375 protein-coding genes, 7 tRNA genes, 34 pseudogenes and 1 riboswitch (1 of these 417 running past the window's edge) are annotated in these 461,373 nt (G+C 51.1%); of the genes and pseudogenes, 205 read left to right on the plus strand and 211 right to left on the minus strand.

What is annotated here, in order from left to right; translation table 11 throughout:
• The first annotated feature begins 281 nt into the window (after positions 1-281).
• Positions 282-542, plus strand: a complete 261-nt coding sequence (ybiJ, locus tag D8682_RS08045) for a DUF1471 family protein YbiJ (protein ID WP_064548398.1) — start codon at positions 282-284, stop codon at positions 540-542.
• A 123-nt stretch (positions 543-665) separates the two neighbouring features.
• Here ybiJ and ybiB read toward each other — a convergent pair whose 3' ends face one another.
• Positions 666-1,634 (minus strand): DNA-binding protein YbiB, encoded by a 969-nt coding sequence (gene ybiB / locus D8682_RS08050; RefSeq protein WP_121813985.1) that lies wholly within the window; start codon positions 1,632-1,634, stop codon positions 666-668.
• A 14-nt stretch (positions 1,635-1,648) separates the two neighbouring features.
• Positions 1,649-3,808 (minus strand): ATP-dependent DNA helicase DinG, encoded by a 2,160-nt coding sequence (gene dinG / locus D8682_RS08055; RefSeq protein ID WP_121813986.1) that lies wholly within the window; start codon positions 3,806-3,808, stop codon positions 1,649-1,651.
• Positions 3,809-3,948: 140 nt separating this feature from the next.
• On the opposite strand from dinG, the gene D8682_RS08060 reads away from it, so the two are divergent.
• The 3 genes from D8682_RS08060 (at position 3,949) to D8682_RS27120 (ending at position 6,105) form a co-directional block, all read left to right on the plus strand.
• Positions 3,949-5,070, plus strand: a complete 1,122-nt coding sequence (locus D8682_RS08060; RefSeq protein ID WP_121813987.1) for a cupin domain-containing protein — start codon at positions 3,949-3,951, stop codon at positions 5,068-5,070.
• A 96-nt stretch (positions 5,071-5,166) separates the two neighbouring features.
• A complete protein-coding gene (locus D8682_RS08065) occupies positions 5,167-5,922 on the plus strand; it encodes a MerR family transcriptional regulator (protein WP_064548404.1) in 756 nt (251 codons plus the stop codon).
• Positions 5,923-5,997: 75 nt separating this feature from the next.
• On the plus strand, positions 5,998-6,105 hold the full coding sequence (locus tag D8682_RS27120; RefSeq protein WP_034494204.1) for a membrane protein: 108 nt from the start codon (positions 5,998-6,000) through the stop codon (positions 6,103-6,105).
• On the opposite strand, the gene D8682_RS08070 is transcribed toward D8682_RS27120, so the two are convergent.
• From D8682_RS08070 to bglX, 5 genes are all read right to left on the minus strand, one after another.
• Entirely contained in the window at positions 6,086-6,817 is a 732-nt protein-coding gene (locus D8682_RS08070) for an ABC transporter permease (RefSeq protein ID WP_121813988.1), read from the minus strand. The genes D8682_RS27120 and D8682_RS08070 overlap by 20 nt on opposite strands.
• Positions 6,801-7,760 (minus strand): ABC transporter ATP-binding protein, encoded by a 960-nt coding sequence (locus D8682_RS08075; RefSeq protein WP_064548408.1) that lies wholly within the window; start codon positions 7,758-7,760, stop codon positions 6,801-6,803. Before D8682_RS08075 ends, D8682_RS08070 begins: the two co-directional genes overlap by 17 nt.
• Positions 7,757-8,914, minus strand: a complete 1,158-nt coding sequence (locus D8682_RS08080) for an ABC transporter permease (protein WP_121813989.1) — start codon at positions 8,912-8,914, stop codon at positions 7,757-7,759. Before D8682_RS08080 ends, D8682_RS08075 begins: the two co-directional genes overlap by 4 nt.
• Before the next feature lie 12 nt (positions 8,915-8,926).
• Positions 8,927-9,838, minus strand: a complete 912-nt coding sequence (locus tag D8682_RS08085) for an ABC transporter substrate-binding protein (protein WP_121813990.1) — start codon at positions 9,836-9,838, stop codon at positions 8,927-8,929.
• A 173-nt stretch (positions 9,839-10,011) separates the two neighbouring features.
• Positions 10,012-12,309 carry a beta-glucosidase BglX gene (gene bglX, locus D8682_RS08090; protein ID WP_121815664.1) on the minus strand — a complete coding sequence of 766 codons (2,298 nt, stop codon included), beginning with the start codon at positions 12,307-12,309 and terminating at the stop codon, positions 10,012-10,014.
• A 193-nt stretch (positions 12,310-12,502) separates the two neighbouring features.
• On the opposite strand from bglX, the gene dld reads away from it, so the two are divergent.
• Together dld and D8682_RS08100 are read left to right on the plus strand one after the other, a co-directional pair.
• Positions 12,503-14,227: a D-lactate dehydrogenase gene (gene dld / locus D8682_RS08095; RefSeq protein WP_121813991.1), complete on the plus strand. Its 1,725-nt coding sequence runs from the start codon at positions 12,503-12,505 to the stop codon at positions 14,225-14,227.
• Positions 14,228-14,347: 120 nt separating this feature from the next.
• Positions 14,348-14,905: a GNAT family N-acetyltransferase gene (locus D8682_RS08100; RefSeq protein ID WP_064548434.1), complete on the plus strand. Its 558-nt coding sequence runs from the start codon at positions 14,348-14,350 to the stop codon at positions 14,903-14,905.
• A 9-nt stretch (positions 14,906-14,914) separates the two neighbouring features.
• On the opposite strand, the gene pbpG is transcribed toward D8682_RS08100, so the two are convergent.
• Positions 14,915-15,856 carry a D-alanyl-D-alanine endopeptidase gene (gene pbpG / locus D8682_RS08105; RefSeq protein ID WP_121813992.1) on the minus strand — a complete coding sequence of 314 codons (942 nt, stop codon included), beginning with the start codon at positions 15,854-15,856 and terminating at the stop codon, positions 14,915-14,917.
• A gap of 145 nt (positions 15,857-16,001) precedes the next feature.
• On the minus strand, positions 16,002-16,589 hold the full coding sequence (locus D8682_RS08110) for a Yip1 family protein (protein ID WP_064548438.1): 588 nt from the start codon (positions 16,587-16,589) through the stop codon (positions 16,002-16,004).
• A 172-nt stretch (positions 16,590-16,761) separates the two neighbouring features.
• On the opposite strand from D8682_RS08110, the gene D8682_RS08115 reads away from it, so the two are divergent.
• Positions 16,762-17,331 (plus strand): DedA family protein, encoded by a 570-nt coding sequence (locus D8682_RS08115; RefSeq protein ID WP_064548440.1) that lies wholly within the window; start codon positions 16,762-16,764, stop codon positions 17,329-17,331.
• Here the strand turns inward: D8682_RS08115 and D8682_RS08120 are convergent.
• The 3 genes from D8682_RS08120 to D8682_RS08130 form a co-directional block, all read right to left on the minus strand.
• A complete protein-coding gene (locus D8682_RS08120; protein ID WP_121813993.1) occupies positions 17,328-18,101 on the minus strand; it encodes an SDR family oxidoreductase in 774 nt (257 codons plus the stop codon). The genes D8682_RS08115 and D8682_RS08120 overlap by 4 nt on opposite strands.
• A gap of 127 nt (positions 18,102-18,228) precedes the next feature.
• Positions 18,229-19,674, minus strand: a complete 1,446-nt coding sequence (gene mdtQ / locus D8682_RS08125; RefSeq protein WP_121813994.1) for a multidrug resistance outer membrane protein MdtQ — start codon at positions 19,672-19,674, stop codon at positions 18,229-18,231.
• Positions 19,675-19,861: 187 nt separating this feature from the next.
• On the minus strand, positions 19,862-20,686 hold the full coding sequence (locus D8682_RS08130) for a helix-turn-helix domain-containing protein (RefSeq protein WP_370090862.1): 825 nt from the start codon (positions 20,684-20,686) through the stop codon (positions 19,862-19,864).
• A 212-nt stretch (positions 20,687-20,898) separates the two neighbouring features.
• Between D8682_RS08130 and D8682_RS08135 the strand changes: the two genes are divergently transcribed.
• The 6 genes from D8682_RS08135 to D8682_RS08160 all read left to right on the plus strand — a co-directional run bounded on the left by D8682_RS08135 (position 20,899) and on the right by D8682_RS08160 (position 27,551).
• Entirely contained in the window at positions 20,899-22,473 is a 1,575-nt protein-coding gene (locus D8682_RS08135; protein ID WP_121813996.1) for a family 78 glycoside hydrolase catalytic domain, read from the plus strand.
• A gap of 24 nt (positions 22,474-22,497) precedes the next feature.
• Positions 22,498-23,877 (plus strand): glycoside-pentoside-hexuronide (GPH):cation symporter, encoded by a 1,380-nt coding sequence (locus D8682_RS08140; RefSeq protein ID WP_121813997.1) that lies wholly within the window; start codon positions 22,498-22,500, stop codon positions 23,875-23,877.
• 50 nt (positions 23,878-23,927) lie between these two features.
• Positions 23,928-25,511, plus strand: a complete 1,584-nt coding sequence (locus D8682_RS08145; protein WP_121813998.1) for a carbohydrate porin — start codon at positions 23,928-23,930, stop codon at positions 25,509-25,511.
• Positions 25,512-25,610: 99 nt separating this feature from the next.
• Entirely contained in the window at positions 25,611-26,348 is a 738-nt protein-coding gene (locus tag D8682_RS08150) for a bifunctional 2-polyprenyl-6-hydroxyphenol methylase/3-demethylubiquinol 3-O-methyltransferase UbiG (protein WP_121813999.1), read from the plus strand.
• Between the two features lie 107 nt (positions 26,349-26,455).
• A complete protein-coding gene (gene yohP, locus D8682_RS08155; protein ID WP_072011146.1) occupies positions 26,456-26,539 on the plus strand; it encodes a small membrane protein YohP in 84 nt (27 codons plus the stop codon).
• A gap of 97 nt (positions 26,540-26,636) precedes the next feature.
• The gene (locus tag D8682_RS08160) at positions 26,637-27,551 is read left to right on the plus strand and encodes a LysR family transcriptional regulator (RefSeq protein ID WP_121814000.1); all 915 of its coding nucleotides are present in this window, start codon (positions 26,637-26,639) and stop codon (positions 27,549-27,551) included.
• A gap of 99 nt (positions 27,552-27,650) precedes the next feature.
• Here D8682_RS08160 and D8682_RS08165 read toward each other — a convergent pair whose 3' ends face one another.
• From D8682_RS08165 to rhlE, 7 genes are all read right to left on the minus strand, one after another.
• Entirely contained in the window at positions 27,651-29,045 is a 1,395-nt protein-coding gene (locus D8682_RS08165; protein ID WP_121814001.1) for a glycoside hydrolase family 1 protein, read from the minus strand.
• A gap of 31 nt (positions 29,046-29,076) precedes the next feature.
• Positions 29,077-30,939 (minus strand): PTS beta-glucoside transporter subunit IIABC, encoded by a 1,863-nt coding sequence (gene bglF, locus D8682_RS08170; protein WP_121814002.1) that lies wholly within the window; start codon positions 30,937-30,939, stop codon positions 29,077-29,079.
• Between the two features lie 168 nt (positions 30,940-31,107).
• Complete coding sequence (gene licT / locus D8682_RS08175; protein WP_121814003.1) at positions 31,108-31,947, minus strand: BglG family transcription antiterminator LicT; 840 nt, start codon at positions 31,945-31,947, stop codon at positions 31,108-31,110.
• A gap of 153 nt (positions 31,948-32,100) precedes the next feature.
• Positions 32,101-33,285: an esterase gene (locus D8682_RS08180; protein WP_121814004.1), complete on the minus strand. Its 1,185-nt coding sequence runs from the start codon at positions 33,283-33,285 to the stop codon at positions 32,101-32,103.
• 12 nt (positions 33,286-33,297) lie between these two features.
• Positions 33,298-34,890: a carbohydrate porin gene (locus D8682_RS08185; protein ID WP_064548459.1), complete on the minus strand. Its 1,593-nt coding sequence runs from the start codon at positions 34,888-34,890 to the stop codon at positions 33,298-33,300.
• Between the two features lie 234 nt (positions 34,891-35,124).
• The gene (gene dusC / locus D8682_RS08190; RefSeq protein WP_064548461.1) at positions 35,125-36,057 is read right to left on the minus strand and encodes a tRNA dihydrouridine(16) synthase DusC; all 933 of its coding nucleotides are present in this window, start codon (positions 36,055-36,057) and stop codon (positions 35,125-35,127) included.
• 136 nt (positions 36,058-36,193) lie between these two features.
• Complete coding sequence (gene rhlE, locus D8682_RS08195; protein ID WP_064548463.1) at positions 36,194-37,567, minus strand: ATP-dependent RNA helicase RhlE; 1,374 nt, start codon at positions 37,565-37,567, stop codon at positions 36,194-36,196.
• A 251-nt stretch (positions 37,568-37,818) separates the two neighbouring features.
• Here rhlE and cecR point away from each other — a divergent pair, with 251 nt between their 5' ends.
• The 5 genes from cecR to D8682_RS08220 are packed head-to-tail and all read left to right on the plus strand — an operon-like array spanning position 37,819 to position 43,485.
• Complete coding sequence (cecR, locus tag D8682_RS08200) at positions 37,819-38,514, plus strand: transcriptional regulator CecR (protein WP_064548465.1); 696 nt, start codon at positions 37,819-37,821, stop codon at positions 38,512-38,514.
• Entirely contained in the window at positions 38,504-39,502 is a 999-nt protein-coding gene (gene hlyD, locus D8682_RS08205; protein ID WP_064548467.1) for a secretion protein HlyD, read from the plus strand. Before cecR ends, hlyD begins: the two co-directional genes overlap by 11 nt.
• Positions 39,495-41,243: an ATP-binding cassette domain-containing protein gene (locus D8682_RS08210; protein WP_121814005.1), complete on the plus strand. Its 1,749-nt coding sequence runs from the start codon at positions 39,495-39,497 to the stop codon at positions 41,241-41,243. The genes hlyD and D8682_RS08210 overlap by 8 nt, the downstream gene beginning before the upstream one ends.
• A complete protein-coding gene (locus tag D8682_RS08215) occupies positions 41,230-42,369 on the plus strand; it encodes an ABC transporter permease (protein ID WP_064548471.1) in 1,140 nt (379 codons plus the stop codon). Before D8682_RS08210 ends, D8682_RS08215 begins: the two co-directional genes overlap by 14 nt.
• A gap of 9 nt (positions 42,370-42,378) precedes the next feature.
• Positions 42,379-43,485: an ABC transporter permease gene (locus tag D8682_RS08220; RefSeq protein WP_064548474.1), complete on the plus strand. Its 1,107-nt coding sequence runs from the start codon at positions 42,379-42,381 to the stop codon at positions 43,483-43,485.
• Here D8682_RS08220 and D8682_RS08225 read toward each other — a convergent pair.
• The gene (locus D8682_RS08225) at positions 43,447-43,857 is read right to left on the minus strand and encodes a YbhQ family protein (protein WP_121814006.1); all 411 of its coding nucleotides are present in this window, start codon (positions 43,855-43,857) and stop codon (positions 43,447-43,449) included. The two genes, D8682_RS08220 and D8682_RS08225, sit on opposite strands and share 39 nt — an antisense overlap.
• 133 nt (positions 43,858-43,990) lie before the next feature.
• Here D8682_RS08225 and D8682_RS08230 point away from each other — a divergent pair, with 133 nt between their 5' ends.
• The 3 genes from D8682_RS08230 to D8682_RS08240 are packed head-to-tail and all read left to right on the plus strand — an operon-like array spanning position 43,991 to position 47,021.
• Positions 43,991-44,749 (plus strand): endonuclease/exonuclease/phosphatase family protein, encoded by a 759-nt coding sequence (locus tag D8682_RS08230; RefSeq protein WP_064548478.1) that lies wholly within the window; start codon positions 43,991-43,993, stop codon positions 44,747-44,749.
• On the plus strand, positions 44,746-46,002 hold the full coding sequence (gene clsB, locus D8682_RS08235; protein WP_121814007.1) for a cardiolipin synthase ClsB: 1,257 nt from the start codon (positions 44,746-44,748) through the stop codon (positions 46,000-46,002). The genes D8682_RS08230 and clsB overlap by 4 nt, the downstream gene beginning before the upstream one ends.
• Positions 46,002-47,021, plus strand: coding sequence for a YbhN family protein (locus D8682_RS08240; RefSeq protein WP_121814008.1), 1,020 nt, complete (start codon positions 46,002-46,004; stop codon positions 47,019-47,021). Before clsB ends, D8682_RS08240 begins: the two co-directional genes overlap by 1 nt.
• 12 nt (positions 47,022-47,033) lie before the next feature.
• Here the strand turns inward: D8682_RS08240 and D8682_RS08245 are convergent, their stop codons facing one another.
• From D8682_RS08245 to moaA, 6 genes are all read right to left on the minus strand, one after another.
• Entirely contained in the window at positions 47,034-47,744 is a 711-nt protein-coding gene (locus D8682_RS08245; protein WP_064548485.1) for a Bax inhibitor-1/YccA family protein, read from the minus strand.
• Positions 47,745-47,831: 87 nt separating this feature from the next.
• Positions 47,832-48,284: a molybdopterin synthase catalytic subunit MoaE gene (moaE, locus tag D8682_RS08250; protein ID WP_121814009.1), complete on the minus strand. Its 453-nt coding sequence runs from the start codon at positions 48,282-48,284 to the stop codon at positions 47,832-47,834.
• Position 48,285: 1 nt separating this feature from the next.
• Positions 48,286-48,531 (minus strand): molybdopterin synthase sulfur carrier subunit, encoded by a 246-nt coding sequence (gene moaD / locus D8682_RS08255; RefSeq protein ID WP_121814010.1) that lies wholly within the window; start codon positions 48,529-48,531, stop codon positions 48,286-48,288.
• A complete protein-coding gene (gene moaC / locus D8682_RS08260) occupies positions 48,524-49,021 on the minus strand; it encodes a cyclic pyranopterin monophosphate synthase MoaC (RefSeq protein ID WP_121814011.1) in 498 nt (165 codons plus the stop codon). Before moaC ends, moaD begins: the two co-directional genes overlap by 8 nt.
• Positions 49,022-49,024: 3 nt before the next feature.
• Entirely contained in the window at positions 49,025-49,537 is a 513-nt protein-coding gene (gene moaB / locus D8682_RS08265; RefSeq protein WP_064548493.1) for a molybdenum cofactor biosynthesis protein B, read from the minus strand.
• A 24-nt stretch (positions 49,538-49,561) separates the two neighbouring features.
• Complete coding sequence (moaA, locus tag D8682_RS08270) at positions 49,562-50,551, minus strand: GTP 3',8-cyclase MoaA (protein ID WP_064548495.1); 990 nt, start codon at positions 50,549-50,551, stop codon at positions 49,562-49,564.
• Positions 50,539-50,667, minus strand: a riboswitch (molybdenum cofactor riboswitch). Its footprint overlaps the gene before it by 13 nt.
• Before the next feature lie 205 nt (positions 50,668-50,872).
• Here moaA and yvcK point away from each other — a divergent pair.
• Complete coding sequence (gene yvcK / locus D8682_RS08275) at positions 50,873-51,781, plus strand: uridine diphosphate-N-acetylglucosamine-binding protein YvcK (RefSeq protein ID WP_121814012.1); 909 nt, start codon at positions 50,873-50,875, stop codon at positions 51,779-51,781.
• Positions 51,782-52,130: 349 nt separating this feature from the next.
• Positions 52,131-53,117 (plus strand): IS110 family transposase, encoded by a 987-nt coding sequence (locus D8682_RS08280; RefSeq protein WP_121813607.1) that lies wholly within the window; start codon positions 52,131-52,133, stop codon positions 53,115-53,117.
• A gap of 166 nt (positions 53,118-53,283) precedes the next feature.
• Here the strand turns inward: D8682_RS08280 and uvrB are convergent, their stop codons facing one another.
• A complete protein-coding gene (gene uvrB, locus D8682_RS08285) occupies positions 53,284-55,299 on the minus strand; it encodes an excinuclease ABC subunit UvrB (protein WP_064548502.1) in 2,016 nt (671 codons plus the stop codon).
• Positions 55,300-55,313: 14 nt separating this feature from the next.
• Here uvrB and D8682_RS26715 point away from each other — a divergent pair, with 14 nt between their 5' ends.
• Complete coding sequence (locus D8682_RS26715; protein WP_064548504.1) at positions 55,314-55,682, plus strand: hypothetical protein; 369 nt, start codon at positions 55,314-55,316, stop codon at positions 55,680-55,682.
• Positions 55,683-56,114: 432 nt separating this feature from the next.
• Positions 56,115-56,825 (plus strand): ABC transporter ATP-binding protein, encoded by a 711-nt coding sequence (locus D8682_RS08290; RefSeq protein ID WP_064548506.1) that lies wholly within the window; start codon positions 56,115-56,117, stop codon positions 56,823-56,825.
• A 44-nt stretch (positions 56,826-56,869) separates the two neighbouring features.
• On the opposite strand, the gene D8682_RS08295 is transcribed toward D8682_RS08290, so the two are convergent.
• The 6 genes from D8682_RS08295 to bioB all read right to left on the minus strand — a co-directional run bounded on the left by D8682_RS08295 (position 56,870) and on the right by bioB (position 61,449).
• A complete protein-coding gene (locus D8682_RS08295) occupies positions 56,870-57,388 on the minus strand; it encodes an AlpA family transcriptional regulator (RefSeq protein ID WP_121814013.1) in 519 nt (172 codons plus the stop codon).
• Positions 57,389-57,405: 17 nt separating this feature from the next.
• Complete coding sequence (locus D8682_RS08300; RefSeq protein ID WP_121814014.1) at positions 57,406-57,669, minus strand: hypothetical protein; 264 nt, start codon at positions 57,667-57,669, stop codon at positions 57,406-57,408.
• Between the two features lie 173 nt (positions 57,670-57,842).
• The gene (gene bioD / locus D8682_RS08305; RefSeq protein WP_121814015.1) at positions 57,843-58,526 is read right to left on the minus strand and encodes a dethiobiotin synthase; all 684 of its coding nucleotides are present in this window, start codon (positions 58,524-58,526) and stop codon (positions 57,843-57,845) included.
• Positions 58,519-59,277 carry a malonyl-ACP O-methyltransferase BioC gene (gene bioC, locus D8682_RS08310; protein ID WP_064548512.1) on the minus strand — a complete coding sequence of 253 codons (759 nt, stop codon included), beginning with the start codon at positions 59,275-59,277 and terminating at the stop codon, positions 58,519-58,521. The genes bioD and bioC overlap by 8 nt, the downstream gene beginning before the upstream one ends.
• Complete coding sequence (bioF, locus tag D8682_RS08315; protein WP_121814016.1) at positions 59,261-60,412, minus strand: 8-amino-7-oxononanoate synthase; 1,152 nt, start codon at positions 60,410-60,412, stop codon at positions 59,261-59,263. Before bioF ends, bioC begins: the two co-directional genes overlap by 17 nt.
• Positions 60,409-61,449 (minus strand): biotin synthase BioB, encoded by a 1,041-nt coding sequence (gene bioB, locus D8682_RS08320; RefSeq protein ID WP_064548515.1) that lies wholly within the window; start codon positions 61,447-61,449, stop codon positions 60,409-60,411. Before bioB ends, bioF begins: the two co-directional genes overlap by 4 nt.
• A gap of 89 nt (positions 61,450-61,538) precedes the next feature.
• Between bioB and bioA the strand changes: the two genes are divergently transcribed.
• The 4 genes from bioA (at position 61,539) to D8682_RS08340 (ending at position 65,482) form a co-directional block, all read left to right on the plus strand.
• Positions 61,539-62,828, plus strand: coding sequence for an adenosylmethionine--8-amino-7-oxononanoate transaminase (gene bioA, locus D8682_RS08325; protein WP_121814017.1), 1,290 nt, complete (start codon positions 61,539-61,541; stop codon positions 62,826-62,828).
• A gap of 70 nt (positions 62,829-62,898) precedes the next feature.
• Entirely contained in the window at positions 62,899-63,579 is a 681-nt protein-coding gene (locus D8682_RS08330; RefSeq protein ID WP_121814018.1) for a type 1 glutamine amidotransferase domain-containing protein, read from the plus strand.
• Positions 63,580-63,595: 16 nt separating this feature from the next.
• Complete coding sequence (locus D8682_RS08335; RefSeq protein WP_064548522.1) at positions 63,596-64,072, plus strand: kinase inhibitor; 477 nt, start codon at positions 63,596-63,598, stop codon at positions 64,070-64,072.
• A 111-nt stretch (positions 64,073-64,183) separates the two neighbouring features.
• Positions 64,184-65,482, plus strand: coding sequence for a putative acyl-CoA thioester hydrolase (locus D8682_RS08340; RefSeq protein WP_064548524.1), 1,299 nt, complete (start codon positions 64,184-64,186; stop codon positions 65,480-65,482).
• 68 nt (positions 65,483-65,550) lie between these two features.
• Here the strand turns inward: D8682_RS08340 and pgl are convergent, their stop codons facing one another.
• Complete coding sequence (pgl, locus tag D8682_RS08345) at positions 65,551-66,549, minus strand: 6-phosphogluconolactonase (RefSeq protein WP_121814019.1); 999 nt, start codon at positions 66,547-66,549, stop codon at positions 65,551-65,553.
• A gap of 142 nt (positions 66,550-66,691) precedes the next feature.
• On the opposite strand from pgl, the gene D8682_RS08350 reads away from it, so the two are divergent.
• Positions 66,692-67,510, plus strand: a complete 819-nt coding sequence (locus D8682_RS08350; RefSeq protein ID WP_064548528.1) for a pyridoxal phosphatase — start codon at positions 66,692-66,694, stop codon at positions 67,508-67,510.
• Between the two features lie 41 nt (positions 67,511-67,551).
• On the opposite strand, the gene modC is transcribed toward D8682_RS08350, so the two are convergent.
• The 3 genes from modC to modA are packed head-to-tail and all read right to left on the minus strand — an operon-like array spanning position 67,552 to position 70,075.
• Positions 67,552-68,610: a molybdenum ABC transporter ATP-binding protein ModC gene (gene modC, locus D8682_RS08355; protein WP_064548531.1), complete on the minus strand. Its 1,059-nt coding sequence runs from the start codon at positions 68,608-68,610 to the stop codon at positions 67,552-67,554.
• Entirely contained in the window at positions 68,610-69,302 is a 693-nt protein-coding gene (modB, locus tag D8682_RS08360; RefSeq protein WP_064548533.1) for a molybdate ABC transporter permease subunit, read from the minus strand. Before modB ends, modC begins: the two co-directional genes overlap by 1 nt.
• The gene (modA, locus tag D8682_RS08365) at positions 69,302-70,075 is read right to left on the minus strand and encodes a molybdate ABC transporter substrate-binding protein (RefSeq protein WP_121814020.1); all 774 of its coding nucleotides are present in this window, start codon (positions 70,073-70,075) and stop codon (positions 69,302-69,304) included. Before modA ends, modB begins: the two co-directional genes overlap by 1 nt.
• Positions 70,076-70,410: 335 nt before the next feature.
• Here modA and D8682_RS08370 point away from each other — a divergent pair, with 335 nt between their 5' ends.
• Positions 70,411-71,625 carry a phosphoadenosine phosphosulfate reductase gene (locus D8682_RS08370; protein WP_121814021.1) on the plus strand — a complete coding sequence of 405 codons (1,215 nt, stop codon included), beginning with the start codon at positions 70,411-70,413 and terminating at the stop codon, positions 71,623-71,625.
• On the plus strand, positions 71,622-72,254 hold the full coding sequence (locus D8682_RS08375; protein WP_238392829.1) for a ParB/RepB/Spo0J family partition protein: 633 nt from the start codon (positions 71,622-71,624) through the stop codon (positions 72,252-72,254). Before D8682_RS08370 ends, D8682_RS08375 begins: the two co-directional genes overlap by 4 nt.
• Positions 72,255-72,260: 6 nt before the next feature.
• Here the strand turns inward: D8682_RS08375 and mgtE are convergent, their stop codons facing one another.
• The 6 genes from mgtE to D8682_RS08405 all read right to left on the minus strand — a co-directional run bounded on the left by mgtE (position 72,261) and on the right by D8682_RS08405 (position 79,628).
• On the minus strand, positions 72,261-73,703 hold the full coding sequence (gene mgtE, locus D8682_RS08380; protein WP_121814023.1) for a magnesium transporter: 1,443 nt from the start codon (positions 73,701-73,703) through the stop codon (positions 72,261-72,263).
• A gap of 91 nt (positions 73,704-73,794) precedes the next feature.
• On the minus strand, positions 73,795-75,441 hold the full coding sequence (locus tag D8682_RS08385; RefSeq protein WP_121814024.1) for a multidrug ABC transporter permease/ATP-binding protein: 1,647 nt from the start codon (positions 75,439-75,441) through the stop codon (positions 73,795-73,797).
• 83 nt (positions 75,442-75,524) lie between these two features.
• Positions 75,525-76,166 carry a DNA oxidative demethylase AlkB gene (alkB, locus tag D8682_RS08390; protein ID WP_121814025.1) on the minus strand — a complete coding sequence of 214 codons (642 nt, stop codon included), beginning with the start codon at positions 76,164-76,166 and terminating at the stop codon, positions 75,525-75,527.
• Positions 76,166-77,236, minus strand: coding sequence for a bifunctional DNA-binding transcriptional regulator/O6-methylguanine-DNA methyltransferase Ada (ada, locus tag D8682_RS08395; protein WP_121814026.1), 1,071 nt, complete (start codon positions 77,234-77,236; stop codon positions 76,166-76,168). The genes alkB and ada overlap by 1 nt, the downstream gene beginning before the upstream one ends.
• A gap of 81 nt (positions 77,237-77,317) precedes the next feature.
• Entirely contained in the window at positions 77,318-78,358 is a 1,041-nt protein-coding gene (gene apbE, locus D8682_RS08400) for an FAD:protein FMN transferase ApbE (protein WP_121814027.1), read from the minus strand.
• A 139-nt stretch (positions 78,359-78,497) separates the two neighbouring features.
• Positions 78,498-79,628: a porin OmpC gene (locus D8682_RS08405; RefSeq protein ID WP_121814028.1), complete on the minus strand. Its 1,131-nt coding sequence runs from the start codon at positions 79,626-79,628 to the stop codon at positions 78,498-78,500.
• Between the two features lie 891 nt (positions 79,629-80,519).
• Between D8682_RS08405 and rcsD the strand changes: the two genes are divergently transcribed.
• The 8 genes from rcsD to D8682_RS08445 all read left to right on the plus strand — a co-directional run bounded on the left by rcsD (position 80,520) and on the right by D8682_RS08445 (position 90,497).
• Positions 80,520-83,153 carry a phosphotransferase RcsD gene (gene rcsD, locus D8682_RS08410; protein ID WP_370090831.1) on the plus strand — a complete coding sequence of 878 codons (2,634 nt, stop codon included), beginning with the start codon at positions 80,520-80,522 and terminating at the stop codon, positions 83,151-83,153.
• Positions 83,154-83,664: 511 nt separating this feature from the next.
• On the plus strand, positions 83,665-85,419 hold the full coding sequence (locus tag D8682_RS08415) for a tetratricopeptide repeat protein (protein ID WP_121814030.1): 1,755 nt from the start codon (positions 83,665-83,667) through the stop codon (positions 85,417-85,419).
• 510 nt (positions 85,420-85,929) lie between these two features.
• Positions 85,930-86,403 (plus strand): YegJ family protein, encoded by a 474-nt coding sequence (locus D8682_RS08420; protein ID WP_121814031.1) that lies wholly within the window; start codon positions 85,930-85,932, stop codon positions 86,401-86,403.
• Between the two features lie 470 nt (positions 86,404-86,873).
• Positions 86,874-87,293: a hypothetical protein gene (locus D8682_RS08425; RefSeq protein WP_121814032.1), complete on the plus strand. Its 420-nt coding sequence runs from the start codon at positions 86,874-86,876 to the stop codon at positions 87,291-87,293.
• Between the two features lie 287 nt (positions 87,294-87,580).
• Positions 87,581-88,144 (plus strand): DUF805 domain-containing protein, encoded by a 564-nt coding sequence (locus D8682_RS08430; RefSeq protein ID WP_121814033.1) that lies wholly within the window; start codon positions 87,581-87,583, stop codon positions 88,142-88,144.
• Positions 88,145-88,209: 65 nt separating this feature from the next.
• Complete coding sequence (locus tag D8682_RS08435) at positions 88,210-88,908, plus strand: hypothetical protein (RefSeq protein WP_121814034.1); 699 nt, start codon at positions 88,210-88,212, stop codon at positions 88,906-88,908.
• A gap of 126 nt (positions 88,909-89,034) precedes the next feature.
• Positions 89,035-89,553, plus strand: a complete 519-nt coding sequence (locus tag D8682_RS08440) for a DUF805 domain-containing protein (RefSeq protein ID WP_121814035.1) — start codon at positions 89,035-89,037, stop codon at positions 89,551-89,553.
• A gap of 65 nt (positions 89,554-89,618) precedes the next feature.
• Positions 89,619-90,497, plus strand: a complete 879-nt coding sequence (locus tag D8682_RS08445; RefSeq protein WP_121814036.1) for a leucine-rich repeat domain-containing protein — start codon at positions 89,619-89,621, stop codon at positions 90,495-90,497.
• A 277-nt stretch (positions 90,498-90,774) separates the two neighbouring features.
• Here D8682_RS08445 and D8682_RS26720 read toward each other — a convergent pair whose 3' ends face one another.
• The 3 genes from D8682_RS26720 to D8682_RS08455 all read right to left on the minus strand — a co-directional run bounded on the left by D8682_RS26720 (position 90,775) and on the right by D8682_RS08455 (position 92,982).
• Complete coding sequence (locus tag D8682_RS26720; RefSeq protein ID WP_162302999.1) at positions 90,775-90,951, minus strand: hypothetical protein; 177 nt, start codon at positions 90,949-90,951, stop codon at positions 90,775-90,777.
• A gap of 286 nt (positions 90,952-91,237) precedes the next feature.
• A complete protein-coding gene (locus tag D8682_RS08450; protein ID WP_121814037.1) occupies positions 91,238-91,537 on the minus strand; it encodes a hypothetical protein in 300 nt (99 codons plus the stop codon).
• Between the two features lie 270 nt (positions 91,538-91,807).
• Positions 91,808-92,982 (minus strand): IS3 family transposase gene (locus D8682_RS08455; RefSeq protein ID WP_370090864.1). Its coding sequence is split into 2 segments (ribosomal slippage): positions 91,808-92,730 and positions 92,730-92,982, totalling 1,176 coding nucleotides; the frame shifts between segments, so codons are not numbered across the junction.
• Between the two features lie 74 nt (positions 92,983-93,056).
• On the opposite strand from D8682_RS08455, the pseudogene D8682_RS08460 reads away from it, so the two are divergent.
• Positions 93,057-93,575 (plus strand): annotated as a pseudogene (locus D8682_RS08460) (IS21 family transposase); the annotation flags it as partial.
• Here D8682_RS08460 and D8682_RS08465 read toward each other — a convergent pair.
• The 3 genes and pseudogenes from D8682_RS08465 to D8682_RS08470 form a co-directional block, all read right to left on the minus strand.
• A pseudogene (locus D8682_RS08465) lies at positions 93,552-93,823 on the minus strand (IS1-like element transposase); the annotation flags it as partial. The pseudogenes D8682_RS08460 and D8682_RS08465 overlap by 24 nt on opposite strands.
• A gap of 37 nt (positions 93,824-93,860) precedes the next feature.
• Positions 93,861-93,980 (minus strand): annotated as a pseudogene (locus tag D8682_RS27125) (hypothetical protein); the annotation flags it as partial.
• A 50-nt stretch (positions 93,981-94,030) separates the two neighbouring features.
• A complete protein-coding gene (locus D8682_RS08470) occupies positions 94,031-94,522 on the minus strand; it encodes a hypothetical protein (RefSeq protein WP_162303000.1) in 492 nt (163 codons plus the stop codon).
• Positions 94,523-95,060: 538 nt separating this feature from the next.
• On the opposite strand from D8682_RS08470, the pseudogene D8682_RS08475 reads away from it, so the two are divergent.
• Positions 95,061-96,096, plus strand: a pseudogene (locus D8682_RS08475) (IS110 family transposase).
• A gap of 239 nt (positions 96,097-96,335) precedes the next feature.
• Here D8682_RS08475 and D8682_RS08480 read toward each other — a convergent pair.
• Positions 96,336-97,508, minus strand: a pseudogene (locus tag D8682_RS08480) (IS3 family transposase).
• Between the two features lie 148 nt (positions 97,509-97,656).
• Here D8682_RS08480 and D8682_RS08485 point away from each other — a divergent pair.
• Positions 97,657-97,980, plus strand: coding sequence for a DUF805 domain-containing protein (locus tag D8682_RS08485; RefSeq protein ID WP_121814040.1), 324 nt, complete (start codon positions 97,657-97,659; stop codon positions 97,978-97,980).
• Positions 97,981-98,078: 98 nt separating this feature from the next.
• On the opposite strand, the gene D8682_RS08490 is transcribed toward D8682_RS08485, so the two are convergent.
• Positions 98,079-99,253, minus strand: a protein-coding gene (locus D8682_RS08490) for an IS3 family transposase (protein WP_121814041.1) whose coding sequence is annotated in 2 segments (ribosomal slippage) — positions 98,079-98,995 and positions 98,995-99,253 — 1,176 coding nt in all. Because the reading frame shifts where the segments join, the coding sequence is not laid out codon by codon here.
• A gap of 147 nt (positions 99,254-99,400) precedes the next feature.
• On the opposite strand from D8682_RS08490, the pseudogene D8682_RS08495 reads away from it, so the two are divergent.
• Positions 99,401-99,558, plus strand: a pseudogene (locus D8682_RS08495) (transposase); the annotation flags it as partial.
• Positions 99,559-99,643: 85 nt separating this feature from the next.
• Here the strand turns inward: D8682_RS08495 and D8682_RS08500 are convergent.
• Positions 99,644-100,716, minus strand: a pseudogene (locus tag D8682_RS08500) (IS3 family transposase).
• 110 nt (positions 100,717-100,826) lie between these two features.
• On the opposite strand from D8682_RS08500, the pseudogene D8682_RS08505 reads away from it, so the two are divergent.
• Positions 100,827-101,374: pseudogene (locus D8682_RS08505) on the plus strand (transposase); the annotation flags it as partial.
• A gap of 3 nt (positions 101,375-101,377) precedes the next feature.
• On the opposite strand, the gene D8682_RS26730 reads toward D8682_RS08505, so the two are convergent.
• The 3 genes from D8682_RS26730 to D8682_RS08515 all read right to left on the minus strand — a co-directional run bounded on the left by D8682_RS26730 (position 101,378) and on the right by D8682_RS08515 (position 108,053).
• Entirely contained in the window at positions 101,378-101,842 is a 465-nt protein-coding gene (locus D8682_RS26730) for a hypothetical protein (protein WP_162303001.1), read from the minus strand.
• Positions 101,843-103,200: 1,358 nt separating this feature from the next.
• Positions 103,201-106,758 carry an autotransporter outer membrane beta-barrel domain-containing protein gene (locus D8682_RS08510; protein ID WP_121814042.1) on the minus strand — a complete coding sequence of 1,186 codons (3,558 nt, stop codon included), beginning with the start codon at positions 106,756-106,758 and terminating at the stop codon, positions 103,201-103,203.
• Positions 106,743-108,053 carry an autotransporter strand-loop-strand O-heptosyltransferase gene (locus tag D8682_RS08515; protein ID WP_121814043.1) on the minus strand — a complete coding sequence of 437 codons (1,311 nt, stop codon included), beginning with the start codon at positions 108,051-108,053 and terminating at the stop codon, positions 106,743-106,745. The genes D8682_RS08510 and D8682_RS08515 overlap by 16 nt, the downstream gene beginning before the upstream one ends.
• A gap of 936 nt (positions 108,054-108,989) precedes the next feature.
• Between D8682_RS08515 and D8682_RS08520 the strand changes: the two genes are divergently transcribed.
• Genes D8682_RS08520 through D8682_RS08530 form a run of 3 tightly spaced genes read left to right on the plus strand, consistent with a single transcriptional unit; the run spans position 108,990 to position 114,252 of the window.
• Complete coding sequence (locus tag D8682_RS08520; RefSeq protein ID WP_121814044.1) at positions 108,990-110,294, plus strand: autotransporter strand-loop-strand O-heptosyltransferase; 1,305 nt, start codon at positions 108,990-108,992, stop codon at positions 110,292-110,294.
• Complete coding sequence (locus tag D8682_RS08525) at positions 110,291-111,775, plus strand: AIDA repeat-containing protein (RefSeq protein WP_121814045.1); 1,485 nt, start codon at positions 110,291-110,293, stop codon at positions 111,773-111,775. Before D8682_RS08520 ends, D8682_RS08525 begins: the two co-directional genes overlap by 4 nt.
• Positions 111,709-114,252 carry an autotransporter outer membrane beta-barrel domain-containing protein gene (locus D8682_RS08530; RefSeq protein ID WP_370090865.1) on the plus strand — a complete coding sequence of 848 codons (2,544 nt, stop codon included), beginning with the start codon at positions 111,709-111,711 and terminating at the stop codon, positions 114,250-114,252. Before D8682_RS08525 ends, D8682_RS08530 begins: the two co-directional genes overlap by 67 nt.
• 133 nt (positions 114,253-114,385) lie before the next feature.
• Here D8682_RS08530 and D8682_RS08535 read toward each other — a convergent pair.
• The 3 genes and pseudogenes from D8682_RS08535 to D8682_RS08545 all read right to left on the minus strand — a co-directional run bounded on the left by D8682_RS08535 (position 114,386) and on the right by D8682_RS08545 (position 117,114).
• A pseudogene (locus D8682_RS08535) lies at positions 114,386-115,693 on the minus strand (reverse transcriptase domain-containing protein).
• Between the two features lie 428 nt (positions 115,694-116,121).
• Positions 116,122-116,220 (minus strand): annotated as a pseudogene (locus tag D8682_RS27140) (glyoxalase); the annotation flags it as partial.
• A gap of 405 nt (positions 116,221-116,625) precedes the next feature.
• The gene (locus D8682_RS08545) at positions 116,626-117,114 is read right to left on the minus strand and encodes a polymer-forming cytoskeletal protein (protein ID WP_162303003.1); all 489 of its coding nucleotides are present in this window, start codon (positions 117,112-117,114) and stop codon (positions 116,626-116,628) included.
• A gap of 538 nt (positions 117,115-117,652) precedes the next feature.
• Here D8682_RS08545 and D8682_RS08550 point away from each other — a divergent pair.
• Entirely contained in the window at positions 117,653-117,985 is a 333-nt protein-coding gene (locus D8682_RS08550) for a hypothetical protein (RefSeq protein ID WP_121814048.1), read from the plus strand.
• A gap of 293 nt (positions 117,986-118,278) precedes the next feature.
• Here D8682_RS08550 and D8682_RS27145 read toward each other — a convergent pair.
• Positions 118,279-118,473 (minus strand): annotated as a pseudogene (locus tag D8682_RS27145) (IS110 family transposase); the annotation flags it as partial.
• 386 nt (positions 118,474-118,859) lie between these two features.
• Between D8682_RS27145 and D8682_RS08555 the strand changes: the two are divergent.
• The 4 genes and pseudogenes from D8682_RS08555 to D8682_RS27435 all read left to right on the plus strand — a co-directional run.
• A complete protein-coding gene (locus D8682_RS08555; RefSeq protein WP_121814049.1) occupies positions 118,860-119,645 on the plus strand; it encodes an autotransporter-associated beta strand repeat-containing protein in 786 nt (261 codons plus the stop codon).
• 26 nt (positions 119,646-119,671) lie between these two features.
• A complete protein-coding gene (locus D8682_RS08560; protein WP_121814050.1) occupies positions 119,672-120,301 on the plus strand; it encodes a hypothetical protein in 630 nt (209 codons plus the stop codon).
• 299 nt (positions 120,302-120,600) lie between these two features.
• Complete coding sequence (locus D8682_RS27430) at positions 120,601-120,921, plus strand: hypothetical protein (protein WP_370090866.1); 321 nt, start codon at positions 120,601-120,603, stop codon at positions 120,919-120,921.
• A pseudogene (locus tag D8682_RS27435) lies at positions 120,867-121,331 on the plus strand (autotransporter outer membrane beta-barrel domain-containing protein); the annotation flags it as partial. The gene D8682_RS27430 and the pseudogene D8682_RS27435, both read left to right, overlap by 55 nt.
• Before the next feature lie 153 nt (positions 121,332-121,484).
• On the opposite strand, the pseudogene D8682_RS08575 reads toward D8682_RS27435, so the two are convergent.
• Positions 121,485-121,718, minus strand: a pseudogene (locus D8682_RS08575) (group II intron reverse transcriptase/maturase); the annotation flags it as partial.
• Between the two features lie 163 nt (positions 121,719-121,881).
• The gene (locus tag D8682_RS27440; RefSeq protein WP_370090833.1) at positions 121,882-122,121 is read right to left on the minus strand and encodes a hypothetical protein; all 240 of its coding nucleotides are present in this window, start codon (positions 122,119-122,121) and stop codon (positions 121,882-121,884) included.
• Positions 122,122-122,128: 7 nt separating this feature from the next.
• On the opposite strand from D8682_RS27440, the gene D8682_RS08585 reads away from it, so the two are divergent.
• Positions 122,129-122,314: a hypothetical protein gene (locus D8682_RS08585; RefSeq protein ID WP_121814053.1), complete on the plus strand. Its 186-nt coding sequence runs from the start codon at positions 122,129-122,131 to the stop codon at positions 122,312-122,314.
• Positions 122,315-122,375: 61 nt separating this feature from the next.
• Here the strand turns inward: D8682_RS08585 and D8682_RS08590 are convergent, their stop codons facing one another.
• The 23 genes and pseudogenes from D8682_RS08590 to tssB form a co-directional block, all read right to left on the minus strand.
• Positions 122,376-123,008 (minus strand): DUF2913 family protein, encoded by a 633-nt coding sequence (locus D8682_RS08590; RefSeq protein WP_121814054.1) that lies wholly within the window; start codon positions 123,006-123,008, stop codon positions 122,376-122,378.
• Between the two features lie 270 nt (positions 123,009-123,278).
• Positions 123,279-124,616: a VasL domain-containing protein gene (locus tag D8682_RS08595; RefSeq protein ID WP_121814055.1), complete on the minus strand. Its 1,338-nt coding sequence runs from the start codon at positions 124,614-124,616 to the stop codon at positions 123,279-123,281.
• Positions 124,617-124,644: 28 nt separating this feature from the next.
• On the minus strand, positions 124,645-125,100 hold the full coding sequence (tssE, locus tag D8682_RS08600) for a type VI secretion system baseplate subunit TssE (protein ID WP_121814056.1): 456 nt from the start codon (positions 125,098-125,100) through the stop codon (positions 124,645-124,647).
• Positions 125,100-125,645: a type VI secretion system lipoprotein TssJ gene (tssJ, locus tag D8682_RS08605; RefSeq protein WP_121814057.1), complete on the minus strand. Its 546-nt coding sequence runs from the start codon at positions 125,643-125,645 to the stop codon at positions 125,100-125,102. Before tssJ ends, tssE begins: the two co-directional genes overlap by 1 nt.
• The gene (gene tssG / locus D8682_RS08610; protein WP_121814058.1) at positions 125,623-126,708 is read right to left on the minus strand and encodes a type VI secretion system baseplate subunit TssG; all 1,086 of its coding nucleotides are present in this window, start codon (positions 126,706-126,708) and stop codon (positions 125,623-125,625) included. Before tssG ends, tssJ begins: the two co-directional genes overlap by 23 nt.
• Complete coding sequence (gene tssF / locus D8682_RS08615) at positions 126,672-128,426, minus strand: type VI secretion system baseplate subunit TssF (protein ID WP_121814059.1); 1,755 nt, start codon at positions 128,424-128,426, stop codon at positions 126,672-126,674. The genes tssG and tssF overlap by 37 nt, the downstream gene beginning before the upstream one ends.
• A 127-nt stretch (positions 128,427-128,553) precedes the next feature.
• Entirely contained in the window at positions 128,554-129,012 is a 459-nt protein-coding gene (locus tag D8682_RS08620; RefSeq protein WP_238392851.1) for a hypothetical protein, read from the minus strand.
• A 5-nt stretch (positions 129,013-129,017) separates the two neighbouring features.
• The gene (locus D8682_RS08625) at positions 129,018-130,070 is read right to left on the minus strand and encodes a polymorphic toxin type 44 domain-containing protein (protein ID WP_121814061.1); all 1,053 of its coding nucleotides are present in this window, start codon (positions 130,068-130,070) and stop codon (positions 129,018-129,020) included.
• A 27-nt stretch (positions 130,071-130,097) separates the two neighbouring features.
• Positions 130,098-131,693, minus strand: a complete 1,596-nt coding sequence (gene tssA, locus D8682_RS08630) for a type VI secretion system protein TssA (RefSeq protein ID WP_121814062.1) — start codon at positions 131,691-131,693, stop codon at positions 130,098-130,100.
• Positions 131,693-135,148: an ImcF-related family protein gene (locus D8682_RS08635; protein WP_121814063.1), complete on the minus strand. Its 3,456-nt coding sequence runs from the start codon at positions 135,146-135,148 to the stop codon at positions 131,693-131,695. Before D8682_RS08635 ends, tssA begins: the two co-directional genes overlap by 1 nt.
• Positions 135,145-136,347 (minus strand): hypothetical protein, encoded by a 1,203-nt coding sequence (locus D8682_RS08640; RefSeq protein ID WP_370090834.1) that lies wholly within the window; start codon positions 136,345-136,347, stop codon positions 135,145-135,147. Before D8682_RS08640 ends, D8682_RS08635 begins: the two co-directional genes overlap by 4 nt.
• A 171-nt stretch (positions 136,348-136,518) precedes the next feature.
• Positions 136,519-137,079 carry a hypothetical protein gene (locus tag D8682_RS08645; protein WP_121814065.1) on the minus strand — a complete coding sequence of 187 codons (561 nt, stop codon included), beginning with the start codon at positions 137,077-137,079 and terminating at the stop codon, positions 136,519-136,521.
• Positions 137,080-137,398: 319 nt separating this feature from the next.
• A complete protein-coding gene (locus tag D8682_RS08650) occupies positions 137,399-137,881 on the minus strand; it encodes a hypothetical protein (RefSeq protein ID WP_202914378.1) in 483 nt (160 codons plus the stop codon).
• A complete protein-coding gene (locus tag D8682_RS08655) occupies positions 137,878-140,103 on the minus strand; it encodes a M23 family metallopeptidase (RefSeq protein ID WP_121814066.1) in 2,226 nt (741 codons plus the stop codon). Before D8682_RS08655 ends, D8682_RS08650 begins: the two co-directional genes overlap by 4 nt.
• Positions 140,104-140,117: 14 nt before the next feature.
• Positions 140,118-142,469, minus strand: a complete 2,352-nt coding sequence (locus D8682_RS08660) for a type VI secretion system Vgr family protein (protein WP_121814067.1) — start codon at positions 142,467-142,469, stop codon at positions 140,118-140,120.
• Positions 142,466-145,123 (minus strand): type VI secretion system ATPase TssH, encoded by a 2,658-nt coding sequence (gene tssH, locus D8682_RS08665; protein WP_121814068.1) that lies wholly within the window; start codon positions 145,121-145,123, stop codon positions 142,466-142,468. Before tssH ends, D8682_RS08660 begins: the two co-directional genes overlap by 4 nt.
• 116 nt (positions 145,124-145,239) lie before the next feature.
• Positions 145,240-145,587, minus strand: a complete 348-nt coding sequence (locus D8682_RS08670; protein ID WP_121814069.1) for a hypothetical protein — start codon at positions 145,585-145,587, stop codon at positions 145,240-145,242.
• Positions 145,588-145,635: 48 nt separating this feature from the next.
• Positions 145,636-146,127, minus strand: a complete 492-nt coding sequence (locus D8682_RS08675) for an Hcp family type VI secretion system effector (RefSeq protein ID WP_121814070.1) — start codon at positions 146,125-146,127, stop codon at positions 145,636-145,638.
• Positions 146,128-146,130: 3 nt separating this feature from the next.
• Entirely contained in the window at positions 146,131-147,840 is a 1,710-nt protein-coding gene (locus D8682_RS08680; RefSeq protein WP_121814071.1) for an OmpA family protein, read from the minus strand.
• Positions 147,837-148,525 (minus strand): annotated as a pseudogene (tssL, locus tag D8682_RS08685) (type VI secretion system protein TssL, short form). The gene D8682_RS08680 and the pseudogene tssL overlap by 4 nt, the downstream one beginning before the upstream one ends.
• On the minus strand, positions 148,522-149,865 hold the full coding sequence (gene tssK, locus D8682_RS08690; RefSeq protein WP_121814072.1) for a type VI secretion system baseplate subunit TssK: 1,344 nt from the start codon (positions 149,863-149,865) through the stop codon (positions 148,522-148,524). The pseudogene tssL and the gene tssK overlap by 4 nt, the downstream one beginning before the upstream one ends.
• 17 nt (positions 149,866-149,882) lie before the next feature.
• Positions 149,883-151,433 (minus strand): type VI secretion system contractile sheath large subunit, encoded by a 1,551-nt coding sequence (gene tssC / locus D8682_RS08695; RefSeq protein ID WP_121814073.1) that lies wholly within the window; start codon positions 151,431-151,433, stop codon positions 149,883-149,885.
• Positions 151,434-151,467: 34 nt separating this feature from the next.
• Entirely contained in the window at positions 151,468-151,965 is a 498-nt protein-coding gene (gene tssB / locus D8682_RS08700) for a type VI secretion system contractile sheath small subunit (protein WP_121814074.1), read from the minus strand.
• A 483-nt stretch (positions 151,966-152,448) separates the two neighbouring features.
• Between tssB and D8682_RS08705 the strand changes: the two genes are divergently transcribed.
• On the plus strand, positions 152,449-152,988 hold the full coding sequence (locus tag D8682_RS08705; RefSeq protein WP_162303004.1) for a hypothetical protein: 540 nt from the start codon (positions 152,449-152,451) through the stop codon (positions 152,986-152,988).
• Between the two features lie 547 nt (positions 152,989-153,535).
• Positions 153,536-154,246: pseudogene (locus D8682_RS08710) on the plus strand (STM4011 family radical SAM protein); the annotation flags it as partial.
• A 1,146-nt stretch (positions 154,247-155,392) separates the two neighbouring features.
• Here the strand turns inward: D8682_RS08710 and D8682_RS08715 are convergent.
• Positions 155,393-155,512, minus strand: coding sequence for a terminase small subunit (locus tag D8682_RS08715; RefSeq protein WP_121814076.1), 120 nt, complete (start codon positions 155,510-155,512; stop codon positions 155,393-155,395).
• Between the two features lie 350 nt (positions 155,513-155,862).
• On the opposite strand from D8682_RS08715, the gene D8682_RS08720 reads away from it, so the two are divergent.
• A complete protein-coding gene (locus D8682_RS08720) occupies positions 155,863-156,645 on the plus strand; it encodes a DDE-type integrase/transposase/recombinase (RefSeq protein WP_121814077.1) in 783 nt (260 codons plus the stop codon).
• A 1,056-nt stretch (positions 156,646-157,701) separates the two neighbouring features.
• Here the strand turns inward: D8682_RS08720 and D8682_RS08725 are convergent.
• Positions 157,702-158,169 (minus strand): DUF4240 domain-containing protein, encoded by a 468-nt coding sequence (locus D8682_RS08725; RefSeq protein ID WP_121814078.1) that lies wholly within the window; start codon positions 158,167-158,169, stop codon positions 157,702-157,704.
• 673 nt (positions 158,170-158,842) lie between these two features.
• Positions 158,843-159,842 (minus strand): annotated as a pseudogene (locus tag D8682_RS08730) (IS110 family transposase).
• 864 nt (positions 159,843-160,706) lie between these two features.
• Here D8682_RS08730 and D8682_RS08735 point away from each other — a divergent pair.
• On the plus strand, positions 160,707-160,961 hold the full coding sequence (locus D8682_RS08735) for a hypothetical protein (RefSeq protein ID WP_121814079.1): 255 nt from the start codon (positions 160,707-160,709) through the stop codon (positions 160,959-160,961).
• Positions 160,962-161,260: 299 nt separating this feature from the next.
• Here D8682_RS08735 and D8682_RS08740 read toward each other — a convergent pair whose 3' ends face one another.
• Complete coding sequence (locus D8682_RS08740) at positions 161,261-161,503, minus strand: hypothetical protein (RefSeq protein WP_121814080.1); 243 nt, start codon at positions 161,501-161,503, stop codon at positions 161,261-161,263.
• A gap of 743 nt (positions 161,504-162,246) precedes the next feature.
• Here D8682_RS08740 and D8682_RS27445 point away from each other — a divergent pair.
• From D8682_RS27445 to D8682_RS08750, 3 genes and pseudogenes are all read left to right on the plus strand, one after another.
• Positions 162,247-162,417, plus strand: a pseudogene (locus tag D8682_RS27445) (IS3 family transposase); the annotation flags it as partial.
• 97 nt (positions 162,418-162,514) lie between these two features.
• Positions 162,515-162,729: pseudogene (locus D8682_RS27160) on the plus strand (IS3 family transposase); the annotation flags it as partial.
• A 262-nt stretch (positions 162,730-162,991) separates the two neighbouring features.
• Positions 162,992-163,689, plus strand: a protein-coding gene (locus D8682_RS08750) for an IS1 family transposase (RefSeq protein ID WP_121814081.1) whose coding sequence is annotated in 2 segments (ribosomal slippage) — positions 162,992-163,247 and positions 163,247-163,689 — 699 coding nt in all. Because the reading frame shifts where the segments join, the coding sequence is not laid out codon by codon here.
• 622 nt (positions 163,690-164,311) lie between these two features.
• Here the strand turns inward: D8682_RS08750 and D8682_RS08755 are convergent.
• Genes D8682_RS08755 through D8682_RS08765 form a run of 3 tightly spaced genes read right to left on the minus strand, consistent with a single transcriptional unit; the run spans position 164,312 to position 169,502 of the window.
• Positions 164,312-166,933: an autotransporter outer membrane beta-barrel domain-containing protein gene (locus D8682_RS08755; protein ID WP_370090867.1), complete on the minus strand. Its 2,622-nt coding sequence runs from the start codon at positions 166,931-166,933 to the stop codon at positions 164,312-164,314.
• Positions 166,867-168,195: an ESPR-type extended signal peptide-containing protein gene (locus tag D8682_RS08760; RefSeq protein ID WP_121814083.1), complete on the minus strand. Its 1,329-nt coding sequence runs from the start codon at positions 168,193-168,195 to the stop codon at positions 166,867-166,869. Before D8682_RS08760 ends, D8682_RS08755 begins: the two co-directional genes overlap by 67 nt.
• A complete protein-coding gene (locus D8682_RS08765) occupies positions 168,192-169,502 on the minus strand; it encodes an autotransporter strand-loop-strand O-heptosyltransferase (RefSeq protein ID WP_121814084.1) in 1,311 nt (436 codons plus the stop codon). Before D8682_RS08765 ends, D8682_RS08760 begins: the two co-directional genes overlap by 4 nt.
• Before the next feature lie 786 nt (positions 169,503-170,288).
• On the opposite strand from D8682_RS08765, the gene D8682_RS26940 reads away from it, so the two are divergent.
• The 5 genes and pseudogenes from D8682_RS26940 to D8682_RS08780 form a co-directional block, all read left to right on the plus strand.
• Positions 170,289-170,465: a hypothetical protein gene (locus D8682_RS26940; RefSeq protein ID WP_202914380.1), complete on the plus strand. Its 177-nt coding sequence runs from the start codon at positions 170,289-170,291 to the stop codon at positions 170,463-170,465.
• A 467-nt stretch (positions 170,466-170,932) separates the two neighbouring features.
• Positions 170,933-171,079, plus strand: a pseudogene (locus tag D8682_RS27165) (IS3 family transposase); the annotation flags it as partial.
• 904 nt (positions 171,080-171,983) lie between these two features.
• A pseudogene (istA, locus tag D8682_RS08770) lies at positions 171,984-173,498 on the plus strand (IS21 family transposase).
• A gap of 23 nt (positions 173,499-173,521) precedes the next feature.
• Positions 173,522-174,276, plus strand: a pseudogene (gene istB / locus D8682_RS08775) (IS21-like element helper ATPase IstB).
• A gap of 169 nt (positions 174,277-174,445) precedes the next feature.
• Positions 174,446-175,531, plus strand: a pseudogene (locus D8682_RS08780) (transposase); the annotation flags it as partial.
• Positions 175,532-175,700: 169 nt separating this feature from the next.
• On the opposite strand, the gene D8682_RS08785 reads toward D8682_RS08780, so the two are convergent.
• The 4 genes from D8682_RS08785 to D8682_RS08795 form a co-directional block, all read right to left on the minus strand.
• Entirely contained in the window at positions 175,701-175,931 is a 231-nt protein-coding gene (locus D8682_RS08785; RefSeq protein WP_370090835.1) for a hypothetical protein, read from the minus strand.
• Between the two features lie 80 nt (positions 175,932-176,011).
• Positions 176,012-176,170 (minus strand): hypothetical protein, encoded by a 159-nt coding sequence (locus tag D8682_RS26735; protein ID WP_162303006.1) that lies wholly within the window; start codon positions 176,168-176,170, stop codon positions 176,012-176,014.
• A 168-nt stretch (positions 176,171-176,338) separates the two neighbouring features.
• Entirely contained in the window at positions 176,339-176,662 is a 324-nt protein-coding gene (gene yecR / locus D8682_RS08790) for a YecR family lipoprotein (protein ID WP_121814086.1), read from the minus strand.
• A gap of 424 nt (positions 176,663-177,086) precedes the next feature.
• Positions 177,087-177,464: an antiterminator Q family protein gene (locus tag D8682_RS08795; protein WP_121814087.1), complete on the minus strand. Its 378-nt coding sequence runs from the start codon at positions 177,462-177,464 to the stop codon at positions 177,087-177,089.
• A 209-nt stretch (positions 177,465-177,673) separates the two neighbouring features.
• Between D8682_RS08795 and D8682_RS08800 the strand changes: the two genes are divergently transcribed.
• From D8682_RS08800 to rcsB, 5 genes and pseudogenes are all read left to right on the plus strand, one after another.
• Entirely contained in the window at positions 177,674-178,126 is a 453-nt protein-coding gene (locus D8682_RS08800) for a hypothetical protein (protein WP_121814088.1), read from the plus strand.
• A pseudogene (locus tag D8682_RS27170) lies at positions 178,104-178,326 on the plus strand (hypothetical protein). Before D8682_RS08800 ends, D8682_RS27170 begins: the two are co-directional and overlap by 23 nt.
• A complete protein-coding gene (locus D8682_RS08810) occupies positions 178,326-178,574 on the plus strand; it encodes an excisionase family protein (RefSeq protein ID WP_121815666.1) in 249 nt (82 codons plus the stop codon). The pseudogene D8682_RS27170 and the gene D8682_RS08810 overlap by 1 nt, the downstream one beginning before the upstream one ends.
• Positions 178,575-178,618: 44 nt before the next feature.
• A pseudogene (locus D8682_RS08815) lies at positions 178,619-179,907 on the plus strand (tyrosine-type recombinase/integrase).
• A 44-nt stretch (positions 179,908-179,951) separates the two neighbouring features.
• Positions 179,952-180,602, plus strand: coding sequence for a response regulator transcription factor RcsB (gene rcsB, locus D8682_RS08820; protein WP_064548567.1), 651 nt, complete (start codon positions 179,952-179,954; stop codon positions 180,600-180,602).
• A gap of 85 nt (positions 180,603-180,687) precedes the next feature.
• Here rcsB and rcsC read toward each other — a convergent pair whose 3' ends face one another.
• The 3 genes from rcsC to gyrA form a co-directional block, all read right to left on the minus strand.
• A complete protein-coding gene (gene rcsC, locus D8682_RS08825) occupies positions 180,688-183,534 on the minus strand; it encodes a two-component system sensor histidine kinase RcsC (RefSeq protein WP_064548779.1) in 2,847 nt (948 codons plus the stop codon).
• A gap of 102 nt (positions 183,535-183,636) precedes the next feature.
• Positions 183,637-184,023 carry an ASCH domain-containing protein gene (locus tag D8682_RS08830; RefSeq protein ID WP_064548581.1) on the minus strand — a complete coding sequence of 129 codons (387 nt, stop codon included), beginning with the start codon at positions 184,021-184,023 and terminating at the stop codon, positions 183,637-183,639.
• Positions 184,024-184,133: 110 nt separating this feature from the next.
• Positions 184,134-186,782, minus strand: coding sequence for a DNA topoisomerase (ATP-hydrolyzing) subunit A (gyrA, locus tag D8682_RS08835; RefSeq protein WP_064548583.1), 2,649 nt, complete (start codon positions 186,780-186,782; stop codon positions 184,134-184,136).
• Between the two features lie 148 nt (positions 186,783-186,930).
• Here gyrA and ubiG point away from each other — a divergent pair, with 148 nt between their 5' ends.
• A complete protein-coding gene (gene ubiG / locus D8682_RS08840) occupies positions 186,931-187,656 on the plus strand; it encodes a bifunctional 2-polyprenyl-6-hydroxyphenol methylase/3-demethylubiquinol 3-O-methyltransferase UbiG (RefSeq protein ID WP_121814089.1) in 726 nt (241 codons plus the stop codon).
• A 138-nt stretch (positions 187,657-187,794) separates the two neighbouring features.
• Here ubiG and D8682_RS08845 read toward each other — a convergent pair whose 3' ends face one another.
• On the minus strand, positions 187,795-191,634 hold the full coding sequence (locus D8682_RS08845) for an autotransporter outer membrane beta-barrel domain-containing protein (protein WP_121814090.1): 3,840 nt from the start codon (positions 191,632-191,634) through the stop codon (positions 187,795-187,797).
• A 753-nt stretch (positions 191,635-192,387) separates the two neighbouring features.
• Here D8682_RS08845 and nrdA point away from each other — a divergent pair.
• The 3 genes from nrdA (at position 192,388) to yfaE (ending at position 196,152) form a co-directional block, all read left to right on the plus strand.
• Positions 192,388-194,673, plus strand: a complete 2,286-nt coding sequence (gene nrdA / locus D8682_RS08850; RefSeq protein WP_064548587.1) for a class 1a ribonucleoside-diphosphate reductase subunit alpha — start codon at positions 192,388-192,390, stop codon at positions 194,671-194,673.
• A gap of 90 nt (positions 194,674-194,763) precedes the next feature.
• Positions 194,764-195,894: a class Ia ribonucleoside-diphosphate reductase subunit beta gene (nrdB, locus tag D8682_RS08855; RefSeq protein ID WP_064548591.1), complete on the plus strand. Its 1,131-nt coding sequence runs from the start codon at positions 194,764-194,766 to the stop codon at positions 195,892-195,894.
• 3 nt (positions 195,895-195,897) lie between these two features.
• Entirely contained in the window at positions 195,898-196,152 is a 255-nt protein-coding gene (yfaE, locus tag D8682_RS08860) for a class I ribonucleotide reductase maintenance protein YfaE (RefSeq protein WP_121814091.1), read from the plus strand.
• A 32-nt stretch (positions 196,153-196,184) separates the two neighbouring features.
• Here yfaE and glpQ read toward each other — a convergent pair whose 3' ends face one another.
• Positions 196,185-197,255 carry a glycerophosphodiester phosphodiesterase gene (gene glpQ / locus D8682_RS08865; RefSeq protein ID WP_121814092.1) on the minus strand — a complete coding sequence of 357 codons (1,071 nt, stop codon included), beginning with the start codon at positions 197,253-197,255 and terminating at the stop codon, positions 196,185-196,187.
• A complete protein-coding gene (gene glpT / locus D8682_RS08870; RefSeq protein ID WP_064548596.1) occupies positions 197,255-198,607 on the minus strand; it encodes a glycerol-3-phosphate transporter in 1,353 nt (450 codons plus the stop codon). The genes glpQ and glpT overlap by 1 nt, the downstream gene beginning before the upstream one ends.
• Positions 198,608-198,846: 239 nt before the next feature.
• Between glpT and glpA the strand changes: the two genes are divergently transcribed.
• The 3 genes from glpA to glpC are packed head-to-tail and all read left to right on the plus strand — an operon-like array spanning position 198,847 to position 202,930.
• Positions 198,847-200,478, plus strand: a complete 1,632-nt coding sequence (glpA, locus tag D8682_RS08875; RefSeq protein WP_121814093.1) for an anaerobic glycerol-3-phosphate dehydrogenase subunit A — start codon at positions 198,847-198,849, stop codon at positions 200,476-200,478.
• Positions 200,475-201,734, plus strand: coding sequence for a glycerol-3-phosphate dehydrogenase subunit GlpB (gene glpB / locus D8682_RS08880; RefSeq protein ID WP_121814094.1), 1,260 nt, complete (start codon positions 200,475-200,477; stop codon positions 201,732-201,734). Before glpA ends, glpB begins: the two co-directional genes overlap by 4 nt.
• A complete protein-coding gene (gene glpC, locus D8682_RS08885) occupies positions 201,731-202,930 on the plus strand; it encodes an anaerobic glycerol-3-phosphate dehydrogenase subunit GlpC (RefSeq protein ID WP_121814095.1) in 1,200 nt (399 codons plus the stop codon). Before glpB ends, glpC begins: the two co-directional genes overlap by 4 nt.
• 2 nt (positions 202,931-202,932) lie before the next feature.
• Here the strand turns inward: glpC and D8682_RS08890 are convergent, their stop codons facing one another.
• Together D8682_RS08890 and D8682_RS08895 are read right to left on the minus strand one after the other, a co-directional pair.
• On the minus strand, positions 202,933-204,129 hold the full coding sequence (locus D8682_RS08890) for a nicotinamide mononucleotide deamidase-related protein YfaY (protein ID WP_121814096.1): 1,197 nt from the start codon (positions 204,127-204,129) through the stop codon (positions 202,933-202,935).
• Between the two features lie 198 nt (positions 204,130-204,327).
• The gene (locus tag D8682_RS08895) at positions 204,328-204,870 is read right to left on the minus strand and encodes a YfaZ family outer membrane protein (protein ID WP_064548606.1); all 543 of its coding nucleotides are present in this window, start codon (positions 204,868-204,870) and stop codon (positions 204,328-204,330) included.
• A gap of 274 nt (positions 204,871-205,144) precedes the next feature.
• Here D8682_RS08895 and D8682_RS08900 point away from each other — a divergent pair, with 274 nt between their 5' ends.
• Positions 205,145-206,584: a catalase gene (locus D8682_RS08900; protein ID WP_064548608.1), complete on the plus strand. Its 1,440-nt coding sequence runs from the start codon at positions 205,145-205,147 to the stop codon at positions 206,582-206,584.
• A gap of 72 nt (positions 206,585-206,656) precedes the next feature.
• Here the strand turns inward: D8682_RS08900 and menE are convergent, their stop codons facing one another.
• The 10 genes and pseudogenes from menE to D8682_RS08950 form a co-directional block, all read right to left on the minus strand.
• Positions 206,657-208,021 carry an o-succinylbenzoate--CoA ligase gene (menE, locus tag D8682_RS08905; RefSeq protein WP_121814097.1) on the minus strand — a complete coding sequence of 455 codons (1,365 nt, stop codon included), beginning with the start codon at positions 208,019-208,021 and terminating at the stop codon, positions 206,657-206,659.
• A gap of 10 nt (positions 208,022-208,031) precedes the next feature.
• The gene (menC, locus tag D8682_RS08910) at positions 208,032-208,997 is read right to left on the minus strand and encodes an o-succinylbenzoate synthase (RefSeq protein WP_121814098.1); all 966 of its coding nucleotides are present in this window, start codon (positions 208,995-208,997) and stop codon (positions 208,032-208,034) included.
• Entirely contained in the window at positions 208,997-209,854 is an 858-nt protein-coding gene (gene menB / locus D8682_RS08915; RefSeq protein WP_064548614.1) for a 1,4-dihydroxy-2-naphthoyl-CoA synthase, read from the minus strand. Before menB ends, menC begins: the two co-directional genes overlap by 1 nt.
• The gene (menH, locus tag D8682_RS08920; protein WP_121814099.1) at positions 209,851-210,633 is read right to left on the minus strand and encodes a 2-succinyl-6-hydroxy-2,4-cyclohexadiene-1-carboxylate synthase; all 783 of its coding nucleotides are present in this window, start codon (positions 210,631-210,633) and stop codon (positions 209,851-209,853) included. The genes menB and menH overlap by 4 nt, the downstream gene beginning before the upstream one ends.
• The gene (menD, locus tag D8682_RS08925; protein ID WP_121814100.1) at positions 210,630-212,300 is read right to left on the minus strand and encodes a 2-succinyl-5-enolpyruvyl-6-hydroxy-3-cyclohexene-1-carboxylic-acid synthase; all 1,671 of its coding nucleotides are present in this window, start codon (positions 212,298-212,300) and stop codon (positions 210,630-210,632) included. The genes menH and menD overlap by 4 nt, the downstream gene beginning before the upstream one ends.
• An 80-nt stretch (positions 212,301-212,380) precedes the next feature.
• Positions 212,381-213,682 carry an isochorismate synthase MenF gene (gene menF, locus D8682_RS08930; RefSeq protein WP_121814101.1) on the minus strand — a complete coding sequence of 434 codons (1,302 nt, stop codon included), beginning with the start codon at positions 213,680-213,682 and terminating at the stop codon, positions 212,381-212,383.
• A gap of 122 nt (positions 213,683-213,804) precedes the next feature.
• Positions 213,805-214,104: a stress response protein ElaB gene (gene elaB, locus D8682_RS08935; protein WP_064548622.1), complete on the minus strand. Its 300-nt coding sequence runs from the start codon at positions 214,102-214,104 to the stop codon at positions 213,805-213,807.
• 58 nt (positions 214,105-214,162) lie between these two features.
• Positions 214,163-214,612, minus strand: a complete 450-nt coding sequence (locus tag D8682_RS08940) for a GNAT family N-acetyltransferase (protein WP_064548781.1) — start codon at positions 214,610-214,612, stop codon at positions 214,163-214,165.
• 223 nt (positions 214,613-214,835) lie between these two features.
• Positions 214,836-215,801, minus strand: a pseudogene (locus tag D8682_RS08945) (von Willebrand factor type A domain-containing protein); the annotation flags it as partial.
• A 286-nt stretch (positions 215,802-216,087) separates the two neighbouring features.
• Positions 216,088-216,294 (minus strand): YbfA family protein, encoded by a 207-nt coding sequence (locus tag D8682_RS08950; protein WP_064548626.1) that lies wholly within the window; start codon positions 216,292-216,294, stop codon positions 216,088-216,090.
• Positions 216,295-216,601: 307 nt separating this feature from the next.
• Between D8682_RS08950 and kdpF the strand changes: the two genes are divergently transcribed.
• The 6 genes from kdpF (at position 216,602) to kdpE (ending at position 224,496) form a co-directional block, all read left to right on the plus strand.
• Entirely contained in the window at positions 216,602-216,691 is a 90-nt protein-coding gene (gene kdpF / locus D8682_RS08955; protein ID WP_064548628.1) for a K(+)-transporting ATPase subunit F, read from the plus strand.
• Positions 216,691-218,379, plus strand: a complete 1,689-nt coding sequence (kdpA, locus tag D8682_RS08960) for a potassium-transporting ATPase subunit KdpA (RefSeq protein WP_121814102.1) — start codon at positions 216,691-216,693, stop codon at positions 218,377-218,379. The genes kdpF and kdpA overlap by 1 nt, the downstream gene beginning before the upstream one ends.
• Positions 218,380-218,392: 13 nt before the next feature.
• On the plus strand, positions 218,393-220,441 hold the full coding sequence (gene kdpB / locus D8682_RS08965) for a potassium-transporting ATPase subunit KdpB (protein WP_064548632.1): 2,049 nt from the start codon (positions 218,393-218,395) through the stop codon (positions 220,439-220,441).
• 12 nt (positions 220,442-220,453) lie between these two features.
• A complete protein-coding gene (gene kdpC, locus D8682_RS08970; protein WP_121814103.1) occupies positions 220,454-221,029 on the plus strand; it encodes a potassium-transporting ATPase subunit KdpC in 576 nt (191 codons plus the stop codon).
• Between the two features lie 102 nt (positions 221,030-221,131).
• Complete coding sequence (kdpD, locus tag D8682_RS08975; RefSeq protein ID WP_121814104.1) at positions 221,132-223,822, plus strand: two-component system sensor histidine kinase KdpD; 2,691 nt, start codon at positions 221,132-221,134, stop codon at positions 223,820-223,822.
• Positions 223,819-224,496: a two-component system response regulator KdpE gene (gene kdpE / locus D8682_RS08980; protein ID WP_064548638.1), complete on the plus strand. Its 678-nt coding sequence runs from the start codon at positions 223,819-223,821 to the stop codon at positions 224,494-224,496. Before kdpD ends, kdpE begins: the two co-directional genes overlap by 4 nt.
• 50 nt (positions 224,497-224,546) lie before the next feature.
• On the opposite strand, the gene pgm is transcribed toward kdpE, so the two are convergent.
• Together pgm and seqA are read right to left on the minus strand one after the other, a co-directional pair.
• Positions 224,547-226,190 (minus strand): phosphoglucomutase (alpha-D-glucose-1,6-bisphosphate-dependent), encoded by a 1,644-nt coding sequence (pgm, locus tag D8682_RS08985; protein ID WP_121814105.1) that lies wholly within the window; start codon positions 226,188-226,190, stop codon positions 224,547-224,549.
• Between the two features lie 25 nt (positions 226,191-226,215).
• A complete protein-coding gene (seqA, locus tag D8682_RS08990) occupies positions 226,216-226,758 on the minus strand; it encodes a replication initiation negative regulator SeqA (RefSeq protein ID WP_064548641.1) in 543 nt (180 codons plus the stop codon).
• 194 nt (positions 226,759-226,952) lie between these two features.
• Between seqA and ybfF the strand changes: the two genes are divergently transcribed.
• The 4 genes from ybfF to fur all read left to right on the plus strand — a co-directional run bounded on the left by ybfF (position 226,953) and on the right by fur (position 229,568).
• The gene (ybfF, locus tag D8682_RS08995) at positions 226,953-227,729 is read left to right on the plus strand and encodes an esterase (protein WP_121814106.1); all 777 of its coding nucleotides are present in this window, start codon (positions 226,953-226,955) and stop codon (positions 227,727-227,729) included.
• A 135-nt stretch (positions 227,730-227,864) separates the two neighbouring features.
• The gene (gene ybfE, locus D8682_RS09000) at positions 227,865-228,146 is read left to right on the plus strand and encodes a LexA regulated protein (protein ID WP_121814107.1); all 282 of its coding nucleotides are present in this window, start codon (positions 227,865-227,867) and stop codon (positions 228,144-228,146) included.
• A 152-nt stretch (positions 228,147-228,298) separates the two neighbouring features.
• Positions 228,299-228,829 (plus strand): flavodoxin FldA, encoded by a 531-nt coding sequence (gene fldA / locus D8682_RS09005; RefSeq protein WP_064517084.1) that lies wholly within the window; start codon positions 228,299-228,301, stop codon positions 228,827-228,829.
• Positions 228,830-229,115: 286 nt separating this feature from the next.
• The gene (gene fur, locus D8682_RS09010) at positions 229,116-229,568 is read left to right on the plus strand and encodes a ferric iron uptake transcriptional regulator (RefSeq protein WP_064548647.1); all 453 of its coding nucleotides are present in this window, start codon (positions 229,116-229,118) and stop codon (positions 229,566-229,568) included.
• Positions 229,569-229,657: 89 nt separating this feature from the next.
• On the opposite strand, the gene chiQ is transcribed toward fur, so the two are convergent.
• The 4 genes from chiQ to nagE all read right to left on the minus strand — a co-directional run bounded on the left by chiQ (position 229,658) and on the right by nagE (position 235,777).
• Positions 229,658-229,987 carry a ChiQ/YbfN family lipoprotein gene (gene chiQ, locus D8682_RS09015; RefSeq protein ID WP_064548649.1) on the minus strand — a complete coding sequence of 110 codons (330 nt, stop codon included), beginning with the start codon at positions 229,985-229,987 and terminating at the stop codon, positions 229,658-229,660.
• Positions 229,988-230,034: 47 nt separating this feature from the next.
• On the minus strand, positions 230,035-231,432 hold the full coding sequence (gene chiP, locus D8682_RS09020) for a chitoporin (RefSeq protein ID WP_064548651.1): 1,398 nt from the start codon (positions 231,430-231,432) through the stop codon (positions 230,035-230,037).
• Positions 231,433-231,905: 473 nt separating this feature from the next.
• Positions 231,906-233,573, minus strand: a complete 1,668-nt coding sequence (gene glnS, locus D8682_RS09025; RefSeq protein WP_064548654.1) for a glutamine--tRNA ligase — start codon at positions 233,571-233,573, stop codon at positions 231,906-231,908.
• Between the two features lie 179 nt (positions 233,574-233,752).
• Positions 233,753-235,777 (minus strand): N-acetylglucosamine-specific PTS transporter subunit IIBC, encoded by a 2,025-nt coding sequence (gene nagE / locus D8682_RS09030; protein ID WP_074388595.1) that lies wholly within the window; start codon positions 235,775-235,777, stop codon positions 233,753-233,755.
• A 335-nt stretch (positions 235,778-236,112) separates the two neighbouring features.
• Between nagE and nagB the strand changes: the two genes are divergently transcribed.
• The 11 genes from nagB to D8682_RS09085 all read left to right on the plus strand — a co-directional run bounded on the left by nagB (position 236,113) and on the right by D8682_RS09085 (position 243,093).
• Positions 236,113-236,913, plus strand: a complete 801-nt coding sequence (nagB, locus tag D8682_RS09035) for a glucosamine-6-phosphate deaminase (RefSeq protein WP_064548655.1) — start codon at positions 236,113-236,115, stop codon at positions 236,911-236,913.
• 25 nt (positions 236,914-236,938) lie between these two features.
• Complete coding sequence (gene nagA / locus D8682_RS09040) at positions 236,939-238,087, plus strand: N-acetylglucosamine-6-phosphate deacetylase (protein WP_121814108.1); 1,149 nt, start codon at positions 236,939-236,941, stop codon at positions 238,085-238,087.
• Positions 238,088-238,094: 7 nt separating this feature from the next.
• The gene (locus D8682_RS09045; protein WP_064548658.1) at positions 238,095-239,315 is read left to right on the plus strand and encodes an N-acetylglucosamine repressor; all 1,221 of its coding nucleotides are present in this window, start codon (positions 238,095-238,097) and stop codon (positions 239,313-239,315) included.
• A 62-nt stretch (positions 239,316-239,377) separates the two neighbouring features.
• Positions 239,378-240,130 (plus strand): HAD-IIA family hydrolase, encoded by a 753-nt coding sequence (locus D8682_RS09050; protein WP_064548660.1) that lies wholly within the window; start codon positions 239,378-239,380, stop codon positions 240,128-240,130.
• 463 nt (positions 240,131-240,593) lie between these two features.
• Positions 240,594-242,258, plus strand: coding sequence for an asparagine synthase B (gene asnB / locus D8682_RS09055; RefSeq protein ID WP_064548661.1), 1,665 nt, complete (start codon positions 240,594-240,596; stop codon positions 242,256-242,258).
• Positions 242,259-242,509: 251 nt separating this feature from the next.
• Positions 242,510-242,586, plus strand: a tRNA-Met gene (locus D8682_RS09060).
• A gap of 16 nt (positions 242,587-242,602) precedes the next feature.
• A tRNA-Leu gene (locus D8682_RS09065) sits at positions 242,603-242,687 on the plus strand.
• 19 nt (positions 242,688-242,706) lie between these two features.
• Positions 242,707-242,781 (plus strand) — tRNA-Gln (locus tag D8682_RS09070).
• 55 nt (positions 242,782-242,836) lie between these two features.
• Positions 242,837-242,911 (plus strand) — tRNA-Gln (locus tag D8682_RS09075).
• 24 nt (positions 242,912-242,935) lie between these two features.
• A tRNA-Met gene (locus D8682_RS09080) sits at positions 242,936-243,012 on the plus strand.
• Positions 243,013-243,018: 6 nt separating this feature from the next.
• Positions 243,019-243,093: transfer RNA gene (locus D8682_RS09085), tRNA-Gln, on the plus strand.
• A 112-nt stretch (positions 243,094-243,205) separates the two neighbouring features.
• Here D8682_RS09085 and ubiF read toward each other — a convergent pair.
• Positions 243,206-244,380, minus strand: a pseudogene (gene ubiF / locus D8682_RS09090) (3-demethoxyubiquinol 3-hydroxylase).
• Positions 244,381-244,515: 135 nt separating this feature from the next.
• Here ubiF and miaB point away from each other — a divergent pair.
• The 9 genes from miaB (at position 244,516) to D8682_RS09135 (ending at position 253,874) form a co-directional block, all read left to right on the plus strand.
• Entirely contained in the window at positions 244,516-245,943 is a 1,428-nt protein-coding gene (gene miaB / locus D8682_RS09095; RefSeq protein WP_064548667.1) for a tRNA (N6-isopentenyl adenosine(37)-C2)-methylthiotransferase MiaB, read from the plus strand.
• A gap of 200 nt (positions 245,944-246,143) precedes the next feature.
• Positions 246,144-247,205: a PhoH family protein gene (locus D8682_RS09100; protein WP_162303007.1), complete on the plus strand. Its 1,062-nt coding sequence runs from the start codon at positions 246,144-246,146 to the stop codon at positions 247,203-247,205.
• Positions 247,202-247,669: an rRNA maturation RNase YbeY gene (ybeY, locus tag D8682_RS09105; RefSeq protein ID WP_064548671.1), complete on the plus strand. Its 468-nt coding sequence runs from the start codon at positions 247,202-247,204 to the stop codon at positions 247,667-247,669. The genes D8682_RS09100 and ybeY overlap by 4 nt, the downstream gene beginning before the upstream one ends.
• Before the next feature lie 99 nt (positions 247,670-247,768).
• Positions 247,769-248,647, plus strand: coding sequence for a CNNM family magnesium/cobalt transport protein CorC (corC, locus tag D8682_RS09110; protein WP_064548673.1), 879 nt, complete (start codon positions 247,769-247,771; stop codon positions 248,645-248,647).
• 7 nt (positions 248,648-248,654) lie between these two features.
• Positions 248,655-250,196, plus strand: a complete 1,542-nt coding sequence (gene lnt / locus D8682_RS09115; protein ID WP_064548675.1) for an apolipoprotein N-acyltransferase — start codon at positions 248,655-248,657, stop codon at positions 250,194-250,196.
• A 366-nt stretch (positions 250,197-250,562) separates the two neighbouring features.
• On the plus strand, positions 250,563-251,474 hold the full coding sequence (locus D8682_RS09120) for an amino acid ABC transporter substrate-binding protein (protein WP_064548677.1): 912 nt from the start codon (positions 250,563-250,565) through the stop codon (positions 251,472-251,474).
• 260 nt (positions 251,475-251,734) lie between these two features.
• Positions 251,735-252,475 (plus strand): amino acid ABC transporter permease, encoded by a 741-nt coding sequence (locus D8682_RS09125; protein ID WP_064548679.1) that lies wholly within the window; start codon positions 251,735-251,737, stop codon positions 252,473-252,475.
• Complete coding sequence (gene gltK / locus D8682_RS09130; protein WP_064548680.1) at positions 252,475-253,149, plus strand: glutamate/aspartate ABC transporter permease GltK; 675 nt, start codon at positions 252,475-252,477, stop codon at positions 253,147-253,149. Before D8682_RS09125 ends, gltK begins: the two co-directional genes overlap by 1 nt.
• Complete coding sequence (locus tag D8682_RS09135; protein WP_064548682.1) at positions 253,149-253,874, plus strand: amino acid ABC transporter ATP-binding protein; 726 nt, start codon at positions 253,149-253,151, stop codon at positions 253,872-253,874. Before gltK ends, D8682_RS09135 begins: the two co-directional genes overlap by 1 nt.
• Before the next feature lie 60 nt (positions 253,875-253,934).
• Here D8682_RS09135 and iolB read toward each other — a convergent pair whose 3' ends face one another.
• From iolB to D8682_RS09185, 10 genes and pseudogenes are all read right to left on the minus strand, one after another.
• On the minus strand, positions 253,935-254,750 hold the full coding sequence (gene iolB, locus D8682_RS09140) for a 5-deoxy-glucuronate isomerase (protein WP_121814111.1): 816 nt from the start codon (positions 254,748-254,750) through the stop codon (positions 253,935-253,937).
• Between the two features lie 23 nt (positions 254,751-254,773).
• Positions 254,774-255,664 (minus strand): myo-inosose-2 dehydratase, encoded by an 891-nt coding sequence (gene iolE / locus D8682_RS09145; RefSeq protein WP_121814112.1) that lies wholly within the window; start codon positions 255,662-255,664, stop codon positions 254,774-254,776.
• 10 nt (positions 255,665-255,674) lie between these two features.
• Entirely contained in the window at positions 255,675-257,588 is a 1,914-nt protein-coding gene (iolC, locus tag D8682_RS09150; protein WP_121814113.1) for a 5-dehydro-2-deoxygluconokinase, read from the minus strand.
• Positions 257,589-257,597: 9 nt separating this feature from the next.
• Complete coding sequence (locus D8682_RS09155) at positions 257,598-258,731, minus strand: Gfo/Idh/MocA family protein (RefSeq protein ID WP_064548689.1); 1,134 nt, start codon at positions 258,729-258,731, stop codon at positions 257,598-257,600.
• A gap of 14 nt (positions 258,732-258,745) precedes the next feature.
• Entirely contained in the window at positions 258,746-259,774 is a 1,029-nt protein-coding gene (locus D8682_RS09160) for an ABC transporter permease (RefSeq protein WP_064548691.1), read from the minus strand.
• 11 nt (positions 259,775-259,785) lie between these two features.
• Positions 259,786-261,333: pseudogene (locus D8682_RS09165) on the minus strand (sugar ABC transporter ATP-binding protein).
• 146 nt (positions 261,334-261,479) lie between these two features.
• Entirely contained in the window at positions 261,480-262,409 is a 930-nt protein-coding gene (locus tag D8682_RS09170) for a substrate-binding domain-containing protein (protein ID WP_064548695.1), read from the minus strand.
• Positions 262,410-262,441: 32 nt separating this feature from the next.
• Complete coding sequence (gene iolG, locus D8682_RS09175) at positions 262,442-263,428, minus strand: inositol 2-dehydrogenase (RefSeq protein ID WP_064548697.1); 987 nt, start codon at positions 263,426-263,428, stop codon at positions 262,442-262,444.
• Between the two features lie 332 nt (positions 263,429-263,760).
• Positions 263,761-265,692, minus strand: coding sequence for a 3D-(3,5/4)-trihydroxycyclohexane-1,2-dione acylhydrolase (decyclizing) (iolD, locus tag D8682_RS09180; protein WP_121814114.1), 1,932 nt, complete (start codon positions 265,690-265,692; stop codon positions 263,761-263,763).
• 11 nt (positions 265,693-265,703) lie between these two features.
• The gene (locus D8682_RS09185) at positions 265,704-267,209 is read right to left on the minus strand and encodes a CoA-acylating methylmalonate-semialdehyde dehydrogenase (protein ID WP_121814115.1); all 1,506 of its coding nucleotides are present in this window, start codon (positions 267,207-267,209) and stop codon (positions 265,704-265,706) included.
• A 249-nt stretch (positions 267,210-267,458) separates the two neighbouring features.
• Between D8682_RS09185 and D8682_RS09190 the strand changes: the two genes are divergently transcribed.
• Positions 267,459-268,310, plus strand: a complete 852-nt coding sequence (locus D8682_RS09190; protein WP_064548702.1) for a MurR/RpiR family transcriptional regulator — start codon at positions 267,459-267,461, stop codon at positions 268,308-268,310.
• Positions 268,311-268,339: 29 nt separating this feature from the next.
• Here the strand turns inward: D8682_RS09190 and D8682_RS09195 are convergent, their stop codons facing one another.
• Positions 268,340-268,822 carry a zinc ribbon-containing protein gene (locus tag D8682_RS09195; protein WP_064548705.1) on the minus strand — a complete coding sequence of 161 codons (483 nt, stop codon included), beginning with the start codon at positions 268,820-268,822 and terminating at the stop codon, positions 268,340-268,342.
• 250 nt (positions 268,823-269,072) lie between these two features.
• Between D8682_RS09195 and leuS the strand changes: the two genes are divergently transcribed.
• The 4 genes from leuS to nadD are packed head-to-tail and all read left to right on the plus strand — an operon-like array spanning position 269,073 to position 273,955.
• Positions 269,073-271,655: a leucine--tRNA ligase gene (gene leuS, locus D8682_RS09200; RefSeq protein WP_121814116.1), complete on the plus strand. Its 2,583-nt coding sequence runs from the start codon at positions 269,073-269,075 to the stop codon at positions 271,653-271,655.
• A 44-nt stretch (positions 271,656-271,699) separates the two neighbouring features.
• Entirely contained in the window at positions 271,700-272,281 is a 582-nt protein-coding gene (gene lptE / locus D8682_RS09205) for an LPS assembly lipoprotein LptE (protein ID WP_370090868.1), read from the plus strand.
• On the plus strand, positions 272,278-273,309 hold the full coding sequence (holA, locus tag D8682_RS09210) for a DNA polymerase III subunit delta (RefSeq protein ID WP_064548710.1): 1,032 nt from the start codon (positions 272,278-272,280) through the stop codon (positions 273,307-273,309). The genes lptE and holA overlap by 4 nt, the downstream gene beginning before the upstream one ends.
• Positions 273,302-273,955, plus strand: coding sequence for a nicotinate-nucleotide adenylyltransferase (gene nadD, locus D8682_RS09215; protein ID WP_121814118.1), 654 nt, complete (start codon positions 273,302-273,304; stop codon positions 273,953-273,955). Before holA ends, nadD begins: the two co-directional genes overlap by 8 nt.
• On the opposite strand, the gene cobD is transcribed toward nadD, so the two are convergent.
• The gene (gene cobD, locus D8682_RS09220) at positions 273,927-275,024 is read right to left on the minus strand and encodes a threonine-phosphate decarboxylase CobD (protein WP_121815668.1); all 1,098 of its coding nucleotides are present in this window, start codon (positions 275,022-275,024) and stop codon (positions 273,927-273,929) included. The two genes, nadD and cobD, sit on opposite strands and share 29 nt — an antisense overlap.
• Before the next feature lie 87 nt (positions 275,025-275,111).
• On the opposite strand from cobD, the gene D8682_RS09225 reads away from it, so the two are divergent.
• The 11 genes from D8682_RS09225 to lipA all read left to right on the plus strand — a co-directional run bounded on the left by D8682_RS09225 (position 275,112) and on the right by lipA (position 285,843).
• The gene (locus D8682_RS09225; protein ID WP_121815669.1) at positions 275,112-275,723 is read left to right on the plus strand and encodes an adenosylcobalamin/alpha-ribazole phosphatase; all 612 of its coding nucleotides are present in this window, start codon (positions 275,112-275,114) and stop codon (positions 275,721-275,723) included.
• 253 nt (positions 275,724-275,976) lie between these two features.
• Positions 275,977-276,294 carry a ribosome silencing factor gene (gene rsfS / locus D8682_RS09230; RefSeq protein WP_034493995.1) on the plus strand — a complete coding sequence of 106 codons (318 nt, stop codon included), beginning with the start codon at positions 275,977-275,979 and terminating at the stop codon, positions 276,292-276,294.
• Between the two features lie 3 nt (positions 276,295-276,297).
• A complete protein-coding gene (gene rlmH / locus D8682_RS09235) occupies positions 276,298-276,768 on the plus strand; it encodes a 23S rRNA (pseudouridine(1915)-N(3))-methyltransferase RlmH (RefSeq protein WP_034456714.1) in 471 nt (156 codons plus the stop codon).
• A gap of 27 nt (positions 276,769-276,795) precedes the next feature.
• Complete coding sequence (gene mrdA, locus D8682_RS09240) at positions 276,796-278,697, plus strand: peptidoglycan DD-transpeptidase MrdA (protein ID WP_121814119.1); 1,902 nt, start codon at positions 276,796-276,798, stop codon at positions 278,695-278,697.
• 2 nt (positions 278,698-278,699) lie between these two features.
• Complete coding sequence (gene mrdB, locus D8682_RS09245; protein WP_064548720.1) at positions 278,700-279,812, plus strand: peptidoglycan glycosyltransferase MrdB; 1,113 nt, start codon at positions 278,700-278,702, stop codon at positions 279,810-279,812.
• Positions 279,813-279,828: 16 nt separating this feature from the next.
• The gene (rlpA, locus tag D8682_RS09250) at positions 279,829-280,953 is read left to right on the plus strand and encodes an endolytic peptidoglycan transglycosylase RlpA (RefSeq protein ID WP_121814120.1); all 1,125 of its coding nucleotides are present in this window, start codon (positions 279,829-279,831) and stop codon (positions 280,951-280,953) included.
• 144 nt (positions 280,954-281,097) lie between these two features.
• On the plus strand, positions 281,098-282,309 hold the full coding sequence (gene dacA / locus D8682_RS09255; RefSeq protein ID WP_064548783.1) for a D-alanyl-D-alanine carboxypeptidase DacA: 1,212 nt from the start codon (positions 281,098-281,100) through the stop codon (positions 282,307-282,309).
• Positions 282,310-282,420: 111 nt separating this feature from the next.
• On the plus strand, positions 282,421-282,684 hold the full coding sequence (ybeD, locus tag D8682_RS09260; RefSeq protein ID WP_064548724.1) for a DUF493 family protein YbeD: 264 nt from the start codon (positions 282,421-282,423) through the stop codon (positions 282,682-282,684).
• An 84-nt stretch (positions 282,685-282,768) separates the two neighbouring features.
• A complete protein-coding gene (gene lipB / locus D8682_RS09265) occupies positions 282,769-283,410 on the plus strand; it encodes a lipoyl(octanoyl) transferase LipB (protein ID WP_121814121.1) in 642 nt (213 codons plus the stop codon).
• 319 nt (positions 283,411-283,729) lie between these two features.
• The gene (locus D8682_RS09270; RefSeq protein WP_064548728.1) at positions 283,730-284,653 is read left to right on the plus strand and encodes a YbeF family transcriptional regulator; all 924 of its coding nucleotides are present in this window, start codon (positions 283,730-283,732) and stop codon (positions 284,651-284,653) included.
• 224 nt (positions 284,654-284,877) lie between these two features.
• On the plus strand, positions 284,878-285,843 hold the full coding sequence (gene lipA / locus D8682_RS09275) for a lipoyl synthase (protein ID WP_064548730.1): 966 nt from the start codon (positions 284,878-284,880) through the stop codon (positions 285,841-285,843).
• Between the two features lie 98 nt (positions 285,844-285,941).
• Here lipA and tatE read toward each other — a convergent pair whose 3' ends face one another.
• Entirely contained in the window at positions 285,942-286,145 is a 204-nt protein-coding gene (tatE, locus tag D8682_RS09280; RefSeq protein ID WP_064548732.1) for a twin-arginine translocase subunit TatE, read from the minus strand.
• 128 nt (positions 286,146-286,273) lie between these two features.
• Positions 286,274-287,062, minus strand: coding sequence for a deaminated glutathione amidase (locus D8682_RS09285; protein ID WP_121814122.1), 789 nt, complete (start codon positions 287,060-287,062; stop codon positions 286,274-286,276).
• A gap of 107 nt (positions 287,063-287,169) precedes the next feature.
• On the opposite strand from D8682_RS09285, the gene crcB reads away from it, so the two are divergent.
• On the plus strand, positions 287,170-287,553 hold the full coding sequence (gene crcB / locus D8682_RS09290) for a fluoride efflux transporter CrcB (protein ID WP_121814123.1): 384 nt from the start codon (positions 287,170-287,172) through the stop codon (positions 287,551-287,553).
• A 214-nt stretch (positions 287,554-287,767) separates the two neighbouring features.
• Here crcB and cspE read toward each other — a convergent pair whose 3' ends face one another.
• Positions 287,768-287,977 (minus strand): transcription antiterminator/RNA stability regulator CspE, encoded by a 210-nt coding sequence (gene cspE / locus D8682_RS09295; protein ID WP_004100146.1) that lies wholly within the window; start codon positions 287,975-287,977, stop codon positions 287,768-287,770.
• 200 nt (positions 287,978-288,177) lie between these two features.
• Positions 288,178-288,753 (minus strand): lipid IV(A) palmitoyltransferase PagP, encoded by a 576-nt coding sequence (pagP, locus tag D8682_RS09300; protein ID WP_083963440.1) that lies wholly within the window; start codon positions 288,751-288,753, stop codon positions 288,178-288,180.
• 372 nt (positions 288,754-289,125) lie between these two features.
• Between pagP and dcuC the strand changes: the two genes are divergently transcribed.
• Positions 289,126-290,508, plus strand: a complete 1,383-nt coding sequence (dcuC, locus tag D8682_RS09305) for an anaerobic C4-dicarboxylate transporter DcuC (protein ID WP_064548739.1) — start codon at positions 289,126-289,128, stop codon at positions 290,506-290,508.
• 11 nt (positions 290,509-290,519) lie between these two features.
• On the opposite strand, the gene dpiA is transcribed toward dcuC, so the two are convergent.
• Entirely contained in the window at positions 290,520-291,200 is a 681-nt protein-coding gene (gene dpiA / locus D8682_RS09310; RefSeq protein ID WP_064548740.1) for a two-component response regulator DpiA, read from the minus strand.
• Positions 291,169-292,833 (minus strand): sensor histidine kinase DpiB, encoded by a 1,665-nt coding sequence (gene dpiB / locus D8682_RS09315; RefSeq protein ID WP_121814124.1) that lies wholly within the window; start codon positions 292,831-292,833, stop codon positions 291,169-291,171. Before dpiB ends, dpiA begins: the two co-directional genes overlap by 32 nt.
• Positions 292,834-293,157: 324 nt before the next feature.
• Between dpiB and citC the strand changes: the two genes are divergently transcribed.
• The 9 genes from citC (at position 293,158) to D8682_RS26745 (ending at position 300,997) form a co-directional block, all read left to right on the plus strand.
• A complete protein-coding gene (gene citC / locus D8682_RS09320) occupies positions 293,158-294,231 on the plus strand; it encodes a [citrate (pro-3S)-lyase] ligase (RefSeq protein ID WP_121814125.1) in 1,074 nt (357 codons plus the stop codon).
• Complete coding sequence (gene citD / locus D8682_RS09325) at positions 294,228-294,524, plus strand: citrate lyase acyl carrier protein (protein ID WP_121814126.1); 297 nt, start codon at positions 294,228-294,230, stop codon at positions 294,522-294,524. Before citC ends, citD begins: the two co-directional genes overlap by 4 nt.
• A complete protein-coding gene (locus D8682_RS09330; RefSeq protein ID WP_064548749.1) occupies positions 294,521-295,417 on the plus strand; it encodes an aldolase/citrate lyase family protein in 897 nt (298 codons plus the stop codon). Before citD ends, D8682_RS09330 begins: the two co-directional genes overlap by 4 nt.
• 9 nt (positions 295,418-295,426) lie before the next feature.
• On the plus strand, positions 295,427-296,941 hold the full coding sequence (citF, locus tag D8682_RS09335) for a citrate lyase subunit alpha (RefSeq protein ID WP_121814127.1): 1,515 nt from the start codon (positions 295,427-295,429) through the stop codon (positions 296,939-296,941).
• Between the two features lie 3 nt (positions 296,942-296,944).
• The gene (gene citX / locus D8682_RS09340; protein ID WP_121814128.1) at positions 296,945-297,496 is read left to right on the plus strand and encodes a citrate lyase holo-[acyl-carrier protein] synthase; all 552 of its coding nucleotides are present in this window, start codon (positions 296,945-296,947) and stop codon (positions 297,494-297,496) included.
• The gene (gene citG, locus D8682_RS09345) at positions 297,468-298,355 is read left to right on the plus strand and encodes a triphosphoribosyl-dephospho-CoA synthase CitG (RefSeq protein ID WP_121814129.1); all 888 of its coding nucleotides are present in this window, start codon (positions 297,468-297,470) and stop codon (positions 298,353-298,355) included. The genes citX and citG overlap by 29 nt, the downstream gene beginning before the upstream one ends.
• Before the next feature lie 35 nt (positions 298,356-298,390).
• Complete coding sequence (locus D8682_RS09350) at positions 298,391-299,854, plus strand: anion permease (RefSeq protein WP_121814130.1); 1,464 nt, start codon at positions 298,391-298,393, stop codon at positions 299,852-299,854.
• 88 nt (positions 299,855-299,942) lie between these two features.
• Positions 299,943-300,746, plus strand: a complete 804-nt coding sequence (gene rna / locus D8682_RS09355; protein WP_121814131.1) for a ribonuclease I — start codon at positions 299,943-299,945, stop codon at positions 300,744-300,746.
• 101 nt (positions 300,747-300,847) lie between these two features.
• The gene (locus D8682_RS26745) at positions 300,848-300,997 is read left to right on the plus strand and encodes a hypothetical protein (protein WP_157092968.1); all 150 of its coding nucleotides are present in this window, start codon (positions 300,848-300,850) and stop codon (positions 300,995-300,997) included.
• Between the two features lie 44 nt (positions 300,998-301,041).
• Here D8682_RS26745 and D8682_RS09360 read toward each other — a convergent pair whose 3' ends face one another.
• The gene (locus D8682_RS09360; RefSeq protein ID WP_064548760.1) at positions 301,042-301,872 is read right to left on the minus strand and encodes an alpha/beta fold hydrolase; all 831 of its coding nucleotides are present in this window, start codon (positions 301,870-301,872) and stop codon (positions 301,042-301,044) included.
• 291 nt (positions 301,873-302,163) lie between these two features.
• On the opposite strand from D8682_RS09360, the gene D8682_RS09365 reads away from it, so the two are divergent.
• Both D8682_RS09365 and rnk read left to right on the plus strand, forming a co-directional pair.
• A complete protein-coding gene (locus D8682_RS09365; protein ID WP_064548762.1) occupies positions 302,164-303,540 on the plus strand; it encodes a GntP family permease in 1,377 nt (458 codons plus the stop codon).
• A gap of 159 nt (positions 303,541-303,699) precedes the next feature.
• The gene (gene rnk, locus D8682_RS09370) at positions 303,700-304,110 is read left to right on the plus strand and encodes a nucleoside diphosphate kinase regulator (RefSeq protein ID WP_064548765.1); all 411 of its coding nucleotides are present in this window, start codon (positions 303,700-303,702) and stop codon (positions 304,108-304,110) included.
• Between the two features lie 53 nt (positions 304,111-304,163).
• Here the strand turns inward: rnk and D8682_RS09375 are convergent, their stop codons facing one another.
• From D8682_RS09375 to folD, 4 genes are all read right to left on the minus strand, one after another.
• Entirely contained in the window at positions 304,164-309,734 is a 5,571-nt protein-coding gene (locus tag D8682_RS09375) for a DUF3320 domain-containing protein (RefSeq protein ID WP_121814132.1), read from the minus strand.
• Between the two features lie 339 nt (positions 309,735-310,073).
• Positions 310,074-310,601 (minus strand): metal-dependent hydrolase, encoded by a 528-nt coding sequence (locus D8682_RS09380; RefSeq protein WP_121815671.1) that lies wholly within the window; start codon positions 310,599-310,601, stop codon positions 310,074-310,076.
• A gap of 65 nt (positions 310,602-310,666) precedes the next feature.
• Positions 310,667-310,879 carry a ribosome-associated protein YbcJ gene (gene ybcJ / locus D8682_RS09385; RefSeq protein WP_064548770.1) on the minus strand — a complete coding sequence of 71 codons (213 nt, stop codon included), beginning with the start codon at positions 310,877-310,879 and terminating at the stop codon, positions 310,667-310,669.
• Position 310,880: 1 nt separating this feature from the next.
• Entirely contained in the window at positions 310,881-311,747 is an 867-nt protein-coding gene (gene folD, locus D8682_RS09390; RefSeq protein ID WP_064548772.1) for a bifunctional methylenetetrahydrofolate dehydrogenase/methenyltetrahydrofolate cyclohydrolase FolD, read from the minus strand.
• Between the two features lie 187 nt (positions 311,748-311,934).
• Here folD and D8682_RS09395 point away from each other — a divergent pair.
• A tRNA-Arg gene (locus D8682_RS09395) sits at positions 311,935-312,011 on the plus strand.
• Positions 312,012-312,175: 164 nt separating this feature from the next.
• A pseudogene (locus D8682_RS09400) lies at positions 312,176-312,307 on the plus strand (Arm DNA-binding domain-containing protein); the annotation flags it as partial.
• On the opposite strand, the pseudogene D8682_RS09405 reads toward D8682_RS09400, so the two are convergent.
• A pseudogene (locus D8682_RS09405) lies at positions 312,295-312,990 on the minus strand (IS3 family transposase); the annotation flags it as partial. The pseudogenes D8682_RS09400 and D8682_RS09405 overlap by 13 nt on opposite strands.
• Positions 312,991-313,086: 96 nt before the next feature.
• On the opposite strand from D8682_RS09405, the gene D8682_RS26945 reads away from it, so the two are divergent.
• Positions 313,087-313,239, plus strand: a complete 153-nt coding sequence (locus D8682_RS26945; RefSeq protein ID WP_202914382.1) for a hypothetical protein — start codon at positions 313,087-313,089, stop codon at positions 313,237-313,239.
• A gap of 69 nt (positions 313,240-313,308) precedes the next feature.
• Here D8682_RS26945 and D8682_RS09410 read toward each other — a convergent pair whose 3' ends face one another.
• The 3 genes from D8682_RS09410 to D8682_RS27180 form a co-directional block, all read right to left on the minus strand.
• Entirely contained in the window at positions 313,309-313,668 is a 360-nt protein-coding gene (locus D8682_RS09410) for a transcriptional regulator (RefSeq protein WP_121814133.1), read from the minus strand.
• Positions 313,669-313,713: 45 nt separating this feature from the next.
• On the minus strand, positions 313,714-313,953 hold the full coding sequence (locus tag D8682_RS27175) for a hypothetical protein (protein ID WP_238392831.1): 240 nt from the start codon (positions 313,951-313,953) through the stop codon (positions 313,714-313,716).
• Positions 313,954-314,108: 155 nt separating this feature from the next.
• A complete protein-coding gene (locus D8682_RS27180; protein WP_121814134.1) occupies positions 314,109-314,297 on the minus strand; it encodes a YlcI/YnfO family protein in 189 nt (62 codons plus the stop codon).
• A gap of 142 nt (positions 314,298-314,439) precedes the next feature.
• Between D8682_RS27180 and D8682_RS09425 the strand changes: the two are divergent.
• Positions 314,440-314,913 (plus strand): annotated as a pseudogene (locus tag D8682_RS09425) (primase-like DNA-binding domain-containing protein); the annotation flags it as partial.
• Positions 314,914-315,414: 501 nt separating this feature from the next.
• Here the strand turns inward: D8682_RS09425 and D8682_RS09430 are convergent.
• Together D8682_RS09430 and D8682_RS09435 are read right to left on the minus strand one after the other, a co-directional pair.
• A complete protein-coding gene (locus D8682_RS09430) occupies positions 315,415-315,726 on the minus strand; it encodes a BrnA antitoxin family protein (RefSeq protein ID WP_121814135.1) in 312 nt (103 codons plus the stop codon).
• A 27-nt stretch (positions 315,727-315,753) separates the two neighbouring features.
• Complete coding sequence (locus D8682_RS09435; protein WP_121814136.1) at positions 315,754-315,960, minus strand: hypothetical protein; 207 nt, start codon at positions 315,958-315,960, stop codon at positions 315,754-315,756.
• Positions 315,961-316,819: 859 nt separating this feature from the next.
• Between D8682_RS09435 and D8682_RS09440 the strand changes: the two are divergent.
• A pseudogene (locus D8682_RS09440) lies at positions 316,820-316,999 on the plus strand (transposase family protein); the annotation flags it as partial.
• Here the strand turns inward: D8682_RS09440 and D8682_RS09445 are convergent.
• Positions 317,000-317,563: pseudogene (locus D8682_RS09445) on the minus strand (IS4 family transposase); the annotation flags it as partial.
• Between the two features lie 428 nt (positions 317,564-317,991).
• Between D8682_RS09445 and D8682_RS27450 the strand changes: the two are divergent.
• Positions 317,992-318,171 (plus strand): recombinase family protein, encoded by a 180-nt coding sequence (locus D8682_RS27450; RefSeq protein ID WP_370090837.1) that lies wholly within the window; start codon positions 317,992-317,994, stop codon positions 318,169-318,171.
• Between the two features lie 334 nt (positions 318,172-318,505).
• Here the strand turns inward: D8682_RS27450 and D8682_RS09455 are convergent, their stop codons facing one another.
• The gene (locus D8682_RS09455; RefSeq protein WP_121814137.1) at positions 318,506-319,645 is read right to left on the minus strand and encodes a hypothetical protein; all 1,140 of its coding nucleotides are present in this window, start codon (positions 319,643-319,645) and stop codon (positions 318,506-318,508) included.
• A 189-nt stretch (positions 319,646-319,834) separates the two neighbouring features.
• On the opposite strand from D8682_RS09455, the gene D8682_RS09460 reads away from it, so the two are divergent.
• The 3 genes from D8682_RS09460 to D8682_RS09470 all read left to right on the plus strand — a co-directional run bounded on the left by D8682_RS09460 (position 319,835) and on the right by D8682_RS09470 (position 323,432).
• Positions 319,835-320,461: a TetR/AcrR family transcriptional regulator gene (locus D8682_RS09460; RefSeq protein ID WP_121814138.1), complete on the plus strand. Its 627-nt coding sequence runs from the start codon at positions 319,835-319,837 to the stop codon at positions 320,459-320,461.
• 740 nt (positions 320,462-321,201) lie between these two features.
• Positions 321,202-321,501 carry a DUF1889 family protein gene (locus D8682_RS09465; protein ID WP_064548818.1) on the plus strand — a complete coding sequence of 100 codons (300 nt, stop codon included), beginning with the start codon at positions 321,202-321,204 and terminating at the stop codon, positions 321,499-321,501.
• Between the two features lie 389 nt (positions 321,502-321,890).
• Complete coding sequence (locus D8682_RS09470) at positions 321,891-323,432, plus strand: peptide MFS transporter (RefSeq protein WP_064548820.1); 1,542 nt, start codon at positions 321,891-321,893, stop codon at positions 323,430-323,432.
• A gap of 57 nt (positions 323,433-323,489) precedes the next feature.
• On the opposite strand, the gene D8682_RS09475 is transcribed toward D8682_RS09470, so the two are convergent.
• Entirely contained in the window at positions 323,490-323,825 is a 336-nt protein-coding gene (locus D8682_RS09475; RefSeq protein WP_121815672.1) for a DUF1294 domain-containing protein, read from the minus strand.
• A gap of 82 nt (positions 323,826-323,907) precedes the next feature.
• On the opposite strand from D8682_RS09475, the gene D8682_RS09480 reads away from it, so the two are divergent.
• Positions 323,908-324,978 (plus strand): DUF1176 domain-containing protein, encoded by a 1,071-nt coding sequence (locus D8682_RS09480; protein WP_121814139.1) that lies wholly within the window; start codon positions 323,908-323,910, stop codon positions 324,976-324,978.
• Between the two features lie 59 nt (positions 324,979-325,037).
• Here the strand turns inward: D8682_RS09480 and lysS are convergent, their stop codons facing one another.
• The 11 genes from lysS to D8682_RS09540 form a co-directional block, all read right to left on the minus strand.
• Positions 325,038-326,555 carry a lysine--tRNA ligase gene (gene lysS / locus D8682_RS09485; RefSeq protein WP_064548822.1) on the minus strand — a complete coding sequence of 506 codons (1,518 nt, stop codon included), beginning with the start codon at positions 326,553-326,555 and terminating at the stop codon, positions 325,038-325,040.
• 206 nt (positions 326,556-326,761) lie between these two features.
• Positions 326,762-328,231 carry a dipeptide permease DtpD gene (gene dtpD / locus D8682_RS09490; RefSeq protein WP_121814140.1) on the minus strand — a complete coding sequence of 490 codons (1,470 nt, stop codon included), beginning with the start codon at positions 328,229-328,231 and terminating at the stop codon, positions 326,762-326,764.
• A gap of 212 nt (positions 328,232-328,443) precedes the next feature.
• Positions 328,444-330,591 (minus strand): lysine decarboxylase CadA, encoded by a 2,148-nt coding sequence (gene cadA, locus D8682_RS09495; RefSeq protein WP_064548826.1) that lies wholly within the window; start codon positions 330,589-330,591, stop codon positions 328,444-328,446.
• 81 nt (positions 330,592-330,672) lie between these two features.
• The gene (gene cadB / locus D8682_RS09500; RefSeq protein WP_064548828.1) at positions 330,673-332,010 is read right to left on the minus strand and encodes a cadaverine/lysine antiporter; all 1,338 of its coding nucleotides are present in this window, start codon (positions 332,008-332,010) and stop codon (positions 330,673-330,675) included.
• A 364-nt stretch (positions 332,011-332,374) separates the two neighbouring features.
• Positions 332,375-333,904, minus strand: a complete 1,530-nt coding sequence (gene cadC, locus D8682_RS09505; RefSeq protein WP_121815673.1) for a lysine decarboxylation/transport transcriptional activator CadC — start codon at positions 333,902-333,904, stop codon at positions 332,375-332,377.
• A 357-nt stretch (positions 333,905-334,261) separates the two neighbouring features.
• A complete protein-coding gene (locus D8682_RS09515; protein WP_121813607.1) occupies positions 334,262-335,248 on the minus strand; it encodes an IS110 family transposase in 987 nt (328 codons plus the stop codon).
• A gap of 323 nt (positions 335,249-335,571) precedes the next feature.
• Positions 335,572-336,675 (minus strand): ABC transporter ATP-binding protein, encoded by a 1,104-nt coding sequence (locus tag D8682_RS09520; protein WP_064548830.1) that lies wholly within the window; start codon positions 336,673-336,675, stop codon positions 335,572-335,574.
• On the minus strand, positions 336,676-337,629 hold the full coding sequence (locus tag D8682_RS09525) for a carbohydrate kinase family protein (RefSeq protein ID WP_121814142.1): 954 nt from the start codon (positions 337,627-337,629) through the stop codon (positions 336,676-336,678).
• 25 nt (positions 337,630-337,654) lie between these two features.
• Entirely contained in the window at positions 337,655-338,494 is an 840-nt protein-coding gene (locus D8682_RS09530) for a carbohydrate ABC transporter permease (RefSeq protein WP_064548834.1), read from the minus strand.
• A complete protein-coding gene (locus tag D8682_RS09535; protein ID WP_121814143.1) occupies positions 338,491-339,393 on the minus strand; it encodes a carbohydrate ABC transporter permease in 903 nt (300 codons plus the stop codon). The genes D8682_RS09530 and D8682_RS09535 overlap by 4 nt, the downstream gene beginning before the upstream one ends.
• Positions 339,394-339,446: 53 nt before the next feature.
• Complete coding sequence (locus D8682_RS09540) at positions 339,447-340,697, minus strand: extracellular solute-binding protein (RefSeq protein WP_064548838.1); 1,251 nt, start codon at positions 340,695-340,697, stop codon at positions 339,447-339,449.
• A gap of 302 nt (positions 340,698-340,999) precedes the next feature.
• Between D8682_RS09540 and D8682_RS09545 the strand changes: the two genes are divergently transcribed.
• Positions 341,000-342,172 (plus strand): ROK family transcriptional regulator, encoded by a 1,173-nt coding sequence (locus D8682_RS09545; RefSeq protein WP_202914398.1) that lies wholly within the window; start codon positions 341,000-341,002, stop codon positions 342,170-342,172.
• Positions 342,173-342,198: 26 nt separating this feature from the next.
• Here D8682_RS09545 and D8682_RS09550 read toward each other — a convergent pair whose 3' ends face one another.
• The 6 genes from D8682_RS09550 to D8682_RS09575 all read right to left on the minus strand — a co-directional run bounded on the left by D8682_RS09550 (position 342,199) and on the right by D8682_RS09575 (position 349,755).
• A complete protein-coding gene (locus D8682_RS09550; RefSeq protein WP_064548841.1) occupies positions 342,199-344,193 on the minus strand; it encodes a choline BCCT transporter BetT in 1,995 nt (664 codons plus the stop codon).
• Between the two features lie 381 nt (positions 344,194-344,574).
• Positions 344,575-345,000 carry an ion channel gene (locus D8682_RS09555; RefSeq protein WP_064548843.1) on the minus strand — a complete coding sequence of 142 codons (426 nt, stop codon included), beginning with the start codon at positions 344,998-345,000 and terminating at the stop codon, positions 344,575-344,577.
• Between the two features lies 1 nt (position 345,001).
• Positions 345,002-346,024 carry a DUF2955 domain-containing protein gene (locus D8682_RS09560; protein WP_121814144.1) on the minus strand — a complete coding sequence of 341 codons (1,023 nt, stop codon included), beginning with the start codon at positions 346,022-346,024 and terminating at the stop codon, positions 345,002-345,004.
• An 11-nt stretch (positions 346,025-346,035) separates the two neighbouring features.
• The gene (locus D8682_RS09565) at positions 346,036-347,130 is read right to left on the minus strand and encodes an HlyD family secretion protein (RefSeq protein ID WP_064548847.1); all 1,095 of its coding nucleotides are present in this window, start codon (positions 347,128-347,130) and stop codon (positions 346,036-346,038) included.
• Positions 347,127-348,650 (minus strand): efflux transporter outer membrane subunit, encoded by a 1,524-nt coding sequence (locus tag D8682_RS09570; protein WP_121814145.1) that lies wholly within the window; start codon positions 348,648-348,650, stop codon positions 347,127-347,129. The genes D8682_RS09565 and D8682_RS09570 overlap by 4 nt, the downstream gene beginning before the upstream one ends.
• Positions 348,640-349,755 carry an AI-2E family transporter gene (locus D8682_RS09575; RefSeq protein WP_064549019.1) on the minus strand — a complete coding sequence of 372 codons (1,116 nt, stop codon included), beginning with the start codon at positions 349,753-349,755 and terminating at the stop codon, positions 348,640-348,642. Before D8682_RS09575 ends, D8682_RS09570 begins: the two co-directional genes overlap by 11 nt.
• A 1,023-nt stretch (positions 349,756-350,778) precedes the next feature.
• Here D8682_RS09575 and yahO point away from each other — a divergent pair.
• Entirely contained in the window at positions 350,779-351,057 is a 279-nt protein-coding gene (yahO, locus tag D8682_RS09580; RefSeq protein ID WP_064549020.1) for a DUF1471 family periplasmic protein YahO, read from the plus strand.
• Positions 351,058-351,276: 219 nt separating this feature from the next.
• A complete protein-coding gene (locus D8682_RS09585) occupies positions 351,277-352,737 on the plus strand; it encodes a TrkH family potassium uptake protein (protein ID WP_064548851.1) in 1,461 nt (486 codons plus the stop codon).
• Positions 352,738-352,820: 83 nt separating this feature from the next.
• On the opposite strand, the gene D8682_RS09590 is transcribed toward D8682_RS09585, so the two are convergent.
• The 7 genes from D8682_RS09590 to D8682_RS09620 all read right to left on the minus strand — a co-directional run bounded on the left by D8682_RS09590 (position 352,821) and on the right by D8682_RS09620 (position 361,307).
• A complete protein-coding gene (locus D8682_RS09590; protein WP_121814146.1) occupies positions 352,821-354,209 on the minus strand; it encodes an amidohydrolase family protein in 1,389 nt (462 codons plus the stop codon).
• A 15-nt stretch (positions 354,210-354,224) separates the two neighbouring features.
• Positions 354,225-355,175, minus strand: coding sequence for a carbamate kinase family protein (locus D8682_RS09595; RefSeq protein WP_064548855.1), 951 nt, complete (start codon positions 355,173-355,175; stop codon positions 354,225-354,227).
• A gap of 110 nt (positions 355,176-355,285) precedes the next feature.
• Positions 355,286-356,824: a hypothetical protein gene (locus tag D8682_RS09600; protein WP_064548857.1), complete on the minus strand. Its 1,539-nt coding sequence runs from the start codon at positions 356,822-356,824 to the stop codon at positions 355,286-355,288.
• Between the two features lie 11 nt (positions 356,825-356,835).
• The gene (locus D8682_RS09605) at positions 356,836-358,248 is read right to left on the minus strand and encodes a DUF1116 domain-containing protein (protein WP_064548859.1); all 1,413 of its coding nucleotides are present in this window, start codon (positions 358,246-358,248) and stop codon (positions 356,836-356,838) included.
• Positions 358,245-359,795 carry an acyl-CoA synthetase FdrA gene (fdrA, locus tag D8682_RS09610; RefSeq protein WP_064548861.1) on the minus strand — a complete coding sequence of 517 codons (1,551 nt, stop codon included), beginning with the start codon at positions 359,793-359,795 and terminating at the stop codon, positions 358,245-358,247. Before fdrA ends, D8682_RS09605 begins: the two co-directional genes overlap by 4 nt.
• Positions 359,773-360,240 (minus strand): DUF2877 domain-containing protein, encoded by a 468-nt coding sequence (locus D8682_RS27185; RefSeq protein ID WP_238392833.1) that lies wholly within the window; start codon positions 360,238-360,240, stop codon positions 359,773-359,775. The genes fdrA and D8682_RS27185 overlap by 23 nt, the downstream gene beginning before the upstream one ends.
• Before the next feature lie 461 nt (positions 360,241-360,701).
• Positions 360,702-361,307: an ankyrin repeat domain-containing protein gene (locus tag D8682_RS09620; protein ID WP_121814147.1), complete on the minus strand. Its 606-nt coding sequence runs from the start codon at positions 361,305-361,307 to the stop codon at positions 360,702-360,704.
• Positions 361,308-361,756: 449 nt separating this feature from the next.
• On the opposite strand from D8682_RS09620, the gene D8682_RS09625 reads away from it, so the two are divergent.
• The gene (locus D8682_RS09625; RefSeq protein WP_064548865.1) at positions 361,757-362,686 is read left to right on the plus strand and encodes a LysR substrate-binding domain-containing protein; all 930 of its coding nucleotides are present in this window, start codon (positions 361,757-361,759) and stop codon (positions 362,684-362,686) included.
• 83 nt (positions 362,687-362,769) lie between these two features.
• Positions 362,770-363,024 (plus strand): DUF1158 domain-containing protein, encoded by a 255-nt coding sequence (locus tag D8682_RS09630; protein WP_064549024.1) that lies wholly within the window; start codon positions 362,770-362,772, stop codon positions 363,022-363,024.
• 58 nt (positions 363,025-363,082) lie between these two features.
• Here D8682_RS09630 and D8682_RS09635 read toward each other — a convergent pair whose 3' ends face one another.
• Positions 363,083-364,330, minus strand: coding sequence for a mechanosensitive ion channel family protein (locus D8682_RS09635; RefSeq protein ID WP_121814148.1), 1,248 nt, complete (start codon positions 364,328-364,330; stop codon positions 363,083-363,085).
• Positions 364,331-364,572: 242 nt separating this feature from the next.
• Between D8682_RS09635 and D8682_RS09640 the strand changes: the two genes are divergently transcribed.
• From D8682_RS09640 to lldD, 9 genes are all read left to right on the plus strand, one after another.
• Positions 364,573-365,691, plus strand: a complete 1,119-nt coding sequence (locus tag D8682_RS09640) for a YbdK family carboxylate-amine ligase (RefSeq protein WP_064548869.1) — start codon at positions 364,573-364,575, stop codon at positions 365,689-365,691.
• 228 nt (positions 365,692-365,919) lie between these two features.
• Positions 365,920-366,486, plus strand: coding sequence for a LuxR C-terminal-related transcriptional regulator (locus D8682_RS09645; RefSeq protein ID WP_064548870.1), 567 nt, complete (start codon positions 365,920-365,922; stop codon positions 366,484-366,486).
• A gap of 227 nt (positions 366,487-366,713) precedes the next feature.
• A complete protein-coding gene (locus tag D8682_RS09650; protein WP_064548872.1) occupies positions 366,714-367,121 on the plus strand; it encodes a cupin domain-containing protein in 408 nt (135 codons plus the stop codon).
• 72 nt (positions 367,122-367,193) lie between these two features.
• Complete coding sequence (locus tag D8682_RS09655; protein ID WP_064548874.1) at positions 367,194-368,249, plus strand: NAD(P)-dependent alcohol dehydrogenase; 1,056 nt, start codon at positions 367,194-367,196, stop codon at positions 368,247-368,249.
• A 128-nt stretch (positions 368,250-368,377) separates the two neighbouring features.
• Positions 368,378-368,803, plus strand: coding sequence for a DUF2946 domain-containing protein (locus D8682_RS09660; RefSeq protein WP_237930633.1), 426 nt, complete (start codon positions 368,378-368,380; stop codon positions 368,801-368,803).
• Positions 368,804-368,844: 41 nt separating this feature from the next.
• Positions 368,845-370,224 carry a PepSY-associated TM helix domain-containing protein gene (locus D8682_RS09665; protein WP_202914383.1) on the plus strand — a complete coding sequence of 460 codons (1,380 nt, stop codon included), beginning with the start codon at positions 368,845-368,847 and terminating at the stop codon, positions 370,222-370,224.
• 455 nt (positions 370,225-370,679) lie between these two features.
• A complete protein-coding gene (gene lldP / locus D8682_RS09670; protein ID WP_121814149.1) occupies positions 370,680-372,335 on the plus strand; it encodes an L-lactate permease in 1,656 nt (551 codons plus the stop codon).
• Positions 372,335-373,120 carry a transcriptional regulator LldR gene (gene lldR, locus D8682_RS09675; protein WP_121814150.1) on the plus strand — a complete coding sequence of 262 codons (786 nt, stop codon included), beginning with the start codon at positions 372,335-372,337 and terminating at the stop codon, positions 373,118-373,120. The genes lldP and lldR overlap by 1 nt, the downstream gene beginning before the upstream one ends.
• Positions 373,117-374,298 carry an FMN-dependent L-lactate dehydrogenase LldD gene (lldD, locus tag D8682_RS09680; protein ID WP_121814151.1) on the plus strand — a complete coding sequence of 394 codons (1,182 nt, stop codon included), beginning with the start codon at positions 373,117-373,119 and terminating at the stop codon, positions 374,296-374,298. The genes lldR and lldD overlap by 4 nt, the downstream gene beginning before the upstream one ends.
• A gap of 43 nt (positions 374,299-374,341) precedes the next feature.
• Here the strand turns inward: lldD and D8682_RS09685 are convergent, their stop codons facing one another.
• From D8682_RS09685 to D8682_RS09695, 3 genes are all read right to left on the minus strand, one after another.
• Positions 374,342-374,644, minus strand: coding sequence for a DNA-binding protein (locus tag D8682_RS09685; protein WP_064548886.1), 303 nt, complete (start codon positions 374,642-374,644; stop codon positions 374,342-374,344).
• Between the two features lie 52 nt (positions 374,645-374,696).
• Positions 374,697-374,963, minus strand: a complete 267-nt coding sequence (locus D8682_RS09690) for a type II toxin-antitoxin system RelE/ParE family toxin (protein WP_121814152.1) — start codon at positions 374,961-374,963, stop codon at positions 374,697-374,699.
• 215 nt (positions 374,964-375,178) lie between these two features.
• The gene (locus D8682_RS09695; protein WP_121814153.1) at positions 375,179-375,607 is read right to left on the minus strand and encodes an OsmC family protein; all 429 of its coding nucleotides are present in this window, start codon (positions 375,605-375,607) and stop codon (positions 375,179-375,181) included.
• 158 nt (positions 375,608-375,765) lie between these two features.
• On the opposite strand from D8682_RS09695, the gene D8682_RS09700 reads away from it, so the two are divergent.
• The 3 genes from D8682_RS09700 to D8682_RS09710 all read left to right on the plus strand — a co-directional run bounded on the left by D8682_RS09700 (position 375,766) and on the right by D8682_RS09710 (position 377,573).
• Positions 375,766-376,299 (plus strand): tetratricopeptide repeat protein, encoded by a 534-nt coding sequence (locus D8682_RS09700; RefSeq protein ID WP_064548891.1) that lies wholly within the window; start codon positions 375,766-375,768, stop codon positions 376,297-376,299.
• A 78-nt stretch (positions 376,300-376,377) separates the two neighbouring features.
• Positions 376,378-376,827, plus strand: coding sequence for an RNA polymerase sigma factor (locus tag D8682_RS09705; RefSeq protein ID WP_064549026.1), 450 nt, complete (start codon positions 376,378-376,380; stop codon positions 376,825-376,827).
• Positions 376,824-377,573 carry an anti-sigma factor gene (locus tag D8682_RS09710; protein WP_121814154.1) on the plus strand — a complete coding sequence of 250 codons (750 nt, stop codon included), beginning with the start codon at positions 376,824-376,826 and terminating at the stop codon, positions 377,571-377,573. Before D8682_RS09705 ends, D8682_RS09710 begins: the two co-directional genes overlap by 4 nt.
• Here the strand turns inward: D8682_RS09710 and D8682_RS09715 are convergent.
• The 13 genes from D8682_RS09715 to entC form a co-directional block, all read right to left on the minus strand.
• Positions 377,570-377,959, minus strand: coding sequence for a type II toxin-antitoxin system VapC family toxin (locus tag D8682_RS09715; protein ID WP_064548895.1), 390 nt, complete (start codon positions 377,957-377,959; stop codon positions 377,570-377,572). The genes D8682_RS09710 and D8682_RS09715 overlap by 4 nt on opposite strands.
• A gap of 2 nt (positions 377,960-377,961) precedes the next feature.
• Positions 377,962-378,225 carry an antitoxin gene (locus tag D8682_RS09720; RefSeq protein WP_064548897.1) on the minus strand — a complete coding sequence of 88 codons (264 nt, stop codon included), beginning with the start codon at positions 378,223-378,225 and terminating at the stop codon, positions 377,962-377,964.
• 259 nt (positions 378,226-378,484) lie between these two features.
• Complete coding sequence (gene ilvN / locus D8682_RS09725; RefSeq protein ID WP_121814155.1) at positions 378,485-378,766, minus strand: acetolactate synthase small subunit; 282 nt, start codon at positions 378,764-378,766, stop codon at positions 378,485-378,487.
• A 3-nt stretch (positions 378,767-378,769) separates the two neighbouring features.
• On the minus strand, positions 378,770-380,458 hold the full coding sequence (gene ilvB, locus D8682_RS09730) for an acetolactate synthase large subunit (RefSeq protein WP_121814156.1): 1,689 nt from the start codon (positions 380,456-380,458) through the stop codon (positions 378,770-378,772).
• Between the two features lie 110 nt (positions 380,459-380,568).
• On the minus strand, positions 380,569-380,667 hold the full coding sequence (ivbL, locus tag D8682_RS09735) for an ilvB operon leader peptide IvbL (RefSeq protein ID WP_074388597.1): 99 nt from the start codon (positions 380,665-380,667) through the stop codon (positions 380,569-380,571).
• A 128-nt stretch (positions 380,668-380,795) separates the two neighbouring features.
• Positions 380,796-381,818: a GTP-binding protein gene (locus tag D8682_RS09740; protein WP_121814157.1), complete on the minus strand. Its 1,023-nt coding sequence runs from the start codon at positions 381,816-381,818 to the stop codon at positions 380,796-380,798.
• Between the two features lie 15 nt (positions 381,819-381,833).
• Positions 381,834-382,031 (minus strand): YbdD/YjiX family protein, encoded by a 198-nt coding sequence (locus D8682_RS09745; RefSeq protein ID WP_034456870.1) that lies wholly within the window; start codon positions 382,029-382,031, stop codon positions 381,834-381,836.
• Positions 382,032-382,134: 103 nt separating this feature from the next.
• Positions 382,135-384,240 carry a pyruvate/proton symporter CstA gene (gene cstA / locus D8682_RS09750; protein ID WP_064548905.1) on the minus strand — a complete coding sequence of 702 codons (2,106 nt, stop codon included), beginning with the start codon at positions 384,238-384,240 and terminating at the stop codon, positions 382,135-382,137.
• Positions 384,241-384,474: 234 nt separating this feature from the next.
• Positions 384,475-384,891: a proofreading thioesterase EntH gene (gene entH / locus D8682_RS09755; protein WP_121814158.1), complete on the minus strand. Its 417-nt coding sequence runs from the start codon at positions 384,889-384,891 to the stop codon at positions 384,475-384,477.
• Positions 384,892-385,644 carry a 2,3-dihydro-2,3-dihydroxybenzoate dehydrogenase gene (gene dhbA / locus D8682_RS09760; RefSeq protein ID WP_162303008.1) on the minus strand — a complete coding sequence of 251 codons (753 nt, stop codon included), beginning with the start codon at positions 385,642-385,644 and terminating at the stop codon, positions 384,892-384,894.
• On the minus strand, positions 385,641-386,501 hold the full coding sequence (locus D8682_RS09765; protein ID WP_121814159.1) for an isochorismatase: 861 nt from the start codon (positions 386,499-386,501) through the stop codon (positions 385,641-385,643). The genes dhbA and D8682_RS09765 overlap by 4 nt, the downstream gene beginning before the upstream one ends.
• Positions 386,502-386,515: 14 nt before the next feature.
• The gene (locus D8682_RS09770) at positions 386,516-388,132 is read right to left on the minus strand and encodes a (2,3-dihydroxybenzoyl)adenylate synthase (protein WP_121814160.1); all 1,617 of its coding nucleotides are present in this window, start codon (positions 388,130-388,132) and stop codon (positions 386,516-386,518) included.
• Positions 388,133-389,314, minus strand: a complete 1,182-nt coding sequence (gene entC / locus D8682_RS09775) for an isochorismate synthase EntC (RefSeq protein WP_121814161.1) — start codon at positions 389,312-389,314, stop codon at positions 388,133-388,135.
• Positions 389,315-389,530: 216 nt separating this feature from the next.
• Between entC and fepB the strand changes: the two genes are divergently transcribed.
• Positions 389,531-390,475 (plus strand): Fe2+-enterobactin ABC transporter substrate-binding protein, encoded by a 945-nt coding sequence (gene fepB / locus D8682_RS09780; RefSeq protein ID WP_121814162.1) that lies wholly within the window; start codon positions 389,531-389,533, stop codon positions 390,473-390,475.
• Between the two features lie 50 nt (positions 390,476-390,525).
• Here fepB and entS read toward each other — a convergent pair whose 3' ends face one another.
• Positions 390,526-391,758, minus strand: a complete 1,233-nt coding sequence (entS, locus tag D8682_RS09785) for an enterobactin transporter EntS (RefSeq protein WP_121814163.1) — start codon at positions 391,756-391,758, stop codon at positions 390,526-390,528.
• 141 nt (positions 391,759-391,899) lie between these two features.
• On the opposite strand from entS, the gene fepD reads away from it, so the two are divergent.
• The 5 genes from fepD (at position 391,900) to D8682_RS09810 (ending at position 395,268) form a co-directional block, all read left to right on the plus strand.
• On the plus strand, positions 391,900-392,889 hold the full coding sequence (gene fepD, locus D8682_RS09790; RefSeq protein WP_121814164.1) for a Fe(3+)-siderophore ABC transporter permease: 990 nt from the start codon (positions 391,900-391,902) through the stop codon (positions 392,887-392,889).
• Complete coding sequence (gene fepG / locus D8682_RS09795; protein WP_064548922.1) at positions 392,886-393,878, plus strand: iron-enterobactin ABC transporter permease; 993 nt, start codon at positions 392,886-392,888, stop codon at positions 393,876-393,878. The genes fepD and fepG overlap by 4 nt, the downstream gene beginning before the upstream one ends.
• The gene (gene fepC, locus D8682_RS09800) at positions 393,875-394,675 is read left to right on the plus strand and encodes an iron-enterobactin ABC transporter ATP-binding protein (RefSeq protein ID WP_121814165.1); all 801 of its coding nucleotides are present in this window, start codon (positions 393,875-393,877) and stop codon (positions 394,673-394,675) included. The genes fepG and fepC overlap by 4 nt, the downstream gene beginning before the upstream one ends.
• A gap of 114 nt (positions 394,676-394,789) precedes the next feature.
• The gene (locus D8682_RS09805) at positions 394,790-394,906 is read left to right on the plus strand and encodes a type II toxin-antitoxin system RelE/ParE family toxin (protein ID WP_133522370.1); all 117 of its coding nucleotides are present in this window, start codon (positions 394,790-394,792) and stop codon (positions 394,904-394,906) included.
• Positions 394,907-394,938: 32 nt separating this feature from the next.
• Positions 394,939-395,268 (plus strand): HigA family addiction module antitoxin, encoded by a 330-nt coding sequence (locus D8682_RS09810; protein WP_064548926.1) that lies wholly within the window; start codon positions 394,939-394,941, stop codon positions 395,266-395,268.
• Between the two features lie 39 nt (positions 395,269-395,307).
• Here D8682_RS09810 and D8682_RS09815 read toward each other — a convergent pair whose 3' ends face one another.
• Genes D8682_RS09815 through fes form a run of 3 tightly spaced genes read right to left on the minus strand, consistent with a single transcriptional unit; the run spans position 395,308 to position 400,660 of the window.
• Complete coding sequence (locus tag D8682_RS09815) at positions 395,308-399,201, minus strand: enterobactin synthase subunit F (protein WP_121815677.1); 3,894 nt, start codon at positions 399,199-399,201, stop codon at positions 395,308-395,310.
• A 7-nt stretch (positions 399,202-399,208) separates the two neighbouring features.
• Positions 399,209-399,430, minus strand: coding sequence for an MbtH family NRPS accessory protein (locus D8682_RS09820; RefSeq protein WP_121814167.1), 222 nt, complete (start codon positions 399,428-399,430; stop codon positions 399,209-399,211).
• Positions 399,431-399,433: 3 nt separating this feature from the next.
• Positions 399,434-400,660 carry an enterochelin esterase gene (gene fes, locus D8682_RS09825; protein ID WP_121814168.1) on the minus strand — a complete coding sequence of 409 codons (1,227 nt, stop codon included), beginning with the start codon at positions 400,658-400,660 and terminating at the stop codon, positions 399,434-399,436.
• Positions 400,661-400,940: 280 nt separating this feature from the next.
• On the opposite strand from fes, the gene D8682_RS09830 reads away from it, so the two are divergent.
• From D8682_RS09830 to gdhA, 3 genes are all read left to right on the plus strand, one after another.
• Positions 400,941-403,223: a TonB-dependent siderophore receptor gene (locus tag D8682_RS09830; RefSeq protein WP_121815678.1), complete on the plus strand. Its 2,283-nt coding sequence runs from the start codon at positions 400,941-400,943 to the stop codon at positions 403,221-403,223.
• 105 nt (positions 403,224-403,328) lie between these two features.
• Positions 403,329-404,003, plus strand: a complete 675-nt coding sequence (gene entD / locus D8682_RS09835) for an enterobactin synthase subunit EntD (protein WP_121814169.1) — start codon at positions 403,329-403,331, stop codon at positions 404,001-404,003.
• Between the two features lie 100 nt (positions 404,004-404,103).
• Positions 404,104-405,447, plus strand: coding sequence for an NADP-specific glutamate dehydrogenase (gene gdhA, locus D8682_RS09840; RefSeq protein WP_064548934.1), 1,344 nt, complete (start codon positions 404,104-404,106; stop codon positions 405,445-405,447).
• A 99-nt stretch (positions 405,448-405,546) separates the two neighbouring features.
• Here gdhA and opgB read toward each other — a convergent pair whose 3' ends face one another.
• Positions 405,547-407,835: a phosphatidylglycerol--membrane-oligosaccharide glycerophosphotransferase gene (opgB, locus tag D8682_RS09845; protein ID WP_121814170.1), complete on the minus strand. Its 2,289-nt coding sequence runs from the start codon at positions 407,833-407,835 to the stop codon at positions 405,547-405,549.
• A 438-nt stretch (positions 407,836-408,273) separates the two neighbouring features.
• On the opposite strand from opgB, the gene ahpC reads away from it, so the two are divergent.
• Positions 408,274-408,837 carry an alkyl hydroperoxide reductase subunit C gene (gene ahpC, locus D8682_RS09850; protein WP_064548938.1) on the plus strand — a complete coding sequence of 188 codons (564 nt, stop codon included), beginning with the start codon at positions 408,274-408,276 and terminating at the stop codon, positions 408,835-408,837.
• A gap of 87 nt (positions 408,838-408,924) precedes the next feature.
• Entirely contained in the window at positions 408,925-410,493 is a 1,569-nt protein-coding gene (ahpF, locus tag D8682_RS09855) for an alkyl hydroperoxide reductase subunit F (protein WP_064548940.1), read from the plus strand.
• Positions 410,494-410,549: 56 nt separating this feature from the next.
• Here the strand turns inward: ahpF and D8682_RS09860 are convergent, their stop codons facing one another.
• Both D8682_RS09860 and cysS read right to left on the minus strand, forming a co-directional pair.
• On the minus strand, positions 410,550-411,230 hold the full coding sequence (locus D8682_RS09860) for a helix-turn-helix domain-containing protein (RefSeq protein ID WP_162303009.1): 681 nt from the start codon (positions 411,228-411,230) through the stop codon (positions 410,550-410,552).
• A gap of 72 nt (positions 411,231-411,302) precedes the next feature.
• Positions 411,303-412,691 (minus strand): cysteine--tRNA ligase, encoded by a 1,389-nt coding sequence (gene cysS, locus D8682_RS09865; protein WP_121814172.1) that lies wholly within the window; start codon positions 412,689-412,691, stop codon positions 411,303-411,305.
• Positions 412,692-412,867: 176 nt separating this feature from the next.
• On the opposite strand from cysS, the gene ppiB reads away from it, so the two are divergent.
• From ppiB to D8682_RS09880, 3 genes are all read left to right on the plus strand, one after another.
• Entirely contained in the window at positions 412,868-413,362 is a 495-nt protein-coding gene (gene ppiB / locus D8682_RS09870) for a peptidylprolyl isomerase B (protein ID WP_064548946.1), read from the plus strand.
• A gap of 14 nt (positions 413,363-413,376) precedes the next feature.
• Entirely contained in the window at positions 413,377-414,096 is a 720-nt protein-coding gene (gene lpxH / locus D8682_RS09875) for a UDP-2,3-diacylglucosamine diphosphatase (protein WP_202914399.1), read from the plus strand.
• Between the two features lie 106 nt (positions 414,097-414,202).
• Positions 414,203-414,988, plus strand: a complete 786-nt coding sequence (locus tag D8682_RS09880; RefSeq protein ID WP_121814173.1) for a hypothetical protein — start codon at positions 414,203-414,205, stop codon at positions 414,986-414,988.
• 2 nt (positions 414,989-414,990) lie between these two features.
• Here the strand turns inward: D8682_RS09880 and D8682_RS27190 are convergent.
• Positions 414,991-415,065 (minus strand): annotated as a pseudogene (locus tag D8682_RS27190) (type II toxin-antitoxin system mRNA interferase toxin, RelE/StbE family); the annotation flags it as partial.
• Between the two features lie 149 nt (positions 415,066-415,214).
• On the opposite strand from D8682_RS27190, the gene D8682_RS09885 reads away from it, so the two are divergent.
• Positions 415,215-415,469, plus strand: coding sequence for a membrane-associated sensor domain-containing protein (locus D8682_RS09885; protein ID WP_064548953.1), 255 nt, complete (start codon positions 415,215-415,217; stop codon positions 415,467-415,469).
• Positions 415,470-415,477: 8 nt separating this feature from the next.
• Here the strand turns inward: D8682_RS09885 and D8682_RS09890 are convergent, their stop codons facing one another.
• A complete protein-coding gene (locus D8682_RS09890) occupies positions 415,478-417,085 on the minus strand; it encodes a mechanosensitive ion channel family protein (protein ID WP_121814174.1) in 1,608 nt (535 codons plus the stop codon).
• Positions 417,086-417,730: 645 nt separating this feature from the next.
• Between D8682_RS09890 and D8682_RS09895 the strand changes: the two genes are divergently transcribed.
• From D8682_RS09895 to D8682_RS09935, 9 genes and pseudogenes are all read left to right on the plus strand, one after another.
• Entirely contained in the window at positions 417,731-419,320 is a 1,590-nt protein-coding gene (locus D8682_RS09895; protein ID WP_121814175.1) for an arylsulfatase, read from the plus strand.
• A gap of 149 nt (positions 419,321-419,469) precedes the next feature.
• Complete coding sequence (locus D8682_RS09900; RefSeq protein WP_121814176.1) at positions 419,470-420,765, plus strand: anaerobic sulfatase maturase; 1,296 nt, start codon at positions 419,470-419,472, stop codon at positions 420,763-420,765.
• Positions 420,762-421,760, plus strand: a pseudogene (locus tag D8682_RS09905) (AAA family ATPase). Before D8682_RS09900 ends, D8682_RS09905 begins: the two are co-directional and overlap by 4 nt.
• Complete coding sequence (locus tag D8682_RS09910) at positions 421,760-422,665, plus strand: DUF58 domain-containing protein (RefSeq protein WP_121814177.1); 906 nt, start codon at positions 421,760-421,762, stop codon at positions 422,663-422,665. The pseudogene D8682_RS09905 and the gene D8682_RS09910 overlap by 1 nt, the downstream one beginning before the upstream one ends.
• Positions 422,666-423,106: a DUF4381 domain-containing protein gene (locus D8682_RS09915; RefSeq protein WP_121814178.1), complete on the plus strand. Its 441-nt coding sequence runs from the start codon at positions 422,666-422,668 to the stop codon at positions 423,104-423,106.
• The gene (locus tag D8682_RS09920; protein WP_121814179.1) at positions 423,099-424,076 is read left to right on the plus strand and encodes a VWA domain-containing protein; all 978 of its coding nucleotides are present in this window, start codon (positions 423,099-423,101) and stop codon (positions 424,074-424,076) included. Before D8682_RS09915 ends, D8682_RS09920 begins: the two co-directional genes overlap by 8 nt.
• Positions 424,073-425,596 carry a tetratricopeptide repeat protein gene (locus D8682_RS09925; RefSeq protein ID WP_121814180.1) on the plus strand — a complete coding sequence of 508 codons (1,524 nt, stop codon included), beginning with the start codon at positions 424,073-424,075 and terminating at the stop codon, positions 425,594-425,596. The genes D8682_RS09920 and D8682_RS09925 overlap by 4 nt, the downstream gene beginning before the upstream one ends.
• The gene (locus D8682_RS09930; protein ID WP_121814181.1) at positions 425,593-426,609 is read left to right on the plus strand and encodes a BatD family protein; all 1,017 of its coding nucleotides are present in this window, start codon (positions 425,593-425,595) and stop codon (positions 426,607-426,609) included. The genes D8682_RS09925 and D8682_RS09930 overlap by 4 nt, the downstream gene beginning before the upstream one ends.
• Positions 426,606-427,598 carry an HAD family phosphatase gene (locus D8682_RS09935; protein WP_121814182.1) on the plus strand — a complete coding sequence of 331 codons (993 nt, stop codon included), beginning with the start codon at positions 426,606-426,608 and terminating at the stop codon, positions 427,596-427,598. The genes D8682_RS09930 and D8682_RS09935 overlap by 4 nt, the downstream gene beginning before the upstream one ends.
• A 61-nt stretch (positions 427,599-427,659) precedes the next feature.
• On the opposite strand, the gene D8682_RS09940 is transcribed toward D8682_RS09935, so the two are convergent.
• The 5 genes from D8682_RS09940 to D8682_RS09950 form a co-directional block, all read right to left on the minus strand.
• Positions 427,660-428,841, minus strand: coding sequence for an OmpP1/FadL family transporter (locus tag D8682_RS09940; RefSeq protein ID WP_064548963.1), 1,182 nt, complete (start codon positions 428,839-428,841; stop codon positions 427,660-427,662).
• A gap of 73 nt (positions 428,842-428,914) precedes the next feature.
• Positions 428,915-430,786, minus strand: a complete 1,872-nt coding sequence (locus D8682_RS27195) for an autotransporter outer membrane beta-barrel domain-containing protein (protein WP_238392834.1) — start codon at positions 430,784-430,786, stop codon at positions 428,915-428,917.
• Positions 430,787-430,879: 93 nt separating this feature from the next.
• Positions 430,880-438,430 carry an autotransporter-associated beta strand repeat-containing protein gene (locus tag D8682_RS09945; protein WP_238392835.1) on the minus strand — a complete coding sequence of 2,517 codons (7,551 nt, stop codon included), beginning with the start codon at positions 438,428-438,430 and terminating at the stop codon, positions 430,880-430,882.
• Positions 438,431-438,900: 470 nt separating this feature from the next.
• Positions 438,901-439,074 (minus strand): hypothetical protein, encoded by a 174-nt coding sequence (locus D8682_RS26950; protein WP_166642060.1) that lies wholly within the window; start codon positions 439,072-439,074, stop codon positions 438,901-438,903.
• A 90-nt stretch (positions 439,075-439,164) separates the two neighbouring features.
• The gene (locus tag D8682_RS09950) at positions 439,165-439,737 is read right to left on the minus strand and encodes a hypothetical protein (protein WP_162303010.1); all 573 of its coding nucleotides are present in this window, start codon (positions 439,735-439,737) and stop codon (positions 439,165-439,167) included.
• A gap of 420 nt (positions 439,738-440,157) precedes the next feature.
• On the opposite strand from D8682_RS09950, the gene D8682_RS09955 reads away from it, so the two are divergent.
• From D8682_RS09955 to mnmH, 6 genes are all read left to right on the plus strand, one after another.
• On the plus strand, positions 440,158-440,688 hold the full coding sequence (locus tag D8682_RS09955; protein WP_121814184.1) for a hypothetical protein: 531 nt from the start codon (positions 440,158-440,160) through the stop codon (positions 440,686-440,688).
• Between the two features lie 389 nt (positions 440,689-441,077).
• Positions 441,078-442,340 carry an MFS transporter gene (locus D8682_RS09960; RefSeq protein WP_121814185.1) on the plus strand — a complete coding sequence of 421 codons (1,263 nt, stop codon included), beginning with the start codon at positions 441,078-441,080 and terminating at the stop codon, positions 442,338-442,340.
• A gap of 21 nt (positions 442,341-442,361) precedes the next feature.
• Complete coding sequence (locus D8682_RS09965) at positions 442,362-443,489, plus strand: glycoside hydrolase family 99-like domain-containing protein (protein WP_121814186.1); 1,128 nt, start codon at positions 442,362-442,364, stop codon at positions 443,487-443,489.
• Positions 443,490-443,696: 207 nt separating this feature from the next.
• Positions 443,697-444,206, plus strand: a complete 510-nt coding sequence (gene purE, locus D8682_RS09970) for a 5-(carboxyamino)imidazole ribonucleotide mutase (RefSeq protein ID WP_064548975.1) — start codon at positions 443,697-443,699, stop codon at positions 444,204-444,206.
• A complete protein-coding gene (gene purK / locus D8682_RS09975; protein ID WP_121814187.1) occupies positions 444,203-445,267 on the plus strand; it encodes a 5-(carboxyamino)imidazole ribonucleotide synthase in 1,065 nt (354 codons plus the stop codon). Before purE ends, purK begins: the two co-directional genes overlap by 4 nt.
• Before the next feature lie 122 nt (positions 445,268-445,389).
• Complete coding sequence (gene mnmH / locus D8682_RS09980; protein ID WP_121814188.1) at positions 445,390-446,487, plus strand: tRNA 2-selenouridine(34) synthase MnmH; 1,098 nt, start codon at positions 445,390-445,392, stop codon at positions 446,485-446,487.
• Between the two features lie 47 nt (positions 446,488-446,534).
• Here mnmH and ybbP read toward each other — a convergent pair whose 3' ends face one another.
• Together ybbP and ybbA are read right to left on the minus strand one after the other, a co-directional pair.
• The gene (ybbP, locus tag D8682_RS09985) at positions 446,535-448,952 is read right to left on the minus strand and encodes a putative ABC transporter permease subunit YbbP (RefSeq protein WP_121814189.1); all 2,418 of its coding nucleotides are present in this window, start codon (positions 448,950-448,952) and stop codon (positions 446,535-446,537) included.
• Positions 448,949-449,635 (minus strand): putative ABC transporter ATP-binding protein YbbA, encoded by a 687-nt coding sequence (gene ybbA / locus D8682_RS09990; RefSeq protein ID WP_064548982.1) that lies wholly within the window; start codon positions 449,633-449,635, stop codon positions 448,949-448,951. The genes ybbP and ybbA overlap by 4 nt, the downstream gene beginning before the upstream one ends.
• Between ybbA and tesA the strand changes: the two genes are divergently transcribed.
• The 5 genes from tesA to D8682_RS10015 all read left to right on the plus strand — a co-directional run bounded on the left by tesA (position 449,603) and on the right by D8682_RS10015 (position 453,462).
• On the plus strand, positions 449,603-450,232 hold the full coding sequence (gene tesA / locus D8682_RS09995; RefSeq protein WP_121814190.1) for a multifunctional acyl-CoA thioesterase I/protease I/lysophospholipase L1: 630 nt from the start codon (positions 449,603-449,605) through the stop codon (positions 450,230-450,232). The genes ybbA and tesA overlap by 33 nt on opposite strands.
• 28 nt (positions 450,233-450,260) lie before the next feature.
• A complete protein-coding gene (locus D8682_RS10000; RefSeq protein ID WP_121814191.1) occupies positions 450,261-451,031 on the plus strand; it encodes an SDR family oxidoreductase in 771 nt (256 codons plus the stop codon).
• A gap of 59 nt (positions 451,032-451,090) precedes the next feature.
• Positions 451,091-451,945, plus strand: a complete 855-nt coding sequence (locus D8682_RS10005) for a co-chaperone YbbN (RefSeq protein WP_064548988.1) — start codon at positions 451,091-451,093, stop codon at positions 451,943-451,945.
• Between the two features lie 159 nt (positions 451,946-452,104).
• A complete protein-coding gene (locus D8682_RS10010; RefSeq protein ID WP_064548991.1) occupies positions 452,105-453,019 on the plus strand; it encodes an SPFH domain-containing protein in 915 nt (304 codons plus the stop codon).
• Positions 453,016-453,462 (plus strand): NfeD family protein, encoded by a 447-nt coding sequence (locus D8682_RS10015; RefSeq protein ID WP_121814192.1) that lies wholly within the window; start codon positions 453,016-453,018, stop codon positions 453,460-453,462. Before D8682_RS10010 ends, D8682_RS10015 begins: the two co-directional genes overlap by 4 nt.
• Positions 453,463-453,515: 53 nt before the next feature.
• On the opposite strand, the gene cueR is transcribed toward D8682_RS10015, so the two are convergent.
• On the minus strand, positions 453,516-453,917 hold the full coding sequence (cueR, locus tag D8682_RS10020; protein WP_064548996.1) for a Cu(I)-responsive transcriptional regulator: 402 nt from the start codon (positions 453,915-453,917) through the stop codon (positions 453,516-453,518).
• A gap of 108 nt (positions 453,918-454,025) precedes the next feature.
• Between cueR and copA the strand changes: the two genes are divergently transcribed.
• The 4 genes from copA (at position 454,026) to D8682_RS10040 (ending at position 459,236) form a co-directional block, all read left to right on the plus strand.
• Entirely contained in the window at positions 454,026-456,533 is a 2,508-nt protein-coding gene (gene copA, locus D8682_RS10025; protein ID WP_121814193.1) for a copper-exporting P-type ATPase CopA, read from the plus strand.
• Positions 456,534-456,645: 112 nt separating this feature from the next.
• On the plus strand, positions 456,646-457,452 hold the full coding sequence (locus D8682_RS10030; RefSeq protein WP_121814194.1) for a TraB/GumN family protein: 807 nt from the start codon (positions 456,646-456,648) through the stop codon (positions 457,450-457,452).
• Positions 457,453-457,776: 324 nt separating this feature from the next.
• The gene (gene ybaK / locus D8682_RS10035; RefSeq protein WP_064549003.1) at positions 457,777-458,256 is read left to right on the plus strand and encodes a Cys-tRNA(Pro)/Cys-tRNA(Cys) deacylase YbaK; all 480 of its coding nucleotides are present in this window, start codon (positions 457,777-457,779) and stop codon (positions 458,254-458,256) included.
• Between the two features lie 92 nt (positions 458,257-458,348).
• Positions 458,349-459,236: a GyrI-like domain-containing protein gene (locus tag D8682_RS10040; protein ID WP_121814195.1), complete on the plus strand. Its 888-nt coding sequence runs from the start codon at positions 458,349-458,351 to the stop codon at positions 459,234-459,236.
• Positions 459,237-459,401: 165 nt separating this feature from the next.
• Here D8682_RS10040 and ushA read toward each other — a convergent pair whose 3' ends face one another.
• Complete coding sequence (ushA, locus tag D8682_RS10045) at positions 459,402-461,054, minus strand: bifunctional UDP-sugar hydrolase/5'-nucleotidase UshA (protein ID WP_121814196.1); 1,653 nt, start codon at positions 461,052-461,054, stop codon at positions 459,402-459,404.
• Positions 461,055-461,225: 171 nt separating this feature from the next.
• Here ushA and D8682_RS10050 point away from each other — a divergent pair, with 171 nt between their 5' ends.
• Positions 461,226-461,373, plus strand: partial view of an MFS transporter gene (locus D8682_RS10050; RefSeq protein ID WP_064549035.1) — the beginning only. Its footprint extends 1,061 nt past the window's final position; the window shows 148 of its 1,209 coding nt (coding positions 1-148); the start codon lies at positions 461,226-461,228; the stop codon falls past the right edge of the window.

Consider the following 461,373-nt stretch of genomic DNA (forward strand, 5'->3'; position numbering starts at 1 on the left):
ATCGAAAAATAAGCGCGCAAGCGATTGCAGGCCACAGCAGCCCTGCTGCTGACAGAAAAATTAGCAAAAGGTGCGCTAAACCAAGTAGTTGTAAAGATATATAAATCACAATGATAATTCGCACGCTAATCATTTTTAATTTCAATGATTTAGCGATCGTTCAATTTTTTTGAATAAGGAGGTCAATTCTATTCGATTTATTATTCTGCTAAAAAGTGTGACCATAATCACATCGACGGAACATCGTCACCTTAAACAGAATAACCTGCGAGATATTAACTATGAAAACCATCAAATATGCTGTAGCCGCCATCGCCCTTTCTACTCTTTCTTTCGGCGCGTTCGCTGTACAATCAATCAATCCGGCTGAAGCTCAGAACTTAAACAAAGTCGGCGTGGTTTCAGCAGACGGCGCAACCACTCTGGACGGCCTGGAAGCAAAACTGGCAGATAAAGCACAAGCCGCCGGCGCAAAAGCGTATTCCATCACTTCGGCTAACACCAACGGCAAAATGAGCGGTACTGCGGTTATCTACAAATAATCTTCAGTATTGCCCTGATTTACCCTCATATTTTTGGAGCTTTGCTCCACACTGCATGACACTGTTATTACCCTTGTTGCCCGCGATTTTTTCGCGGGCTTTTTTTTGCTCTTTTTCTGCTCATCAGAATGTCTGATTAACGCGCATTAAACCGTCTTCAAGCGTGACCACTTCTCCTGTAGCCACCAGACAGCAAGCCATTTGTATTTTTAATGACTGCGGTACAGGTTCCAACCCTGCAACACAACGTTCAATCCAACGGGCGGTGACTTCCGGATCTTTTCCGGCAGGTAGCACCACTTCCTCGTCGCCGATTTCAGTCTGGCGTTCACTCACAATGCGTGAACCCTGGCTGTCGATAAGTGTTATTTGCGGGCAACGCTGTGGATTGGCATACACTTCCCCTTCCGTACCGTGCATCAGCAAGCCACGCCCGCCAATGTCAGCAAAGAATTTCGCCACTTTCGGGACATATTCAGGATGCGAAACGCTGGCCAGGCGCAGCGCAGCATCTTCTGCAAACGGTGTTGCCAGTTTGGCGAGCGTGTGGGCACTATTACGCACCCCCATCCGCCAGCGCATTGCCAGCTGATCTTCCATTGGCGTGCAAAGCGCACTGATGGGGATATATACCGGATGATGAGAATCCAGTTTGGCCTGAGCCTGGCCGGCATGCAGCGTCGGCTCAGTCCCCATCAGCTTAAAAATGGTTTCGGTTATGACACGCGTTGGATCGTGGCTTACGCCATGCACCACCACCGGAAAACCGAGACGGTTAAGTAACATCGCGAGCAAGGGAGTTAGGTTTGCTAGTTTGCGCGCGCCATTATAAGAAGGGATGACAATGGGCATCGGCTTGTTCACTGGTGGCGTCAGCGAGATGAGGTGGTGCTTCATCGCATCATAGAAGCCAAGCATTTCCGCCTCACCTTCGCCTTTGATACGCAGCGCAATCAGCACGCCACCTAACTCCAGCTCCGGCACTTCGCCTCTGAGCATATGGGCGTATAAGCCGCGAGCGGTGTCAAAATCCAGATCGCGTGCGTGGTTCTTACCACGCCCGACTTCTTTAATGATCTTACGGTAATCCACTCCGACTCTCCTTTTTATTTCTTGCTCACACGTTTGCGTCGCACCGTCTTTTTCGGTGGGGTATCAATCAGTTTAGCCGCTGGCGCTTCAGGCTGGCTTATTGGAAACACGGGCAGTGCACCCAGTAAACGCTGCCCATAATTTTTGGTCAACAAGCGGCGGTCGTAAATCACCACTTCACCATAACAGCCGTGGCTACGAATTAAACGCCCGACTTGTTGAATAAGATTAAATGACGCGCTCGGTAAACTCTGTACTTCAAAAGGATAGCGTTTCAGGGTTTTTAACCATTCGCCTTCGGTGACCACCACCGGGCTGTCAATTGGCGGGAAGGCAATTTTGTGGATGTGCACCTGGCTGAGTAAATCCCCTTTTAAATCCAGACCTTCGGCAAAAGATTGCAGACCGATCAGCACACTGGTTTCACCTTGTTCAACACGCTTACGGTGCAGCTCCACCAGCCGATAACGTGGCATGTCGCCTTGCACCAGTAGTGTTAGTCGTAAATCGGTCACATGCGTCAGGAACACCTGCATCGCACGGTTGCTGGCGAACAGCACCAGCATCCCTTTGTGCTCGCCTTTTGCCAGTTCAGCACGGAAGAACGCTGCCATTTCAGCCAGATGCTGGGCTTCGTTTTCCATCGTCGGCTCAACGGTTAACTGCGGGATCACCAGCTTGCCCTGCTCGACGTGGTTAAACGGTGAATCCAGCGCGATAAACCGGTCACCTGCGTCTTCGTCCAGCCCACTCATTTCTTGTAAGCGATCGAATTTATTCAGTGAACGCAACGTTGCTGAAGTCACGATAACGTGCGGCACATTACGCCAGACCAGTTTTTCTAGCTGATCGCACACGCGGATCCCTACGCAATGGAAGAACAGATGCGGCTGACCTTCACGAACGTCACGAGTTACCCATTTCGACACCGGCGCACCCGATGCCTGCTCCATCGCCGAAAGCCGCCACAGTTTGCTCTGCGTTTCGAAATACCCCAATGCGCGGTTCATATGCAGTAACGCGCGGTGCAGACGCACAATATCGTGCGTTCCGGTTTTTTCGCCCAAATCGTTAAGCAGCGCTTCAGCCAGGCTGCGCAACCCTTCCATTAGCTTCGCCAGGCGTTTGCAAATCACCATGATTTCTTCGGGCAGAACGCCCATTTCAAAACGGTGCACCGCTTCCTGTTCGCCCGGTAACCACAATGAAACGATGCTGTTAAACGAACTCAGCAGTTCATAAATTTCATCACAATGGTTGGTCAGACGTTCGGGTGATGTCAGCGGTGGCGGGCTTTTCGGGCGGAACTGCGCCATGCAGGTTTCGACCAGTTTAGTGAAGAGATCGAACTGCAAACGGCTGTAACCGGGCGTGACTTCGGCGCTCATTTCCAGCGCGTCTCGGGCCACATCCGGCAAATGATGTCCTTCGTCTAAAATCAGCAGCAGGTTTTTTGCCTCAGGCAACACCGCGTCGCTTTCCATAGCCGCCATCACCAGCGAATGGTTTGCTACTACCACTTCCGCATCGTCAATCTCACGCCGTGCCACAAAGAACGGGCATTCGCGATACCAGTGGCAATTGCGCCCCAGACAGCTGGCTTTGTCGGTGCTTAAACGCCGCCAGAGATCGTCTTCAATATTTTGCGAAGTATGGTCGCGCAGTCCGTCCCATTTATAGGCATCGAGATCGGTTTTCAGTTTGGCGCAACGTTGTTGTTCATCTTTGCTGGTCGGTGCCATTTCATCTTCCAGAAAAGCCAGCAAATCACCTTGTGAAGCGTTGTCCGTCGCCAGGGCTGCCAGGTTGCGCGGGCAAACGTAACGCCCACGACCAAAGGCGGCGGTAAATTTGAGATCGGGGATAATTTTGCGCAGTAGCGGCAAGTCTTTGCTGAAGATTTGATCCTGAAGGGCGACGTTGGCGGTGCTGACTACTAACGTTTTTTGCTCACCACGGGCGATGGCGATCCCGGGGATCAGGTAAGAAAGAGTTTTCCCCACACCTGTGGGTGCCTCAATCGCCAGATGACGACCCGCTTCGCCCGCTAGCGTTTTCGCCACTTCGGCAATCATTTGCCGTTGCGGTGGGCGCGGAATAAAGTCCGGGATCTGCTGCTGCAGCGCCTTATACCAGGCGGCGATTTGCTCTTTTTGAGCTGAGGACAAAGCCATGGAAACCACTTTTACTGTATAAACAACCACTATTGTCCCACTTTTTGCAGTCTTACAGCAAGGCTTGACGCATGACAAAGTGGCCAGGGGCGGTTCCTCTCTATAATCGAGCCTGTTTATCTTCCCACTGGTGTCAAAAAATGGATTATCAACTCAATTTAGACTGGCCTGAGTTTATGGCGAAATACTGGCAGAAAAAGCCGGTTATTTTGAAAAATGCGTTTCCGAATTTTGTCGATCCGATTACGCCGGATGAGTTAGCTGGTCTTGCTATGGAAGCAGAAGTGGATAGCCGCCTGGTAAGCCACACCAACGGTCAGTGGCAGGCTGCCAACGGGCCTTTCGAAGATTTTGATAATCTAGGGGAAACCGGTTGGTCGCTGTTGGCGCAGGCCGTTAACCACTGGCATGCACCCGCGGCTGAACTGGTACGTCCATTCCGTGTGTTACCGGACTGGCGTCTGGATGACCTGATGATCTCCTACTCGGTTCCTGGCGGCGGCGTTGGCCCACATATCGACCAATATGACGTGTTTATTATTCAGGGCATGGGCAGCCGTCGTTGGCGTGTCGGTGACAAACTGCCGATGCGCCAGTTCTGCCCGCATCCAGCGTTGCTGCACGTTGACCCGTTTGAACCGATCATTGATGAAGATCTGGAACCTGGTGACATTCTGTATATTCCACCAGGTTTCCCGCACGATGGTTTCACTCATGAAACCGCACTCAACTACTCCGTCGGTTTCCGTGGGCCAAATGGCCGCGATTTGATCAGCAGCTTTGCTGATTACGCGCTGGAAAACGATCTCGGTGGCGAGCATTACAGCGATCCTGATTTAACCTGCCGCGAGCATCCGGGCAAAGTTGAAGGCTATGAGCTGGCGCGTCTGCGCGACATGATGATGGAAGTGATTAGCCAGCCTGAAGATTTCAAGCAGTGGTTTGGCCGCTTTATTACCACTCCGCGTCACGAGCTGGACATTGCGCCAGCGGAGCCGCCATATCAACCTGGGGAAATCCTTGATGCGTTGCTCGGCGGCGAATGCCTGACGCGCCTGAGCGGTTTGCGCGTGCTGAATGTCGAGGGCGAGTTTTTCGTCAACAGCGAACCGATGGAAGCGCCGGTTCCGCATGCCGCCGATGCTTTGTGCCGTTACACCCTGTTGAGCCAGGCCGAACTGGGCGATGCTTTGCAGAACCCAGAATTTGTAAGCGTCTTAACTGAGTTAGTTAATCAAGGATATTTGTATTTCGACGATTAACAGATTTAGTTGCACCATGTAACTAAAAATTACCCAGAGTCTTTATAACTGACTACAGTTATACGGGGGGTTTCCCGGGTAGACTTTGGGGATAACATGGCGCTTTATACAATCGGTGAAGTGGCTCTGCTTTGTGATATCAACCCCGTAACGTTGCGTGCCTGGCAACGGCGTTACGGGCTTTTGAAACCGCAGCGTACCGATGGCGGCCATCGATTATTTGACGATGCCGACCTCGAACGTATCCGTGAAATCAAACGCTGGATTGAAAACGGTGTTCAAGTCAGCAAGGTGAAAGCCTTGCTGAGTGGGGAACTTCAGGATCGAGAAAGCGGCTGGCGTGAACGCCAGGAGCTATTGCTTCACCATTTACAAGCTGGCAGTCCGAACCGGTTACGAAACTGGATGGCTGACATTGGCCGCGACTATCCGGCAGAAACCCTCGTCAACCAGCTCTACATCCCTCTTCGTCGCCGTCTGCAATGCCAACAAGTCACACTCAACACGTTACTCAGTCTGCTGGATGGCGCCTTGATCAATTACATTGCACTGTGTCTCGCCTCCGCGCGCAAACGCAGCGGTAAAGATGCGCTATTAATTGGATGGGATACACCGGATACCACCCGTTTATGGATGGCGGCGTGGATGGCAATCCAACAAGGCTGGCGTGTGGATGTGTTAGCGCATCCGTTGCACCAGTTGCGCCCTGAGCTGTTCGCCCAACAAACATTGCTGGTGTGGTGTGGCGATACGCCGACCCACAGTCAACTTGACCAGCTGGAACTTTGGCGCTGCTCGGGGTTACAAATTTACCCGCTGATGAGCAACGGGCAATCGACCGAACACGCATAAGAAAAATTTAAAGGTTCATTAACAACCCTGCTTCATCTTATAATCGCAGACGTTATGTATGGAGCGAATATAAAGATGAAACTGAGTAAAATTGCCCTGGTGGGCGGTATGCTGGTGATGGCTATCGGTGGGATTGGCGGCGTAATGCTGGTTGGCTATATCGTCATCCTTCATGGCGCGTGATGTAACGTAATAAGCGTTCAAACAGGCGGTCGATAACCACGGCGGCCAATGCGACCAACAAAGCGCCTTGAATCACATAGGCGGTGTTAAAGCCGCTCAGCCCGATAATTATCGGCGAACCCAGGGTGCTGGCACCAACCGTTGAGGCAATCGCTGCGGTGCCGATATTAATGATCACCGAAGTGCGGATCCCCGCCAGAATCACAGGTGCTGCAAGGGGTAATTCGACTTTTCTCAGCATTTGCCAGCGGCTCATTCCGGCCCCCAGGGCAATCTCTTTTGTGGCTTCTGGTACCGCGCCAATCCCTGCTAACGTTCCCTGCAAAATCGGCAGCAAGCCGTATAACACCAGCGCGATAATTGCCGGTTGCTGACCAAACCCCATTACCGGAACGGCAATCGCCAGCACCGCGACGGGCGGGAAAGTTTGCCCAGCCGCGGTGATAGTTTCAACCAGAGAGCGAAACTCAAGTCCTGCCGGGCGTGTCACCGCGATACCCAGCCCCATGCCAATCACAATCGCCACCAAACTGGAAATCCCGACCAGCATAAAATGTTTGAGCGCCAGGGCGATAAAACTATCTTGTTGGTACAAAGGCCTTTCGAGTTCAGGGAAAAGCCAGCTGAACACGGGGCCGCTGTAAGGTAATACCGCTAACAATGCGATAAACAGCGCAATAAACCACAGCAGCGGGTCACGAAGCAGGCGCATTTTCACCCCGCATCTTTTCCCCCTGAACCAGGTCGCTAAAATGCAGCACCCCGCAAGGCTCACCACGCTGGTTCACCACCGGTAATTGCTGGCATTGGCGGTCAACAAACAGCGATAATGCCTCGCGCAAACTTAACGTTTCGCTGATTGGATCGCCTGCGATGCGCTCTTCCGTTCGCACCCGCTCAGCCACATGACAAAGTGACAACAGGCGTACACCAAGCTCACTGCGACCAAAGAAATCACGCACAAAATCTGTTGCCGGGCGCGTTAATAATTCCAGCGGTGTACCTTGCTGAACCACCTGCCCGCCATCCATCAGCACAATTCTGTCGGCCAGTGTTAGCGCTTCATCAATGTCGTGCGTCACCAGCACAATGGTGCGCCCAAGCAGTTGATGGATGCGGATAATTTCTTGTTGCAGCGCACCGCGTGTCACCGGATCAAGCGCGCCAAAAGGCTCATCCATCAACAACACTTCCGGGTCAGCCGCCAGCGCGCGCGCCACGCCAACACGCTGTTGCTGCCCACCCGAAAGCTGATGCGGATAACGGTCACGAAATTGCGCTGCTTCCAGGCCGAGTAAATCCAGTAATTCGTCAATCCGCGCACTGATTCGCGCTTTCGGCCATTTCAGCAATTGCGGCACGGTGGCTATATTCTGGGCCACATTCCAGTGGGGAAACAGGCCAATCGACTGAATCGCATACCCCATGCGGCGGCGCAGAACTTTGGCGTCAAAATTACGGATTTCTTCACCGGCAAAGCGGATACGCCCGCTATCGTGTTCGACCAGGCGGTTGATCATTTTCAGAGTGGTGGATTTTCCAGAACCTGAGGTGCCAATCAGCACCGTGAACTCCCCTTCCTTGATATGCAGCGACAAGTCGCTGACGGCTATCTCGCCCTGGAAGGATTTGCTGACATTTTCGAATTCGATCATGGCTGTTTTTCCTCAAGCAATGAGATAAACAGTTTAAAAAATGCGTCGAGGACAACCGCCAGCGCGATAACCGGAATTACACCGAGCAACACCAAATCCAGCGCGCTACTGAGTAACCCCTGGAAGATAATCGCCCCAAAACCACCGGCACCAATCAGCGCGGCAATCACCGTCATACCGATGGTCTGAACGCAGACAACACGCAGGCTGCGTAATAATACGGGTAGCGCCAGTGGTACTTCAGCCTGCCAGAAAATCTGCCAGCGCGACATGCCCATGCCTTCAGCACTTTCAATGATATTGCGTGGAACTTGCTGTAACCCTGCTACCACGCCGCGCACTAACGGCAATAGCGCGTACAGCACCAGCGCGATTAATGCTGGCGCGACGCCAATCCCGCTCACGCCCAGCGAACCCAGCCAGGGAAAAATCTTGACCAGCCCCGCCAGCGGCGCAATTAACAAACCGAACAACGCCACCGAAGGCACCGTTTGAATAACATTGAGCACCGAAAAGACCGAGGATTGCCAGCCTGGGCGGTTGTAACACAGCACGCCCAACGGCACGCCAATCAACAGCGCTGGCAGCAACGTCCCCAATAGCAGAGCTAGATGGCGCGACAGTGCATCATCAAAAACATCCTGACGGTTGGCATACTCTTTTAGCAGGGAAAGGTCGGAAAAAAATCCACTCAGCAGCAGTGCGAGAGGCACAACCCAGATCTGTATATTCAGCAGCAAACGCCAGAGTGCTTTGGGCGTCAGACGGTTGATGGCGTCAGTGCACAGCAGCAGGCATAAAGTTAGCGACAACCATAATCCGCTGCCCGGTGAGGAGCGCGCAAGCGTGCTTCCCTGCTGCGAAAACTGCGTTGCCGTGTTTCCCATCGCCCACAAAATAGCGATAAACGTCAGCTCGCCCACCAGGAGTGTCAATAGCAATGCAGGTGGCCGACAAGGTAACAGCGCCAGACAGGCCAGGATGAAAACCGCAACACAGAGAACCAGCCAGGCGTGCGCCGGGAGTTGGCTAAGCGCGATAGGCTCCCCGGAAACCAGGCGATTGGGTGCCAAATTGATAAACGGTAAAGCCGCGCCTGCCACCACCAGCAAAGTCACCAGTAGCAACAGGACACGATTATGAATTTTGAACAAACAGACATCCTGTTATTTCACGAAACCTTTCTGCTTCAGATAATCAGCAGCCACTTTTTTAGCGTCCAGTCCTTCCACCGCAATGCTGGCGTTCAGCTGTTGCAGCGTTTTCTCATCCAGCGAAGCAAATACCGGTTTTAACCAGTCGTCCAATTCCGGATACGCTTTCAGCACCGCTTCACGCACCACCGGCGTAGGGGCATAAATAGGCTGCACGCCTTTTGGGTCGCTCAACGTTTGCAGGCCAAGTGCCGCCACCGGGCCATCCGTTCCGTAGGCCATTGCGGCATTTACGCCCGACGTTTGCTGTGCGGCAGCTTTAATGGTGACCGCCGTGTCACCACCCGCCAGAGACAACAATTGCGGCTGCTCGAGTTTAAAACCATAGGCTTTTTCAAATGCCGGAAGCGCATCAGAGCGTTCAATAAATTCAGCAGAAGCCGCAAGTTTGAATTCACCACCCTTTTTCAGGTAAGCGCTGAGATCGTCAAGCGAAGTCAGTTTGTTTTTCTCGGCCAGATCTTTGCGAACCGCGATGGTCCAGGTGTTATTGGCGGGAGCGGGAGTCAGCCATACCAGATGATTTTTCTCGGCATCAAGTTTTTTAACTTTCTCATAACCTTGTTGCGCATTTTTCCATGCCGGATCTTTTTCATCTTTGAAGAAAAATGCCCCGTTGCCGGTGTATTCCGGGTAAATATCCAGCTCGCCTGCGGTAATGGCCCCGCGCACGACTGGTGTGGTTCCCAACTGGACTTTATTGACGGTTTTGACACCGTGGCTGTCCAGCACCTGCAAAATGATATTACCGAGCAGTGACCCTTCGGTATCAATTTTAGAACCCACTTTCACCGGTTCTGCGGCTTGAGCGCCTGCCGCCAGTAACACTAATCCTGTCATACCCCAACGCGCTGATAAGTTCATCGTACTTCCTCGTTGTTGTTCTTTGCTTAAAAATCATGGAGTCGCAAAAGTTTAGTCGAGAATTGAGGAATGGGAAAACGGGTGCTGGAAGTGAGAAATCTATCTGGCTCTTTTGCCCAATAAAAGAGGCCACCTTTTCACAGTGGCCTTTTATCAAAGTAACGACTTAAAGCTTATTTAAGTTCAAACTCGCTCTGTTTCACACGGGCAGAATCCAGCCCGATGAACACATTGAATTTGCCAGGTTCAGCAACGTGCTTCATCTGTGCGTTCCAGAACTTCAGCGCCTCAATGTCAATCGGGAAGCTCACGGTCTGGGTTTCGCCTGGTTTGAGCGTCACTTTCTTAAAGCCTTTCAGCTCTTTAACCGGGCGGCTCATTGATGCGGTGACATCCTGCAAATACAGCTGAACAACGGTTTCGCCTTCACGGTCGCCGGTGTTTTTCACTTCAACAGAAGCTTCGACTTTGCCATCGGCTTTCATTGATGGCGCTGACATTTTCACATCAGAAACCGTGAACGTGGTGTAGCTCAGGCCATAACCGAATGGGAACAGCGGGCCATTTGCTTCATCAAAGTAACGAGAAGTGTATTTGTTTGGTTTTTCCGGATTGTACGGACGGCCAGTATTCAGGTGGCTGTAGTAAACCGGGATCTGCCCGACAGAGCGCGGGAAGGACATCGGCAATTTGCCTGACGGGTTGTAATCGCCAAACAAAATATCGGCAACCGCATTCCCGCCTTCGGTGCCGCTATACCACGCTTCCAACAGCGCATCGGCTTGTTGGTTTTCTTTGACCAACGCCAGCGGGCGACCGTTCATCAACACCAGCACCAACGGTTTGCCAGTCGCTTTCAGCGCGGCAATTAAATCGCGCTGGCTTTGCGGCAGAACAAGGTCGGTACGGCTAGAGGCTTCGTGTGCCATGCCTTGCGCTTCGCCAACAACCGCCACCACCACATCGGCAGATTTCGCGGTGTTAACCGCTTCGTCGATCATCTCTTTAGCTGAACGAGGATCAACGCTCACCGCAGGTTCGTACTGGTTCAGGAAGGCAACGATGTCTTTTTCATCAGTGACGTTAGCACCTTTAGCGACCACGATTTTGGCGTTATCGCCCACCGCATTTTTGATACCCTGCAACACAGTGATGGTCTGATCGGCCACACCCGCCGCAGACCAGCTACCCATCACGTCGCGCTTGCTGTCAGCCAGTGGGCCAACCACGGCAATGGTGCCTGATTTTTTCAGCGGCAAGGTTTGTAGGCGGTTTTTCAACAACACCATGCTTTCGCGGGCGACTTCGCGTGCTTCTTTACGATGCAGGCGGCTTTCGGCGTTGGTATCTGCCGGGTCAGATTCTTTCGGCCCTAAGTGGCTGTATGGGTCGTTAAACAGCCCCATGTCATACTTCACGTTCAGCACGTGGCGCGCGGCATCATCCAGTTCTGCCATCGGTACCTCACCGCTTTTCACCAGCTCTGGCAAGTATTTGCTGTAGTACTCATCGCTCATACTCATGTTGATGCCGGAGTTCAGTGCGACACGCACCGCATCTTTCGGGTCACTCGCCACACCGTGCTTGATCAGTTCTTTAATCGCACCATGGTCAGAAATAGTGATGCCTTTGAATTTCCACTCATCGCGCAGCAAGTCTTTGAGCAGCCAGCTGTCAGACGATGCAGGCGTACCGTTTAATGAATTCAGCGCAACCATTACACCACCGCTGCCCGCATCAAGCGCGGCTTTGTACGGTGGCATATAGTCGTTGAACAAGCGCTGGGTGCTCATATCAACCGTGTTGTATTCCTTGCCACCTTCTACTGCGCCATAAGCGGCGAAGTGTTTGACGCTGGTCATTACCGAATAACGGTCTGCCGGGCTTTTGCCCTGCATCGCTTCAACCATGGTGCGGCCCATGATCGAGGTCAGGTAAGTATCTTCACCAAAGCCTTCAGAAACACGGCCCCAACGCGGATCGCGTGACACGTCGACCATCGGTGCCCATGTCATGTTCAGGCCATCATCAGCCGCTTCATAGGCAGAAACTCGGCCCACTGTTTTCACCGCTTCCAGATTAAAGGAAGAGGCTAAACCGAGGCTGATTGGGAACACGGTACGTTGGCCATGCACCACATCATAGGCAAAGAATAAGGGAATTTTCAGACGGCTGAGATCCATCACCTGGTCCTGCATGGTGCGGATATCGTGACGGGTTACGGTGTTGAAAATCGCCCCAACCTGCCCGTCTTTGATCATCTCACGAATGGCTTCTTTCGGGTTATCCGGCCCGACGCTGATTAACCGCAACTGGCCGATTTTTTCGTCAGTGGTCATTTTTTTCAGCAAATCGGTGACGAAAGCGTCACGGGCTTCAGGCGTTAATGGGTGCGGGCCAAACATTTCATTAGCCAGCGCGGGTTGCAGCGCAAGGCTAACTGCCAAACTTACAGAACAGAGCCATTTCATCGACATTACTCTCTTGCTCAAGCCGCCACGCGGGGCAGCACGAAGTGTTAAGAGGTGCAGTGTGCCACAACGACACAGTGGTAAGAAGAGCGGTTCCGATGTTATGTGCTGATTTTCCGAGCGTTTCGGAAGAATCATTAGTGAATTGCAAGCTATGCTTGAAGGCGTCACTATTTTCACAAAGAGTGGATAAATGTCTAACCCGTTTATTAATGAACTCAATCGCCTGGTTGGCAACCAACATGTATTAACCGATGCAGCCAAAACGGCACGTTACCGTAAAGGTTTCCGTTCCGGCCAGGGCGAGGCGCTGGCGGTGGTTTTCCCCGGCACGTTGCTGGAGTTATGGCGTGTGCTGAGTGCTTGTGTCAGCACGGACAAAATCATCCTGATGCAGGCCGCCAATACCGGTTTGACCGAAGGCTCAACCCCAAATGGCAACGATTACGATCGTGAAATTGTCATTATCAGTACGCTACGTCTGGATAAATTGCAGTTGTTGGACGGCGGAAAACAGGTGCTGGCATTCCCTGGCAGCACGCTATATCAACTAGAAAAAGCGCTTAAACCGTTGGGGCGTGAACCGCATTCGGTGATCGGTTCGTCGTGTATTGGCGCATCGGTGATTGGCGGAATTTGTAATAACTCCGGTGGTTCGCTGGTGAAACGCGGACCGGCCTATACCGAAATGGCGCTGTATGCGCGTATCGACGAGCAAGGCAAATTAACGCTGGTCAACCATCTGGGTATCGACCTCGGCGTGACGCCCGAACAAATCCTCGGCAAGCTCGATGACGAGCGTGTGAAGCCAGAGAATGTGCTTCACGACCAGCGCCAGGCCTCTGATAAAGATTACGCCGAGCGCGTGCGAGATGTGGATGCCGACACGCCATCTCGCTTTAACGCTGACCCAAGCCGTCTTTTTGAAGCTTCAGGCTGCGCCGGGAAACTTGCCGTTTTTGCGGTACGCCTCGATACCTTTGTTGCCGAAAAGCAAAACGAAGTGTTCTACATCGGCACCAACAAACCAGAAGTGCTGACGGAAATCCGCCGCCATATTCTGGCTAATTTTGAAAACCTGCCGGTGGCGGGCGAATACATGCACCGCGATATTTACGATATCGCCGAGGTATATGGCAAAGACACGTTCATGATGATCGACAAGCTCGGCACCGACAAAATGCCGCTGTTCTTTACCCTGAAAGGCCGCACCGACGCATGGATTGAAAAAGTCCCGTTCCTTAAGCCGCACTTCACTGATCGTGTGTTACAGCGTCTGAGCAACTGGAGCCCGAACCATTTACCGCCGCGCATGAAAGAGTGGCGTGGAAAATACGAACATCATTTGTTGTTGAAGATGTCGGGCGAAGGGATTGCCGAGGCGCGCACCTGGCTGGAGAGTTATTTCCAGCAGGCTGAGGGGGGCTTTTTCGTCTGTACGCCATCCGAAGGGGCGAAAGCGTTTTTACATCGTTTTGCCGCTGCCGGTGCTGCGGTGCGTTATCACGCGGTTCACGCCAGTGAAGTGGAAGATATTCTGGCGCTGGATATCGCTCTGCGCCGTAACGACCAGCAGTGGTTTGAGCAACTCCCACCAGAGATCAGCAGCCAAATCAGCCACAGCCTGTATTACGGCCACTTCATGTGCCATGTCTTCCACCAGGATTACATTGTCAAAAAAGGGGTTGATGTCCATGCGCTGAAAGAGCAAATGCTCGAGCTGTTACGCACGCGTGGCGCACAGTATCCGGCTGAGCATAACGTCGGGCATCTCTATGAAGCGCCTGACAGCTTAAAGCAGTTTTATCAGGCAAATGACCCGACTAACAGCATGAACCCAGGCATTGGTAAAACTACGAAGCATAAATGGTGGGAGGAAGCATCCTGTAGCCATACGCACCACCACAACCCTCATTAACTGTTGCCGTCAACCACCAGACCAGGGGCTATTTTTCGTTGGTTTTTCGTACTAAATTAAAATTCCAAAAAGTGGTGTGACCTTACGCCACTTAAATTTTTTTGCGTACAGGAGCGGGAGATGTCAGTGCTCGAAACAGTACCGAGTGTAGGATTACATGTTCGCGACGCCAGCGCCGATGATATTCCGGCCATCACCGCCATTTATGAATGGCATGTTCTGCATGGGCGCGGCTCTTTCGAAGAAGAGCCGCCAACACGTAGCCAAATGGCTGAACGTCTTAACGCAGTTCATGCCCTACAACTCCCGTGGTTGGTCGCGGTATATTGCGGAATTGTGGTGGGTTATAGCTACGCGACAGCTTATCGCCCACGCCCGGGGTATCGTTTTACCATTGAAGACTCGGTTTATATTGACGCCAGTATGACGGGCAAAGGTGTGGGTCGTGAGCTGTTAAGCCAGCTGATTACCCGTTGCGAGCAGGGGCCATGGCGGCAAATGGTGGCGATTATTGGCGATGGTGAAAACAATTCAGGTTCATGCCGTTTGCACAAAAAACTCGGTTTCGAAGTGGTTGGGCAACTACGCAATGTGGGATTCAAGCTTGGCGGCTGGCGCGATACGTTGATTATGCAGCGCCCGCTTAATGATGGGGACCGGACGCTGCCATTAAATTAGGGTATTGCTTTAATCGTCCTGAGCATTGCCCGCAACCGTATTGCTCGCCATTTGAGCAGACTTCTGCTTTTTATACGCCAGCGCTGATGAAGGCACAGGCGTCACTTTGCCCGTTTCCATCCAGTTGCGTAAACGGTTTGCATCGGCAAAGTGGGTATATTTGCCGAAGGCATCCAACACCACCAGCGCCACCGGGCGGTTATTAATCATAGTGCGCATCACCAGGCAATGTCCGGCATTGTTGGTAAAGCCAGTTTTAGTGAGCTGAATGTTCCATTTGTTGTTGTAAACCAAATGGTTGGTATTACGGAACGGCAGCGTATAAGCCGGATTGGCAAACGTCGCCATATCTTCTTTGGTGGTGCTCAACTGGCCAAGCAGTGGATATTGCTTTGATGCAATCAGCAGTTTGGACAAGTCACGCGCCGTGGAAACGTTTTGAATCGACAATCCAGTCGGTTCAACGTAACGGGTGTGCGTCATACCCAGGGATTTGGCTTTCGCATTCATCGCACGAATAAACGCGTTATAACCGCCAGGATAATGATGTGCCAGACTCGCCGCCGCGCGGTTTTCTGATGACATTAAAGCCAACAACATCATGTCTTTACGGTTAATTTCACTTTTCAGACGTACGCGAGAATAAATCCCTTTCATTTCAGGCGTTTGGCTGATGTCGACGCTGAGCATTTCATCCATCGGCAGCTTCGCATCCAGAACCACCATCGCCGTCATCAGTTTGGTGATAGAGGCAATCGGGCGCACCAGATCGGGATGGCTGGAATACAAAATTTTATTGGTTTGCAGATCGACGATCATAGCACTGCCAGAGGCTATTTCCTGTGTGGAACTCACCTGTTGTACGGTGGCTTTAGTCGCAGCCTGAGAAGCGAGTGGTGCGGCAATCATCAGCGCAAGGCTGAGCAACGATAGTCGAATTTTTGTCGGCATGGTGGCACTTCTGTAATTATTCAAGAATGTGATGTGTCCATCGAATCTGTTCACAGAACGTATGAATAGATGAGGCGTCAGCATAATACTCTGACGCCCCGGAAAACTGCCACAATTGATTCGTAATAAAATAGTTACCCACCGTTTAGAACAAACGGTATCCGTAACCCCACAAGATAACACTCAGCGCTAACAGGACTTCAAGCACCAGTACACCAATGGCGAGCGTTGAGCTAGAGAAGCTCATCCCCTCTTCTTTATTGATGCCAAGGAACTCGGGCACACCGACATACAGCAGGTAACCGGTGTAAACCAGCGCGGCAGCACCCACCAGAACACACAACCACACCAGCGGATACAGCGCCACAAGGCCACTTAAAAACAGTGGGGTCGCCACATATCCAGCAAACACCATGCAACGAGCCAGTGACGGGCGATGTGGATAGTTACGAGCCATCCACCACATGACACGCCCCATCACGGCGACACCAGCCAACATCAGTGCATAAAACAGTACGCCTAAATAGAATCCGGTAAACATCGACAATTGAACGAAGGTGCCGTCACCAAAATTCCAGCCAATTTGGGTTGTGCCGATAAACGCACAGATAACCGGAATGGCCGCCATGATTAACACATGGTGAGTGTAGTGATGTGATACCGTTTCGTTCTCGCGTTTTATATTCTGCATTTCACGATTAGGATGGGAAAAAAGCCCCCAGACATGACTCATAACGCCTCCTGACATGCCAAAAAAAATCGATTAAGCACAGTCAAAGTATAATGCACAGCGGCTTGATTGTTTTTTAATCAGATAAAAATAACTGGGGAAACGGAACAACATCTCCAACGGTCACAACCGCTATACTGAGGCTGTACAAAAACAAGGAATGACATTTAACACTGTGGATATTACTCAACTGATTGCGCATTACGGCTACGCCGCTTTGATTTTGGGCAGCATGGCTGAAGGGGAAACGGTAACTCTGCTGGGGGGGATTGCAGCACACCAGGGGTTGCTGAAATTTCCGCTAGTGGTTCTGTCCGTGGCGCTCGGCGGCATGATTGGCGACCAACTGCTGTATCTGGTTGGCAGGCGTTTTCGCGGTTCCATTCCTGCACGATTTCAAAAACACAAAAAGAAAATCATTAAAGCGCAGGATCTTATCAACCGTCACCCTTATTGGTTTGTCATCGGATCGCGCTTTATGTATGGCTTCCGGGTGATCGGGCCGATTTTGATAGGTGCCAGTCACCTACCTCCGCGGATCTTTTTGCCGCTCAATATCGTGGGCGCATTAATTTGGGCAACGCTTTTTACCACTCTGGGGTATATGGGCGGCGAAGTTGTTGGCCCGTGGCTGCAAAACCTGGACCAACATATAAAGCACTGGATTTGGTTGGTCGGCGTAGTTGCGGTGGTGTGGCTGGTGCGTTACTGGTTCAAACGCCGCGAGAACAATAAGTCAGGTTAACTTTTCGGTTTGAAATGAGGGTTGGCGAACATAAAACCGCCGTCGACGATAAACGATTGTCCGGTAGTGTAGCTGGCGCTGTCAGAGCACAACCATGCAACAAGACTGGCAATTTCTTCGGTTTCGCCAGCTCGCCCTAATGGGATCTCAGGAATTTTGCTTTTGACTCCGTCACCTTCTGCCATGTTGTTCATCGGCGTGGCAATAGCGCCGGGTGCAACAGCGTTGACCAGAATTTTATAATGCACCAGTTCCATCGCCATGGATTTGGTTAACCCGCCCAGCGCATGTTTTGCCGCCGTGTAAGCGCAGGCTTCAGGAAGCGGTGTGTGCTCGTGAACTGAGGTAATATTCACAATCCGCCCGCCATTACCCTGGGCTATCATGGCGCGCACCACTTTCTGCGAGCAGATAAATGCGCCGTCTACATCCACAGTGAACAGCCCGCGCCATTCCTCCAGGGTGACATCCAGGAAAGGGTTTTTACTCATCGCCCCGGCATTATTCACCAGCGCGTCCACACGCCCGAAACGCTCAATCAGCTCATCAATTCCGGCTGCGCCATCGGGAAGATGGGCTAAATCAAGCTGAACAGTTTCCGCTCGCCGCCCAAAACCGTTGACCTGACGCGCCGTGTCTTGTGCGCCCTGCTCGTCTGAATGCCAGGTGATGCCGATGTCATAGCCCTGCTGTGCCAGCATAAGCGCACATTTTTTGCCAATACCGGAATCCGCTGCTGTGACAATAGCCACTTTGTTAGCCGCACTCATCACCACCTCCAGACTATCTTTTAACCAGGATGTAAGTATAGGAGACGGTGGATGACGCTGACGCTTATCCGCCCTACAAAACCGAAACCGGTCGGGCAAGCGCAGCGCCCACGACATAACCCAGTGGCTATGCTTTCCCTGCCTGATACCCCCCGCCTAAAGCAGAGATCAACTGAACATCGGCGTTAAGCCACTGGCCGTGTAGCTGGATGGCTTTTGCCTGTTCAGACAAATCCGGCAAGGTCGCTGCGCTCATCCGCGCACCAGAAATGATCCCCGCTTTGTAACGAGCCTGCGCCAGAGCTTTGAGTTTTTGCGTGCCTTGCAAAATGGTGCGCTGATGCTCGTTTTCCGCCGCAACCGCATTCAGTTGGCTGGCGGCTTTTTCAACATCATTTACCGCACCAACCACCGCTTTGTTGTAGCTGGCAATGGATAAGTTACTTTCTGCGCGCACAATATCGAGGTTGGCGTTCAAGCGGCCACTGTCAAAAATAGGCAGAGTAAAGCCGCCAATCACGCCCATTTGCTGGGCTGAACCACGGAACAAATCACTCAAATGAAGCGCATCATTTTGCAGGAAGGCACTGAGGTTGACGTCAGGATAAAACGCAGCTTTGGCAGCATCGACACTGCTGAGCGAAGATTCGATGTACCAGTACGCTTCCTGAAGGTCAGGGCGGCGAGCCAGCAGCTCATAACCCATATGGTCCGGCACACGGCTACTGACTTTAGGCAACGGGACAGGTTTAATATTTGCAGCAGCATGCGCATCACCGGTTATCGCGGCGAGTTGTGATTTGGCGATATTAATGCGCCCGTCGATGTCATCAATCTGCTGCTGGGTTTTCACGAAATCGATATTGGATTCGACATCGTCAACTGACGAGTTAATCCCATGAGCGTACAGATTGGTTTCGACATTAACGATATTCTTCTGTGCCGCCAGGGTTTGTTGTTTGACATCTTTTAACGCCAGCAGGGTTTGCATATCCCAATATAAGCGCACAACATTGGCAGAAATCACCTGTTTGGCCTGGGCAAGTTCAGCCTGTTTCGCTCTCATGACGCCTACTTTTGCTTCCACTTCCGAGCGATTTTTGCCCCACAAATCCAGATCCCAACTAGCCGTCAGCCCAAAGTTACCGTTGGTGTAATAAGGCCCGGTGGTGCCGGCCGCCGGGTCAGTCAGAGCAAATGGCCCCATCACCCCTTCCTGGGACATTTTCTGACGCTCGATATTGGCGGAGAAATCCATTTGCGGGCCGTCACTCGCTTCCTGCATTTGCGTCTGGGCCTGCGCCAGCCTTATGCGCTGCTGCACAACGGCCAAATCCGGCGAGTCTTTCAGCGAACGTTCAACCAGCGTATTAATCTGGCTGTCATGATAACCACGCCACCAGTCACTGCCCGGCCAACCGTGCGCCAGCTCAGGAGGAAGTTTGGTATCCAACTGTTGTGGAGGTGTTTTTTGAGCAAGGGGTGCATCGTCATTGTGCATTGGCGCGCAGCCGGACAAAACGAGCATTAGCGCAACGCCAGTCGCCGCGAGAGGGAAACGTGAGGAAGTCATAATTAGCCACAGAGTAAAAGAAAGCGCTTAGGTTACGCATTCCAAAAGGCAAAAGTTTAGGTATCAGTGGCAATACATTGATGGTTAAAAAGGGATACAATTTGAAACTAGTTTATCTGCATTACTATTACTAGGATAAAAATATCACAAGCAAGTATCACTATAGTGATTAAATTTTGACAGGGCTTCACCCTTCCACCCGCTTGCGCTCAGCACTCGGCGTTACGCCAAAAACTTTCTTATACGAGGTGGTGAAATGGTTGCTGTTGGCAAAGCCACACAAAAAAGCTACTTCGGTGATCGTCATGTCGGTTTCTTTGAGCTTGACTCGCGCCGAGACCAGGCGCAGGCGTTTCAGATAGTTTTCCGGCGTCAGCCCCGTCACCTCTTTAATATGCCGTGACGTGGTACGTTGAGTCAGGTGAAACTGATTTGCCAGTTGCTGCCAGTCAATCTCGTTAAAGCAGTTTTCTTGCAAATAACTGAGTAACTTATGCAGTTTGTAGCGGGTATTGCTGTATTCAGCCTGCGACTGCGCATAAATGATTTGCGTCACTAAGGAAAAAAACAGCGACTCTTTTAAAGCCTGATTGTCAGCCCCCGAACTCTGCTGGTGGAAAATGTCGTTAATCAGCCGTTTGCACTGTGCTTTAGTCTCCGGCGTAAGCCAGCCGTAATTTGCCGCCGTGTTGCCCGCAATACGGTTCAATAATTGTTCTATTCCGGTTAAATAAACAAACTCCAGCTGCGGATTAATTAAAATATTGATGAGCTTTAAGGTGCCCAATTCATCGTAAAAATGAACATCGTTCTCGCAAATAAAAAACACATCGCCCTGCTGGATAAAAATCGGCTTGCCATTAATCACATGCAGGCCGTGCCCTTCCTCAACAATCACCAGCTCCTGAAAGCTATGGCTATGCTCGCAGTTGTTGTCTTCCGGGTCGCTGGCATAAAGAGAAAGCTTGGTCTGCTCATCGGGAAAATACTTACTGACTTCTAACTTATTAATCATTACGTTCTCGCAAAACCCACCACTCTGGACTGTGGGAAAAATAAAACACTCCGGCCTAAATAACGATCCCGATTTTTCAAATTGTGACAACCAACCACTGCACCCCACTGAAAATGCCATTCACTAACAATTACTGGCAGCCTGAGAATAGATGAAAAACAGCGTTGCCCTCTAAACTCGGCTCATTGCTTCATCATTAAGGGCTCGGTATGTCACAGGCATTGCAGAAAAATGGTCATCTAAAGATGGTTCGTCATCCACCTATGTTGGCCAAAGCACAGGAACTCATTCCTGAACTCTATCACCATGATGTTCTCCCCCAGGCGATGATTAGCGCGCAGCCGGATGCGCAGCAAATTCACGGTTGGCGAGCGGATGTCGTGAACAGCACAGAAGATTTCTTCCAATACGATTTCGCGCAGGGCGAGCACGTCATTATTGATTTCGGCAAGCATTGCGTCGGTTACCTGGAGTTTACCTGCGAAGCGGTCGGCAGCCCGCCAGATGCTCCAGCGCATCTGCAATTTATCTTTGGTGAAACGCTCGCAGAAGTGGTTGAGCCTTTTTCTGAATATAACGGTTGGTTGAGCAGCAGCTGGCTCCAGCAACAGGACTGTTATCTGGATGAATTGCCAGGCCATACGCGACTTTCACGTCGTTACTGCTGCCGCTATCTGCGCATTAACGTTCTGGCGCTGTCACGCAAATTCCAGCTGCGTTTTACCTCTCTGAAGCTCGATACCGTCACTTCCGCGTCGCTTACCACCCTACCCGCCTGCAAGACCGCGGATCTTCAGTTAAAACGCATTGATGAGGTGGCCGTTAACACCCTGAAAAACTGCATGCACGACGTGTTTGAAGACGGACCAAAACGCGACCGCCGCTTGTGGCTCGGTGATTTGCGCCTGCAAGCGCTGGTGAATGATGTCACGGTGCAAAATTACTCCCTGGTCAAACGCTGTCTTTATCTTTTCGCTGCCATGACGCGGGAAGATGGCATGGTGTCGGCGAATATTTTTGTTAAGCCGCAGGTCATTGCTGACGATACTTTCCTGTTCGATTACGCACTGTTTTTTGTCGATGTGCTGCAAGAGTACGTCGCGGTGACTGATGACAGCGAAACACTGGCGCAGCTTTGGCCGCTCGCCTGGCGGCAAATCGAACTGGCCATGGAGCGAGTCGCCGAAAACGGTATCGTACGTGACAGCAGCGACTGGTGGTCATTTATTGACTGGCACGAAGACCTCAACAAGCAAGCGGCGTCTCAGGGGGTGCTGATCTACTGCCTCAACAAAGCCTTAATGCTGGCGCGAACTTATGACAGCAGCAAAGTCACCTGGCTTGAAGCACAGATTACGACGCTGAAAAGTGCGGCACTGCGCGAACTTTGGGATCCACAAAGCGGCTTTTTTGTCAGTGGTGAATCGCGACAAATTTCCTGCGCTTCGCAGGTCTGGCTGGTGTTGGCAGATGTCGGTACGGCGGAAAGCCAACGCCAGTTGTTAGCCAATCTGTTAACTCATCCACCGGAAATTCAGATGAACACGCCCTACATGATGCATCATTATGTCGCGGCGTTGTTGCAGGTGAATGAGCGAGAGCAAGCCACCCACGAGATCAAACGCTACTGGGGGGCGATGGTGGAGCACGGAGCCGATACATTCTGGGAGCTTTTTGATCCACTACAGCCTGATTTTTCCCCTTATGGAAGCAAGCTCATCAACAGCTATTGCCACGCCTGGAGCTGCACTCCTTCGTGGTTCATTAGAAAGTACCTACTGTAAAACAACAACGTCGAGAACCTACTTATGTCTACCTCTACTGTATGGCGGCAACGCTTCGGCTACGGCATTGCGGACTTGTCCTGCAACCTCGTGTGGCAAATGATCTCGTTGTACCTGATGTACTTTTATACCGATGTGATGGGGCTACCCGCCTATTATGTTGGCCTGATGTTCCTTGTGGCACGTCTGGTGGATGGTGTCGCAGATGTGCTGATGGGGCTGGTGATCGATAACACCAGCACCCGTTGGGGCCGCTGCCGCCCTTACCTGCTGATTGGTGCGGTACCTTTCGGCTTGCTGTGTGTGCTGGCGTTTTACGTACCCGATTTTGGCACCACAGGCCGGCTGATTTACGCCTTCATCACCTACTTGTGCCTGTCGTTTCTCTATACCATCGTCAACATCCCGTTCTGCGCGATGCTGCCATTCCTGACCAGTGAATCCAAAGAGCGCACCACACTTTCAACGGTACGCATCTTGCTGGGCTCGCTAGGTTCGACGATTGTCGCCGTCGCCACATTGCCGCTGGTAAAAGCGCTGGGCCAGGGCAATCAGGAGCACGGTTTCTTATATACCGCGATGGTATTTGGCGTGATTGCGACCTTCTTTTTGCTGATTAGCTTTCGCAATGTCGAAGAGAAAATCAATATCACCTCAGAAAAGATGACCTTAAAACGTGCCTGGGTCAGCCTGCGCAATAACCCGCCGTGGTTTGTTTTTGCAGTGAATATCTTCCTGATTTGGGGAGCCTTTTTCTTCCAGACGGGTGCACTGGTGTACTTCTTTAATTACTACGTCGGCAATAGCGAATTAACCGCGCTGGTGGCTGGGATCTCAACTTTCGTACCATTATTGGGCACGCTGACGGTTCCGTTACTGGCAAAACGCATGAAAAAACGCCACGTCTATCTTATCGCCTCTGCGATCAATCTGGCGGGTATGGCAGTGATGATTTTCGCCGGTGTAAACGTGATGGCACTGGTCGCAGGGGCAGTTATTTTGTCACTCGGCGCCGGGCAACGTACCGCGATTTATTTCTCAATGCAGGCGGACCCTGTTGATTATGGCGTCTGGAAAACCGGAATTAATACCGCCGGAATTTTAACCTCCATTAATGGTTTCCTGGGCAAAGTGGCGATGGCCGGCGCGGGCGCTATTACCGGAATTATGCTCTCCGCCAGCGGTTATGTGGCTAATCACGCACAAAGTGTTGATGCTTTATTCGCGATCAAAGCCTGTTATCTCTATATTCCTGCGGCGTTAATTGTCGTCTCAATGTTCTGGATAGGTAAATTTTATCGCCTCGATGACCATTACGAACAAATCCGTGCCGATTTAGATTCTGGTATTAACGCAGCCAATTCAGACCCTGCTTTTAATTTAAATAAGAGTCGTGCGATGTAATCAAGAAGTTTAATTAAAAAATACCTCTGATTTTTACAAGGAATTAATTGATGCGTATCACAAAGATTCGCGCAGGGATCCTCTGCGCCTTTTTTGGGCTGGGTTATTACTCCTCAGTTCAGGCTTCAACACCCTTATCAATAGAACAAAGACTGGCATTGTTGGAGTCGAGATTAAATCAGGCCGAACGAGAAGCGAGTGAAGCCAGGCTCCGGGCTGATAAAGCAGAAAAGCGCACCATCGCCGCCGAACAACAGCTTGCGCAGGTAACGAAGAAACAAGAAAAACAAACACAACAGATCGAAACGGTGGAAAAAAATAAACGTGATGATGGCTTTGAGTTTTCCGCTTACGCCCGTTCAGGGCTGCTGATTAATGAGCATGGGAAAGGCGGTCGCGGTGGACCAGGTGTTTCACCCGCAAGTTCATTAAATGGCGACGCGCATGTCGGGCGCCTCGGCAATGAAAAAGATAATTACGTCGAATTAAGTTTCAATAAGAAAATGAGTTTTGATGACGGTTCATGGGCACATTTCAAAACCATGTTGGCCGATGGGGCTAATAACCCTGACCCATGGGTTCAGGATAATGACAGCCATCATATCAATATTCGCCAACTTTATGTCGAAATGGGTGATCTGGCAAGCTTCGGTGGCGTCGCGGAACACGCCATATTATGGGCAGGCAAGCGCTTTGACCGTGATAATTTCGACATTCACTTTACGGATAGCGATATTATGTTCCTCGGTGGAACCGGGGGAGGAATAAATGATGTGCAGTGGACGGATAAATTAAAATCTGACTTTAACGTTTACGGGCGTAATTTTGGCGACCTCGGTAGCGATAATTACAACGACAATGACATTCAGAACCTGATGTTTACGGCCAATAACTTCTACAACAACTGGCAATTAATGTTAACCGGCATGACAGCGCAAGGAAATGACGACTTAAAAGACAACACCTCAACCACCGGAAGCTACGCTTTGCGCAGCGATAATACCGCCAAAAATGGCTATTACGCGATGTTGGCCTACCATGATAAATCCAGGTTCTATGGCCTGGCCCCGGGTGTTTCTGAGACAGCGCTACAATATGGCGGTGGCTTGGGTGCAGAAGCACGCCAACCTGGTAGCGACGGGGATTTAACCGAGAATGCGAAATCCTTACGCTTTGCCTCTTACGGCATCGTACCGGTGAGTAAAAACTGGGAACTGGCTCCATCGGTTATTGCCCAGCACAGTGAGGACCGTTATCGCGATGGCGATCGTTACGATTGGGCAACCTTTAACCTGCGCGCTTCACAGGCCATTACGCAAAACTTCGCCCTGCTTTATGAGGCCTCCTGGCAATATATGGATTTAGATCCGAATGGCCGAAGCTACACCTCGGACGGATCAACCTATAACTATCAGGCGGTAAAAGGGGATTTCTACAAGCTGACCTTCGCACCCACCTTTAAAGTCGGCAATGTCTTCGATATTAAAGCACGCCCAGAAATTCGCTTCTTTGCCACGTATATGAACTGGTCAAAAGAGCTGGATCATTATGCCATCAATGATGATTTCGGCAGCACAGGCTTCACCGCAGGCGGGAACTGGAACTTCGGCGTACAGTCGGAAATTTGGTTCTGACAGGTAAAGCGCCACCCTCAGCCTGGGGAACTCTTTCCCCAGGCTAATAACTTCATTAGACTTCTTCTGCCAATCACGGCTTTGCGAACAGGAGTTGCAATGACACAAAATATCTATGATAACCCGGCATTTTTTGAAGGATACGCCACTCTCGACCGCTCCATTAAAGGGTTAGATGGCGCACCGGAATGGGCGACCATGCAAACATTTTTACCGCCGTTGCAAGGTAAAACGGTGGTGGACTTAGGCTGCGGATACGGTTGGTTTTGTCGCTACGCACGTGACCAGGGTGCAGCAAATGTGTTGGGCCTGGATGTCTCGCTGAAAATGCTGGAAAAAGCCCAACAGATGACGTCAGACACAGGGATTGTTTATCGCCGTGAAGATCTCGAGAAGTTGCAGTTAGCAGCGCAAAACATCGACCTGGTTTACAGTTCGCTGGCGCTGCATTATCTGGAAAACATTCCGGCACTTTTCGCCACGCTTTATCAGGCGCTGGTTCCCGGTGGTATGCTGGTGTTTTCGGCAGAGCATCCGATTTATACCGCACCGTTGCAACAAGGCTGGATGACCGATCAGACCGGGCAAAAATCCTGGCCGGTGAATCATTATCAGCAAGAAGGTGAGCGTGTTAGTAACTGGTTTGCCGACGGTGTGAAGAAACAGCATCGCAAACTTTCAAGCTGGATTAATACCCTGGTTGCCAGCGGTTTTGTTATCGAAAAGCTTGATGAATGGGGACCAGACGCTGAACAAATCGCGCAGAACCCGGCGCTTGACGAAGAAAAAGAACGCCCGATGATTTTCCTGCTTGCGGCACGGAAAACGCTTATCTAAAGATCTTCGATTTGTCTCAATTTCCGCTTACCGGGAGGCGACTTCCCTCAGTGGCCAGCATCCTTGCCTATACTGTTTAGACACTAGCCATAAGATGGGGTGTTGAGATGAAAATTATTCTATGGGCCATTTTGATTATTTTTATTATTGGTTTACTGGTCGTAACGGGCGTGTTTAAAATGATTTTTTGATGACAATGGGTGCCATTTATTGGTGCCCTTTTCTTTTTTTCAGCTTGCGGGCAGCACTGTCGAAGTTTTATTATCACTCCAATTGATTGGAGAAAGAATGACTATCAAAGAAAGTGATTTCCGCAAAATAGACCTAAACTTGTTGATTGCCTTTGCGGTTTTATTCCGTGAGCAGAGCGTGTCGCTGGCAGCAGATAAGCTCCATCTTGGCCAACCTGCGGTAAGTGGTTCACTTGCTCGTCTGCGTGAAATGTTTGACGACCCGTTGTTTATTCGCAGCGGTCACCGTATGCAGCCCACGGCCCGTGCCACTGAACTGCACAGCGAGCTGATGCCACTGCTTGAACAGTTGCAAAGTGCGTTGTTCCAGCAGGCAGAATTCAACCCGGCTCACGCCAAAGCGACGGTCACCATCGGTATGTCTGACTGGATGGAGATGTGGCTGATGCCGCAACTGGTGCCAGTATTGCGTGAACAGGCTCCTGGTGTGCGTCTGAATGTGGTGGCCAGCGACCCGTTTACCGATGCACAACGCCTTGAAGGTGGCGAACTGGATATGGTTATCAGCGTGGCGAATCAATCTGCCCGTTGGATGGAGCGTGAACTGCTGACCAAAATGGAGTTTGTCGCGCTCTGGCATCCTGCTCAGTTACAACCCGAAGCTCCGATGTCTGTGCAAACCTATGCCGCACAACCGCACGTCCAGGTGAGTTACCGTGAAGCCATCAGCAGCCATATTGATATGCTGTTAGCCAGACAAGGACTGAAGCGAGAAATTAGTTACACCACACCGCATTTTTCCGCGTTGCCGGGTTTGTTAAGCATGATGCCAATGCTTGCGACGGTGCCGCAGGGTTTGTGTGAAAACTGGCAGCAAGTTTGGGGATTACACAGCAGCCCCGTCCCGCTGGAAATGGCGCCGTTTGAAGTGGCATTGTTGTGGCATCAGCGCCATAACAGTGATGCGGCGCTGATGTGGGTACGTGGGTTTATTAAGCGGATGGTCGGGTAGAATGGCCCTCACCCCGGCCCTCTCCCTCTGGGAGAGGGGGGAAATACTCGATCTGTTCCCTCTCCTGAGGGAGAGGGTTAGGGTGAGGGTGCCGTCAAATCACGCATTCAGGCTGGCCCCATTTGTCGCAATCACTTCTTTATACCAGCTAAAACTTTTCTTGCGTGAACGGGCAAGCGTGCCATTCCCTTGATCGTCACGATCCACGTAGATAAAGCCGTAACGCTTAGAAAGTTCGGCTTTCGAGGCGCTCACCAGATCAATCGGCCCCCAGCAGGTGTAACCCAACACTTCAACGCCGTCTTCAATTGCTTCGCGCACTTGCACTAAGTGGTCGTTGAGATAGCTGATGCGGTAGTCGTCATGTACCGTGCCGTCTGCTTCAAGTTTGTCTTTAGCACCTAAACCGTTTTCAACAATAAACAACGGCTTTTGATAACGATCCCACAGCTTATTGAGCAGAATACGCAGGCCGATTGGGTCAATTTGCCAGCCCCATTCGGAACTCGCCAGATGTGGGTTTGGCACCATATTCAGAATGTTGCCGCGTGCCCTGGCATTCAGTTCTTCATCCGCAGTGACGCAACCGGTCATGTAATAGCTGAACGAGATGAAGTCGACGGTCGCTTTCAGCGCTTCGCGGTCGCTGTCAGAGATTTCCAGCTTGATGCCGTTGTCACGGAAATAGCGCAGCATATACCCTGGATATTCACCGCGACATTGCACGTCGCCAAAGAACAACCAGTTGCGGTTTTCCTGCATGGTTTCCAGCACGTCTTCTGGCTTGCAGCTCAACGGATACACCAGGCCGCCCAGCAGCATGTTGCCGATACGCGCATCAGGAATGATTTCGTGGCAGGCTTTTACCGCCAGCGCACTAGCGACTAACTGGTGATGAATGGCCTGGTAAATATCTGCTTTAGTGCTCTCTTCAGGTAACCCGACACCGGTCATTGGCGCGTGAAGTGCCATGTTAATTTCGTTGAACGTCAGCCACAATTTCACTTTGTTTTTAAAACGAGTGAAAACACTGCGGGCGTAGCGGTCAAAGAAGGTGATCACATCACGGTTGCCCCATCCACCATAGTTTTTCACCAGACCCCACGGCATTTCGTAGTGAGACAGCGTCACCATTGGCGTGATGTTGTGTTTCGCCAGCTCATCAAACAGACGGTCATAGTATGCAAGACCCGCTTCATTAGGCTGAGTTTCGTCCCCGTTCGGGAAGATTCTTGTCCAGGCAATGGACACACGCAGGCAGCTAAACCCCATCTCCGCAAACAACGCAATGTCTTCCGGGTAGCGGTGGTAAAAATCGATGGCGACGTCTTTAATGCCAAAATCTCCAGGCTGGCGATCAACCGTTGGGCTTAACACCCCATTCGGCTGAACGTCGGAAGTGGAAACCCCCTTCCCGTCTTCACGCCATGCACCTTCAACCTGGTTTGCGGCAATCGCTCCACCCCACAAAAATGTCTCAGGAAATGCTTTCATCTGGTTCTCCTTTTTTACAAAAATTAATGGGTTAGCGGCTTACCGTCAGGAATGGCATACCTGATTCAATGGAAAGTTCATTGGTGAAACGCGTAACCGCAGTGTATTCGTCGCTATTGCTGATAATCACTGGCGTGGACAGATCGTAGCCCGCATCCAGAATGGCCTGGCGGTCGAACTCAATTAGCAGGTCGCCGGGCTTAATTTTGTCCCCCACTTTCACATGAGCAGTGAAGTACTGCCCATCGAGTTTTACCGTATCAATGCCGATATGAATCAACATTTCGATGCCGCTATCGCTGAGTAAACCAATGGCGTGGCGCGTCTGGAACAGCGAGGCGACTTCGCCGTGGAACGGGGCGATGACCCTACCGGTCAGCGGAATTATCGCCGCCCCCTCACCGAGTAAACCGCTGGCGAAAGTGGAATCGGGCACCTGATCCATCGCCAGTACCGTGCCACTCATCGGTGCAAGAATGTCGTTTTCTGTTGGCTGGACAATAACGGTTTCTGTCGCCACTTCACTGCGCGGCAGCCCTGCGATAAAGGTCGTAATACACGCCAGGGTAAATGCCAGCCCGGTCCCCAGAATCGCCCCCCACACCGACATATCGACTCCAGTTGACGGAATAATCTGCGAAAACGTGAACACGCTAACCAGGCCGAATGAAAATACGCTGGTCTGGCAGTAACCGACAATCACACCACCCACCGCGCCCGCAACGCAGCCAAAGATGAATGGACGACGGTTTGGCAGCGTCACGCCGTAGACCGCAGGTTCGGTGATGCCGAAGATCCCCGCGGTGACCGCCGATCCCGCCAGCACTTTCAGCTTCTTATCACGAGTACGCAGTAACACACCCAGCGTCGCGCCCACCTGCCCCATCACCGCAGGCAGTAACAAAGGCACCATCGTGTCGTATCCCAGTACGCTCAAATTGTTGATCATCAGTGGGACTAAACCCCAGTGCAGGCCGAAGATGACGCAAATCTGCCAGACAGCCCCCATGAATCCGCCCGCCAGCCACGGTGCAAAGGTATAAATTGCCTGATAACCATGGGCCAGACTCTGGCTCAGCCAGGTCGCCGCCGGGCCAATCAGCAAAAATGTCAGTGGAACGGTGATGGCAAGGCAAAACAACGGCGTAAAGAAATTACGCACCGCAGATGGCAGCCGTTTGTTGAACTGCTTCTCCAGCCAGCAACTCACCCACGCAGCAAAAATAATCGGGATGACTGATGAACTGTAATTAATAAAGGTTATCGGTATGCCAAGGAAATTCTCGTGAACCGCACCAACCTGGCTGGTTGCCTCAAACGCTTGCAGCACCACCGGATGCGTCAGAGCGCCACCAATCGCCATGGTAAGAAACGGATTGCCGCCGAATTTCTTACCGGCGGTGTAACCCAGCACCAGCGGGAAGAAGTAGAACAGCGCATCACTCGCCGCAAACCAAAGCTTATAAGTGCCGCTATCCGTCGAAAGCCAGCCGCAAACTACCGCCAGCGCCAGCACACCTTTCAAAATACCGGAGGCTGCCATCACACCGAGGAACGGGGTAAATATCGCCGAGACAATATCAATCAATTTCCCGAAGATACTGGCTTTCTCCCCCGTGACTTGCAGCGAGGGTTCGCTCTCATCCGTGAGCCCTGCGGCGGCGCGAACCGCGTTGTACACATCGTGTACATGGTTGCCAATCACCACCTGGAACTGACCACCGCTTTCCACCACCATGATCACGCCAGGATTTTTTTTCAGCGCTTCGGCATCAGCATTTTTATGGTTTTTGAGCTTAAAACGCAGCCGCGTGGCGCAATGCACCAGGCTCGCAATATTCTCGCGCCCACCGACATGGGCCAGAATATCCTTCGCAACTTCTTGATACGCCATGATTCTTCCTTCCACTTTTCGCCCTCAGGCGACGTGCGACATGAGTAAATTTCAAAAAAAAACCTGAGACTCGCTTCCCGTTAAGGAAACCAGTGCTCAGGTTTTGCCTGCCGCAATCGCGGCAGTAACAATCCATTTTTTAATTGCACGCCTTGCGACGCGCGATACTTAAACTTTAAGACTCTCTTTACGGACTCGCTCAATGTGAATGGCGAGAAACATAATTTCCTCGGTCGTCAGCTCACGCTGATATTCCGTCACCAAATGGTGGTTAATCTTTTCAGCACATTTCCAGGCGCGAGGATAATTATCTTTCACCGCAGCATGCAGCGTTGCATCATCATCGGCCACCACGTTGCGGCTCAGCATACGTTGGGCGAAAAATTTCAAGTGTGTGACAAAGCGCTGATAACTCAAGCTATCTTCATCGTACTCAAAGCGTAGCTGGTACTTCACGATCTGCAATATTTCCTGCATCACGCGGGTGACATGCATCACCTCAGGCATTTCACTGTTCAGTTGCGCCGTAACCAAATGCAGCGCAATAAACCCGGCTTCATCTTCCGCCAGTTGAACATTAAGGCGTTTATCGATGATTGCCAGTGCTTCCTGACCGAGCAAAAACTCTTTGGGATAGAGACGTTTTATCTCCCACAACAGCACATTGCGAATCGCCATCCCTTTCTTTTGCCGCTCAATAGCAAAGTGGCAGTGATCGGTCAGCGTGATATACAAACTGTCTTGCAACTTGCCTAAACGCTGGCGCGAAAGCTCGATAATACGGTCGCAGGTGGTCATCACTTCCAGCGGGATTTGGCTTAACAGTTCGCCTAAACGCGCCACCAGCTCATCGCTTTGCAGGGCAAAAACCTTCTCGATTTTCTCCTTTTCAAGCGGTTCACCCACCTGTTTCTGGAAGCCAAGACCGCGGCCCATCACCACTTGTTCACGTCCGTGTTCGTCCAGAATCACCACTACGTTGTTATTGAGTATTTTGGCGATCTTCATAGAAACCCCAGAAACAAAAAAACCTGACCTCCGGCACAGGCCAGAAAATCAGGTTTTGCCTGCAAAAGCAGTAACAATCCAGTCCGGCCACTGTACCAGTTTCGTTTCGCCTCTCAATGCCACAAACAGCAAAGCGTGACGGCTGTCGCGAGTTTACCGCTGCGGGGTAACAAATAGCTGCTGCACAAATTCCGCATACGCAGGCCGCCAGACGTCCATCTCGTGCCCCAGCCCAGGATATTGTTTATAAGTAAACTTTACCCCTTGCTGTTCAAGCTGGCTTTTCAAACCGGCGATATCTTTGCCCGTTACCCCGTCTTTTTCACCGACCACTAAGGTGAAGTTATGTAACTGCTTGTTGATAGCCTGCGGTTGGGCAAGTTGACGTGAAACAGCCTCGTTTGGCACGGTTGTGGTGCTAACACCGCTAAACGTTGCCAGCCAGCCAAAGCTATCCAGATGGCTCATTCCTGAAACCAGTGCCTGGTAACCGCCTTGCGATAAACCCGCTAACGCCCTGCCCGCCGCGTCTTTGCGCGTAGTAAAGCGGCTGTCGATAAGCGGAATAATGTCCTGCATCAACTCTTTGTCCGCAGCAGCGGCATTGAGCGGGTAGAAACTTTTGCGGCGTTCAACTGGCGGGAAGTTTTCCGCCACCGCCAGCTGGATGTCGGTTTCGGTATCCGGCACCACGACCAGCATGGGCTTGATTTTGCCTTCAGCCAGCAGGTTATCCATGATTTGTGGAATGCGCCCCTGCGTAATAGCCGACAGGCCGGTATCGCCAAAACCATGGTAGAAATAGAGCACTGGCAGCGGCTCACCACCTGGCTTGTAGCCCGGTGGCGTCCAGACATAGACCTGGCGTTCGGCCTGCAATACCTTCGAGTGGTAAGCCAGCGTTCTCAGTTCCCCGTGCGGAACCGCGCGCTCATCTAAAATACTGCCTGGAACAAGAATCAAGCTAGTGTTTACCTGGCGTTGAGGCTTGGTGAAGCGACTGCCGGTATCGATGCTACGAAAGCCATCCACATCAAAATAGTATTCGTAGAGGTTTGGCTTAAGCTGCGCGCTACTCCACGACCAAATACCACTTTCGTCGCGCGTCATCTCGTGGGATTGCTGGCTTTCTGGTGTGCTCCCGGTAACGACCGAAACGCGTTTTGCGCCAGGTGCAAACAGGCGAAACGTTACCGAGTTATCATTATTCAGGCCAGTGATGTATTGACTAACGGGCACGGTTGCCGCAGGCGAAGAAGGTAACGTGGCCGCCTGAGTTGCGGGTATGCCCAGCAGACTCACGATAACTAACGATAAATAATGCAGTTTAATTTTCATCATATTCCCTTATTACCACCACACTTCAGCCTGAGCGCCAATCGCCAGCTGATCATTTTTCTCATCTGCAAAACTAAAATTATCCAGTTCATTATTCAGTGAATGAATATAAGTAGCATAGAATCGTATTTCTGGACGAGAAGTTAACATGCTGGTGTTCACTTTTAATGCGTGATAGAGCGTAGTTTTATAACCTGACTCAGTAAATTCATTGCCCATCTGGTCAGTATTCTTCTGGTTGAAATAGCCTAATTCGATACCCGTCTGATTATATTTACTCCAGATATACGCTGGGCGAATCACGGCACGGACACTTTCAAAATCTGTATGTGCTCCAGTTTCATAGCTATAAACATCCTCACCCCGAGAATAAACCAGTGCATTAGCCAGAATAATATCGTCACGTAAATAAGTTTCACCCTGTGAGACAAGTCTTAATGCGGTGCCACCGGTATGCTCACCATAATAACGCCCATTAAATGAGGTGTAAGGGCTGGAACCTGAGTAACGGGCAAAACTGCTGGCTAAAGAGTTATTTGCCACAAGGAAGCTAAATTCGTTAAAGCCACCGTTGTCGAAATTTTGTTTCAGCGCAGTGCCGACCATCCAGGTATCTTTCCAGCGATAATAGCCATTTTTGTCTTCGTTATTATTCTGCATGTCACTCTGGTTCGCCATCGCATAGCGGCCATTGACCATCAGCTCAGCTTTATCCCACAGCGGGATCGACTTATAACGAGCATCAATAGTATTAACATTCAGTTTCTGTGATTTGCTGAGATCCTGGTTATAACCGTCAATATCTTCACGTATTAAGGCAATATCCAGTTTGCCGCTACCCAGTTTCATGTCCTGAATCCCCAGCCCGCCACCGCCATCGGTGCGCTGAGTTTTCCAGTCCAGCATCTGGATTTCATACATCGGTAACTGGTGCTTACCGACCCAGAAATCAGCTTCAGGCGCAAAGGGTAAAAAGCCTTTAGTGTTAACATAAAGATCTGAAAACTGGAGGTAGTTTTCGTTATTAGCGTTATCGCCAAACCAGCCGGCGGAATATTGCTGGCCGACGTTACCATCCAGCTGCACTACCGCATGAACCGTTTTACCCCCTTCGTTGTAGACCCGTTGTGACACTTTTAAATCAAACCAGCTGCTGTATTCGTTCCCTAAGCGGCCTAATGAACCAATGGCCCAGGATTTTGGTGCGCCTTCCGTAGTGGTTCCCCAGCCAGAGCGGAAATAGCCGTTATAGCTAAAGCCAATATCCTCCTTAACAAATTTGCTCAGGTCACTCATGGTCATTGCCGAAATTTGTGGCGTGGTTTTCTCAGATTCCAGCGAGGTTGATGGTGAAGTTGTTGCTACTAATACCTGGTCCGGTCGCGTCGTTTGCTTAGCAAATACATTCATATCAGAAATGTTTTTACGATTAATTTGTTCTTGTGACTTATAATATTGCAGTTCTTTTTTAGTTTCCTGTAAATCCTTTTCCAGCATTTCCAGACGCTGTTCAACGGATAGCTTTGCGCTACTTTGCGCATAAAAAGGAAATACTAACGGCGCCAGCAACACCGTGGTGAGTACATAGTGCGATTTAATATCCATATAAGAGTCCCAGAGGTAATGCAATCAGTAACTTAATTGCGAATTGCCTTCTGACAAAAACAAAAAAACCCGACTCTCCTTAAATAAGGAGAATCAGGTTTTGCCTGCTTGAGCAGTAACAATCCAATAATCTATTACGCTGACGATAATAAACGCCAGCGAATGTATGGCAATGTTTATTTAAATAGTCTGTGACCGCACTCTAATTTTTTAACCAATTAGCGGCACCTCTAATTATAAACTGTTAATTGCCTGGCTAATTGTCGCAGAAGTTTTATAGCTGCGAATTTCAGTAAATAATTCGGTGGCTTCAATATATTCTTTACGTAAATACCCCAACCACTGTTTTATACGTGCAACGTGATACATCCCGGTATCGCCCTGCTTTTCTAGTTGGCTATATTTTTGCAGTAATTTTACCACGTCCGGCCACGGCATACGCGGCTCGTTATATTTAATCACGCGGCTTAGATTGGGTACATTAAGCGCCCCACGGCCAATCATTACCGAATCGCAGCCGGTTGCTGCCATGCAGTCTTGCGCACTTTGCCAGTCCCAGATTTCACCGTTAGCAATCACCGGAATCGACAAGCGCTTGCGTATTTCACCAATCGCCGCCCAGTTGATGCGTTCGGCTTTGTATCCGTCTTCTTTAGTGCGCCCGTGAACGGTAAGTTCCGTGGCTCCAGCCTGTTGCACCGCATCAGCAATTTCAAACTGACGCGCATCGCTGTCCCAACCGAGGCGGATTTTGACCGTCACCGGCAAGTGTGCAGGCACCGCTTCACGCATTGCTTTTGCACCACGGTAAATCAGATCGGGGTCTTTGAGCAGTGTGGCTCCACCGCCGCTGCCGTTGACCAGTTTAGACGGGCAACCGCAGTTGAGATCGACGCCCCAGGAACCCAGTTCCACAGCGCGCGCGGCGTTTTCAGCTAACCATTGCGGATGCTGCCCCAGCAACTGGACTCGTACTAGCGTACCCGAAGTGGTGCGGCTGGCATGATGAAGTTCAGGGCAAAGTTTATGGAACGATTTTACCGGCAAAAGCTGGTCGACCACGCGCAAGAACTCGGTGATACACAAGTCGTAGTCATTCACCTCGGTAAGCAGTTCCCGAACCAGCGAGTCGAGAACCCCTTCCATTGGCGCAAGCAGTACACGCATAGCGTTTTTCCGGTAAAAAAAAGAGGCGCTATGTTAGCACCTCTTGAATGGGTCTTAAAACCACCCTCACCCCGACCCTCTCCCTGAGGGAGAGGGAGGAATCCAGTCCCCTCAGGGAGAGGGCGTTATAAATTAATTACGCGGAAGCAGGCTTACGCGCTGGACGACGACGACCATTCGCACCAGCAGGTTTCCCGGCACCATCACCCTGTGGGCGTGATGGACGACGTGGAGCACTGCTGCGATCGGAGGATGCACCGCCACTATTACCGCCACGACGTTGACCCTGGCCTTGAGCGCCGCCGTTTCCACGACCGCCACCGCCACGCTGCTGTTGACGACCGTTCACAATCGGCTCAGCAGGAATAGATGGGTCAACTTCATAACCAGGGATCGCCATACGCGGAACTTCACGCTTCAGCACACGTTCGATGTCACGCAACAGTTTGTGTTCATCGACACACACCAAAGACAGCGCTTCACCCGTTGCCGCCGCACGGCCAGTACGGCCAATACGGTGAACGTAATCTTCCGGTACGTTCGGCAGCTCGTAGTTCACAACATGTGGCAGCTCTTCGATATCAAGACCACGTGCCGCGATGTCGGTCGCAACCAACACACGAATGCCGCCGTTTTTGAAATCAGCCAATGCACGAGTACGCGCGCCCTGGCTCTTGTTACCGTGGATTGCCGCTGCGGTAATGCCATCTTTGCCGAGCTGTTCAGCCAGGTGGTTGGCACCATGTTTGGTACGGGTAAACACCAGCACTTGCTGCCAGTTACCTTCGCCAATCATCTGTGACAGCAGTTCTCTTTTACGTTTCTTATCAACGAAGTGAACGTGCTGAGTCACTTGCTCTGACGCGGTGTTACGACGCGCAACAGAGACTTCTTCCGGGTTATGCAACAGCTTTTCAGCCAGCCCTTTAATGTCATCAGAGAAGGTCGCAGAGAACAGCAAGTTCTGGCGACGCGCAGGCAGTTTAGCCAGCACGCGACGAATATCGTGAATGAAGCCCATGTCCAGCATGCGGTCGGCTTCGTCCAGCACCAGGATTTCTACCTGGTCGAGTTTCACGGCGTTCTGGTGTTCCAGATCTAACAGACGGCCAGGTGTTGCCACCAGCACATCAACGCCGCTACGCAGTTTCATCATCTGCGGGTTAATGCTCACGCCGCCGAAAACCACCAGCGAACGGATATCTAAATATTTGCTGTAGTCACGCACGTTTTCGCCAATCTGAGCGGCAAGCTCACGGGTTGGCGTCAGGATCAGCGCGCGCACCGGGCGACGGCCTTTCGCATGCGGCTGTTTGTCTACCAGGCGCTGCAACAGCGGCAGGGTAAAGCCTGCGGTTTTGCCGGTACCGGTTTGGGCACTGGCCATCAGGTCGCGACCAGCTAAAACAACCGGAATCGCCTGACGTTGAATAGGGGTAGGCTCACGATAGCCTTGCTCTTCCACTGCACGCAGAATATCGGCGTTCAGGCCGAGAGAATCAAAAGACATAGGTACTCCAGAATCGCCCTGACCGCGAGGTGCGGTGTAGTTTCCAGGGGTTCATATGACGCCAGTCATTCTGGCGCGAGAGAGGGGCACAAACCACGGTGCCGTAAGCCGCGCAGTGTAACAGGTTTTGTGATTTTGCGCACAAATTCTATTTTCTTACGCATTCACAAGATAAATATATCGGACTAGACAGGTAATCACATCGAGCCTACTCTTAATCAATCGATTGATTAACTTTTTAAGAGGTCGGTATGAACGCAACACCGACGCCTGTCACAACCCGCGGTGAGCAGGCAAAAAAGACCCTGATTGCTGCGGCTCTCGCGCAATTTGGTGAATACGGCTTACACGCTACTACGCGCGATATCGCCGCACTAGCCGGGCAAAACATTGCCGCCATCACCTACTATTTTGGCTCAAAGGAAGAGCTGTATATGGCCTGTGCGCAATCAATAGCTGACTTCATCACGCTTAATTTCAAGCCGCACGTCGAACGCGCCGAGGCCCTTTTACGCCTGCCGCAAACGGATAAATCACAGATTCGCCAGCTGATACATACTGCCTGCAATCACATGATTATCCTGCTGACTGCCGATGAAACGCTGAATCTCAGCAAGTTTATCTCCCGCGAGCAGCTCTCACCCACACCGGCTTATCAGCTCATTCACCAGCAGGTGATTGCTCCGATGCACACCCATCTGACCAGCCTCGTCGGGCGTTATACCGATAGAAGCCCCAATGACACCGAAACGATTCTCCATACTCATGCGCTGCTTGGGCAGATTCTGGCTTTCCGGCTGGGGCGAGAAACCATTCTGCTGCGTGCCGGATGGTCGACATTTGATAGCGAAAACGTGAAGAAAATCAGCGATGTGGTCGGCAGCCATATCGATTTCATTTTGCAAGGGTTAGCGAATCAACGAGGGAAAACCGGCAATGAAAAGTAAAAAGCCGATCATTATCGTGTCAATTGTGGTGCTTATCGCCGCAGGGATTGCAGGCTGGATGTGGTACAAAAGCCAACAGGATCAAGGGTTAACGTTGTACGGCAACGTGGATATCCGCACCGTCAATATGAGCTTCCGCGTCGGCGGGCGTTTGGCCGCGTTACAGGTGGATGAAGGCGATGCGATTAAAGCAGGTGAAACGCTGGGTGAACTGGACCAGGGGCCATATCAAAACGCCCTGCTTCAGGCGCAAGCCAATGTCGCTGCAGCGCAGGCCAAGTTTGACCTGATTATCGCCGGTTATCGTGACGAAGAAATCGCTCAGGTTGCCGCTCAGGTGAATCAGGCGCAGGCGGCATTCGATTACGCGCAGAACTTTTATCAACGCCAGCAAGGTTTGTGGGCGCGCCGGGTAATTTCAGCCAACGATCTGGAAAATGCCCGTTCATCCAGCGAGCAGGCCAAAGCAACGCTGAAAGCAGCACGCGATAAATTAAGCCAGTACCGCACCGGTAACCGCCCGCAGGAAATTGCCCAGGCGCAAGCCAGCTTACAACAAGCTAAAGCCCAGCTCGCCCAGGCACAACTGGATTTGCAAGACACCACGCTGGTTTCCCCATCAGATGGCACTTTGCTGACCCGCGCCGTTGAACCCGGTAGCATGCTAAATGCCGGAAGTACCGTATTAACCCTCTCCCTCACCCGCCCGGTTTGGGTGCGTGCTTACGTTAATGAAGTGAGTCTGAACCAGGCGAAACCCGGCACCGAGTTATTGGTGTATACCGATGGCCGCCCGGATAAGCCGTATCACGGCAAAATTGGTTTTGTCTCTCCCACCGCTGAATTCACGCCGAAAACCGTCGAAACGCCGGACTTGCGTACCGACCTGGTGTATCGCCTGCGGATTATTGTCACCGATGCTGACGACTCGCTGCGCCAGGGCATGCCGGTTACCGTGAAATTCAACGACGAGAAAGCGCATGAGTAGCCAGGAGGGCATCATCCGCCTGCAAGGGTTGATGAAACAGTTTTCCGGCCAGCAAAAGCCTGCGGTGGCGAGCCTTGAATGCGAGATTCATACCGGCTCGGTCACTGGTCTGGTCGGCCCGGATGGCGCGGGGAAAACCACTTTAATGCGTATGCTGGCAGGTTTGCTGAAACCGACCGAAGGAACTGCAAGCGTCATTGGCCTGGATCCTATCGAAGACGACCGCGCCCTGCATGCGGTTCTGGGATACATGCCGCAAAAATTTGGCTTGTATGAAGATTTAACGGTGATGGAAAACCTGACGCTGTACGCCGATTTACGCAGCGTCACCGGGCAAGAACGTGAAGAGACGTTTAAGCGGCTGCTGGAGTTTACCGCCCTTGGCCCGTTTACCACCCGCCTCGCCGGGAAGCTATCCGGCGGCATGAAGCAGAAACTCGGCCTCGCCTGTACGTTAGTCGGCCAGCCTAAAGTGCTGTTGCTTGATGAACCCGGTGTCGGCGTTGACCCGATTTCACGCCGCGAGTTGTGGCAAATGGTGCACGAACTGGCCGGTGACGGCATGTTGATTCTGTGGAGCACCTCGTACCTCGACGAAGCCGAACAGTGCCGCGACGTGTTGCTGATGAACGAAGGCGAGCTGTTGTATCACGGTGCGCCGAAGGAATTAACCCAACAAATGGCGGGGCGCTCGCTGCTGGTTAGCCACAGCGAGGAGAATAACCGCAAGTTGCTACAACGCGCGCTCAAATTGCCGCAGGTCAGCGACGGCGTGATTCAGGGGCGTTCGGTGCGCCTGATCCTCGCAAAAGGGTCGACCGTTGACGAACTCAGCCAGGCGCTCGATCTCCGGCCTGAAAGCATTGCACAAACCGAGCCGCGTTTTGAAGATGCGTTTATCGACCTGCTCGGTGGTGCGGCGACACAAGAATCTCCGCTGGGGAAAATCCTCCATACTGTGGAAGGCACCCGGGGTGAAACAGTGATCAAAGCCGAAGCGCTGACCAAAAAGTTCGGTGATTTCGCTGCCACCGATAACGTGGATTTCACCGTCCAGCGTGGTGAAATTTTCGGCCTGCTGGGGCCAAACGGAGCCGGGAAATCCACCACATTTAAAATGATGTGCGGCTTGCTGGTGCCCACTTCCGGCAAAGCGCTGGTGCTGGATATGGATTTAAAAACCAGTTCCGGCAAAGCTCGCCAGCACCTGGGTTATATGGCACAGAAATTTTCGCTATACGGCAACCTCACCGTGGCGCAAAACCTGCGTTTTTTCTCCGGTGTATATGGCCTGCGCGGCAAAGCCCAGGAGGAGAAAATTAACCGCATGAGTGACGCGTTCAACCTGCAACCGATTATGAACAGCGCCACGGATGCCCTGCCCCTCGGCTTTAAACAGCGCCTGGCACTGGCCTGCTCGCTGATGCACGAACCGGATATTTTGTTTCTTGATGAACCGACCTCGGGCGTTGACCCGATTACGCGCCGCGAATTTTGGTTGCACATCAACAGCATGGTGGAAAAAGGCGTCACGGTGATGGTGACCACCCACTTTATGGATGAAGCCGAATACTGTGACCGCATTGGGCTGGTGTATCGCGGCAAGCTGATTGCCAGCGGCACGCCAGACGCTCTGAAAGAACAAGCCGCCAACAACGAGCAAACTGACCCGACCATGGAACAAGCGTTTATTACGCTTATCCATCAATGGGATAAGGAGCACGAAAATGAGCGAGCATAACCAGGCCGTTTCCTGGCGAAGGGTGCGAGCCCTGTGCGTGAAAGAAACGCGCCAGATAGTGCGTGACCCGAGTAGTTGGTTGATTGCGGTGGTGATCCCACTGTTGTTGCTGTTTATTTTTGGCTATGGCATCAACCTCGATTCCAGCCGTCTGCGGGTCGGGGTGTTACTGGAGCAGCAAAGCGAAGAAGCGCTGGATTTCGCCCACACCATTACCGCATCCCCCTATATCGACCCGACGGTGAGCGATAATCGCCAGCACCTGATTCAGTTAATGCAGGCGGGAAAAATTCGCGGGCTGGTGGTGATCCCAACCGATTTTGCGCAAAACATGGCGCGAGCTGGTGCCAGCGCGCCGATACAGGTGATTACCGATGGCAGCGAGCCGAACACCGCCAATTTCGTGCAGGGTTATATGGAGGGGATTTGGCAAATCTGGCAGCAACAGCGGGCGGAAGATCGCGGGGAAAAGTTTGAACCGCTGATCGATGTGCAGTTGCGTTACTGGTTCAACCCGGCGGCCATCAGCCAACATTTTATCATCCCAGGTGCTGTGACCATCATCATGACGGTGATTGGCGCAATTCTGACTTCGCTGGTAGTGGCACGGGAATGGGAGCGCGGCACTATGGAAGCCCTGCTCTCAACGCAAGTCACGCGCACCGAACTACTGCTGTGCAAACTGCTGCCCTATTACGTGTTAGGGATGCTGGCAATGCTGCTGTGTATGCTGGTGTCGGTGTTTATTCTCGACGTGCCGTATCGCGGTTCATTGCTGATTTTATTCTTCATCACCAGTCTGTTTTTGCTCAGCACACTCGGTATGGGGCTGCTGATTTCGACGATTACCCGTAACCAGTTTAATGCCGCCCAGGTGGCGTTAAATGCTGCCTTCTTGCCGTCGATTATGTTGTCTGGGTTTATCTTCCAGATTGACAGCATGCCAGCGATTATCCGCGCGGTGACCTATGTCATTCCGGCGCGTTATTTCGTCAGCACCCTGCAAAGCCTGTTCCTGGCGGGGAATATTACGACCGTGTTGGTTATCAACGTGCTGTTTTTAATTGCCTCGGCGGTGATGTTTATCGGCCTGACGGCCATCAAAACCAAGCGCCGTCTTGATTAGGGAAAAGCGATGTTATATCGACTCTGGACATTAATACGCAAAGAGCTGCAATCCCTGTTGCGCGAGCCACAAACGCGGGCAATTTTGATTCTGCCGGTGGTGTTGCAAGTGGTGCTGTTTCCGTTCGCCGCCACGCTTGAAGTGACTAACGCCACTATCGCGATTTACAACGAAGATAACGGCAGCCATTCGGTTGAGCTGACACAGCGTTTTGCCCGCGCCAAAGCATTCAGCCATGTGCTGTTGCTGAAAAGCCCGCAAGAGATCCAGCCAACTATCGATAACCAAAAAGCGCTGCTGCTGATTCGCTTCCCGGCAGAGTTCTCGCGTGATATTGCCAGCCAACAGCAGGCAAAACTGCAAATCATTCTTGATGGGCGTAACTCGAACAGTGCGCAGATTGCCGCCAATTACCTCCAGCAAATTGTGAAGAATTACCAACAGGAACTGGTGTCCGGGCAGCCAAAACCGAACAACAGCGAGCTGGTGGTGCGCAACTGGTATAACCCGAATCTGGATTATAAATGGTTTGTGGTGCCATCGTTGATTGCGATGATTACCACGATTGGCGTGATGATTGTCACCTCACTTTCCGTGGCGCGCGAACGTGAGCAAGGCACGCTCGATCAGCTGTTGGTTTCGCCACTCGCCACCTGGCAGATTTTTGTTGGTAAAGCGGTACCCGCGCAAATCGTGGCGATTGGCCAGGCAACCATTGTGCTGGGCGTCGGGATTTGGGGTTATCACATTCCGTTTTCAGGCTCGCTGTTGCTGTTTTACTTCACGATGCTGATTTACGGTTTGTCACTGGTGGGCTTTGGTTTGCTGATTTCGTCATTGTGTTCGACGCAACAGCAGGCATTTATTGGCGTGTTTGTCTTTATGATGCCGGCGATTTTGCTGTCGGGTTATGTTTCACCGGTCGAGAACATGCCGGTGTGGCTGCAAAACCTGACGTGGGTAAACCCGATTCGGCATTTCACTGACATCACTAAGCAGATTTATTTGAAGAACGCGAGTTTTGACATTGTCTGGGGAAGTGTGTGGCCGCTATTGGTGATAGCAGCCACAACGGGTTCAGCGGCGTACTGGATGTTTCGGCGCAAAATCGCCTGAGGTTTTATCTTTGGCGAACAGCGAATAAATAATCGGCCCGGCAATCATCGCCAGCCCGGCTCCTGCCAGCAGGAATTTATTCTCGACCACGCGTGACAACAGCCACAGCACAATCATCGCGTTGCCGAAATACCAGGTGGTAGTCAGCTCTTCAAGAAAATCACCAATATCACGTAAGCGCCCTGTACGAACACGTTGCAGGGCGAACATCAGGATAACTGTCACGACATACAGCAAACATAACCCAATGCCGACCGGTATGAGGGAGGCAGTTTTCCAGCCAACGAGCAGCACACAAAGCACTGAAAGATGCAGCATTATTTGCCAGCAGCTTAGGCCTGTAGTCACTTGTACACGTTGTTGCCATTTCATTAATTTCTCTCCTGGCCACTAATTCCTGTCATTCAGAGTACCGCAGTATGCGGAAAATTCTGTAACCCGACACCTATTTGTGACAGAGACTACACTTTATTTTCAACGCGATGATAACAATGCCGGGAGAAGCATGGGTAACAAGACTCAGCACTTTTCCTTTAAAGTGCTCACAATTAATACACATAAAGGTTTTACCGCACTCAACAGGCGCTTCATTTTGCCGGAGTTGCGCGACGCGGTACGCGCCGTTTCTGCCGATATTGTCTGCTTGCAGGAGGTGATGGGCGCTCACGAAGCCCACTCCCTGCGGGTCGAAAATTGGCCGGAAACCAGCCATTACGAATTCCTCGCCGATAGCACGTGGAGCGAATTTGCTTATGGGCGCAATGCGGTTTATCCCGAAGGCCATCACGGCAATGCCGTGTTATCACGTTTCCCCATCAGCCATTTTGATAACCGCGACATCTCGGTCGAAGGACACGAAAAACGCGGCATGCTGCACTGCCAGATAAACCTTCCCGGCGCGAATATTCGAGCCCATGTCATTTGCGTGCATCTCGGTTTACGTGACGCGCACCGCCAGGCCCAGCTCAACATGCTTTGCCAACTGGTGAATGAACTCCCTGAAGGCGAGCCAGTGGTGGTGGCCGGTGATTTCAATGACTGGCAACAACGCGCCAATCAGCAACTCAGGCAAACCGGCCTGGATGAAGTCTTCACCCGCGCATCGGGCCGCCCGGCACGCACTTTCCCTGCCCGCTTTCCCGTTCTGCGCCTGGACAGGATTTATGTAAAAAATGCCTCTGCCAGCGCCCCTACTGCACTGCCGTTGCAACAGTGGCGGCATCTTTCTGACCATGCGCCATTAGCGGTGGAGATTCATCTATGAAAAATAGCTGGCGTGACGGCAACTGTATTTCGTTACTCGAAAATGGCGACCAGTTTTTCCCGGCGGTGTTTACCGCCATCAGCCAGGCGCGTAGCAAAGTGCTGCTCGAAACATTTATCTGGTTTGAAGATGATGTCGGTAAGCAGTTACATGCCGTACTACTGAATGCTGCTCAGCGTGGCGTTAGGGTGGAAGTTCTGCTGGATGGCTACGGTTCACCGGATTTAAGCGATGAGTTTGTGAGTGAACTGACAAGCGCTGGCGTGATGTTCCGCTATTATGACCCGCGCCCGCCGCTGTTCGGTATACGCACTAATTTGTTCCGCCGTATGCACCGCAAAATCGTGGTGGTCGACAGCGCGGTGGCGTTTGTCGGCGGCATTAATTACTCCGCCGAACAGATGAGTGATTATGGCCCTGAAGCCAAACAGGATTATTCGGTCAAAGTTGAAGGGCCAGTGGTACAAGATATTTATCAGTACGTGGTTTCCAACTTGCCGGGTCACGATACCAAACGCCACTGGTGGCATCGCCGCCGCAATCCCGCACAAGAAAACCTCAAACCCGGAGAGGCGCAAGCGCTGTTTGTCTGGCGCGACAATAACCGGCATCGCGATGATATCGAACGTTATTACCTGAAAATGCTCGGCAAAGCGAAGCGTGAAGTGATCATTGCTAACGCCTATTTTTTCCCCGGTTACCGGCTGCTTCATGCGATGCGCAATGCCTCACGACGCGGTGTCTCAGTGAAGTTAATCGTGCAAGGCGAGCCGGATATGCCGATTGTCAAAGTGGGTGCTCGCCTGCTGTACAATTATTTAGTGCGCTCGGGCGTGAAGATTTACGAGTACCAACGCCGCCCGCTGCACGGCAAAGTCGCGCTGATGGACGACCACTGGGCAACCGTCGGCTCCAGCAATCTTGATCCGCTGAGTTTGTCGCTCAACCTTGAAGCCAACCTGATTATTTACGATCGTACCTTTAACGAAACTCTGCGCCAAAACCTGAGCTGCCTGATAGCCCAGGATTGTCAGCCCGTCGACGAGTCCATGCTACCAAAACGAACCTGGTGGAATCTGGGGAAAAGCGTGCTGGCGTTCCACTTTTTGCGCCACTTCCCGGCGATGGTTGGCTGGTTACCCGCACACACCCCAAAACTTGCCCAGGTGATGCCGCCAGCACAGCCGCAACTGGAAACCCAGGACCGAATAGATGCAGAAGTTGAGGCTGAAAACCCGGGGGTAAAATATTGATGTCGCACTCGCACCCAAAATGGCGCAAAGCGAAGAAAATCCTCACCTGGCTATTTTTTATTGCCGTTATCGTGCTGTTGGTGGTGTATGCCACAAAAGTGGACTGGCCGGAAGTTTGGGAAGTGATCCGCAATTACAACCGTCTGGCACTGTTTAGCGCGGTCGGTCTGGTGATTCTGAGTTATCTGATTTATGGCTGCTACGACCTGCTTGCGCGGGCGTATTGCGGGCATAAACTGGCAAAGCGGCAGGTCATGCTGGTGTCGTTTATCTGTTACGCCTTTAACCTGACATTGAGCACCTGGGTTGGCGGCATTGGTATGCGTTACCGGCTTTATTCGCGCCTTGGCCTGCCGAGCGCCACGATTACGCGCATTTTCTCGTTAAGTATCTCCACTAACTGGCTGGGTTATATCCTGTTGGCAGGGGTGATTTTTACCGTTGGCGTGGTGCAATTACCGGCTCACTGGTACATCGACGAAACCACGCTGCGCATTTTAGGCGGCGTGCTACTAGCGATCATTGCGGTTTATCTGTGGTTTTGTGCCTTTGCAAAGCATCGCCATATGACGATCAAAGGCCAGCGTCTGGTGTTGCCATCGTTTAAATTCGCACTGATGCAGATGGCGATTTCAAGCTGTAACTGGATGGTGATGGGGGCGATTATCTGGCTGTTGCTGGGCCAGCAGAACAACTATTTCTTTGTTTTAGGCGTGCTTTTAGTAAGCAGTATTGCGGGCGTCATTGTGCATATTCCTGCGGGGATTGGCGTGCTGGAGGCGGTGTTCATTGCGTTGCTGGCGGGTGAACATGTCAGCAATGGGACGATTATTGCCGCGTTGCTGGCGTATCGCATGCTTTACTTTATTGCCCCACTGCTGCTGGCGATTGTTTGCTATTTAGTGCTGGAGAGTCGGGCGAAGACGATGCGGGTGAAAAATGAGAAGAGCCTGGAAGAAAACAACCCTCACCCCAGCCCTCTCCCTGCGGGAGAGGGGGAAAAGAAAGGGTTAGGATGAGGGTGACAGGACTTAGCGGCGGTTACCGAAAATACGCAACAACATCAGGAACAGGTTGATGAAGTCGAGATACAGCGTCAGTGCGCCAAGAATCGAATACTTACGCATGGTTTGCGTATCGCGAGTATCAATTTGCTCGCCAATGTTTTTCAGCTTCTGCGTGTCATAAGCCGTCAGGCCGACAAACACAATGACGCCGATATAGGTTATCGCCCACATCATCGCCGTGCTTTCCAGCCAAATGTTCACCAGCGATGCCAGCACAATGCCGATCAGTGCCATAAACAGCATGTTGCCAAAACCGCTTAAATCACGCTTGGTGGTGTAACCGTACAGGCTCATCGCACCGAACATGCCGCCGGAGACCACAAAAGTACTGGCGATGGATGAATAGGTGTAGACGATAAAAATGCTTGAAAGCGTCAAGCCAGTCAGTGCCGAGTACAACATGAACAAGCTGGTTGCCATACCCGCGCTGAGCTTATGCACCATGCCGGAGAGCACAAATACCAGCCCCAACTGCACGATGATCAACCCGAAGAAAGTGATTTTGCTGGAAAAGACGAATTCCATCACCGCTGGCGTATTTGCAGCATACCAGGCGACAAATGCCGTCAGTAACAGGCCGCAGGTCATCCAGCCATATACTTGTGCCATATATGCCTGCAAGCCAGTACGGGCCTGCTGGACAATAGTGTCATTGGAACGTGGGAATCGATCCATGATGCTTCCTTAAGTTAATTACGTTGACCGAATTTCAGGCTCGAAGGCCTGTACTTTAAGATTAACACAACTGTATGAAGGTGCTTGTTACCAGCGTTTGGCCGCTTGCTTATCAGTTTCGCGAGCTTCTACCCAGCGCTCCCCTTCAGACGTGGCTTCGCGCTTCCAGAACGGCGCGCGCGTTTTCAGATAATCCATAATGAATTGTGCGGATTCGAACGCTGAACTGCGATGTGCGCCCGTCACGCCAACAAACACGATCTCGTCACCAGGCCACAATTCACCAATGCGGTGAATCACACTAACGCGCTGTAACGGCCAACGAAGACGTGCTTCTTCAATAATTTCCGCCAGCGCCTTTTCGGTCATGCCCGGATAATGCTCCAGCGTCAATGCGCTCACGCTATCGCCAAGATTGTGATTGCGTACTTTGCCGGTAAACGTCACCACCGCGCCGTCTTCATCGCACTGCGCGAGCCACTGGTATTCGTCGCCGACGTTGAAATTCTCGTGGCTGACACGGATTCGAGTGTTTTCCATTTTAACCGCCTGTGACCGGAGGGAAAAAGGCGACTTCATCACCGTCGCTTAGCGGGTGATCGAAACTTACCAGTGTCTGGTTGACGGCAGCCAGCAGTTTGCCTGACTCGAGCGCCAGCGCCCAGCGCTCGCTTTTCGCAGCCAGATTCTGGCGCAGTTGTTCGACATTGCTAAAACTCGCATCCAGTTTCAGGTTGTCGCAATCAACCAGTTCACGTACCTGGGCAAAAAACAGCACGTTAATCATGTTCTGTCACCTTGCTATCCGCCTTAAAGTCGCCAGATTTACCGCCGCTTTTCGCCAGCAGGCGAACCGGGCCGATCACCATATCTTTCTGCACCGCTTTGCACATGTCGTAGATGGTCAACGCGGCAACCGACGCAGCAGTTAACGCTTCCATTTCCACGCCGGTTTTACCGGTCAAACGGCAGACAGATTCGATGCGCACACGGTTATGTTCAGGTTCAGCCGCTAAATTGACTTCGACTTTACTGAGCATTAGCGGGTGGCAAAGAGGAATCAAATCCCAGGTGCGTTTTGCGGCCTGGATCCCGGCGATTCGCGCCGTGGCAAAGACATCACCTTTATGATGGCTGCCTTCAATAATCATCGCTAATGTTGCGGCTTCCATGGTGATAAACGCTTCGGCACGCGCTTCACGCACGGTTTCTGCTTTGGCGGAAACATCAACCATGTGCGCTTCGCCAGCGGCATTAATATGAGTCAGTTGCGACATAATTTATTTCTTGAGATGTGGATGGAAATTACAAGGGCGCACGCGAGCATCCAGTTGAGGCTGGATGATATTTTCCCACGCGGTATGGCACGCTTTCGTGGAACCTGGCATGGCAAAAATAAGCGTGCGATTCGCAATACCGGCCAGGGCACGAGATTGCAGCGTCGAGGTGCCGATTTCTTCAAAAGAGAGCATGCGGAAAACTTCACCAAAACCTTCGATTTCACGGTCAAACAACGGCAGTAACGCTTCGGGCGCCTGGTCGCCATCGGTAAAACCTGTCCCACCGTTGATTAGCACCACCTGGACTTCATCCTCAGCAATCCATTGAGAAACCTGCGCGCGAATGGCGTAGCGGTTTTCTTTAACAATCGCTTTGGCAACCACTTTGTGACCCGCGTCAGTGGCAGCCTCACGCAGATAATGCCCTGAAGTGTCGTCGTCTTCACCGCGGCGGCTTGAAACAGTCAGAATGGCAATATGTAGCGGGATAAATTCACTACTCGTCTGGCTCATTGAGATTTCCCTATGTATATGATTTTAACCGCCGATGTAGGACAGGTTTTGGGTAATGCCGGTTTCACCGTCATGCAGGAAATGGGTCTGTTTTTTGTGGGTCAGGGCTTCAGCGATACGCGCTTCAAGCTCCGTGATTTGCTCGTCGCTCGCCAGCAAATCACGCAATGAAATGCCCTGCTCGCCAAATAAGCATAGATGCAGGTTGCCAACGGATGAGACGCGCAGGCGGTTACAACTGGCACAGAAGTCTTTTTCGTAAGGCATGATCAGGCCAATTTCGCCCTGATAATCTGGATGGCAAAAGACCTGCGCCGGGCCGTCACTACGGCTGCGGAGTTGATGTACCCAGCCGCGAGCCAACAACTGGTCGCGAATGATTTTGCCCGAGATGTGGTGTTTGCGGAACAATTCGCCGCCATCGCCGGTTTCCATCAATTCGATGAAACGCAACTGGATAGGACGCGGTTTGATCCAGGCAAGGAAGGTATCGAGTTCGTGGTGGTTCACATCGCGCATTAGCACGGTATTCACTTTTACACGCTCAAAACCGGCAGAGAACGCGGCGTCAATGCCGTCCATTACCTGACGGAATTTATCCTGTCCGGTAATCGCGTGAAACTGACGAGCATCAAGACTATCTACGCTAACGTTCACTGCCGTCAGCCCGGCATCACGCCATTGCTGGATGTCGCGCGCAAGGCGATAACCGTTGGTTGTTACGGCAATCTGGCGAATGCTGGCGTTTTCATGTACCGCAGCGATGATGTCAGTGAAGTCTTTACGTAAAGAGGGTTCACCACCCGTCAGGCGTACTTTTTCAGTACCCAGGGCGGCGAAAGCGCGCGTAACGCGGCGAATTTCATCGACGTTGAGGAAACTTTTATTTGCCACACCGTGAGGCTTGTAGCCATCCGGCAGGCAATAGTTGCAACGAAAATTGCAAACGTCGGTAATAGACAGACGCAGGTAAAAAAACTTACGAGCGAATGCGTCGGTAAGTTGAGTAGCCATGTACACCTTCCAAATACGGGAGATGCAGGCATTTCTTTCTGCACCCTGGTGACTCAAGGTCACGGCCAAAGCACCGTATCTTTCGACTTAGGTCCAGAGGCTTAGTGTGTGTTAGAGCGATAGTAGCGCGTGATGGAGTTCAACGCCATAACAGCTTTCGCTATATAAATATATACATAGCGAGACAATCGCTCAATTTCGCTACAGACTACGCCAAAAGCGATCTTTTGCTTTGATATACATCATTATCGCCCTAGCCAGGATCGTATTTTGAGATCTTTTACGCTACCTTATTTCGATAGTTCGTCATAAGGAAAAGTTATGCGCAATCGTACGCTTGCGGATTTGGATAGAGTGGTTGCACTGGGCGGTGGACACGGCCTGGGCAGGGTTATGTCCTCTCTCTCCTCTTTAGGTTCCCGTTTAACCGGCATTGTTACCACCACTGATAACGGCGGTTCTACCGGGAGAATCCGGCGCTCTGAAGGTGGCATTGCCTGGGGCGATATGCGTAACTGTTTAAATCAGTTAATTACTGAACAGAGCGTTGCTTCGGCCATGTTTGAGTACCGTTTTGGCGGTAATGGCGAACTTTCAGGGCATAACCTTGGAAACTTGATGTTAAAGGCACTTGACCACCTGAGCGTGCGGCCTCTGGAAGCCATCAATCTGATTCGTAACCTTCTCAAAGTGGATGCGTTTCTGATTCCGATGTCTGAACAGCCAGTGGATTTGATGGCGACGGATGCAGATGGCCATTTTATTTACGGTGAAGTGAATATTGACCAGCTTTCCTCACCGCCGCAGGAGTTGTCGTTATACCCGCAAGCCCGCGCCACACGCGAAGCGTTGCAGGCCATTGGTAAAGCCGATTTGATTCTGATTGGCCCGGGTAGTTTTTATACCAGCCTGATGCCGTTACTGCTGCTGGAAGATATGGATCAGGCGCTGCGTCGCACACCTGCGCCGGTGGTGTTTATCGGTAATTTAGGCAAGGAATTAAGCACCGCTGCGGCAAGCCTGTCGCTTGGGCAAACTCTGGACATCATGGAACAGCGTGTTGGTAAGCGCATTATTGATGCCGTGGTGGTTGGCCCGCAGGTAGATGTTGCTGAAATCACCGACCGTGTGGTGATTCAGGAGCCTCTGGAAGCCTGTGATATTCGCTATCGTCACGACCGTCAATTGCTACGCCAGGCGCTGGAAAAAGCTGTTCAGCAACTGGGATAGGATGAGCGATTGCTGTCGGATGACGCTGCGCTTATCCGACCTACAAGTGCATGATTTCGTGAGTCGTTGTAGGGTGGATAAGCGATTGCGTCATCCACCGTTTGCGTCAGTTTTGTCGGATGACGCTGCGCTTATCCGACCTTGTATCTTGAACCGGTAGCTGGTTAGCTACCGGTTACATGAAACGGAGGAAGCTTGTATCCGACCTGAAGACCTCGATCTTCCGACGTAGCTTAAGCCCTCCGTTTCACCTTTCACGCCACTCAAAATCCGAACGGTAACCAGAAGCTCTGACTTCGCATGTACAAGGCTGGAATGGCGTGTTGGTTCACGTGGAAGGAGATGAAATATGGCTTTTCTCGGTGCTGATATCAGCAAAAATAAAATAGATGTCTGTCTGCTTGTTGCCGGTATTAAGGGTAAGAAAAAGCAGAAAGTCTTCACCAATGAACCCTGTGTGGCCCGCAAAATCATCGACTGGCTGGAGGCCCAAAAATGCGCCTCTGATAATATGACAGTCGTGATGGAAGCCACGGGTATCTACCATGAGAATCTGGCGTATGGGCTTCATGATGCGGGGATTTCTGTCTGCATGGCCAATCCATACCGTGTCCGTGAGTTTGCCTGCGGAATGGATATCCTCACGAAAAATGACACAGTGGACGCATTTGTGCTGGCCTGTTATGGCGAGCTGAAGCATCCCGATGCCTGGGTCCCACCGTCAGTTGAAGTCCGTAAACTCAGGGCGTTGTTGCGTCAGCGCGACGCGCTGAAAGAGGATGTGCAGAGGACGGCCAACCGGCTTGAAAAAGCGCATTCAACCTCGACACCACGGGAGGTCATAGGCTCACTGGAGCGGACACACGGCTGGCTGAGTGATGAACTGGAACGGATAGAAAAGCTCATTACTGACCACACAGATAACGACCCGGGACTGAAGGCCGATCTGGAGCTGCTGAAATCGATAAAATGTGTGAAGGAGCAGGTGGGACGGGAGATGCTGGCACTACTGAAAGACGGGACGTTCAAAAGTGCCTCGCAGGTGGCAGCGTATCTGGGAATAACACCGGTGGAGAGAGTGTCCGGCAGTTCGGTACGCGGGCGGGCACATATGTCAAAAACAGGCCCCTCAATAGTCAGAGCCAAACTGTATGTAGCAGCCCTGAGTGCAATCCGGTGGAATAAACCCGCGAAGGCGATATATGAAAGGCTGGTAGCGAAAGGTAAGGCGAAAAAAGCGGCGCTGGGTGCAGTGATGCGTAAGCTGGTACATATGTGCTTCGGCGTACTGAAAACCCGATTACCATGGGATGAAAATTATGCAGCTACCGCTTGACGTCCAAGACGGTAGCTACAAGTGCATGATTTCGTGAGTCGTTGTAGGGTGGATAAGCGATAGCGTCATCCACCGTTTGCATCAGTTTTGTCGGATGACGCTGCGCATATCCGACCTACAAGTGCATGATTTCGTGAGGTGGATTAGCGTTAGCTACAGCCACCCGTTACGACGCAGCGATAAACAATTGCCGTAACTCGTGCAACTGGTCACGGAGTTGTGCAGCTTCTTCAAATTCCAGATTCTGCGCATGCTCCAGCATCTTCGCTTCCAGTTGATGAATTTTCTGTTGCAGGGCTTTCGGCGTCAGGATGATTTCATCATCTTCAATCACGCTGCGCGCTTTGCTCTTCATCCGGCCTTTGGTTTTCGCCATACCTTCGCCAAGCTGCAGCACATCCACCACTTTCTTGTTCAGCCCCTGCGGCGTAATGCCATTTTCTTCGTTGTATCGTTGCTGTTTCTCACGGCGACGCTCCGTTTCACTAATCGCTTTTGCCATGGACGGGGTGATTTTGTCACCATATAGAATGGCTTTACCGTTGATGTTACGTGCCGCACGACCAATGGTCTGAATGAGCGAACGCTCAGAACGCAGGAAACCTTCTTTATCGGCATCCAGAATGGCCACCAGCGACACTTCAGGCATATCCAACCCCTCACGTAGCAAGTTGATGCCTACCAGCACGTCGAACTCGCCAAGGCGCAAATCACGAATGATCTCCATACGCTCGACGGTATCGATATCTGAGTGCAGATAACGCACCCGCTCGCCATGCTCTTCCAGATACTCTGTCAAATCTTCGGCCATACGTTTGGTCAGCGTGGTGACCAAAACACGTTCGTTGATTTCAACACGTTTACGAATCTCGGAAAGCAAGTCGTCAACCTGGGTGCCAACTGGACGCACTTCGATAATCGGGTCCAGCAAACCCGTTGGCCTGACAACCTGATCGACAACATCACCACCTGATTTTTCCAGCTCGTAATTGCTGGGTGTTGCCGAAACATAGATGGTTTGCGGAGCCAGGGCTTCAAACTCTTCAAATCTCAGCGGGCGGTTATCGAGTGCTGATGGCAGACGGAAGCCGTATTCAACCAGGGTTTCTTTACGCGCCCGGTCACCTTTGTACATGCCGCCGATTTGCGGAATAGTCACGTGGGATTCGTCGACCACCAGCAGGCCATCTGCTGGCAGATAATCGAAAAGCGTTGGTGGTGGCTCGCCAGGGCCACGCCCCGACAGGAAGCGCGAATAGTTTTCTACCCCAGAGCAGTAGCCCAGTTCGTTCATCATCTCTAAATCGAATTGAGTACGTTGCGACAGGCGCTGCTCTTCAAGCAGTTTGTTGTTCGCCAGCAAGACCTTTTTACGGTCAGCCAGTTCCACCTTAATTTCTTCCATGGCTTGCACAATACGTTCACGCGGGGTGACGTAATGTGATTTAGGGTAAATGGTGAAGCGCTGAATCACCTGGTCTATTTGCCCGGTCAGGGGGTCGAATAGTGAAAGCCGTTCCACTTCTTCATCAAACAATTCGACCCGTAACGCTAAATCGTCTGACTCTGCCGGGAAGATGTCGATGACTTCCCCACGCACACGGAAAGTCGCGCGCTGGAAAGCCTGGTCATTACGGGTGTATTGCAGTTCGGTCAAACGGCGCAAAATAGAGCGCTGATCGATGATCATCCCTTTGGTGAGATGCAGCATCATTTTCAGGTAGAGATCCGGATCGCCCAGGCCGTATATCGCCGACACCGAAGCCACCACAATCACATCACGCCTTTCGAGTAACGCTTTGGTGGCTGACAGGCGCATCTGCTCGATATGTTCATTCACCGAGGAATCTTTTTCGATAAAAGTATCGGAGCTCGGGACGTAGGCTTCAGGCTGGTAGTAATCGTAGTAGGAAACAAAGAACTCAACCGCGTTATCCGGAAAGAACTCTTTCATCTCGCCATACAACTGCGCCGCAAGGGTTTTGTTCGGTGCCAGCACCATGGTGGGGCGTTGCAAATCTGCAATCACGTTCGCCACGGTAAAGGTCTTACCGGAGCCTGTCACACCCAACAGTGTCTGATGGGCAAGCCCGTCTTGTAGCCCCTCTTCAAGGCGGCGAATGGCCTCTGGCTGATCGCCAGAAGGTTTGAATGCTGAATTTAATTTGAATGCTTTACTCATGAAGAGGCTACCTGATGAAGAAACGAGCGGGCCGGAGGATAATTTTACTCAGCACAGGAAATTTTGCCAGAAAAAGATACTGGATGAAAAACCAGTTCCTTGCACAAAAGTTTATGATACGGCCTCTTTTTGCCGTTTGGTTTACCGGTAAAACATTCCTCCCTCAGATATTTCAGCTGACTAAAATGGTTATCCCCAGATTTTTTTACCTTTTAACATTTGTCAAGCAGTGTCATAAAAGCGCAAGGAACATCTGTGGCACTTTTATTGCAGCGATTGATTTTATTCAACTCATTAATTTTAAACAGCTATTTGATAAAGTCTGGTTTAGCGCCAATTCATGTGCAAGCCGCGCCAGTCCTCGCTTACCGCAAGTTCTCTAACTCTAATGCACATGGTTATCCACAGGAATAGTGGATAACTGCTCTCAGCCCTTTTGCAGCGCAGACCGCAAAAAACCCTAAAATCTCTGTGAGTGGCATCAAAAATATTTTTCATCATTATTTTTGTCTTATTTTTGCTTAAAGATGAGCCACCTTTTCTTATGATCCTGCTCACGAATTGCGCATTATCATGGAGCAACTCTGCTCTCTTGCACCATCCCTGGCAGTGACCAGCACTGACAGAGTGCATTCGTCTTTTCGAGTCGTAGGCGACGAAGGTTTCTTCAACCTTTTTCATGAGTCTTTTCTCAAAGTTGCCATGTTCTGCCGCGCAAAAAGGTTCATGGCAAGGGAATTGCACAGTTTTACTTGTCCTGGTTTGAGTGGTGGACGCCACGCTGCGCTGTTAACCCAATCCGAAGGAGAATATCGATGTTGAGTCTGCGAGCTGTTAATCAGTTTTATGGTGAGAGCCATATTCTGTGGAACTTGGATCTTGAGCTGACTCCAGGCGAATGTACCTGTGTGTTAGGTGCGCCAGGAATGGGCAAAACAACGCTGGTTAACTGCATCACTGGTTACCTGCCCGTACAAAGTGGCAGTATGACCTGGCTTGAGGCAGGGCATCCTCCACAAGATTTGCTGACCCAACCTATTGAAGGCCGGGCGGCTCTTGGGATGAGTTATGTCGCCCAGGACAGACGCATCTTTTCCCAACTGAGCGTTGAGGAGAACCTGCAAATTGCGCTGTTAGCTGCCCGTGTGCGGACGCGGGCGATCCCATCGATGATCTATGAACTGTTCCCTGAACTTTATAGCTTGCGCCATGTGCGCGGTGGCGAGCTGTCAGGCGATCTTCAGCAGCAACTGGCATTAGCAAGGGCGCTGGTGACCGAGCCGAAACTGTTGATTCTGGATGAACCGACTTTTGGCAGCGGCCAGCGGTTTATTCATGATCTCAGCAATATCATCCGACGTTTAAGCCGTGACTTTGGATTAACTATCCTGTTAGTAGAACAGCGGTTGCCGTTTATTCGTCGTGTAGCAGACCGTTTCTGTTTGCTCCACCGTGGACGAAACGTCGCTCAGGGTCATGTCGCAATGCTGGACGACAAACTGGTTTCTAGTTGGATTGACCCATGATGGTGTATCAATCGACGGCATGATGGGTTAATCCGGTTCTGCCGTCACAACTGCCCGAGTTGCTTCTGTAAATCATCATCGAGATCGGCGAGTTCCCGTTGTAAATTGCATTGCCGTGTCACGGCTGAAAGCTCTACCAACGGCAAAGGGACTTTTGACACCCCAGCTTCACGCATCCAGCGCAACACCGGTTCCAGATGCCAAATAGCGGTTTTACCGTCGTGCACTGGTTGAGGAAACGCGTTCCGGCTGACCATCACTTTACGCATGTACTGGCGCGAAAACCCCAGCAGTTCGGCAATATCGGTTAGTCCAACCAGGTCAGGCATCACTTCGACCAACACCGCACCTGGAATAATACGTTTCACGTCTTTAATGGCGGAAACAACGGCCTGCTTTGCCTCTTGCGCTTCACGCATGAAATTCAATGCAATGCGCCCGGTCACCCCCACGCCAACCAGTGCGTCATCGCAGCCTTGTGCGCCTAACGCCTCTACCCACTCAGCAGGATTCTGGCTTTTTTCTGGCAAGGTAAAAATCAATGTGAAACTAAATTCTGACATGTTCTGCTCCTTGAAACTTAATGTCTGATAATGGCCGGCGTACTTTGCTGACTACAGTTATCAACGACAAGACGTATTTGCCTGGCATGGTTGTACGCACTGCGCGGCGCACTCCAGATACAACTAATACAAAACTCACCGCACCGGCAGGCTTTGTCATTCCACGGACAATACATCTTCCCCCAGCAATGCGAACCACCAGGCTGGACCCGCCAGCCATGACACTCCGGATAACTCAATGCTGCTTCAATATCCTTATTCGGGTGCAAACGCCGCTTCATAAAAACCTCCTGGCTATACTCTCAAAAAAGTTGTCATGTGACAACATGGAATTGAAAAGTAATTTACTCGCACTCAGCGTTTCTTCAAGGAGATGTTTTGGGCAACAACGGATTCAGGAATAGCGCCCGAAAAATTTATCGGGCGTTGCAGAAAGGATCACAAGATTTGCGAGTTATGCAGAAAGAAGTGAAATATCCAGATGGCTGCCGAGAGGGCTTTGCTCATTAAGTTGCGGGTAAAACGGAATTTCACCCAACATCGGGGCGTTTAAAACGTCACGTAACGTCGCGATGTATTCTGCGTGACGTTTGCCTGTTGGCTGAACGTCGTTGGCAATCCACCCCGCCAGATGCAGCCCTGCACTCCGCACCGCATGTGCCGTTAGCATGGCGTGGTTAATACATCCCAGTTTCACCCCAACAACCAGGATCACCGGCAGTTGCTGCTGGATAACCCAATCAGCAAAAGTGGCGGTCTGCGAAAGTGGCGTAAACCAGCCTCCCGCTCCTTCAACCTGTAACCAATCAGCTTGCGAAGCCAGTGCTTCCAGCCCCAGAGATAGCTGTGAAAATTCAATAGGCCGCTCTTCCAACGCACTGACAATGTGTGGTGACGTCGGTTCCAAAAAAGCAAAAGGGTTCACCTGGTCATAGTCTACTTTGACGCTGCTATTGCGCTGCAATGCCAGTGCATCGCTATTGCGGATACCCGCAGCCGTCATTTCGCTTCCCGACGCTACCGGCTTATAACCTGCCGTACGGTAACCCGCCTGTGTGGCGGCTTGCAGCAAGGCGCAACTGGCGACTGTTTTACCGACTTCAGTATCGGTTCCGGTCACAAACCATCGTTTAATCACGTTCTATTACTCCACAAACGAGCTGCCATGTCAGGGGGAATTGCCCCTCTTTTTGCGGCCAGGCGAGACTTAATTTTTGCAATTGCTGACGGGTCATCAATGACGCTTTTCGTCCGTCATGAAGGTGTGTTGCGCCAATGCCTTTTAGCGAGTGCATGGCACTCATTACGCTTGGGTAAAATTGGCTAATCTCATGAATTTGTAGAGAACAACGCCAGCCTTCACAAGCCTGCTGAATCTGCTCAATCGAGAGGAATTGATTGGCATGTGAGCGTTCGTCTACCGCGTGCCATGCGGTATGTAGCTCACTTAATGAGTTCGCCGCAAGCGTAGTAAATGCCACACATCCTCCCGAGCGGGTGATGCGATAAAGCTCACTCAATCCACTGTGTAAATCGCTGCACCATTGCACCGCAAGGTTGCTCCAGGCTAAATCGACTTGCCCGTCAGGAAGTGCGATGGCTTCGATGTCACCTTCGAGATAACAATCTGCCGACTCACGTTGTGCCGCATAATTCAGCATTGCAGCAGAGAGATCTAACGCCGTCACATGGCAGCCTTTGTCACGCCATACGCGGCTGTACCAGCCGGTACCACACCCGGCGTCCAGCATCGTGGAGATACGTCGGCCTTCAAGCATATCGGTAAGAAATCCGCCGCTGATGCGCTGTAGCTCGGCGTGGCTGTCATAGGTGGGTGCCGCGCGTCCAAAAGCGGCTGCGACAGCGGCTTTGTTAACGAGTTGCGTCATACAGCGCCTCCAGAAGCTTGTCGATATCATCAGCGGTGTGGCTGGCGGTCAGCGTCACACGCAGCCTGGCGGTGCCCGGTGGAACCGTTGGCGGGCGAATCGCCGTCATCCAAAATCCGCGCTCACGCATGGTGGAAGCGAGGTTCAGCGCAGCCTGATTTTCACCCACAATTAATGGCTGGATCGCGGTTTGCGAAGCCATTAATTTCAACGGCAGCTGTGCTGCCCCAGATCGGAAATGGACAATATTGGCGCGTAATTGCGCACGTCTGGACTCATCGTGACGAATAACATTCAATGCCGCCGATAACGCGCACGCCTGTGCGGGGGGCATGGCGGTGCTGTAAATCAGATGACGGGCAAATTGCAGCAAATAATCAGCCAGTGATTCACTGCACAGTACCGCGGCCCCGCCGGCACCAAAAGCTTTGCCAAAAGTGACGACTAATAAATCCGGTTTGATCTGTTGCTGGTCACAACTTCCGCGCCCTTCTTCGCCTATAACCCCGATGCCATGCGCATCATCGACCATCAGCAAAGCCCCTGCATTACGGCTTAACTGCGTGATTTCAGCCAACGGTGCGGCATCGCCATCCATGCTGAAGACCCCTTCGGTTACCACCAGTTGTTGGCCTTCATGGGGTTGCGCCAGCAAGGTTTGCAACGATGGCACATCATTATGCGTAAAGCGCCGCAACTGTGCAGGGCTGTTCATTGCCGCTTCCAGCAGCGAGGCGTGGCTGAGTTTATCGGCAATAATTCGATCCGATTTTTCCGTTAGCGCGGCAATCAGCGCCTGGTTCGCCGCAAAACCGGAAATAAACAGCAGCGCACGGGGAAACCCAAGCCAGTCGGCAAGCTGTTGTTCAAATTGCTGGTGCGCCTCGTGGTAGCCCGTGACATGCCCGGAACCGCCGCTGCCGACACCGTAAGTCTCGGCTCCCTGCTGCCAGGCCTGAATCACCTGCGCATGGTGGCTCATTCCCAGATAGTCATTGCTGGAAAAATTCAGATAGCGGGTTTGGTTTTGCACAAGGTAGCGCCCGCTACCTTGTTGATTAACCTGGCGGATTCGGAAACTGTCATTTGCCCGCCGTTGCTCAAGCGCACTGTCGATACGTTGCTGCCAGGTCATACAGCCGCCGCATTGTAGTAATTCTCCGTATCCGCGGTGAGCAACTGTTCGGCCAGTTGTTGTTGCTGTTCGTTATCGCCCGCGTGGGTGGTGGTTTGCTGCGGGTTTAGGCCCAGCTTGCGGAACAATTGCAGGTCTTTGTCTTCTTCCGGATTTGGCGTGGTCAGCAGTTTGCAGCCGTAGAAAATGGAATTGGCACCCGCCATGAAACACATGGCCTGAGTTTGTTCACTCATCTGCTCGCGCCCGGCAGAAAGGCGCACGAAAGACCCTGGCATCATGATGCGCGCCACCGCGATGGTGCGAATAAAATCAAATGCATCGACGTCTTCGTTATCGGCCATCGGTGTGCCCTTCACCTTCACCAGCATGTTGATTGGCACGCTCTCAGGCGGCGTCGGCAGATTGGCAAGTTGCAGCAACAACCCTGCGCGGTCGGTTACGGTTTCACCCAGCCCAACAATGCCGCCGGAGCAGACTTTAATCCCGGCATCGCGCACTTTGTCGAGCGTGTCGAGGCGCTCCTGGTAGGTACGCGTGGTAATAATATTGCCGTAAAATTCTGGCGAGGTATCGAGGTTGTGATTGTAGTAATCCAGCCCTGCAGCGGCCAGGCGATCTGCTTGCGCACCGGTTAACGTGCCCAGCGTCATACAGGTTTCCAGCCCCATTTCGCGCACGCCTTGCACCATTTGCTCAAGGTACGGCATGTCGCGATCGTTAGGGTTTTTCCAGGCAGCACCCATGCAGAAACGGGTAGAACCGGCGTTCAACGCTTTACGCGCCGAGTCGAGAACTTGCTCAACCTCCATCAAGCGTTCGGATGCCAGCCCAGTTTTGTATCGCGCACTTTGAGGGCAATATTTGCAATCTTCCGGGCATGCGCCGGTTTTAATCGACAGCAAGGTACTGACCTGAACATGGCGGGGATCGAAGTGCTGACGGTGAACTTGTTGTGCTTCAAACATCAGTTCGAGGAAAGGTTTTTCAAATAAAGCAGTGACCTGCGACATTGACCAGCGTGCGTGGTGAGCCATTGGGCGTCTCCAAAAAGGGTGTTGTTAGCCGTTGATTGACGTTATACTTGTAAACCTAAATCTTTTTTAAATGGTTTACAAGTCACCCTATGACCCCTGCTGATTTAGCGTTCGACCAACAACATATCTGGCACCCGTACACGTCTATGACCCAACCGTTACCGGTTTATCCGGTGGTAGCGGCTACGGGCTGCGAACTGCAACTTGCTGATGGTAAAGCCCTTGTTGACGGGATGTCGTCCTGGTGGGCGGCGATTCATGGCTACAATCACCCGCGTTTAAACCAGGCGATGAAAGACCAGATTGACCAGATGTCACACGTGATGTTCGGCGGTATCACCCACCCACCCGCGGTGGCACTGTGTCGTAAACTGGTCGCCATGACGCCGGAAAATCTTGAATGCGTTTTCCTTGCCGACTCCGGCTCTGTCGCCGTTGAAGTGGCGATGAAAATGGCGTTGCAGTACTGGCACGCAAAAGGCGAACCACGCCAGCGTTTCCTGACTTTCCGTCATGGTTATCATGGCGATACCTTTGGTGCGATGTCAGTGTGTGACCCGGATAACTCGATGCACAGCCTGTGGCAAGGTTATCTCCCTGAACATTTATTTGCCCCTGCACCAGATTGCCGTTTTGACGACGAATGGAATGAAATGGACATCGTGCCGTTCGCCCGTTTGATGGCCGCTCATCGCCATGAAATTGCCGCCGTTATCCTCGAACCCATCGTCCAGGGCGCGGGCGGCATGCGCTTTTATCACCCTGAATGGCTGCGTCGAATCCGCCGCATGTGCGACCGCGAAGGCATATTGCTGATTGCCGATGAGATAGCGACCGGCTTTGGTCGTACAGGCAAATTGTTTGCCTGCGAACATGCAGGGATTTCAGCAGATATTCTGTGCCTTGGTAAAGCGCTGACCGGCGGCACGATGACGCTTTCCGCCACGCTCACCACGCGCCAGGTTGCCGAAACCATTAGCGACGGCGAAGCCGGATGCTTTATGCACGGCCCGACGTTTATGGGCAATCCGCTGGCCTGTGCGGTCGCGACCGAAAGCCTCACCTTGCTGGAAGAAGGCCACTGGCAGCAGCAAGTTAATGCTCTGGAACAGCAGTTACTGGAAGGGCTTAAACCCTTGCAGAATTGTCAGCAAGTAGCCGATGTGCGCGTGCTTGGGGCCATTGGCGTGGTGGAAACGCATCATCCGGTGGATATGGCTGCACTTCAGGCGTTCTTTGTTGAGCAAGGCGTGTGGATCCGTCCATTTGGCCGCCTGATTTATCTGATGCCACCTTACGTCATCACGCATGAACAGCTAGCAAAATTGATCACCGCCGTAACGAATGCGGTAGAAAACCCGGCCTTCTTCAAAAGCTGAGCACCAGCAAGCCGCTCACAGATGCACTACACTTCGAGGATCTTTTCATGCGCCCAACCGGGAGAGTCAAATGAAAATCCTCATGGTTTTAACCTCGCACAATCAACTGGGCAATACCGGCAAACCCACAGGCTTTTGGCTTGAGGAGTTTGCCGCGCCGTATTATGTCTTTCGTGACGCAGGTTTGAATATTACTCTCGCTTCACCACAAGGTGGCCAACCGCCGCTTGATCCCAAAAGTGATGAGCCGGATGCACAAACCGACGACACTCGCCGTTTCCGTCATGATACTGACGCACAAAAGCGGTTAGCTAATACAGAAAAGCTTGCCACCATCCGCGCTGAAGATTTTGATGCGGTGTTTTACCCTGGCGGCCACGGGCCATTGTGGGATTTGGCAGAAGATGAACACTCGATCACATTGATTGAACAGTTTTGGGCGGCGGGTAAGCCTGTTGCCGCGGTTTGTCATGCGCCAGGCGTGTTACGCAAGGTGAAAAAACCGGATGGGTCACCGCTGGTGAAAGGCAAACGGGTGACCGGTTTTACCAATAGCGAAGAGGATGGCGTTGGCTTAACCGCCATCGTGCCATTCCTGGTGGAAGATGAGCTGAAAAAAGCCGGTGGGCTATTCGAGCGCACTGATGACTGGGGCGAGTACGCGGTGGTCGACGGGCATCTGGTGACCGGGCAAAACCCGGCGTCGTCAGCTGTAGCGGCCGAAGAACTGCTTAAACTATTGAAACTCTAGTAAGGAAGGTTCGGCTATGAAACTCTTTAGTCAGGATATTAAGGAAGGCGACAAACTTCCCGCACGCCACGTTTTTAACGGCATGGGTTACCAGGGCGACAATATTTCCCCGCATCTTGCCTGGGATGAAGTCCCGAGCGGAACCAAAAGTTTTGTCGTCACCTGTTATGACCCGGACGCGCCGACGGGCTCCGGCTGGTGGCACTGGGTAGTGGTGAATCTTCCTGCTGATACCCGCGTATTGCCGCAAGGTTCTGGCTCAAATTTAGTGGAGTTACCCGAACCTGCGATTCAGACACGCACCGATTTCGGCAAAGCGGGATACGGTGGAGCAGCACCGCCGAAAGGCGAAACTCATCGCTATATCTTTACCGTGTATGCCCTCGACGTGGAACAGCTTGAGGTTGATGAAAATGCATCCGGCGCCATGGTCGGCTTTAACGTCCATTTCCACTCTTTAGCCAGTGCCTCTATCACCGCAATGTTCAGATAGTCCGCTTTTTATGAAGCCGATTTGCACAATCGGCTTCCTGTTTCACTCAACTTAGTATAAAAAAGCAGGCTTTAAGACCCCATTTTAAAATTGCATTGCAAGGAGCAAGCCTTGAACACATTTTCGGTTTCTCGTCGGGCAGCTGTGCTCGCTTTTGCTGTGGCTTTGTCGGCCTGTAGCTCAACACCGTCGGCAGAACGCCCTTCTACACAAGCAGCACCAGGCACTCAATCTCGCCCGATTTTATCGTCCGATGAAGCGCAGAACTTTGTTCAGGCGCGCTACTTCTCATCTAAGAATAAAGATGAAGCTCCATGGACTCCTTCCTCGATTCGCCTTCCTCAGCAGCCTGACTTTGTTGTCGGTGCCGCGGGTGGCGCAGGTGTAACGCATACGTCTATTCAGGCCGCCGTTGATGCCGCCATGATGAAACACAGCAACAATCGCCTGTACATTGCGATTCAGCCGGGCGAGTACGCCGGTACCGTTTATATTCCTGCGGGTTCTGGCAGCGTGACGCTGTACGGCACCACTGATAACGCTGCTGATGTAAAAATCACCATGCCACTGGATTCTGAAATCGACGTGAATACCTGGCGCCGTGCCGTTAACCCAGCAGGCAAATATATGCCGGGTAAACCAGCCTGGTACATGTTTGATAGCTGCCAGAGCAAGCGCACTGCAACCGTCGGTATCATGTGTTCTGCCGCGGTCTGGTCACAGAACAATGGTTTGCAGATGCAGAACCTGACTATCGCCAACACCCTGGGTGACAGCGTTGATGCGTCTAATCATCAGGCCGTCGCGCTGCGTACTGATGGCGACAAAGTGCAGTTGAACAATGTTCACCTGCTGGGCCGTCAGAACACCTTCTTCGTCACCAACAGCGACGTGCAAAACCGCCTGTTGACTGACCGTCAACCTCGCACCCTGGTAACTAACAGCTACATTGAAGGCGATGTAGATGTGGTTGCCGGCCGAGGTGCAGTGGTGTTTGATAACACCGATTTCCGCCTGGTAAACAGCCGTACGCAAGAAGGCTCGGTATTTGCTCCGGCAACTCAGCCAAACATTTATTACGGCTTCCTGGCAATTAACAGCCGCTTCTCAGCTGCTGGCGAGAACGTTGCACAACTGGGCCGCGCCTGGGATGTTGAAGCCACTGAAAACGGTTATGCCGCAGGCCAGACTTCAAACGGCCAGGTGGTTATCCGTGACAGCGTGATCAACGAAGGTTTCAACAACGCGAAACCGTGGGGCGATGCCGTAGGTTCTAAACGTCCGTTCACCGGCAACATCGGTACTAAAGGCGAGAAAGGCGAAATTCAGCGCGACCTGAACGACGCTAACGCAAACCGCCTGTGGGAATTCAACAACCGCGGCGTAGGTAGCCAAGTCGTTACCCACTAATATTAAGCCCATGGCTTAAAACAAAAAACCTCGCAATTGCGAGGTTTTTTGTCATCATAATCAAATGGTTATACTGCGTTAACCACCACCCACATCGGCCCCTGCCCTACAGCATAGCGGCCTTTCTCTTCAAGCAAACCTTGCTCACCCGTGATTTGATAAACCGCGATATGGTGCGATTTCTGGCCTGCGGCAATCAGATATTTACCTGAGTGATCAACGTTGAAGCCACGCGGTTGGCTCTCAGTCGGCTGGTAGCCTTCCACTGCCAGAACGCTGCCATCTTCAGAAACACTAAATACCGTGATAATGCTGGCAGTGCGGTCGCAAGTGTAGAGATGCCGACCATCAGGCGTGATATGGATATCAGCCGCCCAACGGGTATCAGAGAAACCTGGAGGCATGATATCCAGCGTCTGCACGCACTCAATTTTTCCCAGGGTATTTTTCAGTTCCCACACATCCACAGAACCGTTCAATTCGTTAACGCAATAACCGTATTGCTGATTCGGGTGGAACGCCATATGACGTGGCCCAGCACCTTCAACGGTGGTCACTTCTGCCGGGGTTTGCGCGACCAGATGGCCGTCTTCAGACAGAGTAAACTGGCAGATGCGATCTTGCTTCAATGCCGGAACCCACAAGGTGCGGTTGTCCGGGGAAATATTGGCGGAGTGGCAACCTTCTAAACCTTCCACCACATCGACAACCTCGCCAGGCAGACCGTCGTTAGCCAGGCTCACCACACTGACGCTGCCCGCATTGTAAGATGCGCTGAACAGGAAACGGCCTTGATGGTCGGTCGAAATGTGCGTTGGGCTGCCCGGAATTGACGTGACACCGGCTTCGGTAAGCATGCCGTCATCTGGCGCAATGCGGAAGGCAATCACACGAAACTCGGGGCGCACTCCCACATACAGATAACGTTTGTCAGGGCTTATCACCATCGGCTGAACCTGTCCTGGCACGTCCACTACCTGAACCAGCGTAAGCTCGCCACCAGAATTAAGTTGCCAAACGTGGATTTGCTGGCTTTCCGGGCTGGCGGTATAAACAGTTTGTTTCATGAATTATCTCTCCTCCCAACGTCTTGAGTAATAGTCACAAGGGTAGTGCGTTTTGCCGCTTCGTGTTGTCATTTTGAACAACGCCGCAAGCGGTGTAACATCGGCACAGGCCTTATGATTCTGAATTTGACTGGAACCCTAAATGACTTATCGCGTAATCGCCCTTGATCTTGACGGCACGTTACTCACGCCGCAAAAAACCATTCTTCCTGAATCACTGACAGCTTTACAACGCGCGCGTGACGCTGGCGTGAAAGTTGTCATTGTGACGGGCCGCCATCACGTTGCCATCCATCCTTTTTATCAGGCACTGGCTCTGGAAACACCTGCAATTTGCTGTAACGGTACTTACTTGTATGATTATCATGCAAAAAAGGTGCTTTCATCCGATCCTTTGCAGCCTCAACAAGCTAACCAGTTGATTGACCTACTGGATACCCATAACGTTCATGGGTTGATGTATGTCGATGATGCGATGCTGTATCAGGAACCGACAGGTCATGTTTTGCGTACCGAGAACTGGGCTAAATCCTTGCCAGAATCTCAGCGCCCGGTGTTCCGCCATGTGAATTCTCTGCGCGAAGCCGCACATGAAGTGGATGCTATCTGGAAGTTTGCGCTGACTGATGAAGACACTGTGAAATTGCAAAACTTCACACAGGTTGTGGAGCAAGAACTAGGTCTGTCGTGTGAGTGGTCATGGCATGATCAGGTTGATGTGGCACAACGCGGCAACAGCAAAGGCAATCGCTTAGCGCAATGGGTTGCATCTCAAGGTTTATCAATGAGCCAGGTCATTGCCTTTGGCGATAATTTTAACGATTTGAGTATGCTGGAAACTGCCGGACTCGGTGTGGCAATGGGCAATGCCGATGAGGCAATTAAAGCCCGTGCCGATTTGGTGATTGGCACCAATCTGGAAACCGGTATCGCCGAGACGATTTATAAGCATTTGTTGTAATGAATTTTATTGGCGGGCAGCGAAACACGCCCGCCAGTAATTCACGCGGTTATCGAAACACTCTTAATTTGCGCATACAACCATTGGCCCGGTTTTATCATTAGCTCGTCCCGCGCCCACGGGCTAATCCGCGCCCACAACGTTCTCGACCCGACTTCCAGTTGCACTTCCACCTGCCCTTCATCGTCATAACATTGCGCGACTTTCGCCCGCAACACGTTACGGATGCTGCTGTTGACTGGCGGCTGAAGAATCAATGAAACGTCTGAGGCCTGGATGCGAATGCGTAACGACGCCTGCAACGGTTTATCCAGTTTATTGACCCACAAATGCTGATCGCCCAGCGCCAGTGCAGTCATCGCGTAATGCGGATGATGTTCCAGTACGGTCACTTTGAGCACGCTACTTTGCTGCTCTTTCGGTAACCACGGGTGCATCACGCTACTGCCCCACACTTCTTCCAGATTGCCAAAGGCTTTCACTTTACCCGCATCCAGCACCAGCACTTTATCTGCCAGGTGGAGAATTTCCTCCAGCGAGTGGCTGACGTAAAGCATCGGGATGTTAATTTCTCGCGCCAGCCGCTGCAAATATGGCAGCAATTCACGCTTACGCGGAATATCCAGCGAGGCGAGCGGCTCATCAAGCAACAACAGTTCTGGAGATGTCAGCAAGGCACGGCCAATCGCCACACGCTGTTTTTCACCGCCCGAAAGGCTCCACGGGAAGCGCTCAAGCAACGGTTCAATACCGAGTAACGCGACCATTTTGTCGAACTGCCCTGCGGCGGATCTGTGCATACCGTATTTCAGGTTGCCACGCACGCGGTAATGCGGGAACAGGCGTGCGTCCTGGAATACATAACCAATACGACGTTTTTCCGGGGCCAGAAAATGCTTCTTTTCTGCGTCGCTCAACACCCGATCATTAAGCACGATCCGGCCTTGTTGCGGATGTGTCAGACCACTAATCGCATTAATCAGCGAGGTTTTCCCGGCACCTGAAACGCCAAATACTGCCGTAATGCCCATGCCGGGTAAGGTTTCGTTTATCTCAAGACGATGTTCGCCCAGCGTCTGAACAAAATTGAGTTCCAGCATCAGACTGCCCCTATCCGCTTACGGCTCTGTCGTGCCAGCCATTCCGCCACCAGCAAAGACACCAGCGCTAATACAATCGAAATCACGCACAAACGTGCTGCCGCATTTTCGCCGCCAGGGGTTTGAATCAGGGTGTACATCGCCGAAGGAATAGTGCGGGTTTCGCCGGGAATATTTGAAACGAAGGTAATAGTTGCGCCGAATTCGCCAAGTGAACGGGCAAACGCCAGCACCGTTCCGGCAATAATGCCCGGTAGGGTCAACGGTAGCGTGATGGTGCAAAATACCCGCCAGCGCCCGGCTCCCAACGTGCGAGCAGCCTGTTCGAGTTTCATATCTACGCCTTCCAGCGCCAGGCGAATCGCTCGTACCATCAGCGGGAAGGACATCACCGCGGCAGCCAGTACCGCTCCGCGCCAACTGAAAGCAAAAGTGATACCAAAAACATCGTAAATCCAGGCGCCAATCACGCCACGTCGCCCCATTGCAATCAGCAATAAGTAACCGACCACCACGGGCGGGAGCACTAAGGGAAGATGGATAATGCTGTCGAGCAGGGCTTTGCCAGGGAACCGGCAACGCACCAGCACCCAGGCAAAGAAGATCCCAAAAGGAAGACTAAACAACACCGCAAGGGTTGAGACTTTCAGGCTCAGCAGTACCGCCTGCCATTCGGGATCGGTCAATATCATTATTTGGTCGTAAATCCGTAACGTTGGAAGATAGCAGCCGCTTCCGGTCCTTTCAGATAAGTGTAAAACGCACTTACCGTTGGGTTGTCGTGGCCTTTCACAATGGCAATCGGGTATTCCACTTTTTTGTGGGAATCTTCAGGGAATGTACCCACCACTTTCACACCTTTACTGGCTACGGCATCGGAACCATACACGATACCTATCGGTGCTTCGTCACGTTCAACCAATGCCAGGGCGCCGCGGACATCTTCTGCCGGAGCTAATTGTGGTGATAGCGTATCCCAGACACCTAATTTTTGCAGCGCTTCTTTGGCATAAATGCCTGCCGGAACGTGGTCTGGATCACCCACAGCAAGACGGCCACCTTTCAGCAACGCAGCCCAGTCAGTTTTAGCATTAATCGCAACATCGCCAATATTGCTGGCTTTAGGTGCCACCACTACCAGACTGTTGCCGAGCAGTGTTTCACGGGAATCGGCTTTAATCGCATCTTTGCTGACCACGTAATCCATCCATTTCTGGTCGGCAGAAATGAATAAATCAGCAGGTGCGCCAGCTTCAATTTGGCGCGCCAGCGTTGAAGATGAAGCGAAAGAAGAGGCAATTTCGACCGTCTTCCCTTTCTGATATTGGGTCGCAATATCCTGCATCGCGTTAATTAACGATGCGGCAGCAAAAACGGTAATTTTGTTGTTATCGGCGAATGCTTGCGCGGCCATTGTGACGCTCAGTGCCGCGCCGAATGCCAGACGTACCCACTGCTTAGCCATGTTTTACTCCATTGAGTTTCGTTATGTAGCGTATAATATAACGATGCTAAGAAGGAATTTACAGAACTTATCGGCAAGAAAGCCGGAAACTTGATCCAAATCCTGGTTGCCTGTTACATGAGCATGAAGCCAGACAAGTTTCATTCAATACCAATATGGCACCTGAATTATATTCAGATAATATATAAATCAATGCTAAATATATTTTTAAATTACCATTAAATTTATTTTTAGATATTAGAGCTAAAAATAAAAAAAACAAAAAAAATGCCACATAACATTATGTTTATATTGATATATCATAAATATCTTTAATTATTACATGACCAACAATAATGTCTTCACATAAAATTCCTCTCCAGCAAAATGTGTTACAGGCATCCCTTGAACGTATTCACTGGACATTCACTAACTTCGACCGCATTTGCATCTCATTTTCCGGCGGAAAAGATTCCACGTTAATGTTTCATTTAACCGCTATGGTCGCACGCCAACTCAAGCGGAAAATCAGCATTCTGTTTGTCGACTGGGAAGCACAATTTAGCCACACCATTTCGGTTATCGAAAAGATGCGTGAACAGTACAAAGATGTAGTCGATGACTTTTACTGGGTTGCCCTTCCCCTTACTACACCGAATTCAGTTTCACAATTTCAACCAGAATGGACGTGCTGGCAGGAGGGCGTTTCCTGGGTTCGCCAACCCCCATCAGATGCCATTACTGATGGTAACTTTTTCCCCTTTTATAAGTATGCAATGAGCTTTGAAGCCTTTGTCGGTGCATTTTCTGAATGGTTTTCCGCATCAAACCCAGCGGCTGTGATGATTGGTATTCGTGCGGATGAGTCCTATCACCGTTTCCTGAGCATCGCCTCAAACAAAAAATTACGTTATGCCGACGACAAGCCCTGGACGACCGCCACCGCAAAGGGACACGCTTATAATGTTTATCCCATCTATGATTGGAAAACTGCCGATATCTGGACGTGGTTTTCCCAGACAAATGAAACCTGCAACACACTGTATTCTCTGATGTATCAGGCTGGGGTTCCCATGCGCCATATGCGAATTTGCGAACCATTTGGCATGGATCAGCGGCAAGGTTTATGGCTTTACCACGTACTCGAGCCGGAAAAATGGGCGTTGATGTGCACACGCGTCAGCGGGGCAAATAGCGGCTGTTTATACGCCTCAGAAAAAGGGGATTTCTACGCCCGTCGGCAGATTAATAAACCAGAACACCTCACCTGGCGTGAGTACGCCATGGCGCTGCTCGACAGTATTCCCGACACCACCGCCGAGCATTATCGCAATAAAATAGCAGTTTACTTGCGCTGGTATCAGACACGAGGCTTCCCCGACGATATTCCTGATACCCAAGAAAAAGATACCGGAAGCAAGGATATGCCCTCATGGCGGCGTATCTGCAAAGTGTTATTAAACAACGATTACTGGTGCCGAACACTTTCATTCAGCCCTAATAAATCAAGTAGTTACAAACGTTACATCCAACGTATTCAGGAGAAACGTCAGATATGGAAAATAATATGACAGTTGAAGAAATTACCGCTTCATTACGCACTCTTCTAACTGCAATGCCGGAAGCTCAGCGCATCGCGTCGATCAATCAAGTGAAAGTCGCATTGCATGAATGTAGCCCTTTCAAAAATGAGCCAGTTGATTGCGTTATCTGGATGAAAACACAAGAAATAAAAGCGAATAATTACAACCCGAATAACGTGGCACCTGCGGAGAAAGCGCTGTTAAATACCTCGCTGATACAGGACGGGTTTACTCACCCGATTGTCGCGACATGCGATGAGAGTACCGATCAATTCATTATCATTGATGGTTTTCATCGTTTTGAAATCAGCAGCAAAGCCGGTGAATTGAACAAACGACTCAAGGGGTATGTTCCAGTTGTTCTGATGCCTCAGGTAAATAATGACAAGAACCGCCGCATGGCAGCCACTATTCGTCATAACCGTGCTCGCGGGCGTCATCAAATTAATGCGATGGCTGAAATCGTGCGCGAGTTGTCACAACTGGGTTGGGATGACTCGAAAATCGGTATTGAGTTGGGAATGGATACGGACGAAGTGTTGCGACTCAAGCAGGTTTGCGGCCTGTTCGAACTGTTTAGCCATCGCCAGTTCTCACAAGCCTGGACGGTAAAATAACCGCGTTTAAAGTAGAAAGATTGTCGCAAGCCCAAGGAAAATAAAGAAGCCTCCGGTGTCGGTGATAGCGGTAATCAACACACTCGAACCGACTGCCGGATCTTTTCCCAACCGCATCATAATCATCGGGATCAGCACGCCCATCAGCGATGCCACCAATAAATTGAGCACCATCGCCAGCGTCATCACGCCGCCTAACGCGAGGTCGTCGTAGAGTAGCCAGGTGACACAACCCATCACGCCACCCCAGATGATGCCGTTGAACAGCGCGACGCCCAGTTCACGCAGCACCAGGAACGAAAAGTTACCCGGCTGAATATGTTGTAGCGCTAATGCGCGCACAATCATGGTGATAGTCTGGTTTCCGGTATTCCCGCCGATACCCGCGACAATCGGCATTAGTGATGCCAGTGCCACCAGTTGCGAGATAGTATGTTCAAACAGGCCGATAACGCGTGAAGCAACAAACGCGGTGCACAAGTTAATCGCAAGCCACGCCCAACGTGCTTTGACTGCTTTGCTGACTGGAGCAAAAACATCTTCTTCAGCACTCAAGCCACCCATGCGGCGCAAATCGTTATCGGTTTCTTCATAAACCACATCAACGATTTCATCGATGGTCAAACGGCCAATCAGTTTACCGCTGCTGTCGATAACTGCCGCACTGATTAAGTCATCACGTTCGAAGGTTCGCGCCGCAGCCTCATCATCATCCTCGGGGGCAAAACAGGTGGGATTATCGTCCATCACGTTAAGCACCAACGTTTGCGGCGCGTGCAGCAAAATGGTGGTTAGCCCCAATTCCCCGAGCAGCGTTTTATCACGCGTGGTAACAAAAACTTTATCGGTGTTTTGCGGCACTTTTCCGCGTAGGCGTAGAAAGCGTTGCACCACCGCCAGCGTGACATCAGCACGCACGGTGATCACTTCGAAATCCATGATCGCGCCAACACTGTGTTTTTCGTAGTGCAGGACTTGCCTGACGCGAGCCCGTTCCTCTTGCGGCAGAGTGGCCAGCAAGCGCCCCATCAGATCACGAGGCAAATATTGTGCAAGATAGATTTGGTCGTCGATATCCAGTGGGCGAATAATATTCAATAAAGCTTTATCGCTCATGCCTTCGATCAAGTCGTCCCAGACGGTTTCGGAGGCTTCGATCAGTACTTTGCCGCGTTCATCATCTTTGACCAGGCTCCACAACGCATGGCGCTCTTCGCTGGGAAGTGCTTCCAGTACGTCGGCCAGATCGGCGGCGGGCAGTCTTGCTACCAGCTTGACGACTTCGGCAATATCTTGCTCTGGGGTATGGACATCTGGTTGCGGAAACTTGCCGAGAATACCGGTGGCAACCGCTTTGTTGGTTAACAGAATCTGGAGGATTCGCGCTCGATCTTGCGCACGCTGTTTAGTGCTGTACTTGTTAGTGCTGAGCTTACGAGTGACAGACATCTGGCGGTTTTCCCTAATTGCGACGTGCTAAGTTATAGTCCTTTCAGGCGCATAAAACAAAAAACCAGCCGATTAAGGCTGGTTTTATTGATCAAATCTCGGTTCGGGCGACCGCATCTCGCGAAGCATGCTCGCGTTCATGTCCGGTTAATTCACTGAGTTGCCCCTGGCGCATTTCCAGCAACCGATCGGCATGAACAAAGTAGTGATCGTCATGGCTGATGGCAAAAATGGTTTTCCCCATTTGCTGCATTAGCGGCAACAGCACCTGATAAAACTCACGGCGGAAATGCGGATCCTGGTCGGCGGCCCATTCATCCAGCAAAATGATATCGCGTTCTTCTGCCAGCGCCAGCAGCAACGCGACACGTTTGCGCTGCCCTTTCGAGAGTTTCAGATTCAGGATGGTGCCGTTTTCCAGCTCGAGCTTTTCACTCATTTTCAGGCGTTCAAGCCAGCTTGAAACTAATGCTGAGTTGGCTTGCTTACCCTGCGGGCCAAGCAGACGGTCAAACAGCCAGACATCGGTAAACACCGCAGAAAACAGTTTGCGGTAGTCGTCCTGATTACTGGCATCAATCTTTTTGCCATCCAGATAGATTGCGCCGGACACCGGCTGATAAAGCCCGGTCAGCAGCATTGCCAGCGTCGATTTCCCGCTACCGTTTCCGCCAATCAGGAACAGCAGTTCGCCACGTTTAATGGTGAGATTGAGCGGCCCAACGCAGAAGGTGTTATCGGCATACTGGAACACAACATCACGCATCTCAAGGGTTTGCCAGTCTGCCGGTTCTTTGCTGCGCGGAAATTTAGCATCGTATGGCGCAAGCTTGAATTGGTTCAGTTTGTTGAACGCTACCTGCGCGGTCAGTAACGTAGGTAAAGCACCAATCGCCGACAACATTGGCGTGCGCAGAAACAGCAGAGTAAGAGAAAAAGTGGCCGCAATATTGGTGTCAGACCAGCCAAGGCTATTTGCCATCCAGAACACCAGGCCAATGACACCGAGCATCATAATGTTCGACCAGTTTACCGCGCTTAAATGGAAGGTATCCGCGCGAATAATATGGCGACGGTAGTCGCTGGCATGAGGAATATAGGTATCCTCAAAGACACGCTCTGCACGTTCACGGTTTAACGCCAACTCCTTGCGGCCTTCGATAACGGTCTGGTAATCGTTGTACAGCTGGTCTTCAATTTCACGCAGTTGCGCCAAATGTTTGTAAACCCGCGCCACCAGCACATAGCCGCCATAGACGGTTATCGCGACCCAAATAGCGGTCACACCAAGCATTTTTGGCGACAACCACGCCAGATAAGCCGCTGAACCCAGAGTCAAAATAATGCCCTGCACCAGCTCAGGTAAGCGCACAAAAGCAATGGTAATATTACGCACATCGCTGGTTAATCCGGCTAGTAGCGCGGCGCTGCCGAGTTTTTCGATACGTTCAACATGGGTGTCCATCAGGCGCTTAATAAACTCGCTACGCAGACGGAAGACAAAGTGGTGGCCAAGTGTGGTGAGTGCCCATTGTGAGCCGAGCGTCACCGCCATTAACAGCAGTAACAGGCCAAGAAATTCGGGTAATACCGAAAGAGAAATATCCGGCGTTTCAATCAGCCGCAGATTGATAAAAGCGATCAAACCAATACCTAACGCCGCGCTGAGCAGGCTTAATGCCATCACCATCAAAAAAGGCCAGCGATACTGCCGGTAAACCACACGCAAAAGTTCCATCACTCACTACCCAAAATCGAAAACAGCGAGCAGTTTAAACGGCAATTTCGCCACAGCAAGAATAATTCTTATTTATATTCGTGTTAACGAGTGTGGCGGAAGGTCAGATTGAAGCGGTACTCGCCGGTCGCTGGATGATGCGCAGGTTTGAGCGGTAAAATTCCGTGATAAAACAGCCGTGAAGGCCCGCCCCACACCACCACATCACCGTGTTCGAGCATCACTCTGGTCAGTGGGTCATTACGTTTAAGGCCGCCAAACTGAAACACCGCGGGCAACCCAAGCGATACCGAGACTATCGGTTGTTGCAGGTTAAGTTCGTCTTTGTCCTGATGCAGCGACAGTTTTGCACCCGGCGCATAACGGTTAATCAAACAGGCATCGGGTGCAAAGTCGTGATATCCGGCAGCCTTAGACGCCGCATCAGATAACTGACGAAATAGATTCGGCATTGCCGGCCACGGTTGTGAGGTCAGCGGGTCAACCGGCGAGTAAAGATAACCGTGAGCGTCGGTTGTCCAGCCGACTTCCCCGCAGTTGGTCATCGCTACCGACATCGTGTAACCGCCGGGTGTGACCATCTGACGAAAAGGTGAAACCGCGGCGAGCGCCGATATTTGCGCGATAAGTAGCTGCGCGTCTGCACAGGCAAAGCGGCGCAAAATCACCGCGCCTTCCGCCAGCGGCTCCTGCCAGGGCGCTTCATCGGCAAATAAATCGAGCATCACTCCTCCTGCTGTTCGGCTTCAATTTCAAGCAACTGGCGTTTACGCTCCACACCCCAGCGGTAGCCCGAAAGCGCACCGTCGTTTCGCACCACACGGTGACAGGGAATAACCACCGCCAATTTGTTTGCGGCGCAAGCGCCTGCCACGGCACGAATGGCCTGCGGTTTGCCAATACGCAGGGCAATATCGCGATAGCTCGCCGTCTGCCCAGCGGGAATGTCGCGCAGCGCCTGCCATACCAGCTGCTGAAAGGCGGTTCCCTGAATATCGAGCGGCAGGGAAATGGGTTGGCCGGGATGCTCCAGCAAGTTGACGACCTGTGCCACCCGCGCCGCAAAGTACGCGTCACCCACCATTAAAGAAGAATGCGGGAACAACGTTTCCAGTTCCTGAATCAAACGTTGCGCATCGCTACCTAACAGTATGGCGCAAATCCCCCGCTCACTTTGTGCCACGAGGAATTCCCCTAACCGGCAAGTCCCGACCACAAACTGGATTTCTGCGCGTTCCCCGCCCTGACGAAACTGCTTCGCGGTCATCCCCAACACCTCGTCAGCTTGCTGATAATAGTTACTGCCCGATTGATAACCGGCATCGAAAACAGCCCGCGTAACAGGCTCACCTTGCGTGAGTTGTTCGCGCAGGCGTTTGGCACGTAGCGCTTTTTGCCAGCCATGGGGCGTTAACCCAGTGACTTGTTTGAATAGCCGATGAAAATGAAATGGGCTCATGGCAACACGGCTAGCCAGTTCAGCCAGCGCTATAGGTTGATTGCTGGTTTCCAGAATGCGGCAAGCCTGGGTGATGCGGTCAATTCGTTGTTGCTCAGGGGCAAGTTTGTCTGGCTGGCAGCGTTTGCACGGGCGAAAACCGGCGTTTACCGCTTGCCCGACATTTTCAAAAAATACGACATTTTTGCGTAACGCATGGCGGGCGCTGCATGAAGGACGGCAACAAACCCCGGTAGTTTTTACCGCAAAAACAAACTGCCCGTCAGCACGGTGATCACGGGTTTCCACAGCCTGCCAGCGGCTTTCATCATTGGCATTGTCAAAAAATGGTTTCATGACTGGATCCTGTCTTTTGCTGTCATGGGATGATTTTGGCAGCTTTACCGGGGTGAAAAACCCGCAATCTTGCTTTCTATTTTACTCGCTCAGTAAGAACGTCTTAAATTGCGGCGACATCCACGTCGTAAAACTATCGCCTTCTTTAGTAATCAAATAGACCGCCAATCCCTCTTTCTGAGCGACCTGTTTGGCTTTTTCAGTGCCGAGAACCATCAGGCCAGTATCCCAACCATCAGCTTCCATAGCCGTGGGTGCTATCACGGTTGCGGAGACTAATTTGTGTTGAATCGGTTGCCCTGTTTGCGGATCTATAACATGCGAAAGGCGTTTGCCATCCAGTTCGTAGTAATTACGATAACTACCTGAGGTGCTTATGCCATGACCATTGAGATCAACCACAGCCTGCACGGCATTTTCACGATCGGTGGGTTTCTGAATCGCCACGCGCCAGGCTTTACCGTCAGCATTAGTCCCCCGCGTCACAACTGCCCCACCAACGGAAACCAGATAGCGGCTGATGCCGTTTTGTTCCATTAAGCGGGCCAGATGATCGGCCGCGTAACCTTCGCCCATTGTTGAAAGATCAACATACAAACCGGGAAGATCTTTTTGTAACCACTGTTTCCCCACCTGGTTGATCACCGTCAGATGGTGTAAACCGGTCAATGCTTTGGCAGCATCAATTTGCGCCTGGTTGGGGGTTTTGACCGGCTGTTTATCCGGGCCAAATCCCCACAGGTTGACCAGCGGCCCAACGGTAATGTCCATCGCACCGTTAGTTTTCGCACCAATGCGTAGAGCCAGCGTCACGATATCGCTCATTGCTTCATCAACAGCATAAGGCTCAGTCGAACGGGATTGGTTGAAGCGCGATAATGCAGAATCTGACTTATAGGTCGACATCAAACGATCGTCGCCGTCTAGTTGTGCCTGAATTATTTCACGCAGCTCTACCTGCCGTGCATCGTCCACACCAGCAAGGCTTGCACGCCAATACGTGCCCATGGTTTTACCTTCCAGCACCATGCCGCTGTTGCCTTTTGCCGTTGGGTTATCACAACCCGCTAACGCGCCCAAAACTATGGCAAACAGGCCATAGCGTAATAAACGTAAATCCATTGTTTCTCTCTCCTGTTTGAGCGCAAAAGGGTACACCAACTGGCAAACAATGTGGTGAAAAGTGCAGAGTTGTTGAGAGTCCAGACGTAAAAAAGGCGCCCTAAGGCGCCTTTTAGCACTAACACTGCAAAAGCAGGAATTAGAACTGGTAAACCAGACCAACACCTACGATGTCATCAGTGGCGGTACCAGATGCACGAGTGAACTCGTTTTCGTCCAGCAGGTTGATTTTGTAATCAACATAGGTGGACATGTTTTTGTTGAAGTAGTAAGTCGCACCGATATCAACATATTTCAACAGGTCCTGGTCACCGTAGTTGGTGGTACCGTTGTTGATGTTCTTACCTTTAGATTGCAGGTAAGCGATGGATGGACGCAGACCGAAGTCGAACTGGTACTGTGCAACCACTTCGAAGTTTTTAGCTTCATCAGCATAACCGTAAGCTGCGGACTCAGAGTCACCGCCGAAACGAGTTGCGTTGTAAGTCTGGGTGTACTGAGCGGCCAGGTAGATGTTGTTCGCATCATATTTCAGAGCGCCGCTGTAAGTCTCAGCGCGCTCGCCGTGACCATAAATGTCGGCAGTACCAGCGCTTTCACCGTTCTGGTCAGCTGTACGCTTGGAAGAGGACATCGCTGCACCAACACCGAAACCTTCACCCAGATCGTAAGTTACGGACATACCGTAAGCATCACCGTTCTGTTTCAGAACGCTACGGCCACCGAAGTCTTCGCCAGAAACGCTGCCGTTTTTACCCTGGTACTGCAGAGCAAAGTTCAGGCCATCAACCAGACCGAAGAAGTCGCTGTTACGGTAAGTTGCAACACCGTTAGCACGGGATTGCAGGAAGTTATCAGAACCGTAGGTGTCGCCGCCAAATTCTGGCAGAACGTCGGTCCAGGATGTTACGTCGTAAACGACGCCGTAGTTACGACCATAGTCGAAAGAACCGTAGTCACTAACACGCACACCAGCGAACGCCAGACGAGTCCATGCGTTGTTTTCACTTTCAGTGGTGTTGCCATTAATCTGGTATTCCCACTGGCCGTAACCGGTCAGTTGGTCATTAACCTGAGTTTCACCTTTGAAACCGATACGCATATAGGTCTTGTCGCCGTCATCGCCAGCGTTGTCGGAAAAGTAATGTAAGCCATCTACTTTGCCGTACAGATCTAATTTGTTGCCGTCTTTGTTGTAAATTTCAGCCGCCTGAGCGGTGCCTGCTACCAGCAATGCTGGAATCAGGAGGGACAGTGCTTTAACTTTCATGTTATTAACCCTCTGTTATAGGTGTTATATGCCTTTTTATATGCCACTGCTTACTGATTAATTTACTAATCAGTCGGCTAACCCATTGTGTAAAACAAATACAGATTAATCCAATCCGAATATGATACTAAAACACTATAGATGTTTCATTTATCCACATAGATGTTGCAAAATGTAAGTATGAGGGAACTTTTTTTCGCACAAAAAGACAATGATATAAGCACTAATTATCAAAAAAAATAAAATATACATAAAAAATCAACAACATAAACAACAAACACGTTCTTAGCACTGAATGTTAAAACATAGCCATGATTTATATATAAAATACATCCCGCTATCATCATTAACTTTATTTATTACCGTCATTCAGCTTTGAATGTCTGTTTAATACCTATTTTGGACCGGGTGCTTGCATCCGGTTTTTTTTACGCTTCTTTACGTAACTTTAATCATTTTGTGCTACCCCCTTCAAAAAGTAACAACTATTAATAAATCCTTCATTTTTTGGCCTAAAATCATACAAGCGAAGCGGGAATATTCTTCTAAAAATAATCCCGACAAACAATCGTTTCAGAAAAAATAGTTGTACTACCTAAATTACTTTGTACAAAAATAGCCCACCTTGTTGCTTAAAATATCCACCTTTTAATGTCGTTATTTTGGCGAATTATCAACAACCTGGAAATGCGGCGATTTCGAATTATACTCGTTGAGTTTTGACAGACAGACGATGACGCCAACGCTGGTTGCAGGTATTCTTACCCAGGGCGCGTTGGTTATCTTACTAACAGCTTTTAACGCCTGCCTGCTAGCCTTGCAGAGCAGAGGATATTTTTAAGTGGCGAATGCTCGCCGGGTTGCGCGCTAACAATGAGTCAGTCAGACAGTATGATCCCTAATAAATTTTCGCTTATCCCCGGCAATATCACGCGCTTCTTTCTGCTATTGATTGTCGTGCTGCTGGTCACCATGGGTGTCATGGTGCAAAGCGCCGTCAACACCTGGCTGAAAGATAAGAGCTATCAGATTGTCGATATCACTCATGCGCTACATAAAAGGGTTGATGTTTACCGTTACGCGACCTGGCAAATTTACGACAACATTGCGGTCTCCACTTCCCCTGCCAGTGACGGTCTGCAAGAAACCCGCCTGCGCCAGGATGTTTACTATTTAGATAAGCCGCGCAGTAAAACTGAAGCCCTGATTTTTGGCTCTCACGACAGTACAACACTGGATACGACACAACGTATCTCGACTTACCTCGATACGTTATGGGGTGCCGAAACCAGCCCCTGGTCGATGTACTATTTAAACGGCCAGGATAACAGCATGATTCTGGTCTCAACCTTGCCACTAAAAGACCTCTCCACAGGCCTTAAAGACAGTGGCGTCAGTTCCATTGTTGATTCCCGCCGCGCTGAAATGCTCCAGCAGGCAAACGCCCTGGACGAACGCGAAAGCTTTTCTCTGCTGCGTACTTTGGCCTGGCAAAACGGACACTACTTTACGCTGCGTACTACCTTTAATCAGCCGGGCCATTTGGCCACTGTCGTGGCATTTGATTTACCGATTAATGATTTGATTCCGCCGACCTTGCCGTTGGATAACTTCCGTCTGGAAAATAACGATGCGCAGAAGCCGATTAACAGCGCGCAAAAAGATGGCCCAGATAGCGTCACCATTAATTTTAATGGTGCCAAAATTGACATAGCCTCCCCTCTCGCCACCACTAATCTGCGCCTGGTTTGGCAAGTATCGCTCGGCACTTTGCTGATGGACACTTTGCAAAATATTTTATTCCCGCTGCTGCTCAATATTGGTCTGCTGGCGCTGTTCGGTTTCACTACCTTCCGCCAACATACGGCGCGCCCTGCCGAAGTTCAAAGTGGCAATGCCGAATTACAAACTTTGCGTGCATTAAATGAAGAGATTGTTGCGCAGTTGCCGCTTGGCCTGTTAGTGCATGACCTGGACTCAAACCGCACCGTTATCAGCAATAAAATTGCCGACCACCTGCTGCCGCATCTGAATCTGCAAAATATTATTGCGATGGCCGATCAGCATCAGGGCGTGATTCAGGCAACCATCAATAATGAACTGTATGAAATACGCCAGTTCCGCAGCCAGATTGCCCCACGCACGCAAATCTTTGTGATTCGCGATCAGGATCGTGAAATCCTCGTCAATAAAAAGCTTAAACAAGCTCAACGTCTGTATGAGAAAAATCAGCAGGGACGGATAACGTTCATGCAGCATATTGGCGAAGCGCTACAGCAACCGGTGAAGCATATCGCCGAGCAAGTGAGTGTACTAAATGCGCCAGAAGCGGGTGGTATCGCCAATGAAGCGCAAAGTATTGTGCGTCTGGTCGATGAGATTCAGCTGCTTAATACGCTGGAGTCTGACGCCTGGAAAACCCATGCGACACAATTCGCCATTCAGCCATTGATTGATGAAGTCGCGTTGGAAATGCTGCCGATTATCAAACGCAAAGGCCTGCAGTTGCTTATCAACAACCAGTTAGCTGCAGATGAAGAGCGCCACGGTGACCGGGAAGCACTGCGCAAAGTGCTACTCCTGTTGCTGCACTATTCTGTCACCACGACGCAGATTGGCAAAATTACTCTGGATATCACGCAAGAAGAGTCCGGCACTGACCGTTTGTTATTCCGTATTCTGGATACCGGCGAAGGGATTAGCAGCGGTGAAGTCGACAATCTCCACTTCCCTTTCCTGAACGAAACCAGTGAAGATCGTTACGGGCGCGCGAATGGGTTAACCTTCTATTTGTGCGATCAACTGTCACGCAAATTGGGCGGGCATTTGAATATCAAAACCCGCGAAGAGATTGGTACCCGCTACAATCTGCATATAAAGATGACCGCAGAACCGCAGCATGAAGAGCAAGAAGAGAAATTGCTTGATGATGTGGTGGCGATGATTGATATCACCTCAAATGAAGTACGGAATATCGTCACGCGTCTGCTGGAAAACTGGGGTGCACAATGCGTCACCCCAGATGAAAGACTAGCAAGTCAAGAGTTTGATATATTCCTGACAGATAATCCGTCTAATCTTACATCTTCGGGTTTGCTTTTAAGCGATGATGAGAACGGAATGCGTAAACTCGGCCCAGGTCAGTTCCGGGTTAATTTTAATATCAGCAATGCGATGCAGGATGCAGTGCTACAACTGATAGAAGAACAACTGGCGCAGGAAGGCATTTCTGAGTCACCGTTAGGCGGCGATGAAAATGCGCAGCTTCATGCCAGCGGTTATTACGCGCTGTTTGTTGACACAGTACCGGAAGATGTTAGGAGATTGTATACTGAATCTGCAGCGCACGATTTTGTGGCGTTAGCGCAGACAGCTCACCGCTTGAAAGGGGTGTTTGCAATGCTCAACCTGGTACACGGCAAACAGTTATGTGAAACGTTAGAGCATCACATTCGTGAAAGTGATGCTGCCAACATACAAAAATACACCAGCGATATTGACGCTTACGTCAAGAGTTTGCTGTAGCAAGGTAGCCTATTACATGAACAGTATGAACGTGTAATTTTAAAAATCGGTAAATATCGTCCAGGAGAGCATGAAATAAGGGTTTGTTCATGTTGGACATAAACTGAATTAACGAACTTTAATGAACTTTGATAGGGGTCTATGCCCCACTGGTGCCCCAAAGTAATTTACCTCCAGGCCTTGCGTGGCAAGCCTTAGAGCGTCATACCAATTTATTTTTTCTCCAAGCCCCCAATAAAATCACAAATGCGCATTTCTGCGTATCTCACACCAGTCTGAATACATACCCCCATACATCATATGAAAATGCTGCGATCGCCATCCTTGGCACACAATCCTGATCATCACTGTGGCAGGCTCACGTGTACCATTTTTCGCATGCATCCCCCTGCGGATACCTGATGCCATATTTAATTTAAGACGAAATAAAGCCCATTCTCTTTTTATGCTTTTTGTAGAATCGGCAGCTGTGGTTTCTACTTTTTCGTTTCATTAACTATCAGGTTCCAACATGACCACGAATGAATTACAGCAAACCCATGAGTTGATTGAATCTGAAATTAATATCCGGGATGACTCAGCTCTTTCACAACATATCCAGCTGGTTTCGCACCTGGAGCAGCAAGAAGATCCTGCTGTTCAACCCCTGATAGCGAAGACCCTGCTTAAGCTTGCCAGATGGTTCGATGGCAAAGGTCAGCCTGAGCAGGAAATAGCCCAGTATCAAGCCCTGATAGCGCACTTTGAGCATTCACCGGATGTCTCCATGCACGGATTTGTTGCCCGGGCGATGTTCAACCTGGCTCTTACTTATGATGAGCTGGGATGGGAGAAGAAGACGTATGCTCAATATCAAATATTGATTGAACGTTTTGAGAGGTCACCAGATCCTGATGCACAAGCAATGGTCACTAAAGCCCTGTGCAATATGGTTGGTGGCTTTGGAGAATATGATTACGTTCAGCAAAAAATGACCGGGTGTCGGAATTTCATCCAGCGTTTCGAACACTCAGCAGACAAAGCGGAGCAGACGCTGGTTGCACACGCCATGTTTACCATGGCCTTTTGCAGCTATATACAGGATCAGGAAGAGCAGGAAATGGCTTATTACCACTCTTTGCTCAGATATCACCAGGATTCAGTGGATGTGACCCTCCAGCGGCTGGTTGCAAAGAGCATGTTCAATTTAGCGACAAGGCTTGAATTTCAACAATTCCCCGATAAAAAAATGGCCCAGTACCAGGCTGTAGTCGAACGCTTTAAGGACTCAACGGACCCGGTCATTCAAGGTCGTGTTACCGCCGCCCTTCTTGGTTTAAGCTTTTGGTACGATTTTCAGGGCATGCCTGAGCCAGAAATAGTTCAGTACCAGACATTGATTCAACGTTTCAGTGGTTCAGCAGATGCGGACGTCCAGGTGGATGTTGCGGAGGCTATGCGCAGCCTGGCACTCACCTATGACACTCAGGGGCAGCCGGAGCTAGAAACAGAACAGCTGCGCGCACTAATCGCGCGTTTTCAGGATTCAGCGATCCGAGGCGTTCAGGCACAGGTTGCGAAGGCCATGCTCCACCTGACACGTATCTATGACGCTCAGGGGCTGCCAGAGCAGGAAACAGAGCTGCTATGCACATTGATTGAACGTTTTCAGAATTCAGCGAACAAAGACATTGAGATTAGTGTTGCACAGGCCATGCTCAACCTTGCATGTACTTATGATGCCCAAGGGCTAACGGAGCAGGAAACAGAACAACTGCGCTCGCTGATTGCACGTTTTCAAGATTCAGAGTTCGGAGGTGTACAGGTTCAGGTTGCAAAGGCTATGTACAACCTGGCATGCACCTATCGTACTCAGAAGTTGCCGGAACAGCAAAAAGAGCAACTGCACACGCTGGTTGAACGCTTTGTGGATTCAGAACTCGAAGGTGTTCAGGTTCAGGTTGCACAGGCCATGCTCAGCCTGGCTAACTCCTATGATGCTCAGGGACTGCCGGAGCAGGAAATAGAACAATTGCGCTCATTGATTGCATATTTTCAGGATTCAGAGTTCGAAGGTATACAGGTTCAGGTTGCAACAGCCATGCACAATCTTGCACTGACCTACCACGATCAGGGTAAAACTGAATTGGGGACGGTGCAATATCGCTGTTTGATCGCACGTTTCCAGGACCTACAGGTTGATGAAATTCAAAAGTATGTCGATCACGCCAAATCGAACGTTTCAGGACCGATAAAATCATGGCTAAAAAAACTCTTTGGGTGGTAAGTCTCTCATGTCTGTACGGTGTGATGAGAAATAGCGTTGATTTTATGGGGTAATACAAACGGCTTAAGGCTTTTCGGAGCAAAGCCTGGTTCCTGGGCTTCATCCAGCATTAACTGGATGCTCACCTTTTCCGGATGGAGGCAGGATCCATTGCTGAGAGCCGCCCGATAAAGTCCATTTTTTCAGCCATCGTATCGGGTCAAAAAATCGATATCATTCGGATGCCATATTTAATTTAAGAATAAATAAAATCCATTAGCTTTGTATGCGCTTAGTAGAATTAACTTCTACTAAATAGCTGCACGGAATAGTGTTCCACTTTCGGTCAGCCCTTTCAGAGTAAAGCTTTTGGCTGTTTTCTCGGGCTGCCAGCACTGCATTGGGCCTAAGATGCATTACCACATGTTATGTGTCCGTAAACGGCAGATGTAGCGGCATTAGACGCAGCTATTTAGTCGTGAGCTGCTCCTCTTATATTTGATAATTAGGCAAAACTAAGGTATCTCAAAAATGAAGATTTTCCTGTTGTTTCTTCTCGCAGTTGTGGGAACCACTGCTGTTGCACAGCAACGCGATGATAACGAGATTGTGCTGGTCGAATCCGACGACCCAGAAATGGTTGCCGCAATTCGTACCGCTCGTGAAGGCCTGGATACATTCCTCAAACTCGCCTCAGCTCCGGCAGCCAATACGTCTGAGTACAGACTAAAGGTAATGGTACGAGACGGCGAGGATACCGAGCATTTCTGGGTAATGCCGTTTCAGCAAACTGCGACCGGATTCTCTGGTACTTTGGCGAATGACCCGGAGGTTATTACAAACGTTGAAGGGGGACAGGAGATTCAGTTTTCGCGTGACGATATCTCTGACTGGGGCTATGAGCGCGGCGGGCGGCAGGTAGGAAGCTATACCGTCTGTGCTTTATTCAAGAATATGTCGGCCGAGCAGGTCGACTACTACCGAAAGTATGGTTTTGACTGCTAAATCTATAGCCGCACCTAATACCGCTACACTTTTGCCAGCCCGTGTTTGCTTCCGGGAAACGGGCTAACAGTGATGTAGCATTAGCATAGCAGTCAGCCTGCAGGCATGATTTTTATCGTTCTGCATCAGGCATTGCTCTGTCCGGTTGGCGATTGCTCAGATCGCACAATCCGGGCTGAGTTCCCTTCAAGTGAGCTACTACTCCGTGCAGCTATTAAGTACAACTTTTATATGCAGGAAAATTTGTCTAATGTTTTTATAACAAATATGTCACCACACAATCAAAGGATTTGGCTGTGATTGAGTGATTCCACTTGAATAATGTTCAAATCACCACATTGCCAAAGAACATACGTATTGCCAGTGAAAGCCAGCCCTATTTAAGGCATTTCAGCTCAAAATGAGATTTATTCAACATAGATATCAATGATATAAAGTGAATCAACCTAAAAGCAGATAAGGAACCATCAATGATGTACGATAAAGCTAAATACCATTTTGAATCAGTTGAAGAAGAAGGTTTGGAGATAAGCCAAGCCTACGTTCACAGCGGTTTTTATTTCGGTTGGTTAATTGATAACAATTTAATGAGTGAGGAATTCGCTGAGGATTGTGCGCAAGAGATAGCCTTGTTTTTAAAAAGAGAAATCACGGCACCGAGGCTATTTGAAGAATTTGACGGTGTGTTAAGCGATCAGGAGTTATCAGAGCAGGGAAATTCATTTAGCCAAGATTATTTTGAAACTGGTAATTATTTCAATGACTACGGAGAATTCTTGTCTGATAGTTTAGCCAGTGAATTTCACGTCCAGGATAGTTGGGAAAACTACCAAATCTCCGCCGAATTTATATCTAAACGTTATCAGAAATGGCTAGCAGGACAGGGCTAAAAACTATTCGGAATAATAAGTTACTTTGAGGGAGCTCGGCATGGATTGTGTTATCTGAACAATAGCCAAGCAGGCTGGGCAATGCTGGACATAAACTGAATTGATAACTTTAGCAAAAAACAACTCCCACAGACCTAAAATAATTCGTCACCAAGCCTTGTGTACGAAGGCTACCTAGTTCGGATGTCATATTTAATTTAAAACGAAATTACATCCATTGTTTTTGTACGTGTTTAGTAAAATCAACCTCTACTGGTACAACGTTCATATGCAGGAAAATTTGTCTGATGTTTTTTATAACTAATGCGATCGACGGATACAGGAAAGTCTTTTGTTACAAGGGTGTGACCGTTCGTAAACCCTACTTCTTTTTTACTCTCTTTCAGTTTGTTTTTTTGGTGCTGCTTGATCTAATTTCAGATTTACTGGAAAGCTTTACCCTAGACCTTGATTACGACACTCTGTTCGGTTGTGTAGCCCTTCTCCTTATTTATCCTATTCTCCTTACCACTATTTCTGTCATTGTTTATTCATTTCTGGCTGGTTTATCCTTCACTGTCAGGCGATTCCATGATTTTGGTCTGAGTGGTTGGTGGGTAATCCCGTATATTGGTGTAACATTTGTGGCACTTGCAGTATTTACAATTCTTGCGGCCCTCGCACTCGGTATACTTAGTGATGATGAGCCTACTAGAGATATTGCTAATAAAGTCGCGTTTATAGTCTGCATATATGTAGCCAGTTTTGGCCTCAGTTTGCTAGCTGCACTACCGAAGTCAAAAATAGAAAACAATAAATACCGAACAGCTAATTCTATTTCCATTCCAGCTACCGATGAAGCCGTGAGCTAATTTATGGGCAGCAAAATACTGTTCACCGCCTTCATGCTTAAATGGCACTGATGTAGGAATAATATATGGCTTTCGATTTAATTAAGTATTTAACTGATAATGCCATTACGCATTCCATTTCAGAGCATGGCGCTATTAATATACCTGATGATCTTGATTTGGCAGATAACAAATATGTCACCGCGCTGCCAGAGAACTTGACCGTGGGTGGCAAACTCTGCCTGAGTGGAACTCACATCACAGAGCTACCAGAAAACTTGAAAGTGGGTGGCGATATCGGTCTGTACAGGACAAAAATAACCTCGCTGTCAGGGGGGCTGAGGGTGGGTCGAGATCTCGACCTGAGTGAGACTCAAATCACTACACTGCCAAGGAATTTGGTTGTGAACGGGAGGCTCAACCTGCGTGGCTCCCAAGTCACCATTCTGCCAGATGGACTGATGGTGGGTGACTGGCTAGACCTGTGTGATACCCAAATAACCATACTGCCTAACTACTTCACTTGCAGTTCCCTTTACCTTGATCCGGAACATTTCTCTAACGTAGTTTTCCGTAAAAATTGCGGAAATAACAACCGTACAATTTTCGCAGTCAGGGCAAATGAAACATTCTATATCGCGGCGGGTTATTTCTATGGACTGATAGAGCAATTCGAGGATGCCGTTGATCGCAAATACTCCGGTGAAACAGCCGAAGCCTACAAGCAAGCTGGTCGTGATTGCCTAGATGGACTGAAAGAGAAGCTAAGCACGAAGCCGCAATGATTGTGGCACTTCCCGCCCACTCCGGACGGGCTTTTAAATACCGGATGTAGAACGTTTGCAATTTAACTTGCAGTACTGTGAGCCAATCTCAACTGGTACTACTTTGATATACAGGAAATTTGTCTGATGTTTTTTATAAAAAATGCGATTGACGCCTATAAAAAGACCTTTTGTTACAAGGGTGTGGCAGGTCGTAAATCCTACATCCTTTTTGCGCTCTTTCAGTTTCTTTTTTTGGTGCTACTTAGGCTGATTACCTTCCTTGATTATGTAGCTATTATTGTTGGTTTACTTCCTCTCTTTGTATTTCTGGCTGGCTTAGCCATCACTGTCAGGCGATTTCATGATTTCGGTCTGAGTGGCTGGTGGGCAATATTGTATTTTGGTGTAACATTTGTAGTGCCTATAGTTCTTATAATATTTGTGATACTTGCATTTTTTAGCTTCACCGCAGATCTCGTTGATGGTAGCTATACGGCTGCTTATGTGGTCACTAGTAGTATAGTCAGGAGTACAATCGAAATATATGTGGTCTGTATTACCCTCAGTATGCTACTTGCACTACCGAAGTCAAAAATAGAAAACAATAAATACCGACCCGCTGATTCTATTTCCACTCCGGCTACCGATGAGGCCGTGAGCTAATTTATGGGCGGCGAAATACTATTCGCCGCCTTCATGCTTATATGGCGCTTACACAGGAACAATATATGACATTCAATTTAATTAAGTATTTAACAGAAAATTCAATTCCGCATTCCGTTTCAGAGAGTGGCGCTATTGATATACCTGGCGACCTTGATTTGTCAGATAATAAAGATGCCACCACGCTGCCGGATGATCTGACGGTAGGTGGCTCGGTCTACCTAAGAAGAACCCAAATTACCACTCTGCCGGAGTACCTGACTGTGGGTGGCGATCTCGACCTTCGCGAAACCCAAATCACCATTCTGCCAGATAACCTGATGGTAGGTGGATATCTTAACCTTGGTGGTGCCCAAATCGTTACTCTGCCAGAAAACCTAACAGTGGACGGCCATCTCAACCTTGGCGGTACCCAAATCGTTACTCTGCCAGAAAACCTAACAGTGGACGGCCATCTCAACCTTGGCGGTACCCAAATCACCACCCTGCCAAAAAGCCTGAAAGTGGGTGGAGGTCTCGACCTGGGCAGAAGCCAAACCACCAACCTGCCAGAAAATCTGAGAGTGGGTGGAAGTCTCGACCTTAGGTGTACCCAAATCACCACCCTACCAGAAAACCTGAGAGTGGGTGGAAGTCTCAACCTACGCGCTACCCAAATCATCACCCTGCCCGACTATTTCACTTGCAGATCCCTTTACCTTGATCCGGAAGGTTTCTCTAATGTCGCTTTTCGTAAAAATTGCGGGAATAACAACCGGACAATTTTCGCCGTCTGGACAGGTGAAATGTTCCATATCGCAGCAGGTCCTTTCTATGGACCAATAGAACAATTCGAAGATGCAGTTGACCAAAAATACTCAGGCGAAGCCGCAGAAGCATACAAGCAAGCTGGCCGTGATTGTATAAATGAGCTGAAAGAGAAGCTAAGCACCAGGCCGCAATGATTGCGACACTTCCCACCCACGACGGGTGGGATTATTGACTCGTATGCCGCGACCGGTCCATATTCCCCGGCGATGGCGTTTGCATAGATAGCGGGGCCGTGTGTTGTACTGTCTGCCGGTGATGCAGTGAACGGGAAGGATTTTCCGTTTACCGTGATAACACAGTCAATGGCGCGGTTGTCAGGCTTACTGTAACGGCAATCAGTGATGGTCATTGCGCTGCGCGTCATCGACATGGCGGAAGGACTATTTCCTTGCATCCAATAGTGGAGTGCAATCAGCGTTTCAGCTCCATGCTGACTGACATCCCTTTACCCGGGGAGAGTGAAAAGGCAATGTTATCGACAATCCAGGAGCGGTCAGCCTGTGGATCAAACCCTTCGGTGGTAACGCTGCTTTCTGGCGTCAATGCCAGCAGTTCAGGTGTAGCGGGCTGCGCAATTGACATGGACATGAGGTGTTCGGGCTTCGTCTTTGTCTGCCTGCCGTTTGCAGTGATACGGGCCTCAGTTTGTTGATGTGACCGAATGAGTTGCTCTGCTGCAGCCAGATTAGGTAGTGTGCGACCGGATGTCGTCGTGGGATCTCCGGAGCCGTATTTTAACTCTTTAGTCTCATTGGTTTCCGCATCGTTATATAGCACAACATACGTACCTTTATTACCGGCCGCTGCCGCAGATGGATCCTGGCTTTACTCCTGTGCGGAAACTGCCAGCTTGTCTTTCCATCCGGTGTAATGGTCACCGCAGGTAAGTCCTTACCACTTGCGCTCTTTCCTGAGCCCTGCACCATAAAGACCCAGTAACGCCCGTTGCTTTACTGATGGCATCATATTGCCGCGCCAGTTTTGCCAGGAATTCGGCATCGTTTTCATAGAACTGATCAAGATGCCCGGGCATCTGGTTGTTAAGCTCTGGGGAAATGCTGGATAAAAGTCCATTTTCCGCCGCAATAGTTCTGACAATCTCTCCAACACTGACATTATCCGTAAGCGTCGTTCCAGCTGCAAAATCGCGTCTGAATCGATCACCGATTCGCATCGCAGTCGATCATAATTTCGCATCGGGTCCGATCACGTTTTCGCATATATCGATCACCGATTCGCGTCAGTCCGATCACCCTGGGAATTAACTCTTTCTTACACGGTCTCCATTGCTGATTTTTTATGCCAATGGAGACATCGATGTCCAAAAAGAGAAAATCCAGGAGTTCTATGGAGACATGTTTTAAAATCCTTCAGCTCAAGTTCGGGCAGAATCTGACTCACCGTTGTATCGCGCTGACGCTGAATATCAGTCCATCTGTAGTGGTCAACAAAAACTGGCCACGGCTTTAGAGTTTTTCCAGAACAATCGTTCTGATTCATTCGGCGTCAGACCTCCATTATATTGATGAGGTCTGAGCTGGCTGTAATATCCCATGATGTAATTCGTTATCGCTGTGCTGGCTTCGCTAAAATTAGCGTACCCATTATCCGGAACCCACTCTGTTTTCAGGCTTCTGAAGAACCGTTCCATTGGACTATTATCCCAGCAATTTCCCCGGCGACTCAGGCTTTGCTTTATCTGATATCTCCACAGTAACTGTCTGAAATTCCTGCTGGTATAGTGACTTCCTTGATCCGAGTGATACAGTAAATTAGCCGGTTTTCCCCGTGCTTCCCTGGCCATCGACAGGGCTTTACCTGTCAGTGCTGAATCAGGGAAAAATGACATCGCCCAGCCAACCGGTTTACGGGAAAACAAATCGAGTACAACAGCCAGATAAGCCCAGCGTTTTCCCGTCCAGATATAAGTCACATCACCGCACCAGGCCTGATTAGGCTCGGTAACAGCAAACTGGCGATCCAGATAATTAGGGATCTCAATGTGTTCCTTAGACGCCATCTTATAACGATGGCCAGGTTGCTGACAGCTGATAATATTGAGTGCTTTCATCAGCTTTGTTGCCCGCCAGCGGCTCAGCTTTATACCTTTGGTGGTGACCATCGCGGCAATGCTTCGCGCTCCTGCTGAGCCGTTACTTTCGCGATAAACTTCGCGCACAAGGCTCAGTAATGCCACTCTCGTGGCGTCAGGCTTCCTGGGCTGCCGCCAGTATTTATAACTGCTGCGATGAACCCCAAACACGTTGCACACAACGGTAACAGGAAACCGCGCCCTGAGTTTCTCAACTAATGAGAATTGTTCAGGGAGTCTGACATCAAGAGCGCGGTAGCCTTTTTTAATATATCCCTTTCCATTTCAACGCGTTGAAGTCTTTTCTTCAACTCACGTATCTCAATCTGCTCAGGTGTCATGGGTGAAGCTATGGGTGATTTTCCCGCTCGCTCTTCTTTCAGTTGTCGAACCCATTTGTCCATCGTGGATTTGCCGACATTCATCGCAGTGGCAGCGACGGCAACGGTGTAGTGCTGATCGAGTACAAGCTGGGCAGCTTCGAGGCGAAACTCGGGGCTAAAATTGCGTCTGTTACGTCCGGTAATAATGTCACCTGTTTTGACTATGAGGTGATGATATCACCTCTATTCAGGTGGCCAAATTCAGTGTGCCACTACAATCGACTGTCTTTGAAGTCATATCCCGCTTTAAAGCTTCATCCCTTGCATGGCCGTTACCTGAATCCGTGACGCCTGATGCTCTCGAAAAACTTATCTTCCCACCAAAAGAGGCTTCTCATGCCGGTAGTGAGATCCCTGACTGGCTTTAGCCCGCATGTCACACGACAACTGCTGTGGATGGAGTACAAATCTCAGTTCGGTAAAAAAGCGCTGGGTTATTCGCAGTTCTGTCGCAGTTATCGGGATTGGAAGAAAACACGACGTCTCTCAATGCGCCAGGAGCATCGGGCCGGTGAAAAGCTCTTCATCGACTTCTGTGGCCCGACAGTTCCCGTCGTCAATCCGGATACCGGGGAAGTTAGTCGGGTTGCCATCTTCGTGGCTGTGATGGGCGCATCCAACTACACCTATGCAGAAGCTTGCGAAGGCCAGGACATGATGTCCTGGCTGAACGCCAACAGCCGCTGCCTGACTTTCCTGGGGGCGTCCCAAAACGGCTTATACCTGACAATCTCAAGCACGACCGCATTGATGCTGATATGTAATGCCCGTGCAGTATAACGAAGACCCGAATTGTTCATCGCCAAATCAACGATTTGAGCTTTCATTCCGGGCTGGCAGGCCCGATAGGTATAGTCGGGGTTTGAGGTGGAAGGTGCGTCTACATGCCTGACACCGGTAGCGCTGATTATGACCTTTGCCTAACCGTGTTTTTCACGGGGTCTGTCTGTTCGCAAAACGGACACCTTACGTCAACTTTAGCCATCATATCTCCACAGGGAAAAGCGAAGATTTTACACCATGATCAACGCATTGAATACTTGCCCCCCTAGCGAGGTCAAAGGATTACAGAAAGAATAGTAACGAGCGATAAGGTCAAGAGCCTGAGCAATATGCATAAAAAAACCGGAGATGAACAACATATCCGGTTTTTCACGCAGCCACTGGATCGGCATTACCCATCTTAGAGATGTTACTTCGCTTTCTTAGGTTCTTTTTTCACATCAACCGTATCAGATTTTAGTGTCATCTGTGGCAGCTCATTGAACACTACTTTTTTATTTTTTAGCTGAGCCGCGATATCTGTGGTGATATCTCCTTCAGCAGCCACAGCCAGAGCAGATTGCATCGGGAGGATAGCTGCCACGTCTCCACTTTTCATCCAGTTTTCTGCACTCTCTTTTACTGCCTTCAGCACCAGTTGGTTTGCAGTCTGCTGTTCAGCCCTCCACTGCATATTCAGCATTTGCGCATCGGCAGCCATAGCTTGCTGGCGTTTGTCTTTTGAAAGTGTGTTGTAGTTGGCTTTGGCTTTTTCGGCACCCAACAGCAGGCTTTCATGTACAGCTTTCAGATGACTGGTTTTCTGCTCTGCAAGGCCTGATTCCTTCAGCACGCGATCAATATCCACAAAACGTATTTTGGGCTTATTAGCAGGTGAGTCATTACAGCCGCTGATCAGCATGCTACCGAGCAGGACAGCCATTAATGGTAGTACAGTACGTTTATTCATTGTAGGCTCACTTAAATTTGATGGGCGGACCACTCACAAGAATGACTGTGATCCACTAATAACCTGTGATGATTATAGTCTTCACTACTGGGTGCGGTAATCACAGGTTTTACAACGGATGTGATGTTGCCATGGTGATAATCCAGCTTACCCCGAACTTTCCCCACCTGGCGCATCAACATAGAAATGCGCAGTTTCTTCACAGCGACCATTAAAAATGCGTAAGGAATTAGGTTCATTTATGAGATGCCATTTGATAATACAGGTGCTGAATAGTACAGAGCGGAAATAATGTGTCTTAGTCTTATTGTGCTGCGATAGTCCCAGTACATTCGCAACGGCGGACTATTGCAGGTGAGGTGCATTGGTACTAACGCCCTAATGGCAAAAAGCTGATTGCGAGCCCTGTGTAGTGATGTGATGGACGCCCCTTCCTAAGGTAGTCAGTGCCATACTTTTACTGACTGCATTGATCCGGGAGTAACATCATATGAACACGATCAGAGTTGTTGGTATCGATATTGCCAAATCTGTTTTTCAGGTATGTGTCTGGATGATTGATGGTTCCGTTGCCTGGAACAGAAAAATATCGCGTCAGAAATTGTTGAATACGCTTCGCCAGTTTGAACCGGGTACGTTAATCGCGATGGAAGCCTGTTCAACCTCTCATTACTGAGGCCGAACCCTCAGCGCTATGGGATTCAGCGTAAGGCTTATCCCTGCCCAGCACGTGAAAGCATTTGCCAAAAGTCAGAAGAACGATGCAAACGATGCGCTGGCAATTTGTGAAACAGCATGCCGCCCGGGCATCCACTTTGTTCCGGTCAAAACCACGGAGCAGCAGGATATCAAAGCGCTGCGCAATACCCGTCAACTTATGGTTGAGCAGAGAACCGCGCTGGCTAACCAGATTCGTTCTCTGCTCGCTGAATATGGGCTTATTATTCCTGTCGGGATCCAGTGTCTTCAGCAACACCTGCCTGAACTTATTGAAGACGCATCCAATGACTTAACTTTCACGCTTCTCCGTTTACTTTCTTCATTGCGGGACGATATGCAGGCCCTGAATGAACGAGTCACCTGTCTGGATAAAGAAATTGCGGCATTGTCTTCACAACAGACAGCCTATCGTCATTTATTAACGATCCCGGGTGTCGGCCAGCTTATCGCTGCAGCTTTTATCAGTGAAGTGGATGCAGTGCAGTTCTCCAGCGGCAGAGAATTATCCGCCTGGTGCGGTCTGGTCCCCCGGCAGCACAGTTCGGGAGGAAAACAGAGACTGTCCTCTTTGACAAAAAATGGCAATCGCAGCCTGAGAACACTGGTCATCCATGACGCACGATCAGTGATGCGATGCGTGAAAAAAACGTGACGACAGCCTGGGCCATCGGCTGAAAAGGCTGGAGGCCCGGCGAGTTTTTTTGAAAACCACCGTAGCTTTAGCGAATAAACTGACCCGAATCATCTGGCGCATACTGACTGATAACGTTGATTTTAATATGAACAAGGCTTTTGCAGTGAATTAACTTAATGCAGCGTTAAAGAAAACATGTCTCTCTGAGTTTGCAGGCACTGATGAGAAAACGGCTACCGTCCCTGTAACAGCCTGAAGTTGACCCGGGTAATCAAATACCAGTGTAGTGATTAGGAAACAGGGCTCGGATAACATCATGGCGCGGGTTATTAAACCTACGAACGACGCCGGATATATGGTCACAAACCGTATCGAACCAGTACTTGCATCACCCGGGGCGTCCATATATGGTCAAGTAATATTGGCCACGGTTTTACCGTAAAAATGGTATATGTTCTCTGACGCTATTGTAGTAGTTCAATATGTAACCATTAATTTGCTGCCGGGCCTCGTCCTTGCCTGCGTAGCCATCTGTCGGCACCCATTCTGTTTTCAGACTGCGGAAGAAACGTTCCATAGGGCTATTATCCCAGCAATTTCCCCGCCGACTGACGCTTTGATTTATTCTATAACGCCAGAGAAGTTGTTGATATTTAAGGCCGGTATACTGGCTTCCTTGATCGATATGGAACATGACCTCCCGAGATTGGCCACGCATCTCATAGGCCATCCGCAGGGCACTAGTTACCAACGCTGTATCGGCATTCGCTGACAGACTCCAACCGATAATTCTGCGGGCAAAAAGATCCATGACGACCGCCAGATAGCACCAGCGATTTCCTGCCCAGATATACGTAATATCTCCACACCATACCCGGTCTGGCTCCGGTACCGCGAACTGACGCTCGAGCAAATTCGGCAGGCATGTATACGCCTGACGGGCATTTTTGTATTGATGTTTTCCGGGCTGACAACTGCTCAGGTTCAGATATTTCATCAGACGCCCGGCACGGTAACGGCTCATCGGGATGCCGTTTTGGGTCAGCATTTCAGCCAGAGTGCGTGCACCTGCAGAGCCCCGGCTCTGGTTCCATGCCTGGCGTATTTCGCTGTACAACCTGACTCGCGCCGGATTGACAGTATCGCGTCGTTTTCGCCAGTACCGGTAACTGCTACGGTGTATTCCCAGAGCAGAGCAAAGGCTGACAACCGTGTGGCTGTCACTCAATCTGGCAACTATCGTGAACCGTTCAGTGAGTCGGACATCAAGAGCGCGGTAGCCTTTTTTAATATCGTATTCTGTTCCTCCAGGCGGCGAACCTGCTTTTCCAGCTCGCGGATACGTTGCTGCTCTGCAGTAATGGGGGTTGCTGAGGGCGTAATACCCTGACGCTCTCGCCTGAGCTGACATACCCAGCTCTCAAGCGTGGTAGAACCGACATTCATCGCTTCACTGGCTTGTCGATATGAGTAGCCCTTATCAACAATCAGTTGTGCACATTCCAGCCTGAACTCAGGGGTGAAAGTACGCTTAGTTTGCTTGTTCATTAAGTCACCTGTTTTATGTTGAGGTGAGAATATCACCTCTATTCAGGTGGCCAAATTCACTATGCCATATATGGACGCCCCGCATTTAAAGAACATTTTTATTCAAAAATAAACAACATTAAATGAGAGGGGTTATGTGTATATATAATATATTACATTTTTTATTTTATATGTAGACAGGTAAATGAATATTTTCATTGGAACAGTTAAAAAATATTGCTTATTTTCAGGGCGAGCATCCCGGAAAGAATTTTGGATTTTCTTCTTGGTGTATTTTCTGGGTGGGGTGATATTATCTACGATTGACTTTTTTTTGGCATGGAATGGTTTACTTCGAACAATATGGGAAGTTTCTTTGTTCTTACCATTTCTTGGTGTTGCAATCCGACGTTTGCACGATATAAATCGTAAGGGATGGTGGGTTCTTGTTCCATTTTACAATCTGTATCTTTTTTCCCTCGATGGAGAACAAGAAGAAAATAGTTTTGGCTCAATTCCGGTATTGTAATTGTTCGTATATCAATTCTTATTAGTGTTTGAGTTCGTTTTTTTATTGTCTGCTTTAAACCACCTCCTCGGGAGGTGGTGATTGTCCCTGTGTAGTGGTCAACAAAAACTGGCCACGGCTTTAGAGTTTTTCCAGAACAATCGTTCTGATTCATTCGGCGTCAGACCTCCATTATATTGATGAGGTCTGAGCTGGCTGTAATATCCCATGATGTAATTCGTTATCGCTGTGCTGGCTTCGCTAAAATTAGCGTACCCATTATCCGGAACCCACTCTGTTTTCAGGCTTCTGAAGAACCGTTCCATTGGACTATTATCCCAGCAATTTCCCCGGCGACTCAGGCTTTGCTTTATCTGATATCTCCACAGTAACTGTCTGAAATTCCTGCTGGTATAGTGACTTCCTTGATCCGAGTGATACAGTAAATTAGCCGGTTTTCCCCGTGCTTCCCTGGCCATCGACAGGGCTTTACCTGTCAGTGCTGAATCAGGGAAAAATGACATCGCCCAGCCAACCGGTTTACGGGAAAACAAATCGAGTACAACAGCCAGATAAGCCCAGCGTTTTCCCGTCCAGATATAAGTCACATCACCGCACCAGGCCTGATTAGGCTCGGTAACAGCAAACTGGCGATCCAGATAATTAGGGATCTCAATGTGTTCCTTAGACGCCATCTTATAACGATGGCCAGGTTGCTGACAGCTGATAATATTGAGTGCTTTCATCAGCTTTGTTGCCCGCCAGCGGCTCAGCTTTATACCTTTGGTGGTGACCATCGCGGCAATGCTTCGCGCTCCTGCTGAGCCGTTACTTTCGCGATAAACTTCGCGCACAAGGCTCAGTAATGCCACTCTCGTGGCGTCAGGCTTCCTGGGCTGCCGCCAGTATTTATAACTGCTGCGATGAACCCCAAACACGTTGCACACAACGGCAACAGGAAACCGCGCCCTGAGTTTCTCAACTAATGAGAATTGTTCAGGGAGTCTGACATCAAGAGCGCGGTAGCCTTTTTTAATATATTCCTTTCCATTTCAACGCGTTGAAGTCTTTTCTTCAACTCACGTATCTCAATCTGCTCAGGTGTCATGGGTGAAGCTATGGGTGATTTTCCCGCTCGCTCTTCTTTCAGTTGTCGAACCCATTTGTCCATCGTGGATTTGCCGACATTCATCGCAGTGGCAGCGACGGCAACGGTGTAGTGCTGATCGAGTACAAGCTGGGCAGCTTCGAGGCGAAACTCGGGGCTAAAATTGCGTCTGTTACGTCCGGTCATAATGTCACCTGTTTTGACTATGAGGTGATGATATCACCTCTATTCAGGTGGCCAAATTCAGTGTGCCACTACACTGTGAGGCTATAGCCCATGCCAGAAAATTCCAGCTCTTACTCACCACAAGTAAGAAGGAAATCACTGACATGAGTGAGCAGCTATAGAAGTTCAGCACATGTATTCTGGCGTTGCAAATATCACTTGGTGTGGACGCCCAAGTATCGCTGCAAGATTTTAACAGGGACGTAGGTAAAGAGCTTTATCGCCCAGTTTATATACTCTACAATATGAAAGACTGCGAGGTACTGGTGTAAGTATCCCTCTAATCCGTGCCATTCACTTTTAGAGATCTCCCGACATATGACCCTGGCCCAAAATCAGTTCAGCACAAAACTAGAGATCTTCGTCTTTCCTGAGACTCGGGATAAATTCAGCCGGAGTCAGGTTATTTAATGATAAATGTGTTCTTTCATGATTATATTCCATTCGCCAGCATTCCAGTTTTTCCCGCGCATCGTCCAGAGACAGGAACCAGTGGATGTTCAGACATTCGTCGCGCAGGCTGCCGTTAAATGATTCAATAAACGGGTTATCTGTCGGTTTTCTGGGGCGAGAGAAGTCTATTGTCACCCCATGTTCATACGCCCATTTATGCAGACTTTTCGAGATAAATTCGCGGCCATTATCCGTCTGAATACGCACTAGCAGACGTTTACCCAGTACCCTGAGCTGACCACATCCTCACCTTTCAGAGACTTTCCGGCATGGATCGCAAGGCATTCCCGACTAAAATTATCCGCTACAGTCAGTGCCCGGAATCGCCTACAGTTAAACAGACTATCCGACACAAAATCCATACTCCAGCACTGATCGATATAGGTCAGTACCGAACGCTGCTGACGATGTGCTGCGGGGACGTTTCCTGCGCAGGTTCAGACCTTCCAGGCAGTAAATCCGGTGTGTTTTCTTGTGGTTAACCCGCTAGCCTTCCCGTCGCAGGTGGATATGAATGCGTGGACAGCCGTAACGTATCCGGGTTTCCGCAATTTCCCTGATGCGCAGGGTTATCGCCCGATCATCACGCCGACTCTGCCAGTGGTAAACGGTTCTGCTCTGCATCAACAATCCACATCCCCGCCGGACGCTGATACGGTAAGCCTCCCGCAAAAAACACACCTCCTGGCGCTTCTGAGTCGGCCTCAGAACTTTTGCTTCAGAACCTCCTGCAGCATCTCCTTATCCAGGCTCAGATCAGCGACCAGTTTCTTGAGCCGCGGATTTTCATCTTCCAGTTGCCGCAGACGCCGTAATTCAGTCACGCCCAGACCGGTAAATTTCTTCTTCCAGTTGTAAAAAGTGGCCTCAGAAATCCCCATTTTTCTGCAGACTTCCCCGACGCGGGTGCTGGTTTCTGCCTGTTTCAGCGCAAAAGCGATCTGTTCCTCGGTATAGCGAGCCTTTTTCATGGCGATGTGCCTCTCTGTGAGATGAAAGAAAGACCGGATACTTCAGTTTAGACTGGCACTGTTTTCAGGGAGGAGATCACATACTGAATATGTCCTTTGAGGAGATCACCATGCGCAAAGCCCGATTTACTGAGCACCAGATCATCACCGTACTGAAGTCCGTCGAAGCAGGCCGGACCGTCAAAGATGTCTGCCGCGAAGCGGGAATATCTGCGGCTTCGTACTATAACTGGAAAGCAAAGTACGGCGGGGTGGAAGCCTCTGATATCAAAAAGATGAAAGATCTTGAGGACGAAAATCGTCGTCTCAAACAGATGTTTGCCGATCTCAGCCTAGAATGTCGGGCCTTAAAAGATGTTATCGAAAAAAAGCTTTAAAACCAGCGATAAAGCGGGAGCTCGTCAGCTATCTGACGACACAATTTTCCATGAGCATCCGGCAGGCGTGCAGGACTGTGTATTTTTACCAGCCTGATCTCCGGCGCGATGAACCGGTGATCCAGGCGCTGACTGAACTGGCAGAACGCTATCCGCGATACGGTTTTAAGAAGCTGTTTCAGGTTATTCGCTGGCAGGGCAATGCCTGGAATCATAAGCGTGTACACCGGATTTACTGCCTGTTGAAACTGAATTTTCGTCGTAAGGGGAAACAACGTCTCAAATTAATTCTGAAGGGCACGGAAAAATTCTTTCTCAGTTAACACCCTCCCATCAATTGAAGTCTCACCTTCTCTGCATATAATCCATCCGTCATTCTCTCGATGTGGTACTTCCATAAAAATTGTAAACGATTTCAGAGAGGGGGGGTTGTAGGTGAAATGGATGACTCCTTTAGCGCCTCCTGCGATAAAAATATATTTAGGAACTATTTTTGCTATCCTTCCTGCATATTCAAAGGTAATGGAGGGGAGGGGGTAACTATTTATAAATGGCAGGTTAATAGTTAGGTATGTATCAGAAGTTGTAATACATATGTCAGTATCACTGGTCCAATTTTCTATCAATCGAGTTAATTCATGCATTTTATGTTGAAAAATTGAAAGAGTGGATTCCATCATCGTTTCAAACTCCATACGCCTCACTTTATTTTTGTCAATATTACTCTTCGATCGAGATATTTCTGCCATAGCCAGATTCTCCAAAAATTATAGTCTAGGATATTCATGGGAAATTGCCATCAAACAATTTTGTTCATGGTGGGTGTTACATTAATGTAATAAATGGGTGTTGGGTTATTTTATTTATTAGACTGCGACTTATAATCACAACATGCATTTGAAATTATATAACAAGTGATATTTTCGTAAAATATAAAAATATGTCAATAATTTTTCGAATGTTTTTTTGAGCCAGGACTCTTTTCGTCTGATCTATAGAGTTTTTTGGTTGGCTAACCTTGACGTTTTTCGACCTCAAAAGCCCTCTAGTGGCAAACTATAAAACTTCGATCTTTACTTGGGAATTAGTTTCTTACTCTTCCTGGATACTGAATAACATCGTTCACCCATTCTTTTTATTACCAAGTGAAGGGGCATTTGAGTTTATCGACTGGGACAGCCACATCTCTTGCCGAGTTAGCCACCAGTGTGCAGAGAAACATTATCGTTTAACCTCCGAGCTAGATCTCGTTTCCTCCATTCAGCTTTTAGAGTAAGAGATTCATTCATGGCTGCCCGTAACTAAGGGCTGCAGAATGTCTCCACACCAAGTGCGTATTGCAGGCCGGTCAAGCAGGCTTGCTCGCTTTTATCCAACAAAATTTGGGGCATTAGCTCTGTCACCATTCGCCACTTCATAAACATATTCGGAGACAGGAACACAGCCCATCGGATATCAGGGCGAATTTTTATACACATAGCCTGGCTAACATCATGTCCTGCAGAGCTTCTTCTGTATCTCCAATCCACATCATCATTGCCCGTTTGTATCAGAGAACACAGGGTGGCACTATCGCAGTGCCTTATCGGCAACCAGTACTGGAAGTGTCGATTCGACAACCATCATTTGTAGGCCACGCAGTGATACCGGATCTGCACTCATAAGTATTACACGTTGCTTTAAAGCTCTCACTATTGACTCCATGTGAAATAAATAAAAGATAAAATCAGAATGATATACATAGACATGAAGGACAGTAATATTAGTTGCAGAAAGAGTCTAACCATTATGTATTCCTGATGCTTATTTATTTTAAATAACATGGTTGTATGTATATGTTACGTAACATTTAGATTGCAACCAATAAATACAATTAACACATCGTTAGGTTATCGGAAAACAATTTGTGACGTATGTCTTTTACAAAGCTTAAATAACTGACCTGACTAATAGTCAGGTCAAGTGGTTACGATAGTGCTGAAATAGGACTCCGGACCAAAAACCTGAGCAGTTCACGTAAAAAGCCCGGAAATGCAGGTCATTTCCGGGCTTTTACACCGCGGCCGGGTCAGTCAGTCGCTCCTGACTGACCGTCATGGCTAGCGCATCAGAACTTCCACGAGACGCCGAGGTTAACCGTTAACGGCTCATCCACATGGTCACCGTGTGAATAACTGGTGTGAGCATTCACCGAAAGCGTGTCCGTCACCTGCGCATTCACCCCGACCTGGTAGACCCCACGTGCACCACTTAAATCGTTGGTAAACGTGTCATCGTTAACCCGGACTTCATTATCATCAACAAACTCCTGGGCCACCGCCGCTCTGAAGTAAGGCTGAATTTGAGCGCCATTATATTCAAAGTGATGCCCCATCTGAACACCGGCTTCACCAATCATGGATTTCTGGTTGTCAACGCGTGCTTTCATACCATTCGACAGGGTGTAATCATTGCTGTCACTGGTAAACGTACTTAATGCCACATACGGGGCAATATACGACTCACCAAAGTAGAAATATTTCCCGCCCTGCAGGTGCATACCAATACCGTTGGTATTGTAATCACCGTACGCCGCACTCCCGCTGGTCATCTGTGCATGCACGTCATTACCAAAACGGTTGGCTTTCAGAATGCTGTCAGCATAGAAACCATTGTTATGCAGGTAGCTGGCATAAGCCCCGACGGAATAGGAGTCCACATCCCCGTTGCCCCCGCGGTCAAAATCCAGGTCCGAGCGGCTGTATGAGGTGAATCCACCGAATGTAGCAATGGCATTGTCTAACGCAACAGACCTGTCCATCCCCAGCGTGAAGCCACTGACGGTCATGTCATAAGCGGCGCCTGCCGTGCTGCTGACACCGAAGTTGTTGAAGTTGTAGTGTGCCCACAGATTCGTATCGTGCGATATCTCCGTGTAGCGTGAAGCTGAGCGCACCAGGTCCATACGGTCACGGACAACATCCATCTCCGCTTTAAATATCAGCGGGTCTGCGGTGGCCATGGCGAGCACGGCTGCGGTGCTTGGCGTTATGGTCATCTCAGACGGGGGAACCACAGGCTCTACCGGTGGGACTGTTGGTTCAACAGGCTCAACTGGCTCTGTCGGTTCAACTGGCTCTGTTGGCTCAACCGGCGGCTCTACAGGCTCAATCGGTGGCTCCACTGGCACAACCGGTGGTTCAACTGGCTCTACAGGCTCTGTTGGTACATACGGAGTGAGCGACCAGGTGTCATTGCCGTTATCCACCAGTTGATACTGGTAGGTACCCAAATCGACCACTCCACCGGTGTTGGCCAGGGTAAATTCTGCGTCGCCGCCCCCGGTACTGATCATTTCCAGGCTGGCATCGGAAGTCGGGCTGACGCCGGTATCGGCAACAACGACGCCATAATCCCCGTTTGCTTCACCGGTAACCGTCAGATGGTCACCCTGCAGGGTGGCGATTTCGGTGTTCATGTAAAATGTGCCGGAGCCGTCCAGGCTATCCACCGTCAGGTCAGCATAGCCGTCCTCAGTATCAAACTGAACACCTCCGCCGTTCATGGTCATGGCACCCATGCTGTACTGGGTGGCATTCACCGTCGTGGATGCGGTGACAGTGGGGGCATTGTCCAGATACAGCATACCGGTACCGGTTAATGTGAGGTCTGCATTTTCGGTATGCGCACCTTCGGAGACCTGTAATCGGCCACTGTCACTAACGACTACATTACCTGCCAGGGTGACATCCGAAGTTAAGCCAACGTCATGCGACCCTACAAGCATATCACCACCAACGGTGGCATTTGTCACAGTACCGGCCCAGATATAGGCACTACCGCCAGTGTTGACGGAGAGGTCCGAAGCTGCCGCTGTGGTAAACGAGCTGGAGCCCGTCATCCCCTGAGTATAAATACCCCCACTGACGGTAGTGCTATTTGCCGTACCGGCAATATTATGTGCCGAGCCGGCGTTTACTATTGTCCCGTTGGTCTCGCCTCCGGCGACGATATACTGAATTCCGCCATCAAGCGTGGTGTCATTTGCAACACCAAGGTAGACATCAGTGATTACACCGCTGGTGTCGTAGAGGGTCTGACTGGCTACATACTGTTCACCACCAGTGTAAACGGTGGTCAAACTGGCAAAGCCGCCGGAGACGTTTTGTCTTCCGTAAAGCTCGGTTGAGACTGCGCTGCCACCGCCACGGATATTTTGAGTCCCGCCACTCTCAATGCTGGCCAGGAGGGCTGTACCACCGGTATTGACTTCCTGAGTCCCCTTGCTGTGAACGGTCGTCTGCTCGGCAACACCATAGTAGGTACTGATCACGTTACCGGTTTCGGGGTCTGTGATGACCTGCTGGGTGACTGTCTGAACCCCCCCATCCTGAACGGTGGTCAAACTGGCTGAGCCGCCATTCACGTCCTGACGACCACCAAGGGAAACCACGGTTATGTTGGCTTTCCCTCCGCCATTGACGTTCTGGTCTCCCCTACTGTCGACGTAGGTTTCATGTGCGGTGCCATTTAAGCCGACATTCTGGACCCCTCCAGACAGAACCCAGGTTGAGGTTACCTCGCCGAAATTAGAGACGTGCTGTCCACCACCACTTGAAATGGTGGTGGAGGTTGCTCTGCCTCCCTTTTCGCGGACAGCCTGATCCCCACCATTCATAATGGTGGTATTGTTTGCTGAAGCAGCGTTGCTGGCGTCGGCAGCGTTGACGAACTGATACCCACCGTCAATGATGGTTCCCTCCGCTAATCCGCCGTCCAGCACCCCCATGGTTCCGCCAAGGTGAACGGTGGTATCAATTGAGCTGCCGCCAAAGCTGACATATTGCTTTCCACCAGTTAGAATCTGGGACGAAATGGCTATGCCGCCGGAGATATTTTGAAATCCACCAGAGATAGCGGAAGTCCCGGATGCAACCCCGTCTGTGTAGACAGTCTGGATCCCTCCAGGATGAAGAGCCATTACGGGATTGCCATTATCATCCACTTCTGGCAGTCCCGTAGCAGGGTCCATCGGTTGATAATAACCCTGAGAGCCACCTGTAAGTATCGTATCCTGCGCATACCCTCCAGCGTGGATGGTCTGGAACCCTCCCGGGTTAACAGTGGTACCCATCGCACTGCCACCCGCAGAGACGTTTTGATTCCCTGAGTAAGTGTCATAATCCCAGTCGTTTCTATGAACATACCCACCTTCAACCACGGTACCTGTCGTCGTACCGCCGTTGAGGTTTTGTGTCCCGCCAGTATTGACAATCGTGCTGGTCGCCAGGCCACCGATGTAGACGTCCTGAGTTCCCCCGTCATGAAGAATGGTATCATACGTGGTGCCGCCAGCGTTGACATCTTGACGTCCACCAGAACTGACTTCGGCCGCATTTGTTATGCCACCGTCATGCACGTTCTGCACGTCACCAAACATCAGCACATCGCCAGTTGTGACCACGCCGGTACCCACGTCTCCGGTAAACACATGGAGGGCAGGGCCGGTATACGCCTGTAGGACAGGAGGAACCACCGCAATAGCCAGAATAGCCAGCTTGCCGGTCAGGGCCGCACGACGGACACCGGTTCTGCCGGCACTTTTACAGTGTTCGGCAACAGGCACCCAGGCCTCTTTGACATTATCCCAGACAAGACGATAGATATGGTTTAAACCGCTGTACATTTGATTTCCTTTACGTGTCGGGTGGCGTGCACGGGAGCGGTGTCCGCTGATGCCCTGTCGCCGGTGTTATTGAAACGGAGATGAGTCTGTTGCAGGCGACGGAGATGCCCAATCACCTGCTGACCCGTTATCGCGCGGCTGCATTCGTACTGCCGCTCGGTCCCCTTGTGACGGGGACACCACAGAAAATCCTTGTGGTCAAAATCAATACGCACGTCATCCCAGCAGCCGTTGCAGACATGCGGGCTGAAGACGCGGTAAGGGGTGCTGAATTCACAGTTCGGCAGCGTAAAACCACTGATTAAGACCACCGGGATACGGCAGGCCCAGGCCAGCCAGCTCAGACCGCTGGATAAGCCGATGAAAAAGTCGGCGTGCTGCAGCAGGGCCACCCGCTCTGACAGCGGAATATCCCCGGTAAAATCTTCTGCACCATGGGGGATATGGTTCCAGACAAAGCCCTGGCCCACGGTCGCTTTCTGGTCGATACACAGCACGCGATACCCCTGTGCTTTGAGGTAGTCCACCACCTCATTCCATCCGGTGCCGTTATTCCAGAATTTCGCCTGGCAGGAGGCTTTGGTGGCGATACAGACATAGGGCTCCGGGATGGTGCGCGGGGCATTCAGTGCCAGCACCGGCTGTATTTCTGTAGGGTCAGTGCCCAGAATATGGCCGGCGGTGCGGTGCAGGCCCACCATGCGGAAATCAATCGGCTGGTTGTTCAGGTTTCCCTGGAAGTACAACCCCACCCGGTAACTGGCGTAAGGCTGGCGTCCGGTATAGTTCGCCGGTTCGGTAAACCGGATGTCCGGATAACTGGCCGCAAAGAGGTCGATAATTAACGGCCCCATCGTGCATTCCAGCTGGCACTGATGCTGTTCGCGGAAACGCTCGGCATAGGGAACCCAGCCGATAAGGTCGCCTAAAGTCCCCACAGGGAACGAGACCAGCACGTCCTGCCCGGTCAAATCCAGGGTGTGGTCAAGAACCGGCTCCTTTTCCCCGCGGCGGAACACCCTGATACTGAAGCGGACAAAGAATTTCTTGGCGCTGGTCACCCAGCCTTCATCGGAATCGCAGGCGAAGAGGATATTGTCTGAGTCGGCATCGCGTATCTGGACATGCCATTGCCCCTGAGGAAGCCAGACGCGGGCACCGTCATTGAAATCATAACGAATACCCAGCGGACCCGTCTGTGTGGGGAACTCTGGTGGCAGGAGGAACGGAACGCTCTCCTGCGGCGCAGCCGCTGCAGAGGCAACAGAATGTAAAGAGGTGGAGTTATTTGACATAAATTATCTGAGTAATATGCGAAATGAATATATCTCACCCGACCGCCGAAATGACAGAAAAGTTAAGATACCTGAACGACGCGCATTATCACTTACTCAAAATAATTAGCAGTAAAAAAAATGTTTATTTTTAAATGATGTTCATGCGTTTTTATTTAATAACAGTGCCGCATCAGTAATCTCTCTGCGACAGCAGCACATTCAATGCATCCTGCCTGTTAATTAATGTTGATTTTATGTTTTTTACACTCCGGCCCTGATGCTAATAATGCATGCTGTCCAGTTTGGCTAATGCATTGATAGTATTATTTAACTCTGTCTGGCCATATAGGGTTATCTGAGCGCAGGTTTATTAATGACAACACGTTATATGTTACCGTAATGCTACGGCATATCTGTTTTTTATAATATCAATTTTACTCCCTGCGTGGCATTAATTATCCCCTTTAGTTTCTATGAGCGTATTCAATCACATTGTTCCTGTACTTAATCTGTCGGTGTCCGACGCTTATGGTGGGTTTATCTGCTGGGGGCTTGCCTGCGCTTTGTATTATTAAGGAACTTTCCCACAAAATGATATGCGGCTTTGCTATTGCGACGGGGTGAGAGATAAAACGCAATGGTGTAATCTATATCGTCGACAGAGTAGTTGACCTTTACATGTATCCCATCAAAAATCCATGAGCAAAAGCCAGGAGACTGGCGCAGTACCAGCGAGCAATTCAGAGGATACAGAGGATACAGAGGATAATCCTACCATAGCGCTCAGCCTGGCATCATCAGCTATTTGTAACAGTGGCATAAAAATTATGTGGTTATCAAAATTTCAGGATGTTCCCAGCATAAGCGCAACTCAAAAATAAACATTTTTCTGGTTGATTATCAATCATAAACCATAATGTTTAATATTCATATCGCATATTACTCAGATAATTTATGTCAAATAACTCCACCTCTTTACATTCTGTTGCCTCTGCCTCTGCAGCTTCTGCGCCGCAGGAGAGCGTTCCGTTCATTCTGCCGCCAGAGTTCCCCACACAGACGGGTCCGCTGGGTATTCGTTATGATTTCAATGACGGCGCCCGCGTGTGGCTTCCTCAGGGGCAATGGCATGTCCAGATCTGGGATGCCGATTCAGACAATATTCTCTTCTCCTGCGATTCCGATGAAGGCTGGGTGACCAGCGCCAAGAAATTCTTTGTCCGCTTCAGTATCAGGGTGTTCCGCCGCGGGGAAAAGGAGCCGGTTCTTGACCACACCCTGGATTTGACCGGGCAGGACGTGCTGGTCTCGTTCCCTGTGGGGACTTTAGGCGACCTTATCGGCTGGGTTCCCTATGCCGAGCGTTTCCGCGAACAGCATCAGTGCCAGCTGGAATGCACGATGGGGCCGTTAATTATCGACCTCTTTGCGGCCAGTTATCCGGACATCCGGTTTACCGAACCGGCGAACTATACCGGACGCCAGCCTTACGCCAGTTACCGGGTGGGGTTGTACTTCCAGGGAAACCTGAACAACCAGCCGATTGATTTCCGCATGGTGGGCCTGCACCGCACCGCCGGCCATATTCTGGGCACTGACCCTACAGAAATACAGCCGGTGCTGGCACTGAATGCCCCGCGCACCATCCCGGAGCCCTATGTCTGTATCGCCACCAAAGCCTCCTGCCAGGCGAAATTCTGGAATAACGGCACCGGATGGAATGAGGTGGTGGACTACCTCAAAGCACAGGGGTATCGCGTGCTGTGTATCGACCAGAAAGCGACCGTGGGCCAGGGCTTTGTCTGGAACCATATCCCCCATGGTGCAGAAGATTTTACCGGGGATATTCCGCTGTCAGAGCGGGTGGCCCTGCTGCAGCACGCCGACTTTTTCATCGGCTTATCCAGCGGTCTGAGCTGGCTGGCCTGGGCCTGCCGTATCCCGGTGGTCTTAATCAGTGGTTTTACGCTGCCGAACTGTGAATTCAGCACCCCTTACCGCGTCTTCAGCCCGCATGTCTGCAACGGCTGCTGGGATGACGTGCGTATTGATTTTGACCACAAGGATTTTCTGTGGTGTCCCCGTCACAAGGGGACCGAGCGGCAGTACGAATGCAGCCGCGCGATAACAGGTCAGCAGGTGATTGGGCATATCCGTCGCCTGCAACAGACTCATCTCCGTTTCAATAACACCGGCGACAGGGCATCAGCGGATACCGCTCCCGTGCACATAACCCGACACGTAAAGGAAAGAAAATGAGTGGATTAAACCATATTTATCGTCTTGTCTGGGACCAGGTCAGGGAGGCCTGGGTGCCTGTTGCCGAACACTGTAAAAGTGCCGGCAGAACCGGTGTCCGTCGTGCGGCCCTGACCGGCAAGCTGGCTATTCTGGCTATTGCGGTGGTTCCTCCTGTCCTACAGGCGTATACCGGTGAAGTGGATAACGGCGTGGTCGTGACTGGTGAGGTGCTGACGTCAGGTAATGTGCAGAACGTGAATGACGGTGGCACCGCAAATGCGACCGCGGTCAGTTCTGCTGGACTTCAAAATGTCAGCGCTGGCGGCACCACGAATGATACCATTCTTCATGACGGGGGAACTCAGGACGTCTACACCGGTGGCCTGGCGAACAACACGGTTGTCAGTACTGGCGGGACACAAAACCTCAGCGGCGGTATGACGACTGGTGCCGTGGTTGAAGGTGGGTACACTCATACAACCCCAAGTGATTGGGTGGGTTATGGAGGGAATCAAAACGTCTATGCGGATGGCAGTGCGATGGGTACCACTGTTAACCCGGGAGGGTCCCAGACCATCCACGCTGGAGGGTACGCGCAGGATACGATACTTACAGGTGGCTCTCAGGGTTATTATCAACCGATTGACCCTGCAACGGGACTGCCAGAAGTGGATGATGATGGCAATCCAGTAATGGCTCTTCATCTGGGAGGGTACCAGACTGTCCTCGCAGGGGGGATTGCATCCGGGACTTCCGCTATCTCTGGTGGATTTCAATATGTCTCCGGCGGTGTAGCCATTTCGTCCCAGCTTCTGACGGGTGGTCGTCAATATGTCCTGGCTGGCGGCAGCTCAATTGATAACACCGTTCACACTGGCGGAACCATGGGGGTGCTGGACGGCGGGTTAGCGGAGGGAACCATCATTGACGGTGGGTATCAGTTCGTCAACGCTGCCGACGCCAGCAACGCTGCTTCAGCAAACAATACCACCATTATGAATGGTGGGGATCAGGCTGTCCGCGACAAGGGAGGCAGAGCAACCTCCACCACCATTTCAAGTGGTGGTGCACAGGTCGTCTCTAATTTCGGCGAGGTAACCTCAACCTGGGTTCTGTCTGGAGGGGTCCAGAATGTCGCCTCAAATGGCACCGCCACTTCGAGCACAGTTTCCTCTGGCGGAACCATGGGAGTACAAGCCGGCGGTACTGCGCAAGACACTGTAATTGACGGTGGATATCAGTACGTCGGTGGGTCTGGAGCCCATGCAGTCAATACTACCATTATGAGTGGTGGGCTGCAGAACGTCCGCTCATCTGGTACCGCATCTGATACCACCATTATGAGTACTGGGCGTCAGAACGTCTATAGTTCCGGCATAGTAACCTCAACCAGGATAGAGGGGGGGGGACGCAGAACGTCGATGGTGGAGGAATTGCAAACTCAACCAGGGTGCACTCTGGCGGTACTCAAAACGTCAGTGGCGGTTCGGCCTATTTGACCGACGTCACCAGTGGTGGGCGTCAGCACGTCGGCCTGCAAATCATCAAAGACGAAGACGGTGATGAAAGTGTGAGTACCTACTATGGTATTGCCGAGCTGACCACCGTTCACAGCGGTGGGAGCCAGCGTGTCAATACCGGTGGTACAGCCCTCCAGGCCAGCATTGAGAATGGCGGGACTCAGACCATTCTCGGCGGTGGCAGCGCAGTCTCGACCGAGCTTTACGGAAGACAAAACATCTCCGGCGGCTCTGCCAGTTTGACCACCGTTTACACTGGGGGGGGTCAGACAGTCACCCTGGAGGTCATCACAGACCCCGAAACCGGTAACGTGATCAGTACCTACTATGGTGTTGCCGAGCAGACGACCGTTCACAGCAGTGGGATTCAGGAAGTCAATACCGGTGGTACAGCCCTCCTGGCCAGCATTGAGAGTGGCGGGACTCAAAATATCCGTGGCGGTGGCAGCGCAGTCTCAACCGAGCTTTACGGAAGACAAAACGTCTCCGGCGGCTTTGCCAGTTTGACCACCGTTTACACTGGTGGTGAACAGTATGTAGCCAGTCAGACCCTCTACGACACCAGCGGTGTAATCACTGATGTCTACCTTGGTGTTGCAAATGACACCACGCTTGATGGCGGAATTCAGTATATCGTCGCCGGAGGCGAGACCAACGGGACAATAGTAAACGCCGGCTCGGCACATAATATTGCCGGTACGGCAAATAGCACTACCGTCAATGGGGGTATTTATACTCAGGGGATGACGGGCTCCAGCTCGTTTACCACAGCGGCAGCTTCGGACCTCTCCGTCAACACTGGCGGTAGTGCCTATATCTGGGCCGGTACTGTGACAAATGCCACCGTTGGTGGTGATATGCTTGTAGGGTCGCATGACGTTGGCTTAACTTCGGATGTCACCCTGGCAGGTAATGTAGTCGTTAGTGACAGTGGCCGATTACAGGTCTCCGAAGGTGCGCATACCGAAAATGCAGACCTCACATTAACCGGTACCGGTATGCTGTATCTGGACAATGCCCCCACTGTCACCGCATCCACGACGGTGAATGCCACCCAGTACAGCATGGGTGCCATGACCATGAACGGCGGAGGTGTTCAGTTTGATACTGAGGACGGCTATGCTGACCTGACGGTGGATAGCCTGGACGGCTCCGGCACATTTTACATGAACACCGAAATCGCCACCCTGCAGGGTGACCATCTGACGGTTACCGGTGAAGCAAACGGGGATTATGGCGTCGTTGTTGCCGATACCGGCGTCAGCCCGACTTCCGATGCCAGCCTGAGAATGATCAGTACCGGGGGCGGCGACGCAGCGTTTACCCTGGCCAACACCGGCGGTGTGGTTGATGTGGGTACCTACCAGTATCACCTGGTCGATAATGGTAATGGTACCTGGTCGCTCACTCCGTATGTACCAACAGAGCCTGTAGAGCCAGTGGAACCACCGATTGAACCAACAGAGCCAGTAGAGCCTGTTGAACCAACAGTCCCGCCGGTAGAGCCTGTGGTTCCCCCGTCTGAGATGAGCATCTCGCCAAGCACCGCAGCCGTGCTCGCCATGGCCACCGCAGACCCGCTGATATTTAAAGCGGAGATGGATGTTGTCCGTGACCGTATGGACCTGGTGCGCTCAGCCTCACGCTACACGGAGATATCACACGATACGAATCTGTGGGCGCACTATAACTTTAACAACTTCAGTGTCAGCAGCACGGCAGGCGCCGCTTATGACATGACCGTCAGTGGCTTCACGCTGGGGATGGACAGGTCTGTTGCGTTAGACAATGCCATTGCAACATTCGGTGGATTCACCTCATACAGTCGCTCGGACCTGGATTTTGACCGGGGGGGCAACGGGGATGTGGACTCCTATTCCGTCGGGGCTTATGCCAGCTATCTGCATAACAATGGTTTCTATGCTGACAGCATTCTGAAAGCCAACCGTTTTGGTAATGACGTGCATGCACAGATGACCAGCGGGAGTGCGGCGTACGGTGATTACAATACCAACGGTATTGGTATGCACCTGCAGGGGGGGAAATATTTCTACTTTGGTGAGTCGTATATTGCGCCGTATGTGGCATTAAGTACCTTTACCAGTGACAGCAATGATTACACCCTGTCGAATGGTATGAAAGCCCGCGTTGACAACCAGAAATCCGTGATTGGTGAAGCAGGTGTTCAGATGGGGCATCACTTTGAATATAATGGCGCTCAAATTCAGCCTTACTTCAGAGCGGCGGTAGCCCAGGAGTTTATTGATGATAATGAAGTCCGGGTTAACGATGACACGTTTACCAACGATTTAAGTGGTGCACGTGGGGTCTACCAGGTCGGGGTGAATGCGCAGGTGACGGACACGCTTGCGGTGAATGCTCATACCAGTTATTCACACGGTGACCATGTGGATGAGCCGTTAACGGTTGACCTCGGCGTCTCATGGAAGTTCTGATAGTTCTTGAAGTGGTGCCCTGAGGGGGCGGAGTTGAGTAGGCCTGCCGGTTACCCGGGCAGGCCCCTCCTCAGAACCGGACGTGCGGAACTACCACATCCGGCTCCCGGCAGACCCGTGTCCCCACACATATTTAGCGTGAAGCGAACATTGATCGGGTTTTCCAGTTAGCTTGATAACCCAGCATTTTCAGGATCAGATCCAGTTTTACCCATGTCAGCGGATGTCGGCCTCCTTTACGGTTGAACCACCTGTAAATTATCCGTCTGCTCTGGTGACTACACACCGATGATTATCAGAGATGCCGTGGTAATTTATCCAGCCTCTGACTACTCTGATGATGGTATTCAGGGTTTGCCGCCTGCTAGTGTTCAGGTTCTTCCAGAGAAAATCCCTTAGTCCTTTCAGTTTGGCCGCGAAGCGGTCTTTACGACTGGTAAATTTCAGCCTCCAGTATCCTTTCCGCGTTTTCCCCCAGTAACCGGTAAACCCCAGAAAATTGAACGTCGGTAGACGTTTTCCTGACAGGCTGGCTTTCATTGCTGCAACATGACCCGCGGGTATTAATTGCGATTTGTCATTGTGCAACTCCAGACCATACTTATTCAGTCGCTTAGGCAGCACCTTGTAAAAGCATTTTACCTCACTCGGATATTGGAAGGTAAAGATCATGTCATCGGCATACCTCACCATTTCCGCCCGTCCATCGATCACTGACTGGCTGATTTCATCAAACCATTCATCAATCGCATAGTGAAGGTATATATTGGCAAGTATCGGCGACAGGATTGAACCTTGTGGGCATCCTCGTTCGTTGCTGGATAGTTGTTTACCTGATATGACGGGTACCGTTATCAAGACCTCAATCAATCTTAGAAAGCGGCGATCTGTTATCTTCTTCCGAAGTAATTCCATCATCTCCCAGTGTGGGATCATATTGAAATACTTGCGGATATCGATTTCTACAACAGCACCGTTCCAGTTACTGAACGTCTGCTGCTGCAAAGCCTTCAACGCGATATGACAGTTTAATCCCGGACGAAAACCGTATGAGCAAGGTATAAATAGCGGTTCGTAGATCCTGCTGAGAATATCGCTGGCAGCAAGCTGAACCAACTTATCCTCTATGCAAGAGATAGCTAATGGCCGTTTATACCGTCCTCTTTGGGTATCTCCGTGATTCTGGCGGCTTTAGGGTGATATGCCCCCGGCGTATCCGCTTGATGAGATTATTAATATTCTCATCAAGGTGTTCACCGTAAGCGGCCTTTGTCACAACCGCTTTATTCCCGTCCAGCCGCTGGAATTGCCCTTTGAGCATGTCACTACTGAGCAAATATCCTAAATTATTGAATTTCTGCTGTTTGTTGCATGCCGATTTCTCGCCTATGCGCTCAAGTCTCGTTAACCATGATATTCCGTCGTTGCTGAGTACGGTCATTGTTCCCCTCTTACGCTCGATCTGTCTGCCCTTCTCTCCACGGTCATTACTCGTTTCATCGCTACTATGGCTGACTCCGACTTCCAGAAGGTCTTCTTTCAGGCCTTGTGTTCGGCACTTGTACCCGAAATACTCAGATTCCGTTGAGAACCGTCTGGATCTCCTGGGTTCCGCCACTTATCTCTGCAAACTCGCAGACGCCTGTGTCCCTGGTGGATACTCTCTTTTGGCAGTTCGCCAGTTTGGCCTCCAGAATTTCCAAAAGGGATAGACCTTTCAGTTCACAGCCAGCAACGATTAAATAGTGTTGCCAGGCAACTTAACAAGAGGCCGAGAAAAACACTAGACTTTGAGCCCCCCGTAGAGCGCTTTAACCAGTGTGTTGCTGGACTCACAGCCAGAAGCGGACATTGTTTACCACATGAAGCCTAGGGGTTATTGAGCAACCCTTCAGGGCTGAGCAGGCGAGTGCCTGTTTGTCCCCACGGCTCTATATGGTTATCCACCAACAAGCGATAACCCTTCTCGCTCAAAATTCGGGTAAAGCCAGCAACACAGGAATGGCCGAAACCGCATAACTAATCATGCAGCCAACGACTTACATCGAACAAACACAAAACTCCATGCTACGGTCATTTTCACACTCAGCACTCGTCAGAAAATGGCAGCTCCATGCTAATTCAGCTTATGAGTCGCAAGGTAGGTGAAGCAAATCATAATACAGCCACTTAGCAACAGCATCGCGCGTGGGGCTTGATACCTGACTCAAAATTGGGCTGGTTGATTTTACTGATAAATAGCTCTATCTAGCTGGCTGCACTCTTTCCTCATCGATATATAGCCTCAATGGCGGAAGTCACCATGCTGCGATCCGTGGATCATCAGAGCATGCTGAATATGTGGAAGTCGAGGACTTTTAAGCGCCGTAACAATCAGTTTGTTCCCGTCGCGTTACAGGGGATGTCATCTGCTAGGGGAGTTATCATTTCACCGGACACAAAGGTTATTACATTAATTTCCGAATCTGGCTTTGTGAAAGTTTCGGCTTTACCAACAAATACACCACCATTTTTTACCGACAGCGTAGTGTATGCCAGCGATCCATCAATTTTACCGTGCTCGTGTATATCAATAGATTCAGATTTACATTCACCAATGAGCGTGCCGTCAATGACTAACGTACCGCAGGCAATGTTGCCCTTGACCAGTCCATTACGCATAATTTTTACCTGCCCGCCATTTGAAACGACGTTCCCATACACCTCTCCATAAATGTAAATCTGCCCGCTGGCGGTAATATTTCCTTCGAAATGCACTCCACTGGCTATCACAGTGCTCTTTTGCTGCTCCTGAACAGATGGCTCCTTTTCAGTTTGATTAGTGACAGTGGCTGGAGGTACCGGCTTTTCTTTCCTGAACATTATAAAATCCCGTTTGTGTAATACATGAATAATGAATGAGACAAAGGTCAGTGATGCAAATACCAGAGTCCATAATATGGAGCTATAGAAATATGCCGCTAAAGACAAAGACCATAAACACAGCCCTGAATTTAAGAAGATTTGATTTTTTTTCATCCGAAGTAACCGATACGCTTTTACCCTTTTTATTGGCTTCCTGCTCAACCCCTTGCGTGAGAGTGAATTTGTCGTGTTATTTAATCAATGCCTTACGGATATCTTTTTGTATCTAGTTTTTTTTTAACAAAACAGGATGGATAGGATCGCGCGTTCAAAATTTTTTGAAAAAATCAATTCAAGGCAGAGCATCAAGAAAAATGTTATTTAAATATAAACAACAAGCTATTTTTTAACGCGTATTTCTGTTCCATTCCACTTCACATATCGCGTAGCATCTAACTGGAGATGAATATTTTAGCCATGTACGGCATTGGAAATTAAAGCAATATACCCAGATCATGAACCCGCACTACAAACTACTGAAAGAATGAATATTTAGATGATTATACCGAACGCTCGTTTCTTGAGGCACTCGTATGAAAAAAACAAACGCAACCTTACCCAACGTTCCGAAAATGAAAAAAGAATGATGGCAGGTATACTGGTAAAGGAGCTAAGAAACCCACAGACACATAAGTTGGGCTATGTATCCTGTTTCTTTTCCAAAGAAAAATACCCGATCACAGTGAATGGTGGTGCCCAACGCTACCTCAACGAACTCGTTCATTCATTCATTTCAGCTGGTTATGACGTAACCATTGATAAAGCAGAGGATGGATTTTCGATTAATCTTAACTGGACAACGGCCTGCTCCCCGATAGATCTGCCATAAGAGCGCACTCTCGGACGGTTGGTGCTGGCTCTGAGAGCGCCCTCAGCTCTCATCTGGTAATCACTTCGCGCTGTCAGTCGACTGGTTCAACTGCATACCACCACTCTGGTGTAGCGCCAGCGCTTTCAATTCTACGGCAGGTGGGGTCGCATTATGAAGCCGCTGTTTCGGTGCGAACTTCACACCAGCAAGCGCTCTTTTTCTTCACTGCACAGTATCTGTCGTCGTGGTATAAGTGCTCTCCCTGCATAGGGGTCTGAGGAGGGGCCTGTCCGGGTAACCGGCAGGTCTACTCAACTCAGACCCCTATTCATATTGAAATCGACTGAATCGGTGAGAACTCGCCAGATGATCCGGGTCAGCTTATTCGCCAGCACGACTGTGGCTTTCAGGAAGCCTCTCCGGGACTCAATACTTTTGAGCCACCGCCCCAGACTGTCATCACGTTTTTGTACGCAACGCATCACTGCCCGTGCACCATGGATGATGTGTTATCTCTGTTATCCACAAAAATCCGCAAACGAATAACTGGAGAAACCTGCAAGCAGATAAAATGAAAGCTGCAAAATAGTCTTACCCCCCTTTCTTTTTCCTTTGCCCTTGAATCATCAGGCAAACAACCTGTTGTCTCTGAAAATTCAGTGAACAGTGGGGATCATGCCTTCGCTTACAGTGGCCTTATGGCCACGTCGCTCAGAAAGAGGCATAAATAGCTCCCGTCGTAAACGCCGGGCCCCGAACGTGGCAACCTCACTGACAGATTTCGAACCCACCACTGAAAAGCCGCGCCGCCCGGGCCAAAGGCCCTGAACAGTGCCGCTTTAAAAAGAGATGTTGTAACTATAAAATCAGCGTCGCTGTGAGTTTCAGGTCGATGCTGTTTGTCCTCGTGCCCGCTACCCTCCTTCCAATTTATCTGTATTCCCGTGGCATGCGGTACAAGGTCAAAAACAGTCTGGCAGGGGGTTGGGATATCATTAGTAATAGCTGGTTCAACGCTACACTTAGTTTACCTTGGAACAACATTGCTGGGGATAGTGCCCAGTTTGGGGGAAGTGCGGGGACTATAACAATAGTTAGCCCAATCACAGTTCAGGATCTATTGTTCACGGTTGATAATTATTCCCTCGTTGGCAGTACACTCACTACTTTTTCGAGCACAATGGAAATAAACGCCCCCACTGGCAATACAGCAACGATTAACTCTGAGATTTCGGGTAGTGGCCGCGTAGACATCAGTGGCGGAGGTGTCATTATTCTTGGTGGAATCAACACCTATACCGGTGGAACCACAGTATTCAATAACAGCACACTGAGTGTAATGACTGACGATAATCCAGGGGCGGCTAGCGGTTTCGGCTTAACATTGGGCAATAGCACAACCCAAAGTATCCTGGCAATTACAGGAAATAGCTTCACTAGCGCCCGTGAAATAAAGCTTGGCGGAGGAGGTATATTCAACCTGGCAACAGGTAGTACAGCAACACTGGAAGGTGTTATGTTTAGTAGTGGCTCACTTCACCTTACTGGTGCAGGTTTATTGGTACTGATGGCTGACAATACGTACAGCGGAGGCACTACGATTTCTGGTGGTGTGCTGAAATTGACTCAGGTGGGTGGGGGGGCTGGGGGCAGTCAACATCGATACTACAGGTGGTAGCGCATCTACAGGCCTGGAGCTGGGCTTTGCCTCAGCCAGCCAGTACCTTCAATAATGTGCTGGCTGGCACAGGCACTACTACAGTAAGCGGGGCACAAGCCACAATCACGGGTGGGAATACCTCATATATAGGTGACTGGCATGGCACTGGCACACTGGCCGTAGCGGACACGTCTACCAGCAGTAATACCAACTTGGGCACGGGCGGGGTTGATATTGCCGCAGGCGGTATTGCCAATGTTCACACCACAGGTCCATTCAGCTTTGATAACGCGTTGACGGGTTCCGGAACGCTTAATGCGTCCACTGGCGGTCAGGCGTTCTCTTTCGGAAGTGGTGCAGGTGCTGACTTCGCCGGTACAGTGGTGCTGACAAGCAATAGCTTCATGCTGTCGGGCAGCAACACAATAGCTCTGACGCACGGTACACTGGAAATAAGCAATGGCAACGTGACCATTGTCGGCGACGGAGATCAGAACATTGGTGGGCTGATGATTAATGGTGGCTCAATGCAGTTTAATGCAATGGCTCCGGATCAGACAATGGCAACCAGCCGGGTCTCAGCTGGGAATCTAGATGTCAGCCATAGCGGTACGGTGCGTATCAATCAGCCAATCCCATTTATACCCAGCCCACCGGATACTCCTATCTTCTGATGCAAGATGAAGCCAACGTGGGTGTACAACTGGTCATGGCGAGGGCCGTAAATGGTAGCGGGGGGCATCACCCTGACCGACCAGAACGGTAATATCATTACCGCTGCACACCTTATTGATATCAGCCAAAACGGTAACACAGTGGCCGTGGGCTCCTATGACTACCGTATTACAACTGGTCCAAGGGGGATGGCCTCTATGTGAACTACGGGCTGAAAGCGCTGGATCTGCATACGGGTCAGACTCTGACGCTAGCTGAAGATACCGATGCAAATGCTGCTGCAGCTGATATGTCAGCTATGATCATCGGTACCGGTAATTTGGCTATTGATGCCGGTACGGGTGCAGTGTCACTGTCTAACTCTGCCAACGACTATAGTGGCGAAACGAATGTGAATGTGGGTACTCTGCGCTCAGAATCAGATAACGCCTTGGGCCGGACAAGTCAGTTGAATCTAGCTGATACGACCACATTTGACCTGAACGGTAAAACGCAGACTATAGTCGCGCTTAACAGTGCGGCGAGTTCTACGTTGAATATTAACGGCGGTACTCTGAATGTGTTGAGCTGGGTTACACCCACAAACTGGGTGAATACACGGGTAGCCATGGTTCGCTGAATGAGTGGTATATCCAGCCTCAGGCACAGGCTATCTGGATGGGTGTTAAAGCAGACGACCACCGTGAAAGTAACGGCACGCGCGTCAACGGTGAAGGCGACGACAATATCCAGACTCGTCTGGGTGTGCGCACGTACCTGAAAGGTCACAGCAAAGTGGATGACGGTAAAAACCGCACCTTCCAGCCGTTTGTGGAAGTTAACTGGATCCATAACACTCAGGACTTCGGCACCTGCATGGATGGCGAGAGCGTTTATCAGAGTGGCGCACGCGATATCGGGGAAATTAAAACCGGTGTTGAGGGCCAGCTGAATAACAATCTGAATCTGTGGGGTAATGTCGGCGTTCAGGTCGGCGATAAGGGGTACAACGACACAGTTGCGATTGCAGGGATCAAGTACAGTTTCTGATCGTTATAGAATATAGGTAAGCGTACGCCGATAACCGTATTGAGGGGTTTGAGGTGAGTAGACCCGCCGGTTACCCGGATGGGCCCCTCCTCAGAACCGGACTTGCGGAACTACCGCATCCGGCTCCCGACAGATCAGTGTCCCCACACATATTCAGCGAGACTTGAACATTGACTGAGTTCTCCATCGCGATGGGTATCCCAGCATTTTGAGGATCAGATCCAGCTTTTCCCATGTCATTGGGTGTCGGCCACCTTTACGGTTGAACCACCTGTAGATGATCCGCCCGCTCTGGTAGATGAACTGCCCCACACGTCTTTTGTTATCTGAGATACCATGGTAATTAATCCATCCACGCACTACCCGGATAACCGTGTTCAGGGTCTGCCATGATAAAAGCCTGGTTCTGGGTCGCCCGCCGTTTCTACCGCGTGCTCTTGCTGATGCCAGGCCTGCGGACGTTTGCTCGGTAAACCGGATCGGTGAACTGTTGCCATGGCTGGCGCTGAATAACTTATCCTCGTACATACGGTTCTCGCTGTACGCTTACTCATAAATTTGAAATGATTCTAACAATAAGGCCATTGGCCGCGCACCTGATTTTCCAGTAGCCGCTCTCCGGACAGGCGTCCCCGCGGCTGCAACTAGGCTCCAGAAATTGGTTTTCGCTAAACGAGGGGGAGTCCGGCATGGGTTTGCCGGTCACAGCGTCAAGCTCCATGGCTTTGGCCAAGCGGTCTTTCAGACATTGCAGCTTGCCGTCCCTGGCGGGCAGCTTGGCCGGTGGCAACGGGAGGATGTCGTTGATTTCGGGGACTGTAGGGTGGGCGCAGGACTACAAGCAGGTCTATGCCTGGCTCTCGGTGTCTGCCGCCAACGCTCAGACTAAGGCTGCCAGTTGGCGTGATGCGACTGCGGAAAAACTCACGCCAGAACGGTTAAGTGATGCGCAGAAGGTAGCTACACGCTATATTGAACAATAATAGCGTTCCGGGCTGTGATGACGTTTGCGTGGGCTCGAATCGAAACACCGGGCTGGCATGATTACGCAACACAGTTGTTTTGGGTTCTGTCCGTTGCATCTGGCTGTAACAGAAAAGCGGTATATTCCTGATTGGTGGTATACGGATCAACAATTAACCGGCACTGTTCAAGTAACGGAAATATTCCGTCAGGCTCCCCCGTCAGGCGTATCTCAAGCGGCTGGATTAGCGCTCCGGCCTCAGTGAATGAGCCATGCAGCCCGGATTTTTGTGTATACACTGCGGGTATTTCCGAGTCAAATTTCCAGCCATTTTGCCAGTCTGCATCCGATAGCAGATAATCCTGCCAGCCCATTGTTCGCAGTGTGTCAATCATGCAGGTAAACCGGAATAATGTGCTCTGGGTGGCTAACTCACCAGAACTGGCCAGCCAGATATACTCTATCTTGCTGTAAAGTCGTGCAGCGGGGCCGTTACGATTCCCCTGCTCCTGCAACCAGATAATGTCCTGTGCCAGCGATTTAGGAAACAACTTACGTTTCTGAGCAGTAGATAACCATTGCATAATAAACGCATGCGTTTGTAGCGGGGATAGTGCCTTACCTTCCCTGCGTGCAAGGGTAACGGCAACCATAATGCACCAGGCAAGGTGCGCCAGTTCGGTATCGGGTCGTTTGGTGGGTTGTCCGGTCAATAAATTCTCCGTGATAGTCCGGGAAAGGGTGAAGCGCCTGAGAATAGCATAAGAAAGCTGACACACGCAGAGGGGTTTCAACACTGGACACCAGGGGGTTACCGCCCCTGTTTGCAGTAACACTGGCATCGTAGGTTAAACCGGCATTGAGTCCGCGTTTTATACCTTCCCGGTTCTTCTGCATCGCCTATGGTGGTCATCTTTTGCTTCTGTTTTTTTACACCCGGCGTTGTAATCAGGGAGTCGGATAGTGAGTGATGGCACCAGTGCCTAATCCGGCGGGTTCTGTTTCAGCAATGCATAGCGGCTGATGAGCTGCTTCAGATGTGCTTCAGTCTGATTTTCCAGCACAAGCGAAGGGGTCTTACTCAGTTGCCGCAGTCGTTCTTCTGCAGGGGGCGTCCGGTTAAATGACTGCTGAATGGCAAAGACCACCGATTTCAGTTCACTCACAGTCATGTATTTTCCGCGTTTCTCATCCAACCCGTTCAGACGGTCAGCCAGTTGCTGAAGCCCCACCATGCCCTGATGCCAGTCGCTCAAGCTCGCAGCAGGTATCGCCGTATCGTTGAGATGCTGCTGCCAGCGTATCGCCATGTGGAGTGCCTGAGGAGAGGTCGGCCACAGAGCCTGAGTCTGCCTGACAAGCTGGTTGCCCTCATTCAGTGCCTGGTCCGGGGGGAAACGGGTAAGTTGTACCAGCCGTTGCTGGACCGCTTCCAGCCAGGCCCCGTCGTTCAGCCATGCCGGTTTCTGTTGCTGTAACTGCTGTATTTGCGCGGCCGACAGGACGGCAGGCGGTGGCGCGACCAGGGCCTGCAGTTGTACCTGCTCCGGGCTTTGCTGATGCCAGACATTCCAGCCGTACAACAACACGCTTCCCGTTGCCATCATCGTGGCCATTCCTGCGATAAAGGGCTTCCACGGAGTTGTCCGGACTGGGATGCTGAGGGTTTCGACTCTCACCGCAGGCTCGGCCTGTGCCACATAGACTAGGGCGGTGCGTGGAATGATATGCTCTGTTTGTCCGCCGACCGTGGCAGGCAGCACGATACCTGATGTCGCGTGATGGTCTGGTGATACCTCACTGTTTTCCAGCCGTACGGCGGCGGCATGTAACTGGTTGCGCAGCGCATCCATCTGGCTGACATGTTTAAGCTCAAGGCGTTGCAGCACACCGCCCAACTCTGAGAGATGTTTTTCTGCCTGATAGAGCGCGCCGAGGTCAGCGTAGACCAGTGTGACGGTACGCAACATCTGTTGCAGACGCAGGCTCAGTCCACTGATGATTTCCATCCGCGCATGGGTCGCCTGCGGCCACAAAGTCCCCCACTGGTGGGTCATCAGCGCAGTGATAATTGCCAGCCCTTCGTTCAGACCGCACAACCCGGCGAGGCGGGTTCGGGCCTGGGTGTACCAGGCGGCGGTCTGCAGCTCCACGCCGTTACGCTCAAACAGATTCAGGCACAGGGTTTCAACGTACTGCCAGCTCACATCCGGGCGGGCCGGATGCGTGAGTTTGCTGAGCTCTTCACGCAGGGCGGCAAAATCAGCCAGCGTGCGCGGATCCCCCCCGGTTTTCAGGCGGTGTTCATTCCGGTTATTCATGCAACAATTCTTTCTGTGAGAGAGTGATTTACCACTGCGTCGTGGCATCCATGTGCTGCTGTTGTTTCAGGTGGCGAATAAGCACCCTGCCCTCCGGCCGGAAGTCCGTGCCATAGCGCACCAGACCAATCCCTCTGAGTTCGGCATCAATGGCATAACGCAGCTCGCCCGGGATGCTCTGCTCCAGCAGGACGACCTCAATTTTTTTCAGCCGGGGTTCGTATTTAAGCAAAACATCCGACAGGGTTCTCATCAGCTCATGAGCCGTGCCCGGCATGCCCTGCAGGATGGTGGTCATATCCGGCAGACCGTAGTCCGGCAAATGCGCCAGTGCCCCGGCGCGGCAGTTAAGAATGCGCTGCATGTTGTCCAGTACCGACAAGATGACCTGGTCGGGTTCACTGACCAGGTGCAGGTCGAGACCACCGGTGAAGTTGCCCGCCAGCATTTCATACAACGAAGGGGTGTTGTGTCCCTGTGGCATTAATCGTCCTTAACTGACTGTAGTGTCAGGTGGTTGTTTCCGGCTTCCAGGATACGCGGTTTGTCGGGGTCGAGGTCTTCACGCTGGATGACCTGCTTCCAGGTGTTGTTCACGATATCCGGATGACGGAACAGCCCGACCACGGCGACAAACTGCGTATCCGCTTCCATGGGCATGTCGAGGCTGGCATCACCGCCCGGTTTCACCACCACATCGCGACTGGCCAGCAAATCGGTTTGCAGGAGAGTCTCGCCGTCTTTCAACAGCTGCTGATACACCGTCTTGTCGAAGGTTTTGCGGTCTTTCAGCTGATACACCCGAACCACCACTGACTCGGACAGCGAATGGCTCTCACGGGCATCGGTATTCAGTGCCTCGCGGGCAGTAAAATCCAGATGCAGCACCTTAATATCCTTATAAAAAACGGCGGTGAAGGCCGATGTTGTACCGTCTGTGGCGCTCTGCATCACGCCACAGCCTGTCAGGCTGAACGCCAGCAGCGGTAGCAGCCAGCGTGTGTTTTTAATCAAACTTGTACGTAACACGTCGGTTTCCTTGTTGTGGTGTGGCGGGCTTCATGCCGCGGTAATAACCCAGTTCCGTCGTAAAGGTCTGCGGAATATCGCCCAGGCATGCTCCATCTTCAGCACCCAGTACGCCATTCATGCCCAGCCAGAAAGGACCGTCCCCCAGAGGAGGGACGGCCAGCAGGCGGAACCCGGTGGTCAGGGTGATTTTTGCCTTAAAGCGCCAGCCCAGATACACCCGCAGCATCACCAGAAAGTCCTGATACAGCAGACCATCTGGTTTCCAGCCCTGCGACTCCTGCGCGTTGTCGGTGGAGAGCGCAATCAGCAGCTGGCTGTTGGCATCCATCGCTTCCTCGCCGAGCGGCGTATTGCCATCGAGCAGAAAATCTTCCTCGCCATAAAACCCCATGGGCTGGCTGACTTCCACCGGCCGCAGACAATACGGACTGACCTGCACCGTGGTGTCCGGTGCCAGCAGGCTCACCAGTGCCTGCATTCCTTCCTGGGTTTTGCCCGGCTGGCGTAACACACCGAGCAGTGCCAGAAAACGCGACACCGGGGTGGCGATGTGGTTTGCCGTGCCGGGAATACCCAGCCCCACCAGACCCAGCAGTGACTGAGAAAGTGCATCCGTGCCGCCAGGTTCGAACGAGGCCGGATATGAATATTTACGCCAGATACGGTAAAACTGCGTCAGGATGCGATGACTGAAAATATCGAGAAATCCCTGCTGTGCCTCGTGCCCTTCCCGGCGCTGGGCAATGTCATCGAGATACGCGGTCGGCAGCGGGGAATCCACACCGTACAGACCCATGAACGTGGTGCGAATGACCGGCGGTTTGCGGCCACCCTCTTCATCGTATTCGACCGCTCTGAGTTCACTGGCCGGAAATCCCATCCCCGGATGCGGGCAGAACCGTACCGGGTCGTCTGAGGGGTGGCTGGTCGACCCGATTAACGGCTGATCCGGCTGGCGCTTTTCCAGCAACTGGCAGAAGCGATAAAAGTTTATCCGGTGAAGGTCGGCTTCCAGTCGCGGGGTCAGCCGGGAATGCGGCGGTTGTGCTTCTCTTCCCATTCCAGGCGCTCTCCGGTTGGTTGCAGAATGATAATCAGACGGTTAAACAGGTAAATATCGGTATAGAGCGCGAAGAAGCGACTCAGCATCTCACCAAACAGGCAGATATCGCCCCGCCCGGCAAAACCGTGGCTGTCGAGGGTCACCTCTATCTGCACACCGCGTACCAGATATCCCTGTTCAAAGCGCTCTGTTTCGCTGTGCTTCACCCCGATGATGGCTTCCAGGCGGCGTCGGTTCATCTCACTGTGGGTCCACTCATACAGCGCCAGCGTGCCACGCAGTACGTCGGCGTTATCCATCATCGAGAGGAAACCGCTGCCCAGATGACTCAGCACACGCCAGTGAAAGCGATCCTGTGCAGGCGGGTAGCAGGGTAGCGTGGGCGCGCAGAGGTTACGTACGGCGATGCTGGCCGACGTGGTTTTCATCACCGTATCGAGTACCGTGCTCTGCAGCGCGCGGCGGGGTAACTGACCATTCGTCCCCGTGAGAGTCAGTGACAGGCTTTCATCTTCCGGCACTGTGTGGTTGTCAAAGGCTTCGCCCCCGAGGATCAGCCAGGTGTTATGCAGCCCGGACGGCCCCCGGCGCACGCGGGTGTGGTAGTAATATTCCGGGGCGTCATGGCGCATCATCCCGCCTTTGTGGCGGAAGCTTGCGAACGGGACATAAGCATGCTGACTGGAGGACGTCACCGAATCCACGGCGTAAATCTCGGTATGGCCATCCTGCACACGCATCGGGCGCAGCATGTACTCCGTCTGCAGGGAGTTCAGCGTCAGCGGGTCGGATTCCAGCGGGAACAGGTTAATCACCGGCACGCAGTTCAGACGCAGGTGCTTCTCCGTAAAGCTGAAGTCATGCTCCCAGCGCTCAGTCAGCACCACGTCGATTTCAAACCAGGGGAGCTCAGCCGGGAAGGCCACGTTCTCCAGCCCACGCAGGCCGGTGAACATGAATTTTTCCCGGAAGGTAAAGTATTCCAGTAACAGCTGATAGCCACTGAAACTGCTGCTACCCGTTGGCCACAGGGTGTCGCCATCGCCAAAGCCCTGAGCGGTGAAATGTCCGTCAAGCGCCCTTCTGTCCACATCGCCGGGCATCCGTAACCACATCCGGGACACATTCATGTTAAAGGCTTCGTGCATGGCGCAGGCCAGCGGTGCATCGGCGTTGAAGTAAAGCGAAACAGAGCTGAGATCGATACGGCTCCAGTCCGCAAGCTGGCTGCAGTGAAAGCGCAGCGTGACAACCGAACGGCCATCGGGATCGGTCGCCAGGCTGGCCTGCTCCAGCGACAGGGGCTGAAGGTCTGTCTCTTTGGTGGTGGTGTAACGGCAGCGTGTGCCTTTCTCACCCACCGGGCGAGAACGGACCTCGAAACCTTTGACGATACGAATCGGCTCTTTCATTTCGCGCCAGTCCGGTGTGAATTCCACCACGGACATCGACGGAATGGTACGCAGGTAATGCGGCCACAACAGACTGACCAGCCCTTCGGTCAGTTCCGGCAAGTCATCGTCAAGTTTTTCACGAAGGCGGCCCATCAGGAAGGCAAAGCCTTCAAACAGACGCTCCACGTACGGGTCGCGCGCGCCTGCCTTGTCGAGATTGAGCATTGCCGCCTGTTCAGGATGAGCGCGGGCAAACTCTTCGCCGGCCTCAAGCAGGTAGCGCATTTCAGCGTCATAATAACGCAGGGTTAAGTCGTCCATATATTTTCTTAATTAAGTTTGTTTATTAAATGGCGCAATCATAAGCTCTAAGTAGGCACGTAGGATATAATATATCCTGCATTTATTAATTCGCGTTAAATTATTACCAGCATTGCATTGATATTAATTAATATTGATACTGAAATGGTTTTATTTTTTTCAAGCATAAATCGTATGGAGCATTTTCAAGAGTGTTATTATTAAATCCACTCTGTATTTCAATCGACACGGAACATGCCCCCTCTGTTGATGAAAGAAGGAAGTTTTGTCCACCACCACCCGTCGAATTGTATTCATACTGCCCACCAATTCTCCAGCCAATGTCGATTGTTGCGTCATTTCTAATCAGAGATATAAATGAAGCGGTCAGTTCAAATTTTTTTCCCGGTGCTATGACCTCTGGTTGTGATCTTACAATTCTCTCAACTTCGTCAGGCTCAGGTTCAACACCATAGACACTCTCACCTGCATATACGAATAAAGATTCGTTAGTATTATTTGTAATGGTAACAACAGGTCGTATCGGAATAACATGAGCGACCATGACTGATAGTCCCAAAAAAAATGCAATATACAATAGTGTCATTTTTTTCACAATGACGCCTCAATCTTTTCTGGATTATCGGTGTTCCAACACCAATGTTTTTCTCTTGAGTGAGGGAGTAGCTGACCAGGTATATTATCTAAAGCGTCAAGTATATTATTACAAGTCAGGTTCTCTGCATATTTTCCATACTGACGGAACAGTTCAAACCCTATTTTCATACTCGTAACATCATCCAGCGTATCATCCCCAATTGCGCCAGGTGTCATGTTTTGTTCCCAGGTAGAACCTTTTAAGAGTAATGATTCAGAGAAACCAACACTACGACCAACATAACCATAATGTATATTTGACCAGACATCATAAAAGTAATCATGTTGTTTGAACTTGTGGTAATAAGACCTTGATGGTTTTCCTTTTCTGGGAAGCGGTCGTGCAACTGCAACCGTCGAAAATCTATCGCGTATTTTCGGTTTATGATCCCAGGTAGAACCCGTTTTCACTGCCTGATACCAGATTGCTATTGCTGCGGGTAAATCAGGTTGAGGCAGTGGGGCCATTTTTGCGTAAAAAGGCAGTTTCTCCCATTCAGCTTGCCTTTGCTTTAAAACCTCTTCGTCAATGAAATAACGTATTGTTTCTGCCGTTCGGCTTCTGACATTCGTCTTTATTTCACTGAGGATATATTCTGCTACCTTAATGGCTCCATCAGTGTGAGTACAATGACGCTCACTCTTCTCTTCCGGATTCAGGTTCTTATAGGGATCCTGTAAAGAGGCCATAAGCCCATCGAGTGAAAAAGAAGAGTTTATACACTCTCCTCCTTTCTCATAAGTATCCTGCATCATCGATGGCACAAAACGCGCCCTGCATGGGCAGGAGCTGGTACTGTCCAGAGTACCCGCCATTTTACGCCCATGGACAGTATCATTCGCGATACCGCCCGCAATCATATACATCCCGGGATGCTGACCACAGATCACTCGGTCACGTTCGCAGGCAATCCCTTTTCCAGACAACCGATGATCGCTTGCACCATCCACAATTTTGCCGCCACAGGTGGTCATGTCCCCCTGCACCAGATAGTAACCTTTTGCCATAACAGACTATTCCTTCAGTTAAGGGGGTCAGCTGCAGAGCACCGCAGCCCGTGCTGGATCCAGTGAGATAAGCCCGGAAAGCAGTGACTCCATGTCGGGTTGCAGGCGGATTTTGTCCACCTCACTTCGCCCGGCCTTACCTCGCAACAGTTTTAACCTGCGGGCTTTGACTTCAAACATCAGCTCCGGTACCCATTGTTCAAGCGTCAGCGTGCGGGTGCTGCCGTCAAGCTCACCCAGCAGGTGAAGCGCCATTTCGTTTTTACCGTACTGCTCACACACCCGGGCCATCAGCAGGCGCATCAGCCACCGCTCGCGGGGTGACGTGTAACCCGGCTGAATCTGCAGCCAGTTAAGGGCGGCTTCAACCCCTTCGCTGTCAGCTTTCGCCAGCACTTCGGGCTCCAGCGTCAGCACATCATCGCTGCCAGCGACCAGGGCTGACACCGGTTCATCTTTCCATACGGGTATGTCGTCCAGCACGCTTTCGTTGATCCAGTTCATCGTAACTTCATCCGCAAAAGGCGTGCCGTCACTGAACGCCAGCGCGTCGAGCCCCGGAAGGCGGGCCAGTAGCCCTTCCAGATCACGACAGAGGATGTCAGCCCGAACGCTGTCCGCATCCATTTTTACCAGTGCCTGCCAGGCGTACCACTGCACGTCCAGCCACAGATGATTCACCCCCTGCGCCAGCAATGTGTCTGTGTGTTCCAGCAGCTCAGACCAGCTTTTTTGCAGGTACAGACGTTTGAGGTGTGCTTTATTGTCTGGCTTGGGTGGCACCAGGCGGGTGCGTCCTGACGCATCCAGTGGCGGGAGTTCGGTCAGCGTGTCCCAGCGGACACTTTTCAGCAGATGATGTCCGGCCAGCCAGCCACCGGGTTGATCACGAAGGTATTTCGCCAGCACTTTGGCCTGATCAAGCAAATCTCGTCCCGACGTGACAGCATTCATCACCGGTGCTGAAGATGCTGCTGATGCCGACGAGGCGTGCTCTTCCCTGCTGGTCTGGGGCACCAGGCTGCTGGCACCGCCACTCTGAACCAGTCGGTTATCCAGGGCCCGATACAATCCAGCCAGTTCTGGCCGGGCGTCCTCATCAAATGTCCGGAACGTCTCTTCCGCCAGTAACAGCGCCGCGGCGATGCGCTGCATGACCGATATATCCACTTCAGGGTACAGAGACAGGCTGTCCATCACGCGGCGGCTGCCAAGCCATTCCAGGGCCGTTTTACGGCTGCGATCGCGCTGAGGATGTAACTGGGTTCCGAACCGCGCCAGCATCGCGGCCAGCAGTTCAAGACCCTGAGCCAACCCGAGCTCACCGTCCTGATGCAGACGGGCCCAGACATAGAAAGTGATGACACGTAAATCCTTACAGGTGCCGGTCAGCAGTTTTTCTGCCAGCAGACAAATCAGGCCCGTATCAATCCCCGAGAGTTTATTGACTTCTTCGCGAATACGCTGGAAATCATCGTCATAGCCCGGGTCCTCTCCGGTCGGTTCGCTGCCGTCTGATGGCATAAGCCAGTTTGCCCAGTCAGCACTGCGCGCCCGGGCCTGAGCCAGTGAGGCCTTTTCATCTGTGCCACAGGCCTGGAGTACGTTCTGTAATGTGGCCATTATTCCACGCCATCCATGTCCGGGTTATCGATACTGCCGAACGCCTGCGTTGCCGCAGAAGCCTCCACACTGAATATGTGTTCCGGCAGAGTAAAACCACGCAAATCCAGCAATGCCAGCGGCCCTTTGCCCAGCTGGGAGCGCAGAGCCCACTGCAGCGTGCGTCCATCCGGAGCGGCGAAGCTCATCATCCACTGACTGCGATCAATTTGCTGACGCTTGCTCTGGTCCAGCCAGCGAATGAAGCCCCAGGTCCCGCTGTAATCCCCGAACAGACGCGCGCCGGCGCTGGTTGAGGTCCAGGTCAGCATGGCTCCGGGCCTGAAGGTCTCCCCCGGCCAGCGGAAAGACTGCCAGTCGGCCATCTGGTTAAAGTAATGCAACTTCTGCCCGTCAATCGTCAGTTGCGTTTCCACCACCTGCGGAGCCGGACGGGCCTGCAGTTCAAAACTGATCCCCTGGCTGCCGTCAGTAAACAGAATGTCTGACAACTGGCTCAGCTGGTTAACGGCTTTGAGGAAGGCCGGATTAAATGTCAGCCCCTGGCTGTGCGCGTTATCCGGTACCCACTGGCTACCTTCTTTGTGAAGCACACCGTTGAGCTCGGTCGCCAGAAACCTGTCGATGCGCCCACTGTCTTTGCGGATAAACTCAGCCAGCATGGGCAGGGAAGCGTCGCTTTTGCTCACGGCAAACGGGAAGCGGCCATCAAAGGCGGTATGCCAGTTTGCCACCACGGAACGGCTCCAGCGGTCGTTGAGACTGGCGGCTGACGGCTGCAGTACCGTTTCCCAGGCCTGCGTCAGCGGTTGCACAAACATCGTGTTGCCAAAACCGCTCCACTCTTCCCCCAGGCTTGCAGCCACGAGGCTACCGTACTGCTGGGTATCGGTCAGATCCACGCTTTTTCCCTGGAATACCGTCTGCGCCAGAGTCTGCATCATCTCCTGCGGATCGTTAGCACTCGCGACCTGTTGCAGGCGCAGTCGCACGCGGGTGATACGGGTGAGATAAGTTTGCAGGCTCAGGGAATTGTCGGCCGACATCATGTTGCTGGCTTTGTTTTTCCCCATCAGTGTCAGTAACGGCCCGAAGGTGTCATCCAGCGGCCCCTGCGGTCCGGCCGCACGCTGATCGATAACGGGCTTATCCTGACTGCCAACCAGTTCTTTTGCTGACTTAATGATGGAATCAGACAGCCCCTCGTTCTGCTGTCCGCTCTGTCCCTGCCAGGCCAGCGTATTCATCAGGGCAATCAGCGGTGACTGGCGCACATCGCTCATCAGCGTCAGCTGGTCAGTCACATCGGCAATGCTGCTCGCTGGATTAAGTTGCAGGCTGTTAAGAAAGCTCAGCCAGCTGCCGGCAAAATCAGTGAAGTAACGTTGAGTCAGACGGGCTTTCAGCGCTTCCGGCGACAGGTCTGCGGAGACTGCCTTGCGGCTGTCGCTGAGCACCCAGTCAATTTCATCGCGCCTGGAGCTGACCGCCTTCTCGATAGCCTGCTGAATGCCCCCTTCCCACGCCTGACGGGTAAACATCCCCGGCACCACTTCGTCAGTGTTGAACAGACGCCGGGCATCGGTGCCACTGGTCATGTCTTCCAGAGAAACATCGGCAAAGTTACGGCGCACCGATTTGAGCATATTGTCATACAGCGTCCCTTCCGCATTGCGTCGACCAATCTGCTGCAACAGCACCTGACGACTCTGGCTGACCAGGGATGCATCCGGGGTAATTTTCCACTGCGGCTGCTGTGGCAGCTCAGTCATATAGAATGCCCACAGGTCCGGGGAGAGGCTCTGCCACAGGCCGGTGGAGATGCCTGTGCGAGTCGGCTGCACCTCCTTCATGGTCCGGGCGTAGAACGCCCCATCCACTTTGTCCGGGCGTGACATCATCAGCCAGGCTTTCAGCTGGTCATAGCCGGGTTTTGCCAGTTGCATTCGCTGGTCGCTGTTTGGCGCTGAATTAGTCAGGGCGGCGAGCTTTTGTGTCAGGACGATACTTGCCGGGTCGCAGATCAGACGGTTGTTTGCCACCCCATACCACGGGAGCACAGCGCTCAGCAGTTGCGGGTTATGATCAAGGCCAAAGCGCTGATACCAGGGCGCTCCGTCCTGAACACGATGTTGCAGACGACCGGCATCGTTTCGCAGTTCATGCAGTGCCATCAGCTGATAATCAGAAACGGAATGATGTTCCACCAGATTGCGGGCTTTTTCCGCCACAGAAGAAATCTGGTGGTAATTGAGGCCAAAGGAGAGCAACAGACCTGCTCCCCAGACGCCAATCACAACCATGATGGCCCATACCAGCGTCTGCTCCCAGGCCATACCGACACGGCGGCCACGGACCCGCGTGCAGTCAGCGGTAATACCCTGCCAGGTTGCAGGAAACGTCAGAGCATGTTGATGTAAAGGCACGGCACCTTTTACAGACTGTTCGGCAGAAGGCTCAGGCATATTCACCTGACTGAACATCAACCCCCGCAACGGGACGCGCTGCTGTGAACTGTACAGCCACGGTGTCAGACGGGATGACCAGAGTTTGCTGCCCCCCTGCTCAAGCTGCTGAGCAAGGCGCAGCAGAAAATCATACTGGCGGTTTTCAGCCACCTGGGACAGCCCCTGCTCCCGAAGTTGCGGCAGCAGTGTATCAAGCTGCCGGGCCACATCATCCGGTATGGCCTGCAACGGCAGCGTGATACCGACAGACTGCGATTTGCGCCCGGTCTGCGACCATTCACTGCCGCACAGCTGCCACAACCAGACGGGTGCTGAATAGCGCAGCGCTTCGCCGATTTTCTCCAGCCCACGCAGGTCGTTGTCACTCATCTGCGGTGTGAGGCTCTGACCTTCCCCTGTCACCCGAACAATGCCATCCAGCGGACGGAAACGGCGCAGCTTACGCAGCGCGGTGTATTTTTCACTATCAACTTCTGCGGCCAGACTGCCACCGTAAATCAGAACGGTACGCTCCCCTTCCAGCCACTGACTGGTTTGCAGACCGGGAACCAGTTGCTCAATTGCGGCTTCATCGCCGGTGACTAACAGCAGCCGAACTTTGCGGCGCCAGAAGAGCCCATAACGTTTGTGAAGATGGCGTTTAATGCCGTCACACATCATCGCTTCAGGAGGCTGAGTGACTTTCTCACTTCTGCGTTTTTTCTTCTCATCATCACCGTGGGTTGACGCAACGACAGATTCGAATGCCTTGCCTCCCGCATGGCGGACGGCAATAAAGAGCAGTACAGCTCCAGCCATAAGGCTCCCGGTCAAACAACAACCTGCAATGAGCCAGTGAGTTTGCTGCCCAGTACCTGCTGAAAGACCGGCTATGTCAGGATATTTCCAGACAATAAATGTCATGGCTCCCAGTAAAATCAGGAAAAAGACGACGACAGCAAGATAGCGGCCTTCCGTTGTCCTTGGTAATAAAGCAGATAACTTCACGAATCCATCTCCTGTCGGGAAGCCGTCGGGGTGACGAGCGTGCACCACAGCACATCCTGTGAGGTGTCTCCACAGATAATCATCTGCGGGGACAACGTTTGTTGGGCATGTTCAGCAGCAGCGGCAATCGCCAGCCAGGGGGCTGCCGCTCCGGCATGTCCCATAGAACTGTCGAGGTTAATGACCGCCTCTCCTTCAACCGCCTGAGCTGGCGGCTTCTTTTGATGAATCACCACCGCTGCATGCTGCTGATCGTTGAGCCCGGACAGCCAGAGGTGTTTAACGATGCCATCTTTGATCGGAACGTTGTATGCAGCCATCAGCATACCGGATTCAAGCTCTTCAACTGGAGAGGGATCCGGACGGTGTAGTAATGCCTGAGGTGAAATTGATTCCTGCGTCAGTCTGTTACCAAGGAGTAACGCAACTGCAGCTTCTGCACTGTTATCAGCATTAATTGGCGCTACTTGTAGCGCCACAACCAGAAGCAGTGAATTTTCTTTGATTCTGGTATTAAGCCAATGGTCTAAAATGCCAAGCCCCTTACTCTCAATTAAATTAAATGAGTGTAAACTGCCAAATTCCCCCCATGATTGGAGCCACAATTCATTGATGTTCTGCTGAGATATGATTGACGATGTATCAAGAGCAATAACTAAGTGTGTGTTATCAGGAATATAATCTAAAGGTAATTTTTCTATTAGCTTTTGAAAAATGTTTAAAATCACCTCTGTAAGGCTGTCGTTACTGTCTGGGATACGACTTAGCCTTACACCTTCATTGCCAACTCTGTCCTGTTGTGAAGAAATGATACCTTTGTTTTTGATTAAAGAATTTAAGATATCATTTTTATCTTTTAAATTATGACCGGAAATTAATGATGTCGATAAAACCTGGAGCGCCCTCCGGCTTTTTCGCGTTTCACTCAGAATCCATTTCTCACGTTGTCTATTGTAACCACTGGCTTTTATATCCTTCAACATCCATATTACAACGTATGCCGTACCCACAATGAACCAACATGAAACAGGAATCCCCAAAGCGATAAGCCAAAAGTCATGGCTTTTAATATAACCGCCAAACATGCGCATAATAATGACACTAAGGGATATGATAATAATCAAAGAGTAAAACCAACGACCTAATTTAAGAGGTGCTGGCCTACTATACAATGGAGGCGTTTTTTTTAACGAATGCATGATTTTAGTTGGCCCTCAGTGACCCCTCTACAAATTAATATCCATCATTCAATTCATCAGGGATTTTGCAAGCATCGATTTTTGTGTCGTAAAATAAATCATAATTTTGTTTGATTTTCTTTTCACTATATTTAGAGACCGAAATTATAGATATTGGATAAAAACCATTAACTAAAGGTTTTTTGTTTCAATAGATAAGGTGTTTTCCATTGAGATGTTATTGTTTGAATCTTCCATGATAGCTGTCCATTGGGCAATCATATTAAAATCATCGTTAACGATAAATCCTAACATGTGATGTTCCTGCAAGTAGCCCTGGTTGTTTGATCCTGAAGACACTTCAATAGCCCACCGGTCAGGCGATACAGGAATAATACCTACATAACCTTCACCGAGATTTTTAACTGAGTTAATGACATTAATGCCACTATTAGCTTTTCGTATCCAATAAATATCTGTGGGGATATCTTCATTGAGCGAGGTTGCCAGTTCAGGGTCAGGGCACATCACTATTAAGATATCAGATGTGGAGAATGGCACCTTAGCTTTTTCACACAAACTATAATTATTCATTTCACTTTCTGCATTATCTTTATGCCATGGATATTCAGTATCATCAGAGTGAGAGTAGTTTGCTTCAAGCATAGCCTGAACCGAAGGATAGCTTACAGCAAAGCAACTACCGCTCTGAATCAAAAGAGTGATTAAAATTGAATGAAATATTTTTTTCATATTAATAATTTCTTCGAGCTGATATTTATAACATTTTTACTTAAGTTTTTTTGATAACATCGGTTAAACTTACATCTTCAACCATGTCTTTTTGTGACGTTCCGGGGCAATAAAAATCCCTCAGAACGATTTGCTTATTAATAAATCTATTGAGCCAATATCGATGGCCTTTGGTGTATCTTGACGCAATGGCATTGTAACTTACGTAAATGTGCTAAAATATAAAAGCACAAACAGCTATGTTATTTTCATAAAATCGCACCCTATCTCTTTTCACTTTCGATAAATTGTCGTAAAACCCTCCCTCAGGATATATGTATCATTTAATATTGAATGAGAGATATACCTCTTTGTAATCATTAAATAATGACGAATCACCTCTTCCAGTGAAAATGAAATTTATCTTTTGTGGTAAATTTATTTCTGCTTGGAAACACTGTTCAGTATGATACCCAGCATCATCTTTATACTTACATGAAACTATTGCACTCATTCCGGTAAATTTCGACGTAACATTCACATCCGCCAAAACTGGAGTACCATCAGTTATAGCCTCCCATTTGTCGTCATCATCCATTTTAAAATAATCACTTTCTTCGATCGATGAACCTCTGCATAGTTTAAGGTAATCAAATGCATTGACATGCTTCCCCCTAATAAATAGACAATCGTTTTTTCTATTGACATACCATTTGGCAGGAATGTTAATAACAGCTTCTTCAAGAGAGATTGATTTATAATTCCCCTCGCTATAACTCGAGCTTGCAAACAAACATAAAAAAAACATTAGAATAATTCTCACTTACCCTCCCCTATAATTGAATGTACATTTTGCGTTGATTGAAATCTGCGATCAAAAGATGGCTCATCCCATCTATTTATTATCATGCTAACAGATCTTGAACTATTGCGAGTAACCCCAGCATCTGCTTTTCGCAAAACTCCATTTTTTGCTACGAATTGCCCTCCAGAATCAATGCAATTATACGGTATTGTTGATATATTCTGAGGGTTATTGATTACAGGAACTCTTAACCGGGTTGGGTTTTGCCACCAACTATTATCATAATCAGTACGACGCAACCATCCTCTATAAGTCCAATATCCCGTGTAATTCGCCAAGCCAGTTAACTGTTTAAACCCTCGCCCACGAAATTTCATCCCATCTCCAATGCGGGATAAATTTGAATCAATAGCTCCCCTTTGAGGCGAAGTTAACACAGGCCTATTTCTGGAGTCCCTTCCAATCACTACAGTCAAACGATTATTTCTTGAATCTCTCAAATCGCTTTTAGTTACATTACCCAAATCATTACCTTCACGTTCATAATTGTAAAAATAACCATATGTATCTGTCGAGTCTGCATAATAACCATTAGTTTCTTCGGTAAATGATAAATGCTCAGGATGGAGACTAAACGAAATAGACCCCTCAACCATAAGATTTAAGTTTTGTGATTCAATCGCACCCTGCCCCAAGAAATGAGTTGCTCGCACTGGATTATTCATACCATATTTAATTAATATAGCATTTATAGAAGTACGATATTTCTCCCTAATATCCTCAGCTGTAGTAGAGTAAATTCTACTTAAATCTATCTTATCTAACCACCCACATTTCCTGAAATGCTCAATAAACCCACGCGGATCAAAATGCCATATTTTCCATTTACCTAATTCTCCCGAATCAAAACACAGGGCTTCTGCGTGCTGTTTGAACCTGTCGTAGTCCTCTTCGCTCATCAGAATTCGGTCCTTCGATTCATTCGTCCCCGGTATCTGCCATATGGCCGTTTTTTCCGATGTGCACTGCTCCCAGGGCAGACCCGTCATCAGCCATTTGTACCTGACGTCAATGGTGCTTTTTTCCCACTCAAACGGAAAACAGCAAATAAGCCTGCTGCTTTGTGCTGTATACCTGTCTTCTGCCTGCAACTTTCTTATTGCTGCTGAATTGCACTGGCTATGCGTGTCTTTGTCATCATCAATCAGTTGCCATCCTGTCCAGTGCGGAAAATCTGCATCGCTGAACTTTTTAACAGCCTCTGCTGCAAGGTTCACCACACCTTTTCCACCTGGGTAATTCACAGTCATCCATAAGGGTGCATCAGCAGGAGCCAGGGTTTCATGCTCAGTGTTAATAATCCGGCCAAAGCGCAGAAGTTCATACCCGGCACTCGGACTTTGCGGATAGCGTTTGGTGGCTGTTTTATAAAGGTTGTATTCATAGTCCTCGCCGTCGGCATTGACCAGGGGTGAGCCAACTGGCTCAAAGGCACCTTCAGCACCCGCGCATGCTTGTCGCGTAATCATCGTGCATGTCCCTTTATCAAGGCTCATGCTTGCGTACAACGGAACTGCGCTGGTATGCACTTCGTTTAAGTTCGTTGTATCGGGTGTATTATTTACCTGTCCCGCCTCATAAAATTTCGTTCCTGCCGGTAGATAAAAATGAATATCGCCGTAGACAACATCTGTCCGGCCGTTTTCATTAATATTCAACTCACCAGTAGCCCTGCCGACCAGCTTCCTGATGTTGGCTTCATCACAGAAAATCTGGAAATGAAATTCATTCTGCCCGTCACTCATTCCGGAAGAGCCAAGCGGGGCTTTACGATAAATTTTAGCGTCAGCTTTAATCTCTGCTTCCAGATGTTTCAGATGCATATACAAAGAGTAAAAAACAACCTTTCCATCTTCCCCGGAACCAATTTCAGTCTCATGTTTCAGTAAAACATAGCCATCATCCGTTCCTCTGGTGGCCGAATACTTCAGCGGCAACTGATCTCTTTTCCAGGGTTTTGACGGTATTCGGAACGACACGACCGTTCCGTCAGCTATCGCCCTGACCTTCTCAGGCGATCCACCTGAGTCCGTATGCGATAAATGCATTCCACCATGCCATGAATCCGACGCATTGAGAGGGAATCCTCTGTGGGAACTGACTGGCATCATCGCGTCAACCCAGTCAGCATCAGACTGGGTTACATCTTTATCTCTCAGAAACGGAGGACTGATAATCATGTTGTGACTCCTTGTCAGGAAAACTTGAAGGTAGTGGTGGGTTCATTGACTTCAGACGCAAGACTTGAGAAGTCTTCAGGATTGTTCGCTTTTTCCTGTCGATCATAGTGTCCTGCCCGGGTGCGATAGTCCCCGAGCGTAGCCGACTCGATGGCATTGCCATCCAGCGTGATATAACTCCCTCCCCCGTTCAGGGTGATTTTCTTTTTCGCGATGATTTTGATTTCATCTTCCGTGCTGACAATGCTGATTTCCTTGCGGGCCAGCAATGCCATCAGGTCGTTCTGCGCCTGCACCTGCACCGGCCCCTGATTGGCTATCAACTTAATGCCGAGCTTTCTCACAAATACGCTCAGGGCATGACCGACCCCGATAAACAGGTTCTTCGCCACGCTGATATCGGCATGCTTGCCCGCCGTGGCGATCAGGTTGTTATCAGCTGATAACTGCAGATGTTCTCCGCTGGTCAGCGCCATGCCGTCCGGCGCACTCAGCAGCAGCACCGACTTCTTCAGGTCCGTCAGCTGTTGTTCCAGAAGACTGATTTGCGCCTGCAGGTCGGCCGGGTTCGCCGTAGCCGCCTGCGCATCATTTGAAATGGCGCTCATCTGCTCCCGGGCATGGTTCAGGTTACTGACCGCCGGTTGCATCTCCAGCACCTGCCCCTGCGCTTTCGCCTGACCGTCGGCGCTGATGAATATCCCTTTCTGCGCCCGTATCGTGCCCCAGCTGTCGGTGCGCAGCTCAAACCCTTCCCCACGCTTCTGCTTTTTACTGTCAACGAGGTGGCCGAGGTTCAGCTGACTCTTGCCACCGTACTCCGTGGAGACCTTGATATGCTCCTGGCTGCGCGTGTCATCGAGACGGATTTTGTTGTTCGCCGGGGTGCGCAGCACGTTGCGTTTGTAGTTACGGATGGTGACGTGGTCGCCGTGCGCTGAGTCATGCAGTACGCCTGCGATGTATGGCCGGTCCGGGTTGCCGTCCTCAAAGCCAATCGCCACTTCGGTGCCCGCCAGTAACGGCAGATGCAGACCGTAGGTGTCTCCCGCATACGGGCGGGACTGACGTACCCACAGACTCTCAAACCCGGTTTCCCAGTTATCGCGGTCAAACAGCATGTTGACGCGGTAGCGACCGTCTTTATCGATATGGCCATAGGGGTCATTTTCGGTGGTGCTGGTCACGCGCGCCGGTAACGTACCGGCCATCACCGGGCGTGAGCCGGGTTCGGCACGGAAACTCACATCAGTGCTGTCCGGAATGCCGTCAACATGCACTTCAAAATCCCGGTCACGACGGGCAAAACTGGTCATCGCCGTGATGAGCACGCCCTTGCTGAAAACCTCCGCCACTTCATAGCCCCCGGTGACGTTCACCACCTGACCGGGTGTGAGTGTCGGGCAGGTGGTGATACCACTGAGCCGCGTCTGCCCGTTCAGGTAGCGTTCATGGCGCAGACGGGCATAGAATGCGCCCGACTCCGGGGGCGGGTTGTGGTCATACGTGCTGCCCGGCGTCAGGTAGTTGTCGGCGTAGTGATAGGCATCCCCGTAAGTGGTGGTATCGCCCCGGGTCGCATCGACCTGGGTATTCATGTCTTCAGTGGCCTGGCGGTAGTTGTAATCGCGGGTGCTGACCTGTTTCTGCACCACGTTATGATGGCTCTCCATCCCCCACACCGCGTCCACGCCCTGCGAATGCTGCCCCGACGGCGGGACCGACGGCAGACTCAGGTCTTTCCCGTAACCCTGCTGGCTGTCGTAAAACTCCACCACATCGATGTTAAGGCGCGCGTCGGCGGTGAAGCGGAACCATATCCCCACCTCACCCAGCAGACGGGTGATAAAGTGCAGGTCATCCTCACCGTACTGCATCACCTGTTCGCGGCGCGGGTACTCTCTGTTCAGTGAGAACAGGAAATCCTGGCCGCGCATGCTGTGGCGCTCGCGCAGGATTTGTTCCACAATTTGCGGGACAGACATGTCCTGATAGATGGCGTTCTGGTGCGAGCGGTCAAGCAGCGCCAGACGCGGCATGAGCGTCAGGGCGTAATGCGTTTCATCTTTCGAGGTGCTGAGGCGCTCAAAGCCGCTCACCACACCCTGGATGACCCGGACCGGCTGCTGAACCTTAATACCATAGCCCTGGTCAATCGGGGCCTGCAGCGTCAGTGCCCCTGCTTTCATCAGCATCATTTCTTTGCTGATGGCATGGTCTGCACTGGTAAATTCCACCCGATAGCGGAAGGGCTGACTCAGGGTTTCCCGGCCTTCAAAGGCCAGCACGTCAAGCGCCGGCTCACATCCTTTTACCGCCAGCAGGTGGTGGTGATGACTGAATCTAATCGGGAGACTGCTGCTCATGCGTTCACTCCTGGTGTACGGTCAAACGCCAGCCCGATACCCTCTTCCTCACTCCAGCTAAGGCGTAACAACTGCGGTTTCTGTTTTGCAGCCATGTGCGTCAGCAGTTGCTGGCTCAGCACCGGCAGAATTTGTTGATTCAGCAGGCTGTCGACGTTACGTGCGCCAGTGTCCGGCAGCAGGCAGGCGGCGGTCAGCGCGTCATACAGACTCTCGTCGATTTCAGTTTTCAGGCCATAGTGCCGGTGCAGGCGTTTGCTCACCTGTGCCAGTTTCATCTGCACGATGGTACGCATCGCGGTCTCATTCAGCGGGCGGTAAATCACAGTCTGGAAGCGGGCCAGCAGGGCCGGCTGAAAGTGGTCGCGCAGGATGGGGCGCAGCAGCTCGTGCAGATCCCCTTCTGTCGCGTCCGGCTGTTCATCCAGCCGTTGCATAATGGGGTCGCTGCCGAGGTTGGCAGTCATCAGAATAACGGTGTTACGGAAGTCGATTTCCCGTCCTTCGCCGTCGCGCATGAAGCCGCGGTCGAACACCTGGTAGAACAGGTTCATGACGTCACGGTGCGCTTTTTCCACTTCATCAAGCAGCACCACGCTGTACGGGCGCTTTCGCACCGCTTCGGTCAGAATACCGCCCTGGCCGTAGCCGACGTAGCCCGGAGGCGAGCCCTTCAGCTGGGAAACAGTATGCGGCTCCTGGTACTCCGACAGGTTGATGGTGATAAGCGACTTTTCGCCGCCGTACAGCACATCCGCAAGCGTCAGTGCGGTCTCGGTTTTACCGGTGCCGCTCGGGCCGACCAGCAGAAACACACCCTGTGGACCATTTTCGGACGTCAGCCCGGTTTTAGCCGCGCGCAGCCGTTGCGCGATAGCGTTGAGCGCCACGTCCTGGCCTACCACGCGTTGGCTGATTTCCCCTTCCAGGTTCAGCAGTCCGGTCTGTTCGTCCTTCATCAGCGAGGAGAGCGGCACCCCGGTCCAGTCGGCAATCACGCTGGCAACGGTGCGGGTGTCGACATCGACAGGCAGCAACGGGCTGTTTTGCTGCATGTCGTTCAGTTGCTGTTGCAGGTCGCGGGTTTCACTCTGGCGGGAGATATCCTGGCGGGTTTCCAGCAATTGCTCCGTCAGCGCCAGCTCCTGGCCATACTGCGTCTCGCGCTCGTCCAGCTCGGCAAGCAGGCTGATTTCTTCCTGTTCAATCACCGCCAGACGCTCGCCCTGTCTGCTGCTCCCCACAGCAATATCTTCCAGCAGCGCCTGTTTTTCGATGTCCAGCGCCGTGATTTGCGCGCGAATGCGTGTTAACGGCTCCGGTACGGTGTCAAGGCTCATACGCACACGCGCCGCCGCGGTGTCGAGCAGATCGACAGCCTTATCCGGCAACTGGCGACCGGTCAGATAGCGGCGCGACAGGGTGACCGCAGCACGCACGGCATCATCGGTGATATGGACGTTGTGGTGCCCGGCATAGCGGGATTTCAGGCCTCTGAGCATCAGGCAGGCGGTCTCGTCGTCCGGCTCGTCGACTTTCACCATCTGGAAGCGGCGCTCGAGTGCCGCATCGCGTTCAAAATACTGTTTGTACTCACTCCAGGTCGTGGCGGCGATAGTGCGCAGTTCGCCCCGTGCCAGTGCCGGTTTCAGCAGGTTAGCGGCATCCGCGCCGCCCGCCTGATTGCCGGCACCGATAATGGTGTGGGCTTCGTCGATAAACAGCAGAATGGGTGTGGGCGACTGCTGCACCGCGTCGATGACGTTTTTCAGGCGCTGCTCAAACTCGCCTTTCACGCCCGCGCCCGCCTGCAGCAAACCAAGATCGAGGGTGCGCAGGCTGACGTTTTTCAGGCTTTCCGGCACGTTACCTTCGGCAATGCGCAGCGCCAGCCCTTCCACCAGGGCGGTTTTACCGACACCCGGTTCACCGACCAGGATCGGGTTGTTTTTTCGGCGACGGGACAGGATATCGACCATCTGGCGAATTTCGGTATCACGGCCAAACACCGGATCGATGTTGCCCGCTTTCGCTTTAGCGGTAACGTCGAGGGTGAATTTATCCAGCGCGTTTTGCAGCGCCGGGTTGAGTTCACCGTCTTTTATCTCTGCCCCGACCGGGCGACCAACAAACTCCACGTCACCACTATGACGCAGCACCTGTTCCGCGTCCTGCTGGACTTCCGGGCGCTCATCCGAGTGCGCATCCAGTAACGGACGCAGGCGTGCCAGCTGGCTCTGCCCCAGCGTCAGCAGGGGCCACAGACCGTCACAGCGTGCCAGTGTCGGCTTATCCACCAGGGCCATCAGCAGATGGACACTGCGGATGTGCTCTTCTCCGTTGAGTGAAGCCATCAGCCAGGCTTGCTGCATCAGCGTCTGAATGTTGTCAGACAACTGCGGACGGCCACAAACAGATCGCGGTTGTTTATCCAGCCAGCCGAGCAAATCCTGCCACAGGGCGTCCATATCCCATTCATAGCGACGCGCCAGTACCGTGAGGTCACCTTCGCCCTGCTCCAGCAGTTTCAGCAGCCAGTGCTCCGGCAGGATTTCCGCATGCGCACGGGTCTGGCACAGGGAGGCGGCACCGCCCATGGCGCGGGCACAGTAAGGGTTTAAACGGCGAAGTAATACGGCTGACTGCTGTTCCATGATCTGTTCCTTGTTTGGGTACGCTACCGCCCGTAGCCGTTAACCAATGCTCATAAGGTCAAAAATTAGCGGAAAATATGTGGTTATTCATAACCACATATTTATGTTGTTAACTATTATTTGCGTTTAAGTCGTTCCTTCGCGGGTACAACTTGCTCATGTCTGGTTGCCCCCCATCCATTACGGAATCCCGGGAAACCCACTTTTTTCCAGTTGAGCTTGATTTTTTTCTTCTCAATACATGAAGCAACAAACCGATGCTGCCCATCCAGGATGTAAACAATGCCCATGGAATCCTTCCAGACATTGATTGACAATTCTGCTCCGCCTTGAATTTGCGCTCTTTTTTCTTCAACCACAGAAGGAATAACAGCCTGCTGAGCGGGCTGAGGGATGCCTGTGTGTGTGGCTAATGTCTTGCCTGTAGGGTCATAACCAATCGTTGCACAATCGAAAGAATCCACAGTTCTTCTCCTTTAAAAAAGGCAGAGATGCTCTGCCTTTGAAGTCAATCAGCCGGTAGTGCGTTCGTTCCAGGAATCGGCATGAATGATGTTGCCGTCTTTATAGGTCCAGGTGATTTTTTCATAGCGAAGCTCGACCGTTTCCAGGTGGTTGTGCTTTTCTTTGGATGCATCTTTGATGTCGTACATCAGCGAGGACACTCTCACCAGCTTGACGTTTTCCAGTTTCGTGTTGAAGTACTCCACTTCCTGACCTGCGTCGTTGATGCGGTACCATTTAAACTCAGCAGATTTCAGGGTCTGGCCTGTGGTTACCGCTTTGTACAGATACGGGGTGGAGCAATCGAGCTCTTTGGTGAACAGGAACGGCGTGTGAATACGGGTGCCCGTCAGTTTGCCAGTATTGTTGTCTGTCGGGATGTACAGGTTATGCTCCTGTGCCACCACTTCGATGCTGCCTTCACGGGATTTAACGTCAACGGAACCTTTGATGTCCGCTCCACCGTCGTCTTTCAGCCACAGGTAGACTGGAATTGCCATGATTTACTTCTCCATTTCTTGAGTTGAAACGTCACGTACATCCGGTGACGCTGGTTTTTCGCCCGATATGCGACAGGCATCTGCCTGTGGCACCAGACTAATTTCGACACGACGATTGACCGCACGGCCAGCCTCCGTATCGTTGGATTTCAGTGGGCGGTTTTCGCCATAGCCCTGAACCGCAAAGCAACTTTCAGAGACATCCCCGGTATCCCGCATCCAGTCCCGAACGGCTTCGGCACGTTTCTGAGAGAGCACCTGATTGCGTTCCGGATTGCCGGTGTTATCGGTATGGCCCGTCACCACAATCAACCAGCCCGGTCTGGCTTTGATACCCACCAGTGAATTGACCAGCATTCTGGTGGAGCCGGTTTTCAGTACAGACTTACCGGAATCGAACAGCGACATGCTGTCGAGGCGCACAATTTTCGGTGCCGGCTTTGGCTTCGGTTGAGGTTTGGGCGATGGCGGGACATACGAGCGTATGGCGTCCAGCACTGGCATACGCAGACGCTCGCCCTGATACAGACCGAGGCCCAGACGAACGGGCTCACCATGACGAGCCCAGTCATTAAGTTGTGCGGCATCCTGACGTAAGACATTCACGGCATCCGCTTTCGGGCCGTCATCATCCCTGGAGAGCCGGTCATAATGCGCAATATCGACGCTCAGGCGGTGCAACAGCTGGCGGTTGTTCCAGCCACTGCTGAACAGGGCCACCACAGCAGCCAGGGTGAAAAGTCCGAGCGCCCGGCGCCCGGTGCGGTTCCGGGGCGTGAGACCCAGGCCTTCCGGCAGCAGGGGCAGCACGAAATCAGGCAGCAGTGACATGACCGTGCTGTCGGTCCCCACCGGTTGCCAGCCCGCCACGTGTTGCAGGGCGGAATGACGTGTCAGCCAGGCGGTCCAGACAGACGTGGCGAGACTCCCGGAAAGGATTGGTCCCATCCCCCATAACATCACGGTGGGCGTCATCGCCGGGATATCCGGTTTTTCATCCATCAATACCGCGTTGACGTGGTGCTGGCACCAGGTCATCAGGCTGTTCATCAGCACCTGTTGCTGCATGACTATCGCGCCACCGCTCGTGACCCAGGCTGACACGGGACTGGGCGCCGAAGACGCCCGCCAGACGCAGATCCCTTCCCCCGGAAGGGCGGCCTGCCAGAGCAGGTCATTCACTATCGCGCTGCCGACCTGGACGTTGAGGAGAAGTGGCACGGTATGCCCGGTTTCACGACGCAGCTGGCTGATTTGCCAGCGCAGGGCCAGCAGACGACCGGTCAGGGCTTCGCTGTCTGCATGCTGCTGCGGGCAGACACTGACCATTACCGAGAGCTGACGCCCCCAGTCCGGACGCTGCCACAATACCTGCCGGGCCACCTGATCCAGGCTCTGATTCTCGTCGACCCGGATCCAGCATCCCCGGGTGACGGTCAGCACCGGCGACGGCCCCGGCCAGGCCTGCGGCAGATCGCCGCAGACCAGCACCACTGGCTGGCGATATGTCGCGTCCGGAAGATTATCGAGTCCCGGGGTCTCGTCGTGCTCTGCCCGACGGCTCATGGCATACCCGACCGCGGTAATCAGCCCCAGCACGACCAGCAGGATGAGGACAGAAACCAGCCGGGACACCGGCAGAAAGCCCAGGCAGACGACGGCGCTCAGCGCAGCGGCCCACACGGCAAGCCCGCGCTGTTGTGCTGGACTCATTTCACCGCCCCGGGCAACAGGGTTATCAGCATCTGATCAAGCCAGTGGTTCAGTCCCCACCACAGGGCCGCGACCACCAGAATACTCAGGCCAATGCGTACCGGCCACGAGGACAGCCAGCCCCCATCCCCCGACCCGGCGGGCTTTCTGCCAGTACCGAATGGATCTGTGGATAGCTGAAGGGAGAGACATGCTCACTGAGATCCTGAACCAGTTTCTGCCGGTCAGGATCGTTCACCGAGCGGAAATGACCGAGAAACCCCAGCATCATGACGCGCTGAAAACAGGTGAGAACGACAGGATCGGGTGCAGGCTCACGCAGCACATCACGCATCCGGTCACACAGGGTGTCACCGGCATCCATGGTGCCGAGAAAGTGGCCCTGCAGCGGAATGTCATACCACTGTACGCAGGCGTCGTCCTCGACGCCGCGACCTTTGACCGCCTCGTCAAGCAGTGCACACAGTGCCGTGAGAATATGCTGAACGCTGGCGTCATCCAGCCCGCTCTCTTTCAGTGTGTGTTGTACGTGCGCCAGGTCAGTGATACAGCGTTCCCACAGAATCCGGCCTTCCCCTTCCTGAAACTGCGGGCCATGGCGCAGGCTGACAACCTGCAGCCAAGTGTTCTGCAGCAGCGCATCAATATCAAGGGACGCGGGAGTGCCACGTTTACGCTCACTCATGTTCTCAGCACCGCAAAGAGTTCAAGTTCAGGCTCACCGAGCATCCCCGGGACATAAAACATGCAACTGCCGCTGTCGAGCATCTCGGTGGCCAGGGGATGGGACACATCGAGGCTGAAATACTGATTCTCCAGACGCAGCGGAATCGCCGCCGGGACATGGCGCAGCGGGGTCAGTGGTACCCCCTCCCGGGAGGAGTTGACGATCCCCCTGACGTGATCCGGGCTCCCCACTTTGCACTGGCGCGGGAACTGTTCCTGCAACTGCGCCGCCGGGATGGGCGAGCGCACCGACAGGTAGAAGTCGGCCCCTTCACGCAGACGCGGATCGTGCAGACGGGCCTGCCAGAAGTGCAGGCGCTTGTCGTGCTCAAGTTCAACGGGTACCACCCGTGACGGCAGACTCGCTTCCAGCAAATCGCTCAGTAAATCAAACAATGGCGGGAAAACAGCATTCAGCTGGTCGTGCTGCCAGGCCGGAATGGCACTGACCTGATGCTCAAGGGAGAAGGTGAGCAGACTGCCGGCAAGCCGTGCCAGCTCCGGATACAGTCGTTCAGCCGGACTCTGCGGATAACGCAGAAACTGACCGAGTACCGGCTCTGCACTGTTCAGGGCATTCAGCAACCAGAAGAGTGACACATCAGCCACCGCAAAATCCGCCATCCGCTCATTGCTTTCACGGCGCATGGCCATCAGACGGGCAAGACGGGCGCGCAGCTGGATCATCAGATGTCCGAGCTGGGTCACCAGCCAGCGGCTGCTCTGTACGGTCAACAGCGGCGGGAGGAAGGTCTCATCAGGCGTCCAGACACCCTGCTGATCCTGTTGCAGACGGGCCACCGGGCAGATCAGATAATCACTGTTGTTCTGATGGGCAAAGCGTAGCGTCAGTTCTGGCTGCATCACCGCAATCTGCCGGGTGTCTTCACCAAACTGGTTGCGCACATCCTGCCAGCGCTGGCGGTAACGTACCGGACGATCGGCCACGTCATCGGGGGCCAGGCAGTTACCGCCATTCGCCCGTAACAGGGGCAGTGCCAGCACCACCACGATGTCATGCGCTTCACAGTCCTGAAGTGACAGGGCCGGTGGCAGGGCATCGGCATTATCTGTATCGATAAGCGTCCCGTCCTGAAAACGGACATGCAGCCTACGGGCCTGCAGACGACCGAGTTTCAGTGCGTCCGGTTCAAAGGTCGACTCGAGCACCCCCCAGGGATGACTGAGGCCCAGTCGGGCAATGCATTCCGCAGACCAGGCCGCGTACGCGGCCTGTTGCTGGAAGTGCTGGGGAGAGACCATAATGCCCCTGCCCCATAACGGTTGTTCCGTTTTCATCGGCTTCCTGCCTTACGTTACGATTTCGCCTTGGGCATCCGGGAAACCAGTGACAGGTTGACGTCCATACCCTCCACCTGGAAGTGTGGTACGGCATACAGTTTCACGCGGAAGAAGCCCGGGTTATCCTCGATATCTTCCACCTCGACCTTCGCATCGCGCAGCGGGTGGGATGCCTGCAGTTCATCGCCCGGATCGGTCATTTCAGTCACCAGACCACGTACCCAGGTGTTGAGCTCAAGCTCCAGCAGACGTCTGTCCTTGGTGGTGCCGATATTTTCGCGCTGAATGAGTTTCAGGTAGTGGGCGATACGCGACAGCAGGAAGATGTATGGCAGACGGGCATTGATACGACTGTTGGCCGTCGCATCCGCCGTGTCGTACAGGGCCGGTTTCTGGGTGGAGTTCGCCGAGAAAAAGCAGGCGTAATCACGGTTTTTGTAATACGAGAGCGGGATAAAACCGAGGTTAGCGAATTCAAATTCGCGGGTTTCCGGGATCATCACTTCTGACGGGATCTTCACCTGGTTACCTGTGCCGAGGTCATACAGGTGGATGGGCAGGTCTTTCACTGCACCACCCGCCTGCGGGCCACGAATTTGCACGCACCAGCCGTTGTTGATAAAGCTGCTCACCATGTTAGCGGCAAAGGCGAACGAGGCATTAGTCCACAGGTATTTATCATGTTGCGGCCCCTTCACTTCTTCAACATAGTTGAAGCTGCGCACCGGCACAGTATCCGGGCCATACGGCAGGCGGCCCAGTACGCGTGGCATCACCAGGCCGATGTAGCGGGAATCGTCCGTCTCACGGAAACTTTTCCATTTGATGTATTCGGCACGGTCAAAGTAGTTGCCGATATCTTTGATGGCCGCGACCTGCTCCATGTCGTCTTTTAAAAAGAATGCCGGGCCTGCGGCACCAATAAAGGGCATGTGTGCGGCAGCGGCGACTTTTGAGATATTGCGCATCAGCGCCACATCCTGGGCTGAGGCATCAAATTCGTATGCCGAGATGACGGCAGCAATCGGCTCACCGCCCGGGGTGTCGTATTCCGCGATATACGTCTGCTGGTACAGTCCACACTGGATGATTTCCGGCGCATCCTCGAAGTCCTGACGCAACGCGTCTTTGGACAAATCGAGTAATTCCAGCTTCACGTTCTGGCGAAAATCGGTTTTATCGACCAGCGATTTCAGGCCCCGCCAGACCCCTTCGACACGCTGAAACGCGTCATGATGCATGACTTCATCAAGCTGACGGCTGATCTGGAAATCCAGCTCCGCGATATGGTGATCCAGCAGCGTCTTGTCCAGTTTTTCAACCTGCTGACCTGATTTTTGCAGGCACTGCATGAAGACTTTTACCGCGGCGGTCACGCGCGCGTCGGCGGAAGTTTCCGCCATGACGGTATTATCGTCAAAACCATTCAGGTCACCGATTTCAGCGACCGGCGTTAAATTAATTTTGTCAAACAGCGAGGCATAGACCCCACTTTGTGGCAGCGTTTTTTCAACAGTGGCACCGCCCGCCAGATCCTGTGATTCATTATTGACTGACATCAGCATTTTCTCGGTAATATTCCGTTAATGTTTCCAGAAATTAATCCTGGGCCGGGGCAAGGGCATTCAGTTCATTACGCAGTTCATCGGAAAGCGAAGCGTCTTTTAATATAATTTCCAGTTCTTTCCTGAAAGTGACATTGTCAAGCAGGTTCGATTTCAAATCGCGCAATAAATTACGCATCGCCAGCATGGCTTTCAGTTGAGGAATTTGGCGGGCAACCTGTTCAGGTTCGAAATCTTTCATTGACCGGAATTGCAACCGGATACTTTCTTCGCCCCCTTCATCAGTGAGGGTATTTTTAACCGTCAGGCTGACTTCGGGATTAAGATCGGCGAGCACGTTATCGAAGTTGTTTTTATTGATATTGATTTTTTCGCGCTCAGACAGTGTGCCTTCCGCCTTGCCGTTACTGAAATCACCGATACTCAACAACTTCAGTGGTAATTCCATTTTCTTCTGCGCACCACCCGTGTGCAGATCGAGCTTGATATTAACGCGCGCCTTAGGTATTTCCGCCTGAAATGAATCAGCCATAGCGTATTACTCTCCTGAAGGTTTGAATTCGTTTAATGCAGAAAGGACCCATAATAAAAAATGGGGCTTCATTATTATCAATAATATAAATAAACGTAAAGGCCATTAAATCCACATGTTATTGATATTGTGCTGTCTTCCCCCTTCGCACCCATGAAGAATGCCGCAGCGCAAGGCTTCAGATAATTTGTTTGAAATATTATCTAACACACTAAAATTATTTCAGGATATTTTGTGAATAATATAAATTGCGAACCATATTTATATCACTCACACAAGAAGAAATGTTGTTTAATTTTGTATTATAAAAAATGAATTACACCCTTGATTACACATCACCATTATTATAATGCGTGTCACCGCATTATTTCGCTGAACACATGCAGATAATACCGGACGGTATTCTGGAGAATAATCCTGTGAGCTTAACCATCATCACCCTTCTCACCCACCGCGGTGGCATAACCCGGCGAGAGAGCCTTCGTGAGTAACCGTAATCATCGTACCCGGTGGACACTCCGGGAATTGCGCTTCCTTGAGAAACATTACGACAAAATGGACACCACCAGGATAGCTGAACAGCTTGGACGCTCCGTCGTCGCGGTCAGGCTGGCGGCCCGGTGGTCGGGCACAGCGTACTTTCGTACGCTTGATGCCATACGTGATGCAGGTATTCCGGTACTAAATATCGATTTGATCTATGGACTGGCCTTTCAAACCCCTCAAAGCTGGCTTTTCACTTTGAAAACTGCGCTGAAATTTAACCCTGAAGAGATCTTTCTTTACCCACTTTATGTCAGGCCACTTACTGGTATCGGCCTGTCGGGTAAGTCATGGGATGATGAACGCTTAGAACTTTACGAACTTGGGCGTGATTTTTTGCAGGAACAAGGGAGTATGCGGATGTTCCGGCGCAACAATAGCCACGCGGGACAAGGGAAATACTGCTGCCAGAATGACGGAATGATAGGTCTCGGTTGCGGTGCTCATTCTTATACACATAGTCTACATTATTCAATGTGAATACGCCGTGGGGCAGGAAAGTGTCAGAGCAATTTTGCAAGACTATGTACAGCGTGACGCTAAAGGTTTTTCTGAAGTCAGCTATGGCTTTCAGTTAAATCAGGACAATCAGCAGCGGCGATTTATCATTCAGAATTTATTGCACAGCAGCGGGCTGTCACTGCCACCTTATAAGCAACGTTTCCAAAGCCCCCCCTGCAAAATTATCCTCAGTTGCTGGAACTTGTCGCGCTGGAGATGGCACTGCAAACAGATAACTCTTGCCAGGAAGGGTTTAGTTTAGCCTGGTCTGATGCCATTGGCCCCTGGCTGTATTCGAATGAAATAAACAGTCTGATGCACAGCTATGAGTTAAGTTAGCCATGCGTACACTAAGCATACTATTTCGTGGAGCGCTGGTCAGTTGCAATTACGGCTGCGTTTATTGCCTGTTTGCGAAACATACAGAGAGTGCAACAGAACGCCTGCAAGATAGCAGTTCTTTGCAATGTTTTACACAATGGGTACTGGCACAGCATGACCTGAAACTGAGCCTTTTTTTACACCATGGGGAGAGGCTCTGGTGCGAAAACCCTATCAACGCGCACTTGTGCAACTTAGCCACACAGCACATATCGACAAAGTGGTTTTTTCAGACTATCTGAGTGGCCGCCTGGATTTTCTTGGGGAAGCACAAACGGATAAAGTGGCCCTTTGGGTGACCTACCATCCAGATGAAGTATCTTTAACGGACTTTATCAATCAGTGTATGTATTTGATTGACAACAAACTGAGATTTAGCGTTAGTGTCGTAGGTAAACCGTCCAATTTTGAGGCGATAACCGCTTTGCGTGCTAAATTACCAGCAGAAATCTATGTGTGGGTGAATGCCTATCGTCATGGCTCAAAACGCTCCCCCTACACAGCCGGGCAACGCACGTTCCTCAGCCAGATCGATCCTTTATTCAGCATCAATGCGCGAAATCATCCCAGCATTGGTAAAGACTGTCGCACAGGAGAGCACGTTATTAGCGTGGATCAGGATGGTATTATCCGGCGTTGCCATTTCGTCAGTCAGGTGATTGGCAATATTTATGACGATGATTTCCGAAAAGCATTGATAAGCCGTGTTTGTTCCCAGACGCGTTGTTACTGTCATATAGGCTATGTTCATATGCCTGAGCAGGGATTGTATGAAGTTTTTCAGGACGGCGTTCTGGAAAGGATCCCCTGTAAATGCGAAACAAGTGCTCCTAATATCGCTGTACTTCATTCGTAATCGTACAGCGAATATTTATTGAGAGTTTTGAGGTGTCTGTGAGTGAGGTTTTTATTTCCAGTCAATGTGGGTTGGGAATTCGGGGTAAATGTAGGTCGGGGTGGTTTCAAATGCAGGTCACAACATGTAGCAGCAATCAGTAATACTGACTGCGCGTCATCGACATCGCTGATGTGCCATCAATACGTATTCATGATGTTACGGATAAACCACCTACACAATACCCGGCACTCGCCCTTCTCTATATACTGTGGCTTTTTCCGCTTACGGAAAGGGATCGTGGTAATCAGGTGCGAGGCTTGAAGCCGTAGCATAACGATGTCAATGGTTCTGACTCGGTTTCATTTTTAGCAATGAAAAAAGCCCCACAACGAGGGGCTGAGTAAAAAACTCAATTCAGAAGGTTGCTAACGATACACAGATAAGTATCAGACTGAACGCTGAGCGGCATGAACCTACAAGCGTGTAAAAGCAATATGGGAACACCCAGCGTTCAGACTGATACGCTCTCAAGCCAGTCAGGAATTATCCCGTTTTTGGCGGCTGAAAAGCTATTTGGTGCGGTCGGTGGGAATCAAACCCACCCAAGCTCTCATTGATGGGATAGGTGCCTGAATATCAATTGACCGCGTTGCCGTAGGTTTGCTTCCCCACTGTCACTGTTGTCGTTCTTTAAAGTCCTGCACATCTGGACTATGCGTTGGTAGGCCTGTATGTCCAGAAAACAGGTATACACTTGCCTGTGTACCGATTAGCGGAATTGAACCGTTGCTATCCTGATTTTGCAATCAGATATTCTGCCTGCCAAATTAAACCAAAAAAATGGCCTGCAACAAGGCCTAAATAAATCAGGGCATTAAAGTAACGTTTTTTCTATAAATCACCTGCGAAACGTATATTAAAGCAATTCAAGTGAGCCACCAAAGATGAATCGATTTAATTTTGAACAATCATTTAAAGATAAATAATCCAATAAGGGGTCAGTACAAAATGAGTCTTCAATATTGCTTGTAAGCTGATCTGCGCCCCAGATCTTGGACAACTTATGCAGCCTGACTTAATCTATATTGTAACGGGCTAAGACCACCAAGTTTTTCCTTTATTCTCAACCTCAGATGAACAAGGTCATTGCGTAACCCCCCGGACTCACTGATGATCTGCATACCCACCCGCAAATGCGGTAGGCATACCTTCAGCTTTCCACCGTTCAATAGTCCTGATGTTGACTTTGAAAATATCTGCAAACTCCTTTTTTTCAACGTTCATTAAATCACCTGTTTGATTGCATAAAAACTAACAATTATTCAACAAAGAGACTGACCGACATGGATACTCTCAAAATAGGTGAAAGGAACAATCCAGATGTCGTATTTAAAAACACAACAGCCCATTAAAAACAATAAGTTAAACACGAACCACACCGACGTGGATATTCGTGGAAAATTTTCATAAATAGTTGGGTTTTGCGCGTCTTACGCCCCTCCGTGTTTTTATTCCCCAGAAAGTACCTTTTAAATGAGGGGGATCAGCCTTGGGTACAAACCGGGCACATGGGTAACACTTTAGACCGGACACATGGGTAACAGTTATAAACGGTATAGCAGAGGAGACTCACTATGCCCTGGACTGAGACCCGACCCATGCAACGTCTTGATTTCATCCGTGCCAGCCAGACTGGCACGGAGCCTTTCTCCACTCTGTGCCGCCGCTTCGGCATCAGCCGCAAAACTGGCTATAAATGGCTGCAGCGCTTTAACCCTGATGACCCGGCCTCTCTTTTTGACCAGCCCCGTACCCGGCTCACACATCCTGAACGCCTGCCGCCTGAGATTATTCAGCAGCTTATCGATGTTCGCGTAAAACACCCCGACTGGGGACCTAAAAAAGTCCGCGCCTGGCTGATTAATCACCAGGTGCCGTTTGATGTGCCAGCCGCCAGCACTATCGGCGATACCCTGAAGCGTGAGGGGCTTGTCATCCCCCGCACTCATCGTCGCCGTACGCCCGGAAACCGGCAGCCACTGACGACCATCAGCGAGGTCAATCAGGTCTGGAGTGCCGACTTCAAGGGCAAGTTCCGCCTGCTCAGCCAGCAGTACTGTCACCCTTTCACCCTGACCGATAACCACAGCCGGTACCTGCTGTCCTGCGAGGGAACGTTCCGGGAAAGCGAGTCCTTTGTCCGGGGCTGCCTGGAGCGGGCGTTCCTTGAATACGGCCTGCCGGAGGTGCTGAAAACCGATAACGGTCAGCCTTTTGTCGGCACCGGTATCGCCGGGCTGAGTCGCCTCGCGGTCTGGCTGATTAAGCTCGGTATCCGGCCGGAACGCATCCGTAAGGGTCATCCTGAAGAGAACGGTCGCCATGAGCGCATGCACCGCTCCCTGAAGCTTCGGTAATGGTTAAAATTGCAACAACGAGGACATACCCCGCAATTTCGTCTTCTGGCGGCTTAAATGGCATGGGATTTAGTCCATAAAAAACCTGCGATAAGCGAGGCCTGAGGGTCATAGCATAGCAATGCGAGTAGCTATGACTCGGTGGTGTTCTCAGAAATAAAAAAAGACCCCGCCAGGCGGAGTCTGAATGATATGGCCAGAATACAACCCACCGAAGTGGTAATGGAGATGCCGGGATAGGCATCAGTCTGAACACTGGATAGGCACACCCTACCAGGACTAATAGTGAAATTTGAATGAGCCTTCCAATATTCAGACTGATACGCTCTCTAGCCGCTCCGGGTTAACCCATCTTCGCAGACTGAAAAGCATATGGTACGGTCGGTGGGAATCAAACCCACCCAGACGCCCCATTGAGCGGACTACGCCTGAATACCAATTGACCGCATAATTTCGTGTTAAAAATGGCCTCGGATGAGGCAGAAGTGAAACAATTGATCTGATATTTATATGAACAGCATCGTTCTTGTTTATCACCGATATGGTGACAGGGCGGATACTATATAGTTTACCAAGATGATTGTTCACTTTTCATGCTAACAACGTTTCGTGCTAGCCGCGCTGGGGCTTCAGAAACGCAATATCCGAGTATGGAAATCGTGAATAAGCTTCTTTGTCACTCGGAATTACCCATGCTTTAATTTTTGATGTGGTCGGCAGGAATCAAACCCACCCAAACACCCATTGATGTTGAAGCGCCTGGATATCAATTAACCGCAATAGCGCGGGTCTACTTCCCCGCTGTCACCGTTGTCGTTGTTTAAGTCCTGCACGTCTGGACTATGCGTCGGTAGGCCTGTCTGTCCATCACGAAAACAGGTCTACAATTGCCTGGTACCGGTTAGCGGAGTTGAACCACTGTCACCCTAATATTGCAACCTGTTGAATTAAACTGGTGTTATAAACACCCTCAGATATGGCCTGATGACCAGGAGACGCTTAGGTGTAATCAGGCTGTGACCTGGTCTGTTGGTCACTGTACCGTTCAGTGATGTATTACTGCCATCCGGTTTTGTTTGAAAAGGTTTCGTAGCTAAATTTTGTCGGAGCAGGATCGAATTCTTTACCCGTTTTCCGTTCGTATGCAATTGAAGCAACCATGAGAAGAGCCTCAAAATCGAGATCTTTGGGGAATGCTTTCGGGTCGACAAACACCTTTTCGTACATTGCGCGTCCATTTGCAACAAGCCCACATCGCACGTATAGAAACATGTCAGGTGAAAAATATTCAGGACCTCCGAGATGTGAAGCCCCTTCGACATAAGACCCTTTGCCGATTTCTTTAGCATGTGCAACTGTATCTAGTGCGTAAAGTTTCTGAGTAAGGATTTCATCGAATGCCAAAATTTCCTGCTCAGATTTTTCCGATAATTCGACGACTGCCGGCTCAATGACTGCATAGTCACCTCCCTCCGCACTCCAGTTGAATAAGCTGATGATTAGCCAAAATGTTGCTTCAGTCATAACGACTCCTAGAACGCAAATCCAAAATTAAGCCACATGTTACTTCTGGTATGGAGCTGAACCCGTTCAAAAAAGGCCAGATAATTCTGAAGGTCATGTTATTGAAATAATCATCTTTGCGAAGTGCCTACCACGACCAAAAGACGGTGCAAATGTTATATAGTTTACATGGGTCATAATTCACATTTCATGCTGAATCGTTTCATTTTAAAATAGCTTTTCATAAAATGACAAATCAGAATCCAGTGGTTTCCAAAAGCGACAAAACCCGCCTTGTGAGCGGGCTTAGGTTTGTGCAGATTAAACACCTAATGGCTCAGATTTTTTCACGCCATTTTTTATCGTCTTCGTAATCTTTCCGCAGTCGCTCACAAAGTAGTATTCGCGGGTAGGATCATCTGGAAAAACTCTAAAGCCGTGGCCAGTTTTTGTTGACCATATATGGATGTCCCGGGTGATGCGAGTACTGGTTTGATGCGGTTTGCGACCATATATCCGGCGTCATTATTGGGTTCATAACCCGCGCCATGATGTCATCCGAGCCCTGTTTCCTTATCACTACACCGGCTTATGATTACCCAGGTCAACTTCAGGCTGTTACATGGACGGTAGCCGTTTTCTCATCAGTGCCTGCAAACTCAGTAAAGCGTGTTTCTTCAATTTAAGCTTTGGGTTAATTCATTGCAAAAGCCTTATTCATATTGAAATTGACTGAATCGGTGAGAACTCGCCAGATGATCCCGGTCAGCTTATTCGCCAGCGCGACCGTGGCTTTCAGGAACCCTCTTTGGGACTCAATACCTTTGAGCCACTGCCCTAGACTGTCATCACGTTTTTGTACGCAACGCGTCACTGCCCGTGCACCATGGATGATTAATGTTCTCAGGCTACGATTGCCATTCTTTGTCAGGGAAGACAACTTTTGTTTCCCCCCGGAACGGTGCTGTCGCGGAACCAGACCACACCAGGCAGACAAGTCCCTGCCACTGGAGAACTCGGCGGCATTTACTTCACTGATAAAAGCAGCGGCAATCAGCGGCCCGACACCAGGGATAGTTAATAAATGGCAATAACTTGCCTGCTGAGCCGACAATGCAGTAATTTCGCTATCCAGGCCCGTGATCCTTTCGTTCAGGGCCTGCATATCTTCCCGCAAAGCGGAGAGTAAACGATGCAACGTGAATGTAATGATATTGGATGCATCTTCAATATGATCAGGTAACTGCTGTTGAAGACGCTGGATCCCGACCGGAATAATGATGCCATTCTCTGCTCAACCATCAGCTGACGGGCACTTCGCAGGGTTTTGATATCCTGTTGTTCCGTAGATTTAACAGAGACGAAATGGAGCTCTGGGCGACATGCGTTTCGCAGATAGCCAGAGCATCGTTGGCATCATTCTTCTGATGGCGAACAAACGCTTTCACATGTTGTGCCGGGATCAGTCGCACTTCATACCCCATAGATTGCAGGGTTCGCCCCCAGAAATGGGAAGTGGAGCAGGCTTCCATCGCAATTAAAGTAGAAGGAGGAAACTGGCGTACAGTATCGAGCAGCTTCTGTCGCGATACTTTTTTGTTCCCGGTAACTGAACCATCGGCCATCCATACGCAGACCTGAAAAACGGATTTAGCGATAGCGATATCGATACCAACAACTCTGATCGTGTTCATGTGATGCTCCCGGAGTAAGTACCATTCTAAAAGTATGGCACTGGTACTTTAGGAAGAGACGTCCATCACATCACTACAGTCTGGGGAAAGTGCAGGCTGTGTGTGAGGATTATTGGCATAAAATGATTTATAGAACATCGAGCCGTCATAACCTACAAGAGCAATGGAGTAGGCGCCATTCACCTAGGGTGTAGCAGTGATCACCAGATTAGTAATAACCCCAGCATTAATGGTCCTAAATATATAGTTACATTTTCAGCTACTTTATCGAAAAAATGATTGATAAATTACGAGTTGGGATTGGTAACAAGTCTGGACCTATGGTCTTTTATTTAAAATTAAACGATTTAATGGATGGGTTAATGAAAAAAACATTACCGCTATTACTGCGCGACCTAGATCTAACATCTCGGTCATTTATAACTTCTGGTTTTGGTGGAAACTATCTTTATAAAGGCTATAAGCCCCTTGAGATGGGAAATGGTGAATTCGCTGCTGGCGTCTTTAGCTGGTGCGTAAGGGATGTTACTAGAACGTTGATTGCAACAAAGAGAATATGTTTCAGCAAAAAATTCACTTCCTGTCAATAATTTGATCTATTTTTAATTTCATTAAAAATACATAAGAATATCTGGTTCTCCAAGATTGATGGTTGCTGACTCATTAGTTTTAGAATTTCCATGTAAAAAAATATAGAAATAATTAAAAATAAAATTATTTCTCACTTAAATTTCGGCTGTTCTTCATTATTGATTTCAAGTGTCACTTTACTTAACCTTAGTACATTCAGGCAAAACAAACATCCGAGGGATGTCATACTGGAAATGCACCAGTGAAGACCACTACCACAATAAGAATTAACACATGAAAAAAATTACCATGATCTTCGTATTCAGTTTTATTATTGGTTGTGACACCAAAGAAAAAGATAGCTGGCCAATAAATGAATTCAGAACAAACTCTACTGAACAAGGCCAACATCTCTACATGGATCATGGGCATGGGATGGTCACTCACCGAGCAAAATTTAACTATGCTCGGGACTGCAGTACCCTCAGGGACTTGATCCAACAGAAAGAACCATTTGTGTTTTGGTCTTGCGCAGGAAAAGCAGAATAGAACTAGCAGTTTTGCTAACCTTCAGCATGGGCGCTTTTAAAAGGAGGCCAGTCAAATGCGGTGTCACCCTCCTTATGAGAGCCGCTTTTACGTCCTCCAGCGTACGGATTCATATATGCCGGTATGCACCAGCACTCCGGCTCATCAGTTTTTTTTCTGAGGTGCTCAGGTTTGATTCAAGTTCTTCATTGATATTTCGATAGCGTGAGGACCCTTCAGAATTGCCAGCAAGGTAGCGCTATCGGTTTTTCATCGTTCAACCTGTCGTGCAAATAGTCGAGATAAAACTTTGGAATTAATTATTGATCATCTTCAGAGCCCTCTTCAGGCTCTAGCTTTTTTGGTGCCAATTCAGCAATACGTTCAATCAAATTACGCATCACATATAGAGCCTGTTCTCCATCAGCACCCGAGATGATGCAATCCAGTGTGTGGTCAATATAATTACGAGTCTCTGCATGCACTGAACTTGGATCGATTTTAAGTGCGTCAATAAGGTTGCCAGTCAAAAACTCAAGTGTCTTTTTGTTTAGTGTTTTCATTGTTAGTTCCCGCTTCTTTGGGTGTAAAAAAACCAACGGATGCTGAGGCTTGATGGTCATAGCATCATAAGTGGCTATGGCTCGGTTACGTTGTTAGCCATAAAAAAGGCCCCACAGAGAGGGGCCTGTACTCGATAACCAAAACTCAATTCACACAATTGCTAAAAGATACAGGGATAAGTATCAGACTGAACACTGGACGATTGCGGCCGACCAAGAACGATAGTGCGTCGTTATTGGTAAACGCCCAACGTTCAGACTGATACCCTTTCCAGTCACTCAGGGTTATCCCATAATCGCAGACTGAAAAGCGTTTGGTGCGGTCGGTGGGAATCAAACCCACCCAAGCGCTAAGGATGTAGAAACCTAAATATCAATTGACCGCTTTGGTACCGGTAAAAGAAGTCCCTCGACGGGGCCTGAGTTAATCCGGGACTCAAAGTAAAACAACGACGATTCTGCTATGTGTTACCTGCGAAGCAACGGGGCAAATCCTAAATCAATTCTTGCGAGCCACCAATGCTGAATCGATTTAATTTTGAATAATCATCCCAAGATAACCACCCACAGTACAGAATGAAACTTCGGCATCAATTGTGAACAGAAAAGCAAAAAGCCTTCATTTTGGCGGGCTTCAAAAACGACAAAAGCATCGGTTAAGATGCCTTTTACCGGGTGCTACGTCGTGCCGGGGAGGTTCACCTCGGGGGTCGAACCACGTTTACCACCTCCGGCCCCTGACTTGGGACATCACGTGGTTGCCCTCGGTGGTGTGTGGCCGCGGGTATTATCTGTATCTGGTGGAGGATGTGTTCAGCCGTAAAATCACCAGTGCCGAAGTCCATGAAACCGAGAGCAAAGAGTTGGCGGCAGAGCTGATGCAACGGACAGTGCTGCGGGAGCGTTGTTACTGTTAACCATTTGTGTTGCATGCTGATAATGGTGCAGCGATGTAATAGCAGACGTTACAGTCAAAACTGGCTGAACTGAATATCTCGTCCTCACACAGCCTCCACGCGTGAAGAAGCCGTTTCAGTCGTGCGGGAATACATTGAGATCTTCTACAACCGGCAGCGTCGTCATTCCCAACTGGGTAATCTCTCACCGGCAGCCTTCGAAAAAATCACTATCGAACAACAGCTTAAAAAAAGAACAAAAATGGGCGTATCCGCTATTTCCCGCACACCTCAGCCCTATTCTACACTGAATTATCAGACACCATCTGAATTTGCCGCAGGTTGGAAAAATGGAAAATTTGAAGGTAAACAAACCGACATTATTAACTGACAGTTGTATCTAATACTGAGGGTAGGTCACACCGAAACGTACAGTAGCGTGATAGTCAGATTGTAATTATTTATTTTTAAGCAGATAAACCGCCAAGCGGTCGTCAAATGAAGCCAGGTGAGAAAAAAACACAAAAAAAGGGTCGTGTATTCAATCCGGAGATCATCAGATAAACTCATCGTTTTTATCAAAGGGATTCTGATGGCTAAGGTTGATGTAAAATGTCCGTTTTGTAAGCAAGCAGCCTCGGTAAAAAAACACGGACAGGGGAGTTCCGGACATCAACGTTATCGCTGCCAGGCGTGCTGCCGGAGCTTTCAACTTGAATATGAGTACCCTGCCTGCCAACAGGGTATGAAGACTCAAATTATTGATCTTGCCATGAATAATGCCGGTATCCGCGACACCGCTCGGGCACTGAATATCAGCATTAATGCCGTTGTGCGTACACTAAAACACTCTCGCCGCAAAACGTAACCTTTCTTCCTCTGGGTAATCTGCAAATTCAGCTTATTTGCGAAGTGGATGAAATGTGGTCATTTGTCGGCAATAAAAAGAAGCAACGCTGGCTGTGGTACGCATGGGAACCTCGTCTCAAACGTATTATTGCCCATGCTTTTGGTCACCGGAGCAAGAAAACGCTTCGTCAGTTACTGGGGTTGCTGTCAGGTTTTAATGTGGCCTTATGGTGCACAGATAATTTCAGTGCTTATGACGTGTTACCGAATGAAAAACATATTACGGGTAAGCTTTACACGCAACGTATTGAGCGTGAAAACCTGAACCTTCGCAACAGATTGAAACGACTAAACCGCAAGACACTGGGGTACTCAAAATCGACAGAAATGCATGACAAGATCATTGGTACATTTATCGAGCGAGAACATTATGTATTGTAATGCTATTCACCATATTGAATACACGACCAGTAAAACTATGTGCTTTGCATCAAGCAATCGTGGTTGACTTAGCCAGTGGCGAACATTGAAGACGAAAGCAACAGAATAGCGCGTACTGAGTTTCTGAACTAACGAGAATTGTTCAGGGAGTCTGGTATCAAGATTGAGGTGATTTTTAACATATAGATTTTATTTCAATATGTTGCAATTTTTCCAATTCACGAATTCGAAGCTACTCAGGGTCATCGTTGAGGCCTTTGGAAATTTCCCTGCGCGTTCTTCTTTAAGCTGGCGACCCCATTTAACCATCATGACTTACCGACGTTCATTGCCATAGCTTCTGCGGCAACAGTGCAATGCTGGTCAATATCTAACTGGGCAGCTTCACAGATAAATTGCACCTGTTATTTTTGGTTATTATATCACCTGTTTTGATTATGAGGCGATGATAAAGGCTCTATTCAGGTGGTTACAACAGTGCTGAAATAGGACTCAGGACCAAAAACCTGAGCAGTTCACGTAAAAAGCCCGGAAATGCAGGTCATTTCCGGGCTTTTACACCGCGACCGGGTCAGTCAGTCGCTCCTGACTGACCGTCATGGCAGAGACATGGTTTAGCGCATCAGAACTTCCACGAGGCGCCGAGGTTAACCGTTAACGGCTCATCCACATGGTCACCGTGTGAATAACTGGTATGAGCATTCACCGCAAGCGTGTCCGTCACCTGGGCATTCACCCCGACCTGGTAGACCCCACGTGCACCACTCAAATCGTTGGTAAACGTGTCATCGTTAACCCGGACTTCATTATCATCAATAAACTCCTGGGCCACCGCCGCTCTGAAGTAAGGCTGAATTTGAGCGCCGTTATATTCAAAGTGATGCCCCATCTGAACACCTGCTTCACCAATCACGGATTTCTGGTTGTCAACGCGGGCTTTCATACCATTCGACAGGGTGTAATCATTGCTGTTACTGGTAAAGGTACTTAATGCCGCATACGGGGCAATATACGACTCACCAAAGTAGAAATATTTCCCCCCCTGCAGGTGCATACCAATACCGTTGGTATAGTAATCACCGTACGCCGCACTCCCGCTGGTCATCTGTGCATGCACGTCATTACCAAAACGGTTGGCTTTCAGAATGCTGTCCGCATAGAAACCATTGTTATGCAGGTAGCTGGCATAAGCCCCGACGGAATAGGAGTCCACATCCCCGTTGCCCCCCCGGTCAAAATCCAGGTCCGAGCGGCTGTATGAGGTGAATCCACCGAATGTAGCAATGGCATTGTCTAACGCAACAGACCTGTCCATCCCCAGCGTGAAGCCACTGACGGTCATGTCATAAGCGGCGCCTGCCGTGCTGCTGACACTGAAGTTGTTGAAGTTGTAGTGCGCCCACAGATTCGTATCGTGCGATATCTCCGTGTAGCGCGAGGCCGAACGCACCAGGTCCATACGGTCACGGACAACATCCATCTCCGCTTTAAATATCAGCGGGTCTGCGGTGGCCATGGCGAGCACGGCTGCGGTGCTTGGCGAGATGGTCATTTCAGACGGGGGAACCACAGGCTCTACCGGCGGGACTGTTGGCTCTGTTGGCTCTGTTGGCTCTGTTGGCTCTGTTGGCTCTGTTGGCTCTGTTGGCTCTGTCGGTTCAACCGGTGGCTCTACAGGCTCAATCGGTGGCTCCACTGGCACAACCGGTGGTTCAACTGGCTCTACAGGCTCTGTTGGTACATACGGAGTGAGCGACCAGGTGTCATTGCCGTTATCCACCAGTTGATACTGGTAGGTACCCAAATCGACCACTCCACCGGTGTTGGCCAGGGTAAATTCTGCGTCGCCGCCCCCGGTACTGATCATTTCCAGGCTGGCATCGGAAGTCGGGCTGACGCCGGTATCGGCAACAACGACGCCATAATCCCCGTTTGCTTCACCGGTAACCGTCAGATGGTCACCCTGCAGGGTGGCGATTTCGGTGTTCATGTAAAATGTGCCGGAGCCGTCCAGGCTATCCACCGTCAGGTCAGCATAGCCGTCCTCAGTATCAAACTGAACACCTCCGCCGTTCATGGTCATGGCACCCATGCTGTACTGGGTGGCATTCACCGTCGTGGATGCGGTGACAGTGGGGGCATTGTCCAGATACAGCATACCGGTACCGGTTAATGTGAGGTCTGCATTTTCGGTATGCGCACCTTCGGAGACCTGTAATCGGCCACTGTCACTAACGACTACATTACCTGCCAGGGTGACATCCGAAGTTAAGCCAACGTCATGCGACCCTACAAGCATATCACCACCAACGGTGGCATTTGTCACAGTACCGGCCCAGATATAGGCACTACCGCCAGTGTTGACGGAGAGGTCCGAAGCTGCCGCTGTGGTAAACGAGCTGGAGCCCGTCATCCCCTGAGTATAAATACCCCCATTGACGGTAGTGCTATTTGCCGTACCGGCAATATTATGTGCCGAGCCGGCGTTTACTATTGTCCCGTTGGTCTCGCCTCCGGCGACGATATACTGAATTCCGCCATCAAGCGTGGTGTCATTTGCAACACCAAGGTAGACATCAGTGATTACACCGCTGGTGTCGTAGAGGGTCTGACTGGCTACATACTGTTCACCACCAGTGTAAACGGTGGTCAAACTGGCAAAGCCGCCGGAGACGTTTTGTCTTCCGTAAAGCTCGGTTGAGACTGCGCTGCCACCGCCACGGATATTTTGAGTCCCGCCACTCTCAATGCTGGCCAGGAGGGCTGTACCACCGGTATTGACTTCCTGAATCCCACTGCTGTGAACGGTCGTCTGCTCGGCAACACCATAGTAGGTACTGATCACGTTACCGGTTTCGGGGTCTGTGATGACCTCCAGGGTGACTGTCTGAACCCCCCCAGTGTAAACGGTGGTCAAACTGGCAGAGCCGCCGGAGATGTTTTGTCTTCCGTAAAGCTCGGTCGAGACTGCGCTGCCACCGCCGAGAATGGTCTGAGTCCCGCCATTCTCAATGCTGGCCTGGAGGGCTGTACCACCGGTATTGACACGCTGGCTCCCACCGCTGTGAACGGTGGTCAGCTCGGCAATACCATAGTAGGTACTCACACTTTCATCACCGTCTTCGTCTTTGATGATTTGCAGGCCGACGTGCTGACGCCCACCACTGGTGACGTCGGTCAAATAGGCCGAACCGCCACTGACGTTTTGAGTACCGCCAGAGTGCACCCTGGTTGAGTTTGCAATTCCTCCACCATCGACGTTCTGCGTCCCCCCCCCTCTATCCTGGTTGAGGTTACTATGCCGGAACTATAGACGTTCTGACGCCCAGTACTCATAATGGTGGTATCAGATGCGGTACCAGATGAGCGGACGTTCTGCAGCCCACCACTCATAATGGTAGTATTGACTGCATGGGCTCCAGACCCACCGACGTACTGATATCCACCGTCAATTACAGTGTCTTGCGCAGTACCACCGGCTTGTACTCCCATGGTTCCGCCAGAGGAAACTGTGCTCGAAATGGCGACCCCACCAGATTCAACATTTTGGCGCCCACCAGAGCTAATTGTGGTCGAAACGGCGGTGCCACCTCTGACTATCTGACGTCCGCCATTGTACATTACAGACAAAGTCGCAACTCCCCCGGAGTATACAGTTTGTGTTCCACCAGAGATAGCCATAGTCCCGAGCGTGTTCCCACCTGACGAGACAATTTGTGTACCAGCACCAAGGTAGATGATTACTGGATTGCCATCTTCATCCACTTCTGGCAGCCCCGTATCAGGGTCAATCGGTTGATATGACACCGGCGGTTCACCAGTAAGTAGCGTATTATCCGTGTATCCCCCGGAATGGACTACCTGGTATCCTCCGGAATTAACAATGGTCCCCACCGCATAACCACTGTCGTAGACGTTCTGAGTCCCGGCATAGGTGTCATATTTACTGGTGTTTGGATTCCAGATATATTCACCGCCAATTTGGGCCCCTTTCGCAGTACCGCCGGAACTGATGTTTTGTATCCCGTAATCGTTAACAATGGTGCCTGACGCATAACCACTATCGTAGACGTTCTGAGTTCCCCCGCTATGAATAATGGTATCATTCGTGGTGCCATCTATGTAGACGTTCTGAGTTCCCCCGCCATAAATAATGGTACCATTCGTGGTGCCTCCAGCGCTGACATTTTGAAGTCCAGCAGAACTGACCGCGGTCGCATTTGCTATGCCACCGTTATTCACGTTCTGCACAGCACCATACATCAGCACCTCGCCAGTCACTACCTCACCGGCGTCCACATTAGGGTCATACACCTGGAAGGCAGGGCCGGTATACGCCTGTAGGACAGGAGGAACCACCGCAATAGCCAGAATAGCCAGCTTGCCGGTCAGGGCCGCACGACGGACACCGGTTCTGCCGGCACTTTTACAGTGTTCGGCAACAGGCACCCAGGCCTCCCTGACCTGGTCCCAGACAAGACGATAAATATGGTTTAATCCACTCATTTTCTTTCCTTTACGTGTCGGGTTATGTGCACGGGAGCGGTATCCGCTGATGCCCTGTCGCCGGTGTTATTGAAACGGAGATGAGTCTGTTGCAGGCGACGGATATGCCCAATCACCTGCTGACCCGTTATCGCGCGGCTGCATTCGTACTGCCGCTCGGTCCCCTTGTGACGGGGACACCACAGAAAATCCTTGTGGTCAAAATCAATACGCACGTCATCCCAGCAGCCGTTGCAGACATGCGGACTAAAGACGCGGTAAGGGGTGCTGAATTCACAGTTCGGCAGCGTAAAACCACTGATTAAGACCACCGGGATACGGCAGGCCCAGGCCAGCCAGCTCAGACCGCTGGATAAGCCGATGAAAAAGTCGGCGTGCTGCAGCAGGGCCACCCGCTCTGACAGCGGAATATCCCCGGTAAAATCTTCTGCACCATGGGGGATATGGTTCCAGACAAAGCCCTGGCCCACGGTCGCTTTCTGGTCGATACACAGCACGCGATACCCCTGAGTTTTGAGATAGTCCACCACCTCATTCCATCCGGTGCCGTTATTCCAGAATTTCGCCTGGCAGGAGGCTTTGGTGGCGATGCAGACATAGGGCTCCGGGATGGTGCGCGGGGCATTCAGTGACAGCTTCGGCAGTATTTCTGTGGGGTCGGTGCCCAGAATATGGCCGGCGGTGCGGTGCAGGCCCACCATGCGGAAATCAATCGGCTGGTTGTTCAGGTTTCCCTGGAAGTACAACCCCACCCGGTAACTGGCGTAAGGCTGGCGTCCGGTATAGTTCGCCGGTTCGGTAAACCGGATGTCCGGATAACTGGCCGCAAAGAGGTCGATAATGAGCGGCCCCATCGTGCATTCCAGCTGGCACTGATGCTGTTCGCGGAAACGCTCAGCATAGGGAACCCAGCCGATAAGGTCGCCTAATGTCCCCACAGGGAACGAGACCAGCACGTCCTGCCCGGTCAAATCCAGGGTGTGGTCAAGAACCGGCTCCTTTTCCCCGCGGCGGAACACCCTGATACTGAAGCGGACAAAGAATTTCTTGGCGCTGGTCACCCAGCCTTCATCGGAATCGCAGGAGAAGAGAATATTGTCTGAATCGGCATCCCAGATCTGGACATGCCATTGCCCCTGAGGAAGCCACACGCGGGCGCCGTCATTGAAATCATAACGAATACCCAGCGGCCCCGTCTGTGTGGGGAACTCTGGCGGCAGAATGAACGGAACGCTCTCCTGCGGCGCAGAAGCTGCAGAGGCAGAGGCAGAGGCAACAGAATGTAAAGAGGTGGAGTTATTTGACATAAATTATCTGAGTAATATGCGATATGAATATATCTCACTCATCCGCTGAAACAGCAGAGAAGTTAAGGCACCTGAACGGGCGCATTATCACTTTTTCAGAATAATTAGCAGTAAAAAAGATGTTTATTTTTAAATGGTGTTCGTGCGTTTTTATTTAATAACAGTGCCGCATCAGTAATGTCTCTGCGACAGCAGCACATTCAATGCATCCTGCCTGTTAATCAATGTTGGTTTTATGTTTTTTTACACTCCGGCCATGATGCTAATAATGCATGCTGTCCAATTTGGCTAATGCATTGATAGTATTATCAATGCTCTGTCTGGCCATACAGGGTTACTTGAGTGCAGGTTTATTAATGACAACACGTTATATGTTACCTTAATGCTACGAACTACCTGTTATTGTTTTATAAAATATATTAACTACATAAATACTAATCCGTGGAATTGAACCACTGGCATCCTGATTCAACCTGCTTAACTAAGGCAACTTTAACTCTTCGAGATCTAAATCACTAAAATAAACGACTATGCTACGTGTCATCTGTAACAAAAAACTCAAACATCAGAGATTTTAATTTTTCACTATTATCCAATGCGATATCTTTTTAAGCTAGGCATATCACATGCATACCACCCCATTATCATCCAATAAATAGATATCTAGTTTATAATTGTATCAGGCTTGGCGAGACGAGTTGAAAAGGCAGAAAGTATAATATCTAAACATACCATACAAGGTGTGCTCACCCTCGGTAGGGATATTACTATGTTAAGAGATATACGATGAAAAAATATGCATTAATGCTGCTTGCCGCTTCTACCCTGATGACCGCAGTACCTGTGACAGCAACTGAGCAGGCACAAGAGCGTCAGGACGGCCGTGACGCCAAACAAGAATGTCGCGAAGGGGTTGTCGGCAATGCTGATTGTCGCCAAGAAAAGCGTGATATTAAGCACTAATATACTGAAAAAATTGGTTACTCTCCACTAACATATTAAAAATATGAATCAGTGGTCTAGTCTAGAATCTGTTAGTTAGATTTTAAAGATAGCCGGAATAGAAAATACTCTGGCTTCTTTTACTACTCACAGATGATATTTTATTGTTAATCGCAACAAGAAAAAACTACCCATCACCATCATTCATTACACAACTGATTTTAAGGCATAAATTTCCTATTATCTGACCCATAGCTGTTTCGGTGGTAACCGGCTTCCGAAGAAGCACTTCACCGCATCCAGTAAAGTAACCACAGTTTTTCTCCATTGTCACAACGAAAATCGAACCCCACCGCTGATTACTGTTAATGTCAGTCTGGCCTGTGCTCAAGTAATAATGAAGTGGCAATAGCGCGGCCGGATGCGCTGAAAGGTGCACGTCCGGTTCGGAGAGTAGAGGAAGAGAAATAGTCCGCTACGCCCTGTCTCTTACTCTACTCTGGACTGGTAAACGCAGGGCTTATCTGGCCGTTGTGCTTGATCTATTTTCCCGTAAACCGGTTGGCTGGGCTATGTCATTTTTCCCGGATTCTACATTGATAGCTAAAGTGCTGTCCATTACCAGGGAAGCTCGAGAGCCTGTTCGTAATTATGTGTAACTACCATTGTATTAAATGGTGGTCGCTCAGGCGGTCACCAAACTCGATAATAAAGCATTAAGTGTGAATTATATGCTGCAAAGATAAGGCATCAGCTGATGGGGGGTACAGAAAAATTTTTATGCAAGCACTGGATAACTTACTTTGAAAATATTATTTTTTAATTCATAAATATATAGCCTCTGATTGTTCCCCCTGTCCTCCTTAATACCAATAGTCGAGAGCATTGAAGTAGAAGAAATGGGGTCATATGATTAAGTAATGTATTTCTCAAGTAAACGGAGACAACCATTACTGTTGAAAATGATGCTCCCGTTTTACCAGTTCTTATACACGCAAAAATTATTACGAGTTAAAAACAGCATGAAAACGGTAAAATTGCCATTACCATCAGATCCGATAAAAACGGCAACAAGCTGTCATCCCCACTTCAGGCAAGAGGCTTGGGGTTCTTCTCTGAGCTCTTTCCGTTTTCTGTAATTTGCGGCAACCCGTACTATTCGGGGGATTTTCACGCATATTCCCAGGATGTTGTACCCTTCCCTGCTTTCCACCCCATCATCCAGGTTAAAAGGATCACATAAGGATCCTTTTCCTATCCTGCCGGACATTTTTCTTTTTCCGCTTTCTGGTATATTGACTGAAAGCGGAAAAGCACTGTACCCATCTCTGCGGTTTTTTTCAGTGGCGAAGCTGCAAAATCGCGTCTGAATCGATCACCGATTAGCATCGCAGTCGATCATAATTTCGTATATATCGATCACCGATTCGCGTCAGTCCGATCACCCTGGGAATTAACTCTTTCTTACACGGTCTCCATTGCTGATTTTTTATGCCAATGGAGACATCGATGTCCAAAAAGAGAAAATCCAGGAGTTCTATGGAGACATGTTTTAAAATCCTTCAGCTCAAGTTCGGGCAGAATCTGACTCACCGTTGTATCGCGCTGACGCTGAATATCAGTCCATCGACTGTCTTTGAAGTCATATCCCGCTTTAAAGCTTCATCACTTGCATGGCCGTTACCTGAATCCGTGACGCCTGATGCTCTCGAAAAACTTATCTTCCCACCAAAAGAGGCTTCTCATGCCGGTAGTGAGATCCCTGACTGGCTTTAGCCCGCATGTCACACGACAACTGCTGTGGATGGAGTACAAATCTCAGTTCGGTAAAAAAGCGCTGGGTTATTCGCAGTTCTGTCGCAGTTATCGGGATTGGAAGAAAACACGACGTCTCTCAATGCGCCAGGAGCATCGGGCCGGTGAAAAGCTCTTCATCGACTTCTGTGGCCCGACAGTTCCCGTCGTCAATCCGGATACCGGGGAAGTTAGTCGGGTTGCCATCTTCGTGGCTGTGATGGGCGCATCCAACTACACCTATGCAGAAGCTTGCGAAGGCCAGGACATGATGTCCTGGCTGAACGCCAACAGCCGCTGCCTGACTTTCCTGAGGGGCGTCCCAAAACTGCTTATACCTGACAATCTCAAAAGTGCGGTCAAAAAAGCGGACCGCTATGAACCGGTTATCAATGCGAGTTACCAGGCGCTGGCGGAGCATTACGGTACGGTAGTGCTTCCTGCCCGGCCCTATAAGCCCAAAGATAAACCGAAAGCGGAAAACGGGGTGCTTATCGTCGAGAGATGGCTGCTTGCCCGTATCCGCAATGAAGCCTTCCACACGTTGAGAGCGCTGAATATCCGGCTCAGGGAGTTGCTGACTGATCTGAATAACCGCCCGATGAAAAGCTATGGCAACCAGAGCCGAGCAGAACGCTTCCGTATCCTGGATGCTCCGGCACTCTCATCACTCCCGCTGACGCTTTATGAATATACGAGTTCAGAGCCGTGAAGGTCGGTCCGGACTACCACGTTGAGCACGCACATCACTGGTACTCGGTACCGCATGAACTCGCGGGTCAACGGCTCTCGCTGAAAGCAGGTCAGACCGTAGTCCAGATCTGGCACAAGGGTCAGTGCGTGACACAGCATCCGCGCAGCACACATGAATATAAACACACCACCAACCCGTTGCACATGCCGGTTCAGCACCGGGGACATGCCAGCTGGGCACCGGAACGCCTGGTGGAGATGGGACGCAGTATCGGCCCGTTCACAGGACTTGTGGTTGATGCCATGCTGAAGAGCAAAACGCATCCGGAACAGGCATACAGAGCCGTTCTCGGGCTGACCGCGCTTCAGAAGAAATACGGCAGAGAAAGGCTGGAAAGAGCCAGCCATGTTGCCTGGCATTACAAAACGCCAGACAGACGGTTCATCGACAACCTGCTGCGCCATCAGCGTGAAAACCAGGAGATACCTGCATCCCGTCATGGTGAAAACAACTCACCAGTGTCACTGGAGCATGAAAACCTGCGGGGTCCGGGCTACTACCACTAACCAACGATCAGGTGATAAGCAACATGAACGATAATCTGCTCAATAAACTGACCCAACTGAAACTCCCGGCAATGGCCGGAAGCCTGATACGTCAGCGTGAAACACCTCAGACTTACCACGAGCTGTCGTTCGAGGAACGCCTGACTCTGCTGGCTGATGATGAGCTGCTGAACAGGGAAAATGGTCGGGTGGCGCGCCTGAGAAAAAGTGCGAATCTGAAATACCAGACTGCCCGGAGGGACTCCACTATCCCGCATCAAGAGGGCTGAGGGCCGAACAGATGCGGGAACTCCTGAACGGTCACTACATCACTCACCGGAAAAGTATCCTGATAACTGGCCCCACTGGTTGTGGAAAGAGCTGGATAGCCAATGCGCTGTGTAAGCAGGCATGCCGCCAGAAACACAGCGTGCAGTACTGGCGTTCAGGGCGGTTACTGGAGGTACTAGCGCAGGGGCGGGTTGACGGTAGCTGGCTGAAACACCTTAAGCAACTCCAGAAAACGCAGGTGTTAATCCTGGATGATCGGGGTCTGGAGCCGCTGACAAACCAGCAATGTAATGACCTTCTGGAGATAGTGGAAGACCGATACGAGCAAAGCAGCACAATAGTGGTCAGTCAGTTCCCGGTGGATAAGTGGTACGGTCTGATGGAAAACCCGACAACTGCAGATGCGATCCTGGACAGGCTGGTTCATAACACTCACAGACTGGTGCTCCAGGGTGAGTCAATGAGGAAAAATAAACAGGCAGTGGTAACGGAGGAAAAAACAGGTTAAAAAGCAGATGAAAAGTTAAAAACCAGGGATGATCGAATGGATGCGAATCCCTGATCGATGTTCAATGCGAACACGTGATCGAATAGAGCAGAATACGCAGGCTAAACGGAGCTATCAGCGAAAGCCTGCTGACAATGTTGATACGGGAGCTTAAACAGTGATCCCGCTATTCCAGGTGGTTGAACACACTCCGGAAGCGCTTGATATCTGGCTCAACGAATTGCACCAAAAGGTGAAAGGCAGGATCGCTATCGCCCTTGAGCTGAAGAAAGGCCCGGTGGTGTATGTTCTCCAGAAGTACCCATTTGTCACTGTTTTTCCTGTGCACGCGTTGTCACTGGCCCGCTATCGGCAGACCTTCTGGCCAAGCGGTGCTAAGGATGATCCACAGGATGCTGAGTTAGCATTAGAGCTAATGCTACGCTATCCCCAAAAGATAAAAGCCATAGAACCCGACAATGGTGATATCCGGTTACTTCAACAGTTAGTTGAGCAGCGTCGACTGCTGGTCGAGGACAAACGCCGCTTTGTGAATCGACTCATCAACACGCTTAAGCAGTATTTTCCTCAGCCCCTGGAATGGTTCTCACATCGGGGTAGCTTACTATTGTGTGAACTGATTATACGGTGGCCCAGCCTGCAACAACTGAAACGTGCCAGGCGTGACACGATCCGCAACTTTCTGAATGCCAAAGGTGGCCGCGCAATGGCCCTTACCGAGCAACGTGTTGCGAGTATTGATAACGCGATCCCATTGACTACAGACCCGAGTGTAATAGAGGCTAATGCTTTGATGGCAGCAGCACTGGCGACACAAATTAAAGTCGTGAGTGAAATTATCAAAACCTATGACGAACGAATTGAAACGCTGTTTGACACATTACCAGATGCGGGGCTGTTCAAATCCCTTCCGGGCATGGGGCCGTGTATGGGCCCACGGATGCTTGCTGCACTTGGTGATAACCGTGACCGGTTTAACAGCGCTGAAGAAATTCAAAACTACGCAGGTATTGCACCGGTGACAGAACGAAGCGGCCAGAAATCCTGGGTTCACTGGCGTTGGCAATGTGCAAAGTTCGTCCGACAGACATTCGTGGAATGGACTGCGAAGACGATTAACTCATCATACTGGGCCAAGTTGTATTATCAGGGCCAGCGAGAAAAAGGGAAATCGCATCAATCAGCCATCCGGGCCCTGGCGTTTAAATATACCATCATCATGCCTTTAGCCACCACAACAAGGGAAGACCCTTAAATTTACAGTATTTTTCATAGATCAGTAAACGAGTCTCTGATAGGCTCACTTTGCTTTAGTGCTAAAGCGGTGGGCCTCGGTTCGCTTGTGACCTTAAGGCATGAGCGAATGGCTGACTGGATGCTACAACACCCACCAGCCGCACATTTTCAAAGCTAAAATCTGCCAGTTACTGGCAGCATTTAAACATCTCTCCGCTTGTATCTTCAACCGCCAGCCCCGCCATCATAAGCTGCGTCAGTATGAGCTGGCAGCGCCCTTCGCTTATACGCATAAGGTTTGCCATCTCACCGACTGATTTCCATTTTTTTGTATTGAGGCAGCGATAAATAATACTCGCAATTTCTGTCATATCCTGCTGTTTTATCATAGCTTTTATCCATTTCGTTTCTGATGACATACAGATAACTCTGGTCGGGAAGCCCAGCAAGATGAAAGTCGCTATTCGCGTCTGACAGCGCAGTTAGTACGCTGATATGGTTAGAGTCGCCAACCTTTTTGGTTAGCGAAGTGTTCACCAAATTTTAACCCATCTGGAAGTACTGCCCAGGCAACATAGAACATGTTGGGATCAAGTTGGTTAAAGCGGTTATCACGCATGTAAATGTAAGGTGGTTCAATTCTATCCACATCTTCCATGGCGCATACCTCGCCTGGTGCTACTAACCGTTACACTTCCACACCATTCGTATCTGCGGTTGGCTTAACGGATGCGGGCTGGTAAATTAGCTGTTCATTCACCGGTTCAGATACCGGATCCAAAAAAGGCAAAACCCCGCATAACCAAGGTTTGATATTTCACATGTTTTAATTTTGAACGGCTTTCCCGCCAGTGCACTGATACTCAATAAATACCTTTGTGATAGCGCATCCATATGCATTGAAATGAGCACATTTGTTTTGCTGTCCTCCAAATGCTTCTGCGCCAGTGTAGCCCCACGCATGGCACTTTTTGCCTGCGAGTGTTGCGCCTTGCTGCACATCAACCACCGGTTTTTCGGATCCTCCAACCATGTACCCTATACGGACAGTCCCATCAGCCTTGCTATCACCGATTGTTGTCATCTCTTTTTTTACCGAGCATCCAGATACTAAAAGCCCTCCAATAATAACAATTATCAATTTCTTCATTCTGATTTCCATGTAGTTACAATCAGATGCATCTTACTTTGACTGATAGGGTATACCAAGCATTTAGCACGCGGTTAAAGGAGATGAGAGCTGGTTCAAAAAATACTCATAGGAAAGTCGTTGGTTTTGATGATTAAGTGGTATGACCTAGTAACCATTCTTAACACGTTACAACAATTTTTGCGGACCGCACTAATGATATTAACAAAGATTAAGCGCTTGTTGTCGCCTGAATGTTCCCTTTAATTGCTATGTTTTTATCAGATGACCTCATAATCTTTGGCATCCCCATCGACTATCTATTCATCTTGCTTGGTCTATCTTCCTTACTGATATCACTTTTCACGTTTGGAAGATGCTGGTACACGTTGCGCAACATATTTCCTCACCTTTAAAATCAGGCCCTCACAAAGAGGGCCGATTGTTAGGCTGAAACCTCTTCGTCCATATCAAGCCGGACATCCAGCATAGCCAGACAACCATCAATAAAGCCTTCAGCCATCTGAATTTCGATCCTTATCAACTTCTCATCTTTTTTCTTCGCCTTAGCTATTTTCCGTTTGGACACGTCATAGAAGTAATGAGCTACAAGTAATGAATGTTCATAAGGTTTTTTATTCTTCAGACGAGCCATGCAACCTTCAATAACCAAAGCATCATCATCAGTGCAGGACAACCGATTTTTGCCCGTCTGAGGAAGCAGACCTTTAAACCCAGCAGCTATAGGAGAGTAATCGATACCTGAGTTATCGCTCGCGGCCCAACCTCCCCAGCGTTCTAATACCAATTGAATATCACGCATTATTGTTAACTCCCCTTCTGTCTGTGATAACCAGCTTCTGCGGGCTGAAGTGCTTCAGGGATGCTTCAAGTTTCATGCGGTCCTCTCATTCTTACTGTATCGACGGGGTTTGGTTTCAGGTTGCTGGCGACTAAGCTGCTGCGCCTGTGCCTGGTCAATCGGGTACCTGCAGGGTGTGTATTGCTACTGATGGACGGGCAGCGGTTCGCATGGAACACGGGGCCGATACGGATATTGATGCTGTATTCCCGATCAGAGGGGAAATACCGGAGAACGCAGAAGGAACGTTGATCCATCTCTATGATGATGGCTGGCTGGCGATCCATATGAACGAATACGAACAGGCTGTAGGCAGCTGCGAACTGACAAAAGTGAATTGCCGCTACCCTGACTTTAATAAATTGCTGCCTGCAACTTCAGAGCCAATGGAAGAACTTCCGATGTTTACGGCTCGACTCCTGGCTTTGCCACAAATGATGTTTACCCGTGGTTTTGGCCCAGTAAAGTTCAAACCATACGGCAAAGACGTACCATGCCAGTTGATCCTTGATCCGGTGACCAATCATCTTTATGGCAATCCGTTTCTGGTCATTATGCAACTGCATGCCAATGCTTTTGAACTCTGCGCAGAGGTGCTGAATGAAAATAGAATTCAGCGATAAAGGCTCTGTGGCCACCGTCACAATAACCAGTACCGTACTCGAGTATCGCAGACACAATAAGGCTGTTGATGCCGCCCTTTTCCTGTCTCCCGGCACTCTCGCTAAGAGGTAGTGGCGTGTTCTTCATGAATTCGGTGATATCTGGTAAGTCACGCAATGTACTGCGGGCCTATAAAGTGGTTATGCGGGAGCTGAAATGATCCGGGCGATTATTCAGGTAGTTCCCAATGATTGGGTTACAGAAGATATTCTGATTGCAGTGACAGGCCTTAAGCCAGGCACAATTATGCGCGCCCGTAAAAACTCATGGCTGCTCGGTCGCGAGTATCTGCATGTTTCACCAGACGGAGCGCCAAAACCATCCAGCGAATGTATGTATAACCGTAAGGCGGTTGATCAGTGGATTGAGTCCCAGAAAAAAAATCAACCTGGTGCGCAAAAAGTATGAAAAAACAGTACACTTTCGGCGCTCCTGGACGGCAGGAGGGATAGATGAGTAAAGAATCATACCCAACAGGCGTTGAAAACCACGGCGGTTCACTCCGCATTTGGTTTAATTTTAAAGATAAGCGTGTCAGGGAAAACCTTGGTGTACCTGACACGATGAAAAACCGCAAAATCGCCGGAGAACTGCGGTCTTCAGTATACTTTGCGATACGGATGGAGAGTTTTAATTCTGCAGAAAAATTCCCCGACACCCCGTACTTAAGACGGTTTGGTATCCAGAATAGAGAAATTACTGTGCGGGAACTCGCCGTGAAGTGGCTGGGGTTGAAAGAAACGGAGATTAGTGCTAATGCGATGGGGCGTTATCAGTCGATCATCAAGAACTGCGTACCTTTAATTGGAGGGAGTCGGTTGGCATCCTCGATTACACAGGAGGATGTTTTGCTCCTGCGTAAAGAATTACTGACCGGATTTCACGTTTTGAGAAAAAATCAGAAGACGCCTATTAAAGGATGTAGTGTTCCTACTGTAAATACTTACGTGACAGTCATTGCAGGGATGTTTCGGTTTGCGGCCAGTAATGGCTATACACTGAAGAATCCACTTGATGGTATTTCTTCGTTGAAGAAGTCGAGGGCTGAACCGGCCCCCTTATCAGGCGATGAGTTTGTTCGACTGATTAACGCATGCCACCACCGGCAAACGAAGAACTTCTGGTCACTGGCCGTTTACACCGGCATGCGCCATGGTGAGTTATGTGGTCTTGCTTGGGAGGATATTGATCTCAAAACAGGCACGTTAGTGGTGAAACGGAACTACATGCTAACAAAGGAGTTCACTCTGCCAAAAACCGATGCAGGAACTGACAAAGTGATCCACCTTATTCAACCCGCTATAAATATTTTGAAGCATCAAGCGGAACTCACCAGGCTCAGTAAGCAGCACATGATCGAAGTGAAGTTACGTGAATATGGCAGAACAGGCATTCATCCGTGTACATTCGTTTTCAATCCAGAAATCACCGCTAAACCGGGAAAGCTGACTCCCATTATCCCGTAAGTTCTACCAACAGAACATGGGAAACAGCAATAAAACGTGCAGGATTAAGGCATCGAAAAGCGTACCAATCCAGACATACCTATGCGTGCTGGTCTCTGGCTGCTGGAGCTAATCCTAGTTTCATTGCTAATCAGATGGGCCATGCGAACGCCCAGATGGTTTACAATGTATACGGTGCGTGGATGACTGATAACAATCAGTCACAGGTTGCTATCCTGAATCAGAAGCTTTGCGAGTTTGCCCCAATAGTGCCCCAAAAGATTGGTGTGGGGTGAATGAAAACATTAAAATCAAATAGTTAGGGTACGGGTACAAATACATGAACAGTATGAACGTAATTATTGCCGACGACCATCCGATTGTCCTGTTCGGCATTCGTAAATCTCTCGAGCAGATCGAGTGGGTGAATGTTGTCGGTGAGTTTGAAGATTCCACAGCGCTTATCAATAACCTGCCAAAACTTGATGCCCATGTTTTGATAACCGATCTCTCAATGCCTGGCGACAAATACGGCGACGGCATTACGCTTATCAAATACATCAAGCGTCACTTCCCTCATCTGTCGATCATCGTGTTGACGATGAATAACAACCCTGCCATTTTGAGTGCAGTGTTAGAACTTGATATCGAAGGGATTGTACTCAAGCAAGGCGCGCCAACTGACTTACCAAAAGCGCTGGCCGCATTGCAGAAAGGCAAAAAGTTCACCCCAGAGAGCGTTTCTCGCCTGCTGGAAAAAATCAGCGCTGGCGGTTACGGCGACAAACGTTTGTCTCCGAAAGAGAGCGAAGTGCTGCGCCTGTTCGCTGAAGGTTTCCTGGTCACCGAAATTGCCCGCAAACTGAACCGCAGCATTAAAACCATCAGTAGCCAGAAAAAATCAGCCATGATGAAACTGGGCGTAGAAAACGATATCGCCCTGCTGAATTATCTTTCTTCCGTTAGCCTGTCTCCGGCCGACAAAGAGTAAATCAATGTCGGATGACGCTGCGCTTATCCGACCTACAAGAAAGCATTTGTAAGGTGGATTAGCGTAAGCGACATCCACCATTTTTTTATCTGCCGCTACGCACACGTGCCGCATAAAGATCGACTGTCTGTTTAAGAATATCCAGCGTCACCGGTTTTGACAGGCAACTATCCATTCCCGACTCCAGACAACGCTGTCTTTCTTCAGCCAACGCATTGGCTGTCACGCCCACGACTGGCAGTGTCAAACCTAGCTGACGAATGCGTTGCGTCAGACGATAACCATCCATATTCGGCATGTTGACGTCGCTGAGCACAATATCAATGTGATTTTTACTCAACACATTCAATGCATCGACGCCGTCATTCGCTGTTTTACACTGATAGCCCAATGATCCCAACTGATCTGCCAGCAAGCGCCGGTTGATTGGATGATCGTCGACGACGAGTATCATCATGTCATCGTTGTGTTCATTGCTACCCGATGGCGCAGGTGATTCAGAATCAACGCCTGGCTGGTTAACCGTCACGCTGTAAATGCGCCCCAGTAACAACAGTAAATCATGAGGAGCCGCCAGGCTGTGCAGCCAACAACCAGGGGAGATTTCAATCGGGATACCGATATGACGACGACAGAAAATAATCGCTGCGCGCCCTTCCCAGGCTTTTTCCAGTTCATCATCGGTGATTAAAATATCATCGTTATCAGGTATCTGGCCCTGATACTGCAAAACTTCAAAGTGGTTTCTTGCCAGTATCGACTCGAGGAATTTACTCAGCGAAGCATTCCGAACCGCCAGCCAACAACGCTTATTCAGTAAACCTTCAACCTGTGCAGGCTCGGCGTAATTTGCACTGTATAAAGGAATGCGAATCGTAAACTGGCTACCCATTCCCACTTCGGTATCAACCGAAATATCGCCATCCATCATACTGATAAGCTTTTCACAGATAGCCAGACCGAGACCGGTGCCCTGGAAATTGTGCTGCACGCCGGTACCAGCCTGGAAGAACGGATCAAATAACCGCGTGACTTCTTTTGCGGGAATCCCCACGCCGGTATCGCGCACACGCAAAGAAAGATAATCCCCCGCTACGCTGACATGCAGGACAATACAGCCAACATCCGTGAATTTGATCGCGTTACTGAGCAAGTTGGAAATCACTTGCTGCAAGCGCATCGGGTCGCCTTGCAGCGTCAGTGGCACGTCGGGTTCGATAAAACAGTACAAGCCGAGTTGTTTACGCACCACCAGCGGTAAATAGTTGGCGGTGATGTGACTCATCACTTCACGTGGTGAGAACTCTCGCGGCTCAATTTTCAACTGCTCGGATTCAATTTTTGAGAAGTCGAGAATATCGCTGATGATTTTCAGCAACAGACTGGAAGAGTTGTTCATCGCCGTCACCAGGCGATCCACCCCTTTCGGCAACTCTTTGGTTTGCAACAAATCCAGGTTGCCGATAATGCCGTAAAGCGGTGTGCGCAGTTCATGACTGACAGTGGCAAGGAACATGGATTTTGACTGGCTCGCCTGCTCGGAGGCTTGCGCCATTTCCTGGAGCGACTCTTCCATTTTGACGCGCGCGCTGACATCCACCAGCACGCAAATCGCCACGTTTTCGTTGCGGTAACGAGAATGTACGAAGCTAATCTGCAAGTTGGTATGGCTGCTGGTCAGCACATCGACAAAGTTAACCTGCTGGCCACAGATGATTTGCGTCAGCCGTTGCCGGTCTTCATGCGTCAACATGTTGAGATAGTTGTGCGCCAGCTCGTTACTCAGAATATTTGTTCCGTCCTGAGTACGCAGAATACAGATGCCGACCGGTGCTGAAGCGACAATTTTACGGTTGAACTGCTCGTGTTCTTCCAGGCGCTGGGCGTCATTTTCTGCCGGGATAAATATCCGCTTTTCGTACATCCTCGCCAGGGTAAACAGCACTGCGCCCACCAGAATATTGAGCAGTACAGCGTTGAGGATCAGCATGCGGATGCGTTCCAGAACCATATCCACCGGTACTGAATACACCACGCTCATGGATGAAGGCGGTAAATTTTTCTTGAGAATGAATTGCTTAAAGCCCGAGGTATAACCAAACCACGAGCGCTCCTGAAGCCATTTTTCTTCAGGCTGAATACGCGTTTCGGGGCCAGTAAGGGAGATCAGCGGACGGCTATTTTCATCCAGAATCGTCACTCCAATCGGCATAGAACCCGGCGACAGGAAGTTTTCCATGCGGATGGTTTGCTCAACACCCAGCAGAGCTTGCAGGCGGTTAGCCAAATAAACAGGTGTCAGTGTATAGAAGTAACCGACTCCAGGGCGCGCGCCAGGGCCAATCCAGTAAATGCTATTGCTGTGCTCATCCTGCGGGGCGCTGCGATATTTCATGATGCGTTCATGCAGATTTTTCAGCGCTTTTTCGCGCTCGAGCGGCATTTCACGCAGGCCGAAATCCGCCATACACAGGTTATCGCCACCAATCAAAAAGACGCGATTGAGATCGTAGGCGGCAGAGAAATTGTCACGCCAGTAACGTAAAAACCACGCCAGAGATTGCAGCGAAGTACGCCAGGAAGCACTGACGGCTGAACAGTCAGAATCCGGGAATAACGGCATGAAATTGGGCGGATCGATTTTGTTGTCATCATTTTCCATGGCAGGCAACACACCATTGGTCGCAGAAAGCCGATTTTCCGCAATGTACTTAAGCTCTTTCACCACATCAGACGTACGTTGTATGTAACGCTGCGCCTGGTCAAAGCTGATATTAAATTCCTGACGAATTTCCGACTCTTTTTCATGCAGTGCATTTACGATGTAGAACACGGAAAAGAGTGCAATCAACAGCCAAAGCAATAAAGCCAGTGCCCGAAACAGGTAGCGGGAGACTTTTAGTGTGGTGCGAAAAGAGACAAGATATTTCAAATTGAGCCTGGTCGTGGAAATTGCAAAACTTTGGATGCCGTTAAGGTAGCCGCAAAAATGGCAGCCCGCAACGGCAAACCGGTAAGGTTTATCGCGATAAAACTAGAACTTTTCGATAACCTTAAAGTGCATCAGCACCAGCGTCATATCTGGTGAGAACAGATCGTACTCTTCAAAAAAGCGTTTATGCTCGTTGCGCCAGTATGCCAGCGTCCGGTCACCTTCACCTTCTGCCAGAGCATGGGCTTCGTTTACCTGTTCAAAAGTGGTCATCTCTGTGGTGGTCAGTTCAATCGCACAAACCGGCTTATTTTTGCCATCCACCACCACAAAAACATCGCCAACCTGAGCAATACCTTCACCATCGAGGTTAGCGCAGGTCGCCGTTTTCACGCCATCGAGCACTAATTTAACCAGTTCATCAGCCTGTTTTTCTGTATCACCAAACGCCCAGCGTTCTACATCTTCATACTTCTCAGGAATTGCCATTGTTTTACCTTTATGAGTTAAACCAAGCCTAACTTGATATTAAAATAAAAAACGCCCGATGCAATAAATGCACCGGGCGTTATGAGCTATTTCAAACAACAAAATTCAGATTATTCGTCTGCTTCATCGTCCGCTTCATCGGAAGCGTTGTCATCTACGTCTGCTTCTGGTGCGATTTCATCATCACCTTCAGCAACGGTGCCATCAATAGCATCCAGTTCTTCTTCATCAACCGGTTCTGCAACACGTTGCAGGCCCACCACGTTTTCATCATCCGCAGTACGGATAAGGATAACGCCCTGGGTGTTACGGCCAACGACACTCACTTCGGAAACGCGAGTACGGACCAGAGTACCGGCATCGGTAATCATCATGATCTGGTCGGTATCTTCAACTTGAACCGCGCCAACGACGCTGCCGTTGCGCTCGGTTACTTTGATGGAGATAACGCCCTGAGTTGCACGAGACTTAGTCGGATACTCATCAGCCGCAGTACGTTTACCATAACCATTCTGCGTCACGGTCAGGATAGAACCTTCACCGCGTGGAATGATCAGGGAAACGACTTTGTCTTCACCCGCCAGTTTGATACCGCGAACACCTGTTGCAGTACGGCCCATGGTACGAACGGCGTCTTCTTTGAAGCGCACCACTTTACCCGCAGCCGAGAACAACATGGCTTCGTTGCTACCGTCGGTCAAATCAACGCCAATCAGTTCGTCACCTTCGTTCAGGTTAACGGCGATGATGCCCGCTGAACGTGGGCGGCTGAAGTCGGTCAACGCCGTTTTCTTCACGGTACCGCTGGCGGTAGCCATGAATACGTTAACACCTTCGGCATATTCACGAACCGGCAGGATCGCGGTAATACGTTCGTTCGCTTCCAGTGGCAGCAAGTTAACAATTGGACGGCCACGCGCACCACGGCTCGCTTCCGGCAATTGATAAACCTTCATCCAGTACAGACGGCCACGGCTGGAGAACAGCAGAATGGTGTCATGAGTATTGGCAACCAACAGACGGTCGATGAAATCTTCTTCTTTAATACGTGCTGCGGATTTACCTTTACCACCACGACGTTGTGCTTCGTAGTCGGTCAGCGGCTGATATTTCACATAGCCCTGATGCGAGAGCGTCACAACCACATCTTCGCGGTTGATCAGATCTTCAATGTTGATATCAGAGGTATTTGCGGTGATCTCAGTGCGGCGTTTGTCGCCGAACTGATCGCGCATCGCAACCAGCTCTTCGGTGATCACTTCCATCAGACGTTCAGCGCTGCCCAAAATGTGCAGCAATTCAGCGATCTGCTCCAGCAGCTCTTTGTATTCGTCGAGCAGTTTTTCGTGCTCAAGGCCAGTCAGTTTCTGCAAACGCAGATCCAGAATTGCCTGTGCTTGTTGCTCGGTCAGGAAATATTGACCGTCGCGAATACCGAACTCTGGCTCCAGCCACTCAGGACGCGCAGCGTCATCGCCCGCACGTTCCAGCATGGCGGAAACGTTGCCCAGATCCCATGAACGGGCGATCAGGCCTGCTTTCGCTTCTGCCGCATTTGGTGAGTGACGAATCAGTTCGATGATTGGGTCGATGTTCGCCAGGGCGATCGCCAGACCTTCAAGGATGTGTGCACGGTCACGGGCTTTACGCAGTTCGAAAATAGTACGACGCGTAACCACTTCACGACGGTGACGCACGAACGCAGAAAGAATGTCTTTCAGGTTCATGATCTTCGGTTGGCCCTGATGCAGCGCAACCATGTTGATACCGAAGGAAGTCTGAAGCTGAGTCTGAGAATAAAGATTATTCAGGACAACTTCGCCCACTGCATCGCGTTTAATTTCGATAACAATGCGCATACCGTCTTTATCAGACTCGTCACGCAGAGCGCTAATGCCCTCAACGCGTTTGTCTTTCACCAGCTCAGCGATTTTCTCAATCAGGCGTGCTTTGTTTACCTGGTATGGAATTTCATGAACGATGATAGTTTCGCGGCCTGTTTTGGCATCAGCTTCTACTTCTGCGCGCGCGCGGATGTAAATTTTGCCACGGCCAGTACGGTACGCTTCTTCAATGCCACGACGGCCATTGATGATTGCCGCTGTCGGGAAGTCAGGACCTGGGATGTGTTCCATTAGCCCTTCAACGGTGATGTCCTCGTCTTCAATAAATGCGAGGCAGCCGTTGATCACTTCTGTGATGTTATGAGGCGGGATGTTAGTTGCCATACCGACTGCGATACCGGACGAACCGTTCACCAGCAGGTTAGGTATTTTGGTTGGCATTACATCGGGAATACGCTCGGTTCCGTCGTAGTTATCGACGAAATCTACTGTGTCTTTTTCGAGATCGGCCATCAGTTCGTGAGCGATTTTCGACATACGGATTTCCGTATAACGCATCGCCGCGGCGGAGTCACCGTCCACAGAACCAAAGTTACCCTGGCCATCTACCAACATGTAACGCAATGAGAATGGCTGCGCCATACGCACGATAGTGTCATAGACAGCGGTATCACCGTGAGGGTGATATTTACCGATTACGTCACCAACAACACGGGCGGATTTTTTGTACGCTTTATTCCAGTCATTGCCCAATACGTTCATGGCGTAAAGTACGCGACGGTGTACCGGCTTGAGTCCATCGCGGACATCTGGCAGTGCGCGGCCGACAATAACCGACATCGCGTAATCCAGATATGAGCTCTTAAGCTCTTCCTCAATGTTGACCGGTGTAATTTCTCTGGCAAGGTCGCTCATGTATCCGCTATCCCTCTACTGTGTCCCGGATTCAAAGGTCGCAAATTATAACACAATCGCCCGACAGTGGGGAAACCAGAACACATTCGCCAGCAGAGAATTGACTGATATACTCCCGCCACGAAATGAGTAAGGAGTAACTAGCCCCATGAATGCCGAAAACCAACCGGTAATCCACAACGTTGACCATGATGAAATCGCCAAATTCGAAGCCGTTGCCTCACGCTGGTGGGACTTAGAAGGCGAATTTAAGCCGCTGCACCGTATTAACCCGCTGCGTTTGGGTTATATCAACCAACGTGCGGATGGGTTATTTGGTAAAACGGTGCTTGATGTCGGCTGCGGCGGCGGGATTCTGGCTGAAAGCATGGCGCGCGAAGGCGCTAATGTAACCGGGCTGGATATGGGTTTTGAGCCGTTACAAGTCGCGAAACTTCACGCGCTGGAAAGTGGCATTCAGGTCGATTACGTGCAAGAAACCGTGGAACAGCACGCGGATAAATTTGCCGGAAAGTATGACGTCGTCACTTGTATGGAAATGCTCGAGCACGTGCCGGACCCGCAATCAGTGGTTCACGCCTGTGCAAAACTGGTGAAACCTGGCGGTCACGTCTTTTTCTCCACGCTTAACCGTAACGGTAAATCCTGGCTGATGGCCGTGGTTGGCGCGGAATACATCCTGCGCATGGTGCCAAAAGGCACACATGACATTAAGAAGTTCATCAAACCGGCAGAATTACTCTCCTGGGTTGATGAGACGCCACTGCGCGAGCGCCACATGACAGGCCTGCATTTCAACCCGCTGACCAACGTGTTCAAACTGGCACCGGGCGTTGACGTTAACTATATGCTGCATACCGTTTGTGCTGACTAATACTCAATGTCAGACTTTTCCCTGGTCGGATAAGCGCAGCGTCAGCCGACACTTTTATCGGTAACAACAGGCGAAAATGGTGGATGACGCTAACGCTTATCCACCCTACGGCACTGTTTTCGCAGAATAATCGCATGTTTACCACGTCAGGCTAAAGCCGACACTTCCCGCCGTCTGTTGATAACCCTCTGAGCCTTTTTGGCCGGTAAATTTCCCCCACAGGCTGGCGTTTTTACTTAACTTGCTGGTCACGCCCACGCTGACTTCACCCACGTTTTTTGCCGTGTTATCGCTAAAATTGACGCCATCAATACTCATAGTGGTGTTTTCGCTATTGTGCAGATAGTTCAGGTCAACGAACGGTGAGATCTCATAAGTTTTGTCAAACGTTAGCTGGTTATGCAAACCCAGTCGGCTCTGAATATTGTGTGGCGATTGCTGTTCGACCCGCGAGTGATTGGCGGCAGTAAAGGCGTCTTGTTGAACGCCCTGATAAACCAGTTGCGCCTGCGGTTCAATCTCCCAACGCAGCGTGTCGGTGTTGATTGCCTGCCAGCTGTAACCCGCTTCAACGGAAGCCAGTAAACCTGACGAGCGGTAGTTATCTTCGCCGCTGTCCTTTTCGCTCACGTGGTTATCGAACCACACATATTGCGCCCAACTGTCGATCCAGGCTCCGCCGTTGCCCGCACCGTGTTGATACCAGGTTGAAGTCAGCCCCACGCTGTAGCCCTGGCTGTCGTTATCGGCTTTGCGTCCGGTCACGCTTGAATGGCTATCGCCGCTGTTATTGCTGTAACCCGCCACCGCCCCCAGTAACCACTCACTATCATTTCCATATGCCAAATCCGCCAGCGTACCGCTGAGTTGCACCACGTTCTGGTCTTCGCTTTGATCAAGCTGATCGGCAAACGTTGAGGTGGTACGGTTGCTCAGTAAACGTAGGTGTAACCTCTGTTGATCTTGCCCGCCCGCATGGTCGCTCAGCCGCATAACAAAAGCATCGTTGGCGCTATGAATATTATTAAAGTAGCCGCCTGTTTTCGGATTAAGTACCGGCTGTGACGCAGGCTGCGGGGCTGGCGCAGGCTCTGGTGTCGGAGCAGGGTCTGGTGTTGGGTCCGGCGCAGGTTCTGGCGCTGGTGTTGGTTCCGGTGCTGGTGTTGGTTCCGGTGCTGGAGTGGGATCTGGGGTCGGTTCAGGATCTGGAGTCGGCTCTGGCTCCGGTGTCGGTTCTGGCTTGAGCAGCTCAGAGCGCAAATACCAATCCTGGTCGTCCTTCACCAGCGTGTAGTCATACGCCCCCATATTTAAATAGCCATCGCCTGCCATAGTAAATTGGGCATCATTGGAAAACTGTGCCGAATCTGCGGTGAAATCCACTACTTTAATCCCGGCCTGGGTTGGCTGGCCGATACCGGTTATCGGGTTAAACTGCACTGTCGTCGTGCCAGAAGTATTGCCATTTAGCAGCAGCTCATCAGTTGCCGAGTCATCACCGTCAAACTCGGTGTCCATCACTAGCGTGCCACCGCCGGTGTAATCACCGTTCACCGTGAAAGTGTCACCCGCATAACCATTCGCCATGCTGATGCTTCCGCTACTGTTGGTGACGTTGCCGTTCACCGTTACGCCAGCCAGATTCGTTTCGCTGTCGGTAGTCAGATTGGTGTTCAACGTGCCGGTCAGCGTTAATCCTGCCGTCTCATTCACCAGCGTACCGTCGCCGCTGAACAGCGAAGCATCCAGCGCTTGCTGAGTATCCTGGTTAGTGAGCGTTAACGACGTCTGGTCGCTAATCACAATATCGCCCTGCAACGAGGCATCTATTGACTGAATGTGTTGGTCCGCACCGGTTTCGAAAGTGCTTTCACTACCAATCCATAAAGAAGAAGCATACGGGAAGATATCCACCGCGCCGCCTTTCAGCGTACCTTGCTCGACGCGCACCGCAGAATGGGTAGTGCCGCTGGCAGTGAGTTCCAGCGTTCCGCCGCCAGTTTTGCTGAAGGTACTGTTGAGGTCCCCCGCGTTGCCCGTGGAGTCTTCCATCAACGCGCCCCACTGAGTGGTCACGCCGTCATCAACGCTCACGTCCCCATCGGCACGCATTTCTAAATCGCGCGCATGGCCGCTTTCATCGGTCCAGGTATTCACATCATCGGTCACATTCAGCACGCTGGCCTGTGACGGATCGGTGAAAATAACCGCACGGTTGTAGGTGGTGTCGCCGAGTTGAGAATTGTTACTAAGCTGCAAGGTTCCGGAGGCAATCTGCGTATCCCCCAGATAGTGGTTATCGTCAGCAAGCGAGACGCTTCCGCTACCCGCATCCACCACCACATACACACCGTTCTGGTCGGCTGCCGTAGGGGAATTGCCACCAATTTGCATATCAGTGCCGCCCGTCAAATGCGCCACATCGTCGTTACCAATTACCGTGCCGCCCGCGCCGGAGATATTCAGCGCAGGGTCGCTCGTTGCGCCCGGAGCCATCGCCATATCTGACAAATCCAGCACGCCGTCGTTAAGCACGATGGACTGCGGGTCAGCTTCCAGCGCCTGCAAATCATCCACATCACCGGATAAACTCAACAACGCGTTATCTTCAACAATAATGTCACCGCTTAACGCCATTGAGTCGGCACCGCTCAGGCTGTAGCTTCCATTGGCAGCCACGGTAAAATCGCCCGCGCCTTGAATGGTGCCGTCAAAACTTCCGCTATTCACCGTAACATTACCGCCCGCATCAATATTCAGCGTGCCGTTGGCATAACCGGTCAGCGAGTTAACGAATGTCTGCTGTGTACTGCCCACATTCAGCAGCGCCGCGTTACCCGGCATATCTTCTTTGCCCACAAACAGGCCATAGCAGTTTTGCGGATCGTTCTGACATTGGGTTTCGCCGACGTTCATCAGCGAGTTATCGCGCCCGATAGTCAGCGTGCCATCCGCCACGTTCATCTCACCGGTAAAGCTATTGTTATCAGCATTAAGCACCACTTCCCCGTCGCCATTTTTGATAATTTCGCCGGTACCGGCCATGGAGTCCATTGCGCCAGGATTGTCCAGATCGCCAATCACCAGCTTTTTATCTGCGGCGACGTCAAACGTTACCAGACTGTGGCCGATATACATGAAGCCCCCTGCGGAGGAAGACGCTGAATCTCCGTAACCCATAGCCTGATTGCCTTCATAGAGCATCACGCCATTGTTTGCTGTGTAGTTCGCATCAATATCAATGTTCAAAAGATACGGAGCACTTTCGCTGGAGGTATAGATTGCTCCGCCATATCCGTCTGCGGTGTTATCAGTAAACTCAACATCATGGAGTGTTGTCGCCCCCGCAAAGGTATCGCTTTGCACACTACTGGTAATATCCAGCGCACCGCCGTCACCATCACTGCTTGAGGAAGTCAGAGCTTGATTGCCCTCAAAGAGGCTATCAGAAATTAACACATTGGAATTTAGAGCATAAATAGCGCCACCGCGTCCATTACTGGCAATGTTATTGAAGAATAGAGTGTCATCTAAAACCAAATCGAACTGCAGAGGATCATTTTTACCATTAATATAAATAGCACCACCGTAATTTCCCGCAGTGTTATTAGTGAACTGTGAATTACTTATATTAATAGTAGAGTTTTCTTTTGCGAATATTGCCCCACCATTGTTATTCCCGGTGACGTAATTACCATCAAAAATAGTCATGCCGGTGCTGGTTTCAGCTTGAATGGTTAACGATGTACCACCTGAAAGAAAAATTGCACCACCACTAGCAGGATCCGTTAAGTTTTTAAAAGAGAGTATCGCGTCATCGGCCACAGTGAATGCGTCACTGTTTCCATCAACAACTTGTCGCCCTGCATCACAAGACTCCGTGATAACCTCGGTTCCACACGATACCTCGCCAGCAAATGCGCCAGAGCTAAATATAAGAGAAAGTACGACAAAGAATTTATTAAGTCTGAATTTCATGAAACCACCAGAAAGTAAAATGATGCCCTCACTTCCTGTTGAGAGTATAAGCAATATGACTATTGAGAAATCATACTGCATCATTGCAAGAAACAATCTGGCCAAATGTAATTAGAATTATTTCGTACTTATCCCTTCTAAATAAAAACCCCCTCAGTTATTTATAATAATTTAAATTATCATTTAGACATGCTTAATGCCCGGTCCCTTCAAAACTATTGACAACATGAATATATCTACATCTGAGGCTCAGATTTTTCACATCATCAAAACACTGTTCATCATTTAAGCGATAGCTGACACCATAACGTTACGATCGAAACCATTAACATTCGCACACATTTAGTGATGTGATTATTGATAAAAAAACTATCAATGCGCACCACTGATACGCAAAACGTTCGGTTTTTAATAAGTAAAATCTATGAAAATTGTGCGATATCAAACCAGGTGATTATGGATGACGTTTAAGAAATCAGCGTCCGATCAAAAATATCATTTTTTTTGCATCCCATTGACAATTGTCACAAGCCTTACGTGACGTGGACTTAGCGAAATCTGCCCTGTCACAACCTCAATTCCTCCTCGAAATCAATACTTGTTCTCAAGCGATTAGTTACTAGAATACTCACCATATAGTGATCAAGTAATCCACCACCCCCTACATGTAGTATTTATCCACAAGGTTAGCCACAAGAGGCCAACTGTGGATAAATGGGGCATTTTTCATTTCACGGACAGGTACAAACGCACATGAATCAGAGTCTGCTGGTTACAAAACGTGACGGTCGCACTGAGCGCATCGATCTGGATAAAATCCACCGAGTTCTGGATTGGGCCGCCGAAGGCTTAAATAACGTATCCGTATCACAGGTTGAACTGCGCTCGCACATTCAGTTTTATGACGGCATCAAAACTTCTGACATTCATGAAACCATCATCAAAGCTGCGGCAGATTTAATCTCCCGTGAAGCACCGGATTATCAGTATCTGGCTGCACGCCTGGCCGTTTTCCATCTGCGCAAAAAAGCCTACGGTGAGTTCGAGCCACCTAAGCTGTACAACCATGTCGTCAAAATGGTTGAGATGGGCAAATACGATAGACATCTGCTGGAAGACTACACGGAAGAAGAGTTCAAGCAGATGGACGATTATCTCGACCATGACCGTGATATGAGCTTCTCCTACGCCGCTGTTAAACAGCTCGAAGGCAAGTACCTGGTGCAAAACCGTGTTACCGGTGAAATCTACGAAAGCGCCCAGTTCCTCTATATTCTGGTTGCCGCGTGCCTGTTCTCAGGCTATCCGCGTGAAACTCGTCTGAGCTACGTGAAGCGTTTTTACGATGCGGTTTCTACTTTCAAAATTTCTCTGCCTACGCCGATTATGTCTGGCGTGCGTACCCCAACTCGCCAGTTCAGCTCTTGCGTACTGATCGAGTGTGGCGACAGCCTGGACTCCATCAACGCCACCTCCAGCGCGATTGTGAAATACGTTTCCCAACGTGCCGGTATCGGTATCAACGCCGGTCGCATTCGTGCGCTGGGTAGCCCGATTCGCGGCGGTGAAGCATTCCATACTGGTTGTATTCCGTTCTACAAACACTTCCAGACCGCAGTGAAATCCTGCTCTCAAGGCGGAGTACGTGGCGGTGCGGCCACGTTGTTCTACCCAATGTGGCACCTGGAAGTTGAAAGCCTGCTGGTACTGAAAAACAACCGTGGTGTTGAAGGCAACCGCGTGCGCCATATGGATTACGGCGTGCAAATCAACAAACTGATGTACACCCGTTTGTTGAAAGGTGAAGACATCACCCTGTTCAGCCCGTCTGACGTTCCAGGCCTGTACGATGCCTTCTTTGCCGATCAGGAAAAGTTTGAGCAGCTGTACACCAAATACGAAAAAGACGACAGCATTCGCAAGCAACGTGTGAAAGCCGTTGAGCTGTTCTCGCTGATGATGCAGGAACGTGCTTCTACTGGCCGTATCTATATTCAGAACGTTGACCACTGCAACACCCATAGCCCATTTGATCCGGCTATCGCGCCGGTTCGCCAGTCTAACCTGTGCCTGGAAATCGCGCTGCCGACCAAACCGATGAATGACATCAACGACGAAGACGGTGAAATCGCACTGTGTACGTTGTCTGCATTCAACCTTGGCGCTATCGAAAGTCTGGATGAGCTGGAAGAGCTGGCGATTCTGGCGGTACGTGCTCTGGATGCGCTGCTGGATTACCAGGATTACCCAATCGTTGCCGCGAAACGTGGCGCAATGGGTCGTCGTACTCTGGGTGTCGGCGTGATTAACTTCGCTTACTACCTGGCGAAAAATGGTGTGCGTTACTCTGATGGCAGTGCCAACAACCTGACGCATAAAACCTTCGAAGCGATTCAGTACTATCTGCTGAAAGCTTCGAACGAGCTGGCGAAAGAGCAAGGCCCTTGCCTGTGGTTCAACGAAACTACATACGCAAAAGGCATTCTGCCGATCGACACCTACAAGAAAGATCTGGATGTGATCAGCAACGAGCCGCTGCATCTGGACTGGGAAACCCTGCGTGAGTCGATTAAAACGCACGGCCTGCGTAACTCCACGCTTTCTGCGTTGATGCCGTCTGAAACCTCGTCGCAGATTTCTAACGCCACCAACGGTATCGAGCCACCGCGCGGCCATATCAGCATTAAAGCGTCAAAAGACGGTATCCTGCGCCAGGTTGTGCCGGATTATGAATTGCTGAAAGACAACTATGAGTTGCTGTGGGAACTGCCGAATAACGACGGTTATCTGCAATTGGTTGGTTTAATGCAGAAATTTATCGACCAGTCGATCTCTGCCAACACCAACTACGACCCAACGCGCTTCCCATCAGGTAAAGTGCCGATGCAGCAGTTGCTCAAAGATTTGCTCACCGCCTATAAATTCGGTGTCAAAACGCTTTACTATCAGAACACCCGCGACGGCGCGGAAGATGCGCAAGACGACCTGGCGCCTTCAATCCAGGACGATGGCTGCGAAAGCGGCGCATGTAAAATCTAATTCGGATTTCCCTTTATCACCTTTCTGTCCCCTCTCCCTCAGGGAGAGGGTTAGGGTGAGGGGAAATTCAGTCCACAGGACTCACATTTAATGGCTTACACCACTTTTTCACAGACGAAAAACGATCAACTCGCTGAGCCAATGTTCTTTGGTCAGCCAGTGAACGTGGCACGCTACGATCAGCAAAAATATGACATCTTTGAAAAGCTGATCGAAAAGCAACTTTCCTTCTTCTGGCGTCCGGAAGAAGTTGACGTTTCACGCGATCGTATCGACTACCAGGCGCTACCGGATCACGAAAAACACATTTTCATCAGCAACCTGAAATATCAGACTCTGTTGGACTCCATTCAGGGTCGTAGCCCGAACGTGGCGCTGCTGCCGCTGATTTCCATCCCTGAGCTGGAAACCTGGGTTGAAACGTGGGCGTTCTCCGAAACCATTCACTCGCGTTCTTACACTCATATCATCCGTAACATCGTGAACGATCCGGCGATTGTGTTTGACGATATCGTCACCAACCAGGAAATCTTAAAGCGTGCGAAAGATATCTCCGGTTACTACGACCGTCTGATTGAGATGACCAGCTACTGGCATCTGCTGGGTGAAGGCACGCACAATGTCAACGGTAAAACCGTGACCGTGAATCTGCGCGCCCTGAAACGCCAGCTCTATTTGTGCCTGATGAGCGTCAACGCGCTGGAAGCGATTCGCTTCTACGTCAGCTTCGCCTGCTCATTTGCCTTCGCCGAGCGCGAATTGATGGAAGGTAACGCGAAAATCATCAAACTGATTGCCCGCGACGAAGCCCTGCACCTGACCGGGACTCAGCACATGCTGAACCTGATGCGTTCCGGCGAAGACGATCCTGAAATGGCAGAAATCGCTCTGGAATGCCGCCAGGAATGTTACGACCTGTTCGTGCTGGCCGCCGAGCAAGAAAAAGAGTGGGCAAGCTACCTGTTCCGCGATGGCTCGATGATCGGTCTGAACAAAGACATTCTGTGCCAGTATGTTGATTACATTACCAACATCCGTATGCAGGCTGTGGGTCTGGATCTGCCATTTAAAACACGTTCTAACCCAATCCCATGGATCAACGCATGGCTGGTGTCTGACAACGTGCAGGTTGCGCCGCAAGAAGTCGAAGTCAGCTCTTATCTGGTCGGCCAGATTGATTCTAATGTCGATGCTGACGATCTGAGCAATTTCCAGCTGTAAGTTATGGCACGTATTACGCTACTGAACACCGGAACGCAGCTCAATTCTGAAGAGGAATACCCTTCCCTGCTGGCGACACTGGAATCTCACCAGGTCGCCGTGGAATATCAGTGCCGGGAAGGTTATTGCGGTTCCTGCAGGATTAAACTTGTGACCGGTGAAGTGAAATGGCTGAGCGAGCCGCTGGCGTTTATCCAGCCCGGTGAAATTCTCCCCTGCTGCTGCAAAGCGCACGGCGATATCGAAATCGAGATGTAAAAAAGGGCCGTTTAACGGCCCTTTTCTTTTGTTTACTGCTTCTGCTGCTGCAAGAATTTCACACCCTTGTCCGGGAAGTCGGTAAACACCCCATCCACACCCGCCTTGTTATACAGCACGTCAAACAACTGATCGACGTTACTGACGTAGTCAGGCAACGCGTCCGCTCGTACCGTATAAGGGTGCACTGTCAGGTGGTTCACATGCGCCTGGGTGACCATATCGGTTAGCTTAACATTACCTTTGCTGGAGCCTTCCGCCACCAGCATGTGATAGTCAGGCCCGATACCGTCCGCATACTCGGCTATCTGCTTCATGGCTCCTGGTTTGAACATCCAGTCATAGCTGTAGTTGACCCACTTGCCGTCAGCCTGCTTCTCTTGCGTTTCGTTCCAGTCCGTATAAGCAATCAACTGAACCAGCTTAAGATTCATACCCAGTTTCGGCTCAAGCGAGTTTTTAATACGCTTGAGTTCAGCGGCATCAAAGCATTGCAGGTAGACCTTATCCTGCTTGCTGGTGTAGCCGTAACGCTTCAACACCTCAAGCGTTTTCGCCGCGATATCTTTTCCTTCCTGATGATGGAACCAGGGGGCTTTTATCTCTGGGTAAATACCAATATTTTTCCCTGTGGAGTGATTCAAGCCCTGGATAAACTCGATCTCCTCTTCAAAGGTATGCACGCGGAAATCAGATTTCCCCATCGGGAAACGACCAGGGAAGGTTTGCACCTGCTTGCCGTCTACCACATTAAAACCTTCGGTAAATTTCAGCGACTTGATTTCGTCGAGGGTAAAATCGATGGCGTAGTAGCGACCGTCTTTACGCGCCCGATTTGGGAAGCGCTGCGCAACGTCGGTGACCCGATCAAGATAGTGGTCGTGCAGCACCACTAATCTGTCGTCTTTGGTCATCACCAGATCCTGCTCAAGGTAGTCAGCCCCTTGAGCATAGGCCAGGGCTTTGGCAGGTAAAGTGTGCTCCGGCAGATAGCCGCTCGCACCGCGATGGGCTATCACCACTTTGTCCGTTGTCTGGGCAAAGGAGCTGGCGGAAGCAAACATTACCGCCCCCACCAGGATAGATTTGGTCAGGATTTTCATTATGCTTTCCCTGTCAGTTTTTTATGGTGTTGTTTGTTCTCACCCACCATCACCACCAACAACAGAATCACGGCCATAATGCTGCCGCCGATCATCACCATAAAGCCGCCGTCCCAGCCGAAGAAATCTACGGTATAGCCAACGATGGCACTCGCGGCCACCGAACCACCGAGATAGCCAAACAAGCCCGTAAAGCCTGCTGCCGTTCCCGCGGCCTTTTTCGGTGCCAGTTCCAGCGCGTGCAGGCCAATCAACATCACCGGTCCGTAGATCAGGAAGCCAATCACAATCATACAGGCCATATCCACACCCGGATTTCCCGGCGGGTTCAGCCAGTAAACAATGGTCGCAATCGTCACCAGAATCATAAAGAACACGCCGGTAGCACCGCGGTTGCCTCTGAACACTTTGTCCGACATCCAGCCACACAGCAGCGTGCCAGGTATTCCGGCGTATTCATAAAGGAAATAGGCCCAGGAGGATTTATCCAGCGCGAAGTGTTTCACTTCTTTCAGATAGGTTGGCGACCAGTCGAGAATGCCGTAACGCAGCAAATAAACGAAAACGTTAGCAATGGCGATGTACCACAGCAGACGGTTGGGGAAAACGTACTGCATGAAGATCTGTTTTGCCGTTAGCTCCTCTTCCGTTTTTTCGTTGTAGTCGTCCGGGTAATCATTTTTGTATTCTTCGATTGGCGGCAAACCGCATGATTGCGGCGTATCGCGCATTAACGCAAAAGCAATTAACGCCACAAAAATCGCCGCAAAGGCTGGCATATAAAGTGCCGCATGCCAGTCGTTAAACCACGCCATCCCGAGTAAGAACAGCAGCGGCGGCAAGCCACCGCCGACGTTATGCGCGCAGTTCCAGATGGAAACAATTCCCCCACGCTCTTTTTTAGACCACCAGTGCACCATGGTACGCCCGCACGGCGGCCAACCCATTCCCTGGAACCAACCGCATAAAAACAGCAGGACAAACATCACCGCAATACTGGATGTCGCCCACGGCACAAAGCCCATAAATAACATTACGGCGGCGGCCAGAATCAAACCGGCAGGTAAGAAAACACGCGGATTCGAGCGGTCAGAAACCGCCCCCATAATAAATTTCGAGAAGCCGTAAGCAATAGAAATACCGGAAAGCGCAAATCCGAGGTCACCGCGCGAGAAGCCCTGCTCCACCAGATACGGCATCGCCAGAGTAAAGTTTTTACGTACCAGGTAGTAAGCGGCGTAACCGAAGAAAATGCCCATGAATATCTGCCAGCGCAGACGACGATAAGTCGGATCGACATGCTCACTTTTCAGCCGTGGCTGGTGTGGGCTAGGTTTGAAAATGCTCAGCATAAATGCCTCCGTGGCAGGTTTTTTATCAAGCAATGTTCTTTTGCGAGCGCATGTTAAGGATTATCCCACCTGGTTAGTGTGAAACACCCCACAACATATTACATTTTTATTACAAACTATCGAAAAGGTGCATCGCATCACACTTTGTTTTCGTTTTATTTTCGAATTTGCTCGATATCAAACATTCGCATATCGATCTGTGGCTGAATAGTCCCCAGATAATTTTTCAGGAGCGGAACATGGCGATGGGATGCAAAGAACAGGATGTGATTATTATTGGCGGAGGCGCTACGGGCGCGGGTATTGCCCGCGACTGCGCACGGCGTGGGTTACAAACCCTGCTGCTGGAAAGGCACGACATTGCAACCGGCGCGACAGGTCGTAATCATGGCTTGCTGCACAGCGGCGCACGGTACGCCATGACGGACAGCGAATCGGCCAGGGAATGTATTGAAGAAAACCGCATCCTGAAACGCATTGCTCGCCACTGTATCGAACGCACGGACGGCCTGTTTATCACCCTTCCTGAAGATGATTTAACCTTGCAGAGCGTGTTTATTGCCGCCTGCCAGGATGCCGGAATCAATGCACAGCAACTCAGTCCTCAAGAAGCATTACGCATAGAACCCGCGGTAAACCCTGAACTAATTGGCGCAGTAAGGGTGCCAGATGGCACAGTTGACCCATTCCGTCTGACCGCCGCCAATATGCTGGATGCCAGAGAACACGGTGCCGAAATTCTCACCGGCCAGGAAGTCACCGGCCTTATCCGCAACGGCGATCGGGTTTGTGGAGTGCGGGCTTACAACCATCAAACCCGCGAACATCACGATTTTTACGCCAGCGTAGTGGTAAACGCCGCCGGGATCTGGGGGCAACACATTGCTGAATATGCCGATTTACGTGTGCGAATGCTGCCCGCCAAAGGTTCGTTGCTGATCCTCGGCCATCGCATCAATAACATGGTGATCAACCGCTGCCGCAAACCTGCCGACGCCGATATTTTGGTCCCAGGCGATACCATTTCGCTGATTGGCACCACCTCAACGCCTGTCGAATATGACCAAATCGACAATATGCAGGTCACCCCGCAAGAGGTCGACATCCTGATTCGTGAAGGTTCAAAGCTGTCACCCAAACTTGCCGCAACCCGTATTTTGCGTGCCTACGCTGGCGTTCGCCCGCTGGTTGCCAGCGACGACGACCCAACCGGACGAAATGCCAGCCGCGGAATTGTGCTGCTTGATCACGCAAAGCGTGACGGCATGGAAGGGTTCATCACCATTACTGGCGGCAAGCTGATGACCTATCGCCTGATGGCGGAATGGGCCACCAACGCGGTGTGTGAAAAAATCGGCAATCTTCAGCCTTGCACCACAGCAACAACACCACTTCCAGGTTCCGAAAGCTCAGCAGAAGAGACGCTCAGAAAAGTCATTTCATTACCGCCGACTATTCGGCGTTCTGCCGTTTGGCGTCACGGTGACCGCGCCGGGAAACTTTTGGCAGGTGACCGCCTGAGCAACAGCCTGGTTTGCGAATGTGAAGCGGTGACCGCAGGTGAAGTTCACTATGCGGTTAACCATCTGTCCGTCAACAATCTTGGCGATTTACGCCGTCGCACCCGCGTGGGAATGGGCACTTGCCAGGGCGAATTGTGCGCCTGCCGTGCCGCCGGATTACTACAACGCTTTGGCAGTTCAACGCCTGCGCAATCGCTTGATCAACTTTCTCTTTTTCTTAACGAACGCTGGAAAGGTATCCGCCCAATAGCCTGGGATGATGCGCTGCGGGAAAGTGAATTCACCGCCTGGGTTTACCAGGGGTTGTGCGGCTTGAAAAATGGATCGAAAAAAGGAATACCACAATGAGATTCGATAGCCTGATTATTGGCGGTGGCTTAGCCGGGCTGGTCTGCGGTATTCGCCTCGCAGAAGCGGGGCTGCGTTGTGCCATCATCAGCCGTGGGCAAAGTGCATTGCATTTTTCATCTGGCTCGCTGGATTTGCTGGCCGAACTGCCCGATGGCAGCCCGGTGAATTCGCCGTTAAACGCGTTGGATGCTCTGAAACAACAAGCGCCAGAACACCCGTACAGCTTAATGGGCGCGGAAAACGTTCGCCGTTTCGCAGCAGAAAGTGAGGCGCTACTCGCGCGCTGCCATATCCCGCTGCAAGGCAGTTATCAGCACAACCATCAGCGTGTTACGCCGCTGGGAATGCAACGCGCTACGTGGCTCAGCCCCGAAGAAATCCCCACCGCGCCACTGGAGTGGAAACGAATCACCGTGGTGGGCATTGCCGGTTTTCTCGATTTTCAACCCGAACTGGTCGCGGCTTCTCTCGCCCAGAATAATATCGAGGTACGAACCGCCGAGCTGACCCTTTCTGCGCTGGACACATTGCGTAATAACCCCAGTGAATTTCGCGCCGCCAACATTGCCCGCGTGCTGGATATGCCAGAGCAACAACGTTTACTGATTACCGAGCTTAAAACGCTGGCCATCAACACCGATGCGCTGTTTTTACCCGCCTGCCTTGGCAGCGAAGACTCGCAGGCCTGGCAGACCATCAGCCGCCAGTTGCCCTGCGCACTTCGCCTGTTACCCACGCTGCCGCCTTCGGTGCTCGGTATGAGGATGCACCAACAACTACGCCGCCGCTTCCAGCAACTTGGCGGGATAATGATGCCGGGCGATGCGGTGCTGAACGCTGAATTTGAGCAGCAGAACGTCAGCGCGGTTTTCACGCGTAATCATGCGGAAGTCCCGCTGCGGGCCAACAATGTGATTCTTGCCAGCGGCAGTTTTTTCAGCAACGGTCTTGAAGCTAAATTTAGCGGGATTCGCGAGCCGATCTTCGGGCTGGATATTCGCGCTCCGGATAGGCGCGAACAGTGGTGTCACGAAGACTTTTTCAGCCCTCAACCCTGGTTACAGGCCGGTGTTGCCGTTGATGAAAATTTCCAGCCAACACTTCGCGGCCAGCGTGTCGAAAACCTGTATGCCATCGGTTCAATACTCGCCGGATACGACCCAATACAACAAGGTTGCGGGGCTGGCGTGTCGATGACGGGCGCATTATATGTTGCCCAGAAAATCCTTGATGCTCAGGGAGGCAACGTATGAGCCTGCTCGATGAAACCAGTTTTGAAAACTGCATTAAATGCACCGTTTGCACCACCGTTTGTCCGGTTAGCCGGGTAAATCCTGATTATCCTGGCCCAAAACAATCTGGCCCGGATGGCGAACGCCTGCGCCTCAAAGATGCCGCGCTTTATGATGACGCACTGAAATATTGTACCAACTGCAAACGCTGCGAAGTGGCCTGCCCGTCTGATGTAAAAATTGGCGATATTATTCAGCGTGCCAAAGCCCGCTACGGTAAATCCACCTTCAATTTACGAGATGCCATTCTCAGCCATACCGACTTGCTGGGCACGCTGTCCACCCCCTTTGCGCCGCTGGTTAACACCGCCACGTCACTCAAGCCGGTGCGTACTCTGCTCGATAAAACGCTGGGCATCGACGGCCATCGCGAATTACCGAAATATTCTTCCGGTACGTTTCGGCGCTGGTATCACAAACAAGCGGCAGCGCAAAAAGCCTTTGCTGAGCAAGTGGTTTTTTTCCATGGTTGTTACGTGAATTACAACCACTCCCAGCTTGGAAAAGATCTGCTGCGCGTGATGAACGCGATGGGATTTGGCGTGCAATTACTGGATCGCGAAAAATGCTGTGGCGTGCCACTAATTGCCAATGGTTTTATCGATAAGGCCAAAAAGCAGGCAGCCATTAACGCCGCGTCTTTAAGTAAAGCGGTGCTTGAACAAGGGCTTCCGGTTATCGCCACCTCTTCCACTTGCACGTTTACCTTGCGTGACGAATACCCGCAGGTGCTGGATGTCGACACGCGCCCGATGCGTGACCATATCGAACTGGCGACAAGGTTTATCTGGAAACAACTGGAAAAAGGACGTGAGTTAAACCTGAAAGCGTTACCGCTACGCATTGCTTACCACACACCGTGCCATATGGAGAAAATGGGCTGGTCGTTGTACACCCTCGATTTGCTGCGTAGTTTGCCTGGCGTAGAGCTGGTGATGCTCGAATCCCAGTGCTGTGGTATTGCCGGAACTTATGGATTTAAAAAGGAAAACTATCAAACGTCGCAAAGTATCGGTGCGCCATTATTTCAGCAAATTGAAGAAAGTGGCGTCGATTTGGTGGTGACCGATTGTGAAACGTGCAAATGGCAGATTGAGATGTCCACCAGTAAGAAATGCGAGCACCCGATTACACTGTTAGCCCGGGCGCTCGCTTAGCTTTAAAGCTCTATGACATCAACGACATTCACCCAACCATGCTCCGCTGCGACATCCCAGCCATTGAGCCAGCGGCGCAGCATGTTTAATGCCATCATCGCGCACACTTCCTGGCGGGTGCGCAGGTCGTGGCGAGTCACGCTGAATTTCACCTGCAAGCCGTAAGTGCCGCCAGGGGTATGTAGCGCAAAGTTAAGCTGCTCGTCTTCAAGGCTGCCGACCACCAGCGCCACGGTACTTCCGGCGGTGTGAGCGAATATTTTTGCGCGCTCGGCCACTTGCACCAGCGTTTCAGGGCGCGATGAAAGGACTTCATTGTTTCCCAGCGGCGCTTGTGCACTGGAAAGTTGCAAACACAGCAAACCCGCGGTGAATTGTTCGCTCAGCGCAATATTGAGGGACTGCTCGCGCAGGCGTTTTGCCAGTTGCGCAGGCAGCCCTTCTGTCCCTTCAAAAATCGTGCTTTCACCGGCAACATGCTGCACTTGCGGCCAGACGGCTTCCATCTCCGGGCGCAGGCTGGCAGGGCCGGTCAATTTCAGCTCAATAATCGGCATGGATGAGCGATAGCCCATTACCGCGCCTTCCGGCAGGGGAATCGGTTCAAGGCTTTGGGCTAATTCGCTTTCAGAGCGCCCAAAGGTGGTAAGGCGCAGGCAAACTGGCGGTTCCGGCAACTCAAAGCGTGCGCGCAAGCGCGGCAGGATTTGCTCAGCAACCATCACTTTAAATTCAGAAGGGACGCCAGGGGTGAAAAACATCAGGCAGCGGTTAAGCTTTAGGGCAAATCCACAAGCGGTACCTACGGGGTTATCGACCATTTCACTGGTGGCGGGGATTAAAGCTTGCTTGCGATTGCTGGGAGCCATTTCGCGCCCGCGCTCAGCAAAGAAACGCTCCATTTGTTCGAGCCATGGCTGATGCATCACCAGTTCCACGCCTGCGGCGGTGGCGGCGGCCAGCGCACTCAGATCGTCGCTGGTTGGCCCAAGCCCACCATTGACGATCAACACATCAGCCTGTTCGCTGCGCTCTTTGAGCACCGCAATCAAATCGTCAAGACTGTCGCCCACCGTATTGCGGCGCGACATTGGCAAACCCTGGTTAAAAAGATAATCGGCAAGCCAGGCTGCGTTGGTATCAATAATTTGACCATGCAGCACTTCGTCGCCGGTAGACAGCATTTCCACTTTTATCATTGTTGTGCTCCGCGGGAAAAAAACGATTCACTATAACTCAAGCAGACAGAAAATTAATTGGCAGAAATAAAACAGGCAGGTCAAATGAATGTCGGATGTCGCTGCGCTAATCCGACCTACGAAAGCAAAAGCAGTTGTAGGGTGGATAAGCTCAAGCGTCATCCACCATTTAATCCGATCTACAAAATGACAGGGATTTTAGAAAGCAGCGCTCACGCCAACATATGGCCCATCAGCGATCGAGTTATCACGCTCGCCATTTTTGTTTTCCATACCGATGTAGCGATAGCCTGCTTCAATGGTAATTGGGCGCATGATTGTCCAACGTGCGCCTGCACTGGCTTCCTGGTAGTTTTCAACACCGCTGGAAAGGGAGTCTGGGGAATAATAGTAATCACCGAATACCGCGAAGCTATCGAAAATCTTCCAGCTCAAACCACCGCCAACGGCCAGCGCGTAACCTTCATCGCCATCGTTAGGATTGAGGTAAACCGCACGGCCACCCACGGTACCCATAAATGGACCTAATGGCACATTCAGGCCTAAGCCCAGACCCGCAGTATCACCGTCATCATCGTTATGTGCGTAGTTACCGGTGAACGCCAGACCTGGGGAATCAGTACCGAAACCCACGACCACGTTAGTGTATTTTTCGCCTGCTTCACCGCCGATGCTGATAGCACTTGCGGATGCAGAAATGAGCGCCAGGCTGGCAGCGCCAGCCAGTAATAATTTGTTCATGTTTCGATCCTTAATAACAAAAAAAGGAGGTCCCTGAAAAAGGATGTCCTTAAAAAAAAACCGATTCTACAGCCACGATTGATGTAATCAACGTGTTAGAAATTCTTTTCGCTATTCGTTTGTAAGAAATTAAAACAGCGGGGATTGCCTGACAGGATTAATGAATAGCAACGATAGAAAATGCCAAATTGCCAGCGGTGCATAATTCCCATAATACTATAGGGGTTATTCTTACTATGATGATTCACCCTTACATTGATAAATGGAGACAACAATGAGCAAAAAAGGATTAACGACTGCATCCGGGGCTCCCGTAGCCCACAATAACAACGTTGCAACCGCTGGCCCCCGTGGCCCAATGCTTTTACAGGATGTTTGGTTTCTGGAGAAACTAGCCCATTTCGATCGCGAAGTTATCCCCGAGCGTCGCATGCACGCCAAAGGGTCTGGCGCATTTGGTACCTTTACCGTAACCCACGATATTACGCAGTTCACCCGCGCGAAAATTTTCTCAGACATTGGCAAAAAAACCGATCTGTTCCTGCGTTTCTCGACTGTAGCAGGCGAGCGCGGCGCCGCTGATGCCGAGCGTGATATTCGCGGCTTCTCAATCAAGTTTTACACCGAAGAAGGTAACTGGGATTTAGTCGGTAATAACACCCCAATCTTCTATTTACGCGACCCGCTGAAATTCCCTGATTTAAACCACGTAGTGAAACGCGACCCGCGTACTAACCTGCGCAACCCCACTTATAAGTGGGATTTTTTCTCGCAAATGCCTGAAACGCTGCACCAGTTAACCATCGATTTTAGCGATCGCGGCCTGCCACGTTCTTATCGTCATATTCACGGATTTGGTAGCCATGCGTTCAGTTTCATCAACAGCGACAATCAGCGTTTCTGGGTGAAATTCCACCTGAAAACCCAGCAACAAATTGCCAATCTGATGGACGATGAAGCCGCAGCCATCATTGCTAATGACCGCGAAAGCGCACAGCGTGATTTATTTGAGGCGATTGAAGGCGGTGATTTCCCACGCTGGAAATTCTATGTGCAAATTATGCCGGAAGCAGACGCGTCACAAACGCCATATAACCCGTTTGATCTGACCAAAATCTGGCCGCACGGCGATTATCCGCTGATGGAAGTGGGTGAGCTGGAATTGAACCGTAACCCGGATAACTACTTTGCTGATGTCGAGCAAGTGGCAATGTCTCCGGCAAACGTGGTGCCTGGCATTGGTTTCTCTCCAGACCGCATGCTGCAAGGCCGCCTGTTCTCTTACGGCGATGCCCACCGCTACCGTTTAGGAGTTAACCATCACCAAATCCCGGTTAACGCACCGAAATGCCCGTTCCACAATTATCATCGCGATGGCGCGATGCGTATTGATGGCAACAGCAGCAATGGCGCAACTTATGAGCCAAATAGCTTCAATGTGTTCCAGGAGCAGCCTGATTTCAGCGAACCACCGTTAAGTATTGAAGGGGCAGCAGACCACTGGAATCATCGTGAAGATAACGACTATTTCAGCCAGCCACGCGCCTTGTATAACCTGCTGAGCGCAGAAGAACATCAGCGCATGTTTAAACGTATCGCCGGTGATATGAAAGATGTTCCCGAGTTTATTCAGGAGCGCCAGATTGCCCTGTTTAGCGAGGTGCATCCGGAATATGGCGCGGGCATTGCCGCCGCGTTAAAAGCTTTGAAATAGTGCTGTAATAGGAAACCGAGTTCGTAGGTCGGGCAAGCGTAGCGCCCCCGACATGAAAGCGAGTGGCTGAAATTAAATTTTAGCCACTCGCTTCACCCATAATTTTAATTGCACCCGCGAAATCTTAATCCCGCCCTGCTTAAGTTCATCAGGCAAACGCAACCAACGCACTGGCTGCTGAAAACGCGCCACTTTTCCCTGTAACCATTCCGTCAGCAGCGACAAATCAAAATCGTCTGCGGCGTCCACCACGGCAACCGGGCGCTGACCAAATTCCACGTCATCAATAGGCACCACAAATGCCTGCTTCACCGCCGGGTGCTGCGCAATAATGCTTTCCACTTCTTCAGGCTGTATCCCTTCGCCGCCGCTGAAAAACAGATTGTCGAGGCGGCCAATAAGAGTCAGGCGATGCTCATTTAACCTGCCGCGATCGCGAGTAGCAAACCAGCCATCGGCATTCACCAGCGGCAGCACTGCGCCCCCTTTCCAGTAACCTGAAGCCAGGCTGTTGGCGCGGATCCACACTTCTTCATCGACGATTTTCACTTCGCGCCCAGGTAGCGCTTCGCCCACGTCGGGCAACCCATCAGCGCGTTTCGCACATACCGTCGAGGCCAGCTCCGTCAAACCATAACCACACCAGCAGTTGATACCTTTGGCTAAAGCAGCTTGCGTCAGTTCCACGGGAATGGCGGCACCACCCAGCAACACCTCACGCAGCGCCTGCGGTGGCGATTGTTCCAGCAAACGCCAGAGTTGTGTTGGCACTAGCGAGGCATGAGTACAACCCTGCAATGCCTCGTTCAACGGATGTAAGTCACGCACTACCAGGCAGCCACCGGCCAGTAACCAGCGCCAGAAAATCCCCTGCCCTGAAACATGGAACAACGGTAGCGACAGCAACCAGCTATCCCGCGCTGTATAGTCCATCACCGCCAGCACACCGGCAGCACTGGCAAGATGCGCGTCTGCGGTATGAACGGCGGCTTTGGGCAAACCGGTTGAACCCGAGGTCAGCGTCATTGATGCGAAGCGCGACGGCTGCCAGTCAGCCTGGTAGCATTCGCCTTCGTTCATCGTTAACGGGTTTATGTCGACCACGAATTGCGCAGCTTCAAAAGTCACCGCATGGCTGATCGTCAGGTCAGGCAGTAACTGTTCGAGCAACGCGTTGGGCAACTGCGGATTGAGCGGCAGAACGCGCGCGCCACATTGCAGTAACGCCAGAAACGCTAACAGCATTTCCGGGCTGTTTTTGGAACGCAATGCAACGCCCTGTCCCTCTTGCACACCTTGCTGATGAAAGCCGCCAGCCAGCGCATCAACACGCTGGCCTAGCTCGCACCAGTTGAGAGTTTCATTGCCCAGAGTTAACGCGGCTTCGCTGCCGCGTTTTTGTGCCCAATGTTGCCAGGGAAAATCTTCGAAAATCATTCTTTAAAACTCATAGCACTCGCTCAAGAGATTCCAGAGACCAGCACGGTAACGGGCTGTTTGGCCATTCACGCACCAATTGTGCCTGCATTAATGACAAGGTATCTAAACCCGGTAGCGTTTGTGGTGTTAACCACGCGGCAATGCGCGCCAGTTGAGTCAGCCCGAGGCTTGATTCAATCGACGAACTGATCACCGCAGTCAATCCCAGGGCATGAGCCTGTTCGACCTGCTGGCGAACTTTTGCCAGGCTGCCGGTGAGCGTGGGCTTGATAACCAGCGCCGTTAAGCCAGGTTCGGCGGCAAACGCAAAGTCAGGTTCGCGCAGACTTTCATCCCACGCGATGGCGATCCCCGTTTCACGGGCAAACTCACGGGATTGCTCGCGGGTTTTGCACGGTTCTTCAATAAACGCAATACGCGGGCGGAAGTCCGGGTTGACGTATTTGGCGAACTGCTGCGCTTTAAGCGGCGTCCATCCACGGTTGGCATCAAGGCGCAGACGCAAGTCAGGCATCGCTTCCAGTAGCAGATTAACCACCATGCCGTCGCGCACGGCTTCGTACAAGCCCACTTTCACCTTGGCGATTTTTTCGCCAGGGATGGCGGCTAACATCTCAAACAGTTCATCCGGGTCGCCGGTACACAGCGGTGCTGCGCGGTAATCTGCCGCTTGTGGCAATTCACCGCTGATTTCTGCCAGCGCGCAGCTCAGGCCAAAGGCCACAGAGGGCATTTCGGGCAATTCAGTCTCACCGCTCGCTTGCCACGCTTGCAGCCAGGCCAGCGCCACGCTTTGCGCTTCGTCGACGGTTTCAGCGCTAAAACCCGGCAATGGCGAAATTTCGCCAAAGCCTTGTTTGTCGCCTTCCGTCAGGCGCACCAGCAGCCCGTCGCGTGTTTTCAGGCGCCGCTCGCGCAGCACCACTCCCGCATCCATCGGCACCTGAAAGCGCCACAGTTCGACGCGACGCATTACGGGTTCCGTTTAAATTTGCTGAAGTCCGGCTGGCGTTTTTGGTTAAACGCGTTGCGGCCTTCCTGACCTTCTTCAGTCATGTAGAACAGCATGGTGGCGTTACCCGCCAGTTCTTGCAGGCCTGCCTGGCCATCGCAGTCAGCGTTCAGCGCGGCTTTCAGACAACGCAGTGCCATTGGGCTGTTTTGCAGCATTTCACGGCACCAGCGCACGGTCTCTTTTTCCAGTTCGGCATTCGGTACCACGGTGTTAACCAGCCCCATATCCAGTGCTTCTTTGGCATCGTACTGGCGGCACAGGAACCAGATTTCACGGGCTTTTTTCTGGCCGACAATACGCGCCATATAAGAAGCACCCCAACCGCCGTCGAACGAGCCAACTTTCGGGCCTGTCTGGCCGAATACCGCGTTTTCAGCAGCAATAGTCAGGTCACACATCATGTGCAGCACGTGGCCGCCACCGATGGAATAACCCGCGACCATCGCGACAACTGGTTTTGGACAAGTACGGATCTGGCGCTGGAAATCCAGCACGTTCAGATGATGAGTACCACTGGCATCCTGATAGCCGCCGTAATCACCACGGACTTTTTGGTCGCCACCTGCGCAGAAGGCTTTTTCACCTTCGCCAGTCAGGATGATGGTACCGATGTTGTCGTCATAACGTGCATCGGCCAGCGCATTAATCATCTCTTTGACGGTCAACGGGCGGAATGCGTTGCGCACTTCAGGGCGGTTGATGGTGATTTTGGCGATGCCGTCAGCCGATTTGTGGTAACGAATATCGCTGTAACCTTCCGAGCAATCCTGCCATTCAATCGGGGCATAGAGCATTTGTTCATCTGGATAAATCATGGTGTTTCCTCGCCAGGTTTTCGTAATAAGTTGAGCAGACAGGCGCTAAAAGCGGCGGGATTTTCCCGATGCGCGTTGTGGCCTGCGGCAGTAATAAGATGCGGTGCCTGGCCTAAGCTGTTTGCCACGGTGCGGAATTTTTCATCCCGCTCACCACACAGGTAGTAAAAAGGCAGCGGCAGTTGTTTGAGCGCCGCGCGTAAATCGGGTTGCTTGCCGAGCGATGTTGCCTCAAGCATTGCCGCAAGACTTGCACCGTTATTCTGGCTACGCAGCATGACAAGTGCTGCGCGCTGTGGGTCGTTAAGCGACTGAAAAACCGCTTGTTGATACCAGTCGTTAAGTACCTCTTTGAGCGGTTCGTTGCACAAACGTTGCCCCCAAAGATGGTCGTTGGTTTGCCTTTCCAGGCGGGCATTTTCATCCTCAAGGCCCGGATGGCCCCCTTCGACAACCAGCCCACATAAGCCGGGATTATCCCCCTGGCAAGCATGGACCATCGCCACACGTCCGCCAAGGGAATAGCCAATAAGCCAGTATTTTAGGATGTTGTAACTAAGAAGCGTTTTTCGCAGCAGTTGGTCAACCTGATGAAAGTCGTTCACCGTGATATCGGCCGATTTCCCGTGACCGGGCAAATCAATTCGCAGTTGCGGCCAGTCGATAAAGTTCTCGCTCACCGCTTCCCACTCACGCTGGCAACCTAAGAAACCGTGCAGCCAGACAAGACACGGCAAGGTCGCATCACGCCCTTCGCGATAAACCGCATGCAGGGTCATGCCTGGCTAACCTGCGCCAGTAGATTCTGCAAGGTTTGCGCGCCATCCGTTTCGGGCACGGTCGCTTCAATGATGGTAGTTTGCGGGCTGTGCCAGGCGCGGTTAACCGCATCCTGCAATTCGTCCCAGCTTGTCGGGTTGTGATAGCTAAGGTTAAACATCGCCGCCGCGTGGGCAAAATTAACGTTCTGCGGCATGCAGTAGAAGCGTTCACGTTCGGCCGCAGGTGTTGGCAATAACGAGAATATTTGCCCGCCATTATTATTCACGATCAGCAAAACAAACGGCGCAGAAACCTGGCGTAGTAGCGCCAGCGAATTGAGATCATAGAGCGCAGAGAGATCGCCGACGATCGCCAGCGTTGAGCGGGCTGTGGCACGTTGCACACCGGCGGCAGTCGAGAGCAGGCCATCGATACCACTTGCGCCACGGTTGCTGTAGACCGGATAACCGGCAGGAAGTTGGGCAAAGGCGTCCACCAGCCGCACCACCAGGCTGTTGCCAACAAATAGCTGCCCGGCTTCCGGCAATAGTTCAGGCAAACGCGCGGCGATTTGCGCCTCGCCAAATTCAGCTGTGCCCTTTTTCACCGTCTGCTGCGCGAGTTTTGCCAGGGTGGTTAATTTCTCGTCCCATGCGAGGCGCTTTTCAGCCGGATGAAGCTCCAGCCATTGCGCGATATCGCAAGATATTCGGCGACCGCGATGATTCGCCGGATCAAGCCGGTTGGGTAAGTTATCTACCAGCCAATACTCTTCCGGCTCGCAGGTAGCCTGCCATTGCAGGACACGTTTACCGGTCAAGCTGCTGCCAAACTGGATAATAATTTGCGCTTCGGCAAGCTCGGTGACGGCCTGACTGTTGCTCAGCCATAAATCCGCACAAGGCAACGGCTGTCCGGTTTGTGAAAGAACATCGCTAATCAGCGGCCAGCCTAATGTTTTCGCCCATAAGGCCACCTGTTTGCCTTCATCGGCATTCAAACGCCCGGCCACAACCACGCCACGTTTTTGCCGCCAGAAGAACCAGTCGCGCTGTTTCATCACTTCCTGAGCCGCGGCCATGCGCAGCCAGGGTTTATCACTTTGCCACCAGTCGCCAAGCGCCTGTTGCCAGTTGATACCGGTTTCATCAAGCTCACCGTATAGTGGCTCGGCAAACGGACAATTGATATGAACTGCTCCGCCCACCAATTGCCCCATCGCGTTATCAATGGTCGAAACCAGCCAGCGCGCGGGAATATCCTGCGTGGGCCGTGGCAAATTAATCGCTTGAGTCGGATGGGAGCTAAAAATTCCGGGCTGGCGAATCGCCTGATTAGCACCGCAATCAATAAGTTCAGGTGGACGATCGGCGGTCAAAACCACCAGTTTTTCACCCGTCAAACCGGCTTCAATAATCGCCGGATAGAGGTTGGCGACAGCCGTTCCGGAGGTGACGATGATAGCGACAGGAGCCTGGCTGGCTTTTGCCAGGCCAAGTGCCAGATGGCCTAAACCACGTTCGTCAAAGTGCGTATGACAAATAAAAGCCCTATTTTCAGCCGCGCCAAGGGTCAGCGGAGTAGAACGCGAACCCGGTGCCACGCACACATGGCGGACTCCGTGACGAGTTAGCGCTTCAAGAATTACCGTAGCCCAACGGCGGTTAAACGAGCTTATCGACATGATTAAGTCCTGAGTCAATTTTGCTGACTCATTATAATTATAGATGGAATAGTTATTTTGATATGGGTCGGTAATAGTATTTAGAACATCGTTTTCGTCAGCAATGTTCGCAACCCTGCGGCTTTATTTTCTATTTCTTGCCATTCTTCTGCCGCGTCAGAACCCGCAACAATGCCAGCTCCGGCATACAGACGGACAATATGATTAGTGACTTTTGCCGAGCGCAAGGCAACGCAGAACTCAGACTGACGTTGTGACAAATACCCCGCTGACCCCGCGTACCATTCGCGCTCGAATGGTTCATTTTTGTCGATGAAATCTCGCGCCACATCTCGCGGTAAGCCTGCAACAGCGGCAGTCGGTTGCAGCATCGTCAGGCAGGCGGCGTCGTCCGGTTGCGCCAGAACAGTCCAAATGCAGCGACGTAAATGCTGCACTTTTCGCAGGCGCACAATTTGCGGCGGCAGTACGTCGATCGTTCCCACCGTTTTATGCAAACGCTGGCAGATGTCTTCAACAACCAACATATTTTCACGTTGGTTTTTATCATCTTTTAGCAACCACTGCCCCAACGACCAGGCCCGGTGATCATCAGGGTGGTTCGCCACCGTTCCGGCTAATGCTTCAGTGCGTAATGCCGTGTCGATGCGCCGCCATAAGCGCTCCGGGCTTGAGCCGAGGAACGCATTGCTGGCGTCAAACACCATAAGAAAATGATAGCAATTCAGGTTGACCCGACGGCTGGCCGCCATAAAACCCGCCGCAGAAACCGCCGTAGTAAATTGCAGATCGGTGGCTCTAGCCAGCACCACTTTGTCGAGTTCATGCTGTTCAATAGCGCTTGTCGCGAGATCGATAAGTTTCAGCCATTCACTCTGTGGCGGAATATGTTGCTCGCCCACACAATTCAGGTGCTGTAGCGGTAATTGTTTGGCTGGCAGGAGTTGTTCAAGGAAAGCCTGCGCGGCGCGCGCGTCTTCCTTTAAGGATGTTTCGCTATACAGATGGAGATGAAGCTGCGCATCGCCACCCGTGCGTCGCCATTCGAGTCTTGGGAGAAATAAAAAACTGGTCGCGGGGTCGAACGCATTGACGCCAGCGATACGAATAGCGGGCTGACCGGCATAATCATCAAGAAACTCTCTCGCCGCTTCTAATGTGTTGAACTGGTGTACCAGGCCAAGTGCGGCAATTTCGTCATCGCCATTACGCTGTTGCCAGTAGAATTGAGGATAAAGCCGTTGAGTAGTCAACCATGCGAGAGCATCTGAGGCATCACTCAAGGTTACGGCAAACGATATTTGCTGTAGTCCTGGCGCATCCGCAAATTCTGCGTTCAATGCAAGTTGTAACTGTTGCAGCGCGACGACAACTGAATTCACGTTTACCTCACCTTCCCTGAAAACCCTTGATTATACGTGGTCATGGCGGCAAAAAAAAATCCCACCCAATAGGTAAGATTTTCTTTAACCGGCACACAACGTATCTATGTGCCGGAATAGCCCTAGCGTCTGGCTAGCAATAGCCCCAACACTAAACCAGCTGCCGCGCCGACACCAATGCCTTGCCACGGTTTGTCATGAACATAATCATCGGCACGATAAACAGCTTTTTTGGCACGATAATAATAATTATCTGACGCATTACTGACGCGCGCTTTGACATCACTTAGCGCCTTTTCAGCGCGTTCTTTCAGTTCAATGTACTTTTGGTCAGCGGGGTCACCTGAGGAACGCAGCACTTCCTCTAACGTTTCGCTCAGCAGAGATAAATCATCATCAAGACGAGATTCATACGGTTGCATCACTGTTCTCCGTTTATAAAAAAAACTCGTCCGCTAACTATAGACAAGATGAATGCTTTTAGCGATTCGCCATCCCAAGGTGTGGGATACCATCTTCGTCATACACATCCGTAACCGGGGAAAAACCAAAGTGAGCATAGAACGCTTGCAGATGCGCCTGCGCGCCTAAATACACAGTAGTTTCCGGCCAGAATTGCTGGCAAGAGGCCATCGCTTGCTCCATCAATTGATAGCCCAGTTTTTCGCCACGCACGCTTTTGTCGATAATCACACGACCAATCACCACCGGTTCAAATTCGCTGTCGCTTTTCAGAATGCGCGCATAAGCCACCAGCTTACCGTCCTGCCAGCCGAGAATATGGCGGTTTTCGCCCAGCAAATCGTCGCCATCAATGTCCTGATAAGGGCAATTTTGCTCGACAACAAATACCTCGTTGCGTAATGCCAAAAGAGTGTAGAGATCGGTGACGCTCAATTCTGAATGATGCAAATCTTGCCAAATCAACATGCTGCTGCCCTCACGTAGTTTATTGAGCCTATCTTCACGCATAAAAAAACCGCCATCAAGTGGCGATTCAGGATGGAGCATCTGCAAGGCTTCAGACTGATGACAAACCTCTTCCCAGGTCGGATAAGCGCAGCGTCATCCGACACTTTTATCTGCAACAACAGGCGAAAATGGTGGATGGCGCTATCGCTTATCCCCCCTACAACACTGAGGCTGTGTTAAAGGACGTGTTACCACTGCGTTTCACCGGCAAATTGATCAGTTGGCTAGTCTCTCCTTGCGGCTGTTTATAACGCAGCTTAACCCAGAGTAATTCGTTGGTTTTACTCCCCTCAGTCGTGGCTGTTTTTTTAGCATAACGCAGGCTATCAACAGATTGTTTCTGGCCTGCCAGCGTGAGTTCAAATAATACCGTGACATGTTTACCGGCACCTATATCACCAGCATCTACCGCATCGTTATTAAAATCTTCATCACGCAGTTGACGTTTTTCATAGCCTATTTGGCGATACTCAATAACATTATTCGGATTAAATTCGATCTGCGCTTTAACATCTTTTGCTACGGTAACGAATGTCTGACGCATTTCATTATTCAATACTTTCTGCGCTTCGGATAATGAATCGAGGTAACTGTAATTTCCATTACCCACATCCGCAATTTTCACCATCATCGCATCATTAAAATTATCGTCGCCTACACCAAGAGTGGAAAGCGTCACGCCAGATTCACGCTCTTTTTTTACTATGGCTTCAATGTCTTTAGGATCGTCAATTCCGACGTTAAAATCCCCATCGGTGGCTAATAAAATACGGTTAACACCTCCTTTGATAAACCCTTTTTCGGCCTGTTGATAAGCCATTTTCAAGCCCGCGCCACCGTTGGTTGAACCACCCGCATCAAGGCTATCAAGCGCATTAAGAATGGTTTTTTTATCAGCTCCGGAAGTGGACGCTAAAAGCACTTCTGAAGAGCCAGAATAGGTCACAATGGCAATGCGATCTTGTTCGCGCAGGTCATTCACAAGGAGCGTGTGCTGCTCATTCCTCGGCGCGGGGGATAATTCGTAGCTGATGGTAAATGGCGTGGCATGATCGGAACGGGTTTCACTGCTGGAGGCTCGCGCATTCAGTGGAAAATAGTTCACCATTTCTTCCGCACGCACCGCATCTGCATTGGGCAATGTCCCCTATCCCTTTTTAAGCATATTTTTTTGAGACATCAAAATATACTTATCGAAATAATTATCCTAACGAAAAAGGGCATATGCAATAATAAACAGATAAAACTTATCCGGCATAAATTTTAGATGTGATTTTATATATTTCATTTATTATATAAATAATACAAAAACCTCACAACTCTATAAAAAAAATGACAAACACTGTTCAATAAATATAAAAACCATCCAGCCCAAAAAAAAGCACCGCCGATTTAATCGTGCGGTGCTTTTTTTAACTATAAGCAGTTTTATCTCAGTAAAAATCAGCGGCAGCCGCTTCAGCCTGCGCCATCCAAACCGGTTTTTCACTGGTTTTAGACCAGACGCGATGCAGGTAGCTGTAGAAACGGGAACGATCTTTCCAGAACAACATGACCGGCAGAGCCAGGACGCCTGCTACAACAACAAATGTGCGACGCAGGATGACCTGATGCATTGGATAGTCTTTATATAGAGTCATAGGCTTCTCCCTTTTTTGTGACCGGCATCTAACGCCGGGAAATTGGAACTTGTTATCTGGCGAAAATAGTATCGCATTGTTTGAAAGTTTACTACTCATCCGACCACTCAATGACACTTTTTGCCATTAATTTACATTCATCGGCGTAATTAAGTTACAAAATAGTTAAATAAATACTAACCATTAGTTAATTAATGGCTTTTGTCATTTTTATACTTTTTTTACACTCCACCCCCAGACTTTTACGACATCTTTGCATCCAAACTTTCAAAATCACTCCAATTCCTTATAGGACTGGAGGTGGATTGTGAGTGCAGGCGTAATCGCAGGTGTGGTGCTGGTGTTTTTGCTGTTGGGATATCTGATTTATGCGCTGATTAATGCGGAGGCATTCTGATGGCCGCGTCCGGATTTTTATTAATTGCCAGTTTCCTGCTGGTGCTTTTCGCGTTAGCCAAACCGTTAGGTAGTGTTTTGGCTCGCTTAATTGAAGGCGAACCGTTGCCCGTTGTCGGGAAAGTGGATTCGCTGTTCTGGAAACTTCTCGGCAGTGATGCCACCCGCGAAATGAGCTGGAAGCATTACCTGGGCGCAATTCTGGCGTTTAACGCGTTAGGTTTGCTGGCGCTGTTCGTCATCCTGATGACACAAGGCAACCTGCCGCTCAACCCGCAGCAGTTACCGGGCCTTTCCTGGCATCTGGCGCTGAATACGGCAGTGAGTTTTGTTTCCAATACCAACTGGCAGTCTTACAGCGGTGAAACCACGCTGAGCTATTTCAGCCAGATGGTCGGCCTGACGGTGCAAAACTTTTTGTCAGCCGCAACGGGGATTGCCGTGGTGTTTGCGCTGATCCGCGCTTTTTCACGCCAGAGCGCCAGCACATTAGGCAACGCGTGGGCCGATTTAACCCGCATCACGCTGTATATCTTGCTGCCGATTTCACTGTTGATTGCGCTGTTCTTTGTTGGCCAGGGAACCTTGCAGAACATTGCCGCGTATCAGCCATTTACCTCACTTGAAGGTGTGCAGCATATCTTGCCTATGGGCCCGGTGGCCTCGCAAGAAGCGATCAAGATGCTTGGCACCAATGGCGGTGGTTTCTTTAATGCTAATTCCTCACACCCGTTCGAGAACCCCACGGCGCTGACCAACTTTGTACAGATGCTGGCGATCTTCTTGATCCCGGCGGCACTCTGTTTTGCGTTTGGTGAAGCGGTAGGTGACCGTCGTCAGGGACGCGCCATTTTATGGGCAATGGCGGTAATTTTTGTTATCTGCGTTGTGGTGGTTATGTGGGCCGAAACCAACGGTAACCCGCATTTCATGCAGCTCGGCGCTGACAGTAATTTCAATATGGAAGGCAAAGAGAGCCGCTTTGGCATTCTGGCCAGTAGCCTGTTTTCGGTGATTACCACTGCCGCATCTTGCGGGGCGGTCAACGCCATGCACGACTCCTTCACGGCGTTAGGCGGCATGATCCCAATGTGGCTGATGCAGATTGGTGAAGTGGTGTTCGGCGGCGTCGGCTCTGGGCTGTACGGCATGTTGTTGTTCGTGTTGCTGACGGTGTTTATCGCCGGTTTGATGATTGGCCGCACGCCGGAATATCTCGGTAAAAAGATCGACGTCGCAGAGATGAAAATGACCGCGATGGCGATTCTGGTAACGCCGACTCTGGTGCTGCTCGGTACCGCGCTGGCGATGATGACCGACGCAGGCCGCGCCGGCATGTTCAACCCAGGCATTCACGGTTTTAGCGAAGTGCTGTACGCGGTTTCGTCTGCTGCCAATAACAACGGCAGCGCGTTTGCCGGTTTAAGTGCTAACACCCCATTCTGGAACGTTCTTCTGGCGGTGTGCATGTGGTTCGGTCGCTTCGCGGTGATTGTGCCGGTGATGGCGATTGCCGGTTCGCTGGTCACCAAAAAATCGCAATCCGCAGGTATCGGCACCCTACCGACTCACGGCCCGCTGTTTATCGGGTTGCTGATTGGCACTGTGTTGTTAGTCGGCGCATTAACCTTTATTCCCGCCCTCGCATTAGGCCCGGTTGCGGAACACCTTTCCTTTGTGAATTTGTGATTAAGAGGCATCCATGAGTCGCAAGCAACAGGCGCTATTTGAACCATCGCTGATTCGTCAGGCGTTAATTGATTCCTTTAAAAAACTCACGCCACAGGTGCAGTGGCGTAACCCGGTGATGTTTATCGTTTGGGTCGGCAGCGTGATGACCACCGTTCTGGCGATTGCCATGTTCGCCGGGAAAGTTCAGGGCGAAGCGTCGTTTACTGCCGCCATCAGTGTCTGGTTGTGGTTTACCGTGCTGTTTGCCAACTTTGCCGAAGCGCTGGCAGAAGGCCGCAGTAAAGCGCAAGCCAACAGCCTGAAAGGGGTGAAGAAAACCAGTTGGGCGCGTAAATTGCGTGCGCCGCAACATGACGCACCGATGGACAACGTCCCTGCCGCCGACTTACGCAAAGGCGACATCGTGCTGGTTGAAGCGGGCGATATTATTCCTTGCGATGGCGAGGTGTTAGAAGGTGGTGCATCGGTGGATGAAAGCGCGATTACCGGTGAATCCGCGCCGGTTATTCGTGAGTCTGGCGGCGACTTCGCTTCGGTCACCGGTGGCACGCGCATTCTTTCCGACTGGCTGGTGATTCAGTGCAGCGTGAACCCAGGCGAAACCTTCCTCGACCGCATGATTGCGATGGTCGAAAGCGCGCAACGCCGTAAAACGCCAAACGAAATTGCACTGACGATTTTACTGGTGGCGCTGACAATCGTCTTTTTACTGGCAACTGCCACGTTGTGGCCGTTCTCGCAATATGGTGGTGTTGCGGTTAGCGTTACCGTGCTGATTGCCCTGCTGGTGTGTTTGATACCAACCACCATCGGCGGGCTGCTGTCGGCGATTGGTGTTGCCGGAATGAGCCGCATGTTAGGTGCGAATGTGATTGCCACCAGCGGGCGTGCTGTTGAAGCAGCGGGCGATGTTGACGTGCTGCTGCTGGATAAAACCGGCACCATCACGCTGGGTAACCGCCAGGCTTCTGATTTCCTGCCTGCACCAGGCATAGATGAAAAAACGCTGGCGGATGCCGCGCAGCTTTCGTCACTGGCTGACGAAACACCTGAAGGCCGCAGTATTGTGGTGCTGGCAAAACAGCGCTTTAACCTGCGCGAACGCGATGTGCAAAACCTGCATGCCACCTTTGTGCCGTTTACCGCACAAACCCGCATGAGTGGGATCAACATCCAGGATCGCATGATTCGCAAAGGTTCGGTGGACGCCATTCGTCGCCACGTTGAAGCCAACGGCGGCCACTTCCCGCCGCAGGTGGATACGCTGGTGGAAGGCGTTGCCCGCACCGGCGGCACACCGCTGGTGGTGGCGGAAGGTGCGAACGTGCTCGGTGTGATTGCGCTGAAAGACATCGTCAAAGGCGGCATTAAAGAGCGTTTTGCGCAGTTACGCCAGATGGGCATCAAAACCGTGATGATTACCGGTGATAACCGTCTGACCGCCGCCGCGATTGCCGCCGAAGCAGGGGTTGATGATTTTCTTTCCGAAGCGACACCGGAAGCCAAACTGGCGTTGATTCGCCAGTATCAGGCTGAAGGCCGTTTAGTAGCAATGACAGGTGATGGCACCAACGATGCGCCAGCGCTGGCGCAAGCGGATGTCGCGGTTGCCATGAACTCGGGTACCCAGGCAGCAAAAGAAGCGGGCAACATGGTGGATTTAGACTCCAACCCCACCAAGTTAATTGAAGTGGTACACATCGGTAAACAGATGCTGATGACCCGTGGTTCGCTGACCACCTTCAGTATTGCCAACGACGTGGCGAAATACTTCGCGATTATTCCTGCGGCGTTTGCCGCCACTTATCCGCAGCTCAACGCACTGAACGTGATGCACCTGCACTCCCCGGCTTCGGCGATTTTGAGCGCGGTGATTTTTAACGCATTGATCATCATCTTCCTGATTCCACTGGCCTTGCGCGGGGTGAGCTACAAACCGCTGAGTGCCGCAGCCATGTTGCGTCGCAATCTGTGGATTTACGGTCTGGGCGGTTTAATTGTGCCGTTTATTGGCATCAAGATTATCGATGTGCTGCTGACCGTTTGTGGCCTGGTTTAAGAGGAAAAACAAATGACTACCTTACGTCCCGCTATACTATTACTGATTTTATTGACCCTGGTTACCGGTGGACTTTACCCGTTACTGACCACGCTGCTCGCTCAATGGTGGTTCCCGACGCAAGCCAACGGGTCGTTGATTATTGATACTCAAGTGGTGCGAGGCTCAAGCCTGATTGGGCAAAACTTTACCCAGGCGAAGTATTTACAAGGCCGCCCTTCTGCTACGGCAGAAACGCCATATAATCCAATGGCCTCTGGCGGCAGTAATCTGGCAGGCAGTAATCCTGAGCTAGATAAGCAAGTTACCGAGCGTGTGGCAGCGTTACGTGCGGCAAATCCGCAGGCAAACCCAGCGGTTCCGGTTGAATTGGTGACGGCTTCAGCGAGTGGTCTGGACGGGCAGATTTCGCCGCAGGCGGCGGTCTGGCAGATCCCGCGTATCGCCAAAGCGCGCAATTTGCCGGTTGAACAAGTTGAGCGTTTGATTGCCGAGAACACCACGCAGCCATTGGTCGGTTTTATCGGTAAACCGGTGGTGAATGTGTTGTTGGTTAACGTGGCACTGGATGCCCTTCAGACTCCATAAGATAAAACTGTCGGATGACGCTGGCGCTTATCCGACCTACGAATTACGGCCGTTGTAGGGTGGATAAGCGCAGCGTCATCCACCAAAAAATAAGGAGCTGTTATGACGCAGGAACCGCTGCGCCCTAATCCAGATAAGTTACTGGAGCAGGTCAATCGCAAACCTCGCGGTAAGCTGAAAATATTCTTCGGTGCTTGTGCGGGCGTGGGGAAAACCTACGCCATGCTTCAGGAAGCGCAGCGGCTGCGGGGGCAAGGACTGGATATTCTGATTGGCGTGGTGGAAACCCACGGTCGTAAAGAGACCGCCGCCTTGCTCGACAGGCTCGATATCCTGCCAGCAAAACGGATACACCACCGTGGGCGCTGGGTTCAGGAGTTTGACCTTGACGCCGCACTCGCCCGTAATCCTGCGCTGATCCTGATGGATGAACTGGCGCACAGCAACGCGCCCGGCTCACGCCACCCTAAACGCTGGCAAGACGTAGAAGAGTTACTGGACGCCGGGATCGACGTTTTTACTACCGTCAACGTGCAGCATTTAGAAAGCCTGAACGACATCGTCGGCGGCGTAACCGGCATTCAGGTCCGCGAAACGGTACCCGACCCTATCTTTGATGCCGCCGATGAAATTGTGCTGGTCGATTTGCCGCCTGACGATTTACGCCAGCGTTTGCATGAAGGCAAAGTGTATATCTCCGGCCAGGCTGAACGCGCCATCGAACACTTTTTCCGTAAGGGGAATTTGATTGCCCTGCGCGAACTGGCGTTACGCCGTACCGCCGATCGCGTTGACGACCAAATGCGCGCCTGGCGGGATAATCAAGGCGAAGAAAAAGTCTGGCACACGCGCGATGCGATTTTGCTGTGTATCGGGCACAGTTCCGGTAATGAAAAACTGGTGCGCACCGCGGCAAGACTGGCGGCGAAATTAGGCAGCATTTGGCATGCGGTTTATGTCGAGACGCCACAGCTTCACCGTTTACCTGAACATCAACGACGCGCTATTTTGGCTTCATTACGCTTAGCGCAAGAACTGGGTGCGGAAACCACCACCACGCTTGCCGATCCCGCCGAAGACAAAGCTATTTTGCGCTACGCCCGGGAGCATAATCTCGGGAAAATAATTATTGGCCGACGCAAGACCCGCCGTTGGTGGAGCCGTGAATCTTTCGCCGATAAACTCGCTCGACGCGCACCCGACCTCGATTTAGTGATTGTCGCGCTGGATAACAAACCTTTTGTCGCCTCTCCTACCACGCAAGATATGCGCAACTTTAGCGAAAAATGGCGTATGCAGTTGCGAGGCTGCGGCGTGGCAGTTGGGCTTTGCGCCATCACTACCTTTATCGCCAATCAATGGTTGATGGGCTTTGATGCCGCCAACCTGGTGATGCTGTATCTGCTAGGCGTGGTCGTTGTGGCGCTGTTTTACGGGCGCTGGCCTTCAGTGCTGGCGACAGTGATAAGTGTACTGAGTTTCGATTTATTCTTTATTGCGCCGCACGGCACGCTGGCAGTTTCCGATATTCAATACTTGTTAACCTTCGCGGTGATGCTCACCGTTGGTCTGGTTATCGGCAATCTCACCGCTGGGGTGCGCTATCAGGCGCGGATTGCCCGTTATCGCGAACAACGCACACGCTACCTGTATGAGATGTCGAAGGCCCTCGCCGCCGAGCGCACGCCACAGAATATTGCCGCCACCAGCGAACTGTTTATCAATAACAGTTTTCATGCCCGCGCCCAGTTATTACTCCCCAATGAAAATGGTGTGCTGGAACGAGCCAATGCAAAAGGTGAACCGCACAACTGGGATGAAGCCATCGCCCGCTGGAGTTTTGATAAAGGCCAGCCTGCCGGCGCTGGCACCGATACGTTACCTGGTGTGCCGTATCAAATTTTGCCGCTGAAAACGTCGGAAAGAACCCTCGGGTTATTGATTGTCGAGCCGAGTAATTTGCGTCAGTTGATGATCCCGGAACAACAACGCCTGCTGGAAACGTTCACGTTACTGGCGGCCACGGCACTGGATCGCTTATTGCTGACCGCCAGTGAAGAGCAAGCCAGGATTTCCAGCGAACGCGAGCAAGTGCGTAATTCGTTGCTGGCTGCGTTGTCTCACGATTTGCGTACTCCGTTGACGGTGCTGTTCGGCCAGGCAGAAATACTGACGCTGGATTTGGCCTCTGAAGGCTCGAAACACGCCCCGCAAGCCAACGACATTCGCCAGCATGTGCTGAATACCACGCGTCTGGTGAACAATTTATTGGATATGGCGCGCATTCAGTCTGGCGGATTTAATCTGCGCAAAGAGTGGTTAACGCTTGAGGAAGTGGTCGGTAGCGCGTTGAAGATGCTGGAACTGAGTTTAGGCGGTCGGCATATTGTGCTTTCGTTACCTGACCCGTTAATGCTTATCCATGTTGATGGCCCGCTGTTTGAACGCGTGCTGATAAATCTGCTGGAGAACGCGGTGAAGTACGCCGGGTACCACGCCAATATAGGTATTCGCGCTCAGGCCGAGGCTTCCCAACTGGATCTTGAGGTCTGGGACAGCGGTCCAGGTATCCCTGCTGGCAAAGAACAGCTAATCTTTGATAAGTTTTCCCGTGGTAACAAAGAGTCCGCCATCCCCGGTGTCGGTTTAGGGCTAGCGATTTGCCAGGCGATTGTTGAAGTGCACGATGGAAAAATTTATGCCGAAAATCGCCCGGAGGGAGGGGCGAGTTTTCATGTTATTTTACCGCTTCCCCCACCGCCTGAACTGGCTGAGATGAACGAGGCTTTGTGATATCAGTTCTGATTATTGAAGACGAAAAAGAGATCCGCCGTTTTCTGCGCACCGCGCTGGAAGCAGAATCGCTACGCGTTCATGAAGCCGAAACATTGCAGCGTGGTTTGCTGGAAGCTGCCACGCGCAAGCCTGATTTAGTGATTCTTGATCTCGGTTTACCCGATGGCGATGGTCTGGATTTTATCCGCGATTTCCGCCAGTGGAGCCAGACGCCGATTGTGGTGCTGTCTGCTCGCAGCGATGAACAAGTGAAAATAGATGCGCTAGACGCGGGCGCGGATGATTATCTCAGCAAACCGTTTGGTATTGGCGAGCTGCAAGCACGTTTGCGAGTAGTATTGCGCCGCCATGCCAGTGTGGCACAGCCCGATCCGGTTTATCAGTTTTCAGGCATTAGTGTGGACCTTGCTACCCGCCGTATTACGCGGGATGGCGCTGAAATCCATCTCACACCGATTGAGTTTCGTTTGCTCGCCACGCTGCTCAATAACCACGGTAAGGTGCTGACTCAGCGCCAGTTGCTCAATCAGGTTTGGGGGCCGAATGCCGTGGAGCATAGCCATTATTTGCGGATTTATATGGGACATTTGCGCCAGAAGCTGGAAAGCGATCCCGCGCGTCCGGCGCATTTGCTGACCGAAACTGGGATTGGTTATCGGTTTATGCTGTAGTTCCGGCAGACAAAAAAGGCGCCTTGCGGCGCCTTTTCCAATTCAACATCTTACTTCGCGTTTTTCAGCACTTCGCTGACAATCTCTACCGCTTCTTTCTCAATTTGCAGACGGTGTTCTGCACCTAAGAAACTTTCACAGTAAATTTTGTACGCATCTTCAGTACCCGAAGGGCGTGCCGCAAACCAGCCGTTGTCGGTCATCACTTTCAGGCCGCCGATAGAAGCGCCGTTGCCAGGGGCCGCCGTTAAACGTGCGGTGATCGGGTCACCTGCCAGGGTGCTGGCGCTGACCATTTCCGGAGAAAGTTTGGATAATGCCGCTTTCTGCGCAGTTGTCGCGGAGGCTTGCAGACGGTTGTAGCTTGGCGCGCCGAAACGGGCAGCCAGTTCGTCATAATGCTGTTGCGGGTTCTTACCGGTGACGGCGGTTATTTCTGCCGCCAGCAGACACATGATGATGCCGTCTTTGTCGGTAGACCACGGTGTGCCATCAAAGCGCAGGAACGATGCCCCGGCACTTTCTTCGCCACCAAAACCAAAGCTGCCATCGAACAGGCCATCAACAAACCATTTGAAACCCACTGGCACTTCAACCAGTTTACGGCCCAGGTCGTTAACCACGCGGTCAATCATCGCTGATGACACCAGAGTTTTACCGACGGCCACATCTTTACCCCACTGCGGGCGATGCTGGAACAGGTAGTTAATCGCAACCGCCAGATAATGGTTTGGGTTCATCAGCCCTGCTGGCGTGACGATACCGTGGCGGTCGTAATCCGGGTCATTGGCGAAGGCCAGATCGAATTTGTCACGCAACGCCAGCAAACCTTCCATCGCACACTCGGACGAGCAATCCATACGGATAGCGCCGTCTTTATCGAGGTGCATAAAGCGGAAGGTTTGATCGACGTGATCGTTAACAATCGTCAGATCCAGGTTGTAGTGTTTGGCGATGCGCTGCCAGTATTCGATACCGGAACCACCGAGCGGATCAACGCCCAGTTTCAGACCCGATTTCTGGATGGCGGCCATATCAACGATATCCACCAGCCCTTCGATAAACGGCTGCACCAGATCTTGTTCTTGTACGTGACCACTTTTCCACGCCTGATCAAGAGAGATGCGTTTTACATCTTTCAGATCCGCCGCCAAAAGCGCGTTGGCACGATCTTCAACCACCTTGGTGACGTTGGTATCAGCCGGGCCACCATTAGGCGGATTGTATTTGATACCACCGTCTTCCGGTGGGTTGTGCGAAGGCGTAATGACGATGCCGTCAGCCTGCGCACCAGCGTTTTTGTTATGCGTCAGAATGGCATGTGAAATGGCAGGCGTTGGCGTGTAGCCGTTTGCCTGCTGCACAATGACATCCACACCGTTTGCAGCCAGCACTTCCAGCACGGAAATAAACGCAGGTTCAGATAGCGCGTGGGTATCTTTACCCACGTAGCACGGCCCGGTAATGCCATTTTTTGCACGATCTTCAGCAATCGCCTGAGCAATCGCCAGAATGTGAGGTTCGTTGAAACTATGACGTGCCGCACTACCACGATGGCCGGAGGTACCGAATTTCACCGCGTGTTCGCTATTCCCCACTTCAGGCTTCAGCACGTAATACTGGGCCGTCAGTTGGGCTACGTTAATCAAATCGCTCTGTTGTGCCGGTTGTCCTGCACGAGGGTGGTTAGCCATTGGCCTTTCCTTCTGACGCGAGGTGTTAGATTGTGCCGCAAACCTTTTCAATCAATTCCGCAGGGAACTGCATTGATTGCATGATGTGTTCAATCATGCTGCATTTACGACCCGTATTGGTGTTAGTGATAACCCAGTATGGCGTGCCCGGAACATGCTTTGGTTTGGTCTGGTTGCCATTTTGCAGCAGCGTTTGCTCATTACCTGCAAAATAGACGCGCGTCCGGCCATGCAGCGACTCGGTCGCTTCACCAAAAGCATGTGCGTCGAGGGTATACAGAGTAGAAAGCACCATCATGAAACGATTGACGGCTTTCTTTTGCTCGGCATATTCATCTGACAACAGTAATTCACGAACCGCACGTACGCGATCGCGAGCTTTGTTTACGGGTTTGGCTTCCGGAGCAGCAGCTGCTGCCGTCTGGCCGGTAGTTACTGGTGTAGCAGGAGATTGACCGGCGGTAAATTTCAACATGCGCCGTAAAATATCGGACGCGCTTTCACCAATGTGCTGCGTGTGGCTGGCAATATAGCGATAGAGCTCGTCATCAACTTCAATTGTTTTCATCTTAATCCGGTGCGGTATCTTTTCTGAATTCAAGTTGTTGGGATTATATGTACATATTCGCACAAATCCCAACCTCGGGTAGCGCCAAACTTATGTCACACCACAAAGTCAGACTAAACTGGAAATTTGCGGCACTGCGGCAGGATGCCGTTATGATACCCTAACCTCACGAAGTAAAAAAAAAGAACTTTGCCATGAAATTGAATGCTCGCCTGCAAACTGCGCAACAATCGACTAGTAATTCCCCCATCGTCCTAATCCACGGCCTTTTTGGTAGCCTTGATAACCTGGGCGTGTTGGCCCGCGACCTCGGGCAAAATCATACGTTGCTGCAAATCGATCTGCGCAACCATGGTTTATCGCCCCGTAGCTCTGAAATGAACTATGCCGCGATGGCGCAGGATGTGGTTGAAACGCTCGAAGAATATGGCTTTGAAAAAGCAATCATTATCGGCCATTCCATGGGCGGTAAAGTTGCGATGGCTCTGACAGCTATTGCACCTGAGCGCATTGATAAACTGGTGCTGATTGACATTGCACCGGTGGATTATCAGGTACGCCGTCACGATGAAATTTTCGCGGCTATTAATGCAGTCAGTAGTAGTGGAGCGAAAACACGTCAACAAGCCGCTATGGTGATGCGTGAGCATCTGAACGAAGAAGGTGTGATTCAATTCTTGCTGAAGTCATTTGCTGACGGCGAGTGGAAGTTTAATGTTCCGGTATTGTGGGAACAGTACGAGAATATTGTCGGCTGGCAAGCTATCCCAACCTGGAATGAACCGGCACTGTTTATCCGTGGTGGTGCATCGCCTTATGTTGACGAATCACACCGCGAAACGCTGCTTGCGCAATTCCCTCAGGCGCGCGCTCATGTGGTTGCCGGTGCCGGACACTGGGTTCACGCCGAAAAACCTGATGCTGTTTTGCGCGCAATCCACCGTTTTATCGACGCAAGTACAGCAAACTGATTAAAAACAAACCGACTGGCTGTTAGATGCAGCTAACGCGTTGGCGCGCAAGCCATGCTGATGTATGATTGCGCGCTAAAATGCGCCAGAGCACCCCGCTCCGTGCCACCTGAATTCCCTGTCAGTAGTCTAATCATGGCAAAAGAACAAACGGACCGTACTACATTAGATCTGTTCGCGGACGAGCGTCGCCCCGGGCGGCCAAAAACTAATCCGCTGACGCGTGATGAGCAACTGCGTATCAACAAACGCAACCAGCTCAAGCGCGATAAAGTACGCGGCCTGAAGCGAGTGGAACTGAAGCTCAATAACGATGCAGTAGATGCACTAAATCATCTGGCTGAAGCGCGCAATATCAGTCGTAGTGAGTTGATTGAAGAGATTCTACTCGCGCAACTGAAGCAGCATCTCAGTTAGTTGAAAGGCTATATGCCCGGAATACGATGTTGCAGTCTGTGCACAACAGGCTGATAGCAGTTTCCGCACCGCAATGTGTTCTGCTATGATTGCCCTATCTGTGGCCAATTAGCAGCCACCATACCATTAAGTATCAAGAGGTTATTTTACTCATGGCAATCGTAGGCATTTTTTTCGGCAGCGACACTGGTAACACCGAAAATATCGCGAAGATGATTCAAAAACAGCTCGGTAAAGACGTTGCTGAGGTGCATGACATTGCTAAGAGCAGCAAAGAAGACCTGGAAGGCTTCGATATTCTGCTTCTCGGCATTCCAACGTGGTATTACGGTGAAGCGCAATGCGACTGGGATGACTTCTTCCCGACTCTGGAAGAAGTTGATTTCAACGGCAAACTGGTCGCCCTGTTCGGCTGTGGTGACCAGGAAGACTATGCAGAATACTTCTGTGACGCATTGGGCACTATCCGTGACATCATTGAGCCACGCGGTGCTGCTATCGTCGGTCACTGGCCAACGGCGGGCTACCATTTTGAAGCCTCTAAAGGTCTGGCTGACGACGATCACTTTGTCGGTCTGGCTATCGATGAAGATCGTCAACCAGAACTGACTGCTGAACGCGTTCAGAAATGGGTCAAACAAGTTTCTGACGAGCTGAACCTGGCAGATATCATCAACGCCTGATTCTGGATGTGACGCAGCTTTTAAACGGGTTGCGTCACATTGATAGATTATTCCGATTAAAATAATCGCTACAAATTTTTAACTTTTCGGTTTGTCCCTGTACAATGACCCCCTGGCTAAATAGCTAACAAGGCAATTAAATCGCGACTCAGCCGCCATTTTTTAGCTTGATTATGAATAATACTTGCGGTTTCCATTTAGAATCTGCAGTTCTATAATGAGACGCATTCATCTTAACGCTCACCCTGAGTCCGAGCGATCCGTTAAGCAACAGGACAATTTCCGCATGACTGACAATAATACCGCATTGAAGAAGGCCGGCCTGAAAGTCACGCTTCCGCGATTAAAAATCCTTGAAGTGCTACAGGGTCCGGTGAACCATCATGTCAGTGCGGAAGACTTATACAAACGTCTGATTGATATGGGCGAAGAAATTGGTCTCGCCACAGTTTATCGTGTACTAAACCAGTTTGATGATGCAGGCATTGTCACTCGTCACAACTTCGAAGGCGGCAAATCCGTATTCGAGTTAACTCAACAACATCACCACGACCACCTGATTTGCCTGGACTGCGGCAAAGTTATTGAGTTCAGTGATGATTCAATTGAATCTCGTCAGCGTGAAATCGCATCACGCCATGGCATCCGTCTGACCAACCACAGCCTGTACCTTTACGGTCACTGCGCTGAAGGTGATTGCCGTACCGACGAGAATGCACACGAAATCAGCGAAAAGTAATCCGCATATCTGACATTCTGAACCAGATGTCAGGTATAAAAAAACCGGTGAGGAAGCTCACCGGTTTTTTTATTGCCTGAATTCACAGATTACTTGTTGTTCGCACGAATCTCTTGCCAGATTTTATCGCACTTGGCTTTTACCGCCTGGTCGTTACCAGTACGAGTGGCCTGAATACAGTTTTGATAATCCAGGGTGCGCACCGTTTCTTTCTTCGCAAATTCCTGGTGTTCCTTTTCCTGACCCAGCACGTTTAACACGCTCTGACAGGCCTGAATTTTATCAGGATTCCCTTCTGCGGTATTGATACAGGCGCTATAGGCTTGTTTCAGTTTTGTATCTTCCGGTGCCGTTTTAGAGGGTTGTGCGCAGGCGCTCAAACCTAAAGCCATGACCGTAACCAAAATGATTTTTTTCATGCTCGATATCCTTTATAAAACCGGGCGCTTTCACGCCCGGAATCGAATCAGAAGATGGTGAACGGTGCGATGACGATGAATTTCACGTCACGCTCATCCTGGAAGATGTTGCCGTAACCACCGCCCCAGCTTGGGATGTCGGAGTGGTTGTCGTATTGAGTGAAGTGCAGTTTGAACAGAGTGCCTTTCGCGCGCCCATCCTGAATGGTGTACAACGCATCAAGGCTGTACGCCGATTCTTTCAGGCGATTGTCAGCATCGTAGTAACCGTCAGTGGTTGGTTTAGAGCTTGGTTTTGCATCCCATGCGTAAACATACGAAGCACCTACAGCCCAACCAGCCAGATCCCAATTGCTCAGGTCATACATGGCACCCGCGAAGATGGCTTTTTCACCATTGGCGTTGAAGTCAGAACGGTTATCCCACCAGATATCCAGACGACCGTTTGACGATGCGTAAGTTGGGGTCATACGTTGCAGGAAGTAGCCCTGCTGGCCATCAGCCTTGACCATGGTACCTTCGAGCCGCAGGTCAACCTGGCCCACTTTGTAGCCGAATGTCAGAGCCTGCAACCATGCGGTGCCGTCATACAGATCGTTAACGCTGCCATCAGAGACTTTGTCACGCGAACCGTAGAACTGGTAGCTGGTAGACAATGGGCTGCCAGCTACATCAAATTTGTAGCTTGCTTTAGTGAAGTATTGGTCGATATACCCTTCTGCCTGACCGAATGCCGCTTCAAGAATCAGATCATTTTTGAAGTCATACTTCGCGCCCAGCGAGTGCAGATACTCAACTTTGGTGTTCTTATCGTTCTGATAGAACTTGTCCATCTCCAGGTGCCACGGAGCTTTATACTCATTGGTCCACATGTAGGAGAAGCTCAGAGCACCAGCATCGGCATAATCAAAGTTTGCCCCGGCTTCAGCGCCCTGGTAAGTACCAGGCATGAAGCTCCAGTGTGGCGCTAATAAAGATTGCCCTGTTGGCTGGATGTAACCCGCACGGGCCCAAACCGGGCCGTATTTGAATTTAGCTGCGGCTTTATAAAGGCTTATACCGCTCTTATCGCCGGAATAATCTTCATCGTAAGCTTTGTTTGAAGAGGAAAATGCGATTTCATTCGGGTGGCCGCTGTCGCCATTTTCTGCCATTTCGATAGCAGTAAAGGCGGCGATATCCAGACCAAACATGTCAGCAGCATAACCGGACTGGAAGTCCAGATTGGCGTTCCAGGTAGCGTGAGAAAGGTTAGTTTCATATTTATCTGTCGTAACATCTTTACGGTCACGTTCACGCTGCCAGTAATAAACACCACCGGTCAGTGTTGAATCATCAAAAAAACCTGCTGCACTTGCCTGAGGGATAACAACCAGTCCAGAAAGAGCCGTGACGCCTGCAATAGCAAGGGCCAGCGCACTACGTTTGCCACTAAACGTACGCATATAAAATTCCTCTTTGACGTATAAATAATCGCCGGACGTTAAAAGACGTCAGATAGCGAAAAAAGTAAAAATGCCTAACGGCTAAAGCGGTTATAAATATTTTCCCGCATTTACTGCTCCCCATAAGACTATTTTTCGCGACGCGAATTATCAACGACTTTGTAAGAGTTCATTCCGATATTATGACAGAGAGCACATAATTCATGAGTATTTGTAACAAAAATCAACTGTGGAATTTTATGTTTATAAATCAACAAATATTGATATAAACCACCATATGAGAGCGCTCACATGATAAAAGAAAGGATTTATTATGTTCCGAGATTGACCAGCCAGAGAATTCCCAGGGAAATATAAATAACATTAATTCGCATCGCGAATGTAAGTAAATATTTAATCCTGTGATTATTAAGCAAAAAAAAACGCCGCGATTTGCGGCGTCTTTGTTACATATTGACTGCGTGTATAACTAATTACTCGCCTATTTTGGCCCAGGTATCACGCAAACCAACGGTGCGGTTAAACACCAGTTTTTCCGCAGTTGCCAGACGGCTATCAAGGCAGAAATAACCTTCACGCTCGAACTGATACGCTTTGCCTTTCTCAGCATTTTGCAGGCTTGGTTCGACGAAACCTTGCTTAATCACCAGAGACTCTGGGTTGATCGTTGCCAGGAAATCTTCCGCCGCACCTGGGTTAGCCACGCTGAACAGACGGTCGTAAAGGCGAATTTCAACTGGCAAGGCGTGTTCAGCACTTACCCAATGAATAACGCCTTTTACTTTACGGCCATCAGCCGGGTCTTTACTTAATGTGTCCGGATCGTAGGAACAATGCAGCACGGTGATATTCCCGGCTTCATCTTTCTCAACACGATCGGCTTTAATCACATAAGCATTACGCAGGCGGACTTCTTTGCCCAACACCAGACGCTTGTACTGCTTATTCGCTTCTTCGCGGAAGTCAGCACGATCAATGTAAATCTCACGGCTGAACGGCACCTGGCGGCTACCCATTTCTGGCTTGTTCGGATGGTTTGGCATGGTGACCATTTCCACTTCGCCCTGCGGGAAGTTTTCAATAATCACTTTCACCGGATCGAGCACTGCCATCGCGCGCGGGGCGTTTTCGTTCAGGTCATCACGAATACATGATTCCAAAGCAGCCATTTCAACGGTGTTGTCTTGTTTGGTCACGCCAATACGCTTACAGAACTCACGAATAGAACCGGCAGTGTAACCACGACGACGCAGGCCAGAAATGGTTGGCATACGTGGGTCATCCCACCCTTCCACTACTTTCTCAGTCACCAGCAGGTTCAGCTTACGCTTAGACATGATGGAGTATTCGAGATTCAGGCGAGAGAACTCGTACTGACGCGGGTGCACAGGAATAGTGATGTTATCCAGCACCCAATCGTACAGACGACGGTTGTCCTGGAACTCCAGCGTACATAAAGAGTGAGTAATACCTTCCAGCGCATCGGAAATGCAGTGCGTGAAGTCGTACATCGGATAGATGCACCACTTGGTACCAGTCTGATGGTGTTCAGCAAATTTGATGCGGTAAATAACCGGATCGCGCATCACGATAAATGGTGATGCCATGTCGATTTTCGCACGCAGGCACGCAGTGCCTTCAGCAAATTCACCGTTACGCATTTTCTCGAACAGCGCGAGGTTTTCCTCGACGCTACGATCGCGGTATGGGCTATTTTTCCCAGGTGCGGTCAATGAGCCGCGATATTCACGGATCTGCTCTGGAGTCAGTTCGTCAACATACGCCAGACCTTTATTGACAAGCTCTACAGCATAGTTGAACAACTGATCGAAATAATCGGAGGAGTAGCGCACATTGCCAGACCAGTGAAAACCAAGCCATTCAACATCGTGCTTAATTGAATCTACGAATTCGATGTCTTCTTTTGCTGGGTTAGTGTCATCGAAACGCAGGTTGCACTGCCCTTGATAATCTTGTGCGATACCAAAGTTCAGGCAGATGGATTTTGCATGGCCGATATGCAGATAGCCATTTGGCTCTGGCGGAAAACGGGTGCAAATGCTGGTGTGCTTACCATTAGCCAAATCTTCATCAATAATCTGGCGAATAAAGTTAGTTGGGCGGGCTTCTGCCTCACTCATCGCGGGTTCCTCTGTGCAAAAACTTCAGTTATCGGCACATGATCTTATAAGCAAGCGTCGGAAACAACCTTTTGTTGAATAAATAAGGGGATCGGGAAGGGTCAAGCTGGGGCAATAAAAAAGCGGCTGGAGAAAATACTCTCCAGCCGCTAAAGGCACAATCTATGACTCAGGAGCGATTATTTGCCTTTAATTTCGTACAGAGGCGTTTGCCCCGCAACCACTGAACCTTGCGCCTGAATAACCAGACCGCTGTAGTCATCAATGTTGCTGCAAACAACCGGGCTAATCATGGAGCGAGCATTTGCGTTCAGGAAATCAAGGTCCATTTCCAGAATCGGCTGGCCTGCAACCACTTCAGCCCCCTCTTCTACCAGACGAGTAAAGCCCTGGCCGTTCAGTGCGACAGTATCAATGCCCATATGGACAACGATTTCTGCACCTTTTTCGGTTTCCAGACAGAACGCGTGGTTGGTGTTAAAGATCTTAACGATAGTACCGGCAGCTGGCGCGACAACCATTTTCTCGGTTGGCTTAACAGCAACACCATCACCTACTGCTTTGCTGGCGAAGGCTTCATCTGGAACTTGTTCCAGAGCAACCACATCACCCGTTACTGGAGAAACCAGAGCGGCGATGGTGACAGCGTTTGGTACAGCCTGTGGTTTTGCAGTAGCTGCGGCAACCGGTGCAGCTGTAGCGCTAACTGGAGCCGCTGCAACATCACCTACCGTTTTCATTGCGTTAGCAATTTTCTCAGCAACGAAGCCGACGATGATTTGCACGCTGGTTTTGTTCAGACGGATAACACCGGTTGCACCCAGGCGTTTAGCCAGAGATTCGTTAACCAATGAAGAGTCTTTTACGTTCAGGCGCAGACGAGTGATACACGCGTCGATACCTGTCAGGTTAGCTGAGCCACCCACAGCAGCGATGTACTGACGAGCCAGCTCAGAAACATCTTGATTGCTATTGGCGCTAACATTCACGTCCTGACCATCAGTTTCATCACCTGCAACAGCCAGTTCACGCCCTGGGGTCAACAGATTGAATTTGGTGATAGTGAAACGGAACACAACGTAGTAGATAGCGAAGAACACCAGGCCTTGCGGGATCAGCATGTACCAGTGTGTCGCCAGTGGGTTACGGGAAGAAAGCACCATATCCACCAGACCCGCACTGAAGCCGAAACCAGCAATCCAATGCATGCTTGCTGCGATAAATACGGAGATACCCGTCAGCACTGCGTGAATCAGATACAGAACTGGGGCCACGAACATGAAGGAGAATTCCAACGGTTCGGTGATACCAGTAAAGAAGGCAGCAAACGCACCCGCCATCATGATACCCATGACTTTGGCTTTGTTTTCAGGACGCGCACACTGGTAAATTGCCAGCGCAGCACCAGGAAGACCGAACATCATGATTGGGAAGAAACCAGCCTGGTAACGACCTGTGATACCCACAATACCGGTACCTTCAGCGATAGATTTAGCACCGCCAAGGAACTTAGGAATATCGTTGATACCCGCAACGTCGAACCAGAATACGGAGTTCAGCGCGTGGTGCAGACCCACTGGAATCAGCAGACGGTTGAAGAACGCATAAACACCTGCGCCAACAGAACCCAACTTCTGAATGTGCTCACCAAAGTTTACCAGGCCGCTAAACACGATTGGCCAGATGAACATCATGATAAAGGCAACAGCAATCATCACGAAGGAGGTGAGGATTGGAACCAGGCGGCGGCCGCTGAAGAAGGACAACGCTCTTGGCAGTTCGACACTGCTGAAGCGGTTGTACAACTCTGCGGAGATAATCCCCACCATGATACCAACAAATTGGTTCTGAATTTTAGAGAACGCAAACGGAACCTGATCCAGCGGAATATGCTTGATCATGGAAACAGCCGCTGGCGAACAAAGTGTGGTCAGAACCAGGAAACCGACAAAGCCGGTTAGTGCAGCAGCACCATCTTTATCTTTGGACATACCGTAAGCCACACCAATGGCAAACAGCACACCCATGTTATCAATAATTGCAGCACCAGATTTGATGAACAACGCGGCTAATGCGTTATCACCGCCCCAGCTCGTTGGGTCAATCCAGTAGCCAACACCCATTAATATGGCTGCGGCTGGTAATGTGGCAACCGGCACCATAAGTGCGCGGCCAACCTTTTGCATGTAACCAAGAATACTCACGTTAATTCCCCCTATGAGACCCCGTTAAGGCTCGTTCAAAGCAGTTTTATTATTGTTTAACAAACCTTGAAAGCATGGCGAAGATTCACCAACCTTCTGAGTGTGTGAAAAATTAATTCGTATCGCAAATTAAACACCCTTTTTTTGTGATTAAAATCACCAAATATTGTTATTGCACTCCCCTTTGGCTAGCTATCGACTAAAACTTATTTTATCATCCGAAAAATCAAGACGGATTGATGCCGTTATGACCAGGAAGAAACTGGTTTACCCTTAGAGGGTTCGGATAATCAATCTGGCGACATCCGTATTTCTATTAACTTATGAGGTGAATGATGAGACTGATTCCCCTGGCTACCCCGGCTCAAGTAGGCAAATGGGCAGCACGCCATATCGTTAAGCGTATCAATGCGTTTAATCCGACAGCAGATCGTCCTTTCTTGCTGGGTCTGCCAACTGGCGGCACGCCTCTTGAAGCGTACAAAGCGCTGGTAGAGATGCACAAAGCGGGCCAGGTTAGCTTTAAAAACGTCGTCACCTTTAACATGGATGAATACGTTGGTCTGCCAAAAGAGCACCCGGAAAGCTATCATACGTTCATGCACCGCAATTTCTTTGATCACGTTGATATCCCAGCGGAAAACATCAACCTGCTGAATGGTAACGCCGAAGATGTTGACGCCGAGTGCCGTCGCTATGAAGAAAAAATTCGTTCTTACGGCAAAATTCACCTGTTTATGGGTGGCGTAGGCAACGATGGTCATATCGCGTTCAACGAACCGGCATCTTCTTTGGCATCCCGTACTCGTATCAAAACGCTGACTCATGACACCCGTGTTGCAAACTCCCGTTTCTTTGGTGGCGATGTCTCTCAAGTGCCAAAATATGCGCTGACTGTTGGCGTGGGCACACTGCTTGATGCAGAAGAAGTGATGATTTTGGTTCTTGGTCATTTGAAAGCGCAAGCGCTGCAAGCGGCTGTGGAAGGCAACGTGAATCACATGTGGACCATTAGCTGTCTGCAACTGCATCCTAAAGCAGTGGTAGTTTGTGATGAGCCGTCCACTATGGAACTGAAAGTGAAGACGCTGAAGTACTTCAATGAACTTGAAGCAGAAAATATCAAAGATCTTTAAGTAATAGTCATTACCGGGGGTACCTATGTTTGCATTAACTCACGGTCGGATTTATACCGGCCATGAAATTCTTGATGATCACGCGGTAATTATCGCGAACGGCCTGATTGAACGCGTTTGCCCGCGCTCAGATCTCCCAGCGGGTATTGAGACTCGCGATGTGGGCGGTGCAATCATCGCCCCCGGTTTTATTGATGTGCAGTTGAATGGTTGTGGTGGTGTGCAGTTCAACGATTCAGCCGATGCGGTGACCGTTGAAACGCTGGAAATCATGCAGAAAGCCAATGAGCGTTCTGGCTGCACCAGCTATTTACCAACACTGATTACCAGCAGCGATGAGCTGATGAAGCAAGGCGTGAAAGTGATGCGCGAATACCTGGCGAAATATCAGCACCAGGCGCTCGGTCTGCATCTTGAAGGCCCATGGCTGAATATGGTGAAAAAGGGTACGCACAACCCAAGTTTCGTGCGTAAACCTGACTCCGAACTGGTCGATTTCCTGTGCCAAAACGCAGATGTGATCACCAAAGTCACTTTAGCGCCAGAAATGGTGGCACCAGAAGTCATTAGCAAATTGGTCGCTTCTGGCATTGTCGTTTCTGCCGGGCACTCCAATGCAACCGTAAAAGAAGCCAAAATTGGTTTCCGTGCGGGAATTACCTTCGCAACCCACCTTTTCAATGCGATGCCATATATCACTGGCCGTGAACCGGGTCTTGCAGGCGCAATTTTTGATGAACCCGATGTTTACTGCGGTATCATTGCCGATGGCTTGCATGTGGACTATGCCAATATTCGTACGGCGAAAAAGGTTAAGGGCGATAAGCTTTGCCTGGTCACCGATGCAACTGCTCCGGCGGGTGCGAATATCGACGAGTTCATTTTCGCAGGAAAAACAATATACTACCGTGATGGTTTATGTGTAGATGAGAACGGTACGCTGAGCGGTTCTGCCCTGACGATGATTGAAGGGGTACGTAACCTGGTTGAGCATGCAGGTATCGCTTTGGACGAAGTCTTGCGTATGGCCACTCTCTACCCTGCCCGAGCGATCGGTGTTGAGCAGCAAATAGGGACTATCGAAGCTGGGAAAGTCGCCAACCTGACGGCATTTACCCGCGATTTTAAAATCACCAAGACATTCGTTAATGGTAACGAGGTCGTAACTGAGTAATTAAGGCATGACGACTGGCGGACAGGCTCAAATTGGTAATGTCGATCTGGTAAAACAGCTGAATAGCGCGGCGGTATACCGCCTGATCGACCAACACGGGCCAATCTCCCGCATTCAGATTGCCGAGCAAAGCCAGCTTGCACCGGCCAGCGTCACGAAAATTACTCGTCAGCTCATTGAGCGCGGCTTGATCAAAGAAGTTGATCAACAGGCTTCCACCGGAGGCCGCCGCGCTATCTCAATTATTACTGAAACCCGCAATTTCCACGCCATTGGCGTGCGTCTTGGCCGCCATGACGCCACCATCACGCTGTTTGATCTCAGCGCTAAACCGCTTGCCGAAGAACATTACTCCCTTCCTGAACGTACTCAGGAAACGCTTGAGCACGCATTACTCAATGCTATATCGCAGTTCATCGAGCAAAATTTACGCAAGATGCGTGAGCTGATCGCTATCTCAGTGATCTTGCCTGGTCTGGTTGACCCTGAAAGCGGCGTGATTCGTTACATGCCACATATCCAGGTGAACAACTGGTCGCTGGTCGATAGCCTTGAAAAACAGTTCAAAGTGACCTGCTATGTGGGGCATGACATCCGTAGCCTGGCACTTGCTGAGCACTACTTTGGTGCAACTCACGACTGTGATGACTCCATTTTGGTGCGCGTTCACCGCGGCACGGGGGCGGGGATTTTATCCAACGGGCGAATTTTTATTGGCCGTAACGGTAATGTCGGAGAGATTGGTCACATTCAGGTGGATCCTTTAGGCGAGCGTTGCCACTGCGGGAACTTCGGCTGTCTGGAAACGATTGCGGCTAATGCCGCTATTGAACATCGTGTGCGTCACTTACTTGAACAAGGTTACAACAGCCGCCTGACACTCGAAGATTGCGATATTACTACCATCTGCAAAGCCGCCAATAAAGGCGATGCGCTAGCCTGCGAAGTCATTGAACATGTTGGCCGCCATCTTGGTAAAGCCATCGCCATTGCCATTAACTTGTTTAACCCGCAAAAAGTCGTGATTGCCGGGGAAATCATTGAAGCCGAAAAAGTGCTTCTGCCCGCGATTGAAAGTTGTATCAACACTCAGGTACTGAAAGCGTTCCGCAAAAACCTGCCTGTCGTGCGTTCAAAACTCGATGACCGTTCCGCTATTGGCGCGTTTGCTTTGGTGAAACGCTCGATGTTGAATGGCGTTCTGCTGCAACGTTTGCTGGAAAGTTAACTCAGCCGTAAGCCTTTTTACGATATAGTTACGCCTTCCTGAAATGTGAGCCAAGGTAATCAATGACCATTCAGAATGTAATTTGTGATATTGACGGCGTGCTGATGCACGACAACATCGCCGTACCAGGTGCTAATGAATTCTTAGCGCGCATCATGGAAAAGGGCATGCCGTTAGTTCTGCTGACTAACTACCCTTCGCAGACAGGCCAGGATCTGGCGAACCGTTTTGCATCCGCCGGTATTGATGTGCCGGACAGCGTCTTCTATACCTCCGCAATGGCTACTGCCGATTTCCTGCGCCGTCAGGAAGGGAAGAAAGCCTATGTTGTCGGTGAAGGTGCATTGATTCACGAGCTGTATAAAGCCGGTTTCACAATCACTGACATCAACCCAGACTTTGTTATCGTCGGGGAAACACGTTCCTATAACTGGGAAATGATGCACAAGGCCGCCTATTTTGTGGCTAACGGCGCTCGCTTTATTGCGACTAACCCTGATACACATGGCCGTGGTTACTATCCAGCCTGTGGTGCGCTTTGCGCAGGGATCGAGAAAATTTCGGGTCGTAAACCGTTCTGTGTCGGCAAGCCTAGCCCGTGGATTATCCGTGCCGCACTCAACAAGATGCAGGCGCATTCCGAGCATACGGTGATTGTTGGCGATAACTTGCGTACCGATATTCTTGCAGGCTTCCAGGCGGGTTTAGAAACCATTCTGGTGCTGTCGGGTGTTTCGACGTTAAACGATATTGATGCCATGCCGTTCCGCCCTTCGTGGATTTACCCGTCGGTCGCTGAAGTCGATATTATCTAAACGTTTAAGTGGTGGATAATGCATTCGCTAATCCACCCTATCAATCTGCAACCATCATTTAACGATCCTTTCATTAAATTGCCGACCCGCTAATTATTCCGTCTATTCCCTCATCATTTTTCAATAATCAACAATCGCAATTGAACTATTTACCCCTGAAAGACTAAAGGGCTTGCATTCCCGTCAATGATTGCGCATTTTCATAGTCATGCAACGCAACTATACCCAAAATAATTCGAGTTTCAGGTAGGCGGCAAGGGAGCAAATCCCCAGGAGCTTACTTGAGTAAGTGACAGGGGTTTGTGACAAATCTGCCCGGAGCAGATTTGAACGCCGCTTGCGGCAGCCCCAAAGGGGTGAGGCTCATGGATGAGCCGAATAGTGCAGCCAACACCCCTGCAACTTGAAGTATGACGGGTATAAACAATTTAATGGCTCACAGAAGCATTACGGAGAGAGTTCTATGTGTTCAATTTTTGGTGTTCTGGATATCAAGACCGATGCGGTCGAATTGCGTAAAAAAGCGCTTGAGTTGTCTCGTCTGATGCGCCACCGCGGCCCGGACTGGTCTGGTGTTTACGCAAATGATAAAGCCATTCTTTCCCATGAACGCCTCTCTATTGTTGACGTCAACGCTGGCGCACAGCCGCTGTATAACAAAGAAAAAACTCACGCACTGGCAGTTAACGGTGAAATCTACAACCACCAGGCGCTGCGCGCAGAATACGGTGACCGTTACGAATTCCAGACAGGTTCTGACTGCGAAGTCATCCTGGCGCTGTATCAGGAAAAAGGCCCAGAGTTCCTCGATGACCTGCAGGGAATGTTTGCCTTCATTCTGTATGACGAAACACAAGACGCTTACCTGATTGGCCGCGACCATATCGGCATCATCCCTTTGTATATGGGTTATGACGAACACGGCAACATGTATGTCGCTTCCGAAATGAAAGCGCTGGTTCCAGTTTGCCGCACCATTAAAGAATTCCCGGCGGGTAGTTACCTGTGGAGTAAAGACGGTGAAATCCGTAGTTACTACCAGCGTGACTGGTTCGAATACGATGCAGTAAAAGATAACGTCACCGACAAAAACGAATTGCGCCAGGCGCTGGAAGATTCCGTAAAAAGCCACCTGATGTCTGACGTGCCGTACGGCGTGCTGCTGTCTGGTGGTCTGGATTCATCCGTTATCTCTGCAATTACCAAGAAATTTGCTGCGCGTCGTGTAGAAGATGAAGAGCGTTCAGAAGCCTGGTGGCCTCAGTTGCACTCCTTTGCGGTCGGCCTGGTCGGTTCTCCTGACCTGATTGCGGCGCAAGAAGTGGCGAACCACTTAGGCACCGTGCACCACGAAATTCATTTCACCGTGCAAGAAGGCCTGGATGCGATTCGCGATGTTATCTATCACATTGAAACTTACGATGTGACCACTATTCGCGCCTCTACCCCAATGTATTTGATGTCACGTAAAATCAAAGCCATGGGCATCAAGATGGTACTTTCTGGTGAAGGTTCTGATGAAGTGTTTGGCGGCTACTTGTACTTCCATAAAGCGCCAAACGATAAAGAGCTGCACGAAGAAACCGTTCGCAAGCTGCAAGCACTGCATATGTTCGACTGTGCGCGTGCTAACAAAGCGATGTCGGCCTGGGGTGTTGAAGCTCGCGTACCGTTCCTGGACAAAAAATTCCTCGATGTCGCGATGCGTATCAACCCGAAAGACAAAATGTGCGGCAACGGCAAGATGGAAAAACATATCCTTCGTGAATGTTTTGAATCCTATCTGCCAGCAAGTGTGGCATGGCGTCAGAAAGAGCAGTTCTCCGATGGTGTAGGTTACAGCTGGATTGACACGCTGAAAGAAGTTGCTGCGGGTCAGGTCACCGACCAACAACTGGAAACCGCAAGCTATCGCTTCCCGTACAACACACCAGGCTCTAAAGAAGCTTATTTGTACCGTGAAATCTTCGAAGAATTGTTCCCACTGCCAAGTGCTGCGCAATGTGTTCCAGGCGGCCCATCCGTTGCCTGTTCGTCCGCTAAGGCCATTGAATGGGATGAAGCCTTCAAAACAATGAATGATCCATCAGGCCGTGCAGTAGGCGTTCACCAGTCCGCTTACAAATAAGCGAGCAAAATTAGACACACGGGCCTACGGGCCCGTTTTTGTTTCTGCAATATCCCCAGCCCTTATTCGGGGCTTTTCATCAAATAAAACCACGAAATAACCGATAATTGACGAATATTGCATCAAGCTGTTCGTAAGCTAGTCAAACAGACAATTTCCGCGACTTTTCGGGAAAAAATTTGTTGACGCTAGAAGTCCAACTACGCATAATGCGCCCCGCAACGCCGATAAGGTTACGCAGAAAAAAAGAAGGCTACTTAGCTCAGCTGGTTAGAGCACATCACTCATAATGATGGGGTCACAGGTTCGATTCCCGTAGTAGCCACCATTATTCTTTTTTTAGCGCGGGAGTGGCGAAATTGGTAGACGCACCAGATTTAGGTTCTGGCGCCGCAAGGTGTGCGAGTTCAAGTCTCGCCTCCCGCACCATTTTAACGCGTTGCACGGATGGGGTATCGCCAAGCGGTAAGGCACCGGTTTTTGATACCGGCATTCCCTGGTTCGAATCCAGGTACCCCAGCCAATTTTTTTGATATAGCAGTTTTCGACATAGCACGTTAGTTTTGTGCGCCCTAAGTTGGGGTATCGCCAAGCGGTAAGGCACCGGTTTTTGATACCGGCATTCCCTGGTTCGAATCCAGGTACCCCAGCCAGTCGAAGAAATAGTTTTAAAATTAGGCTACTTAGCTCAGCTGGTTAGAGCACATCACTCATAATGATGGGGTCACAGGTTCGATTCCCGTAGTAGCCACCATATTTTTGGGGTATCGCCAAGCGGTAAGGCTCTGGTTTCTGATACCAGCATTCCGAGGTTCGAATCCTCGTACCCCAGCCAAAAATGAAAAGCTCGCTTCGGCGAGCTTTTTGCTTTTCTGCGTTTGAATAATCTCGTCTGAATTGAAGTCGGATGTCGCTAACGCTAATCCGACCTACGAAAAACTATCGACTCATAACCCTAACGCATACTTCAACGCCTGGCGTTTCAGTACACCACCGCGTTCTGCTGCCATCAGCCCCAGATTTCTAATGACTCGCAGCGGCCCTACGTTGTTACTGAAACCGGCGTAGAACAGATCCATGCCGCTTTGCATCAGGAAGTTATCCGCTTGCCTGCGCGTCTGGTAGCGTTTTAACACTCGCGCATCCGCCCAATTCTCCCCATAACTACGCGCATTGATCATCACATCAAGCAGCGCTTCCACATCACGATAACCGAGATTTACCCCCTGCCCGGCTAACGGGTGAATGGTATGCGCAGCATCGCCAATTAATGCCAGACCTTGCTGCGTATATTGCAATGCATGGCGACGCGTCAGCGGGAATACGCCACTGGCGACGGGAGTGACTTTGCCTAAGCGTTCAGGAAAATTCGCTTGAATGGCTTTTTGCAGCTGCGGCATCGACATATTTTGCAACTGGCGAATTCGAGCCGGTGAGTCGTACCACACCAGAGATGCCCAATTATCGAACAACGGTAAAAACGCATGCGGCCCTGCTGGTGTGAAATGCTGCCAGGTACTGTCGCCAGGCTGAGACTCGCACTTCACGGTAATTAACATGCAAGACTGGCGATATTGCCAGGCATGAATACCAATGCCCGCCCAGCGGCGCACCTGTGAATTCGCACCATCAGCACCAATCACCATCGGCACCGTTAAGGTCTGCTCATCCGCAAAATGCAGCGTCCACTTCCCTGCTTGCCCGTGCATACGGTCAATTTGAGCCGGGCAGAGCAACGTAACGTTCGGATGAGCTTCCAGCGCCTGCCATAAAGCCAGCTGCAAAACCTGGTTTTCAACCATATAACCCAGTTCTGGCAGTCCAAGCTCCTGGGCATTAAAGCTCACGTGTGCGCTTTCCCACTCCCAGGTTTCAAGCTGGCGATACGCATGTGTACGCATTGCCCGAATCGCCTGCCAGACACCTAGCGATTTCAGTAAATCCACTGACGCGCTGCTGATAGCCGAAATACGCACATCGGGTTGGCTTGTGGCGTCAAAGGCAGCAGGCGCCTGATGCTCAATCACTGCCACTTGAAAACCATTTTGCGCGAGACCAAGAGCGGCAGCCGCGCCGACCATCCCCCGCCGACTACCGCAACATCTATTGGCTGGTTCAACATGATGATTTTGTCCTTAAATTGTCTATCCTGATTCTACCGGATTTTTACGCCGGTTTCGTAGGCTGGTCACATCAAGGCCAAAGCATTACAATACGCGGCCTGAATTCCTGGCTTTAACTGAGCAATGGCAAGTCGATGACAAAAAAACTCCATATCAAAACCTGGGGCTGTCAGATGAACGAATACGATTCATCGAAGATGGCCGATCTGCTGAACAGCACGCATGGCTATATCCTCACGGATAACCCAAAAGAAGCGGACGTATTGCTGCTCAATACCTGCTCTATCCGTGAAAAGGCCCAGGAAAAAGTATTCCATCTGCTTGGCCGTTGGAAACTCTTAAAGCGCAAAAATCCCGATATCATTATCGGCGTTGGCGGCTGCGTTGCTTCCCAGGAAGGCAAGCTGATCCGCAGTCGCGCGCACTATGTTGATATCGTTTTCGGACCGCAAACCCTGCATCGCTTACCGGAAATGATCAACAAAGTTAGTGGCAACCGTAGCCCAATCGTTGACGTCAGTTTCCCGGAAATCGAAAAGTTTGACCGTCTGCCAGAGCCAAAAGCCGATGGCCCGACCGCTTTCGTTTCTATTATGGAAGGCTGTAACAAGTATTGTACTTACTGCGTGGTGCCTTATACCCGCGGTGAGGAAGTGAACCGCCCGTGTGATGATGTGCTGTTTGAAATCGCACAGCTCGCAGCGCAAGGCGTGCGTGAAGTGAATCTGCTTGGCCAAAACGTGAATGCTTACCGCGGGCCGACTTTCGATGGCGGTATCTGTTCATTCGCTGAACTGCTGCGCCTGGTGGCGGCAATTGACGGTATTGACCGTATTCGTTTCACCACCAGCCACCCGATTGAATTCACCGACGATATCATCGAAGTTTATCGTGATACGCCTGAGCTGGTGAGTTTCCTGCATCTGCCGATTCAAAGTGGTTCAGACCGTGTGTTGAACCTGATGGGTCGTACCCATACCGCTCTTGAATACAAATCGACGATTCGCAAGCTGCGCGCAGCCCGTCCAGATATCCAGATTAGCTCTGACTTTATCGTTGGCTTCCCTGGTGAAACCCAGCAGGACTTCGAGCAAACCATGAAAGTGATTGCCGATGTGAATTTTGACGTCAGCTACAGCTTCATCTTCTCCTCACGCCCTGGCACCCCCGCCGCCGATATGGTTGACGACGTGCCAGAAGAAGAGAAAAAACAGCGTCTGTATATTCTGCAAGACCGCATCAACCAGCAAGCAATGGAGTTGAGCCGGAAAATGGTTGGCACCACACAACGCATTCTGGTTGAAGGCACGTCACGCAGAAACATTATGGAGCTGACCGGTCGTTCCGAACACAACCGTGGCGTCAACTTTGCAGGCACCCCGGACATGGTCGGTAAATTTGTCGATGTCGAAATTACTGAAGTGGCTACTAACAACTCACTGCGCGGAAAAGTCGTGCGCACCGAAGACCAGATGGGCCTGCGTATTGCCGAGTCTCCGGAGTCAGTTATTGCCCGCACTCGTAAAGAAAATGAAATCGGCGTTGGAATTTATCAGCCTTAATTCCTCCCTGCTTTGCCCGTCGGTTCACTAACGCCGTGAACCGACGGGCATTTTCAGTATTTGCACTTGCATTCTGAATCAGCCACCCAAATATCAAAAACCAGGCTTGCACCATCTTCACTCGCCGTAAATAATCTTTTTATGGCCTGCGTTAATGCAGCAACTCCTTCAACTGGCCCAGAGTGACCCCGAGGATAAGTTTGAATATCGAAACACGTGAAATTACGCTAGAACCCGCAGACAATGCGCGTCTGCTAAGCCTGTGTGGCCCATTTGATGACAACATCAAGCAGCTTGAACGTCGGCTGGGGATCGAAATCAACCGTCGCGACTATCACTTCAAGCTCACGGGTCGCCCGATTTTAGTAAACGCCGCGGCAGATATTCTGCGCAATCTGTACGTTGATACCGCGCCGATGCGCGGCGAGACTCAGGATATAACCCCTGAACAAATCCATCTCGCCATCAAAGAAATTCGCGTCCTGGAACAGTCTGCCGAAAGTGTTCCTGAGTACGGCAAAGCGGTCAATATCAAGACCAAACGTGGCGTTATCAAGCCACGCACGCCAAATCAGGCGCAATACATCGCCAATATTCTCGACCATGACATCACCTTTGGCGTCGGCCCTGCTGGTACCGGTAAAACGTACCTCGCAGTTGCTGCGGCAGTGGATGCGCTGGAACGTCAAGATATCCGTCGTATTCTGCTGACGCGCCCAGCCGTCGAAGCCGGTGAAAAACTGGGCTTCCTGCCTGGCGATTTAAGCCAAAAAGTCGACCCTTACTTGCGTCCGCTTTACGACGCCCTGTTTGAGATGCTCGGTTTTGAGCGCGTTGAAAAGCTAATGGAGCGCAATGTTATTGAAGTCGCACCATTGGCCTACATGCGGGGGCGTACATTAAACGATGCTTTCATCATTCTTGATGAAAGCCAGAACACCACCATCGAACAGATGAAGATGTTCCTGACGCGCATTGGCTTCAACTCCAAAGCAGTAATTACTGGTGATGTCACCCAAATCGATTTGCCAAAAAATCTGAAATCCGGCCTGCGCCACGCCATTGAGGTGCTGGCCGAAGTCGATGAAATCAGTTTTAACTTCCTTAACAGCGAAGACGTAGTACGCCACCCGGTGGTGGCACGCATTGTGAATGCCTATGAAGCGTGGGAAAACGCCGAACAGGTTCGTAAAGATGAACTCGCAGCAGAGCGCAAGCGAGAAGCGATGGCAATCAATGCTGCCGCTCAGGAGAGTAAATGAGTCAGGTAATACTGGATTTACAGGTCGCGTGTGAAGACGCAAGCGGCCTGCCAACGGAAGAACAATTTCAGACCTGGCTTGATGCGGTCATTCCACAGTTTCAGGAAGAATCAGAAGTTACGATTCGCCTGGTGGATGATGCAGAGAGCCACGATCTGAACCTCACTTACCGTGGGAAAGATAAATCCACCAACGTGCTTTCGTTCCCGTTTGAAGCCCCGCCAGGCATTGAACTTCCGTTACTGGGCGACCTGATTATTTGCCGTCAGGTGGTGGAACAAGAAGCAAAAGAGCAGCAAAAACCGCTGGATGCACATTGGGCACATATGGTCATCCACGGTAGTTTGCATCTGCTTGGCTATGATCATATTGAAGATGAGGAAGCCGAAGAGATGGAATCCCTGGAAACAGAGATAATGCTTGCTCTTGGGTATGCTGATCCGTACATTGCCGAGAAAGAATAGTCTCTGTAGGGTTAACCCTTCTGAGCGCAGAACCGCAGGCAGTGCACGATTAAACTGCCTGTTATCAATTCATTATCGAGAGGCCTCAAACCAAACGCCATGAGCGACGACAACTCACAAAACAGTGACACGCCTGCCAGTAAGAAGGGATTCTTTTCCCTGATTCTCAACCAGCTATTCCACGGTGAACCTAAAAACCGTGACGATCTGCTGACACTCATCCGTGATTCTGAGCAAAATGATCTGATCGATCAGGATACCCGCGACATGCTCGAAGGCGTGATGGACATCGCCGACCAACGCGTCCGCGACATCATGATCCCTCGCTCGCAAATGGTAACGCTCAAACACAACCAGACGCTGGACGAATGCCTCGATGTGATCATCGAATCAGCACACTCCCGCTTCCCGGTGATCAGTGAAGACAAAGATCATATCGAAGGGATTCTGATGGCCAAAGATCTGCTGCCGTTTATGCGCAGCGATACTGAGCCATTTAGCATGGAAAAAGTGTTACGTCAGGCCGTTGTTGTGCCAGAAAGTAAGCGTGTTGACCGCATGCTGAAAGAGTTTCGTCAGCAGCGCTACCACATGGCGATTGTGATTGATGAGTTTGGCGGGGTTTCCGGCCTTGTGACTATCGAAGATATTCTCGAACTGATTGTCGGGGAAATTGAAGATGAGTACGACGACGAAGAAGATAGCGATTTCCGCCAGCTAAGCCGCCATACATGGACGGTCCGTGCTTTGGCCTCAATCGAAGATTTCAACGACACCTTCGCTACCCATTTCAATGATGACGAAGTGGATACCATTGGTGGATTAGTGATGCAGGCCTTTGGCCACTTACCTGCCCGTGGCGAAACCATTGAAATTGATGGTTATCAGTTTAAAGTCGCGATGGCAGATAGCCGCCGTGTGATTCAGGTTCATGTCAGAATTCCGGACGACTCGCCACAACCGAAACTGGAAGATTAATTTAAAGATGGCTATAGCCCTACTCCTTCGACGCCAGCGCGTTCGTCTATTGCTGGCGCTGCTTTTTGGTGCCTGCGGAACGCTGGCTTTCTCCCCTTACGATTTCTGGCCTGCCGCCATTCTTTCTTTGGCTGGGCTTCAGGGGCTGACTCTCAATCGCCGTCCTATTCAAAGCGCCTGGATTGGTTTCTTCTGGGGGCTGGGGCTATTTGGCTCAGGCATAAACTGGGTGTATGTCAGTATCGCGCAATTTGGTGGTATGCCTGGCCCGGTGAATATCTTTTTGGTGGTTTTGCTTGCCGCTTACTTGTCGTTATATACCGGCTTATTTGGCGGTTTCCTCAGTAAACTCTGCCCGAAAACGACGTGGTGGCGTGTGGCTATTGCAGCACCCATGCTATGGCAACTCACTGAATTCCTGCGCGGCTGGGTATTAACCGGTTTCCCGTGGCTGCAATTTGGTTATAGCCAGATTGATGGTCCGCTAAAAGGCATTGCGCCAATTCTTGGCGTCGAAAGCATCACCTTCCTGCTGATGGTTATCAGCGGCTTGTTGGTTTATGCACTGCATGAACGCAACTGGCGTCCTGCGGTCATTGCCGCTGCGTTGTTGCTGCTACCGTGGCCGTTACGTTCGATTCAGTGGTATCAACCGCAGCCTGAACGCACCGTCGATGTCGCGATGGTTCAGGGCGATATTCCACAATCCCTGAAATGGGATGAAAACCAGTTGCTGAATACGCTGAAGATTTACCTCGATAAAACACAGCCGCAGATGGGTAAATCCCAGCTGATTATCTGGCCTGAATCGGCAATCCCGGATCTGGAGATAAACCAGCAGCAATTCCTGACGATGATGGACGACCTGCTGCGCTCTAAACACAGCTCGCTGATTACCGGTATTGTTGACGCGCGTTTGAATAAACAAAACCGCTACGACACCTACAACACCATTATCACGCTGGGTGAAGGTAACCAGTACAGCTACAACAGCGCCGATCGGTACAACAAAAACCACCTGGTACCATTTGGTGAGTTTGTGCCGCTGGAATCCATTCTGCGCCCGCTGGCCCCGTTCTTTGATTTGCCGATGTCATCATTTAGCCGTGGCCCGTATTTACAGCCACAGCTTGCAGCCAACGGTATCAAGCTCACGCCTGCTATTTGTTATGAAATCATCCTTGGCGAACAAGTGCGTGATAACTTCCGTCCGGACACAGACTTCCTGCTGACCATTTCCAACGATGCGTGGTTCGGTAAGTCGATTGGCCCGTGGCAGCATTTCCAGATGGCACGCATGCGCTCGCTGGAATTGGGTCGTCCACTGCTGCGCAGCACTAACAACGGCATCACTGCCGTGGTGAATGCTGATGGCGATGTCGATGCAGTCATCCCGCAGTTTACGCGCGAAGTGCTGGAAGCGAAGGTCACGCCAACGCGCGGTATTACGCCGTATGCGCGCTTCGGTGACTGGCCGCTGTGGGGGCTGACATTGATATTTGGCTTTGCCTCAGTTCTGCTGGCTCTTCGTTCTCGCCGCAAGTTTTAACCCCGCATCATCCTAAAAATGGCCAGCTACTGCTGGCCTTTTTTATTTCTGGCACAACCTTTGCAAATATTTACTCATTAGAAACAAACAAAATGCTGAAACCAAACCCTATGGGTAGCAGGAAGCATTGAGCTGCACCAAACAATGACATTACGAGCACTAAAGTAGTGCAAGGAGATATTTTTGCCTTTAAACGGTGCGGCGCACTTCGCAAAAATAAACATCTGGATAGCAAATTCTTTACATCAAGCTATGTTAAATGTTAACAAAAGAACAAGTTTCACCCTGTTTTAGTAACACACAACAACAAAATAACATTCACATCAGGTATCAATGCCCTGTGGCATTAGGACAAAGGAGTTGGTCATGCAATTACGTAAACTAGCCTCAGCTTTGCTGGTTATGGGTTTAGGCGCGGGTATCGCGCACGCTGAAGATGCGAAACCTGCTGCTCAACAAAGCACTCTGGATAAGATTGCCGCTAATGGCGTTATTGTGGTCGGTCACCGTGAATCTTCCGTTCCTTTCTCTTACTACGATAATCAACAGAAAGTGGTCGGCTATTCACAGGCTTATTCCAATGCCATCGTTGAAGCGGTAAAGAAAAAACTCAACAAACCTGACCTGCAAGTTAAGTTGATCCCGATTACCTCTCAGAACCGTATTCCATTGCTGCAAAACGGGACTTTCGATTTTGAGTGCGGTTCAACCACCAATAACCTGGAACGCCAGAAACAAGCCTCGTTCTCCAACACTATCTTCGTGGTAGGTACTCGTTTGCTGGTTAAGAAAGGCGGCGAGATTAAAGACTTTGCCGATCTGAAAGGCAAAGCGGTGGTTGTGACCTCCGGTACCACTTCTGAAGTTCTGCTTAACAAGCTGAATGAAGAGAAGAAAATGGACATGCGCATTATCAGCGCCAAAGACCACGGTGACTCGTTCCGCACCCTGGAAAGTGGCCGTGCTGTCGCCTTTATGATGGATGATGCCCTGTTAGCCGGTGAGCGTGCAAAAGCGAAGAAACAGGATAACTGGGAAATCGTTGGCACTCCGCAATCACACGAAGCGTACGGCTGTATGCTGCGCAAAGACGATGCTGATTTTAAAAAGCTGATGGATGACACCATTGCTCAGACACAAACGTCCGGTGAAGCAGCTAAATGGTTCGATAAGTGGTTCATGAACCCAATCCCACCGAAAAACATCAACATGAACTTCGCGCTGTCTGACGACATGAAAGCCTTGTTCAAAACACCAAACGATAAAGCAGTTAATTAATCATACCCGTTAGCATTCGAGTTGCAGCCAACACCCCTGCAGCTTGAAGGATGACGGGTATAGAACCAGGGGCCGGGATGACCTTGCCCTCTCGATTGACGAACTGAAGCTCGGACAGACTATGCGTTGGATGGCCGTTCCCCATCCGACGTGAAAGTACCCAAAAATCTCAGGCTATGACCTGAAATACGGGTGCAAGCTTCTCATCAATCTTCGAGGGTAGCGCTAGTGCTACCCTCAATTTTTTCTCGGAGTACGTTATGTCTATAGACTGGAACTGGGGAATATTTTTACAGCCCGCCCCGTTCGGCAACACCACTTATCTGGGCTGGATCTGGAATGGCTTCCAGGTCACCGTTGCCTTGTCCATCTGCGCATGGATAATCGCTTTCTTTGTCGGCTCACTGTTCGGTATTTTGCGTACCGTCCCGAATAAATGGCTTTCGGGTATGGGCACACTGTATGTCGAGTTATTCCGTAATGTGCCGCTTATCGTGCAGTTTTTTACCTGGTACTTAGTGGTGCCGGAATTACTGCCCGAAAACCTCGGCATGTGGTTTAAGTCTGAGCTTGACCCGAATATACAATTCTTCCTCTCGTCGATGATTTGCCTCGGTCTGTTTACCGCCGCTCGTGTCTGCGAACAAGTTCGTGCTGCTATTCAATCGCTACCTCGCGGGCAGAAAAACGCGGCACTCGCGATGGGGCTGACCCTGCCGCAAGCCTATCGTTATGTTTTGCTGCCGAATGCCTACCGCGTGATTGTGCCGCCAATGACCTCTGAGATGATGAACCTGGTGAAGAACTCGGCCATCGCATCAACCATTGGCCTGGTCGATATGGCCGCGCAAGCCGGTAAATTGCTGGACTACTCTGCTCACGCCTACGAATCATTTACCGCCATCACACTCGCTTATGTGCTGATTAACGCCGTGATTATGCTGGTGATGTATGTGGTTGAACGTAAAATTCGCCTGCCTGGCAACATGGGAGGCAAATAATGTACGATTTTGACTGGACTTCAATTTTACCCGCTATGCCGTACCTGATTCAGGGGTTAATTATCACCCTGAAAATCACGGTCACTGCGGTGGTCATCGGTATCGTGTGGGGAACCTTGCTGGCAGTGATGCGCCTGTCGCCAATCAAGCCAATCGCCTGGTTTGCCAGCGCCTACGTCAACGTTTTCCGTTCTATCCCGCTGGTGATGGTGCTGCTGTGGTTCTATCTGGTGGTGCCGGGTTTCTTACAGAAAGTACTGGGGCTTTCGCCACAGACGGACATCCGCCTGATTTCGGCGATGGTCGCCTTCTCGATGTTTGAAGCCGCCTACTATTCCGAAATTATTCGTGCCGGTATTCAGAGCATTTCACGCGGGCAGTCTCATGCCGCGCTGGCGCTCGGGATGACACACTGGCAGTCAATGAAACTGATTATCCTGCCACAAGCCTTCCGCGCGATGGTGCCGTTACTGTTAACCCAGGGCATCGTCTTATTCCAGGATACGTCGTTGGTATATGTATTAAGCCTGGCTGATTTCTTCCGTACCGCGACCACCATTGGCGAGCGCGACGGAACCCAGGTTGAGATGATTCTGTTTGCCGGTTTGGTGTATTTCGTCATCAGTTTGAGTGCCTCGCTGTTGGTTACCTACTTGAAGAAAAGGACAGTGTAATGATTTCCCTGAAAAATGTTTCTAAATGGTACGGTCACTTTCAGGTGCTAACCGACTGCTCAACGAGCGTTAAAAAAGGCGAAGTGGTGGTAGTTTGTGGACCGTCTGGTTCCGGTAAATCAACACTGATCAAAACCGTCAACGGTCTGGAACCGGTGCAAAAAGGCGAGATCGTGGTAAACGGCACTCAGGTAAACCACAAGAAAACCAATCTGGCTGAATTGCGTTCGCACGTTGGCATGGTGTTCCAACACTTTGAGCTTTTCCCGCATCTGTCGATTATTGAAAACCTGACGCTGGCACAAGTGAAAGTGCTGAAACGCAACAAAGAAGAGTCGCGTAAAAAAGGGCTTAAGTTGCTCGAGCGCGTTGGGCTGACGGCGCATGCCGATAAGTTCCCGGCGCAGCTTTCCGGCGGCCAGCAGCAACGTGTGGCGATTGCGCGCGCGTTGTGTATGGACCCGGTTGCCATGCTGTTTGACGAACCAACTTCCGCGCTTGATCCCGAGATGATCAACGAAGTGCTGGACGTGATGGTCGAACTGGCAAACGAAGGCATGACCATGATGGTGGTGACACACGAAATGGGCTTTGCCCGTAAAGTGGCGAACCGCGTGATCTTTATGGATGAAGGGAAGATTGTCGAAGATTCCAATAAAGAAGACTTCTTCAACAATCCGCAGTCTGAGCGAGCGAAAGACTTCCTGGCGAAAATCTTGCACTAAAAGCCTAAAAAAAAGGGTGGATGCTATATGGCATCCACCCTTTTCAGTTAAAACCCGCGTCTACCCCTGATATTCCTCGCTATTTACCCAGGCATGATCCTGCTCCCAGGTAAACATCCACTTGCGAACCGGCCCAGCCATCACGTTCAAATAATAGCTGTCATAACCCGCCATAGTGGCCACCGGATGATATCCCTTCGGCACCTTCACCACGTCTTTGTCATAGACTGCCATGCATTCGTCCAGTGAACGGTCATCGGTATACACACGCTGCATACAGAAACCCTGCGACGGGTTGAGGCGATGGTAATACGTCTCCTCAAGATAGGTTTCGTTGGGCGGGTTATCCGTGTCGTGCTTATGGCTGGGATAAGAGCTGGTGCAGCCTTCATTGGTATACACCTCGACAACCAACAAGCTGTCGGCGGCTTTATCTTCCGGCAGAATATTATGCACATAGCGCTGGTTATGGCCTTTACCCCGCGCCTCGGCAGCAATATCTTGCGGCGCGATAAGCCGTGTTGTGTGCGTGCCTTTACCTGGTGCCGAACACACCGCCAGTTCAAGCTGGGTCAGCGCTTCGACTTGCACCGTTTCGCCGCTTGTGACATATACCGCCCACGGTTTACGCCGCTCAAACGGGCTCATACGGTCACCAATTTCCGGGAAACGTGCATAAGGCGTGTCGATGGTGGCGCGTCCTGCCACCAACACCAGGCAACGCTCGTCATCCACTGCGGGCAATTCCAGGCGCTGCCCTTCACGCAGTTGATAAACGTCAAAACCGACATATCCCCAGCCTGCCGTATGCGGCGTAATGTGTTGCGTACGCCCCTGCTCGTCTGGCTGTTGCCAGCGCGAAAGTAATCTGGACATCGGTACTCCTTAAATCAGCACAGTTAAATCAGCCCGGCATCCCGCGCCAGTTTGCTGAGGTTGTTGTAGCCCAGGCGTGCGTAAGTCAGCGGATGGGCGATCGCCGGATCTTGCTCCGCTTCCACCACCAGCCAGCCGCTGTAACCTTGTTTTTTCAGCAGCGCCATAATCGGCGGGTAATCCACACAACCGTCGCCCGGTACGGTGAAAACGCCACTCAGCACGGCATCGAGGAAACTGGTCTTGCGGTTTTTAACATCCGCCAGCACGTCAGCGCGCACGTCTTTGCAGTGCACATGATTGATGCGCTCAATCCAGCGCTCGGCGACTTTCAGCGGCGAAGCCCCGGCAAAAGTAAGGTGACCGGTATCGAGCAACAAACCGACTTCTGGCCCGGTGTGAGTCATCAGGTTATCCACATCCTGAGCGCTCTCAATCACTGTTCCCATATGGTGATGGTAGGCAATTTGTACGCCCTGTTGTTGGGTGTAGCGCGCAAAAGCCGTCAGCTTTTCGCCATATTCTGCCCAACGTTCAGCAGGGAAACGCGGGCGCAGGTGAACCGGCGTTTGCTGCTCACCGTGAATACAACCAGAGACTTCAGCAAACACCAGCACCTTCGCTCCCAGTTCGCGCAGCAGCGTTAAATGGGGCTGCACCGCCTCAATTTCTTCTTCAACGGAGCGTTCCAGCAGGCGGCCCGAGTACCAGCCGGAAACCAGTTTCAGCTGATGCTTATCCAGAATTGGCCCCAGAATACGCGCCTCACGCGGGAATTTATTCCCCAGTTCAAAGCCTGCAAAACCGGCTTCTTTCCCTTCGCTCAGGCAAGTCTCCAGCGAAGTGTCAGCACCCAGTGAAGGCAGGTCGTCATTGGTCCAGGTCAGTGGGTTAATGCCTAAATGTACAGTCATGATCTTCTCCTTAGAATTGTGTCTGCCCGCGTGCACGCCATAAGGCTATCAACCGCAGGTAGTTGTCCCGGATGCGGGCAATCAGTTGCGCATCATCAATCTCGCGTTTTAACCAGGCCTGCGACGCTTCACCAAACAAGGTGCGCCCTACCGCAAAGCCTTTCACAATCGGATAATCTGCCGCCGCATTAAATCCGGTGCGCAGCACTTCCACTGCCGCATCCAGTCCAAGAATGACCACACCACGGCAATGCGGATCGCGTTTTTCTACCAGCTCGCTCAAGGCTTCCCATCCCTGGCTGCTAAGCGGCGGCAATTTCCACCAGTCCGGATAAATACCGAGGTTGTAGAAGCGCGAGATCGCTCGCAAATAAAGGTCATCGCTGCGCGGCATGTCGGCGGGCAAAATCACTTCCAGCAGTAATTCATGGCCGGACTGGCAACAGGCGCGATACACCTCCGTCACCTTTTGCTCTTGCTCAAGGCGCAAAGCGTGAGCATCTTCCGGATGGAAGAACACCAGACATTTCACAATGTGTTCCTGCGGCCAGCTAATCAGCTGCGAGCCAATATTGCCGTGTTCCATCTCCAGCGGGCGCGAACCGGGTAGCTCGATTGGGCGGCCAATCCACCAGCCTTCGCCAGTAATGGCATTCAGTGCATCCTGGCCGAAAGTCCCGTCGCACAACAGACCAGCTTTCCCTTCCAGTTCGGCATGCTTTGCCGCCTCACGGCTGGCCTGCAAAATCAGCTGCTTCAGCGCCGGAATGCGCTTTAAATCTGCCCCGCAGCTCAATGCCATATCTTCAAGCTGACTGCGATGATCAAAGGCCATTACGCACAGTTCCGGCCACTGCCGGCGGCGAGTGGTTACGCGATGCAGATGATTCAGACGCGCGTCAAGATCGGGGCGTGGCACTTGCTGTTCGCGGGCTAAATAGTCATCAAGCTCCACTTTGCTCGGCATGGCTGGCGCACAACCGTGGCGTGAAACCACCAGTGCGCCACAGGCGTTCGCGTAACGACACGCCTGCTCCCAGCCTTCATCATTGAGATAACCACGCATCAGGCCGGACATAAACGCATCGCCCGCCCCCAGCACATTCAGCACTTCAACCCGCACGCCCGTGACATTAATGCCGCCGCCCAGCGAGTCCGGGATCTGGCCGGTAAACACCGAACAGCCTTGTGCACCACGCTTACACACCAGCGTTGCGCCGCTCACTTCACGCACCTGTTTCAGGGCAGTAAGTGTGTCAGTCGAGCCGCCAGCAATGTGGAACTCTTCCTCCGTGCCGACAATCACATCAAACAGATGCAGCACCGATTGCAGTTGCTGTGTGACTTGCTGGGCGGCGATAAAACGCGTTTCCCCATCGCCCAGCGCCGTCAGCCCCCAGAGCACCGGACGGTAGTCAATATCCAGTGCGGTGCGCACTTCGTTGCGCCGCGCATAGTTCAGCGCGGTCAGCACCGCCTCGCGGGTCGCGGGATGGGAAAGATGGGTTCCGGTGATGGCAAGACAACGCGCTGAGGCAATGTACTCCTCGCTAAAATCACTGGCGGTAATCGCCATATCTGCGCAGTTATCGCGGTAAAAAATCAGCGGAAAGGTGTCCCGGTCTTTGATGCCGAGCAGCACCAGCGCGGTGAGCCGTTCGGTATCGGTAATCAGATGGCTGGTATCACAACCGACTTGCGTCAGTTCCTCACGCAGAAAACGCCCCATATGCTCGTCGCCAACGCGAGCCAGCATCGACGACTTCAGCCCCTGTCGTGCCGTTCCGTAAGCGACATTCCCCGATGAACCGCCCAAATAGCGGGCGAAACTGCTGGCATCCTCGAGGCGTGCGCCAATCTGCTGGCTGTAGAGATCAACCGCGACTCGCCCCATGCAAATCAGATCTAACTGCTTTTGTTTCATGCTCCGTCCTCAAACAATTTCAGATACGTTTACCCAGCGGCCACTCTGGTGAGACAGGGCGATAGCATCGAGGATGCGCGACACCTTCCAGCCCTCTTCAAAGTCCGGCCACATTGGCGCGTCAGCGGCGATCCCGTCGATCAAATCACGCACTTCGACGGTTTTCTGATCGTTAAAACCAATGCCATGACCCGCGCCCATACAGAACGCGCCGTAGTCAGGATGCGCCGGGCCGACGAGCAGCGTGCGGAACCCCTGGCGGCCTTCAGGATCGCTTTGCAGATACAGCTTCAGCTCTGCCATGCGCTCCTGGGTAAAAGTGATCGCGCCTTTGGTTCCCGTCACCGTCCAGGTCAGTCCCATTTTGCGCCCACAAGCCACGCGGGAGGTTTCAATCACACCCTGCGCCCCGCCCTCAAAACGCACCATGGCGTGTGCCTGATCTTCGTTTTCCACGGCGACCATCTCGCTGCTGCCTGCCTGTGCCGGGCGCTGTGGCACCACGGTTTTCAGGTCGCCACAAACTTGCTGGATATCCCCCACCAAGTACTGCGCCATATTGACGATATGCGCCGCGAGATCGCCAAGCGCCCCAAGGCCAGCCGTCTCTTTGAAGCAGTGCCAGTGAATCGGCGCGAGCGGGTCAGACATATAGTCTTCGTTATGGGTGCCGTAAAAGTGGATAACCTCGCCAATTTCCCCGCGCTCGATAATCTGTTTTGCCAGCTGCGCGGTGGGGTTTTTCATGTAGTTGAAGCCGACCAGAGTTTTCACTCCGGCACAATGCGCCGCATCGACCATCAATCGGGCATCACGGGCGTTAAGCGCCAGCGGCTTTTCCGAGTAAACGTGTTTGCCGTGGCGAATCGCCTCCAGCGCCATCTCTTTATGCAGATGGTTCGGTGAGCAAATATCCACCACGTCAATATTTGGATCCGCCACCAGCTCGCGCCAGTTGCCGGTTGAGCGGTTAAATCCAAAAGCGGCGGCACGTGTGGCGGCCAGTTCAGGCGTCACTTCTGCCACCATTTCGCGCACCAACTCGCCGCGCAAATCAAATACGGTCGGTGCCTGGGCGTAAGCAATCGCATGGGCTTTGCCGATATAACCGGTGCCGATTAAACCAATCCTGACTTTTTTCATAGTGTGTTCCTGGATTAAATCGCGCCACGACGGCTCTTGGCGTAGGTATCAAACGCTACCGCCAGTACGATGATCAGACCGGTAATAATTTGCTGGTAGTAAGCCGAGACGTTCATCAGCACCAGCCCGTTAATCAGAATGCCCATGATGATGGCACCGATAATCGTGCCGCTGATGCGCCCGTAGCCGCCCATCAACGAGGTGCCGCCAATCACCACCGAGGCAATCACGCGCAGCTCAAACGAGATACCCGCCACCGCTTCGGCACTGCCCAGACGCGCACTGAGCACAAACCCGGCAAGCCCCGCCAGACAACCAATCACCACATAAACGCTGACCAGTACCCGTTTGACGTTGACTCCAGCCAGGCGCGCCGCTTCGGGGTTGCCGCCAATCGCATAGACAAAGCGGCCCCAGCGGGTTTTATGCAGCGCCAGATAGCCAAGAATAGAAACGATGGCGAAAATCCAGATCGGCACAGATATGCCGAGAATATCCCCGCGCCCCCACCAGCGATAACCAGCGTCAAAGCCCGCGATAGGCGCACCATCGTTAATCACCAGCGTCAGGCCGCGCCAAATCGTCATGCCACCGAGCGTGACGATAAACGGCGGCAGACGCAGACGCGTGACGCCAAGGCCATGCAGAAAACCGATAAACGTGCCGATCGCGAGGCAAATCCCCAGCCCCAGCAACCAGCTAAAACCCCCCCATGCGTCGGCATCCACGGTGGTAAAGTTGTCGCCTTTAATCACATAAGCGGCAGTCATGGCGCACACCGCCAGAATCGACCCCACCGAGAGATCGATACCCGCCGTGAGGATCACAAAGGTCATGCCGACGGCAATGATCCCGTAGATCGACACTTCGGTCAGGATGTTGAAAATATTACGTTCGCTAAGGAAGTTGCTGTTTTGCAACTGGAAGAACACCAGCAGCAGAATCATAAATATCAGCACACCAAAGCGTTCAAAGAAGGCAATCGGATCAAAGCGCGATGCGCCCTTCGCCGGAGCCTGAGTTTTGGAAATCATCTGTGTCATGGGCTCCCCCGTTATGCGGCGTTTAAAGCGTGGTGGTTGATAGCCATCAGGGTCATCAGCCGTTCTTCGTTAGCGTCGTCACCGTGTAATTCGCCGGTCACCCGCCCTTCGCTGAGGGTGATGATCCGGTCGGAAACCGCAAGGATTTCAGGTAAGTCTGAGGAGATAACAATCACCGCGACGCCTTGTTTAGCCATATCAAACAGCACCTGGTGGACTTCAGATTTAGTGCCGACGTCGATACCGCGCGTCGGTTCATCGACAATCAGCACTTTTGGGTTGAGCGCCATGCAGCGCGCCAGAATCACTTTTTGCTGATTGCCGCCGGACAACTTGCGCACTTCCTGTTCGGCGTTGACCATCTTGATTTGCAGCGCCTTTTGGTAGGCTTCAATCAGCGCATCTTCTTTGCGCGGGCTGACGAAATAGCGCCAGGTCAGCAGCGAGGACAGGCTTGATAGCGTGAGGTTTTCGCGAATCGATAACCCCAGCACCGCGCCCTATTTTTTGCGGTCTTCCGGTACCAGGGCAATGCCACACTCCAGCGCGTACATTGGGTTTTGCGGCTGGTAAGGTTTGCCGTCTAACTCGAAAGTTCCCTGGGTGAATTTGTCCGCGCCGAACAGGCAACGCGCCACCTCGGTACGGCCTGCACCCACCAGCCCGGCAATCCCCAGAACTTCGCCACTGTGCACGTGAAAACTGATGTCTTTAAGCGCGATGCCGTGCGGATCAAGCGGCGGTTTCTCACGGCTTAACCCCTTCACGGACAGGCGAATGGGTTTATCTTCATGATGGGTCAGGCTCGAGTCACGGCGGTCAAACACCACATCGCGCCCCACCATCAGACGAATAATTTGTTCAACACTGGTGCCTGCGACTTCGCCGGAGCCGGTGTAGCGCCCGTCCTGGAACACGGTAAAACGGTCGCAAAGCTGGAAAACTTCATGCAGGCGGTGGGTGACGTAAATAATGCTGACGCCGCGGCCTTTTAGTTCGCGCACCACGCGGTGCAGGCTTTCGACTTCACTGTCACTCAGCGCCGCCGAAGGTTCGTCCATAATGATCAGTTTGGCGTTAAGGGTTAACGCACGGGCAATTTCCACCATCTGTTGCTGGGCGACGCTCAGGCGCGCCACCGCTGTGGTCGGTGCCACGTTGAGTTGCAGATAATCAAGAATCACCTGCGCTTCCTGGTTTACCGCTTTGGCATCGACGATTAAATTGCGACGGCGTGGTTCGCGCCCAAGAAACATATTTTCCGCCACCGTCATATTCGGCAGCAGGTTAAACTCCTGATAAATCGTGATAATGCCTTTTTGCTGACGGGCCACCGGCGACTCGTCCACCGCCAGCGTTTCACCGTTAAACCAGATTTCACCTCGAGTTTGCGGCTGTGCGCCCGCCAGTGCCTTCAACAGCGTGGATTTACCCGCGCCATTTTCGCCGAGCAGCGCATGGATTTCCCCCTGCCCGACGGTGAGCTGTGCATTGCTCAGCGCCCAAACGCCGGAAAAGCTTTTCGCCAGTTCGCTGACTTTCAATAAGGATTGCGACATCAGGCTGCTCCTCTTTCCGCAGGTATCCTTTAGATTTCAAGCTGCAGCACGGCGGCAACTGAGCGCATCCCCAGGAACATAGCGAACTATGTGACTGGGGTGCGGGAAGGCAGCCAACACAGCTGCAGCTTGAAAGATGACGGATACTATTTGCCGGCTTCGCCGATACGTTCAGCTTTATCCAGATTCTCTTTGGTGATCATGGTTGGTGCGTAATCGGCACCGGTGATCTCTTTTTTCTCGCGGATGTTGGCAACCAGTTGGCTCATTGCGGTGGTCACCGCGTAGCCCGGACGCTGATCGGCGGTGACTTGCAGCCAACCATCGCGCACACGCGCCAGCGCTTCTGGCACCGCATCAAAACCGGTGACCATGATTTCACCCGGTTTCACGCCTTGTTCCTGAAGGGCTTCGATGGCACCCAGCGCCATATCGTCGTTAGCAGAAAGAATGACTTGTGGTTTTTTCGGCAGTGAAGGCAGCACGCTTTCTACAATGCGCATCCCTTCGGAACGCATCCAGTTACCGGTCTGATCGGCGACGATTTTGTATTTATCGCCACCGGCTTTCAGGCTGTCGCGAATGCCTTTGGTACGTTCAATGTTGGAAGAAGAACCTGGCTGGCCGGTCAGCAGAATAATCTCCGCGCCATTGGGGAATTTCGACTTCACGTAGTCAGCCACCGCCTGGCCGCCTTTATAGTTATTGGCACCAAAGTGCGGCACTTTTTTCTCGGTGGTGACCGTACGGTCGAGCGTGACGACAGGAAGTTTGGCATCCTGAATTTCACTGACTGCGCTGGAGACCGCGTTAACGTCGTTGGGTGAAACGATAAACCCCTGAGCGCCGCGCGTAATGGCGTTTTCAAGATCGGCCACTTGTTTAGGTGAGCTGCCCTGGCTGTCCAGCACCTGTAACTGCACGCCCATTTCTTTAGCGGCTTTTACCGCAGTGCGCTGCATATGCACTTCAAACGGCATCGCCAGGTTTGGCGTACTAAAGACAATTTGCTCGTTTTCGGCGAAAGCCGGAGCGGTAGCGAGTGCGATGAGGGCAGCAAGAATAATTTTTTTCATTGTTATCTCTCTTTATGTGTAGGGTTCGGGAGTTACAACGCTATTTCACGCTGGCAACGCAGGGATTCCAGTGCCTTGTCGGCCAGATACAGCGCGCGTTCACCGTCGTCACCGCTGCACTCTGGCTTCGCTTCACCACGTAAAATGGCGACAAAATGCAGCCACTCTGCGGCATAAGCCTCTTTGTATCGTTGCAGGAAGAAGTGCTCAGGCAGTGCGCTGTTGCAGCCGTTGGCACCGAAATGCTGCACCTGGTTTTCCAGAATGTTGCCCGCGCATAACAAGCCGTTTGAACCGTGCAATTCCAGGCGCTGATCGTAGCCATAAGCCGAACGGCGGCTATTGACGATGGTGGCAAGCGCGCCGGATGCGTACTTCAGCACGATGAAAGCGGTGTCAATGTCACCCGCCTCGCCAATCGCCGGGTCAACCAGATTGCTGCCCTGGGCATAAATCGCCACTGGCTCTTCACCCATGATGAAACGCGCCATGTCGAAATCGTGGATGGTCATATCGCGGAACATACCACCGGAAACGCGCACGTATTCCGCAGGCGGTGGCGACGGGTCGCGGGAAATAATCATCAGCGATTCAGGTTTGCCAATCAGCCCTTGCTGAGCCTGGGTTTTGACGCGGCGAAACTGAGGATCAAAGCGGCGATTAAAACCGATGAATAGCGGCACATCGCGTTCTTTGACCACTTTCAGGCAGTCACGCACGCGGGCCAAATCGAGGTGGACAGGTTTTTCACAGAAGATGGCTTTGCCGTGGAAAGCGGCAAGTTCAATTAAATCGGCGTGCGTGTCGGTGGCGGAGGCAATCAGCACCGCGTGGACGTTTGGGTCGGCCATCGCTTCGCTTACGCTCTGCTGGCGAGCCTGATACAGCGTGGCAATGCGGCTGGCGTTTTCCTGGTTCGGATCAACAACTGACCAAAGGGTGGTCTCTTTGTGGGCTGCAATATTGGCGGCGTGGATCTGGCCGATGCGACCTGCGCCCAGTAAGGCAATGTTAAACATAGCGGCTCCCGATATTGGCATAGCTTTAGAGTCAAGTACCGGGGTGACCCCGGCAATGCGTACAGTTGATTTAACGACCCTTTAAATAAAACATTTATTTCATTTTAATGAATAGTGAAAATTCTATTTTTGAGTCAAGGTTAACATTTTGTCTATTTTATGGGTCTGATTTGTTATCAAAGTCACAACATCGCACAATATTGCATCACTTAAGGGAGGGGGTTTCAGCTTGATTGCAGGGAGTGGAGCAGAAAAGGAGCAAAACGTGGCAAAAAATGAAATGAACATTCCACTTACAATACCAGCGGAATGTTCAAGGGCGAGGATTGAGATTAATACTGACGGGCGCGTTTAAGCATCGCTAACGTTTTGGCGGCAGCATCCGTCACTGAGCCAGAAGATGCCGTTTGCGCATCGCCTGTACGCCACCAGGCTTCGTAATCATGAGTCATGGTTTTTGGCAGCACTTTGATGTCCAGTAGTGTCGGACCTGGATGCAAAGCTGAAGCTTCCAGCGCGGCCAGCAAACTTTGTTCGTCGTTGACTCGCCAGGCGCGGCAGCCGTAACTTTCGGCATTCTTCGCAAAATCGACTTTAACCAGCGGCCCGTCAAGTTGCCCGGTTTCGGGGTTACGCCTGCGGTTCTCTGTGCCGAAACTACCCATTCCATGACCCATTTGCAGGTTGTTGATACAGCCGAATCCTGCGTTATCAAACAGCAAGATGGTGATTTTGATGCCTTCCTGTACCGCGGTTTGCAGTTCCGAATGCAGCATCAAATACGAGCCGTCCCCAACCATGGCGTACACCGGCTGCTTCGGTTTCGCAAGCTTCGCCCCGACTGCGGCGGCAATCTCGTAACCCATGCAGGAGTAGCCGTATTCCAGGTGGTAGCTATCCGCTGTTTTGACCTGCCACAGACGCTGTAAATCGCCAGGCAATGAACCTGCTGCACCAACGACTATCGCGTTTTCCTCGATGTGCTGGTTAACCAGACCGAGTACGCGCGTTTGTGTCAGACATGTTCCGAGAACCTCGCTGTATTCGGCAAGCTGCGCATCCAGATGCCCGGAGACTTCTGGCTTGTCATGCGGCTGCCAGCGCCGTGTCCATAACCGCTGGCACTCTTCATGCCACGCGGCTTTGGCTTTAACAGGCTCATCGCGCCATGCCGACTGATAATCCAGCGTACGTAGCCCGACGGTTAAACGCTCCAGCCCGACTTGTGCATCCGCCACCAGCGGCGTGGCATCCAGTTTCAGAGCATCAAACTCAGCCACATTTAGCAGCAAGAATTCGACGTCAGGATGGCAAAATAGCGATTTTGATCCGGTGGTGAAATCAGTCAAACGTGTACCGACGCCAATCACTAAATCTGCCTGCGCTGCCAGTTGGTTAGCCGCCAGACCACCGGTGACGCCCACCCCACCGAGGTTAAGTGGGTGTTCACTGACAATCGCTCCTTTGCCTGCCTGCGTTTCGACAAATGGCAACTGAACGCTGTCGATAAACTGGTTAAATGCCGCGTGAGCCCCCGAATAGCGCACACCACCACCGCAGATAACCAACGGGCGGCGTTTGCGGGTAATCAGTTCGAGCGCGGCTTGCAGGCGAGTTTCATCCGGTGGACGACGTTCAATAAGATGAACCCGTCGCGCGAAGAAACTTTCCGGATAATCCCAGACTTCGCCCTGCACATCTTGCGGCAGGCAGATGGTGACCGCACCGGTTTCCGCCGGATGAGTGAGCACTCGCATCGCGCTTAACATCGCACTCATCAATTGCTCAGGGCGATTGATCCGATCCCAGTAGCGAGACACCGGACGGAAGCAGTCATTGGTACTCAGACTCAGGTCATGGAACTGTTCTATTTGTTGCAATACCGGATCGGGCTGGCGGCTGGCGTAAATATCCCCCGGCAGCAACAGCAACGGAATACGGTTGGCGGTAGCGGTGGCCGCTGCGGTCACCATATTCGCAGCCCCTGGCCCGACCGATGAAGTCACCGCATAGATTCGCCTGCGACAATGTTGTTTCGCAAAGCCGGTGGCAATATGCGCCATGCCTTGTTCGTTACAACCCTGATGGACTTTCAGATGGCCTGGGTTTTCTTCCAGTGCCTGACCTATCCCCAGCACGTTGCCGTGCCCGAAGATGGTCATCACCCCAGCAACAAACGGCGTTTCTTCACCATCAATGTTGACGTATTGCTGGTTCAAAAACCTGACCAGGGCCTGCGCCATGGTCATGCGTTGTGTCGTCATGCTTCCCCCTGTTAGCCCAGCGTCGGCATAGAAAACGCAGCGCCTTGCTGATGGCTGGTTTCAGGCCAGCGAGCCGTGATGGTTTTCATGCGGGTGTAGAAACGAACGCCATCACTGCCGTGAACATTCAGCGGCCCGAAAATCGAACGCTTCCATCCACCAAAGCTGTGGAATGCCATCGGTACCGGAATCGGCACGTTAACGCCGACCATACCCACCTGCACCTCTTCACAGAAGCGGCGCGCCGTGCCGCCATCGCCGGTGAAAATCGCCGTGCCGTTGCCGTACTCATGATGATTAATCAGGTCGATGGCGCTGCGGTAATCCGCGGCACGCACCACACACAGCACCGGGCCAAAGATTTCTTCTTTATAGATAGTCATTTCTGGGGTGACATTATCGAACAACGTCGGCCCAACGAAATATCCACCTTCGTTGCCTGCAAGCTTCAGACCGCGCCCATCGACACGTAACGTCGCCCCTTGTGATTCGCCACTATCAATGTAGCCAAGCACTTTGGCGCGGTGCGGCGCTGAAATCAGCGGACCCATTTCGTTTTCTGGCCCTGATGTCAGCCCTGGCCCAACCCGCAGCTTAGCGATTTGTTGCTCAAGCCTTACGCAGAGATCGTCTGCGGTTTGGTCGCCCACCGCGACGACCACGGAGAGTGCCATACAGCGTTCACCCGCCGCACCGTAAGCCGCGCCCATAATCGCGTTTGTTGCCATTTCCATGTCCGCATCAGGCATCAGGATGCAGTGGTTTTTCGCCCCACCCAATGCCTGGCAACGCTTGCCGTGAGCGGAAGCCGTCTGGTAGATATATTCAGCAATCGGCGTCGAACCAACAAAACTCACCGCCTGCACGCGCGGGTCGGTCAGCAGGACATCTACCGCTTCTTTATCACCTTGCACCACATTGAAGACGCCGTCCGGCAGACCAGCCTCTTTGAGCAATTGCGCCAGGCGTAACGCTAACGACGGGTCTTTTTCAGAAGGTTTGAGCACGAAGGTATTGCCGGTCGCCAGGGCAATAGGGAGCATCCACATCGGCACCATCGCCGGGAAGTTGAAAGGGGTGATGCCCGCACAGACGCCGAGCGGTTGCATCAGCGAGTGGCTATCGACACCGGTGCCGACGTTTGCCGAGTGCTCACCTTTTTGCAGATGTGGAATACCACAGGCGAACTCCACCACCTCAAGGCCACGGGTCAATTCGCCCACTGCATCGGAATAAACTTTGCCGTGTTCTTCGCTGATAAGCTTCGCCAGGCTGTCCATATGCTGTTCAAGCAGGCTTTTAAAACGGAACATGACACGCGCACGTTTCAGCGGAGCCTGTCGCGCCCAACCGGCAAATGCCTGTTGGGCGGCAGCGATCGCCTGTTCGGTCTGTTGCGCGGTGCTCATTGCCACCTGGCGGATTTGTGCGCCAGTGGCCGGGTTGAAGATCGCCTGAACGCGTGAGCTGTTGCCCATGACGCATTCACCGTGAATGAAATTCGCTACCGTCTCCATCTGTACCCTCTCACATTTATGGTCGATTCCTGAACACTGTATATGAAATAAAAATTCCATTTAATGGTTAAATAAAACAAATGTTGATTATTGTGATCAGAAATCAGTTTTTGTGTTAAGCGCAGCGGCGGGGGAACGGGATAGAGACTACTATGATTTCATATCGGATCTGTTTTGGTATATTTGTTTCATTTTCACCGTTGCTGGGGTTAAATATGTTTCAGCAACCATTTCTTTGAGGAAGGTAATTTGACCACCGCGACCAACCTGAGCGAGTTACAGCAGCAGATTCGCGACCGCTACGACAGCCTGAGTAAACGGTTGCAGCAAGTTTCCCGTTACGTGCTGGATAACACCAACAGCGTGGCGTTTGATACCGTAGCCGCCATTGCCGAACGCGCAGAAGTGCCGCCCTCAACGCTGATCCGCTTTGCCAATGCTTTTGATTTCAGCGGCTTCAACGAAATGAAACAGCTGTTTCGCATGAATCTGGTGGAGGAAACCGCCAGCTATACCGACCGCGCACGGTTGTTCCGCGAAATGGAAAGCGAGGCGGTGCCTGAAACGCCACTCGATATTTTGCAGGAGTTTGCCCGTTCCAATGCACAAGCTTTGCAGCAACTGGCCGCACGCACTGAGCCGGAAATGTTACAGCGAGCGGTGACTTTGCTGGCAGAAGCAGAAACAATTTATATCGTCGGCCTGCGCCGTTCGTTTAGCGTGGCAGCGTATCTAAGTTATGCGCTGAGCCACCTGGAGTGCCGCCCGATTCTGCTCGACGGTCTCGGCGGGATGCTGCGTGAGCAAGTGAATCGAGTGAAAGCGAAGGATGTGGTGGTGCTAATTAGCTTCTCGCCGTATGCCCAGGAAACGTTGATGGTCAGTGAAAAAGCGGCAAGCACTGGCGCACGGCAAATCGTGATTACGGACAGCCAGATTAGCCCGCTGGCCACGTTCAGCGATTTGTGTTTTGTGGTTAAAGAAGCGCAGGTTGATGCTTTCCGCTCCCAGTCTGCCACGCTGTGTCTGGTGCAATCGTTGATGGTGGCGTTGGCCTATTATCAGGGAACGCCGCACAGTAGTTTATCGCCCGAAGCTTAGCCCCATGAAACCATGGGGCTGGTGACAATTTAAGGTTCGAAAGGTCTGCGGCCAAACTGGTTGTGTCCGCATTTCGGGCAGACGGGCAGCACGTCCGGGGTGTAAACGGCAAGGTGGAAGTGACAATTCTCGCAAACCAAATTGCCAAGCCCAACCACTTCACCGCTGTGATAGACACCGTGATGGTTGAGATCCTGAAAGACTTCGCGCCACTCGAGCTGCGTTTTGTCAGTGATGTCAGCCAGTTCCTGCCAGAGACTTTCTTTAATGACGCGCATGAAAACGCTGTCGGTAAATTCGTCCTGGCTTTCGTTGTAGCTGCGGGCAAACTCTTCCAGATCACGCCGCACTGCACGCGTCACTTCATCAACTTCGGTACGCGTTAGCTCCCCAGTTTCGTTCATGCGTTTACGCGCGCTGGCGACCAGTTCGTCTATATCGCGCTCGCCATTACGTAACCGTTCGGTGAGCGAGGCTACCAGTTCACGGTAAAATTGAGCAACCTTGTTCATCGTCTGCTTACCTCCTTGAAGAGATTCCTGCATTCAGTGTCGGCTAACCTGCTCTAATAGTAGACGTTAATCGGCTATCACTTTGTTAGTTTGCCCACAAGCAAGGTAAAAAAGTGCAAATGAGAAATGCAGACTCCAGCTTTCTAAAGGCTGTTTTGCGGCACTCTTATCGGCTATGCTATGCCGATCTGAAATTAATAGTTAAAGCTACAACCTGTAGCTGTCTTTCATCACAGGACCACTGGCTGCCATGCAAGAGCAATATCGCCCGGAAGAGATAGAATCCAACGTACAGCTTCACTGGCAAGAGAAGCGTACTTTTGAAGTAACCGAAGACGAAGGCAAAGAGAAGTATTACTGCCTCTCGATGCTACCCTATCCTTCTGGCCGACTACACATGGGCCACGTTCGTAACTACACCATCGGTGACGTTATCGCGCGCTACCAGCGCATGCTGGGCAAAAACGTGCTGCAGCCAATCGGCTGGGATGCGTTCGGTTTGCCAGCTGAAGGGGCGGCGGTAAAGAATAACACCGCGCCTGCACCATGGACTTACGACAACATCAATTACATGAAGAACCAGCTCAAAACGCTGGGCTTTGGCTATGACTGGAGCCGCGAGCTGGCGACCTGTACCCCGGAATATTACCGTTGGGAACAGCAGTTCTTCACTCAGCTGTATAACAAAGGCCTGGTTTACAAAAAAACCTCCGCGGTTAACTGGTGCCCGAATGACCAGACTGTGCTGGCAAACGAACAGGTTATCGACGGTTGCTGCTGGCGCTGTGACTCCAAAGTTGAGCGCAAAGAAATCCCACAGTGGTTTATCAAAATCACCGCTTACGCAGATGAGTTGTTAAACGATCTGGATACGCTGGACCATTGGCCTGATCAGGTCAAAACCATGCAGCGTAACTGGATTGGCCGTTCTGAAGGCGTTGAGATTACTTTCGACGTTGAAAACAGCGCTGAGAAACTGACGGTTTACACCACCCGCCCGGACACCTTTATGGGTGTGACTTACCTGGCAGTTGCTGCTGGCCACCCTATCGCACAACAAGCGGCAGTGAACAACCCTGAACTGGCTGCATTCGTCGATGAATGCCGTAACACCAAAGTTGCCGAAGCTGAAATGGCAACCATGGAAAAGAAAGGCGTTGCCACTGGCGTGAACGCCATTCACCCACTGACTGGCGAAGCTGTTCCAGTTTGGGTAGCAAACTTTGTCCTGATGGAATACGGCACCGGTGCGGTGATGGCGGTTCCTGGCCACGACCAGCGCGACTGGGAATTTGCGACGAAATACGGTTTGCAAATCAAACCTGTGATTCTCAATGCCGATGGTAGCGAACCTGATTTATCAGCCGCCGCGATGACCGAAAAAGGCGCACTGTTCAATTCAGGCGAGTTCGACGGCCTGAACTTCCAGAATGCGTTCAACGCCATTGCCGACAAACTGGCAGCGAAAGGCGTGGGCGAACGTAAAATTAATTATCGTCTGCGCGACTGGGGTGTTTCCCGTCAGCGTTACTGGGGTGCGCCAATTCCAATGGTGACTCTGGAAGACGGCACGGTCATGCCAACGCCAGAAGATCAACTGCCGGTTATTCTGCCAGAAGATGTCGTCATGGACGGTATCACCAGTCCAATTAAAGCCGATCCTGAGTGGGCTAAAACTACTGTTGATGGCAAACCTGCGCTGCGTGAAACCGACACCTTCGATACCTTTATGGAATCGTCCTGGTACTACGCGCGTTACACCAGCCCGCAGTACGACAAAGGGATGCTGGACTCCAAAGCCGCCAACTACTGGCTGCCGGTAGATATCTATATTGGTGGCATCGAACACGCCATCATGCACCTGCTGTACTTCCGCTTCTTCCACAAACTGATGCGTGACGCAGGCATGGTGACCTCTAACGAGCCAGCCAAACAGCTGCTGTGTCAGGGCATGGTTCTGGCAGACGCGTTCTATTACACCGGCGTTAACGGTGAGCGTAACTGGGTTTCCCCAGCGGATGCGATTGTCGAGCGTGACGAGAAAGGCCGTATTATCAATGCCTGCGACGCACAGGGCAATGAACTGGTCTATGCTGGCATGAGCAAAATGTCGAAGTCGAAAAACAACGGCATCGACCCGCAAGTGATGGTTGAACGCTACGGCGCAGATACCGTTCGTTTGTTTATGATGTTTGCGTCCCCGGCTGATATGACGCTGGAATGGCAAGAGTCTGGCGTTGAAGGGGCAAACCGCTTCCTGAAACGTGTCTGGAGACTGGCCTACGAGCACACCAGCCGTGGTGCGGCACCTGCACTTGATATTGCCGCGCTGAACGAAGATCAAAAAGCATTACGCCGTGATGTTCACAAAACCATCGCGAAAGTGACCGATGATATTGGTCGTCGTCAGACCTTTAACACCGCGATTGCTGCCATCATGGAATTGATGAACAAACTGGCAAAAGCACCGCAGGATAGCGAGCAAGACCGCGCTCTGCTGAACGAAGCGCTGTTGGCAGTGGTTCGTATGCTGTATCCGTTCACCCCGCACGTTTGCTTCGATATGTGGCAGTCATTGGGCGGTGAAGGTGATATCGACAACGCGCCATGGCCACAGGCTGATGAGTCAGCAATGGTTGAGGATTCGCTGTTGGTCGTGGTGCAAGTGAACGGTAAAGTTCGCGGCAAAATCACTGTTCCAGCTGATGCGACGCAAGAACAAGTGCAAGAACGCGCAGGTCAGGAACATCTGGTTGCGAAATATCTTGAGGGTGTGACCGTGCGTAAAGTGATTTACGTGCCGGGCAAACTGCTCAATCTGGTTGTGGGCTAAGCGCAGGAGGAACCGTGCGACATCCCTTTGTCAGCTTGTTAGTTATGTTGGCGGTGCTTGTCACCGCCGGGTGTGGTTTTCACCTGCGTGGCAGCACGCAGGTTCCGGATCAGATGAAAACGATGATCCTGAACTCAAGCGATCCCAACGGCCCACTGACACGTGAGATCCGCTCTCAGTTGCGTCTTAACGGCGTCACGCTTGTGGATGATACCGGAACGGGTGTTCGCAAGGATATTCCTTCCCTGCGTATACTGGGAAGCACGCTTGGCCAGGATACCGCATCCATCTTCCAGGATGGGCGTACCGCGGAATATCAAATGGTGATGACGGTTTCGGCACAAGTGCTGATTCCAGGTCACGATATCTATCCGATTAGCGCCAGAGTGTATAAATCATTCTTTGATAACCCACTGAGTGCTTTGGCAAAAGATGCCGAGCAAGAATTGCTTACCAAAGAAATGTACACCACTGCGGCACAACAGCTGATTCGTAAGCTGATGACGGTACAAGTCGAGGACGTTGCTGAGACTAAAGCTGCCGAGAAACCGGTGACGAGCACGACACCAACGGCATCAACAAGCCGTACGTCGACCACGCTTTCGGCCGCTCCTGGTAGCAAATGATTCGGTTGTACCCTGAACAACTCCGCGCGCAGCTCAATGAAGGGCTGCGCGCGGCGTATCTGTTACTCGGAAACGATCCGCTGTTACTTCAGGAAAGCCAGGATGCGATTCGCCAGACGGCGAGTACCCAGGGCTTTGAAGAACATCATACCGTGCAGATTGATGCCAGCACTGACTGGCAAGATCTGTTCTCAATTTGCCAGGCACTAAGCCTGTTCGCCAGCCGTCAGACTCTGCTGTTGTTGTTACCAGAAAATGGGCCGAACGCGGCGATTAACGCGCAGTTCGAAACGCTGGTGTCCTTGCTGCATGACGATATTCTGCTGCTGGTGCGTGGCAACAAGTTAACCAAGGCTCAGGAAAATGCTTCATGGCTGGCGAAACTGGCCGACCGCAGCGTGACTGTGACCTGCCAGACGCCTGAACAGGCTCAACTTCCACGCTGGGTTTCTCAACGTGCGAAACAGATGAACCTCCAGCTTGATGACGCGGCCAATCAATTGCTGTGTTATTGCTACGAAGGCAACCTGTTGGCGCTTTCGCAGGCGCTGGAGCGTTTGTCGCTGATATGGCCAGATGGAAAGCTTACGCTGCCACGGGTCGAGCAAGCGGTGAATGATGCCGCACACTTCACCCCTTTCCATTGGGTTGATGCGATTTTGGCAGGCAAAAGTAAACGCGCGCTGCATATCCTTCAGCAGTTAAGGCTGGAGGCCAGCGAGCCGGTGATTTTACTGCGTACGCTGCAACGCGAATTACTGCAACTGGTTAACCTGAAACGCCAGTCGGTAAGCACTCCGCTACGCACTTTATTTGACCAGCAACGCGTGTGGCAAAACCGTCGCGCACTGGTCACTGAAGCGCTTAATCGCTTATCGGCGGACCAGCTTTATCAGGCGGTGCGTCTGCTTTGCCAGGTAGAACTGACGCTAAAGCAAGATTATGGACAATCGGTGTGGGCTGAGCTGGAAGGGCTTTCTCTGCTGTTATGTCATAAAGCTCTGGTGGAAATTTTCACTCATGGCTAACAGCGTTTCGCGTTTAACTGCCCTGTATGGTGGGACATTCGACCCTATCCATTACGGGCATTTAAAACCGGTCGAAGCGTTGGCAAAACAGGTGTCACTGCAACAAGTCACTATCATGCCCAACAACGTGCCTCCCCATCGCCCCCAACCGTTGGCGAACAGCCAACAACGTAAAGCTATGGTCGAGCTCGCCATTGCGGGAAAACCACTATTTCGTCTGGATGACCGCGAACTGCAACGTGAAACCCCGTCGTACACGGTTGAAACGCTGGAACAGTTGCGTGCAGAGATTGGCGCGAATCAACCTCTGGCATTTATCGTGGGCCAGGATTCGTTGCTGAACCTGCAACGCTGGCACCGTTGGGAAACATTGCTGACGTTATGCCATCTGCTGGTTTGCCAGCGCCCCGGGTATGCTCTGTCGATGGATACGCCAGAAGAACAGCAGTGGCTTGATAAGCATCAAACCACTTCGGTTGAAGAACTTCACAGCCTGCCTGCGGGGAGAATTTACCTCGCACCAACGCCACTGTACGACATCTCCGCCACCGCCATTCGCCAGCGTTTAGAGCAACACTTGGCTTGCGATGATCTGCTCCCCCCTGCCGTGGCTGAATTTATTCACCAGCACCAGCTTTATTGCTAAGCACGCGCCGCAACGCATCCAGTAATCTGTCGTTATCCGCCGGGCTTTTGATCGCCACGCGATAATAACGCGCATCAAGCCCCGGGTAGTTTGCACAATGGCGAATCAAGATGTTCTCTTTCAACAACGCCTTTTGTAACTCCAGATCCGCAATGTCACAGCGCAGGAAAATATAGTTCGCGCGCGGCGGCCAAACCGTTATTCCTGGCAATGCGTTCAGAGTATTAAAAAGTCGGGGTTGTTCGGTGTTCAGCCAACGATAACTCGCTTCGATATAAGCGCTATCGTTCAGAATAATCTCACCCGCCAGCGCAGCAAACGCGTTTATCGTCCAGGGTTCCCGGTGTTCGCGAATGCACCCAACGGTGGCTGTATCTGCGCTGACCAAATAACCCAGGCGCAGTCCGGCAATAGCAAAAAATTTGGTCAGGGAGCGCAAAACATAAATATTGGGGAAACTCGAAAGCTCAGGGATCAAGCCCGGCTCAGTGGGGATAAAATCGAGAAAAGCTTCATCGACGATGAAAGCAATATTGTTTTCGCGGCAACGCTGCGCAACCGCTAATAACAAAGATCTCTCGAGCAAAAGCCCTGTCGGGTTATTTGGAGTACACAAAAACAGGCAATCCAGCTCAGGGGTTAAAGCTTGCAATAATGATTCATCAGGTTGCCAGCCTTGTGCTTCGGACAAGTGGAAATCCGTTATTTCGCAGCCAATACGGGTTAATGCACGACGATATTCAGCAAAGCCAGGCGTCAGTAATAAAGCCTTTTGTGGGGCAAGTTGCTGAACCAGATTAAAGATCAGTTCTGTTTCGCCATTCCCCGCCAACACCCACTCCTGCGGGACTTGATGATGTTTTGCCAGCGCCTGGTGTAACACACGGTATTCAACATCAGGGTAGCGTTCTGCCAACGCCAGGTTTGCAACGATTGCGCGCTTTAATGAATCCGGCATGCCGAGCGGATTAATATTGGCACTAAAATCGATCAGCGACTCTGCATCCACGCCCATCACCGCTGCCGCTTCAATAATATTGCCACCATGCTGGCTACTGAACGCCATAATTCCCCCAATAAAACTGACTTCGTCACATGAGGCACAATGATACACTTATGCCAGTGTAGCCACAGCCAACGTTTAGGTGAGGAACAAATGAAATTATGGTTAGTTCGCCATGGGCAATCCCAGGCCAATGTAGACGGGTTGTACAGCGGTATTTCTGAAACGCCCCTCACCGAACACGGGGTAAAGCAGGCGCAAGCCATTGGGGATTTACTCAATCAAGTCGCGTTTGAGAAAGTGCTTTGCAGTGAACTGGGGCGTGCCCAACACACGATGCAGCTCATTGTTCAGCAACGCAACATTCCGGTGGTGACTGAGCCGCGTCTTAATGAGATGAATTTTGGTGACTGGGAAATGCAGCATCACCGTGATTTGCAACGCATGGATTCGGAAAACTATGCGGCCTGGTGTAATGACTGGCAGAACGTGGTGCCGAAGAATGGCGAAGGTTTCCAGCTTTTTTCTCAGCGCGTCAGTGAGTTTGCAGCGACGCTCTCCTCACAGCCTAAAGAAAAGAATATTCTGATTGTTAGCCATCAAGGTGTGTTGAGTTTACTTATTTCCACCCTCCTCAATATGCCTCCCGCCTCGATGTGGCATTTCGTTATTGAACAAGGTGCATGGAGCTGCGTTGAAATTCGCGATGGCTTCACCACGCTGAGAACCCTTAATAATCGCGCGATTTACAGTCCGGCATCGTAAGTTGTCTGCGTTACAGTTATCGTCAACCATTGACACTACAGTCCAGGCTGTTATGCTCCGCTGCCATAATTTCCTGCCCGCAAGCATGACTTTCCAAAATAGTTTTACAAAAATGGCGATGCAAACCAGGCCACTCGGTGGGATGATACCCCGCTTTGAGCGCCGCATTGCTGATTTGCCAGTAAGACAGTCCCAGCCAATGGGTTAAATGCGGGCGACATCGAACACACTCTACTTTTCCCAGGGGGAACACTTGCAGGGTAAAGAATTTCAAGATTTCATCGTCGATAAAATTGACGACCTCAAAGGCCAGGACATCGTTGCTTTGGATGTTCAGGGTAAATCAAGCATCACTGACTGCATGATTATCTGTACCGGCACCTCTAACCGTCACGTTATGTCTATCGCTGAACACGTCGTAGAATCATCCCGCAAAGCCGGTTTTGATGCGCTGGGTGTGAAAGGCATTAACGCGACTGACTGGGTAGTTGTTGATCTTGGCGAAGTTATCGTCCATGTGATGCAAGAAGAAAGCCGTCAACTGTACGAACTGGAAAAGCTCTGGGGTTAATGCGTGAAGCTGCAACTAGTCGCAGTCGGCACTAAAATGCCTGACTGGGTACAAACCGGCTTTACCGAGTACCTGCGTCGTTTCCCAAAGGATATGCCTTTTGAACTGGTAGAAATCCCTGCGGGAAAACGCAGCAAAAATGCCGATATCAAACGCATTCTCGAAAAAGAAGGCGAAATGATGTTAGCTGCGGCCGGCAAGGGCAACCGAATTGTCACGCTGGATATCCCGGGGCAACCATGGGATACGCCGCACCTTGCCGTGCAGCTTGAACGCTGGAAACAGGATGGTCGAGATGTCAGCCTGCTGATTGGCGGACCGGAAGGCCTCGCCCCTGCGTGCAAAGCTGCCGCAGAACAAAGCTGGTCGCTGTCGAATCTGACTATGCCCCACCCTTTAGTGCGAGTTCTGGTGGCAGAAAGCCTGTACCGCGCGTGGAGCATCACGACAAACCATCCTTATCACCGTGAGTAAATATCGTCAGGTAGAACAAAGCTGCGGATGAAATTACAGAATTCTTTTCGTGACTATACAGCTGAGTCTGCGCTTTTTGTGCGCCGGGCGCTGGTCGCGTTTCTTGGTATTTTGGTGTTAAGCGGTGTGCTTGTCGCCAACCTTTATAATTTGCAAATCGTCCGTTTCACCGACTACCAAACTCGTTCTAATGAAAACCGCATAAAACTGGTTCCAATCCCTCCTAGCCGCGGCATCATCTATGACCGCAACGGCACCCCACTGGCACTTAACCGCACCATTTATCAGGTTGAAATGATGCCAGAGAAAGTGGATGACGTGCAGGCAACACTGGAGGCTTTACGCTCAGTGGTGGATTTAACCGATGATGATATTGCCAACTTTAAGAAAGAGCGATCGCGCTCGCATCGCTTTACATCAATTCCGGTCAAAACCAACCTCACCGAAGTACAGGTTGCGCGTTTTGCCGTGAATCAGTACCGCTTCCAGGGCGTGGAAGTGAAAGGCTATAAACGCCGCTACTACCCGTACGGCTCAGCGTTGACGCACGTCATTGGCTATGTTTCTAAAATCAACGATAAAGACGTTGAGCGCCTCGATAAAGACGGCAAACTGGCAAACTACGCCTCAACGCATGACATCGGTAAGCTGGGCATCGAACGCTATTACGAAGATGTTCTGCATGGCCAAACTGGTTATGAAGAAGTTGAAGTGAACAACCGTGGCCGTGTGATTCGCCAGCTCAAAGAAGTACCACCGCAGGCCGGGCACGATATTTATCTGACTATCGACCTTAAACTACAGAATTACATTGAAACCTTGCTGGCGGGAAGCCGTGCCGCAGTGGTGGTCACCGACCCGCGCACTGGCGGTATTCTGGCGCTGGTTTCCATGCCAAGTTATAACCCGAACCTGTTTGTCGATGGCATTTCAAGCAAAGACTATTCCGGTTTATTAAATGACCCGAATACACCGCTGATCAATCGCGCCACACAAGGGGTTTACCCTCCTGCTTCTACGGTAAAACCGTATATGGCGGTGTCCGCATTAAGCGCAGGGGTGATCACCCGCAATACTACGTTATTTGACCCAGGCTGGTGGCAGTTGCCAGGTTCTGAAAAACGCTATCGTGACTGGAAAAAATGGGGCCACGGCCGCCTGAATATCACCAAAGCACTGGAAGAATCTGCTGATACCTATTTCTACCAGGTTGCCTATGACATGGGCATCGACCGCATGGGTGAGTGGATGCGCAAGTTTGGTTATGGGCATTACACAGGTATCGATCTGTCTGAAGAACGAGCCGGTAACATGCCAACCCGTGAATGGAAACAGAAGCGGTTTAAGAAACCGTGGTATCAGGGTGACACCATTCCTGTCGGTATCGGCCAGGGTTACTGGACGGCAACGCCAATCCAGATGAGTAAAGCGATGATGATTCTGATTAACGATGGCATCGTCCGCGTACCTCATTTCTTGATGAGCACCGTTGAAAACGGCAAGCAAGTGCCGTGGCAGCAGCCGGTACAACCGCCGGTCGGCGACATCCACTCTGGTTTCTGGGAAATCGCCAAAGACGGGATGTATGGCGTTGCGAACCGTCCTAACGGTACCGCTCATAAATATTTCGCCAATGCCCCGTATAAAGTGGCGGCGAAGTCAGGGACCGCGCAGGTGTTTGGCCTGAAAGCTAACGAAACCTACAATGCGCACAAAATTGCTGAACGCTTACGCGACCATAAATTAATGACGGCGTTTGCGCCTTACGACAATCCAAAAGTTTCCGTCACCATGATTCTGGAAAACGGCGGTGCAGGCCCCGCTGTAGGCACCATCATGCGCCAGATTCTCGACCATATCATGCTCGGGGATGACAACACGGTACTGCCTGATGAAGCACCCGCGCCAGCAGGTGCAGAGGATCAATAACCATGACTGATAATCCAAACAAAAAGTCGTTCTGGGATAAAATCCATATCGATCCGCTCTTCCTGGTGACCATTCTGGCGCTGCTTATTTTTAGTGCGCTGGTTATCTGGAGTGCCAGTGGCCAGGATATGGACATGATGGAGCGTAAAATCGGCCAGATCCTGATGGGACTGGTGGTGATGATCGTGATGGCTCAAATCCCGCCCCGCGTTTACGAGGGCTGGGCTCCGTACTTGTACATCGTCTGTATCATCTTGCTGGTCGCGGTGGATGCGTTTGGGGCAATATCCAAAGGTGCTCAACGCTGGCTAGACCTCGGTGTCGTGCGCTTCCAGCCATCCGAAATAGCCAAAATTGCTGTCCCCTTGATGGTCGCTCGCTTTATCAACCGTGACGTTTGTCCACCTACGCTTAAAAACACCGGTATCGCGCTGATATTAATTTTCATGCCGACGCTGTTGGTTGCTGCTCAGCCCGATCTCGGGACCTCGATTCTGATCGCCGCATCCGGCCTGTTCGTTCTGTTCTTATCGGGTATGAGCTGGAAACTTATCGGTATTGCCGTGCTGTTGGTTGCCGCATTTATTCCAATTTTGTGGTTCTTCCTGATGCACGATTATCAACGCGCTCGCGTAATGATGCTGCTTGATCCGGAAACTGACCCTCTCGGCGCGGGCTATCACATTATTCAGTCTAAAATTGCTATTGGCTCTGGTGGGCTGCGCGGCAAAGGCTGGTTGCACGGAACACAGTCACAGCTTGAATTTTTACCCGAACGCCACACTGACTTTATCTTCGCGGTTCTTGCCGAAGAGTTAGGTCTGGTCGGTGTTTTAGTCTTGCTGGCGCTCTACCTGCTACTCATCATGCGTGGCCTTGTGATCGCCGCTCGCGCGCAAACAACATTTGGCAGAGTTATGGCTGGTGGCCTAATGTTGATTTTATTCGTATATGTGTTTGTTAACATTGGTATGGTTAGTGGTATCTTACCGGTGGTCGGAGTACCTTTGCCGCTGGTGAGTTACGGGGGCTCGGCACTCATTGTTCTGATGGCCGGGTTTGGTATCGTGATGTCGATACATACCCACAGAAAAATGTTATCAAAAAGCGTGTAAGTTGATGAGGTGGGTAATGGTAAAGCGTTGGCTTGGGATCTGTGTAGTGGCTGCATTACTGGCTGGCTGCTCGTCTGATGACGGCGACCAACAGCAAGTGAACCAGCAACCGCAACCCGCGGTGTGTAATGGCCCGGTGGTTGAAATCAGCGGCGCAGACCCGCGTTTCGAACCGTTGAATCCTTCGGTAAACCAGGATTACGAAAATAACGGTAAGAAATACAAAATCGTGCAAAACCCGGCCAACTTCAGCCAGGCCGGTCTTGCTGCCATTTATGACGCAGAACCAGGCAGCAATTTGACTGCATCTGGCGAAACCTTTGATCCCTCAGCGTTGACGGCAGCACACCCGACACTGCCTGTTCCGAGTTATGCGCGAATCACTAACCTCGCAAATGGCCGAATGGTTATTGTGCGTATTAATGACCGTGGCCCATACGGCAATGACCGTGTGATTTCATTGTCTCGCGCCGCAGCTGACCGCCTGAACACCTCGAACAATACTAAAGTCCGTATCGACCCGATTCTGGTGGCGCAAGATGGCACCATGTCAGGCCCGGGTACGGTCTGTACGACCGTTGCCAAACAAACCTATGCCCTACCCGCTCGACCGGATTTAAACACCGGTATGGGGGGAGCAACTTCTGCGCCTGTTGATGCACCTCAGGGTGACGTTCGCGCCATTAGTAATTCTACATTACAGAGTGAAGATACAACTGGTGCTCCTGTGAGCAACAGTGGTTTTCTCGGCGCGGCAACCCCACTCGCGGCTGGCGTAATTGAAAGCGATCAGCCTGCGCCCGCTGTATCAGTCACACCAGTTCAGCCCGTTACTGTTCAACAAAGCGCACCGGTTACCGCCCCAGGTTCCGTTCAGGGTAGCACACAGGCTGCTGTTCCTGCTGCCAGCGGCCACTACGTAGTTCAGGTGGGAGCGGTCAGTGACCAGACTCGTGCTAACCAATGGCAGCAAAAACTTAGCCAGCAGTTTGGCGTACCGGGTAAGGTTTCCAGTAATGGGGCGATGTTCCGTGTACAACTTGGGCCATTTAACAGCAAAGGCGAAGCTGCCGCACTGCAACAACGCCTGATGAGCGAAGCCCAACAACAATCTTTCATCACTAACGCACCCGCTATGTAAGTGATTATGTCTGGCATCCGCTGTGCGTCAGTTAGTGTAAATTCCATTAACAAATGATGCGCAAAGACGGATGCCAGCAAAAATCGCTTTTGCTATAGTAAGGCACTTTTTTTTATTCCTATCATGGATGTCGTTGTTCTAATCATGAATACAGCCCCTTCTTTTCGTTTTGTTAAACGCCTGGCGCTAACAACTGCCCTCACTCTTTCGGGGATGGCTGTTGCACACGCTGACGACCTGAACATTAAAACCATGATCCCGGGCGTGCCGCAGATTGATGCTGAAGCGTACATCCTGATCGATTACAACTCAGGCAAAGTCCTCGCAGAATCCAATGCTGACGCGCGCCGTGATCCTGCTAGTTTGACCAAAATGATGACCAGCTACGTCATCGGTCAGGCGATGAAAGCCGGTAAATTTAACGAAAGCTCCATTGTGACCGTTGGACAAGATGCATGGGCAACCGGTAACCCGGTATTTAAAGGCTCATCATTGATGTTCCTGAAACCAGGCATGCAAGTTCCCGTTTCCAAACTGATTCGCGGTATCAACCTGCAATCCGGTAACGATGCTTCCGTGGCAATGGCCGATTTCGTGGCGGGTAGCCAGGAATCGTTCGTCGGTCTGATGAACAGCTATGTTTCTGCTCTTGGCCTGAAAAACACCCATTTCGGGACAGTACACGGCCTCGATGCTGAAGGTCAGTACAGCTCTGCGCGTGATATGGCGTTGATCGGCCAGGCACTGATTCGTGACGTGCCAAACGAATACGCTATCTATAAAGAAAAAGAGTTCACCTTCAATAATATCCGCCAGACTAACCGTAACGGTTTACTGTGGGATACCAGCCTGCAAGTTGACGGCATCAAAACCGGTCATACTGATGCCGCGGGTTATAATCTGGTCGCTTCTGCCACCGAAGGCCAGATGCGCCTGATTTCGGCAGTGCTCGGTGGGCGCACCTACAAAGGCCGCGAAACAGAAAGCAAGAAACTGCTGACCTGGGGTTTCCGCTTCTTTGAGACAGTTTCTCCATTGAAAGCCGGCAAAGAGTTTGCCTCAGAACCTGCCTGGTTCGGCGATAACGACCGTGCATCGTTAGGGGTTGATAAAGACGTCTACCTGACAATCCCACGTGGCCGTATGAAAGACCTGAAAGCCAGTTATGTGCTGAACACCACCGAACTGCACGCGCCGCTGCAAAAGAACCAGGTTGTCGGAACCATCAATTTCCAACTGGATGGCAAGACTATCGAACAGCGTCCGCTGGTCGTACTTCAGGAAATGCCGGAAGGTAACTTCTTCAGTCGAATCATTGATTACATCAAACTGATGTTCCACCATTGGTTTGGTTAATAATTGAACACTTGAAAGTGTAGAAGTCATCCCCATATACTATGAATCAAAGCAACTCCCGCCCCTGCTGGCGGGAGTTATCATTTTTAATGCCGTAACGCTGGAGCTACCATGAAAACCAATCTGAAAGAATTGCTCGAATTCCCGACTTCATTTACTTACAAAGTAATGGGTCTGGCGAAACCTGAGCTGGTTGATTTGGTCGTTGAGGTGGTGCAGCGCCACGCACCTGGTGACTACACCCCGCAGGTTAAACCGAGCAGCAAAGGTAATTACCATTCTGTCTCGATTACCATTAATGCGACCCACATTGAGCAAGTTGAAACGCTGTACGCAGAACTGGGTAATATTGAAATCGTTCGTATGGTATTGTGATTCGCCACCCGGCCTGCTGGCCGGGTACTGCTTTTCCCGCTGTGATATACTCCCACAACTTTCTAACCTGCCGGAGACGATGTTTTGTCTCAAGATACTATTCAAATCCGCCAACTAGGCCTACAGCCCTACGAGCCTATCTCACAGGCGATGCATGACTTTACCGATACCCGTGATGAAACCACCGCCGATGAAATTTGGCTGGTAGAACACGAGCGCGTATTTACACAAGGCCAGGCAGGGAAAGCGGAACATGTACTGGTTCCCGGAGATATCCCTGTCATCCAAAGTGATCGCGGTGGCCAGGTGACGTATCACGGGCCGGGTCAGCAAGTGATGTATGTGCTGCTTAATTTGAAACGCCGCAAACTGGGCGTGCGGGAACTGGTCACTATCCTTGAGCAAACGGTAGTTAACACACTCGCAGAATTGGGAATAGAAGCCTATCCTCGCGCCGATGCGCCTGGCGTCTATGTTGATGGGCGTAAAATTTGCTCGCTGGGTCTACGCATCCGCAAAGGATGCTCTTTCCACGGGTTAGCATTGAATATTGATATGGATCTGAGTCCTTTTTTACGAATCAATCCATGTGGTTACGCTGGTCTTGAAATGACCCAAGTGAGTTCATTACGTCCAGGAGCATCACTGGAAGATGTTCAACCATTGCTGATCAATAACTTTATTGCCCTGCTCGATAATCCACCAGTTAAATATCTAACTGTATGATATTAATTATTATGGCGACTGCATCTTAAACCGGTGCAGTTTTCACTGTGACATTATTCAGCATCGCTTTACTTTATGATTAGTTTTGTATAACTTCCCCTGACTAAATAACCACCTTACCTTTTATATTCATATGTAAATATATCGACCATTAATATATAACAGCAATCACTTAAGACATTGATTTGGTAAATGTATAATTCCATTTATAATTAATTTTTAATATGGTTCACACCTAATACATCACTGTCATTAATGCATAATTAAATAATATAATCTGAATGGAATTAAGAGTTAGTTCACCAAAGAGAAACATTTCATGGACAGATATGAAAAAAATCATCACCCAACTTTCAAAGCATTACGAAATATTGATCTTAATTTATTAACAATTTTCGAAGCAGTCTACATTCATAAAGGGATCGTCAATGCAGCTAAAGTGTTAAATTTAACACCTTCGGCTATCAGTCAATCCATCCAAAAATTGAGGTCAACATTCCCTGACCCACTGTTTATCCGTAAGGGGCAAGGTGTCACACCTACAGCCTATGCTGCACATTTGCATGAATATATTAGCCAGGGATTTGAATCGATCCTGTGCGCCTTAGATATCAACAATAATTACGAAAAAGAGCGCATTATCACCGTCGCGTGCTCACCCACATCAGGCGCACTATTGATGCCACGAATCTATTCGGCCATTCAGAAAGTGAATCCGAAATTATCTGTTCGCAATGTGCCAGTGGCAGAACGCCAGTTATCACAATTTCAGGCTGATATTGCTATCGATAATCGTCACCATCATGGCCCCGGAATCAATAGCCACAAATTGTTTGATGACCGCCTGGTTGCGGTATGTCGCCACGATCACCCTAATGCAGAATCAATTTTCTCCGCCAATGATATTCACGGAATCAATTATACATTTTTGATTATGCAGGAAGAGTTGTTGGCCGATACTCGCCAACTGATTAATGAGCTCTTACCAAACCGCCAAATCACATTTAGCAGCTATAACCTCTTAGCCATCGTTTCAATGCTCAGCACCAGCGATCTCATTGGCTTTATGCCATACAAAATATTTGAAATGTTTTCTCACCATTTCGGACTTAAAACGGTTGAATGTGAGAGATTATCGGCCATTCCTCTGGGCACTACCATGCACTTCAACAAACTCAGCTCGCGCGATGCAATACTGCAAGAAGTCATCGACGCGATCATTCACGAATTTGAGAAAGTGTAGACATCCCGGCCTCGCGGCTTTCGCTGCGGGGTCAGCTTGCCAATTGTTAACGTAAAAAAGCGCACAATCCAACAAACCATTTACAATTCTTTCCCCATTTACTGCTCTGCCAGGCTGATTTATTCCCCCCAGTGATGGTATACTGCGCGCGCTATTAAAAAATAGTTGATAAATAAAACACTCGATTAGCCTGATTTTTTTTCAGCAACTGGAACACGTACGATATGAGTAAACCCATTGTAATGGAACGCGGCGTCAAGTACCGCGACGCCGATAAAATGGCTCTGATCCCGGTTAAAAACGTGGTGACCGAGCGCCAGGAGCTGTTAAGAAAACCAGAATGGATGAAGATCAAACTTCCATCTGATTCGACCCGAATTCAGGGTATCAAAGCGGCAATGCGTAAAAATGGTCTGCACTCGGTGTGTGAAGAAGCTTCCTGTCCTAACCTGGCAGAATGTTTCAACCACGGAACGGCAACCTTTATGATCCTGGGCGCAATTTGTACACGCCGCTGCCCGTTCTGCGATGTTGCTCATGGCCGCCCTGTCGCGCCAGACGCCAACGAACCCGCTAAACTTGCCCAAACCATTGCTGACATGGCGTTGCGCTATGTAGTTATCACGTCTGTAGACCGTGATGACCTGCGCGATGGAGGTGCCCAGCATTTCGCCGATTGCATCAGTGCAATTCGCGAGAAAAACCCAACGATCAAAATTGAAACGTTGGTACCGGATTTCCGCGGACGCATGGACAAAGCGTTAGAGATCCTCACCGCCACACCACCAGATGTGTTCAACCACAACCTGGAAAACGTACCGCGTATTTATCGTAAAGTACGCCCGGGTGCTGACTACAACTGGTCTCTGAAACTGCTTGAGCGTTTTAAAGAAGCGCACCCGGATATCCCAACTAAATCTGGATTAATGGTAGGTTTAGGCGAAACGAATGAAGAGATTGTGGAAGTGATGCGCGATCTCCGTCGTCACGGCGTCACGATGTTGACGCTTGGTCAATATTTGCAGCCAAGCCGCCATCACTTACCTGTGCAGCGTTATGTTAGCCCGGATGAGTTCGAAGAGATGAAAGCGGAAGCGCTGGCGATGGGCTTTACCCATGCAGCTTGCGGCCCATTTGTACGTTCTTCTTACCATGCAGACCTGCAGGCTAAAGGCATGGAAGTCAAATAACGATGTAACAAATCGTTACTTATGATTTGCAGATGACAAAAAAACCGGCTCATAAAAGGCCGGTTTTTTTATATCTGTCCGTGAAAGCTGAGTCTTGCTCAGTCTTTGTGCGTAATACGGTCCGCTGCTGCATCTGTATTGTTGGCAGACTTCGCGCCGGTCTCGTCTTCATTCATGGCTTTCTTGAAGCCTTTGATTGCCGCGCCGAGGTCGCCACCGAGTGTACGCAACTTCTTGGTGCCAAATAACAAAACAATCAGCGCACCAACCACCAACAACTTAGTAATACTAATCTCACCCATAGCAACCTTCTTTAATCATGCATGCCGTGAATACGGCGAATCATACACTGAGACAATTAACGGTCATTTTCTCGTGCTATACAATAGCAACCTGTAACAAGTTGAATCAAGACCTGGTCAAAAAATAATCACAGCAGTTGTGGATAAGCAAAACGTCGGTTTTTCAACACCGGTAACATGGCTCGCACATTGGCAAGATGCTGCCTTTCCAGTTCAGCATATATCAACGTCGGCTGCAGATTTGCAGCTGCAATCACAACGCCAAGCGGATCAACAACCTGGCTGTGGCCAATGTTTTTATTACCACACTCACCAGCAGCAACAACATAGCAAGTAGTATCAAGCGCTCGAGCGGCAAGAAGAGTGGACCAGTGCATTTCTTTGTTTGGGCCACGCAACCAGGCAGCTGGCAGAACTAACACTTCCGCCCCCGCTAATGCCAGACTTAAAGCCATCTCTGGAAAGCGTACATCGTAACAGGTCATTAAGCCTACTTTAAAGCCAGCGATCTCAATCACTGGCGGCAAACTTTCTCCCGCATCAACCAGCCGGGATTCTTGCACGTTAAACGCATCGTAAAGATGAAGCTTCTTATAACGGGCTATCACCTCACCACCGCGAATCGCCAGCAAAGTATTGGCCGCTCGCCCAGGCGTGGTTTTGATGTGCAGTGTCAGGATTGTGGTCAGTTGGTCATCACGGCTTTGTGAACAAAGCTGCTCAATAAAGGCTTCGTTCATCGTTTGTGCCGATTTGACCGACAAATCGGGGTCATTGTCATCTCGTGCCAGCACAGCCTCGGGCAACACCAGTAATTGTGCTCCCGCGCCGTTGGCCTGAGCCATAAACCCAAGACAGGTTTGTACGTTCTCCTGCCAGTCTTTACTCACTGCAAACTGCCCTACGGCAACTTTCATTGTGGTTTCCCAAAAGGTCGCGAATATTTTCAGTATACCCGGTGTGAAACGTCCCGTACTGACGTTACACTCATTCTCTTGCGCATTAGATCGAACAGGAAAACATCGTGTTACAGATGCTATTAGCCGTGTTTATTGGCGGCGGGACGGGCAGCGTTGCGCGCTGGTTGCTCAGTATGAGATTCAACCCGGTGCATGCCGCTATTCCAGTTGGAACATTGGTCGCCAACCTGGTAGGCGCATTTATTATCGGCCTCGGCCTGGCCTTGTTCACCAGAATGACTCATCTCGACCCAGTGTGGAAATTGTTGATCACCACCGGTTTTTGCGGTGGCCTGACGACATTTTCAACCTTTTCGGCTGAAGTGGTATTCCTGCTACAGGACGGGCGTCTGACATGGGCAGGATTAAACATGCTACTGAACCTCGCCGGTTCATTGACGATGACCGCCATCGCATTTTGGTTAGTTTCATTGGCATACGGCCACTAATTAGTAGCACGTTAAGGTTAGCTTAATTTTCGTCTGCCACTCTGTTTGAAAAATAGCGTGGGGCAAATAATGACGAAACAACGTGTTGCTGAGTGGACTGCGGTGCTGATAAGCACGCTAATTGTGGTGAGCTTTGTGAAAGTTTATCTATTTTACTGAATTTAAAGCAAAAAAAACCCGCCTTAGCGGGTTTTTATATTCTACTGGTAATGCCTTAGATAGGCATTACGTTTGCAGCAGATGGGCCTTTGGCACCGTTAGTGATTTCAAACTCAACGCGCTGACCTTCAGCCAGGGTTTTGAAACCATTGCTCTGGATTGCAGAGAAGTGTACGAACACGTCTTTGCTACCATCTTCCGGAGTAATGAAGCCAAAGCCTTTTGACTCGTTAAACCACTTAACGTTACCTTTAATCTTAGACATCTAAATTACCTTTACATGAAAAACGACACAAATGCTGTGTCGAACACCAGTACACCAATTGTGATGGATTTTGTCCAGCCCAGATTAGCTAAAAAGTGAGAAAAATTGCTACCTCTTTTAAAAAGTGTGCAGCAGCCCGTATTTTCAAACAATAGATAGAAAACATATGGGTTTGGATTGATTCTGGCCTATACCGCCGCTCAGAATTGGAAGCGTAGCCAGGCGAAGTAAACGTTACCGTTGTTGTAAGTTCCAGGGATATAGGTCATCTGGAAGGTCGCCGGGCCATATCCTACAGATGCCAAAGGCAGGATCACCGGCAGTGGAATGTAGTTCCAGTTATCACGAGCGGTAACACCGAGTGTATAGCCTAGCCCTATGTGGAAATTATCATCCGTCAGCGGGCGCCAGGTTTTCTCCCATCCGTAACCACCAATTGGCTCCCATTTGTTAAAGGAATCTTTAAACATCATCAAATACAAGCCATGCCAGTTCCCGCTGTCATCCCATCGCGTTTGTCCGAACCCAAGGCCCCATGGTCGTTCGTTATATTTCTCTATTTTTTCCTCGTCGTATGCGAAGCGCGCATGCCAGGTTATCGCCGGAATAAACAAATCATAGTGTTGTGGTTCATTCCACGTCTGTGAAACGTTATCAGTCAATGTATTCCAGGCATTGCCCAGCAGACTAGTTTGATTTGCCATTGCAGCTGGTACTTCCCTTATTGGAACCAGCAAAATAATAAAAAGAATCACTCGTTTATTTGTTAAAGCCACGTTAATTTCCGCATCAAAACTCAATAGCTAATTTAACAAATTTTATGTTAACTACAGCTAAATAAGCTGCGGGTAAAATCCGAAAACACGGGCCTGGTTATCGGTTATTAATAGAACAATTGCTTCGACAAATAGATAACGCATATCAATAAGTAAATGTCATAATTGCAGCTCGGCCAACAAAAGCACCATGGCAGTGGAATCAAGCTCGCTAAATTTTGATGCTTATCAGAACTCGTCGCCTGTGATTCAGGCAGATTGACACCGCTTTCGCAGACGGCTTTAAAGCCGTTATTTTTTATTTTTCTGGCATGGCGTTACGTTCAGGTACGGCCAACAGATGCCGACGACCAAACGCAACAGGGGGCTTTAATGCTAACTACGATTGAATTACTTATTGGGGTGATAGTGATTGTTGGTGTAGCTCGCTACATCATCAAAGGCTACTCCGCGACCGGCGTATTATTTGTCGGTGGTTTAATATTACTGATTATTAGTGCCTTAATGGGCCACAAAGTTTTACCTGCCAGTGCTGAAAGTACCGGTTACACCGCAACCGATATTGTCGAATATGTCAAAATCTTGCTGATGAGCCGTGGTGGCGATCTCGGCATGATGATCATGATGCTGTGTGGTTTTGCCGCATATATGACCCATATTGGTGCTAACGACATGGTCGTTAAGCTCGCATCAAAACCATTGAAATTAATTAACTCACCTTACATTCTGATGATCGCTGCGTATTTCGTGGCTTGTCTGATGTCACTGGCGGTCTCTTCTGCGACTGGCCTGGGTGTATTGCTGATGGCAACATTGTTCCCGGTAATGGTGAACGTCGGGATTAGCCGTGGCGCTGCGGCGGCAATTTGTGCCTCCCCTGCTGCAATCATTCTCTCTCCAACCTCTGGCGATGTGGTGCTGGCGGCGAAAGCTGCGGAAATGACATTGGTTGATTTTGCCTTTAAAACTACCGTGCCAATTTCTATTGCCGCAATTATTGCCATGGCGATTGCCCACTTCTTCTGGCAACGCTACCTGGATAAAAAAGAGAACATCAGCCATGAAATGCTCGATGTCAGCGAAATCCAGACTACTGCTCCTTCTTTCTATGCCATTCTGCCATTTACGCCAATTATTGGTGTGTTGATTTTCGACGGTAAATGGGGCCCACAACTACACATCATTACCATTTTGGTTATCTGTATTCTGATTGCGGCAATCATTGAATTCTTCCGTGGTTTCAACACACAGAACGTCTTCTCCGGGCTGGAGGTTTGCTATCGCGGTATGGCTGATGCCTTCGCCAACGTGGTGATGTTGTTGGTGGCGGCAGGTGTCTTCGCCCAGGGTCTCAGCACCATCGGCTTTATCCAGAGCCTGATATCCATTGCCACCTCGTTTGGCTCGGCAAGTATCATTCTGATGCTGGTGTTAGTCGTTCTCACCATGTTAGCTGCCATGACCACCGGTTCAGGTAACGCCCCGTTCTATGCCTTTGTTGAGATGATCCCTAAACTGGCTCACTCCTCTGGCATCAACCCTGCGTATCTGGCGATCCCAATGTTGCAAGCATCCAACCTGGGCCGTACCATTTCTCCGGTTTCCGGCGTGGTTGTGGCCGTTGCAGGTATGGCAAAAATTTCCCCATTTGAAGTCGTTAAACGTACCTCAGTACCGATTGCGGTAGGTCTGGTGGTGGTCATTATTGCCACTGAAATCCTCGTGCCTTCTGCTGCCGTTGTTGTTGGCGGCTAAAAGCACTTCGCTCACAGTGCCCGATAGGTGCGCTGTGGGCGTCCTACCTTGCCATAAACTATTTCGGCCATAATTTGCTGGCGGCTGGCACAAAACTCCAGATAACGTCGCGCCGTGGTACGGCTCAGTTTTAACGCTTCAGCCACGGTTTCCGCAGTGTGGCGAGCTTCCGGGTCAGTAAACAGCAGCTGCACTTTCTCCAGCGTCAGCTCATCAATCCCCACCGGCAACACCTCTTTTTGCTCCCCGCGCGCATAGGCATTGAACATATCGTCAATCTGCCGCTGGCTGGCACTGGCACTGTTCGCCAGCATCTGCATTCGCTGCTGATAGCGCTCCAGTGTTTGCTCAAGGCGTTCGTAGGCAATAGGCTTAACCAGATAATCAAACACCCCGCCGCGCACCGCATCGGATACGGTATCCATATCACTTGCAGCCGTCGTAAAGACCACTCCGCCAGGGAAGCGCGCCTGAGCCAGTTCTTGCAGAAGCGTAATTCCGCGGCCATCGGGCAAATAGTTATCCAGCAAAATCAAATCAGGCTTAAATCGCTCAATCATCATTCTGGTTTGCGCCAGATTCCCCGCCAGCCACACTTGCCCGCAATGGGGCATTTGACGAATAAACTCCGCATGCATTTCCGCCAGCGCTGTTTCGTCTTCAACAATCAGAATCGTAATAGGTTGCGTCATTGCTCTTTTTCACTTTCGGTATAAAAACAGAAAATAAAGAACCGCTGGGTTGGTTGTCTTCCAGCGTAATTACCCCGCCACAGCGACTGACATAACTGACTATCAGATATAACCCAATGCCGTGTGCGTCCTTGTTATCAGTTTTGGTGCTGACACCTTGCTCAAAAATAGCTTCACGTAACGTCTCGGGCACGCCACAGCCCTGGTCGGCCACTTCAATTATCACCTCCGATCCTTCATCGCTCAGATAGAGTTCGACAATGTTATTGCTGCGTGAATTTTTCAGGCTGGCATCAAAAGCGTTATCCAGTAAATTGCCGACAATAGCCGAAAACTCAGTGCTATCCAGCCCTTCCGGAAGCGCCGATAACTGGCTGCCAGGCACAATATTTAATACCAGCCCCAGTTCACGCGCCCGCTGAGACTTACCAAACAACAGGCCAGCCACCTGGCGGTCATTTATCTCACTGCGCAGATAATCGATAAGCTCTTGCTGCGCCTGAGACTCCCCTTTCACCATCTCAAGCACCCGGTCATATTCCTTCATTTGCAGCAGGCCGCTGAGCGTCGACATCCAGTTTAAATGTTCATGACGCAGCGTTCGCAGGCTCTCCACATACTGTTTAATTTGGGTGAGCTGCGCATTCAGCGTGCTGATTTCGTCTTTGCTGCGGAAGCTGACAATCGCGCCTGCGGGTGCCGCATGGCCGGAATGAATCACCCCGCGATTGGCAATCACACTCAGCCCGTTAAAAGTACAAATCACGTCCTGGCGTGCTTCGGCAATCTTTTCAGTGAAAAAACTCGCCGGATGCACCACATCAGATATTGGTTTCCCCAGCCACTGGCGGCCTGGTGAACGCAACCCGAGCATTTTACGGGCATTGCGATTAATCGCCGTGATAAGCCCATCGCTATCGACGGCGATCAAGCCTTCAAATACCGAGCCAAACAGCGCCTCTTGTTGGCGCACCACGCGCGCAATCTGGCGTGGCTCCATCCCCAGCATCTGCCTGCGGATATGGGAAGAAAACAACCAGGAGAGCAGCATCAGAACAATCAGGATAACCACAAAAACACCGGCGAGCGGCAGCAGGAAATCCAGACGCCAGCTATCAATTTTACTGACCAGATAACCGAGCGACACCACGCCAATCACTTTGCCGTGCTCGTCAAAGATTGGCGTCTTGGCGCGCATCGCCATGCCAATCGAACCTTCGCCAGTAATAAAGTAGCTCTCACCTTTTTCCAGCGCACCAGGCTTGGTCCACTGCATCGGGTAGCCAATTTTTTCTGGGTTCGGGTGAAAAAGACGAATGGAATGGCTGTCGCCAATCACGACATAATCAAAATCAGAACCGGTGGATAATTTGCCAACAATCACGGCGAGGTGTGCGCTGTCTCTGTTTTTGACCGCCGTAATAAGACTGTCGTTCGAGGCGATAATCCGCGCCTGATTCATCGCCATATCGCGCACATGTTCGAGGAGATAATCTTCAAAACTTGCTGTTAAATACTTGCCCAGTGCAGCAATCAATAAAGTCGATACCAGTAACAGCAGTAAAAAGATTCTTAATGGGAAAGCAATTTTTTGAAAAAATCGCAATACGCCAATCTTTTCTGTTCCCGGCATTGATTTTCCTTTTTCTGGCGTTCGACAAATGTAATGAAATTGTTTCTAAAACCGCGAAATTAATAAAATCGATCGTCACAGATTCAGAACATTAAATCAATTAAACAAATAAAAACCACGTCACAACTTGCGAAGAAATTAATTAAATAAATAAAAACCATTAAGTCTATTTAAATCAGGTAACCCTTTGTGAAACAGTTCAAAACCTGGCGAACAAATACCCCTTACGATCTTCCCCACAGCAGAAAAAATGCTGAAAAGCTCAATTGAAAATAAAACGTTATAAGTTGCAACAAATATACTCAAACAAGGAAGTCACCACTCATGTTTGGCAATACCGTGTTCGCCCAGGTTAAACGCGCCGAAAATATAAAAATGTCCGCTATCACGCACTTCCTGCGTGAAAATGACCTGAGCATTGATACGACGGTAGAAGTCTTTATTACGGTCACTCGCGACGATAAACTTATCGCCTGCGGAGGCATTGCTGGAAATATAATTAAATGCGTGGCAATCGACGAATCTGTACGCGGTGAAGGGCTGGCGCTCACCCTGGCAACAGAATTAATTAATCTCGCCTACGAACGGCAATGCCCACACCTGTTTATCTACACCAAAACACAGAACGAAGCGTTATTTAAGCAATGTGGTTTTTACACCATCACCAGCGTGCCAGGCATGATGGTACTGATGGAAAATAGCGCCACACGCCTGCAACGTTACGCCAGTTATTTAACCACACTGCGCCAGGCTGGCAGCAAAATTGGCTGCATCGTGATGAATGCCAATCCCTTTACTCACGGCCATCGTTATTTAATTCAGAAAGCCGCAGAACAGTGCGACTGGCTGCATGTTTTCCTGGTGAAAGAGGATACCTCGCGCTTCCCGTACGAAGACCGCCTGGCACTGGTGCGTTCCGGCACCGCCGAAATTAAAAAACTCACCGTCCATCGAGGCTCAGAGTACATCATTTCCCGCGCGACATTCCCTTGTTACTTCATCAAAGAACAGGGCGTGCTCAACCATTGCCACACCGAAATCGACCTGAAAATTTTCCGTCAGTATCTGGCCCCAGCACTCGGTATTACCCACCGTTTCGTCGGTACCGAACCGTATTGCGAAGTCACCGCCACCTACAACAAAGACATGCGCCACTGGCTGGAAACTCCATCGCTCCCCGCTCCGCCGATTGAACTGGTGGAAATTGAACGTCTGCAATATCACGGCATGGCGATTTCCGCCTCGTGGGTACGCAAGCTACTGGTGAAGAAAGACTTTGCCGCCATCGACATTCTGGTTCCCGAAGTCACTCGCGACTACTTAGAACGCATGCTCGCTGCCCGCCCGCAAAACAGCGTGGGCGGGCAACTGGAATCCACATTAACAGGTGAAAAATGAACATTACTCATGCAGCCGTTGCCGGCACCCTGGAGTCTGGCGATGTGATGATCCGCATCGCACCACTCGATACACAAGAGATCGACCTGCAAATCAGCAGCAACGTTGAAAAACAGTTTGGCGAAGCCATACGCGCCACGGTGCTGGAGATCCTCGCTCGCCATCAGGTTAAAGGCGTGCAACTGATTCTTGACGACAAAGGCGCGCTGGACTGCATTCTGCGCGCCCGTCTGGAAACCCTGCTGGTTCGCGCAAGCGATATCACCGCCCTGCCATGGGAGAAAAACCTATGACGCCGGAACAAAAGAACCGCACCCGCCGCAGCATGTTATTTGTGCCGGGTGCCAATGCGGCGATGGTCAGCAACGCCTTTATTTATCAGGCCGATGCGCTGATGTTCGATCTGGAAGACTCAGTTATCCTGCGCGAAAAAGACGCCGCCCGCCGTCTGGTTTTCCACGCGTTGCAACACCCGCTGTATCAGGATGTGGAAACCATCGTGCGCGTGAATCCACTTGATTCCGAATATGGCGTGGCCGACCTGGAAGCCGTGGTGCGCGGCGGTGCCGACATTGTGCGCCTGCCAAAAACCGACACCGCACAAGACGTCATTGATACCGAAAGTGAAATCGCGCGCATTGAAGCCGCATGTGGCCGCGAACCCGGTAGCACCGGAATTCTGGCCGCCATTGAATCCCCGCAAGGTATCACTCAGGCAGTGGCAATTGCCCATTCATCCACACGCTTGATTGGTATCGCGCTGGGTGCGGAAGATTATGTGCGCAACCTGCGCACCGAACGTTCCCCCGAAGGTATCGAACTGTTATTTGCCCGTTGTTCCATTCTGCAAGCCGCCCGCGCGGCGGGGATTCAGGCCTTCGACACCGTCTATTCCGATGCCAATAACGAAGCCGGATTTTTGCACGAAGCGGCGCATATCAAACAACTGGGTTTCGACGGCAAATCGCTGATCAACCCGCGCCAGATTGAGCTGTTACACAACCTCTACGCCCCGACGCAAAAAGAAGTCGATCACGCCAACGCAGTGGTGGAAGCCGCCGAAGCCTCCGCCCGTGAAGGCCGTGGCGTGGTGTCGCTGAACGGAAAAATGGTCGACAGCCCGGTTATCGAACGTGCTCGTCTGGTGTTATCTCGCGCCGCACTTTCCGGCATTCGTGAAGAATAAGGCAAAAAAATGACGCAGAAACAAGAACGTATTGCCGCCTGGAGTCGCCGCAGTGAAAGCGATTTACCGGCTTATAAGAATGTCTCGAAACTGAATTTGCAGGCGCAAAAACCGCGCACCAAAAAGCTGTGTAATTCGCTGGAAGAGGCGATTCGCCGCTCAGGCCTGCACGACGGTATGACGATTTCCTTCCACCACGCGTTTCGTGGCGGTGACCTGACGCTGAACAGCGTAATGGCGACCATCGCCAGCATGGGCTTTAAAAACCTGACGCTGGCCTCAAGTTCACTGAGCGATTGCCATGCGCCATTAATCGAGCATATCCGCAATAACGTGGTGACGCGTATTTACACCTCTGGTTTGCGCGGCCCGCTGGCAGAAGAAATCTCACGTGGCCTGCTGGCAGAACCGGTGCAAATCCACTCCCATGGCGGACGTGTACAACTGGTGAAAAGCGGCGAGCTAAAAATCGATGTCGCTTTCCTTGGCGTTCCATCGTGCGATGAATTCGGCAATGCTAATGGCTACACCGGCAAAGCCTGCTGCGGTTCGCTGGGCTACGCCAAAGTCGATGCCGAAAACGCCCGTCAGGTGGTGTTGCTAAGCGAAGCGCTGCTGCCCTACCCGCACAACCCCGCCAGTATCATGCAGGATCAGGTCGATTTGATCGTACAGGTTGAGCAAGTGGGCGATGCCGACAAAATCGGTGCCGATGCCACACGCATGACCTCCAACCCGCGTGAATTGCTCATCGCGCGTACTGCGGCAGATGTTGTCGTCAATTCCGGCTACTTCAAAGAAGGTTTTTCCCTGCAAACCGGGACCGGGGGCGCTTCACTGGCGGTGACCCGTTTTCTGGAAGACAAAATGCGCAGCCGCAACATTCATGCAGGCTTTGCCCTTGGTGGCATCACCGCAACGATTGTCGATCTGCATGAAAAGGGGCTGATTAAAAAACTGCTCGATGTGCAGAGTTTTGACCGCACCGCCGCCGAATCGCTGGCTCGTAACCCTAATCACATTGAAATCAGCGCCAATCAGTACGCCAACTGGGGCTCGAAAGGCGCATCAGTCGACCGCCTGGATGTGGTGGTGTTGAGCGCGCTGGAAGTCGATACCCAATTTAACGTCAATGTGCTGACCGGTTCCGACGGCGTGTTGCGCGGCGCTTCCGGCGGGCATTGCGATACCGCCGTTGCCGCCGCCCTTTCCATTATTGTCGCCCCGCTGGTGCGTGGCCGAATCCCTACGCTGGTCGATAACGTCCTGACCTGCATCACACCGGGTTCCAGCGTCGATATTCTGGTTACCGATCACGGTATTGCCGTCAACCCTGCGCGCCCTGAACTGACAGAACGCCTGAAAGAAGCCGGCATGAAAATCGTCACCATCGAGTGGTTGCGCGAGCGGGCGCAAATCCTCACCGGCTTCCCCAAAGCGATTGAATTTACCGACCGCGTAATCGCCGTGGTGCGTTACCGCGATGGCTCGGTGATTGATGTTGTGCATCAGGTGAAGGGGTAAATCATGCCGATGTATCTCTCATCTGCGACGCACGCCAAAGTCACTGTGCCAGAGCTACTTGCCAGCCGGGATGCGCGCCAAAAAAGGCAACAGGAGTGGCTTGCACGCCACGCCGTCACCCTGGTTTCTTTCACCGTTGTCGCCCCTGGTTCAGTCAAAGACAGCGAACTGACGCGGCGTATTTTTAACCACGGCCTCCGGGCGTTTCGCCAGTTAGCAGAACGCTCAGGCTGGGAAATCAAAAAACAGAGCTGCCTGGCGCTGGCGACTGGCCCGGAAGCTCTGCTGGCAATCGCCGCCCAGCCTGCCGCGGTGAAACAAGCCGCCATTGAGCTTGAGCAAAACCATCCTCTTGGCCGCCTGTGGGACTTCGACGTGCTGACACCGCAAGGGCAAATTCTCTCGCGCCGTGACTTTTCGCTCCCCGCCCGCCGCTGCCTGTTGTGCGAACAAACCGCCGCTGTTTGCGCCCGTGAACAGGCGCATCCGCTTGCTGAACTGCTCGCTCGTATGGAGACGCTGCTCAATGATGCAGATGACGCAGCCCCGCGCTGAAGTGTCGGAAACGATTGTTGCGCATTACAGCGAACTGGCTTTCCGCGCGTTACTCGCGGAGGTGAACTTAACGCCCAAACCAGGCCTGGTCGACCGCAATAACTGTGGCGCACATAAAGATATGGCGCTGGAGGATTTTCAGCAAAGTGCGGCGGCGATACGCCCATATTTCCCGCGCTTCATTCAACTGGGTGCCAGCACCGCAGCATTGCCTGAATGCGAGGTTCTGCAAAATTTACGCCCTATCGGCATCGCCTGTGAAGCCGCAATGTTTCGCGCAACAGAAGGCGTTAACACCCATAAAGGCAGCATTTTTTCACTCGGCTTACTGTGTGCCGCGATTGGTCGCCTGCATCAGCAACAACGCGCCATTACGCCGATGGCAATTTGCCAGACCGTAGCCGCTTTTTGCCATGGGATAACCGAGCGGGAATTGCACCACAACAACCACCAGCAAACCGCCGGGCAACGGCTTTTCCGGCTACTCTGCTTAACCGGTGCGCGCGGTGAAGCCGAAGCGGGTTATCCGTTGGTGATAAATATGGCGCTGCCGCATTACCACGCGCTTCTTACGCAGGGAACCGATCCGGAACTGGCGCTGCTCGACACTTTACTGCTGCTGATGGCACACAACGGCGATACCAATGTGGCCTCTCGCGGCGGCATGGCTGGACTGAGCTGGTTGCAGGAATACGCCCGCACCTTGCTCGCTAACGGCGGTATCCGTAAGCCCGCAGATCTTCGCCATCTGCAAGAGTTCGACCACGTCTGTATTGCACGCAACCTCAGCCCCGGCGGTAGCGCCGACCTGCTGATTATCACCTGGTTGTTAGCCCAAATTTCGCAATATCACCCTTAGCATCAATCGGAATAATCCTTACTGGAGAATCAGTTATGTCTGTTTCAAAAGATAAAATATGGAAGTTGCTGGCACCGCTGGTCGTCATGGCCATAATGCTGCTCATTCCCGTGCCCGATGGCATGCCGCCGCAGGCATGGCATTACTTCGCGGTATTTGTCGCGATGATCGTCGGCATGATCCTCGAACCGATCCCGGCCACCGCGATCAGCTTTATCGCCGTGACGATTTGCGTGATCGGCAGCGATTACCTGCTGTTTGACGCCAAAGAGTTAGCCGACCCAGCTTTTGACGCGGGCAAGCAGGCGTTGAAATGGGGGCTGGCAGGGTTCTCCAGTACCACCGTCTGGCTGGTATTCGGCGCGTTTATCTTCGCGCTGGGCTATGAAGTCACCGGCCTGGGTCGCCGTATCGCGCTGATTATGGTGAAATTCATGGGCAAGCGCACGCTGACTCTCGGCTACGCCATCGTGATTATTGATATTCTGCTGGCACCATTTACCCCGTCAAACACCGCCCGCACCGGCGGCACCGTGTTCCCGGTAATCAAAAACCTGCCGCCATTATTCCAGTCATTCCCTAACGACCCTTCTTCGCGCCGCATCGGCAGTTATTTGATGTGGATGATGGTGATCAGTACCAGCCTCAGTTCGTCGATGTTCATCACCGGTGCGGCTCCCAACGTGCTCGGCCTTGAGTTCGTCAGCAAAATTGCCGGTATTCAAATTAGCTGGATGCAGTGGTTTTTGAGCTTCCTGCCGGTGGGGATTATTCTGCTGATCGTCGCGCCATGGCTGTCTTACGTCCTCTATAAACCTGAAATCACCCACAGCGAGGAAGTCTCCGGCTGGGCGAAAGACGCGCTGCAAGAGATGGGCAAACTCAGCCGCAAAGAGATCACCCTGATTGGCCTGGTGCTATTAAGCCTGGGGTTGTGGGTGTTTGGCGGCGAGGTGATTGATGCAACAGCGGTAGGTTTGCTGGCGGTATCGCTGATGCTGGCGCTGCACGTGGTGCCGTGGAAAGACATCACCAAATATAACAGTGCGTGGAACACCTTAGTTAACCTGGCAACTCTGGTAGTGATGGCCAGCGGCCTGACCCGTTCCGGTTTTATCGACTGGTTCGCCAATACCATGAGTAGCCATCTGGAGGGTTTCTCCGCCAATACTACGGTTATCGTGCTGGTATTGGTGTTCTACTTCGCGCATTACCTGTTTGCCAGCCTGTCGGCGCACACCGCGACTATGCTGCCGGTGATTCTGGCGGTGGGTAAAGGAATTCCCGGCGTGCCAATGGAACACTTGTGTATTTTGCTGGTGCTGTCGATTGGTATCATGGGCTGCCTGACACCTTACGCCACCGGCCCTGGCGTGATTATTTACGGCTGCGGCTATGTGAAGTCGAAAGACTACTGGCGCCTGGGTGCGATTTTCGGCGTGATTTATATCACCATGTTGCTATGTGTCGGCTGGCCGATTCTGGCGCTGTGGAGTTAACGGCTTTCATATTGCGGACAAAGCGTCTCTCTGAGGCGCTTTTTTTATGATTAAATAAGGAATTATCATCTAACTGAATGAGAAAGGCATGAAATTCCTTTGCCAGACCGCCCTGTTAACCCTCGCTTGCGCCACTCACTCCGCCGCCCTGGCAGAAGATCTGCAACCCAAACAATATGGCGATTTCGAGCGCTACGTGCTGGCCCTTTCCTGGCAAACCGGTTTTTGTCAGAGCATGCACGAGCGCAATCGCAACGAACCTGCTGAATGTAAAACCCAGCAGGAACTGGACGACAAACGTGCATTTTTGACGGTCCATGGGTTGTGGCCTGGATTGCCGAAATCTGTAGCCTCACGCGGTGTGGATGAAAAACGCTGGATGCGTTACGGCTGCTCTACCCGCCCGGTGCCAAACATGGCGGAAGCTCGCGGCTCGCAAAAATGCCAGGCACCTGCGCCTGAGTTATCCGCAGACATCGCCAGCAAACTCGCAGGCGTGATGCCCGGTGCTGGCGGCCAGTCTTGCCTTGAGCGCTATGAATTCGCTAAACACGGCGCGTGCTTTGGTTTTAATCCCAACGCCTACTTCGGCACCATGGTTCGTCTGAATAACGAGTTTAAACAGAGTGCATTTGGCACCTTCCTTGCGGAAAATTACGGTAAAGACGTCACCCGTAAAGCGTTCAATAAGGCGCTGGAAAAAAGCTGGGGAAGTGAAGCGGTGAAAGCGGTCAAACTGACCTGTAACGGTAATCCGGCTTATCTGACAGAAATGCAAATCTCGCTGGATGCCGGGAAAATTAACAGCCCGTTAAATGAAGGGTCATTCGCCACACAAAGAAATTCAGGCAACTGTGCAAAACAGTTCCGTCTGGATGCCGTTGGGTATTAGAGGATTAAACGGCCATAAACACTGAAGACAAAAAATAATCAGTTCACTATTAGTTCCGTATTTTCCGCCATATGATTTGCGTATCAAATACGGAGGTCATTATGAACACCACGAAACGCTTTTTAATGCAGTTGAAAGACCAGTTTGAGCGCGAAGGCCGGGCGCAAAAATTGTTAGGTTTGATTTGGCTTTCCCCGCAACAGCGCTACGAAATCTTAAAAGAGATTATGTTGCCGGTTGCCAGGAAATAAGGTTGTTAAATTGGCGGGTGACGCAGGGTTCACCCGCCTGAAGATTACCCTTTCAAGAACTCCAGTAAATCTGCATTTACCCGGTCTTTCTCGGTGGTACAAATGCCGTGCGATCCACCCTGGTATACTTTGAATGTCGAATCCGGCAACGTTGCCGCCGTGACTTTACCGCAGGTTTCAAACGGGACAATCTGGTCATCATCGCCATGAATAACTAGCGTTGGAATAGTCATTTTCTTCAGGTCTTCTCGCAGGTCGGTTTCAGAAAACGCTTTAATACAATCGTAGAGCGCCTTAATTCCCCCCTGCATCCCCTGTTCAACAAAACTCTCCCTGACGCCTTCCGAGATTTTCGCCCCAGGACGGTTATAGCCATAAAACGCCATGGTCAGCTCTTTGAAAAAATCTGCCCGGTTGACGCGCACACCTTCACGAATTCCATCAAACACATCAATGGGTACGCCATCAGGGTTGTAATCCGTTTTCACCATGATCGGCGGCACTGCGCTAATCAGTACGGCTTTTGCCACGCGGCTAGTACCGTGGCGGCCAATGTAACGCGCCACTTCACCTCCGCCAGTGGAATGACCGACATGAATCGCATCTTTGAGATTTAAATGCGCAGTCAATTCCTCCAGATCGTCAGCATATTGATCCATATGATTGCCTTCCCAGGATTGTGATGAGCGACCATGCCCACGACGGTCGTGAGCGATCACCCGGAATCCTTTTTGCCCGAGGAAAAACATCTGATCTTCAAACGCATCTGCGGTTAACGGCCAGCCATGGCTGAAAACTACCGGTTGTCCTTCCCCCCAATCCTTAAAATAAAGAGAACTACCGTCCTTTAACTTGAGTTTGTCGTAATGGCTCATGATATCTCCTGGTCAGGTGATGGTCGTGCGAGTTGCCCAATTGAAAGGTGCATATACAGCGTAATTCAATTTTCTCACCAGGCAGGTTTATTTACGGTCAGCAATTGTTCCATCAGACTTAGTAAGGGTTTATTTGGAATGTTTGAGCTTGCTCCCAAAATGCCAATAAACATCAGGCAGCCCATTCCCGAACAGCTAATGTTACCAGTATCATGTTACCGGTATCAGAAATCTGGTGAATTATGTTTGTCGCATTTTTCACCTATAAATTCGGCGCAGAGGAACAAACAAATGACCGAAATAACAACACATCTCGGTGCAGGAAGCCTGCTAGGGATCGCAGCCTGTGCAGTTGTACTCCTACTTATTCTTATCATGCGTTTCAAAGTGCATGCTTTCTTAGCTTTAACCCTTGTGAGTGTCGTTGTCGCACTGGTTACCGGTGTGCCGTTCGATAAAATTGTCCCAACTATTTTGGGCGGTTTTGGTAGCACACTGGCAGGTGTTGCACTGCTGGTTGGTCTCGGCGCAATGATTGGCCGCTTGCTTGAAATCTCCGGCGGGGCAAAAGTGCTTGCCGACACGCTGGTCGGTAAGTTTGGCTCTCATCGTGCTCCACTGGCGCTCGGTGTGGCATCGTTACTGTTCGGCTTCCCAATCTTCTTTGATGCGGGCCTGGTCGTCATGCTGCCGATTATCTTCAGCGTGGCAAAACAATTCGGTGGTTCTACGCTGAAATATGCGTTACCTGCTGCCGGTGCGTTTGCAGTCATGCACGCCCTGCTGCCGCCTCATCCAGGCCCGGTTGCTGCCAGTGAATTACTGGGTGCAAACATCGGCCTGCTGGTGATTGTAGGCCTGGTTATCGCCATTCCGACCTGGTATCTCGGCGCATATCTGTTTGGTCAGTACGCTGGTAAAAAATTCGAAGTTCCACTGCCTTCTTCTTTCCTCGGCAGCGTTGAAGCGGATCCAAACCACCAGCCACCGGCATTTAGCACTGTATTATCGATTCTGTTGTTGCCGCTGGTACTGATTTTCCTCGATACCGGCCTGAACACCGCAACCGTACTCGGTTGGGTTAGTGGCGATAACACCGTGGTTCAACTGCTGCGAATGTTGGGTAAAACCCCTATCGCACTGTTGATTACCGTCTTCTTCTCACTTGCCGTGTTTAGTGGCCGCCATAGCCGCCAGCATCTGGAAAAAGTGTGTGACGGTGCCCTCGGCCCAATCTGTGGCATCATTTTGGTGACCGGTGCGGGTGGTATGTTCGGTGGTGTTCTGCGTGCCAGCGGCATTGGTGATGCGTTGGCGGGTGTTTTGTCCGATACAGGCATGCCAGTAATTGTTGCCGCGTTCGTTATCTCTACCGCTCTGCGTGTGGCGCAAGGTTCTGCAACGGTTGCTCTGACCACGACCGCCGCACTGATTTCCCCAATGGTTGCCGTTACACCAGGCCTGAGCCAGTTCGACCTGTGCTTCATCGTGGTGGCTATTGCGGGTGGTGCGACCGTACTGTCTCACGTGAACGACTCAGGCTTCTGGTTGGTTGGTCGTTTCCTGGAAATGGACGAGAAAACTACCCTGAAAACCTGGACCGTGATGGAAACGTTGATCGGAACTATCGCCTTCCTGTTCGCTCTGGTAGGCAGCATTATTCTGTAAACTGTGCTGTTATTAAAATGTGACTGAAGTCGCTTTAAACTAAGTGTTAAGCTCAGTATCATCATCACAGACCAAACCCTCACTCATTGAGTGAGGGTTTTCTTTTGTAAGGTCCGCCATCAGACACAAGAGTGCCTGTTTTTTTACATGGAGAGAAATATGTCCAGACCAGCCATTATCATTAATGAACTTGATGCCGAGCGTATCGACCGATTGCTGGAGCAACCACAGTTTGCCAACCAGCCTGTCGCTCAGGCGTTGAACACCGAACTGGACAGAGCAGAAATGCGTAAACCTGAAGATATCCCGGCAGACGTCGTGACCATGAACAGCCGCGTGAAATTCCGCGATCTGGCCTCAAAAGAGGAGCATGTGCGCACGCTGGTGTATCCGGTCAACCTGACAGATAGCGATAACCAACTTTCGGTGATGGCACCGGTTGGCGCAGCACTGCTGGGTTTACGTGTCGGTGCAACGATTAACTGGACGTTACCAAACGGTAACCAAACGCATCTGGAAGTGCTGGAGTTGCAGTACCAGCCTGAAGCTGCGGGCGAGTTTCACCGTTAAAAACAATAAGGGCTTAATATTCATTAAGCCCTTACGTACAGCAATGCTGTGAATTACTCAGCTGCAATAATTAATTTATTCTCAACTACCAATGTCTCCTCTCTCGAAAGGAGTTCGTCTTCGATAAGACTTTCAAGAACTTCTAATATTGTTTTTCGCAAAACGCTGCTAGTCGATTTGAAACCAAGCATTCTCGAAATGGATATAACAATTTCATCATCAGTTGCCCCAAAATTATTCTTAATCACCTGAATGATCCCAGCAGCGATTTCTTTTGGTGGAAGCATTTCAATTTTTCGTAGCCCCTGAGACTGAACGCTCTGGCGATTTCTTAGCGAAATGATGGAGCGTTGGTGAGTTAAAAATTGCCCTTCTCTGGTAATGTCACCTTTCTTACATACAAGATTGACAGCCCTGTCCACGACCGACTCAATTCTGGCACCAGACCTTTGCAACCCCCACGCAGTTCTCATTCGGGTGACAACTTCACTAAAGTGCACAGGTGATTCAATTTCAACTATCTGCTCAACTAATTCGGTAAGAATGCCTAAAGGAGTTTCGTGCAGTTCACAGTTAGGATATGCAATGGGTGTGGCCTCTATGTAATTTTCCGTGGTTTCTGCCATAACTTCGGCATCGACCAGTCCAATTTCAACAACAGGGCCTCTATCAACTGTGATGATATCGACAGGTACTGCGCGGGAACGCTGTTGAATGAGGGCCGAGCGTTCAGATAATTCACGCTTTGCTGATTCAATAGCCTGTAGAGTTCGTTGCAGTTGTTCCGTTGGGCGCTGGAACCAGTCAGTGCTCCAAATCCGATGAATAATCCATCCGTGATCTTCAAGAACAGCCTGGCGCAAACGGTCCCGTTCTCGCGCTGATCGCGAGGAATAGTAAGCACGGCCGTCACACTCAATACCCAGCAAATAGCGCCCCGGCATTTCAGTATCAGCAATTCCTAAATCAATAAAAAATCCTGCAATACCCACTTGAGGATGAACCTGATAACCTGCTTTTTGGATAGCATCAGCAACCTGTTCTTCAAAGACACTGTCCATTTCCCTCTCAGTGCGCTGAGCCAGAGAAATTTTGCCTGTGCGGGCATATTGTAAAAAGAGCTTGAAGGCGAACACGCCCTTGCCTTTCGCTCTTTCTAAATCGATATCTTCATCAGTAATGGAAGCGAATACTTCACAGCGACGTTTTGCACGGCTAATCAAAACATTAAGCCGACGCTCCCCCCCTTCAGAGCCCAAAGGTCCGAAACGCATCGCCATATAACCCTGAGCATTTCGAGCATAACCGACTGATATCATGATGACGTCACGTTCGTCACCCTGAACATTTTCAAGGTTTTTAACAAAAAATGGTTCACTCGGGTGTGCGTTAAAGAACTCTTCTAAATCTGGATTCAGGCGGCGTAACAGCTCTAGTTCATCTTGAATTACCTTACGCTGCGAAACTGAAAATGTAGCCACACCCAAAGACTGATCGGGATATTTACGCGCATGCTCCATAATTGCTAAAGCAACTTGTTGAGCCTCAACAGTATTTATACTTTTCCCAGTTTCAAAAACACCGCCAGCTACCGGACGAAATTGCAGCCCCATCCCGGCTTCTTGTGTGTAGGGACTAGGCACAATAAAGAGCTTATTGTCATAGAATTGGGTATTTGAGACTGCAATCAGGGATTCATGTCTACTCCGGTAATGCCACCTTAACATTCTCTGTGGTAAACCACGGGCAACAAACAGCCCGAGAATACTTTCAATATCCGCTACCTGGGCAACATCTTCTTCATCATCATTTACAGATTCGGTTATTTTGGCGAAGAAACGAGTAGGTGGTAATTGGCGTTCATCACCCACCACGACAACTTGTTTACAACGTGCAATAGCGCCAATGGCATCAACCGGCTGTATCTGGCTAGCCTCATCCATAACCAAAAGATCAAATTTCTGTTTACCCGGAACCAAAAATTGAGCGACAGACAACGGACTCATCATCATAACGGGTTTAAGAGCCTGAATAGCCGAGCCTGCTTTCAACATCAATTGGCGGATAGGCATATGCCCTCTTTTTTTCACCATTTCTGAACGCAGAATCCCTACAGGGCCAAAACCCGCATTTTTTGATGGAATCTGCCTGTGATGTGTCCGTACAACTTCAAGGCTCGCCGCTTTAATTCGTTTAAGGTCTAACTCAGCAAAACCGGCAACCTGCCGGGCGTGTAAATCACCATCGAAACGAGCTAACTCAGGTTCCTTCGCTACCATCGTTTTTAACAATGATTCGAAATACGTTCTTTCTACTGACGGGAGACACGAATCTAACTCAAGTTGCCCAGTAGCAAGCCTGGCAACAACTTCACCCAACCCAAATTTATGCGCTAATGAAACACGGTGTCGATAAGCTACCCATTTAGAAAGCTGCTCTGAATGGGATATCCAGACCTGCAGTTTTTCATCAAGACAGGTGAAAGAGAGTTGAGTAATGTTTGTCATTCCGAAGAGTGATTCAGGTTTAGAGCGTAAGTTATCTGCAATCTGAAGGAGGTGATTTAATATATGGTTGCTACTATCAACAGTATCTTTTGCCGATTGAAGCACCGAGTTGCAATCAGTAATTTTCGCAGCAACAAAGCGTAAATCTGCATGCTGTTCAATCCAGTCAAACGCATGGCAAAGTATATGAAGATCAGAAAATTGATCTTTCCAGTAATCACCAAAGGCATTTTCACCCATTCTATTTTCAGAATGGATCTGAGCAGTGACCTCCTGCAACTTGATAATTTTCATTATTAGCTGGCTTCGTTCATCAATACGCACGGGCGGATTGAGCAGAACTTTTCGAGATGATTCATCAATCCAGTTTAAATTCTGCACACGTTGTTCAAGGAACACTAACGAAACGCGGGAAATAGACAACTGATTTGAAAAATACTCTTCTGGTGAATGGCCAAACGCGCGCCAGAGAGTATCTAATTCTAATCGGACTAGCTGTAGTAAAGCATTTAATTGCTGGGCCCGGAGCTTAATACCTTCGCGGTCGGCAAGGCGAGCAGCCAATTGCCTTGCCTCAGCACCAACGCCACGCAACGTCCTCATCCATTCAACAAGAGCCATCAGGGAAGGGCTATAGCTCTTTTCTCCTCGCCAATCACTTCCGAAGGCTGAATGACCAAAGTCGCTATTTTCTGTGATGACTTTTTTCATAGCCTGTGCGCGAATTAATTCGTCGAGCAGAGTGACTTGTTGCGCTATGGGTAATGTCGGACTCTTCAAAAGTGAACCCACTAACGCTTTGGACTTTCTCCAGTCAGAGTTAAAAAAGCGAAAGAGCCCAGTATGGATTGCGAGATGGTTTCTGGCAGCCAGTAAATCCATTTCCCAGGACGACTCATTAACCTGATTTTCAATTGCGTCATATATAGAATTGAACGTTGCGATCGAATCCACTAACTCAGCCGCTTTTTCTACACCATGATCCCAGACCGAAGCAATAAAGGCATCAGGGCAAGCATTCGGGGCAGCAGCAATTCTTTCACCTAAAGCGATAAGCCGTTCGATCTCTTGAATGGTGCTAAATCCCTCCAGAGTCCCCAACTCATCATGAAGCCGGAGAGCATCTTGAGAAAGTTTTTGTAATGGTTTCATTAAATTACGTGACGCTATGAATCCATTTGAATCAAAATCTTGAGGGAGTGTAGCGAGGGCATTATCCAATTCCACTAAAGGCGTTTCTAGTTCAGCGACAATAATGTCTTGTTCTAGATCCTGATAGAGTTGTTGATGTTCTCTGATTCTTTCAATCAGTTTTTTAACAGGAATTAAGCTTCCTTGCCAAACATTAGAGATCAGAGCTTCCGTGGAAATCTTAGGAGCTTCGACTACAAACTCAGCCACCTGGACTAAACGCGTTATCTCAGAAAAAGTTGATGGCGTCGGGGTAATAGCTAATTCACCAGCAAGGAAAATTGTATCCGACTGTAGTTGTGCGACTCTTTCTTGCAAATCGCTTAATTGAGGAATTAGCCTTTCAACTTCAATTGGCAATATCTCCTCAAGGCAGACACCATTCCATGGATGATTGTCAGGTAATCCAATATCGGTAATTCTCTCAACGATCTCTTTCATCAAATCAATCCGCTTGGCGAAATCGTTTTGATTCCATTGATCAAAATGATGAAGTTCAAAATCTGTAGGTATCTGGCCAGACTGGCGCAACCGTACAAGATGCCCCATAACCTGGTAGGGAGATAACTCTGAAGGATGATAAATTTTATGAAGACGCACGGGATGCTGGTTCAGAATATCCCTTGCAGCAGTTAAATTCTCAACCAGTACATCAGGAAACTCTCCTCTGGGCGAACCCAATTCCCAAACCCTTTTTAATTCGTCAAGAAAACTACGCTTATTGGCCTTATTGCTATGCAATTCCAGGCAAGCATCACCTACACCAGCCTGATCCAAACGTCGTTTTACAACTTCAAGCGCAGCTAACTTCTCTGCTACAAAAAGAACGGTTTTCCCGTCAGCGACTGCCGAAGCAATGACATTTGCGATTGTTTGAGATTTTCCTGTGCCAGGAGGCCCCTGAATCACAAGGCTTTTCCCTTTACGAACATCATGAATTGCCAGCGTTTGGGAGGTATCACTGTCCATGATATGCAGCATATCGCGGGGCAGAATAAGCGGGTCTATTGGAGCGTCATCGGGAAACAATTCATCGCCACAATCAAAACCATCAACCATAAGAGATCGGATGATTGGTTGATCTGTAATGCGATCATTCTCAGGCCAGTTTGCAGGGTCAAGATCTCGATACATAAGAAATTTTGAAAAAGAGAAAAAACCCAGCGTGATGTCATCGACCAATACTTGCCAGTCGTTTTTTACTGTAATAGATTCAGCAATATTAGAAATATAATCGGTAATATTGAAATCATCATCCATATTCATTTCAGGCAAAATAATTTCATGCACCCGTTCCAAATAAGTTTCTAAAGATAGATTTGGGATGATTTCATCTTGTCTAATTTTTAATTTGAATCTATCTCTGGCGGTTCCACGTTCAAGGGATACAGGTAAAAGAACTATAGGCGCATAACGGATGTTTTCTTTATTATTGGGGTCTATCCATTTTAACGAACCAAGAGTAAGGAAGAGAATATTCACCCCCTGATCTTCTTCAAGGGTTTTGGAGTCGTGATACAAATCGAGTAATCGTTTCTGCAGCCCTTTTGACGTTAAGCGAGTCTGAAGTTTTGTATCCTGGTGTTCAGCTTTTAGAATTGAGCTATCGTAATCTTCATCAACGTTATATGCCTGCTCATTTACTTCTTCATCGCCATCTTCCGCATCATTATCTTCAATTTCTTCACCTTTCTTTCCTGCCCGACCAGGAAGAAAAGTGAAGGTTTTCCCTTCTTTCACAAGCAACCGATAGATTTCTTCAGAACGTTCGTCAATGATCTCAAGTTGCTTCGCTGTTTTAGTCCGTGGAATATTGAGGAGTTTATTACGTGCGGTTAGATCGAGAAGTTCAGTACGTGCCCGGTCGAGTTTGTGTTCCAACGATAAATTGCCATTTTGAAAAGATGAAGTTTCATTCTCAGACATATATATAGGTTCCTGTACGTTGCTTTAGATGGATGATCAAAATCACCCCTAACACTGCACAATGAGTGACCATTTGAAATATTAATAATTAGTCCGATATCTTACTCCTTCCCTATAGACAATGGGAATACATAAAAAAACCACTACTTCATTTTAATCAAATTTATATTAAATTTAATAAATAAAAATCATTTATTACAAGAATGCGACTGCCCGACGGTTACCCGCAGGGCTTTGTCTCTCCCGAAAGAGAGAGCTTCTGTGAAGGCAATGTCGATGTTTTTATTTTATTTACAATCAGCACAGCCGATAAAAAGTTGACCTGGTATTTATGCAAAATCAGCGAAAATTTTTACGCATCACAAATAACAAAAACGCCATCAACAAACCGGGTAACCAAACCCATTGCAGCTCTGACCAAATCACCGCCTGCCCGCGTGGTTCGAGATAACGAGAAAGTGCAAACGGGGCGACGCGAATCACCTGCCAGGGTGCGAAAAAGCGTTCGTCTGACCACGGCCATAACCAACCAACGCCTTTGCCTCCGGTCGTCACGGAGTCCAGAAGACTATGTGAAAGCAATGACACCGTCAGAAATAGCCAGACGCGGATGATACCTGCCCGGAACCAGCGATAGCCGAACAAACACAGCAGCGGCACCACAAAAGCAAACAGCAAAGAGTGCGTGAAACCGCGATGCCCGAACGCATTGCCATACGCCACACCAAATTTGAAAGCCAGCACATCAGCATCCGGTAGCATTGCCAGAACAATACCGCCCAATAAAAGACGTGGAGGAATGATTTTTTTGCCCAGCCCCAATCCTAAACAAATGGGTACCGCTGCATGAGTGATGATAGTTGGCATAGGATGTGAAAATTTGTGAGTGAACAAAAAGAAACGGCCCGTTATGGGCCGTGTTCGGTATGCAATTAAGCTTGAACCGTGATGCTCAGACTTTCAAAAACAACAGTCTGGCCTGCAACGATTTTGCAGCGTTTGCGGGTTTCCACTTCGCCGTCTACTTGCACCAGCCCTTCTGCAATCACCGCTTTCGCCTGTGCGCCGCTTTCACACCAGCCTTCCAGCTTCAGCAGATCGCATAATTCAACGTGTGGGTGTTTACCTAATGAGAAGGTCGCCATTTTACTCTCCATCGACATCATGATATTCCTCGCAAGCCTGCAAGGTATTCTGGATAAGAGTGGCGACGGTCATTGGGCCAACGCCACCCGGAACCGGCGTAATATACGAGGCTTTGACTGCGGCTTCATCATAATTTACGTCACCGACGACTTTACCGCTCTCCAGACGGTTAATCCCCACGTCCACCACAATCGCCCCTTCCTTGATCCACTCGCCTGGGATAAAGCCAGGTTTGCCGACCGCAACAATCACCAGATCGGCGTTCTCGACATGTTGGCGTAAGTTTTTAGTGAAGCGATGCGTCACGGTGGTGGTACACCCTGCCAGCAGCAGTTCCATGCTCATTGGACGGCCAACAATGTTGGATGCGCCAATCACCACGGCGTTCAGGCCGTAGGTATCAATACCGTAACGCTCAAGCAGCGTCACGATACCACGCGGTGTACAAGGACGCAGACGCGGCGCACGCTGGCACAGGCGGCCCACATTATAGGGATGGAAACCATCAACGTCTTTATCCGGGTCAATACGTTCCAGAACTTTCACGTTATCGATGCCAGCAGGCAGCGGTAACTGAACCAGAATTCCATCGATTTCTTTATCTGCGTTGAGCGTATCAATCAGCTCCAGCAGTTCTGCTTCGGAGGTGGTGTCAGGCAAATCGTAGGAGCGAGAAATAAAGCCAACTTCTTCACATGCTTTACGTTTACTACCGACATAAATCTGCGATGCAGGGTTCTCGCCAACCAGCACAACTGCAAGTCCAGGGGCGCGTTTTCCTGCGGCAATTCGGGCTTTCACTTTTTCAGCAACTTCAAGCCGTACCTGCTGCGCAATCGTTTTACCGTCAATAATCTTTGCTGCCATCAGTCAGATGATTCCGTCTGTAATCGAAAAGGGAGGGGATTGTTTCTATTTTGTCAGAAGCGCGGCTCGCTGTCAGGCATTGTTAAGTGTTTATGCTCAATTGTCGCGCAGGCAGTTGAAAAGCCATTGACTCGTAAGGTACTGACCGTATAATCCGAGTCCGCAATGCTTCCGAAAGGAATACAGTGCGCCCTTAGCTCAGTTGGATAGAGCAACGGCCTTCTAAGCCGTAGGTCACAGGTTCGAGCCCTGTAGGGCGTACCACTTCTACTTATTTTAACGTCCACTCAAGTTTATAAAATCCCATCAAGCCCAGTCACAGCAAGGAATTTCGTTATTTCTACGTCTACCCGTGTCTATTGCAATCGACACTTATGTGGGGGTATATATGGGGGAATGTGCTGTTCGGTCTTGTGGAAATACCCCCAATGAAGCTAAACGCTAGGCAAGTAGACACAGCCAAGCCAAAGGATAAGCCCTACAAACTATCTGATGGCGACGGTTTGTATTTACTCGTTAACCCTACAGGCGCTCGCTATTGTAGTGGTCAACAAAAACTGGCCACGGCTTTAGAGTTTTTCCAGAACAATCGTTCTGATTCATTTGGCGTCAGACCTCCATTATATTGATGAGGTCTGAGCTGGCTGTAATATCCCGTGATGTAATTTGTTATCGCCATGCTGGCTTCGCTAAAATTTACGTACCCATTATCCGGAACCCACTCTGTTTTCAGGCTTCTGAAAAACCGTTCCATTGGGCTGTTATCCCAGCAATTTCTCCGGCGACTCAGGCTTTGCTTTATCTGATATCTCCACAGTAACTGTCTGAAATTCCTGCTGGTATAGTGACTGCCTTGATCCGAGTGATACAGTAAATTAGCCGATTTTCCCCATGCTTTCCAGGCCATCGACAGGGCTTTACCTGTCAGTGCTGAATCAGGGAAAAATGACATCGCCCAGCCAACCGGTTTACGGGAAAACAAATCGAGTACAACAGCCAGATAAGCCCAGCGTTTTCCCGTCCAGATATAAGTCACATCACCGCACCAGGCCTGATTAGGCTCAGTAACAGCAAACTGGCGATCCAGATAATTAGGGCTCTCAATGTGTTCCTTAGACGCCTTCTTATAACGATGGCCAGGTTGCTGACAGCTGATAATATTGAGCGCTTTCATCAGCTTTGTTGCCCGCCAGCAGCTCAGTTTTATACCTTTGGTGGTGACCATCGCGGCAATGCTTACAGCAATGAATGCACGTTCCTGAATCGTCTGGTGTTTGGTATGCCCCCACCAGTGTGGGCCAGACAGAAGGGTATCCAAGCTAAACAAGTACGTGACTATATGAGCACAGACCAACTGGCGCTGCAGGCCTATCTGGAAAGCCGTGATTGTACTTTGCTGGATTTGGATACGCCGACACCAACACGCAAGGCGAAACTCACCGAACTGGCTCAGCGCTGGCTGGTTAAACGTATTGAGGTGAATCATGCGTAATCATTGCGAGATCAGCACAAAAGAAAAAGGCCTGGTTCCCCCAGCCCTGAGTCTGAGTATGTGGCGCTATTACGCTGCGGCGTCGTCTGAATTAAATTCGATGTGTATACGGTCATACGGCAACACGATTTTATCACCTTCTTTGTCCAGAACGCCGCCACTAAGTAGCGCCTGCACATCGTTGTATACGCCTCGAAAATCGCGTTTAACCGTGCGTGATAGCTCCCGGATAGACACGGCTGGCTCACCTTCCATCGCCTTGATGATTTGCCAGCGGTTCGGGGCCAGCATGGTTTTGGCGAGTTGCTCAACAGTGGGGAATACCAGCTCCGCGCCGATGAAATCTCCGTTCATTGCACGGGAGGCATCAGCCATAGCCACCCGGAAGGCATCATCAACGGTCATCACTCTGATGGTTAACACTCTCATGGTGCTACCTCCTCAACTGGTTAATATCGACCTGAAAGCTGGCTATCAGGCTCTCAATACTGGTGAAGGTGACAGGGTATTCATGTTCACTAATATGCTTGTGATCACCCTTGCCCGCTCGTTGTCGTAGAGCAGCACGCAAACCCCATCGACGATATAAGCAAGGCTGTATTTGTACAGGTGGTGACTACCCAGAATGGCGGGGTCTACCTGAAGAATGCGGATAAGCGCAAAGGCATTATCTGCAATCAGGATCCTACGGTTCATCAACTCAACAGCGGGCATGTGTCACCTCTCCTTAGTGATGTAAATCATAACATCAATAATGAGGTGATGAAAATAATTACATCACTGGCTGGTGGTGCAAAATGTGCCTGGCTGAAGACAAAGAAAAAGGGTGCGGATTGCGGCCACGCCCTTTGGTTGGTTGCCAGTGTGGATCACTCTTCTGGCGTTTCTGCTTTTGTCTTGCGGCGCTGGCGGCGTTTTATTTCGCCTTGTAGTGCGGCGGAGATAAATTGCCCGGTGCTTTCGCCTAGTTCCTTTGTTTGCTCCATCCCATCTATCAGATCATGCGCTATTCGCGCTGTCACTGATTGCGATTTAGCATTCTTTGGCCCCGTTGCCATTCCTACACCTCCTAGTAAATGGTGTAAGACAATATACACGAAAAGCAATTATTTAAAAGTGTTGATATGTAAGACACCAAATATCTATAATGTGTCTTACACTTCATTCTATTTAGGTGTGAAAACAGCGAAGCTCGGTAGTGCGCAAACACTAACCGGGCCTCTACCGGTGATAATTCGTCACCTTCTTACCCGCTTTGCAGACCAGAACGCCGCCAAAGCATTGCTGGCCGAACAGAGAAAATCTGAGGAGGCCTTAGCGATTAAGCGCGAGGGTGATTCCATGGTTGATTTTTGCGGTTATCTGATGGCACTCGTGGAATGTGAGGGCATGGTAATAGGCAACGCTGAAATGGTGCCATTCAGCCCGCGCCGCTATCTCTACCACTCTTACCTCTCCTACATGTCAGCACATGGCCTGGGTAAACCGGTATCACTCACTCGCTTTGGTTCCGATATGCCGGGCTCAATGGCTGAGTATGGCAAGGAGTTCAAGCGCAAGCAGTGCACCAAAGGGCTTGATAAGGGCAGGACTATTTCCAATGTGCTTTTGGCTGATGATGCAGAAACATGGCTACCAGCAGCAACGGGAAATAATACTGATAATTCAGTATAAAAAATTATCTTTATAGAAAAAGTGTCTACCGTGTCTACTGATGAAATAAAAGGTAAATATATTATTTTATATCAATAAGTTAAATCGGTAGGCACTTGGTAGGCAGTAGGGTTGTGAGTATCTACCATTTGTTTGTTTTATGTTCAAACAGTAGAGAGTCCGGTAGACACTAGTAGACACTTGAGGGGGTAACTTCCTACCGATTAACATCATGAAATATATGATAAAATATCAGAAAGTAGACAGATAAAGGTACAAACTTTATATTTGGGGGTGGTAAATGAAGTCTGACCAGTTGATTTTGTACGTATCATTTTCATTACTGAGACGCTTTGCGCGGTTATCGTGACGCCTGGTGAGTCGCCCCACACTGTAATGAACCGCTCCGGTTTTCCTGGAGAGAATTTCACTGAAAAATAAAGGCTCATTCTGTTGGCGGACAACACCAAATCTCGACAGTCAACAAATAGCCCCGTCATGTATATCACGGGGCTTAGTTTGTTAGATTTTTACATCATTCGGATTGTTGTTCTTTAGCCAATCTTTAAGGGCGGTATCCATTCGCACTTGCCAGCCTTCGCCGGTGGATTTGAATGCTTGCAATACCTCATGGGAATAGCGGATAGTTATCGCAATTTTGGCTGGACGCCTTTTATTTTGGCGAGAGGCTAAGAACTGACTGAGCGGAATCAGTTTCACATTCTCGCCTTCCAGTAAGAATGTCACGGGGTCGGAAGGTATCGCAGCGGTAATGGCCGCATCTTCGTCCGGGATTGTCAGTATTGTTCCCGACTTTAATTTAAGCTTCGACATAGCGTTTAATTTTCCGTAGGGGTTACTTTACTGTGTTCTGTCAGAGGTATCGCTTGATGCCGGAATGCGGTCGCCTGTTTCTGGGTGGGTGTTCAGAAGGCCAACATTTTTGTATTCGGCTGTAATCCATTCCCTACAGGATTTGCTAACTGCTGAAGCAGGGTTTCCTTTCATGATTTTTTTCAATACAAACCAGGCAACAACAATAGCGGCAATAAACAAAAACAACTCCATAAAAACCTCTCCTTATAAAATATATGGGAAAGATACGGAATGTCATAGTGTGCAGACTAATGAATATATGTTATTCACGGTAAGTAACTGTAATGAAAAATCCCGCAATGAATGCCTCCTCCCCGTAATATGCTCTCTTCCCACTCACTCATTTCCCGTGAGCAGCAACCATAACGATTTTCGTTACAGCTCCCGGACGTAATCCAACTCACACCAGTGTGTGGATTCACCGCCATACGCACCACCAGCAGCAACCATGGTGATTTCCACAACACTTTAATGTCATCTTTATTACTGAGAGTAAAAACCGAATGTAATTCACTGACATTATTAGATTCATCCATTCTGGATGAACGCAGGAATGAACACGAGCAGTATTCAGGTTGAGGTCATATCGTAACCACGTATCTGATATTTACACGGTTAATAAATACATATCATCACCCAGGGCAGGTATAACGATTTCGTTACTCTTCACTGGCGCTATCCAATCCAACCCAATGGGGAAAGTTGAAAATAATCAATCGAATAGCCCTAATCGCTCCGCCGTGTAAGCCCGGTTGAGATATAGCCCACAGCAAGAGCTATCACTACCCATCAGTGGTGGTCATCACCATGGTTAGGGCTGGTGGAATATTCAAGTGATGTGATATCGCCATGCCTTCCCGTTATTTTAGCCCCCCACCTTCACGCCGAGACCCGCACCAACAGCGCCCCGAAAAAAAACCGTTACGTTAATTTCATAAAATGCAATAAACACCCTTATTATTGCGCTTTGTAAAACAATAATGTGCTGTATAAACATGGGTCTTCCCTTGTTGTGGTGGCTAAAGGCATGATGATGGTATATTTAATCGCTACTGTCGTTGTCGGAATCGCTGACAACACACTGTTAACCTGTCCAACCTGCGGTAAACCCAGTCCTGTTCACGATCACCGACACCGTAAATGGCAGCACCTTGATACCTGCCAGTTCGCGACATTAGTCGAGGCCGATGTTCCCCGCATTATGTGTCCGGAGCATGGTTGCCTGACCTTAACTGACCTCTCCCGTATTTGCCGGACCGAACCGGACATAATGAATTAACCGGCTACGCAGCGACATCAGGGCGCACAACCTGACCATCGGATATTCGGTGTGTCTGTCAGGACGATGCTTTATATATTCAAAATGCTCTGCCAGTTCCGGCGTATCGGGTGTGCGAAAAAGCGTGCCATCGACGGCAAATAAACGTAAACCACACCACAGATCATCCTTATCTTCCTGACGGCTCCAGTGTTGTGCGGTCAGATGGAATCACGCCTCAAGCGGTTTGTCGCTGAGCCGCTCACGGGCCTGAGCAATGGAGCTGGCCACCAGGGTGTCTCCCAGAACAAGATCGAGTTTTGTCACCACATCGGTGATGGGGCGGTCGCGATAAAGGCCCATGCCAATAATTAACCAGACCACAAGCTCGGCGGGAAATTTACGCTTTCTGATACTGGCTTTGTCAGTGGACTCAAGGACGTGAGAAATCCATTCAAGAGGGATAGCGCGTTGAAAATGAGAAAGGGAGTCGGGTTCAGCCCAGGTTTGTGTGTCGTCCAGCCAGGTCGAAAGCATAAAAAAGCCCCATCAGAAAGTGATGAGGCTTATTGTGATATACCTGCCGGATCGTTCAACCGATCATTTTGCTTAACCGATCGGTGTTAGGCATTAACAGGGAGTCTTGAGGGGGAGTAGGGAGAACATAGTGAAGTTCCTACTCCCCTGATGCCATGCGGGCTGGCGGGGAGAAAATCGCGGTTGGATAAAAAACGCTCAAGTTCGAGTTTTTTTCAGGTCTTATTTTTCCAGTACTGGCACGGTCTGGAGTGGGTGTTTAACCCCAAACACGCGCGGAAGAAAAACCGTGTTTTCTGTGGATAAAAATAATCGCTCAAATAACGAGCAATACATATTTTCATGGGTGAGGTTAGCGGCGCGGTTCCGGCAGAACAACGCCCGGTACTGATGGAGGCCATCCGCACTGCCCGCCGGGGGATATTTTCGTGGTGGTGGCGATTGACCGTTTAGGTCGTAACGCTATCGACGTGTTAAGCACCGAGGAAACCATCAAAGCCAAAGGCGTGAAGTTAATCAGTCTGCGTGAGGGGTTCGACCTGAGCACACCCGCAGGGCAAATGATGCTGCACATGATGGCCGGTTTTGCGGAGATGGAAAAAGCCTGATTGCCGAACGCCGCGAAGCGGGTATTGCCCGTGCGAAGTCTGAGGGTGTGCATTGTGGCCGCCCACCGTTTGAGCATGGCGATTTGATTGCTGGTCTGTGGGCGCAGGGAATGAGTTACCCACAAATATCGGCAGAGCTGGCGGGGTGTGGTATTAAGGCGGGTAAAACGACGGTGTACAGTTTTAAGCAGTAACTGCTATCGCTGCCCCGGAAAACAACTGGCAGCAGGAAAGAATGGTTCTCCGGGGGCACTGGCATGTTTACAGAGTGTTCGATATTTTAAAAATCACGTTAAAACAGACCCGTTTAAACTTTTATCTGAGTTCTCAAGGGTCAGAAGCTATAACCCATCTTCAGATAGATCCCCTGATTGTCATCTTTGCCCATTGCATATTCCAGATTAAGGACGATACCGGCTTCTGGTTTAAGTAAGTACTGGACACCCGCGCCCCATGCCGGGTAAATATTTTCACTGTCGCCACAATTGAGACTTTCGCCATTGGTGGAGTCCCCATACAAGCAGGCAGCGCCTGCAAACACCGTTGCCGTCCAGCGTTCTGCCAGTTTATAGCGTTCTTCCACTTCTATCGAAGACATGTTCTGAGCAAGGTATTCACCCGGGGTGTAGCCCCGCAGATAAACAGGAGAGTAGGCTCCGACAGGCGCATCACTTGAAAACTGGTGGCGACTGCGTACCGCAAAAACGTTGCCATCACCGTGCTGCCAGTAGCCACGATAATCGACGCGGTAAATATCGAAATCCTGCTCACCTCCCAGACCTTCCCGGTAGGCCAGATTGTTGACATTGAGGTACCAGCCTTTGGTTGCTTTGAAGTCACTGTCACGGGAATCGTGCATGACGACTGCGCCCACTCCACCGGATTTATAACCTACCAGCCCCATTTCATCGAGGATCTCGTCGGAAGTCTGATCTTTCCCACTCATCTCATAGTTGGAGTAGACCCCCTGACCACCAATGAACCAGTCTCCTTCCACACGATAGAGATAACGTAAAAAGGCAAAGCTGTAATTGTCGTTGGTCTCAAGTGGTTTACCCGAACCGAGGTAATTTGCGTAATCATTGTTAATATCCCCCACCATGACGCCTGCAAGGATACGGTGATGATCTTCACCAAAAGAGGTTCTGGCAAATGCGTTGGCAATCAGCGATTCGGAGGTGGTGTATTTAGCTGAAACACCAAACATTGAAGGGCGTGATTTCTCATCAAATTTGTGCATGTAAGCCCCCATCAGACCCGCCGCAGTATCAAGTTTGGGGCTGGAACTGAACAAAGGAACAAACAGCCACGGAGACTGGGAAGCACTGTCAGCTTTTTTCGGACTGCTCTCTTCCTTGCTCTCTTGAGTGACGTCATTTTTCACTTCGGCTGGGGACGTTCCGGCGGCGGTGGCTGGTAATGCGAGTACCGATAAGGCCAGGGTTAAGCCAGTGAAGAGAGTAGCGTTAGACATGAAAACATAAACTCCGGGTAAGATAAAAATCCGTTGGTGATAATCCTGAGGAAAATCAGTATCGCTGGACAATCGAGAAAATGGAGTTTAAATTCAATTTAAAGTATGACCAGTTCAAATAGGTTTAAATTTAAATTTGATCTGTGCCGCATTCTGATTTTAAAGAATTAATGCTAAGAAGGCCGAAAAATGAGCAGAGCATCCCGCAGTGATGGCGCGTTAACCCGGGCCAGAATCCTTGAAGCGGCTGGCACGTTGATAGCAAAACAGGGCTTTGCCCAGACGACGAACAAGCAAGTCGCCAGTGCAGCAGATGTGGATTTAGCGGCCATTAACTATCACTTTCATGGACGAGATGGCCTCTATCTTGCCGTGCTGTCTGAGGCGCATCAGTACTATCTTTATGGTTCAGAGATTGAGGCGCTGGTCGAATGCACACTACCGCCTGATGAAAAGCTGGGAGCATTCCTCGAAATTTGCCTTCCGCGTCTGGCAGAACAGAACAGCTGGCATGGGTGTGTGTATACCCGGGAGTTACTTTCTCCCTCGCCATTATTCAATGATTTTATGCAAACAGAAGGCAGGGGTAAGCGTCAGGCGATGCTCAAACTCATTAGCCAGATTGCCGGGTTAGAGGAAGATGATCCGCTCGTTTTACTCTGCTTCCTGAGTATCGTCGGCCCTTGCATGATGCTGATGGTGGCTGGAAAGTTCACTTTCAGTCCGATAAACACCCTGGCAGACACGATGAGTCATGCTGAGCTGGTGGCTCATTTTAAGCAATTTACGCTGGCGGGGCTTCGCTCATTTAGGTAGCAACAGGAGTACAGCGGAAAATATTTGCACTAGTTCGTTCATATTGATATGTAGTCTATTTATTAAAAAAAGGCGCTTCCATGCTCAGTGGCACTTTGTTAAATCAAAAGTTAACTGATCATGCTGTATGAGTCACTCGCTGCTAGCAGCCGCAATCTCAAGGTTGGTAAATTACGGTTTATAACTTTAAGCGGTAGCAAATGTTGTTAACTCCTAGTGCCAATAAATTGATAGAAACAAGAAAGAATTATTATTGGGGGTACATTTGGGGGGTATGTATATAGTTAGATTTTATAAAAATCAAACATACAATTGCATTTTTATATCTAACTTCGTAGTAAAATCAATAAATTATGTAAGTCACAGCAGGTCTGTTTGATTTTACGGGTCTAGTTATGAAATAAAAAAGACCGCGTTTCCTCGCCCTCCTCTCTTAATCTATTCACCGCGTCTTCTCCGCTTTTTGTGCTATCAATCACACTTGGCTGGTTGCGTAGCGACTTCTTTTTTAGTTATTCACTCGGCTTTAATCCGCGTATCGTTGCATCAGCCACTAAGCGAGCGATAACCATCTACTTATCGTGCACAACATTCATCCGATCCCATCCTACGCACATCACAAATATTAAAAAAAAATGCTTATCCTGAGCAGAGGTGACTTTTATCTCATATGGTTAGCTGATAGATATCAATGTATACAAAGGCTTGTTTTTTACATGGTTAATTTTAAGGATAAGAATATGCCAGCAGTCGTTGATAAAGCATTGGACTACATTGGCGGTATGAACACATCAGTGTCAGTGCCACATTCCATGGACGAAAGCACAGCTAAGGGGATGTTTAAATATCTGAAGGAGTTGGGGGTACCGGCAAGCGCTGCTGATGTTACCGCACGAGGCGATCAGGAGGGATGGAATAGTGACTTCACGAAAAAAATGGCTGGTTGGGCTGAGAAGATAGAGTCTGGCAACCGTGTGATTATTAAAAACCCTGAATACTTTACTTCATATATGCGGGAGCAACTCCGAGAGCTAGTGTGAGTATCCCCTTCGCAAACAGATTAATTTTTCCGGACGCTCACCTTCAAAATATGTGAGCGTCCGTTCTTCCTGAGTGTTAAGCACTATCTCCCGCCAGAACCTCTCTAAGCCGACTAGCTTTCAATCACACTGAGCGCCATAAGGCGGTTTTTGCCGCGTTAGCATAACTTCAAAACTCCCCCTGGATGCCAATCTATATCTCATATCTTCCGCTATAAAATCTGTAAAAGTGGACATTTCTCGACTTTTCATCTAAAAGTTCTGCGGTTGGCATTAGACAAATCCAGCTATCTAATAATAATTGCTGAGTGTTAAAGAGCGGCAAGTCAGCTAGCCGCCGGGCATTTCGCCACTCATAAAAACAACGACGCACCTTCTTTGGAGAATTTATGCAATCCTCGGTTAACCACAACGAGAGCCGAACCTTCTTCGGTCATCCTTACCCACTAGGCTCACTGTTTTTCACTGAAATGTGGGAGCGATTCTCGTTTTACGGGATCCGTCCCTTACTCATTCTGTTTATGGCGGCGACGGTTTACGACGGCGGTATGGGGCTTGCGCGTGAAAACGCGTCAGCCATCGTCGGTATCTTTGCTGGCTGTATGTATCTGGCAGCACTGCCTGGTGGGTGGCTTGCCGATAACTGGCTCGGGCAGCAGAAAGCGGTCTGGTATGGCTCGATTCTCATTGCCCTCGGCCACCTGTCGATAGCCTTGTCTGCTGTGTTCGGCGACAACCTGTTCTTCATCGGCCTGATGTTTATCGTTCTTGGCTCTGGCCTGTTCAAAACATGCATCTCGGTCATGGTTGGGACGCTGTATAAAAAAGGTGATGCGCGTCGGGACGGCGGTTTCTCGTTGTTCTATATGGGCATCAACATGGGTTCGTTTATCGCACCACTGATTTCCGGCTGGCTGATAAAAACCCACGGCTGGCACTGGGGTTTCGGCATCGGTGGTATCGGAATGCTGGTTGCGCTGGTTATTTTCCGCGTGTTCGCCGTTCCGGCAATGAAACGTTACGACAGTGAAGTGGGTCTGGATTCAACCTGGAACAGCCCTGTTGCTAAGAAAAAAGGTGTCGGTGGCTGGTTGCTGGTACTGGCTGCCGGCACGGCGGTTATCGTTACACTGATTGCACAAGGTGTGATCGTCATTAACCCCGTGGCGGTTGCCAGTGTGCTGGTATACGTGATTGCGGCGTCGGTAGCGCTCTATTTTATCTATCTGTTCATGTTCGCGGGACTTAACCGCAAAGAGCGCGCCAGGCTGCTGGTTTGCTTTATTCTGCTGGTTTCTGCGGCCTTCTTCTGGTCTGCGTTTGAGCAAAAACCCACTTCGTTCAACCTGTTTGCGAACGACTATACCGACCGCATGATCGGCGATTTTGAGATCCCTGCCGTGTGGTTCCAGTCAATCAATGCGCTGTTTATCATTTTACTGGCACCGGTGTTTAGCTGGGCGTGGCCGCGCCTTGCACGTAATAACATCCGCCCAAGCAGTATCACCAAGTTTATCATCGGTATTTTATGCGCCGCTGCGGGCTTTGGTTTGATGATGCTGGCGGCACAAAATGTCTTGAACAGCGGCGGAGCGGGTGTATCGCCACTATGGCTGGTCGGAAGCATCCTGATGCTGACACTAGGCGAGCTGTGCCTGAGCCCAATTGGGCTTGCGACCATGACATTGCTGGCACCAGAAAGAATGCGTGGCCAGATGATGGGACTTTGGTTCTGCGCCAGTGCGCTGGGTAACCTGGCGGCAGGCCTGATTGGCGGCCATGTGAAAGCCGACCAGCTGGATATGCTGCCTGATCTCTTCGCACGTTGTTCTATTGCGTTACTGATTTGTGCGGCGGTGCTGTTCGTCCTGATTATTCCAGTACGCAGAATGCTGGAAAATGCCCAACAAAAACCGGCGACCCATGCCTGATTTGTAATATCTTCACCCGCAATGAATGAAAGAGGCCGGTCAGACGACTGGCCTTTTTCATTGCCAGACATAGCGTACTAACGCCACCAGCACCACGATATTCACCATCACACTAATGATGAACCAGGTTTTAAACGGCTGCTTTTGCGTTTTATGGCGGAAAACCTGCTGACCGACAATCGCGCCAGGCCATCCGCCAACCAAACCAAACATCAGCAAAGTGGACTCAGGCACTCTGCGCCAGGCTTTGCGAGCCGCCATTTTATCCGCACCGTAAATCACCACCGTCAGCAGGTTAGCAAACAGGAACCACATCACCACAGGGTGAGGCAGGAATGCGCTGCCCATAGACGCTAAGGCCAAAAGCAAAAAACAGAAACGATTGAGATTCATACCATTAATCACAGAGCTTTTAGCAAAAAAAGTGCACAATTATATCCGATTCAGAAACATTAAATAATTCAATGGATGCACTATGACTAAATGGAAATACACGCCCAACGTTTTTAGTAAGCACAGCGCCCGTATTTGTATCGCGGGTCTGGTATTAGCCATATCTCAGAGCGCTGGCGCAGCTTCTTCATCGGATGCGTTAAGTTTCACACATAAAGACTGGGATTTGGTGTGTGATAACACGCTGACCTGCCGTGCAGCTGGCTATTCAGCAAACGATGTCGATCCTGCATCAACCGTCTTGATAACCCGCAAAGCGGGGCCATCGACCACTGTTATCAACCAGGTTATGCTTGCCGACTATGACAGTGAAGCCGCCAGCAAAACACCAGGGCAACCCCTGCTGCTAATAGATAACCAATCGCTGGGCAAACTTTCCACAGCGGATGGCGATGTCTGGACAATGAGTGAAACGCAGTTCACAGCTTTTAAGCAGGCTTTGCGTCGCGACAGCAAAATCAGCTTTAAAAACAATCTTCATGAATACGTTTTCTCCGGTGCAGGTTCCAGTGCAGTACTGCTGAAAATGGATGATGTTCAGGGCCGCGTGGGTACCACCGGTGCGCTGATAAAGAAAGGGAACAACAACGAATCGGCGGTCAAAATGCCCGTCCCGGAACCGGTGATAGTGAAAGCCCCGGTGCGCGATAAACAAAGCCGTGACATGACACCGCAGGAAACTGCGCTGATTAAACCGTCTATCATCAAGTTTACCGGTGCAGATAGTGACTGCGATGAAGAGCGAATCAATGGCACCTGGCAAATTGCCAGCCTCAATGAAAACCAGTCACTGGTGATTGCGCCATGCTGGATGGCTGCCTACAACTCCGGGGATATGTATTTTGTGATTAGCAACGATATGTCCAGCCCACCAGAAATAGTGACCGACAGCGCAACCTCCTGGGACGATGGTATCGTTGAATTTTTCATGAAAGGCCGTGGTCTGGGTGACTGCCTGAGTGTGGAACAATGGGTATGGGATGGTAAACATTTTGTGCACAGTGCAGCCCGGAGCACCGGGCGTTGTCAGATGATCCGGCCAGGCGGTGCCTGGGAGATGCCGACACTGACAACCAAAGTCGTCACGCACTAATGCACCACAAAATAGCCCCCTCACCTGTCTGAGCGAGGGGGCCTTATCTTTATAGCAAGTTACTTCTGCGGACGCATCGCAGGGAACAAGATAACGTCGCGAATGGTGTGGCTGTTAGTAAACAGCATCACCATCCGGTCGATACCGATGCCCAGGCCAGCGGTTGGCGGCAGGCCATATTCCAGCGCGGTCACGTAGTCTTCGTCATAGAACATTGCTTCGTCGTCACCGGTTGCTTTCGCGTTCACCTGCTCGAGGAAGCGCTCAGCCTGGTCTTCAGCGTCGTTGAGCTCGCTAAAGCCATTACCGATTTCACGTCCGCCGATGAAGAACTCAAAGCGGTCAGTCACTTCCGGGTTCACGTCGTTACGGCGCGCCAGCGGAGAAACTTCGGCCGGATACTCAGTGATGAAAGTCGGCTGAATCAGGTGTGCTTCTGCCACTTCGTCAAAGATTTCAGTAACAATGCGGCCCAGGCCCCAGCTCTTCTCAACCTTGATACCAATAGACTCGGCGATAGCTTTTGCCGAGTCGAAGTTATCCAAATCCGCCATATCCGTTTCCGGGCGATGCTTTTTGATAGCTTCACGCATCGTCAGTTTTTCAAACGGTTTGCCGAAGTCGAAAGTCTGTTCGCCATATGGCACTTCCGTTTTACCCAACACAGTCAGCGCCAGAGTACGGAACAACGATTCGGTCAGTTCGATCAGATCTTTGTAATCCGCATACGCCATATAGAGTTCCATCATGGTGAACTCTGGGTTGTGGCGCACGGAGATCCCTTCGTTACGGAAGTTACGGTTGATCTCAAATACCCGTTCGAAGCCGCCAACCACCAGACGTTTCAGGTACAGTTCCGGCGCGATACGCAGGTACATGTCCATGTCTAAAGCGTTGTGATGGGTGATGAACGGCCGTGCAGATGCGCCGCCAGGGATCACCTGCATCATTGGGGTTTCGACTTCCATAAAGCCGCGAGCCACCATGAACTCGCGCATAGTGGCGAGGATCTGCGAACGGACTTTAAAATTGTGACGCGATTTGTCGTTGGCGATCAGATCCAGGTAGCGCTGGCGATAGCGGGCTTCCTGATCCTGCAAACCGTGGAATTTGTCCGGCAGCGGGCGCAGCGATTTGGTCAGCAAACGCAGCTCGGTACAATGGATAGACAGCTCGCCAGTTTGGGTTTTGAACAGCGTACCGCGAGCGGCAATAATGTCGCCAAGGTCCCATTTTTTAAACTGTTCGTTATAGACACCTTCAGGCAAAGCATCACGTGCAACGTATAACTGAATACGACCGCCCATATCCTGCAAAGTCACGAAGGAAGCTTTCCCCATGATGCGGCGAGTCATCATTCGCCCAGCAACAGAAACTTCAACGTTCAAGGAGGTCAGTTCTTCGTTATCCTTGCCATCGAATTGCGCATGCAATTGGTCAGAAGTATGGTCACGACGAAAATCATTCGGGAAAGGAATACCCTGCTCACGCAGCGCAGCCAGCTTTTCACGACGAGTTTTCAGTTCATTATTAAGGTCAATTGCCTCATCGGCACATTGTGCTTGTTGTTCAGACATGTTGGTTCCTCATTTCAGGCATCATTGCCAAAAAATCGCACGATATAATAATGGCGCTCTTAGATTCATTTCAGGCTGATTTCACTCAGCAATAGCCAAACTTAAGTTATTTAATCGCTGGCTTACACCACCACCAGAACATCCTCCTCCTAACAGCCAAACGGTGCAAGGAGCAGGTTTACACCTTCTCCTTGTATGGATAAAAATCAATCACTGTGAGGTTCATGCAGGCAAGGCACCGGTGGGGAAAACAGCAATCGGGCACCAACAGCCAGCAGCACAATCACCGCCACACAGCCAATCGTCCACTCACCCATTTGTGAGAAGAAGTGCTGGTAAGCGGCAATTGCCGTTTCACTGATACTGGATTCAGTGGTTTGTTGCGCCACCAACCCCGCCAGCCAGTTCGCCACCGCACCCGTTGCCAGCATGTAGATGCCGGTCAACATTCCGGTTACGCCTGGCATATTCAGACGTGTGATCTGCGCCATGGCGACCGGGTCGATAAACAGTTCGGCAAAACCCATCAGCGCCAGTCCACCCACCATCAGCCCCATCGAGGCCTGGCCATCAACCGTGCCGTGACGAGCGTTGAGGGCCAGCATCATAAATCCGCAGCCCATCATCAGCAGGCCGAAGGCGAATTTCAGCCACACACGGAACACGGAACGCGTTTTTCCATCTGGGCGAATCAGCCAGGCCAGGACTACGCCTCCGGTCATCACCGCAACAGCATTGACCGACTGGAACAGCGCCGTTGGCACTTCAATATTGAACAAGCGGCGGTTAACAAAGTTATCGATAAACAGACTGATAGAGCTGCCGCCCTGCTGTGCCAGAACCCAGAACAGTGTGCCAGTCAGCATCAGCAGGACGATTTGCCACAACGCGCGCCGGTGATGCGGGGATGAAATCATGATCCGCGCGACCATCTGAGCGGCAAAGACACAAACGATCGCCAGCAGATAACCTGACCAGTTATTTTCCAGCAGCAACGTGAAAAAAACCGGAGCCACGCATAACATCACCACCAGCCAGCCCCAGGTTGGCAGCACAAACTTCACCGCGCACAGCGCCTGCTTGTCGACGCCACGGGTATTGCTGAAATGGCGATGGCCGCTTAAAAAAATCAGCAGACCGATAAACATGCCGATCCCCGCCAGCGCAAAACCGATGTGCCAACCGTACCACTGTGCCGTCAACCCGCAGGCGATGGGTGCGGCGATTGAGCCCACATTTCCCGCCGCATAAAGCAGCGAAAAACCGCCGTCGCGACGATGATCGTCCGCGGCGTACAGTTCGCCCAGCAGGCAGCTGATATTGGATTTGAACAGACCATAGCCACAAATAATGATCGCCAGCGCGAGATAGAGGCTCCAGGTTGAGTCTGATTCGAAGCCCAGCACTACGTGGCCGAACGTCATCAACAGTGCACCGGCAATTACGGCCGTGCGATTGCCGAGCAGGCGGTCGGCAAGCCAGCCGCCGAGAATGGGTGTGACATAAACCAGAGAAGCGTACGCGCTGAATAGACTGATGGCGTGGCTGTCATCAAAGCCAAGCTGATGGGTGAGATAGAGGATAAGTAAGGCACGCATGCCGTAAAAGCTGAAGTATTCCCAGATTTGAATCGCGACGATGTAATAGATCGCGCGCGGCTGTGAGGGTGTTTTCATGAAGTCTCCCTGGTGCAGGTAAAGAGGGAAATGGTTGATAGCAAACCTTTATGCGTAGGTCGGATAAGCGCAGCGTCATCCGACACTTTTATCTGTAACAACAGGCGAAAATGGTGGATGGCGCTATCGCTTATCCACCCTACAACACCTGTTTAGTGACCTTTGTCCGCAATCTAAAGGGAAGTGGCAAGCCACTTCCCCTGGAACTTCAATTACTTGTTGTTTTCTTCTTTCAGCACTTTAACGGTGTAACGACCATCCGCCTGGCGATATGCGCCATGGATGTCGGTTTCGAAGCCCGGATAGTGAGCGCCGATTTCACACAGCATCTGCAAGAATTCCAGTACCGGACGGCTTTCCTCGGTGATCATCTCACCAGGCATAACCAGCGGAACACCAGGAGGATACGGAAGGATCATGTTGGCGTTGACGCGGCCCACCATCTCTTCGAGATACACTTCTTCGGTTTGACCATGCAGCTCTTTCTGGAATGCCACGTACGGAGTCATCATCATGGCTGGCAGCACTTCGAATGCACGGAACATCAGGTCCGGCAAGTTGTGATGCGCGACCAGTTTGTGAATATTTTGCGCCAGATCCTGAACACGCATGTTTTCATAGAATTCAGGATCTTCACGGTACAGAGACGGCAGCATGTTTTTCACGCGCAGGTTCAGGTCGAACTCACGTTTGAAGTCGGTCAGCGCACGCAGCAGGCTCAGAGCTTTGGTCTTGTCGATACCGATGCTGAACAGGAACAGCAGATTGTACGGGCCGGTTTTCTCAACAATGATGCCGTGCTCATCGAGATATTTCGCTACGATGCTGGCCGGAATACCGAACTCATCCATGGTGCCATCTTTCTTCATCCCCGGCGTCAACATGGTGACTTTGATCGGGTCAAGATACATGTGTTCGTTATCGATGTTTTTGAAACCGTGCCATGCGCTGTCAGAGCGCAGCGGCCAGCATTCCGCACCATCAATATGTTCAGGCTGCCAGACGTCGAAGAACCAGCCTTCAGACTCACCTTTCAGGCGCTTGATCTCTTTACGGAACTTGATAGAACGCTCAATTGAGCCATCAATCAGACGCTTACCAGAGTTGCCTTTCATCATCGCCGCAGCGGTTTCTGTCGACGCAACCACACCATAATGCGGAGAAGTGGTGGTGTGCATCATGTAGGTTTCGTTGAAGGTCTCTTCGTTGACATCACCTTTCACGTGAATCATTGAAGCCTGAGAGAACGCCGCCAGCAGTTTGTGCGTGGACTGAGTTTCATAAATCACTTTCCCTTCCACACGGCCACCGCTCATACCGCATTTGCCAGCATAAATTGGTGAGAAGTTGGTGTATGGCACCCATGCTGAGTCAAAGTGGATTGACTTAACATCGAGGGTTTTCTTGATGAAATCAGTGTTGTACAGCAGGCCATCATAGGTGGAGTTTGTGATAACCGCGTGCACCGGCCAGCTCGCGTTCGGGGTCTCTTTCACACGTTTGGCGATAGTGGCGCGCTGGAATTCACTCTGCGGAATACCACCCAAAATACCGTAAGCATTACGAGTCGGACGGAAATAAATCGGCGTAATATCGCTCATCATCATCAGATGGGTCAGCGATTTGTGGCAGTTACGGTCAATCAGCACGGTGCTACCGGCAGGTGCCGAATACATGCCAACAATTTTGTTAGCCGTTGAAGTCCCGTTAGTCACCATGTAGCTGCGTTCAGCGTTAAACACACGAGCGATATACTCTTCTGCTTCTTTGTGCGGGCCGCTGTGATCCAGCAAAGAACCCAGTTCAGAAACTGAAATTGAGATATCTGATTTCATGGTATTGGAACCAAAGAAATCATAGAAGATGCTGCCTACCGGGCTTTTCTGGAAAGCGGTGCCGCCCATATGGCCTGGAGTACAGAAAGTGTATTTACCTTCACGAACATATTTGAACAGTGCTTTGGTCAGTGGCGGCAGAATGGTGTCGATGTATTCATCGGTGTTCTGTTTGATTTTATTCGCGATATCTTCAGCAGCACCCAGCGCGTATTCGAAGAAGCGAACCTGCAAACGCAGATCGTTCAGGCTAACGTCCAGCGTAGAGTAGGTGTTCGCAAATGCGTATAACGGCATGTATTCATTGCATTTGCTGATTTCTTCGCACAGCTCGAGATTGTATTTATCCCAGTCGAAAATCACACCGCACAGGCGGGCGTTGTTTTCGATAAGCTTCAATAAGTCTTCGCGGTCATTCGGATAGACAATACGGAAGTCCAGGCGTTCAAGGGCGCGATGCAGTTCACGGATAGGCTCTTCTTTAAAGTAGACGCCCATGTGATTCATGATTGCGATAACGTTCATAGTAGAATCTCCAGGTATGGGGAGCCCCTCCCATCACGAAGTGACAGGTCAGGAAGGTGCTCCAGGAAAAGGGGTTAGCGATTAAAGCGCGTCAGCGGTAGAGCTGTCGGTTGCGTCGTTAGCATGTTGACGCTGGTGCATTTTGCGGCCGTAGAACATCAGGATGATCAGGCTGACGATAAAGGTGCCGGCCAGTTCGAAGGAGCTTGCACCCATCAGCGCGATGAAGCAGAACGCACAACCCAGTACCGAGCAAATCAGGCTCACGAAGTTGCGAATGTTGAAGCCTTCGAAACGAATCAGGTCAACGCAGGAGTAGAAGTAAGGCAGCATGGTCAGCAGTACCGCGATACCAGTCAGCTCGCCAAACAGGTCAGAAGCTTTACCACCGCTGGAGTTCATCAAGGTGATCAGCACCATCAGCGCAGTCATTTTCACGGCAGCCAGCAACAGACCTTTCTTAGGAATACCGTTGTTATCCACTTCACCGTAAATTTTCGGGAAGTTACCGTCACTTGCTGCACGAACACCGGCTTGACCCACCAGCATCATCCAGGAACCGAGAGAAGTCAGACACGCAAAGGCGGTGAATGCGGAAACCATTGGAGCCGCCCAGCTGCCCATAATCGTTGAAGCACTGATAGCGAACGGAGCACCGGATGCCGCCATCTGAGCCGCAGGATACATACCGGCGATAACCTGAGTGGCTGCGATATAAACCACACCCGCCATCGCTGTTCCCAGCATGGTTGCCAGTGGAACAGTACGCTTAGGATTTTTCACCATACCGGTACTGACCGCAGCGGATTCAACACCCACGAAGGCCCACAGGCAGAGCAGGATACTTTTGATGACCGCGTGGCTATCAGTGGTGTTGGAAGTGTTCCAGTTCGCCTGATAGGTTGCCGCGTCAAACCAATGCCAACCGACAATCGCAGTAATCAGCACCGGAATTAATACCAGCACCAGACCAATAGTGGTCAAACGGCTCACCCAGGTACCACCGAGCATATTCACGAAGGTAAATATCCAGACGATAGCAATACAGGCGATGCCAGCCGGAATGGGGTCATTCAGAATTGGGAAGAATGTAGAGAGATAAGAAACAGCGGTAATACCGATTGCCAGATTACCAATCCAGTTTGCATGATAATAAAGTACACCAGTCTGGAAACCGAATGCTGGAGATATTTCCCCGGCATAAGCAATTGGGCCACCTTGCTGTGGATTCTTGGTTGCCAGTCGGGCATAAACATAAGCCAGAGACATTGCACCAATAATAGAAATAACCCAACCCCAAATAGCAATACCACCGATGCCAGCGAGGTTGGCAGGTAATAATGCAATACCGCTCCCCATCATATTACCAGCGACAACGCCGGTACATGCAAATAGCCCTATTTTCTTGGCAGAACCCATGTTGCTTATCTCCTAAGTTTATTTGGGCGGTACAGGTCATGATATTGAAACTGGTATTGACCCGACCTACTGCCAACAAGATTAAAGATTCATAAAAGATAAGTCCTAAAGATAAAGTGAAATAACAGCAAACATCAGACAAATGACATCTTGACCTTTTTTAATTAACATATAAGGATGACATGTTGATATCAAAAAAAGATAAACATAGTTTATTTACAGCAACTTACACACACCTTACAGTGTTATAATTGTGTTGTATGCAGGTGTTAAAATGCCAAATATAGGTAACATTCAGAGTGCTGGTGAGAAACATAAGTTTAACCTCATCATACTCAAAACCATGAGCATGATGAGGGTTTACTTATTCTGAAGCGAGGAAGTTGTCTAAATAAGGAACAACACTGGTCACTGAGGTCTGGAATACCGCATTTTGAATCCAGTAAAATGTATTATCACCTGGGCGTAAATTGAAAGCGGTCAGATAAGCATCCGCAGCTTCACGGTTCTTTCCTTTCATTTCGTAGACTTTGCCAAGCAGCACATAATTCATCCACGACATTTCCAGGTCGATACCGCTATTAATAGCCGCATAGGCTTCATCTATTTTTCCCTGACCTAGCAGATAGACGGTTTTAATTTGATAGTAAACCGCCAGTTCTTTAGCGCCGGGCATCTCGCCTAATTTGGCGACCTCTGTATAAAGCGTTTTGAGTTGTTCTTTATCCAGCGTTTGTTGCGAATGACGTAATACATCCACCAGCATTTTTTCTGCAAAGGCGTAAGAAAAGTCAGGAGAATCTGCCAGCACATCGTCCAGTAGCGCACTGGCTTTATCTAATGAATCGACATCGCCATTCATTAATAACTGATGCGCCTGGTAGAAGTGTATTAACGCCGAGCCATGCGACGGTTGGTAAAGTTTGAGCATCGTCAACATGCGGTCCGGCCACGGCTGCTTCAATGCTTCCGATAAGCTGCTCAACAAGTCGCTCTGAATCGATAACTGATTGTCGCTGGTGATGAAATAACGCTTATCCATCATCGTTGAACCGTCAGCATTATCCACCAATTGCACAGACATAAAGCACTGCTGCGCACGATAGTGCCGCTGATTAACGAACTCAATGGTCAGCGTTTTACCTGAACTACTTGGCTCATTGGCGTTGTAGTTGGTTTTATCATGCACCATAAAAGTGGAGAAGGTGTTCAGCGAAGTGGTCATCAGGCTGCCCAGTCCTACCGCATAGGCATCTTGTGAGGCCCGGTTAACACATGAATTACCTTTGAGCAGATGGATATCAATATCGCGCGGATTCAAAAGCAAACGCGCTTTGGTACGCGGCGGTTGCGAGTCCATCGTCGATAGTGCAACCAGCGCCACACAAGTGCCTAACGCCAGTAAAAACAGCAGCCAGACCCAGATGGTGGCGATACGTTTCGGCTTCACCGGTTTCACGCGAGGCGGTTGATCTTGCGTTATTGCTGCTACGGACTTTGGGGCAGGAAGATCCACTGCTGACGCAGACGCCGCGGGTGTAATCACAGGCGCTGGCGCTTCACCCTCTTCGGTACACCAGACTACCGGTACCGTTAGCTTATAGCCGCGTTTTGGCACCGTCGCAATGTATTCCAGGCTGCCGTCCTCGCCATCTTTCAGCGATTTACGAAGCTCAGAAATACTCTGCGTGACGACGTGGCTGGTGACCACGTTACGCGTCCAGACGTTATCGATAAGCTCATCCCTGCTGAGCACTTCATCAGGGTGGCGGGCAAAGAAAACCAGGAGATCAATAAGACGCGGTTCTAGCGTAAGCTGGCGTCCCTTCCGGCTGATTTGGTTATCAGAAGGTGTAACCAGCCACTGCCCCACGCGAACAACAGGTTGCTGCATAAAAAAGAGCCCAAAAGGAAAAGGCGCGATGATAGCACAATTCCACCCCCTAACTTTGATAGGGGTCATCACCATTTACACGTTATGTCCTTCTGGATTTATTTCAATAAGGCAGTTTTTGATCCTTAAAACAAACTGAAACACAATATTAACAACTATGACAATTTGGTGGATGACACAACATCACCAGCCCCGTAGGTCGAATAAGCGCCAGCATCATCCGACACAACATCACCAAGCCCGTAGGTCGGATAAGCGCCAGCGTCATCCGACACAACATCACCAAGCCCGTAGGTCGAATAAGCGCCAGCGTCATCCGACACAACATCACCAAGCCCGTAGCTACCGTCTTGGACGTCAAGCGGTAGCTGCATAATTTTCATCCCATGGTAATCGGGTTTTCAGTACGCCGAAGCACATATGTACCAGCTTACGCATCACTGCACCCAGCGCCGCTTTTTTCGCCTTACCTTTCGCTACCAGCCTTTCATATATCGCCTTCGCGGGTTTATTCCACCGGATTGCACTCAGGGCTGCTACATACAGTTTGGCTCTGACTATTGAGGGGCCTGTTTTTGACATATGTGCCCGCCCGCGTACCGAACTGCCGGACACTCTCTCCACCGGTGTTATTCCCAGATACGCTGCCACCTGCGAGGCACTTTTGAACGTCCCGTCTTTCAGTAGTGCCAGCATCTCCCGTCCCACCTGCTCCTTCACACATTTTATCGATTTCAGCAGCTCCAGATCGGCCTTCAGTCCCGGGTCGTTATCTGTGTGGTCAGTAATGAGCTTTTCTATCCGTTCCAGTTCATCACTCAGCCAGCCGTGTGTCCGCTCCAGTGAGCCTATGACCTCCCGTGGTGTCGAGGTTGAATGCGCTTTTTCAAGCCGGTTGGCCGTCCTCTGCACATCCTCTTTCAGCGCGTCGCGCTGACGCAACAACGCCCTGAGTTTACGGACTTCAACTGACGGTGGGACCCAGGCATCGGGATGCTTCAGCTCGCCATAACAGGCCAGCACAAATGCGTCCACTGTGTCATTTTTCGTGAGGATATCCATTCCGCAGGCAAACTCACGGACACGGTATGGATTGGCCATGCAGACAGAAATCCCCGCATCATGAAGCCCATACGCCAGATTCTCATGGTAGATACCCGTGGCTTCCATCACGACTGTCATATTATCAGAGGCGCATTTTTGGGCCTCCAGCCAGTCGATGATTTTGCGGGCCACACAGGGTTCATTGGTGAAGACTTTCTGCTTTTTCTTACCCTTAATACCGGCAACAAGCAGACAGACATCTATTTTATTTTTGCTGATATCAGCACCGAGAAAAGCCATATTTCATCTCCTTCCACGTGAACCAACACGCCATTCCAGCCTTGTACATGCGAAGTCAGAGCTTCTGGTTACCGTTCGGATTTTGAGTGGCGTGAAAGGTGAAACGGAGGGCTTAAGCTACGTCGGAAGATCGAGGTCTTCAGGTCGGATACAAGCTTCCTCCGTTTCATGTAACCGGTAGCTAACCAGCTACCGGTTCAAGATACAAGGTCGGATAAGCGCCAGCGTCATCCGACACAACATCACCAGCCCCGTAGGTCGGATAAGCGCCAGCGTCATCCGACACAACATCACCAAGCTCGTAGGTCGAATAAGCGCCAGCGTCATCCGACAAAATCAGTTTCTTCTGCGAGCCGCTCACCGGTCTGTGCATCGAACAAATGAATCGCTTCGCTGTTGGCTTCCAGATACAAAGGTTGTTCGGTACTGGCGCGCGCGCGTCCGGCGAACTGCACATGTAGCGGGAAACCACTCCAGTCAATGTGCAGCAAACTGCTCTCTCCGGTCACTTCCAGCAAGCGCAGCGTGGCGGCGGGTTGCTCACTGTGCGCGACGGGTTTCAGATCATGCGGGCGCAAGCCAAGCGTCACCGGTTTGCCCGCACAATCCATAGCCTGGCGCGCCCATTTTTCCGGCAGCCCAAACCACAGCTGATTGCAGCTCACGCCCGCTTTACCGCCGATATTCTGGAACACGCCGCTCAACAGGTTCATCGGTGGCGAGCCAATAAACCGCGCCACAAAGGTGTTCACCGGCTTGTCGTAAATCGACAACGGGTCGCCCTGCTGAACGATCAAACCGTCTTTCATCACCACGATGTTATCCGCCAGCGTCATTGCCTCAATCTGATCGTGTGTCACATACACCGTGGTGGTACGAAACTGCTGATGCAGCGATTTAATTTCAGCACGCAATTCCATGCGCAACTGCGCATCAAGGTTGGACAGCGGCTCGTCGAACAGAAACACTTTCGGGTTACGCACCAGCGCCCTGCCCATCGCCACACGCTGGCGTTGGCCGCCGGACAAATCTTTCGGCAACCGTTTGAGCAGATGATCAATGCCCAGCACTTTCGCTGCCTGCTGCACCTTCGCCTGTTGCTCGGCCTTGGGCACTTTCTTCACCTGCATATGGAAGGCCATATTTTCAGCCACGGTCAGGTGTGGATAGAGCGCATAACTTTGGAACACCATCGCAATATCGCGGTCGGCCGGGTCAAAATTATTGATTTGCTGCTTATCGAGCAGAATGTCACCGTCAGATAACGACTCCAGCCCTGCCAGCAGGCGCAGTAAAGTGGATTTTCCACACCCCGACGGGCCGACCAGCACGGTAAAACTGCCATCCGGGATAGTCAGGTTCAGCGGTTTTAGCACCTGCACTTTGCCGTAATTCTTCGCGACTTTTACCAGTTCAACCTGAGCCATTCAGTTTTTCTCCACAAGGCCAAAAAGCGATTGCCAGTCGGGATAACGGCGCGGGGAACTGCTAATCGCACAACCCGCGACGCGAACACCCCAGTGCAGCGCCGTGGCAGGCGGCAGGCCATAAATCAGCGCGGATAAAAAGCCAGCATTAAAACTGTCTCCGGCACCGATGGTGTCCACCACCGCAACCGGCTCGGCTGACTGAGTCAGCACCAGGTTCGCCGCCCATAAACGCGCGCCATCAGGGCCACATTTTGCAATGCAAAAGGCATTTTCTGACATGTTAGCCAACAGGCTACGCGCGGCTTCATCAAGCGTTGGCTTATCCGCCAGCCCTAACGTTTCAACTTCATTAAGCAGCAACACATCGCAGAACGGCAGCCATGTGGCGGTTTGCTCACGCAACGTATTATTCCAGCCCTGCGGCGGCCAACCGCTATCAACGGCGACCCGATAACCACGCTGTTTGAGCGTGGCCAGCAGTTGCGGATACTCGGCATACAGCGCGGTACAAAGCCAGGTGCCGCACAGCAAAACCCAATCGCCAGGCTGCGCGGCTTCCGGGATTTGCGCCAGAACATCCTGCATCGAAAGACGGACAATATGCCCCTGGTTACTGAAAAAGGTACGTTCGTGGTCGGGATGAGTGACGCCAAAGGTCAGTGACGTTTCGCACTCACAGGTTGGCCAGTGCGGTGCACTCTCCGGAAACAGGCTCGCCAGCCAACCGGTGAACTGATCGTTGCCCTGATTGGCGACTAAACGATAGGGCGATTCCAGTGCCGCCAACGCCAGCGCACAGTTTCCGGCAGAACCACCGGGGCGCAGCGAGCTGCTTTCGAGCATCGCTTCGGTGCCCTTTTTCGGCCACTCGTGCAGCGTGCTCATGATCAAATCCACATTGATATTGCCCACCACATACAGCGTGGCGCGGGTGTCAGGTTTTGCTTTCATGGGTGAGGATTCTCCGTGTCCATCATCAGCCTTTGCTGCCACCGGCAGTTAATCCGCTGACCAGTGTTTTTTGCAGCCAAAGCGCAATAAAGAGCGGCGGTATAGCCGCAAGAATACCAACGGCGGCAATTAACCCGTCGTCGGTAGCACGCCCGGCGGTGAAACCGGCAATGGTGACCGGCAGCGTCTGGGCGTTGATATTGTTGGTAAACAGCAGCGCGTAAAAGAATTCATCCCACGCCAGCAGCCAGCCAAACATTGCCGAGGCGCCGAGTGCCGGTTTTGCCAGCGGTAACGTAATCCGCAGCAACACTTGCCAGTAACGCAAACCGTCCAGACGCGCGGCTTGCTCAATATCAATCGGCAGCGCATCAAACTGGTTTTTCAGCATCCAGGTGAGGAACGGAATAATCATCGAGCAATACACCAGAATCAGCCCAAGGTGTGTATTAAGCAGCGTCAGCTTTTCGAGGATGAAATAGAGCGGCAGCACGAACGCCACGGGTGGCACCATGTAAATCGCCAGCCCGCCAAACAGCCAGATGTCGCGCCCCGGATAGCGTGAAAAGCTGTACGCCGCCGGGATTGCCAGCAGCAGCGAAATCACTGTCGAACCGCAAGCCACCAGCAAACTGTTGCCCAGCGCATGCAGGAACAGCGCGCCAGGTTTGCCCTCCTCTAACGTCAGCAGGCTGGCATAGCGGCTGAAATCCCACTGGCGTGGCAGCCATTCCAGCGGAACCCGGGTCAAGTCGGCAGCCGAACTGACGCTCATCAGGAACATCCATAACAACGGCGCAAGAATCGACACAGCTAACACCAGCGCGGCCAGATAACGCAGAATAAGGCGGATTTTCTGTTTCATTCAGCACTCCCTGAACGGCGCTGGCGCAATAACATCAGCATATAAATCAGAATCAGCACCGCACAAATCAGCGTCATCAGAATCGCGTAAGCTGCGCCGCTACCGGCACGCAAATAGCTGAACGATTCCTGGTAGACAAAGAAGCTGACGGTTTTGGTGCTGTCGAGCGGCCCGCCACGGGTCATCACGTAGATAATGTCGAACACTTTAAAGGCGTCGATGGTGCGTAAAATCAGCGCCACTGCCAACGGTGCGGCAATCGCCGGCAAGGTAATTTTGCGAAAACGCCGGAAGGCCGATGCGCCGTCGAGTCGTGCTGCTTCAAAGAGGTCGTCCGGGATAGTCTGCAATGCTGCCAGTACCAGTAACGTGACCAGCGGATAGTTCTTCCAGATGTCGGCAAACATCACCGCGTTAATGGCGGATGACGGGTCGCCAAGCCAGCTACGGTAGTTATCAATCAGCCCGAGCTGGGTTAGCAAGGCGTTGATGCTGCCGTAATCCGGATTGAAGTTCAGCCGCCACATCGTGGCATTGACGATAGTCGGCAGCGCCCACGGTAAAATAACCAGCACGCGCAGAATGCTACGCCCCCAAAACTGCTGGTTGAGCAACAGCGCCGTCAGCACGCCAAGAATCCCTTCGAAAATCACGGAGACAGCGGTGAAATAGAGCGTTCGCCACAGTGCTTCGCGAAAGTCGGGGTCAGTCAGCGCATAGAGAAAGTTATCACTGCCCACCCAGCCCGGTGCGCTGCCATCGCCAATTAATCCGGCATCGGTAAAGCTGAGCCACAACGTGCGAGCCAGTGGCCAGGCGGTGAGCAAGAACATCATCAGAAGCATGGGGGCCAGAAGTAACCAGGCCTGGCGTTTCTCGCGTTGCGGTAATGTGAGCATTCAGTGTTCCCGGCCCGCCATAGCCAGACTATGGCGGGCGTGTTGGTGAATAATTAACGCAAACGATCGGCGGCGGCGGTTGCCGCTTCCATCCCCTCTTTCGCCGGGGTTTTACCCTGCAATACTGCCTGGATGTTTTGCTGCAAAATGTTCGACAAACGCGAGTAATCCGCGGTGACCGGACGAGACAACATCACGTTGAGCGAGGTTTTCGCGGCAGCAATCAGTGTCTCCTGGCCTTTCTGTACCGCCGGATCATCGTAAGACGATTTCCAGATAGGCAGGCTCAATTTGGCGTATTTGTCCTGTACCGGCTGCGAAGTCATGTAACTGATGTATTCCCACGCCTGATCCGGATGCGCACTGGCTTTGGCGATACCCAGCCCCATCGAACCATTCACACCAGCCGCACCGCCTGCGGTTTCACCCGGTGCCGGAACCACGCCAACATCACCCGCGACTTTGCTCTGTTTCGGGTCGTTCGCCATGTTGTACATATACGTCCAGTTCAGGGCGAAAGCGGCATCACCGTTGGAGAAGGACTTACGCACATCTTCTTCCAGATATTCACGGGAATTCGGGTTGGTCAGCCCTTTATCCAGCGTTTGTTTCATGTAATCGATAGCTTTCATGGCTCCGGCATTGGTGAAGTTCAGCTTGCCGTCTTTATAAAACTCACCTTTAAACGCCGACACCAGCGTGGTGTAGTCGCACAGCAGCGCTTCTGACTGCGACCAGCTCCAGACCAGCGGGTATTTCACAATGCCTTTTTCTTTCAGGATCGCCGACTGCTTCTCAACATCAGCCCAGGTGGCGGGCGGCGTGGTGATCCCCGCTTTTGCCAGCATCGCTTTGTTGTAATACAGATATTTGGTATCGAGGATCCACGGCATGCCCCAGCGTTTGTCTTTGTAGGTCACGGTGGAAATCGCGCCATCAAAAATTTTGCTGCTGACGTCTGCCGGAATACGGGTGGTCACGTCCTGCAATAACCCAAATTTGTTGAATTCAGCAGGCCAGATGGCATCGAAAAGCACCACGTCATAACCTTTATCACCGGCACCGCGAGCGGCAACAATCTTGTCGTGCAGCGCTTCGTAAGGGACAAATTCGAGGTTCACTTTGATGTCAGGATGCTGCTTAGTGAAATCTGCGGTCATCGCGCGGATATCGGCTTCACTGTACGCCGCCTGGGTCATAAACAGCGCACTGAGCGTGGTTTCAGCCAGCGCACTGGCACTGTATCCCAGAGTGAATAAAGAGAGGGCGCACAGGGTGGCCGCAGGGGTAAATCGTAGGCTCATCGTCATTCTCCGAAACAGGGTTAAGTTGATTAAATCAATTTGATTGCTTTAATTGACTAAAAAAAATGGCATGGCGTTAGCCAGCCCTGCGTCCCTGCCGGATGATGCTTTGCTACTGGGCATTAAAAATCGAAGCATGTTAAAAACAAATAATTACTGACGAATATCATTAACACGTCAATAACATTCAAAGCTGTGATGCGACCGTCAAATTCATATCGCCGTATTAATAAAATCAAATTGATTGCTGTATTCACACTCCGCATACTGCCGGTAAGGTTTTCCGTGGGGAGAATGATGTGATAACAACTTCTGGCACCAATCTCGAACACGCTCGCGCCCACAATCGGCGGGTGGTTATTGAAGTGATTCGCCTTAATGGCGAACTTACCCGCGCTGAAATTGCCCGTCTGACCTCGTTAACACCGCAAACCGTTTCTAACATCGCCACGGAACTTGAACAGGTGGGGATTATCTCCGCTCATCTGCCGCGCCGTGCCGGCGGGCGGGGTCAACCAGCAACGCCACTGACACTCAATCCCGATAGCGCCTATTCCATCGGCATCCATCTTGATCATCAATCGCTGCTGGTTGTACTGGTGGATCTTGCGGGCCAGGTTCGCTTTCGCAAACTGGTCCATGTGCAAAAACCCCAGCCGGAACCCACTCTGGCTCTAATTGATCAGATACAGCAAGAAATGCGCCAACAAGTGAAAATCGACTGGCGAAAAATGTTAGGCATCGGCGTGGTGATGCCAGGCCCTTTTGGTGTTGAAGGTATTTCCTCACAGGGGCCAACCACCCTGCACGGTTGGGATAATGTGGATATTGAGGCGCGTTTGAGTGCGCTAACCGGCTGGCCTGTCACCCTCGAAAATGACGCCACGGTCGCCGCTATTGGTGAGCGTTTTCACGGGGTCGCCAGGCAATTATCCTCATTCGTTTACCTGTATATTGGCACGGGGCTGGGGGCGGGGATCTTTACCGATGGGCGAATTTACACCGGGCATGCACACAATGCGGGCGAAATCGGCCACATGGTGGTGCAACCGGGCGGCCGCGACTGCTATTGCGGAAACAAGGGCTGCCTCGAACGCTATGTGTCGTTACAGTCGGCATACGAAGCCTGTGGGCTGGACCCCATGTCGGCGATGCCTGAAGACCTATTAGGCGTCGATGAAGCGTTGTTCGATAGCTGGCTGGATACTGCCGTAGAGCCTGCCTGCCAGGCCATCAATATTATGGAATGTGTGTTCGACGCGCAGTGCGTGATTATTGGTGGGATGATGCCGCAACCGCTGGTTGAAAAACTGATTAACCGCCTGACACCGCTGTACAATTCCGTGCGTAGCCGTTATCCGAAAAGTGCCAGAATTCGTATTGGAATGTCCGGCAGCGACACGCCTGCTTTAGGTGCCGCCGCATTACCGATCTTCGATGAATTTAACCCGCAGTATGAAGTTTTGTTGAAATAGCCGCCCCACAAGAGGGGCGGTACAAATTATCGAACCAAATGCAGGAAATGCAGGTGTTTCTCGTACTGGTCGAGAATATCGTGAATGATCTGTTCTTGCGTCCAGCCCATTACGTCGTAATCCTGCCCGCCCTCTTTCAAATGCACTTCGCCGCGATAATATTTCAGCTCTTCTACGCGCTCATCATCGCTTAATCCGGACATCGCAAAAGCGGGCTGGATATAAGCTCGCAGGCGCACTTCATAAACAAAATTCAAATCCTCACCAAAGTCGACTTCGAAACGAATACGGTCATCGTCCGACTCATCGATGGTGGCAACCGAGCCTTGTTTTGCCAGCTCAGCTTCTACCAGCGACATAGCCGGTTGCACGACTTCACCGACAAAGCGCTTTACCTGAGAACGTTTCGGGAAGTAGGCGATATTACGCAAACGGCGCTGCCACGAGATAGGGTTGCGTGCCGCCGTTGGCGCAATGGTGGTCATCATCTGGCTGTCTTGTTTATAAGCGTCGATGCGCAACGCTTTCAATAAACCGTAAATCGACACCAGCAGGATGACCGAGAACGGCAACGCACTGGCGATGGTCACGGTTTGCAACGCCCCCAGGCCACCGGCAATCAACAAAGCAATAGCCACCGCGCCCATCATGGCCGCCCAGAAAATCCGCTGCCAGATAGGGGTTTGGTCCGAACCGCCGGAAGCCAGAGAATCGACAACCAACGCGCCAGAATCCGCAGAGGTGACAAAGAACACCACCACCATAGCCATCGCAATGCACGACAAAATATTCGAGAACGGGAAGTGTTCGAGGAAGTTAAACAACGCCAGCGAAACGTCGCTTTGCACCGTGGTTGCCAGATCCGTTGCGCCCTCATTCATGATCAGGTGAATGGCGCTATTGCCGAACACGGTCATCCACAGCAGCGTGAAGCCCGCCGGGACGAACAGCACGCCCGTCACGAATTCACGGATGGTCCGCCCGCGCGAAACACGGGCGATAAACATCCCCACAAACGGTGACCAGGACAGCCACCAGCCCCAATACAGCAGCGTCCAGCCACCCAGCCAGTTGCTGGATTTCGGCTCGTAGGCATATAAATTAAAGGTTTTGCTAACTATCTCAGAAAGATAGCCGCCGGTGTTTTCGACAAACGATTTCAGCAGCAACACTGTCGGGCCAAGAATCATCACCAGCGCCAGCAACAGCACCGCCAGGCCAAGGTTTAATTCGGACAAAATACGGATGCCTTTATCCAGTCCCGAAACCACCGACAGCGTAGCCAGCCCGGTTATCGTCACAATCAACACCACCTGCACGGTTTCGTTAATTGGCAGACCGAACAGATGATTCAGACCCGCGTTAACCTGCAACACGCCATAACCCAACGAGGTTGCCACGCCGAACACGGTGCCAATCACGGCAAAAATATCGACCGCATGGCCAATCGGCCCATAAATACGATTGCCGATAAGCGGATACAGTGCTGAGCGTAACGTCAGCGGCAAATTGTGGCGATAGCTAAAGAACGCCAGAATCAATGCCACGATGGCGTAAATCGCCCAGGCGTGCAGGCCCCAGTGGAAGAAGGTCAAGCGCATAGCTTGTTTGGCCGCTTCCACTGTTTCCGGCGTACCGACCGGCGGAGAAAGGTAGTGCATCACAGGTTCCGCGACGCCAAAGAACATCAGGCCGATGCCCATTCCCGCAGAGAACAACATCGCAAACCACGAAACGTAGCTGAAGTCAGGTTGCGAGTGATCCAGCCCCAGTTTGATATTGCCGTAACGCGATAGTCCCAAAAACGTCACAGCCATCAGGATCAGCGCCACCGCCAGAATGTAGAACCAACTGGCGTTAGCGAAAATGCCCTGTTGCAGCGCTTTGAATTTGCGATCGGCAAGTTCCGGATACAGTGAGGAAAATGCCACAAGGGCGACGATAAGAGCAGAAGAGATAAAAAATACCGGGGGATTGATATGACTACGACGGGCCACGTTTTCCGTGTCGTTTTGACTCATAAAATACCTTTTGATTATTTCGTTTAGAGCATTCGATAACTGGTAAAAAATTAAACAACAATATGGACAATCAGTCGCCAGATGAATTTAGCGAGCGCAGTATACCTGAAAAGTGAATTAATTTACATTCTGGCCACAGGGCTAGTGTGGTTATTTAAAGAAAACTCAATGTCTGCTTTAAAATATCAAAAATAAAAAACAGAAAAATAAACAATCAATATCAATGAGTTACACAATAAAAAAGGTATGAAACTCGACATTCAATTAATCGTTATAATTTCAATAAATAAGGGGTGAGGAAGCGGGGGTTTTATTGCAGATATCGATGAAGATGTTCTCTTCATCGATATTGTTTTTCAAAGCGAAACGTCGATAATTAAATTATGCAGAGTGCCCAAATTGCTTGCGAATATGATGCTGTAAAACCGCCAACATACTGGCACCAGACAAACCAATCATCAGCGCACCATTTACCGCTTCCAGTGGGCCTAACAACTTCCATTCCGCGCTCATCACGATGTCACCATATCCCAGCGTGGCGAAGTTAACGCCCGAATGGTAAACGGCTTCTTGCAGGGTGGAAAACTCCCCCAGCCACAGGAACAACATTCCCCAGAGCATGATTTGCAGCAGGTTGCCGATCAGGACAATCATAATGATGCCGAACAGCGCCAGCACCCCAGCCACCATCCCCTCGCGCTGGTGAAAGTGTTTGATATAAAAGCGAATACAACCGATAGACACCCACGACTGCAACAACATATTCAGCAGGATGACAGGCATCCCGGTCAGTAAAACCAGTAACATATTAATCTCCAGGGGTGGCTTCCACCGCAGGCCGGCCACTCGGGTGCCAGCGCTCAAGAATCACAACACATGCCCAACCGTAGAGGGCAACCGCAACATACAAAGAACAACGCATGGCCGATGCCAGCCAGACATCTTTGCCGGAAGCGCTATCCTGAATGGCCGGGCCAAACAGGATGAGACAGGTTATCCAGGCGTTACTCCAGAAAGATGGCGTGAACCGGTTAGCCACCAGCCGCACCATGCGGCGTGCAACCCACAGGCTGACCAACGCCAGCCAAAGCACCAACATCAACAGCGATGGCCAAATACTCAGCCCGAACCACAACACCACCGCCAACACCGCCCCCATCAGAGTCGAAAACACCAACTCTCTCCCCACCTGTTTGGCGGACAGCGTGTTGGTTTGCTGTGCCAGCATCACGGTTTTCATGACTGCCGGGATATAGAAAGCAGGATTGCTCAGGGCCAGAAGCCAGACGGGCATGACAATCAGCACCGCGCGTAAGGCCAACTGGTGTGGCGACTCAGGAGGCAGCACCACTTTCGCAGCCGCAGCCGGAGTGGGATGCGGCGGAAAGAGTGCCAGCGCAAAGCGGTTTACCACGGTGCCAATGATGATGCCCAGCCCCATCATCTGGGCTATGCCAATGGCTAGCGACTGTTCAATCAGACCGGCGATCGGAATGACGGTAAGTGCGGTAGTCAGTAACATTGCCTGCGTGCTTTTGCCCGCCAGCCCCATCAGCATCAGCAGATAAAGCAGCAAGGCGGTGAACAGCAGTGCAGGCATCGGATAGTGCGTCAGCAAAGGCACCATCAATACCCCACCAATCATGGTCGCCATTAGCACTACGCCAACGACAATCCCCTTTTTGATCGGTAACGGTTTGCCCTGGCACAGCACAATCCACGCCATGATGACCCCAAGATGGGGCATCGGTAGCGCCAGCCCATAACAGACCAGCGCCGCAACGGCGGTTCCGCTGCTAATTCTCAGTACCGCGCGATCTCCGTTATGCATGGTGCAGCACCTTAGTAGATATACGAGAAGAGGCTCATAAACCGTATGTAGATGCTACCTAAGAAGCTCATCAGGCCACTGCCATTGGCGTACACCAGCACATCGACTTGCCCACCCACCCGCAAACCTTCAACCGGTGGCAGGTCATCTTTAGAGAAGGCAATCTTCACCGGGAAACGCTGCGCCTGACGCAACCAATCGCGGTTATTGTCGACAGTTGGCAGCACGCCCGCAGGCTGGCTTTGCGCCGCACTAACGCCATAACCGATACTGCGTACCTGCCCTTTGAAGATATGCCCTGGCATACTGTCGAGCAGGATCGCCACTTCAGCACCCGGCTTCACATTGCCAATGTTGTTCTCCGTCATGTCGGCGCTAATCCAGACATCGTTAATCGCCACCAGCGTCATCACTGGTGCACCTGCACCAAGGAACTGGCCGATGTCAGTGCGCAGATCTGTCACCAGGCCTGGGTTGGTGGCAATGACTACGGTATTTTTGCGATCCAACTCGGCTTTGCGCACCGCAGAGCGAGCACTCAGAAGTTGTGAGTTGTTTTCACCAGCAATACCTGCGGCTTCAGTGGCACGGCGTAAATCGGCAGCCGCAGCCGCCATCTGGCTACGCGCGGTTTCACGAGTGGCTTGTGCGACTTCAAGACGGCGCACTGAAATCGTGCCGGGGTCTTCGCGGTACAGTCGTTCCTGGCGCTCAGCATCTTTGGCAGCATTCTGATAAGCCGCTGTCGCCGCTTGCAAACCCGCTTTGGCGGCGGCAATCGTTTCATTGTTAGCCTTGACCGAACTGAGCACGGTTTCATAGTCCGAGCGCGCTTTTGCCAGCGCGATGTCGTAAGGCTCAGGATCAAGTTCAAACAGCGGATCGCCTGGTGCCACCCGCTGGTTGTCCTTCACATACACTTTCTGGATCTGGCCGGAAACCTCGGCAGAGATTGGGATCACAAACGCCTGAATTCTCGCCTGCGAGGTATAGGGCGTGAGCCTGTCCGCCGCTAAATACCAGCAAAGCAGTAAAACGATCACGCCGAGCAGAGTGAAGACTCCGCGACGACTGGCTTTTCCCGCCGGGGATGAGGGTTCGGTCATTGCTGTTTACCTTCTTTAGAATCAGTTGCTGCAGGCAGAGGGGCATCAAGCAGAGGAACCCAGTCATCACGCTCACGTAAGTGGGCGTCTGTGGCTGAGTCAACCAATGGACGCTGACGCCCTTTTTCCCAACCGCCACCCAGTGCTTTGTAGAGAGTGATCAGATCACGCATCAGAGCACCCCGGCTGTTCACCAGACGTTCCTGTTGATTGAACAAGGCTCTTTGCGAATCCAGCACGCGCTGGAAGTCGGCCATCCCCTCACGATATTGCGTATTGGCGATATCCAGAGAACGGTTCGCCGCCTCCCCCGTTTGGGTCAGCAACTCGATTTCATCTTTGTCATTGGCATAGGCGACGGCGGCATCGTCAACTTCACGCGCGGCCTGGAATACGGTATCGCGATAGCGTTCGTGCAGTTGCAGGAAGCGGGCATCTTGCACCAGTACCTGGTTGCCCAGCCGCCCCTGGTCCAGCAGGTTCCAGCTGAACGTTGGCCCCGCAGCCCAGGACAGCGTGCTGCTGTCGCCATTACGCCCGTTAATACCGACACTACCGATAAGCGAAATGGAAGGATAAAGTTCGCTTTCTGCCACACCGATTAGCGCCGACTGCGCGGCCAGTTGATTTTCGGCAACTCGCACATCAGGACGACGGCGTAACAAGTCGGCAGGTAGTTCGGAAACCAGCGCCAGATTGCCTTGCGGCAGCTCGCCAGTGTTGGTCGCCATTTCTGGTAGCGGGCCTGGTTTGCGCGCCAGCAATACGCTCAAGGCGTTCTGGCTTTGACGCAGGCTAGTTTCAAGTTGCGGAATGCTGGAAAGAGTCGACAAGTATTGAGTTTTCGCTTGTTGCACATCCAGCTCGGCACTGTTACCGCTGAGGAATAGCTTTTCGGTAATCTCGAGGCTACGCCGCTGAATTTTGGCGTTGCTCTGCGTGATATCTAACCGCGCTTCAAGCGTACGGATGTTCACATAAATCTGTGCCACCTGTGCGGCCATCAGCACTTGAATGTCATCGTACTGCGCAAGGGTTGCGAAGTAGCTCGCATCGGCAGATTCAACGCCGCGCTGGAACTTACCCCAAAAATCGATTTCCCAGCCCAGGTTGAAACCTGCGCCATAGGTGGTGCTGGAAATGTAGCGGTTATCACGACGCTGGCCGCCAGTAATCACCTCGCCAGTACCAATGGTCGCCTGCGGGCCAAGTAAGCTCTCGGCAATCCCTAGTTGGGCGCGGGATTCTAACAGCCGCAGCCCGGCGATTTTCACGTCAGGGTTCTTGCGCAAAGCTTCGTTAATCAGCGCCGTCAGCGTCGGATCGTTGAGTTGGATCCACCACTGGTCGTAGTTCTGCGAGGATGTCCTGGAAGACATGCCTTTAGTTGTAGATTGCCATTGGTTCATTTCCGGAACCTGTGGGGTTTTATAATCAGGCCCCAAAACAGTACACGCGGACAAGACCAGGCAGGCGCCCCCTGCTAACAGGGAGCGCCCAAAGCGACAATCATCGAGCATCTGTTCCGCTCACCGCCGCGCCATCTGGACCCTGGTTGACCCAGGCCATAAAGATACGATAACCAATGGACAGCAAGGTCGCACCAACGAACATGCCGAGGATCCCACTGGCTGCCATGCCTCCCAACGCACCCAACAGCACCACTGGCATCGGCGCATCTACACCGCGTCCCAGCAATAATGGTTTGAGCACGTTATCTGCCATACCCGCAATCACCAGCAGCACGGAGAAGATGATATTCATCACCGTACCGTTATCGCCGGTCATCCACATAATGGCGATAGCCGGAGCCGTCACCAGGATGACAGGAACCTGAGCGATACCCAGAATCAGCGCCAGGACAAAGAAGATCCCCACTGCAGGAATACCGGCAATCGCCATCACGACACCTGCCAGCAATGCCTGAATGAAGGCCACACCAATAACCCCCATCGCAACGGCACGAATGGTACTGGTACACAGTTTGGTCAATGCCATGCCGCGGCGTTCATCGGTGATACGCATAGCAATGCGTTCAGCACTCCTTGCACCCGGCGCACCCCAGGCCATCATGATACCGGCCACGATGAAGGAGAAGACAAAACCGATTAACCCACCACCCATGCTAGCCAGCACACCAACAACCTGCTTGGTGATATCCCCTAACTGCGGGCGATAGTTGTTGATAAGGCCAGGTAAATCCGTCGAGGCTTTGCTCCACAATGCGTGAACTTTGCCACCGACCACAGGAATAGAAGCGACATCGGCAGAAGGTGCCGGGATAACCAGGCTATCGCTGGTGGCTTTATCCACAACGCTACTTACGCTATCACCCAAAGAGCTGACCATGGCAACGGTTGGTGCCACGATCAACAACACGCCCAGTAATACCAGTACCGTTGCAGCCCTGCCTTGTTTTTCCCCCATTCGAGCTGCAAAACGCTGATGCAGCGGATACAGCGTGACCGCCAAAATTAGCGCCCACAGCAACATATTCATGAAAGGTGAAATGATAGTAAAACAGAAGGAACCTAGTGCCAGGATAAGACCGAGCTTGATGAACATATCCAGAAATCTGGCAACCAGTCTTTTCTCGACGACGGTGGATAGTTCGTTATTTTCCATGATGAGGTTATTCCAATTAATAGTGACCACGTAGTTATCCTGGCCGGACACAATAAAGGCAGGCCAGCCGACAACTGGTATTGCAATAAAATAGGTGAGTGTTATTACAGTAATAAGAATCAACTCAATAATGATTGAATTCATTCCACTATTTCCATGATAGAACAATCAGGCATTCTTGCAAAGAATGGAGCAGCAAGGATGAATGAACAGTTTAATATCTAATAACAAAGATAAAAAACCATTCAATATAATCGTATTTTCATTTCCCAGCAGCATTAACAACGAGACTTAAAACAATAATGCAGCGTTAAATCCTGTATGTAACCACTTGTTTAATGGTATGTGTTATGTAAGCAGTTGTAATACTCTCAAATCCGATAAAAATACTACTAAAGAATTAACCCAATAGCATTTACCGCCCAACATACATAAGCGTTATATGGCATGTAATAGCTAATAAATTTGCCTTAAGGATAGATAAAACGTGGCATCAACCAGGCAAACTCAAACAATAGAATTACTTACCTCATTCCATTAGCAGGGTAATTAAAATTACCACCAGTAGCACATAACAATGCAATTTGTTTTTTATTTTTAATTAAACATTAATTATCTGGATTAAAATAAATTTATTATTTAGGAATTTTCATGGTACCAACAATAAACATTGGCTCGCCAACTCTACAGTAAATCTAATGCACTGCCGCAGGTTGCTGATGAACATATTCTTCTGGAAACTTTAAAAAGTGCATTCTAATGCTGCTGACGCTCATCCTCCCTATAACTGCTCTTCGCAGGTCGCGTTAGCGCTAGCAACACCCGACAAGACCAGCATAAATGATTGTAGGTTTCTATTTTTACACCAAAATATCCGCTTTTCGGGGTGGCGAAATACGAAATCCTCGACCATAGTCTTAGGGTAGGGATTGCATTTTTTACTCTAAATAGACAACGCTGCAGGCAAACCTGCAACGGGAGCTATCAAGAGTCTATCTACCATTATCAAAGATGAGGTTTTTCATGAAGATAGCTAAGGGTATTTTGGTAGCATTAACTTTGGGTGCAGTATCATTCGGTGCAGTTTCAGCAGAGTTGCTGACGAAAGAAGCTTATAACGACCACAAAGATCAGTATGTGAAAGTCGGGACAATCACCACCAGTGGTGAAATGTCACCGAGCGACGCTAAAGACGAGTTGTCTAAGAAAGCGGATGCTCTGGGCGGCAAGTTCTATGTTGTCACCTCTGCGGACACCGAGAATAAAATTCACGGTACTGCGGACGTGTATAACAAGAAGTAATCACCGCTTCAGCTAATTAAGAATGGGCAACCACCGTGTTGCTCATTCTGTCCCACCCCAGTCCTTCTGCACAATAAACAACCATACGAATGCTCTCGTTAGCCATTCATTTCAAACTTCCGAATCTGCTTTGTCGCCAGATTCCCCCAAAATACCCTATACTTTGCCATCCGTACCTGATTGATATACCTGAATAACACAGGTATTTGGGTTTATCTGATGTATATATCAACCCGTTTTAGAATTGTGATCCACCTCTGCGCTTTTTTGGTGGTGCTCTACAGTTTGACCATGATTCCCCCCATGTTGCTGGCATTGATTGAGAAAGATCGCAGCCTGTTTGGTTTTCTTTATACGTTTATCATCACTTTTACGCTGGGAAGCATTGGCTGGGGATTAACCGGGCGCACAAATATACAGCTCGAAACACGTGATGGATTTATCATCATCGTGTTGTTTTGGCTGCTTTTTTCTCTTATCAGTGCAATGCCGCTATGGCTTGATGACAGCTACAATGTGTCGCTTGCCGATGCCATCTTTGAAGGTGTTTCGGGGATTACCACCACCGGAGCCTCTGTTTTTCACGATGTCTCAAGTTTGCCGAAATCGATTCTCTATTATCGCGCACAGCTCAATTTCGTTGGCGGTTTAGGGGTTATCGTGCTGGCCGTTGCGGTGCTGCCGCTGCTCGGTATTGGGGGGATGAAACTTTATCAGTCCGAAATGCCTGGGCCATTTAAAGAAGAACGCCTCACCCCTCGCCTTGCTGATACCGCGAAAAGCCTGTGGCTGACTTACTTGCTATTGGGCGGTACTTGTACCCTTGCCTTCTGGCTGGCGGGAATGCCTTTATTTGATTCGCTTTGTCACGGCCTTTCTACCGTGTCACTTGGCGGGTTCTCGACCCAAACAGACAGTATTGGTTTCTACAACAGCTACGCCATTGAACTGGTTGCTGGCGGGTTTTCGTTACTTTCGGCGATAAACTTTACGCTCTATTTTGTGGCGCTATCCCGCCGCAGCATTACCCCATTTATCAAGAGTGCTGAGCTGCGATTCTTCCTGATGATCGCCAGTATTGTCATTCTGATTATTACCCTGGAAGTGTGGCGAGCAGGTATGTACTCCTTGCCTGCGTCCTTCGTACACGCCTTTTTCCTCACCAGTTCGATGATTACCGACAACGGCCTGGCGACGGCGGATTATGCGTCCTGGCCGGTACACACCATCGTTTTGCTGTTGTCAGCCAGTTTTTTTGGCGGCTGTGTGGGGTCTACCTGCGGTGGGATTAAAGCGCTGCGTTTCCTGGTGCTATTTAAGCAAAGCCGCCATGAAGTCCATCAACTGGCACACCCGCGCGCCATTATGAGTATTCGTGTCGGGAACTCACCGGTGAACGACCGGGTATTGCGCTCGGTCTGGAGCTTTTTCTTCCTTTATGTGGTGTGCACCTGCTTCTTTATTTGGATGCTCAACTTACAGGGATATGACCTGTTAACCTCTTTCGCCACTGTTGCGGCCTGTATTAACAACATGGGATTAGGTTTTGGCGAGACCGCGGCAGGTTTTGGGACGCTAAGCGATAGCGCTAAATATTTGATGTGCGCCGCGATGTTATTGGGCCGACTTGAGATTTACCCGGTGCTGATTTTGTTCTCGAGGACGTTCTGGAGGAGTTAATTATCAGACAGAACGGGCGCTTATCCACCCTACAAACCCCATTCTGGGGTAGGTTGGATAAGCGCCAGCGTCATCCGACAAAATTACACGCTAAGCTCACCCCACACCAAATTGCCTTTATGGAATGTGGCTGTGCGTGGCGAGATACGTGCGACGGCTTCAGCGGAACACGAGGCGTCCACGAGCACGAAGCTGGCTTCATCTTGCGCTTTCGGCCACACGCGTTCGCCCCTGTCGTTTAGCGGCAGCACGTTGCCGGTGGCAATCGCCAGTGAACGGGAAAGATTCACTTCACTCACGCGCATATAGAGCTGTGCATACAGGTTGGCTTTTTCCAGCATGTCGCCCAGGCCATACGGCGACCAGTGGTCGATAACACTGTCAGTGCCGGTCATCACAAACACGCCCTTTTCTTGTAACTTTTTGAGCGGCATGTGCATAGTGCCAATCGGCACCGTTGAAGCGATGGTGATTTGCTGTGCGGCCATGCGCGTGGCAATTGCATCCACTTCTTGTTCGTTCATCACCGCCAGTGCAAACGCATGGCTGATGGTCAGCTTGCCTTTCAGCTCTGGGGTTTTCTCCACCGTTTCCACCATGTATTTCACCGCCGCAATGCCCGCAGGGCTGGTTTCATGCAGGTGAATATCAACGCCTTTTTTGTAGTCGATGGCTATCTGGAACATGGTATCTAACGATTTTTCCATCGCGCCGTCGACGTTGGTCGGGTCAAGCCCACCAACGTAGTGCGCGCCCGCTTGCATTGCGTCACGCATCAGTTGAACGGAGTTGGAATGCAGCAAACCGTGTTGCGGGAATGCGACAATTTCACAACTAAAGCCCGCTTTGCGACGCTCCAGAACCGCTTGCAGATTCTCCAGGTTCTTTAACCCGGAAACCGGCTCGACGTTGCAATGGCTACGCGCAATGGTCGAGCCTTTCGACTGAATCAAATCAATCAGCTTTTCTGCCCGTTCCTGAGTGACCGGTTGCAGTTCCGGTAGCAGTTTTTGCTCAAGGGCAATCATATCGAGGATGGTGGTGCCCGCCGGGCGGTTATGCACACGCCACGGGCCGCCGTAAAAGGTCTTATCAAGGTGGATGTGCATGTCGCGCATCGCAGGCAGCAGCAATTTTCCCGAAGCATCATAGTGCGCAAGCGTGGCGTCCGGATGTTGTTTATTTGCGAGCAATGCCGCAATAACGCCGTCTTTGATTTCGAGTGTTTTTAGCTCAGTTTCGGTGCCCACCACATTCTGCCCGTCGCGGCGGAACCCGGCTTCCAGCAGAACGTTGTCGAGGTAATAGTGCGATTCTTTAATGGCGCTCATGCGATTGCCCGTCTCACAGGTTGTGGATGCTGGTTTTGCAGCATACGCCATGGAGCCCGTCGCGCCAAAGAGTGCGCAGGCGGCGGCAACTTTGCCGCTGCTGCTTAAAAATTCACGACGACTTTTTTCTGCATTATTCATCGAATTCTCCCGCTATTAAGCATTAACAATATGAGTCCCGGTTTCGCCACGCAGAGCTGCGGGTAATTTTTCAGGAGTGGTGATAATCACCCGTTTGCCGCCATTGCGCAGGAACGCCAGGCTTGCGGTAATTTTCGGTAGCATACTTCCCGGAGGGAAATGCCCTTCTTCGCTAAAACGCGCCATCTGCTCAACCGTCACTTCGTCTAATGCACGCTGTTCCGGTTTGCCGAAGTGAATGCACACTTTCGCAACACCGGTGGTGATGACTAAGATGTCAGCCTTCACTTCGCGTGCCAGTAGAGCCGTAGAGAGATCTTTGTCGATGACTGCATCCACGCTCTGGTAATCGCCCTGTGCGGTGCGAATCACCGGAATACCGCCGCCGCCCGCACCAATCACCACAAACCCTTGTTTAATCAGCGCACTGATGGCATCCGCTTCGACAATGCGCAGCGGTTCAGGTGACGCCACCACGCGACGGTATCCGCGCCCGGAATCCTCCACAAATTGCCAGTCAGGATGCGCAACTTTCAGCGCTTCGCACTGCGGTTCGCTAAAGAACGCGCCAATTGGTTTGGTTGGATGAGTGAAATTAGGATCATTGGGATCGACTTCCACCTGAGTGATCACGGTGACCGCTTTCTTGTCGCCGTGTTTCCCCAGCTGGTTATTCAACGCTTGCTGAATCAGATAGCCGATGCCGCCTTGGGTATCCGCCACGCAGTTAGCCAGCGGCGTGAGCGGCAAGCCTTCTTTCTCATGGGCAATCTCTGCGCGGCGCAGATCCAGCCCCACCTGCGGGCCATTGCCGTGGGTCAGCACAATATCGTAGTCCGATGAGAGCATTTCCAGCACGGTTTGCGCGACTTCTTTGACGGCAATTTGCTGATGTTCAACCGACTGGCTGGCATTGTCTTTGATGATGCTGTTGCCGCCAATCGCCACTACCACGAGTTGTTTCATTATTTTTATCCTTTAGGGTACGGACGCCCTCACCCCGGCCCTCTCCCCCTGGAGAGGGAGAAAACCGGACAATTCCCTCTCCAGGGGAGAGGCTAGGGTGAGGGGGAGTATTAAACGGAAGTCGCAACCTCAGACGCCGCTTCACGCCTGTCCAGCACATGCTTCACCACAAACATTGCGCCCATCATCAAATATGCGGTGACAAACATCAGCGAACTGCCCTGTGCAAAGCCGACAATCGGCGCGTGAATCACACCAAACAACGCCAGCAATGCGCCGACGGCTGCCGCAATTGCGCCGCGTAACGGCTTGTTGATAATGGCGAAGATAGCCACGCAACCCCACAACATACTGGCGAGCGGTGCGCCGTTGCCCAAATGTACCAGGCCTTGATAAAACACGCCTTTATGCGCCAGGGTCTCAAAGCCGATTTTCGCCGCCGACGTCCCTGCCGCCGCCATCACGCTATTCACCATGGTCAGCGCCCAGTTGGCTATCCACGGGAACAGGCAGATGAAGATAACCGGCACCTCTATTTTCGGCGTTTCGCGCACCACCTGGTTGGCGGTCACTACGCCGATAAACACCAGAATCGGTACAATCGCGGTCATCGGAATAATGGCGAGCATGAACGCGCCGAGGCCAAACAACGGCACGATAAACATCGTCACACCGGACGCCAGCGTATAGCCAATGCTCGCACCCATCGCTTTCCAGCCAGCATGGCCGACGTATACCGTGACCGGGAACGGATTCCCCATCAGGCAGCCAAGCGTGGAGGCCAGGCCGTTGGTCAGCATCACTTTGCGGGTGTTATATTCATCACCTGCCGCGTGGGCGCTCTCGATGTTTTCCAGGTCAAAAATGTAGTTCGCCAGCCCCAACGGAACCGCCGACGCCAGATAAGGCAACGCGTGCGGCAATCCTTGCAGGAAGCTATCAACATGAATCGACGGTGGGTTAAAGCCGAATGATGACATCGATGCTTTGATGGCTTCCGGACTTTGCAGGCCAGAAACCCACGCCAGCGCAGTACCAGCAATCAGCAGTAATAAACCCGTTGGAATGCGAGCAAAAATCGGTTTTTTGCCAAACCAGTTGATGAAGATAAGCAGCAGTACGATGAAGGAAACCGTTGGCGCTTCAAATGCCTGCAGCATTGGGTTCATGGCCAGCAGCAACAAACCTAAGCCCGACAAACACGACAGCAGCACGGTACGCGGGATCATCTTGCGGATGGTTTCGCCGAGGAACGAACCGCCCACCAGAATCATCGCTTCAACAAAGCACCACACCAGGCCAATCTGAATGGCAAATTCGGCATCGCCGGTTTGCTGATAGACCGGCATCAGCACCAAAAATGTCACGGTAAAAATTGACGGCGCACTTGGCCCGGAAGGCAGCGCGGTCACGTCTTTACGCCCTGTCTCCTTCGCCAGTTGCAAACCAAACCACGCATAACACACGCTGGCGACCAGTACCGCCATCCCGAAGGCTGGCGCAATACGCCCATAAACAATTTCAGTAGGAATACCGACGACAAAAATCAGTAACCCCATCATGGTCAGCAAGTTGGTCAGGTTGTTGGTCATTAACCCGAAGTAAGCTGCCCAGTCACCACGTTTCCACTCCAGCTTTATGCTTTTCATCGCTGTTTCCCTCAGAAAGAGTAACGCTCGCTAAAGGCGAGCAGAGCCTTCTCAAAACATTCAAACGGCGGATGCACAATCCCGGCGCCAATCATGCCAATACCCGCGTCTTTGTGGGCAATGGCGGTGTTGATCACCGGCAGAATGCCGCTGTCGCCCACCCGCGTAATATCAATGGCAGTCGGGATACCCATAAACGACAACAACGGGATCGTGACATTAGGGTTTTCACCGAGCGTTATCTCGCGCATCTGGCGCGAGAAATCGATGGCTTCGTCCACCGTGCCACCCACCAGTGCAACAATGGCCGGAGCCGTTGCCATAGCAAATCCACCAATGCCGTAGGTTTCAGTAATTGCGCTGTCGCCAATATCGAGGCCAGAATCGGCAGGCTTATAACCGGCAAACATCGGGCCGATCACTTGCTGTGCCGGGCCGGTAAACCAGTGCCCAGGCAGGCCGCTGACGCGCAGGCCAAACTCAAAACCATTACGCGCCATGGTGGTGACCACGGTGCTGTATTCGATGCCGTGTGCCGCGTCCATTGCCGCCTTGCACATCGCCATCCACGTAGGGCCGGAGAAGTAGTCACTGCTGGCGACAAAATCGAACACCTCTTTTTGCTGCGTCACAGTGAAGTTGGTTTGAATAATCCACGGCGTCAGCGCCTGAATCAGCAACGTGGTGCCCGCGTTGTTGCGGTTGTGGCACTCGTCGCCCATATGCAGCGCTTGCGCCAGCATCAAACGCAGGTCGATTTCACCGGCGAGCTTCATCGCATCACGCAGCATTGGGCCAAGTACATCGCGCATCCAGTTCAGACGGTCGATTACGCTCTGGTCGTTGGCCCCCATGCGCAAGATCTTCGCCATCTGCTCGCTGAGGTTGGTATACGCGCGATTGCCGTAAGTTTTGTTCTCAACGACGTGCATAAACATTGAGGCAGACGTCACGCCCGCCATCGAGCCCACGCAGTCGTGTTCGTGGCAAGGCGAGAAGATGATTTCACCGGAAGCGGCGAGTGTCGCGGCTTCATCGAGGTTTGCCGCCAGCCCTTCAAATACCAGTGCGCCAGTAACCGCGCCTTTCATCGCGCCACACATATCTTCCCAGGCGACAGGCGGCCCGGCGTGCAAAATGGTGTTGCGCGTCATGCCGGGAACAACGTTAATCGCCTGGTCATAACCGACCAAAACAGGCTGCGACTGAATAATGCGTTCAACGGCCAGCTTGTTGGCCGCCGCTACTTTTTCCGCAAGCCCTGGCGCGGCAATAGCATCCAGCGCCTTCACCACGGCGAGATTGCCCTGCCCCGGCGGTGTCCAGTCCAGTTGCGTGACGGGGACGTTCTGCTTTTTCAAATCGTCGCTAAACATCGCAATGCCGACGTTAATCACGTTCAGCGGTTGGTTGAACAGACTCATTGTGCTTTCTCCTTGCAGACAAACTCACGCGCCAGCAGACCGGTGTTGGTGCTGCTGCTTGCCCAGATAACACCTGCATCGGTCAGCATCTGGCACTGCTGTGCAAGCGAAGGGGTATCTAAATCGGTGCCCAGCACGTAGCCGAGAATTTCCAGATGCCGCCCGTCGCGTGCGGCAATGGCTTTCGCTTCTTTGATTGCATCGAGCATCACGCCGACCGGGTTTTCATGCGAGCCGTAACCGAGCACGAAATCCATCGCAATCACGCCCACCTGCGGGTCACGCGCTTCCTGCAACAGGCGGCTGATGCGGTTGGTTGGGTCAATCATCGGGTGCGGTTTGCCGTTGGTGAAATCGTCATCGCCGAAATCGAGGAAGGTGTGAGCAACGCTGACATTCACGTCTTTAAGGCGATATTCCGGGTTGGGCTGAATATTGCTGTAAACGTCCGGGTATTTTTCCAGTGCCGCGAACATCGCTTCGTCGCACAAGGTGCCGCCGCAGAACAGCGCACGAATGTATTTCTGCTCGGGCTTCAGGCGTGCGCGCACTTCTTCAATCAGCGGCCAGTTGAGCGGATGTAAATCGAGTGACTCTTTTTTGATACCGGTCAGCAGAACGGCTTTCAGCGCCGCCTCTTTGGTGGCGCGAGCAAACTGTAAACCGGGTTCATCTTCACGGGCGTCTTTGGTGCCAAGGAAGCAGACCACTACTGGCTTGCGGCACGCTTTCGCCCGCTCCAGCACTTTACGCGCCACGGATTCAGCAGGCGGCTTAGAAACCAGCACAATCACTTCCGTTTGCGTGTCATCTTCCAGCATCCCTATCGCATCGAGCATCATGATGCCGCCGATTTTCTCGCTTAAGTCACGCCCGCCGGTGCCAATAAGCTGGGAAACACCGCCGCCAAACTCATGAATACGCACGCTTAATTCCTGGCTGCCGGTACCAGATGCGCCAACAATACCAATCGAGCCACGGCGCACCGCGTTGCCAAAGCACAACGCCGCGCCATTGATAATCGCCGTACCGCAATCCGGCCCCATCATCAGCAGACCTTTGCTATGAGCGAGTTGTTTCAGTGCCAGTTCGTCATCTAAAGAAACGTTATCGGAAAACAGCATCACGTTGAGATTGTTTTCCAGTGCCTGGCGCGCTTCACGGGCGGCAAATGCACCGTTGACGGAAATTACCGCGAGGTTACTTTCAGGGACGTTGTTATGTGCGCTGGCAATCGTGGCATAGCGTGCTTCGTGACGAGAACCGCCGCTGTCTTTGCGGGTGAACAACTCTTCGATGGCTTCAAGCGTGGCAACGTTCGCCGCATCGCTCGCCCCTTTGATAACGATCATCAGGTCGCCATTTTTGGCCTGTTCCAGTTCATCATTTAACAAGCCGAGGTTTTTCAGCACCCCTTTGTTCATCTCGGTGGCCATCGCTACAAACGCCTGTTCAACCCCGTCAAGCTGGTTAGCTTTGGTTGAAATAGACATCAGTGAGACAGAATCAAAATAGGTATTCTTTTTAATCACAATCCTGGTTGACATGATTTCCTCCGTCAGGTCGGGTCATCGCGAAGGCGTCCGCCATGCCGCAAAGCATGTCGCATCCTGAACTTGACCCTATTTTTTTAATTTCATTAATAAACTGCTGAATAGGTTTTTGCTCACCATTAATTACGTGATAAAGAAACTCGTGAATACTTTCACGGAAACGTTGTTCAATGGCTTCGCGCAGCGTAATAACACTGAGCAATGTTGTTTTATTTTTTCTTCGTGCTAATACAGAAATAAATAGCGCGCGATAATGTTGCGCCGGATGCCCGTCAATAAATAACACCGCACTTAACCCCGCGAGATAATCATCTCCGGACGGCGTCAACCCAATTCCCAACCCCAGCAACGCGGTCATTTCATTTTCAATCGCGGAACAGTTTCCTTCCTGTAGCGCTAAAATAAGTTTCGCCCGATGCAATTGCAGTAAACGGCTCATTTCCTGATAAAAAATATTATCGCTGCGAAAATAAAATAACGACGAACTGTGTTTCACACTGGCCAGGGTGATTTGTGCAACAGTTTGCCAGTCTATTTCCTGTATTCGTTGTGGGTTTAAATAAAGTGCATCGGGTTTCCAGCGTGTGCAGCGTGATAAATCGATGCGTTTATCGTCGCCAATATCAATGCCACTACGGTGAAAATTGACCCGTTCACCGGGCTGGAAGAAAGGCTGGCAATGCTTAAGTGCTAAACGGCAGCTGTTTGGCGCGTTATCACAATCGATGCTCAACAAGGTGAACATCTGTTGCTGTTCTGGGAAGTGAATATTCACCGCCCTGGAGAACACCTGCTCAACATATCCATTTGTCAGAACAGAGTTTAGAAACGCGCTATCTGCCGTTTGAGCAAAGAAACACTGCCGCTGAATATAGCCTGCGATAGTGCATCTCCTGTGTTTTATGCTCCGGCTTTCACCAGCAGTTCGGCAATCTCGTGGTAACCTTTTTCACGCGCCAGCGTCAGTGGGGATTTGCCGTATTTATCGGTCATGTGCGGGTTAGCGCCATGCTCAAGAAGTAGCTTGACGATCTCTTGCTGTTTAGCACCGCCGTCATTCAGCACAATGGCTTCGAGCAACGGCGTCCAGCCAACAAAGTTAGTGTGGTTGACATTAATTTCAGTGCGCGTCACTAATTCACGGACAATTTCAACATGACCTTTTTCACTGGCCGGGGTAATACCCACACCACCAAAGCGAGATAAACAGTTCAGGTCTGGATTAGCCGGTAAAATTAAACGCAGCAACGTTAAGTCATTATTCAGGCAACTTAACAGGAAGGGGTTAAAACAGGTTTGGTCTTGCTTATTAACATCCGCACCCGCTGAGATTAAATACTCAACGCAATCATATTTCTTATGCAAGCTGGCGAGTGTAATTGCGGTGCGCCCCTGACGGTTTGTGGCATTAATATCCACCCCATCATTAAGACATTGTTTTATATTTTCCAGCTGGCCATGTTCGGCGGCATTTAGAAATTCGGCAATCAGTTCTTTCTGAGACATATCCATACTCCGATACTTTGCTATTGCTGATGAACTGAGAATAGCAACACTCAAGTCGCTTTAACATCCGTTTAAAAATCATTCATCGTTAATGACAACATTATTGAATTAAACTCAACAATGTGAGAAAAATGTGGGTTAGCGCAATCTTTTACCTATGATAAAACCTGTTTCTGATGGCTTTAGTCCCCACTGGCGAGCGTGCCACGAGGCCTTGCCAAACGCGGGGAAAATGGGATTGAAGAAGTGTGATACTCTTCAAATCAGTTGTAACGGCAGTGTTAAATATGGTTCAAGACTGGGGTGCGGATCATAAGGATTACAAATACATTCAACAATAGAGTTGGGTGGGTGTCGGATAACGCTTCGCTTATCCGATCTACGAAATGGGTTGTTGTAGGGTGGATAAGCACAGCGTCATCCACCAAAAGGACACAGTGGAGCGGCACATGAATTCCATTTTTACCGAAGAGAACCTGCTTGCCTTTACCACCGCAGCGCGGCTTTCAAGCTTTAGCAAGGCGGCCGTAGAGTTAGATGTCACCACGTCGGCCATCAGTTACACCATTAAAAGAATCGAGACTTACCTGGACGTGGTGCTGTTTGTGCGTAACACGCGCAGCATCGAATTAACCGAATCCGGGTACTATTTCTATCGCAAAGCCACTGAGTTGCTGAATGACTTTCATGCCATCAAGCGCGGCGTCGATACCATTTCTCAAGGGATTGAGGTCAAGGTTCGTATCTGTATTAATCAGTTACTCTACACCCCACGCCACACCGCAAAGCTGCTGCAAATCCTCAAAAAACAGTTCCCGACCTGCCTGATTACTATTACCACCGAGGTGTACAACGGCGTCTGGGACGCGATTATTAATAACCAGGCTAATATCGCGATTGGCGCACCAGATACGCTGTTGGATGGCGGCGGTATCGACTACACCGAAATTGGCGCGATCCGCTGGGAGTTCGCCATCGCCCCGACTCACCCGCTGGCGTTTATGCCGGAGCCGATTGCTGAAAGTCAGTTGCGCCTGTATCCGAATATCATGGTGGAAGACACCGCGCTGACGCTGAATAAAAAAGTGGGCTGGCTCCTGCACGGCCAGGAAGCGATTCTGGTGCCGGACTTTAATACCAAATGCCAGTGCCAAATCCTGGGTGAAGGTGTGGGTTTTTTGCCTGATTATATGGTGCGTGAAGCACAGGAAAGTGGCCTGTTAGTCACCAAGCAGATAAGCAACCCGCGCCAGGATTCGCGAATGCTGCTCGCCACTCAGCACGCGGCAACCGGCCAGGTGACACGGTGGATTAAAAAACAGTTTGCGCCAGGTGGGTTGCTGACGGAGATTTATCGCGACTTGTTGTATCGGGAATGAACAAAGGGCGATTTGAAACAGCGGTAATTTTCCCGGACAATGTGTTTTTGCCTGTGTTTTTAACCCCCCGGCGTAACCATGACATGAAACACCCTCTTGAAGCCCTGATGAGTGCTGGCGGCATCTTACTGCTGGCCTTTTTGTCTTGCCTGCTGCTACCTGCTCCAGCGCTGACTATCGAGTTGGCACAAAAACTTATCAAGATGTTCCATTTGCTGGATATGAACCAGCTCTACACCATCATCTTTTGCCTGTGGTTTCTGGCGTTAGGTGCGGTTGAGTATTTCGTGATTCGCTTTATCTGGCGACGTTGGTTTTCGATTGACCGGGAAGCGTAGCGCCATCTGGCATTTTTTTGGTGGATGACGCTATCGCTTATCCACCCTACGAAATAGATTAGTTTTTCATCACCGTGACAATCGAGCGAATATCGTTACCGGTCGGTGCCTGATGTATCCGCAAACCGAACTGATCAACCACAGCAAATATATGCTCAAAAATATCAGCCTGAATGGATTCATATTCCAGCCATGCGACAGTGTTAGTAAAAGCATAAATCTCTATTGGCAGACCTTCTGCACCCGGCGCTAACTGGCGCACCATTAATGTCATGTCTTTGCGAATGCGCGGGTGGTTTTGCAGATATTCGGTCAGATAAACCCGGAATGTCCCGACGTTAGTCATGCTGCGCGCATTCAGTACTGAAACCCCATAACTATTATGCGTACGGTTATAGTCTGCAATTTCCTTACTCCGCGAATCGATATAAGGCTTTAATAGTCTCGCCTTCATTAAATTTTCTATTTCATCGGTAGAAAGAAAGTGAATACTGGTGGTATCGATATTAATACTGCGCTTAATACGACGGCCACCTGATTGCGACATACCGCTCCAGTTTTTAAAGGCATCAGAAACCAAAGCATAGGTGGGAATAGTGGTAATTGTATTATCCCAGTTACGGACTTTCACGGTGGTCAGGCCGATATCAGTTACCGCGCCATCGGCACCATACTTGGGCATTTCCAGCCAGTCGCCGAGCTTTAACATGCGGTTGGCTGAAAGCTGAATACCGGCAACCAGGCCCAGAATCGGGTCTTTAAACACCAACATCAGTACCGCCGCCATGGCACCCAGGCCGCTGATTAAGATGGCGGGTGACTGCCCAATAATACGCGAGACAATCATGATACCAATGATAATCGAGGCGATCAGTTTCACCCCCTGGAATATTCCCTTCAGCGGAATATCTGAGGTAATAGTAAATTTCTGTGAGAAATTATAAATCACATCCAGCAAGGAGAATAATGACAGCAACGAGTAGAGCATAATCCACAGTTGCGCACAGATAATCAGTATCTGGCTAACATCACTGCCTTTCTGCAACCACAATACCGCCTGAATATTGACAATAATCCCTTGCAAGGTGAGTGCAAGCCGATGAAATAATTTGTTTTCGGTGATAAGTTGCAGCCATAAATGCTGGCTGGAGTTTGCACGTCGTTCAAACGTCCGCAGAACAATTCTATGGAGAATAAAATGCACCGCTAATGCAAATATAAAGATAATTCCCAGAACCACTAATATCGAAGTGGTCGAATCAAGGGCAATACCAAAAGTACTTAAAAATGAAACCAAATCTTTCATAATAACTCCTTCATAAACGACACATATAATGCGGGGTCATAAATTCATCTGCAACCATTATTGCAGTTTTAACGCACTGAATATTCTTTACAATATTTTCATTGCATTGATATGAAAGATAATTCTTAAGCTAAAATAATAGCGACATATACCCACATAAATTTAGAGGGTGAATACCAAACGGCTGACTATACTAAACGCACGAATGCACTCAGTGCGGGTGCCAAAAACGAGATGACCGTATGCCGCTAAGTGATTTTGTCCATTCTGAGCCATACACCCTTGGTATTGAGCTGGAATTGCAAATAATCAATCCGCCAACCAACGACCTCAGCCAGGATTCTTCGCTGCTGATTGACTCGCTAAAAGGCGTGGTGACCGAAGGCGAAGTCAAACATGACATCACCGAAAGCATGCTGGAAATTGCCACCGGAGTCTGCGCTGATATCGGCGAGGCATTTTCCCAGTTATCTGGTTTGCGCCAACACGTCCTGCACTCTGCCAGCCAACATCATCTGACTATTTGCGGCGGCGGCACACATCCGTTTCAAAAATGGCAGCGCCAGGAAGTATGTCAAAGCGAACGCTATAACCAGACGCTGGAGCTATTCGGTTATTTAATGAAACAGGCCACAGTTTTTGGCCAACACGTGCATGTCGGCTGCGAAAATGAAGAAGACGCTATCTATTTATTGCATGGTTTATCGCGCTTTGTTCCTCATGTTATCGCCCTTTCCGCCTCGTCACCCTATATTCAGGGCGGGGATACGACTTATGCTTCATCACGGCTGAATATTTTCTCGGCGTTTCCGGACAACGGCCCGGCCCCGTTTGTTAGCGACTGGCAAGAGTTTAAATGGATGTACCAACGACTCGAGTCCAGCGGCATCGTTCAGTCTATGAAAGACCTGCACTGGGATATTCGCCCCAGCCCAAATTTTGGCACCATAGAAGTACGCGTGATGGATACACCTTTGACTATCACTCGTGCGGTCAACATTGCCGGTTTTATTCAGGCGCTGGCGCATTGGCTGCTGAGCGAACGTCCTTTCGTTCCGCGTTCCGAAGATTATCTGCTGTACCGCTTCAACCGTTTTCAGGCCAGCCGCTTTGGCTTTGAAGGGAAACTGACTGATGTACGCTGCGGTGAGCAACGCACGCTGGCAGAAGATATTTTGCCTCTGCTTGATACTCTCGCCCCCTATGCAGCACAACTTCAGGCGACCTCTGCTTTAGAAGCGATAGAAGGTTATGTACGCAGAAATGACAGTGACACCCGTCGTATCCGCCAATTTATTAGCGAAGGTGGACTGTTAACTGAGTTGATACGCAAGCATTGTGAAATTTGGGCAACTGATTAATTTTTTTCTGATTTAATACTTTGCAGCATTATTATTATGCGCAAAGTTATTGAGATATAAATAAATTCAGCGCCCATTAATTATTACTTAATTAATGCTTACTATTTCCGGCAATTTACTTCATGAATAGACATGCTAAAGTCGTTCTCAATAACGCCCCTACCATTTAGAACGGAAAGTAATAACTTACCGTGATAGTGCCAAGTATTTGTTAAAAGGATTTACAGCATGAACAACTCAGCAAATTGCGTAATGAAAAACATTTATATTCTGAGTGATAATTGTTTTTTACTACCTGGTGTGAAGCATCTATTGTCAACCCTTGACCAACAAGACGTTACGTTCAGCGTTAATCACATTGCGAACAATAATCTCCACTGCTTTTTTGAAGCGTTAAAAGAGCAGGAGGATGATGCTAATACGGTTAACTATTTTATCGCTGAAAAGCAGGTATTTTATATTTTGAAGTCTAATAATAAATCTCCGGCGGGCATCATCATCCCACCGACAGTTAATTTGGATGAACTGTGTAAGATCCTGCTGAAATGTAATGAAAAAGAGACACTCCTGAATTCTGATTTTTACTATCGCAATACGCATTCACACCGTGAAGTTGAAGTGGTATCGATGTTGCTGGAAGGTATTCAACCTAAAAATATCGCAAACAAGTTAGGGATCTCGATTAAAACGGTGAGCCATCACAAGCAAATCGCGATTAAGAAAAGTGGTTTCTCAAACTTTAATGAGTACTACCTGCGTAATTTGACTATTAATCCTTTCATTCCACATCACTGATCGTTTCCTCTTCCCTACCCTCCTCCACCTTTGGGGGAGGAACGGCCTCACTCTCCATTCATGAATCCAGCTCATAGTGCCATTCTTATTTAGCAGGCTAATCTACAAATTCCCGCAGTGTTAGAGTTTCATTTTCGGATAACACGGCAAGCCTGAACGAGTTTCCTATACTTCAGAGTCATGTTGTCCATTTAACCTCGGCAGCACATGCCGAAGTGGAGGAGAAAATGGAAGAAAAATTGAAAATCACCCCAGCGGGATCTCAGCCATCACAATCTGGTCCGGAAAGTTACTTCACAGGAAGAGTCCGTATTGATGCCCCTTTCCAGACCACGCCGCCCGCGCGTACCGGCGGAGCAACCGTCACTTTTGAACCCGGCGCTCGTACTGCCTGGCACACCCATCCATTGGGCCAAACCCTGATCATCACGCACGGTCATGGCTGGCTACAGGAATGGGGTGCTGGAATTCGTGAAATAAACCAGGGTGATGTTGTCTGGATCCCGGAAGGCATCAAACACTGGCACGGCGCAACGCCTGATAACGCCATGACCCACATCGCGATTGCTGAGTCGCTCAATGGCAGCCCCGTTGAGTGGATGGAACACGTTAGCGACGATCAGTACAAAAAGTAAAACGGCGAATTTCGTCAACTCCCTCACCGCCCGCCGCATGGCGGGTCGCGACATTTCACCCGGAGAAATACCATGACGATGAAAGTGCTCGGTTATGCGGCGCAGTCCGCAGAGGTTCCCCTTGCTCCATTCGAATTTATCCGACGCTCACCGCGTCCTGATGATGTAGTCATTGAAGTGATGTATTGCGGCGTGTGCCACTCAGACCTCCACCAGGCGCGCAACGACTGGGGTTTCAGCCAGTATCCGTTAGTGCCAGGCCATGAAGTCGTCGGTCGCGTGGCTTCGGTGGGCAGCAACGTGACGAAATTCAAGCCGGGCGATTACGCCGGAATCGGCTGCATGGTGGATTCTTGTCGCACCTGCCATCCGTGTCAGGAAGGGCTGGAGCAGTATTGCGAAGAAGGTAACATACAGACTTACAATGGTGTAGACCGCCATGACCACCAGCCCACGTATGGCGGATATTCACAAGCCATTGTCGCCTCTGAAGATTTTGTGCTGAAAATGCCGCAAGGGATGGACCTGAAAGGCGCGGCACCGTTGCTGTGTGCCGGTATCACCACCTGGTCGCCGCTGCGCCACTGGAATGTGGGTAAAGGGAGTAAGGTCGCGGTGGTTGGGCTGGGCGGCCTGGGTCACATGGCGTTGAAACTGGCTAACGCGATGGGTGCGGAAGTCACCCTGTTCACCCGTTCGGCCAGCAAAGAGGCGGATGCTCGCCGCTTAGGGGCGCACCACATTGTACTTTCTACCGATGACGCGCAGATGGCGTCAGTCCACAACCAGTTCGATTTGATTATCGACACGGTGCCTTACGCCCACGACATCAACCCCTATATGCCAACGCTGACGCTGGACGGAACCCTGGTGTATGTCGGGTTGTTGGGCAGTATTGAGCCACCCGTGAGCACCTTGCCGCTGATTCTGGGGCGTCGTTCCGTTGCCGGTTCCTGCATTGGCGGCATCAAAGAAACCCAGGAGATGCTGGATTTCTGCGGCGAACACGGAATCGTGTCGGATATCGAAATGGTCAACATTGCGGATATTAACGAAGCCTATGAGCGAATGCTGAAAAGCGATGTGAAGTACCGTTTTGTGATTGATATGGCGTCGCTGAAAGCCTGATATTCGCGCCCTCTCTGGCTACTGAGAGGGCGTCTTAATCTTTATTTTTCCCATCATCTATATTTTTAACAATTCATCCATTCCATGTACAATCGCGCAACAATAGTCAGCTTTGGTAGATTGCCCGCTTGCCGTCACTTTTCACTCTTTCACGCCATAAATGGCTATCAGCGCTCGCATTACTGGCGATGCTGATGCTTTTTATCGCCCCGGTGATTTCAAAATCACTGGAGCAACAGCGTGCAGTGCAAGGCGGCGAGCATAAAATGATGAGTCACACGGCTGGCATGATGATGGACATGGGGGCGATGAAAATGCCCGCCTCATCACATCTGATGCCGGGTGCGGGCGCTTCATTGATGGACGATATTGCCTGTGGATACTGCCAGTTGCTGCTGCATATCCCGCTCATCGTCTGGCTGTTTATTCCTTTTATCTGGCTGGCATGGCGAATTTCGCGTACGCCTCCCTCGCCAGTTATCGCCCCGCTTCTGGCTCAGCATGACGATGCCGAAGCCCTGCCCCGCGCCCCTCCTGTCGCACTGTTTCGTTAATACAAACATCATTTAACGTCACAATTCGACAAAGGATTATCATGCCTGCAAATCAATCGCAGCTCGCCTGTCGTGGCGCGCTGCTGACGCTGTTGCGTCGCCTGCATTTCTATATTGGCCTGTTCGTCGGCCCGTTTATTTTCGTCGCAGCCCTGACGGGCACACTCTATGTGCTGACACCACAAATTGAGAACGCGCTTTATCACCAGGCATTGCGCACTCAAGACACAGGTGAAAACCAGCCGCTTTCGCAGCAAATTGCCGCAGCACGCAAGTTTATCGGCGAAGATGCCACGATTTACGCAGTGCGCCCGGCTCCTGAAACTGGCGATTCTACGCGCGTGCAGTTTGTTGATTCTGCATTAGGGGAATCGGAGTCGAGAGCGATTTTTGTCTCACCGGCAACCCTGGCCATTCAGGGGGATTTGACGGTGTATGGCACCAGCGGCGTGCTCCCGCTACGCACCTGGATTGACCAGCTTCATCGCAGTTTATTACTCGGGGATATAGGGCGAATTTACAGCGAGCTGGCGGCTTCGTGGCTGTGGATTGCGGCATTAGGTGGCGTTGTTTTGTGGCTGACTTCACGGCCAAAAAGAAAGCTGAAAGTGCGGAAAACCCCGCAAAGAAGCGCACGACACTGGCATATTACGCTGGGTGCCACGTTACTGCTCGGGCTACTCTTTTTCTCTGCTACGGGGCTAACCTGGTCACAGTGGGCAGGCGGGAATATCGACAAAATGCGCAGTTCGCTGGGGTGGATGACACCGCAAGTGAATACCGCGCTGACCCCGCAAACGGGTCACCCGCACATCGATTCGCATGCAGAACATCACGCCATGATGAAAGGGATGGTGATGCCTGAAACCGATGATAGCAACTGGGACGAGGTGCTTCGTGCCGCACGTGCGGCGGGAATTGAATCCAACAAGGTCGAGATCCGCGCGCCGCGTTCGGCAGATAAAGCCTGGACGGTGACTGAAATTGACCGTGCATGGCCGACTCATGTCGATAGCGCGGCGATCGACCCAAATGGCTTCAAGGTCATCGACCGGACGTATTTCGCTGATTTCCCAATTGTCGCCAAACTCACGCGCTGGGGGATTGATGCTCATATGGGAGTGCTTTTCGGGTTGCCGAACCAACTCTTGCTGGCGGCGTTTGGTTTTGGCCTTTGCGGCTTGATCGTTCTGGGTTACCGCATGTGGTGGCTCAGACGCCCGGTAATATCTGCAAGTAATCCCGCACAAACACTGAGCGAGTCATGGCTGGCTTTGCCAATCATCTGGCGTAGCGCCGTGTTGTTGATTGCCCTGCTATTCAGCTTTGCCTTGCCGGTTATGGGGGTGAGTTTGCTGCTGTTTGTCGCCACTGATATTGCCCGCTGGTGGAGGCATTCGTTGAAATTGCAGGTTTCGTAAACCACCCTCACCCTGATGGCCGTCTCTTAGTCACAGGGCGCTTCCTGCCAAGCCGGAGAAGGTTCCGTTCACCAGGCGACAGCGTGTTTATGTCGCGACTGAACCGGTGAACGTCTTAGGGTGGCCACCGTCGCCACCCTAAGAACCCGGACTCCCGGCAAATAAATCGCCGCAAGCGGTAAACCTCCATTTTGCCTCCGTGTCAGGGTCATGTGGTCGGGAGCCACGTGTGAGAGCGATAATCCGCTTTGCTCCCTCCCCTACCCCACAATATTGGTCCTACCAATCCTGCCAAAAACGTGACTGATTTACCCATAATGACAAAATCAGTTACACACTCATTGCCATTAGTTAACAAAAGATTAACCTTTATCCATAACGCGCCCTACATCGCCAAATTGGTCCTACCAATAACGCGAAAAATAATAAGCACATCACGTTCTGGAGAGTCCTGCATGCAAGCATGGCAACAAGTCTACGACCCGGCAGGGAACATATGGCTATCAAGCCTCATCGCCGCTATTCCGATTATTTTCTTCTTCTTCGCACTCATTAAATTGCGCATGAAAGGCTACACCGCCGCCAGCATCACTGTGGGCCTGGCGTTGCTCGTTGCGCTATTTTTCTACCGCATGCCCGTTGACCGCGCATTATCGTCGGTGATCTACGGCTTCTTCTACGGATTGTGGCCGATTGCGTGGATTATTATCGCCGCAGTATTCGTCTATAAAATCTCGGTGAAAACCGGGCAGTTTGACATTATCCGCTCGTCGATACTTTCCATCACGCCTGACCAACGCCTGCAAATGCTGATCGTTGGCTTCTCCTTTGGCGCATTTCTTGAAGGGGCTGCCGGATTCGGTGCACCAGTGGCGATTACCGCAGCACTACTGGTTGGCCTCGGCTTTAACCCGCTGTACGCCGCCGGTCTGTGCCTGATTGTGAACACCGCGCCGGTCGCGTTCGGTGCGATGGGCATTCCCATTATCGTTGCGGGTCAGGTCACCGGCCTCGACAGCTTTGAAATCGGCCAAATGGTTGGCCGCCAGTTACCGTTCCTGACGATTATCGTGCTGTTCTGGATCATGGCGATTATGGACGGCTGGCGCGGTATTAAAGAAACATGGCCTGCGGTGATGGTGGCTGGTGGCTCGTTTGCTATCGCGCAGTATCTCAGCTCGAACTTCCTCGGCCCGGAACTGCCTGACATTATTTCTTCCCTGGTTTCTCTGGTGTGTTTGACCGCGTTCTTGCGCGTCTGGAAGCCCGTTCGCATTTTCCGCTTTGGCGATATTGGTGCCTCCGTTACCGACCAGACACTGGCGCGCCAAAACTACACATTAGGCCAGGTGGTACGCGCCTGGATGCCATTTATCTTCCTGACGGCTACCGTGACACTTTGGAGTATCCCGCCGTTTAAAGCGTTATTCGCACCTGGCGGTGCTATGGCTGACTGGGTATTTAACATCTCCGTACCGTTCCTCGACAAAATGGTTGAGAAGATGCCGCCTGTCGTAGCACAGAGCATGGCCTATGCCGCGGTCTATAAGTTTGACTGGTTCTCGGCAACCGGCACCGCGATTCTGGTCGCCGCGCTTATCTCGATTGTTTACCTGCGCATGAAGCCGAAAGCCGCTATCGAAACCTTTGGTGAAACTCTCAAAGAACTGGCTTTGCCGATTTACTCCATCGGCATGGTGTTGGCATTCGCGTTTATCTCAAACTATTCCGGCCTTTCGGCAACGCTTGCTCTGGCACTGGCTCATACCGGCCACGCATTTACTTTCTTCTCTCCGTTCATTGGCTGGCTGGGAGTATTCCTGACCGGTTCTGATACCTCGTCCAACGCCCTGTTTGCGGCATTGCAGGCGACGACCGCACAACAAATTGGCGTGTCCGATCTGTTGCTGGTAGCGGCTAACACTACCGGTGGCGTCACTGGAAAGATGATTTCGCCACAGTCCATCGCCATCGCCTGTGCCGCTGTAGGGCTGGTGGGTCGGGAATCTGACCTGTTCCGCTTTACTGTTAAACACAGCCTAATATTTACCTGCATGGTCGGCGTTATCACCACGCTTCAGGCCTATGTTCTGACCTGGATGATCCCTTGATGAGCACACAACCGCGCCTGGCTGACCATCTGGTTGAGCGCGTAAAAGCATTAATTAGCGAACGTAAACTGGAGGCGGGCATGCGGTTGCCCGCCGAACGCCAGTTAGCGGCAGAAATGGGCGTATCGCGCTCATCGATTCGTGAAGCTATTCAAAAACTGATTAGCGAGGGTGTATTAATTAGCCGCCGCGGTGGCGGCACGTTTATTCGTTACGAAGTTCAGGCCTGGTCCGAGCAACGTATTGTACAGCCACTCAAAACGTTAGTTGAGAACGACCCAAACTATCGCTACGACATTCTGGAAGCACGGCATGCCATCGAAGCCAGCACCGCCTGGTACGCCGCGATGCGCGCCACTCCGGCCGACAAAGAGAAGTTAATTGCCTGTTTTGACGCCACGCTAAAATTCAAAGAGAGCGATGACCCGGACCTGGCGGCCCAGGCCGATGTGCGCTTTCATCTGGCAATTGCCGAAGCCTCCCACAACATTGTGTTACTTCAGACGATGCGCGGTTTTTTCGACCTGCTGCAATCCTCCGTAATGCATAGCCGCCAGCGCATGTACACCGTACCCGCTATTTTTGCGGGACTCACCGAACAACATAACGAACTGTTGCAGGCTATTTTGGCAGGCGACCCGGAACGCGCGCGTTTAGCGGCAAAAACTCACCTCGGGTTTGTCCATACCACCATCAAAACCCTGCATGAAGACGAAGCCCGGCAGGCGCGAATCAGCCGCCTGCCCGATGAAGATACCGACGTAATAAGGGACGAAAATCCATGATTATTTCTGCTGCTACTGATTATCGTGCCGCTGCGAAGCGCATTCTGCCGCCATTCCTGTTCCATTACATTGACGGTGGGGCGTATGCCGAACATACGCTGCGTCGTAATGTTGACGACCTGGCGCAAGTGGCGTTAAAGCAGCGCGTACTGAAAAATATGTCCGCTCTGAACCTGGAAACCAAACTGTTTAATGAAACGCTGTCGATGCCCGTCGCGCTGGCTCCGGTGGGATTGTGCGGAATGTACGCACGCCGTGGCGAAGTTCAGGCAGCAAAAGCCGCCGCCGCCAAAGGTATTCCGTTTACGCTTTCCACAGTTTCCGTCTGCCCAATTGAAGAAGTCGCACCGGCGATTGACCGCCCAATGTGGTTCCAGCTTTATGTGCTCAAAGACCGTGGCTTTATGCGTAATGCTCTGGAACGTGCCAAAGCTGCGGGTTGTTCAACGCTGGTGTTTACCGTTGATATGCCGACACCTGGCGCGCGTTACCGCGATGCGCACTCCGGCATGAGTGGGCAACACGCAGCACTTCGCCGCTACTGGCAAGCGGTGACGCATCCGCAATGGGCATGGGATGTGGGTCTGAAGGGGCGCCCGCACGATCTCGGTAATATCTCCACCTATCTTGGTAAACCAACAGGTCTTGAAGATTACATTGGCTGGCTGGCGAATAATTTCGATCCATCCATTTCGTGGAGCGATCTGGAGTGGATCCGCGAGTTCTGGGATGGCCCGATGATCATCAAAGGGATTCTCGACCCGCAAGATGCCAAAGATGCCGTGCGTTTCGGGGCTGACGGGATTGTGGTTTCCAACCACGGCGGCCGCCAACTCGATGGTGTGTTGTCGTCTTGCCGCGCCCTGCCAGCCATTGCCGATGCGGTAAAAGGCGATATCGCCATTCTTGCCGATAGCGGTATTCGCAGCGGCCTGGATGTGGTGCGAATGATTGCGCTCGGCGCTGACACCGTATTGCTAGGCCGCGCTTATTTGTACGCGTTAGCCACCCACGGCCAGGCAGGCGTTGCCAATCTGCTCAACCTGATTGAAAAAGAGATGCGGGTTGCAATGACGCTGACCGGAGCAAAATCTATCGCCGAAATCAGCCCTGATTTGCTGGTGCGCGAAGGCGTGAAAGACATTCTGTCGCCACAAGATATGGCGGTGGGGTTTTAGGTAAACTGATGCTCGCCAGGTGATATATGGCGAGCATTTTCACTCAACTCGTCAGCTCCGCAAAACTGATACCCGCCGCATTGATAATCTTTTTAGTTGTGCTGATGGTTGGGTTCCCACGTTCTGAAAGGGTTCTGTAGAGCGTTTCGCGATTCAGTTTTGCCTGTGCTGCTATTTTGCTAAACCCGCCTCGAGCTTCAACGAGGCGACGTAATGCCAGCAGAAACAGCACTTCTCCATTTTCTTCATCCAGACCCGCAAATGCCTCTTTCATATATTCCACGGCAAATGCGTGATCTTCCTGAAGCATTTCGATGACTGTTTGGTCGAACTCATTAAATTGCATTTTTTAACTCCTGATGTTCTTGCCACCATGTCACAGCCTGCTCGATATCCGCTTATTGTTTGCGTTTATCGCCACCGAGCAAGAGCAAATAGGTATCCTTACCTTCATACGCATAATAAATCCTGTAACCAGGCCCTTCATCTATGCGCATTTCCCAAACGCCATGTCGGCATGGCTTATGGTCGCCAGGGTTGTTAAGCGCTAACTGGTCAATACGCCGAACAATTTTCGTTTTAGCCCGTGGATCCCGTAATACTTTTAACCACTCATTAAAAGGCACCCTGCCGTTTTGCAGTTTGAAGTACTTAATCATATTCATCCTTGAAACTCCTTGATTGTAGCTTTTAAACCACACCGGTCAATGTATTTATTTTGAGCACAATTATTTCGTGCCACAGCAGGCTAGCCTAGGGGAAAGGAAGAGAGCGAGAGGTATTCGGGGTGAAAGTTTAGCTTTGCGGCATGCCTTCCAGCATGAAGATAAAAGGCGCAGCGCTGCCGCCGGGCTTCACCGGAAGCAGCGCTTGCTGGGCATTAATTGAGTTTGTAGTCGAGGGTGATTTCAGCTTTCATCAGTTGCGATACCGGGCAACCAGCTTTGGCTTTCTGGATAATTTTATCGAACACCGCGCTATCCGCATTCGGCACTTTGACGTTACTGGTTAGCGCAATTTTGGTAATGGCAAAGCCACCGTCGGTTTTATCCAGCGAGACATCCGCTGTGGTGTCGATGCTTTCTGCCGTGTAGCCCTCTTCGCCAAGCATTAGCGAAAGCGCCATCGAAAAACAGGCTGCGTGTGCCGCACCGATTAACTCTTCCGGATTGGTCCCGGCAACCCCTTCAAAACGTGTATTAAAACCATAGGGCTGTTCTTTTAACGCGCCGCTCTCGGTGGAAACAGTCCCTTTGCCGCGTTTAATGTCACCTTCCCAGTGAGCCTGCCCTTTCTTATGAATGGTCATGTAATCGCTCCTATTTTATTAACACGAACATCAAGTATAGAAGTTGAATACGGGCTTGCCCGGCATCTCAGAACAATCCTTGCGGCGCAGAAAGATAAAACGAATAAATTCGTGATCCCAGGTGTTTACTCCATACCGAACACCACGAGGCTATTATCATGAAGCGTTTTTACCGCCAGTTTGTTCCCGCAGTTGTCACCAGTTTGATGTTGTTTTCCGGCTACGTTCAGGCCATGGGCGGCAGCAACGACGAACCCGTTCCGCCAACCTGCCCTAAGGGGCAAATTTATGACTCAAAAACCAAAACTTGTATGGTCGATAAAGGGGGGATGATTGGCGACGAATCCCGCACCGACTACGCTTACGCGCTGGCAAAAGCGGGTCGCTACCAGGAAGCGCTGGATATGCTCAATACGTTGAAAGACCAAAACACCGCCGAAGCGCTCAATTATCGAGGTTATGCCACTCGCAAACTGGGCCGTACCGATGAAGGGATCGGCTATTATTTAAAATCTGTCGCCCTCGATCCGAAATATCCAAAAGTTCGCGAGTATCTCGGGGAAGCGTACATGATCAAAAACCGTCCGGATCTTGCTCGTGAACAGCTCGCTGCCATCAAAACTCTGTGCGGTACCAGCTGCGAGGAGTATCGCGATTTGTCCGCAGCCATCGACGGCCATCCCGAATCCTAATCGGAGGTGAAAATTAGTAGCGAAGCGATACGCCGCGATCTCGCGCAATATCTTTCACGTCTGTGGCGCTACGGGCTGGTGCTTTCTCATCAGCGGGATATTGCCGATGATTTGGTGCAGGCAACCTGTGTGCGCGCCATTGAACGCGCCGCACAATTTGAGGCGGGCAGCAGGATGGATAGCTGGCTCTTTTCCATCCTGCACTCCATTTGGCTCAATGAGGTTCGGGCACAGCAAATTCGTCGCGGACAGGGATTTGTGGATATCGATATGCTCACGGAAAGCGGGAACTGCGATGATCCCATCTGGACAAACGATGTGATGAAACGCGTGGCTCGTTTACCCGAAGCCCAGCGGGACACCGTTTTTCTGGTTTATGTCGAAGAGTTGTCGTATCGCGAGGCGGCGAAAATTCTCAATGTCCCGGTGGGAACGGTGATGAGCAGGCTTGCCACCGCGCGGCTGACGCTGGCTCAGGACCGCGCGCTTCAGCCTGATTCGCCATCATTAAAAGGAGAAAGTTCATGACACTTACTGCCAATACGGATGAGCTGCTGGTGGCGTATCTGGACAATGAACTCAGCGCCACGCAGCGCCAGCAACTGGAAGAACGCCTCAGTCATGATGCGTATCTGGCTGAACGGCTGTTGCTGTTAGAGCGTAGCAGTTTACCTTTTAAGTCTGCTTTCGAACCTTTGCTGGAAGCGGCACCACAATCTCGCTTACAGGCTTATCTCACTCCCACAACAGCTGCCGTATCCCGACGTCATCTCATCGCCGCTGCGGTAAGTTTTCTGGCATTGGGTGTGATTGGCGACCGCGCTTTGTTACTTTTATCTCAACCTGAAGAAAACTGGCGTGAATTAGTGGCGCAATATATGGCGCTTTATACGCCACAGACGCTGGCTGAAACACCAACACGCCAGGCGCTGGAAGCGCAATTGAAAACCACGGGGACACAACTCGGTTTAGCGCTGAATCCAGAAAGCCTTGCCCTGCAAGATGCCACGCTGAAAAACGCACGCGTACTGTCTTACGATGAACAGTCCATCGCGCAAATTACCTGGCTTGATACCGCCCACGGCCCCTTGGCGTTGTGTATCACCGGCTATTCAGGGAAACCGATAACGGCGAAAAACGAGCAACGGCTGGGCATGAATATTGTTTATTGGGCGAGTACAAACCACCAGTTTATGGTGATTGGACACGGCCCAATGGCACAAATGAACCAGATTGCACAACAGTTGCAAAGCAGTCTTACTGGAGCGAGCTAGCGCGTCCAGTCCTCAACGCGTAAACGCCCGACCATGGTAAAAGCACGATCGCTGGTGACCACCGTCGCGTTTCGGCTCAGGGCGTGAGCAGCAATTAACTGGTCAAGATGACCCAATACTTTGCCTTTCTTTTCCATCGCCGCTCGTAACTGACCGTAGCTTTTTGCCGCTTCGCTGTCCCACGCGTAGACCGATACTGTTTCCAGAAAACCCTGCACCGCCGCAGCCAGATTTTTACTCTGGCGCTTAGCCACGCCATATAACAGCTCAGCTTCCGTTACACTAGAAATGCACACTTCTACAGGGCGCGTTTGAGCCAGCTTTTCTATTACTTTAGGATGCTGACGGAAAAGATAGCTCACCGTGTTGGTATCCAGCATGTACATGGTCAGTCCATCCCTGCAAAGGGATCTCTGTCGGCAATACTCTGGTTACGCTCCTGCTCATCAAGGAAGTTATCAGGCACTTTTGCTTTCTTCACTAAAGCAAAAACGTTACCCCATCCTTCTGGTTTGGCTGGATTTTTTGAAAGAATCACGTTTCCCTCCTTGTCTTTGCGGATATACACCCTGTCGGTATCAAACTCAAATTCCACCGGTAACCTCACCGCCTGGTTTCTGCCGTTTTTAAAAAGCTTCGCGACGCGTTCCATGGTAACTCCTGGCACTTAATGACCTATGCCATAGCATATGCCACAGAAACGCATTCGCCAAGCTCACTTTTTATACGATTAACGTTTACGTGGGCAATCTACCCTGGATTTATGCAATCAGGTTGGCTTTATTGCGACGGGATTATTGGTTTGCGAGAAGCTTCCAGAATGGTGAAAATAACGAAGCGAAGTTGCAGTGCAGAATGATGAATCGTGCAAAATTGGGTGGATAAACTTACCGTTTACCCACCCTGAAATGCTATTGAACCAGTGCGGTTAGCTTACCAAAAATGCCCGCACCGTCTGCATCGCGCCTGATTTGTACCACATCTTCAAGTTTATCGATTTGGCTAATCATCTGCTCAAGACGCTGGTCATCCGCCACTTGTAGCCAGATACGGCTCTGGTCGCCCCGTGGTAGCGGCAGACAGAGAATACCTTCGACGTTAAAGGCGCGGCGAGCGAACAGGCCGCAAATGTGAGACATCACACCCGGATGGTTGCTCACCGTAAGTTCCAGAATAACGGTTAGTTGTTGCATGGCTTACTCTCCAATCATCTCAATGTTGGCAGCGCCTGGCGGCACCATCGGGAATACTTTTTCACTGGCATCAATGCGCACGTGAATCAGGCAAGGGCCAGGGCGTGAAATCGCCTCCTGCAATGCCGCTTGCGGGTCTGCTGCTGCATTCAAATCACAGGTTGCCAGGCCAAAACCTTCGGCAATTTTCAGGAAGTTAGTTTGTCCGGAATAGGTCGCCGCAAAGACATTTTGTTGATAGAACAACGTTTGTTGTTGGTGTACCAGTCCCAGCGCCTGGTTGTTCAACAGGATGATCTTCACGTCCAGATTATGATCGGCAGCGGTCGCCATTTCCTGAATATTCATCATGATGCTGCCATCGCCGGTAAAGCACAGCACTTTGCGGTTTGGCTCAGCTAATGCCGCACCTACCGCAGCGGGCAGGCCAAATCCCATCGTTCCTAAACCACCGGAAGTCAGCCACTGGCGTGGACGGTTCAGCGGATACGCCTGCGCTACCCACATTTGGTGCTGGCCGACATCGGTGGTAATCACTGCGTTGTCATCCACGCAAGCCGCAGCGGCGTTAATCAGGCCGTATGGCGTCAACGGGTTATCAGCACCAGGCATATTGAACGGGAATTCTTGCTGCAAACCTGCGACTTGTTGCAGCCACTGCTGGCGCGGCTTGGCGTCAATTTTTGGCAGTAATTGTTCCAGCACTTCACCGACATCCGCGCGAATCGCCACGTGTGCCTGCTTAATTTTACCCAGCTCGGCGCGGTCGATATCAACATGAATGATTTTTGCGTTCGGGCAGAACTCTTCCGTTTTACCAATCGCGCGGTCATCAAAGCGTGCGCCTAAAACAATCAGCAAATCTGCTTCCTGCAAAATGTAGTTGGTGCTGCGAGCGCCGTGCATCCCCAGCATGCCAAGCGATAACGGATGCTTCGCCGGAATAGTACCGAGCGCCATCAGCGTCATGGTGGTTGGCAGGTTAGCTTTTTCAGCCAGTGCACGAGCGTTGGCATGCGCATTGATAACGCCACCGCCGAGATAAAGAACCGGGCGCTGCGCCTGGTTAATCATTGCCGCGGCATCGGCAAGTTGATGTGCTTCAAATTGTGGTGCAGGAGTATGGGCAGAAACGGGCGGCAGCTCGCTGATGTCAATTTCTGCGGTTTGCACGTCTTTTGGAATATCAATCCAGACCGGGCCTGGGCGGCCAGATTCAGCAATGCGGAACGCGTCGCAAATCACCTGTGGCAGTTCGCTAATATCGCGAACCAGATAGTTGTGTTTGGTGATGGGAATGGAGATGCCGTAAGTGTCGACTTCCTGGAAGGCGTCGGTGCCAATCATTGATTTTGGCACCTGGCCGGTAATACAAACCAACGGGATGGAGTCGAGTCGCGCATCGGCAATCGCGGTGACCAGGTTTGTCGCACCAGGGCCGCTACAGGCGATACACACCGCCGCTTTACCCTGTGTACGGGCCATGCCTTGCGCCATAAAGCCCGCACCCTGTTCGTGGCGTGCCAGAATGTGGCGAATTTTTTTGCTTTGGCTGAGCGCGTTATAGAGCGGCAGGACGGTGCCACCGGGAATACCGCTGATGGTGGTAATGCCATGGTGCTCAAGCATTTGCACAATTAATTGTGCGCCCGTAATACGGTGTGCTTGCGGTGGGTTTTCCGAAATTGCCATGCTCCAGTCCTTCTTCTCGTGCCGTTGCGCTTCTGGCCGGGGGACTAAAACAAGAAACCCCGCCCGGTTTGCGCCGGCGGGGTTTTGGAATCGATGCGTTGATTCAGACCCTACGGCGCATTGCCGACGACCACCACCACACGCACGACGACCACCGCGGCTGGTAGCGCGGTTAGTAGTAGGCCAGTGTTGCGAGTGAATGTAGTCATTTGGGTCCTGAATAGTGTTTACGCGATTTAACGTCGAAATTTATACAACCACACTGCTTCGTTTCACACAACAGCTTTATTCGGCAGAGCTGAAAATCGTGTTTGAGATCACATCTCTGGTTTCATACCTAAATCGAAGTTGCAGCAAATTCCCGACGCATCTCCTCAATCGGTAAATAACGCCCGATGATGACTAAGCGTGAGACGCGCGATTCGCTCGGGTGCCATGTTGAGCCGTAGTCAAAGCCCACCACTTTATGTACCCCTTGCACGATAAGGCGTTGCGGATGGCCATCAATCGCCAGTACGCCTTTGTAACGCAGCATGTCGTTACCAAAACGCGCGATGCAACTTTCCATAAACGCGCCAATTTTCTTCACATCCAACAACCCGGCATCAAAAACGTGGGCCTGGATGGCATCATCCCAGGACTTTTTTGCCGCCGTTTTACGAAACGGTTTGAAGCTCACGGGGTGGTCATCGTCAGCGCGAATCACGCGAAATCCCGAGGCTAATTCAATGGTATCCGTGAGTTCGAACGCGTTGAGATCGAGCCACATTTCCGCCGGGCATTCGCCGTTTACGATTTCAAAAATATCAGCTTTATTGTTGATCCGATGGATCCGCTCCAGCGCCTGTTCTTTGGTTTCGTCATCAACACGATCGGCTTTAGTCAGCAAAATTCGGTCGGCAAAACCGAGCTGGGCGGCAGCAACCGCATGCTCATCCAACTGGCGTGAGATATGCTCTGCATCCGCCAGCGCAATGACCGCATCAAGACGCAATGCGTCACGCAGATATTCATCCACAAAGAAGGTTTGCACGATGGGAGCAGGGTCAGCAAGACCCGTGGTTTCAACAATCAACCGCTCAAATTTCAACTGACCCGACGCGCGTTTTGCCAGCATTTCTCTGAGTGCGGCGGTGAATTCTCCGCGCACGCTGCAACACACGCAGCCGTTACTGAGCTCCACGACGTTGACGTTTTCACCGCCTCTGAGCAAAGCTCCATCGATATTTACCGCACCAAATTCGTTTTCCAGAATGGCGACGGGTTCGTTGCCGTTATGGGCGAGAAAATAGTTGAGAAGTGTGGTTTTCCCGGAACCAAGAAAGCCCGTTAACAGAGTGACAGATACCGCTTGATTCATGTCCAATTCCTTAGATTAACAGCAGCGAGCGCCGCCTTTGCCGCCGTATCGCGCATCCTGACGCTCGCGGAAAAACTCTTCGTAAGTCATCGGCGTCTGTTCCGGATGAGTCAGACGGATGTGTTGCACATAGTTGTCGTAATCAGGTACGCCAACCATCAGTTTAGCGGCCTGGCCGAGGTATTTTCCGGCTTTAGCGAGAGTGTCAAACATAGTGGCTCCCAGGAAATGGTGGATGACGCTAACGCTTATCCACCCTACAACGGCATTCTTAGGTCGGATAAGCGCAGCGTCATCCGGCAGATTTATTTAAACATTAATGCGCACTCTTCGCCTGAGCCACAATCTGCTCAGCATCTTCTGGCATCTTCTCGTAAGGCGTTTCCCTTGCGGTAGGAAGGTCAGATTTCAGCGCCTGGCGCGCAGTTTTAATCGCGAACAGACCAATCACCACCACAACCACCATAAAGAAGATAGTCAGCCCGGCATCCAGACGGTTGTTAAACACCAGTTGGGAAAGCTGTGACTCGGTGTATTGCGCAGGGATTTTGCCGCTGTCGAGAGTTGCCTGGAACTTGTTAGCGATAGCCAGGAAGCCCACTTTCGGGTTGTCGCTAAAGGCTTTTTGCCAGCCTGCCGTCAACGTACAAATCAACAGCCATGCGGTTGGGACCAAAGCCACCCAGGCATATTTCTGCTTCTTCATCTTAAACAGTACGACTGCACACAGCATCAACGCCATACCTGCCAACATCTGGTTGGCAATACCAAACAGCGGCCACAAGGTGTTGATACCGCCGAGTGGATCGACCACGCCCTGGTGCAGGAAGTAACCCCATGCCAGCACGCAAAGTGCCGTAGCCAGTAAGTTTGCTGGCAGCGAGTCGGTACGCTTAAGACCCGGAGAGATTACGCCCAGTAAATCTTGCAGCATAAAGCGCGCCGCACGGGTACCGGCATCTACCGCGGTCAGAATAAACAGAGCTTCAAACAGAATAGCGAAGTGATACCAGAACGAGACATCCATCAGGCCGCCCAGCGCGCCATGCAGAATGTACGCCATTCCCACCGCAAGCGTTGGTGCGCCACCCGCGCGGGAAATAATGCTCTGCTCGCCAACTTCATTAGCAATGTTGGTCAGGGTGTCCGGAGTGATATGGAAGCCCCAACTGCTCACCACGCTGGCAGCAGAAGCGACTACATCTACAGTTCCTGCCGGAGCCAGTACCGCCATCGGGCTGTTCATCGCGAAGTACACGCCCGGGTCGATAACACAGGCGGCAACCAGCGCCATGATTGCCACAAACGATTCCATCAACATGCCACCGTAACCGATGAAGCAAGCCTGGTTTTCGTTAGCCAGCATTTTCGGCGTGGTGCCAGAAGCGATCAGGGCGTGGAAGCCAGAAACTGCTCCACAAGCAATGGTGATGAACAGGAACGGGAACAGGTCACCTGTCCAAACCGGGCCGGTGCCATCAATAAACTTGGTCAAAGAAGGCATTTGCAGCGTTGGGCGCATAATCAAAATGCCAATTGCCAGGCCAATAATGGTGCCGATTTTCAGGAAGGTTGAGAGGTAATCACGCGGTGCCAGCAGCAGCCAAACCGGTAGTACCGCGGCGACAAAGCCATAACCCACCAGCATCCACGTCAACTGCACGCCGGTAAAGTCAAAGTATGGCGCCCATGTTGGGCTTTCAGCCACCCAACCGCCGGAAATAATAGCGAAGATCAGCATCACCAGGCCAATCACCGAGACTTCACCAATACGGCCTGGACGCAGATAGCGAATATAGACGCCCATAAACAATGCCAGTGGAATGGTGAACGCTACGGTGTAGGTTCCCCACGGGCTGTGAGTCAGCGCTTTCACCACGATCATCGCCAGCACCGCAAGGATGATGACCATAATCATGAAACAGGCGACCAAAGCAATGACGCCTGCGGTGTTGCCCATCTCTTCTTTCACCAGTTCACCCAGCGAACGCCCGTCACGACGGGTTGAGACAAACAGCACCATAAAATCTTGTACCGCACCAGCCAACACCACACCGGCCAGCAGCCAGAGCATGCCCGGCAAGTAGCCCATTTGTGCGGCAAGCACCGGCCCGACAAGCGGCCCCGCACCGGCAATGGCGGCAAAATGGTGACCGAACAGGACTTTTTTGTCCGTCGGGACATAGTCCAGCCCATCGTTATGGCGCACGGCTGGCGTCATACGAGTGGCATCAACGGTTAAGACGCGTTTAGCGATAAACAGGCCGTAGTAACGATAAGCGATGAGGTAAACGCAGATTGCAGCAACCACAATCCACAATGCGTTTATCTGTTCGCCGCGATTGAGTGCGATATAGCCGAGCGCGAAGGCACCGATTAGTGCAAGCACGCCCCAGATAAGGTGTTTCCCTGGATTATTCATCTTTGTTTTCCATGTGTAGGGCCAGAGGCGAAGGTATTACCGTTTTGTTCTAGATTAAGCACATGAATTTAACAATATGAAAACAACAGAATACAGATGTTTGACCAGGTCTTTACATCAGCTTGTTAAGGAGATCACTTTGCGGGGAATTTGTTGGAGCGCCCTCACCCCGGTCCTCTCCCCAGGAGAGGGCGAAAACGGAGCTGTCTCCTCTCCACCAGGATTCGGTTTGTGTTAACCCAGCGTCGCCGTCGTCAAACGGCTAGTACAACAACGCTTACCGCGCGCATCAAAAATGGCAATCTCCCACACCTGAGAAGACCTCCCCAAATGCAGCGGTTTGCACACGCCGCGCACCGTACCTGATGCCACCGCGCGATGATGGCTGGCGTTGATTTCCGTTCCCACCACGCACTGCCCTTCACTCGTTGTCAGAAATCCGGCCATTGAACCCAGGGTTTCTGCCAGCACTACAGACGCGCCGCCATGCAGCAAACCAAACGGCTGCTGGGTGCGGTTATCGACCGGCATTTGCGCTTCCAGGCTTTCCTCGTCCATGTACGTATAAACGATACCGAGATGCTCAACCATTGTGCCGACGCTGGTTTTGTTTAACGCCTCAAGCGTGAGATCTCGTTTCCAGATACTCATTCAGGCTCCAAGCGTTGCGCCGCCATCAATCACAATATCCTGCAAAGTGATGTGGCTGGCGTGAGTGGAAGCGAGGAACAAAATCGTGCTGGCGATCTCCTGCGGGCGGGCGATTTTGCCCAGCGGAATGCCCAGTTTGAACTGTTCCGGGAAGCCCTGTATACGCTGCTGTTCGGCATCTGGCGTTTTCCACAACGTGCGTTGCATATCGGTGTCCGTCGACCCCGGCGACACCACATTGCAGCGCACGCCAAACGGTGCCAGTTCCAGGCCAACGGTTAACGCCAGGCTTTTGAGCGCCGCTTTCGACGCGCCATAGGCCGACATTCCGGTGCGCGGCGTGTGCGCGGCATCGGATGCAACGGTGACAATCGCCCCGCTACGCTGCTCACGCATATGTGGCATCACGGCGCGGAACATATTGAACGCGCCGCCGACGTTGACCGCAAACGTGTCCTGCCAGTCTTGCAGCGCTAACGCATCCGTAGCACCCATGCGCAAAATTCCCGCCGCATTCACCAGCACATCCAGTTGCTGCTTGTCGCTCAATAAACGCTGCGTAACGGCAGCGACCTGCTCGGCATCCGCCACGTTTAACACTTGGGTGGCAAACGGATAAATCTCCAATGGGAACGCCAGATCAAAGCCGATAACCGTCGCACCAGCTTCGCTAAACGCCCGCGCGGTGTGGTAACCGATACCCTTGCCTGCACCCGTTACCCAGACGGTTTTGCCGCTAAAATCGATGTTCATGCCGCCACTTCCCGAGACAGTAGTACCCACCAGGCGTCGATGCTCGGGTTTTTCGCCAGCATCACGAAATCGATGTCAGCGTGAATTTTGCGCCAGCGTGCCGCCAGCGCCATCATGCGCACCGAGTCGAGGCCGTAATCAATCAGGTTTTCGTCATCTTCCGGGATGTCGGATTCATCCAGCAACGGCAGGACGATTTCACGTAGTTGCTGTTTGTTTTGCGGCGCACATTCGGGCAGCAAATCGCGGGTCATCACCACGCGCCCGGAACGGCCTGCGGTGTATTTCAGCGCCATGATGTGTTCTTCGCGGCTGAAATCAGCCAGCGCATCAGCGACCATAAACGGTTTGATGTCACGCATAAACGCATCAGTTGCCGTGGTCATGCAGCCAATGTGCGCGTAAACACCGCAAATAATCAGCTGGTTACGGCCGGTTTCTTTTAACGCCTGTTCCAGCGGCGAGCGGATAAACGCGCTGTAACGCCATTTGGTCAGCACCGTGTCGTGTTCGTCTGGCGCGAGTTCTGCCACCACTTTCTGGCGCTCAGGGTGTTTATTTAAGCCCGGCCCCCACATGTCGTTAAGCAGTGCACGGTCTTCATCACTTTGCGCGTTAGGCTGCGCGGTGTAATAGACCGGAATATTGTGGCGTTTGCAGTAAGCGCGCAGCGCGGCAATATTGGCAATAACCTGCTGGATCATTGGGCAATCATCGCCCCAGAAATCGATGAAATATTCCTGCATATCGTGAATCAGCAGTGCCGCACGCTCGGGTTCAAACGCCCAGTTCACTTTGTTTTCCGGGATGTCGGCAGCTGTCGGTAAGCTGTACGCGTTCAATTTTGGAATAGCCATAAATTCTCCGTCAGTCAGGAAACCAGTTGCCTGTCAGCAATCAACTGGCGCAAACGTTTTTTGTCCACTTTACCCACCGCGGTCAGCGGCAGGTTTTCAACAATTTCAATGCGATCCGGCAGCTTGAAGTCGGCAATGCCCAACTCACGCAAATAACGGCGAATTTCTACCGCGCGGAACTGGCGGCTGCCGACGATAAACGCGCAGCTTTTCTCGCCCAATAAACTGTCTTCCATCGAAACCAGTGCGGCATGGACGATCTCTTCATGGCGCAGCAGCAGGTTTTCGATCTCCTCGGCGGCGATCTTCTCGCCACCGCGATTGATCTGATCTTTCTCGCGCCCCTGCACGGTGATGTAGCCGTCTTCAGCAATCGAAATCAGGTCGCCGGAGCAGTAAAAACCGTTGGCATCAAAGGCGCTGGCATTGTGTTCCGGGCTGCGGTAATAGCCCCGGAAGGTGTACGGCCCGCGCGTCATCAGGCGGCCCACTTCGCCATGCGGTAATGGGTTGCCATTTTCATCGGACACCCACACTTCGTCGTCCGGGCACATCGGCTTACCCTGGGTTTTGAAGATATGTTCATCTGAATCATCGAGGCGCGTGTAGTTCACCAGCCCTTCGGCCATGCCGAAAACCTGCTGTAACTGGCAGCCAATTTCAGCGGGAATGCGGGCGGCAAGCGCTTCGCTTAAACGCGCACCGCCGACCTGCAACAGCTTTAGCGACTCAAGCGATTTATTGCTGCCCCATTCGCCAATGGCTTGTAACCACAGACTGACCGCAGGCGGCACCAGTGCGGTGACGTTGATTTGATGGCGTTCAATCAGCGGAAAACAGAGCGTGGCGCTCGGGTCGTTTGCCAGCACCACACGCCCGCCGCCGTAAAACACGCCCAGCGAACCTGGTGAACTCAGCGCGTAGTTATGCGCCGCCGGAATGGCGCACAGGAAGCGCGTGCGGGTATCAAAACGGCAGATTTCGACGCTGCGGCGAATGCTGTAGTAGTAATCGTTATGGGTGCGCGGGATCAGTTTCGGCGTGCCGGTGCTGCCGCCGGAAAGCTGGAAAAATGCCACTTCGTCCGCCGCCGATGGCGAAGCGACAAAGTTGTCTTCCGCTTCGTTGATGAAGGCACTTAGCGAACGTTCGCGGTCGCTTTCATTGAGCAAAACAGCCATGCGTAGCGACGGGTTTTGCTGGCACAGCGCATCAAGGAAATCATCATGAGCGAACAAATTGTGTTTGCGGTCGGCAATCAGCACCACCGGTTCGATTTGTTTTGCGTAGGCTTCCATTTCAGTGCGTTGGTGGCTAAACAGCGCGTTAACCGGTGCTACACCAATTTTCAGCAGCGCGAATAGCGTGATGTACAGTTCCGACACATTACCGAGCTGCACCAGCGCAGTTTCGCCGTTGTTCAGGCCACGGCGTTTAAGGGCTGAAGCCAGGCGCGTCGCCGCTTGTTCTAATTCGCGATAGCTGAAATGGCGTTCGCCATCGACCAGTGCAATCGCGTCGTTGTGCGCGTGGCGGTTGAGAATGTCGGTCAACGGCAAATCCGCCCAGTAACCTTTTTCGCGGTAGCGGGCCGCTAAATCGTCCGGCCAGCGCGTGAATTGAATCGCCATTTAGTTGAGTCCAAATACGTGGAGCATGGTGGAAAGTTTGACGCCAGTTTCGCGCCACTCCGATTCCGGCGACGAAGCAGGCACGATGCCCGCCCCAGCGAACAGGCGCACCTGGTTTGCAGCGACACGGGCGCAGCGGATTGTCACCACCCATTCACCGTTGCCTTCAGCGTCACACCAGCCGACGATGCCGCCGAACAGCTCGCGGTCAAATGGCTCAAGTTCTGCAATCAATTTGCGCGCCACATCGTGTGGGAAGCCACTCAACGCCGGCGTCGGGTGCAGCAGGCAGGCGAGGGATAACGCATTGTCCTGCGGGTCTTTTACCTGGCCGTAAATCGGCGTGGCGAGGTGCCATAAGGTCGGCGTGGTAATCAGTTCTGGCGTGTCAGAGAGCGTCAAAGTCTGGCTGTGCGGCTGCAAAACATCGCGCATCGCTTGCGTCACCAGACCGTGTTCGTGGCGGTCTTTCTTTGAGTGCAGTAACTGCGTGCCAATTTCGCTATCACGCGGGATATTTTCCCGGTCGCGCCGTGCCGATCCCGCCAGCGGCAGCGAGCTGAAATTCTTGCCGGATTTACGTAACAGCAATTCCGGGCTGGCACCCACTAGCGAGCTGCCATCCGGCAACGGGACGTGGAAGTTGTAGCTGGTGGGGTTTTGGCTAATCAGGCGATTGAGCAGCCCATCGAGATCAATTGGCATTTGGGTTTCGATATCAATCAGGCGCGAGAGCACCACTTTGTCGATATCCGGCTGCGCCGTTGCGGCGGCGGCATGAGCCACCATTTCCATAAATTTGTCTTGTTCCGGAATCGCTTTACGCGCGGCAATGTTGAGCGGTTTCGCCACAGCCGTTTGGCGGGCGTCATCCTGGCGTTGGGCGCGTGAAAACGGCTGCCAGCTTTCAGGGATAAACAGCGCTGAAGGTTGGCGGGGATCAAACGGAATGGCACCGACGACAACCGGCTTCTCGATGCCATGTTTTTTGGCATTTTCGAACGCTTCACGCAACGAAGTTTGCAGGTGACCATGGGAATTTGCGCCATCAATCGCCGGGCAATCCAGGCGAGCAAAGCAGCCGCTTGTTGAAAAACTGCGATATGGCGACATAAAGAAAAAACTATCTGCACAAGGTGTTAGCCGTTTTTCTTGTCGTTCCTCAGCCAGTAACGTTTCCATGAACTCTCCGTAAAAACATGACAAAAGATAGTAATAATGATTATCATTTGCTTTTCGGGGTCGTAACCTAAAGAGAAAAGACAGCACTGTCAATAGTTGCTCAGTCTTGTCGGATGGCGCTAATGCTTATCCGATCTACGCGAAACGGTTTTGTAGGGTGGGTAAGCGCCAGCGCCATCCACCGCCATCAGGCAAATTTCAACAGGATGTCATTGAGTGAAAATCAGATTCTCCGCATTCATCTTTCTATGCTTAAGCAGCCTCGCCCACGCCGCCGACTGGCCGCGAACGATCACCGACAGCCATGGCACGCATACGCTGACGCAAGCTCCGCTGCGCATTGTTTCCACCAGCGTCACGTTAACCGGCTCGCTGCTGGCAATTGATGCCCCCGTGGTGGCAAGCGGTGCCACCGCACCTGGCAACCGCATGGGCGATGCGCAAGGTTTCCTGCGCCAGTGGGGTGATATCGCAAAAGCGCGCAACGTGCAGCGTTTATATATCGGTGAGGCCAGCGCCGAAGCAGTGGCTGCGCAAATGCCAGATTTGATTTTGATTAGTGCCACCGGAGGCGATTCCGCCCTCGCCCTTTATGACCAGCTTTCCACTATCGCCCCGACGTTGGTTATCAATTACGACGACAAAAGCTGGCAACAATTGCTGACGCAACTCGGCGAGATTACCGGGCATGAAACCCAGGCGGCGGCACGCATTGCCAGTTTTGATAAGCAGCTCAACGAGGCAAAACAGCGTATGACGCTGCCGCCACAGCCGGTCACCGCGCTGGTTTACACCCCGGCATCACGTTCGGCAAACCTGTGGACGGCAGAATCCGCGCAGGGGAAATTGTTCCAGCAGTTAGGTTTTACTTTGTCGTCTTTGCCTGCGGCGGTGAATGCCAGCAAGAGCATGGGAAAACGCCACGACATCGTGCAATTGGGTGGCGAGAATCTTGCTGCGGGTTTGAATGGTGAGAGTTTGTTCCTGTTCGCCAGCGATGAGAAAGATGCCACGGCGCTGGAAACCAACCCATTGCTTTCGCACCTGGGCGCCGTGCAGAAAAAACAGGTTTATGCGCTGGGCACCGAAACATTCCGTCTGGATTATTACAGTGCCACGCAGGTTCTGGAGCGGATGAGTCAGTTGTTTGGTAGCAAGTGATTTTTTGTAATGTGGTGGATGACGCTTGCGCTTATCCACCCTACGAAAACCTACGCCGGAACGCTCTGCTGATAACCACGCAGCTGCACCAACACCATCGCCAATACTATGCCGCACAGTGTTAATGCCAGGCCGCTCGCACTCGCCGCAGCGACCGGCGTCATCGCTACCGTCAGTCCGCCTAAAATGGCGGCACCAATCGCATCGCCAGTGACGTTTTGCGCCGTCCACAAACCGTTAATACGACCTAACATACCGTCCGGTGTTAGCGTCTGAATTAAGGTGTATTGCAGCAAAGAGCTGATCGCACTGAGATAACCAAATAGCGCCAGACACGCCAGCCCAAGCCCCCAAACCGGCATCAGGCTGAAAACGCCAATTGAGATAAACGAAACAATTCCCGTCGCCAGCATAATACGGCCTGGGCGTGCGTGATGGGCAATACGCCCGCTGGTCAACGCGCCAATGGCAGCACCCAACGGAACGGCAGCGTACATCAGGCCGATTTGCGCCGCGCTCATTTGCCAGTGTCCGGCGAGTGCGGGATAAAGAACGCGCACCGCGCTCGCCATCGTCAGCAACGCGCCAACTAACGCAATGCCGCCAATAATCGGGTTACCGACCAAAAAACGGAACCCATTGAGCAGCGAAAGCAGCGGGTTTTCACGCACCTGCGGCGGTGGCGGCAGCTTCGGTAAACTCAACAGCGGCAGTAAAGTGACGAAAGTGCCGACAGACGCCAGCGCGTAGTTCCACACCACGCCGCCGGAGGCCAACAACAGCCCGCCGAGCATCGGTGAAATCACTGAGCCGAGGCGCACCGTCAGCATGGTAATCGCACTCGCCTGCATTAAGTTTTCACGCCCGACTAACGCGGGTGTGGCGGCTAACAACGCGGTCACGCCAAGTGCGCCAAAGAAACCATCCCATACGCCAAGCAGATAAATCGCCGCCAGCGACGGTTCCGGCAAGGCGGCGTTAATCGTCAGGCCAATAAAGCCAACGCCACAGGTAGATCGCGCCAGCAAAATCAAACGGCGGCGTTCGTGCCGGTCGGCCAGCACACCGCCCATCATCAGGCCGATAAACATCGCGCTGCCGGTTAACGTCACTGCCAGCCCAACTTGCAAGGAAGAACCGGTCAGCGTCTGGATTTGTACCGGCACGGCAACGCCCAGTAACCCAAGCGAGACAATCGAGATAAAACGGGCAAGGAAGACGGCGCGAAAAGCAGGATGAGTTTTGAGCAAACTGAGGTTGAGCAACAAAGAATTACGGTTCATTACATGGCCTTAAAACGAATTTTTCTTTCCAGATGCGAGGCGGCTCATGCTAGCATAAACAAATAAGAGTGATAATGATAATAACTATCATTTAATTTTACATTGTTTTTGTAAGGCTACGAAGTGAAGGATATACAACGTATGTCACGCTGGTTCATCCTGCTGAGTTTGTTGTTTTTACTGCTTTTAATGGCAGCGCTCAGTCTGCTGTTAGGTGCCAAATCACTCCCCGCAGAAGTTGTTATGGATGCGCTCAGCGGCCAGTGCCAAAGTGCGGATTGCACCATCGTGCTTGATGCACGCCTCCCGCGCACGCTAGCGGGTATTCTTGCCGGAGGCGCACTTGGCCTTGCCGGTGCGTTGATGCAAACCCTGACACGCAATCCGCTTGCTGACCCCGGACTGCTTGGTGTTAATGCCGGAGCGAGTTTTGCCATTGTGCTGGGTGCCGCCGTGTGGAGCCTTTCGTCGCCGATAGCGCTGCTCGGGCTGGCGTTTGCTGGTGCATTATCTGCCGCTTTAGTGGTGGCGTTTACCGGAAGCCAGGGCGGTGGGCAGCTCAGCCCGGTGCGTTTGACGCTGGCAGGCGTGGCGCTCGGCGCGGTGCTTGAAGGCTTGAGCAACGGTATCGCGCTGTTAAATCCAGTGGTCTATGACCAGTTACGTTTCTGGCAGGCCGGAACGCTGGATATTCGCACCCTCACGACTTTGAAAATTATCGTGCTGCCGGTACTGACGGGCTGTGCGATTGCGCTGCTGATCAGCCGTTCGCTTAACAGCCTGAGCATGGGCACCGACACCGCAACCGCACTCGGCAGTAAAGTGGCGCGCACCCAATTGCTGGGTTTAGTGGCAATAACGTTATTGTGTGGCAGCGCCACCGCCGCCGTGGGGCCGATTGCCTTTATCGGCCTGATGATGCCGCATCTGGCGCGTTGGCTGGTGGGGGCCGACCACCGCTGGTCGCTTCCCGTCACCTTGATTGCCACCCCGGCCCTGTTGCTGTTCGCCGATATTATTGGCCGCATGCTGGTGCCTGGCGAGCTGCGCGTTTCAGTGGTGAGCGCGTTTATTGGCGCGCCGATGCTCATTTACCTGGTGCGCCGTAGCCGTAAAGGAGCCAGGCAATGAACCGCTCCTCCCCACGCCTGTTTATCAGTTGCTGGTGCTTGCTGTTGCTCGGTATCTCGCTCGGATTATGGAGCCTGGGCAGCGGCGTGTTGCCGCTCTCGGTCAGCCAGGTGATTGACGCTCTGCTTGGTACCGCACCACGAAATATCTCACTGGTGGTCGTCGAATGGCGTTTGCCACGCGTTGTCATGGCGCTGCTGATTGGCGCGGCGCTAGGCGTGAGCGGGGCCATTTTCCAGTCGCTAATGCGCAACCCGCTCGGCAGCCCGGATGTGATGGGTTTTAACACCGGAGCCTGGAGCGGAGTATTAGTGGCGATGGTGCTGTTTGGTCAACATCAAACGGCGATTGCCGGTGCAGCCATGGCAGGCGGCATCATCACCGCGCTGGTGGTGTGGTTGCTGGCCTGGCGTAACGGTATCGAAACTTTCCGCTTAATCATTATTGGAATCGGCGTGCGCGCCATGCTGGTGGCGTTTAACACCTGGCTGTTACTGCACGCCTCGCTGGAAACCGCTCTCTCCGCCGGGTTGTGGAATGCAGGCTCGCTCAACGGTTTGACGTGGGCGAAAATTTCCCCTGCCGCCCCGTTGATGTTGCTAGCGCTAATTGCGGGCGCATTACTGGTTCGCCGTATGCGGCTGCTGGAAATGGGCGATGACAGCGCCTGCGCATTGGGTGTTTCCGTTGAGCGCTCGCGCCTGATGTTGATGTTAACCGGCGTGATTCTGACTGCCGCCGCAACCGCACTTGCCGGGCCGATTTCGTTTATCGCCCTCGTCGCCCCGCACATTGCCCGCCGCCTGAGCGGCAGCTCGCGCTGGGGTTTGCTGCAATCTGCCTTATGCGGTGCAACGTTGCTGCTGGCCGCCGACCTTTGCGCCCAGCAACTGTTCATGCCGTATCAGTTACCTGTCGGCGTGGTGACGGTCAGCCTTGGCGGTATCTATTTAATTGCGTTGTTGATTCAGGAGTCCCGTAAGAAATGAGTCAGATTTCCTCCCCCTCACGCCTGCATGGCGAAAAACTGACGCTGGGATATGGCAATCATGTGGTGGCAGATGGCCTGACCGTCGCCATTCCTGACGGGAAATTTACCGCGATTATCGGCCCCAACGGCTGCGGGAAATCCACGCTGCTGCGCACGCTAAGCCGCCTGATGAAACCGATGCACGGCGAGGTGTGGTTAGACGGTAATGAAATCCATCGCTTCGCCACTAAAGAAGTGGCGCGGCGCATCGGGTTGCTGGCGCAAAACTCCAGCGCGCCGGGCGATATTAGCGTGGCTGAACTGGTAGCGCGTGGGCGTTATCCGCATCAGCCGATGTTTACCCGCTGGCGCGAAGAAGACCGCCAGGCGGTGGCGCGGGCAATGCAGGCGACCAACATTGAAGATTTAGCCGAGCAGCCAGTGGATACGCTATCGGGCGGCCAGCGCCAGCGCGCATGGATTGCGATGGTTCTGGCGCAGGAAACCTCCATTCTGCTGCTGGATGAACCGACCACCTGGCTGGATATCAGCCATCAAATTGATTTACTGGAACTGCTGCGCGATCTGAACCAAAAGCAGGGCTACACGCTGGCTGCCGTGCTGCACGATTTGAACCAGGCTTGCCGTTATGCAACTCATTTAATTGCACTGCGAGACGGGAAAATTGTTGCCGAAGGCGCACCGGCAGACATTGTCACACCGGAGCTTATCGAGGCCATTTATGGCCTACGCTGCATGATTATTGAAGATCCGGTGGCGCATACACCGCTGGTGGTGCCGCTCGGGCGTGGCTAAAAACTCGCTGATTAAAAAGTTTGCGTAACGTCTCGCAAAGATGCACACTCACACAGTGCAAGGATGCAAGGTATGCTCTACTGCCCATCCGGTCACTCAGATGGAACCAGCATCATGGAGAAGTACTCCTCTATAAGAGTGAACAACCAGTTCCGGCTAATCTTCATCTGGCGTAACGGCAAAGCGCACAATATTTACCTTGATGATCATGGCTATCGAAAACATAACTGATTCGCCCAGTAACCACGCAATGAGGATGAATTATGGTCCAGGCACAGCGTAAACCGACCACCGTTGGTGACGTGCTGCTTTATGAATACCTCGAACCGACTGGCTTGCGTATTAACGATCTGGCCGAAATGCTTCAGGTACATCGAAATACGGTGAGTAAATTGCTCAATAACAACAGTAAACTCACCACTGATATGGCCTTCAGACTGGCAAAAGCATTTGATACTTCTGTAGATTTTTGGCTGAATCTACAAACCAATCTCGATGTCTGGGAAATCCAAAACGACCCACGTACCCAGGTAGAAATTAGCCGTATCATCACGCTCAAAGAGATGCTTGAGCGTAAAACTCGCGCGGCATAAGCGACACGGCGGATAGCACAAACCATCCGCCGCTTTTATTTAGCTCAGCGCTAACACCTGCTGTAACAGCGGCCCTATTTCCTCAAAGGCTTTTGGCGAAATAATATCGACGTGCGCGCAGTCCAGGCGGAAGACTTCAAGCTCGCTAATCCACGGTGCCCAGGCTTTTTGCGGCTCCATTCCTTCGGGCAGCGTTCGCTCGGCCACAAACAACGTGGCTTTCCCACCAAACGGCACGCTTTGCGCGCTGGTTAACAACCGCACCGCATCACCATAGTTACCTTCTATGGCCTGGAATAAGGCGTCGGAAGCTTGACCGGCTTGTGCGGCAACAAAGGCTTCGCGTTCACGGTTAATCTCTTCAAGTACCAGAGGATCGAGTTCGTTTGCCCCCTTCTCCGCCCAGTTTTGTGTTTCTGGCGGCCAGGTATCCAGCAGGCCTAAAAACGCCACTGCTTCGCCTGCCGCTTCAAGCCGTGCCGCAATACCTTGCGCGAGTGTGCCACCCAACGAATATCCCATCAGGTAATACGGGCCATGCGGCTGGAGTTCGCGCAGGGTTTGCAGATGCGATTCGCAAACCTGTGCCAGATTTTCCGCTTGCTGCATCGGGCCATCCGGGCGCGGCGACTGAATACCGGTAATCGACCAGCGCGGGTCGAGATAACGCTGCAACACACTAAATTGCCAGGCAAAACCCGACGCCGGATGGAAGCAGTACAGCGTCGGCCCGTGGCTTTTACGCAACGGCAGAACCGCAGCAAAACCTGCGCGGCTGGCCTCTTCTTCGCCCTGCCCTTGTGCCAGTGTTTCCGCAAGTTGGCCGACGGTGGACGCCACCATCACCTGGCCGACGGTCACCGGCCTTGCGAGGGTACGGCGTAATTCAGCCGCGAGGCGCATCGCCAGTAATGAATGGCCGCCGAGGGCAAAGAAGTCGTCATCCACGGACTGAATTTCACAACCCAGCAGGCTGGCAAAAGATCCAGCGATGGTGATTTCCAGAGCCGATTCGGGCGCACGACCGCTGCTGCGTAACGCCAGTTCAGGCAACGGCAGGGCTTTTCTGTCCAGTTTGCCGTTGGCACTCAGCGGGAATTCATCCAGCTGGATCAGTGCCACCGGCACCATATGCGCAGGCAGGACCGCGCTAAGCTGTTCACGCATTGGCTCAAGGGGTAAAGCCTGACCAGAAGCCGAAACCAGATAACCGACTAACTGGCGAGCATCACCGCCGCCAACGGCTTCTTTATTGAGCACGCAAGCGAGTGTCACGGCCTGTGCCACATAGGGCAAAGCCTGCAACGCACGGTCAATATCCCCTAGCTCAATGCGCTGGCCGCGGATTTTTAGCTGATCGTCGCTGCGCCCGAGATATTCCACCGCACCGTCATCCAGCCAGCGTGCGACGTCACCGGTGCGGTACATCCGCTCACCTGCGGCAAAAGGGTCGGCAACAAAACGGCTGGCGGTGAGATCCGGGCGGGATAAGTAACCTTGCGCAAGTTGAATGCCGGTGAGGTAAAGATCGCCTGCAATACCCGGCGGTACCGGGCGCATTGCCGAGTCCAGAATGCGCAAGCCCGTGTTCCAAACCGGCCAGCCAATCGGCACGCTGCTACCCGACACCTGCGCCAGTTCGTCACCAAATGCCGGATACCAACTCACGTCCACAGCGGCTTCCGTTGGCCCATAAAGGTTATGTAGCGGCGCGTGAGTTAGCTGTTCCCACTGGCGGCACAGTTCGGTTGGCAGCGCTTCACCACTACAGAACACGCGGCGTAATGTGGTGCAGCTGGCAATCGCAGCTTCATCGCCAAGTGCTGCAACAAACGCGCTCAACATAGAGGGAACAAAGTGCGTGGTAGTAACGCGATAACGGGCAAAGAGCTGCTGTAGCGCTTGTGGATCGCGGTGCGCCTCCGGCGGTGCCATCACCAGTTGTGCGCCAACCAGATACGGCCAGAAAAACTCCCAAACCGAAACATCAAAACTGCATGGGGTTTTCTGCAAAACCACATCTTCAGCGTTTAATGGATAGTGATTTTGCATCCATAACAGGCGGTTAACGATGGCCTGTTGCCCGACCATCACCCCTTTCGGGCGGCCTGTTGAACCAGAGGTGAAAATCACATACGCGGTGTGTTCGGGGCGCGAAAGTGCTTGCCGCTCCGGTAAATTATCGGTTTCCAGCAGCGCCTGATAACTAAAGGTTTGCAAACCATTGATGCCGCTAAAACGTGGGAGCTGATCTTGCGCGGTCAGCAGCAAACGCGGAGCCGCATCTTCCAGCATCATATGCAGGCGTTCGTCGGGATAACCAGTATCCAGCGGCAACCACGCTGCGCCCACTTCAACAATCGCCTGCAACGCCAGTGATAAAAAGACCGAACGCGGTAGCGCCACCGCCACCACATCGCCAGGTTTCACGCCACGGGCAATCAGTTCACTGGCCAAAGCACGCACCTGTTGGTGCATTTCACGATAAGTAAACTGATGGTTTTCATCAGCCAGCGCCGGAGCATTTGGCGTGCGCAGAACCTGTTCGCCAATCAACTGGCTTAAGGTTGTCGCGGGAACTACCGTTTGCGTGGCGTTGACACCATCCAACAGTTCTATTTCGGATTCATGTAGCAGTTGGGCATCCACACAGCGTAAGTCGGGATTAGCCGCAAACTGGCGCAAAAGTCGCGGTAAACGAGCGAGATGTTGCTGCAATGTGCCGGCATCATAACGCTCGGCGTTCGCCAGAATTTCCAGCGAGAAGTCGCCCTGTTCGCTAATATACAGCGCAATTTCAAGATCCCGTACCGGCCCTGATGCCAGTTGATGCGTAACCCCGTCAATGCCGTTGAAATCCAGGCGGTAATCAAACATTTTCAGGTTCAATACCGGGCCATATAACGGCTCACCGCTGGAAACCTGCCCTAAATCACGCTGGATTTGCTCGGCATCGTAGCGCTGGTAGCGGCGCAGGCCTTTTAACTCTTTCGCCAGATTTGCGGCGAGTGCCGCAAGGGTAAAGTCCGGCTCGATACGCACGCCAAACGGCAGCACGTTTAACACCGGGCCGGTTGCGCAAAGCGCTGCGGAACCCATGCGGCGCATGAAGATAAAGCCTGCCGAATAATCAGCGCGCCCGCTTAAGCGCCCGAGCCACAAGGCCACCAGCCCTAATGCCATATCGGCGGCGGTCAGGTTATGGGAGCGAGCGCAGTTCACCAGCTCCATGAATTCAGTGCTGTCAAAATGCAGCGACTGGCGAATCAATTGCGTAGTGGACCCCTGGCCTGTCAGCGGTTTAGCCGAAAGCGTGGTGGGAGGCGGCAGCTGTTTGGTTTTACTTGCCCAAAATGCCGCATCGCGTTGCCAGGCGTCGCTTTCTCGGTAATGTTCGTATTCAGCCACCACTTCGCTAAACGGGGTAAAGGGGCTGGGTTCAGGTTGCACATTCTGACAGTAGGCACTGTAAATATTGGCAATACGGCGGGTAATGGCGGTGAAGCTGAAGCCATCTACCACTAAATGATGGAAACGTTGATACCAGAACCAGCGCGTTTCGCTGACTCGTAAAATCTGATGATGGTAAAGCGGTTTGCCGCTACTGATGCGTAAATCCTGTTCGAGATCGTCACGCATCATGGTCAACGCCACCGCTTCTGGGTCGGCGCTTTTACGGAGATCGCGGCACAGCGGCAGAGTGAACGACGCGTCAGGATCAACCCACTGGCGCGCTTCGCCATCCACTTCGCTAAAGCGCATGCCAAGAGTATCGGCCTCTTTCATTCCGGCGACGATAGCCTTGCACAGCAGCGCTTCATTGAGTTCGCCTTTTAATTCAACGTAATGGGCCACGCTCCACGCATTGGCCTGTGGCGAAAGCTGATCCGCCATCCAGATGCCGGGCTGCGCCGCCACTAACGGCAAGGTCATTATATTTTTACTCACCGATCACCCCAGTTTTTGCAAAAGATGAAGGTTGCAGTTGCGTCCAGTTGGCAAGCAACCAACGGTTGCACTCATCGTTTGATGCCGGTTCACAAACCACCTGCCAGCCACCGGGCAATGCACAGTGTTCAGGCCATAAACTGAACTGTTGCTGGCGGTTTTCAAGGATGAAAAAACGGCTCTGCACTGAGTCGAAGGGATTACTAAATTCCATGCCTTACTCCTGTTTAAAAGACGCTTTCCACAGCCAGGTCAGACCGTCGAGCAACCCGCCTCGCCAGCAAAGCGCATCATGCCCACCGTCAACCTGACGGTAGAAAATCGGCTGCTGTGTCTGTTGTAGTAAGGGATAAATTCGTTGATTAACTTGATGAATGAGCGGTTCTCTGACCCCTGCTTCAAGATAGATGCGTAACGGTTTTTCGCAGCGCAAGCCGCTTTCCAGTTGCTGGATTAACTGCCCGCCGTGCGCCGCGGTTTCGCGCTTTGGCCACCAGTACGAACCGGACTGGCTAAGCACGCAGCCAAATTGTTCCGGCCAGTGGAGTGCGGCATAAAGCGATGAAAGCCCACCATAGCTTTGCCCCGCCACCACGGTGGTTTCAGGGTTTTCATTCCAGCGGATTTGCGCACGAAGCTGCGGCAAAAGTTCTTCTTGTACCGCACACCAGAACTGCGCATTACACGGCAGCTCATCGCTACGCGTCGCATCGTCGATGACATCAATCAGCACGTAAACAGCGGGCGGCAGCTCACCGCTGTCCGTTTGTGCCTGCAACGCGGACCATACCGGCATCCCTTCCGCCCAGAATTGCCCGTCGAGCAAAATCGCCAACGGGCGCTGCTCCGGTGATTCATCGCCGGTGGTGAATATCCACACCCTGCGCTGGTTGTGCAGACGCGGGCTATTCCAGGTGATGCACTGCGGCTCGCGGTAGGGTATTTCCAGTGCTTGCCAACCGGGCTGCGGTGGCGCATCAGGCAGATGAAGTGCTGACATGGGATGCCCGCGTCCGCCGTGCCAGCTTTCAGGATTCAGAGGGTCGGCAATCGCACACGGCAATAATTTTCGCCACCCTTCGCGCAGCGCCATAGGTTCCGGCACGATGCCTTCGAAGGCTGCCGCCGGGAAATCCTCTTCGCAAGATGACGGAATAAAACAGTAACTGCCACGCCAGGTGCTGCTGAGCTGCGTTTCCCACAGCCAGACATCCGTCCCCGCCACGCGTTCAAGGGTTTGTGGACGAGCGCGTTGGTGATGGTCAGTAACGCCAGTGATGTAAATCCAGACTCGTTTGATCGCTGAGGTTTGCTCACTGCCTTGTGGATCACGCCACAGGAATGTCACCGTACATTGGCCGTCTTTCTCACCGCTAACGGTAGGTATCCCATGCGCCAGCCTTTGCTGCCACCAGCCTTCACTTCCTGTCAGAATATTTCTCACTAGAACATAACCATTTGAAATTATTGATAACGATCAATAATGCTGAAATATATTGATAATACTATTGATAATTATTTGCATTTGCAATAGCGTATTTCCGCGCTTTGAGCTACCAGCTTCCTGGTGCAAAAACAATAAATTGCCGGACTTGACCGCACAATTTCCTCATTTCATGGGGGTTGGCGGGGAGATCTTGGTATCACTATGTGAAATCCATGCTGCACCCGATCCCTCTGGGAATGGAATGACAACGGGTTCAGCGGAAAAGCAGGCCGCCATAATGACTATAAAAATTAACTATTCCCTCGCGATGCTGATTAATCTGGGAATCTACGGTGCCACACTCCCCACTTACGCGGCAGAGCAAGCGGCATCAGCAACGGCTCAAACCGCTGCGACAAGCAACGACAACACGCCGATCCCCGCCGACGAAGACACCATGGTGGTTACCGCTGCCGAGCAGAACTTGCAGGCTCCAGGGGTTTCGACCATCACCGCTGAAGAACTCAAGAAGCGCCCACCCGCGCGTGATATCTCCGAGATCGTCCGTACCATGCCTGGCGTGAACCTCACCGGTAACTCCACCAGCGGCCAGCGCGGTAACGGCCGCCAGATTGATATTCGCGGTATGGGCCCGGAAAACACCCTGATTCTGATCGACGGCAAACCTGTCACCAGCCGTAACTCTGTGCGTTTGGGCTGGCGTGGCGAGCGTGATACCCGCGGCGATGCAAGCTGGGTGCCACCAGAAATGGTTGAACGCATTGAAGTGATTCGTGGCCCTGCGGCCGCGCGTTACGGTAACGGTGCAGCAGGCGGCGTGGTGAATATCATCACCAAAAAAGGCAGCGGCGAGTGGCACGGTTCATGGAACACTTATCTCAATGCGCCTGAGCACAATGATGAAGGCTCAACCAAGCGCACCAACTTCAGCCTGAACGGCCCGCTGGGCGGGGATTTCAGCTTCCGTCTGTACGGTAATCTGGATAAAACTCAAGCCGATGCCTGGGACATTAACCAGGGCCACCAGTCTGAGCGTACCGGGATTTATGCGGATACGCTGCCCGCAGGCCGCGAAGGTGTCACCAACAAAGACGTCAACGGTGTAGTGCGTTGGGACTTTGCGCCGATGCAATCACTGGAACTGGAAGCGGGCTACAGCCGCCAGGGCAACCTGTATTCCGGCGATACGCAGAACACCAATACCAACCAAATCGTTAAAGATAACTATGGTAACGAGACTAACCGTCTGTATCGCCAGAGTTACTCACTGACCTGGAACGGCGGTTGGGATAGCGGCCTGACCACAAGTAACTGGGTGCAGTATGAGCACACGCGCAACTCGCGTATGCAGGAAGGCCTGGCCGGTGGTACCGAAGGGATTTTCTCCAGCGATAAATTCAGTGATATCGACCTGAGCGACGTGCTGTTGCACAGCGAAGTGAATATCCCGATTGATTTCGTGGTGAATCAGAACCTGACGTTGGGTACCGAATGGAACCAACAGAAGATGAAAGATTTATCGTCAAACAGCCAGACGTTTATGGGCGGGCCGATCCCTGGCTCAAGCAGCACCGACCGTAGCCCGTACTCGGAGGCAAAGATCTTCTCGTTGTTTGCTGAAGACAACATGGAAGTGACCGACAGCACCATGCTGACGCCAGGTCTGCGTTTTGATCACCACAGTATTGTGGGCAACAACTGGAGTCCGTCACTGAATCTGTCTCAAGGTTTAGGTGATGACTTCACGTTGAAAATGGGCATCGCCCGCGCCTATAAAGCGCCAAGCCTGTATCAAACCAACCCGAACTACATTCTGTACAGCAAAGGCCAGGGTTGCTACGCCAGCGGCACCGGCGTGGGTTGCTACATGATGGGCAATGACGATCTCAAAGCGGAAACCAGCATTAACAAAGAGATCGGTCTTGAGTTCAAACGTGATGGCTGGCTTGCCGGTGTGACCTGGTTCCGCAACGACTACCGCAACAAAATTGAAGCGGGTTATGCCCCTATCGGCCAGACGGCATCAGGCAAAACCAAAACAGATATTTACCAGTGGGATAATATTGCTGAGGCACTGGTAGAAGGCCTGGAAGGTGCGTTAAACGTGCCGGTCTCCAATTCTGTGAACTGGACGAATAACATCACTTATATGCTGGAAAGCAAGAATAAAGAGACTGGCGAGCGCCTGTCTGTTATTCCGGAATATACCTTGAATTCCACGCTAAGCTGGCAGGTTCGCCAGGACATTTCACTGCAATCGACCTTTACCTGGTACGGCAAGCAACAGCCGAAGAAGTACAACTATAAAGGTCAGCCAGCAACAGGAACGGAAACCAACGAAGTGAGCCCTTATAGCATTTTGGGCCTGAGCGGAACCTGGGATGCGACGAAAAACGTTAGTCTGACGGCGGGCATCGATAACCTGTTTGACGAACGTCACTGGCGTGCGGGTAATGCCCAGACGACTGGCGGCACGACCGGTTATATGTATGGCGCGGGTGCCGCAACCTATAACGAGCCCGGTCGTACTTATTATCTAAGTCTGAATACGCACTTCTAAGTTTTTGGCTATTCGGCGGATGACGCCTGCGCTTATCCGCCCTATGAGAAACCCGTTGTAAGGTGGATTAGCGTGAGCGACTTCCACCGTTTTTAAGCGATCGCGATGCAATATCAACTATCCCATTTCGACTTCTTCCCTGGTCAGCGGGTTTTCCGCGTCGATTTTGACGCCACAACCTTTCAGCCCGACGATCTGTTATGGCTGCCGCATCATCAACGTTTATCCAGTGCGGTAAAAAAACGCCAGGCCGAACATCTCGCGGGAAGAATTGCCGCCGCTGAAGCGCTGCGTTTTCATGGCGTAGCCGATTATGTTCCCGGAATCGGTTTGCATCGCGAACCTTGCTGGCCACCAGGGTTTAGCGGCAGCATTTCGCACAGCGGTAATATCGCGCTGGCAACAGTCATGGCTGACGACCCACTTTTACGAGTGGGAGTAGGCATCGACTATGAAGAAATTATTGCGCCAAATGTCGCGCTGGATATATACAACGGCATTATTGAAAACGCAGAGAAAGAACCGATCGCTGCATCGCCATTTCCCTTTAATTACGCTTTAACTTTGGTGTTTTCAGCGAAAGAAAGTTTATTTAAAGCCTTGTTTCGTCACGTCGGGCGCTACTTTGATTTTTCGGCTGCATCCATAAGTAAAATTGATGATCAACAGCTAATTCTGGTTTTGAATCATTCACTTGGCCCATACAAAAAAGGTTGTGAATTCAAAGCAATATGGAAAGGTAACGCAACGCAATTAATAACGCTAATACGGCTTGGCTGAGAATAAAGAGAAATCGCTTGCGGTTCGGTAATAAGTGAATGTTATATTCGAAAGACACAACACAAATACAACATGACTTATAAAAAGGACTTCCAGAACTATGGAAAACACGCTTTCTCTCGAATCATTCCTCACCTCTGTTCAACAACGTGATCCGCACCAGCCTGAATTTGCGCAGGCAGTACGTGAAGTGATGACCACCCTGTGGCCATTCCTCGAACAAAACCCGCAATATCGCCGTTCCGCGTTACTGGAGCGTTTAGTCGAGCCTGAGCGCGTCATTCAATTCCGCGTGACCTGGGTGGATGACAAAAATCAGGTGCAGGTTAACCGCGCCTGGCGCGTGCAATTTAGCTCCGCAATCGGGCCATTCAAAGGCGGGATGCGTTTCCACCCCTCTGTGAATTTGTCGATTCTGAAATTCTTAGGTTTTGAGCAGACCTTCAAAAACGCGCTGACGACATTGCCAATGGGCGGGGGTAAAGGCGGCAGCGACTTTAACCCAAAAGGCAAAAGTGAAGGCGAGATTATGCGTTTTTGCCAGGCACTGATGATGGAGTTGTATCGCCATTTAGGGCCAGACACTGACGTTCCGGCAGGCGATATTGGCGTGGGTGGCCGTGAAGTGGGCTTTATGGCCGGGATGATGAAAAAGCTCTCCAACAATACGTCTTGCGTATTCACCGGCAAGGGTTTGTCGTTTGGCGGTAGTCTGATTCGCCCGGAAGCTACCGGTTACGGCCTGATTTACTTCACCGATGCCATGCTACAACGCCACGGCCAGGGTTTTGAAGGCAAGCGCGTCGCCGTTTCGGGTTCCGGTAACGTGGCGCAATACGCTATCGAAAAAGCGTTATCGCTGGGGGCTCGCGTGGTGACGGCTTCCGATTCCAACGGCACCGTGGTGGATGAAGCGGGCTTCACAACCGAGAAGCTGGCGCGTTTAACTGAGATCAAATCCAGCCGCGACGGGCGCGTAGCTGATTACGCGAAAGAGTTTGGTCTGGTTTACCTTGAAGGCCAGCAACCGTGGAGCGTACCAGTCGACATCGCGCTGCCTTGCGCTACGCAGAACGAACTGGATACCGAAGCGGCACGCACGCTGATCGCCAATGGCGTAATAGCCGTCGCCGAAGGCGCGAACATGCCGACCACCATTGAAGCCACCAATCTGTTCCTGGAAGCTGGCGTGTTGTTCGCACCGGGCAAAGCGGCAAACGCGGGCGGCGTGGCAACTTCAGGCCTGGAGATGGCGCAGAATGCGGCGCGCCTGAGCTGGAAGTCTGAAAAAGTGGATATTCGTTTGCATCACATCATGCTGGATATTCACGAAGCCTGCGTCAATTACGGCGGCGAAGATAAGCAAACGCATTATGTGCGCGGTGCCAATATTGCAGGTTTCGTCAAAGTGGCCGATGCAATGTTGGGCCAGGGAATTCTGTAAATATTTGATGTAAACGGTGGATGGCGCTAAGCGCTTATCCACCCTACAAAACCGTAAGTCGGATTAGCGCTAGCGACATCCGACAACTTCATTAGCCAACTAAATCGCCGGAACCACCTTAATATCCCCCATCCCAATCCCCAGCTTGCGCGGTTCATGGCCAAGAATATTCCCTTCATTAGATAACTGCGGCTGTGGCGGAATAATTTCCAGCAAGTTACTGCGCTCAGGGTTATCAAAATGCAGCGTAGTGGTAGTCAATTCTTCACCGAGCGTTAATGTCTGCTGCTGGCTACCGATTTTTACCGGCATCGGCTGACCAACATTTGGACCAAACGCTTTGGCTGTGATCACCAGATCAAATTTCTCCGGTAACGGTTCGGCATATTCAATTTTCACTTCGGGAGCCAGATTGGCATTGGACCAGCGCCCCCACTCTTCCGGACGTGAAATTCCGGAATACGCTTTCACCTCAAGCGGAGCACCTGGCACGTTGAAAATAAAACTATCGGCCGGGTAACGAATGGCATTTTCATCCAGTTTTAATAGCGCAACAGTGTTTTTATAACGCGCCTTGTCGATCTCTTGTTTTGCGAACTCCACCGCATGCTGTTCCTGCGGCTGTTCAATTAAACGCACTGACGGTTGTCCGCCCATTTGCCCCTGAGCAACACACAGGCCGGTGGAAAGTGCCAGTTTCGGCTCCCACAAACGCGCCATTTTGAAACAGCGATCGGCCCAAATGAACTTATCTTTTTCACTGAAATCAGCCAGTTGATAGCGCAACGGGGCAGAATATTCGCTTTCCGGTAATGGCTCGATTTTCTTATCCAGAATACGCAGCAGCAGTGGCATTTTGAAATGCGCCCCAGAATAACTAAAAGTATTTTTCTGCTGGTCTATCTCATATTGAGTAATAGTTTTCGGGAAATTCCACAGATCGATGACGTCCGGTTTCCACTCCATCACCTTTTCTTTCACGTTAAGAAACACCGCGGCAATTGACTGCCCCGACAAACTACTGCGCCCCAGGCCAAGGTAATTATCGCCACCCAGAACATCCAGCACCGTCGCCCCGTTATCCAGAGTGCTGCGTTTTACCGGCACCACATCTGCCTGTGGTTGATCACCACGAATAATAAAGAACAGGTTATTTCTATCGTGCTGATTGAGATATTTGTAGGCGGTATTATTCATCGCCAGATGGTCAGAGGAAACGACGATCACGGTATTTTTAAAATACGCTGAGGCTTTTATTTTCTCTATAAGCGCAGCAATATGTTCCTGGCTACAGGCCACGGCACTGAAAGATTGGTTTTCTTTACCTTCAAAGCTATAACTGCGGCGTTTGCAGGTTTTCGAAATAAAGCCGTCCGGGTGATGCGTATCGACCGTTAAAGTGAACAGTGAAAAACGTTTGTTCGCTTTCGAAAGCTCGAGATATTTTTCGAACACTTCATCCAGCACGGTATCGTCGTAGAAGCCCCAGTTATTGCGGTAAGCCGGGTCAGCAACCATCGACTTCAGTTCTTGCGCCCCGTACATATGGTCGAAGCCATGGGATTGTAAAAAAATATCTTTCCCTGCAAAACGTAAGTCTGCGCCCTGCATAAAGTAGTTTTCGTAACCCGATGCTTTCAGGATATCGCCCAAACAGATATTTTTCGGGAAGAAACTCGACATCGAGGCTGATGAATTCCCCTCAAACGGGGCGAATAACGGTATACCACATTGTGAAGCAACCATTCCGGCGATGGTATAATCGGTGCCAGGTAATTGAACGGTATGACTAAAATCTATGCCTCCATTCTTCAGCCCGGTTAATTCCGGTGCTAAATCAGGGAAATACTCCGGTTCTAAATAAGTGCGTTCCAGACTTTCGCCATAAATATAAACGAGATTAAGTTTTGGGTTATTAATTGTGCCTTGCGGGACTTTGTAATAAACATCGAAATCAGAATCACCTGAGCGGGTTTGTGATTTAACCAGTTCTGTCACCTGGCGAAACGCGGGTGATGCATCGACCGAGGCCATCGCCAACACGATTGCTAACAGGCTATAACCCAAATGATGGGGATACCCTTTGCGGCGACGCAGAATCCAGGTCAAACCGCCGAATACCGCGACCAGTGCGACAAACACCCCAACACCGGGAAGAATATATTTGCCAATCCCGGCTCCCGTCATGCTGCTCGTCAGGGTATACAGCACAGCATCATTAATACCTTCGCCGGTGAAGTAGTTACTGGCGACAAACGTCACGTTCAGGACAATATACAAACCCAAAATAAGCAGGATGACGCTAAACCACCAGAGATTACGTCCGGCTTTAAAGGCGTACACGGCAATGGCTGTGACAAACAATACAAGTGAAAGCAATTCCGACAACGCCTAACCCTCGAGATGAATGTGCGCACTGGCGCAAAAGGTACTCATAGCTGGTGCTGGCTAAATCTAGCCGTGTTGTCACACTCCTGCAATTTTTCTGACATGAAAGTGTGCTGCTTTCGGAATTGTACGCATTATGGACAACCATGATGGGCATGATTCATAGATGGTGGCTATCAGAACCATCGTTAATATAACGATTGAGTGGATTGACCCATCTGGCGCAACAGTGATTTAATCCCGCCGCTGTTATGATTTTTTAAAGTGGAATTGTAACGCGCAACAAGCAACAAACTGAGACCACCCGGCAACGGGTGGTTTTTTTTGCCTGTGACTTAAGTTGTTAGGTAAAACTTATCAATTCGATACAGCCTACCCATTAGAGCCTGGCACGAATATTCGGTACCTTTCTCCCATCGCAAAACGGAGAAAATACAGATGTCTTTAATTAATACAAAAATCAAACCATTCAAAAACAGCGCTTTTAAAAACGGTGAATTTATTGAAGTTACCGAGCAAGACGTAGAAGGCCGCTGGAGCGTTTTCTTCTTCTATCCTGCTGACTTCACTTTTGTATGCCCGACTGAACTGGGCGATGTGGCTGACCATTACGACGAGTTCCAGAAACTGGGCGTAGATATTTATTCTGTTTCTACCGATACCCATTTCACCCACAAAGCGTGGCACAGCAGTTCTGAAACCATCGCAAAAATCAAATACGCGATGATTGGTGACCCAACTGGCGCACTGACCCGTAACTTCGAAAACATGCGCGAAGATCAGGGCCTTGCTGACCGCGGTACCTTTATTGTTGACCCACAGGGCATCATTCAGGCTATCGAAGTAACTGCTGAAGGCATTGGCCGTGACGCGTCTGACCTGCTGCGTAAAGTGAAAGCTGCTCAATATGTCGCTTCTCACCCAGGTGAAGTTTGCCCGGCTAAATGGAGAGAAGGCGAAGCTACGCTGGCTCCATCATTAGACCTGGTCGGCAAAATCTAATCACTTTTCTTTTCGCAGGGCGGGTGAGCCGTAGCGCGACACCCGCCACTTTGCCACTTTAGGCTTTGCCACCAGGGAGATTTACCCATGCTCGACAACAACATGAAAACCCAACTCAAAGCTTACCTTGAGAGATTAACCAAACCTGTTGAGTTGATTGCCACGCTGGACGACGGCGCAAAATCAACCGAGATAAAGGAACTGCTGGCAGAGATTGCTGAGTTATCTGACAAAGTTACTTTCACGATTAATAACGATTTACCGGTACGCAAACCGTCGTTTCTGATTACCAATCCAGGTTCCGATAAAGGCCCGCGCTTTGCAGGTTCTCCACTCGGCCACGAATTTACTTCTCTGGTTTTAGCTTTGCTACAAACCGGGGGACATCCGTCGAAAGAGTCACAAGATTTGCTTGAGCAAATCCGCGAAATTGACGGCGATTTCCATTTTGAAACTTTTTATTCGCTCTCCTGCCACAACTGCCCGGACGTGGTGCAGGCGCTGAACCTGATGAGCGTGTTAAACCCGCGCATCAGCCATATCGCCATTGACGGCGGCGTATTCCAGAATGAAATTCAGGAGCGCAACGTGATGGGTGTGCCTGCGGTGTTCCTGAACGGCAAAGAGTTCGGTCAAGGCCGGATGACGCTCGCGGAAATTGTCAGCAAAATTGATACTGGTGCCGAAAAGCGCGCAGCCGAAGCCCTGAACAAACGGGAAGCTTACGATGTATTAATTGTCGGTAGCGGCCCAGCGGGTGCTGCTGCTGCGGTTTACTCGGCACGTAAAGGCATTCGCACCGGCCTGATGGGCGAACGTTTTGGCGGCCAGGTATTAGATACCGTTGATATCGAAAACTACATTTCGGTACCGAAAACCGAAGGGCAGAAACTGGCTGGCGCACTGAAAGCCCACGTTGATGATTACGATGTGGATGTTATCGACACGCAAAGTGCCAGCAAATTAATACCGGCTAAAACCGCAGGCGGTTTGCACCAGATTCAAACGGCTTCCGGCGCAACACTTAGCGCTCGCAGCATTATCATTGCGACGGGAGCGAAGTGGCGCAATATGAACGTGCCAGGCGAAGAACAGTATCGCACCAAAGGCGTGACTTACTGCCCACACTGCGACGGCCCACTGTTTAAAGGCAAACGCGTGGCGGTGATCGGCGGCGGTAACTCTGGGGTTGAAGCAGCAATTGATCTGGCGGGTATCGTCGAACACGTTACGCTGCTTGAGTTCGCCCCAGAAATGAAAGCCGACCAGGTGTTGCAGAATAAAGTCCGCAGCCTGAAAAACGTCGACATTATTTTGAATGCGCAAACGCTGGAAGTGAAAGGCGATGGCAGCAAAGTCACTGGTTTACAGTACAAAGATCGCCTGACCGAAAATGTACATGAGATTGAACTGGCGGGGATTTTCGTGCAAATCGGTCTGTTGCCAAACACCAACTGGCTGGAAGGCAGCGTAGAGCGCAACCGCATGGGTGAAATCATCATTGATGCGAAATGTGAAACCACTGTGAAGGGTGTTTTTGCTGCTGGCGACTGCACTACCGTGCCCTATAAACAAATTATTATCGCCACTGGCGAAGGTGCGAAAGCTTCACTGAGCGCATTTGATTACCTGATTCGTACCCCAAATAACTCATAAGACAATAAGTCACCTGCAAAAACCAAAAAGCTCTGGCCTTACAGCCAGAGCTTTTTTTAATATTCTTTCGGCAAATGGTTCACTGCCACCAGCCTGCCGCGTTTAATCTCAATGTAATCTCCGCGCCGTAGCTCTCCGAGTATTGCCATAATCGTGCTGCGCGCGAGCTGCGTACGTTGCTGAATATAATCCGCTACATTCATATCACGGCGAAAGTCTTCGGGTTGTGCCTGTAATTCAAGCAATTTAGTGCGGATCATCACGTAAGCCGGGACGCCAACCAGGTGCTCTTCACGTGAGGTAAATATCTGCAAATACCACGCAAAAATATTAGCGACAGATTCCCAAAGTTGCTTTTGGGTAATTATTTCAAAGGCTTTTTCCGCTGGAACAACCCAACAGTCGCAGGGTTCTTCTATTCTTAAAGACCAGCCACCGCGAGGACGAATACACTCGGCGATACCGTAGATTAATTCGCCTCTTGCCGACGAAATCACTAAACCATCACTGGAACGCAAAAACGTATATTCCCCTCCCTCGAAGAGATAAAGATGTTTTCCTTCTTCCCCAATGGCATTAATGATGTCCTCAGCAAGGAAAGACTGCTTTATCCCAGAGCCAGAAAGCGCTTTTCTCAAAGCAACGATATCAGTGACCGGTCTGATCAAGTAAAGAGGTGGATTCAGTGATTCACCGTCTTTTTTATTTGTGTTACCCATGAATTGGCCTATTTTCATTCTTGTCACCAATATCATAGCTGATAAAAAAGCGGCCTAAGCCGCTTTATGTTTTATCTAACTGAATAAATGTTACTTTCGGCGCCAGGTCGTCCCTTGCGGGCCATCTTCCAGCACGATCCCCATCTCATTAAGACGGTCACGAGCCTGATCCGCCAGCGCCCAGTCTTTCGATTGACGGGCATCGTTACGTTGTTTGATCAAAGCTTCGATTTCAGCCACTTCACCATCGTCAGCCTGCACACTACTTTGCAGGAAAGCTTCAGGTTCTTGCTCAAGCAAACCCAGCACACCAGAAAGCTTGCGTAACGCCGCAGCCAGGCCATTTGCTGCCGCCAAATCTTCGGTTTTCAGGCGGTTCACTTCACGAGCCATATCAAACAGTACAGAGTACGCTTCCGGGGTATTGAAATCGTCATCCATCGCTTCACGGAAGCGCGCTTCAAATGCTTCGCCGCCCGCAGGTTGAACGCTCGAATCCGTGCCACGCAGAGCGGTATATAAACGCTCAAGCGAAGTCCGTGCCTGTTTCAGGTTTTCTTCGCTGTAGTTCAACTGGCTACGATAGTGACCGGACATCAGGAAGTAACGAATGGTTTCGGCATCGTAATATTTCAGCACGTCACGCACAGTGAAGAAGTTGCCCAGCGATTTGGACATTTTTTCACGGTCAACCATCACCATCCCGGAGTGCATCCAGGTGTTAACGTACTCGCCGCCGTGTGCACAAGTTGACTGCGCGATTTCGTTTTCGTGGTGCGGGAACATTAAGTCTGAACCGCCGCCATGAATATCAAAATGGTTGCCGAGCTGTTTGCAGTTCATCGCCGAACATTCGATGTGCCAGCCAGGACGGCCTTCGCCCCACGGAGATGACCAGCTCGGCTCGCCCGGCTTGGACATTTTCCACAGCACGAAATCCATCGGATTACGTTTAACGTTCGCTTCTACTTCAACACGAGCGCCAGCTTGCAGTTGATCCAGATCCTGACGCGAAAGCTTGCCGTAATCCGCGTCGGTTTCCACGGAGAACATCACATCGCCATTGCTGGCAACATAGGCGTGATTACGCGCAATAAGCTGTTCAACAATTTCGATGATATCTGGGATGTGTTTGGTGGCGCGCGGCTCGCTGTCCGGGCGCAAAATATTCAGCGCGTCGAAATCGGTGTGCATTTCAGCCACCATACGGTCAACCAGCGCGACAAAATCTTCGCCATTTTCATTGGCGCGTTTAATAATTTTATCGTCGATATCGGTAATGTTGCGCACATACTTAAGCTTATAGCCGAGAAAACGCAGGTAACGTGCAACCACGTCGAAAGCGACAAAAGTGCGGCCATGTCCGATATGACACAAATCGTAAACGGTGATACCACACACGTACATGCCAACTTCTGGGGCATGAATAGGTTTGAATTCCTCTTTTTGGCGACTCATTGTATTAAAGATTTTTAACATCAGGGGATTCCATATCAGCGTGTGTAATCGAAATTAGGTTATATGTTACCTCAAAATTCCACACGGAAGCAGCACGCTTTGCAAGGTGATGATCATCAGCAGTTATGCTATAACAACCACCTTGTGTCGCGGCACCGTCTGCCCGAACACTGTCTGACTAATATAGGATACACAGCATGGTTACTTTTCAAACTAATCACGGCGATATCGTCATCAAAACTTTTGATGATAAAGCGCCGGAAACTGTTAAAAACTTCCTCGATTACTGCCGCGAAGGTTTCTACAACAACACCATTTTCCACCGTGTGATCAATGGCTTTATGATCCAGGGCGGCGGTTTTGAACCGGGTATGAAGCAGAAAGAAACCAAAGACACCATCCAGAACGAAGCGAATAACGGCCTGAAAAACACCAAAGGTACGCTGGCAATGGCGCGTACTCAGGCACCACATTCTGCAAGCTCTCAGTTCTTCATTAACGTGGCTGACAACGATTTCCTGAACTTCAGCAGCGAAAGCATGCAAGGTTGGGGATACTGCGTATTTGCCGAAGTTGTAGAAGGCATGGACGTTGTTGAAAAAATCAAAGGCGTGTCCACTGGCCGCAGCGGTATGCACCAGGACGTTCCTAAAGAAGACGTGGTTATCACTAGCGTAACCGTAAGCGAATAACTCGCCCGATGGCGATGACGCTTTTTATCGCAGATTTACATCTGTGTTCAGAAGAACCGGCGATCACCGCCGGTTTTCTGCGTTTTCTGGCGGGTCAAGCACGGGAAGCAGACGCGCTTTATATCCTTGGCGATCTGTTTGAAGCCTGGATTGGTGACGACGACCCCGAACCGCTGCACCGCCAAATTGCAGTAGCGATCAAAGAGCTGGTTGATTCCGGCGTACCCTGCTTCTTTATTCATGGCAACCGCGATTTCTTAGTCGGTAAACGTTTTGCCCGTTTGAGCGGCATGACATTACTGCCAGAAGAACAAGTCCTCAACTTATACGACCGCAAAATGCTGGCGCTGCACGGCGACACGTTATGCACTGACGACCACGGTTATCAGGCGTTCCGCAAAAAAGTCCACCAGCCCTGGCTGCAATGGTTATTCCTCGCCCTACCGCTGTTTATTCGCAAGCGCGTCGCCGCCAAAATGCGTGCTGGCAGCAAAGCCTCAAATAGCAGCAAATCCATGGCGATTATGGATGTGAATCCGCACGCGGTGATCGACGCCCTCAGCCGCCATCAGGTGCAGTGGATGATTCATGGTCATACCCATCGCCCGGAAATTCACGCTCTTTCTGCAAACGGAAAACCCGCGTTTCGCTGCGTGCTTGGCGCATGGCATACACAAGGGTCAATGATTAAAGTCACAGCCCAAGACGTCGAGTTAATTCCCTTCGAGTTTTAATTCATAACCCAGAAAAATATAAACTGCGAATATATAGGCAGCATAATTAACATTGCATTTATATATCAGGGGTAGACAATCTTTTTTTCATCTAAAAGGATTACCCGTGAAAAACTTAGCGCGATGCTTCTGGATTGGATTTGTTATCAACTTATTCGCCGTAATGATATTTAGCGCCATTTTTAATTACCTGGCATATGAAATGTTGATGGTAATGACCGATCGCGATCTGATGATTATTTTATATCTCATGCAAAACCTATTTTGGGGTGCGCTGGCCGTTGTATTCATCTCTGCCTTTCTTTTTTCACGTTGGCGGCTGCTATCTGTATGGCTGATATCCATAGCCACCCTTGCTCTTCTGCCTATCGGGGCTTTTCTGCTCCACGGTATTTTACGCAGTAACAGCCTGGCTACTTTTAGTAAACTCGCTTCTTTATCGAAAAAAGAAAATATGGAATGGGAACAGGTTTATTTATTCAATTCCGATAAGGTTTTGATCACCGGTGCCATTCTTATGGGGCCGGGTTTAGGGCTAGTCTTTAGCTCTGGCTCACTACTCGGCATCATGCTTGCATCAATAGCAGCAGTCTTCCTGTATAACGGGTTCCGTTTGCATAAGCGCCCGGCAATAGCCTGGACGACAGAAACAGTAGTCATTACCCCTGGTTTATTTTCCGATCCCTTACTTATTCCACCGGCCCTCATCAAAGAAATAGGCATTAATGAAATCGAAATCGTGATTGATATAGAATATGGCAATCGCACAGAGGAAATTCGCCTGAAAAAATCAAATATAAAAAATGTAGACCTCAACGTGCTGGAACAGCAATTTTCACAGTACTTACAAAGGGTCAATCAAGTCGAAAATGAATTTGCTCGAAGCGAATAATTTTCATTAATGACCTGGTATACAAAGCGATAACCGGATGACCTGAGCTTTATTTTGTGGCAGTCAGGCATCCCCCGTCATACTTCAATTCGCAGGTATAGAAAGTTGTCTCATCTGGCCTGCCGTGATTATGTGATAAAAAACAGGGAAAATACGTCAGGCCGCGTCACCTCCTTTGAATACACTGTAGCAGAACCATAGTGATATGGTCAGACAGGCGCTATCAGTGAGTATCCCGTGGTTCACATTTGTGAATGTCAGTTTTGCGCTGATCATTTTGTTCCGCAATGTTCTCATCAGTAACTTTGACCGCTCGATCGGCGCACACATGGAAATATTGCCGTTTATAGACGAAATTACGGGCGGTATTATTGCTTTGTCGCTTCTGTTGGTACTTTTCATCTATCGTCTCCCTGCCAGCTTCACACCTCTTTGTATGGCAATGCTGATGACTATCAGCTTGATGTGGAAACACGGCTGATCGGCATCTTATTTTTCTTTTTCTCCTGCTGGAGGGGCAAACCAGTTCGACTTGGTCACGAGTACCGGCTGATCGGGCTGGCTGATGAAATTAGGTGACATGATCTGCACGCCGAATTCATTAAACACATCCTGTATATGGCCATGTAGAGTACTTCTGACACCAGCCAGTGACTCACCCGCCTTCAGCCGAACCTGAAGCTCATACGCCACATACCAGTCCTGCAGCGCCAACTGCCGCACCAACGGAGGAATGTCGCGGTTAATTCCAGGTGTACGGCTTGCGGCAAGTTCCAGCATAGCTTCAACCTGCCGCCACGGCGTGTCATAACCAATGGTGACACTGGTCGTCATGTTGACACCTTCGCCTTTGAGCGTTGCACTTAAGTTAACTATTCTGCCGCTAACGACCACTGCGTTGGGAACCGTCACCTCGTAGTTCTCTCGTGTCAGAATTTTAGTTGCCAGCATGCCCACCTCACTGACAACCCCCTCATGATCTGCAATTCTGATGACTTCACCTTTACGCAGTGCACGGGAATAGGTCAGAACCAGCCCGCTCATGGCATGGTTCATCAATCCGGCAGATCCCAGCGTCAGCATCAGGCCGAAGAAAACGCTTATCCCTTTGAAGGCGAGTGAATTAGCGCCCGGCAGAAATGGATATGCCGCTGACAAAGCGAATAACCAGATGACTACGCTGATAAGCTTGCGGGTCACGCCAACCGTATCCGGATGTAACCCCGGCAGATGTAATTGTCCGGTTTCGACTCGCCTTAACACTAGTCTCAACAAACGCGTTACCAGCGCTGTGATGATAAAAATTACGACAACAATGACCAGACCCGGTAGAGCGGAAAGTGCCGCCAGCCCCATCAGTTGCAATAGCCCTATCGCATAACTTCCCAGCTCCATGCCCCAAATCCGCGTCCAGGGAAACAGCCGCAATACCCAACTTACCCAGATGTAAAATGCTACGAGGATGGTGGTGGTAAGAAAAACAGCATACAGCCGCACCTCAATCGGACCGAGAAACGCGCGAAGCTCGCCAGGAATGATACTTTTCCGCTGAGCGCGCCGCACGGTATATACCCGTTTCAGCCAGGCATAGGATCGCAGGGAAAACCAAATCAATGCGACTATCACCAGTGCCCCAGCCAGACTTTTTACCGAGGAGGATAAGAGGTAACGCGAAGAGTACTGTTCAGACAATGAGAGACGAAGCGTATCGAGACGCAACCTGACACGTTCCGCCGACTCCGCAAGCGTCAGGTCATCCCCTTCATCAAGGTCTCCCTGAGCCAGTAACATAAAGGGTTTGCCGTTGACAGAAAAAAGCACGGCAGGCTGCCGGTATCGCGTTACATTATGAGTTTCAACCGGTTGGGCCAGATCCTTATCATCGAGTGAGCGCAAGATCGTAACGATACGCTTAACCCGTTCTTCTGGCGTGGTAAGCCCAAATTTTGCCTGTAGCATCACAACGGGTTGATTAAGCAGAGACAAGGTACGCGCCTGTTCCTGCGGGGAAGGTGCCTGACGTGGCTCAGCACTGATTGCGTCTTGTAAAGTGAATAGCAACAGACAAATGCATAGACCCATTAAAGCTTTGCTCATCCTTCCTCCCGAAAATCCGTTACTGCCTGGTGGTACATCAGTCCGTAAGGCAACCGTCAAACCATCCTTTTAAAATTGCCAAGTATACGTAATCAGAAAGCGTGTATCGGGATCGTCCAGTGAGAGCTAGCACACATGAACGAGTTAACGCCATCCGAAGGGTTGCTGCAATTTCGCGTCATTTATATGACAGTAGCCGTATCCTGCAATTTAACAACTCTGTTTATGCAAAAAAAAATTAAGAAATTAATAACTTATTATTGTCCTGTTTAACTACCTTGACGTACTTAATACTTCTTCAGGAAACGGTAATCATCTTAACGGAATAATACGATATCTTTCTCATCGCCGCTGAGGACTGTTTTGTGTTGTGAGTTCAATGGATCACAACCCCTTTCTATTTACTTTATAGCTTTCAATAATAGTTATTATTTCTAATAATTAACCACTAAAACTATTTGGATTAAAATATTCAAGATTTTTATGAAATTGCTATCTGAAGATTAATTACTCGGTATTTCCGTGCCTTACTCATGACTTTCTTTTTAATATTAATAGCTTCCCTTCAAAATAATTCAAAATGTAATAGCGAATTTCTCGTCTTGACTATACTCATTTAGTCCCTAAATGAACGGAGTCCCAAAGATGCTTAATAACGTCCCTTTTAAAAGGACAATGATAGCCAGCATGCTTACATTAATGTCTGGTGCCGTGTCCGCTGTTCAAGCCACTCCCGCCACAGCATCACCCGAAAACGCACCGAAACAAGACGCTTCAAAACCCAACATCGTGGTTATTTTCGGTGATGATATTGGTTACTGGAATATCAGTTCTTATAACCAAGGCATGATGGGTTACAAAACACCGAACATCGACAGTATTGCCAATGAAGGCGCCAAGTTCACCTCCTACTATGCAGAACAAAGCTCAACAGCTGGGCGTTCTTCGTTCATTACTGGGCAAATGCCATTCCGTACCGGGATGAGTAAAGTCGGTATGCCAGGCGCTCCGCAGGGTCTGAGCAAAGAAGACCCCACCATCGCCAACATCCTTAAACAGCTCGGATATGCTACCGGTCAGTTTGGTAAAAACCATCTCGGTGACCGCGACGAGTTCCTGCCAACCGCGCACGGTTTCGATGAATTTCTCGGCAACCTCTACCACCTGAATGCCGAAGAAGAACCAGAGAATCCGGATTACCCGAAAGATCCTGAATTCCGTAAAGAATTTGGCCCACGTGGCGTCATTAAAAGCTCGGCCGACGGCAAAATTGAAGATACCGGCCCACTTACGGTTAAACGTATGGGCACCGTTGACGAAGAAACACTCGCCGCAAACAACGACTTCATGGAACGCCAGACCAAAGCCGGTAAGCCGTTCTTCACGTGGTTTAATACCACCCGTATGCATAACAAAACTCACCTCAAAGATGCCAGCATCGGCGCGACAGGACTTGGGACTTACGCTGACGGCATGGTCGAGCATGACAAAATGGTCGGTGAGGTGCTGCAAAAGATTAAAGATCTTGGCATCGAAGATAACACAATCGTTCTCTACACCACCGATAACGGCCCGATGACGGCAACCTGGCCTGATGCGGGTATCACTCCGTTCCGTGGTGAGAAAAACACCGGCTGGGAAGGCGGTTTCCGGGTCCCTGCAATGATCAAATGGCCAGGACATATCAAACCGGGCAGTTTGATAAACGACATCTTTGGCAGTAACGACTGGTTCCCAACTCTTGTTGCCGCAGCGGGTGTTCCGGATATCAAAGAGCAATTGCTGAAGGGCTACAAAACCCCATCAATCACCTACAAAGTACATCTTGATGGCTATAACCAGCTCGACTTCCTGCAAGGCAAAGGCGAAGACCCGCGTAAAGAGTTCTTCTACTGGAGTGATGACGGCGACCTACTGGCAATCCGCTATGGTCGCTGGAAAGCGCACTTCATGATTCAGGAACACACGGGGCTCGATCTGTGGCGTTATCCGTTCACCAAACTACGTGCGCCAATGATCTTCGATCTGGAAGTTGATCCGCTTGAGAAAGCTTCCGACGGTATGGGTTACCAGAGCTGGTTCTACGACCGCATGTTCCTGATGGGCGGCGCGCAGAAATACGTGAAAGAAATGCTGGCGACCTTTAAAGATTACCCACCACGCCAGAAACCAGGTTCATTCACCGTTTCTGACGCAGCGGCAATGATCGAACAGGGTTCAAACGCGAATAACTAACTCGCGGTGAATCAGGTGGATTAATAAATCCGTAGGGTGGATAAGCGCGAGCGTCATCCACCATTTGCACCCGAAATGGCGGGTGGCGCAGGCTTACCCGCCCTACGTAAATCCTCCGTTGTCCAAAAAGAGTTTTCAAAGGGGCAGTTATGAAGTACAGCACCACATTGCCGGTTAAAGCATTACCCTCAGCAGAGAAATACGATGGCAAGGGCCCTGAATACAAACGCCGTTTCCACGTCATGGCGAAGCCGAGCGGCTCCACCTGCAACCTCGACTGCACCTACTGTTTTTACCTGAGTAAAGAAGATCTGCTGCATCAAGACCGCCACACCGGCATGAGCGACGAAGTGCTGGAAAACTTCATTCGCCAGTACATCGACGGGCAAGATGGCGAACAAGTGGTTTTCTCGTGGCAAGGTGGCGAGCCCACATTGATGGGACTGGAATTCTTTGAAAAGGTCGTCAAATTCCAGAAGCAGTACCAAAAACCCGGTCAGCGCGTCGAAAACGATCTCCAAACCAATGGCGTGCTGATTAATGACAAATGGGCCGAATTCCTCAAAGAACACCGTTTTCTGGTGGGGCTGTCAATTGACGGCCCACGGGAACTGCATGACCGCTATCGCGTCACACGCAGCGGCAAACCAACTTTCGACTTAGTGATGAAAGGCGTCGAAGCACTCAAAAAATACAAAGTCCCGTTTAACGCCCTCGTCACCGTCAACCGCACCAATGCCCGCTTCCCGCTGGAAGTGTACCGCTTTGTCACCCGTGAGCTGGGTGCAACCTACGTGCAGTTCAACCCATGCGTAGAGCCAGTTGATTTCAAAGTCACCGCCCCGCAATTCTGGCGTGATGACACCATTCCTATTACCGGCACCCGCCGCGCAAAACCTGGCGACCTCGACTCCATCGTCACCGACTGGTCAGTGGATCCTGATGACTGGGGCACTTTCCTGAAAACGGTATTTGAAGAGTGGGTCAATAACGATTTGGGCCGCGTGCAAGTCAACCTGTTCGAAACCGCCGTCGCGCAAACCATGGGCATGCCAGCGCAGATTTGTACCGCGTCGGAGTTTTGCGGCAAAGGTCTGGCAATCGAAAAAAATGGCGATATCTACTCCTGCGATCACTATGTTTATCCGGAATACCAGATAGGCAATATCGAAAACACCAAACTCGCCCATCTGGCATTTTCCGAACGCCAGAAAGCCTTTGGCATGGGTAAGAAAGATACGTTGCCGGAATACTGCAAGCAGTGTCCCTATCTGAAATTATGCTGGGGTGAATGCCCGAAAAACCGTCTTGTCCGCACACCCGATGGCGAGCCTGGCCTCAATTATCTGTGCCCTGGCATCAAAACTTTCTTCAATTACGCCGAGCCGATTTTGGTCGGGCTCGCTACGCTTTTGAAACGTGACTTTGCAGGATTGCGCAAATGACAAACAGAGAGAAACTGCTTGAACTAGAGCAGCGGATGAACCAACAAGTATTGGGGCAGGAATCACTGGTGCGCATGCTGATTGTCGCCCTGCTGTGCGACGGACATGTGCTGCTTGAAGGTTTGCCTGGTCTTGCTAAAACCCGTGCCGTGCGTGAGCTAGCTCGCCATGTGGAAGGTGATTTCCGTAGAATTCAGTTCACGCCGGACCTTCTGCCTTCAGATATTACCGGCAGCGAAATTTACCAGCAAAACGCCACACGTGAAGAAGATCAGTTTCGTTTTCGCCCAGGCCCGGTATTCGGCAATATCATTCTTGCCGATGAGATAAACCGCGCCTCGGCGCGTGTGCAATCGGCCCTGCTCGAAGCCATGGAAGAACGCCACGTAACCGTTGCCGGGAAAACCTGGCCATTGCCTGGCGTCTTCATGGTGCTGGCTACGCAAAACCCGGTTGATCAGGAAGGCACCTGGCCACTGCCAGAAGCCCAGCTTGACCGCTTCCTGATGAAAGTTCTGGTGGACTACCCCTCCAAAGAGAACGAGCAAAAAGTGATGCAACTGGTGCGCTCTGAGCAGCAGGAAAAATACCTGGCAGGCCGCGAAGATTCTCAGGATATACCGCCAGAAACCCTGATGCTTTCTTAAGCCGATATCGCTACCTGCTGGCAGGAAATTTCAGCCATTTACGTCGCACCAACCATTGAAAATTACATTGTCAATCTGGTGGATATGACGCGTCATCCACAAGGTATCAGCGACACCATCGCCAGCTACATCACCTTTGGCGTAAGTCCGCGCGGTACTCTGGCTCTTGACCGTTGTGGACGTGCCCTGGCATGGCTTGAAGGCCGTGATGCGGTGCTGCCGGAAGATATTCAGCGCGTCGCACCGGCAGTGCTGCGCCACCGCCTGATGTTGAGCTACCAGGCCAATGCCGATAACTGTTCGCCTGATGAAGTGATTCGGATGCTGCTCGATGCAGTGGTGGCCTGATGGATAGCGCATTGCAGGTGGACCGAAAAATCCTGATGGCGCTGGCAAACGAAGCCCGATTGCTGTCGAACCCACCGGGGCAAATCCCACCGGGTGCGCTGGCGGGGGAACGCGTTTCTCGCCAGCAAGGTCGCGGACTTAATTTTGATAGTCTCAGGCGCTATCAACCTGGTGATGACGTGCGTTTGATCGACTGGCAGGCTACCGCTCGTCTGCGAGCGCCGTGGATTCGTTTGTATAACGAAGAGCGTGAACGACCGGTTTTCCTGATAGTCGACCAACGGCTGGATATGTTTTTTGCGACTCGCGGGCAAACCAAATCAGTGGCGGCAGCAAAAATTGCCGGTCTGCTGGCATGGCGCAGTTGGCACGATGGCGACCGTCTTGGCAGCGCGCTATTCAGCGACACAAAATACAACCTGCAAAAATGCCGTTCTCCCAGGACAAGCCTGCCCGCCGTGCTCGACGACGTGCTGCAATATAACCAGCAATTACCTGAACGTTACCCTGACGAAACGCCCGCAACAGTCACCCTTAGCCATGTCCTGCAACACGCAAGCCACCTGATCCCCAGTGGGTCGTGGGTGGCAGTGATCAGCGATTTTCACGATTTGGATGCATCAGGCGAAGCATTACTGGCCGCATTGCGGCGGCGGTGCGAAATCAGCGCCTTCATTACCCTCGACGATCTTCATCTGTCACTGCCAGAACAGGGCAATCTTGCTGCCAGCTATCAGGGGCACGAAGCCGCATTTTCGCTGTCGCCGGGACTTAAAAATGACATCCAGCAAAGCATTACGGCGCGGCTTGCGCGCCTGCAAAACCGACTGACACGGCTTGGCATCCGCGTGAATCAGATAGTCGTCACAGACGATCTTCTCAAGCAGCTACAAAAGGGCGTCTGAATGCTCGAGAAAGGATTTAGCGTACCGGAGCTGTTAAACCCGGCACTTCCACCAAGTATCTCCTGGTTTCCCTTGCCGCCCGGCTGGTTTGTGCTCGGCGGCGTTTTTCTTATCGTGCTGATTATATTCGGGTTATTCCGCCTGGCGAGATGGCGGCGCAACGTGTGGCGTCGTGAAGCGCTGGCGGCATTGCAGCAACTGCATAGCGCCGATAGCTGGCTGGAACTGATAAAACGCATTCTGCTGATGCACCATCCGCGCAGCCAAATTAGCCACACGCTTTCGCCAGAACAACTCTTGCAGCATGTAGAAATCGACGCCGATTTGCGCCAGCAATTGAGCACCAAATATTGCCAGCCGGATAACCAGCTCGAGACGAATCAAAACGCACGCCTGCAAACTCAACTGAAACACTGGCTGGAGAAACTACCTTATGTCTGAGTTTCTGAGCCGCCTCGATTTCGCCTGGCCGTGGGTGTGGTTACTGATTTTCCTGCCGTTGCTTGGCCGCTATTTTTTACCGCAAGACCGTGAAGTCAAAGAACACGTTCGCGTGCCGTTCTTGCCGGAATTAATTGATGAGCTGAAACTCAATAGCCAGCCGGTGCGCACCAGCAAACTCTCAGGCCTGCTCTTCTGGCTGGTGTGGATTCTGTTAGTCGCCGCCCTTTCTCGCCCGGAATACCTGACGCCGCCGCAGCACATTCAAAAGCCGATGCGCGATGTGGTGCTGATTCTTGATGTCTCCGGTTCGATGAGCAAAAACGACGTGCAGGGCGGGATCACCCGTTTGCAGGCGGTTCAGGAATCGGTGCGCAAATTCGTCACGGCGCGTAAAACTGACCGCATCGGGCTGGTGATTTTTGCCAGCTCCGCCTGGCCGTTTGCGCCGGTCAGCGAAGACAAACAGGCGCTGCAAACGCGCATCAACCAGCTCGCACCGGGCATGATTGGCGAACAAACCGCGATTGGCGACGCGCTGGGCGTGGGCGTAAAACTGCTCGACAGCACCACCAACAAAGACGCCAGCAAACTGGCGATTTTACTCACCGACGGCAACGACACCGCATCGCAGTTAGCGCCAGCACTCGCGGCGCAACTGGCGGCATCGCATCACGTTCAGGTGCACACCATCGCATTTGGCGACCTGAACAGCACTGGCGATGAGAAAGTGGATCTGCCGCTGATGCAGGACATCGCACGCATTACCGGCGGAAAATCCTGGACCGCCGCAGGTTCCGGCGCGGCTCTCGATAGCGTGTGGCAAGAAATCGACGCCATTACGCCGGTGCAGGTGAAATCCATCGGCTGGTCGTGGCACATTCCGCTGTTCCAGTGGCCGCTGCTGCTGGCGCTGGCTTTGTTGATTTTGCTCGCGGTCACACGCTTTGTGCGGGAGAAAACAGCATGAGCGACTTCCATTTTGTTTATCCCTGGCGGCTGCTCGGCCTGCTGATTTGCGCCCTGCTGTGGTTTGTTGCCACCAGCCAGCGCAGCGCCTGGCACCAGATAATGGACAAGCCTTTTGCCAAAGCGCTGATTATCGGGCGGCAAAAAAAGCTGACTCAGGTTTTACCATGGCTTTGCGCGCTGGGCGTCATCGCGCTAGCGGGCCCCACCTGGCAGCGCGAACTGCCCGCCGCACTCACGCAGCAAAGCAATATGATGGTGGTTTTGCAGCAGGATCCGGCGATGTACGCCCAGGATCTCGCGCCGAGCCGCCACCAGCGTATGCAGAGCAAAATCATGGACCTGATGAACCGCTCGACCGGCACGCATTTCGGCCTGGTGGTGTACAACTCTCATGCGTATCTGACCACGCCGCTCACTTCCGACCCGACGTTTTACTCGCTGTTTTTACATGCGCAAAGCCCGAATTTACTGCCGGAAGGCGAAGGTTCCGGGCTGAAACAGGCCATCGACCTTGCGATGAAAAACATGCCGGAAACGCCAAATATGCCGCGCAATATTATATTGATTGCCGACACCCTTTCCGCGCAAGACGCGGCCTGGCTGGCGCAGCTTAAAGCGCCAATCCAAATCTGGGTTCCGGGTACGGCTCGCGGCGGCGAACTGCCGGAAAGCTACGCCCAGCGTGGCATTGATACGCGCCTGAACGTCGAACGTTTTAGCCAGATTCGCGATGGCGGTATTCCGGTCACGCTGGTGACCAGCGACGACAGCGATTTATCAGTGCTCGCCAGCCACATTCAACAATCGGTTTCCGCGCAAAACAACGCGCGCGGCGATTTACACTGGAAAAACAGCGGTTATCTGCTGGTGATCCCCATGCTTTTATTATTGCTGCTCGGGCGGCGTCAGCTGATTTGCTGGCTGGTTGTGCTGGTGCCGCTGCTCCACATGCCGCAAAGCCAGGCCGCCTGGCAGGATGCGTGGGTCAGCCCGAATATGCAGGGGCAAATCGCGTTCAATAAAGGCGACTACAAAAAGGCGGCAGAACGATTCCAGAACCCGCTGTGGCAGGGCATCGCGTATTACCGCGCCGAGGATTTTGTCGCCGCCGCCTCGGCTTTTCGCCAGGCTCCGCAAACCGCTGAAACGCTGTTATGGACGGGCAACAGCTACGCCCAACAAAAGCAGTGGCAGCAGGCGATTAACAGTTACGACCGCGCCTTAAGCCTGCGCCCGGATTGGGTAATGGCGCAGAAAAACCGCGCCGCCATCGCCAAAATTATTATGGAATTACGCCAGAAAGAGCGCGATCGCCAGGCGGCCCAGGGTAAAGAACAGGACTATAAACCGGACGAAATTAAGCACGATCTCAAGAAAGATCAGGGCGTAAATCAGAAAGACATTCAACCGGTTGCCAGTAGTAGCCCGCAGGTTAATCAGTGGTTTGAAAACCTGGAAGTTTCCCCCTCTGGCCTGCTGGAAAATCTCTACCGCGCCAATACGGAGGAAGCGCCATGAGAGCCTTGCTGATGCTGCTTTTACTGGCGGTGCTGCCTGCCCGAGCGGCGATGGATATTACCCGTGAGCTTGAAGCGCCCGAGCATGTCGCACCCGGTCAGCCGGTGCGCGTGGCCATCACCTTCTGGACGGATAGCTGGTTTAATCCGCCGCCACAATGGCCTGATTTTAAAATTGAAAATGGCTCGTTACTCGCCACGCCGCTGCCAAACCAACTGTTGAGCCGCCAGAAAAACGGCATTAGCTGGAGCGGTGTGCGCCTGGAAAGACAGCTTATGGCATGGGATCAGGGCGAGCTAAACATACCTGCGGTGGAAATTACACTGACATCGCCCAACCAGCCGCCCGTTACCGTGCAATTGCCGGAGCTGAAAAAAGACGTTGTCTGGCCGAAAGGCGTGGAACAGCCGGATCGTTTCCTGCCCGCCAACAACCTAACGCTCAGCCAGAAAATCACCCAGTATCACGCCGCCAAAGACGACAAACTTCACGCCGGTGACGTGGTTGAACGCACCGTGACGGTACAAGCCAACGGCATTGTGGCGACGCAAATTCCACAATTGCTGTATGCGATTCCAGGCACCGAGACGCAGCGCCTGACACCTGTGAATTCCTCGCTCAAAACAGGCCGTGGCGAAATTGAAGGAGCACAACGCGTTGAAACATTGCGTTATCTGCCGTCGCAAGCAGGAACCATCACGATTCCTCCCGTTAAATTACGCTGGTGGGATACGGCAAATCAGCAGTGGCAACTGGCTGAACTGCCCGGCTCAACGATGCAGGTTCTGGACGCTCGCGCCGCAGGCGGTGAATCCGCACTGCGCGGCACCACCGATGATGACAACTGGCGCACCGTTTTGATTATTGGAACCTTCGCCGTCCTGGCATTACTCATCTGGTTTACGCGACGCTTGCTGTGGCGCAGTGTGCGATATCTGCACCGTGTCTGGCAGCGCTTCTGGAACCCTGTCCCATTGCCCGAACTGACTCCCACCAAAAGGGGTGAACGATGAAACACACATTACTACTGAGCGTCATGTTATTCGGCACGATGGTCGCAGCGCACGCCGCCGACCCGCTTTCGACGTGGAACGACACCGCCGCGAAACAATCCATTGAGCAGTGGGTGCAAAACTCCACCGACAAAGACCGCTCGACCTATATTCCACCCGAAAAACGCTACGTAGTATTTGATAACGACGGAACGTTGTGGCCCGAAGCTCCGCTGACATTCCAGCTCCAGTTTGCGGTGGATGAAGTGAAGCGCCTGGCACCTGAGCACCCTGAATGGAAAAACGACCCTGTTGTGAGCGCGGTACTAAATGACGATTTAAAAACCGTTGTGGCTTCCGGTGAGAAGGGGCTGATTCAGCTTTTAGAGCTGACTCACAGCAACATCACTACCGAGGAGTTTAACCAGCGTGTCAGCAACTGGGTCGACAGCCATCGTGATAACCGTTTTGGCTGCAGATATGATCAAATGAGCTACCAGCCGATGCGTCAGTTACTCGATTACCTGCGTGAAAATGGCTTTAAAACGTGGATTGTGTCCGGAGGCGGCATTGATTTTATGCGCGTAGTGGCAGAAAAAATGTATGGCATCCCGCCTGAGCAGGTTATCGGATCATTCTCGCTCAGCGAGTTTTCCCTGACAGACAACGGCACGCAGTTGCGTAAAACCATGAAAGGCGCTTTTAACGACGATGCGGCAGCCAAACCGGTCGCCATTCACCTGTTTATGGGCCAGCGCCCGGTTGCGGCGTTTGGTAACAGCGACGGTGATTTAGCGATGATGCAGTACACCGCGTCAAATCCGGACTATAAGACCTTCGGTTTACTGGTTCACCACACAGATGCGGAGCGTGAATACGCTTATGACAGCCATCCACCGGCGAGTGGAAAACTGGTTGAAGGGCTAAGCCTGGCGAAAGAAAAAGGCTGGGCTATCGTCGATATGAAGCACGACTGGAAAACAGTTTTCGACCCAGCATTATGTAAATAATGTCATTGTATCCAACACAAAAGCCCTTAACTCATAGCTCTGAGTTAAGGGCTTTTAACAATCAGAACTGATAACTGTAATTGACGCTGGTAAACCACAGATAAGGATTATCGTAATTGCCAGCCAAAACCGCCGGAGACTGGATTTTTGAAGACTGCATATGCAGATATTCCACTGCTATACCAATATTGCTTGCCTGGCTCAGTTGGTACTGCGCACCGGTGGCAAAACGCCATTCGTCGCCAGTTGGCAGGGTTAATGCCGCATCACTCTGATCTTTGTATACAGTACTATCAAATGCCACGCCGGCATTGAGACGCCACTCTTCAGCTGGACGGTATTGCACACCCAATGCGGTATGCCAGGTATCTTTAAGGCGGCTGGTTTTGTCGATCGCCTCGCCTGCCACGGTAATCTGTGGCGCACCAAACTGGCTCCAGTCCTGCCAGCCAAGATCGCCCATCACAGACCACTGTTTATCGATATCGTGTACCAGGCTTAGCATGATTTGCTGTGGCGCCCGGACTTGCGCACCGATGGGTAAGGTGAAATCGACATTTGGCAGGTTGGGGAACCGCGCCTGAGCATCAATATTAAAGTCGTAATCGGTTTTACTGTTCCAGGTTATCCCCGCGCGGGTTTGGTCAGTCAGATCCATCAACAAACCGAGACGATAGCTCATCGCCCAGTCGTGGTCTTTTTGCGTTTTATCATCCCCCTCAACGTTGCGCGTCAGCGACAAGAAGCCATAGTTGGCATTGACTGACCCCCCGATGGAAACACGATCGCTCAGTTTCCAGGCCAGAGAGGGGCTCAGGGTCATGGCAACCATGGTGCTCTTTTTGATTAACCGGTCTCCAGCCCAGTCGCCAAAATCTATCCCCAGACCATAGTTTCCATACAGACCAATGCCCGCGTACACATCTTCACTGACTTTTTGGCTATAGAAGCTACTGGCATTAGGGAAAAGATTCATGACATTCCCCGGGCTCTGTCTGGCGTTATCTAACTGATAATTGATATCTCCCCCCATGACCTGTAGACCACCGGTGAACATATGATCCGGTAGACGGGTCATACCCGCCGGATTGGTAACAATGGTAGAAGCATCCTGAGCGCGTGCAGCCTGCCCGGCACCGGCCAGTGCCGTATCTTCTGTACCCATCTCATAAAAATAAAGGCCACTCGCATGAGAAAATGAGGCTAACAGCAGTCCTGAACACGCCACGATGCTCTTTTTCATGTGCCACCTGTTTCTTAAAACAACCGCTAAAAGGCCTGGGATAGCCTGCGGCTCGAAGCGAGCCGCAGTATCATCAGAAGCGAATTTTCATCCCAACAGACGCTGAAATATCAGAGGATACGGACGTGTCGCCACCGTTATCCCAGCTTTTGCCCACCTCGGTATAGGCCTGCACATCGGTGGTTACCGCCCATGTCGTACCGAGAGCCACTTCAGTTGCCTGGAAGCGCTGGTTGGCGTTGATTTCCGTCGCACCGGCCTGGTTGGCCGTATTGCGATACGTCACGCTGTCCTGGCCGTCAGACAGTTCCTGCCAGTAGTTTGCGCGAACATAAGGCTTAACTTTGCCATAGTCGGTGTCGTAATCGGCAGTCAGACGGACCCCAAGGCGGCCAATCACAGAGCCGTCAGCGTCCACCGAAACTTTGGTTTTCGACCGATCGGCAAGTGTGACATCATCAAAATTACTGTACTGATAAATAAGTTGCGCCTGCGGTTCGAGCTGCCAGTTGCTATCGCCTAATTGCCACGGTTTTCCGACTTCAACCGACGCCACCACCGAGCTACCGTCCAGGCTGTACGATTCATGACTGCTCAAGTTCTTCAAATCGACAGAGTGATAACCGTACTGCAGGACGTTATCGACGTACAAACCGTCGGTGTCAGTCCAGGTGGCGTAACCCCCCAGGTATGAGGAGAAGGTTGAGTTGTACGCGGCCCCGCCGCTCATCCCGGTATCACCATTGATCGAGCTGTCGATATCCATAAAGGTGGTGTACAAACCTGCACGCCATTTATCGTTTTGCCACAGGTCCAACCCCATCTGCATCCCGTTGAAGTTGGAACTGCTTTGCGAGCCGGTTGGATCGTCGTGTTTTTGGTCGACCGATTTGACGATGTAACGTGCCCAAAAACGGCTTTCCTGATCGGCCGCAACATCTGCACGCCAGGGTTGCTCATCGCCCACACGCTGGTGAAGTGTCCCAAGAACCGCTAAATCGGCCTGGCGGATAATCGCGGCCAGCGTATCGAAGCCCGGTACATCAGGACGATAACCGGCGCGTAAGAACCAGTCTTCACCCGCCCCCTGCGCGTTACCGGCAAACAGCTGGTATTGCCATGCGCCCGCGGTAAGCACGCCATCGCCAATGGTAAAGGCATCTTTGGTGGTCTGAGCGGTGGTGGTCGCCCCATTAATGGCTTCAACCACCATAATGCCGTCACCGGTGGTCGGTTCGCCGAGTTGGCTAACATCAATATTCAGGTTCGTCAGGCCAGTAGCACTGCCGCCATTTATCACCAGACGGTCGGCGACACCTGGGCTATGTTGCTGGGCAGCAATGTTCAACGTACCGTTCAGGCCGACGTAATCACCGTTGACCGTCAGGGTTGATCCGACATCACCGCCACGCAAATTAATAGTGCCCTGGTTCACCAGGTTGGCGACCGACTGGCTGTAGCCACCGGTATCCAGTAACGCACCGCGGCTCACAATATGGCTGGATGGCTGGCTAAAGCGATTCTCACCTGAAGCCAGCAAGGTGCCTTTTTCCACCAGCGTAATTCCGCTCCAGCTATTGTTGCCATTGAGAATGGTGGTGCCGCTGCCCTGCTGCCAGACCTGTCCGTTGCCGGAAATATTCCCGTTAAGCGTCAACGTATCGCTGCGGTTAATCGCAAGGGTCGCGTTATCGACAATATTCCCGCCGATGTTGCCCGCCGTACCCCCGTTCCCCAACTGCAATGTGCCTTTGCTGATGGTGGTTTGCCCGTTGAATGTGCTGTCTTTTGTGAGCGTCAACGCGCCTTCGCCCAGTTTGGTGAAATCGCCATTGCCGGTAACCGCCGTTAACAGCGAAACCGCATGACCGTTGGTGTCAATTGCCCCACCGACGCCCGAAAGCGTCACCTGGCGGGCAGTATCAAACGCCGCGCCATAGCGCAACGTGCCGCCACTCAGGCCAATTCCGGTTCCCGCTGCACCGAGATTATTATCCGCAGAAACTTGCAGTATCCCGCCGCTAACCTGCGTGCCGCCCTAGTATTGGTTATTGCCGTTCAGAATCAAGGTGCCGAGATCGGCTTTATTAATTCCGCCTTCACCGTCAATAACCGAGTTGATGGTGGCGGTATAACCCGCACTCGGTGCCGTACCATCACCGACGCGAATAATTGTATTAGCGGTATGGGTGGTGAGATTATTCCCGCCGATGACATAACCGTCAGTGGCAAACTGCGCGCCACTGATCGCCACTTCACCGAGGCTGGTGTCGATAGTGACATTACCGGCGGTACCGCCAAATACAGCAAAGGAACCATTGCTGAACGGTGTATTAAAGCGCCCTTCAGGATCGGTGACATCCGTGGTCCAGTTGTCATTGCCGCTGCTGTTTTGCCAGATACCGTTGCCGCCATCGATCTGGTCGTTATTTTTCAACGCCCCGCCCGTACCGCCGAAACCGTCCCAGAAGCGCATGACATAACCACTGCGGTTGACGAGGTTCACCTGGCCTGCGATAGAGGTCTGAACGTAGAGATCGTCTGCCGCCGCAGGCGCGGTGCCAATATCGAGAATGTTGTTGGTTAACGCACCGGAATAATTAAAGACGCGATAGATCCCGACATCAAAACTGCCGCCCGGTGTCTGGGTGATATTCAGTTTGCCGTTAAGATTGAGGTCGCCATTAATGTTGACAAGATCGTTAAGCGTGCCGCCGACGGTGTAAGGCTGGCCAAACTGGAAATCGACTTGCGAATCCTGATTAAGGGTTAGCGCGCCCATCGTCAGCACACCGACACTTGACAGATCCTGCCCAGCCGCCAGGTGCCCGCCGTTGTCTATCACCACGCTGCCACCGAGCAGGCCCGCACCGCCAAGTGTTGCACCGCTATTTACCGTGGTTTGCCCGGTTGCCGCCACTTGATTACCGTTAATCAGTAATACGCCTTGCTGTGCATCGGTGGTTCCGGTCCAGGTGTTGGCGGCGGTGAGGTTTAGCGTTCCGCTTCCGGTTTTCACCAGATTTCCGTCACCGCTGATAATGCCGCTGATGGAGTCGTTGCGCCCTAAGGCGCCTTCAACCAGAGTTGCCGCACCCAGCATCACGTTACCTGCACCTGATAATGAACCTATCGAGGTGCCCGACAGCGCAGAACTGATATCCACCAGGCCACCCACGAGGTTAGAAATCACCGCGCCTGCGCCCTGAGCGTTGTCAGCAAAGGTCACACGTCCGCTGTTATTGACCGTCGATGAACCCGCATCGGCACTGCCGTTGAGCGCAAGCAGGGAACTGGCATCAACCGACACAATTGCATTATCCCCCTGGCTCGTATCGCTGAAAGTCGCGTTACCGCCGTTAGTCAGATTGATAGTGCTTTGCCCGGCTCCGGCGTTGTCGTGGAACGCCAGTGATGCGTTGTCGACGGCAAAGACGTGCGTTTCACCCGAAGCGGCGTTATTGAGGTTTAACAGCGCCAGAGAGCTTAATGAAACCAGGCTATCTGACGCACCTAATGCCCCACTGGTATTCGCATTAACGGTCAGTTGCCCGGTACCATTTTTGCCAATAATCGTGGTGTCGCCCTGATAGGTATTCGCGGTGCCCAACTCAAGCACGCCATTATTGGTGCCCGTGGAGCTATCTTTAATAGTCAGCGGACCATCACCGCCAATCACGCCTGTTGGGGTAAAGGTATGGCCGAATACATCCAGCGCAGCGCCCGCAACGCCATCGACAAAGAATAAGCGTGATGTCGTGAGATCGGCCCCCGCCTGGAAGGTGGCGCCATTTTTCAACAACACTGAGTTACTGGTCGCACCAAGCGCGTTGTCGTTGGTGATATTCAGCGTGCCGTTCCAGACTTCCACGCCACCGGTAAACACATTATTGCCGGTTAAAATCAGGCGACCTGGATCGGTTTTCAGCAAACGGATATTGCCAGCGGACAGATCGTTCTGCACCAGGTTGACGTTGATAAGCGTCGTGATGTCGGCTCCCGCCGCACCATTCCCCACACGAATCGCAAAATAGCTGTCGGCATGGGTCGCGCCTTGCGCTTCGTAGCTGTTATCCGGCGGGAAATTACCCGGCGGGTTAGTCGCATCAAAGAACAGTTGCGAATCCGGGCGTGCAGGGTCGGCATTCAGGATGTAGCCATTACTGGCGAACTGCATCCCGGAAGTGAGCACGTCACCAAAGGCATTGCTGACCCGTACCACGTCACCTTGCCCCTGGAAGACAGCGAAAGCATCCTGCGCCCACGGCGCATTACCGACCCCATCAACTTGCGTCCAGTTGTTGCTGACGCCTGAAATCAGGCTGGTCCAGTAACCGAAGCCACCGTCAACTCTGCCATTGCCTGTCGTACCATCCCCGTGGTTGCCAGGGATCACATCAAGGTCACCATCCCAGAACTGCAACTGATTTGTCGGGTCAATAAAGTTAAGCGCGAGGTTAACTTCCTTGTCGATGTTGGTCTGGATGGCGTAATTACTGGCGTCGTTGGGTGGCAGCGACGCGATATCCATGGTGTTGTCGGTGAGCGAACCGCCATAGTTAAACAGGCGATACACACCCGGCAGGAAGGCTCCGCCTGCGGTCAGCGCCACATTGAGTGAACCATCAAGTATTAAGTCACCTTTCACATCCACCAGGTCATTGAGTGAGCCACCCGGTGTATAAACTTCCCCCAACTGGAACTGGCTGTTGGTGTCACTGGCAAGTGTCAGATCGCCCTGAACGGTCAGCGTCCCGGTGCGATTGCCACGGCTGTCATCACCGGGGCGCAATGTGGTCCCGCTCTCGAACAGCACATCACCGCCGATGGTGCCGTAACCGCCAAGCGTAGTGCCGCTCTTGACGGTGGTCAGCCCTGTTCCGCTCTGCACACCGTTAATCAGCAAGGTACCCTGCTCAACGGTAGTGCTTCCCGCATAGCTGTTATTGCCACCGAGGCGAGTGACGCCGCTACCAATCTGGCGGAACGCACCACTTCCTGAAATAACACCATTGAGCGCCACTGCATCAGAGTGGTTAACCGTCAGGATACCGTTATCAGTAATGTTGGTTTGCTCTGATAGTTTGCCGGTTGTATTACCATCGCCGAGAGTCAGCTCCGATCCTGCGCCTATCAAAGTATTCCCGGTGTAGGTGTTATCGCCCAGCAGAATAGTATTACCGCTATTGATGCGCTCCATGCCGCCGGTGCCGCTGATCACGCCACTGTAGACTTGGTCGCCCGCCCCATCGAATGACAGCAAGCTTGTCGCCCCCGAGGTGGCGACGTTGTAGTTATGGATGGTGGCCTCGCCCGCAGTCGGGGCGCTGTCGCCGCTACGCAGCGTGGCACCATTGTTGATATTGATCGCTTGCACACCAGAGAGCGTTAAATTATCCACCACGCGTGCATCAGTCGGAACGCCATTTAAGCTATCTAAGGTCAGCGTGCTCCAGCCCGACCCAATATTGGTGCCTTTCGCCAGGTCGTCCGCGCTAAAGGATCCCAGTAATGCAGGCGTTGCCCCCTCATTCGTACCATTAAGAGTCAACGTATTATTGGTGCCGCCTTCACTGAGAATATGCGTCACGTCCGCCATCGACACATCACCCAGCGTGGCGCGGTCATTGCCATCTGCACCTGTGAATGTCACTCCACCCGTGTAATCACCCGCCGTCCAGCTGAACTGGTCGTTGCCACTACCCAGCACAATTTCACCGAGAGTGTTGGCCGTCGTCCCGCTTAACGCCACATTATCATTGCCTGTTCCGGTCAAAATAGCCTGCGCCGTGGCATTCGCAGCCAACAAGGTGCCACTGTTATTCACCGTGGTATTGCCGCTGCCCGAAGCATTAATCACTGGTGCACCCGCCCCGAGGCTGGTGATAACTCCCGAGTTGGTGATGGTACGACTGCTACCGCTCAAACCATCAGTTGCCACAATCGCGGAACCCGCATTGGCGGCCATGTTGATAACCGCGCCAGAACTGACATTATTGGAGGTTCTCGCCAGAATGCCGACGCTCCCCGCCCCGTTGCCATTAATGGTGTAGCCGCTGCCGATAGTGAGATCGCCCGTGGTAACCGAACCATCGGCCTTCATGAAAGCAAAACCTTCGCCATTTCCGGAAACATTTAATGTGTTACTGGTGCCTGCAGCGCTAAAGGTGACAGCAGTGCGAATCGCCGGGCCATCGGAGGCGTTAATCGTGACGTTACTAAGATTGATGTTGGAGGTATCGGCGTTGTTATTAATCCCCGCGCCGCTGTCGGAAATGTCGATAACTGTATCCGAGGCGTTAAAGGAGGTGGCACCGGCATCCATTCTTACACCATCGGCTCCACCAGAGGCCGTAATCTGGTTGCCTGTACCGTTAACCGTTAAATTCGCGCCTGCTCCAATGAGCTGGACTGCCGCTAAACCGCCTGAGGCATTGACTGTGCCGAGGCGGTTAACCACCGCATTCGCTCCACCCACACGAACCCCGACGTTGCCGCTATTCGCGGCACCGCTGACGCTAATAATGCCGTTATTCGTCAGCACGCCATTATTTTGAATATCGACACCAATATTATTGGTGCCAGAAACATTCACCGGCGCACCGACCGTTGCGGTACCGTTGTCATGCAGAATGATCCCGGTACTGTTGGTGCCATTTAATGAAATGCCAGGGCCGCTGAGATTGAGCACACCCGCATGAGCCACGTTGTAGCCAACAATGCCACTTTGTCCTGGGCTGCTGGTAATCGAGGCATTGGATGTCACGTCAGTCTGCACTTCATCGGAATCAATGGTGCCGTCGATATTGTAATTACGTCCATCAATCAGGACAGCGGTGGTGTTGTCATGCTGCAGGACAATACCGCCGTCACTAATATTGCCGACTGCCCCGCCAGTCACTTTTACCCCAACCGCTTTTTCGCCATTGACGAATATCTGTGCGGTTCCGGTGGTGAGTGAGGTTTTAGTTCCGGTCGTTTCATCGACGCCATTGGCAATAATCCCGGTTCCATTGTTACCTGATACCGTCAGTTGATATCCCGCTGCAGCACCGCTATTACCAGCAAAAGTCGCCCCGTGATCCACAGCAAACAAAATAGAATCGGCCTGGCCGTTATCATTGATATTCGCATTGCCGAGATTAATCTGCGCCTTATTACCCCAGGCGTAGTAACCCATCTGTTTGACGTTTTCGAAAGAAAGCGTCGAAGCTGAATCAATATCGATGCGCGCATCGCCACGCGCATGTACACCAATCGCCCCTGCAGATAACAAGCGAATGGTAGAATTCAGGTTAACCTGGGCGTGTTGGGTGTTTAGCCCTTCCGCATAAACCGCATAGTTACGGTAGGTGTAGGGTTGGCCGTCGCTACCGCCGGTATCCCCCGCTTTCCCGACAGTAATCGCGCTGCCTGTTGTGGTGGTAACTTCCGCCCCCGCGTCTTGCGCCAGCACGTTGATGGCAATGTTGTTATCACCGTCCACCTTGATAAGGCCGCTGTGCGTCACGGTGCCGACATTGTCAACCACGTTTAAACCATAGTTTGCTGCAGCCGAACCGTTAGTCAGTTTACCTAATACATTGATCGTGCCGGAGTTAGTTACCGCCCCTGACGCCCCTTCGATGGAGATCCCGGCGGCATTACGGGTATTTTCAGCAATGGTTATCGTACCGGTGTTGTTCACCGCGCCGGTGCTTTGCGTGCGAATCCCCGCCGACAGATCGCCACCGGTCATCGGAACAGGTATTGGCGCGGTGGAATTTAAGACAGGATTGACGCCAAGGTAGATATTACCGGCATTATTGAATGTGGCGCTTTGATCAAGCCAGACGCCGTAACCGCCGGCTTTGCCGAACTGATTATTACTGTTGCCAACCAGTGCGATGGTACCTGCTAAAGTATTCGAAACCGTGGTGGTGCCTGACGCGCGAATGCCCACGGCACCGTTGGTGGTGGAGTCAGTAATCGCCGCATTGATATGACCGTTGTTGGTCAGCGTACTGTTACCGCTGCCCTGCATGCCTGTGCTGCCCGCATTAGAAACGTTCTGGTTGCTGCCATCCTTTTCAATAAACAGACCCGCGTTGAGCGTGCCATTGTTGATGGCCTTGGCGTCCGTCGTCAGCATACCAACAGAGTCTGGGCTACTGCCGCTGCTGCGCCAGGCGTTGATCGCCCCGTCGTTTGTGATGATGGCACCATTGTCCGCACGCATCACCGCCGATGCCCCGTCAACCGCCAGGCTCCCCTCGCTGGTGACCAAACCAGACGCATTCGCACCTGTGGCATATATAACGTTTAAATCCCCGGTTGAAACCGTGGCGTTGTTGTTGTGTACTCCTTTGTCATCCCAGACATGGTAGGTCAGGTTGATACTGGTATTTTCCTCTTGTGCCAACATGCCGCTAATAATCGCGTCGTAGGTGTTTTGCGCTTCAACAGACGAGTCAATCACCTCACCATTTACTGTTGCACCCGCCGTCAGCCAGTACTGGATCTGCGGTTTTCCAGCATAAGCCCCCTGGCCTGTCAGGAAATCATTAACATCTGCAATGTCAGTGGATGAATGAATAACGAAGTCTTTATTCCCCAATAGCAGGGCCTTATTCCCGATCTGCTCGTAGTGGGGCAGCGTGATGGTGAAATCGTATTTCGCACTTTGCGCTTCAAGATTTTGGGTATCAGATGAGAGCACGATCGCCGGGCGGAAATGGATAAAGTTATCAGAACGCCATTCGGTACGGCTGGTCGCACTCCCGCTGCCGTCCGCTTTTGCCAGTACAGAATTTTTAGTCAACAGGTCGATGGTATTTGCAGCTGCTGCAATCGGCGTGTTCGCATCGCTTGAACCTACATTGATATTGGCCTGCCCGCCGGTTGCCGCCACCGACGCGATCCCGAAATTATTAAAGATACGAATCGAGTTTGGGTCGTAAACCGGCAACAACATGTCGCTGACGGCCGTGTCATCGGCAGCAATAAACGTCGAGGAATCATAAATGCTGATGACCTGATAACTGCCGTCAAGGCCTGGCACTTCGACGTTCAGTTCCTGGCTTTCCTGAGGTCTGGCCGGAGAAGGCGAATACGTGTACTGATCAATGTTTGCCGCTGTTATTGGCGTAGCAGCCCCGGTTGAATCCGTGGCTTCGATAGTGATGATGCGGTTTGGATCGGTCCCCGTCCCGGTTCCACCGGGGTCAGGAAGCGCATTCAGTACCGTGACCCCCGTACTGCTGCCGTTCGTCCCCGTGGCAATGTTGGGTATCGCGCCAGTAATATTCAGTTCGGTGCCTGGGGCGTAATGATTTGCCAGTGGCTGACCATCAATGGTAAACGCGTAACCCGTCTCTTTAACCGCATCGTAAACCGGTAGAAACAGGTAGTTGGGATAAGCCGCGCTCCACGTCACATCTACAGCGCTGGCTGTCGGGCCATAAACACCGGCAACAATCAGCGCAGTAGTTAATAATTTTCGGCCTCCACGCCCGGTCTTCGATCCTTTTTTCCCTGTTCGGGATGTTTCTGCAACGGCAATAAAACTGTTCGCCACATGGCTCCATACCAAACGATAAATATTATTCATAAGTCATCTCTGCAAGGCCGCATAAGGAAATAGCGCGTTGACACAAATAAACAACAAGAAACACTTGTCGAAACACTTTGAGTAACATTAGTACAAGGTTGAGTTTTGAGATGGCGAAAGAGTAAATAAGTCTTATTTAATGGATGCTTTTATATAATGTGCAGGTTCAGTGAAGAAACTCATGATGAGCTCTGCTTATTATTGCAACGGAATGATAGTTACGTCTGCTCATCGCTCACAGCGGACCTGACAGGCAGCTGGCTGGTCCGCTGCGTGCCAAAAACAGGCATTGCCAGCTCTAGCATTTTTAGGTTTGTATAGTCGGGCTAACGACCCTACGTGCTGGGGGCAGGTCACATACGCTATGCAGCAGCTCAGCAAAGAGAAGAGCGAACTTGGTTACGGGAAACCGTTATGATGAATAAGGCTCCCATTGAAGGAGCCTTACTTTTTGATAGGGATGATGAATATTATCCGAGGCTTACTGGCTTTACACCTTTCTTCGGCCCGACCATATCCATGTCTTTTTCCTTCTGACCAACTTTGGCAAGTTTGTTGCCGTCGATGGAAGCCCAGAAGTCAAGAGAGCGTCTTGCACCAGCCATAGCTTTATCAGAAGTGATTTTTCTATGTTGTTTGATCATGTTTAACCTCTTTGGCTATAGATCTTATGGATAATTTTATAACAAATGCGTTCATTAAACAAACAGCCCATCGACTGCTGATTGAGATTGTCATTCTTCATCTGGGTCAATGCCATTCACTTTCAATCGTATGGTATTGAGGATGTCGCGCACATCTGCAGACATCTTACTGTGGTCATCCCATACCTGGGCAAATCCGTAGCTCCTATAACGCGGTTGTGCATCTTCAGTAGGATCTTGAATATAGACGTCGTCAAGCTCCGCGATCTGGCAGAAGGTAGTCGCGTAAATAAGTGCGATGATCAATACGTTGCCTGTTAGGTCGGTATCTTCATCTGAAATGAAGTTTTCTAACATGCAAATTGAGAATTGCTCACGGCGCCAGTCGTATTTACAAATGATAACCGCATGAAGCTGTTCCGGCTCATCACGGTCGATCAGCTTTAAAGTTATATCCAGTATTCCGTCTTCAGTGTTACCGCTATAGGTCTGCATCGCCCATCGCCAGTCCAAGGGGCTTTGTAAATTTGCGTCTTCAAGCTGGCGTCTCTCTTCGTCGCTCAAAACGCCTACTGAGATATTAGTCCATCCAAGTATTTCAATAGCTTCTTGTGTTGTTGCCAGGCAATGATCATGTATTTGCTGAGTAGATAGGAAGCTCACTTCATGTCGTCCTTTTCTTCTATCCCATGGCTATTATATCGTTCAGGTGTGAAAGTAGGCGAGTTATTCTGACCTGCCCCCCGCTATACGTGGTTTTAGAGGGCTGACGTGACCTGTTCCCAGTTGATTGACACACGGCATGTTAGCAAGATTCATGGTGACTCAATTACGAACGTCTGCTGATCGCTAAAAGCAGCCCGAACACCTGGTTTAATATCTCCTGCAATTCCAAAATTCAATTTTCACTATATCGTGATTTGTGCCGAAGACTTTCGGTTTCCAATAATTAAGCAAGGTTTTACTGTTGACTTGTCCAGTACTTTTAGCAGAAGGTGGAGGGGTAAAAAGATTCGCCCCCGAATGGTGCACGAACACCAAAAGAGGGCTAACCACAAACGTTAACTTATAAGGAGTAACGCTATGGCTGTTGCCAATAGTAACACATTCGCTCGCCCTGAAATCATTGCTGCTCAATCCGTTATTGCGGGGAACATCGCAGCTTTATTAAAAATACCGTTGAGTGCCACGCATGATTTATTCCAGGTTGTGGATATTTGCCAACGTTATGCTGATGAATTAATCGAAGTTAATAATCACGCTGAATATATGGCGTTATGCGGGCGTTTACTGGCGGGGTTGAATGTACTGAAAGTGGTTTTAAAATCGCCGTTGCCAAAACATCTTATTGAGCAATTAACGGTGAATGACAATAATTACGATGAATATCGAAGTCCACTTTCAACAGATTCAGAGACAACCTGTGAATATTGTTGCGCATTAACCATGGTGTTACTGAACCAACAGGTCACGCTGGATCAGCAGGAACAGATCAGCGAATTATTATTTGAATTACTGAGCATGCTGGCAGAGGATTTGAAAGCGCCGCGTTTTATCCGCACCACGACAGGGCTGGCAATGATAGAGGGTGACGCCGTGCCGGGCATTCATTAAACAACGCTAAGGGGCGGTACCTGGTGACAGGTATCGCTGGTGTATCTGCCTTATTCCCCCCTGAAATAACTGACCAAAACAGCGGAATATATTACCGATCAGCATCGTCAATATTAGTTCAAAAAAAAAAACCATGGTGCACCTGGCTTCCTGGCAGTTATGTGATATTGAGCTCGTCGATATTTTATATTTCGCCACATTTCTCCCTATTTGGTTAATGATGGCACTCAACAGAAGGACTGTTCTTTAATTTAACGTTATAAACGGGATGGTTATATTCATGCATTACCAACCCATAATCAACAACCAGAAACCATAACTAAGGAGGCATTAATTGAACCATAAATTAGGATCTTTATAAAACAATCTATTACATGGAGTAATAATTTATGTCCATCATTAAACAGACTAATCCCTGGTATATTGGCACTGTATCAGGGATGGCATCCTATATCGACTCGGCCGCGATTGTATCAAGCGGAACCGCTCTGGTTATCTATTCAAAAACGATTGGCGTCACAGCAGGGCAAATCGGTATTTTCTCCGGTGTATTAACACTCTGTATTGCCCTGGGGGCTTTTTTCGGCGGCCGTTTAGGCGACATGTTCGGCAGAAAAAAAATATTCATCACCACAATGGCAATGATTGTCGTTGGCGCATTGCTAATGGCATTAGGTCGAACATTTCCCCTCTTACTTCTCGGCACTCTTTTATTGGGTCTGGCGACAGGTGCAGATTTACCGGTTTCTCTGGCGACCATCTCGGAGGCGGCAACGGATAAAAATCGCGGGAAAATTATTGGACTGTCTAATCTTTTGTGGGCTGGCGGCGTAAGCGTATCAATGGCCATCGCTTCAGTAGTCGGCAGTTGGGGCATTTTAGGCGCGCAAATTCTTTACTTCCATATTGGAATTACTGGTATCGCATTATTAATCCTGCGCTCGCTTATCCCTGAATCTCCCCTGTGGTTGGCCGCACACCATGAACGCCTCTGTGGAGTAAAAACGATTCGCGCCCAAACAGCCTCATTCAAAGATTTATTTAACAGAAAATATCTCACTCCGTTTATCGCACTTTGTCTTTTCTATATGTTGACTAATCTGGCGGCTAACACCAGTGGGCAATTTGGTGCATATATTGCCGTTAATATCGTCGGTATACCGATTGAAACCCACTCATTTTGGAGCTTATTAATGCTTCCGGTATGTATTGTCTCCGGGGTTGCCTTTATGAAACTGGTTGATACTCCCAAAAGAATGACCGGATTTATTGTTGGCGCATTTTTCTATACCGCAGGGTTTGTTATGCCGGTTTTATTTAACTTTGCACCGTTCTCCTGGTTCTGCGCCATGTTATTTACCAGCACAGGGGCCGGACTGGCATTTGAAGGCATTATGAAAGTATGGTCGCAGGAATCATTTCCCACGATGTTACGCTCAACGGCGCAGGGCATCATCGTTGCGGTATCCAGGCTGACCTGCGGGCTACTGGCATTTGTGACCCCCTTATTACTCGAAATGGGAACAACTTTTTTATATACCGTCCTCTCATGTATGGCCGGTGTCGGTATGGTTATCGGTTGGCTCTGCTTTCATGGCAACCAGCGCAATGAGTTTAATTCCGAGGCAGATATTATTCAAAACCATCATTAATACGTAAAAGGACTGACGATAATGCAAAGAAAATATGAAGTGGCTGCATATTATTTCCCCAATTTCCACTGTGATCCCAAAGTAGAGCAATGGCACGGCAAAGGTTGGACCGAATGGGAACTGGTGAAAAATGCTACCCCACGGTTTGTCGGCCATATGCAACCCAAAGTGCCGCTATGGGGTTATGAAGATGAAGCTGACCCAGTGGTTATGGAAAAGAAAATTAGAGCAGCCGCCGGGCACGGGATCTCTGCCTTTATCTTTGACTGGTACTGGCACCAGGAGGGGCCATTTCTTGAACGCTGTCTTGACGAAGGCTATTTAAACGCCGCCAACAATAGTGATGTTAAATTTGCCATTATGTGGGCCAACCATGACTGGCTGGAGATTCATCCGGCTACCCGTTATCAGCCTTACCCTACCCGCCTCACGGGGGCTGTCTCCGAGCAGATATTTATAGATGCAACCGAGCATATTATTGAACGCTATTTCACTCATCCTTCTTACTGGAAGATAGACGGGAAATTTTATTTTTCGATTTACGAGATGATGAGCCTGGTTAAAGGCCTGGGTGGGCTGAGCAATACCAAAAGAGTGCTGGAGGATTTTCGAGCAAAAATTCGCGCGCGCGGGCTGGGCGAGTTGCATCTCAATGCCGTGGTATGGGGTATAGAAACCTTACCAACCGAAAATACGCTTACCGATGCTGACAAGGTGATTGAGTATCTGGGAATTGACAGCGTGACCAGCTACGTGTGGGTTCATCATATTACACCGGGTCATTTTCCTGATTGCCCCTACAACGAGATCCGCGAATGCGCCAAAGCAGAACATGCACGCTTGAGCAGCCAACACGCGCTCCCTTATATCCCCAACGTAACAGTGGGCTGGGATTCTTCCCCCAGAACGGTGCAAACCGACTGCTTCGATGACATTGGCTATCCCTGGTTCCCGGTGTATACGGATAATTCCCCTGCGGAATTCGAAAAGGCGCTGCAGGACGTTAAGAACTTTATGGATACAGAAAAATCGGTATTTCCCGTTTGTACGATCAACGCGTGGAACGAATGGACGGAAGGGAGCTATCTCGAGCCAGACACCGTTAATGGTTTTAGCTACTTAGCAGCCGTCAAAAAAGTATTTAGCTAAAGTAATGTATCCAGAGGCGCTACCCGGTGCGGAATTTTATTTCCGCATCGTTCTCACTTTTATCATGTCAGGAAACAGGACAATCTGGCGTTAACAATCGCCACGCAACCGTTTTCCTTGCTGCATGTTCATGCTATTCTCTGAGCCCTTCTGACCGACCGAGCCACGTTCGGTGATGTTTGCATACCCACAGGAGTTTTGAGACGCATGTCCTCCAACCAGACCCCGGCGCGTATCGCCATTGTCATGGGTTCCAAAAGTGACTGGGCCACCATGCAGTTTGCCGCAGAAATCCTCACCGCCCTTGATGTCCCACACCACGTTGAAGTGGTTTCCGCACACCGCACTCCCGATAAACTCTTCAGCTTTGCCGAACAGGCGAGCAGCAACGGTTATCAGGTGATTATTGCAGGTGCAGGCGGTGCGGCGCATTTACCGGGTATGATCGCGGCGAAAACCCTGGTTCCGGTGCTGGGTGTGCCAGTCCAGAGCGCGGCTTTAAGCGGCGTCGACAGTCTCTACTCTATTGTTCAAATGCCACGCGGTATTCCGGTTGGTACGCTGGCAATCGGCAAAGCCGGTGCGGCCAACGCTGCTTTACTGGCGGCGCAAATTCTCGCTCTGCACGATAAAGATCTCAGTCAGCGCCTGGCAGACTGGCGTCAAAGCCAGACCGACGAAGTGCTGGAAAACCCGGACCCACGGGGTGAAGCATGAAACGCGTTTGCGTGTTGGGTAACGGTCAGTTAGGCAGAATGCTGCGCCAGGCGGGCGAACCGCTGGGCATCGCGGTTTATCCGGTGGGTCTTGACGCTGAACCTGAAGCCGTACCATTTGCGCAAAGTGTTATCACCGCAGAAATTGAGCGCTGGCCTGAAACCGCCCTCACCCGCGAACTGGCGCGCCACAATGCATTTGTGAACCGCGATGTTTTCCCGATTATCGCCGACCGTCTGACGCAAAAACAGCTGTTCGATAGACTCGAACTGGCGACCGCACCGTGGCAGTTGCTTTCCAGCCGCGACCAATGGGCTGACGTGTTCCACAACCTTGGCGAACTGGCGATTGTGAAGCGTCGCGTTGGCGGTTACGACGGACGCGGACAGTGGCGTTTGCGCAGCGATGAAACCAGCCAATTGCCCGATGAGTGCTACGGCGAGTGTATCGTTGAGCAAGGCATTAACTTTTCCGGCGAAGTTTCGCTGGTTGGCGCACGCGGGCATGACGGCAGCACGGTGTTTTATCCGCTAACTCACAACCTGCATCAGGACGGTATTCTGCGCACCAGCGTGGTTTTCCCGCAGGCAAACATTGAGCAACAGCAGCAAGCGGAAGCGATGCTTTCGGCAATTCTGCATGAGCTGAACTATGTCGGCGTGATGGCGATGGAGTGCTTCGTCACGCCTGCCGGGTTGCTGATTAACGAACTGGCACCGCGCGTGCACAACAGCGGCCACTGGACACAAAACGGCGCATCTATCAGCCAGTTTGAGCTGCATCTGCGCGCCATTGTTGATCTGCCGTTGCCGCAACCTGTCGTTAATTCACCGTCAGTAATGATCAACCTTATCGGTACCGATTTAAATTACGACTGGCTGAAACTGCCGTTGGTGCATTTACACTGGTACGACAAAGACGTGCGTGAAGGTCGTAAAGTCGGCCATCTCAATCTTAATGACAGCGATAACGACAGACTGGGCGCAACGCTTGAAGCGCTGGTGCCGTTGTTACCCGTGGAATACGCCAGTGGGATTGCCTGGGCGCAAAGCAAACTCTAATCACAGCGGCGGGTAGCGTTAAGCGCTTACCCGCCCTGCCATTCCAGCCCCTTCCTTTCTTTTTTGCATGCAAAAGCGCACAATCCCCAGCGTTTCTGGCCTCACTCGCTTTAAGGTTATCCATGCAAAACGCTCGTCCCAATACTCAACATTATGAACATCTGCTGCGCGCCGATATTCCGCTTATCGACGTGCGTGCGCCGGTTGAATTCGCTCAGGGAACAATGCCTGCCGCAGTAAATTTACCGTTGATGTCAGACGACGAACGTGTCGCGGTAGGCACTTGTTACAAGCAACACGGTCAACAAGCCGCGATTGAATTGGGCCACAGTCTGGTACATGGCGATATCCGCGAAGCCCGTTTAGAGAAGTGGCTGGAACAATGCCGCCAAAACCCACAAGGATACCTGTGTTGTGCCAGAGGCGGCCTGCGTTCCCACCTGGTTCAACAGTGGTTGTATGAAGCGGGTGTCGACTATCCGCTGGTTGAAGGTGGTTATAAAGCGCTGCGCCATTATGCGATGGGCGTGATTGAATCCCGCTCGCGCTGGCCGATGGTGCTGGTCAGTGGCAACACTGGCGGCGGCAAAACGATCCTTATCCGTTCACTGCCAACCGGCGTCGATCTTGAAGGGCTGGCACACCATCGTGGTTCGTCATTTGGCCGCACCATTGTCGAACAACCTTCGCAAACCAATTTCGAAAATAGCCTCGCAGTGACGTTACTCAAAAAAAGTGATGGCGCGGAAGTGACGTGGGTTGTCGAAGATGAAGGCCGAATGATTGGCTCGCGCCACATCCCGGAGTGTTTCAGAGAGCAGATGCAACGCTCACCGATTGTGGTGATTGAAGATCCCTTCGAGCAGCGTTTAGAGCGTCTAAAAACCGAATATTTCCTGCAAATGAGCGAAGCATTTTTGTCGGTAAGCGATGAAGAAACCGCATGGCTTAACTACGGCGAATATCTGCATCACGGCCTGTTTGCCATTCGCCGCCGTTTAGGGATGGAACGTTTTGCGCAGTTCAGCGCACTGCTGGATGACGCGCTAGAATTGCAACGAAAAACCGGTTCGGTGGAGGGGCATCTGGCCTGGCTTTCGCCGCTGCTCGAAGAGTATTACGACCCGATGTACCGCTACCAGCTCAGCAAAAAAGCCGACAATATTGTGTTTCGTGGTGACTATCAGCAGGTTGAAGCCTGGCTTAACAACAATATTTAAATCAAACAGGCTAATGCCAAACACAACATTAGCCCGTGAATAACCCGCTACGAAGCAACAAACTGCCGGAATAACGCCTTACCTTTCAGTAAGCGCACACCTAACCAGCCGCCGCACAGTGACAGCAGCACCGCGCCGCTCACTGGCAGAATGACCCATAGCCGCCAGTCAGGCTCCCATGGGAAATCAAACACCCGCGTCTGCAACAGCCCCAGCGCAGTTTCAGCCCCCATGGCGGCAACCAGCCCGGAGACAAACCCCAGCACCGCAAACTCACACCACAACGTGGTGCGCAGTAGGCGTTTTCCGGCTCCCAGCGTGCGATACACCACCAGTTCTTGATGGCGCTGGCGCATTCCAACCTGAACCTGTGCCAGCAACAGCAACACGCCGCAAGCGGTAACCAGCACGACCATCACTTCCAGAGCCCGGCTAACCTGCTCCAGCACCTGCCCAACCTGGCGTAATATCGCGCCAATATCCAGCAAGCTAACCGTTGGGAATTCACGGTTCAGCTGCGTCAACATGCCGTTCTTTCCTTCCAGACGGAAACTGGTTAACCAACTTTGTGGCTGATTATCCAAAGCGCCTGGCGGGAAGATAAAGTAGAAATTAGGCCGCAGGCTCTCCCAGTCAACTTTGCGCAAACTGGTCACTTTGGCGGAAAAATCCTGAGTATCGCCCATAAACGTGACGGTATCGCCAAGCCCGATACTCAACCGTTTTGCCACACCTTCATCCATGGAAACTTCGCCCGCTTTTGGCGGCCAGTTGCCAGCAAGGATCGGGTTATGCGCCGGTTTCTGACTCTGCCATGTGAGGTTTAGTTCTCGATTGAGTGCTTCATCAGGATTGCCTTCGGTCGATTTGCCATTGATCGCCGTCATGCGTACTCGCACAATCGGGTAGAACGATTCCGGGATTATCTGGTGTTCGGCCAAAAACTCTTTCACCGGCTGAACCTGTTCAGTAGCAATGTTAAGCAGGAAATAGTTCGGGCTTTCTGGCGGCAATTGTTGCTGCCAACGGTCGAGTAAATCGCCACGCAGCACCAGCAATAATGCCAGTAACATAAACGACAGCGAGAACGCAGCCAGTTGGCTCAACGTTGCCCAGGGCTGGCGCAACAAGCGGTTCACTGCCAGACGCAACGCGAGGTTTTTTAGCGTCAGTTTTTTCAATAACCGTAATACGCCCCAACCAACAATGCCGCACAACGCGGCCAGAACCACGGTTCCCGCCAGCACCGCCCACAGCAACGTGCTTCCGCCCATCAGTAACGCCAACAGCGCCACCACCACGATAGTGATAATCGGCAAGTAGATTTTCAGCGGCCAGACGTTTGCCACCGCATCACGGCGTAACACCCGCAACGGTTGTGTTGCCAGCAATAAACGATACGGGCGCAGACCCACCAACAGCGAAATCACCACCATCGAACCAATAGCCCAGACCCAGGGCCATAGACTTGCAGGCGGAAGTGCCGCTGGCAAAACCGGTTTTAACAGGCGCATTAACACGGCTTCAAACACCAGTCCTGCCGCACCACCGGTAATTGCAGCGAGTGCTAAAACCATCAGCCACTGGCCGATAATCAGCTTACGTAGTGCCGCGCGCCCTGCCCCAAGGGTTTTCAGAATAGCCACTAAATCGTAACGGCTGCGGCAGTAATGGTTCATCGCTACAGCAACGGCGGCCACTGCCAACAGCAGCGTCAGCAGTGCGGAAAGCAGCAAAAATTGCTGTGACCGTTCGAGGGATTTGCCGAGCGCGCCGTCATCTTGCTCCATGCCGTACCAGCGTTGTTCAGGCTTCAGTTTCGGTAGCAGGTAGTTTTCAAATTTATCGAGCTGTTGCGGTGTGCCACCAAATTTGTAGCGCCAGGTGATGCGGCTTCCCGGCTGTACCGCGCCGGTTTTTTCCACATCGGCCAGGTTCATCATTAAACGTGGTGCCATCTGGAAGGGATTAAAACCAGAATCAGGCTCCTGAATCACCTCACCCGCAATACGCAAAGTGGTGTCGCCAACATCCAGCGAATCCCCGACTTTGAGATTGAGCAGTGCCATTAAACGCGGTGCCAGCAACACACTGCCTGGCTCAGGTTTCAGCCCAGGCGGGTTGGTATCGAGTTGACCATACATCGGGTAGACACCATCGACCGCCTTTACCGATGCCAGTTGTGGCGTATCGCCAGCAAATGTCATGGTCGCGAAGGTCAGTTGCTTGCCGACTTTCAGACCCGTTTTTTGTGCCTGGTCCAGCCATTCTTGCGGCACCTCCCGGGCGCTTCTCAGGGCGCGGTCGCCTGCCATAAAGTCGCGGCTTTGCTGATTTAACCCTTGTTCCATGCGATCGCTGATATTGCCCAGCGCCAGCACACACGCCACCGCCAGGCTCAATGCCAGCCAGACAATCAATAACGAGGGCGAGCGCCATTCACGCCAGAACCAGCGGGCAATCATGCTTCCTCCCACAATTGACCTTCGCGCAGGCGCAAGCGGCGGTCGCAGCGGGCAGCTAGTTGTTCATCGTGTGTCACGAGGATTAGCGTAGTGGCGAAATCACGGTTTAACGAAAAGAGTAAATCGGCAATGCGGTCGCCCGTGTGGCGGTCGAGATTGCCGGTCGGTTCATCGGCAAACAGCACGGCAGGGCGCCCATTAAATGCACGAGCCAGCGCCACGCGCTGCTGTTCACCACCTGAAAGCTGAGCCGGAAGGTGATCGAGGCGTTTGCCCAGGCCAAGTTGTTCGAGCAACGCTTTTGCCTGGGCACGGCTTGAAGCATCGTTTTCACCGCGTAGTAGAGCAGGAAGCTCGACGTTTTCCAGCGCGTTTAGCGTTGGCACTAACATGAATGACTGGAACACAAAGCCGACGTTTTTCGCCCGCAGTGCCGCTCGGGCTTCTTCATCCATTGAGTGTAACGGCTGGCCGCACAGGTGAACTTCCCCGTCACTACCATCATCCAGCCCCGCCAGAATCGCCAGTAGTGTAGACTTCCCGGAGCCTGATTCACCGATTAACGCGATGGTCTGCGCCGGTTTGACAACCAGCTCAACTCCGGTAAGGATGGAGAGCTGATGTTCCCCAGTTCCTACGGACTTACTAAGATGATGAACTTCAACAATGTTTTCCGCTGGCATTTGCCCTTCCTGTTTCTGGCTTTCTTGACCATTCGCGCCGCACACGCGGACACGTTGTTGATTCTGGGTGATAGCCTGAGCGCCGGTTACAGAATGTCGGCAACCGCGGCCTGGCCTGCGCTGCTGGATGCAAAATGGCAGCAGCAAAATACCAAAGTCGTGAACGCCAGTATTAGTGGCGACACCGCGCCACAAGGGCTGGCACGGCTACCGGCGCTGCTGAAACAGCATCAGCCTCGCTGGGTATTAATTGAACTTGGCGGCAACGATGGTCTGCGTGGTTTCCAGCCGCAAGCTATCGAAAAAAGTCTGCGCCAGATAATCACCGATGTGAAAACGGCAAAGGCACAACCCTTGCTGATGCAAATACGTCTGCCCGCAAACTATGGCCGTCGTTATAATGAGGCGTTTAGCGCTATTTATCCGCAACTTGCCAAAGAGTTTTCGATTCCTCTGCTGCCATTTTTTATGGAAGAGATTTATTTGAAACCGCAATGGATGCAGGATGACGGTATCCATCCTAATAGTGATGCTCAACCGTTTATCGCCGACTGGATGTCTTCCCGTCTGGCTCCTTTAGTAAAACACGACTCATGAACAAGCGGAGCTTCGCGCGGGTAAAGTTATGCAAAAATCAGTTTTAATTACAGGTTGTTCCAGCGGTATTGGCCTGGCCTGCGCACAAGATTTAAAACAACAGGGTTACCGCGTTCTGGCGGCCTGCCGCAAGAGCGAAGATGTTGAACGCATGAATCAAGCCGGATTTACCGGTATCCTGCTCGATCTCGATTCGCCTGAAAGCGTGCAAGCGGCGGCGGCAGAAGTCATCAAACTGACGGGGAATCGCCTGTTTGGGCTGTTTAATAATGGTGGGTTTGGTGTCTATGGGCCGCTACAAACGCTTTCCCGCGAACAGCTTGAGCAACAGTTTTCCACCAATTTATTCGGCACTCACCAACTGACAATGTTGTTGCTTCCCGCCATGTTGCCGCACCGCGAAGGGCGCATTGTGATGACCAGCTCGGTAATGGGGCTGGTTTCAACACCAGGCCGTGGCGCGTATGCCGCCAGTAAATACGCGCTGGAGGCATGGTCGGATGCGCTGCGCATGGAGCTGCATCACAGCGGCATCAAAGTCAGTTTGATAGAGCCGGGTCCTATCCGCACGCAGTTCACGCAAAACGTCAACCAGACTCAGGCCGACCATCCGGTAGAAAATCCGGGGATCGCCGCACGCTTTACGCTTGGCCCAGAAGCGGTAGTGGAAAAAGTGCGCCATGCTTTTGCAAGCCCGAACCCAAAATTACGCTATCCGGTGACGCTGGTCGCCCATGCTTTAACGTGGTTACGCCGCCTGTTACCAGGCCGTATGTTGGATAAAATTTTACGTGGTTAGTTGAAGCGCCTGCAGCCAACCCCCATGTAAATATTAAATATTTAAAAGAGAGTTAAGCCATGTCTGCACCGTACAATATTGATATCACCGAAGCTAACCTACACCAGACGCTGGAACAATCCGTGACCACACCGATTCTGTTCTACTTCTGGTCGGCGCGCAGCCAGCATTGCGAACAGTTAACACCGGTTCTGGATAAGCTTGCCGCGCAGTATCAGGGCCAGTTTATTCTCGCCAAAGTGGATTGTGATGCCGAGCAAATGGTCGCGTCACAATTTGGCTTACGCAGCATTCCTACCGTTTACCTGTTCCAGAATGGCCAACCGGTAGACGGTTTCCAGGGGCCACAGCCCGAAGAAGCGATTCGCGCTCTGTTGGAAAAAGTGCTGCCACGCGAAGAAGAGTTGAAAGCGCAAGAAGCGATGCTGCTGATGCAGGAAGGCAAACATGCTGAAGCGCTGCCGTTGCTTAAAGATGCGTGGCAACTGTCAAACCAAAACAGCGAAATCGGCCTGATGCTGGCGGAAGTGCAGATTGCGCTGAACCGCAGCGAAGAGGCTGAAGCGGTGCTGAAAACCGTTCCTTTGCAGGACCAGGACAGCCGCTATCAAGGCCTCGTTGCCCAGATTGATTTGCTCAAACAAGCTGCTGACACCCCAGAGATTCAATTGCTACAACAACAAGTTGAGCAAGATCCTGAAAATGCGCTGTTAGCCAGCCAACTGGCGCTGCAACTGCATCAGGTTGGGCGGAATGAAGAAGCACTGGAATTGCTGTATACCCACCTGAAGAAAGATCTCGGGGCTGCAGACGGCCAGGTGCGCAAAATGATGATGGAAATCCTCGCAGCCCTGGGGACAGGTGATGCGTTGGCATCGAAGTATCGCCGCCAGATTTATTCACTGCTGTATTAAGTGCTTATTGAGTAAATTCCCTCTTCGCTATACCCGTTAGCATTCGAGTTGCAGCCAACACCCCTGCAGCTTGAAGGATGACGGGTATAGCAGGAAGTCACAGAATGTTTCCGCGTTAAGGGTTAGACTTACATCAAATAAACAATGGAGGTTTTTTTGATGCTAATCGTCATTCCTGTACTAATCCTCGTCGCGCTGATCATCGTCGGCGCCGGGGTAAAAATCGTGCCACAAGGCTACCAATGGACCGTGGAGCGCTTCGGCCGTTACACCAAAACTCTGATGCCGGGCTTAAGCCTTGTGGTGCCATTTATGGACCGCGTTGGCCGCAAAATCAATATGATGGAGCAAGTGCTCGACATCCCGTCCCAGGAAATCATTTCTAAAGATAACGCCAACGTCGCTATCGACGCCGTGTGTTTTATCCAGGTCGTTGACGCCCCACGTGCAGCGTATGAAGTCAGCAATCTTGAGCTGGCGATCATGAACCTCACCATGACAAATATTCGTACTGTGTTGGGTTCGATGGAGCTGGACGAAATGCTGTCGCAGCGTGACAACATCAATACTCGCCTGCTGCATATCGTCGATGAAGCGACCAATCCTTGGGGCATCAAAATCACCCGTATCGAGATTCGGGACGTGCGCCCACCGGCTGAACTGATTGATGCGATGAATGCGCAGATGAAAGCCGAGCGAACCAAACGCGCCTACATTCTGGAAGCCGAAGGGATCCGTCAGGCTGAAATTGTGAAAGCTGAGGGTGACAAGCAATCGAAAATCCTGAAAGCCGAAGGTGAACGCCAGTCAGCATTCCTGCAAGCTGAAGCCCGTGAGCGTAGTGCTGAAGCGGAAGCCCGTGCCACGCAAATGGTCTCTGAAGCGATCGCCAAAGGCGATATTCAGGCAATTAACTACTTTGTTGCCCAGAAATATACCGATGCGCTGCAACAGATTGGTTCTGCCAATAACAGCAAAGTGGTGCTAATGCCGCTGGATGCCACCAGCCTGATGGGCTCGATTGCCGGGATCAGCGAACTTATCGCGCAAAGCGGTACTGAGCGTAAAAAATGATAGCCCTGCTGTTTTCCCACGCGCACATCTTCTGGCTGACGCTAGGCGGTTTACTGTTGGCGGCTGAAATGCTCGGTGCCAGCGGTTATCTACTGTGGTGTGGCGTGGCGGCGGTATTAACCGGTTTGCTAGTTTGGGTTGTGCCGTTGGGCTGGGAATGGCAAGGCGTTTGCTTTGCTGTTTTAACGATGGTCGCCGCATTTTTGTGGTGGCGCTGGCTGTCGACGCGTAAACAGCAGGAACCCGGCGAAGTGCTCAATCAGCGTGGTCACCAACTTATTGGTCGGCATCTGCGTCTGGAAACTGATTTGGTCAACGGACGCGGTCATGTGCGCGTCGCGGATAGCTCATGGCCGGTAATGGCCGACAGCGATTTAGTGGCCGGTACAGAGATCGTCGTGATAGCAGTTGAAGGGATTACCTTGAAGGTTCAGGCGCTTTAAGTTGGATTCGTCGGTTGTACAGTCAGCGTCATCCACCACGAATACTAAAACGATTACTGGCGATGGCAACACCCCGCTAGATTATCAATTATCGGGCAATCCGCGCTATCGTCACCAGGGCAGGATTCGGCAAGCGCCAGCAATTGTTGGCGCATTGCCTGAAGTTCGCTGATGTGTTTTTCAATATCAGCCACTTTTTGCAGTGTTCTGGTTTTCACATCCGCACTGTGCCGTGCCGGGTCGTTGAATAAATTGACCAGTTCACGGCACTCTTCAAGATTAAAGCCCACCTGGCGAGCCTGTCGCAATAAGGTCAGTTCATCAAGATGCTTTTGCGTGTAGCTCCGGTAGCCATTTTCGGCACGAAACGGCGCGGTCACCAGCCCTTTTTCTTCGTAAAAACGAATCGCTTTGCTGGTTAAACCGGTCTTTTTCGCTACATCACTAATATTCATTTTTCCTCCTTGACCTTCCCCTTGATGGAAGGTTTAACCTTTATCATAAGTCAACGAAGTCAGTCTGACGGTCAATATTTAACCTCACGATCATACAGGAATCTTATGATGTCTCATATTATCGATCTTAACCTGGATGGCCTGACCTGCGGCCATTGTGTCAAACGCGTTAAAGAGAGCCTGGAAAACCGCCCGGATGTTGAGCAGGCAGAAGTGACGCAAACTCACGCCAGCGTAACGGGTACGGCTTCCGTTGAAGCGTTAATCGACACGGTGAAACAAGCCGGATACGAGGCGAGCGCAGCCAGCCACCCAAAGTCTGATCCGCTGGCAGAGTCATCAAATCCGTCGGAAGCACTGACAGCGGCATCCCCTTCGCTTCCGACAGCCACCGTTGATGATGACGAGAGCCAACAGTTGTTGATTAACGGCATGAGCTGCGCCAGTTGTGTGACCCGGGTACAAAGTGCGTTGCAAAACGTGCCCGGCGTCAGCATGGCGCGGGTAAATCTTGCCGAGCGCAGCGCCCTGATAATGGGCACTGCCTCCGCCGAATCTTTAGTCAAAGCCGTTGAAGGCGTCGGATATGGCGCTGAAGCTATCGAAGACGATGCGAAACGCCGCGAACGCCAGCAAGAAACCGCCAACGCCGCCGTGAAGCGCTTCCGCTGGCAGGCTATTCTGGCGCTGGCCGTGGGTATTCCGGTGATGGTGTGGGGAATGATCGGCGACAACATGATGGTCTCCGATGACAACCGCTCATTGTGGCTGGTTATCGGGATAGTCACCCTCGGTGTGATGGTGTTTGCCGGTGGGCATTTCTATCGCAGCGCCTGGCGCAGTTTGCTCAACAAAACTGCCACCATGGATACGCTGGTGGCACTTGGTACTGGTGCGGCATGGATTTATTCCATCACCGTCAACCTCTGGCCGCAGCACTTCCCAATGGAAGCGCGCCACCTTTACTACGAAGCCAGTGCGATGATTATCGGCCTGATAAACCTCGGGCATATGCTGGAGCAACGCGCCCGCCAGCGTTCTTCTAAAGCACTTGAACGCCTGCTGGATTTAACTCCACCAACGGCGCGTGTGGTAACCGAAGAAGGTGAGAAAAGTGTCCCACTGGCCGAAGTTACCGCGGGCATGATTTTGCGCCTGACTACTGGCGACCGTGTACCGGTCGATGGGGAAATTACCCAGGGTGAGGCCTGGTTTGATGAAGCAATGCTGACAGGTGAGCCGGTGCCGCAGCAAAAATCGACCGACGAGCCGATTCATGCCGGGACTGTCGTGCAGGATGGCAGCGTACTGTTTCGCGCGACAGCAACGGGTAACCACACCACGCTGTCACGCATTATTCGCATGGTGCGCCAGGCACAAAGCAGTAAGCCGGAAATCGGCCAACTGGCAGATAAAATCTCGGCGGTATTTGTTCCGGTGGTCGTGCTGATTGCGCTGTTTAGCGCCGCGATTTGGTACTTCTTCGGCCCGGCACCGCAAATCGTTTATACGCTGGTGATCGCTACCACCGTGCTGATTATTGCCTGCCCTTGTGCTCTGGGCCTGGCAACGCCGATGTCGATTATTTCCGGTGTCGGTCGTGCTGCTGAATTTGGTGTGTTAGTCCGTGATGCCGACGCGCTGCAACGCGCCAGTACGCTCGATACCATCGTGTTTGATAAAACCGGCACGCTGACCGAGGGCAAACCGCAGGTCGTTGCCGTCGTCACGTATAACGGCAGCACTGAAGCCGACGCGTCGCGATTTGCCGCCGCACTGGAACAAGGTTCAAGCCACCCGCTGGCACGTGCCATTCTCGATAAAGTGAGCGGTGCCGAACTGCCACAGGTCAATGGCTTTCGCACCTTGCGTGGGTTAGGCGTCAGTGGCGAAACCGAGGGCAGACAATTGTTGCTCGGCAACAAAGCGCTGATGGATGAGCAGAAAGTAGATACCGCCCCAATGGCGGCAGAAATTGAAGCGCAGGCCAGCCGTGGTGCAACGCCGGTGCTGCTGGCCGTCGACGGCAAACTGGTCGCATTATTTGCCATCCGCGATCCCCTGCGAGCTGACAGCATCAGCGCCCTGCAACGTTTGCATCGTAACGGCTACCGCCTGGTGATGTTGACCGGCGATAACCCAACGACCGCCAACGCCATTGCCAAAGAAGCCGGAATTGATGAAGTGATCGCCGGGGTGCTGCCGGATGGTAAAGCCGAAGCGATTAAAAATCTGCAACAGCAGGGCCGCCAGGTCGCTATGGTGGGTGATGGCATTAACGATGCACCAGCCTTAGCGCAGGCTGAAGTCGGGATTGCGATGGGCGGTGGCAGTGATGTCGCCATCGAAACTGCCGCCATCACGCTGATGCGCCACAGCCTGGTGGGAGTGGCGGACGCGCTGGCGATTTCCAAAGCCACACTGAGTAACATGAAGCAGAACCTGGTAGGGGCGTTTATTTACAACACGTTGGGCATCCCAATTGCCGCAGGGATTTTGTATCCGCTAACCGGAACGTTGCTTAACCCGGTGGTTGCCGGTGCGGCAATGGCGCTGTCATCGATTACCGTAGTCAGCAACGCCAACCGTTTGTTGCGCTTTAAACCGAAGGACTAGCTGTCGGATGACGCTACGCTTTTCCGACCTACGGCTCGAGTGTTTACTGTTGTGAAATTTGCACCGGGCCAATCGCAGCGGTAGCATGACTTTTTTGCCAGGGAATCTGCCAATGGGTCTGCTATCGCGAATTAGCGCATTGTTTTCAAACCTTTCTAACACCCGCTATCCCTGGCCTGCTCTGGATATTGTGCTGCCCGGCCAGCGCCATCTGCACCTGGTCGGCAGTATTCATATGGGGACATGCGACATGTCCCCGCTGTCCGACAAGCTGCTTAATAAACTCAGGGACGCTGACGCACTGATTGTTGAGGCGGACATTTCCGAGAATAGCTCTCCCTTCCCCGATATTGCCGATGAACTGCCACTGGAGCAGCGCTTGTCTGCCGAAAACTGGGCACAAGTGGTGTCATTAACCCAGGAAATGGGTATCCCGATGAGCCAAATAGATAACCAACCGGCGTGGCAAATTGCGCTAGTGTTGCAGGCTCACCAGGCACAGCGCCTGGGTTTACGCGCCAATTACGGGATTGATTTTCAGTTACTGGAAGCGGCAAAAACCATGGCGGTTCCGGTTATTGAACTGGAAGGTGCACAGCATCAAATTGATATTCTTACCCGTTTACCCGATGGCGGTATGCCGCTGTTAACCGACACGCTCACGCACTGGCATACCAATGCTCGCCTGCTGCAAATGATGATCAGCTGGTGGCTGGAAGCACCGCCACAAGGTGGCAATGTGCAATTGCCAAACACTTTTGGCGATGAGTTATACGATGTACTTATGGGTCAACGTAATCTGGCCTGGCAGCATTTCCTGCAACAATTGCCCGCCGGGCGCTATGTGGTTGCCGTCGGTGCACTGCATTTGTACGGGAAGGGAAATTTACCTGAGCTATTGAAAAATATCCCCAAATAATTCGAGTTGCATTGCGGCGGCAAGAGAATGAGTTCCTATGAGCTTACTCTAGTAAGTGATTAGGGCGACTGAACGCAGCCAACAAAGAGGCAACTTGAAGTATGACGGGGAGATAAAAAAACGGCCAATATCGCTATTGGCCCGTCAAAGAGGAATTTGTATATTGTTGTAGTTATTCTGGTCGAATTAACGACCAGATAGAGAATTGTCGCTCAATGTGACGATTAACGCCATCACTATTCAGTGACATTATAATATTTGGAAAACATATCACGCTGCTTACTAATACGTGCGCTTTTAAGGCAAAAGCGCTAAGAAGGACAGATGACTCCCGCCGTAAAATTGCTCGAAAAAAACCGCGTTTCATTTCAATTACATGCTTACGACCACGATCCAGGTGAAACCAATTTTGGTGACGAAGTGGTGCGCAAACTGGGCCTGAATGCCGAACAAGTCTACAAAACGCTGTTGGTCGCCATCAACGGCGACATGAAACAATTAGCGGTTGCCGTGACGCCCGTTTCCGGACAACTGGATTTAAAGAAGGTGGCGAAAGCGTTAGGCGCTAAAAAAGTTGATATGGCCGATCCGCTGGTCGCACAGCGCATTACCGGTTATTTGGTGGGCGGCATTAGCCCTCTGGGGCAGAAAAAACGCCTGCCGACGGTGATTGATGCTCCGGCACAAACTTTCCCATCTATTTACGTTTCGGGCGGTAAACGCGGGCTGGATATTGAACTGGCAGCCAGTGATTTGGCGAAGCTGCTGAATGCGACTTTCGCTGAGATTGCCCGTCGCGATTGACGAATATGCCCACGCAATCCTCCCAAAAGAGCAATTTCAGTCAGGACGCAGCGACGTGCTGCAGGCAAAGTAAGCGTCTTGAGGGAGGAACAATGAATAGCGATAGACTCAATCTGTATACCCGGCGTTTTGAACAGGTTTTTGCCTATGTCGAACAGCATCTGGACAGCCCGTTAACGGTTGAGCAACTCAGTGAAGTTGCCTGTTTTTCTCGTTTTCACTTTCATCGCCAGTTCAGCCTATTTTGTGGCATCAGTATCAGTCGCTACATCACGCTAATGCGCTTGAAAAGAGCGTCTTTGCGGCTGGTGAACCATCCGCAGGAAAAGGTGATAAACATTGCCCTGGATGCCGGATTCGAGAATCCTGAATCATTTTCCCGTGCCTTCAAAAACACCTTCGACCTGACGCCCAGCGAATTTCGCAAAGATCCCATTTGGGTCGACTGGCAGGTACATTTTCAATTTCCCGGACGGGAAAATCAGCAGAGGCTAGAGAATATGGATGTGAAAATCATCACCGTTGAGCCAATGAAAGTCGCGGTACTGGAACATCTTGGCGACCCGTTACGGGTGAATAATACCGTTGCGACGTTTATTGAATGGCGTAAAGCATCAGGGCTTTCAGACTACATCACTCATGGGACTTACGGCGTGCCGTATAGTGACCCGGCCACGACACCCGGCGATGAGTTCCGCTTTGATGTGTGCGGGGAGCTGAGTAAAGAAGCAAATGGCCAGGTTCCAGAAAACCCGCAAGGCGTTATCTGCAAAACCTTGCCTGGTGGACGTTGTGCGGTAGTTCGGCATGTCGGTGCGTACGAGCGTATCAGCGAAAGCGTTTACTATCTTTACCGCCAGTGGTTGCCACAAAGTGGTGAGGAGTTGCGCGATTTCCCGGTCTATTTCCGCTATCTGGAGCTGGATAAAAACCACCCTGAGCATGCGCAGCAGACTGATATTTTATTGCCGCTGAAATAGCGCCCTCACCCCGGCCCTCTCCCCCAGGAGAGGGAGAAAACCATCCCGAACAGTCCTCTCTCCCTCAGGAGAGGGAGAAAACTATACCGGACAATTTCCTCTCCCACATGGGTATACCGAACAGTCCCCTCTCCTTTGGGAGAGGGTTAGGGTGAGGGGGAAAAGTTACTGCCAGCTCACCTCGCCCTTCGGCTCGTAAGCATTCACATCAAGCGGAGAATTTTGCTCGATGTACTGTTTCAACACTTCCGCATCCACAAACCCGGTATTCACAAATCCCGGTTTTTTGTCGATTTCCGGATAACTATCACCACCGGAAGCGTTAAAGTTCAGCGTCGCCATGCGGTATGTTTTCGCAGGGTCTACTGGCTCACCTTTGATTTTCAAATCTTGCAGACCGGCGGCCGTTGCCACAAAGCTGACATTCGAGAACTGCGGATAGGCTCCGGAATCGGGTTTCTTCTGCGCAACCGCGCTCAGATACTCAACCACATCTTTGCCCGTCATATCGATATAGGTCACGGTGTTGCCAAACGGCTGCACTTTCAGCACATCTTTATAAGTGATGTCACCTGCTTCAATCGAATCACGGATACCACCACCGCTCATGACGGCGAAGTCGGCACTGGTACGCGCCATTTGTGCCGCCAGTAACAGACGTGCGAGGTTGGTTTGCACAAAACGAACCTTGCTGCGATCGCCTTCCAGATGCCCGTTCACACTACCTACTTTGACATTAAGCTGCGCCTGGCCTTTATTCTGGAATGGCGTCAACAGTGAGAGCATCTGTTGGTTTTCAGGGATTTGCGGCGTATAGAGCACGCGCTCGCTTTCACCGTTATCGTAGGTGATCTTTTTCTTCAGGTTGATGGGGATTAACTGGTAATTCACCAGTTTCATCTCGCCGTTGCGGAACTCGAAATCGGCACGGCCAACGTATTTGCCCCACTCGTGAGCCTGAACAATCCAGATACCGTTTTGTTTGTCTGGCGCACACGGGGTGCCCGGTACGTAATCAACCTGCTTTTTGTTTTCCGCAGCCATACACACTGGGTTTTGTGAGTGGCCGCCAACAATCATGGTCAGCGCCCCGGCAGGCAAGCTGCGAGCCATTTCCACATCGCCTGGCGCGTTGGAACCGTGCTGGCCGTTATCGTAATGGCCCATATGGGTTGCAGCGATCAGCACATCTGGTTTTTCAGTGGTTTGCAGCTCCTGAATCACCAGTTTTGCTTCATCAGCAGGTTTGCGGAATTCGATATCGGTGAAGTATTCAGGGTTACCAATTTTCGCCGTATCGTCGGTGGTTAAACCGATCACCGCAATTTTAATACCCTGAGGCTTAAAGATGGCCCACGGTTTAAACAGTCGCTCGCCGGTACTTTTCTGGTAAATATTGGCCGAAAGTAGCGGGAATTTCGCCCACTTTTCTTGTTGGCGTAACACCGTGAGCGGGTTGTCGAATTCATGGTTGCCGATAGCCATCGCATCGTAGCCAATCAGGTTCATGCCACGGAAATCGGGTTCCGCATCCTGCAAGTCGGATTCGGGAACACCAGTGTTGATGTCACCACCAGACAGCAGCAGCACACTACCTCCCTGCTCTGCCACCTCTTTACGAATACTATCCACCAGAGTTTTTTGCGCAGCCAGGCCGTACTCGGCGTGTTCGTTACGCCAAAAATGACCGTGGTGATCGTTGGTGTGCAGAATGGTGATGTTGTAGGTTTTATCTTTTTCCCATGCCAGTGCCGATGCACTGGTCAGACTGACTGCCATCAGCAGTGCCGTGGTCACCCCTTTCACTACGAACTTCATCGCAAATCTCCATATTTAATTAGTAAGCCTGGGTTTAGCATAGATTAATCATTTTTATGATTGTGACTTTATTCAGCTCACGCCTGCAGGTATGTTAGCTGAGTAATGATTTCCTACGGTTCCATCAGTGAACCGGATAATAATAAATCACTCAATATATGACAGGTACTTATGGCAATCTCGGAACAAACTCTCGCACCGCCTGAGCCTAAGAAGGCTCGCACCGCGTTCGGAATTTTAGGAGCAATCAGCCTTTCTCATTTGCTCAACGATATGATTCAGTCGCTCATTCTGGCGCTCTACCCGCTGCTACAGAGTG

It is taken from the genome of Buttiauxella sp. 3AFRM03 (assembly GCF_003675305.1).
Lineage (GTDB): Bacteria > Pseudomonadota > Gammaproteobacteria > Enterobacterales > Enterobacteriaceae > Buttiauxella > Buttiauxella ferragutiae.

Coding starts and splice junctions, on each gene's coding strand:
- D8682_RS09945 (WP_238392835.1), bottom strand. CDS start 438,430: ATGAATAATATTTATCGTTTGGTATGGAGCCATGTGGCGAACAGTTTT.
- glpT (WP_064548596.1), bottom strand. CDS start 198,607: ATGCTGAGCATTTTCAAACCTAGCCCACACCAGCCACGGCTGAAAAGT.
- mdtQ (WP_121813994.1), bottom strand. CDS start 19,674: ATGACTTCCTCACGTTTCCCTCTCGCGGCGACTGGCGTTGCGCTAATG.
- mnmH (WP_121814188.1), top strand. CDS start 445,390: ATGCAAAACGCTCGTCCCAATACTCAACATTATGAACATCTGCTGCGC.
- D8682_RS08550 (WP_121814048.1), top strand. CDS start 117,653: ATGATTATACCGAACGCTCGTTTCTTGAGGCACTCGTATGAAAAAAAC.
- D8682_RS09915 (WP_121814178.1), top strand. CDS start 422,666: ATGCTCGAGAAAGGATTTAGCGTACCGGAGCTGTTAAACCCGGCACTT.
- D8682_RS08680 (WP_121814071.1), bottom strand. CDS start 147,840: ATGAGTCCAGCACAACAGCGCGGGCTTGCCGTGTGGGCCGCTGCGCTG.
- moaA (WP_064548495.1), bottom strand. CDS start 50,551: ATGGCTACTCAACTTACCGACGCATTCGCTCGTAAGTTTTTTTACCTG.
- fldA (WP_064517084.1), top strand. CDS start 228,299: ATGGCAATCGTAGGCATTTTTTTCGGCAGCGACACTGGTAACACCGAA.
- D8682_RS08785 (WP_370090835.1), bottom strand. CDS start 175,931: ATGTCATCAGAAACGAAATGGATAAAAGCTATGATAAAACAGCAGGAT.
- fepG (WP_064548922.1), top strand. CDS start 392,886: ATGAACCGCTCCTCCCCACGCCTGTTTATCAGTTGCTGGTGCTTGCTG.
- moaC (WP_121814011.1), bottom strand. CDS start 49,021: ATGTCGCAACTGACTCATATTAATGCCGCTGGCGAAGCGCACATGGTT.
- D8682_RS09270 (WP_064548728.1), top strand. CDS start 283,730: ATGGACAGATATGAAAAAAATCATCACCCAACTTTCAAAGCATTACGA.
- D8682_RS09330 (WP_064548749.1), top strand. CDS start 294,521: ATGACGCCGGAACAAAAGAACCGCACCCGCCGCAGCATGTTATTTGTG.
- D8682_RS09640 (WP_064548869.1), top strand. CDS start 364,573: ATGCCGCTAAGTGATTTTGTCCATTCTGAGCCATACACCCTTGGTATT.
- D8682_RS08470 (WP_162303000.1), bottom strand. CDS start 94,522: ATGCTGATCAGCGGCTGTAATGACTCACCTGCTAATAAGCCCAAAATA.
- dld (WP_121813991.1), top strand. CDS start 12,503: ATGTCTAACCCGTTTATTAATGAACTCAATCGCCTGGTTGGCAACCAA.
- nagB (WP_064548655.1), top strand. CDS start 236,113: ATGAGACTGATTCCCCTGGCTACCCCGGCTCAAGTAGGCAAATGGGCA.
- D8682_RS08140 (WP_121813997.1), top strand. CDS start 22,498: ATGTCTACCTCTACTGTATGGCGGCAACGCTTCGGCTACGGCATTGCG.
- kdpA (WP_121814102.1), top strand. CDS start 216,691: ATGGCCGCGTCCGGATTTTTATTAATTGCCAGTTTCCTGCTGGTGCTT.
- D8682_RS09960 (WP_121814185.1), top strand. CDS start 441,078: ATGTCCATCATTAAACAGACTAATCCCTGGTATATTGGCACTGTATCA.
- corC (WP_064548673.1), top strand. CDS start 247,769: ATGAGCGACGACAACTCACAAAACAGTGACACGCCTGCCAGTAAGAAG.
- D8682_RS09655 (WP_064548874.1), top strand. CDS start 367,194: ATGACGATGAAAGTGCTCGGTTATGCGGCGCAGTCCGCAGAGGTTCCC.
- D8682_RS08430 (WP_121814033.1), top strand. CDS start 87,581: ATGTTTTTTATAACTAATGCGATCGACGGATACAGGAAAGTCTTTTGT.
- nadD (WP_121814118.1), top strand. CDS start 273,302: ATGGCTAACAGCGTTTCGCGTTTAACTGCCCTGTATGGTGGGACATTC.
- citF (WP_121814127.1), top strand. CDS start 295,427: ATGACGCAGAAACAAGAACGTATTGCCGCCTGGAGTCGCCGCAGTGAA.
- tatE (WP_064548732.1), bottom strand. CDS start 286,145: ATGGGTGAGATTAGTATTACTAAGTTGTTGGTGGTTGGTGCGCTGATT.
- D8682_RS08625 (WP_121814061.1), bottom strand. CDS start 130,070: ATGGCAAAAGGTTACTATCTGGTGCAGGGGGACATGACCACCTGTGGC.
- D8682_RS09470 (WP_064548820.1), top strand. CDS start 321,891: ATGCAATCCTCGGTTAACCACAACGAGAGCCGAACCTTCTTCGGTCAT.
- D8682_RS09170 (WP_064548695.1), bottom strand. CDS start 262,409: ATGAAAAAAATTATTCTTGCTGCCCTCATCGCACTCGCTACCGCTCCG.
- D8682_RS09630 (WP_064549024.1), top strand. CDS start 362,770: ATGAAACACCCTCTTGAAGCCCTGATGAGTGCTGGCGGCATCTTACTG.
- D8682_RS10010 (WP_064548991.1), top strand. CDS start 452,105: ATGCTAATCGTCATTCCTGTACTAATCCTCGTCGCGCTGATCATCGTC.
- D8682_RS08740 (WP_121814080.1), bottom strand. CDS start 161,503: ATGAAAACACTAAACAAAAAGACACTTGAGTTTTTGACTGGCAACCTT.
- cadC (WP_121815673.1), bottom strand. CDS start 333,904: ATGCAGCAACCTGTTGTTCGCGTGGGGCAGTGGCTGGTTACACCTTCT.
- ybeY (WP_064548671.1), top strand. CDS start 247,202: ATGAGTCAGGTAATACTGGATTTACAGGTCGCGTGTGAAGACGCAAGC.
- chiP (WP_064548651.1), bottom strand. CDS start 231,432: ATGCGTACGTTTAGTGGCAAACGTAGTGCGCTGGCCCTTGCTATTGCA.
- ilvB (WP_121814156.1), bottom strand. CDS start 380,458: ATGGCAATTTCGGAAAACCCACCGCAAGCACACCGTATTACGGGCGCA.
- D8682_RS10000 (WP_121814191.1), top strand. CDS start 450,261: ATGCAAAAATCAGTTTTAATTACAGGTTGTTCCAGCGGTATTGGCCTG.
- dcuC (WP_064548739.1), top strand. CDS start 289,126: ATGCTAACTACGATTGAATTACTTATTGGGGTGATAGTGATTGTTGGT.
- D8682_RS08760 (WP_121814083.1), bottom strand. CDS start 168,195: ATGAGTGGATTAAACCATATTTATCGTCTTGTCTGGGACCAGGTCAGG.
- D8682_RS09710 (WP_121814154.1), top strand. CDS start 376,824: ATGACACTTACTGCCAATACGGATGAGCTGCTGGTGGCGTATCTGGAC.
- D8682_RS08220 (WP_064548474.1), top strand. CDS start 42,379: ATGTTATATCGACTCTGGACATTAATACGCAAAGAGCTGCAATCCCTG.
- D8682_RS09720 (WP_064548897.1), bottom strand. CDS start 378,225: ATGGAACGCGTCGCGAAGCTTTTTAAAAACGGCAGAAACCAGGCGGTG.
- D8682_RS08735 (WP_121814079.1), top strand. CDS start 160,707: ATGAAAAAAATTACCATGATCTTCGTATTCAGTTTTATTATTGGTTGT.
- dpiB (WP_121814124.1), bottom strand. CDS start 292,833: ATGCCGGGAACAGAAAAGATTGGCGTATTGCGATTTTTTCAAAAAATT.
- iolB (WP_121814111.1), bottom strand. CDS start 254,750: ATGTCCAGATTACTTTCGCGCTGGCAACAGCCAGACGAGCAGGGGCGT.
- D8682_RS09475 (WP_121815672.1), bottom strand. CDS start 323,825: ATGAATCTCAATCGTTTCTGTTTTTTGCTTTTGGCCTTAGCGTCTATG.
- entS (WP_121814163.1), bottom strand. CDS start 391,758: ATGAACCGTAATTCTTTGTTGCTCAACCTCAGTTTGCTCAAAACTCAT.
- D8682_RS09805 (WP_133522370.1), top strand. CDS start 394,790: ATGGAGAAGTACTCCTCTATAAGAGTGAACAACCAGTTCCGGCTAATC.
- D8682_RS08215 (WP_064548471.1), top strand. CDS start 41,230: ATGAGCGAGCATAACCAGGCCGTTTCCTGGCGAAGGGTGCGAGCCCTG.
- D8682_RS26940 (WP_202914380.1), top strand. CDS start 170,289: ATGAAAAAATATGCATTAATGCTGCTTGCCGCTTCTACCCTGATGACC.
- tssA (WP_121814062.1), bottom strand. CDS start 131,693: ATGGCCACATTACAGAACGTACTCCAGGCCTGTGGCACAGATGAAAAG.
- menH (WP_121814099.1), bottom strand. CDS start 210,633: ATGACCCTGCATGCGGTTTATCGCGAAGGGCGTGATGCGACCTTGCCG.
- D8682_RS08150 (WP_121813999.1), top strand. CDS start 25,611: ATGACACAAAATATCTATGATAACCCGGCATTTTTTGAAGGATACGCC.
- yecR (WP_121814086.1), bottom strand. CDS start 176,662: ATGAAGAAATTGATAATTGTTATTATTGGAGGGCTTTTAGTATCTGGA.
- ybbA (WP_064548982.1), bottom strand. CDS start 449,635: ATGCCAGCGGAAAACATTGTTGAAGTTCATCATCTTAGTAAGTCCGTA.
- fur (WP_064548647.1), top strand. CDS start 229,116: ATGACTGACAATAATACCGCATTGAAGAAGGCCGGCCTGAAAGTCACG.
- D8682_RS08300 (WP_121814014.1), bottom strand. CDS start 57,669: ATGAAGCGGCGTTTGCACCCGAATAAGGATATTGAAGCAGCATTGAGT.
- ubiG (WP_121814089.1), top strand. CDS start 186,931: ATGAATGCCGAAAACCAACCGGTAATCCACAACGTTGACCATGATGAA.
- D8682_RS08180 (WP_121814004.1), bottom strand. CDS start 33,285: ATGAAAATTAAACTGCATTATTTATCGTTAGTTATCGTGAGTCTGCTG.
- rnk (WP_064548765.1), top strand. CDS start 303,700: ATGTCCAGACCAGCCATTATCATTAATGAACTTGATGCCGAGCGTATC.
- ybeD (WP_064548724.1), top strand. CDS start 282,421: ATGAAAACCAATCTGAAAGAATTGCTCGAATTCCCGACTTCATTTACT.
- ybfF (WP_121814106.1), top strand. CDS start 226,953: ATGAAATTGAATGCTCGCCTGCAAACTGCGCAACAATCGACTAGTAAT.
- D8682_RS08660 (WP_121814067.1), bottom strand. CDS start 142,469: ATGAGCAGCAGTCTCCCGATTAGATTCAGTCATCACCACCACCTGCTG.
- leuS (WP_121814116.1), top strand. CDS start 269,073: ATGCAAGAGCAATATCGCCCGGAAGAGATAGAATCCAACGTACAGCTT.
- D8682_RS10015 (WP_121814192.1), top strand. CDS start 453,016: ATGATAGCCCTGCTGTTTTCCCACGCGCACATCTTCTGGCTGACGCTA.
- D8682_RS08445 (WP_121814036.1), top strand. CDS start 89,619: ATGACATTCAATTTAATTAAGTATTTAACAGAAAATTCAATTCCGCAT.
- D8682_RS09620 (WP_121814147.1), bottom strand. CDS start 361,307: ATGTCTCAGAAAGAACTGATTGCCGAATTTCTAAATGCCGCCGAACAT.
- D8682_RS10040 (WP_121814195.1), top strand. CDS start 458,349: ATGAATAGCGATAGACTCAATCTGTATACCCGGCGTTTTGAACAGGTT.
- D8682_RS08230 (WP_064548478.1), top strand. CDS start 43,991: ATGGGTAACAAGACTCAGCACTTTTCCTTTAAAGTGCTCACAATTAAT.
- D8682_RS08800 (WP_121814088.1), top strand. CDS start 177,674: ATGGAACACGGGGCCGATACGGATATTGATGCTGTATTCCCGATCAGA.
- D8682_RS08900 (WP_064548608.1), top strand. CDS start 205,145: ATGAGCAAAAAAGGATTAACGACTGCATCCGGGGCTCCCGTAGCCCAC.
- D8682_RS09595 (WP_064548855.1), bottom strand. CDS start 355,175: ATGAAACAACTCGTGGTAGTGGCGATTGGCGGCAACAGCATCATCAAA.
- D8682_RS09745 (WP_034456870.1), bottom strand. CDS start 382,031: ATGTTTGACACTCTCGCTAAAGCCGGAAAATACCTCGGCCAGGCCGCT.
- D8682_RS26720 (WP_162302999.1), bottom strand. CDS start 90,951: ATGTCCATGTCAATTGCGCAGCCCGCTACACCTGAACTGCTGGCATTG.
- rlpA (WP_121814120.1), top strand. CDS start 279,829: ATGGTAAAGCGTTGGCTTGGGATCTGTGTAGTGGCTGCATTACTGGCT.
- gyrA (WP_064548583.1), bottom strand. CDS start 186,782: ATGAGCGACCTTGCCAGAGAAATTACACCGGTCAACATTGAGGAAGAG.
- D8682_RS08240 (WP_121814008.1), top strand. CDS start 46,002: ATGTCGCACTCGCACCCAAAATGGCGCAAAGCGAAGAAAATCCTCACC.
- D8682_RS08585 (WP_121814053.1), top strand. CDS start 122,129: ATGTCGTTGATTTCGGGGACTGTAGGGTGGGCGCAGGACTACAAGCAG.
- moaB (WP_064548493.1), bottom strand. CDS start 49,537: ATGAGCCAGACGAGTAGTGAATTTATCCCGCTACATATTGCCATTCTG.
- D8682_RS09715 (WP_064548895.1), bottom strand. CDS start 377,959: ATGTACATGCTGGATACCAACACGGTGAGCTATCTTTTCCGTCAGCAT.
- bglX (WP_121815664.1), bottom strand. CDS start 12,309: ATGAAATGGCTCTGTTCTGTAAGTTTGGCAGTTAGCCTTGCGCTGCAA.
- fepC (WP_121814165.1), top strand. CDS start 393,875: ATGAGTCAGATTTCCTCCCCCTCACGCCTGCATGGCGAAAAACTGACG.
- yohP (WP_072011146.1), top strand. CDS start 26,456: ATGAAAATTATTCTATGGGCCATTTTGATTATTTTTATTATTGGTTTA.
- pgm (WP_121814105.1), bottom strand. CDS start 226,190: ATGGCTAACCACCCTCGTGCAGGACAACCGGCACAACAGAGCGATTTG.
- D8682_RS08210 (WP_121814005.1), top strand. CDS start 39,495: ATGAGTAGCCAGGAGGGCATCATCCGCCTGCAAGGGTTGATGAAACAG.
- D8682_RS08065 (WP_064548404.1), top strand. CDS start 5,167: ATGGCGCTTTATACAATCGGTGAAGTGGCTCTGCTTTGTGATATCAAC.
- D8682_RS08675 (WP_121814070.1), bottom strand. CDS start 146,127: ATGGCAATTCCAGTCTACCTGTGGCTGAAAGACGACGGTGGAGCGGAC.
- ushA (WP_121814196.1), bottom strand. CDS start 461,054: ATGAAGTTCGTAGTGAAAGGGGTGACCACGGCACTGCTGATGGCAGTC.
- iolE (WP_121814112.1), bottom strand. CDS start 255,664: ATGACTGTACATTTAGGCATTAACCCACTGACCTGGACCAATGACGAC.
- D8682_RS09890 (WP_121814174.1), bottom strand. CDS start 417,085: ATGAGCAAAGCTTTAATGGGTCTATGCATTTGTCTGTTGCTATTCACT.
- yahO (WP_064549020.1), top strand. CDS start 350,779: ATGAAGATAGCTAAGGGTATTTTGGTAGCATTAACTTTGGGTGCAGTA.
- cysS (WP_121814172.1), bottom strand. CDS start 412,691: ATGTTAAAAATCTTTAATACAATGAGTCGCCAAAAAGAGGAATTCAAA.
- D8682_RS26715 (WP_064548504.1), top strand. CDS start 55,314: ATGAAGAAACGAGCGGGCCGGAGGATAATTTTACTCAGCACAGGAAAT.
- elaB (WP_064548622.1), bottom strand. CDS start 214,104: ATGCAACCGTATGAATCTCGTCTTGATGATGATTTATCTCTGCTGAGC.
- D8682_RS09810 (WP_064548926.1), top strand. CDS start 394,939: ATGGTCCAGGCACAGCGTAAACCGACCACCGTTGGTGACGTGCTGCTT.
- D8682_RS08950 (WP_064548626.1), bottom strand. CDS start 216,294: ATGACTCTATATAAAGACTATCCAATGCATCAGGTCATCCTGCGTCGC.
- rna (WP_121814131.1), top strand. CDS start 299,943: ATGAAATTCCTTTGCCAGACCGCCCTGTTAACCCTCGCTTGCGCCACT.
- D8682_RS09540 (WP_064548838.1), bottom strand. CDS start 340,697: ATGAGCCTACGATTTACCCCTGCGGCCACCCTGTGCGCCCTCTCTTTA.
- D8682_RS08135 (WP_121813996.1), top strand. CDS start 20,899: ATGTCACAGGCATTGCAGAAAAATGGTCATCTAAAGATGGTTCGTCAT.
- D8682_RS08385 (WP_121814024.1), bottom strand. CDS start 75,441: ATGGAACTTTTGCGTGTGGTTTACCGGCAGTATCGCTGGCCTTTTTTG.
- D8682_RS08060 (WP_121813987.1), top strand. CDS start 3,949: ATGGATTATCAACTCAATTTAGACTGGCCTGAGTTTATGGCGAAATAC.
- D8682_RS09555 (WP_064548843.1), bottom strand. CDS start 345,000: ATGTTACTGGTTTTACTGACCGGGATGCCTGTCATCCTGCTGAATATG.
- D8682_RS08295 (WP_121814013.1), bottom strand. CDS start 57,388: ATGTCAGAATTTAGTTTCACATTGATTTTTACCTTGCCAGAAAAAAGC.
- pgl (WP_121814019.1), bottom strand. CDS start 66,549: ATGAAACAAACTGTTTATACCGCCAGCCCGGAAAGCCAGCAAATCCAC.
- asnB (WP_064548661.1), top strand. CDS start 240,594: ATGTGTTCAATTTTTGGTGTTCTGGATATCAAGACCGATGCGGTCGAA.
- D8682_RS08165 (WP_121814001.1), bottom strand. CDS start 29,045: ATGAAAGCATTTCCTGAGACATTTTTGTGGGGTGGAGCGATTGCCGCA.
- D8682_RS08645 (WP_121814065.1), bottom strand. CDS start 137,079: ATGAAAAAAATATTTCATTCAATTTTAATCACTCTTTTGATTCAGAGC.
- D8682_RS08290 (WP_064548506.1), top strand. CDS start 56,115: ATGTTGAGTCTGCGAGCTGTTAATCAGTTTTATGGTGAGAGCCATATT.
- modB (WP_064548533.1), bottom strand. CDS start 69,302: ATGATATTGACCGATCCCGAATGGCAGGCGGTACTGCTGAGCCTGAAA.
- ada (WP_121814026.1), bottom strand. CDS start 77,236: ATGAAACCATTTTTTGACAATGCCAATGATGAAAGCCGCTGGCAGGCT.
- entH (WP_121814158.1), bottom strand. CDS start 384,891: ATGAGTATCTGGAAACGAGATCTCACGCTTGAGGCGTTAAACAAAACC.
- fepD (WP_121814164.1), top strand. CDS start 391,900: ATGTCACGCTGGTTCATCCTGCTGAGTTTGTTGTTTTTACTGCTTTTA.
- D8682_RS08075 (WP_064548408.1), bottom strand. CDS start 7,760: ATGATCGAATTCGAAAATGTCAGCAAATCCTTCCAGGGCGAGATAGCC.
- D8682_RS09525 (WP_121814142.1), bottom strand. CDS start 337,629: ATGAAAGCAAAACCTGACACCCGCGCCACGCTGTATGTGGTGGGCAAT.
- bioA (WP_121814017.1), top strand. CDS start 61,539: ATGACCCCTGCTGATTTAGCGTTCGACCAACAACATATCTGGCACCCG.
- D8682_RS10005 (WP_064548988.1), top strand. CDS start 451,091: ATGTCTGCACCGTACAATATTGATATCACCGAAGCTAACCTACACCAG.
- D8682_RS09565 (WP_064548847.1), bottom strand. CDS start 347,130: ATGACCGAACCCTCATCCCCGGCGGGAAAAGCCAGTCGTCGCGGAGTC.
- D8682_RS09820 (WP_121814167.1), bottom strand. CDS start 399,430: ATGGAATTTAGTAATCCCTTCGACTCAGTGCAGAGCCGTTTTTTCATC.
- D8682_RS27120 (WP_034494204.1), top strand. CDS start 5,998: ATGAAACTGAGTAAAATTGCCCTGGTGGGCGGTATGCTGGTGATGGCT.
- D8682_RS08725 (WP_121814078.1), bottom strand. CDS start 158,169: ATGACTGAAGCAACATTTTGGCTAATCATCAGCTTATTCAACTGGAGT.
- D8682_RS08280 (WP_121813607.1), top strand. CDS start 52,131: ATGGCTTTTCTCGGTGCTGATATCAGCAAAAATAAAATAGATGTCTGT.
- ahpF (WP_064548940.1), top strand. CDS start 408,925: ATGCTCGACAACAACATGAAAACCCAACTCAAAGCTTACCTTGAGAGA.
- D8682_RS08890 (WP_121814096.1), bottom strand. CDS start 204,129: ATGATAAAAGTGGAAATGCTGTCTACCGGCGACGAAGTGCTGCATGGT.
- D8682_RS08415 (WP_121814030.1), top strand. CDS start 83,665: ATGACCACGAATGAATTACAGCAAACCCATGAGTTGATTGAATCTGAA.
- uvrB (WP_064548502.1), bottom strand. CDS start 55,299: ATGAGTAAAGCATTCAAATTAAATTCAGCATTCAAACCTTCTGGCGAT.
- D8682_RS08940 (WP_064548781.1), bottom strand. CDS start 214,612: ATGTTGATTTGGCAAGATTTGCATCATTCAGAATTGAGCGTCACCGAT.
- D8682_RS09460 (WP_121814138.1), top strand. CDS start 319,835: ATGAGCAGAGCATCCCGCAGTGATGGCGCGTTAACCCGGGCCAGAATC.
- D8682_RS09380 (WP_121815671.1), bottom strand. CDS start 310,601: ATGCCAACTATCATCACTCATGCAGCGGTACCCATTTGTTTAGGATTG.
- D8682_RS10030 (WP_121814194.1), top strand. CDS start 456,646: ATGGGTCTGCTATCGCGAATTAGCGCATTGTTTTCAAACCTTTCTAAC.
- D8682_RS08070 (WP_121813988.1), bottom strand. CDS start 6,817: ATGCGCCTGCTTCGTGACCCGCTGCTGTGGTTTATTGCGCTGTTTATC.
- citX (WP_121814128.1), top strand. CDS start 296,945: ATGCCGATGTATCTCTCATCTGCGACGCACGCCAAAGTCACTGTGCCA.
- D8682_RS08405 (WP_121814028.1), bottom strand. CDS start 79,628: ATGAAAGTTAAAGCACTGTCCCTCCTGATTCCAGCATTGCTGGTAGCA.
- cadA (WP_064548826.1), bottom strand. CDS start 330,591: ATGAACGTTATCGCAATCATGAATCACATGGGCGTCTACTTTAAAGAA.
- purK (WP_121814187.1), top strand. CDS start 444,203: ATGAAACGCGTTTGCGTGTTGGGTAACGGTCAGTTAGGCAGAATGCTG.
- D8682_RS08595 (WP_121814055.1), bottom strand. CDS start 124,616: ATGAATAACCGGAATGAACACCGCCTGAAAACCGGGGGGGATCCGCGC.
- D8682_RS09285 (WP_121814122.1), bottom strand. CDS start 287,062: ATGAAAGTTGCCGTAGGGCAGTTTGCAGTGAGTAAAGACTGGCAGGAG.
- bioC (WP_064548512.1), bottom strand. CDS start 59,277: ATGACGCAACTCGTTAACAAAGCCGCTGTCGCAGCCGCTTTTGGACGC.
- glpQ (WP_121814092.1), bottom strand. CDS start 197,255: ATGAAAATCCTGACCAAATCTATCCTGGTGGGGGCGGTAATGTTTGCT.
- D8682_RS09155 (WP_064548689.1), bottom strand. CDS start 258,731: ATGAAAAAAGTCAGGATTGGTTTAATCGGCACCGGTTATATCGGCAAA.
- glpC (WP_121814095.1), top strand. CDS start 201,731: ATGAGCCTGCTCGATGAAACCAGTTTTGAAAACTGCATTAAATGCACC.
- D8682_RS08330 (WP_121814018.1), top strand. CDS start 62,899: ATGAAAATCCTCATGGTTTTAACCTCGCACAATCAACTGGGCAATACC.
- lpxH (WP_202914399.1), top strand. CDS start 413,377: ATGACGCTTTTTATCGCAGATTTACATCTGTGTTCAGAAGAACCGGCG.
- D8682_RS09530 (WP_064548834.1), bottom strand. CDS start 338,494: ATGAAACAGAAAATCCGCCTTATTCTGCGTTATCTGGCCGCGCTGGTG.
- D8682_RS08110 (WP_064548438.1), bottom strand. CDS start 16,589: ATGAGTCATGTCTGGGGGCTTTTTTCCCATCCTAATCGTGAAATGCAG.
- folD (WP_064548772.1), bottom strand. CDS start 311,747: ATGGCAGCAAAGATTATTGACGGTAAAACGATTGCGCAGCAGGTACGG.
- ivbL (WP_074388597.1), bottom strand. CDS start 380,667: ATGACTACATTCACTCGCAACACTGGCCTACTACTAACCGCGCTACCA.
- D8682_RS08335 (WP_064548522.1), top strand. CDS start 63,596: ATGAAACTCTTTAGTCAGGATATTAAGGAAGGCGACAAACTTCCCGCA.
- D8682_RS27180 (WP_121814134.1), bottom strand. CDS start 314,297: ATGGCAACGGGGCCAAAGAATGCTAAATCGCAATCAGTGACAGCGCGA.
- D8682_RS09635 (WP_121814148.1), bottom strand. CDS start 364,330: ATGAAAGATTTGGTTTCATTTTTAAGTACTTTTGGTATTGCCCTTGAT.
- yvcK (WP_121814012.1), top strand. CDS start 50,873: ATGCGCAATCGTACGCTTGCGGATTTGGATAGAGTGGTTGCACTGGGC.
- mrdB (WP_064548720.1), top strand. CDS start 278,700: ATGACTGATAATCCAAACAAAAAGTCGTTCTGGGATAAAATCCATATC.
- D8682_RS08715 (WP_121814076.1), bottom strand. CDS start 155,512: ATGAACGTTGAAAAAAAGGAGTTTGCAGATATTTTCAAAGTCAACATC.
- iolC (WP_121814113.1), bottom strand. CDS start 257,588: ATGAAACAAAAGCAGTTAGATCTGATTTGCATGGGGCGAGTCGCGGTT.
- dinG (WP_121813986.1), bottom strand. CDS start 3,808: ATGGCTTTGTCCTCAGCTCAAAAAGAGCAAATCGCCGCCTGGTATAAG.
- tssG (WP_121814058.1), bottom strand. CDS start 126,708: ATGGGAAGAGAAGCACAACCGCCGCATTCCCGGCTGACCCCGCGACTG.
- D8682_RS09895 (WP_121814175.1), top strand. CDS start 417,731: ATGCTTAATAACGTCCCTTTTAAAAGGACAATGATAGCCAGCATGCTT.
- D8682_RS08100 (WP_064548434.1), top strand. CDS start 14,348: ATGTCAGTGCTCGAAACAGTACCGAGTGTAGGATTACATGTTCGCGAC.
- D8682_RS09645 (WP_064548870.1), top strand. CDS start 365,920: ATGAACAACTCAGCAAATTGCGTAATGAAAAACATTTATATTCTGAGT.
- D8682_RS09125 (WP_064548679.1), top strand. CDS start 251,735: ATGTCTATAGACTGGAACTGGGGAATATTTTTACAGCCCGCCCCGTTC.
- D8682_RS09435 (WP_121814136.1), bottom strand. CDS start 315,960: ATGGAGTTGTTTTTGTTTATTGCCGCTATTGTTGTTGCCTGGTTTGTA.
- tssC (WP_121814073.1), bottom strand. CDS start 151,433: ATGCTGATGTCAGTCAATAATGAATCACAGGATCTGGCGGGCGGTGCC.
- D8682_RS09225 (WP_121815669.1), top strand. CDS start 275,112: ATGAAATTATGGTTAGTTCGCCATGGGCAATCCCAGGCCAATGTAGAC.
- D8682_RS09590 (WP_121814146.1), bottom strand. CDS start 354,209: ATGAATAATGCAGAAAAAAGTCGTCGTGAATTTTTAAGCAGCAGCGGC.
- D8682_RS09560 (WP_121814144.1), bottom strand. CDS start 346,024: ATGCATAACGGAGATCGCGCGGTACTGAGAATTAGCAGCGGAACCGCC.
- D8682_RS26735 (WP_162303006.1), bottom strand. CDS start 176,170: ATGGAAGATGTGGATAGAATTGAACCACCTTACATTTACATGCGTGAT.
- mgtE (WP_121814023.1), bottom strand. CDS start 73,703: ATGTCTGTCACTCGTAAGCTCAGCACTAACAAGTACAGCACTAAACAG.
- D8682_RS08515 (WP_121814043.1), bottom strand. CDS start 108,053: ATGTCAAATAACTCCACCTCTTTACATTCTGTTGCCTCTGCAGCGGCT.
- lldR (WP_121814150.1), top strand. CDS start 372,335: ATGAGCACACAACCGCGCCTGGCTGACCATCTGGTTGAGCGCGTAAAA.
- D8682_RS09900 (WP_121814176.1), top strand. CDS start 419,470: ATGAAGTACAGCACCACATTGCCGGTTAAAGCATTACCCTCAGCAGAG.
- D8682_RS08845 (WP_121814090.1), bottom strand. CDS start 191,634: ATGAAATTCAGACTTAATAAATTCTTTGTCGTACTTTCTCTTATATTT.
- D8682_RS09935 (WP_121814182.1), top strand. CDS start 426,606: ATGAAACACACATTACTACTGAGCGTCATGTTATTCGGCACGATGGTC.
- chiQ (WP_064548649.1), bottom strand. CDS start 229,987: ATGAAAAAAATCATTTTGGTTACGGTCATGGCTTTAGGTTTGAGCGCC.
- clsB (WP_121814007.1), top strand. CDS start 44,746: ATGAAAAATAGCTGGCGTGACGGCAACTGTATTTCGTTACTCGAAAAT.
- lptE (WP_370090868.1), top strand. CDS start 271,700: ATGTTGGCGGTGCTTGTCACCGCCGGGTGTGGTTTTCACCTGCGTGGC.
- D8682_RS08245 (WP_064548485.1), bottom strand. CDS start 47,744: ATGGATCGATTCCCACGTTCCAATGACACTATTGTCCAGCAGGCCCGT.
- D8682_RS09685 (WP_064548886.1), bottom strand. CDS start 374,644: ATGCAATTTAATGAGTTCGACCAAACAGTCATCGAAATGCTTCAGGAA.
- purE (WP_064548975.1), top strand. CDS start 443,697: ATGTCCTCCAACCAGACCCCGGCGCGTATCGCCATTGTCATGGGTTCC.
- D8682_RS08545 (WP_162303003.1), bottom strand. CDS start 117,114: ATGTTCAGGAAAGAAAAGCCGGTACCTCCAGCCACTGTCACTAATCAA.
- D8682_RS27175 (WP_238392831.1), bottom strand. CDS start 313,953: ATGCCCGCTGTTGAGTTGATGAACCGTAGGATCCTGATTGCAGATAAT.
- citD (WP_121814126.1), top strand. CDS start 294,228: ATGAACATTACTCATGCAGCCGTTGCCGGCACCCTGGAGTCTGGCGAT.
- D8682_RS08145 (WP_121813998.1), top strand. CDS start 23,928: ATGCGTATCACAAAGATTCGCGCAGGGATCCTCTGCGCCTTTTTTGGG.
- D8682_RS08765 (WP_121814084.1), bottom strand. CDS start 169,502: ATGTCAAATAACTCCACCTCTTTACATTCTGTTGCCTCTGCCTCTGCC.
- pbpG (WP_121813992.1), bottom strand. CDS start 15,856: ATGCCGACAAAAATTCGACTATCGTTGCTCAGCCTTGCGCTGATGATT.
- D8682_RS08435 (WP_121814034.1), top strand. CDS start 88,210: ATGGCTTTCGATTTAATTAAGTATTTAACTGATAATGCCATTACGCAT.
- D8682_RS09430 (WP_121814135.1), bottom strand. CDS start 315,726: ATGTCGAAGCTTAAATTAAAGTCGGGAACAATACTGACAATCCCGGAC.
- D8682_RS09940 (WP_064548963.1), bottom strand. CDS start 428,841: ATGAAAAAGAGCATCGTGGCGTGTTCAGGACTGCTGTTAGCCTCATTT.
- menB (WP_064548614.1), bottom strand. CDS start 209,854: ATGATTTATCCAGATGAACAAATGCTCTATGCCCCGATTGAATGGCAG.
- D8682_RS09375 (WP_121814132.1), bottom strand. CDS start 309,734: ATGTCTGAGAATGAAACTTCATCTTTTCAAAATGGCAATTTATCGTTG.
- ahpC (WP_064548938.1), top strand. CDS start 408,274: ATGTCTTTAATTAATACAAAAATCAAACCATTCAAAAACAGCGCTTTT.
- D8682_RS08225 (WP_121814006.1), bottom strand. CDS start 43,857: ATGAAATGGCAACAACGTGTACAAGTGACTACAGGCCTAAGCTGCTGG.
- D8682_RS09570 (WP_121814145.1), bottom strand. CDS start 348,650: ATGCTCGATGATTGTCGCTTTGGGCGCTCCCTGTTAGCAGGGGGCGCC.
- mrdA (WP_121814119.1), top strand. CDS start 276,796: ATGAAATTACAGAATTCTTTTCGTGACTATACAGCTGAGTCTGCGCTT.
- menE (WP_121814097.1), bottom strand. CDS start 208,021: ATGATTTTCGAAGATTTTCCCTGGCAACATTGGGCACAAAAACGCGGC.
- D8682_RS26945 (WP_202914382.1), top strand. CDS start 313,087: ATGAGCACAGACCAACTGGCGCTGCAGGCCTATCTGGAAAGCCGTGAT.
- D8682_RS08375 (WP_238392829.1), top strand. CDS start 71,622: ATGACAGTTGAAGAAATTACCGCTTCATTACGCACTCTTCTAACTGCA.
- D8682_RS09830 (WP_121815678.1), top strand. CDS start 400,941: ATGACTATAAAAATTAACTATTCCCTCGCGATGCTGATTAATCTGGGA.
- kdpC (WP_121814103.1), top strand. CDS start 220,454: ATGACTACCTTACGTCCCGCTATACTATTACTGATTTTATTGACCCTG.
- D8682_RS26745 (WP_157092968.1), top strand. CDS start 300,848: ATGAACACCACGAAACGCTTTTTAATGCAGTTGAAAGACCAGTTTGAG.
- ybcJ (WP_064548770.1), bottom strand. CDS start 310,879: ATGGCGACCTTCTCATTAGGTAAACACCCACACGTTGAATTATGCGAT.
- D8682_RS09535 (WP_121814143.1), bottom strand. CDS start 339,393: ATGCTCACATTACCGCAACGCGAGAAACGCCAGGCCTGGTTACTTCTG.
- tesA (WP_121814190.1), top strand. CDS start 449,603: ATGATGAACTTCAACAATGTTTTCCGCTGGCATTTGCCCTTCCTGTTT.
- glpA (WP_121814093.1), top strand. CDS start 198,847: ATGGCGATGGGATGCAAAGAACAGGATGTGATTATTATTGGCGGAGGC.
- iolD (WP_121814114.1), bottom strand. CDS start 265,692: ATGACGACACAACGCATGACCATGGCGCAGGCCCTGGTCAGGTTTTTG.
- nagA (WP_121814108.1), top strand. CDS start 236,939: ATGTTTGCATTAACTCACGGTCGGATTTATACCGGCCATGAAATTCTT.
- menC (WP_121814098.1), bottom strand. CDS start 208,997: ATGCGTCGCGTCGAACTGTGGCGCTTTCAGGTGCCGATGGATGCGGGA.
- gltK (WP_064548680.1), top strand. CDS start 252,475: ATGTACGATTTTGACTGGACTTCAATTTTACCCGCTATGCCGTACCTG.
- D8682_RS26730 (WP_162303001.1), bottom strand. CDS start 101,842: ATGGCAGAAATATCTCGATCGAAGAGTAATATTGACAAAAATAAAGTG.
- D8682_RS09135 (WP_064548682.1), top strand. CDS start 253,149: ATGATTTCCCTGAAAAATGTTTCTAAATGGTACGGTCACTTTCAGGTG.
- dtpD (WP_121814140.1), bottom strand. CDS start 328,231: ATGAAAACACCCTCACAGCCGCGCGCGATCTATTACATCGTCGCGATT.
- kdpD (WP_121814104.1), top strand. CDS start 221,132: ATGACGCAGGAACCGCTGCGCCCTAATCCAGATAAGTTACTGGAGCAG.
- D8682_RS09965 (WP_121814186.1), top strand. CDS start 442,362: ATGCAAAGAAAATATGAAGTGGCTGCATATTATTTCCCCAATTTCCAC.
- ppiB (WP_064548946.1), top strand. CDS start 412,868: ATGGTTACTTTTCAAACTAATCACGGCGATATCGTCATCAAAACTTTT.
- D8682_RS09605 (WP_064548859.1), bottom strand. CDS start 358,248: ATGAGTCTGTTCAACCAACCGCTGAACGTGATTAACGTCGGCATTGCG.
- D8682_RS09185 (WP_121814115.1), bottom strand. CDS start 267,209: ATGGAGACGGTAGCGAATTTCATTCACGGTGAATGCGTCATGGGCAAC.
- D8682_RS08450 (WP_121814037.1), bottom strand. CDS start 91,537: ATGCGAATCGGTGATCGATTCAGACGCGATTTTGCAGCTGGAACGACG.
- cecR (WP_064548465.1), top strand. CDS start 37,819: ATGAACGCAACACCGACGCCTGTCACAACCCGCGGTGAGCAGGCAAAA.
- tssK (WP_121814072.1), bottom strand. CDS start 149,865: ATGAAAACGGAACAACCGTTATGGGGCAGGGGCATTATGGTCTCTCCC.
- bglF (WP_121814002.1), bottom strand. CDS start 30,939: ATGGCGTATCAAGAAGTTGCGAAGGATATTCTGGCCCATGTCGGTGGG.
- holA (WP_064548710.1), top strand. CDS start 272,278: ATGATTCGGTTGTACCCTGAACAACTCCGCGCGCAGCTCAATGAAGGG.
- bioB (WP_064548515.1), bottom strand. CDS start 61,449: ATGGCTCACCACGCACGCTGGTCAATGTCGCAGGTCACTGCTTTATTT.
- D8682_RS08085 (WP_121813990.1), bottom strand. CDS start 9,838: ATGAACTTATCAGCGCGTTGGGGTATGACAGGATTAGTGTTACTGGCG.
- D8682_RS09770 (WP_121814160.1), bottom strand. CDS start 388,132: ATGGCGATTCAATTCACGCGCTGGCCGGACGATTTAGCGGCCCGCTAC.
- D8682_RS09120 (WP_064548677.1), top strand. CDS start 250,563: ATGCAATTACGTAAACTAGCCTCAGCTTTGCTGGTTATGGGTTTAGGC.
- D8682_RS08520 (WP_121814044.1), top strand. CDS start 108,990: ATGTCAAATAACTCCACCTCTTTACATTCTGTTGCCTCTGCCTCTGCA.
- ilvN (WP_121814155.1), bottom strand. CDS start 378,766: ATGCAACAACTAACCGTTATTCTGGAACTTACGGTGAGCAACCATCCG.
- D8682_RS09465 (WP_064548818.1), top strand. CDS start 321,202: ATGCCAGCAGTCGTTGATAAAGCATTGGACTACATTGGCGGTATGAAC.
- yfaE (WP_121814091.1), top strand. CDS start 195,898: ATGGCACGTATTACGCTACTGAACACCGGAACGCAGCTCAATTCTGAA.
- lldP (WP_121814149.1), top strand. CDS start 370,680: ATGCAAGCATGGCAACAAGTCTACGACCCGGCAGGGAACATATGGCTA.
- D8682_RS08160 (WP_121814000.1), top strand. CDS start 26,637: ATGACTATCAAAGAAAGTGATTTCCGCAAAATAGACCTAAACTTGTTG.
- glnS (WP_064548654.1), bottom strand. CDS start 233,573: ATGAGTGAGGCAGAAGCCCGCCCAACTAACTTTATTCGCCAGATTATT.
- D8682_RS26950 (WP_166642060.1), bottom strand. CDS start 439,074: ATGATCAAACAACATAGAAAAATCACTTCTGATAAAGCTATGGCTGGT.
- tssF (WP_121814059.1), bottom strand. CDS start 128,426: ATGGACGACTTAACCCTGCGTTATTATGACGCTGAAATGCGCTACCTG.
- D8682_RS09815 (WP_121815677.1), bottom strand. CDS start 399,201: ATGACCTTGCCGTTAGTGGCGGCGCAGCCCGGCATCTGGATGGCGGAT.
- D8682_RS09480 (WP_121814139.1), top strand. CDS start 323,908: ATGACTAAATGGAAATACACGCCCAACGTTTTTAGTAAGCACAGCGCC.
- D8682_RS09740 (WP_121814157.1), bottom strand. CDS start 381,818: ATGAATCAAGCGGTATCTGTCACTCTGTTAACGGGCTTTCTTGGTTCC.
- D8682_RS09410 (WP_121814133.1), bottom strand. CDS start 313,668: ATGAGAGTGTTAACCATCAGAGTGATGACCGTTGATGATGCCTTCCGG.
- apbE (WP_121814027.1), bottom strand. CDS start 78,358: ATGGATTTACGTTTATTACGCTATGGCCTGTTTGCCATAGTTTTGGGC.
- ybfE (WP_121814107.1), top strand. CDS start 227,865: ATGGCAAAAGAACAAACGGACCGTACTACATTAGATCTGTTCGCGGAC.
- dacA (WP_064548783.1), top strand. CDS start 281,098: ATGAATACAGCCCCTTCTTTTCGTTTTGTTAAACGCCTGGCGCTAACA.
- moaD (WP_121814010.1), bottom strand. CDS start 48,531: ATGATTAACGTGCTGTTTTTTGCCCAGGTACGTGAACTGGTTGATTGC.
- D8682_RS08830 (WP_064548581.1), bottom strand. CDS start 184,023: ATGGCAATTCCTGAGAAGTATGAAGATGTAGAACGCTGGGCGTTTGGT.
- copA (WP_121814193.1), top strand. CDS start 454,026: ATGTCTCATATTATCGATCTTAACCTGGATGGCCTGACCTGCGGCCAT.
- D8682_RS08620 (WP_238392851.1), bottom strand. CDS start 129,012: ATGACACTATTGTATATTGCATTTTTTTTGGGACTATCAGTCATGGTC.
- entC (WP_121814161.1), bottom strand. CDS start 389,314: ATGGAAACGTTACTGGCTGAGGAACGACAAGAAAAACGGCTAACACCT.
- D8682_RS09665 (WP_202914383.1), top strand. CDS start 368,845: ATGCCTGCAAATCAATCGCAGCTCGCCTGTCGTGGCGCGCTGCTGACG.
- D8682_RS27185 (WP_238392833.1), bottom strand. CDS start 360,240: ATGAGCCGTTTACTGCAATTGCATCGGGCGAAACTTATTTTAGCGCTA.
- D8682_RS08185 (WP_064548459.1), bottom strand. CDS start 34,890: ATGGATATTAAATCGCACTATGTACTCACCACGGTGTTGCTGGCGCCG.
- rcsB (WP_064548567.1), top strand. CDS start 179,952: ATGAACAGTATGAACGTAATTATTGCCGACGACCATCCGATTGTCCTG.
- lysS (WP_064548822.1), bottom strand. CDS start 326,555: ATGTCTGAACAACAAGCACAATGTGCCGATGAGGCAATTGACCTTAAT.
- D8682_RS09520 (WP_064548830.1), bottom strand. CDS start 336,675: ATGGCTCAGGTTGAACTGGTAAAAGTCGCGAAGAATTACGGCAAAGTG.
- hlyD (WP_064548467.1), top strand. CDS start 38,504: ATGAAAAGTAAAAAGCCGATCATTATCGTGTCAATTGTGGTGCTTATC.
- D8682_RS09925 (WP_121814180.1), top strand. CDS start 424,073: ATGAGCGACTTCCATTTTGTTTATCCCTGGCGGCTGCTCGGCCTGCTG.
- lipA (WP_064548730.1), top strand. CDS start 284,878: ATGAGTAAACCCATTGTAATGGAACGCGGCGTCAAGTACCGCGACGCC.
- D8682_RS09050 (WP_064548660.1), top strand. CDS start 239,378: ATGACCATTCAGAATGTAATTTGTGATATTGACGGCGTGCTGATGCAC.
- D8682_RS08440 (WP_121814035.1), top strand. CDS start 89,035: ATGTTTTTTATAAAAAATGCGATTGACGCCTATAAAAAGACCTTTTGT.
- tssB (WP_121814074.1), bottom strand. CDS start 151,965: ATGGCTGATTCATTTCAGGCGGAAATACCTAAGGCGCGCGTTAATATC.
- D8682_RS08655 (WP_121814066.1), bottom strand. CDS start 140,103: ATGATTATCAGTCCTCCGTTTCTGAGAGATAAAGATGTAACCCAGTCT.
- D8682_RS09765 (WP_121814159.1), bottom strand. CDS start 386,501: ATGGCTATTCCAAAATTGAACGCGTACAGCTTACCGACAGCTGCCGAC.
- D8682_RS09195 (WP_064548705.1), bottom strand. CDS start 268,822: ATGAACAAGGTTGCTCAATTTTACCGTGAACTGGTAGCCTCGCTCACC.
- D8682_RS09515 (WP_121813607.1), bottom strand. CDS start 335,248: ATGGCTTTTCTCGGTGCTGATATCAGCAAAAATAAAATAGATGTCTGT.
- D8682_RS08485 (WP_121814040.1), top strand. CDS start 97,657: ATGAATATTTTCATTGGAACAGTTAAAAAATATTGCTTATTTTCAGGG.
- modC (WP_064548531.1), bottom strand. CDS start 68,610: ATGCTGGAACTCAATTTTGTTCAGACGCTGGGCGAACATCGTCTTGAG.
- ybbP (WP_121814189.1), bottom strand. CDS start 448,952: ATGATTGCCCGCTGGTTCTGGCGTGAATGGCGCTCGCCCTCGTTATTG.
- D8682_RS09160 (WP_064548691.1), bottom strand. CDS start 259,774: ATGACACAGATGATTTCCAAAACTCAGGCTCCGGCGAAGGGCGCATCG.
- D8682_RS09860 (WP_162303009.1), bottom strand. CDS start 411,230: ATGAAAATAGGCCAATTCATGGGTAACACAAATAAAAAAGACGGTGAA.
- cstA (WP_064548905.1), bottom strand. CDS start 384,240: ATGAATAATCCAGGGAAACACCTTATCTGGGGCGTGCTTGCACTAATC.
- D8682_RS08370 (WP_121814021.1), top strand. CDS start 70,411: ATGTCTTCACATAAAATTCCTCTCCAGCAAAATGTGTTACAGGCATCC.
- D8682_RS09455 (WP_121814137.1), bottom strand. CDS start 319,645: ATGTCTAACGCTACTCTCTTCACTGGCTTAACCCTGGCCTTATCGGTA.
- D8682_RS09585 (WP_064548851.1), top strand. CDS start 351,277: ATGTATATATCAACCCGTTTTAGAATTGTGATCCACCTCTGCGCTTTT.
- D8682_RS09365 (WP_064548762.1), top strand. CDS start 302,164: ATGACCGAAATAACAACACATCTCGGTGCAGGAAGCCTGCTAGGGATC.
- dusC (WP_064548461.1), bottom strand. CDS start 36,057: ATGCGTGTACTGCTTGCGCCAATGGAAGGGGTTCTCGACTCGCTGGTT.
- menD (WP_121814100.1), bottom strand. CDS start 212,300: ATGTCGATAAGCTCGTTTAACCGCCGTTGGGCTACGGTAATTCTTGAA.
- alkB (WP_121814025.1), bottom strand. CDS start 76,166: ATGCTCGATTTATTTGCCGATGAAGCGCCCTGGCAGGAGCCGCTGGCG.
- D8682_RS08420 (WP_121814031.1), top strand. CDS start 85,930: ATGAAGATTTTCCTGTTGTTTCTTCTCGCAGTTGTGGGAACCACTGCT.
- D8682_RS09690 (WP_121814152.1), bottom strand. CDS start 374,963: ATGAATATGATTAAGTACTTCAAACTGCAAAACGGCAGGGTGCCTTTT.
- D8682_RS09695 (WP_121814153.1), bottom strand. CDS start 375,607: ATGACCATTCATAAGAAAGGGCAGGCTCACTGGGAAGGTGACATTAAA.
- D8682_RS08510 (WP_121814042.1), bottom strand. CDS start 106,758: ATGTACAGCGGTTTAAACCATATCTATCGTCTTGTCTGGGATAATGTC.
- fdrA (WP_064548861.1), bottom strand. CDS start 359,795: ATGTCAACCAGGATTGTGATTAAAAAGAATACCTATTTTGATTCTGTC.
- kdpB (WP_064548632.1), top strand. CDS start 218,393: ATGAGTCGCAAGCAACAGGCGCTATTTGAACCATCGCTGATTCGTCAG.
- miaB (WP_064548667.1), top strand. CDS start 244,516: ATGACAAAAAAACTCCATATCAAAACCTGGGGCTGTCAGATGAACGAA.
- gdhA (WP_064548934.1), top strand. CDS start 404,104: ATGGAAAACACGCTTTCTCTCGAATCATTCCTCACCTCTGTTCAACAA.
- D8682_RS09955 (WP_121814184.1), top strand. CDS start 440,158: ATGGCTGTTGCCAATAGTAACACATTCGCTCGCCCTGAAATCATTGCT.
- dpiA (WP_064548740.1), bottom strand. CDS start 291,200: ATGACGCAACCTATTACGATTCTGATTGTTGAAGACGAAACAGCGCTG.
- bioF (WP_121814016.1), bottom strand. CDS start 60,412: ATGACCTGGCAGCAACGTATCGACAGTGCGCTTGAGCAACGGCGGGCA.
- tssH (WP_121814068.1), bottom strand. CDS start 145,123: ATGGAACAGCAGTCAGCCGTATTACTTCGCCGTTTAAACCCTTACTGT.
- rcsD (WP_370090831.1), top strand. CDS start 80,520: ATGATCCCTAATAAATTTTCGCTTATCCCCGGCAATATCACGCGCTTC.
- citC (WP_121814125.1), top strand. CDS start 293,158: ATGTTTGGCAATACCGTGTTCGCCCAGGTTAAACGCGCCGAAAATATA.
- nrdA (WP_064548587.1), top strand. CDS start 192,388: ATGAATCAGAGTCTGCTGGTTACAAAACGTGACGGTCGCACTGAGCGC.
- D8682_RS08895 (WP_064548606.1), bottom strand. CDS start 204,870: ATGAACAAATTATTACTGGCTGGCGCTGCCAGCCTGGCGCTCATTTCT.
- glpB (WP_121814094.1), top strand. CDS start 200,475: ATGAGATTCGATAGCCTGATTATTGGCGGTGGCTTAGCCGGGCTGGTC.
- modA (WP_121814020.1), bottom strand. CDS start 70,075: ATGGCTAAGCAGTGGGTACGTCTGGCATTCGGCGCGGCACTGAGCGTC.
- D8682_RS09350 (WP_121814130.1), top strand. CDS start 298,391: ATGTCTGTTTCAAAAGATAAAATATGGAAGTTGCTGGCACCGCTGGTC.
- D8682_RS09650 (WP_064548872.1), top strand. CDS start 366,714: ATGGAAGAAAAATTGAAAATCACCCCAGCGGGATCTCAGCCATCACAA.
- D8682_RS09930 (WP_121814181.1), top strand. CDS start 425,593: ATGAGAGCCTTGCTGATGCTGCTTTTACTGGCGGTGCTGCCTGCCCGA.
- dhbA (WP_162303008.1), bottom strand. CDS start 385,644: ATGAACATCGATTTTAGCGGCAAAACCGTCTGGGTAACGGGTGCAGGC.
- iolG (WP_064548697.1), bottom strand. CDS start 263,428: ATGTTTAACATTGCCTTACTGGGCGCAGGTCGCATCGGCCAGATCCAC.
- rhlE (WP_064548463.1), bottom strand. CDS start 37,567: ATGTCTTTTGATTCTCTCGGCCTGAACGCCGATATTCTGCGTGCAGTG.
- D8682_RS09910 (WP_121814177.1), top strand. CDS start 421,760: ATGGATAGCGCATTGCAGGTGGACCGAAAAATCCTGATGGCGCTGGCA.
- D8682_RS09045 (WP_064548658.1), top strand. CDS start 238,095: ATGACGACTGGCGGACAGGCTCAAATTGGTAATGTCGATCTGGTAAAA.
- D8682_RS08720 (WP_121814077.1), top strand. CDS start 155,863: ATGCCCTGGACTGAGACCCGACCCATGCAACGTCTTGATTTCATCCGT.
- D8682_RS09550 (WP_064548841.1), bottom strand. CDS start 344,193: ATGAGTCAAAACGACACGGAAAACGTGGCCCGTCGTAGTCATATCAAT.
- D8682_RS27430 (WP_370090866.1), top strand. CDS start 120,601: ATGATCATCGGTACCGGTAATTTGGCTATTGATGCCGGTACGGGTGCA.
- citG (WP_121814129.1), top strand. CDS start 297,468: ATGATGCAGATGACGCAGCCCCGCGCTGAAGTGTCGGAAACGATTGTT.
- D8682_RS09700 (WP_064548891.1), top strand. CDS start 375,766: ATGAAGCGTTTTTACCGCCAGTTTGTTCCCGCAGTTGTCACCAGTTTG.
- ybiJ (WP_064548398.1), top strand. CDS start 282: ATGAAAACCATCAAATATGCTGTAGCCGCCATCGCCCTTTCTACTCTT.
- D8682_RS08425 (WP_121814032.1), top strand. CDS start 86,874: ATGATGTACGATAAAGCTAAATACCATTTTGAATCAGTTGAAGAAGAA.
- nrdB (WP_064548591.1), top strand. CDS start 194,764: ATGGCTTACACCACTTTTTCACAGACGAAAAACGATCAACTCGCTGAG.
- cspE (WP_004100146.1), bottom strand. CDS start 287,977: ATGTCTAAGATTAAAGGTAACGTTAAGTGGTTTAACGAGTCAAAAGGC.
- moaE (WP_121814009.1), bottom strand. CDS start 48,284: ATGGAAAACACTCGAATCCGTGTCAGCCACGAGAATTTCAACGTCGGC.
- tssE (WP_121814056.1), bottom strand. CDS start 125,100: ATGCCACAGGGACACAACACCCCTTCGTTGTATGAAATGCTGGCGGGC.
- ybaK (WP_064549003.1), top strand. CDS start 457,777: ATGACTCCCGCCGTAAAATTGCTCGAAAAAAACCGCGTTTCATTTCAA.
- D8682_RS08525 (WP_121814045.1), top strand. CDS start 110,291: ATGAGTGGATTAAACCATATTTATCGTCTTGTCTGGGACCAGGTCAGG.
- D8682_RS09625 (WP_064548865.1), top strand. CDS start 361,757: ATGAATTCCATTTTTACCGAAGAGAACCTGCTTGCCTTTACCACCGCA.
- D8682_RS08795 (WP_121814087.1), bottom strand. CDS start 177,464: ATGCGTGATATTCAATTGGTATTAGAACGCTGGGGAGGTTGGGCCGCG.
- D8682_RS09575 (WP_064549019.1), bottom strand. CDS start 349,755: ATGGAAAATAACGAACTATCCACCGTCGTCGAGAAAAGACTGGTTGCC.
- lldD (WP_121814151.1), top strand. CDS start 373,117: ATGATTATTTCTGCTGCTACTGATTATCGTGCCGCTGCGAAGCGCATT.
- D8682_RS08350 (WP_064548528.1), top strand. CDS start 66,692: ATGACTTATCGCGTAATCGCCCTTGATCTTGACGGCACGTTACTCACG.
- lnt (WP_064548675.1), top strand. CDS start 248,655: ATGGCTATAGCCCTACTCCTTCGACGCCAGCGCGTTCGTCTATTGCTG.
- D8682_RS09920 (WP_121814179.1), top strand. CDS start 423,099: ATGTCTGAGTTTCTGAGCCGCCTCGATTTCGCCTGGCCGTGGGTGTGG.
- cueR (WP_064548996.1), bottom strand. CDS start 453,917: ATGAATATTAGTGATGTAGCGAAAAAGACCGGTTTAACCAGCAAAGCG.
- entD (WP_121814169.1), top strand. CDS start 403,329: ATGCAATATCAACTATCCCATTTCGACTTCTTCCCTGGTCAGCGGGTT.
- cadB (WP_064548828.1), bottom strand. CDS start 332,010: ATGGGTTCTGCCAAGAAAATAGGGCTATTTGCATGTACCGGCGTTGTC.
- D8682_RS09600 (WP_064548857.1), bottom strand. CDS start 356,824: ATGAAAAGCATAAAGCTGGAGTGGAAACGTGGTGACTGGGCAGCTTAC.
- D8682_RS08120 (WP_121813993.1), bottom strand. CDS start 18,101: ATGAGTGCGGCTAACAAAGTGGCTATTGTCACAGCAGCGGATTCCGGT.
- D8682_RS08640 (WP_370090834.1), bottom strand. CDS start 136,347: ATGCATTCGTTAAAAAAAACGCCTCCATTGTATAGTAGGCCAGCACCT.
- D8682_RS08555 (WP_121814049.1), top strand. CDS start 118,860: ATGCTGTTTGTCCTCGTGCCCGCTACCCTCCTTCCAATTTATCTGTAT.
- licT (WP_121814003.1), bottom strand. CDS start 31,947: ATGAAGATCGCCAAAATACTCAATAACAACGTAGTGGTGATTCTGGAC.
- D8682_RS09360 (WP_064548760.1), bottom strand. CDS start 301,872: ATGAGCCATTACGACAAACTCAAGTTAAAGGACGGTAGTTCTCTTTAT.
- seqA (WP_064548641.1), bottom strand. CDS start 226,758: ATGAAAACAATTGAAGTTGATGACGAGCTCTATCGCTATATTGCCAGC.